This window comes from Aeromonas sp. 11P (assembly GCF_051920165.1).
Lineage (GTDB): Bacteria > Pseudomonadota > Gammaproteobacteria > Enterobacterales > Aeromonadaceae > Aeromonas > Aeromonas veronii.
In genome coordinates, this window is the sequence record NZ_JBQBDJ010000004.1 from 4058450 (window position 1) to 4519822 (window position 461373).

At 58.3% G+C, this 461373-nt stretch carries 393 protein-coding genes, 16 tRNA genes, 1 other RNA gene, 13 pseudogenes, 2 CRISPR repeat arrays and 2 riboswitches (2 of these 427 only partly in view); of the genes and pseudogenes, 215 read left to right on the forward strand and 208 right to left on the reverse strand.

What is annotated here, in order from left to right; all coding sequences use genetic code 11:
- The 3 genes from ACTG1P_RS18835 to pnuC form a co-directional block, all read right to left on the reverse strand.
- A protein-coding gene (locus tag ACTG1P_RS18835; RefSeq protein WP_440001932.1) for a Crp/Fnr family transcriptional regulator crosses the window boundary here: on the reverse strand, window positions 1-398 show its 5' portion. It extends 274 nt beyond the left edge of the window; only the first 398 of its 672 coding nucleotides appear in the window; the start codon lies at window positions 396-398; the stop codon falls past the left edge of the window.
- Between the two features lie 104 nt (window positions 399-502).
- Window positions 503-1228: a nucleoside phosphorylase gene (locus ACTG1P_RS18840; protein ID WP_408842306.1), complete on the reverse strand. Its 726-nt coding sequence runs from the start codon at window positions 1226-1228 to the stop codon at window positions 503-505.
- A 3-nt stretch (window positions 1229-1231) separates the two neighbouring features.
- Window positions 1232-1948 (reverse strand): nicotinamide riboside transporter PnuC, encoded by a 717-nt coding sequence (gene pnuC / locus ACTG1P_RS18845; RefSeq protein ID WP_440001933.1) that lies wholly within the window; start codon window positions 1946-1948, stop codon window positions 1232-1234.
- Window positions 1949-2210: 262 nt separating this feature from the next.
- Between pnuC and ACTG1P_RS18850 the strand changes: the two genes are divergently transcribed.
- Window positions 2211-4043: an SLC13 family permease gene (locus ACTG1P_RS18850; protein ID WP_440001934.1), complete on the forward strand. Its 1833-nt coding sequence runs from the start codon at window positions 2211-2213 to the stop codon at window positions 4041-4043.
- A gap of 218 nt (window positions 4044-4261) precedes the next feature.
- On the opposite strand, the gene ACTG1P_RS18855 is transcribed toward ACTG1P_RS18850, so the two are convergent.
- The 15 genes and pseudogenes from ACTG1P_RS18855 to lolB form a co-directional block, all read right to left on the reverse strand.
- Window positions 4262-4345: transfer RNA gene (locus ACTG1P_RS18855), tRNA-Leu, on the reverse strand.
- 8 nt (window positions 4346-4353) lie between these two features.
- Window positions 4354-4430, reverse strand: a tRNA-Met gene (locus tag ACTG1P_RS18860).
- Between the two features lie 39 nt (window positions 4431-4469).
- Window positions 4470-4544 (reverse strand) — tRNA-Gln (locus ACTG1P_RS18865).
- A 10-nt stretch (window positions 4545-4554) separates the two neighbouring features.
- A tRNA-Met gene (locus ACTG1P_RS18870) sits at window positions 4555-4631 on the reverse strand.
- A gap of 39 nt (window positions 4632-4670) precedes the next feature.
- Window positions 4671-4745 (reverse strand) — tRNA-Gln (locus ACTG1P_RS18875).
- A 41-nt stretch (window positions 4746-4786) separates the two neighbouring features.
- Window positions 4787-4861 (reverse strand) — tRNA-Gln (locus ACTG1P_RS18880).
- A 45-nt stretch (window positions 4862-4906) separates the two neighbouring features.
- A tRNA-Gln gene (locus tag ACTG1P_RS18885) sits at window positions 4907-4981 on the reverse strand.
- A gap of 8 nt (window positions 4982-4989) precedes the next feature.
- Window positions 4990-5066: transfer RNA gene (locus ACTG1P_RS18890), tRNA-Met, on the reverse strand.
- A 234-nt stretch (window positions 5067-5300) separates the two neighbouring features.
- Window positions 5301-6392 (reverse strand): redox-regulated ATPase YchF, encoded by a 1092-nt coding sequence (gene ychF / locus ACTG1P_RS18895; protein WP_005353921.1) that lies wholly within the window; start codon window positions 6390-6392, stop codon window positions 5301-5303.
- Between the two features lie 116 nt (window positions 6393-6508).
- Complete coding sequence (gene pth, locus ACTG1P_RS18900) at window positions 6509-7105, reverse strand: aminoacyl-tRNA hydrolase (protein ID WP_139433558.1); 597 nt, start codon at window positions 7103-7105, stop codon at window positions 6509-6511.
- A 218-nt stretch (window positions 7106-7323) separates the two neighbouring features.
- A complete protein-coding gene (locus ACTG1P_RS18905; protein ID WP_440001935.1) occupies window positions 7324-9312 on the reverse strand; it encodes a bifunctional metallophosphatase/5'-nucleotidase in 1989 nt (662 codons plus the stop codon).
- A 116-nt stretch (window positions 9313-9428) separates the two neighbouring features.
- Complete coding sequence (locus ACTG1P_RS18910; RefSeq protein WP_440001936.1) at window positions 9429-10376, reverse strand: ribose-phosphate pyrophosphokinase; 948 nt, start codon at window positions 10374-10376, stop codon at window positions 9429-9431.
- A gap of 195 nt (window positions 10377-10571) precedes the next feature.
- Window positions 10572-10646: transfer RNA gene (locus ACTG1P_RS18915), tRNA-Gln, on the reverse strand.
- A pseudogene (gene ispE / locus ACTG1P_RS18920) lies at window positions 10626-11496 on the reverse strand (4-(cytidine 5'-diphospho)-2-C-methyl-D-erythritol kinase). The gene ACTG1P_RS18915 and the pseudogene ispE overlap by 21 nt, the downstream one beginning before the upstream one ends.
- On the reverse strand, window positions 11496-12074 hold the full coding sequence (gene lolB / locus ACTG1P_RS18925) for a lipoprotein insertase outer membrane protein LolB (protein ID WP_005334955.1): 579 nt from the start codon (window positions 12072-12074) through the stop codon (window positions 11496-11498). Before lolB ends, ispE begins: the two are co-directional and overlap by 1 nt.
- A gap of 126 nt (window positions 12075-12200) precedes the next feature.
- Between lolB and hemA the strand changes: the two genes are divergently transcribed.
- From hemA to kdsA, 6 genes are all read left to right on the forward strand, one after another.
- Window positions 12201-13460, forward strand: coding sequence for a glutamyl-tRNA reductase (gene hemA, locus ACTG1P_RS18930; RefSeq protein ID WP_005362209.1), 1260 nt, complete (start codon window positions 12201-12203; stop codon window positions 13458-13460).
- Window positions 13461-13511: 51 nt separating this feature from the next.
- Window positions 13512-14600 (forward strand): peptide chain release factor 1, encoded by a 1089-nt coding sequence (gene prfA / locus ACTG1P_RS18935; RefSeq protein WP_005353897.1) that lies wholly within the window; start codon window positions 13512-13514, stop codon window positions 14598-14600.
- A gap of 61 nt (window positions 14601-14661) precedes the next feature.
- Window positions 14662-15513 carry a peptide chain release factor N(5)-glutamine methyltransferase gene (prmC, locus tag ACTG1P_RS18940; RefSeq protein ID WP_440001937.1) on the forward strand — a complete coding sequence of 284 codons (852 nt, stop codon included), beginning with the start codon at window positions 14662-14664 and terminating at the stop codon, window positions 15511-15513.
- Between the two features lie 56 nt (window positions 15514-15569).
- Complete coding sequence (locus ACTG1P_RS18945; RefSeq protein ID WP_005334939.1) at window positions 15570-15953, forward strand: SirB2 family protein; 384 nt, start codon at window positions 15570-15572, stop codon at window positions 15951-15953.
- Window positions 15954-15965: 12 nt separating this feature from the next.
- Complete coding sequence (locus ACTG1P_RS18950) at window positions 15966-16766, forward strand: SirB1 family protein (protein WP_005362204.1); 801 nt, start codon at window positions 15966-15968, stop codon at window positions 16764-16766.
- A gap of 183 nt (window positions 16767-16949) precedes the next feature.
- Complete coding sequence (gene kdsA, locus ACTG1P_RS18955; RefSeq protein ID WP_005334937.1) at window positions 16950-17804, forward strand: 3-deoxy-8-phosphooctulonate synthase; 855 nt, start codon at window positions 16950-16952, stop codon at window positions 17802-17804.
- A 143-nt stretch (window positions 17805-17947) separates the two neighbouring features.
- Here kdsA and grcA read toward each other — a convergent pair whose 3' ends face one another.
- Window positions 17948-18328: an autonomous glycyl radical cofactor GrcA gene (gene grcA, locus ACTG1P_RS18960; protein ID WP_005334936.1), complete on the reverse strand. Its 381-nt coding sequence runs from the start codon at window positions 18326-18328 to the stop codon at window positions 17948-17950.
- Between the two features lie 367 nt (window positions 18329-18695).
- Here grcA and ACTG1P_RS18965 point away from each other — a divergent pair, with 367 nt between their 5' ends.
- The 3 genes from ACTG1P_RS18965 to ACTG1P_RS18975 all read left to right on the forward strand — a co-directional run bounded on the left by ACTG1P_RS18965 (window position 18696) and on the right by ACTG1P_RS18975 (window position 20805).
- Entirely contained in the window at window positions 18696-19436 is a 741-nt protein-coding gene (locus ACTG1P_RS18965) for a substrate-binding periplasmic protein (RefSeq protein ID WP_440001938.1), read from the forward strand.
- Between the two features lie 69 nt (window positions 19437-19505).
- Window positions 19506-20183 (forward strand): uracil-DNA glycosylase, encoded by a 678-nt coding sequence (gene ung, locus ACTG1P_RS18970; RefSeq protein WP_005353881.1) that lies wholly within the window; start codon window positions 19506-19508, stop codon window positions 20181-20183.
- 70 nt (window positions 20184-20253) lie between these two features.
- The gene (locus ACTG1P_RS18975; RefSeq protein ID WP_005362195.1) at window positions 20254-20805 is read left to right on the forward strand and encodes a hemerythrin domain-containing protein; all 552 of its coding nucleotides are present in this window, start codon (window positions 20254-20256) and stop codon (window positions 20803-20805) included.
- A gap of 100 nt (window positions 20806-20905) precedes the next feature.
- Here ACTG1P_RS18975 and ygjK read toward each other — a convergent pair whose 3' ends face one another.
- From ygjK to ACTG1P_RS18995, 4 genes are all read right to left on the reverse strand, one after another.
- Complete coding sequence (gene ygjK / locus ACTG1P_RS18980) at window positions 20906-23386, reverse strand: alpha-glucosidase (protein WP_440001939.1); 2481 nt, start codon at window positions 23384-23386, stop codon at window positions 20906-20908.
- A gap of 195 nt (window positions 23387-23581) precedes the next feature.
- Window positions 23582-24382, reverse strand: coding sequence for a helix-turn-helix transcriptional regulator (locus ACTG1P_RS18985; protein WP_440001940.1), 801 nt, complete (start codon window positions 24380-24382; stop codon window positions 23582-23584).
- Window positions 24383-24393: 11 nt separating this feature from the next.
- Entirely contained in the window at window positions 24394-24930 is a 537-nt protein-coding gene (locus tag ACTG1P_RS18990) for a YbhB/YbcL family Raf kinase inhibitor-like protein (RefSeq protein ID WP_440001941.1), read from the reverse strand.
- A 197-nt stretch (window positions 24931-25127) separates the two neighbouring features.
- On the reverse strand, window positions 25128-26384 hold the full coding sequence (locus ACTG1P_RS18995) for an adenylosuccinate synthetase (protein ID WP_005362191.1): 1257 nt from the start codon (window positions 26382-26384) through the stop codon (window positions 25128-25130).
- Window positions 26385-26554: 170 nt separating this feature from the next.
- Between ACTG1P_RS18995 and ACTG1P_RS19000 the strand changes: the two genes are divergently transcribed.
- Window positions 26555-27469, forward strand: coding sequence for a LysR family transcriptional regulator (locus ACTG1P_RS19000; protein WP_021229823.1), 915 nt, complete (start codon window positions 26555-26557; stop codon window positions 27467-27469).
- 124 nt (window positions 27470-27593) lie between these two features.
- On the opposite strand, the gene ACTG1P_RS19005 is transcribed toward ACTG1P_RS19000, so the two are convergent.
- Together ACTG1P_RS19005 and ACTG1P_RS19010 are read right to left on the reverse strand one after the other, a co-directional pair.
- Window positions 27594-29018: a TAXI family TRAP transporter solute-binding subunit gene (locus tag ACTG1P_RS19005; protein ID WP_440001943.1), complete on the reverse strand. Its 1425-nt coding sequence runs from the start codon at window positions 29016-29018 to the stop codon at window positions 27594-27596.
- 81 nt (window positions 29019-29099) lie between these two features.
- A pseudogene (locus ACTG1P_RS19010) lies at window positions 29100-30244 on the reverse strand (MalY/PatB family protein).
- A gap of 182 nt (window positions 30245-30426) precedes the next feature.
- Here ACTG1P_RS19010 and ACTG1P_RS19015 point away from each other — a divergent pair.
- Window positions 30427-31599: an MFS transporter gene (locus tag ACTG1P_RS19015; RefSeq protein WP_440001944.1), complete on the forward strand. Its 1173-nt coding sequence runs from the start codon at window positions 30427-30429 to the stop codon at window positions 31597-31599.
- 14 nt (window positions 31600-31613) lie between these two features.
- Here the strand turns inward: ACTG1P_RS19015 and ACTG1P_RS19020 are convergent, their stop codons facing one another.
- The 3 genes from ACTG1P_RS19020 to ACTG1P_RS19030 all read right to left on the reverse strand — a co-directional run bounded on the left by ACTG1P_RS19020 (window position 31614) and on the right by ACTG1P_RS19030 (window position 33625).
- The gene (locus tag ACTG1P_RS19020; protein ID WP_440001945.1) at window positions 31614-32528 is read right to left on the reverse strand and encodes a LysR family transcriptional regulator; all 915 of its coding nucleotides are present in this window, start codon (window positions 32526-32528) and stop codon (window positions 31614-31616) included.
- A 132-nt stretch (window positions 32529-32660) separates the two neighbouring features.
- On the reverse strand, window positions 32661-33416 hold the full coding sequence (locus ACTG1P_RS19025; RefSeq protein WP_440001947.1) for a YciK family oxidoreductase: 756 nt from the start codon (window positions 33414-33416) through the stop codon (window positions 32661-32663).
- A gap of 11 nt (window positions 33417-33427) precedes the next feature.
- Entirely contained in the window at window positions 33428-33625 is a 198-nt protein-coding gene (locus ACTG1P_RS19030) for a hypothetical protein (protein WP_440001949.1), read from the reverse strand.
- 13 nt (window positions 33626-33638) lie between these two features.
- On the opposite strand from ACTG1P_RS19030, the gene sohB reads away from it, so the two are divergent.
- A complete protein-coding gene (sohB, locus tag ACTG1P_RS19035; RefSeq protein ID WP_440001950.1) occupies window positions 33639-34646 on the forward strand; it encodes a protease SohB in 1008 nt (335 codons plus the stop codon).
- Window positions 34647-34826: 180 nt separating this feature from the next.
- Complete coding sequence (locus ACTG1P_RS19040) at window positions 34827-36050, forward strand: MFS transporter (RefSeq protein ID WP_440001952.1); 1224 nt, start codon at window positions 34827-34829, stop codon at window positions 36048-36050.
- A 34-nt stretch (window positions 36051-36084) separates the two neighbouring features.
- Here ACTG1P_RS19040 and ACTG1P_RS19045 read toward each other — a convergent pair whose 3' ends face one another.
- Both ACTG1P_RS19045 and ACTG1P_RS19050 read right to left on the reverse strand, forming a co-directional pair.
- Window positions 36085-37167: a protoglobin domain-containing protein gene (locus ACTG1P_RS19045; protein WP_184232959.1), complete on the reverse strand. Its 1083-nt coding sequence runs from the start codon at window positions 37165-37167 to the stop codon at window positions 36085-36087.
- A gap of 174 nt (window positions 37168-37341) precedes the next feature.
- On the reverse strand, window positions 37342-37695 hold the full coding sequence (locus ACTG1P_RS19050) for a DsrE/DsrF/TusD sulfur relay family protein (protein WP_005334901.1): 354 nt from the start codon (window positions 37693-37695) through the stop codon (window positions 37342-37344).
- A 158-nt stretch (window positions 37696-37853) separates the two neighbouring features.
- Here ACTG1P_RS19050 and ACTG1P_RS19055 point away from each other — a divergent pair, with 158 nt between their 5' ends.
- The gene (locus tag ACTG1P_RS19055; protein WP_108612099.1) at window positions 37854-38246 is read left to right on the forward strand and encodes a DUF1090 domain-containing protein; all 393 of its coding nucleotides are present in this window, start codon (window positions 37854-37856) and stop codon (window positions 38244-38246) included.
- Window positions 38247-38414: 168 nt separating this feature from the next.
- Here the strand turns inward: ACTG1P_RS19055 and ACTG1P_RS19060 are convergent, their stop codons facing one another.
- From ACTG1P_RS19060 to ACTG1P_RS19070, 3 genes are all read right to left on the reverse strand, one after another.
- A complete protein-coding gene (locus tag ACTG1P_RS19060) occupies window positions 38415-38663 on the reverse strand; it encodes a YfhL family 4Fe-4S dicluster ferredoxin (RefSeq protein WP_005334896.1) in 249 nt (82 codons plus the stop codon).
- 1 nt (window position 38664) lies between these two features.
- Window positions 38665-40026 carry a prephenate-dependent tRNA uridine(34) hydroxylase TrhP gene (gene trhP / locus ACTG1P_RS19065; RefSeq protein WP_005353849.1) on the reverse strand — a complete coding sequence of 454 codons (1362 nt, stop codon included), beginning with the start codon at window positions 40024-40026 and terminating at the stop codon, window positions 38665-38667.
- 257 nt (window positions 40027-40283) lie between these two features.
- Window positions 40284-41021 carry an EAL domain-containing protein gene (locus ACTG1P_RS19070; RefSeq protein WP_440001953.1) on the reverse strand — a complete coding sequence of 246 codons (738 nt, stop codon included), beginning with the start codon at window positions 41019-41021 and terminating at the stop codon, window positions 40284-40286.
- Window positions 41022-41305: 284 nt separating this feature from the next.
- Here ACTG1P_RS19070 and ACTG1P_RS19075 point away from each other — a divergent pair, with 284 nt between their 5' ends.
- The 4 genes from ACTG1P_RS19075 (at window position 41306) to ACTG1P_RS19090 (ending at window position 46221) form a co-directional block, all read left to right on the forward strand.
- Window positions 41306-42010: a hypothetical protein gene (locus tag ACTG1P_RS19075; RefSeq protein ID WP_440001954.1), complete on the forward strand. Its 705-nt coding sequence runs from the start codon at window positions 41306-41308 to the stop codon at window positions 42008-42010.
- Between the two features lie 46 nt (window positions 42011-42056).
- Window positions 42057-42554: a CS1 type fimbrial major subunit gene (locus ACTG1P_RS19080; RefSeq protein WP_184232967.1), complete on the forward strand. Its 498-nt coding sequence runs from the start codon at window positions 42057-42059 to the stop codon at window positions 42552-42554.
- A 64-nt stretch (window positions 42555-42618) separates the two neighbouring features.
- Window positions 42619-45027, forward strand: a complete 2409-nt coding sequence (locus ACTG1P_RS19085; RefSeq protein WP_440001955.1) for a CS1-pili formation C-terminal domain-containing protein — start codon at window positions 42619-42621, stop codon at window positions 45025-45027.
- Window positions 45028-45048: 21 nt separating this feature from the next.
- Window positions 45049-46221 carry a hypothetical protein gene (locus ACTG1P_RS19090; RefSeq protein WP_440001956.1) on the forward strand — a complete coding sequence of 391 codons (1173 nt, stop codon included), beginning with the start codon at window positions 45049-45051 and terminating at the stop codon, window positions 46219-46221.
- On the opposite strand, the gene ACTG1P_RS19095 is transcribed toward ACTG1P_RS19090, so the two are convergent.
- Entirely contained in the window at window positions 46218-46856 is a 639-nt protein-coding gene (locus ACTG1P_RS19095) for a response regulator (protein WP_440001957.1), read from the reverse strand. The two genes, ACTG1P_RS19090 and ACTG1P_RS19095, sit on opposite strands and share 4 nt — an antisense overlap.
- A 123-nt stretch (window positions 46857-46979) precedes the next feature.
- On the opposite strand from ACTG1P_RS19095, the gene ACTG1P_RS19100 reads away from it, so the two are divergent.
- Window positions 46980-50420: an ATP-binding protein gene (locus ACTG1P_RS19100; RefSeq protein ID WP_440001958.1), complete on the forward strand. Its 3441-nt coding sequence runs from the start codon at window positions 46980-46982 to the stop codon at window positions 50418-50420.
- Here ACTG1P_RS19100 and ACTG1P_RS19105 read toward each other — a convergent pair.
- The 5 genes from ACTG1P_RS19105 to astB all read right to left on the reverse strand — a co-directional run bounded on the left by ACTG1P_RS19105 (window position 50394) and on the right by astB (window position 52743).
- Window positions 50394-50684: a hypothetical protein gene (locus ACTG1P_RS19105; protein WP_005353834.1), complete on the reverse strand. Its 291-nt coding sequence runs from the start codon at window positions 50682-50684 to the stop codon at window positions 50394-50396. The two genes, ACTG1P_RS19100 and ACTG1P_RS19105, sit on opposite strands and share 27 nt — an antisense overlap.
- Before the next feature lie 142 nt (window positions 50685-50826).
- Window positions 50827-50911, reverse strand: a tRNA-Tyr gene (locus tag ACTG1P_RS19110).
- A 44-nt stretch (window positions 50912-50955) separates the two neighbouring features.
- A tRNA-Tyr gene (locus ACTG1P_RS19115) sits at window positions 50956-51040 on the reverse strand.
- A gap of 39 nt (window positions 51041-51079) precedes the next feature.
- Window positions 51080-51164, reverse strand: a tRNA-Tyr gene (locus tag ACTG1P_RS19120).
- A 241-nt stretch (window positions 51165-51405) separates the two neighbouring features.
- Window positions 51406-52743, reverse strand: a complete 1338-nt coding sequence (astB, locus tag ACTG1P_RS19125; RefSeq protein ID WP_440001959.1) for an N-succinylarginine dihydrolase — start codon at window positions 52741-52743, stop codon at window positions 51406-51408.
- 355 nt (window positions 52744-53098) lie between these two features.
- On the opposite strand from astB, the gene topA reads away from it, so the two are divergent.
- Window positions 53099-55720, forward strand: a complete 2622-nt coding sequence (gene topA / locus ACTG1P_RS19130; protein WP_139398746.1) for a type I DNA topoisomerase — start codon at window positions 53099-53101, stop codon at window positions 55718-55720.
- Between the two features lie 108 nt (window positions 55721-55828).
- The gene (locus tag ACTG1P_RS19135) at window positions 55829-55993 is read left to right on the forward strand and encodes a hypothetical protein (protein ID WP_005334891.1); all 165 of its coding nucleotides are present in this window, start codon (window positions 55829-55831) and stop codon (window positions 55991-55993) included.
- 16 nt (window positions 55994-56009) lie between these two features.
- Here ACTG1P_RS19135 and ACTG1P_RS19140 read toward each other — a convergent pair whose 3' ends face one another.
- The 11 genes and pseudogenes from ACTG1P_RS19140 to ACTG1P_RS19190 all read right to left on the reverse strand — a co-directional run bounded on the left by ACTG1P_RS19140 (window position 56010) and on the right by ACTG1P_RS19190 (window position 72331).
- Window positions 56010-56366: an MGMT family protein gene (locus ACTG1P_RS19140; protein ID WP_440001961.1), complete on the reverse strand. Its 357-nt coding sequence runs from the start codon at window positions 56364-56366 to the stop codon at window positions 56010-56012.
- A 66-nt stretch (window positions 56367-56432) separates the two neighbouring features.
- Window positions 56433-57986: a methyl-accepting chemotaxis protein gene (locus ACTG1P_RS19145; protein ID WP_440001962.1), complete on the reverse strand. Its 1554-nt coding sequence runs from the start codon at window positions 57984-57986 to the stop codon at window positions 56433-56435.
- 212 nt (window positions 57987-58198) lie between these two features.
- The gene (locus ACTG1P_RS19150; protein ID WP_440001963.1) at window positions 58199-60064 is read right to left on the reverse strand and encodes a beta-N-acetylhexosaminidase; all 1866 of its coding nucleotides are present in this window, start codon (window positions 60062-60064) and stop codon (window positions 58199-58201) included.
- The gene (locus ACTG1P_RS19155) at window positions 60049-60921 is read right to left on the reverse strand and encodes a BadF/BadG/BcrA/BcrD ATPase family protein (protein WP_440001965.1); all 873 of its coding nucleotides are present in this window, start codon (window positions 60919-60921) and stop codon (window positions 60049-60051) included. The genes ACTG1P_RS19150 and ACTG1P_RS19155 overlap by 16 nt, the downstream gene beginning before the upstream one ends.
- The gene (locus ACTG1P_RS19160; RefSeq protein WP_440001967.1) at window positions 60914-62635 is read right to left on the reverse strand and encodes a glycoside hydrolase family 9 protein; all 1722 of its coding nucleotides are present in this window, start codon (window positions 62633-62635) and stop codon (window positions 60914-60916) included. The genes ACTG1P_RS19155 and ACTG1P_RS19160 overlap by 8 nt, the downstream gene beginning before the upstream one ends.
- 114 nt (window positions 62636-62749) lie before the next feature.
- A complete protein-coding gene (locus ACTG1P_RS19165) occupies window positions 62750-63742 on the reverse strand; it encodes an ABC transporter ATP-binding protein (protein ID WP_042061369.1) in 993 nt (330 codons plus the stop codon).
- A gap of 11 nt (window positions 63743-63753) precedes the next feature.
- Window positions 63754-64773 (reverse strand): ABC transporter ATP-binding protein, encoded by a 1020-nt coding sequence (locus ACTG1P_RS19170; RefSeq protein ID WP_005353822.1) that lies wholly within the window; start codon window positions 64771-64773, stop codon window positions 63754-63756.
- Window positions 64770-65690, reverse strand: coding sequence for an ABC transporter permease (locus ACTG1P_RS19175; protein ID WP_440001968.1), 921 nt, complete (start codon window positions 65688-65690; stop codon window positions 64770-64772). The genes ACTG1P_RS19170 and ACTG1P_RS19175 overlap by 4 nt, the downstream gene beginning before the upstream one ends.
- Before the next feature lies 1 nt (window position 65691).
- Window positions 65692-66675, reverse strand: a complete 984-nt coding sequence (locus ACTG1P_RS19180; protein WP_005353818.1) for an ABC transporter permease — start codon at window positions 66673-66675, stop codon at window positions 65692-65694.
- 118 nt (window positions 66676-66793) lie between these two features.
- The gene (locus tag ACTG1P_RS19185; protein WP_440001969.1) at window positions 66794-68479 is read right to left on the reverse strand and encodes an ABC transporter substrate-binding protein; all 1686 of its coding nucleotides are present in this window, start codon (window positions 68477-68479) and stop codon (window positions 66794-66796) included.
- A 415-nt stretch (window positions 68480-68894) separates the two neighbouring features.
- Window positions 68895-72331 (reverse strand): annotated as a pseudogene (locus tag ACTG1P_RS19190) (ATP-binding protein).
- Window positions 72332-72580: 249 nt separating this feature from the next.
- Here ACTG1P_RS19190 and ACTG1P_RS19195 point away from each other — a divergent pair.
- Window positions 72581-72656, forward strand: a tRNA-Gly gene (locus ACTG1P_RS19195).
- Between the two features lie 57 nt (window positions 72657-72713).
- Window positions 72714-72787: transfer RNA gene (locus ACTG1P_RS19200), tRNA-Cys, on the forward strand.
- Window positions 72788-72835: 48 nt separating this feature from the next.
- Here ACTG1P_RS19200 and ACTG1P_RS19205 read toward each other — a convergent pair.
- Window positions 72836-73129: a hypothetical protein gene (locus ACTG1P_RS19205; protein ID WP_005347702.1), complete on the reverse strand. Its 294-nt coding sequence runs from the start codon at window positions 73127-73129 to the stop codon at window positions 72836-72838.
- Window positions 73130-73341: 212 nt separating this feature from the next.
- Here ACTG1P_RS19205 and ACTG1P_RS19210 point away from each other — a divergent pair, with 212 nt between their 5' ends.
- The 9 genes from ACTG1P_RS19210 (at window position 73342) to ACTG1P_RS19250 (ending at window position 80580) form a co-directional block, all read left to right on the forward strand.
- Entirely contained in the window at window positions 73342-73542 is a 201-nt protein-coding gene (locus ACTG1P_RS19210; protein ID WP_005334863.1) for a YbfA family protein, read from the forward strand.
- Between the two features lie 437 nt (window positions 73543-73979).
- The gene (locus ACTG1P_RS19215) at window positions 73980-74243 is read left to right on the forward strand and encodes a BufA1 family periplasmic bufferin-type metallophore (RefSeq protein WP_005334862.1); all 264 of its coding nucleotides are present in this window, start codon (window positions 73980-73982) and stop codon (window positions 74241-74243) included.
- Window positions 74244-74315: 72 nt separating this feature from the next.
- Entirely contained in the window at window positions 74316-75164 is an 849-nt protein-coding gene (bufB, locus tag ACTG1P_RS19220) for an MNIO family bufferin maturase (protein WP_368192667.1), read from the forward strand.
- Window positions 75157-75909: an HvfC/BufC family peptide modification chaperone gene (locus ACTG1P_RS19225; protein ID WP_440001970.1), complete on the forward strand. Its 753-nt coding sequence runs from the start codon at window positions 75157-75159 to the stop codon at window positions 75907-75909. The genes bufB and ACTG1P_RS19225 overlap by 8 nt, the downstream gene beginning before the upstream one ends.
- Entirely contained in the window at window positions 75906-76349 is a 444-nt protein-coding gene (locus ACTG1P_RS19230) for a DoxX family protein (protein WP_440001972.1), read from the forward strand. Before ACTG1P_RS19225 ends, ACTG1P_RS19230 begins: the two co-directional genes overlap by 4 nt.
- 97 nt (window positions 76350-76446) lie before the next feature.
- Window positions 76447-76929, forward strand: a complete 483-nt coding sequence (locus ACTG1P_RS19235; RefSeq protein WP_440001974.1) for a GNAT family N-acetyltransferase — start codon at window positions 76447-76449, stop codon at window positions 76927-76929.
- Between the two features lie 179 nt (window positions 76930-77108).
- Window positions 77109-78404 (forward strand): methyl-accepting chemotaxis protein, encoded by a 1296-nt coding sequence (locus ACTG1P_RS19240; protein WP_440001975.1) that lies wholly within the window; start codon window positions 77109-77111, stop codon window positions 78402-78404.
- Window positions 78405-78564: 160 nt separating this feature from the next.
- Entirely contained in the window at window positions 78565-79119 is a 555-nt protein-coding gene (locus ACTG1P_RS19245) for a DUF3332 domain-containing protein (protein ID WP_440001976.1), read from the forward strand.
- A gap of 87 nt (window positions 79120-79206) precedes the next feature.
- A complete protein-coding gene (locus tag ACTG1P_RS19250; protein ID WP_440001977.1) occupies window positions 79207-80580 on the forward strand; it encodes an HD-GYP domain-containing protein in 1374 nt (457 codons plus the stop codon).
- Between the two features lie 76 nt (window positions 80581-80656).
- On the opposite strand, the gene ACTG1P_RS19255 is transcribed toward ACTG1P_RS19250, so the two are convergent.
- From ACTG1P_RS19255 to ACTG1P_RS19280, 6 genes are all read right to left on the reverse strand, one after another.
- Window positions 80657-81715: an FUSC family protein gene (locus ACTG1P_RS19255; RefSeq protein ID WP_440001979.1), complete on the reverse strand. Its 1059-nt coding sequence runs from the start codon at window positions 81713-81715 to the stop codon at window positions 80657-80659.
- Window positions 81716-81777: 62 nt separating this feature from the next.
- Window positions 81778-83541, reverse strand: a complete 1764-nt coding sequence (locus tag ACTG1P_RS19260; protein ID WP_440001980.1) for a bifunctional molybdopterin-guanine dinucleotide biosynthesis adaptor protein MobB/molybdopterin molybdotransferase MoeA — start codon at window positions 83539-83541, stop codon at window positions 81778-81780.
- On the reverse strand, window positions 83538-84182 hold the full coding sequence (gene mobA, locus ACTG1P_RS19265; protein WP_440001981.1) for a molybdenum cofactor guanylyltransferase MobA: 645 nt from the start codon (window positions 84180-84182) through the stop codon (window positions 83538-83540). Before mobA ends, ACTG1P_RS19260 begins: the two co-directional genes overlap by 4 nt.
- Complete coding sequence (locus ACTG1P_RS19270) at window positions 84154-84849, reverse strand: energy-coupling factor ABC transporter ATP-binding protein (RefSeq protein ID WP_429187836.1); 696 nt, start codon at window positions 84847-84849, stop codon at window positions 84154-84156. The genes mobA and ACTG1P_RS19270 overlap by 29 nt, the downstream gene beginning before the upstream one ends.
- Before the next feature lie 34 nt (window positions 84850-84883).
- On the reverse strand, window positions 84884-85585 hold the full coding sequence (locus ACTG1P_RS19275; RefSeq protein WP_019446238.1) for an ABC transporter permease: 702 nt from the start codon (window positions 85583-85585) through the stop codon (window positions 84884-84886).
- 129 nt (window positions 85586-85714) lie between these two features.
- Window positions 85715-86557 carry a substrate-binding domain-containing protein gene (locus ACTG1P_RS19280; protein WP_440001982.1) on the reverse strand — a complete coding sequence of 281 codons (843 nt, stop codon included), beginning with the start codon at window positions 86555-86557 and terminating at the stop codon, window positions 85715-85717.
- Window positions 86558-86812: 255 nt separating this feature from the next.
- Between ACTG1P_RS19280 and ACTG1P_RS19285 the strand changes: the two genes are divergently transcribed.
- Window positions 86813-88168 carry a sigma-54-dependent transcriptional regulator gene (locus ACTG1P_RS19285; RefSeq protein WP_058055711.1) on the forward strand — a complete coding sequence of 452 codons (1356 nt, stop codon included), beginning with the start codon at window positions 86813-86815 and terminating at the stop codon, window positions 88166-88168.
- A 25-nt stretch (window positions 88169-88193) separates the two neighbouring features.
- Window positions 88194-90296 (forward strand): sensor histidine kinase, encoded by a 2103-nt coding sequence (locus ACTG1P_RS19290; RefSeq protein ID WP_440001983.1) that lies wholly within the window; start codon window positions 88194-88196, stop codon window positions 90294-90296.
- A gap of 80 nt (window positions 90297-90376) precedes the next feature.
- Here ACTG1P_RS19290 and ACTG1P_RS19295 read toward each other — a convergent pair whose 3' ends face one another.
- Both ACTG1P_RS19295 and ACTG1P_RS19300 read right to left on the reverse strand, forming a co-directional pair.
- Window positions 90377-91243, reverse strand: coding sequence for a substrate-binding domain-containing protein (locus ACTG1P_RS19295; protein WP_440002322.1), 867 nt, complete (start codon window positions 91241-91243; stop codon window positions 90377-90379).
- A gap of 15 nt (window positions 91244-91258) precedes the next feature.
- Entirely contained in the window at window positions 91259-92116 is an 858-nt protein-coding gene (locus tag ACTG1P_RS19300; RefSeq protein ID WP_440001984.1) for a formate dehydrogenase accessory sulfurtransferase FdhD, read from the reverse strand.
- 233 nt (window positions 92117-92349) lie between these two features.
- Here ACTG1P_RS19300 and ACTG1P_RS19305 point away from each other — a divergent pair, with 233 nt between their 5' ends.
- From ACTG1P_RS19305 to ACTG1P_RS19350, 10 genes are all read left to right on the forward strand, one after another.
- Complete coding sequence (locus ACTG1P_RS19305; RefSeq protein ID WP_440001986.1) at window positions 92350-93258, forward strand: hypothetical protein; 909 nt, start codon at window positions 92350-92352, stop codon at window positions 93256-93258.
- 390 nt (window positions 93259-93648) lie between these two features.
- Complete coding sequence (locus ACTG1P_RS19310) at window positions 93649-94203, forward strand: DUF3305 domain-containing protein (protein WP_440001987.1); 555 nt, start codon at window positions 93649-93651, stop codon at window positions 94201-94203.
- Window positions 94196-94795, forward strand: a complete 600-nt coding sequence (locus ACTG1P_RS19315) for a DUF3306 domain-containing protein (RefSeq protein WP_440001988.1) — start codon at window positions 94196-94198, stop codon at window positions 94793-94795. Before ACTG1P_RS19310 ends, ACTG1P_RS19315 begins: the two co-directional genes overlap by 8 nt.
- A 103-nt stretch (window positions 94796-94898) precedes the next feature.
- A complete protein-coding gene (locus ACTG1P_RS19320) occupies window positions 94899-96632 on the forward strand; it encodes a 4Fe-4S binding protein (protein ID WP_440001989.1) in 1734 nt (577 codons plus the stop codon).
- Between the two features lie 10 nt (window positions 96633-96642).
- The gene (locus ACTG1P_RS19325) at window positions 96643-97260 is read left to right on the forward strand and encodes a TorD/DmsD family molecular chaperone (RefSeq protein ID WP_440001990.1); all 618 of its coding nucleotides are present in this window, start codon (window positions 96643-96645) and stop codon (window positions 97258-97260) included.
- A gap of 101 nt (window positions 97261-97361) precedes the next feature.
- Window positions 97362-97565, forward strand: a complete 204-nt coding sequence (locus ACTG1P_RS19330; RefSeq protein ID WP_005347650.1) for a transcriptional initiation protein Tat — start codon at window positions 97362-97364, stop codon at window positions 97563-97565.
- 23 nt (window positions 97566-97588) lie between these two features.
- Window positions 97589-100465 carry a formate dehydrogenase subunit alpha gene (locus ACTG1P_RS19335; RefSeq protein WP_440001992.1) on the forward strand — a complete coding sequence of 959 codons (2877 nt, stop codon included), beginning with the start codon at window positions 97589-97591 and terminating at the stop codon, window positions 100463-100465.
- 4 nt (window positions 100466-100469) lie between these two features.
- The gene (gene fdh3B, locus ACTG1P_RS19340) at window positions 100470-101096 is read left to right on the forward strand and encodes a formate dehydrogenase FDH3 subunit beta (protein ID WP_005334799.1); all 627 of its coding nucleotides are present in this window, start codon (window positions 100470-100472) and stop codon (window positions 101094-101096) included.
- Window positions 101093-102064, forward strand: coding sequence for a formate dehydrogenase subunit gamma (locus ACTG1P_RS19345; protein WP_440001993.1), 972 nt, complete (start codon window positions 101093-101095; stop codon window positions 102062-102064). The genes fdh3B and ACTG1P_RS19345 overlap by 4 nt, the downstream gene beginning before the upstream one ends.
- 159 nt (window positions 102065-102223) lie before the next feature.
- On the forward strand, window positions 102224-102634 hold the full coding sequence (locus tag ACTG1P_RS19350) for a DNA breaking-rejoining protein (RefSeq protein WP_440001994.1): 411 nt from the start codon (window positions 102224-102226) through the stop codon (window positions 102632-102634).
- Between the two features lie 87 nt (window positions 102635-102721).
- Here the strand turns inward: ACTG1P_RS19350 and ACTG1P_RS19355 are convergent, their stop codons facing one another.
- Window positions 102722-103486, reverse strand: coding sequence for a substrate-binding periplasmic protein (locus ACTG1P_RS19355; RefSeq protein ID WP_440001995.1), 765 nt, complete (start codon window positions 103484-103486; stop codon window positions 102722-102724).
- A gap of 272 nt (window positions 103487-103758) precedes the next feature.
- Between ACTG1P_RS19355 and ACTG1P_RS19360 the strand changes: the two genes are divergently transcribed.
- The 7 genes and pseudogenes from ACTG1P_RS19360 (at window position 103759) to ACTG1P_RS19390 (ending at window position 111707) form a co-directional block, all read left to right on the forward strand.
- Window positions 103759-105474, forward strand: a complete 1716-nt coding sequence (locus ACTG1P_RS19360) for an NAD-dependent malic enzyme (RefSeq protein WP_440001997.1) — start codon at window positions 103759-103761, stop codon at window positions 105472-105474.
- 418 nt (window positions 105475-105892) lie between these two features.
- Window positions 105893-107131, forward strand: coding sequence for a uracil-xanthine permease family protein (locus ACTG1P_RS19365; protein ID WP_440001998.1), 1239 nt, complete (start codon window positions 105893-105895; stop codon window positions 107129-107131).
- A 551-nt stretch (window positions 107132-107682) separates the two neighbouring features.
- Window positions 107683-108413, forward strand: a pseudogene (locus ACTG1P_RS19370) (substrate-binding periplasmic protein).
- Between the two features lie 64 nt (window positions 108414-108477).
- Window positions 108478-110004, forward strand: coding sequence for a methyl-accepting chemotaxis protein (locus ACTG1P_RS19375; protein ID WP_440001999.1), 1527 nt, complete (start codon window positions 108478-108480; stop codon window positions 110002-110004).
- A 377-nt stretch (window positions 110005-110381) separates the two neighbouring features.
- Window positions 110382-111179, forward strand: coding sequence for a winged helix-turn-helix domain-containing protein (locus ACTG1P_RS19380; protein WP_440002000.1), 798 nt, complete (start codon window positions 110382-110384; stop codon window positions 111177-111179).
- A 10-nt stretch (window positions 111180-111189) separates the two neighbouring features.
- On the forward strand, window positions 111190-111501 hold the full coding sequence (locus ACTG1P_RS19385; RefSeq protein ID WP_440002001.1) for a hypothetical protein: 312 nt from the start codon (window positions 111190-111192) through the stop codon (window positions 111499-111501).
- Window positions 111502-111536: 35 nt separating this feature from the next.
- On the forward strand, window positions 111537-111707 hold the full coding sequence (locus ACTG1P_RS19390) for a hypothetical protein (protein ID WP_440002002.1): 171 nt from the start codon (window positions 111537-111539) through the stop codon (window positions 111705-111707).
- Here ACTG1P_RS19390 and ACTG1P_RS19395 read toward each other — a convergent pair.
- Window positions 111697-112116 (reverse strand): GNAT family N-acetyltransferase, encoded by a 420-nt coding sequence (locus tag ACTG1P_RS19395; RefSeq protein WP_139444500.1) that lies wholly within the window; start codon window positions 112114-112116, stop codon window positions 111697-111699. The two genes, ACTG1P_RS19390 and ACTG1P_RS19395, sit on opposite strands and share 11 nt — an antisense overlap.
- A 160-nt stretch (window positions 112117-112276) precedes the next feature.
- Here ACTG1P_RS19395 and ACTG1P_RS19400 point away from each other — a divergent pair, with 160 nt between their 5' ends.
- Complete coding sequence (locus ACTG1P_RS19400; protein WP_005334766.1) at window positions 112277-112777, forward strand: SRPBCC family protein; 501 nt, start codon at window positions 112277-112279, stop codon at window positions 112775-112777.
- 214 nt (window positions 112778-112991) lie between these two features.
- Here the strand turns inward: ACTG1P_RS19400 and ACTG1P_RS19405 are convergent, their stop codons facing one another.
- The 15 genes from ACTG1P_RS19405 to umuD (ACTG1P_RS19475) all read right to left on the reverse strand — a co-directional run bounded on the left by ACTG1P_RS19405 (window position 112992) and on the right by umuD (ACTG1P_RS19475) (window position 124803).
- A complete protein-coding gene (locus ACTG1P_RS19405; protein WP_069554016.1) occupies window positions 112992-113831 on the reverse strand; it encodes a tyrosine-type recombinase/integrase in 840 nt (279 codons plus the stop codon).
- Entirely contained in the window at window positions 113812-114369 is a 558-nt protein-coding gene (locus ACTG1P_RS19410; protein WP_069554015.1) for a helix-turn-helix transcriptional regulator, read from the reverse strand. Before ACTG1P_RS19410 ends, ACTG1P_RS19405 begins: the two co-directional genes overlap by 20 nt.
- A gap of 553 nt (window positions 114370-114922) precedes the next feature.
- Window positions 114923-115930, reverse strand: coding sequence for a cobaltochelatase CobT-related protein (locus ACTG1P_RS19415; RefSeq protein WP_440002004.1), 1008 nt, complete (start codon window positions 115928-115930; stop codon window positions 114923-114925).
- Entirely contained in the window at window positions 115908-116531 is a 624-nt protein-coding gene (locus tag ACTG1P_RS19420) for a hypothetical protein (RefSeq protein ID WP_440002005.1), read from the reverse strand. Before ACTG1P_RS19420 ends, ACTG1P_RS19415 begins: the two co-directional genes overlap by 23 nt.
- Before the next feature lie 172 nt (window positions 116532-116703).
- Window positions 116704-117951, reverse strand: coding sequence for an AAA family ATPase (locus ACTG1P_RS19425; RefSeq protein ID WP_440002006.1), 1248 nt, complete (start codon window positions 117949-117951; stop codon window positions 116704-116706).
- 88 nt (window positions 117952-118039) lie between these two features.
- Window positions 118040-119494, reverse strand: a complete 1455-nt coding sequence (locus tag ACTG1P_RS19430; RefSeq protein ID WP_440002007.1) for a DNA sulfur modification protein DndB — start codon at window positions 119492-119494, stop codon at window positions 118040-118042.
- 173 nt (window positions 119495-119667) lie between these two features.
- Window positions 119668-120594: a DNA cytosine methyltransferase gene (locus ACTG1P_RS19435; RefSeq protein ID WP_440002008.1), complete on the reverse strand. Its 927-nt coding sequence runs from the start codon at window positions 120592-120594 to the stop codon at window positions 119668-119670.
- A gap of 59 nt (window positions 120595-120653) precedes the next feature.
- The gene (locus ACTG1P_RS19440; protein WP_069554010.1) at window positions 120654-120917 is read right to left on the reverse strand and encodes a hypothetical protein; all 264 of its coding nucleotides are present in this window, start codon (window positions 120915-120917) and stop codon (window positions 120654-120656) included.
- A gap of 28 nt (window positions 120918-120945) precedes the next feature.
- Entirely contained in the window at window positions 120946-121272 is a 327-nt protein-coding gene (locus ACTG1P_RS19445) for a type IV toxin-antitoxin system YeeU family antitoxin (RefSeq protein ID WP_069554009.1), read from the reverse strand.
- A complete protein-coding gene (locus ACTG1P_RS19450; RefSeq protein WP_069554008.1) occupies window positions 121272-121487 on the reverse strand; it encodes a hypothetical protein in 216 nt (71 codons plus the stop codon). Before ACTG1P_RS19450 ends, ACTG1P_RS19445 begins: the two co-directional genes overlap by 1 nt.
- Window positions 121484-121846 (reverse strand): hypothetical protein, encoded by a 363-nt coding sequence (locus ACTG1P_RS19455; RefSeq protein ID WP_069554007.1) that lies wholly within the window; start codon window positions 121844-121846, stop codon window positions 121484-121486. Before ACTG1P_RS19455 ends, ACTG1P_RS19450 begins: the two co-directional genes overlap by 4 nt.
- Window positions 121847-121924: 78 nt before the next feature.
- Complete coding sequence (locus ACTG1P_RS19460) at window positions 121925-122176, reverse strand: hypothetical protein (protein WP_069554006.1); 252 nt, start codon at window positions 122174-122176, stop codon at window positions 121925-121927.
- Window positions 122177-122252: 76 nt separating this feature from the next.
- On the reverse strand, window positions 122253-122672 hold the full coding sequence (locus ACTG1P_RS19465) for a hypothetical protein (RefSeq protein WP_440002009.1): 420 nt from the start codon (window positions 122670-122672) through the stop codon (window positions 122253-122255).
- Between the two features lie 447 nt (window positions 122673-123119).
- On the reverse strand, window positions 123120-124379 hold the full coding sequence (umuC, locus tag ACTG1P_RS19470) for a translesion error-prone DNA polymerase V subunit UmuC (protein ID WP_440002010.1): 1260 nt from the start codon (window positions 124377-124379) through the stop codon (window positions 123120-123122).
- A complete protein-coding gene (gene umuD, locus ACTG1P_RS19475) occupies window positions 124360-124803 on the reverse strand; it encodes a translesion error-prone DNA polymerase V autoproteolytic subunit (RefSeq protein ID WP_025327594.1) in 444 nt (147 codons plus the stop codon). The genes umuC (ACTG1P_RS19470) and umuD (ACTG1P_RS19475) overlap by 20 nt, the downstream gene beginning before the upstream one ends.
- Window positions 124804-124918: 115 nt before the next feature.
- Between umuD (ACTG1P_RS19475) and ACTG1P_RS19480 the strand changes: the two genes are divergently transcribed.
- The 14 genes from ACTG1P_RS19480 to ACTG1P_RS19545 all read left to right on the forward strand — a co-directional run bounded on the left by ACTG1P_RS19480 (window position 124919) and on the right by ACTG1P_RS19545 (window position 142331).
- Entirely contained in the window at window positions 124919-125110 is a 192-nt protein-coding gene (locus ACTG1P_RS19480) for a DUF3283 family protein (protein WP_421297171.1), read from the forward strand.
- 226 nt (window positions 125111-125336) lie between these two features.
- Entirely contained in the window at window positions 125337-126197 is an 861-nt protein-coding gene (locus tag ACTG1P_RS19485; protein WP_274161132.1) for a helix-turn-helix transcriptional regulator, read from the forward strand.
- Between the two features lie 54 nt (window positions 126198-126251).
- Window positions 126252-128954, forward strand: a complete 2703-nt coding sequence (gene cas3, locus ACTG1P_RS19490) for a CRISPR-associated helicase Cas3' (RefSeq protein ID WP_440002011.1) — start codon at window positions 126252-126254, stop codon at window positions 128952-128954.
- Window positions 128955-128968: 14 nt separating this feature from the next.
- Complete coding sequence (casA, locus tag ACTG1P_RS19495; RefSeq protein ID WP_236303067.1) at window positions 128969-130492, forward strand: type I-E CRISPR-associated protein Cse1/CasA; 1524 nt, start codon at window positions 128969-128971, stop codon at window positions 130490-130492.
- Window positions 130489-131004 carry a type I-E CRISPR-associated protein Cse2/CasB gene (gene casB / locus ACTG1P_RS19500; protein ID WP_064341172.1) on the forward strand — a complete coding sequence of 172 codons (516 nt, stop codon included), beginning with the start codon at window positions 130489-130491 and terminating at the stop codon, window positions 131002-131004. The genes casA and casB overlap by 4 nt, the downstream gene beginning before the upstream one ends.
- 19 nt (window positions 131005-131023) lie before the next feature.
- Window positions 131024-132160 (forward strand): type I-E CRISPR-associated protein Cas7/Cse4/CasC, encoded by a 1137-nt coding sequence (gene cas7e / locus ACTG1P_RS19505; protein ID WP_064341171.1) that lies wholly within the window; start codon window positions 131024-131026, stop codon window positions 132158-132160.
- Window position 132161: 1 nt separating this feature from the next.
- Window positions 132162-132809 carry a type I-E CRISPR-associated protein Cas5/CasD gene (cas5e, locus tag ACTG1P_RS19510; protein ID WP_136501391.1) on the forward strand — a complete coding sequence of 216 codons (648 nt, stop codon included), beginning with the start codon at window positions 132162-132164 and terminating at the stop codon, window positions 132807-132809.
- Entirely contained in the window at window positions 132800-133426 is a 627-nt protein-coding gene (cas6e, locus tag ACTG1P_RS19515) for a type I-E CRISPR-associated protein Cas6/Cse3/CasE (protein ID WP_439831689.1), read from the forward strand. The genes cas5e and cas6e overlap by 10 nt, the downstream gene beginning before the upstream one ends.
- A complete protein-coding gene (gene cas1e, locus ACTG1P_RS19520) occupies window positions 133426-134340 on the forward strand; it encodes a type I-E CRISPR-associated endonuclease Cas1e (RefSeq protein ID WP_272905518.1) in 915 nt (304 codons plus the stop codon). Before cas6e ends, cas1e begins: the two co-directional genes overlap by 1 nt.
- Window positions 134340-134633 (forward strand): type I-E CRISPR-associated endoribonuclease Cas2e, encoded by a 294-nt coding sequence (gene cas2e, locus ACTG1P_RS19525; protein WP_236767366.1) that lies wholly within the window; start codon window positions 134340-134342, stop codon window positions 134631-134633. Before cas1e ends, cas2e begins: the two co-directional genes overlap by 1 nt.
- Before the next feature lie 84 nt (window positions 134634-134717).
- Window positions 134718-139448: a CRISPR direct-repeat array (repeat unit 29 nt; unit sequence CTGCTCCCCGCGCACGCGGGGATGAACCG).
- A 1032-nt stretch (window positions 139449-140480) separates the two neighbouring features.
- The gene (locus ACTG1P_RS19530) at window positions 140481-140807 is read left to right on the forward strand and encodes a hypothetical protein (RefSeq protein ID WP_069555612.1); all 327 of its coding nucleotides are present in this window, start codon (window positions 140481-140483) and stop codon (window positions 140805-140807) included.
- Window positions 140804-141031, forward strand: coding sequence for a hypothetical protein (locus ACTG1P_RS19535; protein WP_421208546.1), 228 nt, complete (start codon window positions 140804-140806; stop codon window positions 141029-141031). Before ACTG1P_RS19530 ends, ACTG1P_RS19535 begins: the two co-directional genes overlap by 4 nt.
- Window positions 141032-141261: 230 nt before the next feature.
- On the forward strand, window positions 141262-141807 hold the full coding sequence (locus tag ACTG1P_RS19540) for a Rha family transcriptional regulator (RefSeq protein WP_440002012.1): 546 nt from the start codon (window positions 141262-141264) through the stop codon (window positions 141805-141807).
- Window positions 141804-142331: a phage N-6-adenine-methyltransferase gene (locus tag ACTG1P_RS19545; RefSeq protein WP_236767362.1), complete on the forward strand. Its 528-nt coding sequence runs from the start codon at window positions 141804-141806 to the stop codon at window positions 142329-142331. The genes ACTG1P_RS19540 and ACTG1P_RS19545 overlap by 4 nt, the downstream gene beginning before the upstream one ends.
- 39 nt (window positions 142332-142370) lie before the next feature.
- On the opposite strand, the gene ACTG1P_RS19550 is transcribed toward ACTG1P_RS19545, so the two are convergent.
- Window positions 142371-143387 carry a tyrosine-type recombinase/integrase gene (locus ACTG1P_RS19550; protein WP_069555616.1) on the reverse strand — a complete coding sequence of 339 codons (1017 nt, stop codon included), beginning with the start codon at window positions 143385-143387 and terminating at the stop codon, window positions 142371-142373.
- A gap of 362 nt (window positions 143388-143749) precedes the next feature.
- Window positions 143750-144721 (reverse strand): annotated as a pseudogene (gene glk / locus ACTG1P_RS19555) (glucokinase); the annotation flags it as partial.
- A 347-nt stretch (window positions 144722-145068) separates the two neighbouring features.
- On the opposite strand from glk, the gene ACTG1P_RS19560 reads away from it, so the two are divergent.
- The 43 genes from ACTG1P_RS19560 to ACTG1P_RS19770 all read left to right on the forward strand — a co-directional run bounded on the left by ACTG1P_RS19560 (window position 145069) and on the right by ACTG1P_RS19770 (window position 184973).
- Window positions 145069-145923, forward strand: coding sequence for a MurR/RpiR family transcriptional regulator (locus ACTG1P_RS19560; RefSeq protein ID WP_005334759.1), 855 nt, complete (start codon window positions 145069-145071; stop codon window positions 145921-145923).
- Window positions 145924-146086: 163 nt separating this feature from the next.
- The gene (pyk, locus tag ACTG1P_RS19565) at window positions 146087-147526 is read left to right on the forward strand and encodes a pyruvate kinase (RefSeq protein WP_005362071.1); all 1440 of its coding nucleotides are present in this window, start codon (window positions 146087-146089) and stop codon (window positions 147524-147526) included.
- Window positions 147527-147739: 213 nt separating this feature from the next.
- Window positions 147740-148516 carry a beta cell expansion factor BefA gene (befA, locus tag ACTG1P_RS19570; protein WP_440002013.1) on the forward strand — a complete coding sequence of 259 codons (777 nt, stop codon included), beginning with the start codon at window positions 147740-147742 and terminating at the stop codon, window positions 148514-148516.
- A 149-nt stretch (window positions 148517-148665) separates the two neighbouring features.
- Window positions 148666-149055, forward strand: coding sequence for a hypothetical protein (locus ACTG1P_RS19575; RefSeq protein WP_278167509.1), 390 nt, complete (start codon window positions 148666-148668; stop codon window positions 149053-149055).
- Between the two features lie 114 nt (window positions 149056-149169).
- Complete coding sequence (gene fliE / locus ACTG1P_RS19580) at window positions 149170-149487, forward strand: flagellar hook-basal body complex protein FliE (protein WP_005362062.1); 318 nt, start codon at window positions 149170-149172, stop codon at window positions 149485-149487.
- A 46-nt stretch (window positions 149488-149533) separates the two neighbouring features.
- Window positions 149534-151243 carry a flagellar basal-body MS-ring/collar protein FliF gene (gene fliF, locus ACTG1P_RS19585; RefSeq protein ID WP_440002014.1) on the forward strand — a complete coding sequence of 570 codons (1710 nt, stop codon included), beginning with the start codon at window positions 149534-149536 and terminating at the stop codon, window positions 151241-151243.
- Window positions 151236-152297, forward strand: coding sequence for a flagellar motor switch protein FliG (gene fliG, locus ACTG1P_RS19590; RefSeq protein ID WP_005334749.1), 1062 nt, complete (start codon window positions 151236-151238; stop codon window positions 152295-152297). The genes fliF and fliG overlap by 8 nt, the downstream gene beginning before the upstream one ends.
- Before the next feature lie 68 nt (window positions 152298-152365).
- On the forward strand, window positions 152366-153190 hold the full coding sequence (gene fliH / locus ACTG1P_RS19595) for a flagellar assembly protein FliH (RefSeq protein WP_440002015.1): 825 nt from the start codon (window positions 152366-152368) through the stop codon (window positions 153188-153190).
- A 52-nt stretch (window positions 153191-153242) separates the two neighbouring features.
- A complete protein-coding gene (gene fliI / locus ACTG1P_RS19600) occupies window positions 153243-154574 on the forward strand; it encodes a flagellar protein export ATPase FliI (protein ID WP_005334747.1) in 1332 nt (443 codons plus the stop codon).
- 27 nt (window positions 154575-154601) lie between these two features.
- On the forward strand, window positions 154602-155042 hold the full coding sequence (gene fliJ / locus ACTG1P_RS19605) for a flagellar export protein FliJ (protein ID WP_005334746.1): 441 nt from the start codon (window positions 154602-154604) through the stop codon (window positions 155040-155042).
- A gap of 67 nt (window positions 155043-155109) precedes the next feature.
- Window positions 155110-157035 carry a flagellar hook-length control protein FliK gene (locus ACTG1P_RS19610; protein WP_440002016.1) on the forward strand — a complete coding sequence of 642 codons (1926 nt, stop codon included), beginning with the start codon at window positions 155110-155112 and terminating at the stop codon, window positions 157033-157035.
- Between the two features lie 57 nt (window positions 157036-157092).
- Entirely contained in the window at window positions 157093-157608 is a 516-nt protein-coding gene (fliL, locus tag ACTG1P_RS19615) for a flagellar basal body-associated protein FliL (RefSeq protein ID WP_043822474.1), read from the forward strand.
- A gap of 7 nt (window positions 157609-157615) precedes the next feature.
- A complete protein-coding gene (fliM, locus tag ACTG1P_RS19620) occupies window positions 157616-158686 on the forward strand; it encodes a flagellar motor switch protein FliM (RefSeq protein WP_005334736.1) in 1071 nt (356 codons plus the stop codon).
- Window positions 158687-158735: 49 nt separating this feature from the next.
- Window positions 158736-159128 carry a flagellar motor switch protein FliN gene (gene fliN / locus ACTG1P_RS19625; protein WP_005298791.1) on the forward strand — a complete coding sequence of 131 codons (393 nt, stop codon included), beginning with the start codon at window positions 158736-158738 and terminating at the stop codon, window positions 159126-159128.
- Complete coding sequence (gene fliO, locus ACTG1P_RS19630) at window positions 159125-159505, forward strand: flagellar biosynthetic protein FliO (protein WP_425855051.1); 381 nt, start codon at window positions 159125-159127, stop codon at window positions 159503-159505. Before fliN ends, fliO begins: the two co-directional genes overlap by 4 nt.
- Window positions 159492-160265, forward strand: coding sequence for a flagellar type III secretion system pore protein FliP (gene fliP / locus ACTG1P_RS19635; protein WP_129503541.1), 774 nt, complete (start codon window positions 159492-159494; stop codon window positions 160263-160265). The genes fliO and fliP overlap by 14 nt, the downstream gene beginning before the upstream one ends.
- Window positions 160266-160290: 25 nt before the next feature.
- On the forward strand, window positions 160291-160560 hold the full coding sequence (fliQ, locus tag ACTG1P_RS19640; RefSeq protein ID WP_040065332.1) for a flagellar biosynthesis protein FliQ: 270 nt from the start codon (window positions 160291-160293) through the stop codon (window positions 160558-160560).
- Window positions 160557-161354: a flagellar biosynthetic protein FliR gene (gene fliR, locus ACTG1P_RS19645; protein ID WP_019444720.1), complete on the forward strand. Its 798-nt coding sequence runs from the start codon at window positions 160557-160559 to the stop codon at window positions 161352-161354. The genes fliQ and fliR overlap by 4 nt, the downstream gene beginning before the upstream one ends.
- The gene (gene flhB / locus ACTG1P_RS19650; RefSeq protein WP_019444721.1) at window positions 161347-162477 is read left to right on the forward strand and encodes a flagellar biosynthesis protein FlhB; all 1131 of its coding nucleotides are present in this window, start codon (window positions 161347-161349) and stop codon (window positions 162475-162477) included. Before fliR ends, flhB begins: the two co-directional genes overlap by 8 nt.
- 107 nt (window positions 162478-162584) lie before the next feature.
- On the forward strand, window positions 162585-164687 hold the full coding sequence (gene flhA, locus ACTG1P_RS19655; protein WP_005353675.1) for a flagellar biosynthesis protein FlhA: 2103 nt from the start codon (window positions 162585-162587) through the stop codon (window positions 164685-164687).
- 16 nt (window positions 164688-164703) lie between these two features.
- On the forward strand, window positions 164704-166128 hold the full coding sequence (gene flhF, locus ACTG1P_RS19660) for a flagellar biosynthesis protein FlhF (protein WP_019444722.1): 1425 nt from the start codon (window positions 164704-164706) through the stop codon (window positions 166126-166128).
- A 1-nt stretch (window position 166129) separates the two neighbouring features.
- Window positions 166130-167005, forward strand: coding sequence for a MinD/ParA family protein (locus tag ACTG1P_RS19665; protein ID WP_013723550.1), 876 nt, complete (start codon window positions 166130-166132; stop codon window positions 167003-167005).
- Window positions 166998-167717, forward strand: a complete 720-nt coding sequence (locus ACTG1P_RS19670) for an RNA polymerase sigma factor FliA (RefSeq protein ID WP_019444723.1) — start codon at window positions 166998-167000, stop codon at window positions 167715-167717. Before ACTG1P_RS19665 ends, ACTG1P_RS19670 begins: the two co-directional genes overlap by 8 nt.
- A gap of 123 nt (window positions 167718-167840) precedes the next feature.
- Window positions 167841-168212, forward strand: coding sequence for a chemotaxis response regulator CheY (cheY, locus tag ACTG1P_RS19675; RefSeq protein WP_005334709.1), 372 nt, complete (start codon window positions 167841-167843; stop codon window positions 168210-168212).
- Window positions 168213-168224: 12 nt separating this feature from the next.
- Window positions 168225-168965 carry a protein phosphatase CheZ gene (locus ACTG1P_RS19680; protein WP_005353668.1) on the forward strand — a complete coding sequence of 247 codons (741 nt, stop codon included), beginning with the start codon at window positions 168225-168227 and terminating at the stop codon, window positions 168963-168965.
- Window positions 168966-168976: 11 nt separating this feature from the next.
- Entirely contained in the window at window positions 168977-171187 is a 2211-nt protein-coding gene (locus ACTG1P_RS19685) for a chemotaxis protein CheA (protein WP_440002017.1), read from the forward strand.
- A gap of 32 nt (window positions 171188-171219) precedes the next feature.
- Window positions 171220-172335: a protein-glutamate methylesterase/protein-glutamine glutaminase gene (locus ACTG1P_RS19690; protein WP_120415655.1), complete on the forward strand. Its 1116-nt coding sequence runs from the start codon at window positions 171220-171222 to the stop codon at window positions 172333-172335.
- A 2-nt stretch (window positions 172336-172337) separates the two neighbouring features.
- On the forward strand, window positions 172338-173075 hold the full coding sequence (locus ACTG1P_RS19695; protein ID WP_047434323.1) for a flagellar motor protein: 738 nt from the start codon (window positions 172338-172340) through the stop codon (window positions 173073-173075).
- A 2-nt stretch (window positions 173076-173077) separates the two neighbouring features.
- The gene (locus ACTG1P_RS19700) at window positions 173078-173998 is read left to right on the forward strand and encodes a flagellar motor protein MotB (protein WP_440002018.1); all 921 of its coding nucleotides are present in this window, start codon (window positions 173078-173080) and stop codon (window positions 173996-173998) included.
- A 4-nt stretch (window positions 173999-174002) separates the two neighbouring features.
- Window positions 174003-174797 carry a ParA family protein gene (locus ACTG1P_RS19705; protein ID WP_005353663.1) on the forward strand — a complete coding sequence of 265 codons (795 nt, stop codon included), beginning with the start codon at window positions 174003-174005 and terminating at the stop codon, window positions 174795-174797.
- The gene (locus ACTG1P_RS19710) at window positions 174794-175666 is read left to right on the forward strand and encodes a chemotaxis protein CheW (RefSeq protein WP_181221494.1); all 873 of its coding nucleotides are present in this window, start codon (window positions 174794-174796) and stop codon (window positions 175664-175666) included. The genes ACTG1P_RS19705 and ACTG1P_RS19710 overlap by 4 nt, the downstream gene beginning before the upstream one ends.
- A gap of 69 nt (window positions 175667-175735) precedes the next feature.
- On the forward strand, window positions 175736-176224 hold the full coding sequence (locus tag ACTG1P_RS19715; protein WP_005298836.1) for a chemotaxis protein CheW: 489 nt from the start codon (window positions 175736-175738) through the stop codon (window positions 176222-176224).
- 28 nt (window positions 176225-176252) lie between these two features.
- Window positions 176253-176630 (forward strand): DUF2802 domain-containing protein, encoded by a 378-nt coding sequence (locus ACTG1P_RS19720; RefSeq protein ID WP_440002323.1) that lies wholly within the window; start codon window positions 176253-176255, stop codon window positions 176628-176630.
- 198 nt (window positions 176631-176828) lie between these two features.
- On the forward strand, window positions 176829-177473 hold the full coding sequence (gene ccmA / locus ACTG1P_RS19725; protein WP_440002019.1) for a cytochrome c biogenesis heme-transporting ATPase CcmA: 645 nt from the start codon (window positions 176829-176831) through the stop codon (window positions 177471-177473).
- A gap of 4 nt (window positions 177474-177477) precedes the next feature.
- Window positions 177478-178146, forward strand: a complete 669-nt coding sequence (gene ccmB / locus ACTG1P_RS19730; protein ID WP_005353658.1) for a heme exporter protein CcmB — start codon at window positions 177478-177480, stop codon at window positions 178144-178146.
- A gap of 170 nt (window positions 178147-178316) precedes the next feature.
- Complete coding sequence (locus ACTG1P_RS19735) at window positions 178317-179057, forward strand: heme ABC transporter permease (protein ID WP_005334687.1); 741 nt, start codon at window positions 178317-178319, stop codon at window positions 179055-179057.
- 2 nt (window positions 179058-179059) lie between these two features.
- Complete coding sequence (gene ccmD / locus ACTG1P_RS19740) at window positions 179060-179266, forward strand: heme exporter protein CcmD (protein WP_019444732.1); 207 nt, start codon at window positions 179060-179062, stop codon at window positions 179264-179266.
- Window positions 179263-179754 carry a cytochrome c maturation protein CcmE gene (gene ccmE, locus ACTG1P_RS19745; RefSeq protein WP_108541341.1) on the forward strand — a complete coding sequence of 164 codons (492 nt, stop codon included), beginning with the start codon at window positions 179263-179265 and terminating at the stop codon, window positions 179752-179754. The genes ccmD and ccmE overlap by 4 nt, the downstream gene beginning before the upstream one ends.
- Before the next feature lie 82 nt (window positions 179755-179836).
- Window positions 179837-181792 (forward strand): heme lyase CcmF/NrfE family subunit, encoded by a 1956-nt coding sequence (locus ACTG1P_RS19750; protein ID WP_440002020.1) that lies wholly within the window; start codon window positions 179837-179839, stop codon window positions 181790-181792.
- Window positions 181789-182319, forward strand: a complete 531-nt coding sequence (locus tag ACTG1P_RS19755; RefSeq protein WP_108541339.1) for a DsbE family thiol:disulfide interchange protein — start codon at window positions 181789-181791, stop codon at window positions 182317-182319. The genes ACTG1P_RS19750 and ACTG1P_RS19755 overlap by 4 nt, the downstream gene beginning before the upstream one ends.
- 11 nt (window positions 182320-182330) lie before the next feature.
- Window positions 182331-182810, forward strand: coding sequence for a cytochrome c-type biogenesis protein (locus ACTG1P_RS19760; RefSeq protein ID WP_017788562.1), 480 nt, complete (start codon window positions 182331-182333; stop codon window positions 182808-182810).
- A complete protein-coding gene (gene ccmI / locus ACTG1P_RS19765) occupies window positions 182807-184075 on the forward strand; it encodes a c-type cytochrome biogenesis protein CcmI (RefSeq protein WP_440002021.1) in 1269 nt (422 codons plus the stop codon). Before ACTG1P_RS19760 ends, ccmI begins: the two co-directional genes overlap by 4 nt.
- Window positions 184076-184160: 85 nt before the next feature.
- A complete protein-coding gene (locus ACTG1P_RS19770; RefSeq protein WP_005334673.1) occupies window positions 184161-184973 on the forward strand; it encodes an MlaA family lipoprotein in 813 nt (270 codons plus the stop codon).
- 112 nt (window positions 184974-185085) lie between these two features.
- Here ACTG1P_RS19770 and sodB read toward each other — a convergent pair whose 3' ends face one another.
- A complete protein-coding gene (sodB, locus tag ACTG1P_RS19775) occupies window positions 185086-185670 on the reverse strand; it encodes a superoxide dismutase [Fe] (protein ID WP_374836562.1) in 585 nt (194 codons plus the stop codon).
- A gap of 288 nt (window positions 185671-185958) precedes the next feature.
- Between sodB and ACTG1P_RS19780 the strand changes: the two genes are divergently transcribed.
- Window positions 185959-186303, forward strand: coding sequence for a Grx4 family monothiol glutaredoxin (locus tag ACTG1P_RS19780; RefSeq protein ID WP_069555635.1), 345 nt, complete (start codon window positions 185959-185961; stop codon window positions 186301-186303).
- A gap of 162 nt (window positions 186304-186465) precedes the next feature.
- Here the strand turns inward: ACTG1P_RS19780 and ACTG1P_RS19785 are convergent, their stop codons facing one another.
- Complete coding sequence (locus tag ACTG1P_RS19785) at window positions 186466-187677, reverse strand: RsmB/NOP family class I SAM-dependent RNA methyltransferase (protein ID WP_440002022.1); 1212 nt, start codon at window positions 187675-187677, stop codon at window positions 186466-186468.
- Window positions 187678-187892: 215 nt separating this feature from the next.
- Between ACTG1P_RS19785 and ACTG1P_RS19790 the strand changes: the two genes are divergently transcribed.
- The 9 genes and pseudogenes from ACTG1P_RS19790 to ACTG1P_RS19830 all read left to right on the forward strand — a co-directional run bounded on the left by ACTG1P_RS19790 (window position 187893) and on the right by ACTG1P_RS19830 (window position 198884).
- Window positions 187893-189869 (forward strand): reprolysin-like metallopeptidase, encoded by a 1977-nt coding sequence (locus ACTG1P_RS19790; protein WP_440002023.1) that lies wholly within the window; start codon window positions 187893-187895, stop codon window positions 189867-189869.
- The gene (locus ACTG1P_RS19795; RefSeq protein ID WP_440002024.1) at window positions 189866-190195 is read left to right on the forward strand and encodes a hypothetical protein; all 330 of its coding nucleotides are present in this window, start codon (window positions 189866-189868) and stop codon (window positions 190193-190195) included. The genes ACTG1P_RS19790 and ACTG1P_RS19795 overlap by 4 nt, the downstream gene beginning before the upstream one ends.
- Window positions 190196-190447: 252 nt before the next feature.
- Window positions 190448-192417, forward strand: a pseudogene (locus ACTG1P_RS19800) (reprolysin-like metallopeptidase).
- Entirely contained in the window at window positions 192396-192734 is a 339-nt protein-coding gene (locus ACTG1P_RS19805) for a hypothetical protein (RefSeq protein WP_440002025.1), read from the forward strand. The pseudogene ACTG1P_RS19800 and the gene ACTG1P_RS19805 overlap by 22 nt, the downstream one beginning before the upstream one ends.
- A gap of 304 nt (window positions 192735-193038) precedes the next feature.
- Window positions 193039-195231, forward strand: a complete 2193-nt coding sequence (locus ACTG1P_RS19810; RefSeq protein ID WP_440002026.1) for a reprolysin-like metallopeptidase — start codon at window positions 193039-193041, stop codon at window positions 195229-195231.
- A gap of 177 nt (window positions 195232-195408) precedes the next feature.
- Complete coding sequence (gene pdxH / locus ACTG1P_RS19815) at window positions 195409-196047, forward strand: pyridoxamine 5'-phosphate oxidase (protein ID WP_440002027.1); 639 nt, start codon at window positions 195409-195411, stop codon at window positions 196045-196047.
- A gap of 36 nt (window positions 196048-196083) precedes the next feature.
- Window positions 196084-196698: a glutathione S-transferase family protein gene (locus ACTG1P_RS19820; RefSeq protein ID WP_440002028.1), complete on the forward strand. Its 615-nt coding sequence runs from the start codon at window positions 196084-196086 to the stop codon at window positions 196696-196698.
- A complete protein-coding gene (locus ACTG1P_RS19825) occupies window positions 196698-198338 on the forward strand; it encodes a GNAT family N-acetyltransferase (protein WP_440002029.1) in 1641 nt (546 codons plus the stop codon). The genes ACTG1P_RS19820 and ACTG1P_RS19825 overlap by 1 nt, the downstream gene beginning before the upstream one ends.
- Before the next feature lie 6 nt (window positions 198339-198344).
- Window positions 198345-198884 carry a GNAT family N-acetyltransferase gene (locus ACTG1P_RS19830; RefSeq protein ID WP_440002030.1) on the forward strand — a complete coding sequence of 180 codons (540 nt, stop codon included), beginning with the start codon at window positions 198345-198347 and terminating at the stop codon, window positions 198882-198884.
- Window positions 198885-198980: 96 nt separating this feature from the next.
- Here the strand turns inward: ACTG1P_RS19830 and ACTG1P_RS19835 are convergent, their stop codons facing one another.
- From ACTG1P_RS19835 to ACTG1P_RS19925, 19 genes are all read right to left on the reverse strand, one after another.
- Window positions 198981-199394 carry a hypothetical protein gene (locus ACTG1P_RS19835; protein WP_440002031.1) on the reverse strand — a complete coding sequence of 138 codons (414 nt, stop codon included), beginning with the start codon at window positions 199392-199394 and terminating at the stop codon, window positions 198981-198983.
- Between the two features lie 183 nt (window positions 199395-199577).
- Window positions 199578-200708 carry a ribosomal protein uL16 3-hydroxylase gene (locus ACTG1P_RS19840; protein WP_219270960.1) on the reverse strand — a complete coding sequence of 377 codons (1131 nt, stop codon included), beginning with the start codon at window positions 200706-200708 and terminating at the stop codon, window positions 199578-199580.
- Between the two features lie 2 nt (window positions 200709-200710).
- Window positions 200711-201490 (reverse strand): DUF2971 domain-containing protein, encoded by a 780-nt coding sequence (locus tag ACTG1P_RS19845; protein ID WP_440002032.1) that lies wholly within the window; start codon window positions 201488-201490, stop codon window positions 200711-200713.
- A 56-nt stretch (window positions 201491-201546) separates the two neighbouring features.
- A complete protein-coding gene (purB, locus tag ACTG1P_RS19850; protein ID WP_041208877.1) occupies window positions 201547-202917 on the reverse strand; it encodes an adenylosuccinate lyase in 1371 nt (456 codons plus the stop codon).
- Between the two features lie 121 nt (window positions 202918-203038).
- Complete coding sequence (gene hflD / locus ACTG1P_RS19855; protein ID WP_041208876.1) at window positions 203039-203653, reverse strand: high frequency lysogenization protein HflD; 615 nt, start codon at window positions 203651-203653, stop codon at window positions 203039-203041.
- 23 nt (window positions 203654-203676) lie between these two features.
- The gene (mnmA, locus tag ACTG1P_RS19860) at window positions 203677-204783 is read right to left on the reverse strand and encodes a tRNA 2-thiouridine(34) synthase MnmA (protein WP_005353619.1); all 1107 of its coding nucleotides are present in this window, start codon (window positions 204781-204783) and stop codon (window positions 203677-203679) included.
- A gap of 157 nt (window positions 204784-204940) precedes the next feature.
- Window positions 204941-205432, reverse strand: a complete 492-nt coding sequence (locus ACTG1P_RS19865; protein WP_021229916.1) for an NUDIX hydrolase — start codon at window positions 205430-205432, stop codon at window positions 204941-204943.
- Window positions 205432-206355 carry a 23S rRNA pseudouridine(2457) synthase RluE gene (gene rluE / locus ACTG1P_RS19870; RefSeq protein WP_440002033.1) on the reverse strand — a complete coding sequence of 308 codons (924 nt, stop codon included), beginning with the start codon at window positions 206353-206355 and terminating at the stop codon, window positions 205432-205434. The genes ACTG1P_RS19865 and rluE overlap by 1 nt, the downstream gene beginning before the upstream one ends.
- Before the next feature lie 106 nt (window positions 206356-206461).
- Window positions 206462-207229 carry a PTS sugar transporter subunit IIA gene (locus ACTG1P_RS19875; protein WP_440002034.1) on the reverse strand — a complete coding sequence of 256 codons (768 nt, stop codon included), beginning with the start codon at window positions 207227-207229 and terminating at the stop codon, window positions 206462-206464.
- A complete protein-coding gene (locus ACTG1P_RS19880; protein WP_005334611.1) occupies window positions 207229-207534 on the reverse strand; it encodes a PTS fructose transporter subunit IIB in 306 nt (101 codons plus the stop codon). The genes ACTG1P_RS19875 and ACTG1P_RS19880 overlap by 1 nt, the downstream gene beginning before the upstream one ends.
- A gap of 219 nt (window positions 207535-207753) precedes the next feature.
- Entirely contained in the window at window positions 207754-209160 is a 1407-nt protein-coding gene (gene uhpT, locus ACTG1P_RS19885; RefSeq protein ID WP_139463802.1) for a hexose-6-phosphate:phosphate antiporter, read from the reverse strand.
- A 563-nt stretch (window positions 209161-209723) separates the two neighbouring features.
- A complete protein-coding gene (locus ACTG1P_RS19890; protein ID WP_440002035.1) occupies window positions 209724-211631 on the reverse strand; it encodes a PTS fructose transporter subunit IIABC in 1908 nt (635 codons plus the stop codon).
- Between the two features lie 535 nt (window positions 211632-212166).
- Window positions 212167-212943 carry a phosphotransferase family protein gene (locus ACTG1P_RS19895; protein ID WP_440002036.1) on the reverse strand — a complete coding sequence of 259 codons (777 nt, stop codon included), beginning with the start codon at window positions 212941-212943 and terminating at the stop codon, window positions 212167-212169.
- 11 nt (window positions 212944-212954) lie between these two features.
- Window positions 212955-213470: an AAA family ATPase gene (locus ACTG1P_RS19900; protein ID WP_440002037.1), complete on the reverse strand. Its 516-nt coding sequence runs from the start codon at window positions 213468-213470 to the stop codon at window positions 212955-212957.
- A gap of 157 nt (window positions 213471-213627) precedes the next feature.
- Window positions 213628-214260 carry a hypothetical protein gene (locus tag ACTG1P_RS19905; RefSeq protein ID WP_440002038.1) on the reverse strand — a complete coding sequence of 211 codons (633 nt, stop codon included), beginning with the start codon at window positions 214258-214260 and terminating at the stop codon, window positions 213628-213630.
- A gap of 119 nt (window positions 214261-214379) precedes the next feature.
- A complete protein-coding gene (locus ACTG1P_RS19910; protein ID WP_265775461.1) occupies window positions 214380-215096 on the reverse strand; it encodes an SIS domain-containing protein in 717 nt (238 codons plus the stop codon).
- A gap of 57 nt (window positions 215097-215153) precedes the next feature.
- Complete coding sequence (locus ACTG1P_RS19915; protein ID WP_440002039.1) at window positions 215154-215612, reverse strand: DUF6998 domain-containing protein; 459 nt, start codon at window positions 215610-215612, stop codon at window positions 215154-215156.
- A 357-nt stretch (window positions 215613-215969) separates the two neighbouring features.
- Window positions 215970-216233: a hypothetical protein gene (locus ACTG1P_RS19920; RefSeq protein WP_440002040.1), complete on the reverse strand. Its 264-nt coding sequence runs from the start codon at window positions 216231-216233 to the stop codon at window positions 215970-215972.
- Window positions 216234-216329: 96 nt separating this feature from the next.
- Window positions 216330-216794, reverse strand: coding sequence for a MerR family transcriptional regulator (locus tag ACTG1P_RS19925; RefSeq protein ID WP_440002041.1), 465 nt, complete (start codon window positions 216792-216794; stop codon window positions 216330-216332).
- 221 nt (window positions 216795-217015) lie between these two features.
- Here ACTG1P_RS19925 and ACTG1P_RS19930 point away from each other — a divergent pair, with 221 nt between their 5' ends.
- Window positions 217016-218260, forward strand: coding sequence for an NADH:flavin oxidoreductase/NADH oxidase family protein (locus tag ACTG1P_RS19930; protein WP_440002042.1), 1245 nt, complete (start codon window positions 217016-217018; stop codon window positions 218258-218260).
- 127 nt (window positions 218261-218387) lie between these two features.
- Here ACTG1P_RS19930 and ACTG1P_RS19935 read toward each other — a convergent pair whose 3' ends face one another.
- On the reverse strand, window positions 218388-219425 hold the full coding sequence (locus tag ACTG1P_RS19935) for a Mal regulon transcriptional regulator MalI (protein WP_103252222.1): 1038 nt from the start codon (window positions 219423-219425) through the stop codon (window positions 218388-218390).
- 280 nt (window positions 219426-219705) lie between these two features.
- On the opposite strand from ACTG1P_RS19935, the gene malX reads away from it, so the two are divergent.
- Window positions 219706-221277: a maltose/glucose-specific PTS transporter subunit IIBC gene (gene malX, locus ACTG1P_RS19940; RefSeq protein WP_005353570.1), complete on the forward strand. Its 1572-nt coding sequence runs from the start codon at window positions 219706-219708 to the stop codon at window positions 221275-221277.
- An 87-nt stretch (window positions 221278-221364) separates the two neighbouring features.
- Window positions 221365-222554, forward strand: a pseudogene (locus ACTG1P_RS19945) (MalY/PatB family protein).
- A 143-nt stretch (window positions 222555-222697) separates the two neighbouring features.
- On the opposite strand, the gene ruvC reads toward ACTG1P_RS19945, so the two are convergent.
- The 5 genes from ruvC to ACTG1P_RS19970 form a co-directional block, all read right to left on the reverse strand.
- Window positions 222698-223219 (reverse strand): crossover junction endodeoxyribonuclease RuvC, encoded by a 522-nt coding sequence (ruvC, locus tag ACTG1P_RS19950; RefSeq protein WP_005334512.1) that lies wholly within the window; start codon window positions 223217-223219, stop codon window positions 222698-222700.
- A 115-nt stretch (window positions 223220-223334) separates the two neighbouring features.
- Window positions 223335-224384 carry an efflux RND transporter periplasmic adaptor subunit gene (locus ACTG1P_RS19955; protein WP_440002043.1) on the reverse strand — a complete coding sequence of 350 codons (1050 nt, stop codon included), beginning with the start codon at window positions 224382-224384 and terminating at the stop codon, window positions 223335-223337.
- Between the two features lie 15 nt (window positions 224385-224399).
- Window positions 224400-227462, reverse strand: coding sequence for an efflux RND transporter permease subunit (locus tag ACTG1P_RS19960; RefSeq protein ID WP_440002044.1), 3063 nt, complete (start codon window positions 227460-227462; stop codon window positions 224400-224402).
- Between the two features lie 167 nt (window positions 227463-227629).
- Window positions 227630-229969 carry an acyl-CoA dehydrogenase gene (locus tag ACTG1P_RS19965; RefSeq protein ID WP_440002045.1) on the reverse strand — a complete coding sequence of 780 codons (2340 nt, stop codon included), beginning with the start codon at window positions 229967-229969 and terminating at the stop codon, window positions 227630-227632.
- Window positions 229970-230017: 48 nt separating this feature from the next.
- Window positions 230018-230671, reverse strand: a complete 654-nt coding sequence (locus ACTG1P_RS19970) for a TetR/AcrR family transcriptional regulator (protein WP_058055798.1) — start codon at window positions 230669-230671, stop codon at window positions 230018-230020.
- 461 nt (window positions 230672-231132) lie between these two features.
- On the opposite strand from ACTG1P_RS19970, the gene ACTG1P_RS19975 reads away from it, so the two are divergent.
- Together ACTG1P_RS19975 and ACTG1P_RS19980 are read left to right on the forward strand one after the other, a co-directional pair.
- Complete coding sequence (locus ACTG1P_RS19975) at window positions 231133-231873, forward strand: phosphatase (RefSeq protein ID WP_440002046.1); 741 nt, start codon at window positions 231133-231135, stop codon at window positions 231871-231873.
- An 89-nt stretch (window positions 231874-231962) separates the two neighbouring features.
- A tRNA-Thr gene (locus ACTG1P_RS19980) sits at window positions 231963-232038 on the forward strand.
- A gap of 327 nt (window positions 232039-232365) precedes the next feature.
- On the opposite strand, the pseudogene ACTG1P_RS19985 reads toward ACTG1P_RS19980, so the two are convergent.
- Window positions 232366-232674, reverse strand: a pseudogene (locus ACTG1P_RS19985) (hypothetical protein); the annotation flags it as partial.
- Window positions 232675-233046: 372 nt separating this feature from the next.
- Here ACTG1P_RS19985 and ACTG1P_RS19990 point away from each other — a divergent pair.
- From ACTG1P_RS19990 to ACTG1P_RS20010, 5 genes and pseudogenes are all read left to right on the forward strand, one after another.
- Window positions 233047-233346 (forward strand): hypothetical protein, encoded by a 300-nt coding sequence (locus ACTG1P_RS19990; RefSeq protein WP_440002047.1) that lies wholly within the window; start codon window positions 233047-233049, stop codon window positions 233344-233346.
- Window positions 233347-233351: 5 nt separating this feature from the next.
- A complete protein-coding gene (locus tag ACTG1P_RS19995) occupies window positions 233352-234113 on the forward strand; it encodes a hypothetical protein (protein ID WP_440002048.1) in 762 nt (253 codons plus the stop codon).
- Between the two features lie 110 nt (window positions 234114-234223).
- A complete protein-coding gene (locus tag ACTG1P_RS20000; RefSeq protein WP_440002049.1) occupies window positions 234224-235315 on the forward strand; it encodes a tetratricopeptide repeat protein in 1092 nt (363 codons plus the stop codon).
- A complete protein-coding gene (locus tag ACTG1P_RS20005; RefSeq protein WP_440002050.1) occupies window positions 235249-236172 on the forward strand; it encodes a tetratricopeptide repeat protein in 924 nt (307 codons plus the stop codon). The genes ACTG1P_RS20000 and ACTG1P_RS20005 overlap by 67 nt, the downstream gene beginning before the upstream one ends.
- Before the next feature lie 319 nt (window positions 236173-236491).
- A pseudogene (locus ACTG1P_RS20010) lies at window positions 236492-236635 on the forward strand (IS481 family transposase); the annotation flags it as partial.
- Window positions 236636-236864: 229 nt separating this feature from the next.
- Here the strand turns inward: ACTG1P_RS20010 and ACTG1P_RS20015 are convergent.
- The 7 genes and pseudogenes from ACTG1P_RS20015 to ACTG1P_RS20045 form a co-directional block, all read right to left on the reverse strand.
- Window positions 236865-237803 (reverse strand): hypothetical protein, encoded by a 939-nt coding sequence (locus tag ACTG1P_RS20015; protein WP_440002051.1) that lies wholly within the window; start codon window positions 237801-237803, stop codon window positions 236865-236867.
- 608 nt (window positions 237804-238411) lie between these two features.
- Window positions 238412-239143, reverse strand: coding sequence for a hypothetical protein (locus ACTG1P_RS20020; RefSeq protein ID WP_440002052.1), 732 nt, complete (start codon window positions 239141-239143; stop codon window positions 238412-238414).
- A 386-nt stretch (window positions 239144-239529) separates the two neighbouring features.
- Window positions 239530-239901 (reverse strand): hypothetical protein, encoded by a 372-nt coding sequence (locus ACTG1P_RS20025; protein ID WP_440002053.1) that lies wholly within the window; start codon window positions 239899-239901, stop codon window positions 239530-239532.
- Window positions 239902-241288: 1387 nt separating this feature from the next.
- Window positions 241289-241564, reverse strand: coding sequence for a hypothetical protein (locus tag ACTG1P_RS20030; RefSeq protein ID WP_440002054.1), 276 nt, complete (start codon window positions 241562-241564; stop codon window positions 241289-241291).
- An 808-nt stretch (window positions 241565-242372) separates the two neighbouring features.
- Window positions 242373-242777 carry a type I restriction endonuclease subunit R, EcoR124 family gene (locus ACTG1P_RS20035; RefSeq protein ID WP_440002055.1) on the reverse strand — a complete coding sequence of 135 codons (405 nt, stop codon included), beginning with the start codon at window positions 242775-242777 and terminating at the stop codon, window positions 242373-242375.
- The gene (locus ACTG1P_RS20040) at window positions 242726-243304 is read right to left on the reverse strand and encodes a type I restriction endonuclease subunit R, EcoR124 family (protein ID WP_440002056.1); all 579 of its coding nucleotides are present in this window, start codon (window positions 243302-243304) and stop codon (window positions 242726-242728) included. The genes ACTG1P_RS20035 and ACTG1P_RS20040 overlap by 52 nt, the downstream gene beginning before the upstream one ends.
- Window positions 243301-244200: pseudogene (locus ACTG1P_RS20045) on the reverse strand (IS3 family transposase); the annotation flags it as partial. The gene ACTG1P_RS20040 and the pseudogene ACTG1P_RS20045, both read right to left, overlap by 4 nt.
- A 118-nt stretch (window positions 244201-244318) precedes the next feature.
- Here ACTG1P_RS20045 and ACTG1P_RS20050 point away from each other — a divergent pair.
- Complete coding sequence (locus tag ACTG1P_RS20050) at window positions 244319-245305, forward strand: IS110 family transposase (RefSeq protein WP_440002324.1); 987 nt, start codon at window positions 244319-244321, stop codon at window positions 245303-245305.
- A gap of 240 nt (window positions 245306-245545) precedes the next feature.
- On the opposite strand, the pseudogene ACTG1P_RS20055 reads toward ACTG1P_RS20050, so the two are convergent.
- From ACTG1P_RS20055 to umuD (ACTG1P_RS20080), 6 genes and pseudogenes are all read right to left on the reverse strand, one after another.
- Window positions 245546-245806 (reverse strand): annotated as a pseudogene (locus ACTG1P_RS20055) (transposase); the annotation flags it as partial.
- A 93-nt stretch (window positions 245807-245899) separates the two neighbouring features.
- Window positions 245900-250066, reverse strand: a complete 4167-nt coding sequence (gene fdhF / locus ACTG1P_RS20060; RefSeq protein WP_440002057.1) for a formate dehydrogenase subunit alpha — start codon at window positions 250064-250066, stop codon at window positions 245900-245902.
- A 527-nt stretch (window positions 250067-250593) separates the two neighbouring features.
- A complete protein-coding gene (locus ACTG1P_RS20065) occupies window positions 250594-251805 on the reverse strand; it encodes an EAL domain-containing response regulator (protein ID WP_005353540.1) in 1212 nt (403 codons plus the stop codon).
- Window positions 251798-256042 carry an ATP-binding protein gene (locus tag ACTG1P_RS20070; RefSeq protein ID WP_440002058.1) on the reverse strand — a complete coding sequence of 1415 codons (4245 nt, stop codon included), beginning with the start codon at window positions 256040-256042 and terminating at the stop codon, window positions 251798-251800. The genes ACTG1P_RS20065 and ACTG1P_RS20070 overlap by 8 nt, the downstream gene beginning before the upstream one ends.
- A gap of 615 nt (window positions 256043-256657) precedes the next feature.
- Window positions 256658-257917, reverse strand: coding sequence for a translesion error-prone DNA polymerase V subunit UmuC (gene umuC, locus ACTG1P_RS20075; protein WP_440002059.1), 1260 nt, complete (start codon window positions 257915-257917; stop codon window positions 256658-256660).
- Window positions 257898-258341 carry a translesion error-prone DNA polymerase V autoproteolytic subunit gene (gene umuD / locus ACTG1P_RS20080; protein WP_368172800.1) on the reverse strand — a complete coding sequence of 148 codons (444 nt, stop codon included), beginning with the start codon at window positions 258339-258341 and terminating at the stop codon, window positions 257898-257900. The genes umuC (ACTG1P_RS20075) and umuD (ACTG1P_RS20080) overlap by 20 nt, the downstream gene beginning before the upstream one ends.
- A gap of 116 nt (window positions 258342-258457) precedes the next feature.
- Here umuD (ACTG1P_RS20080) and ACTG1P_RS20085 point away from each other — a divergent pair, with 116 nt between their 5' ends.
- The 9 genes from ACTG1P_RS20085 (at window position 258458) to cas6f (ending at window position 268213) form a co-directional block, all read left to right on the forward strand.
- Window positions 258458-258649, forward strand: a complete 192-nt coding sequence (locus tag ACTG1P_RS20085) for a DUF3283 family protein (protein WP_440002060.1) — start codon at window positions 258458-258460, stop codon at window positions 258647-258649.
- A 100-nt stretch (window positions 258650-258749) separates the two neighbouring features.
- On the forward strand, window positions 258750-259736 hold the full coding sequence (locus ACTG1P_RS20090) for a helix-turn-helix transcriptional regulator (RefSeq protein ID WP_267512027.1): 987 nt from the start codon (window positions 258750-258752) through the stop codon (window positions 259734-259736).
- A 44-nt stretch (window positions 259737-259780) separates the two neighbouring features.
- The gene (gene cas1f / locus ACTG1P_RS20095; RefSeq protein ID WP_267512028.1) at window positions 259781-260758 is read left to right on the forward strand and encodes a type I-F CRISPR-associated endonuclease Cas1f; all 978 of its coding nucleotides are present in this window, start codon (window positions 259781-259783) and stop codon (window positions 260756-260758) included.
- Window positions 260755-264060 (forward strand): type I-F CRISPR-associated helicase Cas3f, encoded by a 3306-nt coding sequence (gene cas3f, locus ACTG1P_RS20100; RefSeq protein ID WP_440002061.1) that lies wholly within the window; start codon window positions 260755-260757, stop codon window positions 264058-264060. The genes cas1f and cas3f overlap by 4 nt, the downstream gene beginning before the upstream one ends.
- A gap of 233 nt (window positions 264061-264293) precedes the next feature.
- Window positions 264294-264428 (forward strand): hypothetical protein, encoded by a 135-nt coding sequence (locus ACTG1P_RS20105; RefSeq protein ID WP_265324542.1) that lies wholly within the window; start codon window positions 264294-264296, stop codon window positions 264426-264428.
- A 17-nt stretch (window positions 264429-264445) separates the two neighbouring features.
- Entirely contained in the window at window positions 264446-265639 is a 1194-nt protein-coding gene (gene csy1, locus ACTG1P_RS20110; RefSeq protein ID WP_440002062.1) for a type I-F CRISPR-associated protein Csy1, read from the forward strand.
- Window positions 265636-266595: a type I-F CRISPR-associated protein Csy2 gene (csy2, locus tag ACTG1P_RS20115; protein WP_421305662.1), complete on the forward strand. Its 960-nt coding sequence runs from the start codon at window positions 265636-265638 to the stop codon at window positions 266593-266595. The genes csy1 and csy2 overlap by 4 nt, the downstream gene beginning before the upstream one ends.
- Before the next feature lie 25 nt (window positions 266596-266620).
- The gene (gene csy3, locus ACTG1P_RS20120) at window positions 266621-267652 is read left to right on the forward strand and encodes a type I-F CRISPR-associated protein Csy3 (RefSeq protein WP_440002063.1); all 1032 of its coding nucleotides are present in this window, start codon (window positions 266621-266623) and stop codon (window positions 267650-267652) included.
- A gap of 9 nt (window positions 267653-267661) precedes the next feature.
- Window positions 267662-268213, forward strand: coding sequence for a type I-F CRISPR-associated endoribonuclease Cas6/Csy4 (cas6f, locus tag ACTG1P_RS20125; RefSeq protein ID WP_440002064.1), 552 nt, complete (start codon window positions 267662-267664; stop codon window positions 268211-268213).
- 128 nt (window positions 268214-268341) lie between these two features.
- Window positions 268342-275030: a CRISPR direct-repeat array (repeat unit 28 nt; unit sequence CCTCGCAGCCGCACAGGCTGCTTAGAAA).
- Window positions 275031-275158: 128 nt separating this feature from the next.
- Here the strand turns inward: cas6f and radC are convergent.
- From radC to ACTG1P_RS20185, 12 genes are all read right to left on the reverse strand, one after another.
- Complete coding sequence (gene radC, locus ACTG1P_RS20130; RefSeq protein WP_440002065.1) at window positions 275159-275662, reverse strand: RadC family protein; 504 nt, start codon at window positions 275660-275662, stop codon at window positions 275159-275161.
- 108 nt (window positions 275663-275770) lie between these two features.
- On the reverse strand, window positions 275771-276028 hold the full coding sequence (locus ACTG1P_RS20135) for a hypothetical protein (RefSeq protein ID WP_024946326.1): 258 nt from the start codon (window positions 276026-276028) through the stop codon (window positions 275771-275773).
- Entirely contained in the window at window positions 276021-276431 is a 411-nt protein-coding gene (locus tag ACTG1P_RS20140; protein WP_440002066.1) for a hypothetical protein, read from the reverse strand. The genes ACTG1P_RS20135 and ACTG1P_RS20140 overlap by 8 nt, the downstream gene beginning before the upstream one ends.
- 9 nt (window positions 276432-276440) lie before the next feature.
- Complete coding sequence (locus ACTG1P_RS20145; RefSeq protein ID WP_201997225.1) at window positions 276441-276866, reverse strand: DUF2787 domain-containing protein; 426 nt, start codon at window positions 276864-276866, stop codon at window positions 276441-276443.
- A gap of 19 nt (window positions 276867-276885) precedes the next feature.
- Complete coding sequence (locus ACTG1P_RS20150; protein ID WP_201997226.1) at window positions 276886-277233, reverse strand: YkvA family protein; 348 nt, start codon at window positions 277231-277233, stop codon at window positions 276886-276888.
- A 184-nt stretch (window positions 277234-277417) separates the two neighbouring features.
- A complete protein-coding gene (locus ACTG1P_RS20155) occupies window positions 277418-277768 on the reverse strand; it encodes a hypothetical protein (protein WP_440002067.1) in 351 nt (116 codons plus the stop codon).
- Window positions 277769-277809: 41 nt separating this feature from the next.
- Window positions 277810-278973 carry a hypothetical protein gene (locus ACTG1P_RS20160; protein WP_421335622.1) on the reverse strand — a complete coding sequence of 388 codons (1164 nt, stop codon included), beginning with the start codon at window positions 278971-278973 and terminating at the stop codon, window positions 277810-277812.
- Between the two features lie 52 nt (window positions 278974-279025).
- Entirely contained in the window at window positions 279026-279361 is a 336-nt protein-coding gene (locus tag ACTG1P_RS20165) for a hypothetical protein (protein ID WP_101531667.1), read from the reverse strand.
- Window positions 279362-279429: 68 nt separating this feature from the next.
- Complete coding sequence (locus tag ACTG1P_RS20170; protein WP_047435435.1) at window positions 279430-279981, reverse strand: recombinase family protein; 552 nt, start codon at window positions 279979-279981, stop codon at window positions 279430-279432.
- Window positions 279982-280270: 289 nt separating this feature from the next.
- On the reverse strand, window positions 280271-281254 hold the full coding sequence (locus ACTG1P_RS20175) for a recombination directionality factor (protein WP_440002068.1): 984 nt from the start codon (window positions 281252-281254) through the stop codon (window positions 280271-280273).
- Complete coding sequence (locus tag ACTG1P_RS20180) at window positions 281251-282240, reverse strand: YqaJ viral recombinase family protein (protein WP_440002069.1); 990 nt, start codon at window positions 282238-282240, stop codon at window positions 281251-281253. Before ACTG1P_RS20180 ends, ACTG1P_RS20175 begins: the two co-directional genes overlap by 4 nt.
- Window positions 282241-282334: 94 nt before the next feature.
- A complete protein-coding gene (locus tag ACTG1P_RS20185) occupies window positions 282335-283288 on the reverse strand; it encodes a DUF932 domain-containing protein (protein WP_440002070.1) in 954 nt (317 codons plus the stop codon).
- A 558-nt stretch (window positions 283289-283846) separates the two neighbouring features.
- Between ACTG1P_RS20185 and ACTG1P_RS20190 the strand changes: the two genes are divergently transcribed.
- The 3 genes from ACTG1P_RS20190 to ACTG1P_RS20200 all read left to right on the forward strand — a co-directional run bounded on the left by ACTG1P_RS20190 (window position 283847) and on the right by ACTG1P_RS20200 (window position 287423).
- Window positions 283847-284044, forward strand: coding sequence for a helix-turn-helix transcriptional regulator (locus ACTG1P_RS20190; protein ID WP_215805205.1), 198 nt, complete (start codon window positions 283847-283849; stop codon window positions 284042-284044).
- A gap of 423 nt (window positions 284045-284467) precedes the next feature.
- Complete coding sequence (locus ACTG1P_RS20195; protein WP_440002071.1) at window positions 284468-285577, forward strand: hypothetical protein; 1110 nt, start codon at window positions 284468-284470, stop codon at window positions 285575-285577.
- Between the two features lie 82 nt (window positions 285578-285659).
- The gene (locus tag ACTG1P_RS20200) at window positions 285660-287423 is read left to right on the forward strand and encodes a hypothetical protein (protein ID WP_440002072.1); all 1764 of its coding nucleotides are present in this window, start codon (window positions 285660-285662) and stop codon (window positions 287421-287423) included.
- Between the two features lie 149 nt (window positions 287424-287572).
- On the opposite strand, the gene ACTG1P_RS20205 is transcribed toward ACTG1P_RS20200, so the two are convergent.
- The 3 genes from ACTG1P_RS20205 to smpB form a co-directional block, all read right to left on the reverse strand.
- The gene (locus ACTG1P_RS20205; protein ID WP_111901416.1) at window positions 287573-288811 is read right to left on the reverse strand and encodes an integrase domain-containing protein; all 1239 of its coding nucleotides are present in this window, start codon (window positions 288809-288811) and stop codon (window positions 287573-287575) included.
- Window positions 288812-288975: 164 nt separating this feature from the next.
- Window positions 288976-289335: a transfer-messenger RNA gene (ssrA, locus tag ACTG1P_RS20210) on the reverse strand.
- A 166-nt stretch (window positions 289336-289501) separates the two neighbouring features.
- Entirely contained in the window at window positions 289502-289990 is a 489-nt protein-coding gene (smpB, locus tag ACTG1P_RS20215; protein WP_005334498.1) for an SsrA-binding protein SmpB, read from the reverse strand.
- Between the two features lie 169 nt (window positions 289991-290159).
- Between smpB and ACTG1P_RS20220 the strand changes: the two genes are divergently transcribed.
- Window positions 290160-290594 (forward strand): SRPBCC family protein, encoded by a 435-nt coding sequence (locus tag ACTG1P_RS20220; protein WP_005334496.1) that lies wholly within the window; start codon window positions 290160-290162, stop codon window positions 290592-290594.
- Entirely contained in the window at window positions 290587-290934 is a 348-nt protein-coding gene (locus tag ACTG1P_RS20225; RefSeq protein ID WP_058059898.1) for an RnfH family protein, read from the forward strand. The genes ACTG1P_RS20220 and ACTG1P_RS20225 overlap by 8 nt, the downstream gene beginning before the upstream one ends.
- An 81-nt stretch (window positions 290935-291015) precedes the next feature.
- On the opposite strand, the gene ACTG1P_RS20230 is transcribed toward ACTG1P_RS20225, so the two are convergent.
- The gene (locus tag ACTG1P_RS20230; protein WP_440002073.1) at window positions 291016-292290 is read right to left on the reverse strand and encodes an amidohydrolase; all 1275 of its coding nucleotides are present in this window, start codon (window positions 292288-292290) and stop codon (window positions 291016-291018) included.
- 179 nt (window positions 292291-292469) lie between these two features.
- Window positions 292470-294926 carry an acyl-CoA dehydrogenase FadE gene (fadE, locus tag ACTG1P_RS20235; protein ID WP_440002074.1) on the reverse strand — a complete coding sequence of 819 codons (2457 nt, stop codon included), beginning with the start codon at window positions 294924-294926 and terminating at the stop codon, window positions 292470-292472.
- A gap of 256 nt (window positions 294927-295182) precedes the next feature.
- Here fadE and lpcA point away from each other — a divergent pair, with 256 nt between their 5' ends.
- The 3 genes from lpcA (at window position 295183) to ACTG1P_RS20250 (ending at window position 297362) form a co-directional block, all read left to right on the forward strand.
- Window positions 295183-295761, forward strand: a complete 579-nt coding sequence (gene lpcA, locus ACTG1P_RS20240; protein ID WP_069555409.1) for a D-sedoheptulose 7-phosphate isomerase — start codon at window positions 295183-295185, stop codon at window positions 295759-295761.
- Between the two features lie 164 nt (window positions 295762-295925).
- Window positions 295926-296735 carry a class II glutamine amidotransferase gene (locus ACTG1P_RS20245; RefSeq protein ID WP_019446544.1) on the forward strand — a complete coding sequence of 270 codons (810 nt, stop codon included), beginning with the start codon at window positions 295926-295928 and terminating at the stop codon, window positions 296733-296735.
- Between the two features lie 291 nt (window positions 296736-297026).
- Entirely contained in the window at window positions 297027-297362 is a 336-nt protein-coding gene (locus ACTG1P_RS20250; protein WP_201991894.1) for an Hpt domain-containing protein, read from the forward strand.
- Window positions 297363-297401: 39 nt separating this feature from the next.
- Here the strand turns inward: ACTG1P_RS20250 and ACTG1P_RS20255 are convergent, their stop codons facing one another.
- Window positions 297402-298316: a gluconeogenesis factor YvcK family protein gene (locus tag ACTG1P_RS20255; protein WP_005334480.1), complete on the reverse strand. Its 915-nt coding sequence runs from the start codon at window positions 298314-298316 to the stop codon at window positions 297402-297404.
- A 113-nt stretch (window positions 298317-298429) separates the two neighbouring features.
- On the opposite strand from ACTG1P_RS20255, the gene ACTG1P_RS20260 reads away from it, so the two are divergent.
- Together ACTG1P_RS20260 and ACTG1P_RS20265 are read left to right on the forward strand one after the other, a co-directional pair.
- Window positions 298430-299614, forward strand: a complete 1185-nt coding sequence (locus ACTG1P_RS20260) for an FIST signal transduction protein (RefSeq protein ID WP_440002075.1) — start codon at window positions 298430-298432, stop codon at window positions 299612-299614.
- A gap of 31 nt (window positions 299615-299645) precedes the next feature.
- Window positions 299646-301741, forward strand: a pseudogene (locus tag ACTG1P_RS20265) (ATP-binding protein).
- Between the two features lie 249 nt (window positions 301742-301990).
- Here the strand turns inward: ACTG1P_RS20265 and ACTG1P_RS20270 are convergent.
- The 3 genes and pseudogenes from ACTG1P_RS20270 to narQ form a co-directional block, all read right to left on the reverse strand.
- Window positions 301991-302566 (reverse strand): LON peptidase substrate-binding domain-containing protein, encoded by a 576-nt coding sequence (locus ACTG1P_RS20270; protein ID WP_005334473.1) that lies wholly within the window; start codon window positions 302564-302566, stop codon window positions 301991-301993.
- A gap of 103 nt (window positions 302567-302669) precedes the next feature.
- Entirely contained in the window at window positions 302670-303308 is a 639-nt protein-coding gene (gene narL, locus ACTG1P_RS20275; RefSeq protein ID WP_005334471.1) for a two-component system response regulator NarL, read from the reverse strand.
- Window positions 303308-305021 (reverse strand): annotated as a pseudogene (narQ, locus tag ACTG1P_RS20280) (nitrate/nitrite two-component system sensor histidine kinase NarQ). Before narQ ends, narL begins: the two are co-directional and overlap by 1 nt.
- A 78-nt stretch (window positions 305022-305099) precedes the next feature.
- Window positions 305100-305240: riboswitch (molybdenum cofactor riboswitch) on the forward strand.
- On the opposite strand from narQ, the gene moaA reads away from it, so the two are divergent.
- The 16 genes from moaA (at window position 305228) to ACTG1P_RS20360 (ending at window position 318132) form a co-directional block, all read left to right on the forward strand.
- Window positions 305228-306223 (forward strand): GTP 3',8-cyclase MoaA, encoded by a 996-nt coding sequence (gene moaA / locus ACTG1P_RS20285; protein ID WP_440002076.1) that lies wholly within the window; start codon window positions 305228-305230, stop codon window positions 306221-306223. Its footprint overlaps the riboswitch before it by 13 nt.
- Window positions 306224-306462: 239 nt before the next feature.
- Window positions 306463-307005, forward strand: coding sequence for a ferredoxin-type protein NapF (gene napF, locus ACTG1P_RS20290; protein ID WP_434471669.1), 543 nt, complete (start codon window positions 306463-306465; stop codon window positions 307003-307005).
- Window positions 307006-307034: 29 nt separating this feature from the next.
- Window positions 307035-307289 carry a chaperone NapD gene (locus ACTG1P_RS20295; protein ID WP_031227438.1) on the forward strand — a complete coding sequence of 85 codons (255 nt, stop codon included), beginning with the start codon at window positions 307035-307037 and terminating at the stop codon, window positions 307287-307289.
- Between the two features lie 101 nt (window positions 307290-307390).
- Window positions 307391-309880, forward strand: a complete 2490-nt coding sequence (napA, locus tag ACTG1P_RS20300) for a nitrate reductase catalytic subunit NapA (protein ID WP_440002077.1) — start codon at window positions 307391-307393, stop codon at window positions 309878-309880.
- Between the two features lie 14 nt (window positions 309881-309894).
- On the forward strand, window positions 309895-310629 hold the full coding sequence (gene napG / locus ACTG1P_RS20305; RefSeq protein ID WP_440002078.1) for a ferredoxin-type protein NapG: 735 nt from the start codon (window positions 309895-309897) through the stop codon (window positions 310627-310629).
- Window positions 310626-311501 (forward strand): quinol dehydrogenase ferredoxin subunit NapH, encoded by an 876-nt coding sequence (napH, locus tag ACTG1P_RS20310; protein WP_440002079.1) that lies wholly within the window; start codon window positions 310626-310628, stop codon window positions 311499-311501. Before napG ends, napH begins: the two co-directional genes overlap by 4 nt.
- Window positions 311501-311956: a nitrate reductase cytochrome c-type subunit gene (locus ACTG1P_RS20315; RefSeq protein ID WP_005334452.1), complete on the forward strand. Its 456-nt coding sequence runs from the start codon at window positions 311501-311503 to the stop codon at window positions 311954-311956. The genes napH and ACTG1P_RS20315 overlap by 1 nt, the downstream gene beginning before the upstream one ends.
- Window positions 311957-311967: 11 nt before the next feature.
- Window positions 311968-312558: a cytochrome c3 family protein gene (locus tag ACTG1P_RS20320; protein WP_088869497.1), complete on the forward strand. Its 591-nt coding sequence runs from the start codon at window positions 311968-311970 to the stop codon at window positions 312556-312558.
- A 242-nt stretch (window positions 312559-312800) separates the two neighbouring features.
- Window positions 312801-313307 carry a molybdenum cofactor biosynthesis protein B gene (moaB, locus tag ACTG1P_RS20325; RefSeq protein WP_440002080.1) on the forward strand — a complete coding sequence of 169 codons (507 nt, stop codon included), beginning with the start codon at window positions 312801-312803 and terminating at the stop codon, window positions 313305-313307.
- Between the two features lie 9 nt (window positions 313308-313316).
- Complete coding sequence (moaC, locus tag ACTG1P_RS20330; RefSeq protein ID WP_440002081.1) at window positions 313317-313841, forward strand: cyclic pyranopterin monophosphate synthase MoaC; 525 nt, start codon at window positions 313317-313319, stop codon at window positions 313839-313841.
- Window positions 313838-314083, forward strand: a complete 246-nt coding sequence (moaD, locus tag ACTG1P_RS20335) for a molybdopterin synthase sulfur carrier subunit (RefSeq protein WP_440002082.1) — start codon at window positions 313838-313840, stop codon at window positions 314081-314083. The genes moaC and moaD overlap by 4 nt, the downstream gene beginning before the upstream one ends.
- Window positions 314084-314085: 2 nt before the next feature.
- A complete protein-coding gene (gene moaE / locus ACTG1P_RS20340) occupies window positions 314086-314559 on the forward strand; it encodes a molybdopterin synthase catalytic subunit MoaE (RefSeq protein WP_440002083.1) in 474 nt (157 codons plus the stop codon).
- Window positions 314560-314646: 87 nt separating this feature from the next.
- Window positions 314647-315375, forward strand: coding sequence for a molybdate ABC transporter substrate-binding protein (gene modA / locus ACTG1P_RS20345; protein WP_043821148.1), 729 nt, complete (start codon window positions 314647-314649; stop codon window positions 315373-315375).
- Between the two features lie 111 nt (window positions 315376-315486).
- Window positions 315487-316167 (forward strand): molybdate ABC transporter permease subunit, encoded by a 681-nt coding sequence (modB, locus tag ACTG1P_RS20350; RefSeq protein ID WP_005361814.1) that lies wholly within the window; start codon window positions 315487-315489, stop codon window positions 316165-316167.
- A complete protein-coding gene (modC, locus tag ACTG1P_RS20355; RefSeq protein WP_440002084.1) occupies window positions 316164-317264 on the forward strand; it encodes a molybdenum ABC transporter ATP-binding protein in 1101 nt (366 codons plus the stop codon). The genes modB and modC overlap by 4 nt, the downstream gene beginning before the upstream one ends.
- 91 nt (window positions 317265-317355) lie before the next feature.
- A complete protein-coding gene (locus ACTG1P_RS20360) occupies window positions 317356-318132 on the forward strand; it encodes an alpha/beta fold hydrolase (protein ID WP_440002085.1) in 777 nt (258 codons plus the stop codon).
- 70 nt (window positions 318133-318202) lie between these two features.
- Here ACTG1P_RS20360 and moeB read toward each other — a convergent pair whose 3' ends face one another.
- Window positions 318203-318958, reverse strand: a complete 756-nt coding sequence (gene moeB, locus ACTG1P_RS20365; RefSeq protein WP_440002086.1) for a molybdopterin-synthase adenylyltransferase MoeB — start codon at window positions 318956-318958, stop codon at window positions 318203-318205.
- Window positions 318955-320181 carry a molybdopterin molybdotransferase MoeA gene (gene moeA, locus ACTG1P_RS20370; RefSeq protein ID WP_440002087.1) on the reverse strand — a complete coding sequence of 409 codons (1227 nt, stop codon included), beginning with the start codon at window positions 320179-320181 and terminating at the stop codon, window positions 318955-318957. The genes moeB and moeA overlap by 4 nt, the downstream gene beginning before the upstream one ends.
- A 308-nt stretch (window positions 320182-320489) precedes the next feature.
- Between moeA and folE the strand changes: the two genes are divergently transcribed.
- Window positions 320490-321146 (forward strand): GTP cyclohydrolase I FolE, encoded by a 657-nt coding sequence (gene folE, locus ACTG1P_RS20375; RefSeq protein WP_440002088.1) that lies wholly within the window; start codon window positions 320490-320492, stop codon window positions 321144-321146.
- A 411-nt stretch (window positions 321147-321557) separates the two neighbouring features.
- A complete protein-coding gene (locus tag ACTG1P_RS20380) occupies window positions 321558-323213 on the forward strand; it encodes a methyl-accepting chemotaxis protein (protein WP_440002089.1) in 1656 nt (551 codons plus the stop codon).
- Window positions 323214-323284: 71 nt separating this feature from the next.
- On the opposite strand, the gene ACTG1P_RS20385 is transcribed toward ACTG1P_RS20380, so the two are convergent.
- Window positions 323285-325015, reverse strand: coding sequence for a formate--tetrahydrofolate ligase (locus tag ACTG1P_RS20385; RefSeq protein WP_440002090.1), 1731 nt, complete (start codon window positions 325013-325015; stop codon window positions 323285-323287).
- A 67-nt stretch (window positions 325016-325082) separates the two neighbouring features.
- Between ACTG1P_RS20385 and ACTG1P_RS20390 the strand changes: the two genes are divergently transcribed.
- On the forward strand, window positions 325083-325511 hold the full coding sequence (locus tag ACTG1P_RS20390; protein ID WP_440002091.1) for a hypothetical protein: 429 nt from the start codon (window positions 325083-325085) through the stop codon (window positions 325509-325511).
- Window positions 325512-325566: 55 nt separating this feature from the next.
- Here the strand turns inward: ACTG1P_RS20390 and ACTG1P_RS20395 are convergent, their stop codons facing one another.
- Window positions 325567-326469 (reverse strand): LysR family transcriptional regulator, encoded by a 903-nt coding sequence (locus ACTG1P_RS20395; RefSeq protein WP_005334412.1) that lies wholly within the window; start codon window positions 326467-326469, stop codon window positions 325567-325569.
- Window positions 326470-326578: 109 nt separating this feature from the next.
- Between ACTG1P_RS20395 and ACTG1P_RS20400 the strand changes: the two genes are divergently transcribed.
- The 4 genes from ACTG1P_RS20400 to ACTG1P_RS20415 all read left to right on the forward strand — a co-directional run bounded on the left by ACTG1P_RS20400 (window position 326579) and on the right by ACTG1P_RS20415 (window position 329587).
- On the forward strand, window positions 326579-327139 hold the full coding sequence (locus ACTG1P_RS20400; RefSeq protein WP_005334411.1) for a YceI family protein: 561 nt from the start codon (window positions 326579-326581) through the stop codon (window positions 327137-327139).
- Complete coding sequence (locus ACTG1P_RS20405; RefSeq protein ID WP_440002092.1) at window positions 327139-327876, forward strand: hypothetical protein; 738 nt, start codon at window positions 327139-327141, stop codon at window positions 327874-327876. The genes ACTG1P_RS20400 and ACTG1P_RS20405 overlap by 1 nt, the downstream gene beginning before the upstream one ends.
- A 199-nt stretch (window positions 327877-328075) precedes the next feature.
- The gene (locus tag ACTG1P_RS20410; RefSeq protein WP_005361782.1) at window positions 328076-329200 is read left to right on the forward strand and encodes an adenosylhomocysteinase; all 1125 of its coding nucleotides are present in this window, start codon (window positions 328076-328078) and stop codon (window positions 329198-329200) included.
- A gap of 78 nt (window positions 329201-329278) precedes the next feature.
- Window positions 329279-329587 carry a SelT/SelW/SelH family protein gene (locus ACTG1P_RS20415; RefSeq protein WP_184233252.1) on the forward strand — a complete coding sequence of 103 codons (309 nt, stop codon included), beginning with the start codon at window positions 329279-329281 and terminating at the stop codon, window positions 329585-329587.
- A gap of 114 nt (window positions 329588-329701) precedes the next feature.
- Here ACTG1P_RS20415 and ACTG1P_RS20420 read toward each other — a convergent pair whose 3' ends face one another.
- Together ACTG1P_RS20420 and pepT are read right to left on the reverse strand one after the other, a co-directional pair.
- Complete coding sequence (locus ACTG1P_RS20420) at window positions 329702-331411, reverse strand: lysophospholipid acyltransferase family protein (protein WP_440002093.1); 1710 nt, start codon at window positions 331409-331411, stop codon at window positions 329702-329704.
- A 212-nt stretch (window positions 331412-331623) separates the two neighbouring features.
- A complete protein-coding gene (gene pepT / locus ACTG1P_RS20425) occupies window positions 331624-332847 on the reverse strand; it encodes a peptidase T (protein WP_440002094.1) in 1224 nt (407 codons plus the stop codon).
- Window positions 332848-333861: 1014 nt separating this feature from the next.
- On the opposite strand from pepT, the gene speA reads away from it, so the two are divergent.
- The gene (gene speA / locus ACTG1P_RS20430) at window positions 333862-335763 is read left to right on the forward strand and encodes a biosynthetic arginine decarboxylase (protein ID WP_005344160.1); all 1902 of its coding nucleotides are present in this window, start codon (window positions 333862-333864) and stop codon (window positions 335761-335763) included.
- Between the two features lie 84 nt (window positions 335764-335847).
- Here the strand turns inward: speA and ACTG1P_RS20435 are convergent, their stop codons facing one another.
- The 4 genes from ACTG1P_RS20435 to ACTG1P_RS20450 all read right to left on the reverse strand — a co-directional run bounded on the left by ACTG1P_RS20435 (window position 335848) and on the right by ACTG1P_RS20450 (window position 340397).
- The gene (locus tag ACTG1P_RS20435) at window positions 335848-336372 is read right to left on the reverse strand and encodes a hypothetical protein (protein ID WP_069555381.1); all 525 of its coding nucleotides are present in this window, start codon (window positions 336370-336372) and stop codon (window positions 335848-335850) included.
- Window positions 336369-338351: an alkyl/aryl-sulfatase gene (locus ACTG1P_RS20440; RefSeq protein ID WP_440002095.1), complete on the reverse strand. Its 1983-nt coding sequence runs from the start codon at window positions 338349-338351 to the stop codon at window positions 336369-336371. The genes ACTG1P_RS20435 and ACTG1P_RS20440 overlap by 4 nt, the downstream gene beginning before the upstream one ends.
- A gap of 104 nt (window positions 338352-338455) precedes the next feature.
- Window positions 338456-339217, reverse strand: coding sequence for a hypothetical protein (locus tag ACTG1P_RS20445; RefSeq protein WP_440002096.1), 762 nt, complete (start codon window positions 339215-339217; stop codon window positions 338456-338458).
- Window positions 339218-339458: 241 nt separating this feature from the next.
- The gene (locus ACTG1P_RS20450) at window positions 339459-340397 is read right to left on the reverse strand and encodes a LysR substrate-binding domain-containing protein (RefSeq protein WP_069555379.1); all 939 of its coding nucleotides are present in this window, start codon (window positions 340395-340397) and stop codon (window positions 339459-339461) included.
- Between the two features lie 259 nt (window positions 340398-340656).
- Here ACTG1P_RS20450 and ACTG1P_RS20455 point away from each other — a divergent pair, with 259 nt between their 5' ends.
- Complete coding sequence (locus ACTG1P_RS20455) at window positions 340657-340845, forward strand: hypothetical protein (RefSeq protein WP_005334402.1); 189 nt, start codon at window positions 340657-340659, stop codon at window positions 340843-340845.
- Window positions 340846-340925: 80 nt separating this feature from the next.
- Here ACTG1P_RS20455 and ACTG1P_RS20460 read toward each other — a convergent pair whose 3' ends face one another.
- The 3 genes from ACTG1P_RS20460 to ACTG1P_RS20470 form a co-directional block, all read right to left on the reverse strand.
- Window positions 340926-341213: a hypothetical protein gene (locus ACTG1P_RS20460; protein ID WP_021229329.1), complete on the reverse strand. Its 288-nt coding sequence runs from the start codon at window positions 341211-341213 to the stop codon at window positions 340926-340928.
- 267 nt (window positions 341214-341480) lie between these two features.
- Window positions 341481-343487 carry a methyl-accepting chemotaxis protein gene (locus ACTG1P_RS20465; RefSeq protein WP_440002097.1) on the reverse strand — a complete coding sequence of 669 codons (2007 nt, stop codon included), beginning with the start codon at window positions 343485-343487 and terminating at the stop codon, window positions 341481-341483.
- 193 nt (window positions 343488-343680) lie between these two features.
- Window positions 343681-344976 (reverse strand): hypothetical protein, encoded by a 1296-nt coding sequence (locus ACTG1P_RS20470; RefSeq protein WP_440002098.1) that lies wholly within the window; start codon window positions 344974-344976, stop codon window positions 343681-343683.
- 251 nt (window positions 344977-345227) lie between these two features.
- Between ACTG1P_RS20470 and ACTG1P_RS20475 the strand changes: the two genes are divergently transcribed.
- The 8 genes from ACTG1P_RS20475 (at window position 345228) to ACTG1P_RS20510 (ending at window position 355517) form a co-directional block, all read left to right on the forward strand.
- The gene (locus tag ACTG1P_RS20475; protein ID WP_005344164.1) at window positions 345228-345611 is read left to right on the forward strand and encodes a Rid family detoxifying hydrolase; all 384 of its coding nucleotides are present in this window, start codon (window positions 345228-345230) and stop codon (window positions 345609-345611) included.
- 22 nt (window positions 345612-345633) lie between these two features.
- On the forward strand, window positions 345634-346923 hold the full coding sequence (locus ACTG1P_RS20480; RefSeq protein ID WP_440002099.1) for an L-cysteine desulfidase family protein: 1290 nt from the start codon (window positions 345634-345636) through the stop codon (window positions 346921-346923).
- Between the two features lie 64 nt (window positions 346924-346987).
- Window positions 346988-347641, forward strand: a complete 654-nt coding sequence (locus tag ACTG1P_RS20485) for a helix-turn-helix transcriptional regulator (RefSeq protein WP_005334376.1) — start codon at window positions 346988-346990, stop codon at window positions 347639-347641.
- 154 nt (window positions 347642-347795) lie between these two features.
- The gene (locus ACTG1P_RS20490; RefSeq protein ID WP_440002100.1) at window positions 347796-348383 is read left to right on the forward strand and encodes a histidine phosphatase family protein; all 588 of its coding nucleotides are present in this window, start codon (window positions 347796-347798) and stop codon (window positions 348381-348383) included.
- Window positions 348384-348706: 323 nt separating this feature from the next.
- Window positions 348707-350332 (forward strand): methyl-accepting chemotaxis protein, encoded by a 1626-nt coding sequence (locus tag ACTG1P_RS20495; protein WP_440002101.1) that lies wholly within the window; start codon window positions 348707-348709, stop codon window positions 350330-350332.
- Between the two features lie 287 nt (window positions 350333-350619).
- A complete protein-coding gene (fabV, locus tag ACTG1P_RS20500) occupies window positions 350620-351813 on the forward strand; it encodes an enoyl-ACP reductase FabV (RefSeq protein WP_440002102.1) in 1194 nt (397 codons plus the stop codon).
- Between the two features lie 162 nt (window positions 351814-351975).
- Window positions 351976-353451 (forward strand): YfcC family protein, encoded by a 1476-nt coding sequence (locus tag ACTG1P_RS20505; RefSeq protein WP_440002103.1) that lies wholly within the window; start codon window positions 351976-351978, stop codon window positions 353449-353451.
- A 425-nt stretch (window positions 353452-353876) separates the two neighbouring features.
- Complete coding sequence (locus ACTG1P_RS20510; RefSeq protein ID WP_440002325.1) at window positions 353877-355517, forward strand: mechanosensitive ion channel family protein; 1641 nt, start codon at window positions 353877-353879, stop codon at window positions 355515-355517.
- 133 nt (window positions 355518-355650) lie between these two features.
- On the opposite strand, the gene ACTG1P_RS20515 is transcribed toward ACTG1P_RS20510, so the two are convergent.
- Entirely contained in the window at window positions 355651-356865 is a 1215-nt protein-coding gene (locus tag ACTG1P_RS20515; protein ID WP_440002104.1) for a pyridoxal phosphate-dependent aminotransferase, read from the reverse strand.
- 380 nt (window positions 356866-357245) lie between these two features.
- On the opposite strand from ACTG1P_RS20515, the gene ACTG1P_RS20520 reads away from it, so the two are divergent.
- On the forward strand, window positions 357246-357458 hold the full coding sequence (locus ACTG1P_RS20520) for a DUF1653 domain-containing protein (protein ID WP_005334366.1): 213 nt from the start codon (window positions 357246-357248) through the stop codon (window positions 357456-357458).
- Window positions 357459-357728: 270 nt separating this feature from the next.
- Window positions 357729-358418, forward strand: coding sequence for an aquaporin Z (gene aqpZ, locus ACTG1P_RS20525; RefSeq protein WP_005361747.1), 690 nt, complete (start codon window positions 357729-357731; stop codon window positions 358416-358418).
- Between the two features lie 92 nt (window positions 358419-358510).
- On the opposite strand, the gene ACTG1P_RS20530 is transcribed toward aqpZ, so the two are convergent.
- Window positions 358511-359260: a lytic transglycosylase domain-containing protein gene (locus ACTG1P_RS20530; protein ID WP_374956620.1), complete on the reverse strand. Its 750-nt coding sequence runs from the start codon at window positions 359258-359260 to the stop codon at window positions 358511-358513.
- A 328-nt stretch (window positions 359261-359588) separates the two neighbouring features.
- Here ACTG1P_RS20530 and ACTG1P_RS20535 point away from each other — a divergent pair, with 328 nt between their 5' ends.
- A complete protein-coding gene (locus tag ACTG1P_RS20535; protein WP_139463827.1) occupies window positions 359589-360029 on the forward strand; it encodes a GNAT family N-acetyltransferase in 441 nt (146 codons plus the stop codon).
- A 5-nt stretch (window positions 360030-360034) separates the two neighbouring features.
- On the opposite strand, the gene ACTG1P_RS20540 is transcribed toward ACTG1P_RS20535, so the two are convergent.
- Window positions 360035-360577, reverse strand: coding sequence for a DUF1439 domain-containing protein (locus ACTG1P_RS20540; protein WP_162517691.1), 543 nt, complete (start codon window positions 360575-360577; stop codon window positions 360035-360037).
- Between the two features lie 97 nt (window positions 360578-360674).
- On the opposite strand from ACTG1P_RS20540, the gene cls reads away from it, so the two are divergent.
- Entirely contained in the window at window positions 360675-362156 is a 1482-nt protein-coding gene (cls, locus tag ACTG1P_RS20545) for a cardiolipin synthase (protein ID WP_111805741.1), read from the forward strand.
- Between the two features lie 107 nt (window positions 362157-362263).
- Window positions 362264-363526, forward strand: a complete 1263-nt coding sequence (locus ACTG1P_RS20550; protein WP_440002105.1) for a DUF945 family protein — start codon at window positions 362264-362266, stop codon at window positions 363524-363526.
- Between the two features lie 79 nt (window positions 363527-363605).
- Here ACTG1P_RS20550 and purU read toward each other — a convergent pair whose 3' ends face one another.
- Complete coding sequence (gene purU, locus ACTG1P_RS20555) at window positions 363606-364442, reverse strand: formyltetrahydrofolate deformylase (protein WP_440002106.1); 837 nt, start codon at window positions 364440-364442, stop codon at window positions 363606-363608.
- Window positions 364443-364701: 259 nt separating this feature from the next.
- A riboswitch (FMN riboswitch) is annotated at window positions 364702-364858 on the forward strand.
- A gap of 104 nt (window positions 364859-364962) precedes the next feature.
- Between purU and ribB the strand changes: the two genes are divergently transcribed.
- Window positions 364963-365616, forward strand: coding sequence for a 3,4-dihydroxy-2-butanone-4-phosphate synthase (gene ribB, locus ACTG1P_RS20560; protein ID WP_440002107.1), 654 nt, complete (start codon window positions 364963-364965; stop codon window positions 365614-365616).
- 225 nt (window positions 365617-365841) lie between these two features.
- Window positions 365842-366084, forward strand: a complete 243-nt coding sequence (locus tag ACTG1P_RS20565) for an Lpp/OprI family alanine-zipper lipoprotein (RefSeq protein ID WP_005334342.1) — start codon at window positions 365842-365844, stop codon at window positions 366082-366084.
- Window positions 366085-366240: 156 nt separating this feature from the next.
- On the opposite strand, the gene ACTG1P_RS20570 is transcribed toward ACTG1P_RS20565, so the two are convergent.
- Together ACTG1P_RS20570 and ACTG1P_RS20575 are read right to left on the reverse strand one after the other, a co-directional pair.
- A complete protein-coding gene (locus tag ACTG1P_RS20570; protein WP_440002108.1) occupies window positions 366241-367089 on the reverse strand; it encodes a tetratricopeptide repeat protein in 849 nt (282 codons plus the stop codon).
- On the reverse strand, window positions 367086-367808 hold the full coding sequence (locus tag ACTG1P_RS20575; RefSeq protein ID WP_440002109.1) for a 4'-phosphopantetheinyl transferase family protein: 723 nt from the start codon (window positions 367806-367808) through the stop codon (window positions 367086-367088). Before ACTG1P_RS20575 ends, ACTG1P_RS20570 begins: the two co-directional genes overlap by 4 nt.
- Before the next feature lie 275 nt (window positions 367809-368083).
- Here ACTG1P_RS20575 and ACTG1P_RS20580 point away from each other — a divergent pair, with 275 nt between their 5' ends.
- The 4 genes from ACTG1P_RS20580 to ACTG1P_RS20595 all read left to right on the forward strand — a co-directional run bounded on the left by ACTG1P_RS20580 (window position 368084) and on the right by ACTG1P_RS20595 (window position 372322).
- Window positions 368084-368572, forward strand: a complete 489-nt coding sequence (locus ACTG1P_RS20580) for a C40 family peptidase (protein WP_005334331.1) — start codon at window positions 368084-368086, stop codon at window positions 368570-368572.
- A gap of 148 nt (window positions 368573-368720) precedes the next feature.
- Window positions 368721-369692, forward strand: a complete 972-nt coding sequence (gene rlmF / locus ACTG1P_RS20585) for a 23S rRNA (adenine(1618)-N(6))-methyltransferase RlmF (RefSeq protein WP_440002110.1) — start codon at window positions 368721-368723, stop codon at window positions 369690-369692.
- 243 nt (window positions 369693-369935) lie between these two features.
- A complete protein-coding gene (locus ACTG1P_RS20590; RefSeq protein ID WP_203117558.1) occupies window positions 369936-370661 on the forward strand; it encodes a MaoC family dehydratase in 726 nt (241 codons plus the stop codon).
- Window positions 370662-370906: 245 nt separating this feature from the next.
- A complete protein-coding gene (locus ACTG1P_RS20595; RefSeq protein ID WP_440002111.1) occupies window positions 370907-372322 on the forward strand; it encodes an SLC13 family permease in 1416 nt (471 codons plus the stop codon).
- A 116-nt stretch (window positions 372323-372438) separates the two neighbouring features.
- On the opposite strand, the gene ACTG1P_RS20600 is transcribed toward ACTG1P_RS20595, so the two are convergent.
- On the reverse strand, window positions 372439-373425 hold the full coding sequence (locus ACTG1P_RS20600; protein ID WP_440002112.1) for a DUF481 domain-containing protein: 987 nt from the start codon (window positions 373423-373425) through the stop codon (window positions 372439-372441).
- A 39-nt stretch (window positions 373426-373464) separates the two neighbouring features.
- Window positions 373465-374358 (reverse strand): L,D-transpeptidase family protein, encoded by an 894-nt coding sequence (locus ACTG1P_RS20605; RefSeq protein WP_440002326.1) that lies wholly within the window; start codon window positions 374356-374358, stop codon window positions 373465-373467.
- 439 nt (window positions 374359-374797) lie between these two features.
- On the opposite strand from ACTG1P_RS20605, the gene ACTG1P_RS20610 reads away from it, so the two are divergent.
- Window positions 374798-374887: transfer RNA gene (locus tag ACTG1P_RS20610), tRNA-Ser, on the forward strand.
- A gap of 86 nt (window positions 374888-374973) precedes the next feature.
- Here ACTG1P_RS20610 and ACTG1P_RS20615 read toward each other — a convergent pair.
- Entirely contained in the window at window positions 374974-378108 is a 3135-nt protein-coding gene (locus ACTG1P_RS20615) for a multidrug efflux RND transporter permease subunit (RefSeq protein ID WP_440002113.1), read from the reverse strand.
- A gap of 15 nt (window positions 378109-378123) precedes the next feature.
- Window positions 378124-379281: an efflux RND transporter periplasmic adaptor subunit gene (locus ACTG1P_RS20620; protein WP_440002114.1), complete on the reverse strand. Its 1158-nt coding sequence runs from the start codon at window positions 379279-379281 to the stop codon at window positions 378124-378126.
- A 157-nt stretch (window positions 379282-379438) separates the two neighbouring features.
- Here ACTG1P_RS20620 and ACTG1P_RS20625 point away from each other — a divergent pair, with 157 nt between their 5' ends.
- From ACTG1P_RS20625 to ACTG1P_RS20635, 3 genes are all read left to right on the forward strand, one after another.
- Window positions 379439-380167 carry a response regulator gene (locus ACTG1P_RS20625; protein WP_040065122.1) on the forward strand — a complete coding sequence of 243 codons (729 nt, stop codon included), beginning with the start codon at window positions 379439-379441 and terminating at the stop codon, window positions 380165-380167.
- Complete coding sequence (locus ACTG1P_RS20630; protein ID WP_440002115.1) at window positions 380164-381249, forward strand: ATP-binding protein; 1086 nt, start codon at window positions 380164-380166, stop codon at window positions 381247-381249. Before ACTG1P_RS20625 ends, ACTG1P_RS20630 begins: the two co-directional genes overlap by 4 nt.
- A 433-nt stretch (window positions 381250-381682) precedes the next feature.
- Window positions 381683-385558 (forward strand): SNF2-related protein, encoded by a 3876-nt coding sequence (locus ACTG1P_RS20635; RefSeq protein WP_440002116.1) that lies wholly within the window; start codon window positions 381683-381685, stop codon window positions 385556-385558.
- 155 nt (window positions 385559-385713) lie between these two features.
- On the opposite strand, the gene ACTG1P_RS20640 is transcribed toward ACTG1P_RS20635, so the two are convergent.
- Window positions 385714-386607, reverse strand: a complete 894-nt coding sequence (locus ACTG1P_RS20640; protein ID WP_440002117.1) for a DNA replication terminus site-binding protein — start codon at window positions 386605-386607, stop codon at window positions 385714-385716.
- A gap of 512 nt (window positions 386608-387119) precedes the next feature.
- On the opposite strand from ACTG1P_RS20640, the gene ACTG1P_RS20645 reads away from it, so the two are divergent.
- Window positions 387120-387329, forward strand: coding sequence for a DUF1127 domain-containing protein (locus ACTG1P_RS20645; protein WP_139731847.1), 210 nt, complete (start codon window positions 387120-387122; stop codon window positions 387327-387329).
- A gap of 294 nt (window positions 387330-387623) precedes the next feature.
- Entirely contained in the window at window positions 387624-388649 is a 1026-nt protein-coding gene (gene astE, locus ACTG1P_RS20650; RefSeq protein WP_440002118.1) for a succinylglutamate desuccinylase, read from the forward strand.
- Window positions 388650-388809: 160 nt separating this feature from the next.
- Here the strand turns inward: astE and ACTG1P_RS20655 are convergent, their stop codons facing one another.
- Together ACTG1P_RS20655 and gloB are read right to left on the reverse strand one after the other, a co-directional pair.
- Window positions 388810-390363 carry a LysM peptidoglycan-binding domain-containing protein gene (locus ACTG1P_RS20655; RefSeq protein WP_042055492.1) on the reverse strand — a complete coding sequence of 518 codons (1554 nt, stop codon included), beginning with the start codon at window positions 390361-390363 and terminating at the stop codon, window positions 388810-388812.
- A gap of 70 nt (window positions 390364-390433) precedes the next feature.
- Window positions 390434-391198, reverse strand: a complete 765-nt coding sequence (gloB, locus tag ACTG1P_RS20660) for a hydroxyacylglutathione hydrolase (RefSeq protein ID WP_440002119.1) — start codon at window positions 391196-391198, stop codon at window positions 390434-390436.
- Window positions 391199-391270: 72 nt separating this feature from the next.
- On the opposite strand from gloB, the gene ACTG1P_RS20665 reads away from it, so the two are divergent.
- Window positions 391271-391993, forward strand: a complete 723-nt coding sequence (locus tag ACTG1P_RS20665; RefSeq protein ID WP_005361718.1) for a methyltransferase domain-containing protein — start codon at window positions 391271-391273, stop codon at window positions 391991-391993.
- On the opposite strand, the gene rnhA is transcribed toward ACTG1P_RS20665, so the two are convergent.
- Window positions 391981-392445 (reverse strand): ribonuclease HI, encoded by a 465-nt coding sequence (gene rnhA / locus ACTG1P_RS20670; protein WP_440002120.1) that lies wholly within the window; start codon window positions 392443-392445, stop codon window positions 391981-391983. The genes ACTG1P_RS20665 and rnhA overlap by 13 nt on opposite strands.
- A 79-nt stretch (window positions 392446-392524) precedes the next feature.
- Between rnhA and dnaQ the strand changes: the two genes are divergently transcribed.
- Together dnaQ and ACTG1P_RS20680 are read left to right on the forward strand one after the other, a co-directional pair.
- A complete protein-coding gene (gene dnaQ / locus ACTG1P_RS20675) occupies window positions 392525-393259 on the forward strand; it encodes a DNA polymerase III subunit epsilon (protein ID WP_005337813.1) in 735 nt (244 codons plus the stop codon).
- Window positions 393256-394521, forward strand: coding sequence for a TIGR03503 family protein (locus ACTG1P_RS20680; RefSeq protein WP_440002327.1), 1266 nt, complete (start codon window positions 393256-393258; stop codon window positions 394519-394521). The genes dnaQ and ACTG1P_RS20680 overlap by 4 nt, the downstream gene beginning before the upstream one ends.
- A 100-nt stretch (window positions 394522-394621) precedes the next feature.
- Here the strand turns inward: ACTG1P_RS20680 and ACTG1P_RS20685 are convergent, their stop codons facing one another.
- Window positions 394622-396139 carry an HD domain-containing phosphohydrolase gene (locus ACTG1P_RS20685; RefSeq protein ID WP_167566457.1) on the reverse strand — a complete coding sequence of 506 codons (1518 nt, stop codon included), beginning with the start codon at window positions 396137-396139 and terminating at the stop codon, window positions 394622-394624.
- A gap of 324 nt (window positions 396140-396463) precedes the next feature.
- Between ACTG1P_RS20685 and ACTG1P_RS20690 the strand changes: the two genes are divergently transcribed.
- The 6 genes from ACTG1P_RS20690 to ACTG1P_RS20715 all read left to right on the forward strand — a co-directional run bounded on the left by ACTG1P_RS20690 (window position 396464) and on the right by ACTG1P_RS20715 (window position 403505).
- Window positions 396464-397267: a siderophore-interacting protein gene (locus tag ACTG1P_RS20690; RefSeq protein WP_440002121.1), complete on the forward strand. Its 804-nt coding sequence runs from the start codon at window positions 396464-396466 to the stop codon at window positions 397265-397267.
- A gap of 278 nt (window positions 397268-397545) precedes the next feature.
- Entirely contained in the window at window positions 397546-399513 is a 1968-nt protein-coding gene (locus ACTG1P_RS20695) for a TonB-dependent receptor domain-containing protein (protein ID WP_440002328.1), read from the forward strand.
- Window positions 399514-399639: 126 nt separating this feature from the next.
- Window positions 399640-400656 carry a FecCD family ABC transporter permease gene (locus ACTG1P_RS20700; protein ID WP_201978911.1) on the forward strand — a complete coding sequence of 339 codons (1017 nt, stop codon included), beginning with the start codon at window positions 399640-399642 and terminating at the stop codon, window positions 400654-400656.
- A 7-nt stretch (window positions 400657-400663) separates the two neighbouring features.
- Entirely contained in the window at window positions 400664-401701 is a 1038-nt protein-coding gene (locus ACTG1P_RS20705) for a FecCD family ABC transporter permease (protein WP_440002122.1), read from the forward strand.
- On the forward strand, window positions 401701-402504 hold the full coding sequence (locus ACTG1P_RS20710; RefSeq protein ID WP_440002123.1) for an ABC transporter ATP-binding protein: 804 nt from the start codon (window positions 401701-401703) through the stop codon (window positions 402502-402504). Before ACTG1P_RS20705 ends, ACTG1P_RS20710 begins: the two co-directional genes overlap by 1 nt.
- Before the next feature lie 83 nt (window positions 402505-402587).
- Window positions 402588-403505 carry an ABC transporter substrate-binding protein gene (locus tag ACTG1P_RS20715; protein WP_440002329.1) on the forward strand — a complete coding sequence of 306 codons (918 nt, stop codon included), beginning with the start codon at window positions 402588-402590 and terminating at the stop codon, window positions 403503-403505.
- Window positions 403506-403624: 119 nt separating this feature from the next.
- Here ACTG1P_RS20715 and ACTG1P_RS20720 read toward each other — a convergent pair whose 3' ends face one another.
- The 11 genes from ACTG1P_RS20720 to ACTG1P_RS20770 all read right to left on the reverse strand — a co-directional run bounded on the left by ACTG1P_RS20720 (window position 403625) and on the right by ACTG1P_RS20770 (window position 419967).
- Complete coding sequence (locus ACTG1P_RS20720) at window positions 403625-403978, reverse strand: copper-binding protein (RefSeq protein WP_440002124.1); 354 nt, start codon at window positions 403976-403978, stop codon at window positions 403625-403627.
- Window positions 403979-404022: 44 nt separating this feature from the next.
- The gene (locus ACTG1P_RS20725) at window positions 404023-407151 is read right to left on the reverse strand and encodes an efflux RND transporter permease subunit (protein WP_440002125.1); all 3129 of its coding nucleotides are present in this window, start codon (window positions 407149-407151) and stop codon (window positions 404023-404025) included.
- A gap of 73 nt (window positions 407152-407224) precedes the next feature.
- On the reverse strand, window positions 407225-408757 hold the full coding sequence (locus tag ACTG1P_RS20730) for an efflux RND transporter periplasmic adaptor subunit (RefSeq protein WP_440002126.1): 1533 nt from the start codon (window positions 408755-408757) through the stop codon (window positions 407225-407227).
- Between the two features lie 272 nt (window positions 408758-409029).
- Window positions 409030-409530: a hypothetical protein gene (locus ACTG1P_RS20735; RefSeq protein WP_440002127.1), complete on the reverse strand. Its 501-nt coding sequence runs from the start codon at window positions 409528-409530 to the stop codon at window positions 409030-409032.
- A 57-nt stretch (window positions 409531-409587) separates the two neighbouring features.
- Window positions 409588-410340 (reverse strand): substrate-binding periplasmic protein, encoded by a 753-nt coding sequence (locus ACTG1P_RS20740; RefSeq protein WP_440002128.1) that lies wholly within the window; start codon window positions 410338-410340, stop codon window positions 409588-409590.
- Between the two features lie 116 nt (window positions 410341-410456).
- Complete coding sequence (locus tag ACTG1P_RS20745) at window positions 410457-413567, reverse strand: efflux RND transporter permease subunit (protein WP_440002129.1); 3111 nt, start codon at window positions 413565-413567, stop codon at window positions 410457-410459.
- Between the two features lie 9 nt (window positions 413568-413576).
- On the reverse strand, window positions 413577-414776 hold the full coding sequence (locus ACTG1P_RS20750; RefSeq protein ID WP_440002130.1) for an efflux RND transporter periplasmic adaptor subunit: 1200 nt from the start codon (window positions 414774-414776) through the stop codon (window positions 413577-413579).
- A gap of 266 nt (window positions 414777-415042) precedes the next feature.
- The gene (gene xthA / locus ACTG1P_RS20755) at window positions 415043-415849 is read right to left on the reverse strand and encodes an exodeoxyribonuclease III (RefSeq protein ID WP_429084523.1); all 807 of its coding nucleotides are present in this window, start codon (window positions 415847-415849) and stop codon (window positions 415043-415045) included.
- 236 nt (window positions 415850-416085) lie between these two features.
- Window positions 416086-417048, reverse strand: coding sequence for an ion channel (locus ACTG1P_RS20760; RefSeq protein ID WP_005353221.1), 963 nt, complete (start codon window positions 417046-417048; stop codon window positions 416086-416088).
- A 66-nt stretch (window positions 417049-417114) separates the two neighbouring features.
- Window positions 417115-418761 (reverse strand): tetratricopeptide repeat protein, encoded by a 1647-nt coding sequence (locus tag ACTG1P_RS20765; RefSeq protein WP_440002131.1) that lies wholly within the window; start codon window positions 418759-418761, stop codon window positions 417115-417117.
- 159 nt (window positions 418762-418920) lie between these two features.
- Entirely contained in the window at window positions 418921-419967 is a 1047-nt protein-coding gene (locus ACTG1P_RS20770) for an FAD:protein FMN transferase (protein WP_440002132.1), read from the reverse strand.
- 335 nt (window positions 419968-420302) lie between these two features.
- Here ACTG1P_RS20770 and azu point away from each other — a divergent pair, with 335 nt between their 5' ends.
- Window positions 420303-420743, forward strand: coding sequence for an azurin (gene azu / locus ACTG1P_RS20775; RefSeq protein ID WP_440002133.1), 441 nt, complete (start codon window positions 420303-420305; stop codon window positions 420741-420743).
- A gap of 114 nt (window positions 420744-420857) precedes the next feature.
- On the opposite strand, the gene ACTG1P_RS20780 is transcribed toward azu, so the two are convergent.
- The 11 genes from ACTG1P_RS20780 to ACTG1P_RS20830 all read right to left on the reverse strand — a co-directional run bounded on the left by ACTG1P_RS20780 (window position 420858) and on the right by ACTG1P_RS20830 (window position 431077).
- Window positions 420858-421415 (reverse strand): HutD family protein, encoded by a 558-nt coding sequence (locus ACTG1P_RS20780; protein ID WP_440002134.1) that lies wholly within the window; start codon window positions 421413-421415, stop codon window positions 420858-420860.
- Between the two features lie 85 nt (window positions 421416-421500).
- A complete protein-coding gene (locus tag ACTG1P_RS20785; protein ID WP_440002135.1) occupies window positions 421501-422160 on the reverse strand; it encodes a YceH family protein in 660 nt (219 codons plus the stop codon).
- A gap of 139 nt (window positions 422161-422299) precedes the next feature.
- On the reverse strand, window positions 422300-422908 hold the full coding sequence (locus ACTG1P_RS20790; protein ID WP_440002136.1) for a GGDEF domain-containing protein: 609 nt from the start codon (window positions 422906-422908) through the stop codon (window positions 422300-422302).
- On the reverse strand, window positions 422890-424431 hold the full coding sequence (locus tag ACTG1P_RS20795) for a sensor domain-containing diguanylate cyclase (RefSeq protein WP_440002137.1): 1542 nt from the start codon (window positions 424429-424431) through the stop codon (window positions 422890-422892). Before ACTG1P_RS20795 ends, ACTG1P_RS20790 begins: the two co-directional genes overlap by 19 nt.
- Window positions 424428-425621, reverse strand: coding sequence for a sugar ABC transporter substrate-binding protein (locus ACTG1P_RS20800; RefSeq protein WP_440002138.1), 1194 nt, complete (start codon window positions 425619-425621; stop codon window positions 424428-424430). Before ACTG1P_RS20800 ends, ACTG1P_RS20795 begins: the two co-directional genes overlap by 4 nt.
- 162 nt (window positions 425622-425783) lie before the next feature.
- Window positions 425784-425999 carry a YdcH family protein gene (locus tag ACTG1P_RS20805; RefSeq protein WP_005337763.1) on the reverse strand — a complete coding sequence of 72 codons (216 nt, stop codon included), beginning with the start codon at window positions 425997-425999 and terminating at the stop codon, window positions 425784-425786.
- A 277-nt stretch (window positions 426000-426276) separates the two neighbouring features.
- Window positions 426277-426888, reverse strand: a complete 612-nt coding sequence (locus tag ACTG1P_RS20810) for a hypothetical protein (protein WP_005337761.1) — start codon at window positions 426886-426888, stop codon at window positions 426277-426279.
- A complete protein-coding gene (locus ACTG1P_RS20815) occupies window positions 426885-428246 on the reverse strand; it encodes an MATE family efflux transporter (protein ID WP_005361670.1) in 1362 nt (453 codons plus the stop codon). Before ACTG1P_RS20815 ends, ACTG1P_RS20810 begins: the two co-directional genes overlap by 4 nt.
- A gap of 98 nt (window positions 428247-428344) precedes the next feature.
- On the reverse strand, window positions 428345-430168 hold the full coding sequence (locus ACTG1P_RS20820) for a SulP family inorganic anion transporter (RefSeq protein WP_440002139.1): 1824 nt from the start codon (window positions 430166-430168) through the stop codon (window positions 428345-428347).
- Window positions 430169-430239: 71 nt separating this feature from the next.
- The gene (locus ACTG1P_RS20825) at window positions 430240-430830 is read right to left on the reverse strand and encodes a nucleotidyltransferase family protein (protein WP_440002140.1); all 591 of its coding nucleotides are present in this window, start codon (window positions 430828-430830) and stop codon (window positions 430240-430242) included.
- Window positions 430817-431077, reverse strand: a complete 261-nt coding sequence (locus tag ACTG1P_RS20830; RefSeq protein ID WP_005337747.1) for a GNAT family N-acetyltransferase — start codon at window positions 431075-431077, stop codon at window positions 430817-430819. Before ACTG1P_RS20830 ends, ACTG1P_RS20825 begins: the two co-directional genes overlap by 14 nt.
- 194 nt (window positions 431078-431271) lie before the next feature.
- On the opposite strand from ACTG1P_RS20830, the gene ACTG1P_RS20835 reads away from it, so the two are divergent.
- The gene (locus ACTG1P_RS20835; protein WP_139493967.1) at window positions 431272-431577 is read left to right on the forward strand and encodes a hypothetical protein; all 306 of its coding nucleotides are present in this window, start codon (window positions 431272-431274) and stop codon (window positions 431575-431577) included.
- A gap of 3 nt (window positions 431578-431580) precedes the next feature.
- Here ACTG1P_RS20835 and ACTG1P_RS20840 read toward each other — a convergent pair whose 3' ends face one another.
- From ACTG1P_RS20840 to ACTG1P_RS20855, 4 genes are read right to left on the reverse strand one after another with little or no spacing between them, the layout of a single operon-like run.
- On the reverse strand, window positions 431581-432765 hold the full coding sequence (locus tag ACTG1P_RS20840) for an iron-containing alcohol dehydrogenase (RefSeq protein ID WP_440002141.1): 1185 nt from the start codon (window positions 432763-432765) through the stop codon (window positions 431581-431583).
- Window positions 432766-432783: 18 nt separating this feature from the next.
- Complete coding sequence (locus tag ACTG1P_RS20845) at window positions 432784-433302, reverse strand: hypothetical protein (protein WP_440002142.1); 519 nt, start codon at window positions 433300-433302, stop codon at window positions 432784-432786.
- A complete protein-coding gene (locus ACTG1P_RS20850) occupies window positions 433283-433903 on the reverse strand; it encodes a TetR/AcrR family transcriptional regulator (protein ID WP_128815951.1) in 621 nt (206 codons plus the stop codon). The genes ACTG1P_RS20845 and ACTG1P_RS20850 overlap by 20 nt, the downstream gene beginning before the upstream one ends.
- A gap of 11 nt (window positions 433904-433914) precedes the next feature.
- Entirely contained in the window at window positions 433915-435360 is a 1446-nt protein-coding gene (locus tag ACTG1P_RS20855; protein ID WP_440002143.1) for a coniferyl aldehyde dehydrogenase, read from the reverse strand.
- A gap of 212 nt (window positions 435361-435572) precedes the next feature.
- Between ACTG1P_RS20855 and ACTG1P_RS20860 the strand changes: the two genes are divergently transcribed.
- The 3 genes from ACTG1P_RS20860 (at window position 435573) to ACTG1P_RS20870 (ending at window position 437498) form a co-directional block, all read left to right on the forward strand.
- Window positions 435573-435866 (forward strand): hypothetical protein, encoded by a 294-nt coding sequence (locus ACTG1P_RS20860; RefSeq protein WP_005337735.1) that lies wholly within the window; start codon window positions 435573-435575, stop codon window positions 435864-435866.
- Window positions 435867-436087: 221 nt separating this feature from the next.
- Complete coding sequence (locus ACTG1P_RS20865; RefSeq protein WP_150996563.1) at window positions 436088-437056, forward strand: nucleoside hydrolase; 969 nt, start codon at window positions 436088-436090, stop codon at window positions 437054-437056.
- Between the two features lie 106 nt (window positions 437057-437162).
- Window positions 437163-437498, forward strand: a complete 336-nt coding sequence (locus ACTG1P_RS20870) for a DUF3634 family protein (protein WP_005353195.1) — start codon at window positions 437163-437165, stop codon at window positions 437496-437498.
- Window positions 437499-437586: 88 nt separating this feature from the next.
- Here ACTG1P_RS20870 and ACTG1P_RS20875 read toward each other — a convergent pair whose 3' ends face one another.
- Together ACTG1P_RS20875 and ACTG1P_RS20880 are read right to left on the reverse strand one after the other, a co-directional pair.
- Window positions 437587-438792: a c-type cytochrome gene (locus ACTG1P_RS20875; protein WP_440002144.1), complete on the reverse strand. Its 1206-nt coding sequence runs from the start codon at window positions 438790-438792 to the stop codon at window positions 437587-437589.
- Window positions 438789-440714 carry an NAD(P)-binding protein gene (locus ACTG1P_RS20880; protein WP_236350230.1) on the reverse strand — a complete coding sequence of 642 codons (1926 nt, stop codon included), beginning with the start codon at window positions 440712-440714 and terminating at the stop codon, window positions 438789-438791. Before ACTG1P_RS20880 ends, ACTG1P_RS20875 begins: the two co-directional genes overlap by 4 nt.
- A 366-nt stretch (window positions 440715-441080) precedes the next feature.
- Between ACTG1P_RS20880 and ACTG1P_RS20885 the strand changes: the two genes are divergently transcribed.
- On the forward strand, window positions 441081-441455 hold the full coding sequence (locus ACTG1P_RS20885) for a DUF805 domain-containing protein (protein WP_019446635.1): 375 nt from the start codon (window positions 441081-441083) through the stop codon (window positions 441453-441455).
- Between the two features lie 65 nt (window positions 441456-441520).
- Here ACTG1P_RS20885 and tauD read toward each other — a convergent pair whose 3' ends face one another.
- The 12 genes from tauD to manA form a co-directional block, all read right to left on the reverse strand.
- Window positions 441521-442372 (reverse strand): taurine dioxygenase, encoded by an 852-nt coding sequence (tauD, locus tag ACTG1P_RS20890; RefSeq protein ID WP_440002145.1) that lies wholly within the window; start codon window positions 442370-442372, stop codon window positions 441521-441523.
- The gene (gene tauC, locus ACTG1P_RS20895; protein ID WP_440002146.1) at window positions 442369-443196 is read right to left on the reverse strand and encodes a taurine ABC transporter permease TauC; all 828 of its coding nucleotides are present in this window, start codon (window positions 443194-443196) and stop codon (window positions 442369-442371) included. The genes tauD and tauC overlap by 4 nt, the downstream gene beginning before the upstream one ends.
- The gene (gene tauB / locus ACTG1P_RS20900) at window positions 443193-443987 is read right to left on the reverse strand and encodes a taurine ABC transporter ATP-binding subunit (protein WP_440002147.1); all 795 of its coding nucleotides are present in this window, start codon (window positions 443985-443987) and stop codon (window positions 443193-443195) included. Before tauB ends, tauC begins: the two co-directional genes overlap by 4 nt.
- Entirely contained in the window at window positions 443988-444962 is a 975-nt protein-coding gene (gene tauA / locus ACTG1P_RS20905) for a taurine ABC transporter substrate-binding protein (protein WP_182937784.1), read from the reverse strand. It lies immediately after the preceding gene.
- 392 nt (window positions 444963-445354) lie between these two features.
- Window positions 445355-446458, reverse strand: coding sequence for an ElyC/SanA/YdcF family protein (locus ACTG1P_RS20910; RefSeq protein WP_252655559.1), 1104 nt, complete (start codon window positions 446456-446458; stop codon window positions 445355-445357).
- A 299-nt stretch (window positions 446459-446757) separates the two neighbouring features.
- Window positions 446758-447510 carry a DNA/RNA non-specific endonuclease gene (locus tag ACTG1P_RS20915; protein WP_440002148.1) on the reverse strand — a complete coding sequence of 251 codons (753 nt, stop codon included), beginning with the start codon at window positions 447508-447510 and terminating at the stop codon, window positions 446758-446760.
- 233 nt (window positions 447511-447743) lie between these two features.
- A complete protein-coding gene (locus ACTG1P_RS20920; RefSeq protein WP_440002149.1) occupies window positions 447744-449636 on the reverse strand; it encodes a PTS fructose transporter subunit EIIC in 1893 nt (630 codons plus the stop codon).
- A 442-nt stretch (window positions 449637-450078) separates the two neighbouring features.
- Entirely contained in the window at window positions 450079-452517 is a 2439-nt protein-coding gene (locus ACTG1P_RS20925) for a GH92 family glycosyl hydrolase (RefSeq protein WP_440002150.1), read from the reverse strand.
- A 303-nt stretch (window positions 452518-452820) separates the two neighbouring features.
- Window positions 452821-455343: a GH92 family glycosyl hydrolase gene (locus ACTG1P_RS20930; RefSeq protein ID WP_440002151.1), complete on the reverse strand. Its 2523-nt coding sequence runs from the start codon at window positions 455341-455343 to the stop codon at window positions 452821-452823.
- A gap of 62 nt (window positions 455344-455405) precedes the next feature.
- The gene (locus tag ACTG1P_RS20935; RefSeq protein ID WP_440002152.1) at window positions 455406-457808 is read right to left on the reverse strand and encodes a GH92 family glycosyl hydrolase; all 2403 of its coding nucleotides are present in this window, start codon (window positions 457806-457808) and stop codon (window positions 455406-455408) included.
- A gap of 55 nt (window positions 457809-457863) precedes the next feature.
- Window positions 457864-460560 carry a GH92 family glycosyl hydrolase gene (locus ACTG1P_RS20940; protein ID WP_440002153.1) on the reverse strand — a complete coding sequence of 899 codons (2697 nt, stop codon included), beginning with the start codon at window positions 460558-460560 and terminating at the stop codon, window positions 457864-457866.
- 640 nt (window positions 460561-461200) lie between these two features.
- Window positions 461201-461373, reverse strand: partial view of a mannose-6-phosphate isomerase, class I gene (manA, locus tag ACTG1P_RS20945; protein ID WP_440002154.1) — the final stretch only. Its footprint extends 1018 nt past the window's final position; 173 of the gene's 1191 nt are visible here — the last part of the coding sequence; its start codon lies off the right edge, out of view; it ends in the stop codon at window positions 461201-461203.

Genomic DNA, 461373 nt, shown 5'->3' on the forward strand with positions numbered 1-461373 from the left:
AGCGCCGCGGCGAAGAAGAGGATCAGCTCGGGCTCGGCCAGCAGGCGCTGGGCCAGCTTGTCGGCACAGATGACCCGTGCGTCCAGCTCGGTCCCGGCCACCACGTTCCACTGCACCGGAGTGGCGCTGAAGAACTCCATTTCTCCAAAGATCTGGCTGTGACACTCAATCTCACCGAGCTGGAAGATGCGGCCCGAGTGGACGGCGCTATTGAGGGAGACCCGCCCTGCGCCCACCAGATAGAGCTGCTCGCTCAGCTCCCCCTGCCGCATGATGGATTCGCCCGGCAGGTAGCGACGCAGAAACAGGGTGCACGCTTCCAGCGCCGCGGCAAAGCGGGGTTCCAGTTTGGCGAGTTCGGCGTGAAAACGACCGAGGGGATAGGGCTGTTGCTGCATGACGTACCTGTCGCACCGATGACGAGGGCCATGAGGCTAACAAGAGCGCGGGCCGGATACCAGCCCGCCTCCTGTCGAATGTGCCGTGATTAACGGTTTGCGGGTTATTGCACCAGGGCGTGGAGGGCGGCGGCGATGGCGTTTCGCTCGCCGTTCATCATGGCCAGCTCGGCGTTGGCGTACTCATTGACCCCATCCTGCACATCTTGCTCGAACAGCACCACGTTGCAGAGCACGGCGGCAACCCGCACCTTGCGCAGGCGCCCCACGGTCAGCAGGGAGGCGGTCTCCATGTCTGCCCCGAGCACGCCACGGGCATGCCAGTAGCGGCATACCTCCTGCTCATCATCCCGATAGAAGCTGTCGTGGGAGCGCACCAGCCCGTGCCAATGAGGCTGGCCGCTGGCAGCAACCTGATTGAGCAGGGCGGCCTGCAGCCAGATGTCTGCGCAGGCGGGGTACTCGGCGGGCAGATAGGCCTGCGAGGCTCCCTCATTGCGTACCGCTCCTTCCACCACGATAAGGTCGCCCAGCCCGATATCGTGCTGCAGGGCGCCGGCAGAGCCGACCCGAATAAGCGATCGGGCACCGGCTTGCACCAGCTCCTCCAGCGCTATGATGGCCGAGGCGCCGCCGATGCCGGTGCTGCAAACCGTGATCGGCACTCCCTGATAACGGCCGTTGATGAGACGAAACTCCCGGTGCTGGCCCAGTACTTCACACTGTTCGAGCTGGCTGGCGATGCGATCAACCCGGGCCGGGTCGCCGCACAGCACCACCCGCTCGGCAATCTGGTCGGGGCGGCACTGGAGATGGGGTAGCAGCGTCATGGCTTATACCCCTTGTGGCTGGCGCTTGGCGGCAATCACCCAGAGGCGGGTGCCGTTGGCTGCGATAAAGAGCAGGATCAGGTATTCGAGCGACATGGCGTAGACACCCTGCGCCGCATAGATACCGATGCTGATGATGTTGATGACCACCCAGAGGATCCAGTTCTCCACGTATTTGCGGGTCATCAGGATCTGGGCGACCACCGAGAGCACCGTCATGGTGGCATCCCAGAACGGGAAGGCATCGGGGGAGGGCTCGGGGGTAGCAAGGTTGGCACCAAACAGGTTGAGCAGGGAGACCGAGGTGCGCGCCAGGGTGGCGAAGACCGGGTCGATATAGCGGGTCAGCAGGGCGATGGCCAGCACGCTCACGGCGGCGGTCACCATCAGTTTGGATTTGCTGAGCCAGCGGATCTGCAGGGTATCCCCCTGATCGTTGGCCGGGCGGGTCCAGGCGTACCAGCCGTAGACGTTGGCGCAGAAGAAGAACAGCTGCAGCATCAACAGTCCGTAGAGCTGGATCTGGAAGAAGATGATGGCAAACAGGCTGACGTTGATCAGGCCAAACAGGTAGTTGATGGTTTTCTCCTGACTGGCGAACCAGATACAGGCCAGACCAAACAGGGTGCCGATGGCTTCAATCCATGACATGGCATAGCCGCCACCCAGCGGTATGGTCACTAGCGTGTTATTGATGCTGAACAGCTCGAATATGCTCATTTTCTGATCCTTGGGCATGAGGGTTAGTATGCGAGGGCGCCATTCTAAGGGGTGAGGGGGAGGAGGGGCAGGACTTTTGTCCGCCCCGTACTTGGCCCATATCAAAGAAATCGCCGCTGCTGCCCGGTTATTCCAGCAGTGATGGGTTATGGGGCCCGGCGGGCCGGACTTTATTGATATGTAGCAAGATGATGGCGCCGTGGCTGTGGTCTGATAGAGTCCACTCTCCGGGAGGAGAATCACGTGATAAAAGGAGGTTGTATTGAATTCCGAGCTTGTCTGGGTGCTCTGTCTGCTGGCAGGCGCCATCTATCTCTTTATGACCAACAAGGTGCGCATGGACGTGGTCGCCCTGTTGATCATTATCCTCTTTGTGCTGAGCGGCACCCTCACCCTGCCGGAGGCGCTGGCGGGCTTTAGCGATCCCAACGTTATTCTGATAGCCGCCCTGTTTGTAGTCGGGGAGGGGTTGGCGCGCACCGGCATCGCCTATCAGGTGGGGGATGCGCTGGTGAAGGTGGCGGGCAGCAGCGAGACCAAGCTGCTGGTGTTGCTGATGGTAGCGGTGGCGAGTCTGGGGGCGGTGATGAGCAGCACCGGAGTGGTGGCCATCTTTATCCCGGTGGTGCTGAGCGTGGCGAATCGAATGGGGATCCCGGCCGGTCGCCTGATGATGCCCCTCGGCTTTGCCGGGCTGATCAGCGGCATGATGACGCTGGTGGCTACGCCCCCCAATATGGTGGTCAACAGCGAGTTGATGCGCCATGGCATTCACGGCTTCGGCTTCTTCGATTTCACCCCCATGGGCGGACTGATCCTGGGGCTGGGCATCCTCTACATGCTGCTGGTGCGTGGCTCCCTGGTGGGCGAGGGGGAAGAGGGCAAAGGCAAACAGAGCGGACGCCGCACTTTTCGCGACCTTATCCGCGACTATCGCCTTACCGGCCGGGCCCGCCGCCTGGCGCTGCGGCCGGACTCCCCGCTGATTGGTCACACCCTGGACGAGCTGCAACTGCGCGCCCGTTATGGTGCCCACATTATCGGGGTTGAGCGCTGGCGCAAGTTCCGCCGGGTGATGGTGCCGGTGTCGGGGATCAGTGAATTTCAGGCCAAGGATGTACTGCTGATCGACATGTCAGACCCCGAGGTGGATGTGCGGGAGTTTTGCAGCGAGGCGAGGCTCGAACCCATGATCCTGCGTGGGGAGTATTTCTCCGATCAGGCGCGGGAGGTGGGGATGGCCGAGGTGTCGCTGATCCCTGAGTCCAAGCTGCTGGGTAAAAGCGTGCGTGAGGTGACCTTCCGCTCCAGCTATGGCCTGAGCGTGGTGGGACTGCGCCGCGACGGCGAGGCACTGGCAGGCAAGCTGGTGGACGAGCCGTTGCAGATGGGCGACACCCTGCTGGTGGTAGGGAACTGGAGCCACATCAGACAGTTGCAGACCCATAGCCGCGACTTTCTGCTGATGGGGCTACCGGCAGAAGTGGATGAGATGGCACCAGCCCGCAGCCAGGCCATTCACGCGCTCATCTGTCTCGGGGTGATGATCCTGCTGATGGTGACCGACCCGGTGCCCAACGTCATTGCCGCGCTGATCGCCTGTCTGCTGATGGGCAAGTTTCGCTGCATCGATATGGAGAGTGCCTACAAGTCGATCCACTGGCCGACCCTGATCCTCATCGTCGGCATGCTCCCCTTCGCGCTGGCATTGCAAAAAACCGGCGGGGTGGATCTGATCGTCGGTGGTCTGATCAATGCGGTAGGGGAGATGGGGCCGCGGGTCATGCTGGCCAGCCTGTTTGCCCTCTGCGCGGTGATTGGGCTCTTTATCTCCAATACCGCCACCGCAGTGCTGATGGCGCCCATTGCGCTGGGCACTGCGCAGCAGATGGGGGTATCGCCCTACCCGTTTGCCATGACCATCGCCATTGCCGCCTCAGCCGCTTTTATGACGCCGGTTTCGTCACCGGTGAATACCCTGGTGCTGGGGCCAGGTAACTACAAGTTTGCCGACTTTATCCGCATCGGAGTGCCATTCACCCTGCTGGTGATGGCGGTGAGCGTGGTGGCGATCCCCTGGTTCTTCCCGTTCTGATAACCGGGATGATGAATGTGTGCACCAGCGGCCTGCGGGCCGCTTTTTTATGGCCGGGAGACAAGAGTGGCAAGGCGTGCTCGGAATAAGCGAAGAGTGACGTGAACGGAAATTAACGTGGAGCTGGGTTAATAGGGGAGCGAGAGAAAAACTGGGGAGAGGCAAATTTCAGATACAAAAAAACCAGCGTGAGCTGGTCTGTTTGGTACTGCTATTAATGGTGCGGAAGGAGAGACTCGAACTCTCACGCCTAGGGCGCCAGAACCTAAATCTGGTGCGTCTACCAATTTCGCCACTTCCGCAATATTAATGGTGGCTATGACGGGATTCGAACCTGTGACCCCCGCATTATGAGTGCGATGCTCTAACCAACTGAGCTACATAGCCGTTTGTTATCGACCACAGATGTGGAAGAGAACATAAAAATGGCTGGGGTACTAGGATTCGAACCTAGGGATGGCGAGATCAAAACCCGCTGCCTTACCGCTTGGCGATACCCCAACAGAAATAATGGTGGCTATGACGGGATTCGAACCTGTGACCCCCGCATTATGAGTGCGATGCTCTAACCAACTGAGCTACATAGCCGTTTGTTATCAACCACTGATGTGGAAGAGAACAGAAAAATGGCTGGGGTACTAGGATTCGAACCTAGGGATGGCGAGATCAAAACCCGCTGCCTTACCGCTTGGCGATACCCCAACAGTGATGCCTGACAGAAACTATCAAACACCTTTCAAAAATGGCTGGGGTACTAGGATTCGAACCTAGGGATGGCGAGATCAAAACCCGCTGCCTTACCGCTTGGCGATACCCCAACAGCGTTCCTCAACAGTCGCAGACTGGCAAAGAACTTTTAAAAATGGCTGGGGTACTAGGATTCGAACCTAGGGATGGCGAGATCAAAACCCGCTGCCTTACCGCTTGGCGATACCCCAACTAGAGATGGTGGCTATGACGGGATTCGAACCTGTGACCCCCGCATTATGAGTGCGATGCTCTAACCAACTGAGCTACATAGCCAACCTTGCTTCCGGTGAGTCGTTACCTCGTCACCGTGCGGGCCGAATTATGCGTATCTGGCTCTGGGGCGTCAACCCTTTTTTTGCCAGAAAAACGCAATTTGAGTGCGTTTGACCAGTTATTGGTCTCTGTTGCGCAAAAGCCCAACAATCTGCTTTTTTTTAAGACATTGCCATTATTGCCCGGGCAATGGCAGATAAAAAACAGGCCAGCAAATGCTGGCCTGTCATGGGATTAGACGTTGAACAGGAAGTTCATGATATCGCCATCTTTGACGATGTAATCTTTCCCTTCAGCGCGCATCTTGCCCGCTTCCTTGGCGCCTTGCTCACCCTTGTAGTTGATAAAGTCTTCAAAGGCGATGGTTTGGGCGCGAATAAAGCCTTTTTCAAAGTCAGTGTGGATCTTGCCAGCCGCTTGCGGGGCGGTGGCACCGACCGGAATAGTCCAGGCGCGTACCTCTTTCACACCGGCGGTGAAGTAGGTCTGCAGGTTGAGCAGCTGGTAACCGGAGCGGATAACGCGGTTCAGGCCCGGCTCTTCGATGCCAAGGTCAGCCATGAACTCGGCGCGATCTTCATCGTCCAGTTCGGCGATGTCCGCTTCGATGGCGCAGCAGACCACGACTACGACCGCGTTCTCGGCGGCAGCGATTTCACGCACCTTGTCCAGATAGGGGTTGTTCTCGAAGCCATCTTCCGCCACGTTGGCGATATACATGGTGGGTTTCAGGGTCAGGAAGTTGAGGTGGCTCACGGCGGCCAGCTCTTCTTTATCCAGCTTCATGCCACGGATCATCTGACCGTTTTCCAGCGCGACCTTGATCTTCTCAAGCACTTCCACTTCCAGCTTGGCATCCTTGTCGCCGCCTTTGGCACGCTTGGACTGACGGTGAATGGCGCGCTCACAGGCGTCCAGGTCCGACAGGGCCAGCTCGGTGTTGATCACTTCGATATCGTCAGCGGGAGAGACCTTGCCGGCAACGTGAATGATGTTTTCGTCGTCGAAGCAGCGCACTACGTGGCCGATCGCTTCGGTTTCACGGATGTTGGCCAGGAACTGGTTACCCAGACCTTCACCCTTGGAGGCACCGGCAACCAGACCGGCGATGTCGACGAATTCCATGGTGGTCGGCACAACGCGCTGCGGATTGATGATGGCAGCCAGCTGATCGAGGCGGGGATCCGGCATCGGCACCACACCTGTGTTCGGCTCGATGGTGCAGAACGGGAAGTTGGCGGCTTCGATACCGGCCTTGGTCAGCGCGTTGAACAGGGTGGATTTGCCTACATTGGGCAGGCCCACGATACCGCATTTAAAACCCATGGATTGTTACCTTACTTGATGGATGCTGTTGGGGGTCGCCCGCAGGCGGCCCATGTCATGCTTGTTCTGGTCGTTGCTCATGTACCGGCACAATGCCCGTACAGGGTCAAACCGACCTAACCCTTTTCCGCCTTGAAGCTGTGCAAGCGATTCATGGCCTTGGTCATATCTTGTTTGAACAGGATGTCGGTGGCGCGCAGAGACTCGTCCAGCGCGGCGTCGATCAGGTTCTGTTCACTGCTGGGGGCCTTGGTCAGGACGAAGCCAGCCACCTGCTCTTTGCTGCCGGGATGGCCGATCCCGAGACGCAGCCGGAAGAAGTTATTGTTGTTGCCCATCTTGGCGATGATGTCCTTGAGGCCGTTATGGCCACCGTGACCACCACCCTGCTTGAACTTGGCAATGCCTGGTGGCAGATCCAGTTCGTCATGGGCCACCAGAATCGCTTCCGGCTCAATCTGATAAAAACGCGCCAGTGCGGCCACCGCCTTGCCAGAGAGGTTCATATAGGTGTTCGGGATGAGCAGCCGCACATCCTGCCCCTCGACCAGGATGCGGGCAGTATGGCCGAAGAACTTGGGTTCTTCACGCAGGCTGACATTGTGCCAGCGAGCCAGTTGCTCCACATACCAGGCGCCCGCGTTGTGGCGGGTCTTGGCATATTCCGGGCCGGGGTTGCCCAGTCCGACGATCAGTTTGATTTGGCTTGTCACGCTTGATGTCTTCACTCGCAGCTGCCATGGGCACACTACCCAGGGCAATAGGACGCAATATTCTAGCCGCCGAGTGGCGATCACTCAACCAATGCGCATGTTATGGCGGGATTTGCAGCATTATTGCGGCCAATGGGTGGCTAACGGTGGGCAAACGGGCCTCTTGCAAGAGGCCCGTTTCAGTTTACCGATGGATTGTGCCCGGTTGACTACCGTAGTTATTTGGTACGCAGCAGGGTGACGGTCTCTTCATCCAGTGCTGTCAGGGTGGGACGGGCATCGCGCACATACTCTACGAAAGATGCTGCATCGGTGCCGCAATCCACGCCGCTGGCCTTGCAATCGAGGGGCTGGCCCGGGGCATAGACGGCGCTCAGCAGCTCGCCGTTTTGTGCCACCTTCAGCACCGGGAAGGCGGTCAGCTTGCCGTTGACGCTGGCGATGTCGACCCGCTCGCTCTTCTGACGCTGGGCATTGGCCAGTGCCTGCCAGCCGTCATTGCCGTTGGCGCTGTAGGCGTTCATCACCACCCGATAGCTCTGGCTATCCACCAGACCCTGCCACTCGCCGCTTGCGGTCTTGCGCTGCAATTGGGTCAGGGTGCCCGCTTTGCCTGCGCTGGTCTCCTGGAAGGTGTAGCGCAGGTGGCCACCATAGGGGAACTTGCCGGCATGGGCGCTGGCGGGCAGGGTGGCGGTGATGGTCTCGGTCAGCAGGGCACGCACCTCGGCGCCGGTCAGGGTCAGCACCGCGAGCTGATTTTTGAATGGCAGCAGGGTGAGGGAGCTGTCCCCCTCGCGCCACTCGCCGGCCGGCAGCTCGGCGCGCACGCCACCCACCGCTACCAGTGCGAAGTCGACCGGACCACCGGTCAGGGCCTGAACAGCCGGGGTATTGGCCCAGTAGAACTCCCCTTCGGCAACCAGCGGTGCCACGTCGGAGCCATGGCTGTCGCTGCCGTTGTCGCCGGGGCGACGGGCATTTTGCAACTGCTCGGGAATGGTGCCGATCACCGGGCCATAGGCCTTCTCCAGCGCCGGTTTGTAGTGGCTGTCGATGATGCCGCGCAGGCGCGGATCTTCATCCACGGTGACCAGATTGGGCTGGTTGTCGACGAACTGGCTCGCCTCCTTGCTGCGGGCATCGTCGAGCGCCTGCTTGCGCGCCGCATCGGCGAAGAAATCGCGGCTGGCCAGCAGGCTGTTGTGGCCCTGGCAGTCGGTCACCTGACCCTGGCTGTCAAAGGTCACCTGTGCCAGACCGATGGCCTGGGCGTAGGAGCCCGCCTGCACCACGCAGGTCTTGCCGATGCCATCCGGATTGGTCACCAGCTTGGCGTAATCGCCGGTCTTGCCCCAGCCGATATTGCGAAAATCGCCGAGCAGGCTGTGGGAGTGGCCGCCGACGATGGCATCGAGACCGTTTACCTTGGCGGCCAGCGCCAGATCCCGCTCGTTGCCGATGTGGGTGAGCGCCACGATCTGGTGGATCCCCTTGGCTTGCAGCATGTCGACCGTGGCCTGAGCCGAGGCGACCTCCTTGCCAAAGCGCAGCTTGCCGACGTTGGGGGCGATATTGCCCATGTCTTCCAGCACCAGACCGATGACAGCGACCAGCTGTTTGCCTTGCGGCAGGTTGTCGAGATCGGTGACCGGACTCTTCTGGTTGCCGTCAAAGGCATAGACCACGAAGGGCTTGAGGTTGTCAGCCTTGCTGAGGGCCGGATCGGCCTTGGTGTCGAGGTTGGCGGCCAGCACCGGGAAGTTGACCCCCTCGATGAAGCGGGCCAGCTTCTGATTATCCAGATCGAACTCGTGGTTGCCCAGCGCCATGGCATCGAGGCCGAACTGGCTCAGCAACTCGGCGTTGGCCATCCCCTCGTTGAGTTTGAAGTAGCCACTGCCCTGCCAGGCATCGCCACCGTGCAGCAGCAGCAAGGGCTGGTTCTTGGCTAGCGCATCGGCCTGATAGGCTTTCGCCATGGTCAGCAGGCGCGGGTAACCGCCAAAGCGGGTATAGAGTGTGTCCGTCTCCCCCTGCTGGGCAAAGATCTGCCCCTTGATCTCGGCATTGACCGGATCAAACTGGGAGTGGGTGTCGTTCATGTGAGCCAGAGTCAGCACGAAGGGCGGGTTCTCTTTGACGGGCTGACAGGCGAACAGGGCGGAGGTGAGGGTCGCGAGCAGGAGGGGACGCAAGCAATTCATGGGTAAATCCTTAAGCCTGCCGGGGGCAGGGTCGTACCAGATAGCAGAAAGTTGGAAAGAGAAGGTCCAGAAAGACGAAAACCGCCTGATGGCGGTTTTCGTTATTGCTGAATCTATCAATGCTCAAACATGGCAGAGATGGACTCTTCGTTGCTGATGCGACGAATGGCTTCGGCCAGTACAGTTGACAGCGTCAGCTGCTTGACCTTGCCGACTGCTTTCATCTCCGCAGTGAGCGGGATGGAGTCGGTGATGATCAGTTCATCGATCACGGAGTTCTTGATGTTATCGACGGCAGAACCGGAGAAGACCGGGTGGGTGGCGTAAGCGAATACACGCTTGGCACCGCGCTCTTTCAGGGCCTCTGCGGCTTTGCACAGGGTGCCGCCGGTGTCGATCATGTCATCAACGATGATGCAGTCGCGGCCGGCAACGTCACCGATCAGGTGCATGACCTGGGAGACGTTCGGGCGGGGACGGCGCTTGTCGATGATGGCGATGTCGGTGTCATCCAGCAGCTTGGCGATGGCGCGGGCACGCACGACGCCACCGATGTCCGGGGAGACAACGACAGGAGACTCGAGGTTCTTGGACTTCATGTCTTCCAGCAGCACCGGGCTACCGAACACGTTGTCTACCGGAACGTCGAAGAAACCTTGAATTTGTTCGGCATGCAGGTCAACGGTCAGCACGCGATCCACACCAACGCTGGAGAGGAAGTCAGCGACAACCTTGGCGGTGATGGGTACACGGGCAGAGCGGACGCGGCGGTCCTGACGGGCATAACCAAAGTAGGGAATAACGGCAGTGATACGGCCAGCTGAAGCACGACGCAGAGCATCCACCATGACGATCAATTCCATCAAATTGTCGTTGGTCGGGGCACAGGTGGATTGAATGATGAAGATATCGCCACCACGTACATTCTCATTGATCTGTACGCTGATCTCGCCGTCGCTAAAGCGACCTACGGCAGCATTGCCGAGTTTGATAAACAGGCGATCTGCGATCTTCTGGGCTAGTTCCGGCGTTGCGTTACCAGCAAACAGCTTCATGTCAGGCACGGTTTGAAACCTCGGGGTTGCATCCAGTATGTGGGGGAGTCTGAAATCAGACCCTATCGTTTTGGGGCAAACGATTTATCAAGATAACGTACAAGGTGTCTGCTGCCCAATGATTGTGATGATACCGGTAACCCGAATCCGTGGCCGAGTGCAAAACCGGCCACGTTAATCATCATCAATACCGTTCGGTAAAATTGGCTGGGGTACTAGGATTCGAACCTAGGAATGGCGAGATCAAAACCCGCTGCCTTACCGCTTGGCGATACCCCAATCATTTGAACTGTTGCAATGTGGAGAAGAGAGGTGATATGTTCTCGCCCTTGGCGACAAACCCATCAAGTCCCTTCGGCACGCAGGCCAACACTTCCCGAGCAGTCACTTCGTCTTCAAATTGAGCAAAGACGCAGGCTCCTGTGCCCGTCATTCTTGACGGCGCGTATTCTAGCAACCAGCCGAGCGCATTGGCAACCTCGGGGTGGCGCTTTTTCACCAGTGATTCGCAATCGTTTTTCCACTCGCCTTCCAGCAGGTTGTCCAGCGCCATTTTCGGCGTGGCTCTCGGCAGGTCCGGATCCTGGAATACGGCCGCGGTCGCCACATGGCAATCGGGCTTGAGTACCAGATACCAGGCATCGGGCAGTTCGACCGGTTGCAGCCGCTCGCCTACTCCTTCGGCAAAGGCCGCCTTGCCACGGACGAACACCGGCACATCGGCCCCCAGCTGGACGCCGAGCGCTGCCAGTTCATCTTCACTCAAGCCCGCCTGCCAGAGGTGGTTAAGCGCTACCAGCGTGGTCGCTGCATCGGACGAACCGCCGCCAATGCCGCCGCCCATGGGTAGCACCTTCTCCAGCCGGATATGGGCACCTTGCGGGCTCGGCAGGGTTGCCTGCAGCAGGCGCGCCGCCCGAATAATCAGATTCTGCTCATCCGGCACCCCGGGAATGGCCGGACTCAGGTTGAGTGTGTCGCTATTCGGTATCACCTCGAACTCGAGCCAGTCGCTGTGGTTGAGGAAGATAAACAGGGTCTGCAGCTCGTGATAGCCATCGGGACGACGGCCATTGACGTGTAAAAACAGGTTGAGTTTGGCCGGTGCCGGCCAGCGTGTGGAAGCCATTAACGTGCAAGAGTCCATTGGTTGATCTGAAGCTTGAGGCGGCTGTTCTGGCCGGTCATGGTCAGCTGGTGCGGCAGGCGGTAGCCATCCTGATCCCGATAATCGCCATAGACGATCTGCCACTGGCCGTCGCGCACGCTGGCCAGACTGCTGTCGGGGTTGAGTTCAAACTCCGCCTGACCCGGCAGCCCCTTGATCCACTCCGGTAATCCCGCAACCGGAATATTCCAGCCGGTCAGTTGATAGATGAGCGCTTCGGCATCCTGGCTCTGGTGGCGATTGCCGTCGCTGTCGAGCAGGGTGATCTCTCCCTTGCTGCGGGAGAGCTCCAGAATGCTGGTGCCAATCAGGCTGGTGAGGTTAAGGCGATAATCCTCCCCATCCTGCTGCCAGTTGAGACGGGCGCTGCCCTTTTGCTGTGGCGTGATGATGGCCATCTTGCCGGATAGCTGCCAGTGGGTCAGTTGCTCGAGACGGGCCCGCTCCTGGTTCCAGTTCACCTGGTCACGCTGGGGCTGGGTGGTGGCACAACCGGCCAGCAACAGCAGGCAGGTGAGGGTAAAAATACGTAGCAGCAAGAGACGGCTCCAGAGAGAGGAATTTGCCACAGTATACGGGGCGGCCGTATTGCTTTTAAAGACTTACCCTTTCTCGTACAATTGGCAGCCTTTGCACCCAGCGTATGAAATGATCGTCGCCCACTCATGAGTTTGCTTGCCCTCGGAATCAACCACAACACCGCCAGTGTCGCCTTGCGGGAACGGGTCGCCTTTGGCCCGGACTGCATCGATCGCGCCTTGCGTGAGCTGGTGAGCCAACCCGGTGTCAGCGAGGCGGTGATCGTCTCCACCTGCAACCGGACCGAACTCTATTGCAATCTGGAGGAGGAGCGGCAGGAGCAAGTGCTGCGCTGGCTGCAGCAGTTCCACGGGCTGGACGCTGCCGAACTGGTCACTGCCATTTATCAGCATCACGATGAAGAGGCGGTGCGCCACCTGATGCGGGTGGCGTGCGGGCTCGACTCGCTGGTGCTGGGGGAGCCGCAGATCCTGGGGCAGATCAAGCAATCCTACGCTCACGCCCAGCAGGCGGAGTCGGTGAAGGGGGCGCTGGAGCGGCTGTTCCAGAAATCCTTCTCGGTGGCGAAAAGAGTGCGTACCGATACCGAGATTGGCGCCAGTGCCGTGTCGGTGGCCTTTGCCGCCGTCAGTCTGGGTCGGCGGATCTTCTCCGATCTCTCCCAGACCAAGGTGCTGCTGGTCGGGGCGGGGGAGACCATCGAACTGGTGGCCCGTCATCTGCGCGAGCAGAACGTCACCAAGATGATGGTGGCGAACCGCACCCTGCAGCGCGCCCAGACTCTGGCGGCCGAATTCGGCGCCCAGGTTATGACGCTCGAAGAGATCCCCGACTATCTGCACGAGGCGGATATTGTCATCAGCTCGACCGCCAGCCCACTGCCCATCATCGGCAAGGGGATGGTGGAGCGCGCGCTGAAGGCCCGCCGCTTCAAGCCCATGTTTCTGGTGGATATTGCCGTGCCGCGCGACATCGAAGCCGAAGTCGATGAGCTCTCCGATGCCTATCTCTACACGGTGGATGATTTGCAGGGGATCATCGAGCAGAACCTCGAAACCCGTAAACGAGCTGCCGCACAGGCGGAAGTGATCGTGCAGGAAGAGCGCGACGAGTTTATGGGCTGGTATCGCGGCCAGAGCTCGGTCGACCTCATTCGCGATTACCGCCATCAGTCCCAGCAGGTGGCTGATGAAGAGTTGCAACGGGCCCTGCTGGCATTGGCGCAGGGCGAGAGTGCCGAACAGGCGCTCAAGGCGATGGCCCATCGCCTCACCAACAAATTGATCCACGCGCCGACCCAGGCGTTGCGCCAGGCTGCCTCCCAGGGGGATCAGAGCGAGCTCTCCCGCTTGCGGCAGGCGCTGGGGTTGTCACAAGAGCCATAATTTTCGGGCAACCTGCCGGTTGTCCCGTCCTCCATTGAGAATGCAAGAGTTATGAATCCGTCACTGATCAGAAAGCTGGAAGGCCTCATCGAGCGCCACGAAGAAGTACAGGCCATGCTCGGCGAGCCGGATGTGGTCTCGGATCAGGATCGCTACCGCGCCCTGACCCGCGAATATGCCCAGCTGGAAGATATCGTTCACGCCTTCCAGCGTTATCGTCAGGCGCAGGATGATCTGGAGACCACCCAGATGATGCTGGAGGAGGATGATGCCGACCTGCGCGAGATGGCGCAGGAGGAGCTGCCGCTCGCCAAGGCCAATCTGGAGGCGCTGGAGCAGGAGCTGCAACTGATGTTGCTGCCCAAGGATCCCAAGGATGACAACAACTGCTATCTGGAGATCCGCGCCGGTGCCGGTGGCGACGAAGCGGCCATCTTTGCTGGTGACCTGTTCCGCATGTATTCACGGTTTGCCGAGCGTCAGGGCTGGCGCGTCTCCATTGTCAGCTGCAACGATGGTGAATACGGTGGCTACAAGGAGGTGATCGCCAAGATCGACGGCGAGCGCGTCTATGGCCGTCTCAAGTTTGAATCCGGTGGTCACCGGGTACAGCGGGTGCCGGAGACCGAGTCTCAAGGCCGGGTGCACACCTCCGCCTGTACCGTCGCTGTGCTGCCGGAAGTCCCGGAAGCCGAGCAGATCGAGATCAATCCTTCCGACTTGAAGATCGACACCTTCCGCGCCTCCGGTGCCGGTGGTCAGCACGTCAACAAGACCGACTCGGCCATTCGTATCACCCACCTGCCGACCGGTCTGGTGGTGGAGTGTCAGGACGAGCGCTCCCAGCACAAGAACCGCGCCAAGGCGATGTCGGTGCTCTCAGCCCGACTGCAAGCGGCCGAGGATGAGCGCCACCGCGCCGCCGAGCAGAGCACCCGCCGCAATCTGGTGGGCTCCGGCGATCGCTCCGAGCGCATCCGTACCTACAACTATCCGCAGGGCCGTCTCTCCGAGCACCGCATCAACCTGACCCTCTATCGCCTCTCCGAAATTTTGGAAGGGGATCTGGACTGCGTTATCACCCCGCTGGTGCAGGAGTATCAGGCTGATCAGCTCGCCTCGCTGGCCGAGAACAACTAATGCAAATGGTGATCCGGCAAGCTCGCATTAAGTGTTCTGCCCATAAGGTGGAGTGGCACTGATGCAGATCCAGCAGGCCCGCGCCCATATCATGACTGTGTTGGCTGAGGGGGAGTCCCCCCGCGCCGATGCCGATGTACTGCTCTGTCATCTGCTCGGGTGTCGTCGCAGCTATCTGATGACCTGGCCCGAGCGTGAGCTGGATGCCGCCCAGCAGGCCACCCTGCAGGGGTGGCTGGCTCGTCGTCTCAACGGCGAACCCATCGCCCATCTGGTGGGCGAGCGGGAGTTCTGGTCGCTGCCCCTCAAGGTAAGCCCGGCGACCCTGATCCCGCGCCCCGATACCGAGGTGCTGGTCGAGCAGGCGCTGACCAGAATCCCGCAGGGGCCCTGCGCCGTGCTGGATCTGGGCACCGGCACCGGCGCCATCGCGCTGGCGCTCAAGTCCGAGCGGCCCGAGCTCGATGTGTGGGCGGTGGATCGGATGGCGGACGCCGCAGCGCTGGCCCGCGAGAACAGCGCCGCGCTGGGATTGCCCATCGAGGTGCGCGACGGTAGCTGGTTCGAGCCCCTTGGCGAGCCGGATCGCGACAAGACGCCACGTTTTGCGGTGATTGTCTCCAATCCCCCTTATATTGATGGCGCCGATCCCCATCTCGAGCAGGGTGACGTGCGCTTTGAACCCCGCTCGGCGCTGGTTGCCGATGACGCCGGGCTGGCCGATATCCGCCACATCGTGGCCCATGCTCCCGCTTATCTGCTGACCGATGGCTGGTTGCTGCTGGAGCATGGCTGGGATCAGGGGGAGGCGGTGCGTCAGTTGCTGCGTGATGGCGGCTACCGTGAGGTAGCCACGGTGCGCGATTACGGGGATAACGACAGGGTGACGCTGGGCCTCTGCCCGCTGCGCTGACGGTTCCTCACTGTTACACGGCGGGTTGCCTGTGCGCCCCCATGCAAGGATTGAATATGGTTTTTGTGCTCAAACACCTGCACCTCACCCTGATTGCCGGGGCCGTGCTGATGTTTATGCTCCGCTTCTACTGGGTACAGACCGCCACTGGCCGTGCCTACAGCGCGCCGGTGATGAAGGTCAGCGGCTGGCTCAACGGTCTGGTGGTGCTCTCCGGCGTATTGCTCTGCATGGTGCTGGATCTCAACCCGCTCAATAACGGAACGCCCTGGCTCAGCGAGAAGCTGATGGCCATTCTGGTGCTGGTATTTCTGGCGGCGATGGCGCTGCGGCTGGCCAAAAGCAATCTGGTACGCTGGTGCTCCTTTCTGGGGGCGCTCGGCTGGATCTACTTTATTGCCAAGTTGGCAGTGCTCAAACAGACGAGTGTGTTCGGCTAAGGCATGAAGAGAATGTTACACATAGACGAATGGACCGATTTCGAAGCCCACGACATCACCGAGCTGGCGTTGTCAGTCAGCGATGAGATTTATGGCTCGGTCGAGGAGGGGATCCGCGAGTTGAACCTGCTGGACGAGTGGCTGGACGAGCAGATCGAAGAGGGCACCTGCGATGAGGTGCGCCAGCAGTTGCTGCAGGGCTTCTACCACAGCCTCGGTTTTCATGGCGACTGGCAGGATTATTTCTCTGCCAACAACTGCGATCTCAATCAGGTGCTGGTTCAGCGCAAGGGGATCCCGGTCAGCCTCGGTATTCTCATCATCCAGCTGGGACGCAAGCTTGGGCTCGATGTGGAGGGGATCTGCTTCCCCGGCCACTTCCTAGTGAGCTTTGCCGGTGGCGAGGGGGAGGTCTATGTCGATCCCTTTACCGGCGATGAGCTGAGCCTGGCCCGCATCGAGCTGCTGCTGCGCGGCGCGTTGGGGGACTTGGCGACCCTGACCCCCGACTACCTGCAACCCTCCGGCCAGTGGGAGATCATCGAACGGCTGCTCAACGTCAGCAAGGGTGCCCTGCTGCGGGAAGACCGCATGCCCGAGGCGCTGCGTTGCAGCGAGCTGTTGCTGCGGATGAAGCCCGGCGATCCCCTGGAGACGCGGGATCGCGGCTTTATCTACGAGCAGCTCGATTGCCCGCGCCAGGCCGCCGACGATTTTGAATATTTTATTGAACAATGCCCGGACGATCCGGTGGCTGATGTGCTGAAAGTACAGCTGGCCGCGCTGGATCTGAGCCCCAAGCCCCTCCATTAAGGGCGGCTTGAAACTGAAACAGAAGAATATCAAGGCCGCTGCGTCCGGTCGCAACGGATTAACTAGGCTTCAGGCCCTTTTATTAAGGATGTCTTGGAGTTGAAACAGAAGAATATCAAGGCCGCAGCGCTCGGCTGCAACGGAGTAACTTGGCTTCAGGCCCCTTCATTAAGGAAGTCTTAGATGGAACAGAAGAATATCAAGATCAACCAGATCGACGTTGCCAATGACAAACCGTTCGTGCTGTTTGGTGGCATGAACGTGCTGGAATCCCGCGACATGGCGATGGCAGTGTGCGAGAAGTACGTGGAAGTGACCAGCAAGCTGGGCATCCCGTTTGTCTTCAAGGCGAGCTGGGACAAGGCCAATCGCTCCTCCATCCACTCCTACCGCGGTCCGGGTCTGGAAGAGGGGATGAAGATTTTCCAGGAGCTGAAAGCGACCTTCGGCATGCCGGTCATCTCCGATCTGCATGAACCCCATCAGGCCAAGCCGGTCGCCGAGGTGGTTGACGTTATCCAGCTGCCCGCTTTCCTGGCACGCCAGACCGATCTGGTGGAAGCCATGGCCCGCACCGGCAACGTTATCAACATCAAGAAGCCACAGTTCCTCAGCCCAAGTCAGATGAAGAACATCACCGACAAGTTCGAGGAGTGCGGCAACGACCAGCTGATCCTCTGCGAGCGCGGTGCCAATTTCGGCTACGACAACCTGGTGGTGGACATGCTGGGTCTGGGCGTGATGAAGAAGAGCACCGGTGGCTATCCGGTGATCTTTGACGTGACCCACTCCCTGCAGTGCCGTGATCCGCTGGGTGCCGCCTCCGGTGGTCGTCGCGAACAGGTGACCGAGCTGGCACGTGCCGGCATGGCGGTCGGTCTGGCCGGTCTCTTTATCGAATCCCACCCGGATCCGAAAATTGCCCGCTGCGATGGCCCGAGCGCTCTGCCGCTGGAGAAGCTGGAAGGCTTCCTCAAACAGATGAAGGCCATCGATGACCTGATCAAGGGTTTTGAGCCCCTCGATACCTCTGCTTGATGGGACAAGCACTTATCACAAGGCCTCGCAATGCGAGGCCTTGTTTTTTGCGCTTGCCCAGTGAAAGCACGTATAAAAAAACGGCCGATTGGCCGTTTTTTTACTGATACCGCGAGTATCAGCTCTTCACTGTAGGGCGCTGATTACAGGCTCTGAGTGAAAGTACGGGTAACCACGTCACGCTGCTGTTCCGGGGTCAGGGCGTTGAAACGCACTGCGTAGCCAGATACACGGATGGTCAGCTGCGGGTACTTCTCCGGGTTTTCGATAGCATCTTCCAGAGTTTCGCGACGCAGCACGTTGACGTTCAGGTGCTGGCCACCTTCAACAGCAGGCTCAGCCTGAACCGGCAGTTCGCGGTATTCGAACTGACCCAGGTCAGCCAGTTGCACTTCTTGATCAGCAGCGAAAGCATCGCCTTTGACGCAGATGCAGCGAGCTTGTTGCTTCTCTTCGTCCAGCAGCCAGAAAGAGTTCAGCAGAGCGGTGTTGGCGGCCTGGGTGATTTGAATGCCTTTGATCATGGTATGACTCCTCAATGGGAACGCGAATCCAACTGTAAGGAAATTACCCTGATGTATTTAAGCTACCGTCGATGGCGATGACTTAAAGGGCCCTTGCCTTACACCTTTTCTTTGATGGGGTCATATATACCACGGTGGTAATATTACCAAAATTGATCTAGATCAAGAAAATCCGACAAAGCGCCATTTCAATGGGATTAAATTCTTGAGTTGAATCAAAAATAGGTCATTTTTCTGATTTTGTAAGATATCCAAATTATGCATCTTTTATCTCGTTAATCTAGTAATTTAACTACATCTTTTCGGCTTTTTCTGAGGTTAATTGAGGGGTTGGCTACACTCAGCAAAAAAGCGAGGAGAGTGCCGGGTGAATAATGGGTGGCGAAAGTGGGCATGGCTGGCCCTGTTTTGTTGCTGGGCAAGCAGTGTTGCGGTGCGGGCCGAGACGGTGCGTATTGCTGTGGGCGAATGGCCGCCCTATATCAGTGAGTCGTTGCCCAATCAGGGCTTTCTCTGTGAGGTGGTGCGCCAGGCCTTTGCCGAAGAGGGGCTCGATGTCAGCTTTCACTTCTATACCTGGACCGAGGCTTACCGACTGACTCTGGAGGGGCGCTATGTGGTCACCATGCCCTGGTTTCGCTCCCGCGAGCGGGAGCAGCTTTTCTATCTCTCCGCCTCGCTCGGCCATTTCACCACTCGCCTGATGACGCTGACCGGTACGCCCGCGGTCAATCTGGGTGAGCTGAAACACCAGCCGGTCGGGGTGACCCGTGGCTATTTCTATGGCGATGGTTTTGCCGCTCGCCAAGCCGGGCTCACCCTCGAGTGGTCAGATTCCGATGAGGAGAGCATGGGCAAGCTGCTCGACGGGCGGATCCACTATCTGGTGATGGATGAGCAGGTGGCACAGACTCTGTTCCAGCAGGCGCTCGTTCGTCATCCCCAATCGCTGTCACTGACCGGTGCCGCCGACCCCATCTGGTCGCAACCGGGATACCTGCTGATGCGCAAGGCCGATCCCGAGGCGCGCCGTCTGATGCTGCTGTTCAATACCGGCCTGCGCAAGCTGGAGCGCTCGGGGCGTCTCGCCAGGCTCTGGAAAGCGTGAGCCACAGTTGCGTCTTGCGGGCTGGCCCCCTATCCTGAGCCCTTCGCCGTATCAAGTGAGGAGGCCGGGGTGCTGACCTGGAGTGATGTGATTGGCTCTGAGAAAGAGCAGGACTATTTCAAGAGTACGCTGGCAACCGTCAGAGCCGAGCGAGAAGCGGGTAAGGTGATCTACCCGCCAGCCACCGATGTGTTCAATGCCTTCAAGCTGACCGAGCTGGATCAGGTCAAGGTGGTGATCCTGGGCCAGGATCCCTACCACGGTCCCAATCAGGCGCACGGTCTCTGTTTCTCCGTGCTGCCCGGCGTGCGTACGCCCCCCTCACTGGTCAACATCTATAAAGAGATGCAGCGTGACCTGCCAGGTTTCGTCACACCCAATCATGGCTTTCTCGAATCCTGGGCCAAACAGGGGGTCCTGCTGCTCAACACTGTGCTGACGGTGCAGGCCGGTCAGGCTCACTCTCACGCCCATCTGGGATGGGAGACCTTTACCGATCGAGTCATCGAGCAGATCAATGCCAGCTGTCAGGGCGTAGTATTCCTGCTTTGGGGCGCCCACGCCCAGAAGAAGGGACGTTTCATCGACCGCCAGCGCCACTATGTGCTGACCGCGCCGCACCCGAGCCCACTCTCTGCCCACCGCGGTTTCATCGGTTGCGGTCACTTTAGCGAGACCAATCGCTTGCTGGAACAACAGGGCAAGAGTCCGATAGAGTGGAAATCTGTCTGCATCCCACTTGATTGAGTGCAAAGTTCGGGCGACAAATGACCGTATACTCAGGGACATAAGATTAATTCAGAGCCAAGGAGTGCCCATGTTATCCAGTCTGCACAAGGATCATCTCAACATCGCCCGACTTTTGGAGCTGCTCAAGCACAAGCTGGCAGCCATTCGCGCCGAAGAGCCCATCAGCTATTTTCTGGTGCGCGATGTCATCGACTACCTGCGGGAGGTCTCTGACAAGTACCACCATCCCAAGGAAGACCTCATCTATGACTACTACCTGAAATATCGGGTGGTGGAAGGAGAGGTCGCCAACCGCCTGCAGGAGGAGCACGTCAAGTTGCTGGAGGCCGGAGCCGATCTCAAGGAGATGGTGGAGATGATCCTGATGGATGCGGTGATCCCCCTCGATCAGTTCACCACCAAGCTGGAGCGCTTCGTGGAACTGCAAGAGGCGCACATGAACTACGAAGAGGGGGTGATCTTCCCCCATCTGCGTGACTCCCTGACCGAGGATGACTGGCGTCATCTGGAGCAAAACTGGCAGAACCGCGCTATTGGCGATCCCCTGTTCGGCGCCGAGGTGAGCCAGCACTTTCAGGCGCTGGCCAAACGCCTCTCTTTGCCGCTCACGAACGGCTAAGACGAACCCGTACCCGCAGCGCGGCGTGTAACGCGTGAGTGCAACTTGAATGAAAACAGAAAGGCCTCCATCCGGAGGCCTTTTGCATAATGGAGCAAGCTTACGCCTGTGGTTTCAGGAAGTTGCGATAGAGCATATAGAGGTGGGCCGAGCTCCAGCTGAAGTTGCTGGCCCCCTGCATGGCGCCGGTCTCCGGATTGTAGTTTTCGCGGATGGGGCCGCTGCCCGCCAGTCCTTCGGCATTGTTGAACAGCTTGTTGACCAGTGCCTCGGCATCGCTGCGGTAGCCGTAGTTCTCCAGCCCCTTCACCCCGAAGTAGAACTGATCGAGCCATACCCGGCCGCGCCAGTAGATATTGGGGTCGTAGGCCGGATTGGTCAGCGCGGCTGTGCCCAGCGGAATCTTTGTGTTGAACTCCTGGGCGTTGAGCATCACCTCGCGCACTCGCGCCGCTTTCTCCTTGTCGGCAACCTCTGCCCAGAGCGGGCTCCACCCTTCCGGGCCACGGCCGCGGGCGGTCAGCAATTTGCCGACGCAACCGTTGCCGTCAGCGACATCCCCCTGTCCAATCTGGCGATCGTAATAGAAGCCTGATGCCTCATCGAACATGCAGCTGTTGATGTAACCAGCCAGCTGGGTCGCGCCATCGCGGTAGCGGCTCGCGTCGTCCGGCTTGCCAAGCAGGTCGGCCATGTCGGCCAGAATGCGCTTCTCTTTGGCGAGGAAGGCGTTGAGCTCCACCGACTCCTGATCGATGGAGAAACCGATCAAATCGCCGTTGTCCTGATGGTTTTCAAAGAAGGCGACGTTCCAGTCCTGACGCGCCTTGGCCAAATCTCCGCCATAGGTCTTGTCGGCATAGCGTTGCAGCTGGCTCGGTTCGATAAAGCCGAAGCGGGCGGCGTTGTCCATGCCTGACTCCCAACCGGCGCCGTGCTGAGCACCGATATCCATGTCGCTGTAACCGCCCACGTTCAACACCTGTTGATAGAGCGGCATTCCGGCGCAGGCATACCAGCCATCCCCCTCACTGGTACAGCTGGAGAGATCCAGCCCGGCGGGAATACCGTTGAAGTACTGCACCTTGAAGGTGATATTGCCGTACTCGTCATTGTGCTCCACATGCTTGGTGGCGCCATATTCGATGATGCCGTTGCGGTTATTGTCCCGCGCGCGGTACCACCAGTCGTGGTAGGCCTGCAGCTTGGGATACATCTCGGCGATAAAGACCTTGTCCTTGGTAGCGCTGTAGATTTCCCAGATGGCCCAGGCGGAAAGGGGCGGCTTGGTGTCGCGCTCGTTCCAGTTGCCGCCATCGCCACCGCGATCCGCCAGCTTGTTGTAGAAGACGGCATCGATCACCATGCCCGCATCCTGCGGTCGCACCGGATCATCCGGCTGTACCTGATAGTCATACATGGCGCGCACGTTGTTCTTGGCCACCTCAGGGTTGAAGTGTGCCATGGCATAGGCGTGCTTCCAGCTGTCCCAGGCCCAGACGCCGTCGAACCAGCGGGCGGTATTGGAGGGGGTCACTCCATCGTGGAGGATGGCGCCAGCCGGGGAGCGCCAGTTGCCGTTGAGGGTCTCCATTGCCTTGACGGCGATACGACGCTCCGACTCGGGGATACCCTGATTGGAGAGACCGTTGGCAAGGTAGCCCTCCCAGCGGCGGATGGAGTCGGCAAAATAGCTGGCCGGGTTGGCCAGCAGGGCTTGACGGCTCTGCTGATGGCGGCTGGCGTCATCTGCGGAGTGGAGATAGCTCTGCAGGGTGTAGATATCCTCGCTCCCCTTGGCAGCCAGGGTAATGCTGGCGTCGCTTTGGTAGCCCAGTGTCTTCTCGTCGAGGGTGGTGCGACTTGGCAGGGTACGGTCGATGCGATAGCGGGCGCTGCCGCTCTGCATGATGTTCCAGGTGCTGCGCAGTTTGCCGAACTGGAATTCGATTCCTTTGTCGCTCTCGCTGATGGTGCGAGTCCAGCCTGGATATTTGCTGGCAATCGTATCCTTGGCATCCCATTGATTGAGCAACTCGCCCTGCCAGTTGAGGTTGAGGGTGAGCGGTGCATCGGTCTGGTTGATGAGTCGGGTGCGGATAAGGGCGGTGCGGGCATCGCCATAACGCAGCTCCAGCTCCAGCGTAAAGGGCTCGAACTCGAAGCGTTGCACCAGCGCACCGGGAATGGCGTACACCTCCTGCTTGCGGGCGCTGGTGAGCGGGAACGGGCGGCCGTTCGCATCGCTGAGGGTAAGCTTGTCCAGCTCGCTGGCAAAGAAGAGGCTGTACTCCTCGGAGATGACCATGGGGCCGGTAAAGCCCCCCCACTCCTTGTCGCTGGCAGGCAGCAGGAAACCGTGCCAGGCCCCCAGATCGAGCAGCGGGTTGTATTTGAGGTTGGAGTAGCTGTCAAAGTCGCGGAATTGGGTCGGTGTTCCCCGACGGTCGATCACGTCCTTGTACTGGATGGCCTGCTCCGGTTTGGCGACTGTGCTGCTCTCTGTCTGGTTATCGTTGCAGGCAGTCAGTCCGAACAGGGCGGTGCCGAGGGCTACCGAGAGTAAAGTTTTACGAAACATTGCTCGCTCCAATTCCGTTTATGTAGATTAAAAGGAAGATTTTTTACGCTTATTTTTAGTGAAAAGGTGTTCGGTAGCCATTGTATGGCAAGGGAAAAGGGAGCGCTGGCGCGAGATCACACTCTGAAGAGGTGGCAATGTGAGCGGGATCACCGGGTTACATCAGGTTACACAGAATTGGTTTTAAGTAATATTTTACTGGTCATTGCTCGCCAATCTGGCAGGGCAGGTGTGCAGGTATTGGTGGGGCGTCAGGCCGAACTCCTGTTTGAAGCGAGCGGCAAAGCGGCTGGGGGAGTCATAACCGCAGGCAAGGGCGACCTCCAGCGGGGTCAGGCCCTGTTGCAACAGGTTGAGCGCGTGACTCATGCGCACCTGAGCCAGCAACTGGCGAAAGCTGCGACCTTCGGCGGCCAGCTTGCGCACCATGGAGGCGCGGCTCATGGAGAAGTGGGGGGCCACCGTCTCCAGGGTGTGGTCGATGCCGGGTTCCACCGCCAGGTAGCGGGCCAGCCGCTCTGCGAGGGTCATAGTGCTGGCGGGAAAGAGCAACCCGAGGGTGTTGGCTGCCCGCAGCTCGGCATAGAAGCCGCGCAGCAGTTCGGCCTGGGTTGCTTCGCTCAGTCCCCGCTCGGCCATGGTGCTGATGAGCTCAAAGCAGAAGGCGAGCCCGGGGGTGACCTTGACGGCGGGTTCCTCCAGGTCGGCGTGGGAAGAGGCTGACTCGGCCAGCCATTCTGGTGGCGGCGGAGTGAGCAGCGTGATGGCGTGGGAGCGAAACTTGCCCTGCTCCGGCTGATTGACGAAGGTGAGCTGGTGGCCTGCCGGGATCAGCAGCCACCGCTCCCTGTCAAACGACAGACGTCGCTCGCGCCACCACAGTTGCTTGCTCCCCTGGGTGACCCAGATGAGGGTCGGGGCGTAGATGAGCACCCGATGCAGGGGCTGCTGGCGGATCCCGAGATAGTGGCTCTGTTGCAGCAGGGGAGTGCTCATCCGGTTGGCTCCTAGGGAGTGACGAAGGTGGCGGTCAGGGTGGCCTTGCCGAGCGCCATGCTATTGAGCATGTAGCCTACCATAGCGGGCGGGGTATCAGCCTTTACCTCGAGATCATGGGGCAGGGCCCAGGCGGTGAACTGATAGCGGTGCATGCCGTGACCAGCGGGCGGGCAGGGGCCGCCGTAACCCTGGCTGCCAAAGTCGGTGCGGATCTCCAACCCCTGCTTGAGCTTGCCGGAGGTATTGCTGGCCAGTTCGCTCCGGGTGGCAGGCAGGTTCACCACCAGCCAGTGCCACCAACCGCTGCCGGTGGGGGCATCGGGGTCATAGGCGGTGATGGCAACACTCTTGGTGCCTGCCGGCAGATCTTGCCAACTCAGCTGGGGCGAGTGGTTGTCGCCGCTGCAGCCAAAGCCGTTGAAGCTGAACTGTTTGTCCATCAACTGGCCTTCGTGAATGTCCGTGCTCTTCAGGGTCATGGCAAAGGCTGGCATGGCCGTCAGGCAGAGCAGTGGCAACAGGGCACTCTGTTTGAGCAATTTCATCGGGTGACTCCTCGTGTGGTAACGGGTTCACTTTAGCGAGGGTGGGACAGGATTTTGTTGCAGAACGACTCAAGGTGAGGTCGATTGGTGAGTTAATTGAGCCTTTGGGTGGTTTTTATGGCGATAAGGTAAATAGCAGCCATAAAAAAACCGGCATCAGGGATGCCGGTTTTTTGTTTGACGATAAGAGGTGCGGCTTAGCGCAGGATCATCTCGTCACGGCCCGGGCCGACGGAAACCATCGGAACCGGTACGCCGAGCAGCTCTTCGATACGCAGCACGTACTGCTGGGCCGCTTTGGGCAGCTCTTCGAAAGTGCGGCAGCCGGTGATGTCTTCGCTCCAGCTTTCCATCTGCTCGTAAACCGGCTTCAGGGCAGCGGTTTGCGGCCAAATCGGGTTCTCGGTGTGGGCACCTTCGTAAGCCACGCAGATCTTCAGATCCGGCAGACCGGTCAGGCAGTCCAGCTTGGTCAGTGCCACTTCGGTGGCGGCTTGCAACTCGACACCGTTCTTGGTGGCGACCGCGTCGAAGTAGCCGACATCACGGGGACGGCCGGTGGTGGCACCGAACTCGTTGGTGATCTTGCGGAACTCGTCCTGGTTCTCCATGGCGGTCAGCAGAGTGCCGGTACCGACAGAGGAGCTGAATGCCTTGGCCACAGCGATGACGCGCTCCGGGCGCAGACCCGGCAGACCGCCACCGATACCGGCGTAGGCGCCAGATACGTGGGAGGAGGTCACCCAGGGGTATTCGCCGTAGATCAGGTCACGGCCAGCGCCCAACTGCGCTTCGAACAGCAGGGTCTTGCCTTCTGCCTGCAGCGCTTTGAGCGGCATGCTGACGTTGCAGACGGCGTCGATCCAGGGTGCAGAGACTTCCAGCAGCCAGTCAGCCATCTCCTGGGCAGTCTGGGTGAATTCGAAGGAGGGGTAGATAGCCTTCATCTGCGGCAGTTTCCAGTCCAGCATGAACTGGATGCGCTCGACCAGTACGTCCGGCTGTTTCAGCCAGCCGACCAGGATCGCTTTCTTCATCACGCGATCGCCGTAGGCAGGAGCGATGCCCTGACGGGTGGAGCCATAGGCGCCGTCACCCAGACGTTGCTCTTCCAGGGTATCTTCCAGTGCGTGCAGCGGCAGGCAGAGGGTTGCGCGGTCAGAGATGGCCAGCTTCGGAGTCACGCCGGAGGCTTTGACTTCCTCGAGCTCGACGGTCAGTTTCTCGGGGCTGATCACCATGCCCGGGCCGAGGACAACCAGGCAATCCGGGTTGAATACGCCACTCGGAACCTGGTGCAGCTTGAAGGTGCCAAGGTCGTTGACCACGGTGTGGCCAGCGTTGTTGCCGCCCTGGAAGCGAATGCTGGCGCCAGCTTGGCCTGCCAGATAATCCACGATGCGGCCTTTGCCTTCATCACCCCAGTTAGCACCTACGACTACGATAGACGACATGACTCTTTCTCCTAAGACGTTAGGCGTCCATCCTAGGAGCCTGATGCGGATTAGAAAAATTAATTATCTTTATAATTCCGATAAGAGAACCATATAATTATGGCCAATTAAGCGGCAAACTGCTCGATTTTGCCTGGCAAGCCCCGCACATCGCGGGTTGAGGGACTCTTATGCTGGATATTCACTGGCTGCAAACCTTTGTCACTCTGGCCCGATTGCAACATTTTGGTCAGACCGCCACCGAACTGCACATGACTCAGCCCAATGTCAGCCTGCATATCAAACGGCTGGAGCAGGCGACCCGGGTGCGGCTGATCGAGCGCAGTCCGTTTCGCCTGACGCAGGCGGGGGAGCGGCTGCTGCAAAGCGCCGAGCGCACCATCGCCGAGTTGCAGCTCTGCCAGTCCGATCTCAATGCCCTCAACCAGCTGAGTCAGGGGACGCTGGCTATCGCCGCCAGCGACATCATCTCCCGCCTGCTGCTGATCCAGCCGTTCCAGCGCTTCAAGCGGGAGTTCCCCGGCATCGACCTCACTCTGTTCAACACCACTTCGGATCAGGCGGCCGAGCTGGTCAAGGCGGGCAAGGCGGATCTGGGTTTTGTCATGGCGCAAAAGCGCAGCGAGCCGCTCTTCTATACCGAGCTGCAACAGGTGACCTGGTGCGCGCTGGGCCACGGCCTTGCCCGCTGGCAGGCGCGGGCGGTGGCGGGAGAGAGCGATCCCCTCGACGAGCCGACCCTGATCCTGCTCGGTCACGACACCCGCACCCGGGCGCTGATCGACCCGTCCCTGCCGCTGCTGGCCTTGCCCCCTTGCCGCATCATGGAGGTGGGCAGCGTCGATGCCCAGCTCGATTGGGCCGAGGCGGGCTTTGGTGTCGCCATCGTGCCGGACTTCTCCCTGCATCCGCGCCTCAACCTCACCGCGCCGGTCACCAGCCTCGGCGATTTTCCCGGTACCAGTCTGGGCTACGTGGTGCGCCAGAATCAGGTGTTGTCGCGGGCTATCAAGCAGTTGCTGCACTGGGTGGAGGAGGAGATCCAGAAGCCCAACCCCTATCTGACCCAGGTGATGGAGCCATAGCGGTACGGCAAGGTGAGCAGGCCTATCGGGGTGACTGTGCCGCCATCAATTGCGTCACTATCGAACGCGCGTAAACAATCAGGGCCGCCGAGGCTGCCCTGATGCATTTGTGGGTGCTGACCATTCAGGGTTGCAGCTGTGTGGCTGCGCTGGCGGCAGGGGAGGGCAGTGTATCGGTTTTATCCTGCTGCGAGGTTTCGCCAGTCACCGCGCTGCTGGCAGGCGGGGTTTCCTGTTCTTGTAGCGAAGTGGCCGCAGAGGCGCTCTGTGGCAACTGAGTCGACACGGCAGCCGGTGGTGATGGAACCGTTGACGCTGCGGCAGAGGGAGCCACTCTTTCCCCCTCGGTGGTCGGCGTAGCAGTGAGCTCGGGGGTGACCTCAAGTGCCTCTTCGGGCAAGGGATTAACCTCTGTGGCTTCTGTTGCCACTGCGGCACTGCTGGTGGCGGTCGCGTCGGAGGGCGCCTCAATGGGCGCAGTCGTCCCGTTGGCGGCGCTCACCTGCTCTGTCGTGGGCGCCGCCTCCGAGGCCGATGGCGCTGGTGTGAACGGCTCCGGCGTCAGCTGTTCCGCGGTTAACTGCTCGGGGGTCAGTGACAAGGGGGCTGGCGGTTGATCCGACATCCCCGCATGGAGGGGCAGCTCGGTTTGCGCCTGCAACTGCTCGGGGGTCACCTTGCTCAGGGCGGGATGCAACCGGCTGAACTGTTTGACCCGGGCCAGCAGGGTATCGCGCACGGTACGGACGATGGGGTCCGGCAGACTGGCCAGCGCCACCAGTTCGGCACTCATCCCGATATTGTTGATGGCGGTGGTTTGTCCCGGATAGAGGTTGGCGGCGATGCGGCTGCGCTGGTAGTAGGGGTGTTGCTTGAGCAGCGTGTCGATCTGCTCCCCTTCGATTGGGATGAGGCGCACCTTGCAGCGGCTGATCAGGTCGCCGACCGCCAGACTGGGGTGACCGGCTACCACAAACGCGGCATCCAGCGAGCCATCGCACAGCCCTTCCAGCGGCTCGCTGTCCGACTTGAGCTGATAGGCAGCAAACTGCCCGGGTTGCCATCCCATAGCCGCCATCAGGGCCTGGCTGGTGATCTGCTCACCGGCGCCCTTGTTGCCCGGATAGACCCGCTTCCCTTCGATATCTGCCAGGGTTGTGATACCGCTATTGGGAGCGGCCAGCAGGGTCAACGACTCCTGATAGAGGCGAAACAGGCTGCGCAGCTCATTGTTGGCACCCTGCCCGCTGAAGGGGCCGGTGCCGTGCAGGGCGTGATGCAACACATCGGATTGCACCAGCGCCAGCTGTACTTCCCCCTTGCCGAGCGCCTTGAGGTTGGCCATCGAGCCACGGGTGCTCTGCACGGTGCAGCTGTCCCCATGCAGGGCATGGCCAGCATTGAGCACCCGGCAGATGGCGCCACCGGTCGGGTAGTAGACTCCGTTGAGTGGGCCCGTGCCGATAGTCAGCGCCTGGCTGCCAAAAGGGAGCAGCGCAGAGAGTGCACAGAGGGGGAGCAGAAGGTGATGCAAAATCCGTAGAGACATAATTGACCGTTGACTGAGTTGACCGCTGGCTGATGACACAGGGTAAAAGGGATGGGGCTTGCCCATCCCGTTGCTGGCTGATCAGGGCTTGCTGTGGTTGAGGATTGCCCGCTCCATCCGCGCCAGCGCGTCGGTCAGCCGTGCCCTGGTGCAGCCGAAGTTGAGCCGCACGAACTGACCGTCGCCAAACTGGGCGCCGGGGGAGAGACCAACGCCGGCCTGCTCGAAGAAGGCGATGGGATCGGCAAGGCCAAGGGTACTCACATCGATCCAGGCCAGATACGTCGCCTGATGACTGGCCAGCTTGACGCCGGGCCAGCGGGCAACCGCCTGCTGGATCAGGGCCAGATTGGCCGCCAGATAGTCGAGCTGCTCGGTCAGCCACTGTTCGCCACCCTCATAGGCCGCTTCGGCGGCGACAAAGCCCAGCAAATTGACATCGGCGCTGATGCCGCGCATCGCCTGCTGTAGCCGGAAGCGCAGACGGGCGTTGGGGATGATGGCGAAGGAGCAGCAGAGACCGGCGATATTGAAGGTCTTGCTCGGGGCCATCATCACCGCGCAGCGCTCGGCCGCCTCCGGACTGAGGGCGCCGTAGGGGATGTGGCGGGCATTCTTATCCAGCAGCAGATCGCAGTGGATTTCATCGGAGCAGATCACCAGATTGTGGCGCGCGGCGATGGCATCGATGGCCAGCAGTTCGTCACGGGTGAAGATGGTGCCGCCCGGGTTATGGGGGTTGCAGAGCAGCAGCAGATCTGCGGCGGGGGCCTGACGCTCCAGCTCTGCCAGATCCAGCACCCAACGACCCGCTTCCTCAATCATCGGCACGGTGAGCAGGTGACGATCATTGAAGCCCGGCGCCTGCAGGAAGGGGTAATAGACCGGCTTGGGGGTGATGATGCCGCGGCCATGCTGGCTCCACGCTTTGCAGGCGAGGTTGAGCCCCGGCACCACGCCGGGCAGGAATACCAGCCATTCGGGCTCGATAGTCCAGCCATAGCGGGTCGCCATCCGTTCGATAATGAGTTCGATCAGGCGCGGCGAGGGGCGTGAATAGCCGAAAATGCCGTGGGCGACCCGTTTGGTCAACGCCTCGATCACGGACGGGGGGAGACAAAGTCGGTATCGGCAACCCACATGGGCAGCACATCCTGACCCTTGTACTTGTCCCATTTCAGGCTCATGGTGCCACTGCGGTCTACTTCCTGATCAAAATCAAACATGCGAACTCCTTGTGCTGGCAGGATGGGCTTTCACTCTACGGGGTCGCGGCTTCCCTCGCAAGGCGCACACCCGCTTATGCCATCCTTGAGCCTGCTCTTGATAATGACATAAGATAAGCGCCGATTTTTCATACGGCTGCCGAGCGTTAGCCCGTATCGTCCTTCCAATCAGTGGTAACCCTATGAGCTTGTCGATAGCGGCGGTCAAACGCCCGGACCCCGTCTCTCTTTCGTTTCTTGCCGTGACCTTTATGACCGGCGTCGCGGTGGCATTGCAGGTGCCAACCTTAAGTCTGTTTCTGGCCGAAGAGGTGCAGGTGCGCCCCTTTCTGGTCGGGCTCTTCTATACCATCAATGCGGTGGTGGGCATTCTGGTCAGCCAGTGGCTGGGCCATCGCTCCGACAACAAGGGGGATCGCAAGCGACTGATCCTGCGCTGCTGTTTTTCCGGGGTGGCGCTTTCCTTGCTGTTTGCCTGGAACCGCAACTACTGGCTGCTGGCGAGCCTGGGGGTGATGCTGGCGGCGCTGGCGGCCACGGCCAGTCCCCAGCTGTTTGCGCTGGCGCGGGAGTATTCTGACAGCCGCAACCGGCGGGCGGACATGTTCAGTTCGGTGATGCGGGCCCAATTTTCGCTGGCCTGGGTCATAGGCCCGCCTATCGCCTTCGCGCTGGCCATCGGCTACGGTTTTGAGCTGATGTACCTGGCCTCGGCACTGGCTTACCTGCTCTGTGCCCTGGTGGTGTGGCGCTGGCTGCCCTCGCTGCCACTACCCAAGCTGGCTGAAGAGAGCGAGCGGGTCAGCAGCTGGCGGGATCCGGCGGTGCGGGCACTCTTTATCGCCTCCACCCTGATGTGGACCTGCAACAGCATGTACCTCATCAATATGCCGCTCTACATCACCCGGGAGCTCGGGATGGATGAGAAGCTTGCCGGTATCCTGATGGGCACGGCGGCGGCGCTGGAGATCCCCTTCATGCTGCTGGCGGGTTATTACACAGCGCGCTTTGGCAAGCGCCCCATGATGTTGCTGGCGGTGCTGGCTGGCGCGGCCTTTTACACAGGTCTGGTGACCCTCACCGACCAATACGCGCTGATCGCCTTGCAGCTGTTCAACGCCATCTTCATCGGTATCGTGGCGGGGATCGGCATGTCTTACTTTCAGGATCTGATGCCGGGGAGAGCCGGGGTGGCGACTACCCTGTTTGCCAACAGCATCCGCACCGGCTCCATCATGGCGGGGGCCATCGCCGGTGTGGTGGCGGAGGTGTGGAGTTTCCACGGGGTCTTTATGGTGGCGCTGGGATTGGCGCTGGTGGCACTGGCCGCCAGTTGGCGGGTGCCCAACGTCTGACGGGGGGCTGGCTGTTATTTGTCGTGCCGGGGCTGGGCGTGCGGGAGCGTCGCTGATTCGCCCTGATACTCGTTGCGCAGGCAGCGCAGCAGCAGCTCGGTCGCGGGGCCGAGAGATTCGGGGGAGAGGGTCAGCAGATAGGTGTAGAGGTGGCGCTCGTTGCCGCTTTCCAGATCCAGCTGTATGAGTGAACCTTCCGCCAGCTCCCGCTCCACCAGATGGCGCGGCAGCCAGGCATAGCCGAGGCCGAGGCGCAGCATGGCGAGCACTTCGTGGTAGTGGGTTGCCTTCCAGCCGGTGTCATCCGCATCGTTCCAGTCCACCGAGCGGTGAATGGGGGGATGAAGGCTGATCTGGTTGTGGCTGGTCAGCACGTCGCTGCGGATGGGCCCCTCCTCTTGCGCCAGCGGATGGTTGGCGGCGCAGAGGGGCAGCAGGCACACCTCGTCCAGCAGCAGGCCGGTGCGATCGCCGGGCAGGTGCTCGGAGAGCATCAGATCCCCCTGTTGCAGGGCGTTGAAGTGGCAGTGAATGCGTTCGTGCAGGTTGACCCGGCAACCCCGGCTGCGGGGATAGAAGCTGGCCAGCGCCCGATAGAGGCGATCCCTCGGCTGCAGCGCCGAGACATAGAGGTTGATCTGCGGCTCCCACTGTCGCTCCAGATTGTTGGCAAGATTCTCCAGCTCCTCCACCTGCTGGCTCAACTGACGGGCCCGCTTGAGGAAGATCTCGCCCGCCGGGGTCAGCACCGCCTTGCGGCCGCGCACCTCCAGCAATGGCACCCCCAGACTCTGCTGCAACTTCGCAACCGCATGATTGAGGGAGGACTGGCTCTTGTTCAGCGCCTCGGCCGCCTGGGCGTAGCCGCCGCAGTCGACCACCGCCTGAAAGATCCGCCATTGCTCAAACGTGCTCTTGGGACGAAACATAGTTCAACCTGATTGGAGATAGGATGGTCAGTGGTTCGAACAGGGAGCCTGTGCCCCCTATTCAATTTAACCCCTGCCGCACAACACTCTGGGTATTTTATTGATTTATTTGGGCTGGGCCACGCAACTTGTTTATTTTGGCTGAGCCACAAAGGTCTGGCCGGTTTTACCGCGGCTGTCCGACCCCATCAGGTAGAGGTAGAGCGGCATCAGATCGGCCGGAGTCTTGAGGTTCATGGGATCTTCCGCCGGGAAGGCGCTGGCGCGCATCTTGGTGCGGGTTCCGCCCGGGTTTAGGGTATTGACCCGCACACCGGTGTTCTCAAGCTCGTCGGCCAGCACTTCCATCATCCCCTCGATGGCAAATTTGGAGATGGCATAGGTGCCCCAGTAGGCGCGCCCCTTGCGTCCCACGCTGGAGGAGGTGTAGACGATGGAGGCATCGCCCTGCGCTTTGGCGGTCTGGCGCAGCAGCGGCAGTAGCGCCTGGGTCAGCAGGAATTCCGATTTGACGTTGACCTGCATCACCTCGTCCCACTCCTGCTCCTGAATGTGTTCAAACGGAGAGAGGGTGCCGAGCAGACCGGCATTGAACAGCACGCCATCGAGGCGGCCAAACTGCTGGGCGAAGGTTTCGGCCATGCCGCGGTAGTGGGCGGCGGTGGCCCCTTTCAGATCCACCGGCACGATGGCGGGCAGCGGAGAACCGGCCGCTTCAATCTGGTCATACACGGCTTCGAGTTTGGCGCTGGTGCGGCCGAGCAGGATCACGGTGGCTCCATGGGCGGCGTAGGTGAGGGCGGCTTCGTGGCCGATCCCGTCGCCGGCACCTGTGACCAGAATGACTTTATCCTTGAGCAGATCGCGGGGTGCCTGATAATCGAGCATGACAACTCCTGTTAACAAATTCCGGCCATAAGTGCATGGCAATCGGCGCCAAGTGTACTGATCCGCGCGCCTGTTTGACCAGCCAGCGGCAAGAAAAATGTGAAGAAAATAGAGAGGTTGTGATGCTCGGGTTGGTTTTTCCGGGCACTGGCTGCGATTTTTTGCGCGCCTTCGCCAAACTCCCTAGAATGTGACGAAAACCGATCCATTGTGGAGTCCATCGTGACATTTCTGACCGAATATGGCCTGTTTTTGGCCAAGACAGTGACCTTCCTGCTGGCCATCGTCGCCATCATCCTGATGAGCGTCAGCACTCGCCAGCCGAAAGCGCGCAAGGGTGAGCTGGTGGTGACCGATCTCTCGAGCGAGCTGGAGCAGGGGCAGTTTGCGCTCAAGAGCGCGCTCGTAAGCAAGGCCGAGCGCAAGGTGCTGGAAAAGCAGCAAAAAGAGGAGCAGAAAAAGCGCGCCAAGGCGGGGGATGAGCGCAGCCGCCTGTTCGTGCTCGATTTCAACGGCAGCATGGATGCCAAAGAGGTGGCCTCCCTGCGCGAGGAGGTGAGCGCGGTGATTGGTGTCGCCCAGCCCGGCGACGAGGTGCTGCTGCGGCTTGAATCCGGTGGCGGCGTAGTGCATGGCTACGGCTTGGCCGCTTCTCAGCTGCAGCGGCTGCGCGATCGTGACATCAAGCTCACCGTGGCTATCGATAAGGTGGCGGCGAGCGGCGGCTACATGATGGCCTGCGTGGCGGACAAGATCCTTGCTGCCCCCTTTGCCATCGTCGGCTCCATCGGGGTGATCGCCCAGATGCCGAACTTCAACAAGTTGTTGAAAAAGCATGACATCGAATTCGAGATGCACACAGCCGGTCAATACAAGCGCACCATCACCATGTTCGGCGAGAACGACGATCTGGGGCGCGAGAAGTTTCGCGAGGAGCTGGCGGCGATCCACGAGCGCTTCAAGGCCTTTGTGGCCGAACACCGCCCGCAACTCGATATCGTTCAGGTCACAACCGGTGAGCACTGGCTGGCGAGTCAGGCCAAAGGGCTGGGGCTGGTGGATACCCTCTGCACCAGCGATGACTACCTGCTGGCGCAGGCCAGCCACCACAAGGTGATCGGCATCAGCTATCGCAAGCCAAAAAGCCTGACCCAAAAGCTGGGGCAGCAGGGCGCGCAGGCGCTGGAAGCCGGACTGGGGCGTCTGTGGCAGCAGAGCCCCTGGCGCTAGCCCGAGGGAAATCCCGTGATAAAAAGGCCAGCCGATGCCCACCGGCTGGCCTTTTTGCATCCGGTTGCACCTTGCTGGTGAGCGAGGGTTGTTTCTATTGAGGCCCTCTGTTACAACTGAATGCTTTCCCCGTTTATGACAGGATCTTGTGGTAAGAGCTGCGGGGCATGGAGCATAGCAATGTCATGGAGCACCTTCAGGCAATTTACCCCGCTGGTCTGGATCGTCATTCTGGGCACCTTCATGGTGCGCACCAGCTACTACATGGTGTGGCCCTTTCTCTCCATCCTGCTCTATCGGGAGTATGACCTCTCGGCCACCTTTATCGGCCTGTTGCTGGGGGGCTCGATGGCCCTCTCCACCCTGGTGAGTTTCTACGGTGGCTGGCTCTCTGATCGCTTCGGGCGGCGCAGCATACTGCTGGCCGGTTGTCTGGTGGCTATGCTCTGTTTCGGTCTGCTCGGTTTTTCGCACGAGGTGTTCTGGCTCGGGATCGGGGTGATGGGCAGCGGCCTCTCGTCGGGGCTCATCGATGCTCCCGGCAAGGCGCTGATGGCTGACAGTCTGGCCTCGGCCAAGGCGCGGGAGTTGGCACTGCACCTGCGCTATTTTCTGCTTAATCTGGGGGCCGCGCTGGGGCCGCTGCTCGGGGTGACCCTCGGGATCAACGCCCAGCAGGAGACCTTCCTGTTTCTGGTGGTGAGCTATCTGTTGTTGGCGCTGGCCTTTGGCTGGGGATTTCGCCGGGCTGGCAGCACAGGCAAGCCGGGGACTGCCGGGCCCGGCTTACGGGATGCAATCAAGGTGTTGCTGGCGGATCGCGCCTTCCTGCTGCTGGTGATGGCCAATCTCCTGATGGTGCTGGTCTACTCCCAGTTTCACTCGCCGCTGGTTCAATACCTGACCCGGGCCGGTATGCCGCAGGTGGCCGAGCTGGTTGCCCTGCTGGTGGCGACCAATGCCCTGACCGTGGTGCTGCTGCAGTTTCCGCTGCTGCGCTTGTTGTCACGCTGGCCGGTGCGGGTACGGCTTCATATCGGCATGGCGCTCTTTCTGGCGGCCCAGCTGCTCTTCGCGCTGGGGGACCCGATGGTGCGCAGCCACTGGTTTGGCGCCGTGCTGCTGCTCAGCATCGGCGAGACCATCCTCTTCCCCCTGCTTAACGTGCTGATCGACCAGATGGCCCCCGCTCACCTCAAGGGGAGTTACTTTGGTGCCAGCGCACTGGCCGGGTTGGGAGGGGCTGCTGGCGCCCTGCTGGGAGGCTGGATCCTCGAGCAGTGGAGTGGTCAGTTGCTCTATGTGCTGATGGCGCTGCTTTGTGTGGCGATTTTTGCGCTCTATGAGTGGGGGGCCAGAGTACAGCGTCCCGCTGTGGCCACGTCTGTGGTTGAGCGGAGCTGACCCGGTTAATGCGGGGATCTTTGATGCTGAATGTTCAGTGCGTGCTACCCGGCGTCTTCTCTTTAAGCGCCTTCTTGGCTGCGTACATCCTCTCGTCGGCGAGCCGGATCAGGTTTAGCCCATCGTCGTAGTGCTCCGGCCCGGTCTGCACTATGCCGATGCTGAGGGTAAGATCGCCCAGCTGCTCTTTGACGGTGTTGACCAATCGTTTGAGATAGATATCCCGCGCCTGACTCTCGTTGCAGTTGGGCAGGATCAGGCAGAACTCATCTCCGCCATAACGAAAGCAGCTGTCTTCGGCGCGAAAGACCTGACGGATGCAGTGGCCGACGATGCGCAGGATCTCGTCTCCGCGCTGGTGACCTTCGGTATCGTTGATTTGCTTGAAGTTGTCGATATCGAGATAGGCGATGGCCATGGGTTCGGCACGGCGCTGACAGGTGCGCAGGCTCAGCAGCAACAGCTCGTTGAGGTGACGAACGTTGAGCAATCCGGTCAGGGCATCGGTGCGGTTCAGCTCCTCCAGCTGCCTGGTCCGCTCGCGCACTTTCTGCTCCAGACTCTTGGCATAGTTCTCCGACTTCTCTCTGGAGGACTCTATTTCCGACACCAGACTGCGAATATAGGTTTCGAAGACTAGAGTGATGTCGAACAGAAAGAGTTTGTCCAGTGCCGCCAGCATGGCGAGGCGCTCCGGTTCATCGTGGAGTTGCTCGAACATATCCTCGATAAGCAGAGCTTTGAGGGTGTTGATGGCGGCCAGATAGAGCTTCGGCTCGACCCCGATCCGCTTGTGAACCAGCCCGATCCGCAGCCGGTTGTTGACGTACTCCAGATCGTAATGGCCGCTGAAGAGATCGAGCACATAACGCCGTTGCGCGGTGCGCAGCCGGATGAGGGTGTCGGCATCGCCGATCAGCAGGGCGATTTCGGTGATGGCTGTCTGCTGCTGGTAGAAGCGATCCACCAGGGCATCGATCCGTGGCTCTATCTTGCTGCAGTAACTTGCCAGCCGCGCCACATCCTGTTCATTGAGCAGCAATAACTCCTTGCGATGAGCAATCTCGAATTCGGTGATCCTCATCTGCTCAAGCAGAGTCTGTTCGGTCGGATTCATCGTCGTCCTCGCTCTATGGCTGGGCGTTGTGCTGTCCGTGAGGTGGGACAAGCAAGAAAGAGTCTCAATTGATAGTGTAGTCAGTTGGGCGGGTGCGCACGAAATGCCCCCGCGTGGCGGGGGCCATGGAGGGTCATGTGAAGGCTAAAGGGGCAAGAGATCCGGAGGGGGAGATTAGAAGGTCAGCACCTTGTCGGCAGCCAGGGTCCACTGGGCCAGCATCGGCAGGGTGCCGACCTCAATCCCCTCGATCAGTGGCAGGGCGGTGATGCCACGAGCATCGGTGCAGGTCTTGCACAGGCGAATGGTGACGCCCTGAGCCAGCAGGATCTCCAGCATCTGGCGCAGGTTGTACCCCTCGGCCGGTGCCTGACCGGCCAGCGCCGCACTCACCGCATCGGACATCAGGAACAGCTTCAGGCTGGCACCACCCTGTTCGTTGAGGGCGATAGCGAGGCGCAGTGCATTGAACAGGGATTCGCTGCCATAGGGTGCGCCGTTGGCAATCACCACAATTTGTTGATTCATAACAGACTCCTAATCCTAAAAGGCGTCATTGTAGAACCAACAGGGTGCCAATTGCGTGATGTCGCACAACTTCTGTCGCACCATTTTCCTGCTTGCTTGACCCTGCTGCCGATCGAGGTTTTTATGGTCAGCTCGCAAACAAGACCGGGTGAATCGAGATGTGGAAAGTATTGGGAGCCGGCTTGCTGTTGTTGGCGGGTCAGGCCTTTGGCAGTGAAGCTGTCGGTTGCAAGGCCCGTCTGCAGGCCGTCAATGACCAGCTGGTGTTTGCCAAAGCACACAACAATGCCGGGCAGATTGCCGGGCTCGAACAGGCAGCGCGCAACATCAAGGCCAACTGTACCGATGAAGGTCTGCTCAAGGAGCAGAAAGAGCGGGTTAATAAACTGCGTGGCGAGGTGGATGAGCGCCTGCTCGAGCTGCAGGAGGCGAGAGTCAGTGGTAAACCGGAGAAGATTGCCAAGCGGCAGGCCAAGCTGGAGGAGTCCCAGACCAGGATGCTGGAGGCCCAGCGCGAGCTGGATAAATTGATCCGGTTGGTCGGAAAGTGATGGCCAGCCGCTGAATGCAGGATCAAAAAAGGCCGATTGCTCGGCCTTTTTTTCGTTTTACTGCCTGTGCATCCGCACAAACTTCTCCATCAGCTGCTCTTCGGTTTCCACCATATGGAAGGGATCCCGGAGGATGCAGTCCATGTAGAGTAGACGCTGATGCCGGTATTACTGCCTGTGCATCCGCACAAACTTTTCCATCAGCTGATCTTCGGTCTCCACATGGGCGGGATCCCAGATGATGCAGTCGATGGGGCAGACACTGATGCAGGTCGGCTTCTCATAGTGACCGACGCACTCGGTGCAGCGACTGGGGTCGATCTCGTAGATCTCCTCACCCAGGCTGATAGCCTGGTTGGGGCACTCGGGATCGCACATGTCACAGTTGATGCACTTGTCGGTGATGAGCAGCGCCATCTCAGGCCGCCGTGTGCGGGTTGCGGGTATCCTGGCTGTCGCCCAGATTGCGCAGCAAAATGCCGTAGTTCACATCCAGATCTTTCGGGACTGGCACATAGACCACGTGACCGTTGCCCGGTGCGGTATCGATAAGCTCCCCTTTGCGGTTCTCCATCTGCTCCAGATTGAAACGGACGTTGCCCTGCGGGGTCATCAGCTCCAGGTTGTTGCCCACCAGGAACTTGTTCTTCACCTCGACCTCGACCATGTCACCTTTGCGACCGGTGATCTCGCCGACAAACTGCTGGGTATCGGAGACGGAGTAGCCGTAGTCGTAGTTCTGGTATTCGCTGTGGTTGTGACGGCGCAGGAAGCCCTCGGTGTAGCCGCGGTGGGCCAGATTTTCGAGGGTGCCCATCAGGCTGCGGTCAAACGGACGACCCGCCACTGCATCGTCGATGGCCTTGCGATAGACCTGAGCGGTACGGGCGCAGTAGTAGAAGGACTTGGTGCGGCCTTCGATTTTCAGGGAGTGAACGCCCATCTTGGTCAGTCGCTCGACGTGCTCGACGGCGCGCAAGTCCTTGGAGTTCATGATGTAGGTGCCGTGCTCGTCTTCAAACGCGCTCATGTACTCGCCCGGGCGGTTGGACTCTTCCAGCAGCACCAGCGCATCGGTCGGTTTGCCAAGGCCTAGCGTGTTGTCCGGACGCACCTTGATCGGCTCCTGACGGTGGACGATCTGGCCCACGTCATCTTCTTTACCTTCGTGCACCTTGTACTCCCAGCGGCAGGAGTTGGTGCAGGTGCCCTGGTTGGGGTCACGCTTGTTGATATAGCCGGAGAGCAGGCAGCGGCCGGAGTAGGCCATGCACAGCGCGCCGTGAACGAACACTTCCAGCTCCATCTCCGGCACCTGCATGCGGATCTCCTCGATCTCGTCCAGCGACAGCTCGCGGGAGAGAATGGCGCGGGTCAGGCCCATTTGATGCCAGAACTTCACCGTGGCCCAGTTGACCGCGTTGGCCTGGACCGAGAGGTGAATGGGCATATCCGGGAAGGCTTCGCGCATCATCATGATAAGGCCGGGGTCGGACATGATCAGCGCATCCGGCTTCATCTCCACCACAGGGCGCATGTCGCGGATAAAGGTCTTGAGCTTGGAGTTGTGGGGCTGGATGTTGGCCACCACATAGAACTGCTTGCCCAGCGCATGGGCTTCGTTAATGCCCAGCTGCAGGTTCTCGTGATCGAATTCGTTGTTGCGTACCCGCAGGCTGTAGCGGGGCTGACCGGCATAGACGGCATCGGCGCCATAGGCGTAGGCGTAACGCATGTTCTTGAGGGAACCTGCGGGGGAGAGCAATTCTGGTTTAAACATGGCGGACTCTTTATATCTGATTGCAAATCAGGACGATGCCACCTGATGGCATCGTAGTGGTTGAGTTGCGGTGCAAGATGCCCCTCCGAGAGGGGGCTCCATGCAGCGCGACCCGATGACGGCATATCCGGGGTTATCTAAAGAAGATGCGCCGGATATTCGGGGTGCGAGATTGTACTCGCCCCCACGTCATCATGCAATTTGGCAGGAAATTGTTGGCTGCGCGAACCAATAGGATGCCGATATGAAACAGCCGCTCAGGCCCAACGGGAGAGGGGGGCGGGCATGGCGTAGACGTAACCCTGTTGATAGTCACAGCCGAGCTGGTCGGCAATCTCGATATGGGTCTGGTTTTCCACCCCTTCGCACACCACCTTCATGCCGAGTCGCTGCAGGTATTCCACCAGTCCGGTCAGCATGCGCAAGGCATGGCTACTCTTGGTCGCTTGCAGCAGCAGGGTGCGATCCAGCTTGATGATCTCGTAGGGGAGCGCCATCACTCGCTGGAAGTTGCACTCCTGGGTGCCAAAGTCGTCGCAGGCGATTTGGGCACCGTGGCTGCGCAGTACCTCGATCAGGGCCAACTCCTTGCGCTCTAGCGGGGCGTACTCCACCACCTCGAACCAGATTGCGATATCCAGCTTGCGGGCCTGCATCAGCACCAGCAGCAACAGGTTCTGATAGGTGGCGCTGCTCAGTGTGGGATTGAGGTTGATGGAGAGCATATATGACCTCCCCTTCGCTAGTGCTGGCAGGTCGCGCAGAATGGCTCTGAGCATAACGATATCCACATGCAGGGACTCTTCATCGCTGAGAGAGGGAAAGTCTATTCCCTGATAGCGTTGCTGGCGGGGTTCCCAGCGTCTGGCCAGCGCCTCAAAGCCGATGATCTGGCGATCCCGGTCAACGATTGGCTGATAAAAGGGCACGGCAATATCCGCTGTCGTCAGGGATACCACGTCACTGACCGGAAACTCTTCTTTAAACGCAAACATGGCTCTTCCCTGTTGACGGATATGGCTTCGGATAATAGGGGATAATGTTGAAAGCTGGCTGTAGGAATCATCTGATTGTTTGCGGGAAAAGTATTTTGACAGTATCAGATTATTCCGATTAAGTCCGGAGTGTTGACTGTTTAAACTTGCCTCAATGACGACTCGCTGAGCCAAATATGATCATTGGGCGATAAACGTATATTGACTATATTTACGTCATCTATTTTGCAAAGCCTGCTATGAAGGCGCTGCTCTCAATTGTTTTTATAGTGTGATTACCATTCATGAATAAAATTTTAATTGTATTGCTGCTTATATTCAGCGGCAGTGCCTTGGCAGCGCCGGATATTAGCGTTGGTACCTTATATGACTATATGTCTGCAGAAAAAACGACTCTGCTCAAGCGGGTTAGAAATCTTGGCGATGAGACGGCCTTTGTCAAAATAACGCTGGCCGAAATTTTATATGGTGCCGATGGTATACCCAAGGAGCGGGAATTACCGGAAGAGGGCGTTCGCCAGCTGGTGACCAGTCCGTCACGGCTAATTATTCCAGCTGGTGGTTCACAGGCTACCCGCTTTATCTATATGGGAGAGCGGGAGCATGAGCGTTATTTTCGGGTGCGTTTTGTACCGGTCAAACCACAGGGTGATGAAATAACCGAATTGCCACCACAGCAACAAATTAGCGCCGGGGTCAGCATCATGACCGGTTTTGGCACCATTCTGTTTGTGGCCCCCAAAGAGACCCGTTATGACACCCGGATTGACCGTGAAAACGGTGTTCTCTATGTGGAGAACCGGGGCAATGCCACCGTTATTCTCGATTATCTGGAACTGTGTGACCAACAAGGGAGGTCATGCAGTCAACCGGAGAAGATGCATCTGCTGCCCGGCGTTAAAAAGCGGGTTAGTCAAGAGGCAACCCGGACGGTTCGTTTTGAACTGATCGAAGGGAAAAAATCGGTATTCAGGGAGTTCAAGCTCTGAATCTCGATATATCACAAGAACGACAATCACACCTGAAGGAGTGGCTATGAAGATGTTATCGCTTTTTCCCGCCCTGTTGCTGGCGAGCGGTTCGCTGATGGCGGCCGAGCGAGTAGAGCATACGGTGACGGTAACGGCGCAGATCCCGACCGAAAACTTTTATGTGCAACCCGTGGGTGACTGGATGAGTACCCCACAGAAACTGACCTTCAACCCCTTTAGCCAGAAGCTGGATCCCTTGGCCAAGCAGCTGGAGATGAAGAGCACCATTGGTCCCATCAAGGGTTATCTGGTTTATCCCGCCACCATGGCCAGCGGCAAGGAGAGTATCGGCTTGACGGTCAAGGTGGCAGGCGTTGCGCTGACCACTACATCTGCTGACTTGCTGAATCAGGCAGATGCCAATACTGGCAAACAGGTAGGGCTGGAGATTATTCCGGCCGCGGCACCAACCGGTGGCTACAAGCCCGGCAACTATCAGGGGATTGTCAGCATGATGTTTGAATCGGAGGCACCGCCAGCACCGCCTGCTCAAGGCAGCTGACATGAGTATGTGGGGGTCATCAGGCCCCCTTTAATTGAGATCCCAGGCATTCAGGGTGCATTTCATGGTTCGTTCTCTTCTTCTCTTGCTCGGGTCGTTGCTCTTTGTCTCACTGGCGGCGGCAGACCCGGCACTGTTGCTGCAACAGGCGCGGCAGTTGCCAGAGGGGTTTGAAGAGCACTTTTTTGGCGTTCCTCTGATGGTGCGGGTGACCGTGGACGATCGCCTGCTGGGTGATGGGGAAGTGCTGCTCGGGCGGGATAACTCGGTACAGCTGCTTTCACTGGTGGATGTGCAGGAGAGCGAGTTTGATGAGGGGGCGCGTGAACGCTGGTTGAGCAAACTGGGAACCGAGCTGCCGCTCGGCGAGTGCAGCCGTGCCTGTCCCGAAGACATTGTGGGATTGCAATACAGCCTGGAGGAGTCCCAGCTCTCGGTGCTGACCGGTGAGGTAGAACAAGAGGCGCGGGATCAGCGTTTTATGGCGTTGCCTCAAGAGAGCAAGGGGTTGCTGGTCCAGAACCAGCTGAACCTGGTGCAGGGCTCCCAGCGCAATGGACACTACAACCTGCAGCTGGAGGGCAGCTGGGGACAGTGGAGCCCTTTTATGGAGGGGGATGCCACCTGGCAAGAGGGTGGGCCAACTGATCTGGGGATGGCTCAGATCTATGGAGAGCGGCTCCATGAGGCCAATTTTTATCGTCTCGGCTTCTTCTTTCCCTCGGCGCAGGGGTTGGTGCGTCAACCGAACTACTACAGTGGTGCGACCCCCACCGTGCTCGGGGTGATGTGGGGTAGCTCGGATCTGCTGCGCCGGGAGCGCGGGGTACCCAGTCTGGCGCCGATCCAGGTGGCACCGGCACGACCGGGCATGGTGGAGATCTATCGGGATGGCAACTTGATCCAGTCCCAGCCGGTCGTATCCGGTCTGCAGGCGCTTGATACCCGCTCGCTGCCCGGTGGTATCTACGAGGTGGAGCTGCGGCTGCTGGAGGATGGCCAGGAGACCCGTCGTTGGCGCGAGATGATCTACAAACCCTCCAACTGGCAGACGCCGGAGGAGCCGTGGCGCTTCAACCTCTTTGCCGGGCGTCAGACCCGCTGGCTGGTGCGCCAAGGCGACAGCGAGCTGGAAGGTGCCAGTGGTGGCGCTGCGGTGAACCACCTGTTGCTTCCTTCGCTGGTAGTGGGGGCGGGTAGCCAGTATGTGGACAGACGGGCCCAGCACTCCCTCTCGCTCGACTGGGAGGCGACCAGTCAGCTCCACGGCTTTGCTTCCCTTAACCAGAGTGTCGGCATGGGGTGGGGTTACGATCTGCAGGGGATCTATTGGCATGGCAACAGCAGTCTGGTGGCCAGTCATTCGCGCAATCTGCGCAAGCAAGGGGAGGCGAGTTCAGTGTCCAGCCTGTCACTGCAGCAGTCGCTGGAAAAGTGGGGATCCTTAGGTGTCTATCTCTCTCACCAGTCTGGTCGTGGCAACGGTGCCGATGTGGGGTGGCACTACAGTGACCGGCTCTGGGGGCGTTGGGTGACCTGGGGTGTGACCCTGTTTGATCGCCCCGGCAGCGAGAGCACGGCGCAGCAGCGGGATCGCGGTAGCACCCTCAGTCTGACCGTCAACTTGGGCGGACAGGAGCGCCAGTTGTCGTTGGGGCTGGGCAGCAATACTTCCCGCTCGGGCGGTGCCCAGCGCAGTGCCTATCTCAACTACCAGCAGGAGGTAGACTGGGGGCCGCTGCGTCAGGTCAGCGTCGGCAGCACCCACGACAGCTATGGTACCGGTCTATCCGGTTATGGCCGCTTCGCCGCGCCCTGGTTGGGTGGCGACCTGTTTGCCCAGCACTCCTCCTATAACGAACAGGTGACCGGCGGCATCAATCTGGAGAGCGTAGTGGCACTGGGGCAGGAAGGGGAGCTGGCGCTCGGTTCCCGCGATATGGGTGGCATGAGCAATGAAGCGGCGATGATCCTCGATATCGACGCCGATGACGAGGCGGTGCGGATCCGGGTCAGCGACGATCTGGGTAGCGTACAGACCCTTGGGCCCGGTCGCCATCTGGTCTCTGTGCCCGCCTTGCAAAGTGGCACCTTGCAACTGGAGATGGCCGACCACGAGGGCGCGCCGCTCACCATCAAGCCCACCGTGCTCCCCTACCACCTTAACCGCGGCGGAGTGGGTTATGGCCAGGTGAATGCCGTGAGCACTGTCACTGTAATTGGCCGCCTGCTGGATGGGCAGGGCATCCCACTCAAGGGAGCCATGGTTGCCAATCACGCTGGGCGTACAGTCAGCGAGGCCGATGGCTTCTTTGTACTGGAGATGAGTGAACGTAATCCCAGTTTGCGGGTGGAGTATCAGGGGGCGCAGCAGTGTGATCTGGCGCTGGATATGGTACGAGCAGAGCGTCAGCAGGCTGTGTTGTTATTGGGGCCGCTGGTTTGCAGGCCTCAGACTTGGGTCAGCAAATAAGATTTTAAGCAGGAAGAAATAATGAGGGTTAGTGTAAGACTTGGTTATTGGTTGCTGAACGCTTTGTTAAGTGGGGGGCCTGTATATGCGGCAACTCTTGATATTACCGCCGAATACAATCCAGCAACCTACGAAGTGGGTGGGGCAAAATTTATCAATACTACCCCCTGTACTCAATTTCCCACAGCTGCGGGTTTTTGGTGCAGTACCACGGCAACAATAGATACGCCACAAGCGGTACGGTTTGGAATCAACGTTAGTCGAACAGTTAACATAAATGGAAATAATAGAGAAGGAGTGCATTATATCGGTTTTCCTAGCGCTCGCGATGTGACTTTGGTAAAAGCGGAAGGTGGTACATCGTATAACATGAAGTTTATAATTACAGCGGTTGGTTCTCAGTTAAATTTGTCACATCCAATTAGCGATAGTATACCAGATAAAGGTGATTGCTCTAATAGTGCAATTTGGAGCAATAATGTGGCCATTTTCTTATTTCGTGATGTAAAGCTTAATAAGCAATTGATTGGTGGATCATGTTATGGAGGTAATAGTGTATATGCTGGGGCTAAAATAACAGTTAGCTCCGCATATCTTGGTTATAGACTTGAGGCACCAAATCCTCTCAAGATGGAGAATGGGATTTATAATGGAAAATTGACATTTTCAATCGGAAATGGAAAAGATTTTGACTTTGGCAATGGTACATATACTGACTCGCAATTGACAGTCTCTTTTAAAGTAACGGTCCGTCATCAAATAAAGGTTGAGTTCCCAGCAGGTGGTAATAAAGTTGTGTTACATCCTCCAGGAGGATGGATTAATTGGACTTATGATAGGAAAAGGGGGCCAAGCGTATTACAGCAGGAATTGCCTTTCCGGATTTGGTTTAGCGCCCCTTTTACCGTAGCACTGCGTTGCCAACACCAATGGAGTACCGAGTGTGCATTAAAAGATGATAAGGGGCGAACGGTGCCTTTAAAAACGTACTATGTTAACAGCTCAAATGAAATGACTCTATTGACTACAAACAAACACAGTTTTGTACTTCCTGTACAAGGAAAACCGGTTATCAACGCAGCCAGAGCGATTCGATTTCAGGTTGTTGGTGGGACGGTTTCCGAGATGATGAAATATCCTGGCTCCTCCTTTAAGGGCGATGTCACTCTGATATTTGATGCGGCTATTGATTAACAGAGCCCGCTACTTTTGGCATAGTCAAAGAGGGCGCTATCGCTGCTAATACCGAGTCGCTGCATGGCACTCTTTTTCTGGGTGCTGATGGTTTTAACGCTGCGATGAAGATAGTCGGCAACCTGAGTGACTGACATGCCGCTCGCCAGCAGGCGCACAACTTCGCTCTCCTTTGGTGTAAGCGGGTGGGTGTCGCCTTGAGCAGAGATTCCGGCATTGGCCAGCAGTATTTTTACCGTAGGACCAATATAGCGATGACCGAGCAATATCTGGCGAATGGCATCAGCCAGTTCATTGATAACCGATTTTTTCAGTATCAGACCGTTTACCCCAAACTGAATAAGGGATTGCAAGATTGCGCTGTTCTGGATTTGGGTCAGCACAATAATGGACAGGTTTGGATAATCCCTACGCAACTGCTGGATCATCACCAGACCATCGCAGCGGATATCACCCGGCATGCTGAAATCAGTGATCAGCAGATCACAATGATGCTGTTGCAATAATTTCAGCAAGTCAGATACCTGATATGCCTCGGCGATCACTTCACAATGGGGTGTTATCTGGTCAATCAGGCTGCGGATCCCGGTCAGAATCAAGGGATGGTCATCGGCAAGAATAATCTTGAAGGACATGGATGAGCCTCTTATAAAACGGTGAATAATATTCAGGCTATCAAAAGTAACATTTCTATACTACCGTGCGCACCCCATTTTTTTCAGGTGCTTATATCTTTTGATAAATATATTTGAATCGTTATGCTTATATATTATTCGCTTATGTCATTAATCAAACGATTCATAATTTTTGTCTCTGTTTTTTTCTTGACGCCTGCCGTATTGGCGGAATCTGGTTCCTCTGTCCCAACGATTGAAGTGGGCATATTGGCCGGAGGGTGGGGCCCTTTTCAGCAGTGGGATGGCAAGGTCGCCGCCGGCTTTAGTGTTGAATTGATGGAACACTTGGCCAAAAAGCTGGACTACCGGATTGCCTGGCAGGTCTACCCTGACTGGGAAGCCATGTATGCCGATGCCTGCAGTGGCAAGCTGGATATCCTGCTCGACGCGTTTAACTCTGAGGTGCGCCAGTGTGTCACCTATAGCTTGCCTTACTACACCTCGCCAACCGTGGTGGTGGTGCGCCAGGACAGTGCCCTGTTTCGGGATGTGAGCCGGTTGCACTCCGCCAGCATTGCCATCGAAAAAGGTTTTCTGACCGAGAAGCTGGTGAAGCTGCATTATCCCAATGTCACGCCGCGGCTCTTTGTCGATACACGCCGTGCATTGCAGGCGGTTGAACAAGGGCGAGCTGATGCCTATATCGGCAACCTCCATGTGGCCAACCTGTTTATCGAGCGTCACCCGGCGTTGGCGGTGGTCGCCCAGTCTCCCTTGTTGATGGAAACCCTTCACCTTGGTATTGCCAGCCAGAAGCACACTCTTGCCATCCGGCTTGATACGGCGATTCAGGCGCTGACAGTCGAGGCGCGCAGTGCACTGGAGAAACGCTGGCTGGGGGAGAGTCTGGAGCCCAATTTTATGGGGCACAGTAATTTCTTGCTGCGTCCTGATGAGCGTGGTTGGCTCTCGACACTGCCACCGCTAAAGCTGGGGTTACTCCCCGGCTGGGTACCCTTCTCTTACCGTGATGAGGATGGAAATACGGTTGGTTTGATGGCAGACCACCTGGCGTTGCTGCAAGAGAAGTTGGGCCTGGCATACCACAGTGTGCCGGTGTCGAGCTGGCCCGATCTGCAGCAGTTGCTGCTGCATCACGAGATAGACTTGGCGGTATTACCCACCCGCATTATCGAGCGGTTGGTGGGCTGGCATGCCAGCGAGTCCTTTGCATCATTCCCGTTGGTACTGGTGACAGCTCGAGGCAGCCTGCCTATCGGGGATCTCTCCGATCTGGCCGGTAAAGAGCTGTTGCTGACCGACAGCATGCTGATCCCCGAACTCAGGGCAATGGTGCCCGACCTGAAACTGACCACGACCCATGATGCCAGCGAGGGGCTCGCCCGTGTTGCCGCTGGAGAAGGAGATGCCTATATCGGCAATCTGGTGGTGGTCTCCCGTCTTATCACCGAGCAGTTTGATGAACTACTCCATATTGCCGCCCCAACCCCTTTCAAGGATGAGCTAGCCGTAGCGGTACGTGAGCCTTATGTCCCCTTGCTGCCTTTGGTCAACCGGGTGTTTGCCAGCATGAGCGACAAGGAGAAGCGCCAGATCCGCAACAGCTGGCTGGCGCTCAATTACAGCGAAGGTATCCCCAGAGCGAAACTGGTGCGCACCCTGCTGCCCGCCGGGGTGGCGATCACGCTTTTTATTCTCGTGCTGTCGGTGGCTTACTGGCGGCTGCGTCAGGAGATAGTCCGGCGTCATCAGGTTGAGGCAGCACTCGCCAGAGCCAAGGCCAAGGCGGAGTCTGCCGCCACCCAGAAAGGGGAGTTTCTGGCCACCATGAGCCACGAAATTCGCACGCCTATGAATGGTATCGTCGGCATGGCGGAGCAGCTCACCTTTACCGAGCTGACCCAGGATCAGCGTCAGATGGTTGAGGTCATCAACCGCGGTGCTCAGGGGCTGCATGCGCTGATCGACAACGTGCTCGACTTCGCCAAGCTGGAAGCGGGCAAGATGCAGCTCGAAGAGGCCCCTTTTCTCATCCGTGAATTGATCGACAGCGTGCTGACCATGACGGTGAGCGAGGTGCATCGCAAGGGGTTGCGTGTCTACCTCTGGGCGGATGCCGGTGTGGCGGTCCGGGTAAGCGGTGATGCGCTGCGTCTGCGCCAGATCCTCTTCAACTTTGTCAGCAATGCCATCAAGTTCACCGAGCGGGGCTTTATCGAGATCTCGGTGCAACTGCTGGTACAGGAGGAGGGGCAACAGCAATTGCGCTTCGGCGTGTGCGACAGCGGTATCGGTATGAGCCCAGAGGCGCTTGGCCGGATCTTCAATGCCTTTGAACAGGCAGAGAGCTCCACCACCCGCAGTTATGGTGGTACTGGCTTGGGGCTAAGTATCTGCCAGACCCTGGCCACCTTGATGGGGGGCGAGATCCGGCTGGAGAGTGCCTCTGGACTAGGCACTTTCATCAGCCTGACGGTTACGTTGCCAGTGCTTGCACAGCGAGAGCCGGATCTTCGTCTCAATGGCGTGCAAGCCCATATCGATCTCCATGACGAGAAGCTGTGCCATACCCTGCTGTTGCATCTTGATGCCTTGGGGGTAACACGAACGTCGGAGTCTGGTGATGCTCGGTTGCGTTTCACAGACCATGAGTTGGTGGGCAACGGGGTCATCCGGGTGCTGCCGCTGGCAACCCCCCTCGGCTATCGCTGTGATGAGAGGGGCGACATCCTCAACAGCAATCCCATGAGCTGGCATGCGGTGCGGGAAGTCTGCTATCGCCAGCTTGGCTTGAGCGATGGGACGGCAACGCAAGCGATCCGAAAGAGCGCACCTATGCAGCCCTGTCGGGTATTGCTGGTGGAGGACAATCCCCTCAACCAGTCGCTGGTAATACGTCAGCTCAGACAACTTGGGATGAACTGCGATGTGGCAGAGCATGGCCAGCAAGCCCTCGAGATGGTCTCGTTGCATCCCTATGATCTGGTGCTCTGTGACTGTCAGATGCCGGTGATGGATGGTTATGAGTTCACCCGCAGGATACGGGTTGCAGAGAAAGGTGAGCGGCAGCTGATCATCGCCATGACGGCCAATGTGTTGCCGGAGCAGGCTGAACGCTGTTCTGCCGCGGGCATGGACGATCTGTTGGGCAAACCGATACTGCTGGATACTCTGCGCCAGATGTTGCAGAAGTGGCAAATCTTACCCGCGCCAACCTTGATTGATATTGCAGCTATGGAGGCGTTTTTTGGTCATGGTGACAAGTTGCAGCAGATGTTTCCGCTTTTTCGCCAGGAGCTTGAACAGTCGATGGTGCAGGAGCCACTTGATGACAATGCATTGGCCAATTGGGTGCATCGTCAGGCGGGGACCATCAGCATGATGATGGCGCCGGAATTGGCGGAACAGGCATGGCGATTGGAAGAAAAAATCCGTCAGTTTGGAGCGCCAGCTTGTACAGATGAGCTGACACGCTTTCGTGCCCAATTACAGCAAATCATCGATGAATTGACGTTATTGAGCGAGAAAGGGCACTCAGTTATCGAGGGAGAGCTGGAGTAAGGGGAACTGTTCACTCATAAAATTGCGGGGGCTGTGACCGTTGCCTGCGCTGGCCAGCCATTCCCAATCCAGTTTTGGCGAGCCCGCTTTGAAGCGTTGATAGGCAACGCCCTGATGAATGGTCAGAAAGAGGGTCGTGGGGAGTCCCAGCTTGTTGCTGTAGCGCACCATCAGATCACCCTGATAGTCGTTGCTGATTCTGACTTTGAGCGCCTGCAGTGTCAGACCGGTGGCGTGACCATGCTCGTCCCAGACTTCAAACATGATGTGAACACTCTGATGTCGATGATGCCACGATGAGCAAGATGGGATGCAATTGCAACTGTCAGATCTGACAATGCCGAAAAAGTGTGAGGGGGATAGCAGAAAGCGAAAACCCGGCGCGAGGCCGGGTTTTCTTGAATGATGGTGGAGGGAGAAGGATTCGAACCTTCGAAGGCAGAGCCGTCAGATTTACAGTCTGATCCCTTTGGCCGCTCGGGAACCCCTCCACAGGGGTAAAGCAAATTGTATTCAGCCATTGCAATCAGGGAAATGGTGGAGGGAGAAGGATTCGAACCTTCGAAGGCAGAGCCGTCAGATTTACAGTCTGATCCCTTTGGCCGCTCGGGAACCCCTCCACGGGGTATTTCCTGATTGTCACTACTTTTGCACTTGAATGGTGGAGGGAGAAGGATTCGAACCTTCGAAGGCAGAGCCGTCAGATTTACAGTCTGATCCCTTTGGCCGCTCGGGAACCCCTCCCCAAGTGCGAGGCGCATACTATCAGATCCAGAGGCTTTGTGAACCCCTTCATTAGACATCTGGCAGTAAAAAATGACTGTTCGTCGATTTTTTGATACATCCAGCTCAAAATTCAAGCTTATCAGCAAGTTGTGCGCTGCTTTTCTGCACAAAACAGCATCCGTGCAAGCTGGCGATCGCGCTGAAGAGAAGGCAAATAGCAGAAGACCGCCAGTGTCGGCGGTCTTCCCGGGCATCACATCTAGCGCTGGAACGGGTAGACCGAACCCAGTTTCAGGATCTGGGTCAGCTCGTCCAGTGCGCGGCGGGACTCCTGCACCAGTGCTGGATCCCGCAGATCGTCGAGGGTCAGCCGGTCGCGATAGTGGCGATCGACCCAGCCATCGAGGCGTACAAACTGGCTGTCGTTGATGAGGCAGGCCGGATTGACCGCTGCGAGTTCCTGATCGTTCATGGCAACCCGCAGTCGCAGGCAGGCCGGGCCGCCTCCATTGCGCATGCTCTGTTTCACATCCATGTAGTGGACCGCCTTGATCGGGGTCTCCTGCGTCAGCAGCTTGCCGAGATAGGCCGACACCGCCGGATTGTCGCGGCACTCGGTGGGGGCGATGATGGCCATCTCGCCGCTCGGCAGGGTGAGGATCTGGGTGTTGAACAGGTAGGATTTCACCGCATCCAGCACGGATACCTCGGCAGTCGGCACTTCGATAAAGTGCAAATCTCTCTCGCCAAACTTGCCGCTGATCTCGGCCAGCACCGCTTCGGTGTTGAGGAACGCTTGCTGGTGGAAGAAGAGCACGTTCTGGTTGCCCACCGCGATCACGTCGTTATGGAATACCCCCTGATCGATCACCTCCGGGTTTTGCTGAATAAAAACCACGCTCTCCTCGCTAAGGCCATGCAGGCGGGCGATGGCCTGGCTTGCCTCCAGGGTCTGGCGGGCCGGGTAGCGCTTCGGCGCCGGGCGGGAGTAGTCAAAGGCACTGCGGCCATAGACGAACAGCTCGACCCCCGCCTCGCCATAGGCGCGGCAGAGGCGGGTGTGGTTGGCTGCCCCCTCGTCGCCGAAGTGGTCATTCTCCGGCAGATGGAGGTGGTGGCTGAAGTGGCGATCATTGTTGAACACGGCGCGCAGGATGCGGCCCGTGACGTCGGGCTCCAGAGAGCGGTGAAACTTGTTGGTCAGGTTGGCGGGGGTGAAGTGAATGCGGCCATCCTGGGTATCGGCACTGGGAGAAACGGTGGCGGCATTGGCTGTCCACATGCTGGAGGCCGAATAGCAGGCAGCCAGTACGGCGGGAGCCTGTTTGGCTGCCTGCTCCAGCACCCGGGCATCGTTGCCGGTGAAGCCGAGGCGGCGCAGGGTGGCGAGATCGGGGCGTTCTTGTGGCGCCAGTACCCCCTGGGTCATGCCAAGCTCGGTCAGCGCCTTCATCTTGCGCAGCCCCTGTTTGGCGGCCTCTTTCGGATTGGAAGCCTCCTGGGCATTGCTCTGGGAGGCGACATTGCCGTAGGAGAGGCCAGCATAGTTATGAGTCGGGCCGACCAGACCGTCGAAATTGACCTCGAAGTGCTTCATTGAGTACATCCTTTCGATTTTTATGATGGGTAGCGGTTCCTTCCGCGCGCAATGCGTCGGGGTTGGGCCATTATAAAGAGATTTTATGTTTTTGTAACAAGCCGGTAACCAGCAGACGTTTTTATGTCGTTTCAGATATAAAAAGAGGGGCGGTATGGCAGAAAATTGAAAAAGCGGTTGCGTCCGGCCTGTTGCCTTCGCATTAATAAATAAAGAAGCAATAAAAGAAGCCGTGTGGTTCGGGCTGGTCAGGCAAATTTGCTCACAAGATTGCTTTTTCGCGCCAAATCTCTTATACAGCCCCACAAAACCGCACACCAACCCCGTCGGGTGCAATGAGGATAATAGTTACAGCATGGGCAAATCACTGGTCATAGTGGAGTCTCCGGCCAAGGCCAAGACGATCAACAAATATCTGGGCAAGGACTACGTGGTGAAATCCAGCGTTGGTCATGTTCGCGATCTGCCCACCAGCGGCAGCGCCAGCACCGAGCCCAAGAAACCTGTCATTCGCGGCATCAAGTTGAGCGAATCCGAGAAGGCTGCCAAGGATCGCAAGGCCCTGTTTGCCCGGATGGGTATCAATCCGACCGCTGGCTGGCAGGCTAACTACCAGATTTTGCCCGGCAAGGAGAAGGTGGTCAGCGAGTTGCAAAGTCTGGCCGAGAAGGCAGACACCATCTATCTCGCAACCGACTTGGATAGAGAAGGAGAGGCGATCGCCTGGCACCTGCGCGAGATCATCGGTGGCGACGACAGCCGCTACAAGCGCGTGGTGTTCAACGAGATCACCAAGAGCGCCATCAAGGAGGCGTTTGCCCAGCCGTCCGAACTCAATATTGACCGCGTCAATGCCCAGCAGGCCCGTCGTTTCCTCGACCGCGTGGTGGGTTACATGGTTTCCCCGCTGCTGTGGAAAAAGCTGGCCCGTGGTCTCTCCGCCGGTCGAGTGCAGTCCGTTGCGGTGCGTCTCATCGTCGATAAAGAGCGCGAAATCAAGGCGTTCGTTCCGGTCGAGTTCTGGGATCTCAATGCCGACCTGCTGACCGCCGACAAGAGCGACCTGCGGATGGAAGTGGTCAGCCGCAACGGGGCCGACTTCAAGCCGGTGACCCAGGCCGAGACCTTCGCTGCTGTCGCAGCCCTGGAAGGGGTCGACTACAAGGTCGTTAACCGGGAAGACAAGCCGACCGGCTCCAAACCGTCCGCGCCGTTTATCACCTCCACCCTGCAGCAGGCGGCCTCTACCCGTCTGAGCTTCGGGGTCAAGAAGACCATGATGATGGCCCAGCGTCTCTATGAAGCGGGTTACATCACCTATATGCGTACCGACTCCACCAACCTCAGCAAAGAGGCGGTTGAGGCGGTGCGTGAATATATCGGCGAGCAGTATGGCGCGGCCTATCTGCCAGCCGAGCCGAATCTGTATGGTGCCAAGGCCAATGCCCAGGAAGCGCACGAGGCGATCCGTCCCTCCAACGTACAGGTGACTGCCGAGATGCTGGAAGGGATGGAGCCGGATGCCATGCGTCTGTACGATCTCATCTGGCGTCAGTTCGTTGCTTGCCAGATGACCCCGGCTCAATACGACTCCTCCACCCTGACCGTCAAGGCGGGTGAGTTCGAGCTCAAGGCCCGTGGCCGTACCCTGCGCTTCGCCGGTTGGACCAAGGCCCTGCCGCCGATGGGTCGCAAGGGCGAAGATAGCCAGCTGCCGGCGGTGACCGTTGGCGAGGTGCTGAAACTGGTCAAGCTGGATCCGCGCCAGCACTTCACCAAGCCGCCTGCCCGTTTCACCGAAGCGGCGCTGGTGCGCGAGCTGGAAAAACGCGGCATCGGCCGTCCGTCAACCTACGCCTCCATCATCTCCACCATCGTCGATCGAGGGTATGTGCGGGTCGACAGTCGCCGTTTCTTCGCCGAGAAGATGGGCGAGATCGTCACCGACCGTCTGGTGGAGAACTTCGTCGAGCTGATGAACTACGAGTTCACCGCCAAGATGGAAGACAAGCTCGATGGCATCGCCGAAGGAAGCCTTGAGTGGAAGAAGGTGCTGGACGCCTTCTACGCCGAGTTTACCCAAGAGCTGGAGAAGGCTGACAAGGCGCCCGAAGAGGGCGGCATGCGTGCCAACCAGATGGTGATGACCGACATCGACTGCCCGGATTGCGGCCGCAAGATGGGCATTCGTACCGCCACCACCGGCGTGTTCCTCGGCTGCTCCGGCTATGCCCTGCCGCCGAAAGAGCGCTGCAAGAAGACCATCAACTTGGTCTCTGCCGACGAGTTTGTCTCCGCCACTGACGGCGAAGAGGCGGAAACCGAAGCGCTGCGCGCCAAGCACCGCTGCGGTGTCTGTGGCACCGCGATGGATGCCTACATCATCGATGACAGCCGCAAGCTGCACGTCTGTGGTCGCAACCCGGATTGCGATGGCTATGAAATCGAGAAGGGCCAGTTCAAGCTCAAGGGCTACGAAGGGCCGAGCATCGAGTGCGACCGTTGCGGCAGTGAGATGCAGCTCAAGAACGGTCGTTTCGGCAAGTACATGGGCTGTACCAACGAGACCTGCAAGAACACCCGCAAGATCCTGAAAAACGGCGACATCGCGCCGCCGAAGGAGGATCCGGTGCCGCTGCCGGAGCTCAAGTGCACCCAGTCCGATGCCCACTTCGTGCTGCGTGACGGGGCTGCCGGTCTGTTCCTGGCGGCCAGCAACTTCCCCAAATCCCGCGAAACCCGCGCGCCGCTGGTGGAGGAGCTCAAGCGCTTCAAGGATCGCATCTCCGCCAAGCACAAGTATCTGGCCGGTGCCCCGCTCACCGATCCGGACGGCAACCCCGCCATCGTGCGCTTCAGTCGCAAGACCAAGGAGCAGTACGTGATGAGCGAGGTCAACGGCAAGGCGACCGGTTGGACCGCTCATTACGACAACGGTACCTGGCAAGAGAGTTTGCCAAAGGCTAAAAAAGCCTGATGAAAAGAGGCCCCGACAAGGGGCCTCTTTGCTTATGGGTAGCGGTATACTGAGACAGCTGCAAGGAGTGCAGCTGTCGTCAATCGCGAAGTAGACAAGGAGGTTGAGATGGAGATTAACGAGATCCGGCCGGGCATGAGCTGCATGACCCGTGAAGGGGCGGCCTATGTGCTGGAAGTGGACCGGCAGAGCTTGCTGGTGCTGCTACAGCGCGCGGATGAGACCATACCGGTGCAGGTGCGCAGCGACGAGATCCTGGCGCCGCTGGAGTGAGCCGGCTGTGATTCCCTCAAAACGGCAGTAGAAAAAGCAGCTCGGCCAGATCGGGCTGCCATTGCCATTCCTTCATTCTGACCCGTCCACCAATTACGGGCACGCCATCTTCCTGCAGCAATCCCACCTGTCTGTCGAAGCCAGCCGACCCTTTCGGTAACGAGATGGTGCCCGCTGCGCCCAGTACCCGATGCCACGGCAGTACCTTGTCGGTTTCCCGCAGAACCTTACCCACCAGTCTTGCCCGTCCGGGCAGCCCGGCCAGATCGGCCACCTGACCGTAACTGACCACCCGGCCTGCCGGGATCAGGGCGATGATCGCTTCGATACGGGCAGTTTTGTTCAATGAGGATGGACTTGGTTGAATGCTCATAGACCCGATTCGTCAAAAACAACAGAAGCGCCATTGTGGCGCTTCTGTCATGGGGCTGGCAATGATTCAGCCGAAGGTCTGGCTAAGCCCCTTCAGTTGCTTGGCCCGTTCCAGCAGAGCCTGACTGGAGTGATCGACATCCAGCATCTTCTGACTGTTGGCGTGGGAGTACTCGGAGATCTGGTGGATGCTGCGGCTGATCTCCTCCACGACCGCTTGTTGCTGCTCTGCAGCGGTGGCGATCTGGGTGGAGTGTTCGGTGACCAGCTCTATCTCTGTCAGCACGGTATGGAGGCTGCTGGCACCCTGGCGGGTCATCTCGGCACATGCGCGGGTCTGCTGCAGGTTCTCCTGCATCATCCCCTTCCAGCGTCCCAGCGTGTGCTGGATCTGCTTGATGCTGCCCTGGATCTGCTCGGTCGCCTTGTGGGTGCGGGTCGATAGAGTACGCACCTCGTCTGCAACCACCGCAAAACCACGGCCCTGCTCCCCGGCGCGAGCCGCTTCGATGGCGGCGTTGAGGGCCAGCAGGTTAGTCTGCTCGGCGATGCCCTGGATCTCGCCCATGACACTGCCAATCCGTTCGGATTCGCTGGCGAGCTCCACTGCCGAGTTGAACGCCAGCTCAGCCTGTTTGGCGAGCTGTTCGATCTGTTGCTCGGTCTGGTTCAACTGCTGGTTGGTTTGTTCACAACGATTGCGAGCTTCGTTGACCTGACCGTTGGAGTCTTGAATGTTGCGGGCGATCTCGTGAGCTGTATTGGCCATTTGAGTCATAGCCGTAGCCATCTGCTGGGTCTGGGCATCTTGCTCGTTGATATCGAGACAGGCCTGATGAGAGGCCTGCTTCAAATTGATGGCCAGGGTTTGCAGAGGTGTCGTGGCATCGTTGATCCGCCCCAACACGGTTCGGATGCGGGCCTGCAGCATCTTGATATGAAAATCGACAATGGCGCCGGGGTTGTCACCGGAGTAGATCAGCCGGGTCAGACTGTCATATTCACGGCCCAGTTGCTGCAGATAGTGGGGCAGGGCAAAGAGCTCGCGCCAGTAGGCTCCGCCAAGAAGCAACAGGGGCAGCAGCATCAGCAGGACGGTCATGGCCCCTTGGCTGGCGAAGGTCCAGCCCATCATGCCGAGCAGCAGCAGGGTAATGGCCGGGGTGCGCACTCTGGCAAGAGAGGGAAGGTTGCTGCTGTTGCCGCGCTCGGCCTTGAGCAGGGCTTGGTAGGTCTGAGCGGCGATGCGCTTGAATTGGGGCTCGGGCTTGCAGCGTACCGACTGGTAGCCGCTGATCCTGTTGCTTTCATAGATGGGGGTCACATAGGCATCTACCCAGTAGTAACGACCATCCTTGCAGCGATTCTTGACGATGCCGCGCCAGGGTTTGCCCTCCTTGAGGCGGGCCCAGAGATCGGCGAAGGCGGCCTTGGGCATGTCGGGGTGGCGTACCAGATTGTGGTTGTGTCCCACCAGTTCATCGACCGGGTAACCTGCGATTTCGCAGAAGGCCGGGTTGGCGTAGGTGATCACCCCGCGCAGGTCAGTGGTGGAGACCAGTTGTACGTCGGCAGGAAACTCCACTTCGCTATCCAGGGTATGGACATCTCTGCGGGCCATAGGAATACGCTCCGATGTTCTTGTTGATAATGTTGTCGTTGTTATTGTGGCAGATTTTGAGGTGGCCGCAGGCTCGCGCCAGCAGGAGGCAGACCAGCTTCATTGGGGGCTGGATTTTGCCAATAATGGCGGATGAATGGTAGGGGGAAGTTGATGTTTTGTTGGCTAATCGTAAAAAAGGCGGCCGATTGGCCGCCAAAGTAGAGACAACATTACCTCTGTGGCATCCGGTAGCGCACCTGCAACTGATCGAGGATCTGCAGCTGACCCGGCAGGCGGGCGGCGAAGAGCTCCCAGCCCTTGTGGGCGGGTTCGCTCCAGGCAACCTCGGCCGTGGCCAGCATACGCGGGAACAACATGTAGTCGAGACGATCACGGCTGGTGATCAATTCTGACCACAAGGGGCTCAGCACCCCGAGGATGTTATCGTTGGCATGGAAATCGGCTGGGGCAGGGTCACACGAGTAGACCTGCTCCAGATTGAGGGTCCCCGCCCAGTAGAGGCCGGGTTCATGAATATCGGCGCTCCAGGCGAGATCGAGATAGAGGAACTGGGCGGGCGCCATCACCACCGGATAACCGGCCGCGGCAGCGTCCAGCCCCGCCTGAAAGCTTGTCCAGGCACAGATGGCCGCTTTGCGGCTCACCTTGTCGCCATGCAGGATCTCCTCCCAGCCGATCATCTGTTTGCCTCTGGCGGCCAGATAGCGCTGGCAGTGGCGCAGCAGATGGCCCTGCAGCTCGCGGCAGTCGGCGTAGCCCTGTTCGACCATCAGCTGCTGGCAGGCGGGGCTGTCGGTCCAGACCCCGGTCGGCACCTCGTCACCTCCCATGTGGATCTGCGGGCCGGGGAAGAGTTCGCACACCTCGTCCAGCACCGCCTCCAGGAAGCGGTAGGTGCCGGGCAGGGCAGGATTGAGCACGTTGTCATCGAAATGCTGCACCGAGCGGTAGCGGGAGTGATCCGCCGTTTCTATCAGCAACTCGGGCAGCGCCTTGATGGCGGCGTGACAGTGGCCCGGAATGTCGATCTCGGGAATGACGGTGATGCCGAGCTCACCGGCATAGCTCACCAGCTCCTTCACCTCGCTCTGGGTGTAGTAGCCGCCATAGGGTTCGGCGCCGCCGCTGAGCTGGGGGCCGATCGCCAGATCGTGGCCTCGCCAGGCACCCACGTCGGTCAGCTCCGGGAAGGTCTTTATCTCGAGTCGCCACCCCTCGTCATCGGTCAGATGCCAGTGGAAGCGATTGAACTTGTAGAGGCTCATCAGTTTGAGCAGGCGCTTGATGGTGGCCGGAGTGTGGAAGTGACGGGCGCAGTCGAGAAAAATGCCGCGAAAGCCAAAGCGCGGGGCATCCTCCAGCGTGACGCAGGGCAGGCTCTCCCCATGTTGCAGATACCACTGGGCTAGCGTGACCAGCCCATGACGCCAGCCCGCTTCGTCGGCGGCGGCAATCACCACCTCCTGCGGCGTGATGGTGAGTTGGTAGGCTTCGGGGGCCAGTTTGGCCTCGGTCAGCCGGATTTCAGCGTCGTGATCCTGCTCCAGCGCCAGCGATGTCAGCTCGTTGAAGTGGGCCAGCAGCTTCGGCACATCGTGAGGGGCGCTGACATGTGCCCGCTCGGCCAGCCGGAAGTTCCCCTCCAGTTGCACCAGATGGGCCGGTTGCGGCACGATTCCGGGTAGGGGCTCGACATCCGGCAAGTCGGGGCGGGTTACCGGCGGGTTCTCCAGTCCGAGATCCTGAGCGGCCAGCGTCACCGGCAGCAGCTGGGCACCTGTGGTCGCCTCCGGCAAGCTAAGGAAGAAGCCCTGCGGCATGTCGGAGAGCTTCTTGATGGGGGTCTGGCGGCAGCAAAAGCGCAGCTCGCAGCTGTCCGCTTTCGGGACAATCACCTTGTAGCTGCCGCTCTGGCGCTCCAGCTCGCCCCCTTGCAAGGAGTCGGGGTCGATATGGCGAGCCAGACAGAAGTGCAGCTTCCACTTGGTATCCGGCACGCAGGAGAGGGTGAAGGTGAACCAGACATCCTCGCCGTCACGTCGGGCGACCTGGGTGTGGATCAGGGGTGTAGACATGGAAAATCCTCTGATTGGGCAAACAGGATGGCGCCATCGAGCGCATCTGCCTGGGGGGGGATCAGGTTGAGCTGGTCGAGACGGGGGGCGAGGCGGGTGCCAATTCCCCCCAGCAGGGCGATCTGTCTGGCACCCAGCTGGGTCATTCCCTCCAGCAGGATCCGCAGCTGTTCGCAGGTTTCGTCCAGCAGCTGATTGGCGAGCTCGTCGCCATCGCTGGCGGCATCGAATACCCAGGGGGCAAAGTGGCCATAGTCCGCCGGAATGGCGCGGGCGGCCCAGCGTACCACCTCGGCCTGATCCCGCCTGAAGCGATCCATCAAGCGGATGGCGAGGGTGCTGGGGGGCAGAATGCCGTCGTGGCAGAGCAGGGATTGCTGGATGGCGCGCAGCCCCAGCCAGGCACCGCTGCCTATATCTGAAATGGGGAAGCCGCGGCCGGAGCAGGTGCGGATCTGCCCCTCCTGATAGACCAGCCCCACCGAGCCGGTACCGGCGATCAGAATGGCCCCCTCACGGCCGCCAAAGGCGCCGAGGCAGGCACCGAAGGCATCGGAGGTGAGCCTGACGCTGGCAAAGGGGAAGGGCATCTCGAGCAGGGCGTGATAGCAGTCGGCCAGCTCGGCGGAGGCGAGCGCCAGCCCGACCCCCATCTGCTGTTCACTCTCGATAGCGATCCCGGCGGCAAGGCGGGCGCTGGCGATGGCGGCCAGCACATTGGCGTGGGCATGGGGGATGCCCAGCTCCAGATTGGAGCCGGCCGCGCGCCCCTCTCCGAGCAGTTTGCCCGCCCGATCCCGAATGCGGGCGCGGGTGTGGGTGCCCCCGCCATCGACGCCGACCCAGAACTCAATCATGGCGACCTCCATTTCCCTGCGCATTCTGCCAGCTGATAGCCAGGGCAAACCAGGCTGCGTGGGGAATCCACTGCTCGCCCCAGCGCCAGTTCTGATCCAGCCGATCCTTGTACTCCTCCGGGATAAAGGCCACATCGTTCTCGTCATCGAAGCCAGCGGTGATGCCGTTGCAGATGCCCCCCTGCGCATTGGGATAACCGGCGGTATAGGCGGGGTTGTTGATGCCGTGGCCCGCCAGCATGCAGGCGTTGAACGGGTTTTGCCCGAGGATCCAGTCGAGTTGGCGCTGGCCATAAGTGAGCAGCGGCTGGCTCTGGCGGGGGAAGTGGCGGGCGCCAGCAAAGGCCATGGCCGCCAGCGAGGCGAGGCGGGCGTTCTCCCCCTGCCACCAGTAACCGGATTCGTTGTTGTGGGGCATAAAGAAGCTGACGCGCGGCGCTTCATCCACCCCTTTCACATATTGGCGGGCGAGGGAGAAGGGGTTGCCCGCGCGGGCACAGAGCGCCAGCTCGGCGGCCAGCGCCTGCTCCACCACGGTTTGTGCTTGGGCCTTGTGCTCCTTATCCGGCTCTACCCCCAGATATTCCAGCAGCGCCAGCACCGGCAGACCAGCTTCTGCTGCGTGGTAGTAGGGGCGCGAGCCATCCTCGTTGGCCGACCAGTAGTGACCAAGCTCCGGATGAATGCGCTGGCGGGCACAGAGCTTGCTGGCACGGGCTCTCGCCTCATTCAGCCACTCGTTGCCGAAGGTGCGGGTCAGCTCCACCGCCGCCAGCAGGGCGCAGTAATCGTCGATGATGTTCTCGGCCCCATCGTCGAGATAGGCAAGGTTGTGCTCGCACAGATGCAGGTAGCCGCGTTTGGCTGCCTCGGCGTAGCGGCTGGCATCGAAGTCGCCACTGACGCTCTCGCGGGCGGCGCGGGCCAGCGCGGCGATGGCCATGCCGCCCCCTTGGCGGAACCCCGCCTGCCAGTTGGCAGACTTGAGCCCCTGCTGGGTGGCATAGGCGCACAGCTCGCGCTGGGCGGGATCCTTGCTCCACTTGTCGAACAGGGTCATGAAGAAGAAGCCCGACTCATCCTGCATCCGGCAGAGGAAATCGGCTCCGTGCAGCGCCTCGTCATTGAGCCGCTTGCAGAGGTTCACTCCGTCGATATCGCGGCGTGGGGCCAGCAGTTCCCGGCACTTGAGCAGGGCCCAAACCACCATGGGGGTCTGCTGGGGGTTGAGGTAGTTGGCGTAGGAGAGGTGGCTCAGGTACTTGCTCATGTCGCCGCTGGCATCGAACCAACCGCCGTGCACATCTTTGTGCTGGTCGGTGCCAAAAAGGCGGGCGTTGCGGTCGGCCCGATCGAAGGTGCCGCTGGCGCGCTGCCCCTTGAAGTAGTGGATAACGTCCGAGAGGCAGCGGCTGGCCAGCAGATCCTGGCCGATGGCAAAGCGGGTCGAGCGGACTATGCCTTGGGCAGTGATCGCCTCCAGCCGATAGTGGCCGGGCTCTTTGAAGGCGGAGAAGTCGGCGCGCCAGTAAGCGCGGCCCTGCCAGCCTGGGACGCTGCCAGCCGGTTGCAGCGGAGTTTCAAACAGGATCTGGCCATCATCAAGGCGTTGCAGCCTGACATAGCCGCCGAGATCAGGAGCGGGGGAGGTTTGCAACAAGGCGACCTTGTGGCCGTCGCACTCGTAGCCCACCTGATTGATCAAGAGTTCCATCAAGGTATTACTCCTGTGGTTCACCGCCGGGCGGTGAGGCACATCACGGGGCTGTGGCCGCCCCGTATCGAGGCATGGCCGAACAGGGCTGTCCGGCCGGTCTAAGGTGCACCATCACTCGTAGAGGTAGCAGCGCACGAAGTGGTTGTCGGCAAGCTTGGTGATGGCAGGCAGTGCTTCCTTGCAGCGGGGCATCGCCTGATTGCAGCGCCCGGCAAACGGGCAACCGCAGGACTCCGGCGTCCAGAGCGGGATCTCCCCCTTGCGGCCCCCCTCCAGCTCGGCGTGGATGCTCTTCTCGGGATCGGGCACCGCCGAGATGAGCAGCTGGGTGTAGGGGTGCTGCGGGTGGTGCAGGATCTCGTCCACCTCGCCCCACTCCACCATGTGGCCCACATACATCACCGCCAGATCTTCCGCCACATAGCGGGCGGTGGCGATGTCGTGGGTGATGTAGAGCATGGAGACGCCAAGCTCATTCTTCATCTGCTCCATCAGGTTGAGGATGCCGATGCGAATGGAGACGTCGAGCATGGAGGTCGGCTCGTCCGCCAGCACCACTTCCGCCTCCACCGCCAGGTTGCGGGCAATGTTGACCCGCTGGCGCTGGCCGCCGGAGAGCTGGTGCGGATATTTGGCCGCAGTCGCCTTGGCCGGGGTCAGACCGACCTTCTCCAGCAGGGCGTGGACCATGTCGGGCAGATCTTTCTTGTCGATCACCTTGCTGTGCAGCAGCAGGGGGCGGGCGATGTGGTGATAGATAGTGTGGGTCGGGTTCAATGAACCGAACGGGTCTTGCCACACCATCTGCACGCTCTGGCGATAGTCCAGCAGGGCGGTGCCCTTGTTGAACTCCTCCAGATCGTGGCCGCGATAGAGAATGCGCCCGGCACTGAGCTTGTACATCTTGGCGATGATCTTGGCGATGGTGCTCTTGCCGGAGCCCGACTCACCGACTACCGCCAGGGCGCGGCCCCGGTGCAGGTTGAAGGTGATGTCGGAGAGGGCCCGCATCTTGCCACTCTTGATGGCATTGGAGTTGATGGGGAAGTCCTTGTAGAGATGCTGGACTTCGATGATGGGTGCATCGGTTTTGGCGATTTGCATGACAGACATCCTTAACAGCCAGCGGCCTTGTCCAGATAGATCACGGAATCTTGTTGCAGCCCCTGCTCTTCATAGAGGTGGCAGGCGGTCTGTTGCCCGGGGCGGATCTCGGCCAATTTGGTGTACTCCTGACGGCAGCGATCGTGCACCTTGCCGCAGCGGGCCTGAAAGCGGCAGCCGACCGGCACCTCCAGCAGGTTGAGCGGGGTGCCCGGGATCCCCTCCAGCACCTTCTTCGGCCCGTGCAGGGGCGGGAAGGAGTTGCCCAGCCCTCTGGTATAGGGGTGCAGCGGCGCGGTCAGGATCGCCTTGGAGGGGGCGACTTCTACCAGCTCACCGGCATACATGATGCCGATGCGATCGCAGAACTCCACCATCAGGGAGAGGTCGTGGGTGATGAACAGAATGGAGAAGTTGAACTTCTCTTTCAGGGCATAGACCTTCTGCAGGATCTCCCGCTGTACCACCACATCGAGCGCCGTGGTTGGCTCATCCATGATCAGTAGCTCGGGGTTGAGCGCCATGGCGATGGCGATCACCAGCCGCTGGCGCATGCCGCCGGAGAACTGGTGCGGGTAGTCCTTGAGCCGGCTCGGGTGGATATCGACAATGGTGAGCAGCTCCTGGGCGCGCTTGATCGCCTCGTAACGGGTCATGCCGGGGTTGTGGGCCAGCAGCACGTCGCAGAACTGCTCCTCCATCCGCAACACAGGGTTCAGGGCGTTCATGGCGGACTGGAACACTACCGACACCTGTTGCCAGCGGTAGGAGCGCAGCCGCTCGTCACCGTAGTGGAGGATGTTCTCCCCTTTGAACAGGATCTCGCCACCGCTGATGTAGGCGGGTGGCTTGTGCAGCCGGGCTACCGAGAAGGCGACGGTGGATTTGCCGCAGCCCGACTCACCGGCGAGACCGAAGATCTCGCCCTGTCTGATATCGAAGCTCACCGAGTTGACGGCGCGCACGTCGCCATTTTCGGTGATGTAGTCAACGCAAAGATTGCGTACTGACAGCAGGGGATGCTTGTTCATGCTGTCTTCTCCTGTACTGTGGCAATCGGAGTGGTGACCGGCGCCGCGAGTTTCTTCCAGCGGCTCAACCCTTTGTGGGAGCGCAGCTGCGGGTTGGCAATCTCGTCGATGGCGAAGTTGAGCAGAGCCAGACCGGCACCCAGGGTGGCGATGGCAAAGCAGGGGGCCAGGATCTCCCACCAGGCGCCGACCAGAATGGCGCTGGAGGTCTGGGCGTTGTAGAGCATGATGCCCCAGCTCACCACGGTCGGGTCGCCGAGGCCGAGGAACTCCAGGGTCGCTTCGGTGACGATGGCGTAGATGATGGAGCCGATGAAGCTCACCCCGATGATGGAGATGAGGTTGGGCAGGATCTCCACCAGAATGATGCGCCAGGCTGGCTCGCCCAGCACTTCGGCGGCGATGACGAACTCCTTCTCGCGCAGCGCCAGGGTCTGGGCACGGATGACCCGCGCGCCATAGGCCCAGGAGGTCAACCCTATTATCACGGCAATCACCGCCGGTGACGCCTCCCCGATAAAGCTCGCCAGTACCAGTAGCAAGGGGAGGTTGGGGATCACCAGCACCACGTTCATCAGGAAGGTGAGGCACTCATCCACCAGGCCCCCGAAGTAACCGGCGGTGATGCCGATGGCGACGGCCAGGGTGCAGACCAGCAGGCCTGCGCTGAAGCCCACCAGCAGCGAGATACGGGCTCCGTTGGTGAACTGGGCCCAGATATCGTGGCCCATGCGGGTGGACCCCATCACGAACTCGGCACTGGGCGGCTGGTGCGGGCGAGCCACCCGCTTGGTCGGCTCGTTGCTGGCCAGAATGGGGGCAAAGAGGGCCATCAGTACGAAGGCAACCACGATGGCGAGGCCACAGGCAGCCTTCTTGTTGCCCAGCAGGATTTTGAGAATGGTCGGCATACGCATCTTATTTGCCTCCTGTACGCAGACGGGGATCCAGGAAGACGTAGAGCACGTCGGCCAGGAAATTGAAGCTGAGCATGGTGATGGTCATGATGAGCAGCTGCCCCTGAATGAGCGGGTAGTCGCGGGCCAGAATGCCCTGATAGAGGGTCAGGCCCAGACCGGGATAGTTGAAGATCACTTCGGTGATGAGAGAGCCACCGATGACGAAACCGAGCGCCATGGAGAGGGCGGTGACGCTGGGCAGAATGGCGTTGCGGGCGCCGTAGTTGAAGATCACCCGGTTGCTGGAGAGCCCCTTGGCCTTGGCCATGGTGATGTAATCCTCACCCAGCAGGTTGATCATGTTGTTGCGCATGGTGATGAGAAAGCCCCCCACCTGCACCACGGCCAGGGTCAGCACCGGCATGATGGCGTGAGTCATGATGCTCTTGATGTGCTCCCAGCCCCAGTCAGCCTTGATCTCCGGGCTGTAGGCGTAGCCGATGGGCAGCCACTCGAGGCTGACCCCGAACAGGAACAGGGCGAGCAGAGAGACCACCACCGGCGGAATGGCCTGCATCACCAGGGTGAGCGGGGAGAGAATGCTGTCCATCCGGCCGCCGCGATACCAGGCGGCGAAGATGCCGACGATGGAACCGATGGAGAAGCTCAGGATGGTGGAGGTGCCGACCAGAAACAGGGTCCAGCCGATGGCACGACCCAGCACGTCAGAGACCTGCTGTGGGTAGAAGCGCACCGAGGTGCCGAGATCCCAGGTGAAGACACTCTTCACATAGGTGAGAAACTGGGTGCCGATGGGGCCGTCGACAAAGCCGAAGGTGGCTTTGAGGGCTTCCAGGGCGGCGGGTTCCATCATGGCGCCAGCGCGGGCAAACATCACGGAGACAGGATCCCCTGGCATGGCACGGGGTAACAGGAAGTTGATGGTGGCGGCTACCAGAAAGGCAACCAGGTAGAAGGAAAAGCGTCTCAGTATGAATCCCATGATGGTACCTTTTACTGCAAGTCTGCCCCGCGTCGGGTATAGCTACCCCAACCCCGGAAAAACCGGGCAAGAAGGGGATTAACGGGGAAGATGGCCCCCCGCAGGGGGCCGGGATTGTTTAGCTGTTTGGCTTGAGGGACAACACGTGCAGCAGACGCTCAGGGGTGTCCGGGTGGAGCTGAGGTTTGGCTACCGGGTTATCAGCACTGAACCAGCCGTTGAAGCGCTTGGTGCTGTACTCATACCAGGTCGGGTTGTTGAAGACCGGAATGATGGTCTGGTTGGCACCAACACGATCCTGGATGGCGAACATGATCTCCTTCTGCTTAGCCGCATCGGCGGTCTGGGTGAAGTCATCGATCAGCTTGTCGAGCTCGGGATCCTTGTAACGGGGCGCGGCGAAGCGGTTGCCACGCTCACCCATGTTGCGGGAGTGGAAGGCGGTCTCGAAGTACTTGTGCGGGTTTGCACCGGCAAAGTAACCCTGCAGGGCGACGTCGAAGTCACCGGTGATCAGGTTCTCGGTCCAGACGGTCGCTTCCGGGGTGGCGGTCTTGGCGTTCAGGCCCAGCGCCTGCAGCCCTTCTACACCAATCTGAACTGTGTTGACCCAGTCGGTCCAGCCGTTCGGTACCAGTACCTTGAACTCGATCTTTTTGCAGCTCGGGGTGTCGAGGAACTTGTCGCCGTCACAATCCTTGTAGCCTGCCTCTTTCAGCAGGGCCTTGGCCCCTTCCAGATCGAACTTGTTGTACTTGCCGTACTTCTTGTCCACTTCCGGGTTGTTCCAGGAGTCAAAGGCTTTGCCCAGACCTGACGGGTATTCGTTGACGGTGGGGTAGCCGTAGCCCGCGATATCCACCATGGACTGGCGGTCCATCGCCATGGAGAAGGCGCGGCGGAAGTTGATGTCGTTGAAGGCTTCGTTATTGCCCGGGTTCTTGGTCTGGAAGTTGACGTTGAATGCCACGGTACCGGAGGCCGGGAACCAGTATTTGTTGTTCTTCGGATCGTTGCCGACGTAGAGGCGCTCGATATCCGGTACGAAGGAGCCGAACCAGTCGATGTCACCCTTCATGACAGCAGCCAGCACCTGGTCGTTGGTGGCCATCTGCGGCATACGGATACAGTCGATGGCGAGGTTGGCGTTATCCCAGTAGTGCGGGTTGCGGCACTGGGTATAGAGCTGGGCGGAGAAGTTGTCCACTTCGGTGAAGGGGCCAGTACCAACCGGCTTGTCGTTGGTGAAGGCAACCGGATCTTTCACCGATTTCCACTGATGCTCCGGCACGATAGGTACCAGCACCAGATCGTTCACCACGTTGGTGTTGACCTCGGTCAGGTCGAATTTGACCTTGTTCGGGGCCAGCTTCTCGACGCTCTTGATCTGGGACCAGATTGAGCGCTCATCCAGCGCCTTGTTGGCCTTGACCAGATTGAAGGAGAAGATGATGTCATCGGCATCAAAGGCTTCGCCGTCAGACCACTTCACGCCGTCACGCAGATCGAAGGTGACGGATTTCAGGTCATCGCTGAACGCATAGTTGGTGGCCAGACGATAGACGGGTTTGCCCCCTTGCATATCGTTGAAGATCACCAGTGGTTCATAGATGAAGTGACGGGTGGTGTGCAGCAAGCCCGCTTGCAGGAAGGGGTTGAAGTTCTTGACCCAGGCGGTTTCCTGCTGTGCGACCATGGTCAGCACGGTTTTGTTTTCTGCGGCCATGGCGTTACCGGCGGCACCGGCAAGCATCATGGTTCCCAGCATTACAGCGGTAGAGATTTTGGATACTTTGGCAAGCATATGTTTTCCTTTCTTATTTTTTGGCATTCCCGAGGGTTCGCCTTGTTTTGTGTGAGCACCGGTTTCGCATGCTGATGAAATCGGCCCTCTGTGTTGGTCAGGTGTCTAACCTTTGTCGTTCTGTTTTCCAACGCCCTAAGCAAACCAGAATTAACAGGAAAACAACAACTATTGATTTCGTTGTTTTCGTAAAAATTGACGGTGTTACGTCAATCTCGTCAAAATGCTTTTTTATATTTTTAGAATCATTGGTTTGCGTTATTTGCTCTCGCGTAGAAAGTGGCTGTGAAAATGGCGTATATGACAAATTTGTGAATTGGATCTGCTCTCGGTTTCGGGGTTGTGCGGGGCTTTGTTTTGCATAAAAAGAAATCAGATTGCCAATTGTGATCCGGCGCCCGTTTAGGGCGCCGTGTCACGGCTTGCGGTTGGCGAGTTGACGCAGGGTCTGGGCGCTGTGCTGCAACTGCTGGCGCTGGTGGTCATTGAGCGGGCAGTGGCCCAGCACATACTCGGTGGTGGCCACGACCGTCTTCCAGCGTGGCGACTTGGGCAGGGTGTCCAGACTCAGGTATTTGTCGAGGGTGCGGGTCTGCGGGCTGGATCTGTCCATATAGACCCGCCACAGCTTGCTCTTCTCTGCCAGCACGATTTTGCCCTTGCCGGTCCCCTGCTGCCAGGCATCCAGGGTGAGCTGCATGGTCTCTACCAGCGCCCGGCGCAGCGGCTCGTCATCCTGCTGGCGAATGAGGTCGTCGGCCAGCGAACGGAACTCGCCACCCAGGCGGCTCAGCTCGCCCAGCAGCTGTTCATCTTCGATGATGGCTTGCCGCGAGAGGTTCTTGAGGGCGTTCTCCAGCGCCATTACCCTGTTCTCATCCTGACGAAGCTCGGTACTCAGAGTGAGGGCGAAAGCGGCCTGTCCTCCGAGCGCGATGGGCAGGGCACGGGCGTTGAGCACGTCCTTCTGCCCGGCCACCAGAAACTCCAGATTGTGTTCCCGCTCGCTGGCAAGGTCGGGCCACTGCTGCTGCAGCGGGGTGGCGAGCCACTCATTGAGGGGCTGCCCCTCCATGGCTTCCGGCTCCTGTCCCAGCAGGCGCGCCAGCACACGGGAGGCAAACAGCACTGTGCCCTGCTCGTCGATAAAGATCATGGGGTCGGCCCCTTCACCGAGCAGGGCCAGCAGCCGCTGCTGATCCTGATGCAGCCGATCCTGCAGGGTGAGGCGATGTTCGATCTCCTGCTTCAAAAGCCGGTTCTCTACCAGCGAGGCGCGTCCGGCCTTGGCTTCCAGCAGTGCCTTGACCCGGGCAAACAGCTCCTCCTTGCAGAAGGGTTTGACCAGATAGTCGTTGGCACCGGCTCCAAAGCCCTCCTCGATATCCTTGGGTTGGTTGAGGGCGGTAAGCAGCAACACCGGCAGCATATCTTTCGGGTGTTGTTGGCGCAGGCGACGGCAGACGTCAAAACCGGAGAGGGTCGGCATCATCACGTCGAGCAGGATGAGGTCCACCGGCTCCTCGGCCAGCTTGGCCAGCGCATCGTGGCCGTCACTGCTGGGCAGGATGCGGTAGCCGCAGGGCTGCAGCAGATGGCGCAGGATGTGCAGGTTGATAGGCTCGTCATCCACCACCAGAATGAGCGGCGCATCCTCGGGGGAGGGGGCAGATCGTCGCTCTCCCAGTCCGGCAGGATTAGCGGTTGCTGGCGCACCAGCTGATGCTCGATCTGGCGGCTGCCCTGAGTCAGATTGACCGCTTTACCGGTGGCAAGGGGCAGGGTAAAGGCGAAGGTAGAACCAACGCTCGGCTCGCTCTCGACAAACAGCTCGCCCCCCATCAGGTGCACCAGCTGGCGGGTGATGGAGAGGCCAAGGCCCGCCCCCTGCTTGCTCACCTCCGGGCTCATCTGTACTAGCGGCTCGAAGATATGTTCCAGATGGTCGGGGGCGATGCCGATGCCGGTGTCGGTGACCTTGATGCGCAGGAAGTTGTTCTCGACGATGGCACTGAGCACCACCTTGCCCTGCGGCGTGTACTTGATGGCGTTGCCCACCAGGTTATAGAGCACCTGTTCGAGCCGTTGCTCGTCGGCCAGCACCGGCGGCAGTTCGGCCGGGCTGATATCCACCAGAGTGAGGGGTTTGGCCTGCACCAGATGCTGGCAGAGGTCCAGCACCAGCCGGATAACCCCTTTTGATGAGACGGGCTGGGAGTGGATTTCCAGCTGGCCGTAGCGCATCTGATGGTAGTCCAGCAGATCGTCCACCAGACGGGCCAGACCGTCTGCGCTCTTGATGATGAGGCCGAGCTGTTTTTGCTGCCCTTCGGTCAAATCCTGCTGGCTGGCGAGCATCGACTCGGCCATCCCCTTGATACCGTGAATGGGGGTGCGCAGCTCGTGGGAGGTGTTGGCCAGCAGTTCATCCTTGAGCTTGTCCGCCTGCTGCAGGCTAAGGTTCTGCTTGTGGGTCAGCTTGACCTGCTGTTGCAGCTCCTGGGTCTGCTGTTCGATCAGTTCGATCTTGTCCTTCACCGAGCGCTGCATATGGCGAAACGCCTCGGCCAGCCGGTCGATATCATCACCGGTGCGCTCGATGGCGATGGGGTGATCCAGCGCGCCGTCGGCCACCTGCTCGGCTGCTTCGGTCAGGGATCGCAGCGGCGCCGTGATGGAGTGGGAGAGCCAGCGGGAGAAGAGGATCAGCAGCAGTACCGAACCCGCGCCCAGCACAATTACCAGAGTTTCCAGCTGGCGGATCGGGGCATAGGCTTCCCAGGTGGAGATCTCGGCGATAAAGGCCCACTCGGTATCGAACACCTTCACCTGGGTGTAGGCGGCCAGCACCTCGTCATCCTGATAGGAGTGGAACAGCCCGACCCCCTGCTCGCCGGAGAGCGTCTTGGTGATGAGGGGTGTTTGCAGCGGCCGGAAATTGGTGCTGAAGCTGTTCTCGACGCTGAACTCCGGTGCCAGCCAGGCATCGGCGCGCATCCGCTTGTCAGGGCCGATCAGGATGGTCTCGCCGGTCTCGCCCAGCCCCTCCCGCTCCGCCATGATCTGGTTGAGCTTGTCCGGCAGCAGCTCGAAAATCACCACACCGCGCACATAGTCGTACTGCATCACGGGGGCTGCCATGTAGGCGACCACCTGCCCGGTCAGCTCGTTGCGGCCAAAATCGGTGAACTCGAAGATCTGCTGCGGTTTTTGGCCGCCATCAAGGCGGCGTTTGATCTTGGCGAAGGTCTGGCCCAAGCCACTGCCCTGATAGGGGCCGGAGAGCAGATTGGTGGCAAAGTTAGGGTGCTTGGTGACCGAATAGACCACATCACCGTTAAGGTCCACCAGAAAGATGTCGCTGTAGTTGGACTTGCGCACCATGTCGGCATAGCCGCGATGAAAACGCTGGTGTACCCGGCCATACATCTCGTCGGCGAGGATAAGCGCCGTGATGGAGGGTTCGATCTCCACCTGACTGTCCGGTTTGCGCAGTTGATCCCAGGAGCCGGGCAGATAGCGGGCCTGAGCACGGCTGCGGGCCTCCTGCGGTGTGGTGCCCAACTTCTCGAAGGCGCCGGTAAAGCCATAGAAACGGCCGATACTGTTGCCGGCAAAATCCTGCTGGGAGAAGTTGATGATCTGCTCTTTGAGGTTGTTGAAGTAATCCTCGAGCTGACTCTTCTTGATATTACGAACGGAGACCAGATGGTTGGAGGTCTGGGTGGTGAGATCCTTGCCGTGGCTGTATAGGAAGAAGAGGGTGATGACCAAAAAGGGCACCATGCCCAACATGAAAAAAGCCAGCATTAACTGCGGCCTGAGCCCACGAAGCGTGAAGATCCATTTCATCTTGTGATTTTCAATTGAGAATCCGGTTATTAAGCCGCTCAAGTCTCGAACGAAAGCGTAATCATTTCAACGACTTTATCCCAAATTCGCTTGGTGGGTCACAGCTGGCTGGAGAAAAATGCAGCAAGGCGTTTAAACCCTGAGCAAACAGTCTGCATCAGGGCTTAAATTGCGAAAAAGGGGTTGTGCTGGCGCTCGTGGTACGTATAATGCGCCTCGTTGTCAGGCAACTGGCACGAAAGCAGTAACGCGGGAATAGCTCAGTTGGTAGAGCACGACCTTGCCAAGGTCGGGGTCGCGAGTTCGAGTCTCGTTTCCCGCTCCAATTTCCCATCGCACCAACGATGGAACTCACTTTCAAGACAATCAGTCTTGTCAGCATGGCGCGTTAGCAAAGCGGTTATGCAGCGGATTGCAAATCCGTTTAGTCCGGTTCGACTCCGGAACGTGCCTCCATCTTCTCTCTGTTCATCTCAATCATCACTCTTCGAGTCTGAGCCTTGGTCAGTATCCTTGCTGTACCAGTAACTGTTCGCAGCCAGCCTGTTTCCACTCGCGCTCGAGATAGTGGCTCACATCCGCCATGTTTTGCCCCCGATATTGAAACTGCACCTCGGCACTGTGCTGGTTGAGATCCGCAATCCGTTGCTTAAGTGTGCCGCATTGCCACAGGCTGACGGTGGGCACGCCCCGTTCGGCCAGCACGATGGCATCTTCCCGATTCAGTTGCCACTCCTCCAGTTGTGCCCGTGTCAGGGCAACCATCAGCACCAACAGTGCCACTTCCGGCAGTTTCATGCGTGTCTCCCTACTGCATGTTTTTCCCCTGATAACTGTGGCAAAGCGCACGATTTTCGCAAGTTTGTTAACTGTTGGTTAATGACGTAACCCGTTTTCAGTATTTCCCGTTTTTCACCATTTTTTTATAAAAAAATGCGTTGGTGATGTAGTAATCCTACATGGAGTGGGGTAATCTTTGCTCAGTGGTCTTACCAGTAAGGAGTTACATCATGTTTCATCCCTTTTCCCTGACTCAGATTATTCTTCGTCGCATTTATGTATTGCTGGTGGGTATTCTGGCTTTCCCCGTGATGCTGTTTCGCAGCGATCGTGCCCGCTTCTACAGCTATCTGCACCGGATCTGGAATAAAACCAGCACCAAACCGGTTTGGCTCAAAATGAGCGAGCGTGGCGAGCGGATCTTCTACTAAACCCCATTCGCACCATGTGCAAAAAAAGAGACAGCCAAAGCTGTCTCTTTTTTTATCTGCTTGCCGCAACTCCTGGCTCCCACCCCCCCCTCCCGCTTGTTGATTTCTTGTTTCTTGCAAGTTGCATCCAGCCCTGCCTGTTGGCGGGGATTTTTTATGTCTGACATATCTCTTTTGATGGAAGCAGTGAAGAAGATTAACGGGATGAAAGCACCATATGGCACTTTCCTCGTTCATTAACGGGTGGTCGTCGAGAAATTTTCAATGATGAAATAGCTGTTTAAAATCAATTAATTGAGTGTCTGTCTTTGGGTTTTTTAACTCTTTTTGTGTTTTTTTGAAAGGGAATATCCCGTTTGCCGGTTCTATTGCAGGTACCCGGTTGCGACAAATCGGGGATATCAGCAACATCCAACGACATCAAAAGGAACATGAACATGAATGTTAAAAAAAGCACTGCTATCGCCTCCGCCATGACCGGTCTGCTGGCGCTGGGCGCCCAATTTATCGCGGCGCCAGCCATGGCTGCCGATGAAAAGGAGAAGTGCTACGGCGTGGTCAAGGCCAGCAAAAATGACTGTGCGACCAAGAGCAGCTCCTGCGCCGGTACAGCCAAGGAAGATGCTCAGGGTGATGCCTTTGTGGTGATGCCCAAAGGGCTGTGCGAGAAGCTGGTCGGCGGTTCGCTGCAACCCAAGTAAGAGACATCGGGCAGGGGATGGCCAATGGGTCGCCCCCTGCATCTTCTCTGATTGGCGAAAGCGAGTCTTGCGATGAACCCTTTGATTGGTATCGGATTACGCACTCCCCATTACGATGAGATCCGGCAAACCCTGCCGGCAGTCGGTTGGCTGGAGGTGCACAGTGAAAATTACTTCGAACGGCACAGCCAGGGTTTTCAGGTGCTCGCCGAACTGGCGCAACACTACCCCGTCAGTCTTCACGGCGTTGGCATGTCCCTCGGTTCTGCCGACCCGCTCGATCCGCACCATCTGCAGCAGTTGTCGACACTGGCTGCGGCGATCAAACCGGTACGGATCTCCGAACATCTCAGCTGGGGCAGCATTGGCGGGCGTTACTTCAACGATCTGCTGCCGGTGCCCTATACCCGAGCCTCCCTGCGCAACATGAGCGACAAGATCCAGCAGGTACAACAGACCCTGGGTTGCCGCATGTTGATTGAAAATCCCTCCTCCTATCTGCAACTGCCCGGGGAGATGAGCGAGTGGGAATTTCTGGCCGAGCTGCAGCAGCGCAGCGAGTGCGGCATCCTGCTCGATCTCAACAATCTCTATGTCAGTGCCTTCAATCACGGTTTCTCTTGCGATGAGTATCTGGCGGCTATCGATCTCGCCACCGTCGGGGAGATCCATCTGGCCGGTTATACCGAGAAACAGCTGCCGGAAGGCTCCCTCTATATCGATACCCACAGCGCCCCTGTGGTGGAGCCGGTCTGGGAACTCTATCGCCAGATCTGCCGCAAGCAGGCCATTCCCACCCTGATTGAGTGGGACCTCGAGATCCCGCCGCTGCCAGTCTTGCTGGCAGAGGCGGCGCAGGCCAGTGCCATTCTGGATGAGGCGCGTGCCATGAGTGCGCCACGGGAGGTAGCCCATGGCTGAGCTGGCAAAGCTGCAACAGCACTTTGCCGAGGGTCTGCTGGGGGCGCCTGACGCTATTGCCCCTCACATCAGCTCCCGGCTCTTTCCTGCCGAATCGGTGCTGCAGGTCTATCGCAACCACTTCATCCTGAGCCTTGGCGAGGTGCTGGCGAGCACTTATCCCGCCGTCAAGGCTATGGTCGGGGATGACTTTTTTGCAGCGGCGACCCGTGGCTTCGTATTGGCCGAGCCGCTCAGGGAAGGGAGTGTCATGCACTATGGCGCCGGGTTTGGCCAATGGCTGGCCCGCTTGCCGACCACTACCGGACTGCCCTGGCTGGAGGCGCTGGCGCAGTTCGAATGGCAGCTTGAGCGTGCCAGTCTGCTGCCGCTCGACTCCCGCAGCTGGCCAGCCGAGCGTCTGGCCGCATTATCGCCGCAACAATGGGAGCGGCTGCGGCTCTTGCCAGCCACGGATCTGCTGCTGGTTGCCAGCGATTATCCGGTGCTGGCTCTGTGGCAGATGGCGCTGCACTGTGGTGAAGCGGTGGAGGTGCTTGATGCCCCCGTCTGGCTGGCATTGAAGAAACAGCCGGATTGCCGGGTTGCCCCCTTGCCCCTGACGGTGGGTGAGTGGGCGCTGCTGCAGGGTTGTCTCGCTGGTACGGCGCTGGTCGATCTGCTTGCGACCGACCCTGCGGCCAGTGAACATCTCACTCGCCTGATAACCCTTGGTCTGCTGGTGGATATGGAGGTAATGCCATGATGGCAAACAAATGGCTGGCGCTGGCCAGCTCGAGTGGTGATTTGCCGCGCTGGAGCCGCGCTTGTGTGCTGTTGCTGGCGCGGCTGTGGGTCGCGTCAGTTTTTATCACTTCAGGCTGGCTCAAGCTGACTGCGTGGGATTCCACCCTCTATCTGTTTGAATCCGAGTATCAGGTGCCCCTGCTGCCCTGGTTGTGGGCTGCTTATCTGGGTACGGCGACCGAGCTGCTGTTGCCGCTCTTCCTGCTGGCGGGGCTTTTTACTCGCCCGGCCGCCTTGCTGCTGTTTGGTTTCAATATCATGGCGGTGATCTCCTATCCGACCCTCTGGGCGGGCGGCTTTTACGATCACCAGCTGTGGGGCTGGATGCTGCTGACCCTGACCATCTGGGGCGGCGGTGTGCTGAGCCTGGATCACTGGCTGACACGTCGCAGCCATTGATTTATCAATGATTTCCCCAATGACAAAGAGCGCCACAAGGCGCTCTTTGTCATAATGACGGCCGGCGAAATTTCCCATGAGAGAAAAGGAGCAGCCAATGATTATTCGTCAGGCAAGGGCCGCAGATATACCCGCACTGGTGGCGCTGCGCATGCAGCTGTTCTGCGAGGTCGGTGAGCTGGAGACGCCGCAGGAAGACCCGGCCTTGTGGCAGGCCACCTTTGACTACTTTACCCGGGCGATGAGTGAAGAGAGTGCTTTATCCTGGCTGGCTGAGGCCGATACGCAGGAGGGCGGCAAACAGATCGTGGCGGCCGGGACGCTGGCATTGTTTGAACGGCCACCTTATCCCGGCAATCTGGCGGGGGTGGAGGGGTATCTGCTCAACATGTATACGCGGCCACAATGGCGCCAGCAGGGGATCGCCACGGCGCTGCTCGATGCCATAACGGCCTTCGCCAGCGCGCGTCAGCTGGGCAAGGTGTGGCTCCATGCCAGCGAGCAGGGGCGTCCTCTTTATGAGCGGATCGGCTTTGTCGCCAATCCGGCCTATCTGGAGTGGCAACCGGCGGTGGAATAAGGGTTGCAGCTCTGCATGAGGGGCGCTTGGTTGGTGAATTTGATTTACAGCAATAAATATGGCGTCAGATGGGATCGCGGCAACGCCGCCAACTATGCTGATGGAGCACGCCACCATTATCTTATTGATCCACTGCGTGGTTTGGCCATGGTGGGTGCCAGTCTGGAGGATAAGTTTCGATGTTCAATAGCAAACTGAAAGCCGAGTTGCAGCAGTGCCAGGATCAACTTCTGGAACAGCAGGGTTTTTTTGACGCAGTGCACGGCAGCGTGGCGACCATCACCTTTACGCCGGATGGCACTGTGCTGGCCGCCAATGATCTCTTTCTCAACGTGGTGGGCTTCAGTGCGCCCGAAGTTATCGGCCAGCATCACCGTATCTTCTGCGACAAGCTCTATGCCCAGAGCAGCGACTATCAGCAGTTTTGGGCGGATCTGAAGCAGGGGCGTTCCCGTACTGGGGTATTCCAGCGCTTCAACAAACGGGGCGAGGCGATCTGGCTGGAGGCGACCTATTTTCCGGTCAAGTTGCGGGGCGTGGTGACCAAGGTGATCAAGATCGCGGCCGATATTACCGAGCACCACCTGCAACTGCTCAGCCAGCAGGCGGTGGTGACGGCGCTGGATCGGTCGCTGGCGGTCATCGAGTTCACCCCCGGCGGGGAGGTGATTGCTGCCAACGGCAATTTCCTCCATACCATGGGCTATACCCTGGCGCAGGTGCAGGGCAAGCATCACCGTATCTTCTGCGACGATCAGTTCTATCGAGACCAGCCCCACTTCTGGGATGAGCTGGGCCGTGGTCAGTTCAAGTCCGGTCTCTTCTGTCGTCAGAACAGTCACGGTAGCAAGGTGTGGCTGGAGGCGACCTACAACCCGATCCTCGATGAGTATCGCAAGGTGGTGAAGGTAATCAAGTTCGCAAGCGATATTACCGAGCGGATCAACAAGAGCGATGCGGTGCGGGAAGCGGCCATGCTGGCCCACGATGCGGCCCGGGAGACCCTGAACTGCGCCGAGCGCGGCGCGGGTCTGCTCTCCTCGGTGGTCGATACCTCCAGCCTGATTGCCAGCCAGTTGACTCACAGCATCGGCCTTATCAACCAGCTGAACGAGCAGTCGCGCAGCATCGAGGCGATCGTCTCCACCATCAGCAGCATCGCCGACCAGACCAATCTGCTGGCCCTTAACGCGGCCATTGAGGCGGCGCGGGCGGGGGATCAGGGTCGTGGGTTTGCGGTGGTGGCCGACGAGGTTCGCCAGCTGGCGGCCCGCACGTCTCTCTCTACCGACGAGATTGCCAAGGTGGTACAGAACAACCGGGAGCTGACCGCCAAGGTCACCTCCGAGATGTCTGACGTCGCCAGCAGCGCCGAGCTGGGTAAACAGCAGGTGGGCGAGGTGAACGAGGTGATGAGCGACATCCGCCGGGAGGCGAACAACGTCTCCAGCACCGTTTCTGATCTGGCCATCTGACCCCCTGACTTCCTGTCATACCGGGGCATTGACTCATATTTGAGCAGTCAGTGCCCCAATCTGAACCCCTCCTGTATCGTCCCGCCATTGTGAATTGTTCTGGTTTGACCTCTTGATTAGGCTTGCCGCCTCATTCATTTCAGAGCAGGAACAGAACACGATGGCATTACAACAGAAGGGGCGGGCCATGGCCCTGCTGGTTATGGTCGCGAGCATGGGGCTGGGTGGCTGTATGGGGCAGATGGGGCTTTCCGGCATGGTCACCAAGGGCAACCTGAGCGTGGTGGATAACCGCTACGGTCGTGCCGGGGTCTTTATGCTGCTCTCCCCTGTCTACGGTCTGGCCGCGACCGCTGACCTGTTTGTGTTCAATACCATCGAGTTCTGGTCTGGCAAGAACCCCATCACCGGCAAATCTCCGGCTGTGGTGGACATGAAAGCCAATCCGGTGATCAAGGTGAACCAGCATCTGGATCCGGCCCTCAAGAAGGTGCCGCTGGCCATGCTGCCACAAGGGGTACGCGAGGTGGAGATCAGCTACCCGGACGAGCGTACCGCCCAGATGGAGGTGCACTATATGGATGGTCGCCGCAGCATGATGCGTGGCGAGAAGCGCGGCGAGCTGATGGATATCTACTTCGATGGCCGCTTTGTCTCTACTCTGAGCCGTGCGGAGCTTGAAGAGCGGGCTAATCAGGGCAAGGCTGCTGCCTAAATTCAACTGAATCCAGATCGATCCAGCTTCAGATGGGGTATACCTAATCTGCTGGCAAAATCGCCATGATGTCTAAGGGAGTAGACTATGACGGTGAATGGATTGCGATTGGCGGAGTTGATTGGTTCCCTCAGTCATGCGCTCGATATGACCGAGGGGCAACCAAGAGGACACTGCATTCGCTGCTGCTGGATAGGTTCCCGTCTGGGGGAGCGGCTGGGACTGGATGCCCGGCTGCGCCATGATCTCTACTACACGCTCCTGCTTAAGGATCTTGGGTGCAGCAGCAATGCTGCCCGCATCTGCGAGCTCTATCTCACCGACGATCTTCACTTCAAACGCGATTTCAAGCTGGTGGATGGCTCCCTCTCCGAGGTAGTCAACTTCGTGCTGGGCCACACCGGCTTGCAGGCGGATCTGCTGGGACGTTTTCGCAGCCTGTTTCATATCTTTCGCAACGGCGACCAGATTGCCAACGAACTGATCCAGACCCGCTGTCATCGGGGGGCGGATATTGCTCGCCAGCTCCGTTTCAGTGACGAGGTAGCCGATGGCATCCTCTCCCTTGATGAACACTGGAATGGCAAAGGTCGGCCCCTGCAACTGGCAGGCGAGGCGATCCCGCTCTTCTCCCGTATTGCCCTGCTCTGTCAGGTGGTGGATGTGTTTCACGCGGCCGCAGGTCCGGATGCGGCGCTCAAGGAGCTGCGCGAGCGCAGCGGCAGCTGGTTTGATCCGGCGCTGGTTCGCGAATTTGAAGCGCTGGCCGACGAGGCGTTCTGGCAAGGGCTGGCCGATCCCCGACTGACCGAGTGGGTGCTGGTCCACCCGGCCGGGCAAGGGGAGGTGGCGCTGGATGAGGATTATCTGGACGAAATCGCGGCGGCCTTCGGGCAGGTAGTTGACTCCAAAAGTCCCTACACCGCGGGTCACAGCGGCAGGGTTGCGCTCTATACCGACATTCTTGCCACCCAGATGGGGTTGTCCGAACCGCGTCGACGCTGGCTCAAGCGGGGCGCCCTGCTCCATGACGTGGGCAAGCTCGGGGTGAGCAACGCCATTCTCGACAAGCCGGGCAAACTCGATGCGCAGGAGTGGGCTGCGGTGCAAATGCATGCCGCCTATACCGAGGAGATCCTGAGCCGTATCGGCGCCTTCGAGGAGCTGGCACAAGTGGCGGGCGCCCACCATGAGCGGCTCGATGGCAAGGGCTACCCCAAGGGGCTGAAGGGGAACGAGATTACCCTTGAGACGCGCATCATCACCACAGCCGACATCTTCGATGCCATCACCGCCAAGCGCCCCTATCGCGGCGCCATCCCTGTGCCGCAGGCGCTGGAGATGATGGCGGAGAATCTGGGCACCGCAATAGACCCCGACTGTTTTGCCGCCCTGCAGGCGGGTATTCAGGATTTCTCCCTCTACCTCACCACCGAGCAGCCGCTGGCCAATGCCAGTTAAGAGTTGCTGATCAACGGCCCAAGTGGCCAGTCAGACAGCAAAACGCCCCGCAACTGCGGGGCGTTTTGCATTGGGTCTAGTCCGGCTGCTTGCGATGGGGCGGGGTGAGGATCAGCCCCAGCAGGCGGCGCAGGTGGGTGAGCTGCTCGGTCAGTTGCACGTTGAGCCAGAGATAGCCATTGATGGCCGCCTCGGTATTGGGGGGGAGCGATACCTGGGTCGCCACCTCGTGCAGGCGAGCGATGGCGGCATCCGCGCCACGCCCGTCACCGGTTTGCATCATCAGGGCAAGCTGGTTGATCGCCTCCTCGGTGGCCAGATGGCAGGCTTGCAGCGCAGCCGTGCTCTGCATCAGGAAGTGGCTCTCCCGATCGTTCCAGTAGGTGTTGGCCAGCATCTCCAGAGTGCAGAGGGTGTTGCGCATGGTGACCTGCACCGCATCAAACAGCGAGATACTGTGGCGCGTCTCCTTGGCCGCAGGGGCCAGCAGGGCCCGCAGTTTGCCGGTTTGGGCCAACAGCTGGGAGAGATTGTGCTTGAGGCGCGGGCGCTCCAGCACATTGGGGGAGAGGTGAGTGTGATAGAGCCGCCCCGACTGTTGCAGGATCTGGTGCAGTTGCAGCCGCCAGTGGCTGTAGGCGCGCTGGGGGTAGATGCTGCAAAAGAGCAGCGCCAGCAGGGAGCCCAGGATCACGTCGGCACTGCGCCACAGCGCCGTCTCTATATCCCCCGGCATGGCCCCCATGGTGACCCCCAGGGTGATGCCGATCAGCAGCCCCACATAAGGGCGCTTGCCGAGGGCCAGATAGCCGCAGAGGAACATGATGCACCCGCACCAGATCAGGGTAAGCGGTAGCGAGTAGATCTCGAGATAGAGCGCCACTATCCCGCAACTGGCGCCGAAGATGGTACCCACCACCCGCTGCAGGGCGCGGGAGAGCACATTGCCCCAAAACGAGATGGGGCCCATCACCACCACCAAGGTTATCAGCGGCCAGGTGCTCTCCGGCAGTTTCAGCTCGCGGGTCAGCAGAAAGGTGAGCATAAAGGCGAGCGCAATGCGCAGGCCATGGACGATCCGGTAGCGGCCATAGACCAGCAGATCGAGTCGGGAGAGGGGGGCATCAAGACGCACGGTCTGCCTCCTGTCAGGTGGGTGACGGGGCGCCTTGCATCCAGCCGACGCCCCGTCGGGATTTAGGCCAGTCGTCCCTGCAGGGGGTGGATCCAGACCCGCTCGCCAACGGCGATCCCGGGTTGGTCCGGTACGATTTCAATCAGGCAGTTGGCATCGGCCATGGAGCTGAGAATGCCCGAGCCCTGTGGCCCGGTGGTGCGCACCCGCAGCTGGCCGTTACGGTCCTGATGAAAGATGCCGCGCAGAAACTCGGTGCGCCCCGGGCGGCTCTTCATCTTCTCGTCTGCCAGTGCCGAGAGGCGCAGCGGCTGCCACCGCTTGCCTTGCAAGCGGGCGATGGCAGGCTCGACAAACTGCAGCACGCAGATCATCGCCGCCACCGGATTGCCCGGCAGGCCGAAGAAGGGGGTCTGCCCCAGCTTGCCAAAGGCGAGCGGGCGGCCCGGGCGCATCTGGATGCGCCAGAAATCGATCTGGCCGAGCTCCGCCAGCACCAGCTTGATAAAGTCGGCGTTGCCCACCGAGACCCCACCCGAGCTCAACACCAGATCGGCGCTGGCGGCGGCCTGCTCCAGCTGCTGGCGCAGAATGGTCTTGTCATCAGGAATGATGCCAAGGTCCATCACCTCGCAACCGGCGGCGCGGATAAGGGCCATCAGGGTGAAGCGGTTGCTGTCGAAGATATGGCCGGGGGCGAGCTGCTCGCCCGGGGCCTGCACCTCGTCACCGGTACTGAACAGCGCCACTTTCAGCGGGGTGCGCACAGTGAGACTGGCTTGACCGAGTGATGCCGCCAGCCCCAGCTGGGGGGCGCCAAGCCAGGTACCGGCCGGGATGGCGACCGCACCTTTGGCGAGATCTTCCCCGGCGAGGCGCACATTCTGCCCTGCCCGGATTGGGGCGGTGACCGTGACCCACTCACCTTCAATCAGCGTCTCTTCCCGCATCACCACGGTATCCACCCCGGGGGGGAGCGGGGCGCCGGTCATGATCTGCACCGCCTGACCGGCCAGCACAGGCTCGTGGCGCTGCTGGCCCGCCAGCACTTCCCCCACCAGTTGCCAACGCCCGGCGGCGAGATCGTCGCTGCGAAGGCCAATGCCATCCATCGCCGAGTTGGCGTGGGGCGGCACATTGATGGGGCTTATCAGATCGGCGGCCAGCACGGCGCCGTGGCACTGGGCCAGCGGCTTGTCGCAGCAGGCGTTGCTCGGGGTGAGGGCCGCCAGAATGGCGTTGCGGGCTGCCTCTACCGAGAGAAAGCCCTTGCCCGCCTCCGGCTCCTTGTTCTGACAGCCGTCAAGCCAGCGGCAGACGAAGTCGGCAATGGCCGCCAGATCGTTGATATCTAGGCGGGGCAGGCTTGTCTGCTGTTGTTCGCCACTCTGTTGGGGCTGATCGCTGGCCAGCGCAATGATGTCGCCGTCTTCGGGGAAGAGCAGCGGCTTGCCAATTTCGGCGCGGTGCAGCTCGATTTTCGGGAAGTGTTCGTGCTTGAACCCCTCGACCAAGAGCAAGTCGAGCTCTGTCTGATCGAAGCTTGCCAGCAGCTGGCGAAAGTCGGCTTCGGCCAGTTCCGTTTCAATGATACGGGCATGACGACGGCGGGAGGCCACCATCATCTGCTGGGCACCCGCCTTGCGCAGGCGATAGCTGTCTTTGCCCGGCTGGTCGATATCAAAGTCGTGGTGGGCGTGCTTGAGCACCCCGATGCGCAGGCCGCGATCCACCAGCAGGGGGATCAACTGCTCCAGCAAGGTGGTCTTGCCGGTGCCGCTCCAGGCGGCGAAGCCGAGCAGGGGAAGAGTGGGGGCCGGGGTCATGAGGTGACTCCTTGTTGGGGGTCGATAGCCGGGGCAAGCAGACGGGCCTCGTAGGCGGCCAGCTCGTCCGGGCTATTGAGATTGATAAAGGCATCCGGCTGATCGGCAAAGCTCACCACCGCCATATTGTGGCGGGCAAACCAGATATCGATTTTGCGCTCTCCCTCTGCCAGCGCAGCGGTGAGGGAGGGGAGCAGGGATTTGTGCAGCAGGGCGACCACGGGTTGCAGCCAGTCGCCGTCGTGGGCTACCACCAGCTCGGTATCCGGGGTCAGGGCGGCGCGAAAGCGGCTCATCAGATCCAGCGGCAGGGCGGGGCCATCGCAGGGAACGAACAGCACCCAGTCGTGACGGGCGGCAGCAAGACCTGCCTGCATGCCCGCCAGCGGGCCGAGATAGTCGTTGTTGTCATCGCTGATGACCGGGGCCAGCGCCTGATAGCGGGTCTGACTGCGGTTGGCGTTGATCAGCACCTCATCCACCTGGGGGCGCAGGCGCGCCAAAACATGGTCGATAAGAGGGCGTCCCGCCAGTGCTACCCATCCCTTGTCTTCGCCTCCCATCCGGGTGGCGCGGCCTCCTGCCAGGATCACTGCTGATACGGCAACGGGATCAGAGTGGCTGTCGCTTTTTGAAGTCATGTCGCTCGATGATTTTTAAAGGGGTCGTCTCTTGCAGCTGGCCACGGGCGAGGGTCCATTGCCGCTCGCACAGGTCGGTCAGGGCGTTGCTCTGGTGGCTGATGACGACCAGGCCGCTGCCATGTTCCCGCAGATCTTGCGCCAATGCGGCCATCAGGGCAACCGAATGTGTGTCCAGATTGGCGGTGGGCTCATCCATCAGCAGAAAGGCAGGTTGCAGTGCCCAGGCACGGGCCATCGCCAGCCGTTGCCGTTCGCCACCCGAGAGAATGCTGATGTGCTCCCGCGCCAGCCCCTCCAGCTCGACCCGGCGCAGCGCCTCGAACACCCGGATCTCGCTGCCGAGCTGCTTGTCCAGCGCCCAGGCGACATTGTCGTGCACCGTGCGATCGAACAGATAGGGGGTCTGGTGCAGATAGGTGACCCGGCCCGGCCCCAGCTCCCGCTTGAGCAGCCGGTTGAGCCGCTGTTGCCAGCGCCCCGGCAGATTGGTGTGGCCGCGGGTGGGGGTCAGCAGCCCCGCCAGGATCTTGAGCAAGGTGGTCTTGCCCACCCCGTTGGCCCCATGCAGCCAGATGGCATCTCCCGGTGCGATGGCGAGCCGGTCAATCTCGAACAGCTGGCGCTCGCCAAAGCGCATCGTTAGCTGGTGGGCGGTCAGGGCCATGGGGTACTCCTGTTGATACACAGTGGGGGCATGGTCAGTTCTTCAGATAGCTGTGGCCGCGACACGCCGTCAGCAGCAGGTTGAGCAAGAGGGCGAGGGTGAGCAGCACTATGCCGAGGGCCACCCCCTGGGTGAAGGCCCCTTTCTGGGTCTCCAGCGCGATGGCGGTGGGGATATTGCGGGTAAAGTGCAGGATATTGCCCCCCACCATCATGGAGCAGCCCACCTCGGTGACGATGCGGCTGAAGGCGCCGATGATGGCGGCCAGCAGGCCAAAGCGGCACTCGTGCATCAGGCCGATCAACGCCTTGGGCCAGGAGACCCCCAGGGTCAGGGCAGTCTCCCAGGCGCGCCGATCGCTCTGGACAAACGCCGCGTGAGCCATGGTGGCGATCACCGGAAAGGCGATCAGCATCTGCCCCACCACCATCGCCTGCTGGGTAAAGAGCAGCTTCCAGTCGCCAAAGGGGCCGGCCCGCGACAGCAGCATGTAGAGCAAGAGGCCAATCACCACGGTCGGCACCGATTGCAGGGTATTGATGCAGGAGAGCCAGAGCCAGCGGCCGGGCAGCGGCAGATAGGCCAGGGCAAAGCCCAGCAGCAAGGCGGGCAGCAGCACCAGCAGCAGGGCGATGCAGGAGACGGAGAAGGAAACCCCCACCACCTGCCACAGTTCGGTGTCACCACTGAACAGCAGGGCGAGGGCCGCCAACGTGGTATCGATCAAGGTCGGCATGACGCCTCTCTCTCATAGTGCAGGGCGAGGGCCGTCAATACGGTAGTGTCGATCAATGTCGGCATCAGGCGCCTCCCTCAGCGAACCGGGGGAGGGCCATCAAGGTCATCGCAGGAGTCAGCGTTGCCATTATTTCCCGTTGGCATCCGCCACAAACAGCGCCTGACCGGCCACCTTGAAGTCGCCGATCAGCTTCTGGCCATGCTCGGAGACCAGCCAGTTCTTCAGGGTGCGCGCCCCTTCACTGTTGAGGTCCGGGTAGCGCTTGGGGTTGACCAGGATCACCTGATAGGGGTTGAACAGGCGCTTGTCACCCTCCAGCAGCACGGCGAGATCCAGCTTGCTCTGGTAGGCGAGCCAGGTGCCGCGGTCGGTCAGGGTGTAGGCTCCGAGCTCCGAGGCCATGGTCAGGGTCGGGCCCATCCCCTGGCCGATGGATTTGTAACCGGCAAACTCGGGTTTGACGTCTGCGGCTTGCCACAGGGTCTTCTCCTTGATGTGGGTACCGGACTCGTCACCGCGGGAGATAAAGGTCTGGCCCTGCTCCTTGATGGCCTGCAGCCCCTTGGCCGCGTCGTGCAGCTTGGCCAGACCCGCCGGATCTTTGGCCGGGCCGACGATGACGAAGTCGTTGTACATCAGGTGTACCGGCTCGATGCCAAAGCCTGCGTCGACAAACTTCTTCTCGGCAGAGGGGGCGTGGGTCATCACCAGATCCGCGTCGCCGTTCTCGCCCATCTTCAGGCTCTGGCCGGTACCGGCCGCCATCACCTGCACCGGATAACCGGTCTCCTTGGTGAACTGGGGCAGCAACCAGCCCAGCAGACCGGACTGCTCGGTGCTGGTGGTGGTGGCGAGGCGGATCGGCGCTTTTGTGGCATTAGTATCCGCTTCGGCGTGGGCTGCACCGGCGATCAGCAGGCTGGCGGCGAGGGAGAGGGCAAAACGTTTGAGGTTGGTTTTTATCGTCATCGTGATGCAACTTTTTTCAGGGTGGATGAGGAGAGGGCAAGAGTAAGCAAGCAGGGTGCCAAACTGTTCCTTTGCCGCTGCATTCACGGTTTGCCGTTTAAAAACAGAAGCTTATTCAAATCAATTAGGTGAGCTTGTTATCGCTTTTAATAATTGGTGTTGGTGCTTTTGATACGGTAAGGACAAAATGTCCCACTAAGGTTCCGGTTATCGGGACATTCACCGACCGTACGTGCATCCGAGGTACTTTTTTCTATGACACTCCCTCCCAGCCGCTGGTCTGCCCTCTCCCTGCTTATCGTTGACGATGAGCCCGGCATGCGCAGCTTTCTGGCCAAGGCGCTGGCCAAGCGTTTTGCCCAGATTGAGACTGCCGCCAGCGTGGAGGAGGCGGAAGCCCTGCGCTGCCGCCTTCACTTTGACCTTATCATCGCCGACATCCGGCTGCCGGGGCGCTCCGGCATCGAGTGGCACGAGGCCATAGACCCGGCCACCCGCCGCAGCGACATCATCTTCATGACCGGTTTTGGCGATATGGAGACCGCCCTCAAGGCGCTGCGCCTCGGCGCCAGCGACTTTATCCTCAAGCCCTTCAACCTCGATCAGATGGTGCAGGCGGTGGACAGAGTCATCGAGCGCCGCCAGATGGAGCGGGAGAATCTGCTGCTGCGCCGGGAGGTGAGCAAGCTGTTCCCGCCCACCCTGATTGGCGACAGTGCCAAGACCCGCGAGCTCAAGACGCTCATCGCCAGAGTGGCCCCCTCCAACGCCGCCGTGCTGGTGGAGGGGGAGTCCGGCACCGGCAAGGAGCTGGTGGCCCGCGCCCTGCATCAACTCTCCGGCCGGATGGGGGCCTTTGTGCCCCTCAACTGCGCCTCCATCGCGCCGGAGCTTTTGGAAAGCGAGCTGTTCGGCCATGTGCAGGGGGCCTTTACCGGCGCCCGCAAGGGGCGCGACGGCCTGTTCCGGGTCGCCCATCAGGGCACCCTGTTTCTCGACGAGATCGGCGAGATGCCCCTTGCCATGCAGGCCTCCCTGCTGCGGGCGCTGGAGCAGAAGGCCATCCGTCCGGTGGGGGCCGAGCGCGAATTGGCGGTGGATGTGCGCATCGTCGCCGCCACCAACCGCAACCTCAAGGCCGAGGTGGAGGCGGGCCGCTTTCGCGAAGATCTCTTCTATCGCCTTAACGTGGTGGCGCTGCCGGTCGCCCCGCTGCGGGAGCGGATCGACGATATCCCCGCGCTGGTACACCACTTCACCCGCCAGCTCACCGCCGAGATGGGGATGGGCTCCTTGAGCTGGACCCACGAGGATGTGGTGGCGATGCAGGCCTACCCCTGGCCCGGCAACGTGCGGGAGCTGCGCAACCTCATCGAGCGCTGCCTGCTGCTGGGCAAGCCTCCGGCGGATTACTGGCAGAGCAGCAAGCCCGCCGAGCAGGGGGCGAGCGAGGAGGGTTATCCGCTGGCGTGGCCGCTGGCGGAGGTGGAAAAAGCCCACATCCTGCAAGTGGTGGCGAGCCATGATGGCAACAAGTCGGCCGCCTCCCGGGTGCTCGGGGTGGCGCGCAAGACGCTGGATCGCAAATTCAAGGAGTGGGCCATCGAATGAGGAAGGCTGACCGGATGGGGTGGCGATGAAACTGACCCTGCTCTCCCGCTGCATGCGCGCCCTGTTGCCCCGTTGCGTGCGCACCAAAGTGCGCTGGCGCCTGCTGCTGCTCACCTCGGTACCCATCATGCTCACTCTGGTGGGCATGATAGCGCTCACCCTCTACTGGACCCTCACCTACAGCTGGCAGAACCTGCTCACCACGGTACGCAGCGATCTCGGGGTGGCCCACCACGCCATCACGGTGCAGCAGCAGCGCCAGACCGAGCATCTCGAGCATCTGCGCGATGCCTGGGCCTTTCAGCTGCGGCTGCGGGAATCGCCGGATCAGCTGCATGACTGGGTGATGCCGCTGGCGGCCAACTATGGTCTCGATTTTCTGCGCTTGCGCCGTGGCCCCGAGCTGGATCAGCTGACGGCGCAGGAGCGGGCCGCCCTCACGGCCGGGCGCAGCGTTAGCCACTTCGTGGTCTGGTCGCAGCAGGAGATGCTCGCTCTCTCCCCGCAGTTGGCCAAGCGGGCCGTGCTGTGGCAGCGGGATGGCACCAGGGTGGTGGAGGACAGGGGGCTGATCAGCCTGTCACTGACGCCGGTGATGGGCCGCGACGGCTCCCTTTGGGCCGTGCTGGAGGGGGGCGAGCTTGTCAACGGCAGCACCCGGCTGGTGGATGAGCTCAAGGGGCAGGTGTTTGCCAAAAACACCCTGCCGGATGGCAGTGTTGGCACCGTCACCCTGTTTCTCGACGATCTGCGGGTGAGCACCAACGTGCCGGTCAGCAGTAGCCGTCAGGTGGGCCGGGCGGTGGGCACCCGGGTCTCGCCGCCAGTGCGCGAACAGGTACTGGGGCGAGGGGAGATGTGGGTTGACCGCGCCTTCGTCCACGACGCCTGGTATGTCTCTGGCTACGAGCCGCTGCTGGGAGCCAGGGGCGAGCGGCTCGGCATGCTCTATGTGGGCTTTCTCGAGTGGCCCATCATCCGCACCTACCTCACCAATCTGGTGGAGCTGGGATCCGGCGTGGTGGCGCTGTTGCTGCTCTCCGGCCTGCTGGTCTATCGCGGCGCGCGGGATCTCTTCTCCCCTATCGAGCGGATGCACAAGGTGGTGCGGCAGGTGCAGGCCGGTGAGTCGGCCCGTATCGGCCCGCTGGCCCTCGACCCCGACCACGAGCTGGCCCAGCTCGGTCGCCAGTTCGACGCCATGTTGGACAGGCAGGAGGCGCATCAGCAGCAGATGGCTCGCAGCGCCGACGAGCTGGAGCAGAAGGTGGCCGAGCGTACCCAAAGCCTCGAGCTCAAGACTGCCGAGCTGGAAGATCATATTCATATGCTGACCGAGGCGCGCCAGCAACTGCTCATCAGCGAGAAGCTGGCAGCCCTTGGCGAACTTTCGGCCGGTGTGGCCCACGAGATCAACAACCCCCTGGCGGTGATCCTCGGCAATGTGGAGTTGATGAAGCTGGAGCTGGGGGAGGCGGCCGAGCCGGTCAGCGAGGAGCTGGCGCTGGTGCTGGCCCAGATAGAGCGCATTCGTGCCATCACCCGCAGCCTGCTGCAATACTCTCGCCCCGGCGATTACGAGACGGCGCCGGTGTGGCAGCACCTTAATCCCATCATCGAGGAGAGCCTGACCCTGGTGCGCTCCGCCCTGCGCCAACAGCAGGTGGAGCTGGTGGCCGATCTCAAGGCGCAGCAGCCCATCGAGGCGGACCGCCAGCAGCTGTTGCAGGTGCTGATAAACCTCTTGGTCAACGCCAGCCACGCGCTGGGGGAGCAGGGGGAGATCCGGGTCGAGAGTCGCGACTGGGTCGATGAACTGGGTCAGTTGCGCGGGGCCGAGGTGCGGGTGATCGACAACGGCAGCGGCATCGAGGCGGCTATTATCGACAAGATCTTCGACCCCTTCTTCACCACCCGCGCCACCGGCACCGGGCTGGGGCTGGCCCTGAGCCACCGCATCATCAGCCGCTGGGGCGGGGAGCTCTTGGTGGACTCCACCCCGGGGCAGGGGAGCTGCTTTACCGTGCGGCTGCGCAGCCACGCCCTGCTGCCCAGAGGCAGCGAGCCCGCGAAACTGGAAGGGTGGCGCATTGCCCTCAATGCCGAAGGGCGTGAGACAAGCGATTGAGGCTGTTATAAAAAAGCCCGTGATAAAAACAGCCCGTCAACATGGTTGGCGGGCTGTTTTGTCGGTGGGTGAGTGGTTATTTACTGCGGGCTCCACACCAGCTTGCCGCTCTGGGTCAGGTCATAGCCGCCGAGGCGGGCCGCCAGCTCGCGCCCCTCGGGGGATTGCAGCCAGCCGATCAGCTGTTGCAGCAGGGTGCGAAAGAAGACCCCCTGCGGCATCACCAGATCGAAACATTCCTGCGACAAGGGCATAAAGCCGAGGCCAAACTCGGTGGCGGTGCTCTGGGCGCCGGGCCCGACATCCGCATCGCCACGGCTGATGGCGGCGGCCAGCTCCCGCTCGCTGTTGACCTCAATGGTGCGCTCCAGCCGGGTCAGCGACTCCCCTTGGGTTTGCAGCCACTCCTGCAGGGCGCGCTGGCTGCCAGCCCCCTCCTGACGCATGGCCCACCGCCAGTCGAGCGCCTCTTTGGCCTCCTTGGGTTGCAGCCCTTGCCGCAGCACCAGCCCCTGCACCCGGCGAAATCCATGAACGATCACCCATTGCCGGTGGCCCTGATACTGCTGCACCAGCGCCGGGTGGCGCAGGTGCGCCTCCTCGGCCTGCCCCCAGTGGATGGCGCAGAGATCCACATGGCCGCGCGCCAGCATCGCCAGCCCCTGACGGGTGCCGCACGGGGTGTAGCCCACCAGTGCCTGGGTGCCGAGCTGCCGTGCCAGATGGCTGCTGGCGTAGTGCAGCAGCACATCGTCCGAGCCTGCCAGCAGCAGGCGGTCGTTCATCACCCCCTCGTGGCAACTGCCGAGCAGCCAGCGGTCGAGCAGGGAGCGGGGAAACAGCCACTTGCCGGTCGCCTTGGTGGCGGGGATGCGCGCCTCGTTGGCGAGCTGGTAGACCTTCTTCTCGTTGAGATCGAGGTATTCCGCTACCTGCTTTACGTTCATAAACTCGTTCATGGCTTAGTCCCGCATCCCGCGACCGGCTGAACCGGGCGCCAGCACCGGCGGCTTCTCGTCCAGCACGAGATGGTCGTGGCCGCTAAAGACCTCGAAATGGCGCCCCTTGGCGCGGGCAATCATGGTGATGCCGAGCTGGCGCGCCAGATCCAGCCCCATCTGGGTGACGCCGGAGCGCGACAGCAGCACCGGAATGCCCATCTGCGCCACCTTGATCACCATCTCCGAGGTGAGCCGCCCGGTGGTGTAGAAGATCTTGTCGTGGCCAGCCTCGCCACGCATCCAGAGCTCGCCCGCCAGAGTATCCACCGCATTGTGGCGCCCCACGTCCTCGACAAAGGAGAGGATTTCGCTGCCGCGACAGATGGCACAGCCATGGACGGCGCCCGCCATCTTGTAGGTTTCGTTATGGGCCGACAACGCCTTGAGCAGGGCATAGAGGGTGCTCTGTTTAAGCTCGGGTGCTGCCAAGACCACCCCTTCGAGCTTCTTCATCACGCTGCCATACATGGTGCCCTGACCGCAGCCGGAGGTGACCGTCTTCTTCTCCAAGGATTTGTCGAGATCGGCGGCCTGCTGGCTGCTTACCACGGCGGCGGCCTCGCTCTCCCAGTCGACAATCACCGACTCTATGGCTGCAATATCCTCGATAAAGCCCTGATTTTTCAGATAACCAAGCACCAGCGCCTCGGGGCGGGCCCCCAGCGTCATCAGGGTGACGATCTCCTTCCAGTTGAGGTAGACCGTCAGTGGCCTTTCACAGGCGATTTGGCGGGTGTTCATTGTGCCCTGTTCATCCATCACCTCGACGGCCATGGTGAGCTGGGCGGCTGCATTGCTTTTGATAAAGGTCGGTGTCATGGGCCCCTCGCGACCGGTTGCCGGGATCTAAGGGGAGGGATACAGCAAGTTTTGTTCCATATTCATGTAGATATGCGTATAGAAAATGCCAGTGCCAAACAGTATTGATACAGGGAACGAACGTTGGGCATCATTTTAAATGTCATTAGTTTATTTGTTTGTTAGCATGATGGGCATGTCATATTAATGATGCACTTTTAAAAGATACCGTGGTTTTATTTAAGGGGGGTAGATTGATAACATTCATTTTTGGTGCCGGTGCAAGTTATGGTTCTGGTAGAACTATTCCATATAATCCTCCATTAGGAAATTCTCTTTTTGAGAATCTTGTTTCTTTAAATGGAGAGTTTTCCTCATTACCACAAGACATAAAAGATGTTTTTATTGAACGTGGCTTTGAAGAAGGTATGGCATACATAGCCAATGACAGCAGAAAAATAAATCCACTACAAAAAGAAATTGCATGTTATTTATCTAAATTTAAAATAACACCAGAGAATGCATACACGAGACTTTTCAATAAGCTTCGTAGATATATGAGTGAGCTTAATATTGTTACATTAAATTATGATACATTAATTGAGCAGGCTTTGGGGTTGACTGGTTACCCATCGGATTATAATTGTGCAGGCCAAGGGGTTAACGTATTAAAGCCTCATGGTTCATCAAACTTTTTACCCAGAATGCCAAACGGTTGTAGTTTTAGCGGCATTACCATGATTGATTGTGGAACTTTCTTTGATGGTTTGCAGACCGATGCTGTATCTACACATGAGGAAGTTGTTAGCTGGTGTGGTGATCCTAGAAATAGTGATCTGAGCCCCGTACTCTCTTTATACGAAAAAGGGAAAAGAGTAGTAATTAACTCGGCATTAATTAATAAAGTTAAAGAAGATTATAAGGGTGTTATCTCGGCATCAAATCTAATAGTTTTAGTCGGTATAAAATATATCGAACATGATTCTCATATTTGGCTGCCATTAGAGGAGTCACATGCTGATTTATTAGTTGTAGATCCTTACCCTCAAGACACAAATGAATGGTTAAAAAGAACAAAGAAAGACAGTGCAGAGGTCATCTGTAATGGTTTTGAGGATTCAGTGTTGACTATTGCGAGAACAGTGAAAAGATATGTGATTTAATAAGAGATCTTGAATGTTGGGTTGAATCGTAGGTTGGTGCTGAATGAAGTGAAGCCCAACGTTTACCGCGAACAGCCTTATCAAGGCAATAATCGGATAATTCAGAGTTATTCGATTATTGCCATTCCCTCGATCAGATACACAGGCTGATTGGTTTTACGCCGCATGTTGGGCTTCGCTGCGCTCTGCACCAACCTACGCCCGCGCCAACCCATATCCCACACAACGCCTAACCCCGTATCAAAGCTCCCATCGGCAACCAAGCCGGCCTTGGCCCCACTCTTGCTAAGTCTTATCCCATTGATGGCCGTGGCCGCCCTGAATCTCCTGCTCTGAACCGCCCCGAACGGGGTGGTTAAAGGGGGAGGGCGGCCCGGCAGAGACCTTCTGATGGGAGCCGTGACAGTGCAAGACACCACCAATACCTTGCCCCCGCAGCGCTGGCTGCAACTGGAGTTAAAGGCCATCGACAGCCAGGTTGGCCGCTGGCAGAGCCGCCGTTTCGAGATTGCGGCGCTCCATCCAGCCGAGCCCAAGGCTGCCGGTGCCTTGCCCCTTACCCTGTTTCGCGATGAGCGGGGGGATTATCGCTTCAATTTGAGCTCCGGCTCGCCTCGCCTGTTTGTCACCGGAAGCCGCGTGGACAATGGCTTTGTGGCCGATGGCCTGACCCTGAGCCAGACCGTGGCCGCCGCCTATATGGATGGCGAGCGGCAGGTGCTCTCCTACCCGCTGCCCGAGGCGCTGCAAGCCTGGGTGGAGGCCTTTATCGGTCGTCACGGCGAGCTGCTGGAGGCCCGTCGCAAGGGCAAGAAGGGCAAGGGACGGGCGCAGGATCAACTCGGTGTCGATACGGTAGATCAAGCCAGCTGTGGCGCCGTCAAAGCCACCGGCCCAGATGGCAGCGAGCGTGGTAGCCACAGCGGAAACAGCGCCCATGAGTGAGTTCCTCAAACGCTGGTCGTCTCGCAAGAGTGAGGCGCGCAAGCATCAGGCATTGCAGCCACGGGAAGAGGCCATTTCCGAGGCGGTTGCCGCCCCCATCGAAGGCAGTGGCGAAGCTGAAACTCCAGATACTGCGCTGGATAGTCCCGTAGTCAGCACTGACAAGGGGAGCTGTGAACCTCTTGCCGTTGAGGGGGCTGGGAATGGCGAACCGCCGCTAACAACAGCCCAGCCGGGCAAGGCCAAACTCCCCGACAAGGAGGCGCTGCGGGCCATGTTTCGCAGCCATAAGCCGGATGGGCTCGACGACTACACCCAGGATTTCAGCCAGCCCGAATTGCTGCCCGCGGCCCTGACCGCCGGGCTGCGCAACTGGCTGGTGGATCAGGTGATCGCCCCTGAGAGCGAATCGGCCAACCCGGCCAGCGGATCCGCTGAACCGGTTGCGCTTGTCAGCGAACCTGCCGCAGAGCCGCACGAGCTGGCTGATAACCATTCTCAAAACCACACCGATGATCGGGACATTTTGGTTTCCTCTGGTGGACAAAATGTCCCAGTCAAAGATGGGGGAATGGAACCCTCAGGATCCTGACTCCCTGTCAGTCACTTTTTTTCCGGGGGAGTTGGCTCGCCTCTTGCTCTCTCGGCTTACCAACAAGCGCCCATCCCATGAGGTGGCGCGCGCAGGAGTGTATGTGAGCACTGAACAAACATTGCCAAATCTGAGCCCAAATCTGGCCCACGGGGCGGGGGCGGCCGAGCATAACGCGCGCGCGCGCGCCTATGCCCTGCAGCATACGGTCAAGACCGACAACCTGATCCCGGCCACTGTCTCTTACCAGAGTCAGGGGCGCCTGCTGCTGGTCGGCCCGGAAGATCGTATTCGCCACGCCGCCAGCCTGCTGCCCGCCGGGGTGAAGCCCACCCTGCTGGTGAGCGAAGCGGTCCACGATGCCGAGGCGGCGGATCTCGAAGCCATTTTCGATGCCACCGCATCCCTCGCGGCCCTGACCCTGCGCGAGCCGAGCCTGACAGGGTATCTGGGGCAGTTCCAGCTTACCGGCCTCAACGGGCAGGGGGATCGGGTTAATCTGGCAGCGCTCTGTTTTCCACAACAAGCGACGGTGGGGAACGAACCGCACTTTGATCTGGTGGCTGATCTGGGCCGCGCCCCGCTCTTTGCGCTGGAGCGTCCGCCGGTCGGTTATCTGCATCTGGCTGATGACAATGACTTGGCTGAACGGCTCGCCGAGCTCTGTGCGCTGACCGGCATCTTTGACAAGCCGCGCTATTTTCGCCTCGACCCCGAGGCCTGCGCCTTTACCGCCCGCGGCGTGCCCGGTTGCAGCCGCTGTCTCGATGTCTGCCCGACCGATGCCCTCAAGCCCATCAATGGTCGCATCCAGATCGATCCCCATCTCTGTCAGGGCTTCGGCAGCTGTGCCTCTGCCTGTCCGACCGGGGCGATTGCCTATCACCAGCCCGATGCCAATACCAGCGGCGACTACCTGTTCCGATTGCTCAAGCACTACCGGGAGGCGGGCGGCGACGCGCCGCAGCTGCTGATCGCCGGTGAAAACGAGCGCGAATGGGTGGAAGCCGAACTTACCCGCTTGCCTGCCAACTGGCTGCCAGTCTGGGTGGAGGAGAGCGCGAGTTTAGGCATCGAGAGCTGGTTCGCCGCCCTCGCCTATGGCGCCAGCGCGGTGCGCATGGCGCTGGGTGACGATGCTCCCGCCAGTGTGCGGGCATTGGTTGAGCGGGAGCTGGCGAGTGCCGCCGTGCTCTTGGCGGGCGCAGGTCTTGCTACCGATCGCATCGCCCTGTTTAACGTTGATGCCGAGCAATATAAGCCGATCTCCTGTGAACCAGCCCTTGCCCTGCTGGAGAAGCCGCTGAAAGGAGACAAACGGGAGAACCTGTTTGCCGCCTTCGATGCCCTCTGGCAGGCCAACGAAGGGAGCCGTGAGCCGCTGGCAGTGCCCCACGGCGCCCCTTACGGCAGCGTGGAGCTGAAAGAAGCTGACTGCACCCTCTGCATGGGCTGCGTGGCGGTCTGTCCGAGCCGCGCCCTGCATGCGGTGGGTCATGCGCCCGGCCTCAACTTTATCGAGCAGGATTGTATCCAGTGCGGCATGTGCGAAAAGGCCTGCCCCGAGCAGGCCATCGTACTGATTCCCCGTCTGCAACCCGTGCCCGAGGCGCGCCGTGCCGTGCAGAGCCTGAAAGCTGAAGAGGCTGCCTGCTGCATTCGCTGCTCCAAGCCGTTCGCGCCCGCCTCGATGATCCGCCGCATCCAGCAAAAACTGGCCGGTCACTCCCACTTCCAGAACGAGGCCGCCCAGCGGCTGCTGATGTGTGAGGAGTGCCGGGTCAAGGATGTGTTTGCAGCGCTGGCGGCGGATCCCGTCTCCCAGCTCAAGGTGTGAGGGGCCAGTGATGAGTGAACAACATAACGAAAAGGCTGGCGAACTGACCATGACCGAACTGGAACAGAGCAGCGCCGATCTCTACGCCCTGCTGGCAAGCCTCTGGCGCGCTGCCCCTCAAGGCGAACAGCTCGCCTGGCTGCAAGGGTTGCAGCCGATGCCGGGCCCCTTTGCCAGAGGGCTGGGGCTGGTGCAGCTGGCGGCCAGCAGCCACCACGAAAACGAGCTTGCCGAGGAGTATCAGGATCTCTTTATCGGGCTGGGGCGCGGGGAGATCGTGCCGTTTGCCTCCTGGTATCTCACCGGCTCTTTGATGGAGCTGCCGCTGGCGGTGCTGCGCGCTGACCTGCAGTCGCTCGGCTTCGAGCGCCAGAGCGGAGTGTGCGAGCCGGAAGATCATCTCGCCGCCCTCTGCGAGGTGATGGCGGTACTGATTGGTGAGCAACACCCGGATCGCAACCGATTCTATGAGCGCCACCTTGCCCCCTGGGTACTCGCCTGCTGCCGCGATCAGCAACAGGCGAAAGGGGGCTGCTTCTACCGGGCGGTCGGGGCCCTTGCCGAAGATTTCTTCAAGCTGGAAAACGAATTGCGCCTGCCGTTTGGCGCCTGCGTGGTGACGGGCTGAATGCCTCTATCCACTCACAACAAAACGAACAGACGAGATATCCCATTGGACGCGAAGCTGGCGCGCAGGCGCCGGACATTACAAAAACAGAGGTCACAAGAATGAGCGATGAACAGCTGAAAGACCCGTCCCGCCGCAATCTGATCAAGGGAGTTGGCGTGGTCGCCACCATAGGCGTACTGGCCGGTGCTGCCGGTCGGGTGGTGAGCAAAGAGGCGCTGACCCACGATACCAAGCCTGATCAGGGCTATCGGGAGACCCCCCATGTTCACGACTTTTATCGCACCCTGCGCGGCACCGACTGAGCCGGATCAGTGAAGGAGAACTCATGAAACTGACAAAACGTGCCGAGCAGCCCCAGGCGGGCGAGCAGGGCAATGAGGCCATTCGCGGTCAGGGGCTGACCCGTCGCGCCTTTATGGTCAATTCCGGTCTGGTGGCCGGTGGCGCAGTGGCCGCCGGTTGGCTGGCGCCAGCCATGATGCAGCGGGCCGAGGCCAAAACCGTGGCGGCCGAGGTGCCGGTCGAGGTGAAGCGCACCATCTGCTCCCACTGCTCGGTGGGCTGCGGCGTCTATGCCGAGGTGCAGAACGGCGTCTGGACCGGTCAGGAGCCGGCCTTTGATCACCCCTTCAACCTTGGCGGTCACTGCGCCAAGGGGGCGGCCCTGCGCGAGCACGGCCACGGTGAGCGTCGCCTCAAGTACCCGATGAAGCTGGTGGGCGGCAAGTGGCAGCGCATCAGCTGGGATCAGGCCATCGAAGAGGTGGGCAACGAAGTGCTGCGTCTGCGCAAGGAGTCCGGCCCCGACAGCGTCTACTGGCTCGGCTCTGCCAAGCACTCCAACGAGCAGGCCTACCTGTTTCGCAAGATGGCGTCCCTGTGGGGCACCAACAACGTGGATCATCAGGCGCGGATCTGCCACTCCACCACGGTCGCTGGCGTCGCCAACACCTGGGGCTACGGCGCCATGACCAACAGCCTGAACGACATGCACAACAGCAAGTCGATCATGTTTATCGGCTCCAACCCGGCAGAGGCCCACCCGGTCGCCATGCAGCACATCCTGCTGGCGAAAGAGCGCAACGGCTGCAAGATCCTGGTGGTCGACCCGCGCCGCACCCGCACTGCCGCCAAGGCGGACATGTACCTCTCCCTGCGTCCGGGCACCGACGTCGCTTTTATCTGGGGCATGCTCTGGCACATCTTCAAGAACGGCTGGGAAGACAAAGAGTTCATCCGCACCCGCGTCTACGGCATGGACGAGGTGCAAAAAGAGGTGGCGCGCTGGACTCCGGCCGAAGTGGAGCGGGTGACCGGTCTTAACGAACAGCAGGTCTATGGCGCAGCCAAGTTGCTGGCCGACAACCGCCCCGGCTGCGTGGTCTGGTGCATGGGCGGCACCCAGCACACCACCGGCAACAACAACACCCGCGCCTACTGCATCCTCGAACTGGCCCTCGGCAACGTGGGCAAGAGCGGGGCGGGCACCAACATCTTCCGTGGCCACGACAACGTGCAGGGTGCCACCGACTTTGGCGTCACCTCCGACTCCCTGCCCGGTTACTACGGGCTGGAAGAGGGCTCCTGGAAGCACTGGGCCCGGGTGTGGGATGTCGATTACGAGTGGATCAAGGCGCGCTTTGACAACAAGGCCTACAACGGCAAGCTGCCGATGAACAACAATGGCATTCCGGTCTCCCGCTGGGTGGACGGGGTGCTGGAGAACGCCGATCTCATCGAGCAGGGCTCCAATATCCGCGCCATGTTCTACTGGGGCCATGCGGTCAATTCCCAGACCCGCGGCCCGGAAATGAAGAAGGCGATGCAAAAGCTCGACATGATGGTGATTGTCGACCCTTACCCCACCGTCGCCTCGGTGATGAACGACCGCACCGACGGCGTCTACCTGCTGCCGGCCACCACCCAGTTCGAGACCTATGGTTCCGTCACTGCCACCAACCGCTCCATGCAGTGGCGCGACAAGGTGATAGAACCCCTGTTCGAATCCAAGGTCGACCACGAGATCATGTATCTGCTGAGCAAGAAGCTCGGTTTTGCCGAGCAGCTGTTCAAGCACATCAAGGTGGAGAACAACCAGCCGCTCTTGGAAGACATCACCCGCGAATATAACCGCGGCATGTGGAGCGTGGGCTACACCGGTCAGAGCCCGGAGCGGCTCAAGGCGCACCAGCAGAACTGGCACACCTTCCACAAGACCAACCTCAAGGCCGAGGGCGGCCCGGTCAGTGGCGAAGTGTACGGTCTGCCCTGGCCCTGCTGGGGCACCCCTGAGATGAAACACCCCGGCAGCCACATCCTCTACGACACCAGTATTCCGGTCTCGGAAGGGGGCGGCGGTTTCCGCGCCCGTTTCGGCATCGAGTATCAGGGCGTCTCGCTGCTCGCCGAAGACTCCTGGCCGAAGGGAAGTGAAGTGGAAGACGGCTATCCAGAGATCACTGCCGATCTGATGAAGCAGCTCGGCTGGTGGGATGAGCTGACCGAAGCCGAGAAGAAAGAGGCCGAGGGCAAGAACTGGAAGACCGACCTCTCCGGCGGTATCCAGCGGGTCGCCATCAAGCACGGCTTTGTGCCGTATGGCAACGCCAAGGCGCGCTGCGTGGTGTGGACCTTCCCGGATCAGGTGCCCAAGCACCGCGAGCCGCTCTACACCCCGCGCCGGGATCTGCTGGCCGACTACGCCACCTGGCCCGATGCCAAGAGCCTGTGGCGCCTGCCGACCCAGTACGCCTCGGTGCAAGAGAAAGATGTCAGCAAGGAGTTCCCCATCATCCTCACCTCCGGCCGTCTGGTGGAGTACGAGGGGGGCGGCGACGAGACCCGCTCCAACCCCTGGCTGGCCGAACTGCAGCAGGAGATGTTCGTCGAGATGAACCCGGCGGATGCCAACGATGTCGGCGTGCGTGACGGTCAGGATGTTTGGGTCGAGGGGCCGGAAGGGGGCAGGGTCAAGGTGAAGGCGCTGGTGACCCCGCGGGTCAAACCGGGGCTTGCCTTTATGCCGTTCCACTTCGGTGGCCACTTCGAGGGCAAGGATCTGCGATCCAAATATCCGGAAGGGTCAGACCCTTATGTGCTGGGGGAGTCGGTCAACATAGTCACCACCTATGGCTATGACCCGGTCACCCAGATGCAGGAGACCAAGGTCACCCTGTGCCGTTTTCGCAAAGTAGGAGCCTGATCCCATGGCCAGAATGAAATTCATGTGTGACACCAAGCGTTGCATCGAGTGCAACGGCTGTGTGACGGCGTGCAAGAACGAGAACGACGATGCCCTCGAGTGGGGCATCCAGCGCCGCCGGGTGGTGACCCTCAACGACGGCCTGCCGGGAGAGACCTCCATCTCGGTCGCCTGCATGCACTGCACCGACGCCCCCTGCATGGCGGTCTGCCCGGCCGACTGCTTCTATCACACCGACGACGGCATCGTGCTGCACAACAAGGATCTCTGCATCGGTTGCGGCTACTGCCTGTTTGCCTGCCCGTTCGGGGCCCCCCAGTTCCCGAAGACCGCCGCCTTTGGCGATCGGGGCAAGATGGACAAGTGCACATTCTGCGCCGGTGGCCCGGAAGAGGATCACAGCGAGGCGGAGCGCCAGAAGTACGGTGCCAACCGCATCGCCGAGGGCAAGCTGCCGATGTGTGCCGAGCTCTGCTCCACCAAGGCGCTGCTGGCGGGGGATGCTCAGGTGATCTCCGATATCTTCCGCGAGCGGGTTGCCTATCGTGGTGCCAAGGATGCGGCCTGGGGTAATGGCGATGAGCTGTTCCACGACGCCAGCAAGCTGAACAAGCAGGGAGGGGCGGCATGAAAACCTGGCTAATGGCCCTGTTTGCTGCCCTGCTGCTGGTGAGTACCGCAAGTTTCGCTGACGCCGAGAAAGAGGCGGTCGGCTTTGCCGGCGCCGATTACTGGCGGGTGGTGAAGGATGGGCAGGAGGGGGTGACCACCTCCCGCTCGCCGGAGCACGGAGTGCTTATCTCGGTGCCGGGCCAGCTCTGGTTCGAGGTGAAGACCAAGTGGGTGTCGCCGCTCGGCGCCATCGCCATCTTCGGCTCCTTGGCCATGTGCGGCCTGATGTACCTGGTGGTGGGGCAGACCAAGCTCTCCAAACCGCGCACCGGGCGCAAGCTCAAGCGCTGGAGCAGGCTGGATCGGGCGCTGCACTGGACCACTGCGGCCATGTTCCTGACCCTGTCCGGGTCGGGGCTGGCCATCATCTACGGCAAGTACTTCATCAAGCCGGTGGTGAGCCTCGGGGTGTGGGAGAACTGGATCTGGTTTGCCAAGGTGTTCCACAACTACGTGGGGCCGCTCTTCTTCCTCTGCCTGATGGGGGTGCTCATCAAGTGGTTCCGCCACAACATCGTCAACATGGTGGATGTGCAGTGGTTCATGAAGTTTGGTGGCATGCTCGGCAAGCACAAGGGAAGTCACCCCTCGGCTGGCTTCTCCAACGGTGGCGAGAAGGCGATCTTCTGGCTGCTGATCTGGTTTGGCGGCATAGTCGTGGCGACCGGGCTGTTCCTTGATTTCCCCATCTTCGGCCAGCTGCGCCGCCAGATGGAGTGGGCCAGCTTTATCCATATCGTAGGCGCCTTGATCCTTATCTGCGGTTTTATCTTCCATATCTACATGGGCCTGTTCCAGCTGGAAGGGGCGCTGGAGGGGATGGTGACCGGCGAGGTGGACGAGACCTGGGCCAAGGAGCACCACGACCTCTGGTATGAAGAGGTGAAGCACACTCTCGATGAGCCCAAGGCGGGCAAATCAAGCTGATGGTCGACAAAGAGTAAAGAGAAGGGGCGCTACGGCGCCCCTTTTGATGGCGGGTCTATCGTGATGGCAAATTGATTGAGCGATGCCGCGAACGGCGATGGTTTTTTGGGCCACCTTGAGCAACAGTAACAGGGGTTCCATTCACACAAGGGATGACAAATGATGAGAAAAGCATGGCTGGCAGCGGTATGCGCATCTGCGCTCTTCGGTGGTATTGCGGGCGTGGCGCAGGCGGCTGACGGGATCAAGACCCAGCAGGTGCAGTTCAAGAAGGGGGAGTCAGGGGCAACCATCAACGGCACCATTCAAGGTAGCCAGACCCTCGACTACAAGCTGACGGCCAACAAGGGCCAGAGCATGGTGGTGATCCTGACCGGCAAGCCCTACTTCAATATTCTGCCGCCGGGCAGCAAGGGGGAGGCGATCTTTATCGGCGCCACCGAAGGGAACAACTTTGAGGCGACCCTGCCTGCCAAGGGCACTTATACCATTCGGGTCTACCAGATGGGGGCTGCAGAGAGCAGCAAGGCCAAGACGCCGTTCAAGCTGGAGGTGGGCATCAGCGGCTAATGCCAGCCGCTGACAAGCATCACAGAGGTGGCGGCCACAAAGGGCCGCCACCGTTGTTTTATCCCCTCTGTTTTTGCCTCGCCAAGGTTAATAGCCCCCCCGGGCCAGTCGCTCGAAGTAGCGCTGATAACGTCCGCTGGCGATGGTCTGCTGCAACTGCTGATTGAACTGATCTCGCAGTTTGGCTGAATCCGGCATCTTGCGCGGGAACATCACGAAGCTGTCGTTGCGCAGAAAAGGGGTCTGACTGTGGGTGAAGAGTGCCGCGCTGGCGGGGTCGAACTGGCTCTGCAACTCGGCCAAACCGACTCGCAGCTCTTGCGGATAGAGGTCGATGCGCCCGCGCAGCAGCTTGCCGAAATTCTGCTTCACGTCGGTAACCCGCTGCTGGCTCACCTTGCCATCGGTCACCATCTTGTCCAGCTCGGGCCCGTAGCTGTAGGCGATATCGCCCCCCAACCGCATGCCGATGATCTGCTCAAGGCGCTCGGCCCGCAGCTGCCGTGATTTGAGGGAGAAGAAGACAAACTGCTCCTGCAGCACCGCTTCGCTGAACAGAAAATCCTGCTCCCGCTCCGTTTTGTGCATCCAGACGGCGGTGGCATCGTAGAGCTGGCTGTTGGCCGCCAGCGAATAGACCCGACCCCAGGGGGCGAAGTGGAACTTCACCTCATAGCCCGCTTCCTTGAACAGATCGCTGATGAGGTGGGCCACGGGACCGTGCTGTTTTGACTGCTCGGAGACGAAAGGGGGCCATTCACCCACGATGATGTTGAGCACCCGGCCCGGTGCGGCGAGAGCCGACTGGCAGGCCAGAAACAACCACAGAGCAAGCAGCGGGATCAGGCGCATGGCAGAAAGAAGGGGGCGCAGGCTGGCAGAGGCGAGGGCATCAGGTCACTCCCGGCTGTGATGCTGTAAGGGGCTGGGTTGCCCACAATGCTAACATGAGTCTCATTCCTTGCCGTGGATATTTGTCTCGCCGGGGCCGCCGGGCGCCTATTTTGGCCGCAGGGTATGCCCAAGCTCACAAAACCGATCGAATAAACGTCATATGATTGATTTCATTATGAGTCTTGCTCTCCTGCCGAACGGCAATTTCACGTAAATCAAAGAGAATGACTATGGCTACCGGACAATATCTGCTGTGGAAAGATGCACAGGGACAGGATTTTCGCCCCGTTGCACTGACCGGCACTGATCTGCTTAACAATCGATACCTCAACAAGGGCACGGCCTTCACCGAACAGGAGCGGGCCGATTTTGATCTCGATGGTTTGCTGCCGCCTCAGGTGCAAACTTTTGAAGCCCAGCTCGAGCGAGTGTATGAGGGATTCAAGAGCGCTTGCAGCGATATCGAGAAGTACCAGAACCTGCGTGCCCTGCAGGATCGCAACGAAACCCTGTTTTATGCCCTGTTGTCACGCCATGTGGAGGAGATGACTCCCTACATCTATACCCCGACTGTGGGCAAGGCGTGCCAGGAGTTCAGCCACCGCTTCCAGAAGCCGCGCGGCCTCTACATCACCCCGGACAACGTGGATGACATGGGCAGTCAGGCCCGCCACTTCGATGCCAAATCGATCCGCATCATAGTTGTCACCGACAGCCAGGGCATTCTGGGGATCGGCGATCAGGGCGTTGGCGGCATGGGGATCCCCATCGGCAAGCTGGCGCTCTATACCCTGGGTGCCGGTATTCACCCCGCCTGCTGTATGCCCATCGCGCTGGATGTGGGCACCGATAACCAGAAACTGCTCGATGACCCCATGTATCTGGGCCGTCCCCACAAGCGTATTCGCGGCAAGGAGTACGAAGAGTTCATCGACAAATTCGTGCAAGGGGTCAAACGCCACTTCCCCAATGCCGTGCTGCAGTGGGAAGACTTCAGCAAATCCAATGCCTTCAATAATCTGGCCCGCTATCAGCAGTCACTGCCGTCATTCAACGATGATATTCAAGGCACGGGGGCCGTGGTGCTGGCCGGTATCATCGGCGCGGTCAAGGTCAAGGGGGAGACCCTGGGTCAGCAGAACTATCTGGTCTACGGCGCTGGCGCCGGTGGGGTTGGCGTCGCGGATCAGATCTGCGCGGGGATGATCCGTGAGGGGATGGATCCTCAGGCGGCCCGCGATCGCATCTACATTCTGGATACCCAGGGGCTGGTGTGCGACAACCGGGACGGGCTCGACGAGTACAAGCGTCGCTATGCCAAGCCGGGTCTGCTGCTGGCGGGCTGGGATACCGAGGTGCCCGGCAAGGCCAATCTGGCCGATGTGCTGCGTCATGTGCCCATTACTGTGTTGCTGGGTACCAGTGGCTCGGGCGGGGCCTTCCAGGAAGAGCACATCCAGCTGATGCTGCAGCATTGCGAGCGCCCCATGGTGTTCCCGCTCTCCAACCCCACCGCCAACTGTGAAGCGCTGCCGGAAGATATCTACCACTGGAGCAAGGGCAAAGCCATCGTTGCAACCGGCAGTCCGTTCAAGGATGTGAGCTACGAGGGGCAGGAGTTCCGGGTCGGGCAGGGCAATAACGTCTTTATCTTCCCCGGTGTAGGTCTGGCGGCCATCGTCAGCCAGATACGCGAGATCACACCCGATGTCTTCACCACTGCCGCCTTTGCGCTGGCTGAGTGCGTGAGTGAGGTGGACCTGGCGAAAGGGGCCGTCTATCCCCGCATTCGCGAGCTGCGCAGCATCTCGGTGCATGTGGCGACTGCTGTGCTCAAAGATATCGTGCGCCGGGATCCTTCCCACCCGCTGATCGGTCAGGATCTGCAGCAGCATATCCTCAACCACATGTGGGAGCCGGTTTACCTGCCTTATCGCCGGGTATAGGTTACGCACGGGTTTAACTAACATATTGATCGCAGAGGGGGATGGCATGGCCATCCCCCTTTTTTACTGCAGTGTTACGGTTTTGGTAGCCAGAGCGGGTAGCCAGATAGTGAGCGTGTCAGCATCGGGTTCAAGTCCCCGCCGTTTTCTTCATTTAGCGTACAAAACATCACCTTGTTAAATGGGGTTTCAATAAACCGGTCAGAAAAACGATTGGCGTTCGTCACAATAATGCGTAAAATCGCATACTCGATGCTTGTAGCAACGAATCCCGCCTAAAAAGCCAGTTTCATGCCCTTCCCAAGCAGTAAAAGGTAACGAGTGACGCATTTGCGTTCATTTTGTGCCTTGAAAAAGTCTTGTGATAACTGAAAAGTGATAAATATCCCCATCAGTTATCAAAAAATTAAGGACATCCATGTTTTCCTTAGTCAAGCAAAGTGTCGCCGGGCTGCAAATCTTGTTTGTCGCCTTCGGTGCCATGGTTCTGGTGCCCCTGCTCACCGGACTGAACCCCTCCATGGCCCTGCTTGGCGCCGGTGTGGGCACCCTGTTGTTCCAGCTCTGCACCCGCCGCCAGGTCCCGATTTTCCTCGGTTCCAGCTTTGCCTTCATCGCTCCCATCATCTACGCCACCCAGACCTGGGGATTGCCATCCACCATGTTTGGCCTGTTTGCCGCCGGTTTCATGTATTTCATTCTGGCTGCGCTGATCCGGGCAAAAGGGATGGGTTTTGTGCACAAATTGCTGCCCCCGGTGGTGATTGGCCCGGTGATCATGGTGATCGGTCTTTCTGTGGCACAGGTTGCCTGCAACATGGCGATGGGTCGTGCTGGCAGTGAGCAGGTAGTACCTGCGGGGACTGCGCTGACGCTGGCCGGTATCTCGCTGGCAGTCACCCTGATTGCAGCTGTGTTCTGCAAGGGGTGGATCAAGCTGATCCCCATCCTGTGCGGCGTGATTGCCGGTTATGTCTCGGCGGTGTTCATGGGCCAGGTGAGTTTCGATGGCATGGTGAACGCCCCCTGGCTGGCGCTGCCCCACTTCGAAACCCCGGAGATCAACTGGGCTGCTGCGTTATTCATGTTGCCGGTCGCCATCGCCCCCTGTATCGAGCATATCGGTGGCGTGTTGGCGATTGGTGGCGTGACTGGCAAGGATTACACCAAGGATCCGGGTTTGCACCGTACGCTGGCCGGTGACGGTATCGGCGTCTGCTTCGCCGGTTTCATCGGTGGCCCTCCCGTGACCACCTACGCCGAAGTGACCGGTGCCGTGATGATCACCCGCAACTTCAATCCGGTCACCATGACCTGGGCTGCGGTGTTTGCCATCATTCTGGCCTTCTTCGGCAAGTTCAATGCGTTGCTCACCTCCATCCCGATGCCGGTGATGGGCGGTATCATGCTGCTGCTGTTCGGATCCATCGCTGCCATCGGTCTCAAGACGCTGGTGGAATCCAAGGTGGATCTGGGGCTGTCACGCAATATCGCCATCGTCGCTGTGACTCTGACCGTCGGTGTCGGTGCGCTGGAGATGAAGATTGGCGACTTCGCGCTGGCTGGCGTTGGCCTGGCCTCTGTTGCCGCCATCCTGCTCAACCTGATCCTGCCTGCGTACTCCGAAGAGGGTGTGATGGACGCGGCCAAGGACTGAGTTCCACCAGGCGTTCTTCGTTGATTTGGAGAAGGCCACCTCGCGGTGGCCTTCTGTTTTTCGGGTATCTCGCGCCACTTTTCGGCTCGGCGGAGCTCATCTGGAATCTAATTTGGAAGCAGATGAGGGGGTTAGCATTCTCATTTGACGTATCTCTTTTCGTGACCTTAGCTAAAGGACAGGTTTGGCTCTGAGGTCTCCTCGAGCAGTATGGGAAAATGGATGTTGGCGTTTTCTATCATTTCTCTCCCAGACCCCTGTCATAAAACGATGCGCTTTTTCTTTGCCACGGCGCTGTTGTATGGCAGAGGCTTATCCGCCCCACTCCGCACTCCCCTCATGCTGCCCTGGCATGTTTCCTCCTCGATTTGTTGTGAGCCTCCCTCGCTGGTTGCGTTTCGTTGCGCACAGGCAAAATCCGGATCTGTTTGCTGCTGCACATGGGTGGGCGGCGAGCCGTGAAAGCCGGCATGACCCCAGTGGGTCAGACGTGCACCGCCATCGGTAACGGCGGATGTTCAGGGATGAATGGCAAGCAAAGCGAGGTTGCAATGAACTATCAACTGCTGTGGAAAAGTGCAATTTTTTCAGTTTCTTCCATGATGGCTATAAGCGCTGTTCAGGCTGCGCCACTGAATGTGATGACCGAGGATTACCCGCCATTCAACATGCAGGGAGAGGGGGGCAAGATTGTCGGGCTGTCGACTGAGGTGGTCGAAGAGCTGTTCAAGCGTGCTGGAGTCGAATACAAGCTGACCCTGATGCCCTGGAAACGGGCGTACGAAGATACCCTAGGCACCCCCAATACCGCCCTCTACTCCACGACCCGCACTCCGGAGCGGGAAGCACTGTTCAAGTGGGTAGGGCCGCTGGTCAATAACAACTGGGTATTTTTCTCCAGTTCGACCGCCAATATCACGGTCAAGTCGCTGGAAGATGCCAAGCAGTATTCGGTGGGTGGCATAACGGTGATGCGGCCGCCGAATATCTCAAGGCCCAGGGATTTGCCAAGTTGCAGCTGGCGGCCAACGATACCGCCAACGTGAAAAAACTGGAGGCAGGTCGCATCGATCTCTGGGCTACCGGCCAGTATCTGGCCCCCTATCTGGCCAGCAAGGAGAAGGTGGCCTCACCCAAGCCGGTCTTCGTGTTCAAGGAAACCCAGATGAGCTTGGCGTTTAACAAGGACACGCCCGATGAACTCATCACCAAGCTTAACGAGATACTCGCTGCCATGAAGGCGGATGGCACCATCGACAAGATCAATGCCAAGTACCAGTAACAGTACCAATAGCAAGTGCCGCTCAATGGCACTGCGCCGGCTGCCGTAAAACCGGGAGGAAACCATGGATTGGAAAAGTCTGACGTTCAGGATTGCCGTGTTGACCTCCCTGTCGGTGAGTCTGCTACTGGTGTTGTTTGGCGCTTACAACTACAACGCGGTCAGAGCGGAGAGCTACAGCAAACAGAGTGCGCTGGTCGAGCAGGCCATCGGCCGGCTGCAGCTCTCCCTGCCCGGCCCGCTGTGGAATTATGAATCGGCCTTCATCGAGGCATCGCTCAAGTCCGAGCTGGCGGCCGATATACTCAGTGCGTTGCTGGTGGTCAACAAGGACAAGCTGGTAGCCGGGTTTGCCCGTGACTCGGCGGGGGACATTGCCCCCGTGACAGCCATGCCTGCCGATACCGCTGCCTATGGGGGATATGATCTGGTCTATGACGACAGTGGCCAGAAAAACACTGTGGCCCGATTGCTGGTGCAAACCAGTGATGCCGCCATTCAGGCCCAACTGCGCCAGCAGTTGATCACCACCGTCTGGCAGATCCTGGTGCTCGATATCTGCATCATCGCCCTGTTGATGGTGCTGATTCATCGCAATGTGCTCAGGCCGCTTCACCAGATGAATCAGGCGGTGTTCGATCTGGCCAAAGGAGAGGGGGATCTGACCCGGCGTCTGAAGATCAGCCGTCAGGATGAGATGGGCGCGCTGGCCACCAACATCAACCACTTTATTGCCAAGTTGCAGGAGATGGTGGCGGAGATCAACGAGCTCTCTGCCGGTGTGTTGCAAACCGCTGAACTCTGTGATTCCCTCTCGGCAGATACCAGGGTAGGCAGTGACGCCCAGCAATCCGAGCTGGATCAAGTCGCCACCGCCATTACCGAAATGAGTCAGGCTGTGCAGGAAGTGGCTGGCAATGCGGTGAAAACCTCTGGCGCTACCGATGAGGCCAACCTCTATGTGGAGCAGGGTTACAATCTGGCGGGCCATGCCAATGAGGCCATCCATCAACTGGTGGGGGAGGTGGAGCGGGTCGCCACCCTGATGCGCACCCTTTCGACCGAAAGCAGCAGCATTGGCACCATCATCGAAGTGATCAACGGCATTGCCGAGCAGACCAATTTGCTTGCCCTCAACGCGGCTATCGAGGCGGCGCGGGCGGGTGATCAGGGGCGCGGTTTTGCGGTGGTAGCGGATGAGGTGCGCACCTTGTCGGGCCGTACTCGCCAGTCAACGGAGGAGATCAGTGCCAGTATCAAGCGGTTGCAGCAAGCGACCCAGAATGTTGGTGCCGGCATGCAACAGAGTCAGGAGAAGGCATCCCGCGCCGGCATCGAGGCGGCAGATGTGCAGATATCGGTGGAGAAGATTAAAAATCAGGTCAGCCTGATCCGCGAGATGAACATGTATATCGCCCAGGCATCGGAAGAACAACACTCGGTGGCGGAGGAGGTCAGCCACAGTGTCAACCGGATTGCGACACTCAACAGCGAAAGTGCAGCCAGAGTGGCACAGGTTGCCGAGGCCAGCAGTGATCTGCGGCAGTTGTCGGCCCAGCTCGACACCCTGCTCAAGCAGTTTCGGGTCTAGTCAGTTCATTTCGCCCCGTTGGAGCATCCTGCGGGGCAGGTAAGGTTCCCTTTATTGTGAGGCGCTGCGAGATGTCGTGAGGGGCAAGGGGCCTTGTCCAGCAGCGTTTTTCGTCATGCCCATGTCACTGTTCAGCTGAGATTGGCGTGATCGCGATACGCGAAACTTGCAGCATCATGATCTGCTCGATACGCAGTCCGACAGCGCTGGACGCATATTTTCATTTTCCTCGCTCATGCCTACCTGCATCTATTGTGCCGCTGATCTCGACCCTTTAGAATTTCGTTTAATTACAGCGAGTCCTGAGCCGCCATCTGGCTTTATCAGGTGTGGAATCCCATCTTCTTCATGATGAATGCAAATAACAGGTGGTTGGTATGACGGGGGTTGCGCCAGGCAATAACATATCAGCCTATCACTTCGGTGATTATGTCTTTGATGTCAAAAGGCGGGAGCTGATCTTCTGTGCCGACAAGGACAACTTGCAAAGCGCCCGGGTGGTGCGTTTGTCATCGGCAGAGAGCCTCATTTTCAGCTATCTGCTCGATCACCATGACGAGGTGTGCGACAAGGATCTGTTGCTCGATATCGGCTGGTTGGGTCGCCCCATCAGCCCCAACTCCCTGAACGTTGCCATCGCCAATATTCGTCGCCACTTCACCTCATCCCCCCAGACGCTGGATATCAGAAGTACCCCGAAAAAAGGGTACTCCCTGCATCTGAACTGTAAGATGAAGAGCTATTACGGCAAGGCACTGCCAACAGAGAGTGAGCCCTTGCCCGAGCCGATGAGCGAGCCTACGCCTGCAGTGGCTGCGCAGTCACCGTCGACACCACCAAGTTCTGACCACGAGGTCATCAAAGAGCCTGCTGCCGCCGCTCCCCGTTCTTTTGGTGAGCGTGCCAAACTTGCCTTTCTCAGCGGTATCGGGCGGCCAATGTTGGTTAGGAGCCTGATGTACGTCAATCTGCTACTGGTTGTGCTGATGGCGTTTGTCGCCTGCTATCTCCATTTCGAGTGGCTCCATGTGCACTGCACCGATTCGCCGACCGGCGTTGTTTGCCAGATGGAGGCACGGAGCGACGTGCCAGCAGTCAAGCCGGCATCGCTGGTGCTGGTCTCCGGCCACCAGGTTCGCGTGCTCTCCTATAAAGAGCTCGAAAAAACGCTGTAAGGGATCTCTGATGAAACGAACGCTGAAAAATACCTTGCTGCTGTTGCCACTGCTTGTCGTGCTGCTGTTTGTGGTCGGGATGTTTATCAACAGTCTGGGCTGTCATTACGACCTGAAAATGTCAGCCAATGGAGTCAACTATCACGGGGTGTGCCGCTGGGGCAAAATCACCGTGATCGAAGAGGAAGAGGCGACCAGGGAGAAGTGGCGGGTGACCGGTTTTCAACTGACCTTCTTCAACCAGCTTGTTACCTCATCGACAGTCGTACCCAACTGCACGAATCGGGTAACGATGACTCCTATCTCAATGAGTACAACCTGATCCAGTCGCAATATGCGCTGGTCAACTATGCCTGGGTGCCGCTGACTGAAAACAAGGTGGCGATCTTCCAGCGCGATCCGGTGCATGAGGTTGTGATTGCCCAGCGAGATGGCTGGTTCGATCTCTACCGCTGGTTCTTCCCCCCGGCACCGCTGGTGCCTGTTCAGCCGCAAAGCGCAGGTGCAGGGCGTCCCGCTAGTTTCTAAATAACTTACACCAGGGGCCGGTGACCTCGCAGTGGCCTGTCTCATCACTGTTTTGCCAGCCCAGCCGATGGTAGAAGGCTACCGCCGCCGTGTTGCGGGTCGCAACCTTGAGCGAGCCGTGCGGCGAATCAGCGAGGCCCCGCTCCAGCAGGGCGCGCCCGATCCCCTGACCGTGCCAGTCGCTTGACACATAGAGGTGATGGACGAAGTGATCAGGCTGCCAGATGGCGATAAAGCCGCAGATATTGCCCCCCTGTTCGGCTACCCACACCTGTTCACCTTTGGTCTGTTCCTCGAAATCCTCGAGTTGGAAACGGGCGGGATCGACCCAGTGAAAGGTGTGGCGGCGGCTCTTTAAAAACAGCCGGGCCAGTTGGGGAATGTCGTGTTCTTCCATGAGCCGGATCATGATGCCCTCCCGGATCAAGCCAATGTTCATTGAGGCAACCGCGTGGCGGCAGGTTAATCGATGCAAATGACAAGGGTGTGATTAAGCACTGTCCATTGTATTTGCCATGGGGCTATACTGCCGGAGTCCCTTGTATGGATGGCTTGAGGATCGCTGATTTATGGACAATAAACTGATTGAAGGCAACATTTTTGTTCCGGCGCACATAGACGATGTCTGGCATGCCTGGACTACCGAAAGCGGTCTGCGCAGTTTTCTGGCTCCCGAATGTTTGATGGTGGCCGAACCGAATGGTCCTTTCGAGATCTACTTCAGGCCTGATGCCCCGCTGGGTGAACGTGGCAGCGAAGGGTGCCGGGTCATGGCCGTCATGCCCTATGACTTGCTCAGTTTCAGCTGGAATTTCCCACCCAGCCTGCCCCATATCCGCCAGCAAAAGACCCAGGTTTGCCTGCGCTTTGTGCCGGAAGGGCAGGGCACTCGCCTCTACTTCCTGCAGAGCGGTTGGGCCAATGATCCGGATTGGGATCAGGGTTATGCCTATTTTCGGGAAGAGTGGCTGGAGACCAGCCTGCCACGGTTGCAGTACCGTTTTACCCATGGCCCCATCGACTGGAACAATCCTCCCGACAAGGCGCAGCTGAAGGCGCTGGCCCAGTAATCCCGGATATCAGACATAAAAAAAACCGGCCAAAAGGCCGGTTGAAACAGTTCAGGCTTCGCAATGTCCCCCTCACCTAACTGCTTGTATCGGCTTAATAAACTGTAGTAGACATGACCAGATTTGACCACTGCGCTATTTAACTAGCTCGTGGTCACGTATGGTCATGCATGGTCACAACAATGGTCACAGCCATGACCAGAAATGTGACCCATCACAATTTCCCGACCAGCGCGGCGGCCTCCTGATTACCTGCATTGATATAGGTTCGGGTCTGCTCCAAGCTGGCATGGCCCATCAGTTCCGCCAGTATCCGCAGGTCTCCCCCCTCCTTGGCCAGCAGCGTCCCGAAGGTATGCCGCAGCACATGGGGCCGAGCCTCGAACCCGAGCTTGGCCGATACCCGCTTCATCTGGTTGCGCAGGGCTCCCGCATCTTGGTGCCACTGTTCGCCCAGACTATTGCGCCAGAGCGCACCAGAGACGCTACCGTGCTGCCGGATAACTTCTTGCACCTGTGGATGCACCGGCACCCAGCGTTCGCGCCAAAGCGTCTCACGGCCCTTCCTGTGGCGTAGTCGGCACATCAATGCCGTGCCCATCTGCTTGAGGTCATCCACCTCTACCAGTCGGGCCTCGCAATACCGTGCGCCGGTATAGACCATGAAGGTCGCAATGGCCCTGGCTTCATCCGTCAGCCCCTCCAACAGCTTGGCCAGTTCATCCTTGGTCAGAAATTCGGCGCGGTGTTTGCCTTCGGTTGGCACCTTGATCCCCTTGGGCGCGAGGTCAAACTCACGGCACCCGTACAGGTAGACCGTGCGGGCCTGCCTGCACATCCGCGCCTTGGTTGCTTGGGCCATGCCCTCCAGTCCCTTGGCATAGTCGTCCATCGTCCGCTGGGTCACATCGACCAAACGAAACTGGCCCCAGAAAGGGGCCAGCTTCGAGACGATATGAGTGGTCGATCTTGACCGTTCCCTATCGGATAGGTAGCAAAGGGCGGCGTCCTTCATGGTCGCCAACTCTTTGCCATCAATCTTCTTCGTCTTCATGTCCAGCACCTCTTCCCTTGCTTGGCCGGTACAACACGTTATGTGGGTCTGCATCCTTGGCTAGGTGAGCGAACTCTTCACCCCAGTTCTTCGGCAACCCACCACTGATCTCGACATACACATTGTCGGCCACACTACTAATGGCACGGCGGGCCTTGAATATCAGGTCGGATCGGTTGTCCACGCCCCACTTGGTACGGATGGCCTTGGCTTGAGTCTTGATTGTATTAATCGAGACCCCAATTCGGTGAGCCATCTGGTCGTAGTTAAATCCTTCAATAAACAATTGAAGGATAACGTGTTGGCGTGGAGTCAGGTCGCTGAGTTCTCGTAGCGATTCATTGTCGTGCGATGGTGCAATACCAAATGATGCAAGTTGCAGTTGTAATTCAGCGAGGTTCGATTTAAGCGATTCGATTACATCAAGTGTCTTCTGATGTTCGTTTTGTAAGTTATTAAACTTCTTTTCCAAAATGCGGTTCTGTAGCTCCAGGCCTTGAAACTGATGCAAGATCCGCTCAATCTCTAAACTATCCATATTAATCTCCATTTGCCTTGCGAGCCGCGAGTCTAGCCTCGCACTCACTCTCCACTTGGCTAATAGCATCCCCGATCTTCACGCCTGACTTCACCCGCTGGGCGACAAGCACCCACCAGTTTGGGTTCTTAACGAGACTTCGTCTGTGTGCAGGAGCCATCCTAATCCAGTTCAACCTAATCCTATATGCCGGTCTAGCTTTCATATGGTTGTCTCCACTGCACCAGTTCTGCTCGGGGAATGGCGAGGGTATGATGTTTTTAGCAATTCATTGACAACAAAAAGGACTGTTTTTTCTATCTGCCCGATTGAGCCTGATGTTACATCATAATGGGTACATCCTTTAACACTTGTTGAACCAAAGCCGAAAGTGATCACCTTGATACCAAGGGTGGACACAGTAGCTAGGGTATTATGGGTACTGGAATTCAATAAGTTAGAAAGTGCCCCACGCGCATATGGAATGCCATCACATAACATTAAAAGTATCTTGCGCTTCTGCTTACACTTCCCAATCTGATTGATAGCAAACTCAATAGCGCGGTTGTCGATATTATTGGCCGTACACACCCACTAAATAGGGCAACCTTTCGATCACATCACGGGCGGTTCTGATCCTCACCCCGAACCCTAACAGATTGAACATCACCAACGGGTCGGATGAGATATACCCTGGGGCACTCGTCAACGCGCAGCCGAGAGCGTACACCTCGTCCGCATTGAGTGAGTGGCCCAGCCGATACCGCTCATACGCCTTGATGGCCAGCCTCTCAACCACCTTGCCCGAGCGCCCGCCCTTCAACTTCCGTCCGGTCTGGTCGGCGTTCTGGAACTTGAAGCAAGCAAGCTGGGGATGGCGTTTGTCGTTGGCAAATGCGAACACCTGATCTACATCCGCCTTGGGGTAGATGGCGTAGTTGTGCAGGGCCATGGTGGTGTGACCCAGGATCGACAGTGGCACACCCAGCGAGTCGAGGGCATCGCCCAACATCAACGCCGTCTTGGTGGCCCACTCAATCCGTTCGCCCCTCATGCTGGAACTCATGTCAATCAGCAGGGTGACGGCGGTATCAAGCTCGGGGTCTTTGGTGCGCTGCCGGTAAACGTCATCCTCGCCTTGGTAGGCCCGCACCAAGTCGTTGGCATCGAGCAGGCCATGGACACGGCCACCCAGCCAGCGACTGTCATCAACGCCTATCAGCGCACGTTTGAGGATGCTCTTGGCATGGGAACCCATCGGGCTGATGGCGACCTTCTCCTTGGCCGAGAAGGCTACGCCACACACATGGGCGTCATCGTGCTTGTACTCGAACAGCTGGAGGTTGAACTTGGGCAAGCTCGCCTCACGGCTGGCCATGCCGCTCAGGATGGCCGCCTCGTCAATGAGCGGCGCTTGCTTCTCTCCTTGGCCACCTAACTCCCCGCCATCCTCTTGGCCCTCGTCACCTTCTCCGTCCTCACCAACGCCCTTGGGCTGCCCGTCCTGCCCATCCTCGCCCTCGTCCTTGTCATCCCCCTCGCTTGGCTCCTGCTCGGGCTCAGGCGCTTTCTGTGGCTCCAAAATTGAGCCGCTCAAGCAGCTCGTCAACGAGCGCCGCTATCTCTTGGGTACTCTTGGCCGCCATCGAGCGGGTCGCAAACTCGCTGGCCAGTGGCCGGTACTGCTCCGGTATCATGGCAACCAGCGCCCGCTGTACGTCACCACCGTGGCCCATCATCTGGGAGGCAGTCCACTTGACCGCCCCGAAGATCAGCCGTCCCCAGTCGAGCAGATGCGGCGGCACCTTGGCCAGTGCATCAAGCTGGAGTTGCGCCGACACATGACGCATGGCGTTCAAGCTACTCCACGCCCCAGGGTACTGCTGCTGGTAGGCCGCCTCGATCCGTGGGTCTTCCAGATAGTTGATCTGGTCGGCCTTGGTCTTGTCGTGTTGCCGGAAAAACTCAAAGTCAGTAAACAGCGAGTGCGCAGTCTCATGGTCGGTATAGCCACGCATCATCGCTATCTTGTCGTCACTTAGCTCGCCCGCAGCTATCTCGGGCAGACGGATCAGAGAGCCGTCATTCCACGCCTCACTCCCTGCAAACTCTACGCGCACCTGCGACCTGCCCAACACGCGGGCTATCGCATTGCACTCAATTACCAGATCGGTCGAGTTCATTTTCATATCTCCATGACATAAAAAAGGGGGCCGCCTTGGCCCCCGTTGCTACCGCTCGGTTACATTCGTTTCGCTTTACCAATGGAACGGGTGTAGTACCCGTCCCCCCAGTCGAAGGATGACCGGCCACACGGGCAGGTTAGAAATGTCGCTTTAACCCATCACATCCTCCTTAGATGCTTAACCGTTGTGCGATGCCCGTCATCTTGACGCGCTCATGGGCAGGCATGGCATTGAAGACCACCAACTCCATGGCCTCCCATACTCCGTCCTGCGGCAAGACGCCTGCATGTCGGGACATGAACATCATCCGGTTGGCCATCGTGACCAACTGGCGGTACGAGATCGGAGTGAGCACCTCACGCCTGCCGAACGCTTCCCGATGCTCCTTGGCATACAGGCACAGCTTCTCGCAGATGTGGCTAGGCAAGCTGGTCTCGCGCTCCAGCAATGCCGCCTCCTTGGCCCACTCCATGTAGTCGAAGTCGATGAAGGTCTGGAACCGGTTGAGGAATGCGGCTGACTGCTCACGCGCCCCTCGGTACAGGCCGACATCATCACCTTGGCCACAGGTATTCGCTGCGGCCACTATCCAGCACTGCGGATGCACCGGTACACGGCGACCGTTATCACCGGTCAGCACCAGTTCATCCCCCTCCAGCACCGCCTGCATGACGTAGGCGAGGTCGGGTCGGATGAAGTCCAGTTCATCGAGCAGCACTACCCCAACGTGCGGGAGAGCACGGGGCAGCACACCCTCAATGAACCGGCTCACGGTCGTGCCGCCATCGTTGAGCAACTCGGTCTTGCCAACGAGGTCAGCACGGGTCATTTCCGAATCGAAGTTGATCCGCACCAGCGGCAAGCTGCACCGTGCGCAGATCTCCCTGATAGCCGCCGTCTTTCCGGTGCCGGTATGACCGAACAGCCATGAGCGAAAGCCGATAGCCATGGCGGTCAAGACATCGTGAAAGGTCGGGGTTACTTCGTAGAAGGGATTGATCTGGGGGACGGAGTGCGGGGCTTGGTCAGCCCATTCGATGGTGGGTATCGGGACACGCAGCGTGGTATCGAACATGTCCTTGGCCAGACGATAACGCAGCATACCCTTGCACCCGTCTATCTCCACCGCCACCCCAGCGCCCAAATCCTCCTTGGGCTTCTGCTTCACACCGATAAACTCGAAGAACGAGTCACGGTCGCCAGCGTCAGGGGCTTTGGGCTTGCCGGTGAACATCATGCAAGCTGCCAGCGAGGCGAGATCCTGCTGGCTTATCGGGGTCTCCAACCCTTGGGCAACCATCCAGTTGGACGCCAAGTGGGCCAGCTCCTGCCACGATTTGTTGACGTGCTTGCTGGCTTCAATGATTAACGAGGCGACTGCGGCTGGTTCTTTTTTTGATTCATTTGAGGTTGTCATGCGGCTTTCCTCACATCCGTAAATGATCCGACCAATGTTGAAAACTCTTTGACCCTTTGAAAGGCAACAAAAATGACTTGGGGTATCGTCAATTACCGGACACGCCCGTAACAGGCATATCAAGCAGGCTTAACACGGCGCGGGCACCATCCTTGATACTGCCGCCGTTCTTAATCATCTTGGCCCCCAACATCACGTTGCCCTGCCAACCGAACCAACCCTTGTCCCAGTCGGCTTTACGCAGGTGAACGAGCCCGTTCAATCCCTCCTGTTCAATCAGCACCTTGGCTACCCAGACCAGCACCATCAGGCCCACGGCAGTGCCGAGCACCGAGCCTTCACGCAGCTTGGCCACGTTCTCCCCTGAACCGGCTGCGGTTGTGACCGGCACCCGCTTCATGATCAACGCCCAGATCTTGAGGGCATCAACCTTCTCTACCTCCTGCCACGCCTCACCATCACGCTTGTTCATCAGCACATTGTTGGCATCAATGAGCGTCTTGAACGGGTACAGGAACTCACTGCGGCCACCACAGGTGGTGCGCTCGAAGTCGATAAGCCCAGGGAACACGGCGTTGGCCACGGCCCGAGCCACTTGGCTGCCATCCTTGCGGTGGTTGTAGAGGTTGTTGATCGAGGCGTTCGGCTTGACCGCCTTGCTGTTGAGGTCAGAGAACAGCTGCTGCCGTTCGTCCAAGGTGAGGCCGGTATACAACTGGATGATTACCGACTCACCCGCAAGTGCGGCATCAGCCTCCACCTTGTTGACAATGGCACTCGCCCGATGTTGGCCATCAGCCAGCAAGATCTTGGCTCCCATGTCGATGGCGAGTGTGCCCATGTGGTCGCCGGTAAACTCAGCCTTACCCTCGACACACCCAGTCAGGGCTGGCAGGGCGTATCCTGCTTGGCCCATGTAGTCCACAAGGTCAGTCACCCGAGACTTGTTTACTTCACGTTGGGCTCGCTCGATAGCGGCAAAGCCGGTCTGGATCTGCAACAGTCGGGCGAATACCCGATAGGGCATGGTCACGGCGTAGTAAGCACGGCCCCCCTGCAACCCACGCAAGGCGGGCACGTTGAATACCCACTCGTCCCCCTTGGCCTCCGCCTCCTTCGGGGCGTTCGCTTCGCTCACACCCTCAGTCGGCTGCGGAAGTGCGCCCACTGCCTCCATAAAGCTCTTGGATTGCAGCTCGTCCAACTGACCCAGGGCGGTGTGCTTGGCTTGCCCCTTGAACACCAAGAGGTTCGCCTTGACGGTGGACAGCACGGCGTCATAGCCCTTGTGCGCCACTTCCTGCTTGAGGTGGTCGATGTCCTCGTTCAGCAGGTTCGACAGGTGCATACGCAAGCTCTGCTCGGTGGTGCGCCCTGTCACCGAGCCAAAGCAGACGTGCTCACTCGCCGTGCGGCTCCAGCCCATGACATCCTTGGTGGCACCCCGACCGGTCAGTCTGACCTTGGCCTTGTTGAAGTCCTTGAGGATCTCGAACAGGTCGGTGATGTTGGCGTACAGGGTGGTTTCTACTTTTGCGTTCATGGCATTTCTCCAGATGTGAAAAGGGCCAGTCCCCAAAGGAACCGGCCCCATTAAGAGAGCCGACCGGATTGGTCAGCCCAAGATTTAAGAGACCCTTTAGGGTCTCTTTTTTTGCGCAAATGAAGCGTGAGAAAGTTAATGAGAAGGTGTCAGAGAAAACCAAGGGGTATCTTTCAGACGTTCTGATGTGAAGCAGCTCTTGTGAGTGGTCTTGATTGTCGATGGGAGTGAGAAAAATACCTCACGATCTCATTCGCTACCCACACGCCCTTGTGGAACACAACGCCGTTGCCAATCATGCGATAAGCATCGCTATCGGGCGCGTCAAAGGTGAAGAAATCAGGCAACCCCATCAACCTTGCGTACTCACGAACCGTGTAAGGACGCGGCTTGCGGGTCACTGGGTCTATCACCAGCCGTGTGCCCTTGTCCTTGGCATAGTGGGCTAGACAGGTGGGTGCGATGTCACCCTTAAAGGGGTCGCTGATGATGGGCTTGTCACGGTACTGCCCGTTGAGGCGGGCATAGACCGAGGGCGGGATGACTATCTCGGGGTCACGTTCTAACAGCGACATCAGGCTTGGCACCTTGCCCTTGTCGGGGGCATTCCATGTGAACGGGCGGCGACTGCCCATGATGATCAGCCGGTCACGGCGTTGGGGAACCATGTGCTCGGCCCGCACTGGGTTGAACGTGGTCACGTAGTAGTCCGGCAACTGGGTCATGGCCTCCATCACCACCGGAAACTTGGTCATCCCAGGTACGTTCTCGACCACGTACACCTCGGGCCGCATCAACGCAATGTGGCGGAAGAAGTGGAGGAACAAGTCGTCACCCGTGCGGGTGCCCTTGATGTCGGCAATGTTGCTGTACCTGGTGCATGGGTAGGTGCCGATGATCACATCCGCCTCACCTTGGCCAGTCACACACAGCTGGGTCACGTCCACGTTCTCAACGTGGTCGCCAAGGTTGGCAGCCTGCACCTTGCAGGCCAGCGGATCTAACTCGAACGAGCGGGCAATGGGCAGGCCACCGAAGATAAGGCCGGTGTCCATCAGGCCAGCGCCTGAGAAGTAGCTGTGAACAGTTGGTTTGAACATGATGTTTCTCCGTGAAACAAAAAGCCCCTCATGTGAGGGGCGTTGGGGTTTGGTGAGGTTCACACCTCGATGGTTACGGTGGCGAGGAACTTGGATGTGTCCACTTCCACGTTGGCGGGCAGCTTGGCTACGTTAAGGTGGCCGGTGCCCTTGGTCAGGTCGCTGGCAATGCGGGCCAGCATCTGCGGGAACAGCGTTGAGTTGCTGTATGCCCCGTAACGTGGGTGGAAGTGGAACGCATTCATGTCGCAGTGCTGACGGCCCAGCTTGGGGATCTTCACGTACCCGTCATTCACCTTGGCGCGAAAGGTTATCTTGGCCATGTTGTCTCTCCTTGAAACAGAAACCCCGCTAAGTAGCGGGGCGGTAGATGTCGATGTAGAGGTAGCCATAACTACGCCTTGGGCTGGCCTCACACACCCAGCCCTTGTGTTCGAGGCGGAATACCTCGTCCATGTCGGTGCATATCTGGTATGCCTTGGCCATGGCGGTCAGCTCCTTGATGAAGTGCGGCAACACCTTGTCGCACTCGGCCCGCCACGCCTCGTCTGGCTCGCCGTAGACACCGGCACGGTCGCCCAGGAAGTCCACGTAACCACGTTGCAGGATGGCCCGAGCCCCCAGCTTGGGCAGGTTCGGGGTGCCCAGACCCCATGTGTATCCCTCGAAGATCCCCATCACTCTTTCCTCGCTGTCATGGTGTAGCGCCTGCCCCTTACGCACTGGGTAAAGCGCACCACGCTTGTCTTGTTGTAGTCGGCCAGTTGCTCACGGATACCCATGCACTTGGCCACCTCGTTGGCATCAATAAGGCGCTCTATCAGCGCCTCGATTGACATCACTGCGGTCTCGACAACCTTGCCCTTGAAGCGGGCGGTGACTCTGACTTTCATGTGTGGCTCCCCCAGTTCGGTTGCTCATTGGTGCCGTGGTTGAAGTAGGCACCGATAATGGTGCGTTTCCATTCACCCACGGGGTAGCCATGCTCGTTGCACTGGCGCTCCCACCACGCAAAGCCAATCTCTCGGGGCAGGTTGTCCCTCATGTCGCTCGGGTTCACGTACAGCGTGGTCTTGTGCATCGTTGGCACGGGCTTGATGTGCGGTGGACTGGTGCGCTTGCCGGTCTCGTCATAGTCGTACTCCCAACCACGCACCATCAGGTTGCGGTTGACGATCTCTTGCAGGCTTTCGTGTGCTCGCAGGGCTTCGGCTACTGCGGCTTGGCTGAATGAATCGTTGAACTCGATCATGTTGTTTCTCCTTGAAACGAAAAAAGGCAGCCACATTAGGGCTGCCTCACGGGGGATGTGTGAGCGTTATCTCTCGCGTTATTGCTTGGCATCCTTGATGGTTGCCAGTGCCTCACTCACGATGGATTCATTGAGCGCAACCATATCGAGGACGATCTCGGGTTGGTCTGGACGCTCAACGAGTGTCGGTTGCACTGGTTCAAGATGGCCAATCATGGATGCAGCCGTGGGCTGCGGTGGCAGCTCGGCAGCATCTGCGTTGAACGGGGCAACGATGCAGGTCAGGGCGATCATGGACAGTGCGATCATGTTGAGTGCGAAGAGGCTCATGGTGCGTACCTTTTGGTTTGGGCATAAAAAAAGCCCCCACGCTGTCGCGTGAGGGCCGGTGTATTGCGGGTGTGGATTACTTGGCTTGGGTGAGTTCGACGAACAGCATCCCAACGCTGGACAGGAAGGACTTGTCTGACGCTGCGCGTTCGCGGAGCAGGTCGAGCAGTTGTTCGTTGCTCAACGCATCCGCGTTGGCGTCAGCGGCCTTGGCCGGTGCCTGCTTCGCAGGTTGCGGCTGCTTCGCAGGCTTGGCTGCCTTGAGGGCGTCCACGGGATTGGGCAGCGTAGCTGCCGTTGGCTTGGCGCGTGGCTTGAGGTCTTCCAACTCCTTCAGGAGTTGGACACTCGGAGCGCGTGGCTTGCGGCCTTCGGCCTCGGCCTTGGCGATACGGGCACGAAGTACGGCCTTGGCCTCGGTGACGGAGACCTTGCCATCTACGATGGCAGCGTGGAGTTCTTGGGCAGTCATAGCGGTAGTAGCGACGGTGTTCATAGCGACCTCCGTGGTCGAAGTAAATCCGGTCGGACTATCCGAGCCGGTCGCCCCAAGATTTAATACCCCCTTTAGGGGGTAGTCAGGCAGTTCGCCAAGTTATCGAGATCTGTATGAGGCTATTTGTGGGGTGGGGTAATATCGAAAATTGCGTTGAATCTCTTGATTTCAATAGATAAAAGCCATCATTGAGAGAGGGTGTGTTTCCTATGATAGGAAACGTATTGGTCTTTATAATCAATTGGTTAACGATGGGTTTGGCCCGATAAAAGAAAAAAGAAGCCCGCGAACACAAAAAAAGGGGGGGGGAGAGGGTCGGAAAAAAGGAGGGGGGGAGGACGACCCCGCCGCCGCGCAGTTAGAAGTCGTCACCGGGCCCCGCTTACATTCGCAGCACTTTTCCAAAACGTCCTATTGCGGCCAAGTAGCGGCCTCATTGTGCCTTGGTTACCTCGCCACCGGCAGGTCCTCCCAGCGGGTGGTGTAGCAGGGGCTCAGGTGCTCTTGTCGCATCATCCACTCAGGCGACCCCGTGCCTTGGCTGGCAAAGCCTACGCGCCCCAATCCCTTGGCTTTGATCTGGTCCATCACTGCCATCAGCGCATCTGATTGAGCGGAGGACGGGGCAAACAGATCTGCCTGTTGCTGCCCCTTGGGGGTGAACTCACTCAGCATGACGCCCCCCTTCTGATAGCGGTAACCGTCGCGCCAAATCAGCGCTAGCAGCACGTTCACTTGCTGCAGCAGCAACCGGGTGTCATCGCTAGGGCAGACCAGCCGGACGCCAGCCTGCTCACTGTAGTAAGGCGCTCGTTCGTCAAAGGGGCTGGTTCGCACGAACAGGTGCACCCGCTGGCAACACATCCCCTCGGCCCGCAGCTTCTCGGCTGCGCGAGCCATAAAGCCTGACAACGCTTGAGCCATTTCTCCACGGTCAGTCACGCGCTCACCAAAGGAACGGCTCGAGAGGATCTGCAGCTTTGCCGCCGGTTCAACGGTCAGCTCTGCGCAAGGCAGGCCACGCAGCTCCTGTACGATCCGCTCGACCACCACGCCGTATTGGGCGCGTAACCCTTTGGCGTCGCTAGCCACCAGGTCAGCAACGGTATTGATGCCTTGTGCCACCAACTTGGCCCCCAAGCGCCGTCCTATGCCCCACACCTCGTCCACCGGGGTGATAGCCATCAGCCGGGCACGGCGCAGCTCGTCACGCAAGTCCACGACGCCGCCCGTAGCAGGCCACTTCTTGGCTGCATAGTTGGCCAGCTTGGCGAGGGTCTTGGTGGGGCCGATCCCGACCCCTACCGTGAGGCCGGTCCACTGCCAAACTCGCTGCCGGATCTGTTGCCCATAGGCTGTCAGGTCCCCGGCAAACGACTCCGACAGTGACAGGAATGCTTCATCGATGGAGTAGACCTCCAGCTCGGGGGCCATGGTCTCCAACGTGCTCATCACCCTGCCAGACATATCGCCGTAGAGCGCGTAGTTGGAGCTGAATGCCACACCGCCATGCGCCTCGAACTGCTCGCGGATCTTGAAGTAGGGCCCGGCCATCTTGATACCCATCGCCTTGGCTTCGGGGCTGCGCGACACCACGCATCCATCGTTGTTGGAGAGCACCACGATCGGGCGGCCACGCAGCTCAGGGCGAAACAGCCGCTCACAGCTGGCGTAGAAGTTGTTTACGTCAACGAGCGCTATAGCCATCACGCTGCCTCAGATTGCCAATCACATGGGTGACCACTCCGAACAACTCCAGGGAGAGGCTCATACAAGGGTCGATAGGCGCGAACGCCGGATTGGCTGGCAACAGCCGCAACCTCGGCTTGAGCTGCAAGGTCTTTACCGTGAAGCCGCCATCGAGTAGTGCAATCACCACATCACCATGGCGCGGGGTGAGGCTCTTATCGACCACCAGCAAGTCACCGGGAAAGATGCCGACCCCGGTCATGCTCTCCCCCTCGGCACGCAGATAGAAGGTTGCTGCAGGGTGCGCCACGCAGTGGGTGTTGAGGTCCAACTTCCCTTCCAGATAGTCGCTGGCTGGGCTGGGAAAGCCGCAAGAGGCGCGGTGCAAGAACAGCGGGATGGTCACCTCGGCGGGTGATGGGTCTGGGGTTAACAGCTTCATGGCAAAACACCTGTATTTATATACAGGCATTATAGCGCATCACCTTTGAACCAGCGCAAGTCCCGCATGCCAGTGATGGCGTACCATGGCGCCAACAAATAACAAAGAGGTCAGTATGAGTCACAATCTGTGTGCCCTACCGAAAGAGCAGCAAGAGCAGGCCGAGGTCGAGAAGGCTGCCGCATATGCGGTATGGAAGGAGCGCAACGGCCACTTGGCTAGCGCAGAAAGCGAAGCGAACCAACATCAAGGTGAACTGGGTCGCTACTTCCTCGAACAAGTAGCGAAATACAAGAAACTAAGATAACGCTCGGTCTTTAAAGGTCGCGTATATGTGAGACTCGATAGGGTTTTTCCATTCCTTAAGTGGTAGCCTAGTCGTTATTAACCAATAACTTAACAGAAGAATGGAACAACTTAACCGAGCCCTTGCCTTACACCAGTTACTATTGGACTTCCGTTACCCTGTTCCACGCTCCGTCATACTCGAACGACTTGCGTGCTCAGCTAGCACTTTCAAACGGCTGCTGGAATTGCTGCGAGACCGTTATCAGGCGCCAATAATCTGGGACCCGACCGCTCGTGGTTATCGTTACGATACCGATGATGGTCGGTTTACCTTGCCGGGCGTCTGGCTTACCGAATCGGAAGCCTTTGCGCTCTTGATGGCCAATCGCCTGCTGCAGGATGTGCAACCGGGTCTGCAGCAGCAGGGGGTGGCTCAGTTGCAGGCACGTATCGGAGATTTGCTGGGTCCCCAGTGGCAGAATGAAGCTGATCGCCTGCGTGTGGAAAGCATCGGGCGCCAATACGTGCCCCCAGAGCTATTCCTACCTCTGGTACAAGCGCTGTTTTCCAGGCGTCAACTCCACTTTCTCTATCATCCCACACAACATCAGTCCGAAGAGCGTCAAGTATCGCCACAGCGTCTCTGCTGGTATCGGGACAACTGGTATCTGCTTGCCTGGTGCCATGGACGAGAGGCCTTGCGCCTCTTTGCCTTGAGTCGAATAGTCGAACCCAAAGCGCTGGATGAAGCCGCCTGCGAATGTGGGACACCAGAGCTGGATGCACTCTTTGCAAATGGCTATGGCATCTTCGCCGGAGCTGATTTGCAACAGGCCGAACTGCGCTTTGACCCATCTGCTACCCCTTGGGTCAGAGATGTGCAGTGGCACCGGGAGCAGCTCCAGACCATAGAGCCAAGCGGTCATATTCGTCTCACTTTCCCCTATGCCGATCAACGCGAACTGGTACGCGACCTGATGCGCTTTAGTGGCGAGGTTGAGGTGCTTGCGCCACTTGAACTACGTCAGAGTGTGATAGCGGCCATGGAAGCCGGATTAAAAAAACACGAGGCAGTGGCACCACTGGCTCAGCCGGTGAGCCAGTGAGAGGGGAATAATGACAGTCGAGAGTCACACTTGAGTGCCGGAGGCGACCCCGCAATGGATGGAGTAAATGAGCCTGTTCTGTTTTCAAACCTAGACCCACAGGCTGCGGTTCTCTGGGCCAAGAGTGGCGAGGATCAAGGCCACCCTTTGCTGGCTCACATGCTAGATGTCGCGGCGGTAGCAGAAGCTATCCTCGAGCTTGAACCCGCCACTACCCATCAACACCTGGCCAGTCAATTTGGTATGTCGGTTGAGGGGGCTCCCCGTTGGCTGGCGACGCTTGTTGGTTTGCATGATGTGGGCAAGGCCATCCCGGGATTCCAAGCCAAATGGGAGCAAGGGCAGGCACTTGCCAAGGCTCAAGGACTGACCTTTGCCAGTACATCGCTGCGCAGTAATCGCCATGACTGTGCCTCGACCGCCATTTTGAAAAAATGGCTACCGGTACACACAGGTGCCGAGACCCCTTGGTGCCTGAATGTGGCTGAGGCGGTTGGAGCTCATCACGGTTACCCGTTGACCACAAAGGAGGTTGGGGATGGCTTGCCGCTGCGTGAAGATAAGGCATGGCAGCAAGCCCGGCAGGCATTGCTCGATACCTACTGGAAGGTGCTGACCCCATCAGGAGTGATTACCGCTGACGAACTGGCGCTACCTGCCATCAATTGGCTGGCAGGGCTGACTTCTATTTCCGACTGGATCGGCTCTAACCCCGAGTGGTTTCCCCTCGGTATTCGTCACGACGATCTCAGGCAACACTACCTCCATGCCAAAAGACTGGCTCATGAGGCGCTGACGGCGATCGGCTGGCGTTCCTTTTCACCTTTGCTCGCAGAACCCGTCCCACTTGATAGGCAACTTGGCCAAATGTTGGCTGCCGATAAGCCTGTCATACCACGAGCCCTGCAGAGCCAGGGTATAGAGTTGTTACAAGCGAGCCAAGGGCCCGCTTTGCTGCTGGTGGAGGCCCCCATGGGGGAGGGCAAGACAGAGCTCGCCTTTATGGCGCATCTGCACTTGCAGCGTACGAATGGCCATCGCGGCTTCTATCTGGCCTTGCCAACCCAGGCCACCGGCAATGCACTGTTTGCCCGTGCTCGCCAGTTTATGGATGCTTTTGCACACGGTTCGGCGCCCGACCTGCAACTGATCCACGGTGGCGCTGCTCGTCACGAGATGATGGCAGCGCTCAAGGACGTGTGGGGTGACGATGGCAAGCAGAGTGAGGGAGTAGAAGCCGCCCGCTGGTTCTCCCGCCGCAAGCGACCGCTGATCGCTCCCTATGGAGTGGGCACCATCGATCAGGCGCTCTTCTCTGTGCTGAATGTCAAACATCACTTCGTACGGCTCTGGGGGCTGGCCAATCGAGTGGTGGTGCTCGATGAAGTTCATGCCTACGACACCTATACCGAAGGGCTGATTGAAGCGCTGCTGCGCTGGCTAAAAGGCCTGGGCTGCTCAGTTATCCTGATGAGTGCCACCCTGCCAACCAAGCGTCGTGATGGTTTGCTCAAGGCATGGCGGGTTGACCCTGCCGTGCTGCCAGAGCTTGCCTATCCGCGGTTGGTGCTTGCCGATGACAGGGGCCTCGACTGGGATGACCAGATAGAAAGCCGAATGATGGAGCCCGTCCGGTTGGCCGGATGCGGTACTACACCCGAGGAGTTGCTCTGCGTAGCACTTGAGGCCCTGACCCACGGCGGTTGCGGCGCCATCATCGTCAATACGGTCGAGCGGGCGCAGCAGCTCTATAGCCTGCTCAAGGCCAAGGCGCCGGAAGATCTCACCCTGCAGATTTTTCATGCCCGTTTCCCGTCCGATGAACGGGCACAGCGAGAAGCTGCCGTGCTCTCCACCTTTGGTAAAGAGGGGAAACGCCCGGCCCGGGCCCTGTTGGTGGCAACCCAAGTTGTCGAGCAATCTTTGGACATTGATTTTGACTTTTTAATCAGCGATCTCGCCCCGGTCGATCTGCTCTTGCAGCGGGTGGGGCGCTTGCATCGCCATCAGCGCCCCCATCGCCCCGAGCCCCATCGTCAGCCGATGTTGACGGTAGCCGGACTCTTACCCGGTGAATTACCCGATTTGGCGACCACCCGTTGGCGCTTTGTCTACGATCCCTACCTGCTCGCCATGACCTGGGTGCGGCTCCTTGGCGAAACCAGCTTGCAACTGCCCCAGGATATCGATCGGCTGGTTCAGGCCGTCTATGGCGATGGGGAGTTGCCCGATTCGGTGAGTGAGGCGCTACGCCAATATATCGAGGAATACAGCTACGCCACTTATCTGGCTGCAGAGCAACTCCAGCGGCAGCTGGCCCGCAATATTGTTATCAGGGCCGATGCAGACCCGGGTACTGCCTATTCGAACAAGCCCAGAGGTTACGAAGAGGGGGAGGGCGAGGACAAAGGCTTAATTAACTGCACCCGGCTGGGCAAACCCAGCGTCACCGTGATCCCGCTCTTTGGCTCTGACAAGGGGGTGGCCTTGACGCCTGATGCTGAGCCCTTCGCGCTCGATGCACCGCTTTCAACTGAACTGGCCTGCCAACTCTGCGCCCGCCAGCTCAACCTCTCCAATCAAGCCCTGGTTAAGGCCATCAAGCAGCAACCCGACGTGCAAGCCTTTGCTCAGAGCCCGCTGCTTCGCTACAGCTACCCGCTGTTGCTCGATAGCGACGGCAGGGCGCAACTGGATGGCAGGTTAGTGGTTTGGCTCGATGGGGAGTTGGGGCTTATCTACCGGAACAGGGAATAACCAAAGGAGTGACAATGACAATGCGTTTTAATCTGCTCGACGAGCCTTGGCTGCCGGTCAGGATGCTAAGCGGCGAGGTCAGGGAGCTGGGCCTGCTAGCCCTCTTTGAGCAGGCGCCGCAGATAGTGGCCCTGGCAGAGACGGCGCCACCCTCCTTAATGGCCCAATATCGCCTGCTGCTTGCCATTACCCACAGAGCCCTGAACGCACAGACGCCTAACTGGGGTCAACGGGACCTGCGCCACTGGTTTAGCCATGGGCTGCCCACCGAGACCATCACCGCCTACTTGGAAAAGTGGCGCGATCGTTTCTGGCTGTTTCACCCCGTGCATCCCTTTATGCAGGTGGCGGCGCTGGCCACGGCGGGCGAGACCTGCGAGAAGTTCAAACCCTGGGCACAGATTGATCTGGCCTGCGTCAGCGGCAATGCGCCTGTGGTGTTTAACCACTCGGTGGACACCGCGCCTGACGCCATCTCACCGGCTCACGCCATTCGAACCCTGCTCGGTTTTTTACAGTGCACACCGGGTGGTCTGGTCAAGGTGTTTCGTGATGCCGACAAGGCTGGCCCGCTGGCTAATACGGCGGCCGCCTTGCCACTGGGTGAGTCCCTAACGCAGACCCTTATCCTGAGCCTGCATCCCGCCTCGCCTGACCATGAAGACTTGCCGAGCTGGGAGCGACCCGCGCTCACTGTTACCAATCTGAAATCGCCTCCTCTACTTGCCACTGGCCCCAACGATCGCTTCACCCGCCAGACCCGCGCCGTGCTGTTTCAACGAGAGGAGGATGGTGCTATCCGCTGGTTACGCTTTGCCGCCGGGCAGGGATTGGACGAAGATCCTCACGCTCCTGATCCCATGGCTAACTTTCGGGAGGGCAGCAATGGGCTCGTGCGCCTCACCTTTAGTGAAGGGCGAGCACTCTGGCGTGATCTGCCTGCCCTGCTGCCCGATGGGGGCTCGCGCCCGGCAGCCATCATTGAAAATGCCACCCGCTTAAACGAATCGCTGGGTAAAGTGCATCTTCGTCTGTTGGTAGCAGGTCTTGCCAGCGATCAGGCCAAGTTGCTGCGTTGGCGAGTCGAGCAACTAGAGTTGCCGCAGGCTCTGCTGGATCAACCCGAGGTGACCCGCGCGGCCCGCCTGATGTTGGAGATGGCCGAGACTCTGTTTGCGTCGTTTAAAGGAGCCGCAGTGCAGCTGATTGCGGATACCCTGCCAGACAGTCAGCAGAAAGATACCCGCAGCCGGGCTCGCACCCTGTTTGATGCTGGCCCCGCTACACCGCTCTTCTTTGCCCGCGCCGAGCGCGCCCTGATGGCAACCCTAGCTCTTATCGAACAAGACCCCGATGCCGCGGAGAGGCAATGGCAGCAAGTGCTGAAAGAGGCCGCTATTGCTGCTTGGGAAGCACAACTGACCTGCTTGGGAGGAGGAGCCAGCGTATGGCGTGCCAATGCCAAGGTTCAGTCTCGCTTGTGGTTTGCCATTCGGGAGCAACTGACAGCCCTTAACGAAACAGGAGAAGTTCAATGAGTGATCAGCCCTTTGTTGATTATCTGCAGCGACTCGCACAGAGCAACCGTGGGGCGTTGGCCGAACTGCGCCGCAGTCTCACCTTTGCCCCTGGCACGGCGCCGCGCGTCTTTCCCTACGTTGAGCCCTTTATCGCAGCAGACGAGCATCCTGATTCTGCCCGTCGTCAGTCGCACTACCTGGTGGCGGGGCTGTTTGCACTTCATCCAGAGCATTGCGAGGCGACCTTGGCCAAGGCGATGGGGGCTCTCTATCGCAAGCAAGAACAAAGCCCATCCATAGAGGGGCGTTTTATCGCGCTGCTTGAGTGTGATGGCGAGACCTTGGCCGAGCCGTTACGCCACTGTGTCACCTTGTTGAGATCCCATGGTATGGCCATTGATTATCAGCGGCTGCTTTGGGATCTCACCGACTGGCTTAACCCGGCCTACCCCGATCGACTCGATCAATTGCGTCGCCGGTGGGCCACTGATTTCTACCGTGTAGCTGCCCACATCGCTTCAAACGACTAAATCTTCAAGGAGAGAAACTATGACCCTGTTTGTTGAACTGCATCTGATCCAGAACTTCGCCCCTTCCAATTTGAACCGTGATGATACCGGAGCACCCAAGGATGCAATCTTTGGTGGCCAACGCCGTGCCCGGGTCAGTAGTCAGTGTTTCAAGCGCGCCATTCGTCTTTATAGCCGTGACCAGCAGCTTATCCCTACCGAGTATCGTGCTCTTCGCACCAAGAAACTGCAGGCGTTGTTGCTGGAAAGACTGGCTGATCGAGATCAGGAGGAAGCGAGCGGTAAGATTGAGGCCGCCTTGGCGGCTGCAGGGCTCAAGCTCAAGGATGATGGCAAGACCGAGTATCTGCTGTTTTTGGGCGAACGCGAGATTGCCGGTTTTGCCGCTCTGATAGAAGAACACTGGGATGCACTTATCATTCCGGCGGCGGGTGAGAAAAAGGGGAAAAAAGAGAGCAAGGCAGCCATTCCAGCTGAGTTGGCCAAGCAGGCCAAGGCGCTACTCGATGGGGGCAAGGCTGTGGATGTTGCCCTCTTTGGCCGAATGCTGGCCGACTTGCCTCAGGTGAATCAGGATGCTGCCTGTCAGGTAGCCCATGCCATAAGCACTCACAGGGTCGAGCGCGACTTTGACTACTTTACTGCTGTCGATGACGTGGGTGGCCCTGACGAAACCGGTGCAGGCATGATTGGCCAGGTCGAGTTCAACTCCGCTACCTTCTACCGCTATGCCGCGCTTGATGTGAGCAAGTTGTTGCAGAACCTGCAAGATGACAAGGAGCTGACAGCATCGGCCATTGAGTCTTTGATCCAGTCGATGGTCCGAGCCATACCGACTGGCAAACAAAACAGCTTCGCTGCCCACAACCTGCCTGAGTTTATCGGGGTTAGCCTGCGTAAAAGCCCTCTCAATCTGGCCAATGCCTTCGAGCGTCCGATCCAGCCGCGCCACGACAAGAGCCTCACCGAACAGTCTGTGGCGGCGCTTGGTGAGTACGAGAGCAAGCTGGCCCCCGTCTACGGAGATGCAACCGATCGCTGGGCCCATATCGATCTCACTGGCAAGTGGCAACTCGAGAACAGTCAGGCCCGCAGCTCGGTAAGCGACTTGGCTGCTTGGGTACGCGATGTCGTCGAGACCCAGTGGGGAGAGTAACATGCCGACACTGCTACTGCGGCTGCAAGGGCCTATGCAATCCTGGGGGACTACTAGCCGCTTTGATGAACGCGACACCCAGCTGGAGCCTTCCAAATCGGGAGTGCTCGGGCTAATCTGCGCCGCCCTGGGGCGGGATCGAAGCGAGTCTGTCGATGATCTTGCGGCCCTTCAGATGGGGGTGAGGGTGGATAGGGAAGGGGTTGTGTTGCGTGATTATCAGACGGCCACCGGTATCGTTAACGCGGCTGGCAAGGTCGATATGAAGCGCACCGTGGTCAGCCCACGCTACTACTTGAGCGATGCCGCTTTTCTGGTTGGTTTTGAGGGGGAACAATCTCTGCTCGATCAAATCCATCAGGCACTGAAAACGCCCCATTGGCCTCTTAGCTTGGGCCGCAAGGGGTGTTTGCCGTCACCGCCAGTGTATCTGCCTGATGGTGTGCGAGATAGCGCTTTGCTGGAAGCTCTGCGCGACTATCCCGAGTTGATCAAGGGGGCTGGTCTGCAAGTGCGTCGCTTGTTGTTGGAGGCGACAGAAGGGACGGTTCGCCTCGATCAACCGATAGCCCCTTTTGCAGATCGCCGCTTTGGCCCCCGTTTTGTGCTCACTGAGCAACTGGAGCCTGAGGAGGTGTCATGTCCCTGAATCAATTGCATCTGAGTCGATTGATCTTGAACCCAAGAAGCAAGGAGGCACGTCGTGACCTGGCCAATCCCTACGAGCTTCATCGTACCTTGGCCAGGGCTTTTGCTCCCGACGAAGAGACCGCGCCTGTACGCTTCTTGTGGCGTCTCGAGGCAACAGCCAATTGGCAACAGCCTCAACTGCTGGTGCAATCTCAAACCGAAGGGAACTGGGGGCCGTTACGCGATCTGCCTTACTACCTGCAAGGGGAAGTTCAAGAGAAGCGCTTTGCACCCGAGCAATGGCTTGAACAAGGTCGTTCCTATCGCTTTCGCCTGCAGGCTAATCCGACGGTAACCCGTGATGGCAAACGCAGGGGGCTGTGTAGCGAGGAAGAGCAGTTGGCTTGGCTTGCTCGGCAAGGAGAGCGTCACGGTTTTAGTCTTGTCCATGCACTGGTCAGTAGCTCTGTGATGCAGCATGGGCGGAAGGGAACAAGCCGTCTTAGTGTCTTGACTGCGACCTTCGAGGGTTACTTGCAGGTTGTCGAGCCTGATGTCTTGCGAGCCGCCCTGTGTGCCGGTATCGGCCCAGCCAAGTCGCTGGGTTGCGGCTTGCTTTCTTTGGGAAAAGCCTGATGCTCCCCCCTCTAAAGCCACTCCCAATCAAGGATCGCCGGGCCATGCTGTTTCTTAAATATGGCCAGCTCGATGTGATCGACGGCGCCTTTGTGCTGGTGGACAAAGAGGGGGTACGTACTCACATACCCATTGGTACTGTCGCCTGTCTGATGCTAGAGCCCGGCACTCGGGTCTCTCACGCAGCCGTCAAGCTGGCAGCAATGGCTGGTACTCTGCTGGTTTGGGTAGGGGAGGCCGGGGTGAGGCTCTATGCTGCAGGTCAACCGGGAGGTGCCCGATCCGACCGGCTACTCTTTCAGGCCAAACTTGCACTGGATGAAGAGCTGCGTCTCAAAGTAGTACGCAAGATGTTTGAGCTGCGCTTTGGCGAGCCACCTCCCAGCCGTCGTTCAGTAGACCAGTTGCGTGGGATCGAAGGGGCCAGGGTGCGTGAGACCTACAAACTGTTGGCTGCTCGATATGGGGTTAAGTGGCAGGGGAGACGCTATGATCCCAAGGATTGGGAGAAGGGCGACCTGCCCAATCAATGTATTAGCGCCGCCACATCCTGCCTCTATGGCATCACCGAGGCGGCCATACTGGCTGCCGGGTATGCCCCCGCCATCGGCTTTATCCATAGTGGCAAGCCGCTCTCGTTTGTCTACGACATAGCCGACATCATCAAATTTGAAACCGTGGTGCCCCAGGCGTTTGAGATCGCAGCTAAGGGCGATGCCAACCCTGATCGCGCAGTACGCTTGGCTTGTCGCGACAGTTTTAACAAACTGCGCACCTTGGAAAAGCTGATCCCGCTAATTGAAGAGGTGCTTGCTGCAGGGGGGATCACCCCGCCTGAGCCTCCCAAGGATGCTCAGCCGCCCGCCATTCCCGAACCGATCGGCATGGGGGACGCCGGTCACAGGAGTCAGTGATGAGCATGTTGGTCGTCGTGACCGAAGATGTGCCCCCACGTTTGCGTGGTCGGCTGGCTATCTGGTTGCTGGAGGTCCGTGCAGGTGTGTATGTGGGAGATGTCTCGCGCCGTGCACGAGAGATGATCTGGCAACAGTGTGAGGCATTGGTTGAACAGGGCAATATCGTGATGGCATGGCCTGCTAACAACGACTCAGGGTTTGACTTTCAAACCTTGGGAGCAAATAGAAGGATGCCGGTGGACTTGGATGGCTGCCGGTTAGTCTCATTTCTACCCTCTGAAAATCAATAGGTTATCGTTCATTAACAATCTGGATTAGTTGGTGGCTTTTTTATGGTTTGAAAAAGCCATTTAAATCAATAATATCCATTAAGTCTGCTCCCCGCGCACGCGGGGATGAACCGGTGTTCAGCTCTGGGTCTTCCAGCTTCTGGATCTGCTCCCCGCGCACGCGGGGATGAACCGCTATTTCAGGGACCGGCTGGATGCCTACCACACTGCTCCCCGCGCACGCGGGGATGAACCGCGGCCTTTTTTTATGCCCGGAGGGTGCCATGACTGCTCCCCGCGCACGCGGGGATGAACCGGCGCAGCTGATCCAGGAGAGCCAGCTAAACCCCTGCTCCCCGCGCACGCGGGGATGAACCGGCATAACAGGCAATCAGCAAAGACGGAAAGGCCTGCTCCCCGCGCACGCGGGGATGAACCGTTCTCGCCAAGGTGCGGGTTCTGGTCAGCTAGCTGCTCCCCGCGCACGCGGGGATGAACCGTTGCTGCCCTGGCCAACCGCTGCCGATGTGATCTGCTCCCCGCGCACGCGGGGATGAACCGCCGCCGAACATGTCGAGGCGGTAGAGCAGGGGCTGCTCCCCGCGCACGCGGGGATGAACCGAGATCTGGCCAAGCCGTTACCCGAATCTGAAACTGCTCCCCGCGCACGCGGGGATGAACCGCGCCAGCGTTGCTCCAGCAGAAAACCCGTTTTCTGCTCCCCGCGCACGCGGGGATGAACCGGATTATCTGATGACATTCGGTCGAATTGCAGACTGCTCCCCGCGCACGCGGGGATGAACCGCTGGTCGCATCACCGCCGAAGAAGTGACGCTCCTGCTCCCCGCGCACGCGGGGATGAACCGCACCAAGGCCCCGTATCACAATAGGTTAGTGGCTGCTCCCCGCGCACGCGGGGATGAACCGGCTGGGCTCAGGAGCCCTGTGCCGCTCTGTACCTGCTCCCCGCGCACGCGGGGATGAACCGACAGCCGCATGGGATGTCGCAGATACGACTAACTGCTCCCCGCGCACGCGGGGATGAACCGCCAGTGAAGGGTGATAACTGCATTCTTCTGGTCTGCTCCCCGCGCACGCGGGGATGAACCGGGAGTCAATTCGCCGGAGCTATGCTGATGCAGCTGCTCCCCGCGCACGCGGGGATGAACCGGTCAAGGAGGCTGACACCGCTGGCGATATCAACTGCTCCCCGCGCACGCGGGGATGAACCGTTCGTCATCGACGCCGCGCCAGCCACAGGTAACTGCTCCCCGCGCACGCGGGGATGAACCGTACGCACACATTCCAAGATAGCATTTAGTCACTGCTCCCCGCGCACGCGGGGATGAACCGGTCGCTGTATCCGAAGTATTTGTACTTCAGCTCTGCTCCCCGCGCACGCGGGGATGAACCGCACCTGAGCGCCCAGCAGGATACCTTGACGATCTGCTCCCCGCGCACGCGGGGATGAACCGTTAGAATCTGCCGCCAGGGCTTGGCAGCTGGCCTGCTCCCCGCGCACGCGGGGATGAACCGCCTCTTGCGCATCAGATGACGGAGATACGATACTGCTCCCCGCGCACGCGGGGATGAACCGCGAACTGGCCCGGGCGCTGGGCCATATCTATGCTGCTCCCCGCGCACGCGGGGATGAACCGCGGCATAATTACTCAACACTTACAAACTGTGGCTGCTCCCCGCGCACGCGGGGATGAACCGAGAAAACTGGCGGCCGGTGAGCGAGTCGGCGACTGCTCCCCGCGCACGCGGGGATGAACCGCTCTTCAGTGAACCACGGGTTATCCACGTAGTCTGCTCCCCGCGCACGCGGGGATGAACCGCGCTCTTTCACCAGCTCAATGAGATCCAGCCCCTGCTCCCCGCGCACGCGGGGATGAACCGCTCATTCTCCGCCTGTTCAAATGGGCCCTCTACTGCTCCCCGCGCACGCGGGGATGAACCGTGATTCAAGAGGTCGGCAAGGATATCCAGAAACTGCTCCCCGCGCACGCGGGGATGAACCGCCGAAGCGCCAATACAATAAGCGCCAAGAGGCCTGCTCCCCGCGCACGCGGGGATGAACCGCCCGGGCGGTTGGCGGTCGCTCTCGGCACGAACTGCTCCCCGCGCACGCGGGGATGAACCGTGCGCACCGTCAAAGTGATCGAGAAAGAGGTGCTGCTCCCCGCGCACGCGGGGATGAACCGTGGTAGTCGCCAGCCTCCGAGCTGATGCTGGTCTGCTCCCCGCGCACGCGGGGATGAACCGAGATGATCGCGAATGCTCTCGCGGCTCAAGAGCTGCTCCCCGCGCACGCGGGGATGAACCGATGGCATCGAGCAGCAATAAGAAAAGCCCCGTCTGCTCCCCGCGCACGCGGGGATGAACCGCATTACACCGGCGTTGTCGGTGCTGAGCTGACCTGTGCTCCCCGCGCACGCGGGGATGAACCGGCGCTCGACGCGGTATCATCCACTGATATCGGCTGCTCCCCGCGCACGCGGGGATGAACCGGACGGTAACGCCCAGCTCGGCACCAAGTTGGACTGCTCCCCGCGCACGCGGGGATGAACCGGATAGCTATGAGCAGAAACAAACTGGCTGGATCTGCTCCCCGCGCACGCGGGGATGAACCGCGAACAACAATCTTGGTATCAAGGCCGCCTTGCTGCTCCCCGCGCACGCGGGGATGAACCGCGGCCAGCTTATCCCGGTCTTCTTCTGACGGGCTGCTCCCCGCGCACGCGGGGATGAACCGTCAACTACAGTCTCATCAGATTGGTATCATGCGCTGCTCCCCGCGCACGCGGGGATGAACCGCGTCGACGGCATGGCGGCCCTGCCGGTGGCCAACTGCTCCCCGCGCACGCGGGGATGAACCGCTGCGAACGGGTTCCCCCCTCCCTGTTTCTTGCTGCTCCCCGCGCACGCGGGGATGAACCGCACTGTCGGCCGCAGCAACCAGCTCTGCAGAACTGCTCCCCGCGCACGCGGGGATGAACCGGTGTACGGGGTTGATCAGCGCTATGTGCTGGCCTGCTCCCCGCGCACGCGGGGATGAACCGCCACCACATGGTCTTGAACAGCAGCTCCTGAGCTGCTCCCCGCGCACGCGGGGATGAACCGCAACAGCTTGTCTGACTCTTCAGAATAAAAATCTGCTCCCCGCGCACGCGGGGATGAACCGCTGATCCGCTTCTCCCCGTTCGAGGAATAGGTCTGCTCCCCGCGCACGCGGGGATGAACCGTGGACGAGGGTGGATGGAGTCGCAAGCCCTGACCTGCTCCCCGCGCACGCGGGGATGAACCGCGGAGTTTCGGAGCGCTGGGATGGCTGGGCTGCTGCTCCCCGCGCACGCGGGGATGAACCGGCAAGCGGCGCAACGTGATCCCGGCTGTGATCCTGCTCCCCGCGCACGCGGGGATGAACCGACCAACGCGGCCCTGCAGGAGACCAGCAAGGCCTGCTCCCCGCGCACGCGGGGATGAACCGGAGCGGGTCAAGGCAGTGCAGGCAGTACATGCCTGCTCCCCGCGTACGTGGGGATGAACCGGATGTGTACGACGGTGATCGCCTTGTTATCCGCTGCTCCCCGCGTACGTGGGGATGAACCGAGTCGAGATGAAGCGATAGAGTGGCTGGATAGCTGCTCCCCGCGTACGTGGGGATGAACCGCACAAGGTGTCTGCCGCCTCCTCTCTGTATTACTGCTCCCCGCGTACGTGGGGATGAACCGGTGGGGGCGCCAGCAAAAGACACCGATGGCCACTGCTCCCCGCGTACGTGGGGATGAACCGGCTGGCGGCAATGTCTATTGCGATGCGTCAAACTGCTCCCCGCGTACGTGGGGATGAACCGGCCACCTCACAGCAGGCCCGAACGGCCCGAGGCTGCTCCCCGCGTACGTGGGGATGAACCGATGCTAGAAGGCAACAGCGCTCATACCCGCGCCTGCTCCCCGCGCACGCGGGGATGAACCGGATAACGACCAAGGTCGCGAGTTCCTGACTGACTGCTCCCCGCGCACGCGGGGATGAACCGCGCATGGGGGCCGCCTTCAAGGCTTTGGCAGACTGCTCCCCGCGCACGCGGGGATGAACCGCGTGTGCTGTGCGTCGCACCATCACGGGAACTCTGCTCCCCGCGCACGCGGGGATGAACCGCGACCGGCATCAGTGCAAAAGACTGGTGTGACCGGCTCCCCGCGCACGCGGGGATGAACCGCTTGAAGGGAGAGACTCCCAGGGATGGTACAGCTGCTCCCCGCGCACGCGGGGATGAACCGCCGGAGCGCCCCCTGAGCCGGACGGTTGGTGGCTGCTCCCCGCGCACGTGGGGATGAACCGTGGAAGGGCCTGACCGGCAACGATATCGACCTCTGCTCCCCGTGCACGCGGGGATGAACCGGGGCGAGCCTTCGAGTTGGCCCGCAAGGTTCGCTGCTCCCCGCGCACGCGGGGATGAACCGCGCAAAATAGTAGCCCGTACATCAGTTCGCTGCTGCTCCCCGCGCACGCGGGGATGAACCGGTGATGCGCTCTGCCGGGTACGTTGGTGTGAAACTGCTCCCCGCGCACGCGGGGATGAACCGTAGAATCAGCGGCATAGGTATAAACCATTTGCCTGCTCCCCGCGCACGTGGGGATGAACCGTGACAGTCGCGGATGACACGATCCGGTGTTGACTGCTCCCCGCGCACGTGGGGATGAACCGCGCAGTTGGCCTTGCATTGCTATCAAAGCATCCAGCTCCCCGCGTACGTGGGGATGAACCGGCCCCTTGTTCAATTCTGGTCAGTGGTTCACGCTGCTCCCCGCGCATGTTGGGATGAACCGTATGTAGATGTAGAGCTTTATCCCGCGCGGCGCCCTTCCCCACGTTCGTTGGGATGGAGACCAGCTACAGTCACAACTCTAAGTACTCAAATGTCTAGCCGCTAATCAACGATGGCCACAGCGCGGAGGACGCATCCCGAATGCTTGGCCTGCCGCTGCGAACGGTGAATCACATCCTGGGGATCGAGGAATAAACAAAGGGGCTCACGGCCCCTTTGTTATTGGTTCATCCAGTGTAACCACTATCTCGACAGACTCACCGAAGTGAAGGCGGGCGAGTCTGATTAGTTCTGCCACATCTGGGTACTTGTCACGGACGTACTGACGCCGTTCTTCCAGTGACATTTCAGCGGACACGCGGCCCCCCTTTTGTCCAATTCACTTCGCCTTGGGCCTCTGTATCTCTTGAGGATTTTAGGTCTCTCAAAATCAAGAGGAAGCCAAGACTCCTTAGAACGCCTGCCTGACTTAGTGAAGTTTAGTCACGACCTTACGGAACCGCGCCAGCGGTGAAGTAAGGGAGTCGGAGGTTTTCAGGAGATCCAAGAAGTGAATTGAGGGTAGCATTTTTTTGACCAAAAGACAAGGATGGTTGTTTGTTTTGTTGTCTCGATCACACCCGTTAGACATTTGTCTATGCTGCATAAAAATACACTAGCCCATTTTTGTTCTTTCAGATTGCAACTGGGTGGGTGTGTGGTATGTTTTTTATGCCTTGGTGTGAGAGGGAACTATGCCGAAGAAAACCAAACTGACGACTGAGCAACTTGAGTGGCTCCGTTCGTTACCGCCAGAGAGCTTACCAGTACAGGCCGAGCGAGTAGGTGTGTGTGTTGACACCCTCAAAAGGATCTTGGTGCGCGAAGGCATCAGAGAGTTTGACGGCGCGAAGTTTGTCGCTCCTCTCAAGGTCAACTATTGGACTCGTCCATGCCTGTTCTGCAAGAAGTGCGTGAAGCGCCCGAAGTGGCAATTCATCTGCGACAGGTGTGCGAGGTCAATGAAGCAACGGGATAACTAACAAGGATCGTTATGTTGAAACAGCAGGCCCGCAGTGCCCTTGAAGGGTACTTCGATGTCACGCTCACCCAGTTGGCCGAGCGGCATCCATTCACCTACGCGGGCGTCAACGAAGAGGTCATTCACCTCGACTTGGCTATCTTGAGCCACGCGCATGGTCTCAGTGGTGTGACCCTCAAGCATTGCATTCTCGTCTCCAATCAAGGCCCGAGTTTGCGTTATGAGTTCTTCACCAACTTGGCCCAAGCAAGACTCCCCATCCTGCCACATCACCCGCTTGGGATGATGATGCCGGTCGTGTCCGTGCCGGTGGCCTCATTGCAGGAGATCCCAGCATGAGCACCACCCTTGAGCACTGGAAGCGCCTTGTCACCCAGAAGCACCTGTTCTACCGCCCGTCCTTCACCTTCCAGTGGACGGATGAACTGGACGCCCGCTTGCGGGAGTGCATCGAGGAAGGTCTGTCGTATGGCAGCATCAACATTCTCTTGGGCCTGTCACCTGATGACGCCGTTATCGGGCGGCGGCGGTGGTGTGAACGAGCGAATGACCGGAGGGGCTGACCTAGTGGGGACGCCCCTTCTTCATATCGAGGCCAAGCGCGTGGAGCGCCTCAACTTCTTGGAGGCGATGGCGCAAGCAGAGCGCAGCTTGGCCAGAAGCAGAGGGCCGGAGGTGCCGGTGGTCATCAACCGGCGCAACCGCATGACAACAGACGACAGCCTAGTCGTGATGCGCCTCAAGCATTGGCGCATTCTCTACTTGGCTCTCTTACATCTTGAAGGGATTCACCATGTTTGAAGTCACAGCGAATACCATGGAAGACCAACTGGACGAGGGCGTGTTCCGCGCATTGGTTTCGGTCAAAGGCGATCAGGTCGTGACCAACTCTCGCATCATTGCGGAGGCTTTTGGGAGAAGCCACAAGAACGTACTCAGGGCCATCCGGCAACTTAGTTGTAGTGATGAGTTTAGGTCGCTCAACTTTGAGCCGCTTGATTACATTGATAAAAATGGCGATATACAACCTCAGTACCTGATTACTCGCAACGGCTGCATGTTCCTTATCATGGGCTTTACAGGAGTCAAAGCAGGCGCATTCAAGGAGGCGTTCATCAACGCCTTCGACTGGATGGAAACCATGATCCGCAAGCGTGACGAGTTGAATCGGCGCATCAACGATCACACTCTCCGCGCAATGGACTCGGCAAACGAGGGGAGTTTCCACGGGCGCGGGTTGGCAAAGCGCAGGATTGATAAGCGCACCTTGGCTCTCGAAGAGTTCCAACTCCGAGGGGAGGTGCAACAGAGCCTCTCGTTAACATTGGGGGCGCAATGAACCGCGACCACTACCGCACACCGAGACCGGTGTTCCAGTACATGGCGGCCCGCTATCCGTTGGTTGTGGACGTTGCGGCCAGTGTCATCAACACCCAGTTGCCCATCTTCATAGACGAGCGCCACAACGCCTTGGCTACACCGTGGACGTGGTTCGCTATGCCTGGGGAGTATGCGTGGTGCAACCCGCCGTACAGCAACATTGGCCCTTGGGTGGACGCAGCGAACGAGGCCAGAGCGGAAGGCATCGGGACGGTCATGCTGGTCATGCTCGACCAATCAACCGGCTGGTTCAAGAAAGCGAAGGCGACTTGTCAGGAGGTGGTGGTTGTAACAGGCGGGCGCTTGTCCTTCCTGCACCCCGAGACCGGCGAACCGGCGCGAGGCAACAACAAGGGCAGCATGTTCTTGGTGTGGCACCCCTTCGGTCGGGGCGCTATGCAGACGAGCTATGTGGAGCGGGACGCCCTCATGGCTTGCAATGACGATCCATTGCTACCGGTGAAGGCCGTCTCTTCGTTCTAATAGAAAGCCCCTCAATCGAGGGGCTTTTTGTTGGAATGGTCAATCCCAATTTTCTTCTTTCACTTGGCCAACCTCGGTTCGCCGGACTCCCTTCATCTTGGCTCTCGCTACCTCCACCATCGGTTGTGTGTAGCGCATGACGGTCTTTTTATCTCGGTGGCCCGTGAACATCATTACATCCGAGACGGTTAGGCCGAAAAAGTTCTGAGCCCTGGTGATAAAGCCGTGCCGGAAGTTGTGAGGGTGGACATGATCTCCAAGTCCTGCCTTCTCGCGGGATCTAATGAACATGACACTGATGCCATTAGGGCGACTAAATCGGCAGAGTCGCTCGGTATCCTTACGACCACTCTCCAAATGCTCTTTGATGACTTGCTCCAGCAAGAGTCGGCAATCATCGGTAAAGGTTCTCATTCGTTCGTCATGTGTTTTCGCATCGGGGAAGTCTGCAACGTTATCCTCCAGCCGCACATCGCAGGGACGCAAACTCCAGATCTCTGCTCGCCGCCAGCCGCTCTCCATCAAGAGCCGAATTATCCAGCGGTTCTTTTCCCTTGTGGCTTCTAGTAGCGCCTTGTAATCCGAGGCGGTAATAGGGCGCTTCACCGAAGTGATTTCGCCCTTTACCTTGAGGTTGGCAAGCGGGTTAGACTCCACTCGTTTGAGCAACGACTTGAGGTAGATTACCTCACGGCGGATCGTATTCCAGTGTCGTGTCTTCAATGCCTTCTCTATGTATTTATCCACATCGCTTTGGGTCAGTCGCTCTGGGATGCTCTTACCGAATGTTGGCTTGAGGTGCTTGTAGTGACCCTCTTCGCGCTCGATAGTCGATGGCCCAACAGCTCTTAGTAGGTGTGCTTTGTGCAGGTCATCAACAGTCACTGACTCTGGCACGTTACAAACAACTGCGTTCCTTGACTCAACCTTATCGGCCCACGCTCTTGCTTCCTCCATGGAAGGGAATGTCTTCTGTAATCTCTCTGATTTTGAACCGTTTTTCACCAAAATACGAACTCTGATCGTTCCACTTTTCAGTGTGTCGAAACTTGCCATGATGTCTCTCCTTGTTCATCAGCAACCCGAAAAGTAAATCTAATTATTCGGGTGACTGTTTTAATGTATATAAAGGGTGACACCGAGACAACATTTAGGTTGCAGTGACCATGATATTGGTCACATGTGGTCATGAGGGTGGGTTAGCGAAGTTACAAGTGACTGCTTTTGAAGCAAAAAAAACCGGCCAAAAGGCCGGTTGAAACAGTTCAGGCTTGTCAGGTGACAAACGTATCCAGCGGATGAGAGTCGCTTTCCACTCCTTGTGAAGCACAACCCTCTTGGTTACGTGCGGCTACTTTATGCCATTCACACTGAATCGAGGCTGAACCATGGATGATCCTGCCTCGTCCCCTCTTCAATCAGATTGTGATCCCCATCGACTGGCGCAAGTAAGCGCCCGCACCGAGCAGCCCCGGCCCTTCATGGGTGATCAGAAACACCGGGATCTCCTTGAGGTAGGATTTGAAGCGCCCCTTGTCTTCAAAGGCGACCCGGAAACCGGAACCGGTAAAGAACTCCTGGAAGCGCGGCACTATGCCACCTGCGATATAGACGCCGCCAAAGGTGCCCATATTGAGGGCCAGATTGCCGGCAAAGCGGCCCATCAGCACGCAAAACAGGCTCAGGGTGCGACGGCAATCGAGGCACTCCCCGGCCAGTGCGCGCTCGGTAATGTCTTTGGGGGCGAACGGCTCGGGCTCACGGCCATCGGATTTCACCAGCCCGCGATAGAGATTGACCAAGCCCGGGCCAGATAAGAAACGCTCTGCCGAGACATGGCCCAATTCGCCTCGCATTACTTGCAGCACCGCATCTTCCTCTTCGGTGTTGGCAGCAAAATCCACATGACCACCTTCACCCGGCAGGCTCAGCCATTGCTCACCCGCCTTGACCAGATGGGCGACCCCAAGGCCAGTGCCCGCACCATAGATGGCGATGGGCTTGCCCGCTACCGGCGCGGCGCCGCCCAGCTGGATGCGATCCGATTCAGCCAGTGCCGGCACCGCCATCGAGACGGCGGTGAAGTCGTTGATCACCTGCAGGCGAGCCAGCCCGAGATTGCTCTGCATCTCGCTGATGGAGAACTCCCAGCTGTGGTTGGTCATGGCGACCCAATCACCGTTGATGGGGCAGGCGATGGCGATGCAGGCTTCACCTACCGCGACCTTGTGTTCGTCCAGATAGAGGCGTACCACGGCTTCAAGGCTGGGATGGGCCAGACCTGAGTAGGTCTTTGCCTGGGAGATAGTACCGGTGGCCAGCTCACACAGGGCCAGACGCGCATTGGTGCCGCCGACATCGCCGACCAGCGCATGGGTATGCTGCATAACAACTCCTTCGTTACAGGATGGGGACGACTCTGGTGTCCCGAGATTATTGTTGGATTATGACGGCCCATTCTATCCGAGCTCAGGCTTGCTCACCCGCCGGATCGATACAAACGTGCGCCTGCTCACAGTGTTGTTGCTTTGCAACATTTGTAAGCGCTTTCATGGCAAGGTGACGTTTTGTAACGAAAAGTACGAAATAATTAGAGATGAGTCATACTTTGTATGGCAGGCGTTAGTTGCGATAACCGCTTGTCTTGTATAGTCCTTAGCTTGAATGGAAACTTGCTTAGCCGTAGATTGAGTGCAAAGACACTGAAGCTAAATTACAAAAACGCCTGGTGGTGATGATGAATACCCTTGATAAAATTACGAACAACTTGGAAAGTTTCAGTAAATCAGAACGCAAGGTTGCCGAGGTGATCCTGGCGTCTCCCCAGACCGCCATCCACTCCAGCATCGCCGCTCTGGCCAAGATGGCCGATGTCAGTGAACCGACCGTCAACCGCTTTTGCCGCCGTCTCGATACCAAGGGCTTTCCTGATTTCAAACTCCATCTGGCCCAGAGCTTGGCCAATGGCACCCCTTACGTAAATCGTCATGTGGAAGCGGAAGATGGGCCGGATACCTACACCGCCAAGATCTTCGAATCCACCATGGCTTGTCTGGATGCCGCCAAAAACAGCCTGGATATCTCTGCCATCAACCGCTGTGTTGATATCCTGACCCAGTCCAAAAAGATCAGCTTCTTCGGCCTTGGCGCCTCCTCTGCCGTTGCCCGCGATGCCCAGAACAAATTCTTTCGCTTCAACATTCCGGTAGTGAGCTTTGACGATATCGTCATGATGCGCATGAGCTGCATCAACAGCAGCGAAGGAGATGTGGTGGTGCTGATCTCCCACACCGGTCGCACCAAGGCGCTGGTCGAAATCGCCGCGCTGGCTCGCGAGAACGACGCTACCGTGATCGGCATGACCGCCAAGGACTCCCCGCTGGCCCGCGAGTGCAACCTGGTGCTCTCCATGGATGTGCCGGAAGATACCGATGTCTATATGCCGATGGCATCCCGCATCGCCCAGCTGGCGCTGGTGGATGTGCTGGCGACCGGTTTTACCCTGCGCCGGGGGATGAAATTTCGCGAAAATCTGAAGAAAGTAAAAGAGGGATTGCGCGAATCCCGCTTCGAAACCCCGCACTCTTCCTGAACCGTCGGGGGCTCCGGCCCCCGACTGTCTATGCCACCCGCCTTGGTGTAGTATTGTAATTTAATAACAAAAACCACCCAGATGGTTTGTAAACGGGTGCATCGAGCCATGGGCTTGATGGGGCAGAATCTCAAGTCATATCAACTTCATATTGGAGTCTTTCATGCCTAGACGTACAAAGATTGTAACCACACTCGGTCCGGCTACCGACCGCGAAGGGATCCTCGAAGGGATCATCCGCGCCGGGGCCGACATGGTGCGGATGAACTTCTCTCACGGCACTGCTGAAGACCATATCCTGCGCGCCAATCAGGTGCGTGACATTGCTGCCAAGCTCGGTCGTCACGTCGCCATCATGGGTGATCTGCAAGGCCCGAAAATCCGTGTTTCCACTTTCAAGGATGGCAAAATCTATCTGGCCATCGGTGACAAGTTCATTCTCGACGCGGCCCTCGGCAAGGGTGAAGGTTGTCAGGAGCAGGTCGGCATCGATTACAAGAGCCTGCCAGACGATGTGGTACAGGGCGACATCCTGCTGCTGGACGATGGCCGTGTGCAATTGAAGGTCGAGCAGGTTGAAGGCACCCGCATTCACACCACGGTGACCGTGGCCGGGCCGCTCTCCAACAACAAGGGCATCAACAAGAAAGGGGGCGGTCTCTCCGCTCCGGCCCTGACCGAGAAAGACAAGGAAGACATCAAGACCGCTGCCCGCATGAATGTGGACTATCTGGCTGTCTCCTTCCCGCGCTGTGGCGATGATCTGCGCTACGCCCGCGAGCTGGCCCGCGAAGCCGGTTCCAATGCCAAGATCGTGGCCAAGGTTGAGCGCGCCGAAACTGTCGCCACCGATGAGGCGATGGAAGACATCATCCTCGGTTCCGATGCTGTGATGGTCGCCCGTGGCGATCTGGGTGTCGAGATCGGTGACCCCGAGCTGGTTGGCGTACAGAAGAAGCTGATCCGCCACTCCCGTCGTCTGAACCGCGTCGTGATCACCGCTACCCAGATGATGGAATCGATGATCAATGCGCCGCTGCCGACTCGTGCAGAAGTTATGGACGTGGCCAACGCCGTGCTGGATGGTACCGATGCGGTGATGCTCTCAGCCGAGACTGCCGCCGGTCAGTTCCCCATCGAGACAGTGACCTCCATGGCGAGCGTCTGTGTCGGTGCCGAGAAGCACCCGAGCCTGAACGTCTCCAACCACCGCATGAGCTACACCTTCACTTCCGTTGAAGAAGCTGTAGCCATGTCCACCATGTATGCGGCAAACCACCTGGAAGGGGTCAAGGCGATCGTGGCGCTGACTGAATCGGGTACCACTCCGCTGCTGATGTCCCGTATCAGCTCCGGTCTGCCGATCTTCGCCATGTCCCCCCACAACAAGACCCTGGCCTGGACCAATCTCTACCGTGGCGTCACTCCGGTGATGTTTGACGGTGACGAGACCAAACCGGTCTACGAAGTGTGCCGCGACGCGCTGGCCGTGCTCAAGGAGAAGGGGCTGCTGCAGAGCGGCGATATGGTGCTGCTGACTCACGGTGACAAGATGGAAACCGTGGGCAGTACCAACACCTGCAAGGTGATGATGGTCGAATAAGCCCGTCCGGTTTTACTGTGCTTAACAAGGCTGCTCCTCTTTGATGAGCAGCCTTTTTGTTAACTGCTGTCGGGCTGTGGCGGTATAAACAGGACTCAATGATTGCTTAACCGGATTCCCCTTCCGATAATGCGGGAGTGATTTTCAGCGGGTTGCCTGTTGTAGGTGATCGCACCAGGTAACCCAGACACTCGACAATACGGGAGTGAAAAAATGAACAAGCGTAACTGGTTGCTGGCCCTGTCACTGAGTCTGGCCTTCTCACCCTGTTATGCCGACTGGGCCAAGCTCAAGGCCGCAGCGTCGGATCTGGGGGCGGCAGTGAGCGAGACCAGCAAGGAGGTGTGGCAGGACGTCAGCGACTTCTCCAAGAAGAGCTGGGCCTCCATCTCTGCATGGGGTGAAGAGGCGTTCAATACCGCCGGGGTCTGGACCGACAAGAGCATCGCCACTGGCAAGGAGTGGCTGAAGGCGGCCGATAAGGAGCTCAACGAGATGCTCAACCCCAAGACGGCGAAAGAGGCGAGGATCGCGCTCAACACCATGGCCGACACGGCACTGGTGCGGCTGTTCAATGAACAACCTTCAGCCAAGTTGCTGTTTGACAAGGCGTATGGCTACGCAGTATTCGATTCGCGCAAGTTCTCCCTGATGCTGCATACCAATCAGGGGGCCGGGGTGGCGGTCAATCGCAAAACCGGCAAGCACACCTATATGAAGATGTTTGGGGCAGGTCTGGCGGCCGGGATTGGCGGCAAGTTCTATCAGCAGGTGATCCTGTTTGAAGACAAGGCCAGATTCGATGCCTTCGTAACCCAGGGGTGGGAAGCTACCTCCGAAGTGGGCGTGGTGGCCGGCAAGGAGAGCGCCGAGCTGACCGCCAAATACAATGGCGGCATGGCTATCTACCAGATTGGCGAGAAGGGCCTGCTGCTCGATGCCAATATCTCCGGCTCCAAATACTGGATTGACAAGGATCTGACCCAGTAATTGATCATGCTTTGAGCGATCGTCAGTTTTTCTTTATTCACAGTGAGTTGTTGTCTGTTTAAACGCCGCAACTTGCAGTAAAAAGAGGGCCCATAGCCCTCTTTTTCGTGGGCGCAAACAAGCTTTAGCAACAGGACAAGGAGAGTGGCATGGTACAAGCAACAGAACCGGGTGGGATGGAGATGAGCCCTGGTCGAGAGTGGGACAAACAGAGTATCTATCTGCGTCAGCAGGATGGCATTCCCATGGTCTTTTGGGTCAAGGGGGAGCAGGTCTTTCCCCTCGACCCCAGCCCGGCAGGGGCTGAATACCAGGGGCATTTTGGCTGGGGGCAGGCCGATGAGGCGACGATGGCTCTGGCGGAGGCCATCATCGCCAAGCTGGTTGCAGAGGGATTGATCTCACCCGATCTGGCTGCGAGCCGAGCGGGTTACCTTTACAACGAAGTGTTGGTCAAATTACCCGCCGGAGAACATTACGATCTGCATCTTAGCTATCTGAGGTTGTTATTTGGTGAGGGTAGCGTACCGCGGCCTTGAGTGATGCAAGCTCCTCATCCATCCCCCCGGCCCTTGGCTTGAAAGAATTTTACCTGATTGGCACTTTTATTGCTTTAAGCCAATCAGCGTCAATGATTTGTCTGGGGATGGAAAATGGAAATTAGTGCAAGCAGCCTGATGCAAGAGATGCAGGCGCTCAAGATCGAAGCAGGCGCAACGCCGCTGGCACAACCCGGTCGTCAGGTAACCTCCGACTTTGGTCAGCTGTTGCAACAGGCGCTTGGCAATGTCAACGAGTTGCAAGGCGCCGCCAATGATCTGCGCACCCGTTTCGATATGGGCGACAAGTCGGTGGATCTGGCCGAGGTGATGATCGCGGGCCAAAAATCGTCCATCGCTTTTGAAGCCACGGTACAGGTGCGTAACAAGATGGTCGATGCCTACAAGACCATCATGAACATGCCGGTATAAGTGATTACTGAACATCATGAACATGTCAGCAATAAGGACATAAATCGTGGCTACTGACCAAAACGGCGATCTGCTGATAAACGATGAGGGCACCGCCGCCCTCGATGAAAATGAGCAGAAGAGTTCGGCGCTGGGATTCCTGTCCAATACCGATGTACTGCGGCAAATCACCCTGATCCTGGGGCTTGCCATCTGTCTGGCCATTGCGGTGTTTATCCTGCTGTGGGGCAAGGAGCCGGACATGCGTCCCCTCGGCACCTACACCACCCAGGAGCTGGTGAAGACCCTCGACTTCCTCGATCAGCAGAAAATTCCCTATGAAGTGGATGGTAAGAGCGTGCTGGTCAACGCTGAAAGCTACCCCACTATCCAGCTGGCCCTGACCCGTGCCGGTCTCGCCAATGCTACCGATAGCAGCATCGGTGGTGAAGATATCCTGCTGAAAGATTCCAGTTTCGGCGTCAGCCAGCGGATGGAGAGCGAGCGTCTGAAGCTGAGCCGCGAGCGCCAGCTGGCGAGCGCCATCGAGCAGTTCCAGAATGTGGCCAAGGCCCAGGTGCTGCTGGCTATCCCGAAAGATAACGTGTTTGCCCGCAACGAACGCAAACCCAGTGCCACCGTGGTGCTCAACCTGAAGGGGGCAGCGCTGGGGCAGGGGGAGGTGGACTCCATCGTCGATATGGTCGCTTCCGCCGTGCATGGCCTTGAGCCGACCCGCGTCACCGTCACCGACCAGAATGGCCGTCTGCTCAACTCCGGCTCGCAAGACCCGATCTCGGCCCAGACTCGCAAAGAGTTTGCCATGCAGCAGAAGCAGGAGCTGGAGTACAAACAAAAAATTGACGCCATTTTGATCCCGGTGCTGGGGGCTGACAACTATACGGCGGAAGTGGATCTCTCCCTCGACTTCTCCCAGCAGGAGCAGACCCGCAAGACTTACAACCCGGACCTGCCTGCAGTGCGCTCCGAAATGACCATGGAAGAGAACAGCGCCAGTGGTAGCAATGGTGGTGTGCCCGGCGCGCTCTCCAACCAGCCCCCTGCCGCCTCCAATATTCCCGAGCAGGCGACCGGTGGTGATGGTGCCAGCGCTGCCGCTTCTGGCCGTTCCCGCAAAGAGGCAACCCGCAACTTCGAACTGGATACCACCGTCAGTCATACCCGTCGCCAGATGGGTGGCATTCGCCGCATGACCGTCTCGGTTGCCGTGGATTACAAAGTGGTGCCCGGTGCCGACGGGGCCGTGACCCGTGAGGCGCGCACCCAGGCAGAACTCGATACATTGCGTCGTTTGCTGAGTGGTGGCCTTGGCTTTGATGTGACCCGTGGTGATACCCTTGAGGTGGTCGCGATTCCGTTCAATCGCCCAGAGCTGGATACCGTGGCTGAAGTGCCGCTCTACGATCAGCCCTGGTTCTGGCGTGCGGTGCGGATTGCCGCCTCGGTACTGGTGATCATCGTCTTGATCGTCACCGTGGTTCGCCCCATGCTCAAGCGACTGCTCTACCCGGATGCCAAACCGGAAGGGGAAGTGGATTTCGACAACCACACCGTACTGGGTGGCGACGACGAGTTGAGCCTGCTGTCAGCACAAGTCGAGAACGATCAGGTATTTGGTGTCCGCGATGGCCAGCTGAAACTGCCGGATCTGCACCGTGACGAAGACTTGCTCAAGGCGGTGCGTGCGCTGGTAGCGAACGAGCCGGATCTGGCCGCTCAGGTCATTAAAGAATGGGTAACGAACAAAGATGCCTGAAGAAAAGAAGAGTCAAGTCACCGGCAATGACATCACTGACAGTCAGCGCCAGATCCTCGACCAGATGTCGGGGATGGAGATGGCTGCGGTGCTGATGCTGAGCCTCAATGAAGAGGATGCCGCCCAGATCTTCCGTCATCTCGAGCCCAAGCAGGTGCAGCGGCTCGGTATGTCGATGGCCTCCATGTCTGACTTCAGTCACGATCGGGTGGCGGCGGTGCACCGTCAATTCATCGACGATATCCAGAAGTACACCAACATCGGTATCGGCAGCGAAGACTTCGTGCGCAAGGCGTTGGTGGCGGCCCTTGGCGAGGACAAGGCGAGCAACCTGGTGGACCAGATCATTCTCGGTTCCGGCGCCCGTGGTCTCGATTCGCTCAAGTGGATGGATGCCCGTCAGGTGGCCAGCATCATCCAGAACGAACACCCGCAGATCCAGACTATCGTGCTCTCCTATCTGGAGCCGGAGCAGTCCGCCGAGATCCTGAGCCAGTTCCCGGAGCAGGTGCGCCTCGATCTGGTGATGCGTATCGCCAACCTCGAAGAGGTACAACCGGCGGCACTGCAAGAGTTGAACGACATCATGGAGAAACAGTTCGCCGGTGCGGCCGGTGCTCAGGCAGCCAAGATGGGCGGCCTGAAGGCTGCCGCCAACATCATGAACTATCTGGATACCAATATCGAAGGCCAGTTGATGGACTCCATCCGCGAGTCGGACGAAGAGATGAGCCAGCAGATCCAGGATTTGATGTTCGTGTTCGAAAACCTCATCGATGTGGACGATCGCGGCATCCAGACCATGCTGCGGGAAGTGCCGGGGGATCTGCTGCAACGCGCCCTCAAGGGCTCCGACGATCAGATGCGCGAGAAGATCTTCAAGAACATGTCCAAACGAGCGGCCGAAATGCTGGCGGACGATCTGGAGGCCATGGGGCCGATCCGGGTCTCCGAAGTGGAAGCGGCCCAGAAAGAGATCCTCTCCATCGCCCGTCGTCTGGCGGATGCTGGCGAAATCATGCTGGGTGCCGGTGGCGGCGAGGAGTTCCTCTAAGCCATGGCCCATAAACAGAACCGCGATGCCAAGCCCGCATCAGGCAGTGGTGAGGAGCCGTGCAAAGCATGAACAACAAACTGCGTGGTTATGTGCGCCCCGAGGGCGATGATGCCCGGGTTGAGACCTGGGGCTGGCCCGAGATGGAGGTCGAGGTAGAGGCGGGGGCCCCCACCAATGCCCTCGGCCTGGCCCCTGACTGGTATCAGCAGGAAGAGGAGGTGGTGGAGCCGGAGCCCGAACAGGAGCCGACCCCCAGCATCACCGCCGAAGAGCTTGAAGCGATTCGTCAGGCCGCCTGGGAAGAGGGAATGGCCGAGGGGCGCGAGTCCGGTTATGCCAAGGGGATGGAAGAGGGCAAGCTGGAAGGATTGCAACAGGGCCACTCTGCCGGTCTCGAACAGGGGCGCGAGGAGGGGCTGGCCATGGGCCGCGAGCTGGTGGAGCAGGAGATCGCCCACTGGCAGGGGCTCGCCGCGCGCCTTGCCAATCCGCTTAACGAGCTGGATCAGGCGGTGGAGCAGCAGTTGGTCTCGCTGGTGATGCAACTGGCCCGCGCGCTCATCCGTCACGAAGCGGAGACCTCCCCCCGCATTCTGCTGGAGGCGCTTAAAGAGGGGCTGGCCTTGCTGCCTGCCGCCGAACAGGGGGTGACCCTGATGCTGCATCCCGACGATATCGCGCGAATCGAGCAGGCATTTGGCGCCGAAGAGTGCGCCAAGCGCCAGTGGCGATTGCAGAGCGATCCCACCCTTTCCCCCGGCGATCTGCAACTGGCCACCGAGCTCTCCAGCATCGATCTGACCCTCTCCAGTCGCATCGATCAGTTGCTGCGCAACTTCTTGCGGGACAATGCGTCGCAGAAACCGGCTTCGCAGGACTCACGCCCATAACCGATGCCGGACGTTGCCGTCCGGCTGCACTTTTTAGCTCTCAGGAGGCCAGATGAGCGGCTCGCTACTGAACCGGTTGCAAGGGTACAAGGTACGCGACAGCGCCCCCAAACCGCCGGTTGCCGGTAAATTGACCCGGGTGGTGGGGCTGACCCTCGAAGCCATCGGCTGCCGTGCCGCTATCGGTGCCCTCTGCCGCATCGATACCCTTGATGGCACACTGGAGGCTGAAGTGGTCGGTTTTTCTGGCGATCGCCTCTATCTGATGCCGAGCGAGCAGCTCAAGGGGGTGATCCCCGGTGCCCGGGTGGTGCCCATCACCGAAGAGCACGGCATTCCGGTTGGCATGAACCTGCTTGGTCGGGTCATCGACGGCATTGGTCAGCCACTCGATGGCCTAGGCCCTATTCTCTCCTCCCAGACCGTGCAGTTTGCCCAGCACCGCATCAACCCGCTTTCTCGCCGCCCGATCCATCAGCCGATGGACGTGGGGGTACGCGCCATCAACGCAGTGCTGACGGTGGGACAGGGCCAGCGGATGGGGCTGTTTGCCGGTTCCGGTGTCGGTAAATCGGTGCTGCTGGGCATGATGACCCGCGGCTCGGTGGCGGATGTGGTAGTGGTCGGCCTCATCGGTGAACGGGGCCGGGAGGTGAAAGAGTTTATCGAGGACATTCTGGGGGAGGAGGGGCGAGCCCGCTCCGTGGTGGTAGCGGCTCCCGCCGATGCCTCGCCGCTGATGCGGCTAAAGGGGTGTGAAACGGCGCTGGCCATTGCCGAGTATTTTCGCGATCAGGGGCTCAACGTGTTGCTCTTGATGGACTCTCTTACCCGTTATGCCCAGGCCCAGCGTGAGATCGCGCTGGCGGTGGGCGAGCCGCCAGCGACCAAGGGCTATCCACCGTCGGTATTTGCCAAATTACCGGCGCTGGTGGAGCGGGCGGGTAACGGCAGTGACGGCCAGGGCTCCATCACTGCCTTCTTCACCGTCCTGACCGAGGGGGATGACCTGCAAGATCCCATTGCCGATGCAGCGCGGGCGATTCTCGATGGCCATATCGTGCTGTCGCGTGAGCTGGCCGATGCGGGCCACTATCCGGCCATCGACATCGAGAAGTCCATCAGCCGGGTTATGCCCATGGTCACCTCGCCGGAACATATGGATCTGGCGCGCACCCTCAAGCAGTTCTACTCCCTCTATCAGCAGAACCGGGATCTCATCACCATCGGCGCCTACAGTCAGGGTTCCGATCCGCGCATTGACCGCGCCATCATTCAAAAACCCTATCTGGATCAGTTCTTGCAGCAGGGGATGCGCGAGGTCATTCACTACGATGATGGCCTGCAAGCCTTGCAGATGGTGGCGATGCCATTGATGCGCTGATGATGGTCGGTAACAGAGAGGTCGACGATGAGTAAAGGGTTGGTATTGTTGGCCGATCGGCTGGTGGAGGCGGAGCAGCAGTGTGCGCTGGCACTGGTGAAGGCGCAGCAGGATCTCAAGCTGTTCATGGATCAGCAAAATGCTCTCAACCAGTACCGCCAGATCTATCACCAGCAGTGGACCGATCGCGGCCTGCAGGGTATTTCGCCCCAGCAAAATACCCAGTATCACGCCTTTATCAACAAGCTCGAACAGGCAGCGACCCAGCAGTACGAAGGGGTGTTGCAGGTGCGTCAGGCGCTGGAACAGCGCCGTGAAGAGTGGCTGGCGGCCCAGCAGCGGCGCAAGGCGGTGGAGCTGTTGCTGGAGAAGCAAGCGAGCCGCGAGCAGCAGAAAGCCCAGCGTCAGGAGCAGAAGATGCTGGATGAGTACGCCATGTTGCGACGCTTTCATCAATCTGGCCTGTAACTTGCTTTGATATGGACACTGTCGGCGGCCATCTCTTTGGGGGCCACCAGAATTCAGGGATCCCATCATGATGCAGACACTGTTGACACAAACGCCTTCGGCTCCGGCCAACGGGTTGGACAAAGCGCCTCTGAGCGGTTCCGTCGAGAGCAAAAGTATCGATGGGGGAACCGGCAGCGACAGCAAGGGGGATTTCGCCACCCTGATTGCCAAGGCCCAGAACAGCGAGCAGGGCACCCCTGAAGCCACTCAGGGCGGTAACCATGTCCGATCAGCCAAATCTTTGGCGACCGAGAGCGCCTCTCCCAAAGAGGAGATCGGCAAGGAGCAGGATCCTGACGCCGACAACAAGGTGGAGGAGGTCCCTGCCACCGACTTTCTGCTGCGCCTGCAAGACTCCCTCAAGCTCGATACCTCGCTAGTGACACCCCAGCTGGCGGTGGCAGCCCAACAGAGCGCGACTGTGGTAGACGGCAATCCGTTGCCGCAAGAGGGTGAGCTGGAGGGGATTGCGCTTGATGAAAGCGAGCAGACCCCAGCCGCAGCCAGGATTGCCCAACAGCTTGCAGGTCAGACCGGGGCGCAGTCGCCGCTGGCGACGACCGCCCAATCGGCTCTTGACACAAAGGTATCGTCCTCCGAGGCGCGAGTGGTGGCGCAGGGCGATGCCTCTGCTGCCGTTCTCTCCTCTGAAGGTGAAGATGCCGCCACTACTGCGGATGGGCAGGCCGGGGAGAAAGCCTCTGCCAAGGGCGAAACCCTCGGGGCAGATGGCAAGCACACCAAGCCCCTCACAGGGGCCGAGCGAATGGCCCTGCTGGCCAAGGTGCTGCCGGTCGATGAGTCGGCAAGCACCGCCAAATCCGCTGGGTCAGTCGCGGCAAAAGAGGCTGGCGACAGCAAATCCGATCTCGCCGCCAGCAATGCCGTGGCTAACAAGGGGCAGGCGACGCAAGCCGCGCAGGGGGCCGCCCTCAAGGCCTTCAGCGAGGGGCTCAAGCAGTCTGAGGCGGGCGCTGCAACCACTTCAGCAGCTGCGGATGGAAGTGGGGTAGCTGGCAAGGGGGCAGAAAAGGGGGCCGCCGAGGGTAGCCAGCAGCCAGCCACCGCCGCTAATCAAGGTTCGGCGCCCGTGACGACGGCGCAAAGTGCCGCAGAAAGTGCCGCCGCCCAGAGCAGCGTAACGACAAATGCGACGACTCCAACCGATAGTGCTGCCGACCCCGTGATGGTGGCGCCGCAGCAGGTGTTGGCACAGGCCGAATCTCAGGGGCAGCAAGCGCCGCTGTCGACTATTTCAGCTGGCATCAAACAGATGGAAGTGACGGGCACCGACGAGGTGCGAAAAGCGGTTTCGCTTGAGGTAAAACCGAAGGCCGGTGAGGCGGAGAAGAGCCTGGTTGCGACGACATCTAGCGGTGAGAGCAGCCCGAGCCAGACCGTTCAGCATGGCCAGAACAGCCAGACTCAGCTACAGGTGACTGATAGCCGGGCACCTGCCGCTGAGACTACGTTGCGCCGTGAGTCGCAGAATTTACCCCATTTGAAACTGGCCAGTCAGGAAGCACCTGCCGAATTGCACCAGAAGGTCAATGTGATGCTGGCCGAAAAACTGCAACAGGCCGAAATTCAGCTCGACCCACTCGGCCTTGGCAAGATGAAGATCCAGATCCAGATGGGAGCTGACAGCCAGGCCAACGTCCATTTTGTGGTACAACATGGACAGACCCGCGAGATGCTGGAGCAGGCGATGCCCCGGCTGCGTGACATGCTGGCAGGGCAGGGGATCCAGCTTGGCCAGACGCAGGTGCAGCAGCAGTCGCAACAACAGCAGCAACAGGGCCAGCCCACCTTTAACGGGCAGGGGCAGCAGGGGCAGAGTAGTGGTCAGCAGCGGTCCGGTAACGGGCTGGTTGAAGGGGAACTCACCACTTCCACCCCCAGTTTGCTGGTGGAATCGACAAACGGTTCCGGAATTGATTTCTATGCTTGATGCAATCCCGAGTAAGTTTATGATATCGAACAAGTTTGAGACTAGGGTGGACAAGGGATGGCTGACGATAACGAGTTGACGCTAAAAGACCCGGCTGCGGGCAAGAAAAAGAAGCTGATCATTATCATTGCCCTGGCGGTAATTTTGCTGGGCGGTGGTGGTGCTGGCGCCTTCCTGATGCTCTCCGGCTCCGATAAACCGCCCGCTGAAGCGGCGGAAGGTGCCGAGGCCACCCCCAAGGAGGAAGCACCTAAACCTTCCCTCTATGTCGGTATGCCGCGCCCCTTTGTCTTCAACGTTGCAGGTGCCCAGAGAGATCGACTGGTGCAGATCAAGATCCAGCTGATGGTGCGCGGTACCGCCGACGAGACGCTGGCCAAACAGAATATCCCCCTGATTGAAGGCACCTTGCTGCGGGTATTCAGCGCAGCCAGTGCCGAACAGCTGATGACCTTTGAAGGCAAGGAGAAGCTGCGCAAGGATTCACTGGAAGAGTGCCGTCGGGTGCTCAAGGACCTGGTCTCTTCCCCCGTTATCGAACAAGTGCTGTTTACCGGCTTTGTAATGCAGTAGGTGAAGCGTGAGCGATCTGTTAAGTCAGGACGAAATTGATGCCCTCTTGCACGGTGTCGATGATGTCGAAGAGGAAGAGATAGGCGGCGCTGGAGACCCCGGCGTAGCCCAGTTTGACTTCTCCTCCCAGGACCGCATCGTCCGTGGTCGCATGCCGACGCTGGAGCTGGTGAATGAACGTTTCGCCCGCCATATGCGGATCAGTCTGTTCAACATGATGCGTCGTACCGCTGAGGTCTCCATCAACGGCGTGCAGATGCTCAAGTTTGGCGAGTATGTTCATACCCTGTTTGTGCCGACCAGTCTCAACATGGTGCGGTTCCGCCCGCTCAAGGGGACGGCGCTCATCACCATGGAGGCCCGACTGGTCTTCATTCTTGTGGAGAACTTCTTCGGTGGCGATGGCCGTTATCACGCCAAGATTGAAGGGCGCGAGTTCACGCCGACCGAACGGCGCATTATCCAGATGCTGCTCAAACTGGTGTTTGAGGATTACAAGGATGCCTGGGCGCCGGTGATGGATGTGGGGTTCGAGTATCTCGACTCCGAAGTGAACCCGGCGATGGCCAACATCGTCAGCCCGACCGAGGTGATCGTGGTCAGCTCGTTCCACATCGAGCTCGATGGTGGCGGCGGCGACTTCCACGTGGCGATGCCCTACTCCATGCTGGAGCCGATCCGCGAGCTGCTGGATGCCGGTGTGCAGAGTGACAAGGGGGATACCGACGTACGCTGGAGCAAGGCGCTGCGTGACGAGATCATGGACGTCAAGGTGGAGCTGCGGGCCAAGCTGCTGGAGACCGAACTCACCCTGCGTGAACTGATGGAGCTGCGACCCGGCGATATCATTCCGGTCGATATGCCGGAAAATCTGCTGGTTTTTGTCGAGGACTTGCCCACCTTCCACGCCAAGATGGGCCGCACCAAGGATAATGTGGCGCTCAAGATCACCGACAAGCTTAAACGTCCGGAAGGGGTCAAGACGGAGATGCATCTGGTGACCCGGGGCGGGGTACGAATTGATGGCGAGGCCGAGCTGGAAGAGCTCGAGCGCAGTATCGAAGATCAACAGCGATAATTGACGGTTTATTACGGTAAACGGTCACGAAGTAGCATAAGGAAACAAGATGAGCGGAACTGAGGAAGAGGATCTGATGGCTGATGCCTGGGCTGCGGCTCTGGAGGAGCAGGTGACGGCGGAAGCCAAGCCAGCTCCGTTGGAAGAGTTGAAAGATGATGCCCCCATCAGTGCCGAGGAGCGTCGCAAGCTCGACACCATTCTCGATATTCCGGTCACTATCGCCATGGAGGTGGGCCGCAGCCAGATCAGCATCCGCAACCTGTTGCAGCTGAACCAGGGCTCGGTGGTGGAGCTGGATCGGGTTGCAGGCGAGCCGCTGGACGTATTGGTCAACGGTACCCTGATCGCTCACGGCGAGGTGGTGGTGGTGAACGACAAGTTCGGTATCCGCCTGACTGACGTCATCAGCCAGATTGAACGGATCAAGAAGCTCAAATGATGCGCCTCCTGTTGTTATGGCTGCCCGTTCCGGCCTTTGCCGAGACAGGGGCATCAGCCAACGTGCCTAGTCTGAGCTCCTGGTTGCTCTCCAGTCTTATGGTGATTGGTCTCATTCTGGTGCTGGGCTTTCTGCTCAAGAAGAGCAAGTTGGCAACCGCCATGGGGGGCGGCCAGATGCGGGTCATCGCCTCGTTGCCGGTGGGTTACAAAGAGAAGCTGCTGGTGGTCAAGGTGGGCGAACAGCAACTGCTGGTCGGCGTAACACCGCAGCAGGTCAACTTTCTCTACCGGCTGAAGGAGCCGCTGGACGAAAACCAGCCGCAGGCGTTTTCCCAGCAGCTTGGCAAATTGATGGGCAAGCATGAAAAAAGCTAACGGCTTATGGCTGAAAACGGGGCTGCTGGTCAGCCTGCTGATACCACTGTTTTGCTCTTGGCCTGCGTTGGCACAGGACGCCATGTCGGCGGTGACCGTCAAGACCATGGGGGATGGCTCTCAGGAGTACAGCCTGACCCTGCAAGTGCTGGCGCTGATGACCGCGCTCTCCTTCTTGCCGGCCATGGTGATCATGATGACCTCGTTTACCCGCATCATTGTAGTGTTGGGTATCTTGCGCCAGGCGATCGGTCTGCAACAGAGTCCCTCTAACCAGGTGTTGATTGGCATCGCCCTGTTCATGTCGTTCTTCATCATGTCGCCGGTGCTGGATCGCATCAATGATGAGGCGTTGCAGCCCTATCTGGCCGAGACCATTCAGGCAAAGGAGGCGCTGGAGCGGGCCGAGTTGCCCATCCACCAGTTCATGCTGGCCCAGACCCGGATCAAGGATCTAAACACCTTTATGGAGATCGCCAACGTGCAGGTGGAGAAACCTGCCGATGTGCCGCTACGGGTGCTGATCCCGGCGTTTGTCACCAGCGAGCTGAAAACCGCCTTCCAGATTGGTTTTATGCTGTTCTTGCCATTTCTGGTCATCGATCTGGTGGTCGCCAGTATTCTGATGGCGATGGGGATGATGATGCTCTCGCCGATGATTGTCTCGCTGCCCTTCAAGCTGATGCTGTTCGTGATGGTGGATGGCTGGAACCTCATTCTGGGGTCGTTGGCCAACAGCTTCGGACTGGGTGCCAGTTAGCCGGTCGAGCGCAAGGAGCCCGAACATGAGTCCTGAAACCTTTGTCGACGTCTTTCGCGAGGCGCTCTGGCTGGTCAATATCATGGTCAGCGCAGTGATCCTGCCAAGCCTCGCTATCGGGCTGGTGGTGGCCATTTTTCAGGCGGCCACCTCCATCAACGAACAGACCTTGAGCTTTCTGCCTCGTCTCATCGTGACACTGTTTGCGCTGGGCGCGGGCGCTCACTGGGGTCTGCAGAGTCTGATGGACTTCTTCGTACTGATGGTGAACCAAATCCCCGAGGTGGTGGGATGACCTACACAACCGCTCTGATCATGGAGTGGTTGTCTTCCATCCTCTGGCCGCTGGCGCGGGTGAGCAGTCTGCTGATGGTGATGGCGGTGTTTGGCAGCCGCCTTGCTCCTGCGCGGGTACGGATGGGGCTGGCTTTGGCCATCACCTTTCTGATAGCCCCGTTGCTTCCGAAAATGCCCCCTATCGAGCTCTTCTCTGCTGGCAGTTTTCTGGTATTGGGCCAGCAGTTGCTGATCGGTATTGCCCTTGGTCTGATGACCCAGTTTCTGATGGAGAGCTTCGTGATGGCCGGTCAGGTCATCGCCATGCAAACCAGCCTCGGCTTTGCCACCCTGGTGGATCCGATGAATGGCCAGTCGGCCCCCGTGGTGGGTCAATTCTATCTGATGCTGGCGACCCTGGTGTTTCTGGCGCTGGATGGCCATCTGGTGATGCTGCGGCTGGTGATCCTCAGCTTTGAAACCTTGCCGGTGTCGGACGCTGGACTCACTTTACCGGCCATCCGTACCCTGATCGGTTTTCTCGGAGTGATGTATCAGGCCTCACTGGTGATGGCCCTTTCTGCCATCGTCGCCCTGCTGCTGATCAACTTCGCTTTTGGCGTCATGACCCGGGCGGCGCCGCAGCTCAACATTTTCAGTATCGGTTTTGCGGTCAGTATGATGTCGGGTCTGCTGATCCTCTGGCTCACTATCGGCGGGTTCCTCGGTCACTTTGACATCATGTGGGAGCGGGTGCAGGAGGTTAGCTGCGAGCTGATCAACACCCAGTGCTTCGGGGGCGCTCATGGCTGATACCGACCAGGAACGTACCGAACAACCCACGGGCAAACGACTGCAACAGGCCCGTGAAAAAGGGCAGATTGCACGTTCAAAAGAGCTGGGGACCGCCAGCGTTCTGCTCTCGGCGGTCTTTGGCCTGTTGATGCTCAAGGGCTCGCTGGCGACCGCCATGGTCAAGGTTGTCACCATGGGCTTTACCCTGGACCGGGAGCAGGCGTTCGATCCCAATGCCATGATCGCTATGGTGCCGGCGCTGCTGGGGGAACTGGTGCTTCCGCTGGGGCTGTTGTTCGCGCTGGTGGCGATTGCCGCTTTTATCGGCAACACCCTGATGGGGGGGATGAACTTCTCCACCGAAGCCATGATGCCCAAGATGAGCAAGCTGAGTCCACTCAGCGGCCTCAAGCGCATGTTCGGGGTGCAGTCGCTGATCGAGCTGGTCAAATCCATCGCCAAGGTGGTGTTCATCACCCTGTTTGCCTGGTGGATGTTATCCAGCCAGTTCAATCACCTGCTCAACCTCTCAATGGAGGGTTTCCCCGGCGGAATTATCGATGCGCTGGAGTTGTTTCTCTGGATGTTGATCATCCTCTGCTGCGCCCTGCTTCCCATCGTTGCCATCGACGTGCCGTTCCAGCAGTGGAACCACATGCGTCAGCTCAAGATGACCAAGCAGGAGGTCAAGGACGAGTTCAAGGACAGCGAAGGCAAGCCCGAGGTAAAGGGCAAGATCCGTCAGTTGCAGATGCAGATGGCGATGCGCCGGATGATGGGGGATGTACCCAAGGCCGATGTGGTGATCACCAACCCGACCCACTACTCGGTAGCGCTCAAGTATGATGCGGGCAAACCCGGTGCCGCGCCCAAGGTCGTGGCCAAGGGCACAGATGAAATTGCAATGAAGATCAGGGAGATCGCCAGAGAGTACGAGATCCCCATCATGCCGTCACCAGCCTTGACCCGGGCTATTTACCACTCAACCGAGCTGGGCCACGAGATCCCGGAAGGGCTGTTTGCGGCGGTTGCCCAGGTGCTCGCCTATGTCTTCCAGCTCAAGAAATTCCGCCGTGGTCAGGGGCGCCGTCCCCAGCCGCTGGCTAAAGATCTGCCTATTCCGACCGAATATCGAAAATGACAAAGTTCTGACGTAGTCAAAATAAATCCATTGCATTTCAATGTCTTGCATTGTTGGCTTGATGTTTGCTTTAATCTGGCACCAGCAGGTTGAAATTGAGAAGCGCGATGGAATTCAAGGCAGTATTGGGCCAGTTCAAAGAGTACCGGGGAGTATTGGGCAAAGGCCTTGGTACCCCTCTGCTGGTATTGGCCGCGCTCGGCATGGTGGTGTTACCCATCCCGCCGCTGATGCTGGACGTGCTCTTCTCCTTCAACATTGCCCTCTCCATCGTGGTGCTGCTGGTATCCGTCTATACCCGCCGCCCCCTCGAATTTGCTGCCTTCCCGACCGTACTGCTGCTCGCTACCTTGCTGCGGTTGGCGTTGAACGTTGCCTCGACCCGGGTGGTGTTACTGGAAGGTCATAATGGCAGTGCGGCGGCCGGCCATGTGATCGAGGCGTTCGGTAACGTGGTGATCGGCGGCAACTATGCGGTCGGCATCATCGTTTTTACCATCCTGATGATCATCAACTTTGTGGTGATCACCAAGGGTGCCGGGCGGATCGCGGAAGTGAGTGCCCGTTTTACCCTTGATGCGATGCCGGGCAAACAGATGGCCATCGATGCCGATTTGAACGCCGGCCTCATCAATCAGGAAGAGGCGAAGAAGCGTCGTCAGGATGTAACCCAGGAAGCTGACTTCTACGGCTCCATGGATGGTGCCTCCAAGTTCGTCAAAGGGGATGCCATTGCGGGCATCATGATCCTCTTTATCAACATCATCGGCGGCTTCATCATCGGGATGATGCAGCACCAGCTGACCTTCAGCGAATCTGCCGAGATCTATACCCTGTTGGCCATCGGTGACGGTCTGGTGGCGCAGATCCCCTCCCTGCTGCTCTCCATCGCTGCCGCCATCATAGTGACCCGTCAGAATACCGATCAGGACATGGGTACCGCAGTACTAGGCCAGCTGTTTGACAATCCCAAGGCGCTGATCATCTCGGCCGGGATTCTGCTGATGATGGGGCTGGTGCCGGGGATGCCGCATTTCGCCTTCCTGAGTCTGGGGGCTCTCGCCGCCGCCGGCGCCTGGTGGTTGCTGCGCCGCGAGAAACTGGCGGCCGCCAAAGCAGCCAAGGGCGAGCTGCTGCCTGCTACAGCTGAGCAGCCTCATGAGCAGAAAGAGCTGAGCTGGGACGATGTGATGCCGGTGGACATCATCGGGCTGGAAGTGGGTTATCAGCTGATCCCGCTGGTAGATCGCAATCAGGGTGGCGAACTGCTCAACCGGATCAAAGGGGTGCGCAAGAAACTCTCGCAAGAGCTGGGCTTTCTGGTCCCTGCCGTCCACATTCGCGACAACCTGGATCTGGCGCCAAATCAATACCGCATCACCTTGATGGGGGTCAGTACCGGCGAGGCCAATGTCTACCATGATAAGGAGATGGCCATCAATCCGGGGCAGGTGTTCGGCCAGATCCAGGGGATAGCGACCCGGGATCCCGCCTTCGGACTGGAAGCGGTCTGGGTTGCCAAGGAGATGGTCTCTCAGGCACAGACGCTGGGGTATACGGTGGTGGATACCGCGACCGTGGTGGCTACCCATCTGAGCCAGATCCTGACCAACCATGCGGCTCTGCTGCTGGGCCATGACGAGGTACAACAACTGCTCGACATGATTGGCAAACATCAGAGCAAGCTGGTCGAAGGGCTGGTGCCGGAAGTGATCAGCATGGGTAACCTTGTGAAGGTATTGCAGAATTTGCTCAATGAAGGCGTGCCAATCCGCGATATGCGCACTATCCTGCAGACCCTGGTTGAATACGCGCCGCGCAGTCCGGATCCTGAAGTGCTCACGGCCGCTTGCCGGATTGCCCTGCGTCGCCTGATTGTGCAAGAGATTGCAGGCCCGGATCCCGAGTTGCCGGTGATTACCTTGGCGCCGGAATTGGAACGTATATTGCATCAATCCTTGCAGGCAGGTGGCGGTGATGGTGCCGGTATTGAACCGGGTCTGGCAGAGCGGATGCAGCGTTCGCTGGTGGAAGCCACTCAACGACAAGAATTGGAAGGCCAACCGGCCGTGCTTCTGACATCGGGGATCTTGCGCAATACCCTGGCGAAATTTGTCAAGAATGCCATTCCTGGATTGCGCGTTCTGTCTTATCAGGAAGTGCCCGACGACAAGCAGATCCGCATCGTCAGTGCGGTAGGGCAGAACTAGTTAGCGGAGACGACGGGTGAAGATTAAGCGGTTTTTTGCCAAGGACATGCGAACGGCTCTGGCCGAGGTCAAGGAGACTCTCGGGCCGGACGCCGTCATCATGTCCAACAAGAAGGTCACCGGAGGGGTAGAGATAGTCGCCGCAGTCGATTATCAATCCCAGGTCCCGGGGCCCAAAGATGCGCCGGTTCGCCGTCAGCTGAACGATGAGAGCGTCAATATTTCGTCTGCTGCACGGCAGATGATCCGCCCCGAGCCGTCGCCGGCGAAGGAGCAGAACGAACATTATGCCGATACCCTGGCCGCCTTGCTGGCGCGCCAGCAGAAGCTCAAGCCGGGCAATGGGGCGCCAATGGGCAATACCCAATCGGCCGGTCTGGCCGCTGCCAATGCAGCGCCCAGAACATTGGCCGAGCAGGGACAGTGGGGCGCAGCCCCCGAACCTGCCAAACCCAAGGCCCGGGTTGCGTCCGGCCAGCGTGCTCCTCAACCTGCCCAGCGGGATCAGGAGATGGAGGGGATGCGCAAGGAGATGGCCAGCATCCGCAAATTGCTGGAACACCAGATCTCCGGGCTGATGTGGCAAGAGGTGGAGCGCCGCGAACCGATGCGGGCCCTGCTGATCAAGGAGCTCAAGAAACTGGGCTTTGATGATGCGTTTGCCGATCAACTGGCGGGACTGATCCCCGAAGATATGTCCATTCATCAGGCGATGGCCCAGTTGGCCGAAGTGCTGACGGCCCAGCTCAAGATCAGTGAGGACGAGATCATGCGTCAGGGCGGCGCGGTGGCGCTGCTTGGTCCGACCGGGGTAGGCAAAACCACTACCATCGCCAAGCTGGCTGCCCGTTTCGCCATGAAGTATGGCGCCGAGCAGGTGGCGCTGATCACCACCGACAACTACCGGATTGGTGCCCATGAACAGCTGCAGACCTATGGCCGCATCATGGGGTGCCCGGTACGGCAGGTGCGTGATGCCGAAGAGCTGGCCAATGCCCTTTATCAGTTCCGCCATCGTCGGCTGGTACTTATCGATACGGCCGGGGTTGGCCAGCGGGATATCCGGCTGACCGAGCAGCTCGATACCCTGGTCAAGAATGCCAAGGTGCGGATCCGCAGTTATCTGGTGATGTCGGCAACTTCCCAGCGTCGGGTGATGCAGGAGGCGGTGGACCATTTCCGGCGTATTCCATTAAGCGGCTGCATACTTACCAAATTGGATGAAAGTCTGAATCTGGGCGAAGTGATTAACGTGTGTATCCAGAATTCATTGCCCATCAGCTATATCACTGACGGACAAAGGGTTCCGGAAGATATTCAGGTTGCCAATGCGGCGCAGCTCGTCGGGGCTGCCATGGGCTCGCTGGAGCGAGAAACAGAAGAGCCCTATTTCTGGGGCGCAGGCTTTGGCGAGGCCGAAGATTCGGAGTTTTATGAGTAACATGTATATGGATCAGGCGAGTGGTCTGCGCAAAATGCGTCAAAACAATCGAGTAAAAGTAATCGCCGTTTCCGGTGGTAAAGGTGGCGTGGGCAAGACCAACGTGACCCTGAACGTGGCCGGAGCCATGGCCGCCCAAGGCAAGCGGGTGATGGTGCTGGATGCCGACCTGGGTCTGGCCAACGTCGACGTCATGCTTGGGCTGCGTGTTCATCGCAACCTCTCTCACGTGCTGGCGGGTGAGTGCACCATCGACGATATCATCGTCGAAGGCCCCTACGGCATGATGATCGTGCCTGCGACCTCGGGCACCCAGTCCATGGTCGAGCTTTCTCCGGTGCAGCATGCCGAGCTTATCCGTGCCTTCAGCGAAATGAAGACCCAGGTCGATATCCTGCTGGTGGATACGGCTGCGGGGATCTCGGACATGGTGCTGAGCTTCACCCGCGCAGCACAAGACATCATGGTGGTGGTCTGCGATGAGCCGACCTCCATCACCGATGCCTATGCGCTTATCAAGATCCTCTCCAAGGATCACGGTGTGTTCCGCTTCAAGGTAGTGGCCAATATGGTGCGCAGTCTGCGCGAAGGGCAGGAGCTCTTTGCCAAACTGACCCGGGTCACGGATCGTTTCCTCGACACCTCGCTGGAACTGGTCGCTTGTGTACCCTATGACACCAATCTGCGTGCCGCCGTGCGCAAGCAGAAGCTGATTGTCGAGGCGTTTCCCAAGTCGCCGGCCGCACTGGCGTTCCGGGCCCTTGCCAACAAGGCGGCGAGCTGGCCGGTGCCCAACCAGCCAGGCGGCCATCTGGAGTTTTTCCTGGAAAATTTGTTGCAGAAACCGGCCACAACACAGGAAGGTTCCCGTGAATAAAGCCCAAGCGTACTTGCGTCATCAGGATTCCTACGTGCTGGTGGAGCGTCATGCTCCCCTGGTCAAGCGAATTGCCCAGCATTTGTTGGCTCGCCTGCCCAGCAGTGTCTTGCTGGATGACCTGATCCAGGCAGGTATGATTGGGCTGCTTGAAGCCTCCCGTAACTTTGACGGTAGCAAGGGAGCAAGCTTCGAGACATATGCCGGGATCCGCATCCGAGGCGCCATGCTGGATGAGATCCGGCGTGGTGACTGGGTACCCCGCTCTGTGCATCGCAATAGTCGCGCTATTGCAGAAGCGATCGAGAATGTCGAGCAGACTCACGGGCGTGACGCGCGAGATACCGAGGTTGCTGCCGAGATGGGGGTCTCCATCGCTGATTACCATGCGATGCTGCAAGACGTCTCCTGCGGCAAAATCATCGGCATCGAAGATTTGGGGGTCAGCGAGGATGTGATCGGTAACCCCGATGATGCTCCTTCAGGCTCGGGATTCGATGAATTGGCTGCCGAGCGATTTCAGATTCAATTATCCGAGCAAATTGGTCGTCTACCAGAGAGAGAAGCTTTGGTTCTCTCTCTTTACTACGATGAAGAGCTGAATTTGCGTGAAATTGGCGAGGTTTTGAATGTCAGCGAGTCGCGTGTGAGCCAGATCCACAGTCAGGCAATGCACAGATTGCGTGCTCGTTTGAGAGATTGGCATCTATAAGTGTTTGTACTGGCTACACTGAGATGAAACTCTAAGGCATAATCCGCACGACACAACCCGTTTTTAGCATCATGTAAGTGAGCCACTCTGGTGGCTATTTAGGAGGGAATTTTGGACAAGAACATGAAAATCCTCATTGTTGACGATTTTTCAACGATGCGCCGGATTATCAAGAACTTGCTGCGCGACTTGGGATTCAACAATACCCATGAGGCGGATGACGGCAATACAGCGCTGCCGATGCTGAAAAATGGTGATTTTCAGTTTGTAGTTACCGACTGGAACATGCCTGGCATGCAAGGTATTGACCTGCTTAAAGCCATCCGTGTCGATGAGAAGCTCAAGCATCTGCCGGTACTGATGGTAACCGCTGAAGCCAAACGTGAGCAGATCATTGAAGCCGCCCAAGCTGGCGTCAACGGTTACATCGTCAAGCCCTTTACCGCAGCAACGCTCAAAGAAAAACTCGACAAAATTTTCGAACGAATTGGCTAAGGAGCTGCAGGGATGATGGCCAAAACGAGAGCAATGATTTCGCTCGACCAGGCAAGGATGCTTGTTGCTCATCTGGAGCAAGGCGAATTTGAGCTGGCCGATGAACTGCTTGCCGAAGTATGTGCCCCCAACGCAGCCGATCTGTTTGAAAAAGTAGGTCAGCTGACCCGACAACTGCATGATTCACTTCAAGAATTTCGCCTCGATCCCCGTATTCCCGATTTGGCTACCCATGACATTCCCGATGCTCGGGAACGCTTGAGCTACGTTATCGATATGACCGACAAAGCGGCCAATCGCACAATGGATGCGGTGGAAGCCAGTTTGCCGATAGCGGATCGCCTGAATGACAATATCCAGCTGGTGATGCCGAACTGGAATGCCCTGATGTCTCGTGACATGAGCGTGGGGCAGTTCAAATCCTTATGTCACCAACTTGATGATTTTATTAAGGCTTCAGAGTCTGATGCCGATAAATTACGGCAACTGCTGACAGAAATCCTGATGGCACAAGATTTTCAGGATTTGACAGGTCAGATGATCCGCAAGGTCATCAAGCTTGTTCAGGAAGTTGAAACAAAATTAATAGAAATGCTGACCATGTTTGGTGAGGCTTCTGCTGAGCATTCAACTCGTAGTATTCCTGTCAACGGGATTGAAGCAGAGGGCCCTATCATGAACCCCGAGGCTCGTGCCGATGTGGTCAATGGTCAGGATGATGTGGACGATCTGCTGTCTAGCTTGGGATTCTAATGGAGTGACGCATGGCCTTCGAAGTTGATGAAGACATACTGCAAGACTTTCTGGTCGAAGCATCCGAAATATTGGAACAGTTGTCTGAACAACTGGTCGACTTGGAAAAGCGGCCCGATGACAAGAACCTGTTGAATGCCATCTTTCGCGGTTTCCATACCGTGAAAGGGGGGGCAGGTTTTCTGTCGCTCGGTGAACTTGTTGATGTATGCCACGGTGCGGAAAACGTGTTCGATATCTTGCGTAATGGCAAGCGAACCGTTACTGCGGAGCTGATGGATGTGATCCTGCAAGCGCTGGATGCCATCAATGTCATGTTCGCCCAGGTTCAAAATCGCGAAGCACCCAGCCCTGCGTCAGATGATTTGCTTCATGACCTCCATGAGTTGTGCAAGCCGGAAGGGGAAGAGCAACTGCGCACGGCTACCAGTGCGGCAGCGGCTGTAGAATCTGAACCTGCAGCACCGGTAGTTGTTGAAGAAGTTGCTCCAGAAGTTGTTGAACCCGCAGCCATCAGCAGCGAGCCTGCTCCTGTCAATGGCGGCGGCTCGATCGATGAAATTTCTGCAGACGAATTTGAACGTCTGCTGGACGAACTCCACGGTGTGGGTGGGGCTCCGACCAAGACGGCTGCAGCAGCCCCGATAGCGGGTGGCTCTGGCGATATCACCGATGATGAGTTTGAGGCTTTGCTGGACCAGCTCCATGGCCAGGGACAGCACATGGGGGCGCCAGAGGTGAATCCTCTGAAATCGGTGCAAAAAGAGGTGGACGAGCTTATCGATGATGATGAGTTTGAACGCCTGCTTGATGAATTGCATGGTCGTGGTCAAGGGCCTCAGAGTACTATGGCACCTGCCGCACCTGCCGCACCTGCCGCACCTGCCGCACCTGCCGCACCTGCCACACCTGCCGCGGCGACTCCGCCTAAACCGGCCAATCCTGTAGCCAAATCTGCACCTGCTGCCACCGCAAAACCCGCTGAAGCCGCCAAGGCGCCAGCGCCTGCCGCCAAGGCGGCGCCTGCGCCAGTAGAAAATAGTGCCGTGCAAAGCGATACGACAGTGCGGGTGGATACCAAGACTCTCGATGTCATCATGAACATGGTAGGTGAGTTGGTATTGGTTCGTAACCGGCTGGTGAGCCTGGGTATTGCCAGCAATGATGAAGAGATGTCAAAGGCGGTTGCCAATCTGGATGTGGTAACGGCTGACCTGCAAGGGGCGGTGATGAAAACCCGCATGCAGCCAATCAAGAAGGTATTTGGTCGTTTCCCGCGCGTGGTACGTGATCTGGCCAGAACCCTTAAGAAAGAGATTGAGCTGGTGATGGTGGGCGAAGAGACAGATCTGGATAAAAACCTGGTAGAGGCGCTCGCCGATCCTCTGGTTCACCTCGTTCGCAACTCCTGCGATCACGGAGTCGAAATGCCGGATGTGCGGGAGAAAGCGGGCAAACCGCGGCAAGGGACGATCACCCTTAGCGCCTCCCAGCAAGGCGATCATATCCTGCTTTGCATCGAGGATGATGGGGCTGGGATGGATCCGGAGAAACTCAAGTCCATCGCAATCAGTCGCGGTGTTCTGGATGCAGATACTGCCGCTCGCATGAGCGACAACGATGCCTATAACCTGATCTTTGCCCCGGGTTTTTCAACCAAGGCCGAGATCTCCGATATATCTGGCCGTGGTGTCGGAATGGACGTGGTTAAAACCAGCATTGTCAGCCTCAATGGGTCAGTGCACATAGATTCCACTTGGGGGAAAGGTACCCGTCTCGAAATCAAGGTTCCGTTGACGCTAGCCATTCTGCCGACGCTGATGGTTGAAGTGGGTGAGCAAACCTTCGCACTTCCCCTTGGTTGTGTGAACGAGATTTTCCATTTGGATCTGAAAAAGGCCAACATGGTTGATGGCCAGCTCACCATCATTGTACGCGAGAAGGCGATACCGCTCTTCTATCTGCATAAATGGTTGATTCGTGGCGCCAACAAGCGTTCACGTCAGGATACCGGACATGTGGTGATCGTGCAGATTGGCACTCAGCAAATCGGGTTTGTGGTAGACAGTCTGATTGGTCAGGAAGAGGTGGTGATCAAGCCACTTGATAACCTGCTGCAAGGCACCCCTGGCATGGCCGGGGCGACGATTACCAGTGATGGCGGAATTGCCCTTATTTTGGATGTGCCGAGTCTGCTCAAAGCATATGCGCGTAGACATTAATAGCTCAGGCCCAAGGAGTTAGAAAAACAACAATGGCAGTCAAGGTATTAGTTGTCGACGATTCGAGCTTCTTTCGCCGTCGGGTGAGCGAGATCATCAATCAGGATCCCATGCTGACGGTGATTGATACGGCCCAGAATGGACGTGAGGCGGTGGACAAGGCGATGTCGCTACGCCCTGATGTGATCACCATGGACATCGAGATGCCCGTGATGGATGGCATAAGTGCGGTGCGGGAGATCATGGCCAAGTGCCCAACCCCCATTCTGATGTTCTCCTCCCTGACCCATGAAGGGGCCAAGGCTACGCTGGATGCGCTGGACGCCGGTGCTCTCGACTTTTTGCCCAAGAAGTTTGAGGACATTGCCAGAGACAAAGATGAAGCGGTCAGACTGTTGCAACAGCGGGTGAAGGAGATATCCCGCAAGCGCTTCCTGATGACATCCGCTGCTCGTCCCAAAGCACCTGAACCGGTTGCTCGTGTTCCTCTGGGCAGCACAGCGCCCAGAACTCCTGATCGTCAGCCTGACCTGCAACGCACTGTGCCAAGTGCTTCATTCAAGCGCAGTGGCAAGAGTTATCAGTTGGTGGCGATCGGGACTTCTACCGGCGGACCGGTTGCTTTGCAAAATGTGCTGACCAAGTTGCCGGGAGATTTTCCCCATCCCATCCTGCTTATCCAGCATATGCCAGCCACTTTTACCGCCGCGTTTGCTGCCCGTCTCAACGGGTTATGCCAGATTGGCGTCAAGGAAGCGGAAGATGGCGATGTGCTTAAACCCGGGCATGCCTACCTTGCTCCCGGTGGCAAACAGATGCTGCTGGAAGGTCGTGGTGCAGGGGCTCGCATTCGCATCGTGGATGGCAACGACAAGGTAAATTACAAGCCTTGTGTGGACATCACCTTTGCCTCTGCGGCCAAGACCTATGCCGACAAGGTATTGGCGATTGTGCTGACTGGTATGGGCGCAGATGGCCGTGATGGCGCTAGACTGCTGAAAGAGCAGGGATCAACCATCTGGGCGCAGGATGAGGCCTCCTGCGTGGTATATGGTATGCCCCAAGCAGTAGCCAAAGCGGGGATTGCCAGCGAATCACTCCCTCTGGACAAGGTGGCCCAGCGTATTCTGGTTGAGTTGGGGCGCTAATCATGGGCTTGCTCGGTTTGCTCCTGGCATTGGGGGCTATTGCCATTGCCCAACTGTGGCATGGCGGTTCCCTGTTGACGCTGGTGGACGGCCCTGCTTTTTTGATCGTGCTGGGTGGTACCGTCGGTGCCGTCACGTTGCAGACCCCAGCCAAGTACATCTTGCTGGCGTTGCGCCAGCTGTTATGGATTTTTACCCCTCCCCGCCAAGATCTCGCGGTACAGGCCGAACGGTTGCAGTCATGGGCCGTCTTTGCGCGCCAGCAAGGGCTGCTGGCCCTTGAAAATCAGGCCGAGCAGGAGGAAGACAACTTTACTCGCCAAGGGCTTGGCATGATTGTCGATGGGGTCTCCACTGAGGATATTCGCATGTTGCTCGAAGCCGATATCGATATCGAGCAGGAGCGCAATGAACATGCCGCCAGAGTATTTGAAGCCATGGGGGGGTACAGTCCGACCATCGGGATCATCGGTGCCGTGCTGGGCCTGATCCAGGCCATGTTTCATCTCGAAGACCCGTCAGCACTGGGGGCGGGTATCGCAGTGGCATTTGTGGCAACCATCTATGGAGTGGGGTTTGCCAACCTCATCTACCTGCCTATCGCCAATCGGTTACGCGCATTTCACTATCACTATGCACTCTTTCAGGAGATGACCCTGGAAGGGCTGCTGGCTATCGCCCATGGTGAAAACGGCTTGCAGGTTGAACGCAGGCTCAGGGCCTATTTGAAAGGAGAGTAGCCATGCGCAAGCGCTATCGGTTGCACTTGCAGGGTCGCGAGCATCTTGACCGCTGGCTGGTCTCCTATGCCGATTATATGACGCTGATCTTTGCCTTGTTCGTGGTGCTCTACTCTGTTGCGCTGGTGAACAAAGACAAGTATCGCGCGGTGATTGATGGCATGAGCCAGGCGTTCAGTGTCATGCAGTCTGGCGGCAATGGCTTGCTTGAAGGGCAGGGTAATTCCCTGCTGGATAATGCGGTATCTGCCTCTCCATCGTTGCTGGAAAGCCCAGCATCCCCCTCTCCTTCACTTGCTCCTATTTCTAGTGTGCCAGTGCTGCAAGATGGCGCGACACTTGCAAAACTCGATATGCAGTTGCAACAGAGCATGGGCTCGCTGGTGGATGCCGGTATCGTCAAACTGACGCAAGATGAGAACTGGCTGACGGTTGAACTCAGTTCCGGCTTGTTGTTTGGCAGCGGCAGTGCCTTTTTGGGACCAAACGCTGCACCGGTCATTAATACTCTTTCAAGTATTCTCAAACCGGTCGATAACTATGTAAGGGTTCGGGGTTATACCGATAACCAACAGATAAATAATGAAATTTATCGTTCTAACTGGGCGCTTTCTGCATCTCGGGCCGAAGCGGTACTCAATGGTTTGATTGCAGATGGGATCGCCCCCCAGCGTCTGGCGTTCGAGGCATATGGCGAGTTTTCCCCCTTTGCTGACAACGGCAGCGAGCAGGGCAGACTGCAGAATCGCAAGGTTGTGGTCGCTATCTCCAAATTTGCCTGGGTGCCGCCAGCACCTGTGGTTGCAACACCGACGGTAGTTGCTGAACCGGTTCCTGCTGTACAGCAGGCGGTGGATGCAGGAGAGATAAAGGTGATCACCTTGCCCGGTGGTGGCATACGCATAACAACAAGGCAGGATTGATACAGTGATTGTTTGGACGGTTGCCAACCAGAAAGGTGGTGTGGGTAAAACCACCACAGTGGTCTCGCTTGCGGGGATCCTGGCCCAGCGTGGCCAGCGGGTGCTGTTGATTGATACTGACCCCCATGCTTCGCTGACTGCATATCTTGATTTTGATTCAGATCGCCTGGATGGAACCCTCTATGAATTGTTTCAAGCTGTCAAACCGACAGCCGAGCTTGTCAATAAACTGACGCTCAAGACCAAGTTCGAAAATATCAACTTACTGCCAGCATCTATTACCTTGGCGACCCTTGATCGGGTGATGGGCAATCGTGAGGGGATGGGACTGGTACTGAAGCGGGCACTGCTGCGCATTCAGGAGCAATATGATTACGTGCTGATCGATTGCCCGCCAGTATTGGGGGTGATGATGGTCAACGCGCTGGCTGCCTGCGATCGCATTCTGGTGCCTGTCCAGACAGAATTTCTGGCCCTCAAGGGGTTGGAGCGGATGATGAAAACATTCGAGATCATGCAGCGTTCCAAGCGTGACAAGTTCCGTTATACCGTGATCCCGACCATGTTCGACAAGCGCACCCGTGCCTCTCTGATGACCTTGAAGTCGATCAAGGATCAATATGGGGATTCAGTGTGGAATGCTGTGATCCCTATTGATACCAAGTTTCGGGATGCCAGCTTGCTGCATATCCCCCCGTCTATCTATTCTCCCGGGAGTCGTGGAACCTATGCATACGAAACGCTGCTCAACCATCTTGATGCCCTTGAGCGGCAACGGGTTCATGAGGTGACGGCATGAGAGATACCATTCAAGTTCGGGCGATGGATGACTATTTCCACTCCCTGCTGCTCGATGAGCCACTGGTGCTGGATGAGGTGGAAGAGGTTCAATCTGCCCCTGTTTTACAGTTGCAACGTCAGCCCCAAAGCGTCCCCGAGGTAGTCGCCGCACCTTACCTTGAAAGCGATCCACGGCTTGCACAACTCGGTGAGCTATTGGCTCAGGTGGGACAAGTCCAGTTTGAGAATGACGCCTTCACCCAGGAAGCGACTCTCACCGCACCGCTGGAGATTGTGGCGGAGGAGTCACTGTTGCCAGTGGAGCCTGAATGGCCTGCGGAGGTGCTGCTCCCCGAAGTTGCGGAGCCCCACACCACCATCTTGACTGAAACTGCGCTGGAGGTTGCTCCGGTAGAGGCCATTGAACCTGTTGCCTGGGAAAATATCGATACCGGCAAAGAGTTTCAGGCCCTTTTCTTTGAAGTCGCGGGTGTGACGTTTGCGGTGCCGTTGACCGAGCTGGGTGGTATTCATCAGCTGGGCGAGATCACCTCCCTGTTTGGCCAACCGGGTTGGTACAAGGGGATCATGACCTCCCGCGAGCAGAAGATGAATGTGGTCGATACTGCCCAGTGGGTCATGCCGGGTCAGCATCTCGAGATGGATGATTACAAGTATCTGATTATGCTTGGTGAATCGCCGTGGGGATTAGCCTGCCATCATCTCAAAGGGACTGAATTGTTACACCGTGACCAGGTGAAATGGCGCCATCAGGAGGGCAAGCGCCCCTGGTTGGCGGGCATGGTCAAAGAAAAAATGTGTGCCCTGTTACACGTCCGAGAACTGCTCCTGTTGTTGGAGCGTGGGGTTAACATAGAAGGTCGCTGATAACTTCTGCAATCGAGCTGTTTTATTGCTAGTTTTAGCAGTAGACGTTTTCATAAAAGGAATAAAAACATGACAGAAAAGCGCAATATTGCACAGAATCTGGCCGAAGATGAAGTGCTGCAATGGGTAACCTTCCAACTGGAAAACGAAACCTACGGCATCAATGTGATGCAGGTTCAGGAGGTGTTGCGCTACACCGAAATTGCACCGGTGCCGGGTGCGCCTGAGTACGTACTGGGGATCATCAACCTGCGTGGCAATGTGGTGACTGTCATCGATACCCGTTCCCGTTTCGGTCTGCCTTCCGGTGATGTGAGTGAAAACTCCCGGATTGTGATCATCGAGGCAGAGAAGCAGGTGATCGGCATCATGGTCGACAGCGTGGCAGAAGTGGTTTATCTGCGCTCTTCCGAAATCGATGCGGCACCTGCGGTCGGTACTGAAGAGAGCGCCAAGTTTATTCAGGGGGTGAGCAACCGCGATGGGCAACTGCTGATCCTGGTTGACTTGAACAAGCTGCTCTCCGATGAAGAGTGGGAAGATATCGGTTCCCTCTGATAAGTAAGGTGATGTTTTGATAATCGAGATGGTTGCCTTGGGGATGTCCCTGATTGCCTTGGCGTTTGCCTCTTATATCTGGTTCAAGAGCAAGCGCAGCAAGCAGGAGTCCGAGGCCAGTGTGGCAACCCTGCAAGGTCAGTTGGAAAGCTTGCGCAAGCAGATGATGGAACTCCATACCGGCGCTATTGGCATGGGGCAGCGTCTGCAGTCGGTGGAAGGGGCGATTCAGCAGGTCAATGAGCGCCAGCAAGAGCTGACCATGCAGGATCCCGAGCGCAGGCTCTACAGCCGAGCGGCAAAGATGGTCGAACTGGGCGCCGATCTTGATGAAGTCATGAGTGAGTGCGAGTTGCCAAAGGCAGAGGCTGAGCTCTTGATATCGTTGCGAAAAGGTCGCTCTTGATGATTCAGGAAGGCAATTGCCTTCCTGAATTTTATGGCGTGCAGCCGCTTTTCCCCCAGCAGCGTTGAGCTAGTAGTTTCTACCGTATTTTCTTTGTGATCCCGGTCGCCAGTCAGTTCAATTGTTGCATCTTTGAAAAGACGTATTCCAATACTGTGTTAAGATGCAGACCGCTTCATTTTCTCTGAAAAAATCCCCATGCTGCTTCAAGTTAACAATCTGAGCTGCGTGCGCGAAGATCGCACTCTGTTTGAACACCTCACTTTCTCTGTTGCGCCCGGCGATCTGGTGCAAATTGAAGGGCCCAACGGGGTCGGCAAGACCAGCCTGTTGCGATTGTTGACCGGGCTGTCGCAGCCGTTTGCCGGTGAGGTGTGCTGGAATGAGGAGAATATTCGTCACTGTCGCGATGAGTATCATGCCAATCTGCTCTATCTCGGCCATCAGCCCGGTGTCAAAGCGGCGCTGACCCCTTTTGAAAACCTGAAGTTCTACCAGCAGTTACATCACCCGCAGCAGACAGAGACTGATTTGTGGCAGATATTGGCCCGGGTAGGGCTGGCCGGATTTGAAGAGAACCCGACCGGGCAACTCTCTGCTGGCCAGCAACGCCGGGTGGCTCTGGCCAGACTCTGGCTGTCACAGAAACCGGCACTCTGGATCCTCGATGAACCCTTTACCGCCATCGACAAGCAAGGGGTCAAGGTGCTCGAACAGCTCTTTCTGGCCCACGCCGAGCGGGGCGGCATGGTGATCCTCACCACCCATCAGGATCTGACCCTGATGCAGGGACAGCTGAAGACTATCTCGTTGACCCCCTTCGCCTCGACATTGCAGGAGTAACGCCATGTTGCGCGCTGTTATGCACCTTATTCACCGTGAACTGCTGATGGCCCTGCGCCAGCGTTCCGATATTCTCAATCCGCTCTGGTTTTTCCTCATCGTCATCACCCTGTTTCCGTTAGGCATTGGCCCGGAGCCCAAACTGCTGGCCCGTATTGCCCCGGGGATTATCTGGGTGGCGGCGCTATTGGCGGCCATGCTGTCGCTGGAGCGACTGTTTCGCGACGACTTTGCCGATGGCGCGCTGGAGCAGATGATGCTGATGCCGCACCCGCTGGGCTTGCTGGCGCTGGCGAAAGTGGTCGCTCACTGGCTGCTGACCGGATTGCCGCTGCTGCTGATCTCTCCCTTGCTGGCGATTTTGCTGTCGCTGGATATGAACACTTATCTGGCCGTCGTCGCGACGCTGGCACTTGGCACTCCGGTATTGAGTTTGCTCGGCGCGGTCGGGGTCGCGTTGACGGTGGGACTGCGCAAAGGCGGGGTGCTGCTTAGTCTGCTGATCCTGCCGCTCTATATTCCGGTACTGATTTTTGCCACCTCAGCCATCGATGCCGCGGGGATGAGCTTGCCCTATGGCGGGCAGCTTGCCATTCTGGCAGCCATGCTGGTGGGGGCTTTGACACTGACGCCGCTGGCTGTGTCGGCGGCGTTGCGGGTCAGCCTCAACTGATGGCCGTGAGCTGAACCGAATTTGGCTCCGAATGGGGTCTTTTTGCAAAAAATAATGTTGCGATGGATCAAGGAGAGTGCCGCTTATTGCTTTCGGGGTATTTGATGCTGCCCCGTGGTCGGTATGGTAGGCCTCGCCAAACGATTAATAACAAAAAGGTTTTGTGAGCTATGTGGAAATGGTTGCACCCTTATGCCAAACCGGAGCGTGCCTATCAGCTGGCAGGCACGCTGTTGCCCTGGTTTGCGGTGATTAGTCTGCTCTCGTTTGTGATCGGTACTGTCTGGGGCCTCGCGTTTGCGCCAGCGGATTACCAGCAGGGAGATTCGTTCCGGATCATCTATATCCACGTGCCTTCCGCCATTCTCTCCATGGGGGCCTACTCCACCATGGCGGTGGCCGCCTTTATCGGCCTGGTGTGGCAACTGCGGATGGCGGACATGACGGTTGCAGCCATTGCGCCGGTCGGCGCCGTATTTACCTTTATTGCCCTCTTTACCGGTGCCGCCTGGGGCAAGCCGATGTGGGGAACCTGGTGGGTGTGGGATGCACGGCTCACCTCTGAACTGATCCTGCTGTTTCTCTACCTCGGCGTGATTGCCCTCTACAACGCCTTCAGTGACAAGGTGGTCGCTGGCCGTGCCGCCGGCATTCTGGCACTGGTGGGGGTGATCAACCTGCCGATCATCCACTACTCGGTGGAGTGGTGGAACACCCTGCATCAGGGGGCCACCATCACCAAATTTGACAAACCCTCCATTTCACCCGAGATGCTCTGGCCGCTGCTGATCATGATCTTGGCGTTTGCCGCATTTCTCGGGGCCCTGACCCTGATGCGTTTTCGCAATGAACTCCTGATGCGGGAGTGGCATCGTCCCTGGGTCAAAGAGATTGCAGAGCAGGAGAAGTAAGCATGCACTTTGCCTCTTTCAGTGATTTTATGGCGATGGGCGGTTACGCCTTCTATGTCTGGCTCTCTTTTGGCCTGACGCTGGTGTGTCTGGTCGGCATCATCATTTCTACCCGCATGAAAACCCGCAGCCTGCTCGGTGAGTTACGCAGCAAACAGGCGCGTGAGGCCCGTCGCAAGGCGGCCCAGCAGATGGAGAACACCCTATGAACCCGAGACGTAAAAAACGCCTCACCATCATTCTGGCCATTACCCTGGGTCTGGCTACCGTCAGCGGGCTGGTGCTCTACGCACTCAGTCAGAATATCGACCTCTTCTATACCCCGAGCGAGCTGGTGGAGGGGAAGGGGCCGGACAAGGTCAAGCCGGAAGAGGGGCAGCGCCTGCGCATCGGTGGATTGGTCGTGCCGGGGTCGGTACAACGGGATCCCCAGAGCCTCAAGGTTGCCTTCAAGCTGGTGGATAACGGCGGTCATCTGGTGAAGGTCGAGTTTGACGGCATCCTGCCGGATCTGTTCCGTGAAGGGCAGGGGATTGTTGCCCAGGGCACCCTCAAGGATGCCACGACCGTAGAGGCGTTCGAGGTGCTGGCCAAGCACGATGAGAACTACATGCCGCCGGAAGTGGCCGATGCCACCAACGGCATGCACTTCAAGCCGGAGTATACCGAGGCGCAGTTGAAGGGAGCCAAGCAGTGATCCCTGTGGTGGTTGCCTTTTTCGCTTTGCCTGCCGTGCGTGATGCGGCTGTTGTCACCGTTCAATTGAAAGGAATGCCTTCATGATCCCGGAATTAGGTCAGTTTGCGCTGATCCTGGCCTTTGCCACTGCCCTGCTGCTGGGTAGCTACCCACTGCTGGGCGCCAGTTGGGGGCGTCTTGGCATGATGTCGGCGGCCCGTCCGCTCGCCTATGCCCAGTTCTTGCTGCTGTTGCTGTCGTTTCTCTGCCTGACCTGGGCCTTTATCGACAACGACTTCACCGTGCAGTATGTGGCCACTAACTCCAACAGCCTGCTGCCGCTCGCCTATCGTATCTCGGCGGTATGGGGCGCCCACGAAGGCTCCCTGCTGCTGTGGGTTCTGACCCTGGGTGGCTGGACTGCGGCGGTGGCCATGTTCAGCCGCCGTCTGCCGCTCGATGCTGTCGCACGGGTACTCGGCGTGCTGGGGCTGATCTCGGTCGGCTTCACCGCATTCGTGCTGTTCACCTCCGATCCCTTCACCCGCACCTTGCCCTATTTCCCGGTAGATGGTCGTGACCTCAATCCGCTACTGCAGGATCCTGGTCTTATCTTCCATCCGCCGATGCTCTACATGGGCTATGTGGGCTTCTCGGTTGCCTTTGCCTTTGCCATTGCCTCGCTGATGACCGGCCGCCTCGATGCGACCTGGGCGCGCTGGTCGCGCCCCTGGACCATGGCGGCCTGGGTATTCCTGACCCTCGGCATCGTGCTCGGCTCCTGGTGGGCCTATTACGAGCTCGGCTGGGGCGGCTGGTGGTTCTGGGATCCGGTAGAAAATGCCTCCTTCATGCCCTGGCTCGCGGGTACCGCTCTGCTGCACTCGCTGGCGGTGAGCGAAAAGCGCGCCACCTTCAAGGCGTGGACCGTGCTGCTGGCCCTCTCAGCCTTCTCGCTGAGCCTGCTGGGTACCTTCTTGGTACGCTCCGGCGTGCTGGTGTCGGTCCATGCGTTTGCCTCCGACCCGACCCGCGGTCTGTTTATTCTCGGCTTCCTGCTGGCAGTGATCGGTTCATCCTTGCTGCTGTTTGCCTTTAAAGGCTCGCAGGTGAAGAGCCACGGCAAACACGAGCTGTGGAGCCGCGAGACCCTGCTGCTTTGCAACAACATCATGCTGGTGGCGGGTCTGCTGACCGTTCTGCTCGGTACCTTGCTGCCGCTGGTGCACAAGGAGCTGGGGCTGGGGAGCATCTCTATCGGCACCCCCTTCTTTAACCACATCTACAGCTGGCTGATCATCCCGTTTGCCCTGCTGCTGGGGATTGGCCCGCTGTTTCGCTGGCGTCGTCAGGAGCTGGGGGAACTCAAAAGCAAGGTGCTCGTGGCACTGGTGCTGAGTCTGGCCGCAGCCTTGCTGTTGCCGCTGCTCTTTGCCGAAACCTTCAAGCCGTGGGCGGCGGTAGGGATTGGTCTGGGTGCCTGGATCATCGTCACCAGCGTGCAAGAGACCTGGGCGCGAGCGACCCACAAGCACAGCTTTGCAGTCGGTGTGCGCAAGCTTGGCAACAGCCACTGGGCCATGATTCTTGGCCATGTGGGGCTGGCAGTCAGCATCATTGGTATCGCCTGCACCCAGAATTACAGCATCGAGAAGGATCTGCGGATGCAGGCGGGTGATCGGGTGCACTTTGCCGATTACGAGTTCGTCTTTGCCGGGATCAAGGAGAAGAACGGCCCCAACTATGATGGCTTCAAGGGCGTGCTGGAAGTGCACAAGAATGGCAAGCAGGTCGCCCTGCTCAAGCCCGAGAAGCGGATGTACAAGGTGACCCGGATGCCGATGACCGAAGCAGCCATCGATGCCGGTATCACCCGTGATCTCTATGCGGCGCTGGGGGAACAGCTCGACAACGGGGCCTGGGCAGTGCGGATCTACTACAAGCCGTTTGTGCGCTGGATCTGGTTCGGCGGCGTCTTTATGGCCATCGGTGGCGTGCTGGCGATGCTCGACAAGCGTTACCGTTTCGGCCGTCGTGAGGAGGAGGCCAAGGCATGAACAAAAAGACCTGGTTGTTTTTAATCCCCTTTATCGTCTTTTTGCTGGGGGCGGTGTTCCTGTTCAAAGGGCTCTACTCCGATCCTACCAAGCTTGAGTCCGTGATGGTGGGCAAAGAGGTGCCGGTGTTCACCCTGCAGGACATTTACGATCTGGGCAAACAGCATGACCGCACCATCCTGACCGGTCGCCCCATGCTGCTCAACGTCTGGGCCACCTGGTGCCCGACTTGCTATGGCGAGCACACCTACCTCAAACAGCTGGCAGGGCAGGGTATTCCCATCATCGGCATGAACTACAAGGATGAGCGCGACAAGGCGATCAAATGGCTGGCGGAGCTGGGCAACCCCTATCAGGTCAACCTCTATGATCCGGACGGCATGCTGGGGTTGGATCTCGGGGTATACGGCGCGCCGGAGACCTTCTTTATCGACAGCAAGGGGATCATCCGTTATCGCCACGTGGGGGATATCAACCCCGAGAACTGGGCGTCGACCCTCAAACCCATCTTTGATGCCATGAAGTGAGGGGAGTCCTGATGAGAGTATTTATTGCTTCCCTGCTGCTGTTGCTGGGATGGGTGGTGCAAGCGCCGGCCATGGCCGCTATCGATGTCTACACCTTCGACAACGACAATCAGGAGCAGGTCTTTCGTGAACTGACCAAGGAGCTGCGCTGCCCCAAGTGTCAGAACCAGGATATCGCCGACTCCAATGCGGGGCTGGCCAAGGACTTGCGCGACAAGACCTACCAGATGGTGCGCGAGGGCAAGGATAAAGAGGAGATCGTGGATTACATGGTGGCCCGCTACGGCAACTTTATCCTCTATAACCCGCCCCTGATGGCCTCCACCCTGATCCTCTGGCTCGGCCCGCTGCTGGTGATCCTGATCGGTGGCGCCGTGGTCGTGATGCGCAGCCGCCGGCCCCCTGCGGTGAAAAAACAACTGGATAACGCCTTGAGCGAGGAGGAGCAGCGCCGACTGGCCGAGCTGCTCAAAGAGGAAGAGAAACAATGACCGCTTTTTGGATAGTGATTGCGGGCTTGCTGGTGCTGGTGAGTCTGGCGCTCGTCGTGCCGCTGTGGCGTGGAGAAGGCAAACAGAGCATCAGTCGCTCGGCGCTCAACAAACAGCTCTATCGCCAGCGGCTGCTGGAGATTGGCGAAGAGCGCGAGCAGGGTGTCCTGGCTGAGGAGTCCGACTCGCTGGTCGAGCTGCAACGAAGCCTCTTGGATGATATCCCTGATGTGGAGCAGACTGCCCGCAGTGGCAAGAGTCTGATCTGGATCCCGGGTGTGCTGGTGCTGTTGGTGGTGAGTCTGGGGCTCTACTACAAGTTGGGCTCCTGGCTGGAGGTGAGCCGTTGGCAAGATGCCAGCAGCCGTCTTGGCGAGCTGAGCAACCGCATTTTGGTGGAACGCGATGCCCAGGTGACCGAGCAGGATCTGCTGGATTTCACGCTGGCACTGCGTACCCGCCTCAAGGATGAACCGAACGACTACCGCGGTTGGCTGCTGCTGGGACGTTTGGCGCTGGATGGTAATGATCCCGAGATGGCCAGTGAGGCGCTGGAGCGGGCCTACACGCTGGCTCCCCAGAAGTCGCTGGTGGCGGTGCCCTATGCGCAGGCGCTAATGATGACGGGGGATGAGGCGCAAGCGGATGCCCTGTTGCAAGTGGCTATCGCGCAGGATCCGGACAATATCGAGGCGCGCTCTGTCTATGCCTTTATGGCGCTGCAAAAAGAGGACTTTCAGACCGCGCTGTCTCGCTGGCAGGCGATGTTGCCACTGATGGAGAAAGGCACTCCCCGTTATGTGATGGTCGAGCGCTCCATGGAGTATGCCCGCGCGCAGCTCAAGCAGCGCGGCATCGAGGTGACGAATTCAGGCGCAGCCAAAGCGGGCGCAGTTGAGGGACAACCGCTCGCGGTGAAAGAGGGGGAATTCCCCATCCACGTCACGTTGGCGGCGGGCATTCAGATGCCGGAAGATGCCCATCTCTTCGTCTTTGCCGTGGTGCCCAACGGGCCGCCTATGCCCATCGCCGTGAAGCGTATCGCAGGGCCAACCCTGCCTGTTACCCTGTCACTCGGGGATGGCGATGCCATGATGGAAGGCAGCAAACTGGCGGCCTATCCGGAGCTGCAGTTCAAGGCGCGTCTCTCGCGCGGTGGCAATGTGATGAACAAGGAAGGAGCCTTCGAAGGGGTATCCGTGCCTGTTAAGACGACCGAGATCCCTGCTGCTCCGATTGACATCCGCATCGATCACGCCCTCTAATATGCCTTTGGATAACCTGGCTCCTGGATAGGAGCCGGGTTATCTATACTTCTGATAAATCAAAATAAAACGTCAGGACAATCATATGTATCTTCGTTCAGGGGCCATACTGGCAGCCCTCTTGCTGGCTGGCTGTGCCGGTGGCCCACCCAAGCCTGGCCCAGAGAGTCTGGATCTCAATCCCGGCATGAATAATCCGGGTGCCACCAGTACGGCGGCCGATCCGCGCGATCCCTTCCAGGGGGCCAACCGGGCCATGTGGGCGGTCAACTATGATGTGCTGGAGCCCTATGTGGCACGTCCTGTGGTACATGCCTATGCCCGCTACATTCCGGTAGGGGTGAAGGATGGCATTGCCAACTTTGTTGCCAACTTTGATGAGCCAAGCAGCATGGTGAACCATCTGATCACCGGTGATTTGAAGGGGGCGGGCACCAACCTGGGGCGCTTTACCCTCAACACCACGGTCGGTCTGCTGGGTATCTTCGATGTGGCCAAACATGCAGGCCTCGAGCGTAACAAGCTGGAGATGGACACAGTGCTGGGCAGGGCCGATATCGGTAATGGTGCCTACATCATGGTGCCTGTCTACGGCCCGACCACCACCCGGGAGCTGGTTGGCGATGCGATTGACAGCTTCTACTTCCCCTATGCCCTGTTAACCTTCCCGATGAAGGTTGCACACTGGGCACTGGATGGCTTGGGCACACGTGCCAAGCTGATCGATCAGGAGCGGATCATCGACAACTCACTCGACCCCTATGCACTAACTAAGGACTTCTACCTGCAATATAACCAGGGCAAGGTGACGGGCAAGCAGACCGAGCTGAAAGCGTCTCAGCAAGAGCAGGCCGACGATGCCAATCTGGATGAATATATGGACGAGTTGGACCAGTAAACTGGCTATCTCGATATGTAAAAGGCGCCTGCGGGCGCCTTATTCATTTCCGCAGCCATCTAGATATAAAAAAACGCCCCGCAGTGCGGGGCGTTTTGGCAAGCGAGGCTGATTAGGCAGCCAGATTCTTGGCCACGAATTCCCAGTTAACCAGAGCCCAGAAGGTTTCCATGTACTTCGGACGCAGGTTGCGGAAGTCGATGTAGTAGGCGTGCTCCCACAGGTCAACAGTCAGCAGCGGGGTGGTACCGGCTTCAGTCAGCGGGCAGCCAGCGTTGGAGGTGTTGACGATGGCCAGAGAGCCGTCAGCTTTCTTCACCAGCCAAGTCCAGCTGGAACCGAAGTTGCCGATGGCAGATTTGGTGAAGGCATCTTTGAACTCGGCGAAGGAGCCGAATGCCTTGTTGATGGCCTCAGCCAGGGCGCCAGTCGGCTCGCCACCACCATTCGGGGAGAGGCAGTGCCAGTAGAAAGTGTGGTTCCAGATCTGGGCGGCGTTGTTGAAGATGCCGCCGCTGGAGGTCTTGATGATCTCTTCCAGAGACTTGCCTTCAAACTCGGTACCCGGCACCAGATTGTTCAGGTTGACCACGTAGGTGTTGTGGTGCTTGCCGTGGTGATATTCCAGAGTTTCCTGGGAGATGTGCGGTTCCAGAGCGTTGATTGCATAGGGCAGAGCGGGAAGTTCGAATGCCATTTTCTACTCTCCATTGGCTGGACCGTGCGAAGGCGACGGTTGCAAGACATTGCGTACTCTTTTCTATATGTGAAAAGAGTTGTTTTTAAAATGATGGGGCAGGGTAGCCCAAAGCCAAGGGATTGTAGCAGTATCAAAGATGGCCTAACAACTCTTGATTGGCGCCATGATCGCGATCAAGCCTGAGTGGGTTCTTTGCGCAATTCTAACCGGGTCACCCCTTTGTCAGTTTGTGCTCGGGCAAGATTGCAGTAGAATGGCCGCCGAAATCGCTCTAGTGAGGCACCTATGGAAACTATTGAAAAGATTAAGCAGCAGCTGGCTGATAACCCCATCATCATCTACATGAAGGGCTCCCCCAAGCTACCCAGCTGTGGCTTCTCTGCCCAGGCCTCCCAGGCTCTGATGTCCTGCGGCGAGCCGTTTGCCTACGTTGATATCCTGCAAAATCCGGATATCCGCGCCGAATTGCCAAAATTCGCCAACTGGCCGACCTTCCCCCAACTGTGGGTTGAAGGTGAGCTGATCGGTGGCTGTGACATCATGATCGAGATGTTCCAGGCCGGCGAGTTGCAGGCTCTGATCAAAGAGACTGCTGCCAAGTACAAGCAGGATGACGCTGCTGCTGAATAAGCGGGTGTTCACATCGCTAAAAAGGGAGCCATCATGGCTCCCTTTTTTATTTGCTGGCGATGCAAGCAGCACACACTGTAACCCCCATCGGGAGTGGGTCTGCAAGCCAAAACAGAGCGGCTGCCAATGGCAGCCGCTTTTTCTATCTGGTCATCGGGCAGATCAGGCGATCCGTTCGATACGCGCCATGTAGAAACCGTCGAAGCCGGTCTCGGACGGGCTCACGGTGTGATCGTCACGCAGACGGAAGTTCTCGTTGGCCGCGAGGAACTTGTCCACCTGCTGGCGGTTCTCCTGAGGCAGGATGGAGCAGGTTGCATAGACCAGCAGACCACCGACCTTCACCATCTGGCTGTAACGCTGCAGGATCTCTTCTTGCAGTGCGACCAGCACCGGCAGACGCTCGGCGGTATCGCGCCACTTGGCATCCGGATTGCGCTTGAGTACGCCCAGACCGGAGCAGGGCACGTCCAGCAGTACGCGGTCGGCGCTCTCTTTGAGGCGCTTGACGGTCTTGCTGCTGGTGATGACCCGGGTTTCCACGTTGTGGGCACCGGCACGACGGGCGCGCTGCTTGAGGTTCTCCAGCTTCCACTCTTCCACATCCATCGCCAGCAGACGGCCTTTGCCTTGCATCATGGCGGCGATGTGCAGGGTCTTGCCACCGGCACCGGCGCAGGCGTCGATAACGCGCATGCCCGGGGTCACTTCCAGCGCAGCAGCAACCAGCTGGGAGCCTGCGTCCTGCTGTTCGAAGCAACCATCGGCAAAGGCCTTGGTGCGGAACAGGGCGGCATCGGAGGTGACCTGCAGGGCCGTCTCCACACCTTCAACCTGAATGGTGGTGACCTGCTCTTTGGCCAGAATGGCTTGCAGCTCATCACGGGTGCACTTGAGGGTGTTGACCCGCAGGTAACGCTTGGGCATCCAGGCCAGGGCAGCACGCTCGGCAGGCCAGGCTTCACCCAGCTGCTCGCTGCCCAGTTTCTCCAGCCAGCTCGGGCAACCATCCATCAATACCGGGTTCTTCTTCGCCTCGGTCAGACGGCGGCGGAATGCTTCTTCATTGAAGCGATCCAGGGTCGGGTGGTTGGGCTGGGCAATTTTGTGGAAGGCATGCCAGCTGTGCAGCAGCGGCCAGACATTCTTTTCGGCCTGACGCACCTGAATGCCGGTGAGAAAGCAATAGAGGCTGAGACGGCGCAGCAGGTCGCCGGTGACCAGGGCAATCCTTGCCTGTTCTTGCGGTTTTAGTTCGATGCCGGAGAAGTGACGGGCATAGGCGCGGTCGAGGGTAAGACCCTGACCGAGCACATCGTCAACAATGGCAACGACCAGATCCCCGAAACGGGGCAACAGTGGGGATTTGAGCATGAGATTAACCTTGGCCAGATAAAGATGAACCGCACCTTTGTGAAGAGGGGCAGTTCTAAAATTGACAAATCCGCGCAATGATAGGGGTTAGACGGGGTTGGCGCAACACTCCCCATGGGTGAGTGGCTGAAACAGTGGCGCCGGGCTTCTTGATTCGGCGGGATAATGATGCCGGTTTTGGTTCAAAAAAGTGCATGACTACAAGGATGACAAAGATGCATGTGACCAGTAAGTGTTCGTTGGCCCTTTTGGTGGCCAGTTTGTTGGGGTCAACCAGCCTGATGGCCAGCGAGTGGAGTACGGTAGCCGCCAGAGCGACTGCGGAGCAAGGTTATGAGGTGCGGGCCAATCAGTTTCGGGTGGCCAAGGTGCCGCTCGACTATTTTGCCGGGCTGCAAGCCGGGGCGAGTGAGCTGACCCTGCCGCTGCCCGATGGGGGGGAGGTCACCTTTGCTCTGGAAGCCTACGACTTGCTGCCTGCAGATCTCGCCGCCAAGTATCCGCAGATCCGCACCTTCAAGGGTCACAACCCGGCACATCCGATAGAGACAGGGCGCTTCGATCTGGGGCCGCAAGGTTTCCACGCCATGTTCAGCCATCAGGGCAAGATGGTGTTTGTTGATCCGCTCAGCAATGCCGAAGGCTACGCCGTCTATTACCAGCAGGATGCCCATAGTCGATTGGAAGAGGCGGCAGATGAGGTGATAGGGCCCAAGCTCAGCAAACTGGTGCGCAAGGTGCAAGTGGATGGCAATGTTCGCAAGCGCTACGTCATTGCCATTTCGGCGACAGGAGAATTTACCCAATACCACGGTGGCTCCAAAGCGCTTACCATGGCGGCGATTACGACCTTGCTCAACCGTGTCAATCAGGTCTATCAACGGGATGTGGGCGCCGAATTCGTGCTGGCCAGTGGCAATGACAACCTGATCTTTACCGATCCGGCCAGCGACTTGTTTGCCAATGATAATTCGGATGCGCAGACCAATATCGGGGTACAGGCTTATTACTTTACCAATATGCAGCTCGGTAATTTTGATATCGGCCATGTCCTGAATACCAATGGCGGCGGTCTGGCCGGTTTGGCAGTGCTCTGCACCAATCAGAAGTCTGGCGGGATGTCGGGTTCACCCACACCGGTGGGAGATGCCTTCTTCGTTGACTATGTGGCTCATGAAATTGGCCACCAGTTTGGTGCCGATCATACTTTCAACGGCACTACCGGGAGTTGCGGTGCAGGTACCCGGGTTGCGAATCAAGCCTATGAGCCAGGTAGTGGCAGCTCCATCATGGCCTATGCCGGTATTTGTGGTGATGAGAATATCCAGACTCACAGCGACCCCTATTTTCATAGCAAGTCCATCGAGCAGATGCGTGCGCACATGGCGACCGTATCGACTTGCGGAACCACACTCTCGTTGAGCAATAATGCCCCGCAGGCAGCAGCAGGGGGGGACTATGTGATCCCTGCCAATACGGCCTTTATGTTAAAAGGGGCTGGTGGAGATCTGGATAATGATTCTCTGCTCTACAACTGGGAGCAGATCGATCTGGGTACTGAATCGAGCAGTGCCGCCACCATGGTTGACGATGGCTCCCGGCCGCTGTTTCGTTTTGTATCTCCCACCAGCTCTGCCGAGCGGATTTTGCCAAGCTTGCCATCGTTGCTCTCCGGTACTCTCGCCAAAGGGGATGCTTGGCCGACGACCAACCGGGATCTCAATTTCAGACTGACGGTGCGTGATGGTCAGGGTGGCGTAGCCAGTGATGACATGAAAGTGCAAGTGATCAATACCGGTGCGGCATTTCGCATCACCAACCCGTTTTACGGGGTGACTCTCACTCCGGGGGCCAGTCAGGCAGTGGCATGGGATGTGGCGGGCACCACGGTGGCGCCGATCAGTTGCAGCAAGGTGGACATCTCGGTGACCCAGGATGAGGGCGTAAGCTGGACAATGCTCGCCGCCGGACAACCCAATAACGGCGCAGCAACGGTAACGTTGCCTGCCGATCTCACCAGCAGCGTCAGGCTGAAAGTGGCATGCAGCGACAATATCTTCTTTGCCATCAGTCCCCTCAAATTGCCTCTGGTGCAAGGTGGCTCGACTTCAGGTGGCGGCGGTGGTGGCGGGGCGATCGGATTGTGGACGTTGGCTCTGGCGCTGCTCGGCTGGCAACGGAGGCGCAAATGAAGGGAGTCCCTCTGTTGCTGCTTGCCGTGCTCGGCGGCTGTCAGGCCGATGCCAGCACGCTGGAACAGGAGCTGAGTGCAAGCCTCGCCAGGCAGGATTACCGCCTGATAGTGATAGCCGGGCGGGGAGAGTTCGCCCCCGGTATTGCAGCCGAGCATCAGGCAGAGGCCAAGGCGCGCTGTGGCAAGCGTTATCTGGATGGATTGGGCGATGTGATAAGACCCGAGCAGAAAGAGGCACATGCCAGGTTGAGCGCTTATGCCAGCGAGTATAACCAGCGTATGGTGATTCATTGCCCAATAGCATCGGGCGCTGACAAGCAGTAATACACCAACGAACCAATCCAAATGGAGGGGATATTCTGCCCCTATCTATCCGTGAAGGCGCCAATGGCGCCTTCACTTTTTTCCGTTGTTGAATGGGGTCAGTCTGTATCGCCTGAGATGGGGAGCGCGGGTGTAGCACGATTTCTCAGCGTGACAGAAGTTTTGTGCGAATTTTCTTTTCTGTCTATCACGCAGATCGTCAATTGACGCTGCACCATACTTGTTGTCACCAAGGTAGGGCAAGGAGGCTCTATGAAGCATGGCATTGCGGTGATTATCACCAGTTTGTCTGTTCAGGTTGCAGCAGAACCACAGTGGACCTTCATGGATGAAAACTTGGAAAGGGGAGGGATCTATGATGTGCGAGCTGAAAAGGTCAGAGTGGTGGTTCCTGACAAGCCTTTTGAACCCGGGCATCTTGCCAGTGTATTGACCTTGCCATTGCCGGATGGCACTACGGTGCAGTTTGATGTTCATTCCAATGCCTTGCTCCCGGAGCCTTTGGCCCAGCGCTACCCTTCTATCAATACTTACAGTGGGAAGGCTATCGATCGGGCGGCGGATACAGGCCGATTTGATGTCACCATACATGGTTTTCACGGTATGTTTACCCATCAGGGGCGTACCTTTTATGTCGATCCGCTTCAGGACGGCTTCTCTTATGCCGTTTATGAACAGCAAGATGCCTGGCGGCGACAGGATGTGGATCAGGTGATTGATCCTCATGGTATCGAGCGTGAGCGAGCTGTGCTAGTCGATGGCAATTTGCGCAAGCGCTACACCATCGCCATCTCGGCAACCGGGGAATATACCCAGTATCACGGTGGTACCAAGGTTGCAGCACTCTCGGCCATTGCAACACTGCTTAATCGGGTCAATGAAGTCTATCGCCGTGATGTGGGGGCCGAGTTTCAGCTTGCAGCCGATACAGACAAGGTGATTTTCACTGATCCTGCGACGGATCCTTTCACCAACTCGACCCAGGATATCGCCATCAACCAGACCCAGCAGGGGCTACTGTTAAATCCAACCTTTGATTTGGGCCATCTGCTGGCGACATCAGGCGGCGGGGTGGCGACCCTGAGATCTCTGTGCAACCCTTTCAGCCGTTCACGGGGCATGACCGGAGGCTCACAGCCTATCGGCGATGCATTCTTTATTGATTATGTGGCTCACGAATTGGGGCACCAGTTGGGGGCCGAGCACTCTTTCAATGGCATGGCCGACAGTTGTGCCACGGGTCGCAAGGCTAGCTCAGCCTGGGAACCGGGCAGTGGTTCGACCATCATGGCCTATGCCGGGATCTGTGGTGAGGAGAATCTGCAGGTTAACAGCACACCTTTCTTCCACAGCAAGTCGATCGAGCAGATGCGGGCCCTGATGGCCTCTCTGCCCTCCTGCGGCACCGACCTGGCGCTTGCCAATAACGCGCCGGTTGTGGATGCGGGGGGGACAGGGTGATCCCCGCCAATACGCCTTTCACTCTTGTCGGTAGTGCGCTGGATCTGGATGGTCATCCCCTGAGTTACACCTGGGAGCAGGTTGATCTTGGCAATGCATCTTACAGCGTGGCAACCATGGTGGATGATGGAACCCGCCCGCTGTTTCGCTTTGTGTCTCCTACATCGGATCCTCGCAGAACCTTGCCCGCCATGAGCTCTCTGATATCGGGTGTCTTGGCCAAAGGAGAGGCGTGGCCTGCGACCAATCGCAATCTCCAGTTTCGCCTTACCGTACGTGATGGTCAGGGGGCGGTGAGCAGTGATGAAATGGTGGTTCAGGTGATCAATACTGGCGCGGCATTTGCCATCACAGCTCCGCAGATCGGCACCATGGTGGCGGGTAGCACTCAGCTAGTGACCTGGAATGTAGCAGGGACCGATCAGCCTCCTATCAATTGTCCCAGCGTGGATTTAGCCCTGACACAGAATGGCGGTTCTAGCTGGACTACGCTGGCAAGCGGGCTTGCCAATAACGGGTCGGCCAGTGTGGTGTTGCCTGCACCGTTGACCAGCACGGCCAGGCTGAAGCTGGCATGCAGCAATAATATTTTTTTCTCTATCAATGGGATAAGAGGTAATGCGTCTGCCACTACGGCCACAACAGAAAGTGCAACCGTCATTACTGGTAACAGTGCGGGCGGCGGTGGTGGTGGCGCTGTGAGTCTTATCGTGATCCTCCTGATGGGAGGGGCAGCCGGATGGCGCAGGTATTACGGTTAGTTGTCAGTTTGCTGTGTCTGCATATCTGCGCAGCGCCTGTTGTGGCCGCATCGCTGACAGAGGCAATAGATGAGAGTCTTGCTGCCCAGGATTATCGGCTCATCGTGCGTGGCGGGCGCGGCGGTATAGCTCCGGGGGTTGAGGAGTCATTGCAAGCAGAAGCGAGAACCCGGTGCGGAGTCCGTTATCTGAAAGGGTTCGGTGATGTAATTGAGATGGGCAAGGAGTCGGAGTTTGAGCAGCGGATTGACTATGCCACCCGATATAACCGACAGATGCTGGAAAAGTGCATGCCGGAGGCAATTTCAAGGCCATAGTGGCTGTTCAATAACGGCATGTAAACCGACATGATTGGAGTTATAACTCTAATATTCCAAACATACTGATAGCCTCATGGGAATGATCCGATGACTCACATATGAGCCCCCATATACTTTTTTGGAGTTTTAACTCTATTAAAAAGAACTGCTGAAAATGCTAACAAAATGAGCTGTTTATAAACTTTAACTCACTAACCTTATGATTTTAAATGAAATAAAATCCATTTAATTTTTATTGAAAAAGTTGAGTTGTGACTTGTGTCACGTTATTCTCGCCGGCTGTTCAGTCAGGTGATTAATAATGATGAAGTTCACAATAAATGCAATCTCAGTTGTCATCGCAATGTCAGCCAATATTGCGCTGGCATCCCCATGGCATATGGTCGAAGCAAACAATAGGCAGGCGGCTGATACCGTCACAACTAGTGCCTATACCAGATTTAAGGTCGATGAAGAGTTTATTCAAAACCTGCGTGCTGGCGATACGCTGATTACCTTGCCATTACCAAATGGTGGAATGGTGCAATTTGAAGTGCAGCCATCATCGGTGCTACCACCCGCATTGGCCGCCAAGTATCCGGATATCATGACCTTTAAAGGCCATGAAGTGGGTAATGAAAATAATACCGGCAGTTTTGATATTTCCCCCCGTGGTTTTAATGGCATGTTTATGCACCAAGGGGAGCAGGTATTTATTGATGTTCAACGTAGTGGTCTTTATTCTGTTTATTACAAGAAAAATGTAAAACCGCGAAAAAATGGGAATCATGAAGAGCTGATGCAGAATAATACAAGTGAGCATGAAAATGAAAAAAAGCGCTCCTTGTTAGATAGTGCAACTAAGCAAGCTGAACAAAACTATAACTTTCCTGGAGTAAAAATATATCGGATTGCGATATCTACTACTGGAGAGTACACCACCTCATTTCATGGTAAAGTTGGTGCTTTGTCATCTATCGTAACATTGCTGGCTCGTGTCAATGAGATATATGAGCGTGATCTTGGCATAAAATTTATATTGGCAGATGGCAATGATAATATCATTTTTGAGGATCCAGATACAGACCTGTTTTTTAACGGGTATAATAAAGACCGCACATCGGCCACGCCAAACATAGATCGTGATGATGCCCATCGAAATGAGCTTGTTCAACAGCTGGCTCAAAGAGAAGTCGATCCTGATAAAAAATTAGGTGAGTTTGATATTGGTCACGTGCTGATGACGACCAATTATTCTGGCTTGGCATGGGGGACGCTGTGCGCAGCTCCAAATCTGGATTATTTCGGGAATAAGTCCCTTGGTCGAAATCTTCGTTCCAATGCCATGAGTGGTGCCGGTAATGGTAGCTCGGGCGCTGGAATTGCAGAGATCGATGCGATGTTTGTCGATACTTTTGCGCATGAAGTGGGCCATCAACTCGGTGCAGAGCATATTTTTAATGTCAATACTGGTGGACGTGTAGCTAATTCCGCTTGGGAGGTTGGTAGTGGCACAACTATCATGGGTTACCCAGGCAGAGCAGGCATGGGATCACAAAATCTGCAATCTAAAACGACAGGTTGTTTTCATAGCAAGTCCATTGATCAGATGCGTGCTGTGCTAGCCAACCGTCCAGATAATTGTGGCGCTGTTGAGCCTATGATCAAGCAAGATATTGATGTGAATATCTCGCCAGCATCGCAATCAAAAGTTATTCCTGTTCGAACTGCATTTTCACTCACAGGGATTGGTGTCGGTGAAGATGGAATGACCTTTACCTGGGAACAGGTTGATATTGGTCGGGCGACTGAGAGTGCATCTGATATATACTATGGGAAATTGAGCGATGGACCCTTATATCGTTTTGTGGCGCCTGCAAAGTCTCCTGAACGTCACTTTCCTTCTTTGGCTACTCAGCTAAGGGGATATGAACGATTTATGTTGCAACAGCCTGAGCTAATAAAAGATGAAGAGAAGGGCGATCCATGGGTCAATGTACCGCGCACCCTTAACTTCCGTCTGGTCGCCCGTGATGGCAAAGGCGGTGGTGCCTATGATGAGACCTCGGTCGAAGTGGTCGATACAGGTTCACAAACCTTCAAGATATTGCCAGCCCCTGACCAGCGTATTCTGGTTGGCAGCCCGACCACAGTGAACTGGCAAGTAGCTGGAACCGACGGTGGCCGCATCAACTGTCAGCGGGTCGATATCAGTTATAGCAACAACGATGAAGGCAAGAGTTGGCAGCCGCTGGTCAATGGCGTGAACAACAATGGCGCCCATGAGGTGACCATTCCGGCTAATGCTGGCAGCGCTGTTCGCCTCAAGCTGGCCTGTAGCGACAATATCTTCTATGCCATTACGCCAAAACTGGCGACCAAGAGCAGTGATACACCGGCTACCCAGCCTGAAAGCAATGGCGGCGGTGGTGGCGGCGGTTCGACCGGTCTGTTCGCGCTGTTGGGCCTTGGTATCGCTGCGCTGCTGCGTCGTCGTGAGATCATGAGCTACTAAACCAGATAACCCAAGGGTGAGATTACCCATCTTTGGTAAATTGATAAAAAAAAGCGAAGAGGCGTTAGCCTCTTCGCTTTTTTTGTATGGTTTACAAGGTCGCTTTATCGAGCGCACAATGCCTGCGTCACTCTCTTGATGGTCGTGGAACCATTATTTATTTGAAGGAAAATCAAGATGATGGATGTTGCTGATCTGCGCCGTGAGTATACCCGTGGCGGGCTGCACCGGGCTGATCTGCCGGCCGAGCCGCTGGCGCTGTTCGAGAAGTGGTTGGCGCAGGCTTGTGAGGCCAAACTGACCGATCCCACTGCCATGGTGGTGGCGACCGTGGATGCCGAGGGGCAGCCCTGGCAGCGTACCGTGTTGCTCAAGCACTACGACGCCCAGGGGATGGTCTTTTACACCAACATGGGCAGCCGCAAGGCGCAGCAGCTGGAAGGCAATCCCTGTATCAGCCTGCTCTTCCCCTGGCACACGCTGGACAGGCAGGTTCATGTGACCGGTCGGGTGGAGAAGATGAGCACCTTCGAGGTGATGAAGTATTTCCACAGCCGCCCCAAGGACAGCCAGATCGCCGCCTGGGTTTCCAAGCAGTCGACCCGCATCTCGGCCCGCGGCGTGCTGGAGGCCAAGTTCCTCGAGCTCAAGCAGAAGTTTGCCAATGGCGAAGTGCCGCTGCCGAGCTTCTGGGGCGGCTTCCGGGTGGTGATCGAGACGGTGGAGTTCTGGCAGGGGGGCGAGCACCGGCTGCACGACCGTTTCTACTACACCCGCGAAGGGGATGGCTGGCATATCGAGCGTCTGGCCCCCTGATCGCGCTGTTCAAATCCGTTTTCACAAGGAGTGTGTATGCGTCTGTATGGTGATCTGCGTTCCGGCAACTGCTACAAGGTGTGGCTGCTGGCCCGTTGGCTGGGTCTGCCCCTTGAGTGGATAGAGGTGGATATTCAGGCGGGGGATACCCGTACCCCCGCGTTTTTGGCCATGAACCCCAACGGCAAGATCCCGGTGCTGGAGATTGGCCAAGACGATGCGCTGGCGGAATCCAACGCCATCCTCTTCTATCTGGGGCAAGGCAGTGCCTTGTGGCCAACCGATCCGCGCCAGCAGGCCGAGGTGCTCAAATGGATGTTCTTTGAGCAGTACAGCCATGAGCCCTACATCGCTGTGGCCCGCTTTATCGTTCACTATCTCGGCCGACCCGAGTCGCAGGAGGCGCGGCTCGACGGGCTGAAAGCCGGTGGCGAGAAGGCGCTGGCGGTAATGGAGCAGCAGCTGAAACAGAGCCCCTACCTGTGCGGTGATGCGCCGACCATCGCCGATATCGCCCTTTATGCCTACACCCACGTGGCAGAGGAGGGGATCTTCTCCCTGCAGGGGGGGTCCGCTATCCGTAGCTGGATCGCCCGTATCGAAGCCCATCCCCGCCATCTGACGCTGCCAGCGGCCTGTCAGGCCAGCTGATGGAACTGCTGATCGAGGCCAGTCTGTGGCAACCGCAGTGGACTGCGCTGTTGCAGGTCTGGCAGCTGCAGGGTCATCGCTGGCAGCTGCTACTGGGCAAAGAGGCGGCCGCCGCCCTCGATCAAACCGATGCACCCTGGGCGAGCAGCCCTCCAGACGGGGTGCTCTGCCCGGGAGCCCTGCTGGCTGCCTGGCTCGATGGGGATCTGCTGGCGGATTTTCATGTTGATCCCAGCCGCCAGGTCCTGATTAGTGCCTCCACCTCGCTGCTGGCCCTCGCCAGGGAACAGGGGCTGCTCACCCTGGGTCCGGTGGGGGCCGATCTGCCGCTTACCCCCGAGGCCGATTTGGGCGCAGTGCTCAATCGCCTGCTGGCGCGCCGCGTGACGGTGCCGACACTGGCTGAGGGGCATTCGCTATCAGGTGTCGTATTGCGACCACTGCAGGCCGACGATGAGTGCGAGATAGTGCGCTACTGCAGCGACGAGGCGCTGGCCCGCTACACCCTCAATATTCCTCACCCCTATCCACCGGAGGGGGCCCGCGACTGGCTGGCCCTTTGCTGGCGCAGAGCGGCGCTTGGCCTTGGTTGGAGCTGGGCCATCACCTTGCCAGAGGAGCAAGGTGTGGCGTTGCTTGGGGTGATCTCCCTGCACTGGAATGGCGAACTGGCCTGGTGGGTTGGCGTGCCCTGGCAGAATCGCGGTCTGGCGACCCGGGCAGCCAGCTTGGTCAAGGGGTTCGCCTTTGACCAACTGCAACTGCCTGCGCTGACGGCTCGCCATATGCCAGACAATTTAGCCTCCGGCCGGGTGATGGCAAAAGTGGGCATGCACTATCGCGGGCGACGCCATATCAGCGGTCGCCAGCCGTGTGAGGTGAGCTACTGGCGGCTGGATCGCGCTCCCTCCTTACCCAATCCCTTGCCCGAGGAAATTTCCCGCTGGCTGGCAGATGAGCGGATTGCCGTGGTGATCCTGTGGGATCCCGCAACGACTAATCGGCAGAGTACCAACGGCAAGCTGGCCATCTCGCTCTTTGTGGATGAGAGGGACGCGGGGGAGGAGCCCTGTTTTGTGCGCTGCCCGCCGTATCTTGAGAGGTTGCTGGCGCTGCACTGTTACCCCGTCGAACTGCTGGAGCAGGCCGAACCGGAGCAGTTGTCCAGTCTTGGCGGCGTCTTGCTGAAAGACAGGGATGAACAGGGGCTGGCGTGGTTGCTGCAACTGGCCGCGTTGCAGCGTCAGGGGCCTGAGTTGCTCAGCCGGGAGGAGCGCGCATCACGGATCCACTGGTTCAACCAATTGATGGTGCAGGCGCAGGGCGATCAGGGTGACTCGTCGCAGATACGCTATCAGCAGTTACGGCTGCTGGTGGAGCTGCCGGAGCTGGTCGACGAGCTGGATGGCTGTTGGCATCAAACGCCCGAACTGACCTTTGAGCGGTTGGCGCGGGAGGCTCCCGCCCTCTGGCTGGCCTACCGCGAGGCGATGAACAGGGTCACCCCGGCTACGCTAACCGCCTTGCAGCAGCAGTTTGCCGCTCGTTTTCCTGAGTGCACCCTCCCATTTTTGGACAAAGGTACTCAGAATGACCAGCCGTTGTGTGGAATAATGCCCGCTCTGCTGTACGAGGAGTAATACCTGATGTTGAGAACCGAGCGCCCCGGTGACATGCTGCCGGTTTATGAGCTGCTGAGTGCTGCCTTCGGTCGTGCCGATGAGGCCGAACTGGTCAACCGCCTGCGCGAATGTGGTGCTGCCGTAGTGACCATGGTCGAAGAGGAAGAGTACGAGTTCATGGGGCACCTGATGCTAAGCCCGATCACCATTAACGACATGGAAGGTCCCTGGCTTGGTCTGGCGCCGGTCGCGGTTCATCCCGACTGGCAAGGTCAGGGGATTGGTTCTGATCTCATCCGTGAAGGGCTTGATACGGCGCTTGAGATGGACTGGAAAGGGGTGGTAGTACTCGGGGATCCGGCCTATTACAGCCGTTTCGGTTTCCGCCCGGCCAGCGAGTTTGGCCTGCACTGCATCTATGAGGTGCCTGCCGACTGCTTTATGGCGATGGAGCTACAGGAGCGCGGTTTTGCGGGTGTGCAGGGTGAGGTGCTCTATCACCCCCTGTTTGATGAACTCCCCGACGAGCTGCCGGACGCGCAGGCAGAAGTGTCCCATTTATAGCGAGACGTCGCAGCGACAAGCCATAGCGAAAAAGCCCTCATTGAGGGCTTTTTCATCTTGTATTGATCCCTGCCGGGCTTATTCGAGCAAATTGGCTCAGGCAATGATGTCGAGCTGGGTGCCCTTGCGATTATCTTTGCCCACCATGTCACCCATCTGCTGGGCGAGCGGGCTCTGCTGGAATTGCATGTAGTCGCTGAGATTCTGCTGGCGCTGGTAGCGAGTCGCAGCCTGATACATATCAGCCGTGCTCGGGCCCGACTTGCTGTCGCTCTCCTGACCGCTGGCCTCCAGGTAGCGCTCCACCACGGCTTTATCTTGCTGGTTAGCTGTATAAGAGACCGCCATGGCTCTGCGAGCCGTTGCTTTCTCTTCGCTCTGTGCCTGCAATTCATCCTTCTTGGTCAGTGCTTCGTTACGGGCCTGATTGACCTGCTCGGGTGTGACAGCCGGAGAGGAGGGATATTTGCCGTAATCAGGCAGCGGCATGGGCCGTGAGGTGATTTGCATGGTGGTGCTTCTCTTGTGAACAGGGATGGACGCATGATACCCATCCATTTTAGTTCAATAAATCACCACCTGTCGGTTCATCAAGAGTGGGTTCAGCTTCGCGCATCGATTGTTAATTGAACCGCCTCTGAGTGACAAAAAAGGCGCCATAAGGCGCCTTTTCATCCTTCGGTTACTGCCAGATCAGTTAAAGAACCAGTACCCGCGGTTGACCAGTCGGGTCAGCAGTTGAAGGAAACCGGCCTGATCGGCCAGCTCCACCATGTCGGCCTGAGTGATGATGTCCTTGTCGCACAGGAGCGAAATGGCTGCCGCATCTTCGCTCTGCAGGGTCCAGGCTTCACCATCGATATAGCACTGTTGGCACTCGCCGCTGAACCAGACGCTGCGCAGGCCCGGTACCTTGATGGCGGGCTCGCCCTGGGTCAGCAGGTCGGCTACCTCCTCGGCGCTGTAGTCCGGTTCCACCGGATTGACGTCCAGATCGTGCTTGGCTTCGGAGATCATGGTGCCGAACCACTCCTTGAACAGGGTCTCGTCATCGAGCGCCTGTTGCATCAGCTCGCGCAGACGGTGCAGCTCGTGGGGCTGGATCTCGCCGTGACGGGCACGGGGCTTGAGATCGGCATCGCCGTAACGCTCGGTACGCACCTCGTTGTCGATCAGGTGATCGGCAAAGGAGGAGATAAGCGCCTTGGCATCCGGCGCGCGGAAGCCCACCGAGAAGTTCATGGAGGGCTCGATGGCGTAGCCTTCGTGGGGGAATCCGGGCGGAATGTAGAGGATGTCGCCCGGCTCCATGATGACGTCGATGATCGCCTCGAACGGCTCGCAGTGCAGCAGGGCGGCATGGGCGGCAAACTCGTTGAGCGGCTTGGCATCGCCAACCCGCCAGTGACGCTTGCCGATACCCTGGGTGATGAACACGTCGTAGTTGTCGATGTGGGGGCCGACACCCGCGTGAGGGGTGGAGAAGCTCACCATCACATCGTCAAAGCGCCAGCCCGGAATGAACTGGAACGGCACCGCCAGCTCGTTCACCTCGGGGGCCCAGTGGTTGCATGCCTGTACCAGAATGGTCCAGTTCTCTTCGCCCAGATGGTCATAGGATTCGAAGGGACCGTGGGCCGCATCCCACTTGCCGTCGAAACGGGTGACCAGACGGGACTCTACCACCTCTTCCATGGCCAGACCCGCCAGCTCGTCCGGGCTGATGGGGTCCTGAAAGTCTTTGAAGCCACCCTTGATAAGGAGCGGGCGCTTCTGCCAGTAGTGCTCAAGGAAGTGAGCGATATCCAGATTTAATTCGTACATGTTCACCAGTCTCGATATGGTATTTGAGTATGTATAATGCCGTTTACAATATTTAACTTATTAAATAAGGTTGGTAACGCTCTAAATGCTAGGTCTATATTAGGTGTTGGACCTATACAAATGTTCCAAATTAGTTCGTTTTTTTCATTAAGCTTTAAGTCCAAGGGGACGTAAGGTATGAGAGTTGATTTTCCTGGTCGAAGGTTAATCCTAATGTCATCAAGGTTAATAAATGAGATTAAACGCCACTCACTCTCTTCTATGAAAGACTCATGTTTAAAAAATGGAGCTATCAAAAACAATTGCTTTATTAGCTCATCAATATTATCGATATTTTCTTTTATTGAGGATGCAACACGCTCCCCCCAATTCTGTATAGTCTTTTTCTTTTCCTGTGGATTGTAAATGCATTTTTTCAAATAAAACCCCTGCAGTGATGCAGATTCACATAGAAGGCTTTTATTAAAACCAATGTTATATCCAAAACCACTGGGGCAATATCCACGCCATTGACTTAAAGAGTCCCCTTTTTCTGAAAAACAAGCAACATAAACTGATAGCTGAGAGGCGTTGTCAATCGTACTGATTATATTGTCATATGTGCTAATTTCTCTGAGGCTAGTAGATGATTGACGCAGAGAAATAATTTCCGACCTTGCCATATCAAGACCATGTATAAATTCTTGACTGTCATTCATAAAGTGAATGTTGGTAGACCATATGGAAGAAGAATTAATAATTCCAAGTAAACCAATACCGCTAGTATAGTGGTGAAGAATCATAATACTTTCTCATAAAATAAAAGAAGAAAGGCTTTTAGCCTTTCTTCTTTTGATATTTACTTCAGCAGATCAACCAGACGCTGGGCGTCACCGATGTAGTTGGCCGGGGTCAGCTTCTTCAGCTCAACCTTGACCGCTTCCGGCAACTCCAGGGTGTCGATAAAGGTGCGCATCCCTTCGGCATCGACACGGCGGCCACGGGTCAGCTCCTTGAGCTTCTCGTAGGGCTTCTCGATACCGTAGCGGCGCATCACGGTCTGGATCGGCTCGGCCAGCACCTCCCAGTTGGCATCCAGATCGGCGGCCATAGCGGCGTCGTTGGCTTCCAGCTTGGAGATACCCTTGAGGGTGGACTGGTAGGCGATAAGGGAATAGCCGATGGCAACACCCAGATTGCGCAGCACGGTCGAGTCGGTGAGATCTCGCTGCCAGCGGGAGATGGGCAGCTTGCTCGCCAGATGCTGGAATACGGCGTTGGCCAGACCCAGATTGCCTTCGGAGTTCTCGAAGTCGATAGGGTTGACCTTGTGCGGCATGGTGGAGGAGCCGATTTCGCCAGCGATGGTGCGCTGCTTGAAGTGACCCAGGGAGATGTAACCCCACACATCGCGGTCGAAGTCGATCAGGATGGTGTTGAAGCGGGCCATGGCGTCGAACAGCTCGGCGATATAGTCATGCGGCTCGATCTGGGTGGTGTAGGGGTTCCAGGTCAGACCCAGGGAGGTCACGAACTCCTCGGAGAACTGGTGCCAGTCCACTTCCGGATAGGCGCTGATGTGGGCGTTGTAGTTGCCGACCGCACCGTTGATCTTGCCGAGGATCTCCACCGCCATGATCTGCTTGTACTGGCGCTCCAGACGGTAGGCGACGTTGGCCATCTCCTTGCCCATAGTGCTCGGGGTCGCCGGCTGGCCGTGGGTGCGGGAGAGCAGCGGCATGTCACGGTACTCATGTGCCAGACGCTTGATCTCGCCGATCAGCTTCTCGCAATAAGGCTTGATGACCTCTTCGCGGGCGGTTTTCAGCATCAGACCGTGGGAGTTGTTGTTGATGTCTTCCGAGGTGCAGGCGAAGTGGATGAACTCGCTGACAGCCGCCAGCTCCGGGTTCACTTCGACTTTCTCTTTGAGGAAGTACTCCACCGCTTTCACATCATGGTTGGTGGTGCGCTCGATCTGTTTGATGCGGGCGGCGTCGCTCTCGTTGAAGTTGCTGACGATGCCGTCGAGCAGGGCGTTGGCGGCCGCGCTCAGGGCAGGGACTTCCGGGATCCCGGCGTGGCTGGCCAGTTTCTGCAACCAGCGAACCTCGACTTCAACGCGAAAACGCAGCAGGCCGAATTCGGAGAAGATAGGGCGCAGGGCATCGGCCTTGTCGCCATAACGACCGTCAATCGGGGAAACAGCAGTCAGCGCGGACAGCTCCATGGGGTGAACTCCTGATGATTGGTGTGGGGGATCCGTATTCACTTGCGCGCCGGTCGGGGTGTATCAAGGCTGATGTGCGGCTGTTCACCTTGCCTCCCTCTCCCTGCGCGCAAGCCAATGATTAGTAACGCTTGGCCAGTTCCACCATCTTCTTGCGAGCGAAGATGATCTGGGTGCGGCTGCCACCGAGCTGGCGCCACAGCACCACGGCGCGGATGCCTGCCAGCAGCAGGGCGCGCACCTTGTGCTGCACCAGCGGCTGCTGCAGGAACAGCGGGGTGCCTGCCACCTGAATGCGCGGCCCGATGGGGCTGATAAGATCGCTGTAGATGCTCGCCATGTTGGCCAGGATCTGCTCGTCGAGCAGATCGAAATGCTGTTGCTGGCGACCGATCTGGCTGATCCGCTCACCCAGCATGTTGAGAATGTCCTTGCGCTTGGCCAGCTTGCGCTCCAGCGCAATCAGGCTCACCACGTAGCGGGTCAGCTCGGCATTCTTCTGGCTGCCGTCGGCACCCAGCTGCTCGACCAGCGCGCGGTAACCGTCGCGAATGGCCAGATGGGTGTTGTTGAACACCTCGAGCGGGTGGCTCGGGTTGGTCACCAGAATGCTGGAGAGGCTCTCGCGCAGGGCGGCCTCGTCACAGCTGCCGTCGCGGGCCACCTTCTGGACCAGCGCGGCCGCCTGGCAGATGCCGGCAAAGGCCATGGTTCTGTCTTGGAATTTATCGCTCACGTATGCTGCCTTCTGCTATTGGCTCAAACCGGATGGCTGAAACGCTGTTCGATGATGCCGCCGCCCAGACACACTTCCCCGTCGTAGAAGACGGCGGACTGGCCCGGGGTCACCGCAGCCTGTTTCTCGTCGAAGATGACCCGGATGGTCTCGTCGTCGATGGGCTGGATCAGGCAGGGGATATCCTGCTGACGGTAGCGGGTCTTGACGGTGCAGCGACGCGGCTCGCGGATCGGAGTGCGATCCACCCAGTGCAGCTGGCTGGCAATCAAACCATCAGAGTAGAGGCGGGGATGTTCGCCCTGCGCCACGACCAGCACGTTGCGCTCGACCTCTTTGTCAACCACATACCAGGCTTCTTCGGTGGCATCTTTGCGACCACCTATACCGAGCCCCTTGCGCTGGCCCAGGGTGTGATACATCAGACCCTGATGCTCGCCGATCACCTTGCCATCCACGGTCTCGATTTTGCCGGGCTGGGCGGGCAGGAACTTGGCCAGGAAGTCCTTGAACTTGCGCTCGCCGATAAAGCAGATGCCGGTGGAGTCTTTCTTCTTGGCGGTGATGAGATCCAGCTGTTCGGCGATGCGGCGCACCTCCGGCTTCTCCAGATCGCCAACCGGGAACAGGCTCTGACCCACTTGCTTCTCGCTCAGGGTGTAGAGGAAGTAGCTCTGATCCTTGTTGGTATCGAGACCGCGCAGCAGGCGCGGGCGGCCGGTGCTGTCGTCACGGCGCACATAGTGGCCGGTGGCGATGTAGGTGGCACCCAGCTCTTCGGCGGCAAATTCGAGGAACGCCTTGAATTTGATCTCCTTGTTGCAAAGGATATCCGGGTTCGGCGTGCGGCCAGCCTTGTACTCTTCGAGGAAGTGCTCGAACACGTTGTCCCAGTACTCGGCCGCGAAGTTGATGGTGTGGAGTTTCATCCCCAGCTTGTCGCAGACGGCCTTGGCATCAGCCAAATCCTGGGCGGCAGAGCAGTACTCGTCCGTGTCGTCTTCTTCCCAGTTCTTCATGAACAAGCCTTCGACCTGATAGCCCTGCTGCTGGAGCAGGTAGGCCGAGACGGAAGAATCCACGCCGCCGGACATGCCGACGATCACCTTGATTTGGCTGTTGTCTGTCATTAGTCGAAGTTACCAGTTCGTTTAAACGGGGCGTATTCTACCAGAGTTTTGCGCCCCCGGTCACATATCCATGCCGCAGGTCCCATCAGGAGCCTGACAGCAGGAAATCGTTTTTCTGTTGTTGGCCTTTGTCGCCGAAAAAGAGTGTCAAATGGCCTCAGATAAAGGCCTTGAGGGCCGACAGCGGCAGCCGTGTCCCCGCCAGATAATCCTGAATGCACTGCCACACCAGGGGGCTGCGTAGGGCCGGTTTGCATTCCGCAATTTCTTCCAGAGTGAGCCAGTGGCACGCGAGCACATCGCCGTCAGGATCCTCTGGATGGTGCTGACCGGGCGCTTTTTCAAGGTCGAAGATGATGGCGGTGCGCACATAGGTGGCCTCGCTGTCGGCCGGTTTGAACAGATAGGTACCAAGCCAGGCGGTCGGCGTGGCGGTCAGCCCCGTCTCCTCTTTGAGCTCGCGGCAAGCCGCTTCAAGCAGGTTTTCCCCCGGCTCCACATGGCCGGCGGGCTGGTTGAAACGGCGCTGGCCTTTTATCTCCTCTTCCACCACCAGAAAGCGCCCCTGCCACTGCACCAGGGCGGCGACCGTCAGGCGCGCCTCCATGCGGGCGTGGCTGGTGGCCGATTGCTCTGCCTGATTGCTCATCATGACTCCTTGTCGCTGCTATTGGGATTGCCCGCACGGGCGGGTCTGCGTGCCGTTCCTCGCCCGCTGCTGCGGGGTTTGCCGCCGGTCGGGCTTGAGGTTGAACGCTCAGCTGAATGAGTGCTGCGGGGGCGCTCGTCACGTCCCGGCTGGCTGGCCCGCTGTGGCGCATCCCCTGCCGGTTTGGCCGGTTTGGCGGTATGAGCGCCTGAACGGGATGAGGAGGGACGCGGGCGGCTGCTGGAGCTCGGCACCAGCTCGGGGGCGGGCAGGCTGCGGCTTTCGCCGGGGGCCAGACCATCCAGGGTCCAGTCGCCGATGGCGTAGCGAATAAGGCGCAGGGTGGGGTGGCCGATATGGGCGGTCATCCGCCGCACCTGTCGGTTGCGCCCCTCGATGATGGTGATCTCCAGCCAGCTGGTGGGGATCTCCTTGCGCATCCGAATGGGCGGATTGCGCGGCCACACCGCAGGTTCATCCATGATGCGCGCCCCGGCGGGCAGGGTCATGCCGTCATTGAGCTCCACACCGGCGCGCAGGGCGGCCAGTTTCTCCTCGCTCGGGATCCCTTCCACCTGCACCCAATAGGTCTTGGGGGTCTTTTCCCCCGGCTGGGTGAGGCGCGCCTGCAGCTTGCCATCGTTGGTGAGCAGTAGCAGCCCCTCGCTGTCGCGGTCAAGCCGCCCTGCGGCGTAGATGCCGGGCTCTTTGATGTAATCCTTGAGGGTCTCCCGGCCCGCCTCGTCGGTGAACTGGCAGAGCACCATGTAGGGCTTGTTCAGCAGGATCAATTTGCGATCCGCTGGGGCCAGCTCCGGTTTGCGGGGGGATGCATGGCGGGGTGCGGCTGGTTTGGTAGTCGTGCGCGGGGCGTTATCGCGCGGCGAACGGCTGACAGAGAGACGGGAGCGGGGAGATTTCATCGGATACACACTTCAGACAGACGATGGCTGCGAGTGTACCACAGGGTGCTGAGGGCTGGATGAATGGCGGTGGCGTCACAACAAGCAGTGCCCAGAACTAATTCGCCTAGCTCAGCAGGCTTTCGATGACGATAGCCTGACGGGCGGGGGCCGAGCCCGCCAGCAGCAGGGCGTGGCTGACCACATCGTCGATCATCGCCTGCGCCAGTCGGGTGAGGGGGCGCAGGGTCTCCCGTCCGCTACCAACCGGCACCGCCAGCAGAATAATGGTCTGCACCGGCCCGATTTGAGAACCCCACTCGATGGGCTCCTTGCAATTGAGCAGGGTCAGCGCTGGCTGGCTGATCCCTTCGCTCAATACATGAGGCATGGCAAGGCCGGGGCGGATGATGGTGGCCGAGACCTGCTCGCGCCGCTCTACCGCAGCGGTCAGTGTGGCGCGGTCGGTGATCAGCTCGGTGGGCAGCAGATCGATCAGATGCTCGAGCGCTTCGGCTTTGGTCAGCGGTTCGGGGCTGTAAGCCAGCTGGCGCAGGGCAAAATGGTAGTCGGGCAGAGCGTTGGCCAGTCGCAACTCCGCCAGCGCGGCGGTGCGCGGGCGCACCAGCGGTTGACCCAGCTCCCCGCACCAGCAGGTGAAGGCCATGTGGGCCAGTTCGGCATCGCACCCTTCGATCTGCAGCTGGCAGAGATCGCCGGGCTGGGTGGCGAGGGTCAACAGGGAGAGCTGGTTGCTGGCGGCAACTGTCTGGCGCCGGGTGAGGTTGGCGCAGCGGATGGTGGATTTGAACATCCCCGCCAGCCGGTTCAACTGCTTGGCCTGGGTGATGCTCAACCCCTGCTGGCAGTAGAAGGTGATTTCGCGGGTCAGCATCAGGCCGGGATCGGCAGGGCCTTGAGTACGGCGTTGGCATCCAGCAGCACGGTTTCCAGTCTCACCTGATGGATGGTGCAGCCGAGGAAGCGCTCTTTCTGCTCAATCTCGATATCGGAGGCAATCAGCACCAGGTCGGCGCTGGCAATATCGCGGGCGGTCAGCATGTTCTCCATGCCCATGGCGCCCTGAGTCTCGACCTTGATCTTGAGTCCCAGCCCTGTGGCGGCTTTTTGCAGGGCATCGGCAGCCATATAGGTATGGGCAATACCGGTCGGGCAAGCGGTGACGGCGACGATCTTCATCTGCTCTCTGTGATGCTGACAAGGGGGAGCTACAAGATAGCGCCAGCGGGGGGCTTTTACCAAAAGTCCATATGAAAAGTGGGATCTTGATGGGGATATGCCCGTCCCTTGAACGGCAGTGCAAGCTCATGCCGGGCCAGTCGGGTGTCTGGTTGCTCCAAACAACAAGGGCCACCCCTGTGGGTGGCCCTGAACAATCTGCGTCTGTTGTTATGGCTATCAAGCGGTCTGGGCGGCCAGTTCGGCGGCTTTCAGTTCGCGCTTGATGCGGCGGATCTTGCGCTCCTCGGCGACCGCGACACAACCCATCAGTACCAGACAGGCGGCGGCTGCGATGTCCAGCGCCGCGAAGGTGCCGGTCCAGCCGGTCAGACCGAAGATGGGGGTGCCATCGGCGATCATGCCCAGACCCAGTTTGGCGAAGCTGTCACCAATCAGGTAAGCGAAGGTGCCCTTGACGCCATCGGCTACGCTGATGCCCTGCTTGGGGACGAAGCCCACGGCGGCGACGCCGATCAGCAACTGCGGACCAAACACCAGGAAGCCCAGGGTGAACAGGGAGCCCAGGAACATAAACTGGGTAGTTGCATGCTGGTAGAGACCCAGGGTGGCGATGATCAGCGCCAGCGCCACGCAAGCCACCAGACCACGACGGCCATTGGCCAGATCGGAGAGGTAACCCCACATCAGGGTGCCGACCAGAGCGCCCACCTCAAAGAAGGTAAAGCCCTGAATGGCAACGTCTTTGGAGAAGCCCAGCTCCTGGTGGGCATAGACGGTAGACCACTGGTCGATACCGATACGCACCACGTAGAGGAAGATGTTGGCAAAGCAGAGCAGCCAGATCACCTTGTTGAGCAGCACGTACTTCACGAAGATCTGCCACTTGGTCAGCTGCTGCTCTTCGGTGGCGATATCCTCTTCGCTCGCCACTTCGTCAAACAGCTCTTCCACCTTGCCAAGACCATAGGCTTCCGGTGAATCGCTACCAAAGCGCAGGCCGATAAAGCCGACGATCAGCGCGATGATGGAGGGGAAGATAAACATGCCGAGCACGTTGCCATCGAACAGGTAGTTGGCACCGAACAGCGCCACACCGGCCGCACCGGCACCGCCCACGTTGTGGGAGAGGTTCCACATCCCCAGATAGGTGCCGCGCTTGTTGCGAGGAGTCCACTTGGTGATGGTGGAGTAGCTGCACGAACCACCACAGCTCTGGAAGAAACCGCTGGCCGCGTAGAAGAAGATCATGAAGTAGAGGCTGAAACCTGTGCCGCCCATGCTGGCACTGAAGCCCAGCATGCAGAGCGCGGAGAGGATCAGCATCAGCGGCAGGAACTGCTTGGTGTTCTTGCCATCGGCGTAGTAGGAGACGATGGTCTTGCCCACCCCGTAGGTGATGGAGAAGCCAAGGCCGATCATGCCAAGCTCGGTCATGGAGAGACCGTACTCCTGGATCATGTCATTTTGCGCAATGTTGAAGTTCTTGCGGATCAGATACATGGTCAAATAGCCAATAAATACAACCAGATAAGATTGCATAAACGGCTTGAACCAGAGCTTGCGCCGGGCTTCGACCGGCAGGTCGAGGGTGGGGACCCGGACCTGTTGGAGCAATTTCAACATCTTCGTTCATCCTCTGCGAGATAGACGGTATTTCCGCCGCGCCCCTCATTTGTAGATAGGTTGTTCGAGGTCACGCCACGGAAGGGGGAACGGAACGTCGGGGCTGTCAGCCGTTGCTGCGCTCGACGCTCCATCCATATAAACCCGGGCCCGGCACGGGATGACGGGGCGCATTGCCCGTCGCGGTGCGGGTCACTACATCAGGTGAGGTGACTCTAATAAGAGGGGCAAAAAATGGCTTGAGAGCCATCCCTAGTGGGGATAAGAAATTTTCCTAGTTTTTGCGCTTTCGCGGACAAAGCGTGAGAAACATCACACCGCTGACGCCAGATTGCTGCCATTTCAGCCAGTTTGGCGCTCTGTGTGAGTGCTGGGCTGAGGAGGGGAGAGGCCAGAAGGGAGCCAGGGAAAGGAAAGGGGAGAGATGAGGAAGAGTGCTTATCGACCACTATTTCTCGGGGGGCGATTTTGGGAAATACGGCTCGCCAGCCATCCCAAAAACAAGAGGCCACCCCGTGGGGTGGCCTCTTTTATGGTCTAGGAGCCTCGATGGCGAGAGGGACTCAGGCCGCCTTGGCCAGGGTTACCCCGTCACTCTTTTTGACCCGCAGTTTTTTCAGGGCAACCGCCACCACTCCGGTGACGATGGCACCGCAGGTCATGCAGAGCAGGGCCAGCAGCGGCTTGTTGACCGCACCCAGCAGGGCCACGATGGGGCCACCGTGGGCAACGCTGTTGGTGATGCCAAACAGGAAGGCCATCACAGCTGCGGTCATGCTGCCCAGAATGTTGGCCGGGATAACGGCCAGCGGATCACGGGCGGCAAACGGAATCGCCCCTTCGGAGATCCCCACCAGACCCATGGCGCCGGCGGCTTTGCCCGCTTCGATTTCAGACTCGTCAAAGATGCCGAGCTTGCGACCGAGCACGGTCGCCAGCGACATGCCAAGGGGCGCAGCCGGGATGGCGCAGGCCATGGCACCCATGAACTGGGTCTGACCGGATGCGATCATGCCGACCGAGAACAGGAACGCCACCTTGTTGACCGGGCCACCCATATCAAAGCCGGCCATACCACCGAGCACGATACCCAACAGCACCAGACTGCCACCGCTCATGGAGAGCAGCATGGCGTTGAGGCCGGTCATCATGTCGGCAATCGGGGCGCCGATGATGAAGATGAAGACCGCAGCGATAAACAGGGAACCGACGATGGGGGCGATCAGGATCGGCACCAGCGGTTGCACCATCTTGTGGTACTGACGGGTCGCAATCCAGCGCACCAGATAGCCGACCAACAGGCCCGCGATGATGGCACCGATAAAGCCGGTACCGGCGTCAGCGCCGTAGAAGCTGCCGTTGTTGGCGATCCAGCCGCCGATAAAGCCCGGTGCCAGCGCCGGACGATCGCCGATGGCGTAGGCGATATAGCCCGCGAGAATGGGGATCATCAGGGTGAAGGCGGCCACGCCCACGTTAAGGATCTGGTTCCACATGCTCCCTTCCGGGATCTGCATGCCGCTCGGGGTCGGGTTGCCGCCGATGGCCAGTGCCAGCGCAATCAACAGACCGCCGGTCACCACGAACGGGATCATGTGAGAGACGCCGTTCATCAGGTAGCGATAGAGATCGGAACTGCCGCCCGCGCTCTTCTCCTCACCTTTTTTATCTTCTTTGCCAGCCACGTAGGCCGGGGCTTTCAGAGCCTGCTCGATCAGACCCTTGCCATCCTTGATGGGGGCCTTGACGCCGGTCTTGATGAGCGGCTTGCCAGCGAAGCGGGCCATGTCCACCTGCTTGTCACAAGCCACAACGATGGCGGTGGCGCGGGCGATCTCGTCCGCAGTCGGGCTGTTCTTGACGCCGATGGAGCCGTTGGTCTCCACCTTCACTTCATAACCCAGCTCCTTGGCGGCGCGCTCCAGCGACTCGGCCGCCAGATAGGTGTGGGCGATACCGGCCGGGCAGCCGGTGACACCGATGATAAAGCCTTTGCTGGTGGTCGGGGCCGCGCTCTGCTCCTCTTTCTTGGCCAGCAGCAGCGCCAGCGCATCGGCCGGAGTTTTCGCCGCCAGTAGCTTGGCGATAAAGCCCTCTTCGATCAGCTTGCCGGAGAGCTCGGCCAGCACCTCGATATGGTGGTTGGCGCCGCCATCGGGGGAGGCGATCATGAAGAAAATATGGGACGGCTTGCCATCTTCTGCGCCGTACTCGATGCCGTTGCGGCTGATGCCGATGGCGACCGCCGGGTTGCATACCGCCGCACTCTTGGCGTGGGGCAGGGCGACGCCCTCCTCAAAGCCGGTGTTGCCCAGCTCTTCGCGGGCCCACAGATCCTTGATAAAGGCCTGCTCGTCGCTGACCTTGCCTTGCGATGCCAGCAGGCGGGCCATCTCGGTGAAGACCTCCTCCTTACGCGTCGCTTTCAAATCGAGATTGATCAGATGTTCATTGATCAAGGTGGTGATCATGGCGCTCTCCCCGCTTCCGGTGACGGAAGCTATGCGTGAGTACGTATCGACGTACTGGATAAAAATGACCTGGTCATTATCGCGGCTCACTCGTCCCCTCCCTATCGGACAAATGTGCTAATCACTGGATTTTTGTGCGCAGTAAAACGCGATGTGATGAAGATCCCGTTTTCAGGCAGGACTCGCCATTTTCAGCCGTTCATCCATTTTTTCTTTAAAAACAGATAAATGAATTGATGTCAGGCTCGCCGTCAGGTTTGTAATGCGCCATATCAATAAATTAATCATCAGCTAGGTCTGGATTTATATGTGGTTAAACGGCGCCATCAGATGTGACTCTTCTCACAAAAAGTCGCTGTTTCGCCGGGCGGATTAGGATTTTTATGCGCCTGATGGCGGAGGCCAATCGCATTGGCTGGGCGAGCGCAGAGGGGTGTTGTTTGGGAAGAAAGTGTGGTGGCAAGAGAGGGATGGCTGAAAAGAGATAGGTGATAACGCGAACGTCCGAATACGCTGTGCTATTCGAACCTACGGATTACACCATATGCGCCACCGACTCCAGCCAGTGGGGAACTTGTTGCCGATACCACTCCAGATATTGCTGTGCCTGCGGCTTCTCCCTTCTGGTCAGCTGATTGGTGACTTCAATAATCAGCCAGCACTTGGCCATGACGAGATGGCGCAGCAACCGGTCGCCAGAGAGCAGCGAACTGTGGCGCAGATAGCGTTCAATGATGGTTTCATACTCAGCCTGCGACCCCATCCGCGGCACCAGCGGGGCCAGATCGATGGCCGGGCTGCCATAACCAAATCGCTCCCAGTCAAACAACACCAGCTCACCATTGTCACGGGTGCCCCAGTTGCCCTCATTGCTATCTCCCGAAATCAGGCATGACTCCTCGAATAGTTCGTGACCAACTTGCTGGATATGGCGGATCTTCTCGTTTACCGCTTCCGGCAGGCAGAGTACAGAGAGCGCCTCGTCGGTGTCGGCGAGCGACCAGCCGTGATTTTTCACCGCAAAGTCGGGCTGATAGTTGGCGTTATGCAGGCAGGCCAGCTGAGCAAAGGTCTGTTCGTTGCGGTGCAGCTGCGTGAGCGTGACCGGATGAGGGATCTGTTCAAGGAACAGGGTCTCCCCTTCGACCTTGAGCAGGGCAGGAGTGTTGAGCCCGCTCAAATGCAGTGCGGCGCGTTGGTAGAAATGGCGCTCGACAGGCGATGCGCCGCTTTTTCTGATACAGGGTTTGCCATCCAGCAGCTGGATATTGACCGAAGCGCCCCCCATTTTCGCCAACTCCTCTTGCGTCATCCTCTACCCCGTTAGCTATGAGTGGTCAGTTGAGTGAGATAGCTATTTACCGCTTCACGAGTCGTGAAATGGTGCTTGTTGTTTGGGAATCGATCAAACAGCTCGCGATGGAAGTGGCGGGAGTTTTTGCCGGCTCGCTGCCCATATTCCGATGCCCACACCAGCAGTTGTTGAAAGTTCTTTTCCGCTGCCACTGCATCCCCTTGCCTGGCACTTTGTGAACCGCGTGATAGCAGTGAATCACGGCATACCGACCAGTCGAGATCCAGAAAAAGCAGGGTATCGGCGGCATCAAGCAGTTGCTCGGCCAGGGCACCAAATACCCCTTCGACCACCCATGATGGCGCTTGAGCAAGTGTTTGAATGGCATGGTCAATCTCATGCTGGGGCCGTTTTTGGTTAAACCCGCCCGGCTGCCAGACAATGGTGTCCAGATTGACCTCGCGGATAGTTAACCCCTTAGCCAATCGAGCCGCCAACCAGCTTTTGCCCGATCCCGAGTTGCCAATAATCAGAATTCGTTTCATCTATGAGCACTCTTTTCTGGAACAGATATCTGGAGGCTGGAAAGTAGAGGTGATGACGCGAATGTCCGAATACGCTTCGCTATTCGAACCTACGGGCGATCAGAATTTATGGTCAAATTAGGTATCATCGCACATCTGCGTTATAGATAATTTTATTTTACTCATCAGACATTAGATGGATTTCTATTTCGCTGATTAGATTTGATTTTTTGCGTCTGTACTCGTCGATAGCATAAAATTTATTTTCTTTATCTTTGGGTGGTACAGGTGTTTCTGGTAGCCCCTTAACCAAAGCAATGCATTCTTTTGCGACTAAATCCTTATCAGCTAAATCACAGATATTATCCATTAACTTTAATATTTCATTTTGTGCATCGTCAATTTTATCTACAATATCAGTGGCGAGCATAGCTCCTTTTGCTCCACGTTTAATGTTATCCAATTTATTAAAAACTTTATGAATGGAGCCAATGATTCCAGTTCTAGCCTCCACTCTGATTACATCATGATGTTTTGCCTTAGTTTGATATAAAGATTCCGATATGATGGCATCCGATAGCCATTTTGCATCAGAGTACAGAAGTTGAAGGCCCTCTCTGAAGTCTTTATAAGAACTAATACCTTGAAGTAGAAGCATTAGTGTGCCAATTACAGTTACACGAGCTTTTATTGAACCATCTTCAAACTCAACATTGATCTCAAGACCTTCAGATAAAAAGAACTCCGTACGAGTCAAGGAAAACATTCTTAAATTTTCCTTAAATGACTCTAACTGTTCATCGGTTTCCATTCCTCTCGGCTCAACATGAATATAAGCCTGACTAAGGATGTTCTTGTTTATATAATCTGCCACTATGTGATCTCAATTTTTGTTGATGGTTTAATTTCAAAAAATCTATATATAGATTTTTACATCGACTTCAATCGCCCTTGGAAATGGCGGTAAACATCATCGTTATTAAAGCCATCCACATTCTGGCTGGAGAAAATAAGCGGGGTGACGCCTTGTGCCAGCGCCAGTTTCTGCGCTTCGACTACCAGCGTATTGATCAGCACCATGCCGGAGATGGAGGAGAAGGCGCCAGTGACCCGATCATTGACTTCGCACAGGCCATCGCCCGGCGGCACGCAGTTGTCCAGTACCAGATCGGCCAGCTCCATCAGTTTCTGGCCTGAAGGGTGACGACTCGGATTTTGTGCCGATTGCGCCACCGAGGTAATAGCGATCACCTTGTGGCCGCGTGCTTTGGCAAGCTGGGCCCACTCGATGGGCAGGGCGTTGCGACCCGAATTGGAGATGACCACCATCAGATCTCCCGGCGCAATCGGCTGCTCCTCCCACAGGATGGCGGCAAGCCCCGGCAGTTTCTCCAGCGCCGAGCTGCGCAGGGCACCATCGGCGGTGGTGACGGTGGAGTCGAGCACGGCGTTGATGTTGCCAAGGCCACCGGCACGGATAAACCCCTCCAGTCCGACCATATGAGAGTGCCCGGTGCCCAACATATGGATCATCTTGTTGTGGACGATAGCCTCGCTAAACCAGTGGGCCGCCTGCCGGATCCCGGCTTCGTTCTGACTGACCATGGTAGCAATGCGCGCTTGCAGTTTTTCGACGTACTCAAACATAACGGCGGGGATCCTTTTCTGTTGCCGGAGAGGGGCACCTCATCCTGTGAACGGGTTCTATTGGGTGACTCTTAAGATCCGCTGAGATTTATCAACCTGCTTGTTTAATTCTTTGAGCTTGTTAAGAGAAATTTGGTATTGACCATTTGAGGGCAAGGGTTTCCCGTCAAACTGCTGCCATACCAAGTCTCCCGGGCCATTAAAAATCTCTTCGAATGTGCCGTTGGGAAGAATTTTGATGGCGATGGTGTGTTCTGGCTGGCTGCGGAAGGCGACTGATTTTGCCTGCGTGGCTTTGATTTCAACTTGCAGCCCGGATGGAGATAAAGCGTCATATCCCTTGTTTGATGCATTCATCAATTCTAACCCGTAAGCATCTGCAACCAGACATTCGCCAATACTGCCGACCATATGGCCATCGGGCGTAAAGTGTCGCCCCGGAAACATTTTTTCAAGCTCCTCTACCGTCGAGTAGAGCTGTTGTACCAATCTCTGGAATCGCTTGTGATCGATCATGTTTTTTACCGCTTTGATTGTTCAGTTTTGTCGGTCGGATTGTCGAAACGTAATTGGACGGTCACGAGGAGATTATCGCTATATCCCATTTCTTGCTGGCACGCTACCGCCCCTGGACGACAGCCTCCACTCTGCTGCTGTTAACCGGTGATGTGGCGGGAGGTGATGGTGCTATGGTGGCCAGAGCGATCTTGGCAACGTCCCTCCCAACCCCGGTTGCCAAGTGAGCCATGGTAATCAAGGTGGGGGCAATGCAAAACCGGCAGCAGGTAAAAACCTGCCGAGGATCAACAAACTACTTGCTTGATGACGGGAGTTTATTCGGTTGGTTGTGTGATGGATGACAGACTGGAGCCATCAATACTCCAGAAACTTCTCCCCGCAGCGTTCGCAAATAAGATGTTTTACATGGGTGGTCTGGTAGGCCAGTGTTTCACCAAACGCCCAGTTGGTGATGCTGCTGGAAGTAAAGGCTTGCCAGAAGGCTTTGCGCGGATCCTTGGGCATGATGTCTTGGCTGTGATCGCGGGCGACCAGCACCACGATATGGCGGGTACGCTCGCCGCATTTGTCACAGCGGTGGATTTCAGTCGACGGATTCTGGTCGTGCGGGTGGCTCATAAATGGGCTCGTGAAGAGAGGGAGGCACCCATCATATACCTCTCCACTTGGCTCTCAATCTCTCTGATCGAGGGCGTGTGCCGGTTGTGAACAGGATCACCTTTTGTGGCGTGACACAGACTTGGCCTTGGTGGCAGCCTTTGCGATGTGCTTGTGAGAGGGTATGCCCATGCTGGCCAATACCCGGGCTGCATTCTCTTCACAGGGCATCTTGTCGGGTTTGGACTCCACCAGCCGGATCAGGGTCTGCAACTGCTGCTTGTTTTGGGCAAGCCTGGCCTCCAGCGCCTCTATGTCGTTCACCTTGGCCTTGAGTGCCGCCAGCAGCGGGGCGTGTTGCCAGGTGCTGATATCCGCCGGTACCAGCTGCTTGATCTCGTCGAGAGAGAAGCCTGCTTGTTGTGCCTGGCTGATGATGGTCAGCAACGGCACTGTCTCGGGCGGGTAGTCGCGATAGCCGTTGGCCCCCCGTTGCACCTTGTTGAGCAGGCCCCTGGCTTCGTAAAAGCGGATAGCCGAGGCCGCCATGCCGGTCTGTCTGGCCAGTTCACCGATCTTCATCTTGCCTCCTGGGCTGCGGGTTGATGGTCCCCTGACGTTAAGGCTGAGGGGCGGGTGCCGGGAGATTCTAGGGTTAAAGCCCGCTTGAATGTCAACGGCCCTGAGCAAGCAAGGGGTGGGTGGATAGCCTTTTCTTGGTCGTAGCGGCATCTCGACAAAGGGCTTGACCTTCAAGTCAGCTTCAAACTTATGGTGGGGCCCTCACTACCGAGGAGATCGCCATGAACCCATTTACTCCCCTGACCCTGCCAAATGGCAGCCAGCTTATAAACCGCCTCGCCAAGGCCGCAATGGAAGAGAACATGGCTGACCGTGATCATGCCCCCTCCGAGGCGCTGATCCGCCTCTATCGTACCTGGGCTGAGGGTGGCGCAGGCCTTATCATCACTGGCAATGTGATGGTGGATGGGCACGCCATGACGGGAGCGGGGGGCGTGGTGCTCGACACCCCGGCGCTATCCCCACAGCTGGCCGGGCGTTTCAGGGCCTGGGCCGAAGCGGCCAAAAGCGGGGGCGCCCAGATCTGGATGCAGATCAACCACCCCGGTCGCCAGATGCCGGCGGCGCTGGGGCAACCTACCCTGGCACCTTCCGCCGTGCCCATGGCGCTCGGCAGTTTCTCCAAACAGTTCTCTCCGCCCAGGGCCATGAGCGAAGCCGATATTGCCGAGGTGAAAGCACGCTTTATCAATACGGCGCTGTTGGCACAGCGTCTCGGCTTTGACGGAGTGCAGCTCCACGCTGCGCACGGTTATCTGCTAAGCCAGTTCCTCTCACCGCTCACCAACCAGCGCAGTGATCGTTGGGGCGGCAGCCTTGAGAATCGTGCCCGCTTGCTGCTGGAGATAGTGCAGGGGATCCGTGAGCAGGTGGGGGAGCGCTTCTCACTGTCGGTCAAACTCAACTCCGCCGACTTTCAGCGTGGCGGCTTCAGTACCGAAGATGCCAGAGCTGTGGTCGACATGCTCAACCCGCTCGGGGTGGATCTGGTGGAGCTCTCCGGTGGCAGTTACGAGGCGCCCGCCATGCACGGTCAGGCCCGCGATGGCCGCACTCTGGCGCGGGAAGCCTATTTTCTGACGTTTGCCGAAGAGATAGTGAGTGCCGCTCATATGCCCGTGATGGTGACCGGGGGGATCCGCCGTTATCCGGTGGTGGAACAAGTGCTCGGCAGCGGAGTGGCGGTCGTTGGCATGGCCACCGCGCTTGCCATCGCCCCGGATCTGCCTGCCAGATGGCGCCGTGAGCAGGCGGCAATCGCCGAACTCAGACCCATCCCCTGGCGCAACAAGGTGCTGGCTTCGGTAGGTTATATGGCGATGGTGAAATACCAGCTGCGGCGGCTGGGCCGAGGTCAGCCGAGCCACCCCAAGGTTGCACCATCACTGGCGCTGGCTTGCCAGCAGTGGCAAACCCTGCTTGGCAACGCCCGTTATCGGCGCTGGATCAAGGCGCAGGAAAAGTGAAGAAATGGCGGTTCGCAGGCGGGCGAGCTCGGGCTGCCCAGCCTGCTTAGGCCGATGCCCGCTTTTGCGGTTTGTTGGTGAGCGGTGATGATATGGCGGGTGGGGCGAGCTCGGGCGCCTAGCCAGTTCAGGCTGATTCTCGCTTCTGTAGATTGGGGGTGATGATATGCCGGTTGGGGGCGAGCTCGGGTTGCTGCATCCGTGTCAGCAGTCGTTTTGCCGCCTGACGGCCGATTTCGCGGGCCGGTGAGCTGACGAAGGTGAGGGCGGGGGAGGTGAGTTCTGCCTCCGCCACATCGTCAAAACCGAGCAGGGCCACCTGCTGGCCGATGTAGTTGTCCTTGCCCACGGTGCGGCCGCTCGCCTCGACGCCATAGATGGCGCCGAGGGCCACCTCGGGGTAGTGGCAGAGCACGGCGGTCACCTTGGGGTGCTGGTGCAGCAGCTGGGCGATGGTGTCGGCGGCGCTGCGCTGGGTGCGTTCGCACTCCAGTACCCACTCCGGTTTGAAGGGGAGGCCATATTGCAGCAGGCTGGCGCAGTAGCCGCCGATCCGCTCGGCACGGGTGAGGGAGTCGGCCCGCCCGCCGACGTAGGCGATATGGCGGTGGCCCTGCTCGATAAGGTAAGTGGTGGCCTGCTTGGCGGCGTGGGTGTTGTCGGGGCCGATAAAGTCCACGTCATCGCGATAGTAGGAGCGGGCGGCGCACACCACCGGCAGTTCGGAGTCGAGCAGGGTCTCCAGGGTCTTGGCCGCCGCGCCTCGCACCGGATTGAAAATGATGCCCGCCACCCCCTGCCGTGACAGGGAGTGGATGCTCTGCTGCAGCCGCTCCGGGCTGTGGCCGCACTGGGTCAGAAACAGCAGGTAGCCCTGCTGCTCCAGCACCTCGCTCACCCCGGCGGTCACCTCGGTATAGAAGGGGTCGGTGATGTCGCGCAGGATCAGCCCCACCAGATTGGACTGCTGGCTGCGCAGGTTGGCGGCGGCGCTGTTGGGCACGTAGTCGAGCTCTTTTATCGCCTGCTGCACCCGCTCGGCGGTGGCTGGGGAGATGCGCCCCTTGCCGTTGAGCACCATGGAGACGGTGGTGACCGACACTCCCGCCCGCTGGGCGACGTCGGTGATCTTGGTGGCTTTGGCAGAGAGGGATTTGGGCGACATAGGGCGAACGGACGACGGACAGTTGAGAGCGAGGCCCCAGCATACCTGCTCATATGCCCAAGTGAAACGTTACATCACCATCTGGCCGATCTGGCTCACAAATTTGGATCCTCCCGCCAGCCTGCCCCCTTATTCTGTGATCTTGTCGGCACTTGTAAATTGATAAAACGTTTTATCATCCAGCAAAACCTGAGGCTGACCCACGCCTTTTGCTTCGAGATTGCCTCGAGCGGGGGAGGGCAGCCGCAGACATTGCTGTCTATTCACAAGGAGCCGTTTCATGGCCAAGCCTCAAGCCAAATCCACCATCTGGGAGTTCCTGCAGAGCCTCGGCAAGACCTTTATGTTGCCGGTTGCCCTGCTGGCCTTCTCGGGCATTTTGCTCGGTGTCGGCAGCTCGCTCACCAGCGATGCGGTCAAGCAGAGCATGCCCTTTCTCGACAATACCGTGCTGCAACTGCTGTTCCTCTGGATGACCAAGGTGGGGCTGGTGGCCTTTATCTACCTGCCGGTGATGTTTGCGGTGGCCATTCCGCTCGGGTTGGCGCGAGAAGAGAAGGGGGTCGCAGCCTTTGCCGGTTTCGTCGGCTATGCGGCGCTCAACCTCTCCATCAACTTCTACCTGACCGTGGCCAACGTCATCGGTGACGCAGCGGCGGAGAAGGCCTACGGGGTGAAATCGATCCTCGGTATCAGCTCCATCGACACCGGGATTCTGGGGGCAATCATCGTCGGGGTGATCGTCGCGAAGCTCCACGCCCGTTTCTACACCTACAAGATGCCCGATGCGCTCGCCTTCTTCGGCGGTGCCCGCTTCGTGCCCATCATCACCGCGCTGGTGCTGGGTGTGGTCGGTCTGGTCGTGCCGTTCGTCTGGCCCTGGTTTGCTGCCGGCATCAACGGCATCGGGGCGCTCATCTCCCACGCCGGTCCCTTCGGCCCCTTCCTGTTCGGTACCGGTGAACGTCTACTGCTGCCACTCGGCCTGCACCACATTCTGGTGGCGCTGATCCGCTTTACCGAAGCGGGCGGTACCCAGCTGGTATGCGGTCACGAGGTGAGCGGCGCCCTCAATATCTTCTACGCCGAGCTCTCTTGCGCCGACACTTCCGGCTTCTCGGTCTCTGCCACCTCCTTCCTCTCTCAGGGCAAGATGCCTGCCTTCCTCGGCGGCCTGCCGGGCGCGGCGCTCGCCATGTATCACTGCGCCCGCCCGGAAAATCGCGGCAAGATCAAGGCGCTGCTGGTTTCCGGCGTAGTGGCCTGCGTCATCGGCGGTATCACAGAGCCGCTGGAGTTCCTGTTCCTGTTTGTGGCACCGGTGCTCTACGTCATTCACGCCATCCTGACCGGTCTGGGCTTTATGACCATGGGGCTGCTCGGCGTCACCATCGGCAACACCGACGGCAACCTCATCGATTTTCTGGTGTTCGGCGTGCTGCAAGGTACCGCCACCAAGTGGTATCTGGTGCCGGTCGCGGCCGCCATCTGGTTTGCCATCTACTACAGCGTGTTCCGCTTCGCCATCGTGCGCTTTAACCTGAAAACCCCGGGCCGCGAGATTGAAACCAGCGAGACTGCCCAGCCCGCAGGCAAGAAGGCCGGCAACAGCGGTTACAACGGTGAAATCATCCTTAACGCCCTGGGCGGCGCCGATAACATCCTCGCGCTCGATAACTGCATCACCCGCCTGCGGATGTCGGTGCAGGACATGAGCCGGGTCGATGACAAGGTATTGAAGGCAAACGGCGCCATCGGGGTGATCAAGCTTGACGAGCATAACCTGCAGGTGGTGATTGGGCCCCAGGTCCATCTGGTGAAAAACCAGCTGCAGAGCCTGATGGGGGCCTGAACCGGCCAATAAAATCCGAACGGGGGGCGCAAGCCCCCCTTGTTTGCCTCTCCCAATATGTCTCCTGTTTATGGAGGGAGAAACTTCATGCACGATATTTATGACTTCGACCATGTGGTCGACCGCCACGGCACCTACTGCACCCAGTGGACTATGTAGCCGACCGTTTTGGCCATGCCGACCTGCTCCCTTTTACCATCTCCGACATGGATTTCGAGACCGCCCCCTGCATTCGCCAGACCTTGGCAACTCGCCTGGAGCACGGGGTATTTGGCTACAGCCGCTGGAATCACGACGACTTCAAGGGGGCGGTGAGCAACTGGTTTGCCCACCGCTACGGGGCGAGCCTCGACCCCGAGACGCTGGTTTACGGCCCCTCGGTCATTTATGTGATTGCCCAGCTGGTGAGCCTCTGGTCGGCGTCGGGGGAGGGGGTGCTGGTGCATACCCCTGCCTACGACGCCTTCGGCAATATGCTGACCGCCAACGACAGGGTGCTGCTGCCTTGTCCGCTCAAAAAAGCAGAGGGGAGCTACCAGATCGACTGGGCCTGCTTCGAGCAGCAAGCCGCTCGTCCCGATTGCCGGATTTTGCTGCTCTGCAGCCCCCACAACCCCACCGGCCGGGTCTGGACGCGGGATGAGCTCGGCCGGATGGCCGCCATCTGCCAGCGCCACGGGGTCAAGGTCATCTCGGACGACATCCATATGGATGTGAGCTTTGCCCGCTACCTGCCGTGGAGCGAGGTGGCACCGGACGATCACTGGGCGCTGGTGAGCTCGGGCTCCAAATCCTTCAATATTCCCGCCCTTGGCGGCGCCTACGCCTTTATCGCCAACGCAGCGGCGCGGGCCGCCTATCTGCAGCGGCTCAAGGCGGCACATGGTCTCTCATCGCCGCCCATTCTCGGAGTGCTGGCCCATATCAGCGCTTATCGGGACGGCGCTGGCTGGCTCGATGCCCTTAAAAACTATCTGCACGGCAACCTCGCCCAGGTGGCGGCGCGGCTCAACGCCGCCTTCCCCGCCATCGACTATCGGGTGCCCGAAGGGACCTATCTCGCCTGGATTGATCTGCGCGGCCTTGGCATCGACACCCCCGAACGGATGGATGCGCTGCAAACCTTGCTGGTGGAGAAATACCGGGTCGCCATCATGCGCGGCGACACCTACGGCCCGGAAGGCACAGGCTATATCCGCCTCAACGTCGGCTGCCCGCGCGCGAAGGTTGACCAAGGGCTCGACGCTCTGATCGGTGCACTGGGGGAGCTGGTGTAAGGCAAATCCATTCAACGTGAAAAACATAACGGGGCCATCAGTGATGGCCCCGTTATGTGGGGAAATATAAAAAACCGTCCCGACTAGCCGGGGCGGTTTTTTTATTTAGCGATACCGGGATGAGCCGTGGGGGATACAAGGGCTCAGCGATAGCGGCCACGTACCGAGCTGCTGGCGCGGCCTGCCATCTTGATCAGGCTCTGGCGGGTGTGCAGGTGGCACAGTGCCACGCCGAGGGCATCTGCCGCATCGGCCTGAGGGGTGGCGGAGAGTTTGAGCAGGTGGGTCACCATATGCTGCACCTGCTCCTTGGCGGCGCCGCCGGTGCCCACCACCGCCTGCTTGATCTGGGTGGCTGAGTATTCGCTCACCGGCAGATAGGCGTTGACTGCGGCGACGATGGCGCTGCCCCGTGCCTGCCCCAGCTTCAGGGCCGAGTCGGCATTGCGGGCCATAAAGACCCGTTCGATGGCAAATTCGGTGGGTTTGAACTGGGTGATGATCTCGCACACCCCGTCATAGACCTGCTTGAGGCGCTCCGGCAGTTCGCCGCAATCGGTGCGGATGCAGCCAGAGCCCAAGTATTCGGCCTTGCCGCCCACGACCCGGATAACCCCGTATCCGGTGATCCGCGAACCCGGATCGATGCCCAAAATAATGCTCATGGGTGTTGATTGCTCTAAACGCGAGTGATGGCCGCCAAGATAGCAAACTGTGGCCCGTTTGGCTGTATGTCCCGGGCCAAGCGGGCAAAGATTGGCCAGCCCGCGTCGGGCGTGGTTAGCCCTTGAACAGCGCTATGGTGTCGCCATCCTGCAGGCTGCCCGCGCCACGCACCACCACCCGATCCCCCTGCTTGAGGGCGCCGCTCACCGCCACCTGCTGGCTGTCGCCAAACAGCACGGTGACCGGCACCCGATTTACCTTGAGCGCCTTACCGCTTTGCGCCACCTGATAGACCACGCTGCCATCGGTGCCGAGCACCAGGGCGTCCCGGGGCAGCAGCATGCTCTGTTGCTCCCCCAGTGGCAGGGCAACCCGTACCGGCGAGCCGATGATGAAGGTGCCCGCTTCCGGTTTGAGGCGCAGCTCGATCAGCCGTGATTTGGGATCGGCGCTGGCGGCCCGCTGGTAGTAGATGCCGTGACCGCTCAGCTGCTCCCCCTCCACCCGAAGCCGGGTTTGCGGCGCCAGCTGTTGGGCCCAGAGGATGGGGGCCTGCAGGCGGATATCCGGCTGATCCGGGTTGACCAGCTCCAGCGCCTGCTCGCCCGCGTCCACATGCTCGCCGGGCTGGATGAAGTGGTTGTTCACCACCCCGTCGAATGGGGCATAGATGTGGCTGCGGCGCAGCTGTTCCTCAATCTGGTTCACCTGTATGGCGGCCAGTCGCTCGGCCAGCGCGGCCTGCTCCACATCGTAACTGGCCTTGTCGTACTGGCTTTGGGAGGCGCTCTTTTGCTGGTGCAGCCGGGTGATCCGCTGGGATTCGGCGCGAGCGAAGCGCAGGTTGCTCTGCCATTTCGCCTGCTCGGCGCGAGCCTGCTCCAGCGAGAGGCGCAGTGCTGCGCTGTCGAGGCGCAGCAGCTCGTCCCCTTTTTTGACCCTGCTGCCAAATTCGGCGATCCACTCCACCCGGCCGCTCACTTCGGCGCTGAGCGCCGCTTGCTGGCGACTCGCCACCGTGCCGCTGACCCAGATATTGGCGGCCGCATCCCCTTGGGTCACATCCGCCAGGGTCACCATCTTGCCCTGATCGGCCAATACCGGTAGCGCACTGCCTGCAATCAGCACAGCGCCAGCCAACATTCGGGTAATCATATGTGTCATCAATGAGCTCCTTGCTCAGGCCCGCTGGCGCAGGGGTTGTGGGATCGCCACCTGCTCCCCGAGACGCAGGAAGGCAGGCAACAGGATCAGGGTAAACAGGGTGCTGCAGCTCATGCCGCCGACAATGACGGTGGCGAGCCCGCGGTAAATTTCGCTCCCCTCGCTCGGGCTCAGCATCAGCGGCAGCATGCCGAAGATGCTGGTGAGGCTGGTCATGGCGATGGGGCGCATCCGGCTTTGCAGGGCATCGGCCACCGCCAGCTGACGGCTCATGCCGTCCCGCTCGGCGGTGCGGGTCTGATGCACCAGCAGGATGGCGTTGTTGACCACCAGTCCCAGCAGGATGACAAAGCCGATGATAGTGAGCAGATCCATCGGCAGCGGCACCAGCAGCCCGCTCAGTTGCAGCGTCAGCACGCCGCCAACCGAGGCAAGGGGCAGGGTGAGCAGCACCAGCAGGGCATCCTTGATGGAGGCAAACACTCCCCACAGCAGCACCAGCAGGATCACCACGGCGAACAGGAAGATGGTCCCCAGATTGTCGAGCGCCTGTTGCAGGCTGTCGGCGTTGCCGGCAATGCGTAGCTCGCCACCAGCGGGCAGCAGGGGGCGGATGGCGGCAAAACTGCGGTTTTTCAGGGTGTCGAGCACCTGCTCCATGGTCATGCCTGCCGGGGGCGCTATCTGCAGGCTGATGCTGCGCCGCCCATCGGCCCGGAAGATGCTGGCCGGGCCCATGTCATGCTCCACCCGCAGCAGCTCGCCAAGGGGAACGATGCGCCCGGAGGGGGTGGCCAGCGGCACTGCCTTCAGTTCGTCCGGATTGGCGGAGCTCTGCCCCATCAGCATGATGTCGAGCCGATCCTCGCCGTCGAAATACTCGCCCACTCGCAAGCCGTCGCCAAAGGTCTGGATGATGGTGGGCAAGGGCGTGCGATCCCAGCCCACTTCGGCGAGACGCCGATCTTGCGGTACCAGTTTGAGCTCGGGGGCGGTGAAGTCGAGACTCGGTTCGGGCCGGATCTGTGCTCCCGGCAGGTCCTTGCTGAGGATCCCCATGCTGGCTCGGGCCGCCTGATAGAGCTCGGGCAGGTTGCCTCCCTGCAGCAGCAGGGAGACGCCGTTCTCGCTGTCAAAGCCGCCAAACAGCGAACCCTGACCACCGAACACCCGGGTGTCGGGAATGCCTACCAGCAGCTGTTTCATCAACAGGCTCTCCAGCTCCTTGATGCGGGTCTCGTCCTTGGGGCGCACGCCAATCTGGGCGCCCCCCGGGTAGCGCAAGATGTAGTAGTTCTTGAGAGCAGGCTCTTTCTCCCCCTTCATGTAGGGGGCGAGGCGGGCGATCAGGGTATCGATCACCTCTTCGCGCTGGGCCTTGAGGTTGACCCCGGGGGTGAAGTTCATCCAGACATCCACCGCGTCCCGTTTCACGTCTGGCAGATAGTCCATCTTCGGCAGCAGCGCCCAGGTGGCCAGGGCCGGCAGACTCATCATCAGGGTGATGACCGTCCAGCGCTGGCGTGAGGTCGAGGTCCAGCGGATCACATGACGAGTTGTGCGCTGCCACAGCGACTCATAGGGATCGGTCAGCGTTTCACGCCCCATCCAGCGCGCCGCCACAGCGGGCAGCACGATGACGGCGACCAGCATGGAGACCGTCACGGCACAGGCGATGGTCAGCGCCAGATCGGCAAACAGCTGACCCTCCACATCGTTGAGTAGCAGCACCGGCAGGAAAATGGCGACCGTGGTGAGGGTGGAGGCGACCAGCGCCGTCCACACCTGACGTGTGCCTTCGAGCGCCGCCTCCGCCTTGTTCAAATCCCCCCGCTCGTGGCGCCGGTAGATACTCTCCAGCACCACGATGGCGGCGTCGAGCACCATGCCGACGGCAAAGGCGATGCCCGCCAGCGAGATGATGTTGAGGGTGCGATCCATCACCTTGAGCAGGCAGAAGGTGAGCATGATGCTGATGGGGATGGCGAGGGCAATCATCAGGGTCGCCTTGAGCTGGCGCAGGAAGAGCCAGAGGATGGCGCAGGAGAGCAGCACCCCGAGCCCCAGGTTGGCGGTGACCATGCTGACGGCGCGATTGATGTAGAGGGAGGCATCGAATGACTGCTCCATGTGCAGCCCGACCGGCTCCAGCACCTCGCGGTTGAGCTCGTTCACTCGGGCCTTGATCGCCTCAAGGGAGGCCAGGGCATTGGCGCCGCTCTCCTTGAAGATCTGGGCGGCGATGGCGGTATTGCCGTTCTGGATCCGCAGCACCGGATTCTCTTCCCTAGCAACCCTTACTTCTGCTACATCCCGCAGATAGATGGGCAGGCCATCGCGCCAGTCCACCACCTTGTCCCCCTGCGTCTCGACATCGTAGCGACCGGCGAAGCGCAGCTTGTACTCCCAGCGACCGATGTCGAGGGTACCGGCCGACACGTCCCAGCCGGTGGTGGCCCGGCTGGCCAGCACCGGGATCTCCACCCCCAGCTCGGCGGCGCGATAGGGGTCGAAGCGGATCTGGATTTGGCGCTCGTTGATCCCCTCGACTGCGACCGTCGAGACCCCTTCGATGCGTTCCAGCTCGGGTTTGACCCTCGCCTCGATCAACGCCTGATGATCATCGATCACCCCTTTGGCGCCGGGCAGCTGCTGGATGAAGAAGAAGGTAAGGGTATCGTTGCTGCTGTAGTTGTTGACGTAGGGGCCGCCGATCTTGTCCGGCAATCCCGAGACCCGGTTCAGCCGCGAGATCACATCGAGCTGGGCCCGTTGCATGTCGGTGCCGAGGGCAAACTCCATGTCGATTTCGGTAAAGCCGGGATAACTCTCGCTGGTGAGGCTCTTGAGCCCCTGAATCCCCTGCATCTCCTGCTCGATGGGGTCGGTGATCTCCGACTCCATCTCTTGGGGCGAGGCTGAACGCCAGCTCACCGAGATGTTGAGGTGTGGACGGTCGATGTCGGGGAACAGCTGGATCGGCAGTCCCCGGATGCTGAGCAGGCCCAGCAGGAAAATCAGCACGATCGAGACCGCCACCCAGATGGGGCGTTCGATCGCCGTTTTGGCGAGGTTCATTCACTCTTCCTGAGTTGTTGTTATCGGCCATTCCGCTGGCCTTGCTTCCAAAGCCCCTGCAACAGGGACTCAAGCATTTAACTGGAATTCTCCCGGCTTGTAAATGCATGGTTAACAAACAAAAAAACCGGCCACTAGGGCCGGTTTGGTACAGGTTTGCCAGGGGATCAGGCTGCGTGCTCGACCTTGTTTGGCTGCTTGTTTGGTTGCTGGGAGAAGCCTTCCAGCTCGCCCGGGGCGAAGTTGTCTACCTGAATGGCTTCATAGCGCAGGGCATCGGCGGCCAGCAGTTTGTCCGCTTCGTCCTTGCTCAGCACCGATTTGGCCAAAGCGGCTTCCACCAGTTCCGGCAGCGCCAGTTTGCGGGGCAGCTTGCCCTCTTTCTGGGCCTGCACCAGTTTCTTCTCGTAGGGCTGCACGGCGACCATGGCCTGGAAGGCGCGCTCCATCAGACCGACCGGATCCGCCTCGTCTTTGCCGACATAGCAGAGAGCGGTCAGACGGTCGCGGAACTCGCCCGGCTTCATCATGGCCAGACAGATGGCGTGGCAACGATCGTCGGCCGGCATTTTGTAACCGACGCCGAACGGGAACACCACGCGCTTGAGTACGGCACCCACCACCTTGTTCGGGAAGTTCTGGAAGAAGCCCTCGAACGCCTTGCCAATCAGGTAGAGGTTGCGCTCCACCGCGTACTGCACGAACGGCAGATCGGAGACCATGCGGCCCTGATCCTCGTAATGCTTGAGGGTGGCGGAGGCCAGGTAGAGATGGCTCAGCACGTCACCCAGACGGGCGGAGATCATCTCCTTGCGCTTGAGATCGCCACCCAGCATCAGCATGGAGACATCGGCGCACAGGGCCAGCCCTTTACTCATGCGAGACAGCTGCTTGTAGTAGCGAGCGGTTTCGCCAGCTACCGGTGCGCTGTTGAACTGACCCAGAGTCAACCCCTGGAACAGGGAACCGAAGAAGTTGCCGGCGCCAAAGGCGATGTGCTTCATCAGCAGGGTGTCAAACTTCTCGAGACCGCGCTCCACGTCGGTGTCAGCCGCTGCTTCCAGCTCGGCAAAGACGTACGGGTGGCAGCGGGTGGCTCCTTGCCCGAAGATCATCAGGTTGCGGGTCAGGATGTTGGCCCCTTCCACCGTGATGGCGACCGGAATACCCATGTAGGCGTAGCCGGTATAGTTTTTCGGGCCCAGCTGGATGGCGCGGCCGGCGTGGATGTCCATGGAGTCATCCATGATCTGGCGCGCCATTTCGGTCATGTGGTACTTGGAGATGGCGGTGACGATGGCCGGTGCCTGACCCAAGTCTAGGGAACCTGCGGTCATGCGACGGGCCCCTTCCAGCTGATAGGTGAGGCCGCCGATGCGGGCCAGCGCCTCTTGCACACCTTCAAACTTGCCGATGGACATGCCGAACTGCTTGCGCACATAGGAGTAGGCGCCCACGGTGCGGCTCGCCATGTGACCACAGGCGGTGCCCAGGGCAGGCAGCGAGATGCCGCGACCGGCGGAGAGGCATTCGACCAGCATGCGCCAGCCGCGACCGGCGTAATCCGGGCCGCCGATGATCCAGTCGAGCGGAATGAACACATCCTTGCCGAAGGTCGGGCCGTTCAGGAACGCCAGACCCATGGGGTAGTGGCGATCGCCGACGCGCACACCCGGGTGGCTGGTGGGGATGAGCGCGCAGGTGATGCCGAGCTCTTCCTTGTCACCCAGCAGTTTTTCCGGGTCATACAGCTTGAACGCCAGCCCCAGCACGGTGGCGCGCGGCGCCAGAGTGATGTAGCGCTTGTTCCAGTTGAGGCGAATACCCAGCACCTCTTCACCCTTGTGCATCCCCTTGCAGACGATCCCCTTGTCAGGAATGGCACCTGCATCGGAGCCCGCTTCCGGCCCGGTCAGGGCGAAGCAGGGCACCTCTTTGCCATTGGCCAGCCCCGGCAGCCAGAAATCTTTCTGGGCCTGGGTGCCGTAGTGCATCAGCAGCTCGCCCGGGCCGAGGGAGTTCGGCACCATGACGGTGACCGCCACGCTCAAGCTCTTGGTGGCGATGCGGGTGACGATGGTGGAGTTGGCAATCGCCGAGAACTCGCGGCCGCCATAGGATTTCGGGATGATCAGGGAGAAGAAGCCTTCCTTCTTCAGATAGTCCCACACCGGTTCCGGCAGGTCTTTGGTTTCGTTGACAATCTTGAAGTCATCGACCATGGCGAGCAGGGTTTCGACCTGATTGTCGATAAAGGCCTGCTCCTCTGCGGTCAGCTCGGCCTTGCCGTAGCCGTGCAGTTTTTTCCAGTCGGGGTTGCCGCGAAACAACTCGCCATCCCACCAGACGGAGCCGGCTTCCATGGCCTCCCGCTCGGTAGCTGACAAGGGCGGCAATATTTTTTTGAAGATGCCGAACACCGGACGGGTTACCACCTTTTTACGGATGGAGGGTACGCCGAGCACAACGGCTATCGCCAGCACCAGCAGGACAAGCAATGTGATCATACCGAAGTTCCTTCTATTTCACTGTTTCCGTTGATTTATTGTTGGTTGCTACACGGCCAGGGAGAGCCTGGTCGACTCCACGGGCGCCCCGACTCCGGACGCCAGATAAGGAATAACGTTGCGCACCAGCCCTTCCACATCGAGCTGCTGGCCAAAGTCGGCCAGGGCGATGTCGCGCAGCGCATCGGCAGAGGCCATGGTGAATACGACGGTGCCCAGGGTGAAGTGCAGGCGCCAGAAGAGATCTGCCGGCGACAGGGCCGGATTGGCCTTGGAGATGGCCTGGGTGATCCGCTGCAAAATGGGGCCGTAGTGGGCGGTGATAAAGCGGCGCAGGTGGCCCTGGCTGTCGATATAGCCGCGTCCCAGCAACTGCATGAAGATGGCTGGGCCGTTGGCCCGCACCGCCGAGAGCTTCATCAGCGGCTCGACAAAACTTTCAAACAGTTGCAGCAGGGTCAGCTGATCCTGCTCCATCAGTACCCGCAGGCGGGTATCCAGATCGGGCATGAACAGGCTCAGATAGCGGTCGAGCACCGCCTGGATCAGCTCCTTCTTGGAGCCGAAGTGATAATTCACCGACGCCAGATTGACGTCGGCCTCACTGGTGATCAGACGCAAAGAGGTATCGGCGAATCCCCGCTCGGCAAACAGCACTTCAGCGGCGTCGAGAATACGGTTTTTGGTATCGATTTTACTCACTGGACACCTCACTTAAACGAATGTTTAAAAAGTACGTTTCATAACGTGAAGTGTCAAGAGAATGTGAATGAGTGTTAGCGGAATGTTTTTCGATGAAAAAAGCAAAGTGGGCGGAACTTAGTCAAAAAGCAGGACTCTATATCTGTGCCACTGCAATTAAACATTAAGTCTCGCCCAACCTGCACCATGCTAGTTGGGCCTTTTTTTGTGCGTCTGTTACCGGTTTGCAGGCAAAAAAAACCGCCGCAGGGCGCGACGGTGGGGAAAGTGAGTTCGCGTCATCCTGACGGCAAACTGTCGATGCGAGTTCAGGCATGTATCGACGGGGGCAGTATGCCAGCCAGAGCCCCTCAGACTATGTCAGCTTCGCGGTATTTTGTGACAAAGTGTGGCAAGTGCCAGCGTGGCCCAAGCTGCCGCTCTTTGCTATGCTGCCCTTTAAAAATATGAGGGGAGAGAAGATGAAGTACCCGGTCGATACCCACACTCACACCATTGCCAGCACCCATGCCTACAGCACCATCCACGACTATCTGCCGATAGCCAAGGCCAAGGGGATCAAGCTGTTTGCCACCACGGATCACGGGCCCGAGATGGCCGATGCCCCTCATGTCTGGCATTTTGCCAACTTGCCGATATTGCCAAGAGTGGTGGATGGGGTAGGGATCCTGCGGGGTATCGAGGCCAACATCAAAAACCTCGACGGGGAGATCGATTTTCCCGAGCGCTATGAGTCGCGCCTCGACATGATCATGGCGGGTTTTCATGAGCAGGTATTCCCTCCCTGCGATCAGGCTACCCACACCCAGGCGATGATCAACGCCATCAAGAGCGGCCGGGTCGATATGATCAGCCACCCGGGCAACCCTTCATTTCCCATCGACATTCAGGCTGTGGTCAAGGCGGCTGCGGACTATCGGGTGGCGCTGGAGATCAACAACTCCTCCTTCATTCACTCGCGCCCGGGTAGTGAAGGCAACTGCCGCGCCATCGTTGAAGCAGCGCGAGATCTGGGAGCCTATCTCACTTTCGGCTCCGATTCCCATGTCGCTTTCAGCCTCGGCGATTTTGATCACTGCCACCGTCTGGTGACCGAAGCGGGCTTCCCGCAAGAGCGGATCCTGGTACGCTCCCCCCGCGCCCTGCTCGATTTCCTCGAGAGTCGCGGTCGCGCCCATATCCCGGAGTTTACCGATCTGTAAATCGGGCTATAACACCATGAGCCAACTCATAAAATCGAGCTGGCTCAATTGACTTGCCGGTCATTTTTAATGAATGTGGATAGCTACAAGCCGGTATAGCTCAGTTGGTAGAGCAGCGCATTCGTAATGCGAAGGTCAGGAGTTCGATTCCCCTTATCGGCACCATATAAAACAAAGAGTTAGGTTTTTTTTCGTGAACGATTTTAGTGTGAGTTTATCGTTGGCGTACTTGTTGTGGAGAGTATAGAATGGGTCGTTTCTTACTCTTGTCATACGCGCCTTACGCGCCTTATGTGTAAGGTCACCCATCTGTTCTCCCAATTTTAATACATCAACCCGGTTACTTTCTGGGTAGATGCTGGAGCCGTGAATAGTTAGTTGCACCATTTAGTGTTGCTGGCTTCATGGTCATAGCAACGATGATGGCTCGCTACCACCCATCAATAGTGGTATTTGCTGATTGATACAGTTGCTCAGGGAGGGGCAGAACAATCAGAAAACGCAGATTTTCCTTCCCCAAGTAGCTGTTACACTTTGGTTTGTGACCGGTAAGCCAAGACTATTCAGTTTGTTTATAGCGCCCACATACATCGTCATGTCCTCTACCTGAGCGTTGTATGTCGCAGATTGATTTTGCCCGTCATCAACTGCTTGAACCGATACATCGCCGTCTCTACCAGCGAGCGTCGCAGTGGGTTGAGCTTCGGCATCATGGACATTTTCCAATAACACTTCCATCGCCACGATATCGTGAGTGGCCGGGTCTACTGCCAGATGCAACTTGCACCGCACTCGTCGCCTAACAGGTAACGATGTGGCTACATCATTCTCGTATAGCGAGGATTGTCCATAGATCTTTCGGCGCTGGCTCTCCCAGGTAGACAGGATAGCTCGATAGCAATTTTCAATGTTGCACCACTGGCGTGGTGCATCTGATCCAGTTATCTATCTGGCCAAGTATTCCACCGGGAGCTTGTCAAATGGGGTATTCCACTTGCTGCAATCCACGGACTACCTGGCACATGTCGAGCACTATCATGGCTGTGCGCACCTGCATAGGAACAACCTCAACACTGGCTGACGAAAACTGTACTAGCATCATTCGTTTCCATTTCATAAGGTCGTATAGCAGTACCTCCACAACAAAGACCTATCTGTATCATGGAAGTAACAATGGAAATAATTTCACTGCATTCGTTAATTCAGAGAACTATGTGTATGTTGGGGTTCTCATTGGAAAGTATGGCTGATCGGGTATCAGCACTAATCTGGCTTGGTGATAATATAGGTGCACAATGGCCATATTATATTGATGACTCAACAATAGGGTTTAACGATTGGAAATTCATACGCGATGCTGACTCAGGAGAAATCGTATTTAGTAATATGCAAGTCCCTGCTATTAGTAAACATGAGTTGGTTGAGGTCTATCAGGATGATTTTTCTGCAAACAATAATACAACTATGGAATAGTTGATATGAATGTATACCTAAAAATTGATTCATTAAAAATGGAACCACTAACAGATGAAGAGCGGATAGGGGCAGCTCGAGATCCATTGACTACGCCTGAGCAGTTAAAAAAGCTATCCATGGACGATGATTCATGTGTTCGTTATTATGTCGCTGGAAATCCTGCAACTCCTATTGAAGCAATTACTCGACTAGCTCACGATGATGACGAGGATGTGAGTGAATTAGCTATCAGCAGTGCTGTCATTCAACCTAGCACTCTCAGCGAATTATCGAATCATACTAATGTTGTACAGAGAGCTGCCGTAGCTAGAAATCCGTTAACCCCCACAATAGTGCTCATTTCATTATCCACAGATGCGGATAGACATGTCCGTGCAAATGTGGCTTGTAATCCCACAACCCCCTTATCCGTATTAAACGTGTTATCTCTGGATGAAGCAGAAGATGTCCGTGTCGGTATTGCTGGTAACCCGGAGGTTTCTCAAGCGTTATTGATACAATTGCTTGAGCGGGCAAACCGCGATGATATAAGGGTTTTGGCTGCGGCGGCTGCTAATCGTGCATTGCCATCCTGGATGTTGATTCAATTTGTTTCTGATGACAGTCCTTTAATCCGTATGTCAGCGGCAAGTAATCCGCTACTAAAACCGGAACAGATGAACAAGTTACTTTTTGATAGTGATGAGTATGTGCGCAAGGCTTTGATGCGAAACCCCGCCTTGCCAGGTTCATTGAGCATGTGTTGCGTGGATGATCAGCTATAAAGCTAGGATAAATGTTACAGAGCTCATACTTATGCTGAAATGTAATTAAACAAGATTCTGAAGATGATAGATTGAGATTAAGTTGACTAAATGGATACGTGGAGGTTGTCATGACATATGGGGAATACACTGGCGATAATGCTGCACATGATATGATAGAAAAAGAAAAGTTCATGAAGCAGAAATATCAAGAGGCAGTTTCTTACGAATTTGGGATCGGCGTAAATGCTGACTTTCTAAAAGCGATTGAGATATATGAGATTGCGGCGTTGCGTGGCCACCCTCAATCAAATTTAAAACTTGGCATGTGCTTTTTTCATGGGCATGGTGTAACTCAAAATATTAATAAAGCAATTAAGTATTTTTGGAAAGCTGGGAATAGTGGGTGTGTCCTGTCCTACTTTACACTAGGATGGATTTATGACGAAGGGGTTTTAATACCTAAGGATGACGATAAAGCAGAATATTGTTATACAAAATCAGCTGAAAATGGAAATGGCAACGCACAGTATAACTTATCTCAACTGTGTTTGAAGATAAGTGAAAAAACGGCCAAGAAAAGCTATGAAAAAAAATCAATAGAATGGCTTGAGTTGGCAGTGAAAAATGGCCATCCACTTGCCCAATTGAAAATGGGTATTCATTTGGTCAATAGAAATGAAGGGCCAGAAATTGATGTGTATGCAAATAGGTTATTTACACTGTCGGCCGAACAGGGAAATATTGATGCGTTATATCAATTAGGATTAATGCATCTAAAAAGCTACAAAAAATATAAGATAGAGCGTGATCTCAATATGGCATTTGAGTTTTTAAATAAAGCAAAAGATGCCGGGCATATTCAGGCGCAAGTGAAAATTGGAGACATGTGCTACTGTTGGCTGGGAGACAACCTTGATAATACTCTGTTTGAGAACATTAAGATTGGAGGACGTGAATATGAAATAGGGCCAGATTGGGGGCATTATCTCGAAGCAGCAAAAAAAGGCAGTATGGAAGCTAAATATAAGGCCAGCATCATACTGTTAAATGAAGATGCGAGCTGTAGCGATGGATTAGAGATGCTAGCATCTGCTGCATATGGAAACTATCCTGCCGCGAAATATTTACTGTCTGTGAAAGGGATTTGTGATCTTTGGCCAATGACCATGAAGATTTTGAATTGTATAAAGATAGATTTTTCAATGATATTGAAGATATAAGAAGCCAGCTTGATTATGTGTCTAAACATGGAATAAAAAATGCCAATCTGCAATTGGCAAAATTGTATTGGAGTTGCTACCGGGCTGGTAAACTAGACGTTGAGCTTTGTGAGATATCTAGCCTGCTGTATTATTTGGTTAGCGACTATCATTTATTGAAGTACACAGAAGTTCCTTATTGCACTTATTTAGATGACATATCTTTAGATGAGCTTATTTCGCTTGCTAAATCAGGTGATAGCAAGGCTCAATTTGTACTAGGAACTCGCTATGCACAAGGGAGCATAGTTTCTCAGGATCTTGAAAAAGCTGAATTTTGGTATAACCAATGTATTGGTTCTGGAGACCCAGAAATCCTATGTCGTCTAGCATATATCTATCACATTGGTGATGGAGTAAATGCAGACATAAATAAATGCATGGAAATTATGAACTCCTATAGAAATAGTTACTTATCAAGTTCTTATGATGATGATATAAGTTATCGTCGAGGTTGTATCGCGTTACATAATGATAAGGACCGGGATAATGCAATTAAGTTTTTTGAATTAGCCTCTCACAATAGCCATTTACATTTGGGGGCTGCATTTAAACTTGCAAAAATATATTTGAAAGATGACGGTAAGTATGAAGATGGGATTCATATGTTAATCTCCATTATAGGAAGAGGAGTAAGCGATCCTGGTGAGTGTAGTTTGCTAGCTCTTATTAATGAATACTCTGAAAATGCAAGAAGTGGTATTCGTGAAGATATCAATAAAAATATTATAGCTCCCATCTTGGATGATGTGCTATGTTTGCCTACTATATTCAAGAATGAAGTTAGTGAGGCCATTCGTAAACATGTATATTGCTAATTAAACTCTTGCTATATGATATAGTATCATACTAAAGGGGCGTTATTACTTAACGCCCATCTTTAATTCATGATATGCTCATATATTTAATATAAAGTGATGCCAACCGTCTATATATAATGCAGGGTTAGGGGGTATTTTTGAGCGACATAGGGTGTGTAAGTGGTGGAATGGCCAATAAATTGTCATCTCATTTTTACGGCTTTGTCCATGTATGGAGATGGTATTCACCTGACAGTTGCCCACAAAAGGGAGTGGTCATACGGCTTCAAACCGGATAACAAAACGGTACCCCTACCGTGTTATCTGGAGTCACCATATGACCACCATCGAGAAAGTAGCACGTCATAAACTCAGCCTGTTAGAGCTCACCAAAGAGCTCAATAACGTCAGCAAAGCCAGCAAGTGCCTCAGCTATAGCCGCCAACAGTTCTACGAAATCAGCTGCAATCATCAGACCTACGCAACCAATTGTTAGCTAGATTGGGTACTTGGTTGCACGATTAGTCCCTCCCAGGCGAGCTCATTGGAGGATGTGCTGGAGCGGGCTAGTAATCAGGTAGGGTGATAGATGCAGCATGGTGAAAGGGTCTGAAATTGATACCAAAGGAAGGGCGCACGAAAGTAGCATAAACAAGACACCGGTTTGAGGCCGGTGTCAGGTGATAACTAGATCTGTACAAAAAAAATTGTTAACCGTTTTGTAACGACAATTTCAACTTTACTGTAGAAGTAAGCAAATTACAGTGCATTTTCATCCACTCGATAAGTTCATTTTTAGTCAAACAAACGATATTTTCTATACTTCCACCTTGATAAGAATCTGGATGTGTTGAGAATAAAAAAACCTTGTTGTTTTCACGCAGATACTCTTCATAATTAGCAGGGTTAAGCGTAGATGGCCACCTCCCCGACTTCACTTGAACTAAGCCTGTTTCTCCATCACTATTTGTCATGGAAAATTCGAAGTGAGGTTTTGAGCGAAAGCAAGTAGATTTTATCAAAATCCAACCTTCCGTCTGAAGTTTTGAGGCAACAATGTCCTCGACATCATCAGGAGATAGCAATCCAAACAATGAATCTTGATCTATTGTATCCAAAACACTACGAATTACCGCTATATCAATGCTTGGAAGGCGAGATAAGTCATTACATAGATGAGTTAATAGATATCGATTAAGTCTTACCTCCGCTTCGGATAGGTTAATTCTTTGAACCATTCTCCGAGCTATAGTTCCCCTTTGTACTGATCCACAAACTAAATCATCAGGGACCTCGATCCATTTTGCCTCGATAGCGTGACCTAGATCGTAATGATAAAAATCCTCACATATTTCCCTTGCAATGTATTTTTTATCTCCGGCAATGCAAAGATAGTAGTGACCGTTTCTTTGCATCCAAAGGTGATCTCCAGGTTTAATTTCATCAAACATTATTTGAATTGGTCTAGGGATATCCGTGATATTCCACGTATCTTTAATTAACAGTTGTGCTTCATCTAAGTTCTTAGGCTGCTCATTTTCGTAACCATGAGACCATCCTATTCCGACCATGCCAAGCTCTTTGCACTTAATAAAAGGATCATACCCTTCATCGCTTTCAGGTTTGATGCTGAACTTCCACGTCTGCATTAGGCCTCCTTTTGCAGATAAATCTGTCAACAAATCCATATTTCAATATACTGCTAAGCACAAAAACGTAGCGATAGAGTCGTTTAGCTCACCCAAGAGTGTTGTAACTAAGTTTCATAGAGACTTAAGCGTCAGATGAATCATATCAAACACCTATCTTAGGTAGAAGTTTTGAACTTTAATTAAGGTGGTTATGAGTACAGGTCAGCTCGACGTCTAGGATGGGGAGTAATTCGGAGAGAAGCGATTATCCCATCTGCTGTGCCAGTCGGCAGGTCATCGATTTGAAACTGTGAGCGACCAAAAGATTACGCATGTGAGTCAACTATGAGTCCTTAGTACGCAAGGAAATACGCGCCTCTGCGGGGCATCCTACGTGTTTTGATGCATGGGGAAGCAAAGGATGTGATTCCCGGTCGGGATTGACTCGCGCCATCCTTGGCGCTCACCGAGCGCGCTGCCCGCATGGAGACGTGATTAGATCACAGACGGTCGGCCTGTTCGAATTTCCTTAACAAAGTGCGATCCCGCCCTGTTTATGGCCGGTGCCTGATGACAAAATTAGCTTCACATGATTATTAACTCGTTGCAATAAACTAAAAAATAAATTACGAATTTTCCCAAAATCTGTTTTGAAGGGAGGGGATTTCAATTTGAAGATCATCCTTAAAAATAAACATCTCCTCACCATTATCATCAAAATCTATTTGACTTCCATATGAACGCAGCCACAGCTTTCTATTATCAGCTGATAGTACATAGCCCATCTTTCTCTCATTACCCCTTAATCGATCCGGATACGCCCATCCTTTCCGTTCAAGCTTAGTAATGGTTACAATTATATGCGCCAATAGGGGTTGCTCTGGTGATACATACTCATGAAACCACGGCCAGAAATCTTTGTCACCATCCGATGCACGCCACCCCTTAATTTCATTCACAGTATCTAAATCTGCATATGGATGAGAATGAAATGTGCCAACCAGTTCTATATTAGGCCAGTATTTCGTAAAAAACTCCTTTTTTGCTATTATCGAATTAAGGTCTGGCCGTACCCAGTCTTGATGCCTCAATGCAGACGTTTCAACAGTAGCCATTGTAGATACAATTCGAGCGGGATTTTCACCCTTCTGAGGAATTGAATATCCCCACAAAAGGCCAAATGTTTCAAGATTGATAGCCCCCTTTCCTTTTAGGTGAGCTCTATGCTCAAACTCATAAGCCTCAATTGCAGTAGTGAAAAGCTGAGGTACAACATGGTCTTCAACAACAATATATTTCATATTTATATCCTGCAAGGCATTCCCAATATCTTTTACATACCAAAATTTACGCGACATTAGTATCATTAATTTAGGATTATTAATGTTAACAAGATCACGATTCCAGTCTAGTTGATATGAATTACATTTAGTTGGCAACTAGACTGGATCCGCGTCAAAAACACCGACTTAAGACCGGTGTTTTGATAGTAACAGCAATATACATAGCATTCTAGTTTAGTAACGGCTCAAAATTTTAGCAACCCACTCTCTAATATTATTTGACAGACGCGCTGTTTTAACAGTTCGTTTTGAACGCCCCGCCCCTGCTCCATCACGATAGTAATTTTTTCCTGACTCATATACGTTTCATAACCAAAATTATTATTAAGGAATGACTCTAAAAACTTAATTGGAATTTTTCTGTTAGATGGGATTATAAAATAGTCCTTATTAAAGAATTTTTATACTGCAATGAGTTCATGACCAAACTCAAATTTTCCATTCTCAATCCAAGCTAGGAATTTACCAGCTTCATCACTACTGTAGCAATAATTGTCACTGAGTTTTAACTCATTGGCTAGCGATCTTATCATTGCAAATGTTATGGATTTATAATAGTCAGCCCCCTTATATACTGGAATGTTATTCGTAATTATTCTGCGAGTATTTCCTCTATCGTCAAATTTTATCAACTCCTCACTTAATTTTTCACCGTAAAAATGCTCAATATCAAAAGCCTCACCAGCATAAAATTCACTTCTGTTTAATAACCCGTTAACTCGCCACTCCTCTGTTTTCAACACAGCTAACTTAAGAATTTTTTTATCCTTCATCGACTTCTAAGGTGAAAGATAGCTAATTTTATAACCTTGTTGTTCAAACATCGTTAGTAGGGTGAAATTATAATCCAAACACAATTTATGCTGAATAAACAATCGGTTAGTCATATGAATTAATGTGGGGTTTTGGCAATACTCATGCAAACTTTCAATAGAGTAATCACACCCCAACGCTGACATCGCCAGCTCTGTAATGATATGATCGCTATTTTTATATACTCGATTTTTGCCACCAAGAAGCGCTAAAAATACATTATTATAATTCCTCGCTCGGTGGACAAACTGCCTAATATCATTAGGCTGAACGAGCCCATTTTAAATAATTGTAGTAAATGTTAGGTCCTTATCTGTGAAACTAAATCCATTTTTCACAACCGGTGTAAAAATTGATATCTGTTTACTGCTAACACTTTTATTTATAGCGCCATTAGGGAATTTACGAGCAGTGTCATCATCGATTAATATTTTATCTGGTGTATTTATTGCATTTACCAACACGTTAACATTTGATTTTTTTGCATTGTGTACCTCGTCGCTAAATACAATACATTTTTTGTCACTTGATGCATGCTCATTGATCTTGTTTATAATATCTGATTTAGTAGTTAAATATATTTCTGGTATCACTTTAGGTTTGGATGACCTATATACGAACACTTTCTTATTACTGAACTCAGCCAAACCAACCAAAAAAACCAAATGAGTCTTAACTTAAAAACGCATCGGCAATAACAACCGTGCTGGCATCAGTAATAATTCTTTTGAAATTATCCATCCTTTCAATGTATTCATCAACTGATGACTCTCATGCCCAATTATGAGTGCATTAAATTATAAACACCCTCAAATTCATCTATAATTAAAGCTTGGCACTTATCCCGTACATGCATATATTTTTTATTATATAAAATGCTCAGAGCAACACCATAGACACCGGTTTCATTTTTGGTGATATCTGTATGATAGTGTCGTTCATCCTGATCAGGATACAGTGAATTCGTGAACGCTCGAGATGGATTTAAAAAATAGGATGCATACCATTATTCCCAGCCTCGTCGAATGTGGGTATTAGGCAATTAGTTGTTTTACCCGTACCTGGTGGGGTAACAACTATGTGAATCCCAGGGGAACGATCTAGACACAATCTTTCGTGACAAAGATCGATATTAGTTTCAGTAATATTATCATTCTTAGTATAGAAATTGTGCGCCAAAGATACCGCGCTCTTTTTAGCAAACAAGTGTTTATTTATAGCCTCGGCGATTCGAGTATGGAATCGATTACTAGTTTGAGACCAAACATAATCAATTAGAGACGTCTGAGACATTATTTCTGGACAAAAATGATGAGAGTTTACCGCCACAAAATCAATTGCTTCTTGCTACTCCAACTCAGTTTTAGCATACCCGAGCAGCAGCAACCCTAGATTGACCTTGTTCGAACAAGCCTTAAGCTCATGCTCATCCAGCACGACTGTGATCTTATAATAGAATGCAATTTTCACCGCATGAAAAATTGAATCCTTATCAATTATAATTTTAATTGAATTCCTAGGCTCACCATCGCCAATAATTTCTACGATTTTATCCCTCAGCGCGTTAGATTCATCAATCCCAAATTTCAAATGGCAGTTATCGCCACAACTCAACACAAACATATTCACCTAATTTAGTTATTTATAATAATATGGTGGCGTTTTTCAACGATACACTTTTATTACAGTCATTAAATATTTAAATACTTCTCCAGCATTCATACCCAAAATTTGGCGTAGGCATTCTCCTTAGCGGCTTTTAATCTCTAGGAAGAAATTATAAATATAAATTATGTGTCTACATACACTCACTGGTATGTACGAAAAGAACGATATGCATTATTCCAATGCGTTTGCAATAGGGCAAACAATAAATGTCTTGACTTTTCTCTCAAATTATTAGTTAAACATTATAATTGAGCCCTAAAATGGCAAAGCTATCTATAAACTCTAATAATTTTGAGGGGGTAAGAGCGCTATCTCAACAGCCAATGTGATACAAAACCAGTTGGCCACTACACTGCGATGTAGTATGAGGAGCTAGTGACAGAGGCGACTTCTGAGGTGGTTTATTGTAACCGGTGTGGATGCAGCCCACGTGATTTGTGGTGTATGTAACTACAAATGCTAATGATCAATTCACTACTGAAATTAATGAAAAACCCTGTCCTTTTTTTATTTTCCTCGCTCCGCGAGCACCAGACCCATTTTTCGACTTGCAACCCTACGAAACACTTCATTTAAGGCCAACTATCGAAGCTGCAAGCATAGCCTTAATGAATAAGGCTAACTCTGAGCTATTAAACAGGCTAATGCCATTAAGACATCAGCCTGTTGTTTAGGAGTAACGACTATCGTTACAGATCGCCACCCACGCCCTTGTACTTCTCTACAAAGGCTGCGATCTTCTGGAAAACGCTCTGTTTTTTGGTCAGATATTGCGGTTTAGCGGGCTCATCTTGGGCAACAGTGAATTGAGCTCGGTGCCGTTTTCGCTGGCGAATTCGCGCTTGAGCGAATTACTGATATACTGCTTTGCCGCTTCCACATTCAGATTTTCAGAGCTGATCAGCTCATCTGCTTCTCGCCGTTGCTCAGCCTGAGCAAACGCGTAGAGCGCTTCGATGACGCTGGCGGCATCACCTATCTGGTCCAAGTCGGTTTGATTGATAAAATCGACCAGCAGGCTTTCCTTGGCTCGATTGCCAAGGCTTGCACGGATCAGTTGGCGCACTTCATCTACTAGCGCAGCTTTGCTTCTGGTTTTCTTGTTGTGTTCATAAATCAGTTCAAGTATGTAATCGAGGTTGATCTCCTGGGATTTGAGCAGATCCACCTCAAAGACGATGTCATCCCAATCGATGGTAGATTTGTCTTTTTCCTCTGCTGATTTTGCCGACGCTGCCAATCTCGGATGTCATTGTAAGTAGAATGGTAGTCTTGGATTGTGCGTTCGGCAGGCAGGCGAATGCTGTGCAACTCGGCCAGCTTTGCATCATCCAGATAGTGTTCGGCTTTAAATGCTTCGACCGCTTCAGGATCGCTCATATCTACGCTTTGCAGGGCCTTCAGGCTGGCAAACTCGTCATAGTTTTGTAGCAAGTTCTCTACGCGTAGATACTCGCCAAAGAGTTTCGCGAACGCTTTCTTGTCGGCCTCTTTCTCAATGGCCGCAGGATCAGGAAAGCACTGCTCCAGCTCGCTCACCACATCCATAAAGCCGCGCCGTGCTTGACCGGTTACGAGGTCGGTAAAGCCTTCCATGTACTCCTTGTAGCTCTTTTCCAGCACCACGTTCTTGGTGTTCTTGTCACCGAACAGGGTGATAGCGTCGATGGTCGCCTGCTCTAGTGTAGTGGTCAACTAAATCCGGACACTTGGTTAGGCCGTTCTTCGGCTTTTGCTGGCGGTATCCCGTCATTGTGGTGATGTGGACGCCGCCAGTTGTAGTAATCCATCAGGTAATAACTGATATCCCGCTTTGCCTCCCGTATGCTCATGTATCCCGTTGCAGGGAGCCACTCTGACTTCAGGCTTCTGAACAACAGCTCCATCGGGGCGTTATCCCAGCAGTTGCCACGCCGACTCATGCTCTGGGTCATGCGATAGCGCCACAGTCGTTGCCGAAATGCCCTACTGCCATATTGGCTGCCCTGGTCGGAGTAAAACAGCACGCCGGACGGGCAACCCCGCTGCTGATAGGCCATCTCCAGTGCTTTGATTGCCAATTCTGCATCAGGTTTATCAGACATCGCCCATCCCACGACCCGCCGGGTGTGCAGGTCAAGAACCGCTGCCAGGTAATGCCAGCGACCACCTGCCCAGACGTAGGTGATATCGCCACACCACACCTGATTGGGTTGCTGGACATCAAATTCGCGGGCCAGCAGATTGGGAATGTCCGGTCGTTCAGACTGTGCCACCTTATAGCGGTGTGCGCCCGGCTGTTTGGATGCCAGCCCGGCTTCCTTCATCAGGTTACGTACTTTGAATCGGCCAATCGGATACCCCAACTCTCTCATCATCGACATCAAGGCGCGGCTGCCCGCTGAGTTCCGGCTTTCTTTGAACAAACGGCGCAACTCACAGCGCTGTTGCATACGCTCACAGTTAATCGTCCGCCTGCGAGCCAGATAGTCTTAAAAACAGGATGTTGGAACATCGAAAGCGCAGCAGACCAGAGTAATGGGGGCTTGCTCCCTTAATCGGTCTATCTGCGCATACGTGTGAACTCGTCCGCCATCAAGAGAGCAGTAGCCTAATGGGATGGTCTGCTCCATCCACCCCGCTATGCTGGAGCCAGCATCAAGGAGGCTCATCATGACTCAAGCGCAGATTTACATTTACGGGATCGATTTAGGCAAAAACTAGTTTCACCTGGTGGCGATGGATCGCATGGGGCATGTATTGACCAAGCAAAAGCTCACTCGTTCACAACTGAAACAGTTCATCAGTACGACTCCACCCTGTCGGGTTGCCTTCGAGGCATGTCCTGGTTCGCAATACTGGGGACGCCTGTTCCAACAGGCGGGGTTCGAGCCCAAGATTATTCCCGCTCAATTTGTTAAGCCCTACCTCAAATCGAACAAGAATGACTTCAACGATGCCACCGCCATTGCCGAGGCTGGTAGCAGAGGCACTATGCGCTGTGTCCCGTTGAAATCTCATGAACAATTGGCATTGCAGGCGACTCATCGCGTCCGTCAGCGTTTCATCGTCGAACGTACCGCCACTGTCAATCAGATGCGAGCGTTTCTGCTGGAATATGGGCTCACCATGCCAGTCGGCAGAAAAATCTTCGAGCGCTCTCTGCCGACGATCCTTGAAGATGCTGAGAATGGCTTGCCTGACTTTATCCGCGCCCTGGTATTGCGTCTGAGAGAACGGTGGCAACAGCTGGATATTCAGATTGATGAGATGAGCCTCATGCTCGGACAAGCCTCGAGCACATCGAGTGTGTGCCAAAAAATCAGTACCGTCCCCGGCATTGGACCAATTGTCTCAACCGCGTTGATTGCCGCAATTGGCAATGGCTCACAATTCAAGAAAGCCCGCGACCTGTCAGCCTGGTTGGGGCTGGTCCCCAGGCAATATTCAACGGGTGGCAAATCTTCGCTCGGCGGGATCAGTAAGCGTGGCAATAGCTATTTAAGGCAAATGGTTATTCAGGGCGCCAAAGCGCTGAAAATTCACATGAAGCGTGACAAATCATCGTTAGGCGAATGGGTCGCGAGGCTAGAGGTCGGCCATCACCACCATGTGGTCCTTATCGCCTTGGCCAATAAGATAATGCGAATTTGCTGGAAAGTGCTGACATCCGGCAGGGATTACCAACCGTATCCCAACACAAGTTCAGCCGTTTAACTGATAGAACTCATACTCGGTTTTGCGAGCCAAAAACAGATGACAGAAGCGTTTACCCCACGACGTTGCAGCCTGGCTATAAAAGCAGTCTCTCATGACTGGTAGTTTTATTAGGACGACGACGTGCGGATCCCATCAAGGCTAGAGCCGGAAAACGGCTCACAGACAGGCCGGATACATTGACGCAAACGACTTCTGGAAATCAGTTCACGCTTGCAGATAAGGAGCAGACCATACATTTTTTAGAATGTCTTTTTCACGTTCGAGTCGGTTGATACGGGCTTCCAGCTCCTGGATTTTCTGCTGTTCCGGTGTCAGTTCTTTGCTGATTGGGGTTGTGCCGCAGCGTTCGGATTGGAGCTGCTGAACCCAGCGACGAAGCACGGTTTCACCGACATCCAGTGAACGGCTGGCTTCAGGGACAGAATATCCCTGGTCGAGCACCAGGGATGCGGCTTCTAGTTTGAATTCGGCAGTAAATGAGCGACGTAATCTTGTCATTGAACACCTCAGGTCATAGTGGCGACTGTACCACCTAAAATGGTGTCCGAGATGATTAGACCACTACAATCCTGCATGTTACCTGATCTCCGGTCAGGCTATCTCCATCTCTGGTTGTTGTGTCGAGGTGTGTTGGCTGGTCAGCTTTTCGATGCGCACCGCTGCCACCTTGAACTCGGGGATCTTGGCGTGGGGGTCGGTGGCATTGATGGTGAGCCGGTTGGCCGGTGCTTCGGCAAAGTGGAACGGAATAAAGACCACGCCCGGTTGCATCCGCTTGGTGACGAAGGCGGGCAGTTCGATATGGCCACGGCGGCTGGTGACTTTCACCCGCTCGCTGTTGCTGATGCCCATCCGCTCGGCGTCCACCACGCTCATCATCACCCGTGGCCCGGCCAGCTTGTCGAGCCCCTTGGTCTTGCGGGTCATGGTGCCGGTGTGGAACTGCTCCAGCAGGCGGCCGGTAGTGAGCACGATGGGATAGGTCTCGTCGGGCAGTTCGGCGGCATAGCGGAACGGGGTGGCGACCATCTCCCCCTTGCCACGGGTGAACTGCTTGCCGTGGAGCAGGCGAGTGCCTTCGGGCGCCGCGTCGTTGCAGGGCCACTGTAGCCCTTGTGCTCCCACCTTGTCCCACTGGATGCCGGCGTATTGCGGGGTAACCTGGCAGATCTCGGCGGTGATCTCCTGCGGGTGTTGATAGCGCCAGTCGCCGCCCATGGCGTTGGCGATCTGCTGGATGATCCACCAATCCTCCCGCGCTTCACCCGGCGCCTTGAGGGCGGGGGAGATGCGCTGCACCCGCCGCTCGGTGTTGGTGAAGTGGCCGCTCTTCTCGGCAAAGGAGCAGGAGGGGAGCACCACATCGGCGAGCTGGGCGGTTTCGGAGAGGAAGATATCCTGCACCACCAGAAACTCCAGCTGCTTGAGCCCCTCGATGACGTGATGCTGGTCCGGATCGCTCAGCACCGGGTTTTCCCCCATCACGTAGAGCCCCTTGATGCTGCCCGCGCAGGCGGCATCTATGGTCTCGGTAAGGGTAAGGCCGGGCGTGCGCGGCAAGTCAGGCTGCTGCCAGGCAGTGGCGAAGCGGGCATGTACCTCTGGGTCGGCCACCTTCTGATAGCCGGGCAGGCAGTTGGGCAGCGCCCCCATGTCACAGGCACCCTGCACGTTGGATTGGCCCCGCAGCGGGTTGATGCCGCCCCCTTCGATGCCGATGTTGCCGCACAGCAGTTGCAGGTTGGCGATGGCCCGCACGTTGTCGTGGCCGGTAGTGTGCTGGGTGATCCCCATGGAGTAGTAGATGGCGGTGCGTTCGGCGGTGCCGATGAGGCGGGCGAGCTCGATCACCTGCTCGGCCGGTACGCCGGTGACAAGGGCTACCTTGTCCGGCGCATAGGCGGGGGAGAGCACCTCTGCTTGCAGCGCTTCGAACCCTTCCACCCGCTCGGCGATATAGGCCTTGTCGTGCCAGTCGTTCTGGATGATCTGCTGCATCAGGCCGTTGAGCAGCATCACGTCGGTGCCGGGGCGGTGGGCCAGATAGAGGCTGGCATGGTCGGCCATCTCGATCCGCTTCGGATCGGCCACTACCAGCCGTGCCTTGCCCGTGGTGACTGCCCGCTTGATATGGGAGCCGATGATGGGGTGGGCCGCCGAGGTGTCGGAGCCGATGATAAAGATGAGATCCGAGTGGTCGATGCTCGGGATGTCGTTGGTCATGGCGCCGCTGCCGAGCGACGCCTCCAGCCCGGTGACGGTGGAGGCGTGGCAGAGCCGCGCGCAGTGATCCACGTTGTTGGTGCCCAGCTCCCGGCGCATGAACTTCTGGAACAGGTAGTTCTCTTCGTTGGTGGTTTTGGCCGACGAGAAACCTGCCAGCGCATCGCTGCCATAACGTTGGCGCAGGGCGGTGAAGCGCTCGGCCACCAGCGCAATGGCCTCCTGCCAGCTGGCGGGCACCAGCTCGCCATCCTTGCGGACAAGCGGGGTGGTGAGGCGCTCCTCGCTCTGGATAAAGTCAAAGCCGAAGCGTCCCTTGACGCAGAGCAGCCCCTGATTGACCGGTGAGTTGCGGTTCCCCTCCACATAGCGGATGCGGTTATGCGCCTCATCGACGTAGAGGGTGACACCGCAGCCGACCCCGCAGTAGGTACAGATGGTATTGACCGGCGTGAGCAGTTCTGTGCGCCCCTGCGACTTGTCGCGGGCATCCACCAGGGCTCCGGTAGGGCAGACCTGTACACAGGCGCCGCACTGCACGCAATGGGAGTCACCCATTGCCAGCCCGCTGTCGAACTGCGGGCGGTTCGAGAGGGTGCCATCGCTGTTCTTGGCAAAGCACAGCACACCCTGCACCGCCTGTTCGCCACAGGTCTGCACGCACTGGCCGCAGCCAATGCAGCGGTTGGCATCGAACACGATAAATTCGCTGCTGTTATCCACTGCAAACTTCTGGCATTGACTGGTATCGAGAGCGCTCTGCTCGACCTTGTATTGGGTGGCATAGTCGCGCAGCGCGCAATCGGTGTTGGCCTGACAGCCGCACTCGAGGCAGCGGCTGGCTTCGCTGCGGGCATCGACATCACTCAGACCTCGCTCCACCTCGGCAAAGCTTCCCTCCCGTTCGTCATCCGCCAGATGAGGCATGATGGTGCGGGCGACTCTTTTCAGGTGGGCAAACTGGGCGGGATCGACCTGCTTGAGTGTGGGAGCCTTGCAGGCGTTGAAAGGACGAACCGTATCGATCATGTCACCGTGGAGGAACTGAACGATGGCCAGCGCCGCCTTGCGGCCATCGGCAACCGCTTCGATGGCGGTGGCGGGCCCGCGGCGCAGATCGCCGATGGCGAACAGGTTGCCGTGGCCGCTGTGCATGGTGTCGGGGTGGGATTCCAGCGTCTGCCAGCGGGTGAAGGGGAGGGTGAGGGGCTCCCCCTCCATAAAGCTCAGATCCGGCTGCTGCGACACCGCCGCAATCACGGTATCAAACTCTTCAATGAGGTACTCGCCGGTGGGCTCCGGGCGGCGGCGACCGGAGGCATCCGGCTCGCCGAGGGCCATCTTCTCGAGGCGCACCTGACAGACGCGACCAGCCTCATCGGCCAGATTCTCTACAGGATTGGTGAGCATCAAAAAGCGCACCCCTTCGTGCTCCGCCTCGTCGATTTCGTACGCTTCGGCGGGCATCTCGGCGCGTGTGCGGCGATAGATAAGGGTGGTTTCAGCCCCCAGCCTGACCGCCGTGCGGGCGCAGTCGATGGCGGTATTACCACCCCCGATCACCGCAACCCTATTGCCGGTGGTGAGCCGCTTGGCTAGCATCCGATCCTTGAGGTAATCGACCCCGAGATAACAACCGGCCAGGGTGCTGCCCGGGTAATCCATCGGCACCGCCTTGGAAGCGCCAACCGCCAGACAGACCGCATCATAGTCGCGGTACAGCGCCGAGAGGGTGATCTGGTGGCCCAGTCGCTGCCTGGTGTGGATCCGCATGCCACTCTGGCACATCAATGCAATCTCCTGATCGAGAATCGCCTTGGGCAGCCGGTATTCGGGGATGCCGTAGCGCAGCCAGCCACCCGCTTCGGGCATCGCCTCGAACAGATCGACCTCGAACCCCTCGTAACCCAGATAGTAACCGCAGGTGAGGCCGCCCGGGCCGCTGCCGATAATGGCCACCCGCTTGCCCTTGGCGGGCTTCTTTGCCGGTTGATAGGGGGCAATCTCGGCCAGATCGAGATCGGCGGCGTGACGCTTGAGCTGACGAATGGCCAGCGGTTCATCTACCAAGGCGCGGCGGCACTGTGCCTCACAAAAGGCGGGGCAGACCCGGCCGATGGAGAGGGGCATCGGCAGGGTCTGCTTGATGACGGCCATGGCCGCTTCGTGATCCCCCATGGCGATGTGATGCAGATAGGATTGAATGTCCACCCCGGCCGGACAGGCGCGCTGGCAGGGGGCTTCGCAATCGGCGTAGTGATCTGCGAGGATGCGGCCGAGCGCCTGCTGGCGGTGGGCGCGCAGGGCATCGCTTTGGCTGGTGATCACCATCCCTGCCTCGGGGCGCGTCTCGCAGGCGCGCCGGATGCCGAGACCGGCAATCTCGACCACGCAGAGATTGCAGGGTGTCTTGGGGCCGCTGGTGTTGTCACCGCACAGGGAGGGGATATCAGTCTGGTGCTGTTTGGCTATCTGGAGCAGGGTTCTGGTCGTGTCAACCGTCAACTGAGCCCCATCGAGGGTGATGGTGATCATGGCGTCATAAACTCGCTTTCAAGGCGCAGAAAATGCTGCATCTGGCGGAGCCAGCAGGGGAAGCGACAGGGAGGCCGCTTGCTATACGCTCACCATAACAAAGATTATTTACAACTTTATTTGATTTTAGACAGCTTATTGTTCAAAAGGGAAAACGATTTCAGGTTGTCTTGTCTACCTCATCGGCACGGCGCATCGTTGAGAACTATTTCTCTTAAAGCAGAAGATTCATTGTCTTATTGTCAGTTTATGCGTCTGGTAGAAGAGAGGCTGCTCTCGCTCGCGATAGGCGTTATCCGCCAGTAGCACCATTTGTGATGCAACTTATTTTGCATAAATGGTGACTCAAGGCATGCGGCGAATGCAGAGCAAAGGGGGGGGCACTCGGTTGGATAAAAGGTTGGTGGATAGGGGGCGGGCATGCGTGAGTGGCGAGTCCTAGATAAAGAAAATGGCCACCTTTTCCAAGGCGGCCATTCACGTTGCCGGTCGGCGCGCTGTTGGCCCGAAGGGTTGGTCGCAGGAGATCAGCCGGATATCAGGGTCGGCAGTCGGGCTTGCCAGATCTGGTGCCAGTGCTGCAGTTCGCTGCGCGGCATCGGGCGGGCGGTGAAGAAGCCCTGACAGATATCGCACCCCAGCTTGGCCAGCAGTTGCCAGGTCTGCACATCTTCCACCCCTTCGGCGACTGATTTCAGCCCCAGCTTGCGGGCCAGCTCGATGCTCGACTCGATGATGGCCAGACGGGAGGGGTCGGCATAGCAGCGATCGACAAAAGATCGATCAAGTTTGAGCTCGGTAAAAGGCAGCAGCGCCAGCTGCTGCATCGAGGAGTAGCCGGTACCGAAGTCATCGATGGAGAGGCCAAAGCCGTGCATCCGCAGCCGGGTCAGCACCTCCAGCGCCTTGCCGATATCCTCGACAAACGAGCTTTCGGTCACCTCCAGGGTGATCAGCTCGGGGTTGACGCCCCAACGCTGGCACTGGTTGATCAGGAAGTGGCAGAGATCTCCCTCAATCAGCGAGGTGGTTGAGAGATTCATCGACAGATTGAGGGAGAGACCGGTCTGGCCCCACAGATGGCAATCCTGCAGCGACTTGTTGATGATGACATCGGTCAGCTGGTCGATAAGGCCGTTGTTTTCCGCCAGCGGGATAAACATGCCGGGGGAGATCAGCCCGTATTCCGGATGCTGCCAGCGGGCCAGCGCCTCCATCCCCACCCACTGGCCGGACGCAAAGCCGACCTTGGGTTGATACCAGGGCAGCAACTGATCGTTGTCGAGGGCGCGTTTGAGCTCGTCCACCGAGAGGACGAGGCCATCGTCCTTGCCCGAGGGGGCCGACTTGGGTGCCCAGGAGTCGATCAACTGGCGCAGCCGCTGCGGGCTGGAGGGTTTCTCGATGCGACCCAGCACATGGAGACCATAGGCCGCGCTCATCCGCAGCACGGCCTCCACCACGTCATCTTCCAGCGCGCTGGAGAGGATGATGCCGCCCCGAAAGCCACCCAGCGAGAGGCGGCGCAGCAGCGCCATGCCATCCATGCCGGGCATCCGCAGATCGCAGAACAGGATGTCGACAGTGTGGCTCTGGCACAGCGCCAGGGCTTCGATGCCGTCTGCGGCCTCCAGTAGTTGCTGATAACCGAGCGCCCGGATCTGGTGCATCAGGGTCTTGCGTTGAAACCCGTGATCTTCGACCACCATGATGACCAACTCGTCTGCCGTTCTACTCATCGAGCCACAATCCCATTTCACGTTCAATATTGTTCATCTGTTCTTCCACTCTCTGTGTCAGCAGCGCGAGCTCGCTCAACTGTTTGAGGCGGGCCGCCGATTCCAGTTGCGCCGCCTGCTCGGCCAGGGAGAGCTCCCCGACCATTCTGGCTGCCCCTTTGATGCGGTGGGCGATCTCCACCAGCTCCTGGCTATCATCGGAGGAGAGTGCGCTCATCATAGCGTGGCAATCTTTCCGGTTGGAGGCCAGATACTCCCTTGCCATGCTTTTGGCAATCTCTTCATCGCCAAACAGATCTTGCCAGCGACCGAGCATGTCGAGATTGATGGCCTGTCGTGCGGGCACTCTCTCTGTGATCGTAGTCGCGGGCAACCACCGCAGTAGCATCTGGCGCAGTGACTCCAGCGAATAGGGTTTGCACAGCATGCCGTTCATGCCGGCTGCCGTCATATTGGCTGCCGCCTCCTCCGAGGTATCGGCGGTGACGCCGATGATGGGGGCTTGCTCCCCCTGTTCCCGCAGGCGGCGGGTCAGGGTGTAGCCATCCATGTGCGGCATGTGGCAGTCGGTGATCAGCAGGGCGAAATCCCGGGTTTGCCAAGCGCGCAACGCCTTCTCGCCATCTTCCACTACCTCGCACTCCACTCCCAGAATTGCCAGTTGACGGGTCAGCAGGGCACGATTGACCAGATGATCATCGGCGACCAGCACCCGCCCGCTCAGTTTTTCGATGCTGGCGGCATGGGGGGCCACGGCTCGCCCGGTGATCAGCTCTCTGCAGCTTTCGAGCAACAGATCCGGATAGAGAGGGGATTGGCCGAGGCGCCACCAGTTCTCCGAGCCCATGCGTCCCCGCAACGCTTCGCGGGGGGAGAGGATGACCCCCTTGAGAGTGCCGGACTGCAGCAAGGTGTGCCAATCGCTCCCCATGCTGGACTCCAGAGCGGCCTCTTCCGCCAACAGCAGGCCGTCGAGATCGGCGGTGAGCTGGTGGATGTCGAGGGGGCTCAACCGGGCGCCGAGCCGCACCATGGTGGCCTGCAAGGTGGCATCGCTACCCAGCCACCACCATTCGCTGCCCGCCAGTGCGGGTGGTTCCCACAGGCCATTGAGCAGCGGGATGCTGAAGCGGAAACAGGCCCCTTCACCGAGCTGGCTCTTGACCGTCAGGGTACCGCCCATCTTCTTCACCAGCTGATCACAGATGGCCAGGCCCAGACCGGTGCCACCAAAGCGGCGATTGATATCGGATTCCACCTGCTCGAACGGGGTAAAGAGCAGCGCTTGCTTCTCTTCGGCGATGCCGATGCCGGTATCCTTCACCGCGATAACCAGCTGCTGGTCGTGACAGCTGACCTGGATCGAAATGGCGCCCTGCTCGGTGAACTTCACCGCATTGTTGAGCAGATTGGAGACCACCTGGCCCACTCTGACCGGATCGATATCGGCCAGGTCGGGGAGTTGATCCTCCCACTGGAGCGTGACCTTCAGCCCCTTGTTGTAGGCCAGTGCGGCATGGCCGCGGATCACATCGCACACCACAGGTTGCAGACGGCAGGATTGGCGATTGAGGTGCAGCTGACCCGCCTCGATTTTGGAAAAGTCGAGGATATCGTTGACCAGATAGAGCAGGTGGTTGGCCGAGCTCTCCACATTGCGCAGCAGATAGCGCTGGTCATCATTGAGCTCGCTCATGCGCAGCAGCTCCAGCATGCCGTGCATGCCCGAGATGGGGGTTCTCAGCTCATGACTCATGGTGGCCAAAAAGCGGCTGCGCGCCTGCATCGCCAGTTCGGCCGCGGCGCGCGCCTCGCGCAGCTCATGCTCCTGTTGCTTGATGGCGGTGATGTCCTGCACCACGCCGTTGAGCAGGCGATCATTGCCCTGTTGCGTCACAAAGTTGCCGCGGATCTGGATATAGCGCGCCCCCTGAGCAGAGGGCACCAGCACCTCCATATCGAGCGGCTCAAGGGTTTGCGCGTGTTTGGCCACCTCATCGACAAAGGCTGCCAGTGCCTCGTCGTTCAAGCCGAAGATCACGCCGCCAGACTCGGCTGCCATCAACTCTTGGTGGGTCATCCCGAGAATGTCGCTGGCTCCTTGGGACAGATAGAGGAATTTCCCCTTGCCAGCTCCTTGCCAGAGATATTGATAGACCAGACCCGGCATGCTGTCGGTGATATCCCGCAGTCTGCCCTCTACTTCACGCACCTTGTTTTCGGCGGCCTTGAGGGCACTGACATCTGTCAATACCGTCAACACCCCCTGAATCGTGCCGTCTGCTGCACGGTAGGGCAGTTTGATGTAGACCACATGAAGGGGCACATCCCCCTCGCGCTGGGTATAACCGGACCCTTCGAAGATCTCGCCGGTTTCCCAGACTGCACGCTCCTCGCGCAGCATCTGTTGCCGCTCGTCCCCGGTCATATAACCCCAGCCATCGCCGTCTGATCCGTCACCGATAAACAGCTCGCGGTATGCCCGGTTGCAGAGGGTCAGGTGATGCTCGCGATCCCGCAACGCCACCATGTTGGGCAGGGAGTCGAGCAGGGTCTGGACGAACGCCAGCTGCTCATTGAGCGTCTTCTCGGCCCGCTGACGCTGCACGATCTCCCGTTTCAGAGTGCGGTTCCACGCCCAGAACAGGGTAAACAACAGGGTTGCGGCCGCGCCGCCCATCACGAACCAGAGCAGCACGGTTTCGACATTGATCCCGGTCTGCACACTCATGGAGAGCCAGCGTCTCTCCACTTTATTGAGCTCCTCCGGCGGTATTGAATAGAGCACCTTGGTGAGGATCTGCTGCAGCATGGGATCTTTGCGTGCCGCCATGGCGACCGGCAGGCGCAGGTCTTTGCCGGCATAGACCACCTGATAGCGTTCACTCACCCGCTTGTTCATGGAGGGCATGGTCAACATCACGTAGTCCGCATCGCCCGTGTCCAGTAGCTCCAGCAAGCGGTTGTCATTGTTGACCTCTACCGGATGAGCACCAATGCTGGTTAACAGCTCTTTATCCACCGAGCCATGCACCGTGCCGACCCGCTTCCCTCGCAGCAGAGAGATGTCCGTGATATCGGCACTACGCTTGGGACCAATGACGACCCGATCGACAAACAGATAGCCGGGGGTGAACAGTGCAAATTGGCCGCGATCGTGGTTGGGGGAGATGGCTGGAATAAAATCGATCTGCCGCAGCTTCAGCAGGTTCTGGGTTTCTCCCCAGCTATTGGTGCGAACCAGAGAGAACTTCAGCCCGGAGACTTGCTGCATCAGCGCCATCAGGTCCGCCACAAAACCGACCAGCCTGCCCCGATAATTGAACTCGCTCATCGATGTCCAGTCCGGGGAGACGCCGTAAGTGAGCACCGGATGTTGGTTGAGCCACTCCTGCTCCTCAGGGGTAAACTGGATGGATTTGCTCTCTCCCGTGGTGACGTGCGGGCTCGTTACGGAAACCTTAAACAGATGACGGCGATCTTCAATCGGGATCTCGTTGAATGCCTTGCTCACCAGGCTGACCAGTGCCGGGTCGCTCTGGTTCATATTGATGGAGAGGGCCGTGCCGCTCACCCATTCCGGGGTCACGATGGTGAAACCGGTTTTGGGATGCTGCTCTTTCACCATCATCAGTGATGGCATATCGGCTAGATAGGCGTCAGCCAGACGCTGCTTGAGCATAAAGGCGGCTTCGCTGCGGCTCTCCGCCTCGGTCACGCGGGGCAATCCCATTCTTTTCAATTCACTGCACGCATTGACCCCAGAGACACAGACCCAGCGCAAATCATGGGCATCCTGTCGTGACAGCTCCGTTTTGCCATTGTTGAGCAGCACACCACGCGGTATGGAGAGCAAAAATGGGAGGGAGACGATATGGGATCGCCACTGCTCGCCCGGCTGGTAGTTGACCAGTATGTCCACTTCGCCGTGGTCAAGTCCGGTCAGTGCATCCGTGTTGGAGGGGTAGACCTTGTAGCGCAGGGTCAAACCGAGTTTTCTGGCAATCTGCTGCGCAATGTCGGGGACTGGGCCGGTAAAGCGTTGATCTGCATCTTTATAGCTGTATGGAGGGTCACCCATCATCGGCATGCCGATGATAAGCTCCCGGTGTGATGACAGCCAGGCGCGCTCAGACAGATCGAACCCATCCTCATTCAGACTGGTATGGGCTTGCGCCGCCATGCCCCAGAGCAGTAGCAGGAGAAACAGGAATAGACGATCACATTGGCGGAGCATCAGAAGGAATCCAACAAAAGTGGGCACGTATTGTAAGTGCATTAAAATGCAGCGGCCAACTTCAATTTACTCAATATTGTGCCACGACATGCCACTGTGCGGCTGTGAGTCCGGCTAGTACCGGGATGGCAACCTGATGATAAAACCTGCGCGGTGATGCGCCTGAATTTTTGCCAAAGGCCAGTTCAAGGGGGATATTGGAAAAAATCCAACCAGTTTGACATCGGTAAACAAGATGGACATGGACAAATAAAAAAGGGCCACCTCTTGCGAGATGGCCCTTTCCAAACGTTTGGTGGGCTGGGGGAGATTGAACTGGATATTTAATTTATTGATTTAAAATAAAAAACGCCAATTCAGAAAATTTCAATATGCCTAACCGTATGCCTAACATCAGAACTTCTGCAGTAACATAGTGTTATCTGGGTTGGCATGGCCATATGTGGTTAATTGGCCGTGGAGGAAATGTTAACTCTCACCTTCCTCAAAAGGTAACTGACTCTTGCGAAAGTTGGCGCTCTCTGTTGTATCAGTTCCTCGTTTGGAAAAAAATTCCCCGTCCAAAATTTACCTGTCCAGCGAGCTTTGAATAGACTGTTCAACCTTCTGTGGCTTTTACCTCGCCACCGGCAGGTCCTCCCAGCGGGTGGTGTAACAGGGGCTTAAGTGCTCTTGTCGCATCATCCACTCAGGCGACCCCGTACCTTGGCTGGCAAAGCCTACGCGCCCCAATCCCTTGGCTTTGATCTGGTCCATCACAGCCATCAGCGCGTCCGATTGAGCGGAGGACGGGGCAAACAGATCTGCCTGTTGCTGCCCCTTGGGGGTGAACTCACTCAGCATGACGCCCCCCTTCTGATAGCGGTAACCGTCGCGCCAAATCAGCGCTAGCAGCACGTTCACTTGCTGCAGCAGCAACCGGGTGTCATCGCTAGGGCAGACCAGCCGGACGCCAGCCTGCTCACTGTAGTAAGGCGCTCGTTCGTCAAAGGGGCTGGTTCGCACGAACAGGTGCACCCGCTGGCAACACATCCCCTCGGCCCGCAGTTTCTCGGCTGCGCGAGCCATAAAGCCTGACAACGCTTGGGCCATTTCTCCACGGTCTGTCACGCGCTCCCCAAAGGAACGGCTTGAGAGGATCTGCTGCTTCGCCACCGGTTCAACGGTCAGCTCTGCGCAAGGCAAGCCACGCAGCTCCTGTACGATCCGCTCGACCACCACGCCGTATTGGGCGCGTAACCCTTTGGCATCACTGGCCACCAGGTCAGCCACGGTGTTGATGCCTTGAGCCACCAACTTGGCCCCCAAGCGCCGCCCTATGCCCCACACCTCATCCACTGGGGTGATAGCCATCAGCCGGGCGCGGCGCAGCTCGTCACGCAAGTCCACGACGCCGCCAGTGGCAGGCCACTTCTTGGCTGCATAGTTGGCCAGCTTGGCGAGGGTCTTGGTGGGGCCGATCCCAACCCCTACCGTTAGGCCGGTCCACTGCCACACTCGTTGCCGGATCTGTTGTCCATAGGCTGTCAGGTCCCCGGCAAACGACTCCGACAGTGACAGGAATGCTTCATCGATGGAGTAGACCTCCAGCTCGGGGGCCATGGTCTCCAACGTGCACATCACCCTGCCAGACATATCGCCATAGAGTGCGTAGTTGGAGCTGAATGCCACACCGCCATGCGCCTCGAACTGCTCGCGGATCTTGAAGTAGGGCCCGGCCATCTTGATGCCCATCGCCTTGGCTTCGGGGCTGCGCGACACCACGCATCCATCGTTGTTGGAGAGCACCACGATCGGGCGGCCACGCAGCTCAGGGCGAAACAGCCGCTCACAGCTGGCGTAGAAGTTGTTTACATCAACGAGCGCTATAGCCATCACGCTGCCTCAGATTGCCAATCACATGGGTGACCACTCCGAACAACTCCAGGGAGAGGCTCATACAAGGGTCGATAGGCGCGAACGCCGGATTGGCTGGCAACAGCCGCAACCTCGGCTTGAGCTGCAAGGTCTTTACCGTGAAGCCACCATCGAGTAGTGCAATCACCACATCACCATGGCGCGGGGTGAGGCTCTTATCGACCACCAGCAAGTCACCGGGAAAGATGCCGACCCCGGTCATGCTATCCCCCTCGGCACGCAGATAGAAGGTTGCTGCAGGGTGCGGCACGCAGTGGGTGTTGAGGTCCAACTTCCCTTCCAGATAGTCGCTGGCTGGGCTGGGAAAGCCGCAAGAGGCGCGGTGCAAGAACAGCGGGATGGTCACCTCGGCGGGTGATGGGTCTGGGGTTAACAGCTTCATGGTAACAATGCCTGTATTTATATACAGGCATTATAGCGCGCCACCTTTGAACCAGCGCAAGTCCCGCATGCCAGTGATGGCGTACCATGGCGCCGACAAATAACAAAGAGGTCAGTATGAGTCACAATCTGTGTGCCCTACCGAAAGAGCAGAAAGAACGGGTCGAGGTTGAGAAGGCCGCCGCATATGCGGTATGGAAGGAGCGCAACGGTTACTTGGCCAGCGCAGAAAGCGAAGCGAACCAACATCAAGGTGAACTGGGCCGCTACTTCCTCGAACAAGTGGCGAAATACAAGAAACTAAGATAACGCACGGTCTCTAAAGGTCGCGTATATGTGAGACTCGATAGGGTTTTTCCATTCCTTAAGTGGTAGCCTAGTCGTTATTAACCAATAACTTAACAGAAGAATGGAACAACTTAACCGAGCCCTTGCCTTACACCAGTTACTCTTGGACTTTCGTTACCCTGTTCCACGCGCCGTCATACTCGAGCGACTTGCGTGCTCAGCCAGCACTTTCAAACGGCTGCTGGAATTGCTGCGAGACCGTTATCAGGCGCCAATAATCTGGGACCCGATCGCTCGTGGTTATCGCTACGATACCGATGATGGCCGATTTACCTTGCCGGGTGTTTGGCTTACCGAATCGGAAGCCTTTGCGCTCTTGATGGCCAATCGCCTGCTGCAAGATGTGCAACCGGGTCTGCAGCAGCAGGGGGTGGCTCAGTTGCAGGCACGTATCGGAGATTTGCTGGGTCCCCAGTGGCAGAATGAAGCTGACCGCCTGCGTGTGGAAAGCATCGGGCGCCAATACGTGCCCCCAGAGCTATTCCTACCTCTGGTACAAACGCTGTTTTCCAGGCGTCAACTCCACTTTCTCTATCATCCCACACAACATCAGTCCGAAAAGCGTCAAGTATCGCCACAACGTCTCTGCTGGTATCGGGACAACTGGTATCTGCTTGCCTGGTGTCATGGACGAGAAGCCTTGCGCCTCTTTGCCTTGAGTCGAATAGTCGAACCCAAAGCGCTGGATGAAGCCGCCTGCGAATGTGGGACACCTGAGCTGGATGCGCTCTTTGCAAATGGCTATGGCATCTTCGCTGGAGCTGATTTGCAACAGGCCGAGCTGCGCTTTGACCCATCTGCTACCCCTTGGGTTAGAGATGTGCAGTGGCACCGGGAGCAGCTCCAGACCATAGAGCCAAGCGGCCATATTCGTCTCACTTTCCCCTATGCCGATCAACGCGAACTGGTACGCGACCTGATGCGCTTTAGTGGCGAGGTTGAGGTGCTTGCACCACTTGAACTGCGTCAGAGTGTGATAGCGGCCATGGAGGCCGGATTAAAAAAACATGAGGCAGTGGCACCACTGGCTCAGCCGGTGAGCCAGTGAGCGATTAAGAATAGCCAGAGCTTATCAAGAGGAAGCTTTCGGATATGGCAGAGCTACACCCATCTGATCTGAAGACCATTTTGCATTCCAAACGGGCCAACCTTTACTACTTGGAGTATTGCCGGGTCTTGGTCAATGGTGGTCGTGTTGAGTATGTGACCGATGAAGGAAAAGAGTCACTCTATTGGAATATTCCGATTGCCAATACTACCTGCATCCTGCTGGGAACAGGCACATCTATTACTCAGGCTGCCATGCGGGAACTGGCGAAGGCGGGTGTCTTGGTTGGTTTTTGTGGCGGTGGTGGCACACCTCTTTTTGCTGCCAATGAAGTTGAGGTGAGCGTGAGTTGGCTCACCTCCCAGAGCGAGTACAGGCCAACCGAATATCTGCAGCAGTGGGTTAGCTTCTGGTTTTGTGATGATGCAAGGCTAAAAGCGGCCATCGCCTTTCAAAAAGTGCGTATCGCCCAGATTCGCAATGTATGGGTGGGGGCGGCCATGAAACGTGAGCGGGCATTCGCGCTCGATGAGGCCGCTCTCGACAGTGCCTTGTTACGTTTCGAGGCCCAGCTTGCTCACTGTCAGAGTACTACCGATGTGCTGGCACAAGAGGCCAGCTTGACCAAGATGCTCTACAAGTTGGCGGGCAATGCTGTGTGTTATGGCGAGTTTACCCGTGCCAAGCATGGCAGTGGCATCGACATGGCCAACCGTTTTCTCGATCACGGTAACTATCTCGCCTATGGCCTTGCCGCAACCGCTTGTTGGGTTATCGGCCTGCCCCATGGTCTCTCTGTACTTCATGGTAAAACCCGTCGCGGTGGGTTGGTGTTTGATGTGGCTGATCTGATCAAGGATGCGCTCATCTTGCCCCAGGCTTTTATCGCTGCCATGGCCGGGGAAGAAGAGCAAGAATTTCGCCAGCGGATCATCGGCCGCTTTAATCAGCACGGTGCATTGGATCTGATGATTGAGACCTTGCAGTCGGTAGCCGCCGACCTAAGTGAGGTGGGGCGATGAATGTGCTGTTGGTCTCCCAGTGCAGTAAACGAGCCTTGGATGAAACAAGGCGCATTCTGGATCAGTTTGCCGAACGTAAAGGTGAGAGAACCTGGGCGACGACGATCACCCAAAATGGCCTCGATACTTTACGCAAACTGCTACGTAAAACGGCCCGTCGTAACACCGCCGTATCCTGTCACTGGCTCAAAAGCTCGGGGCCCGAGCTTTGCTGGATTGTTGGCAATGTCCGCCGCTTCAATGAGCAGGGTTCGGTACCGACCAACAGTACCGGGCGCAATATCCTGCGCAGCCAGGATGAGAATCTCTGGCACTCTGGTGAAGCCATGGCGTTGTTGGCGGCGATCGCTGGCCTTTTTCACGATCTGGGCAAAGCCAACCGGCTCTTTCAGGACAAGCTCACGGGCAAGCGCCGTGAGCTGAGCGAGCCACTTCGCCATGAGTGGGTCTCGCTGCGCATCTTTGAAGCTTTCGTCGATGGTCGGGGCGACCTGCAGTGGCTAACAGCGCTCTCTAACGTGAACCCAAATGATGAAAAGGAGGCATTGGCAGGTCTTGGTAAGCTGACCGAGAGCAAGGCACATCCAACCAGAGTAAACCCGTTCGAAGCCTTACCGCCGATCGCTCGCATCATCGGCTGGCTTATCGTCTCGCACCATCGTTTGCCGCAGTTTGACGCCAAACATGAGCAAGCCGTCGGCACGCCTCCTCTGGAACGGTTAACGGTAGATTCAGGGCGCTTTGATGCCAGCTGGAACTCCCCCCAATGCCGCGATCCTGAATGGGGTAAGGATGCATGGCAACGTGTTTGGGTCTTCCCTCACGGTACTCCTCTCGCCAGTCAAACCTGGTGCAGCAAAGCCAACAGTCTGGCGCAGCGAGCGCTACAGTGTCATTCACTCTGGCAAGACCGGGATTGGCTATCCGATCGTTTCACTGCTCATTTGGCTCGTTTGTGCCTGATGTTGGCAGACCATGCCTACTCCTCAGGTGATGTAACCGAGAAGTGGCAAGACAGGGATTATCGGGCCTATGCCAATACCGATCGCGTCACGGGCAGGCTCAAACAGTCGCTTGATGAGCACAATATCGGCGTGGGCCATAACGCTTATCTGCTCGCCAAGAGTCTGCCTAAACTGCGGCCTTATCTACCCGCAATCACTCGTCACAAAGGCTTTAAACAGCGCAGCCAACAGAGTGCATTTCGCTGGCAGGACAAGGCATTTGATTTGGCCAGAATGTTGGTTCACCGCTCCCGGCAGCAGGGGTTCTTTGGGGTCAATATGGCTTCAACCGGCTGCGGAAAAACTTTTGCCAATGCCCGCATCATGTACGGGCTGGCCGATGAAAAGCTAGGCTGCCGCTTTAGCGTCGCATTGGGCCTTCGCACCCTGACGTTGCAAACCGGCGATGCCTTGAGAGCTAGGTTATCACTCGATTCTGATGATCTGGCCGTGCTGATAGGTTCTACGGCAGTGCAGCAGCTCCATGAGCTTCGAACCCGAAAGGCACTTTCCGAGCCTAAGAGTGGCTCTGAATCGGCAGAGTCGCTGCTTGATACCAATATGCATGTGCGTTACGACGGAGCCCTCGATGACGGCCCACTACGTCGCTGGCTCAAACAATCTCCTGCCTTGCATCAATTGGTCAGCGCCCCTGTACTGGTGAGCACCATCGATCACCTGATCCTGGCGACCGAAGGAACTCGTGGCGGCAAGCAGATTGCCCCCATGCTGCGTCTGCTCACCTCGGATCTGGTGCTTGATGAACCCGATGACTTCGGGCTGTCCGATCTGCCTGCCCTCTGTCGTCTGGTCAATTGGGCGGGGATGCTGGGTAGTCGGGTGCTGCTCTCATCGGCTACCTTGCAGCCCGCCTTGTTGAATGCCTTATTTGCTGCCTATCAGGCGGGGAGAGCCCATTACCACAAAGCCTGTGGCCAGCCAGGGCTCATGCCCCCTATCTGCTGTGCCTGGTTCGATGAATTCGGGGTCGCCCAGCAGGATCTGGCTGAACAGAGTGCTTTCAAGGTTAATCACCAAGAGTTTGTGGCCGCTCGACTGACCAAGCTGGCCGAGCAATCCGCCCTGCGCCGGGGAGCAATATGGTCTGTGAGTGCAAGTGGAAAAAGTAGCGATGAGGTGGTGCAAGCCATGGCGAGCGCGGTTCGTGAGGGTATGCTCCTGCTACACAGTGAGCATCATGAGCGCCACGTCTCAGGCAAGTGTTGTTCGGTTGGCCTGGTACGTATGGCCAATATCAATCCGCTGGTCGCCATCGCCCAGCAGGTGCTGGCCCAAGCCCCCCCACCCGATACACGCATCCACTTTTGTATCTATCACAGCCACCATCCGCTGTTGGTCCGATCCCATATGGAAGAACACCTTGATGCCCTGCTGACCCGCCACGATAGCGACGCATTTTGGCTGCGCCCAGAGGTGCAGCATGCACTGGCGCAACCCGAGACACACCACCTGTTTATCGTCTTTGCCTCGCCGGTCGCCGAAGTGGGGCGGGATCACGACTATGACTGGGCCATCGCCGAGCCGAGCTCAATGCGATCTCTTATCCAGTTGGCCGGTCGCATTCAGCGTCACCGCAAGAGGGGGCCAGGTGCTCCAAACCTCTTGATCCTCAATCGCAATGTCAAGGCGTTGCGAGGGGTGACCCCGGCCTATTGTCAGCCGGGGTTTGAGTCGAGCCAATTCCAACTCAATGACTCGGATATGAACGCAAGCTTGCCATTGAGTTGTTACGAGTGGATCTCTGCGGCACCAGCCATCCAGATGCCACCGGGCATCAGTCTGAGTGGCCGTTACAATCGGCTCGATGCGTTGGAGCACGCTCATCTCCACGTCCGGCTGTTTGGCTACAGCAAGGGAGGCAAGCGGTTGGATACGCCGCCGGCTCAGCAGTGGTGGCAATACCAATACCATGTTGATTGGGCTGGCGAGATGCAGCGGCAAACTCGCTTTCGGGAGTCGCGCCCCGACGAAGGCTTTGTACTCTATCAGGGTGATGAGGATGAGCCCCTGCGTTTTCACCGGCTCGAAGAGCGTGGTGAGCCTGAGCTGGTGGAGGCTAGCTGTTTCGAGCGCCAGACCTTTACGCCCGCCGAACGGGTCGCCCCCTGGTTGAATAACGAGCCAGAGCCTCTGTTGGCCGCCCTGAGGGAGCAGTTGGAGTGGGATGCCGCCAGGCTATCGCACACCTTTACCGAGATCCGTCTGCCACTAAACGAGCAGAGTGCCAAGCCTTGGCGATATGACCCGCAATTCGGTGTGTATAAGGCGCTCAATTGAGCGCCTTATACAGGACTCTACCTGTTCGGTAGCTAGGGTGAGAAGAAAAGCACACGTGCATTTTTCTGAGCTGTCTGTTCGACAGATTAAGGATTATAGCGAGTATCAAAACAAGCAGATACAGCTGATAGGAAAGTTTTACAAAAAGAACACGAGCATTGGCTGTTGATTTTCCGGCAAGCCAAGTTCACCATAGCTCCATAGGGATCGGTATGGATCTTTGTGGGGGCGTAATGAAACAAGTACAACGTCTTGTACTGGCTGGGCTGTTTTGTATCGGCTCAGGTATCGCAAGCAACTTGCATCTGAACATTGATGTGGTGTTTTTCGTTCCGGTCGGTCAGGTGGATCTTGTCAAACATCTTTAGGTACTAGGGAGGAAGCAATGGGGGTGGAACAGTTGTCATCAGTCATCGATGACTATATCTCGGCAAGGCAGGAGGCCAAACCAGAAAAATGGTCCTCCAAGGGGGAGTGGCTCGACGATGCTGCCAAACGGGCCAAGCAGATAACATTGGTTACCCATGCCCCCAAGTTTACCCATGGGGATGCGCGGGGGATTGGAGCTAGAGTCGAAGGGATGACGGGGGAAGAGTATCTCTCTACTGCCAGTCTGACTGCGCCGGTTATCGATGTGATCGGCAATGCGGCAGCCCTCGATGTGGCCAATCTGTTGCTGCTCGAAGCGGACGGCAAACGGCTGGTGGATCTGATTCAGGATGGCGATTCCTCTGCCCTTGCAACCTTCAGCAACAATAAGACACAGCTGGAATCATGGTGTGATGGACTCTCTCAGGCCTTGGCAGGTGGTGCTGTGACTACTCACCCCCTGGCCAAGCAGATCTATTTTCCCGTGGATGGGGGATACCACCTGCTGAGCCCCCTCTTTGCCAGCTCGCTGTGTCATGCCTTGTATCAACGCATCGATCAGTCTCGCTTCGGGGATGAGGCGAAGGCTGCGCGAGATGCTTGCCGTAAAAAAGAGTTTTCCGAATTGACCGTCGTGGACTTTCCCCATCTGGCGGAGCAGCACTTTGGCGGCACCAAACCCCAAAATGTCTCTCTTCTTAACAGTAAACGCTACGGCCGCGCCTATCTGTTGAGCAGCCAACCACCTGCGTGGCAAGACCGGCTTACGGCGCCCGAGAGCCACGAGCATTTCTGGATACGCTACGAGTATCGGGTTGCGGCCACTCTCGGTGAGCTGAGCCGTTTTCTCAAGTCGGTGGTGCTGGTTGATAACAACGCCGCCATCAAACAGCGCCGAGCTGTGCTGGTGGATGACTTGATGGGGGCGCTACTCCACTACGGCGCCGAGCTGCGTACCTTGCCTGCGGGCTGGAGCCGGGCGATGACTGAGCCGATGAGCGAGGCGTTTTGCCGCTGGCTCGATCCCATCGACGAGCAGACACTCTCCGATAAAGAGGCCAATCAGATAGCTCTGGAATTTGGTCGCCGACTCAATCGGCGGCTGCAAAGGCGGTTGGCCCATATCGGGGATGCTGAGCTGCATGTCTGGCGTCGTCAGTTGGCGAGTCAACTGCGTTTGTTGCAACAGGATCTGGAGGAATGGGCATGAAATCGACCCTGCTGCTTCGTCACCTCAAGGTAGAAAATGCCAATGCTATCAGCGGGCTGACCTATGGCTTTCCGGCCATCAGCCATTTTCTGGGTTTCACTCACGCCCTGTCACGCCGCCTTGAGCAGAACTATGGCCTCACCCTAGGGGGCTGCGCAGTCATCGCTCATCACACCGTGTTACAGAGTCAGTCGCTTGGCAACCGCCGTGAGCAGGTCTTTGCTCTGACGCGCAACCCTTTGACCAAAGAGGGGAAGACGGCTCCCTTTAATGAAGAGGGGCGTGTGCACCTCGACATCAGCCTGTTGATTGAGTGTGATTTTGACGCCGACCAGCTACCTAAAACGGGAGCGCTGGATCAACGAGTCCGAGAGCTTCAAGCTTGGTTTGAACGCACCGTGCCGACCCTGCGCTTGGCCGGGGGAACTATCACCAGCCTTGAGCTGGTGCAGTGGCGCGAGCGCTATGAGGAGCGCGAGCTACGCCGCTTGTGTATGGGCTTGCTACCGGGCTTTGCCCTGGTCTGCCGTCATGACCTGTTAACTCTTCACCATCAACAGCGGTCCAGCACCGAGACTGGCGTTGAGGTGCTCGACAGCCTGCTCGATTTTGTCACCCTGCGCTATCAGGCGCAGCAAGATGAAGCCGGTGTGGTGAGCTGGCCGCAACTGGCCAAACCGGCGTCCGGTTATCTGGTACCACTGGCCGTGGGTTACCAAGGTATCTCCTCCCTCCATGAACCGGGTTCTGTTCTCAGTAGCCGCGATCAGGAGACCCCTTTTCGGTTTGTTGAGTCTATCTACACCTTGGGTCAGTGGGTCAGCCCACACCGGATTCAGAGTCTTGATGCCCTGTTATGGCGCTATCGCCATCAGGAACCCTATTACCTCTGTGAAAACCACTACATCGCGCCTTCTCTGAGTATTGAAGAAGACGATGAAGAATTTATCAGCTAATCACCGGAAGATAAGGAATCACATCATGGCAAAAGCAACAATCAAAACCGCCTCCGTTCTGGCCTTCGAGCGCAAGCTCGCTAACTCCGATGCCCGACTTTTCGCCGGTAATTGGCAAGAGCGGGATAACCCTGCTGCCTGGCTTCCGGTATCACTGCAAGAAAAAGCCGTGCGTGGCACCATCTCCAATCGCTTGAAGAAAGCTACTGCCGAAGACTCGGCCAAGCTCGATAACGAGATCCAGAAACCTAATCTGCAGCGGGTCGATGTGGCGACGCTGCCCTTCGATGCCGATACCCTGCGGGTTAGTTTTACCCTGCGCGTGCTGGGCAACCTGGCCCAGCCTTCTGCCTGCAACGATCAGGCTTATCAGTCGGTATTGGTAGAGAAGATCGATGGCTATGTACGTGAACACCAGTTCCATGAGCTGGCGGCCCGTTATGCCGAGAACTTGGCTAATGGCCGCTTCCTGTGGCGCAACCGGGTTGGGGCTGAAGCCGTGGAGGTACGCATCAGCCAGCTTGAGCAAGGCTCGGCTAAGCAGAGCTGGGTCTTTGATGCCCTGAACTTCAACTTGCGTACCTTTACCAAGCCAGAAGGTGCGCTGGCTGAACTGGCTGAAGTAATCCGACAAGGGCTGCTTGGCAACGACTTCGCGCTGTTAAGTGTCGAGACATTTGTTCGTATCGGGGCCGGTCAGGAAGTGTTCCCTTCTCAGGAATTGGTGCTCGACCAGAGTGGTGGCAAAGAGGGGAAAAAGAGCAAGTACCTCTACCAGGTGGATGGTATTGCCGCGATGCACTCCCAGAAAATTGGCAACGCCCTACGCACCATCGACACCTGGTACCCAGGTTCAGAGGAACTGGGACCGATCGCAGTAGAGCCGTATGGTTCGGTTACCAGCCGTGGCACGGCCTATCGCCAACCCAAAGAGAAGCTCGACTTTTATAACCAGCTCGATGGCTGGATGCTGAAAGACAATGTTCCATCAGTGGAACAACAGCACTATGTGATTGCGACCCTGATACGCGGCGGCGTCTTCGGTGAGGCAGACTAAGGAGCTCCTATGGATCACTACCTTGATATTCGTGTCCTGCCCGACCCCGAATTTGGCCAGGTGGAGTTGCTTAATGCCCTCTATGCCAAACTGCATCGGGTGCTCCCCTCCCTGACCAAGGGTAGGGTAGGGGTCAGCTTCCCCGGCTATAAACGCACGCTAGGAGAATGTCTGCGCTTGCACGGCTCCTTGGCCGACTTGCTTAACCTCACTGAGGTGAACTGGTTGCAAGGGATGCGTGATTATATCCATATCGGTGAGCTTGCCACGGTGCCGGAAGGAGCCTGTTTTAGGGTTGTAAGAAGGGTTAATGCCAAGAGTGCCCGTAACAAGCGTCGTCGTTCTGTGGCAAAGGGTTGGTTGACCGAAGAGGAGGCGCTGATACGCATCCCTGATACTCAACAGAAAGTAATGACACTTCCTTATGCCGAGATGCACAGTCTTTCTACTGGTAGCAGGATGCGGCTCTATATCGAGCACGGCCCCTTGCTTGATATGCCGGTGGTTGGTGAATTTAACGCATATGGATTAAGTGCCACGGTTACCATTCCCTGGTTCTGACCCTATTTTCAAGGGTGTAGCTAACACATTGATTCTAGATGTGTTCTACGCCCTTGCTCGAATAGGGCTTTGTGTATAAAGCTAACCGAGTTCTTTAACAATCAATCAGATAGCACTAACGTGCAACACCTCGCAGCCGCACAGGCTGCTTAGAAAATCATCCAGTCATCAAGCGGGTAATGGATCTCCCTCGCAGCCGCACAGGCTGCTTAGAAACTGGGCAATCTGGTCCGGTGTGTTCAGGTCAGCCTCGCAGCCGCACAGGCTGCTTAGAAAATAAGCGCTTGATAGATAGCACTGACGTAGCGCCTCGCAGCCGCACAGGCTGCTTAGAAAAGCATCACAGCCACAGGGCGGATATGTCCGCCCCTCGCAGCCGCACAGGCTGCTTAGAAATGCGGGTCCAGCTCTGATGTTTCAGCAAACGACCTCGCAGCCGCACAGGCTGCTTAGAAACCGATAGACGTGCCATCTTTCCCCCCATCACACCTCGCAGCCGCACAGGCTGCTTAGAAAGGCGACCAGCTTGAGATCGGCACTTGCAGACCCCTCGCAGCCGCACAGGCTGCTTAGAAAGACCACGGCGGCGAGACCTGTCAGGACTTCGGCCTCGCAGCCGCACAGGCTGCTTAGAAAGCATGGGCGGCTGAGTGGAAGCTCGCCACAACCCTCGCAGCCGCACAGGCTGCTTAGAAAATCGCGAGCGCCACCACGATTAGACATAGTGACCTCGCAGCCGCACAGGCTGCTTAGAAAACACACGGAGCTCGTGGTCACAAATGGCGAGCCCTCGCAGCCGCACAGGCTGCTTAGAAAAATTGGGGTTCTTCGTTGGTTAAACTTGATGACCTCGCAGCCGCACAGGCTGCTTAGAAAACAAACACGGTGATAGCTGCATATGATGCGCACCTCGCAGCCGCACAGGCTGCTTAGAAAATATGCAGGGAGACAGCGCGGGATGTGTGAGCCCTCGCAGCCGCACAGGCTGCTTAGAAATCGCGTGGCTTCGCCACATCGCGGTACGGGTCCCTCGCAGCCGCACAGGCTGCTTAGAAAGAGCTGAGCCAGCCATGCTGCACTGCGCCATCCCTCGCAGCCGCACAGGCTGCTTAGAAAGAAATCAAGCGCTTTGACGATGAAGGCGAACGCCTCGCAGCCGCACAGGCTGCTTAGAAATCTGGTTGTTGCCAGGGCTGGGCCAGCATGTGCCTCGCAGCCGCACAGGCTGCTTAGAAAGCCTCGCGGATAGTCTGTCGCTTGGCCTCATCCCTCGCAGCCGCACAGGCTGCTTAGAAAAGTGTACTCAAGCGGTGAGTTTGCCACCGGCCCCTCGCAGCCGCACAGGCTGCTTAGAAATCGCTGCTGATGCTCCTTAACTCCATATCTCACCTCGCAGCCGCACAGGCTGCTTAGAAAATCGGCCGATTCCGATCTAACAATCAATTTTTCCTCGCAGCCGCACAGGCTGCTTAGAAATTGTGGCTGGTCATGGCGGCCTGCTCCACCCTCCTCGCAGCCGCACAGGCTGCTTAGAAAGATCAGGCGAGAGGCATAGCCGGTGTAGTTGGCCTCGCAGCCGCACAGGCTGCTTAGAAAAACCAGAACGACAAAGGGCCAGCCGCCGAGGCCCTCGCAGCCGCACAGGCTGCTTAGAAAAGCGCAACCTGCTGGAGATGCGCCGCTTCTCACCTCGCAGCCGCACAGGCTGCTTAGAAATGATGGATAAGGGGTTCCGAGCCGTGGATAACCCTCGCAGCCGCACAGGCTGCTTAGAAAAGCAACAAAGAGATCAAGGCGACATCCGAGCACCTCGCAGCCGCACAGGCTGCTTAGAAAGGAGTGAATGCGGCTGATGCCGCTCACCAAATCCTCGCAGCCGCACAGGCTGCTTAGAAAATGTTGGCCAGCTCAACGTGGTAGTTGGCCTTCCTCGCAGCCGCACAGGCTGCTTAGAAAGAGAATGGCCAAGTCTGCCAGCGAAAACCCCTCCTCGCAGCCGCACAGGCTGCTTAGAAAGTCGGGCCAACGCTCACCGAGAATGGCCAAGTCCTCGCAGCCGCACAGGCTGCTTAGAAACTAAAGGGTGGCCTTTCTAACAAGTTCCCGATCCTCGCAGCCGCACAGGCTGCTTAGAAATACGCCGTCTCTGTCTTCTCGGCAGCGCTGCTCCTCGCAGCCGCACAGGCTGCTTAGAAATTGAGGTGGTGGTGTTCGGTTTGCCTGATGGCCCTCGCAGCCGCACAGGCTGCTTAGAAATTTCCGCCAAAAGAGGCGCTCGACTGGTTCAACCTCGCAGCCGCACAGGCTGCTTAGAAATGAAAGGGTTCGGCAACCTGGCGATCACCGTGCCTCGCAGCCGCACAGGCTGCTTAGAAAAAGCACAATGATGTTAAGGCGAAACACTCGGACCTCGCAGCCGCACAGGCTGCTTAGAAAGTGCAGGCGCGGGTCACGGTATGCGTCGCCAACCTCGCAGCCGCACAGGCTGCTTAGAAAATGAAAAAGCCGAGCCTCGGCGACTACCGCAGCCTCGCAGCCGCACAGGCTGCTTAGAAAGGAACCGCTGACGCTGATGTGCTGGATAATCGCCTCGCAGCCGCACAGGCTGCTTAGAAACAGTGTCTCAGCTTGCTGACCATTCCTACCACCCTCGCAGCCGCACAGGCTGCTTAGAAACTCTAGGCCCATCCAGACACCCAGCTTAGCCCCCTCGCAGCCGCACAGGCTGCTTAGAAAGGAGAGAAGTTCAGGCGGGCTTTGGTGGACGCCCTCGCAGCCGCACAGGCTGCTTAGAAAGGCATCGGGATTCGTGTTTGTGAGCCGGTTCCCCTCGCAGCCGCACAGGCTGCTTAGAAAACGATTGGCCGCCTTCCACGCTGCCCCTTGCTCCTCGCAGCCGCACAGGCTGCTTAGAAAACTACGTTCATTCGCCCGTACCAGGGGCTCACCCTCGCAGCCGCACAGGCTGCTTAGAAAGGTTGGCGGCTCCGTTAACGTTGGCAGTAACCCCTCGCAGCCGCACAGGCTGCTTAGAAAAAGGAGCACGCCGGGATCTACGCCTGGGAAGACCTCGCAGCCGCACAGGCTGCTTAGAAATCGTTCAGGAAGCTTTCGACAATGCCCTCGTCCCTCGCAGCCGCACAGGCTGCTTAGAAAGTGAGAGTTACCGGAACCCCGCTTGTGTGTTGCCTCGCAGCCGCACAGGCTGCTTAGAAACGGCAGCCGCCCCAGCGCTCCCCGTTTCCGTATCCTCGCAGCCGCACAGGCTGCTTAGAAAAATGGCATTTATGATGCGTTCGTGCAGGCGAACCTCGCAGCCGCACAGGCTGCTTAGAAACCCAAGGGCTCAATGCTCCTCATCTTCGCCCCACCTCGCAGCCGCACAGGCTGCTTAGAAACATCAGGCATACCACAAGGGCGACCGCTTCTTCCTCGCAGCCGCACAGGCTGCTTAGAAAAAAGGCAGATTTGGAGGCCTCCAGACGGGCCACCTCGCAGCCGCACAGGCTGCTTAGAAACCGGATCAGGGCTTGGCCTGCTTGGCCGATTCCCTCGCAGCCGCACAGGCTGCTTAGAAATGCTCGGAAGACCCCCTGTTCCAGTTCGAGAACCTCGCAGCCGCACAGGCTGCTTAGAAACGTGGTGGGGCGTCCGCACAGTGCAGGTTGGTCCTCGCAGCCGCACAGGCTGCTTAGAAATTGCTGGTGAGCGTCAGAGTGCGGCGGGCAACCCTCGCAGCCGCACAGGCTGCTTAGAAAGGTGGCTGCTGTCAACTTCGTGATCTCTGCGCCCTCGCAGCCGCACAGGCTGCTTAGAAAAGCATCCCGGCCTTCATTCTGAGCAGCTCTTTCCTCGCAGCCGCACAGGCTGCTTAGAAATGTTCAAAGGTCGCACCTGCACAGGTCGAGAACCTCGCAGCCGCACAGGCTGCTTAGAAAAAGCCGATTGGCCGTGCCGAGACCGTGACAACCCTCGCAGCCGCACAGGCTGCTTAGAAAAGGATTGGCTTGCAGCTTGTCCAGTTCATCCTCCTCGCAGCCGCACAGGCTGCTTAGAAAGATTCAACGCCGGTTCAACAGCCAGACGTTGCCCTCGCAGCCGCACAGGCTGCTTAGAAAAGTGGTCAAGGTGGCCGTAATCAACGGTGGTCCCTCGCAGCCGCACAGGCTGCTTAGAAAAGATGCAGAGTTGGCGGTCGCAAGAGTGCTGACCTCGCAGCCGCACAGGCTGCTTAGAAATTTGCCGACCTGCTGCGCTGGCATGGTGATCGCCTCGCAGCCGCACAGGCTGCTTAGAAATCTTCCAGCCAGCAGCCAAACATCAGGCTGGCCCTCGCAGCCGCACAGGCTGCTAAGAAACGAGTGATAATCGGGCCAGCAATAGACATTAACTTCGCAGCCGCACAGGCTGCTAAGAAAAGCAGAAAGCCCGCGCATCCCTGATTTTACAGCTTCGCAGCCGCACAGGCTGCTAAGAAAAGCACCTGGCACCCCAGTAATGAGCGTAATCACTTCGCAGCCGCACAGGCTGCTAAGAAAATCACGGCCAGCGTCGGCCTTGGCGGCTTCGGCTTCGCAGCCGCACAGGCTGCTAAGAAAGCTGGCAAGTGGGCCTTCCGCAAAGTCATGGCCTTCGCAGCCGCACAGGCTGCTAAGAAATATCAGCCCTGCGCTATGGGCCTGTCGCCTCTCTTCGCAGCCGCACAGGCTGCTAAGAAAACGCTGATTTAATCCGTGAGCAGGTCGCTGACCTTCGCAGCCGCACAGGCTGCTAAGAAAACGATACCGCAAGAGACGAGGCGCTCGGATATCTTCGCAGCCGCACAGGCTGCTAAGAAACTGATTTACATGGCAAAGCAGCAGCCCAAAGACTTCGCAGCCGCACAGGCTGCTAAGAAATTCGCCCGCATAGGAGTTGTCCACGTATTCGACTTCGCAGCCGCACAGGCTGCTAAGAAAAAGCCATCTGGCTGCTGATGAACGACGGCGACCTTCGCAGCCGCGCAGGCTGCTAAGAAAGCGCACCTTGATCAGGTACTCCGGCGCATCCCCTTCGCAGCCGCACAGGCTGCTAAGAAAAAGGAGCAGGCCGACAAGGCCGAGCGCGAGAACTTCGCAGCCGCACAGGCCGCTAAGAAAACCGGCCGACTCAACGACAACAAGATGGCCGTCTTCGCAGCCGCACAGGCTGCTAAGAAATTGGCGGCCATTGCTGATGAACTCAACGATGGCTTCGCAGCCGCACAGGCTGCTAAGAAAGGCAGGGTGTCGAGCCCCGGCGCGCCGATGATCTTCGCAGCCGCACAGGCTGCTAAGAAAAGCACCGGCAGTGTCCCCCTCGGACATCGAGCCTTCGCAGCCGCACAGGCTGCTAAGAAATATCCGGACGGTACACCTGTTGCTCAGGTGGCCTTCGCAGCCGCACAGGCTGCTAAGAAAAGTGGCCCAGCTCCAACCGCCGACATTGTTGGCTTCGCAGCCGGACAGGCTGCTAAGAAAATAACACCATGGTTGATGGCGCCCCACGCCACCTTCGCAGCCGCACAGGCTGCTAAGAAAACACGCGCCTATAGCCTTCGGCTGGCGCTCTACTTCGCAGCCGCACAGGCTGCTAAGAAAATATGCGCCATACATTTGCTTGCTGGATGCTGCTTCGCAGCCGCACAGGCTGCTAAGAAAAATGCCAAGGCGCTTACTTGGTCGAGCAACAACTCGCAGCCGCACAGGCTGCTAAGAAAATTGACGTTCGCCTGATACCAGGCACCACAACCTTCGCAGCCGCACAGGCTGCTAAGAAACATGATGGGGCGTCCGGTTCACCTGAACAACCCTTCGCAGCCGCACAGGCTGCTAAGAAATGGCGAGGGCGCTTGGTCTTCATCGGTTCTGGCTTCGCAGCCGCACAGGCTACTAAGAAATGTCAATTGATAGATATGACAGGGTTATTATTCTTCGCAGCCGCACAGGCTGCTAAGAAATCTGTCACAGAAACAAAACAAAGATTTGCCGTCTTCGCAGCCGGACAGGCTGCTAAGAAACAGTACGCCGGAGACCTGCGCGGTTACCTCAACTTCGCAGCCGCACAGGCTGCTTAGAAACAGCGCTCGAAGGCGTGGCGGGTGACGTACAGCCTCGCAGCCGCACAGGCTGCTTAGAAATGCAGTTGCTCGACCGTTCCCCCGGGCCAGCACTTCGCAGCCGGACAGGCTGCTAAGAAAGTCATTGATGGTCGGCTCCATGCTGTCACCTTCTTCGCAGCCGGACAGGCTGCTAAGAAAAAGTCATCGGAGTTAAATGCGAGTTCGTCCTTCTTCGCAGCCGGACAGGCTGCTAAGAAATGCCCCCGGGCCGCCAACTGCAGGCGCTGCCGCTTCGCAGCCGGACAGGCTGCTAAGAAAGGATCGATGGCCACCGGCTGCGCCGGCGACCACTTCGCAGCCGGACAGGCCGCTAAGAAAAAGCTGGCCGAGGCATACGACTACTTTGCCAACTTCGCAGCCGCACAGGCTGCTAAGAAATCAAGGGGGTTGCGGTATGTCAAGCCATAACCCTTCGCAGCCGCACAGGCTGCTAAGAAAATTGAGCGATAGCACCTCGTCCAGCAGAGGGGCTTCGCAGCCGCACAGGCTGCTAAGAAAAGGTACCACCACCGCACTTTTACCCCTGGGTCCTTCGCAGCCGCACAGGCTGCTAAGAAATGCTTGCGCTGCCCTGGTACATAGAGCTCACCCTTCGCAGCCGGACAGGCTGCTAAGAAATGCGGCTGTTGATGCTGGCGGGGGAGATCCTCCTTCGCAGCCGGACAGGCTGCCTAGAAAGTTACACGCCATGGTGACTGGTGAATTACGGTTGCTCTCTGTAGCCCAAGAAGGTAAAGAAAAAACGGCCACACAGGCCGTCCGAAACTTGGCCGTTGCCTCGGCCGCTATCAATAACCAATTCTGTTTCAAGAGTTCATGTAGCCTCGTTGTTTGAGTGATACAACGCCATTACTAGCAACCACCAAATGATCTAGGGTTCGGATATCAACCAGAGACAAAGCACTCTGCAGTCGCTGGGTTATTTCTATGTCTGCTCGGCTGGGTTCAGGGTGACCTGACGGGTGGTTATGCACCAGCATCAGAGCTGCAGCATTGAGCGCCAACGCACGTTTAACAACTTCCCGTGGGTAGACGAAGGCACTGCTGAGCGTGCCGCGAAATAGCTCCTCATATGCCAGGATCCGATGCTGGTTGTCCAAGAACAGTATGGCAAATACTTCATGCTCTCTGCTCTGCAACAGGGTTTGTAGTGCCTGCTGAGCCAAGTGTTTGTCGGTAATAGCTTCTCCTTTGGCCAGTTTCTGACGGGCAATCTGGTTGGCGATAGTCAACAGGTCCTCTTCGTTAATCAGCTCAGTGACGAGGTAGGTGCCGGGGATCTCCCCAGCGATCAATTTGTGATGCAACATGATGTACTCCATACGCCATCGCCCCACCGCGTGGGATGCGGCAGGGTCGGCGAGGTGTTTGGTTAATAGGTTGGTAAATGTGGTGGTTGCAGGATTGGCTGGTGGTGTTCAGGCCGCAAGGGTGTGAGTGGTGTAGTCGTGCAACGGGACGTCGTAACTGGTCGCAAGCAGGGTGCCTAGCTGGGTTAGCCAGCGGTGATCCGGGTGGTCGCACAGCCATTGAGCCAGTGCTTTGCCCTGTTCGTTTTCATAGCGCAGGTAGAGGGCATAACCGTCCACTGGCTGGCCTTGGTCATGCACCACTTCAATCTGACCATCGCGCTCAAGATAAGTCTCCAGTTCGATGGCGATCACGGCGTTAATCATCTTCGCTCTCCATGTCGGCGATGGGGTCACTCTCCACGGCATAGCCGCGATGGATGCAGATGCGCTGCAGGTCAGCCAGGAAGCTTGCAAGCACGCGAGGCTGATCGGTGAGTGAGACGGGCCCTGCTTGGCAACGCCAGAAACAGCTGTGTTTAGGGTCGATACAGATCTCATCTTTCGGCTGACTCATAGTGCGCCCGTCATCGGCATTGGTGATGGAGAGCAGTTGCCACTGCACACCAGACCAGCGGACCTGCAGAGTGACTGTGCGGATGTGTGGACTATCCGGTGTCAGGTGCAGCAACCAGCGCTGACTACTGCGGGTAGGGGTTATCTTGGCGTTGACGGCAACTTGTCCCAACCATTGACGTGAGTAGTGGGAGAGCGCTAATTCTTGGCTCATCGTGTCCTCCTAATCTCCTGCGACCGTGACGCTGAAACACTCCAACCGGCAGTAGGCAATGAAGTTGCTCTGCCAGATATCGAACAGCTCCCGCGCTTCTGCCAGCCGCAGTGGTCCCCAGCCCAACATGGTGTGTTCCCCATCGAGGAAGTTGAAATCGAGCTCCTTGCTGAGCTCGGCATCCGAGCCCAGCCCCTGATAACTGAAATCGGTGACGTAATCGAACAGCCAGCCATCGAGCCCACGGATCAGGCGGATCTCGACTGGGTGCACGCCGCCTTGCTCGGCACTGTAGCCGGGGTTACGAAAGTTGAAAGTCAGTTGGGTTAAGCGCTCAAGATTGAGCTCGGTTTTAGCGACTTCTTGGTCGAGCAGAACCAGCAATGCTTGTGCAACGGGCAGGGCAAAGCCGTCCCGGAAAAAGGGAATGGTCATGGTGTACTCCTTGTGGGGGTTAATCTTGGCCGAACAGCTCGCGCATTTTTCTGGCCACTCGGGCACGGATCTGTTCATCAATAAAGGCGGCAATGCTGGCGAGAGCTGCACTCAGTACCGCGATGTCATCGGCGAGTCCCATCGGCAACACATCCGGGATCGCATCAATGGGCGATATAAAGTAGGCCAGCGCACTGTAGATCAGCAGCTTGGCCCAAAGTGGCAGGTCACCCTTCTGGCTGGTGTAGTAGAGCAACAGGCAGGTCTCGATAAAGGGCCGACCGGCACGTTTGGCAAAGGCCCAGAGTTTGTGCCAAAAACCTGGGTGATCGAACGGCTCGCATTCAGGGGGAATGCAGGGGGGCATAGTGTGTCTCCTTCAAGAGTGGGTGAATGGTAGAAATAAAAAGAGGAGGCAAATGCCTCCTCTTGGATGGGAATGGGTGTGACCTATTGGTCCCACATCAAGCAGTCAAACTCGGGTGTGTTGGTGGCTGGCAGAACTGATGCCACCTCTTGGGTCGGCAGTGCGAGCTGCTTGCCATCAGCCGTCAAAATGCGCGGATCGACTTTGCCTTACGTAGCTTGCCCCACATGTCGAAGAAATTGTTCTCACCGACACGGGACTCGGTCTCATAGGGCGCATCGTATTGGTTGCCATCGACGATGATGGAGAAAGCCTGCCCAGCATAAGAGCCGAACTCCTTGCCCTGCACGGTGGCCGTCATGCTGACCTTGCGGGTGTCACTACAGGCGATATAGAGATGGTTCTGCTCGTTGACCACCGCCGTGTATTCGCTGGTGCCCTGACCCCAGCCACTGCTCCAGCGTCCGGCCTCGCCATAGGCAAAGGCTACGCTGGATGAAATAAGCAAACCAGGCAATACAATTAACCATTTCATATTCCAAGCCTCACTCATTTTTGTTAAACACAACGTACATATTAATTTTGTGGTTGGAACTGGTATTCCACATCACCATTGGTAGTTGATAAATTCAATTCTAACACGTTGCAGTCATAGCCCGTGTAAAGCATGAGTTCCTTACCAAAAGCTAACGTTAGAGGTAATGGGGAAATTGACTTTACTTGACACTGGCCTCTGTTAACGACAGCTTTCGTTATCTTCACCCGGTCGCTGTGAGAAACAACAGTTATTACTTTTGATGGCAACCCCTTGTTGGGGATAATTGGCCGCACATTGACCGAAAATGTGGAGGCTGTTGTCGGCCCCTGCTGGGCTAACAGTGCATCATTCTTTTTATGTGAGATGGTATCAGCCGTGAGGCAGGTAAAATCTGAAGATGTTCTGTCAGGTAGTGCGGAAGCGCCACCCTGTGGGGTCAGCACGTAGGTAATATTGTCTGGTTGAGAGATGAGATAAAGGGTTTTATTTTCACGCAAGCCATCCCAAAATTTATCAAGGTACGTCTTGTTGTTGGTTATTACGCTTGCAGGTTCAGCCTTGCCTCCGACACTGACGTAAAACGAATCCTTTTCAACGTCATACTTGTCACCATCCAGGATTGCTCGCATGGTCATTTTATTGGTGTTGTCACAAGAGAAGTACAACGCATGCTTATCGTCAGCGACAACCGAGTAGCGATGTTCATTACCCACTTTGGTATGTGTAACTTGGGCGGGCGCCTGATAGTCTTTCTTTTTTATCCCTTCCGTCAAGCAGATAAATTCACTGCTGTCACGTGCTGGCAATACTTGACTGGCATTTGCTGTTGGCAATTCGGGGCCACGTTGGTCCAACATAATGGAATGCCCGGATCTTATTTCATCCCATAACTTAAAGAAATTCGATATGCTGCTATCTCCATTTATCACGTAAGGTGTGAAGTAATACGATTCGCTGGTTTTTATATCAAAGGTTCTATCGTATACATCAGTGCCAACTTGGACACCTTCAATCGTGGCATACATAGCGATATCTTTACCATTTTTATCGCAAGAGATGATGAGCTTATTCTGGTCATCAATCACAGCGGCATACTCCATGCCATCCTGTGTTTTTCTACTCGACCATTGGCCTGCCTCACCATAGGCCAACGCGTTGCTACACAGCAATGCGGTGACTGACGAAATTAAAAGTTTATTCATTTTTATTACTCCCCAACGTTCTTCATCTTAAAAAGAACGGTCTGAATGATGGTTATTTTTTGTAACGCACGCTGATGGAACCATCCACGACATGTTTCACTATTTCATAGTCAGGGTTATACGTAGCCAGGTTATGCGCTGCGATACCAAGGGTTGCGAACATACCTGCAACCCCGGTTGCGCCACCTAAAAATGTTGCTCCTGCTGCGGCAATACGCCCTTGGGTGTATACCCTGCATTTCAATCCGGCTGATTCTATCGTTGTCTCAAGAATTCGAACGGTACTGCCCATATTTCCGGAGACACCCACAATCTCAAAGGTGCTTCGGGTATTAATAAGGGCTGCTATTTTCTCGGTACGAAAATCATCATATTGCAGTATTTCCATCGAAGGTCATTGCTCCTTGGTGAGTGATAGAGCCCCCAGCTCAAATACTGCGGCTGGGGGCTTGTGCTTTAACTCGTCGCGGCGGTTTTGAGAATGCGTTGCACACTGGAGAGGCTGATCCCCGTTTGTCTTGCTATCTCTGTTTTGGCAAGTCCCCGGTCGGCAAGAGCCAGCACTTCTTCTCCTCTTGCCATCGCGGTAGGTTTGCGGCCTTTGTACACGCCACGTTGTTTGGCCAACTCAATGCCCTCCGCCTGCCGCTCCAGCATCAGCTCCCGCTCGAAGGTGGCGATAGCACCAATCATGGTGAGCATCAGCTTACCGGTAGGGGTCGAGGTATTGATCCCCAGATTCAAAATCCTCAGTGCTACCTGCTTGCTTTGCAGGTATTCCGAGATCTCCAACAGGTGACGGGTGTTGCGGGCCAAGCGATCCAGCTTGGTGACCAACACCACATCCCCCTCACGCACAAAGTTGAGTAACTGAGCCAATTGGGGGCGGTCGTCCCTTGCCCCACTGACTTTCTCCTGAAAAATCGTGCTGCACTCAGCCAGTGCCTGAAGCTGGGTGTCCAGGCTCTGCCCGACGGTACTCACGCGTGCATAACCCACCAGTGCCATGGTCTCCTCCTGGTCAATAGGGCAGGGTACAATGACGGCACAAGTCAAAAGCCTGAAACCAACCCTATTGACTTGAAAACAGTGCCTTTTTAGTGCGTATTCGTGCATGTCACTAGGGCCTGAGCTATTGACCCAGCGCCAGCAGTTGGATCCAGTAATGAGACGTTCTGTGATTGCCGTGGATATCGATTTGCGAATGCAATCGGACTGGAAGTCGTGAAATGGGCCCTATAGGGAGGGCCTCACGGTTCAGTAAAACCGCTTGCCCATTCCCGAAGGCCATCAGCAGTTAACCGGGGGAAGGGAATGGGCTCCCTTTCCCCAATTTGTTGGTGAGTGGACTCCTTCTTGGTTGTGGCCTCTGTGGCGTTCTGGTTGCTTGGCTCTGTGGTGCGGCATGCGAGGTTGTCGCTTCCACACCAGCGTTATCATTCGCCGTCTCGTCGCTGTTGGCTTCGGGATAGAACTCCTCCAACAGCATCGGCACCTCTTCATCGATATCTTCAAACTGGCCGTTACGCAGCAATTCACGCGCGACCTGCTCCATCTGGTCGATGGCGAGACCCGCCTCCTGGTCACGCAGTGCCGCCTCTTGTGCTTGCCTGACTGCCTCGGTCAGGTTGGTTTCCTCCCGCAAGGTTAAATCCACGTAGTAGACCGGTGTGCGGTAGGACTGGGTAGTGCTCTTGGCCCGCAACCGTAGGGTGAGCGGCAGATAGCGGGTATGGCCCCCGCTCAAAGCCTCCAGGTACTTCAGCCGAGCAGCCAGAGTGCGCACCGAGTTGTAGCCGGTGGTGCGGAAGATAAAGCTACCCAACTCATCCCCTTGCCCCTCCACAAACAGGTTCAGTCGTCCGTACAGCTTGCAACCCTGTTGGCCTGCAAAGGCGCAGCGCTCAGGTCCAGGGCAGCTGACCTCCTCTATGCCTTGTGCCCCCACACGTCTTGCCACCTCCCCATTCCCGACACAGAGCGGTCTGCCGGTTTGCCGGTCAAACGCGCTGTATTCCGCCCGTAGATTCAAGTCGCTATCGTTGAACAGCACCCGCACCGGAATGGCGCGGATCTTGGTTTGTTCCTGCCCTTGGCCACTCTTTTGCGATGAGTAGTGTTGATGCAGGGGATGGAGTAACCATCCCCCTTTTTGTTGTACCTGGGTGGTGAGGGTGAAGCTGTCGTCCTTCTCCGGTACCCATTTATCCTGTTTTTGCACCAGCTTGCCGATGCAGATCCGCCCGATCACGGGCGGGGTGATCGCCAGTCCTTTGATCATGGAGTTTGCCTCAAGGGTTGAATGGTGAAACGGCGCACGCCGGGCACCGGTTTGACGTAACGGGTGAGCAGGTCGGGATGATCCTGACCGAGCTTATCCAGATCCGGCGCCAGCCGGTCTTTGCTGCGCTTCCAAGTGATCTTGCCATCGGCAAACAGCCCGGCTGTCGCTTCACCCAAGGTCGCTTGCAGCCGCTGTTTGAGTTGTGACTCTTGTTGCTCGACAGCTTCCTTTTGCTGACGCAAGCGCAGTAGCTCCCCAAACAGCTGGTTGAAATCGGGAGAATCGGAGAGATCCAGCGTCTGACCATCATCGCGGGGAAAGAGCCAACTCAGGGCGTTGGCGGCATCGCTGGAGCCGTCAGGATCGGGCTGCTGATCTTGTTGCACCATCTGCCAGAACTGCGCCTCCCGCTCGGTGAGATCTTGGATCTTCTCCTCATCACGTTCGATGCGGTAAATCCGAAAATCCTGGCCGCCGATGAGCACTGCCACCTCAGCCCAGGCATGGCCGGTAACAGCCAGCTGATGCAGTACCTGACACTGGTAAGCCACCGGCACGCCTTCCTCCCACTGGGGAGCGCTGTGATAGCTGGCAGTTTTGATCTCCAGAATGCCAGGCCCATCGGGATGGCCGACTACCTCCCGATCGAGGTTGGCGAGCATGAAGGGTTGCTCGGGGTGTTGCAGCACAGCATTGACCCGTCGCACACGAAAGCCGGTGCGTTTGGCATAGACCTGCGCTAACACAGGCTCCAGCTCAATGCCCCACAGCACGGCTTCCTTGTGGGAGATATCCTCCGGCTCCTTGCGACCGGTCTTCTCCAGCCAGAGGCTGAGCGGGCATTTGTAGGGGGAGAGCCCCACTGCGACGGCGGCATCGGAGGAACCAATGCCGAGTTTACGGACAGCGAGCCACTGCTCGCGGGTTAACTGGGTAGTAGAGGCTAGCCGCAGGGCTTGGCCATATTTGGCTTTTGCTTTCATGACTATTCCTTGTTGACGGCATAAATGGCTACGCCCGGATTGGCTTGCGCCAGTCCGGGTGAGGTCGTTATGCGGTTTGAATGGGGAAGCGTAATTACTGCAGCAGAGTGAGTGCCTGATTCAAGGCTTGAGATTTGAGTTGGGAGCCCTGACCAAACCAGGCGGAGTCGAGTCGGTGATCCTGGCTGCGGGCACGGCGGTGGTGATCCACGTATTCAGTGACCGCATTGACCAGCCCCCAGGCTGTATTGCGGGAGCTGGCAAGCTTTGAGCCCATACCTGCGCCCATATACAGCTCGTGCAGTTTTTGGGCGGGACGGCTGAGAATAATATTCTCATCATCGCCAGCCGGATCATTGAGTAGTTCACCGAAGAAACTAAGGGCTTCCACGGGTGATACCGGGCGATTGCTCAACGATGTCATCTCTTGTTGGAAACGATCCCAATTTGCCATACCAAGGCCCAATGCCTCTTTGACGGCAGTTGCATTAAATTGAGTTGAGTGGGGAACCTTGATCGCACCATTATTATCCCGTAATGCTATTTGCAAGGTGTTATTACAGACAACTCGTAACGAGGTAAATTGTGCTGTGGTACACAACGTACCATCACAACTGGTGGCGAGCAGCAGATATGATTTTACCCTGTCGCCACCTTTCAGTTTCATATCTTGACCAGTTTTAGCCAGCGCCCATAATTTACGGCCGCCCTTGAGCGAGCCCGCTGTTTCCAACTCAAAGCCGCCCACCTCTACCAGATCTTGATAAAAATGCAGCACCTCGTGAGGCTGAACCACGTTATATCGGCGAGAAACGACGGATAGAGGCTCCAGGTTATCAGAGCGGTACAAAACTTTGCTGTCTGAATAAGGGCGAATATGAAGTGCATCTGAGGCGACGTTAAACATCACGTCGCTCTGCTCGATGGTCCAATCCATCCCGGCTGCCTTCAGCCAGATATCGAGAGATTGTTGCGGTGGCAAGACATTGCCGAGGCCATGCCAAGGGGTTTGGCCAGTGTAGGCCATGGTGTCGATCAGGTGAGCCATATCTCCTCCAGGAATTGTGAAATGCAGACATCTGCCTGCTAACTCATGGGGGTGATGTAGGTTTGAAATTTTCTGGAAATGGCTCGTATCCCCGATGCACTCAGCTATGGCTGGCATGTAAATTTGGACAGGATGGACAGACATGTGAGACGACCTGGATCTGGTCACATTAAGCCGCATCACCAAGTTAAATTCTTATCGACGTCTCCCCGCTCGGCTCACATTTCTCTCCTTGGGTTGAGAGAACTGGATCTTCCACCCCCCCCTCCGTGCTGTTGATGATGCAACCTACTGTTTAGTATGGAAATTAAACTAACATTCCAAATTCTTAAACTAACTTTTTGCTAGGTATGGCCATGGAGGCTGCATTTGGCAGCACGGGGAGCGGGACAACATTCGCAGGAAGTTCCTGCTGTCGGAAGTCTACCCAAGGCTGATGTTGAGATGGAGCAGGGGTTGGATAAATAGAACCAATACGGCAGGAAATGGCGTCGTTTCAGGAAGGTATTTTGGAGAAAATGTAGTTGTTGAACAGGGAATTTTGAAGGAGGTAAATCGATGGTAATGAAGGTACTACGTAACAACGATGTGATCCAGACGCTAGGGATCAGCAAGTCGAAATTTTTCGACATGTTGAACCCGAAGTCCCCGCGTTTCGATGCGACGTTCCCTAAGCGGATCCGCATCGGGGCCAACTCGGTTGGGTTCCTGGAACACGAGATTATGGAGTGGCTGAAATCACGCCAAGAGGTGTGATCAGACCCTCTTGCTGAGGCAGCATGGGGCACAACAGAGTGCTCCATGAGCCGTAAGATAGACGTCTTAGCAAGGTGGATTACGTGTTAGAGAAGAAGGAGAAAAATAGACACTAACTATACAAAAACCAGCCACATTCACGGTGTCGGTATTCTCGGGAAAATAAGAGCGAGATGAATTTATTTCCCCTGATAACACCTTAAACTACTGAGGTGTGAATATTGGTTTTTATTGTTATTAGTATTCCCTATAACTAATACAAAGACCCTCCAACTAATCATGAAAAGAAACTGTAACCCATTCATGATGAAACAGAATACAGGCGTAATCAACAAGATGAAGCCTGTAACCAGGAATAAGAATAGGACATGACCACATGTCCTTACTCACGACTAATACCAAGAATTAAATTAAGGGGTAAGTATGTCTAAGTATGGTCGTGGTTGTATCGACATTGATGCAATCAAAATACTTCAAGAGTCTAATCTTGAAGTCGGCACTGACACCGACGGGAGTCCCAGTGTTGGCTTGTTCCAGATACACAACGAGGTCGGTTATTATCGTGAATTGTTGAGTTACACTGCCAAACTTGAGCAAATGAACTACCCGCCCATCATCTTTGATGTGGTCATAAAAAATGGTTTCCCCTGTGCTCTGACCAAGGAGGGGAAAAAATTCACGACCATCGTCAATAATGCCACGTTGGTCTTTAAGCATCAGGAATATTATCGCCTGCACCCTAAACTAGCATGCTTGTGTAATTTTATCGTGAAGCATGGGCTGCACGAAATGCTTGAGCTTGGTCTTATTAGTTGTGAAGTAAGAACCATGCTTACTGAAAAGCTCAAGGTATTACTGGATGAGTTGAAATCATCCGAGCTGATGCACCAAGTATATACCTTCATGAAAGGTGCACGCAAAAACACCGTATCATTACAGCACTATGTTAACGGCTTATTTCAACGTTACTCCCGGTTGTTGGTATTGCGTGTAGACTTGTCCTACAAGCGTGAATACCGGGATTCACTTTCGCTTGATGAAATAATCAAGCACAAGGATGCGTTGCTTAAAAATCGCCGCAAAGGGGCATTGGCTGCCAACTGGGTAGGCTATGCTTGTCGCTTGGAGTTTGCTCCGGAAACCGGATACCATTTCCATTTAGTTGTTTTTTTGAATGGCGCAAATTTCCGGAGTGATGTGTGTCATGCGGGGTTCATAATCGAAGAGTGGAAGTATATTACTGGCGGGCGTGGCCGGGGCTTTAACTGCAATATGAAGGCTAAGGCTAACGAATACCGATTTTGTGGGATTGGCGTCGTCAATCATCACGACAAGGAGAAACGGCAGTATTTGCACAAGGCGCTTGCCTATCTGACCAAGTCAGACCGTGTAGCCAAGCTGAAGCTCGATGGACGTCGTACCTTCTTCAAAGGAACGTTACCCAAAAAAGTTACGGCCAGAGGCAGACCGCGTACCAAGACCCTCAGGCAATCACTGCAGCCATTCAGGCAACCGCGCTTGGTCGGTGTTTGACTCGGGCTGGCTATCTTGTCAGACTCTTATGAGGGGCCTTGGGGCCCTTTTCATTGAGCATTGATAAGCATAGGAGGTTGGGGTGGCGGCATCAGAGGGAGATTGGTTGCGATTGAAGTTGTTGGAGCTCGCACGCCAAGTTTCATTTGATGTAGCGATATCGTTTGATGAGCTCCTCCCACTTCAAATGGCTTGTGAAAATAGCGAAAAGGCGTGGCGATTGCGTCATGGTTATGGCGATGAGCATCACCGGAATTTGTACTATGCCTTGGCGTTGATTGAGAAGTTAAAGGAACTGCTTGGCTGCACTCCTGAGGATGAGTGGCAGATATTTGAACTGGTGAGTATTGATAAGTCTATCGAGGGATTTCACTCACGAGCGGCGTTTCAAACGATCAGTATTTTGCCACTAACGAAGATAGGTTTATGTTTTTTAACCATATTCTATCTCCTTAATATCACACATCGGCATTTTCGGCATTACACATTACATCCCTATGCCAATTACTTCTCAACCCAAGAGTGTATCGACATCATCAGCTGCTATTATGAGTACCTGGTTTTTGACGATGATATCACTGCGTCTATACGTATGGATACTGATATTTCGGAGCAACTTCTCATTGGCATTGTTGAGCAGGCAACGAACATTGCAAATAAAATCAACGAAAGAGCCAGAGTCTTGCTTAAGGACCTACTCAGAAAGGACTTGAATGTAAAGGTCAGTAATTTTGAAAAAAATGCAGCTAAACATATTGCCGGTTTTTGGGACTTTTTAGAGAATGTAATTTGTGACGAGCAGAATTTAAAAGTAGTGATTAAAGCTAGGTTTGAGTTTGAACGTTACAGCGGTAATAAAAAAGATCATAATGGTATTCAAGCACATGCAGACCGTTTCAGTAGGGCGATAACTGACTTTAATACAGACCTGAGAAAAACTACAGCATTAAAAGGCTTTGTCAATATGGTGAGCTCGATTCATGCACCCGAGACGATGCCATGGTATCAAGAGACGTTTATCACATTGTGTTTCCCTAAAGATGCGTATCCCTTCGATTATCATAAGGAGTCATTCAGCCTGCTTTGTAAGTATGATAAGAGAATATCAAAAAGCATTCGTTTATTTACAAATAATCCACGTAGCAAAAAGTACTCTGAATTAGCTAAAAAACTTAATATTGACACCCAACAGGGTAGTAATTTGGTCGATTTTATTGAAATCTTAAAATCTCAAAAGAAAGATGACAAACACCCCATGACTACTGTAAGCATTGTCGATGATTTACATCAAAAGATGGCAATGTTCGATAGCTTCATTTTTTTGAAAGAGGCACAGGCCCGTTGGCATAAGTGTGCAAAAAAATATTGTAGTGATGACGTTTCTGCGACGCAGTCGGGAGGCTATGCAATGACACTTTTTTCAGCTCTTCTTATCGAGAATAAAACTATTATTCCTCTAATAGCGCCCCCGGACATACTAATTAAACAATCAGGCTCATTGGATGCAATTGCGTATACTGACAGGAAACTTCTGATGATGATAAAAAACACTCTTCAGATGTTGCCCTTACCTAAATTAGAAACGATGCCTGATGGCCTACAAAGAGAGATGGCCGTAGGTATTCCTAGTAATAGTCATCTGCTGCTTGATATTATCAAAAGCAGCATGGCGAAGCTGTTTTTTATGAAACTAACCTTGAAAGGGTTGAACTGCACTCTTAATGAGGTTCGCGATACGTCTAGCCATTCTGTAAATAAAAAACGTCTAATGCCAAAGGGAAAGAGCCACTCATCATCTCGCACAAAATTAAAAAAAATCATAATGCGATACTCAATGTGGAATTAACCTGATGGAGTTAATTCCAAGCCCGATAGCCATTACCCACGGCTCAATTCACTGGCGGGTCCATCAGATGCTCTCAGACGGTTATACAGGATCAGCGAGGTTGCAGGTAGTGTCGCGATTTGGACAACTAGGCCTTATATAGATAATAATTATCCTGCTTTTGTGGATGGCAACCACGTCAGCGCCGAGCCGATTTTGGATGCTGTATCAATATGTTCTGACCACCAGACCATCATTTCTCGGCGACGTTCCAGATAATCCGTGCGGTTATAAGCGCTACGCACTTCGTCTTTGTCAGAGTGCGCCAAGGCGGATTCGATAACGTCTCGATCAAATCCTCTCTCGTTAAGGGTCGTGCTGCCCAAAGCTCGCAGGCCGTGAGCAACCAAGGTCCCTTCATACCCCATCCGTTTCAAAGCTGCATTGGCGGTTTGTTCGTTAGTGTGTGTCTTGGGATTTCGGATCCCAGGGAAGATAAATTCACGATGGCCGCTGATGGGTCGCATTAGGTCCAGGTAGGCAAGTGTCTGTGGCGTCAAGGGCACGTCATGACCTCTGCGCTTCTTCATTCTCTCTGGTGGGATCCGCCAGAGTTTCTTTTCCATATCGATCTCTGCCCACCGGGCTCCTGCAGCCTCGCTGGGGCGAGCTAAGGTATGCAGGCTCCATTCGATAAGGCAGCGGGTCTGCAAATTGATGCTGGCCTTCGATAGCCTGTTCATCAGTTCCGGCAGTTGGTTGGGGTTAATACTGGGCATGTGCTGTTTGGCTGGACGCTGAAACACCTTGCTGATCCCAGAGCAAGGGTTGGCATCGATCAGACCAGAGTTGACGGCAAAGGTCATGATCTCGTTCACCCGTTGTGTGAGACGACGCACTGTTTCGAGTTTTCCTGCAGCTGCGATGGGCTCGATGATCTTGATGGCCCTCTGAGCCTTGATCTCCATAACAGGCACAGTGCCAATCTCGGGGAACAGATACATTTCGAGCGAGCGCCAAAGATCTTCGGCATAGGCCGGGGTGACGGAGGGGCGCTTGACATCAAACCAGCGCTTGGCAACGGCTTCAAATGTGTGCTCACTCTGAGATAACGCGGCGGATGTCTGCTCATCTCGATGGTGTTGGGGATCGATGTTTTGTTGCAGCAACGTTTTGGCTTCTGAACGTTTCTCTCGCGCGTCAGCCAACGACATCTCCGGCCAGGAGCCAAAGCTGATCATGTTTCTCTGTTTAGTAAGGGGGCGGTAGTAACGCAGGCGCCACAACTTTGAGCCATTGGGTTTGATGACGAGCTCTAGACCAGCCCCGTCGCAGAGTGTGTATTCCTTCTCTTTGGGCTTGGCTGCTTTGATCTCGGTTGGGGACAAGGGGCGGGTGATACGAGGCATAGGCATACGCTCCGGAAGGCATACAAAACGATATGCCTAACGATATGCCTAAAAGGGCTGGATGGCAACGCATCCCATTGGACAGCATAAGACAACAAAAAACCCGCAAAGCCTTACGCCATGCGGGTTTCTTGGACTTCGTTGGTCACTGTTGGACCGGTATTTGGTGGAGCTGGGGGGATTTGAACCCCCGTCCAAAATTACTACATCCTTGGCACTACATGCTTAGTCACTCTTTACATTCGCCAACCCGCTGCGGAGAGACACGCCACGAATTGACTAGCTCGATTGGTTTTAATGCTTCCGCCCCGAGCAGGACTTCCACACGATCCTGTGAAGGATGACCTTCCGATTCCCTAGGACACAGGCAAGCTAGGGTAGAAGGGCTCTATGCAGGTTATTAAGCTGCTAGTGCGTAGTTTTCGTCGTTTGCGACTATTTTTTTGCGGTTTATTAACGAGGCCTACCGCACCTCGGCATGCACCTTGGGTTTCGTGAATCTTGTCGAATCCAGAATCAGCCCCAAGTTGTTAATTGCGATTGTACGCAAAAATGCTGTCATAGCAAGGCGTTGATACCCATTCCCTCTGGCAGCCAGTCTGTTTGCCGATTTATTGTACGCAGCTGAGCCTGAAGAGCCAGCTGCGCCGGGGAAAGGTGAACCGGCGTCCTGATCCTGTCAGTCGCAGGTTAGCCGCGATGCTTGTTCTTCATGATTCGAGCTTTTTCCCGATCCCACTCGCGGGCCTTGGTATCTTCGCGCTTGTCGTGCTCTTTCTTGCCCTTCACCAGGCCGATCTCGACTTTGACCCAGCACTGTTTCCAGTAGAGGGCGAGGGGAACTATGGTGTAGCCCTGACGGGCAATCAGGCTTTCGAGCTTGTCGAGTTCACGACGGCTCAGCAGCAGTTTGCGGGTGCGGGTCGGGTCACATACCACATGGCTGGAGGCCGCTTGCAGTGGCAGGAAGCTGGAGCCGAACAGATAGGCCTCGCCATCGCGGAAGATGACATAGGCTTCGCTGATGTTGGCCTTGCCCGCCCGCAGGGATTTGACTTCCCACCCTTGCAGGGACAGACCCGCTTCGATCTTCTCTTCGATGAAGTATTCGTGGCGCGCGGTTCTGTTGAGTGCAATGGTGCTGGACCCGGCTTTGTTTTTACTGTTTTTTTTGCTCATGACGGGCGATTTCCGGCAATGACTAGGAGGCTCGTATTATACGTAGGCAGGGGCGGCTGTAAAACGCGCAGCAGGTCAAGTGGTGGCTTTCTGAGCGGTTTGGCTGAGGTTTTACCTCCACAACCCCAAACATGGTGATAAAATCGCGCCGATTGGATGAGGAAAAGCCATGCCCCGAATTACGCGCAGTGCCCTGGTGATGTTCAGTGCAGAACAGATGTTCAAGTTGGTTAACGATGTGGATGCCTATCCGCAGTTTTTGCCCGGCTGTGTCGGCAGCCGTGTCCACGAGGCTGGCGATGACTACATGATGGCGTCGGTCGATGTGGCCAAGGCGGGGATTGCCAAGACCTTTACTACCCGCAATCAGCTGGATGTGAACCGCCAGATCAGGATGGAGCTGGTGGATGGCCCGTTCCGCAAGCTGGCGGGCTGGTGGACCTTTACCCCGCTCGATGTGGATGCCTGCAAGGTGGAGTTTGATCTCGATTTCGAGTTCACCTCCAAGCTTATCGAGGTGGCCTTTGGTCAGGTATTCCGCGATCTGGTGAGCTCCATGGTCTCCGCCTTCTCCAACCGGGCGAAGGAGGTCTACGGTGTCTGACCAGCTCAACATCGAGGTTGTCTATGCCTTGCCGCAGCAGCAGACGGTGATTGCCCTGAGGGTGGCGCCCGAGACTTGCGTGCTGGCGGCCATCGAGCAGTCCGGCATCGTGCAAAAGCACCCCGAGATTGACTTGTCGGTCAACAAGTTCGGCATCTACAGCCGCCCGGTGAAAGGGAGCGAGCCGCTGCACGACGGCGATCGTATCGAGATCTACCGTCCACTCATCGCCGATCCCCGCGAGATGCGCAAAAAGCGGGCCGAGAAGGCCAAAGAGGAGGGGAGAGCCGATAGCGTGACCGGTGGCCGCCCCGATGTACATCGCAAGCTCCGCGAGTAGTGCTCAGGTTTTTCTTGCAGAAAAAAGGCGCCGAGGCGCCTTTTTTTGATCCCGTTAGCCGGTGAGCTGGCCAAGGGAATATCAAGAGAGGGCTGCTTCTGTCACGCCCAGCCGGGCGCGTGCCCAGGCGGCCAGCAGCTCGACGCCGCTTTGCATCACCCGCTCGTCGAAATCGAAGGCGTTGTGGTGGTGCGGCGCCGCCAGATCGGCGCCAAGGATCAGGTAAGCCGCCTCGCCCCCCTGTTTTTGCACCCGCTCCATCAGAAAACCGGCATCTTCGCTGGCGCCAAAGCGGCGGGTCTGAATGGTGGCGAGCCCCTGCTTGCGGGCCAGCGCCGCCAGCTCGGCCTGCAGCGCCGGGCTGTTGTCGAGGGCAATGGCCTCACCCTGTTTGATGATGCGGTAGGTGACGCCGTGGGCAAGGGCCGTGCCTTCGACGATGCGTTGCACCTGGCTGAACATGTAGTCGTTGAGGGCGCTATCGGCGCCGCGGGTTTCACCGCGCAGCTCGGCATGGTCGGGGATGACATTGCGCCCGCTGCCGGCGTGGAGCTGGCCGACGTTGATGCGGGTCATGCCGTCGCGGTGGCGGGGAATGCCGAGCATGGCGGTGGTGGCCATGCAGGCGGCGGCCAGCGCATTGCTGCCAGCGTTGGGTTCGAGCCCGGCGTGGGCGGCGGTGCCCATGAAGTGGACGTCGAACTTGGTGGAGCAGAGAAACTCGGTGGGATTGATCACCAGCTCGCCGCTGCCGGCGTGAATGCCGATATGGAGCGAGAGCAGGGCATCCACGTCATCGAGTGCCCCGCCTGCGGCCAGCGCCTTGCCACCGCGGCACCCCTCTTCAGCGGGTTGGAAGAAGAGCTTGATGCGCCCGCCCAGCTCCTCTTTCATCGCCATCAGGCGGCTGGCCAGCCCCAGACCTATGGCGGTATGGCCATCGTGGGCGCAGGCGTGCATCCACCCCTTGTTGTGGGAGGCAAAGCCCTCCTGCTGCGGAAGGTGCTGCTCGGCGTCGGACTCTTCTACCTCCACCGCGTCGATGTCGAAGCGAAAGGCCAGGGTCGGCCCGGGGCGGCCGGTATCCAGCTCTCCCATCAGCCCGGTCACGTCGCCAATGCGCTCCAGCCAGTCGGGATGGGCACCCTGACGGCGGGCGCGGGCTTTCTCGGCGGCCACATCGACATCGCGCCCCATCATCAGATTGCTGGCCAGCAGCTTGTCGCCAAGCACGATGCGATAACCGAGCTCGCTCAGGTGGTGGGCAATCAGGCTGGTGGTGCGAAACTCTTTCCATGCGGCTTCTGGCAGGCGATGCAGGTCGCGGCGCCACAGGATCAGCTGCTCAAGGGTCATCCAGGTTTCCTTGGTAATTCGATTTGTCGGCTATTGTGCCTTTTTTCCCGGCTGACCACACGGGGCCAGCAGCTGGTCGGGGGAGCTGTGCGTGCGAGTGATCTCTGTGAGGGCCGTGAATAGTGGTGAGCGCCCATAAAAAACGCCTCCACAAGGGAGGCGTTGTCGATAGCTGGTTATCAGGCCGCGTGATGGTAAGCGGATGCTTCAAACAGCTTCTTGTTGGCCACCAGATCGATGGGGTCAAAATCATCGACGTTGATGGTGCGCAGGCGACTTACTTCGGCGCGGCGCAGCAGTTCCGCTTCGTTCTGGGTCAGTACACCAGCGGCCAGGCCCATGTCGGCCACCTTGTCCAGCGCCATGAAGGGACGCTTGATGCCATCGCTCTTGCAGACTTTCTCGAACAGCGGCTCGGCGGCCAGCACGTCATCGAGCGCCTGTTCCAGCAGACCGAAGGGGTTACCCTCTTCGCGGGTCAGATACTGCCCCTTGGCCAGGCGACTGCGAGTTTCGCTCGGGGTTTGCAGCAGACGGGCAACCTGTTGATCCAGCTTGTCGCACGGACGGTTCAGGTCACGACCCAGCGGCAGCACCACGGCGCGCAGGGCAAGCCCAATCCAGCGGTTCGGGAAGTTGCGCAGCAGCTCGTCGATCGCCTCTTGTGCCTTGAACATGGCATCTTGCAGTGCCCAGTGCAGCAGCGGCAGGTCGGCCTGCTGGCGTCCCTCATCCTGATAGCGCTTGAGGGCGCTGGAGGCGAGATAGAGCTGGCTCAATACATCGCCAAGACGAGCGGAGACCCGCTCCTTGCGTTTGAGCTCGCCACCCAGAGTACCCATCGCCATATCTGACAGGAACGCCAGGTTGGCCGAGAGGCGGGAGAGCTGCTGGTAGTAGCCCTTGGTCTGATCCTTGTAAGGGGCCGCGGCAAAGCGTGCGCCGGTGATACCGAGCCAGAAGCTGCGCACCAGGTTGCTGATGGCAAAGCCGACGTGGCTGAATACCGCCTTGTCGAAATCTTTCAGCGCCTGCTCTTTATCCGGGTGGCTGGCGGCCAGCATCTCCGGCAGTACATACGGGTGGCAGCGGATAGCGCCCTGACCATAGATGATCATGCTGCGGGTCAGGATGTTGGCCCCTTCTACCGTAACGGCGATGGGCGCACCCTGATAGCCACGGGCCAGATAGTTGTTGGGGCCCATGCAGATGGCTTTACCGCCGTGGATGTCCATGGCATCGATGATGCACTTCTGGGCACGGTCCGTGAGGTGGTATTTGACGATGGCGGAGATGACCGAGGGTTTTTCGCCAAGGTCGATACCGGTCACGGTCAGGTTGGCTGCGGCGCCCATGATGTAGGCGTTGCCGCCGATGCGGGCCAGCGGCTCTTCAATCCCTTCCATCTTGCCGATGGGCAGCTTGAACTGGCGACGGATGCGGCTGTAGGCGCCGCTCGCCAGGGCCAGCATCTTGACGCCGCCAGTGCTGTTGGAGGGCAAGGTGATGCCGCGACCGACTGACAGACACTCGACCAGCATGCGCCAGCCCTGACCGGCCATGGCCGGGCCGCCGATGATGAAATCGAGCGGGACGAATACATCCTTACCCTGGGTCGGGCCGTTCTGGAACGGCACGTTGAGCGGGAAGTGGCGACGGCCAATGCCGACACCCTTGATGTGAGTCGGGATCAGCGCACAGGTGATGCCGAGCTCTTCCTCTTCACCCAGCAGGTGTTCCGGATCACGCAGTTTGAAGGCCAGACCCAGCACGGTAGCAATAGGGGCGAGCGTGATGTAGCGCTTGTTCCAGGTGAGGCGCATACCGAGCACCTCTTTCCCTTCCCACTCGCCTTTGCAGACGATGCCAAAATCGGGGATGGAACCGGCGTCCGAACCTGCCTCCGGACTGGTCAGGGCGAAGCAGGGGATCTCTTTACCTACCGCCAGACGGGGCAGGTAGTAATCTTTCTGCTCGTCAGTGCCATAGTGCTGCAGCAGTTCGCCCGGGCCCAGCGAGTTGGGCACGCCGACGGTGGAGGCGAGCACGGCGCTGGCACCGCACAGTTTTTGCAGGACGCAGGACTGGGCGTAGGCCGAGAACTCCAGACCGCCATATTTCTTCTTGATGATCATGGCGAAGAACTTGTTGTCCTTCAGGTATTGCCACACCTCGGGGGAGAGATCCGCGCGCTCGTGGGTCACTTCCCAGTCGCTCACCATGCGGCACACTTCCTCGACCGGACCATCCATAAAGGCCTGCTCTTCGGCAGAGAGGGTGCTGACCGGGATGGCGTGCAGCTTTTTCCAGTCCGGGTTGCCCGCGAACAGATCGGCTTCCCACCAGGTGGTGCCCGCTTCAATCGCCTCTTTCTCGGTGCGGGACATCTCCGGCATGATCGATTTGTAGATCTTGAACAGCGGCTTGGTTATTTGATTGCGGCGAAATTCCACCAGATTGAGCGGGATGGCGATCACCGCGAACAGCGCCCATACCAGCAAGGGCACATGACCATAGATGGCGCCAAGCACCAGGGCGGCGCCGGTGACCAGGGTGGAGATGAACAGGGATGCCCGGCGATAGGCCAGGGCTCCGATAACCAGGATCACCCCGAGCAGAGTGAGGGTCGTCGTCATTGCTTGCTCCTTGCGTGTATAAATGTGCCAACGTGGTGTAACTGATCCAGAGGTCTGACCTGTTGGATATGGCCCCTGTTGTAATTCATACGCACAAAGTTATCAAGCTGTTTACATCTTCATTACCTTCTCTCTGTGATCCCCATAACGCTCAAGTGCCGCCAGCGCTGTGGCTCGCAGGGGGGCGACTGTACGATTCGCTTGTGCGAGAATAGCCGCGATCTACACGCACACTAAAAACAGTGGAAGAGACATCATGTACCAAGAATTGATCCGCAATGAACTGACCGAAGCTGCCAGCGTGCTGCAGGCCTTCCTGGCTGATGAGCAGAACCTGAAAAACATCGAAGCGGCCGCCAAACTGCTGGCCGGCTCTTTCAAAGAAGAGGGCAAGGTGCTCTCTTGTGGCAACGGTGGTTCGCACTGTGACGCCATGCACTTTGCCGAAGAGCTGACCGGTCGCTATCGCGAGAACCGCCCGGGTTACGCCGGTATCGCCATCTCCGATCCGAGCCACCTCTCCTGCGTCTCCAACGACTTTGGCTATGACTATGTCTTCTCCCGCTATGTGGAAGCGGTTGGCCGTCGTGGCGACGTGCTGCTTGGCATCTCCACCAGCGGCAACTCTGGCAATATCTTGAAAGCCATCGAGGCAGCCCGCGCCAAAGGGATGAAAGTGATCGCCCTGACCGGCAAGGATGGCGGCAAGATGGCGGGTCTGGCGGATGTCGAGATCCGGGTTCCGCACTTTGGCTATGCCGACCGTATTCAGGAAGTGCACATCAAGGTAATCCACATCCTGATCCAGCTGGTCGAAAAAGAGATGGCCAAGTAATCAGGCCATCGTCACCAGACAAGGGCAACACCGGTAACATGGTTCGCCATCGGCCGGTTGTTGCCAGTCACAGGGGAAGGGATTGCGCCTTCCCCTGCTGTCTGTCGAACCAGCGTGCTGGTCGAACATGACACAAGCCAAATCATGAAAGGAGTCTGCCGGATATGTGCGAACTGCTCGGCATGAGTGCCAATGTGCCGACCGATATCTGCTTCAGCTTTACCGGGTTGATGCTGCGCGGCGGCAAGACCGGGCCCCACAAGGATGGCTGGGGGATCACCTTCTACGAGGGGAAGGGCTTTCGCACCTTCAAGGATCCCGAGCCCAGCGCCCAATCTCCCATCGCCAGACTGGTACAGGCGCTGCCCATCAAGAGCTGCGCTGTGGTCAGCCACATTCGGCAGGCTAACCGTGGCTGCGTGTCACTGGAAAATACCCACCCCTTTACCCGTGAGCTGTGGGGCCGTTACTGGACCTTCGCCCACAACGGTCAGCTGACCGGCTACAAGAAGCTGCCAACCGGCCGCCACCGGCCGGTGGGGGATACCGACAGCGAGCACGCCTTCTGCTGGCTGCTCGATCGGCTGGAGCAAAAATATCCCAAGCGTCCGGCCAACTTTCCCGCCATGTTTCGCTATCTCGCTACCCTGTGTGACGAGCTCAGAGCGTTCGGGGTGTTCAACATGCTGCTCTCGGACGGGGAGTATGTGATGAGCTACTGCAGCAACAACCTGCACTGGCTGACCCGCTGTGCGCCCTTTGGCGAGGCGAGCCTGCTGGATGAGGAGGTGGTGATCGACTTTCAAAGCGAGACTACCCCCAACGATGTGGTGACCCTGATCACCACCCGTCCGCTGACCGGCAATGAGAACTGGGTCAAAATGGCACCCGGCGAATTCAATCTGTTTCGCATGGGGGAGCGGGTGGCGACCAATCAGGTCGCGCTTGAGCAAGATAAAAAAATACCAGGGTAGATACCTACCCTGGTTCTTCGCAGCAGCCATAAAAGGCAAAAGGGATGAGAGGTGTTGCTGAGCATCATCACTCTGACGGCATTGAGTGTTGATCAATTGTTAATTTGTGGCAATCAAGTTGTTGTCTTGACGGGCGTTTCAGCATCGCTATTTCGATACTGATCACATTTTTTGCCACTTTATTCCCTGAGCCATCCAATCGGGTGCTTCATCACAGCCTGGTCGTGAGCCACGACATCGAAAACTATCTATAGTATGGTCTGTTTGAATACCGTTCTGGAGGAGCCTCGCATGGAGTGGGTGGATCGCAAGGTGTTGCAGCAGCTGGCAGAGGATATCGGTCCGGATATGCTGCCCGTGGTCATCGCAGTCTTTATTGAAGAGGTGGGCGAGCAGCTGGGTCAGCTCAGGCCCCTCTATGAGCAGGGGGAGTGGGAGGCGCTGGCTCGGGTGGCGCACAGCATGAAATCATCCTGTGGCAGCTACGGCGCCATGCCGAGTTATCAGCAGGTGATGGCGCTGGAGATGGCCAGCAAGCAGGCCGATGTGGCAGAGGCAGAGCGCCAGTTGCAACTGCTGGAGGCCTCCTTGCCTCAGGTACTCGCGTTTCTTGCCGATTATCAGTAACGGCGCCATGCAGGGGTGCCGGGGCGCCGTGACCGTAGCCTAACGCTGGTTGAGCAGTTGCTGGATGATCCGGTCCAGCGCCAGTTTCAGCTTCAACCGATCGTGCCGATGGGGCAGCTCAAGCTCGCCCAGCTCGGCTTCGATCACTCGCCCTTGCCAGTCCCCCGCATCACCCGCGCCCTGTGGGGCCAGGATGGCATCCAGCCGACCCTGACCGACCCGGGACTCCAGCCAGCGACACTGACTCATCAGATCCAGCTGACTGGCAGGGCCGTTTTCCGCCACCAGATTGCAGACGAAAACCAGCATGGCGCTGCTCTCGTTGATGGCCTGGGCGATCTCGGCCAGCAGCAGTGGCGGCATGATGGAGGTGAGAAAACTGCCCGGCCCCAGAATGATCATGTCCGCCTGCTGCAGTGCCAGCACCGCTTCGCGGGTCGCTTGCACCTCCGGCATCAGGCCGAGAGAGAGGGGCGGTGTTGCCAGTTGATCGATGGATACCTCTCCCAGGATCTGGGTGCCACACTCCATATGGGCGCAGAGATCGGTGGGAAATTCAGACATGGGTAGCAATTGTGACTCGATTTTGAGCATGTCACTGATCAGCTTGATAGCATCAAGAGGACGGACACAGAGATTATCGAGCGCCAGCAGCATCAGGTTGCCAAGGTTGTGACCCGCCAGCTCGCCTTTGCCGGCAAAGCGGTATTCGAACAACAGGCTGCCTATGCTGGGATCGGTCACCAGCTGGTTCAGGCAGTTGCGCAGATCGCCCCAGGCGATGCACTCCTGGCTCTTGCGCAGGCGCCCGGTCGAGCCACCATCATCTGTGGTGGTGACGATGCCGGTGAGCCGTTGACCGAGAAACGAGAGGGACGAAAGCACTCGCCCCATGCCGTGGCCACCACCGATGGCAACGACCCGATCGAAGTCATTGATGTTTTTTTGCCACATATGGGCGTCCTGTCATTGGTCTCAGTTGACCGCTATGTTAGCAAGTGAAGCGAGATAATTGTTTGATAAAGGTATGATTTTTGCTTGAGGCTGCCATTCGATAAAACAAGGAGATGGTGTTGAAATTTCTGACCGTTCACTCCCTCGCCCAGAATTCATCGCTGGCGGCCCAAGATATCTGCGCGCAGCTGCGCCACCATGCCGATCAGGCCCCCTCCCTGCTGTTACTCTATTTTACCCAAGCCCATGAGGGGGCGATACTGCGCGACGCGCTCAAACGCCAGTTCCCGACGACCCGTCTGTTGGGTTGCAGCTCTTGCGGTGGCGTCATGACCGAGATGGGACACCACGCCCGAGACGGATATGGGCTGGCGGTTGCTGCCCTGTACGACGAGAAAGGAGCATTCGGGGTGGCCGGAGCCAGCGGTGACGGGGTGGATGTGCGACAGTTGCTGCGCCGAGCCATGAGCGACTGTGGTCGGCCAGGTGAGCTGCCCCAGCTGATCCTGTTTCACGCCAGTCCTGGCAAGGAGGAGGGGCTGCTGGCCGGTATCGAGGCCGAACTTGGTACCTCGGTGCCGGTGGTCGGTGGATCCGCGGCTGATAGCAGTGTCAGCGGTGACTGGCAGCTCTGCTGGGATGAGGCGGTGGCTCACGATGGCATCGGTCTGGCGGTGCTCTATCCCGATTGCCAGCTCGCTTTTCAGTTTCACTCCGGTTATGTGCCTGCCGAATTCAGCGGCGAGATCACCGCCTGCAACGGGCGGGAGGTACTCACCATCGATCACCAGCCTGCCGCCGAGGTCTATGCCCGCTGGTGCGGGCGCGAGCAGCCCTGGCCGGTGGGGGCGATTTTGCGGGAGACCACGCTCACCCCGTTGGCTCGTCAGGTGGGAGCGCTGGATGGCATTCCTTACTACAAACTCTCCCATCCTGAAGCTGTGACCGAACAGGGCGGGCTGCGGCTCTTTACCGATGTGGTGCAAGGGGAGCGTCTGCTGTTGATGTACAGCAGTCAGGAAGGGTTGTTGCAGCGCAGCCTCAATGCCATGCGCGTCGAGCCAGGGTATGGGGTCGATGTGGAATTGCAGCCTATCGGCGCGCTCATAATCTTTTGTGCTGGTTGCCGTTTGGCGCTAGGTGATATGTTGTGCCAATTTGTCGAGCAGAGCCAGGCTCGCCTCGGCAAGATCCCCTTTATCACCCCCTTTACCTTCGGCGAGCAGGGGCGGCTGCCCAATGGCGAGCTGGCCCACGGCAACCTGATGGTATCGAGCGTGATTTTCCTGACCCGTTGAGTCGGCAGAACATAACAGAGCAGGCAACAAGATGATTGGCAACAGTGAACTGGAAGCCCTCGGCGACAAATTGCAGACCACGCTGGTCGATCTTATGCGTTGCCGCGAGCGCGAGGCCAAGTATCGTCACGAGTCCCAGACTCTGCTGGGGGGGGTTGCCACCCTCGCCGATGCCAAGACGCTGGAGCAGGTGCTTGAGAGCCTTATCCAGGTGCTCAAACCCTTTATCGGCTTTGAGCACGCTGATGTGGTGGCCTGGGAAGGAGAGCAGGGGAGTACCCACCTCAGTACCGAGACGATGCTCGCTGCCCGCAGCTGGCGCATGACCCCGGCATTTGCCCGCGCCATCTCGGGTGAAACTCTGGTGATTTACGATCCCGCCCAGCTGCCTGAGCTGGCGCCGCTGGCGAGCGAGCCGGGCTGGGCCAGCGTGATGCTGACCGGGCTGCAGGCCCCCGGCTTTACCGCCACCCTCATCTGCCGCCACGCTCGGGCGGGCACCTTCGATCTCACCAGCAAGGCCGCCATGGAGCGTTGCCGTCCGCTCATCGCCCAGGCGCTGGTCAACATCACCTATCGGGCCCGCTTGCAGGAACAGGTCGCGGTAAAAACCGAGGCGCTGCAGGCCAGCGAACGTCGTTTTCGCAGCTTCGCCGCCATGGCTTCAGACTGGTTCTGGGAGACAGATGCCGAGCATCGCCTTAGTTACGCCTCAGAGCCGGGTTATCTGGATGAGATGACCCCGCAGGCGACCCGGCCGACCCTCTATGACTACGTCTGCAACAAGCAGAGCTGCGATGCCCAGAAATACCTGCAGCTTTTGGAGCTGCGCCAGCCGGTGCGAGGGGTGCGGATGCAGGTTGCGCTGCAACACGGCCCCTGCTGGATGGAGGTGAGCGCCGAGCCCTGCTTTGACCATGATGGCCAGTTTATCGGTTATCGTGGCACTGCCCGGGATATCAGCAACCAGATCCGCCGGGAAGAGGAGCTGGCGCGGGCACGGGATGAGGCTGAAGCGGCCAACCGTGCCAAGTCCCAGTTTCTGGCCATGATGACCCACGAGATCCGTTCGCCCATGAATGCGGTGTTGGGGATGCTCGATCTGGTGCAGCATGCCGAGCTGGCGCCGGAGCAACAGAGCCTGCTGCGCCATGCCACCCACTCGGCCAGATTGCTGCAAACCATCATCGACGACGTGCTCGATTTTTCGAAAATCGAGTCGCAAACCCTGGTGTTTCACTGCGAGACCCTGCAACCCGTCCAGCTTTGCCAATCCCTGGTCGAACCGCTGCAAACCCGTGCCGCCGCCAAGGGGATTGCGCTGGTTTATCGGGTCGATGAGTCGGTACCCCGGGAGTTGCAGGGGGATCCGATGCGTTTGTCACAGGTGATGGGCAATCTGCTGGACAACGCCCTCAAATTTACCGAGCAGGGGCAGGTGACACTGCACCTGGGTTGGCAGGATGAGAAGCTGCTGATCTCGGTCTCCGACACTGGGATCGGGATCGCTGATGCGGATCAGGCGCTGCTGTTTGAACCCTTCTCCCAGGTCGACAACTCGGCCACCCGGCGTTTTTCCGGTACCGGCCTCGGTCTTGCCATCAGCAAGCGTCTGGTGACGCTTATGGGGGAGAGATCCACCTGAAGAGCGAGCCTGGCAAGGGAAGCTGTTTCTGGTTCGAGCTGCCCGGTATGGCGCTGCCTTGTCATAGCCAGCCGCAGCGGGAGGAGGGGGCTTCGGCACTGCTGCCACTGGATGTGCTGGTGGTGGAGGACAGCCCGGTGAACCAGTTGGTGGTGTCGCTGATGCTGCAAAAACTGGTGGGCAAGGTACGGCTGGCAGCCAATGGTCTGGAGGCGCTGGCGCAGGTGGATGAGCAGCTCCCGGATCTGATCCTGATGGATATGCGGATGCCCCTGATGGACGGGCTGGAAGCGACCCGACGCTTGCGTGAGTTGGGATGTACTATGCCTATCGTCGCCCTGACGGCCAATGCGATGGCGGAGGACAAGGCGTGCTGTCTGGCGCAGGGGATGGATGACTTTCTCGCCAAGCCTATCACCTTGTCACGGCTGAGAGAGTGTTTGCAGCGTCACTTTGGTCAGCGGTTGCCGACGCGCGGATAAAAAAAATGGTCAACTTTGTGGGTTGACCAGTTCTTCAGCAAATACTGAAGAGAGCACGGGATAAATCGGGTTGTATCAATCTATATGAAAAATCTGTGCCAACTTTTTTGGGACTCTTTTGTGTTCAATTTTGGCCGTTTAGCGCAGCGGCTCTCTCTTGTTATGGCGTTTTGCGTTCCTACTTAGTCGCAAAATGCGAATTTCACATTTTCATTGTTGGAATAATTGCATTTTGCAACGCTGTTTTTGTCATTGTGAAATCAGGCGATGCAGGAATTTACGGGCTGCTTCGCTGTTTTGTTTGGCAATCAGCATCTGCTTTTCATAAATCGGCATCGGCAATATCTCGAGCCAGCGTTGGCAGAGCCAGGCGGCATCTTCAAAGCGCTTGTCCGGATAGAGCTCATCAAGCTCCGGATACTGCTCGAACACTTCCCGCAGGCGATTGACCAGCAGCTTGTCGTTGAAATCGGAGTGGGTGCTCGGCCAGTTGGGCAGCATCTCCACCTTGGCCCGGCGCAGGCCCATCTCGTCTGTTTCCATCTCGTGGATGCAGAAGCGCTCCAGTCCCAGCACCGTCACACCCAGCAGGCCATCATTGAGGGTGTAGAAGTCGGTCACCTTGACCCGGGTGCCCACCGGCAGAATGCGGCCGGATTGTCCCGAGGTGGTCGACTCTTCCATCACGATGCCAAAGCCCTGATCGTTGATGAATGACTCCTTGAGCATCTGCAGGTGGCGTGGCTCGAACAGACGCAGAGGAAGCTTGCCGCCCGGCAGTATGTGGGAAGGCAAGGGGAACAGTGCCAAAGGTTGTAGTTTCATGTTCCATCCTCCATTGAGTAGTTGCTGAATATGACAATGCAGCGACTGTGCCAGAGAATGAAAAAAGCCACCGGAGGGTGGCTTTTCGGGCGGTTGAGGGCGCTTAGTTGCGCTGCTCCAGATACATGACAGCCGCTTCCACGCGGCTTTGCGCCTCGAGTTTCTTCAGCAGGCTCTTCACGTGAACCTTGACCGTTCCCTCGGAGATATGGAGTACCGAGGCGACCTGTTTGTTGGAGAGGCCTTTTGCAATTTCGCGCAGGATTTGCATTTCGCGACGCGTTAAGCTTTCCAGCTTCTGCTGCAGGTGATCCAGCTCGTAGATGTTTTCGAGATAGGGGCGCAGCGGTTCGCTCAGGATCTGCTTGCCGGTCATCACGTCGGCCAGTTGGGCCAGCAGCAGATCAGGCTCGGTATCCTTGAGCAGGTAGCCGTCGGCACCCGCCTTGAGCAAAGCCACCACATCCTGACGGGCATCGGAGACGGTGAGGATCACCACCCGGGAGGTGATCTCTTCGGCCCGCAGCGCCTTGAGGGTATCGAGGCCGGAGAGCCCCTTCATGTTGAGGTCGAGCAGGATCAGGTCCGGCTCGGACTCTTTGGCCAGCGCCACGGCATCTGTGCCGTTGGAGGCTTCACCGGTCACCTCCATGTTCTCTTCCAGAGCCAGCAACTGCACAATCCCTTTGCGCATGAGGGGATGGTCATCTACGACCAGAACTGTGTATTTCATCTCGTCCATCAGGCGTCTCTCGCTAGACTGGTGGGAAAGGTCAGATGCACGCAGGTGCCTTGTGGTTGCTGCTCGTTGATGGTCAGCAGACCGTGCAGTTTGCTGGCGCGCTCGTTCATGATGCTCAACCCGTAATGGTTGATCGCCGAGCTGGCGAGTCCGATCCCGACACCGTCATCTGAAATCTGAACCTCAATGTTACCACTGGCGAGGGTCTCACAGCTAACATCAATCACTTGCGCGTTGGCATGTTTGATGGCATTGAGCACTGCCTCACGGATCAGCTGCAAAATGTGGATATGCTGGCCCGCCTCCAGGTCGTTGTCGGCCAGCCCGTAATGGAACCGGATTTCGGCCTGGGTCTGAGGCTGCAGTTGATCAAGCATCACCCGGATCGCTTCCCCCAGATTGGCATCGCCAATGGTGAGACGGAAGGTACCGAGCAGTTCGCGCAACTGGGTATAGGCATTGCTAAGCCCCTCGTCGATCTGCTGCATCGCCTCCTGCGCCTTGTCATGTTGCCCCTTGGCGTAAGAGCGCTTGAGCAGGGTGGACTGGATCTTGAGATAGGAGAGGGCCTGCGCCAGCGAGTCGTGCAGCTCCCGGGCGATCACCGCCCGCTCCTCCATCAACAGCAGTCGCTGCTGTTGCAGCAGGGTCTGGTCTTTGTGCAGCACCTGAGCCAGCAGCATGGTGAAGTTCTTGATCAACCGCTCATCGATGGGGTGTTGGCTGATGATGTCGAGGCGGCCGAACTCCTGCTCATCCATCTGCAGATAAAAGCTGGCGACCGCATCGAGATCGCCGGGCCAGCCGGTGCGCCCCGAGATGTAGACCGGCATGGCGTTGTGCTCGAAGCGGGTCAGCCGGATGTGGTCGATATGCTGGTGGGCGGCAGCACGGTCCAGCAGTTTGATGAGGGTGCGGGTGCTGAGCGGGGCGGCGTGCAGCTTCTGGGCGGTCGAGTAGAGAAACGAGAGGGTGTCGTTGGCCTGTTGCAGCTTGGCGGTTTTCTCTTCCACCTTGTTTTCCAGCTCCCGATAGAGCTTGCCCAGCTCGTCGGCCATGGTGACGAAGGCGCGCGAGAGCTCCCCCAGCTCATTTTCGCCGTGGGCGGGCAGCTTTAAGATCGAAATCCTGCCGCTGGATCTGGCGGGCACAGTAGACCAGCTGGTTGAGGGGGGCGACCACCTGCTGGCGGGTGAAGCGCACAGTGAACCAGGCGATGGTGATGATGGCCAGCAGGCCGAGCCCCTCCGCAAGCGCCAGCATCCTCACCTTGAATTCCACGTGGTACTGCATCTGATTGACGAAATTGTCGATGGCCGCCACAAACTGCTCGGTGTTATCGGTGTACCGTCTGGGGGTACGATCCTCGATGTGCTGGCGCATCACCTGCCACTGGCCGAGCACCTCGCCATAGGTGCGACGCAGGGAGGCAGGAGTGATCCAGCGCTGGGTCTCCTGCAGCTCTTCGGCGTGCAGGGTCTCTTCAAACTGGGAGAGGCGCCCCAGCACGCTGTCGCCCCGCTCGATTTCGTAGGCCATCCGGTAGGCTTGCATCCGCAGCGAACCGGAGAGGTTGATCGCCTTGGCATCGGGTACCGAGTAGAAAAGGGTGACCATGGCGACCAGCGCGATCAGGCTGGCCATGAAGAGGATCAATACCATGGCGCGGCCAATGGCACTGCTGACCGAATGGACCCTGAACCGTTTTCCCATACTGATGCGCACCTCTGAATAGTGATAAGGACCCCGCAAGATGCGTGGGAGTGTACTCCAACTTGTGTTAGCATCGAAAAACTAGATGAACTCCGAGCGGTTTTGCCTAAGTCCTAGCGATAGGGGGAAACCAGCCGTCAGCCGACGTTCGAGCTGTAAGGGTCAGGAAAGAAATGCCCTGGCCTCCCGTATTTGGAAAGGTGTTTATGTTGCCACTTGAAGATGGTTTTTCCCGTCGTTTTTACTATTTGCGTCTGTCAGTGACCGATGTGTGCAATTTCCGTTGCACCTATTGCTTGCCTGACGGCTATCGCCCCCCGGAAGGTCACAAAGCGGGGCGTCAACCCTTTCTCTCGATTGACGAGATCCGCCGCGTGGTCAGCGGTTTTGCCGCCATGGGCACCCGCAAGGTGCGCATCACGGGGGGCGAGCCCTCCCTGCGCCGCGATTTCACCGAGATCATCAAGGTGATTGCCACCACACCGGGCATCGAGAAGGTCGCCATGACCACCAACGGCTATCGCCTAAAGGAGCGGGCTCAGGAGTGGTTTGATGCCGGACTCAACGCGCTGAATGTCAGTGTCGACAGTCTCGACCCGCGCCAGTTTCACCAGATCACCGGTGAGAACAAGCTGGCCGAGGTGATGGAGGGGATCGAAGCAGCACTGGCCGCCGGTTTCAAATCGGTGAAGATCAATGCTGTGCTGCTCAAGGGGCTCAACGACTACCAGCTTGATGCCTTTCTGGGCTGGATCAGACACAAGCCCATCGAGCTGCGCTTTATCGAGCTGATGCAGACCGGCGAGATGGATACCCTGTTTCGTGACCACCATGTCAGCGGCGAACAGATCAAACAGCGCTTGCTGGAGAGCGGCTGGGTGCAGCAGTTGCGGGGCACGGATGACGGTCCGGCGCAGGTCTTTATGCACCCCGATTCGCAAGGTGGGGTGGGGCTCATCATGCCCTACAGCAAGGATTTCTGTGCCGGTTGCAACCGGCTGCGGGTCTCCTCGCTGGGGAAGCTGCATCTGTGCCTGTTTGGCGACAACGGCATCGACTTGCGGGATCTGCTCGGCGCAGATGCACAATCCGATGAGCTGCAACAGCGCATTCGCGCGGCACTGGCGGGCAAGAGTGCCACCCATCGTCTCCATGAGGGCAATGCAGGCATCACCCCTCATCTCGCCTCGATCGGTGGATAGCCGCAAAAAATCGCCAACGATTAAATAGCAATCCTCACATGGAGGTATTTTAACCGATACCTCCATTTTTATTGCGCTGCAAGGCTTTGATCTGGCGCAAGAATCCCCCCTGTTTATCTCCCTGGTGGTATATCCCTTACCTTGTCAGGGCCGCAATATACACCCACTCTTATAATTGGTATCAAGAATGCCAATCATGGACTCGGACTGTCCCCTTTTTCACCAGAACAGGAGTCAACATGCCGGATGAGATTGATCTTGCCCGCCGCGGCCTGTTCCGGGGGCGGCTGAGAACCGCCGAACCGCCGGTGCAGTTGCCCTGGTCAGTCAACTGGTCGGCATTTGTCGCCGACTGCACCCGCTGCGGGGACTGTCTTGCCGCCTGTCCGGAGCAGGTCCTGGTGAATGGCGAGGGCGGTTTTCCGGTGGTCGATTTCCAGCGTGGCGAATGCACCTTCTGCACCGAGTGCGTCACTGTCTGCAAGGCGCCTGTGTTTCGCCCGACCAGCGAGTCCCCCTGGCACTATAAGGCCCATATCGAAGCCAACTGTCTGGCCAATGGTCAGGTGTTCTGCCAGCGCTGTCAGGACAGCTGTGAGCCCAATGCCATTCGTTTTATTCCGGTGCTGGGGCGTGTGCCCACCCCAACGGTCGAGCCGGATCGCTGTAATGGCTGCGGCGCCTGTGTGCAGGATTGTCCAGTTGGCAGCATCAAGGTCGACGGGCGAGCCGCCCCATCCGGTGGTGCGAGCCAGCCCACCCTCAAGCAGGAGTCAGAATGAGTCAGAAGCCGTGTGACACAGAAACCACAATGGATCAGGAGTTCCATGTATCGAGTCTGGTGGTGCTGACCCAGCCCCCTTTGCGCCATCAGCTCGCCGAGCAGATTGGCGCCCTTGAAGGGGCCGAGATCCACGCCGTCAGTGACGAGGGCAAGCTGGTCGTGACCCTGGAAGGTCCGAGCCAGCGGCCGATCATGGCGGCCATTGATGCAATACAGGCGATGCCGGGCGTGCTCTCTGCCGCCCTGATTTACCACCAGTTCGATGAACTGGGCGGTCACTGAAAAGAGTGATGGGATGCCTGGCGTGCCCTCTGCCGCTGATGGTTGGCTCCCGTTCGACAGATTCGACAACTATTACGCGATAAGCAATGTGAGGATATGCCATGAAGCTGAGTCGACGCGACTTTATGAAGGCCAACGCGGTGGCAGCTGCCGCTGCCGTGGCCGGTGTCAGTGCCCCCACGCTGGCAGCCAATCTCATCACCAGTACCGACAAGACTACCATCCATTGGGATAAGGCTCCCTGCCGCTTCTGCGGTACCGGCTGCTCCGTGCTGGTGGGCTCTCAGGATGGTCGGGTCGTGGCGACTCAGGGTGATCCCGATGCACCGGTCAACCGTGGCCTCAACTGCATCAAGGGCTACTTCCTCTCCAAGATCATGTACGGCCAGGATCGCCTGACCCAGCCGATGCTGCGGATGAAGAACGGCCAGTTCGACAAGGATGGTGACTTTGCCCCCATCAGCTGGGATCAGGCGTTCGACATCATGGCCGAGAAGTTCAAGGCGACCCTGAAAGAGAATGGGCCGACTGCCGTCGGCATGTTCGGCTCCGGCCAGTGGACCGTCTGGGAAGGCTACGCTGCCGCCAAGCTGATGAAGGCCGGTTTCCGCTCCAACAACATTGACCCCAATGCCCGTCACTGCATGGCCTCTGCGGTCGTCGGCTTCATGCGTACCTTCGGCATGGACGAACCGATGGGCTGCTACGACGATATCGAGCAGGCCGATGCGTTCGTGCTGTGGGGCTCCAACATGGCCGAGATGCACCCCATCCTCTGGTCGCGGATGTCCGATCGCCGTCTCTCCAACCCGGATGTGCAGGTGCACGTGCTCTCGACCTTCGAGCACCGCAGCTTCGAGCTGGCGGACAACGGCATGGTGTTCACCCCGCAGACCGATCTGGCGATCCTCAACTATGTCGCCAACTACATCATCCAGAACGACAAGGTGAACTGGGACTTCGTCAACAAGCACACCGTGTTCAAGAAGGGGGTCACCGACATCGGTTACGGCCTACGCCCGACCGATCCGCTGCAGCAGAAAGCGAAGAACCCGGACAGCGGCGATGCCACTCCGATGACCTTCGAGGAGTTTGCCAAGTTCGTGGCGGATTACGATGTGGAGTCGGTCTCCAAGCTCTCCGGCGTCTCCAAAGAGAAGCTGGAAAAGCTGGCCAAGCTCTATGCCGACCCGAGCAAGAAGGTGGTCTCCTACTGGACCATGGGTTTCAACCAGCATACCCGTGGCGTCTGGGCCAACAACCTCTGCTACAACATCCACCTGCTGACCGGCAAGATCTCCGAGCCGGGTAATGGTCCTTTCTCACTGACCGGCCAGCCCTCTGCCTGTGGCACCGCGCGTGAAGTGGGTACCTTTGCCCACCGTCTGCCTGCCGACATGGTGGTAACCGAGCCCAAGCACCGCGCCATTGCCGAGAAGATCTGGAAACTGCCGGAGGGGACCATTCCCGACAAGGTGGGTTTCCACGCCGTGCTGCAAGACCGCATGCTCAAGGACGGCAAGCTCAACGCCTACTGGGTGATGTGTAACAACAACATGCAGGCCGGTCCCAACATGAATACCGATCGCCTGCCGGGCTATCGCGATCCGCGCAACTTCATCGTGGTCTCCGATCCGTACCCGACCGTCACTGCCCAGGCCGCTGACCTGATCCTGCCCACCGCCATGTGGGTGGAGAAAGAGGGGGCCTACGGCAACGCCGAGCGCCGTACCCAGTTCTGGCACCAGCAGGTGAAAGCGCCGGAAGGGGCCAAGTCCGACCTGTGGCAGCTGATGGAGTTCTCCAAGCGCTTCAAGGTCGAGGAAGTGTGGCCAGCTGAGCTGATTGCCAAGATGCCGGAAGTGAAGGGCAAAACCCTGTTCGACGTGCTCTATGCCAACGGTCAGGTCAACCAGTTCCCGAAAGAGCAGAGCAAAGGGCTGCTGAACGACGAAGCCGAGCACTTCGGCTTCTACGTCCAGAAGGGTCTGTTTGAGGAGTACGCCACCTTTGGTCGTGGCCATGGCCACGATCTGGCGCCGTTCGATCAGTACCACGAAGCGCGCGGTTTGCGTTGGCCTGTGGTAGATGGCAAAGAGACCCTGTGGCGCTACCGCGAAGGGTTCGACCCTTACGTGAAAGCGGGCGAGGGGGTGCGTTTTTATGGCAAGCCCGATGGCAAGGCGGTCATCTTCGCCCTGCCGTTCGAGCCCGCAGCCGAGTCGCCGGATAAAGAGTACGATCTGTGGCTCTCCACCGGCCGCGTGCTGGAGCACTGGCACACCGGCACCATGACCCGTCGGGTGCCCGAGCTCTATCGCGCCTTCCCGGATGCGGTGCTCTTCATGCACCCGGACGATGCCAAGGCTCGCGGCGTGCGTCGTGGTGAAGAGGTGATCGTCTCCTCCCGCCGTGGCGAGGTGAAGACCCGTGTCGAGACCCGTGGTCGCAACCGTCCGCCGAAAGGACTGGTCTTCATGCCCTTCTTCGATGCGAGCCAGCTGGTCAACAAGCTGACCCTGGACGCCACCGATCCGCTCTCGAAAGAGACGGATTACAAGAAGTGCGCCGTCAAGGTGATGAAGGCCTGAGGCGGGGAGTCGAGATGAGTCGTAGTCGTCGCCAGTTTCTGGCCGACATGGCCAAAGGGGCTTGCGGTGTGAGCCTGCTTGGCGTGGGGCTCGGCGGCATGGCCCGCCAGCAGGTGTATGCAGTGCCGGCTCAGGCGCTGCGTCCCCCTGCCGCCCTCGACGAAGCTGAATTCCTCGGCGCCTGCGTGCGCTGCGGACTCTGCGTCGAGGCGTGCCCCTACGACACGCTCAAGTTGGCCCGGCTGTTTGAGCCGGTGACCACGGGGACTCCCTACTTCAGGGCTCGCGCCGTCCCGTGCGAGATGTGTGATGACATCCCTTGCGTGGTGGCCTGTCCGAGCGGGGCGCTGGATCAGCAGATGACCGATATCGATCAGGCGCGGATGGGGGTGGCAGTACTCATCGATCACGAGACCTGCCTCAACTATCTGGGTTTGCGTTGCGATGTCTGTTATCGGGTCTGCCCGTTGATCGACAAGGCGATCACCCTGGATCTGCAGCACAACCAGCGTACCGGCAAGCACGCCATGTTCCTGCCCACGGTGCACAGCGATATCTGCACCGGCTGTGGCAAGTGCGAGCATGCCTGCGTGCTGGAGGAGGCCGCCATCAAGGTGCTACCTCGCCAGCTCGCCAAGGGGGAGCTGGGTCATCACTACCGGCTTGGTTGGGAAGAGAAGGCGAAGGCGGGCAAGTCGCTCATTGGCGACAGGCTCACTCTGCCGACCCGTAAACCGGAGGGGCTATGAGTCGTTATCCGGGGGAAGAGGCGCGCATCAAGCTGGGATGGTGGCGTTCTCACCGTTTCCTGCTGCTGCGCAGGCTCAGCCAGTTCGGTGTGCTCGCATTGTTCCTGCTGGGGCCGCTGGCGGGTGTCTGGATCCTCAAGGGCAACCTCTCCAGCTCGCTGTTGCTGGAGACGGTGCCGCTAACCGATCCGCTGACCCTGCTGCAATCGGTGGCCGCAGGCCATTGGCCCATCTCCACCCTCTGGTTGGGGGCAGCCATCGTGCTGGTCGGTTACTGGCTGGTCGGGGGGCGGGTGTTCTGCTCCTGGGTCTGTCCGGTCAACCTCATCACGGATGCCGCAGCCTGGCTCCGGGGGCGACTTGGCCTCAAGGGCAATGGCCAGTTCAGCCGTGCGACCCGCTACTGGCTGCTGGCCATGGTGCTGGTGGTGCCAGCGGTGGTCGGGGTGATGGCGTGGGAGCTGGTCAATCCGGTGTCACTCGCCATGCGCGGCTTGCTGTTTGGCATGGGAGCGGGCTGGGCCCTGCTTGCAGCGCTGTTCCTGTTCGATCTCTTCGTGGTTGAGCGGGGCTGGTGCGGTCATCTCTGTCCGGTGGGGGCCTTCTATGCCCTGGTCAACCGGGTCGGATTTATCAAGATTTCTGCCAAGGGGCGCGAGCGGTGCAACAACTGCATGGATTGTTATGCGGTCTGCCCGGAGCGTCCCATCCTGCGCGGGCCTGTTCATGGTGCCAAGCGCGGTCACGGGCCCTTGATTGCGGCTCAGGAGTGTACCAACTGTGGCCGCTGCATCGATGTCTGCGCGGAACAAGTTTTTGAAATCACTGTAGGTTTTGCCGTCAAGGCAGAAAAAACGTCGGAGAACAAATAATGAAAAAGCTGATTGGAGCAATGCTGGCCTGCCTGATGGCGGGATCCTTGATGGCAGCGGCCCCCGAGATCACCAACAGTACCGGTGGCCTCAAGTCCGAGCGTGGCGCCACCGATCTGGTGACCGATGCCACCGCCGCGCCCCTGAAAAACTTCCGCAAGGATGGCGCGCCCTACGATCGCCAGTACATGCATCAGCCGCCGCTGATCCCCCACGATATTCGCAACTATGAGGTGGATACCAAGGTCAACAAGTGCCTGGCTTGCCACAGCTTCAAGAATGCTAGTGCCATGAAGGCTCCCAAGATCAGTCCGACTCACTTCGAGACCCGCGACGGCCTGACCCTGGGTGAAGTGTCGCCGCGTCGCTACTTCTGCCTGCAGTGCCATGTGCCACAAGCGGATGCCAAGCCGCTGGTGGAAAATACCTTTAAACCGGTTGAAGCGCTGAACTGAGGAATCCATAGATGAAATTACCCGGCTTTATCCAGCGTCTGTGGACCACCTTCAAGTCACCGTCGAAGGCTGCTCTCTGGGTCATCTTGCTGATGGGCTTCTTCGGTGGCGTGATTTTCTGGGGTGGCTTCAACACCGCCATGGAAGCATCCAACACCGAGGCCTTCTGCACCAGCTGTCACGAGATGAAGGACAACGTGTTCGAGGAGTACCGCGACACCATCCACTACGCCAACCGCTCCGGCGTGCGGGCCAGCTGCCCGGATTGTCACGTACCCCATGAGTGGACCTACAAGATCATCCGCAAAGTGCAGGCTTCCAAGGAGCTGTGGGGCATGATCACCGGCAAGGTGGATACCCGCGAGAAGTTCGAGGCACACCGGCGCGAGATGGCGGAGCGGGAGTGGCAACGGATGAAAGAGACCGATTCGCGCGAGTGCCGCAACTGCCACAACTTCGAGTATATGGACTTCTCCCTGCAGGGGCAGCGTGCCGCCAAGATGCACTCTACCAATCTGGCCAGTGGTGAAAGTACCTGCATCGACTGTCACAAGGGGATTGCTCACCAGCTGCCCGACATGACCGGGGTGAAAGGGTTCTGATCCTGCGACGACAGGCCGGGTTTGCCCGGCCTGCGTTTTGTTCATATATGGGACAAGCATCAGAGTTGTGTGTCTTTTAAATCCCATATCTCGTGAAACCTTTGATAGAATCAGCCCGCCGTCACACGCTTGAGCAAGTTGGTCACCCCTGTCTGCGTCAGTTTTTGCGCCCTGACAGCTGGCCTCTCATACTCCTTCTCTTCCTGCCTCGTTGACGGCCCATAGCCACAAGGAGCTGCCCGATGGGACAGAAACACAACGCATTTATTCCCCTCAAGATCGCCGTGCTGACGGTCTCCGACAGCCGCACCGTCGCCGATGACAGCTCGGGCGACTATCTGGTATCGGCCCTTACCGACGCGGGCCATCAGCTGGCCGATCGGGCACTCTGCCCGGACAACCTGTTTCGCATCCGCGCGCGGGTGAGCGAGTGGATCGCCGATGAGGGGGTGCAGGTGGTACTGATTAACGGCGGTACCGGCTTCAATGAACAGAACCGGGTACCGGAAGCGGTCGGTGTGCTGTTCGAACGCACCGTACAGGGTTTTGGCGAGATGTTCCGTCAGCTCTCTTTTGCCGAGATTAAAGGCTCCGCCATGCAGAGCCGTGCACTGGCGGGACTCGCCAATCGCACCCTGATCTGCTGCCTGCCGGGCTCCACCGGCGCCTGTCGGCTGGGTTGGGAGCAACTGATCCGCGATCAACTCGATGCCCGCACCAAGCCGTGCAACTTTGTCTCCCACCTCTGAGAGCAAACGATGAACCAGACCGATCCCAAGCAGACCCAGCCCAATCTGACGCATCTGAACCAGAGCGGCGAAGCCCATATGGTGGATGTGACCGACAAGCAGGTGACCGAGCGCGAAGCCCGCGCCGAGGCGTTTGTTGCCATGGCCCCCGAGACGCTGGCGCTGATCCTGAGCGGCCAGCACCACAAGGGGGACGTGTTCGCCACCGCCCGCATCGCCGGCATCATGGCCGCCAAGAAGACCGCCGATCTTATCCCCCTCTGCCATCCGCTGGCCTTGACCAAAGTCGAGGTGGAGATAGTGCCGCTGGCCGAGCGGAATCGGGTGCATATCCGCACCCTCTGCAAGCTCTCCGGCAAGACCGGGGTAGAGATGGAGGCGCTGACGGCGGCATCGGTGGCGGCGCTGACCATCTACGACATGTGCAAGGCGGTGCAAAAGGACATGGTGATCGAACAGGTGCGGCTGGTAGAGAAGAAGGGCGGCAAGTCCGGCCATTTTCAGCTGGGGTCAAATAGCGGGGAGCAAGCATGATCAAGGTACTGTTTTTTGCGCAAGTAAGAGAGCTGGTGGCCTGCGATGAGCTGAGCCTGCCGTGCGACTACGCCACTGCCGAACAACTGCGTGCGGCGCTCAGTGAGCGCGGCGACAAGTGGGCGCTGGCGCTGGAAGCTGGCAAGCTGCTGGTGGCGGTCAACCAGACCCTAGCGCCCCTCGATACCCCCATCAACGATGGCGATGAGGTGGCCTTCTTCCCGCCGGTGACCGGAGGTTAAGGATGAGCGAGGCAACCATCACAGATCGCATTCTGGTGCAGCGGGCCGATTTCTCGCTGGCGGACGAATATGCCCGCCTTGCCACCCGGCAGGACACCGGCGCCGTGGTCAGCTTTGTCGGCAAGGTGCGCGATTTCAATCAAGGGGAGCACGTCAAGGGGCTGGCCCTCGAGCACTACCCCGGCATGACCGAGAAGGCGCTGGCCGCCATCGTGCAGGAGGCGCGCGAGCGCTGGCCACTGCAGGAGTGCACCCTTATTCACCGCATCGGCGAGCTGTGGCTTGGCGATCAGATCGTGCTGGTGGCGGTGAGCAGTGCCCACCGCGACGCCGCCTTTGACGCCTGTCACTTCATCATGGATTTCTTGAAAACCCGGGCGCCGTTCTGGAAAAAAGAGCTGACCGCCGAGGGTGTGCAACGCTGGGTCGAGGCCAAAGAGAGCGACAACGCTGCCGCCGCCCGCTGGCAAGCCTGACCTGTTCATCATGAGGGGCGCAGGTTCAACGGGAACCACGGCCCCGCCAAGGGGCGCGGATGTGCGGGCCCCATCAGGAGAAAGGGAATGAAACCGCTGTTATCTGTTGTCATCGCAGGCGTCTGCGCCGCCACCTTGCATACCGGGGCCGTGCAGGCCGATGAAGTGAAAGTGGCCGTGGCGGCCAACTTCAAGGGCACCATAGAGCGTATCGGCAAGGAGTTCACCGCCAAGACCGGCCACACCCTGGCCATCTCGTCTGCCGCCACCGGGGTGCTCTACACCCAGATCAGTCACGGCGCACCGTTCGATCTCTTCCTCTCCGCCGATGCGGCGACCCCCGAGAAGCTGGAAAAAGAGGGCAAGGGGAGCGATCGCTTCACCTACGCCATCGGCCAGCTGGGGCTGTGGAAGAAGGGGGGGCCGGCCCCTGACGAGGCGACCCTGCGTAGCTGGAAAGGCAACCTTGCCATCGCCAATGCCCGCACTGCTCCCTATGGTGCTGCCGCCATGGCGACCCTCACCCATCTCAAGATCGATCCCAAGCAGTATCGGCTGTTGACCGGCGCCAACATCGGCCAGACCTGGCAATTTGTCGACACCGGCAATGCCGAGCTGGGCTTTGTCGCCTGGGCCAATCTGGTTGAGGCGGGCAAGACTGGCGAAGCCTGGGCGGTGCCTGCGAGCTTCTATCCTCCCATCGAGCAGCAGGGGCTGGTATTGAAGAAAGGCGCCGCGGTCGAGGCGCTGGTCGCCTGGCTCAAGGGGCCGGGTCAGGCGCAGATCAAGGCAGCGGGTTATGCGTTGCCCCAATAAGGGGATGGGCCTGATGCGATACCCTGAGTGGTCGGCCTTCGGGTCGGCCACTCTTTGCAATAAGGATGGATACCATGCCGTTGGGAGCATTTATCAACCGGGAGGTCGGCAATGAGTGAAGGGGATCTGCTGGCGGTCTGGCTCACCCTGAAGCTTGCGGCCTGCACCACAGCGATTTTGCTGTTGCTGGCACCGCCGCTGGCCTGGTGGCTGTCGCGCAGTCAGAACCGGCTGCGGCCGCTGGTGGAGGCGCTGGTGGCACTGCCGTTGGTGCTGCCTCCCACGGTACTGGGTTTTTATCTGCTGCTCGCCTTCTCCCCCGAATATGGTTTCGGCGCCTGGTGGCGCGACACCTTTGGGGCCCCGCTCGCCTTCAGTTTTCTCGGCCTGCTGTTTGCCTCCATCCTCTATTCGCTGCCGTTCGTGGTGCAGCCGCTCACCTCCGCCTTCGTCAACATGGGCAACAAGGAGCTGGAAGCTGCCGCTACCCTGGGGCTTGGCCCGCTGGAGCGCTTCTTCCACATCATTTTGCCGATGACCCTGCCCAGCTTTGTGATGGCGGCGGCGCTGGGCTTTGCCCACACCCTGGGGGAGTTTGGCGTGGTGCTGATGATTGGCGGCAATATACCCGGCGAGACCCAAGTGCTTTCGATAGCCCTGTTTGATCATGTGGAGGCGATGGATTACCAGAACGCCCATATTCTGGCGGGCGGCTTGATGGCCTTCTCGCTGGTGATGCTGGTGCTGGTCTACGGGGTGCTGCAGCGCCGACAGCGGAGAGTGTTTGGATGAATCAGCCAGCCACTATGCCGCCTGTGAACGTGCCGCACCGCCATGCCCTGAACCTAAATTCCCGGCGCGAGTTTGGCCCTTTTACCCTCGACTGCGCACTGACCCTCGAACTGGGGGGGATCCTCGGCCTGTTTGGCCCCTCCGGCTGCGGCAAGAGCACACTGCTACGTATCATCGCCGGGCTCGATCGCCAAAGCGGGGATCGCATGTTGTGGCGCGGGCGGGAGTGCGCTCAACTGCTGCCCGAAGCGCGCCGGATCGGACTGGTGTTTCAGGACTCGCGCCTCTTCCCTCATCTGACGGTGCTCGGCAATCTGCAACTGGCGGCCCGCAAGGGGCGAGGGTGCTGGCAGCCCGAAGCGCTGGCGGCGCGACTCGGTTTTGCCGATCTGCTGGATCAGCCTGCCCATGCCCTCTCTGGCGGTCAACGCCAGCGGGTAGCGCTGGGGCGGGCGCTGCTGGCCGAGCCTGATCTGCTGCTGCTCGATGAGCCTTTTTCTGCGCTCGATCGGCGCAGCCGCATCCATCAGGCCCATGTGCTCAAGGGCTTGCAGCAGGAGAGCGGCATCCCGATGATCTTCGTCAGCCACGCCATGGAGGAGGTGAGCCTGCTCTGCGATCAGCTGGTGCTGCTGGAAGGTGGCAGGGTGGAGGCGCAAGGTCGGCCGAGCGAGATTTTCGCCCGCACCGATCTCTCGCTCGCCAGCCGTGACGATGCCGGGGTGATGCTGGATGCGACCTTGGCCCATTACGATGACGATGAACAGATGGCGACCCTGCAACTCGGCGAGCAGCGACTGCGGGTCACCATGACCCATGTGCCGGACGAGAGCGGCCCCTTGCAGATCAAGGTGGCGGGGCGGGATGTGGTGATCGCCACCGCTCCCATCGAGCACTCCAGTCTCTCCAACTGTCTCGTCACCCGTCTGCTGGCGGTGCGCGAGGTGCGCCCCGGCCAGACCCTGTTGCAGTTGGCGCTGGGTGAGCAGATACTGCTGGCCCGGATCACCAGTCGCTCCGCCAGGCGCCTGGCGCTGGCGCCGGAGCAGCAGATCTACGCTTATATCAAGGCGGTGAGTCTGGTCAGCGAAGGCTGATTGGGCGCCGTGCTGATAACGTGGCAGGATGGCCACGGGCCACATAACAACAAGAGATGGTTCAGGTGATGAGTCGAGAGGCAATACACTGATGCGCCGCAATCAGGTGATGAAATTCAACGGTCTTGCCCTGCGCAGCGCGGGGGAGGGCCCCTTGCTGTTGCTGCTGCACGGGCTGGGCTCCTCCAGCCTCGACTGGCAGGCGCAGATCGAACGGTTTTCCGAACAGTACCGGGTGGTGGCGCTGGACTTGCGCGGCCATGGCCAGAGCATGCAGGAGGGGCCGTTCGATGTGGCGACCCTGGCGGCCGACGTGGTGAGCTGGCTCGACGAGCAGCCGGAGCCCGCCTGGGTGGTGGGATTGTCGTTGGGGGCCATGGTGGCGCTGGAGCTGGCGCTGCAACTACCTCACAAGGTGCAGGGGCTGGTGCTGGTCAACGGTTTTAGCGAGTTTCTGCTGGAGAGCCCCAAAGAGCAGGAGCGTTATGCCCAGCGCCTCAAGTGGCTGCGCTGGTTTGGCATGCGCCCGCTCGCCTGGTGGCTTGGACGCGAGCTCTTCCCGGGCCCGGATCTCGCCCAGGTGCGCCACACCTTCCGGCTGCGTTTCGTGCGCAATAAAAAGAAAACCTACAAGGCGTTGCTGGAGGCGCTCCCCGGCTGGTCGGTACGCGCCCGGCTCGGCTCAATCTGGCAGCCGGTGGCCATCATCTCCACCAGTCACGACTACCTGCCGCTCGCCAAACGGGTGGAGCAGTTTGCCGCCTTGCCCAACGCCACCATCCACACTCCCAACGGCCACCACGCCTGGCCCGCTGAAGACCCCTCGGGCTTTAACCACCTGTTGCAACGGATCCTCACGACCCATTGAGGAAGGAGTTGTTAGGCACAGATATCAAAAAGCCGAACCACAGGGTTCGGCTTTTTTGATCCTGTTTGCGTCAAGGATGGGAGCAGACCGGGCAGTCGGGGCGCTTGGGCAGCTTCATCTCGCGGAAAGTGCCGCTCAGGCCGTCGATCATCAGCAGGCGGCCGCTGTAGTTCTTACCCATGCCGGCCAGCAGCTTGATGGCTTCGAGTGCTTGCAGGCTGCCCACCAGACCCACCACGGGGGCGAGTACCCCCGCTTCGACGCAGGTGAGGGCCTGCTCGCCAAACAGGGTGCTGAGGCAGGCGTAGCAGGGCTCATCTTCCTGCCAGATGAAGCTGCACAGCTGACCCTCCAGCCGGATGGCGGCGCCACTGATCAAGGGCACTTTGTGCTGACGTGCTTTTTGATTCAGCAGGTTGCGAATGGCCAGGTTGTCGGTGCAATCCAATACCAGCTGGTGTTGGGGCAACAGGGTATCGAGCAGCGCCTCGTCGGCCACGGCAGCATGGGTCTCGACGTTGAGCCAGGGATTGAGGGCACGCAGCGACTGGGCGGCAGAGTCTACTTTGTAGTGACCGATGCGCTCATCGTTGTGCAGCACCTGACGCTGCAGGTTGGAGAGCTCCACCTTGTCGAAATCGACCAAGGTGAGTTGGCCAACCCCGGCCACCGCCAGATACTGGCTGGCGGTGCAGCCAAGGCCACCGGCGCCGATCACCAGCACCCTGGCCTGCTTGAGCGCCTCCTGTCCCTCGAAGTCGAAGGATTTGAGGATGATCTGGCGGTTGTAGCGCAGCAGTTCGGCGTCGCTAAGGATCTCGCTCACAGCAGCAATCCCCCGAATGGCTCCACGGTTACCGTCTCGCCTGCGGCAACGCGGCCCCGTTCCCGTTCAAGAACGATGTAGCAGTTGGCTCGCGACAGGGAGCTGAACACGGCAGAGTCCTGCGAGCCGGTGCTGCGCACCTTGAGGCCGTTCGGTCCCTGACTCAGAATGCCGCGCTGGAAGTCGAGTCGGCCCGGGCTCTTCTTGAGCGGCTCGGTGGTGACGGCCTGCAACTGAAGTGGGCGTTCGAAGCGTTGGCCCGCCAGCTTGGCCAGCGCCGGTTGCACCAGCTGATCGAAGGTGACCATGGCGGAGACGGGGTTGCCCGGCAGGCCGAAGAACCAGGCGTGGGGCAGGCGGCCAAAGGCAAACGGCTTGCCCGGCTTGATGGCGAGCTTCCAGAAGCCAATCTCGCCGAGCTCGTCCAGCAGTTGTTTGGTGAAGTCCGCTTCTCCTACCGAAACGCCGCCGGTGGTGATCAGCACGTCGGCCTCTTCATCGGCACGGATAAAGGCGGCGCGTAGCTGGGCGGGGTCGTCGGGGATAATGCCAAGGTCGAGGCAGTCGCAGCCCAGCCGCGCCAGCATGGCCCGCACGCCGTAGCGGTTGGAGTCATAGATATCGCCGTGAGCAAGCGGGGTGCCGACCGGTTTGAGCTCGTCACCGGTGCTGAAGATGGCCACTTTCAGTGGGCGGCGCACCGCGACAGTGGCCACGCCGAGGGATGCCAGCAGCGGCATCTCTCTTGGGGTGAGGCGAGTACCGGCGGGCAGCACGCAGGCGCCCTTGCCGATATCGCTGCCGGCGCGGCGGATATTCTGGCCCGGTTCGGGTTGTGCCAGAAAAGTGATCCGATCGCCGTCGGCCTGCGTTTCTTCCTGCATCACCACCGCATCTGTGCCTGGGGGGACCGGAGCACCGGTCATGATCCGCACGCAGTGGCCAGCGGGCCATTCGCCCTGATAGGGCTGACCGGCAAAGGCTTTGCCCGCCATGATGAGCGGGATGCCAGCAGCGAGATCGGCCAACCGCACGGCGTAACCGTCCATGGCGGAGTTGTCGAAGGGGGGCACGGCGAGGGGAGAGGCGATGTCGCTGGCAAGAACCCGGCCAAGGGCCTCTGGCAGGGGCAGTTGCTCGCTGTCGCAGCAGCAGGCGAGTTGTTCCAGCATCCCTTGCAGGGCATCGCTTAAGGGGAGTAGTCCGCTGGTATCAAATCCCATCGTCATGACCTCTTTCTATGATTGAAGGCGGGATTATCACAAAATTCCCCGGGTATGGGCAGGTTATCTCAAGGATTCTCGGGGTAATCGGCGCTAAAACGGGGGGAGATGGCCATAAAGTATGAGGTGACGCACAAGTTGACTTGAATCTTGGCGGCAATGGCCGTTTACTATGCCGCCATAACAGATGGTCGTCACATCCCGTGTGGCGACCATGACAGCAATACCGTCGGCCCTGTACGCCGCAATAACATAAGGGGTTGCTCCTTTAGCAGCCCTCACAGTCCCTGAGCGTGGGAGAGAAGATAATGACAACCTTAAGTCCGGAAGCCTTGCAGGTCAGGGCTGCCCTCGAAGCCCAGGGACTGGAAACCCCCCTGGTCGGCAACGAGCTGAACAGCCAGCAGAAGCGGGAGAAGATCGAAGGCCATATGCGCTCCATCATGGAGACGCTGGGGCTGGATCTGGCCGATGACAGTCTGGCCGAGACGCCGCACCGTATCGCCAAGATGTACGTCAACGAGGTCTTCTCCGGCCTCGATTACTCCACCTTCCCCAAGGTGACGGTGATCGAGAACAAGATGCAGGTGGACGAGATGATCATGGTGCGGGACATCAGCCTCACCAGCACCTGCGAACACCACTTCGTCACCATCGACGGCATGGCCCATGTGGCCTATATCCCTCGGGGCAAGGTGATTGGCCTGTCGAAGATCAACCGCATCGTGCAGTTCTTCGCCCGTCGTCCCCAGGTGCAGGAGCGGCTGACTCAGCAGATCCTGCTGGCGCTGCAGACCCTGCTCGGCACCAAGGATGTGGCCATCAGCATCAAGGCGACCCACTACTGCGTCAAGGCGCGCGGAGTGATGGACTCCACCTCCTATACCACCACCACCTCCCTCGGCGGGGTGTTCAAGACCCAGCCCGATACCCGGGCCGAATTTCTCGGTGGCCTGCGCGGATAAGATGGCGGTTGTTTTGTAACCGCCATGCTGAATAAACGAGACGCCAGCAGCCATTGCTGGCGTTTTTCATTGGTCCCGGATGAGAGTGGCGGACTGCAACGGCTTGGCCCGCGCGGCTTGCCCTATGCAAACGTTATGCATTTTTCCGATTTATTCATCTGAGCGGTATATTTAATCGAGCACGATAAATCCCTCGTTTTCACCTTACAAAAAGTAACCGGATAGACTCTTTCCGAACCGTCACAATCCGGTTACTCTAGCGCCCCCTCACGGCTCTCGCTGCCGCTCATGGAATTCAGAGATATTCATCAAGGTTGGATGGTGCGCCACTGAACAGGTGGCCAGATAGTTCATGCCAGGAGGGCGTGAACCGGACGAGTGCTACGAATTTAACGACCACCAGGATACGCCATGAATACCAGTTCCATGACCATAGGCAAAAAACTCACTGCCGGCTTTGCCGTGCTCGGTTTGATGGTCGCCTTTATCGGCGGCTTCTCGTTGCTGGAGTTCAGCAATATGAACCGGGCGGCTATCGGTTTTACCGACAGCATCCTGCCCGCAGTCAACCGCACCAATGACATCGGTGACAGCATCAGTGAGCTGCGTCGTTATGAGCTGGCTCTGTTCCTGGTGGCCTCTGATCCCCAGAAGCGTGCCGAGTATCGCACCACTGCCGCCCAACTGGTGGAACGCCTCAAACAGCAGGTGATTGACCACGACAAAACCATCTGGGCGCAGGACGTGGAAGAGCGTCGCACCTTCGATATGGTCAAGACCGACTGGGCAAGCTACCTGGCCCTGCACGAGCAAGTGAAGCAATTGCAGGATAGCGGCCTGATGAGCGAGGCCCAGACCGTATTCATGGCTCAGGGGATCCCCCTCTACAACAACCTGCACAAGTCGGTGGCGGAGTTGATCCGCATCAACCATGGCTATGCGACCGAGTCGCGCAAGGTCGTGGTTGCCTCCTATGACTCCGCCAAGTTGAGCGTCACCATCGCGCTGGTGATCGGTCTGATCCTTGTGGTGGTGCTCTCCGTGGTACTGACCCGCCAGATCCGCGATCCGCTGATCATGCTGGCTCGTCAGGCCCAACGCATTGCCAATGGCGATCTGGGTCAGGGCGAACTGCAGCAGTGGATCCGCGACAGCCGCTTCAACCGCGACGAACTGGGCCAGCTGGGTTCCGCCATCAACCGGATGCAGGGCTCCCTCTCCGATCTGGTGAGCGAGATCGCCGGTTCCGTGAGCCAGCTCAGCAGCGCGGTGGAGGAGGTGAGCGCCATCTCCAGCCAGTCTGCCAGCGGCATGGCCATCCAGCAGAACGAAGTCTCCCAGGTGGCGACCGCCATGAACGAGATGCAATCCACCGTTAACGAAGTGGCCCGCAACACCACGGATGCCATGAGCGCCGCCAAGGATGCCTCCCGCACCTCCGCCGCCGGCAGCGAAGTGGTACGCAGCTCGATTACCAGCATCGAAGAGGTGTCGGTCAAGATTGAACAGGCGGGCACAGTGGTGCAGCAGCTGGAGGCCGACAGCGCCAACATCAGCGTGGTGCTGGATGTGATCCGCGATATCGCCGGTCAGACCAACCTGCTGGCCCTTAACGCCGCCATCGAAGCGGCCCGTGCCGGTGAGCAGGGCCGTGGTTTTGCGGTCGTCGCCGATGAAGTTCGCTCCTTGGCCCAGCGTACCCAGGACTCCACCGCCGAGATCAGCAAGATGATCGAGCTGTTGCAGAGCCGCGCCGCCGAGGCGGGCAACGCCATGCAGCTGAGTCGTCACCAGATGCAGGAGAGTGTCGGTCTGGCACGGGATGCCGGTACCAGTATCGAGACCATCAACGGTGCCGTGGTGCGCATCACCGACATGAACACCCTGATCGCCACCGCCACCGAAGAGCAGAACGCGGTGACCGAAGAGCTCAACCGCAGCATCGTCAACATTCACAATGCCGCTGACGAGAATGCCCAGGGCGCTCATCAGATCGCCCAGGCTTGTGTCGAGCTGAGCAAGCTGGCCAACACCCTGCACCATATGACCCAGCGCTTCACCCTCTAAGGGTTGATGCATGGATAACAAAAGGTCCCGCAATTGGCGGGGCCTTGTTGTTTCTGGCGTTGTGGAAGGGCTCAGCTCAGGCCGACTATCTCGCCGTTCTCATCGATATCGATATGGCGATAGGCAGGCAAACTGCCCAGCCCCGGCATGGTCATGATGGGGCCCGCCAGCGCATAGACGAAGCCGGCACCGGCGCAGAGTTTCACCTCGTCGATGGGCACCTCGAAATCGGTCGGTACCCCCTTGAGGGCGGGGTCATGGCTGATGGAGAGCGGCGTCTTGGCCACGCAGATGGGCAAGTGATCCCACCCTTCGGCGGAGAGCTGTGCCAGCTGCTGGCGCGCTCTGTCGGAAAGCTGCACCCCGCGACCGCCGTAGCCGCACTCCACCAAGGTCGCCAGTTTGGCGTCGAGGCTCATCTCATCGGAGTAGAGCAGTTTCACCTTGCCGGGTTGCTCGCAGGCGGCGACCACGGCGCGGGCCAGCTCGCTGGCACCGGCACCACCCTGGGTGAAGGCGTTGGAGATGGCCGCGCCACAGGCACCGGCTTGCTGCGCTTCATGGGCCAGCAGCGCCAGTTCGGCCTCGCTGTCGGTGGGGAAGCGGTTGATGGCGACCACCACCGGCACCCCGTAGCGGTGGGCGTTCCGGATATGCCAGGCGAGGTTGGCGCAGCCCTGCTTGAGGGTCGGCAGATCTTCCCCTTGCAGGCTGGCTGGCAGCGGCTGGCCCGGGCGGATATCCAGCAGACCGCTGTTGGCCTTGAGGCCGCGCACCGTGGCCACCAGCACCACGCAGGCGGGGGTAATACCGGATTGGTGGCTCTTGATGTTGAAGAACTTCTCCAGCCCCATGTCGGAGCCAAAACCCGCCTCGGTCACCACATAGTCGGTCAGACCAAGGGCGATGCGATCGGCGATCACCGAGGAGTTGCCGTGGGCAATATTGGCAAAGGGGCCGGCGTGCACCAGCACCGGCGTCTGCTCGGTGGTCTGCATCAGGGTTGGCTGTAGCGCGTCTTTCAGCAGCACCGTCATGGCGCCTGCTACTTCCAACTGTTCGGCGGTAATGGGCTTGCCGTGAATATCGCGTGCCAGTTGGATGCGGCCGATGCGCTGGCGCAGGTCTTTCAGATCGCTCGCCAGCGCCAGAATGGCCATCAGCTCGGAGGCGGCGGTGATGACGAAGCGATCGCTGCGCTCCACACCATCGGCAGCGCCCCCCTGTCCAATCGTGAGGTGGCGCAGTGCGCGGTCATTCATGTCGAGGGTGCGCGGCCAGAGGATGTTATCGGCATCGATATCGAGCCGCGGGAGGCCGGTTTTGGCGGTGAACTCGGCACCCAGTTTCTGTTCGTGGAACAGGCGGGCATCGAGGGCTGCCGCCGCCAGATTGTGGGCCGCCGTCAGGGCGTGAAAATCGCCGGTAAGGTGGAGGTTCATCTCCTCCATCGGCACCACCTGGGCGTGGCCGCCACCAGCAGCCCCCCCCTTGACCCCGAATACCGGCCCGAGGCTCGGTTGGCGGATGGTGGCGATGCTGGGCTGGCCGATATGGTTGAGCCCCATGGAGAGGCCAAGGGTGGTCACCGTTTTCCCTTCACCGAGCGGGGTAGGGGTGATGGCGCTCACTAGTACCAGCTTGCCGCACTGTGTGGGCTGAGACGTGAGCAGGTCGAGGCTGAGTTTGCCTTTGTAGTGGCCATGAGGGCTGAGCAGGTGCTGGGGGATGGCGAGGCGTTCGGCCAGCGCGTGGATTGGGAGACGGGGGGACTGGCGGGAGATCTCGATATCGCTTAGCATCAGCACCTCGTTGGCATATCGGGGTAAAATATGCGGCGCAGTCTAGTGGAATATAACGGGTAATCCAATGACGAAAACGATTTTATTTGGTGAGGGTGAGGTTCGTCAGAATCCTGTTCTGCTGGATCTCAACGCACTCTATCATCCCCCCAAGCAGCCGATGACGGCGCTGGGGATTGTCAGTGCGCTGGTGCCGCTGTTTGGTTTCGGTTGGCAGGCGATGACCCAGGACCCCGAAACCCAGCTGCGCCACGAGATCCGCAAACGGGTCAACAAGCACAAGACCGACGAGGCAAACCTCATTTTAATCCTGCAGCTGGCCGCCATGTTTGACTGCCCCGAGCTGGAGGTGGCGCTCCCCTATGCCCTCAGTGAGCCGCAGTTGTCGGTTGTCCGCACTCGGCTGCCACGCTGGCAGTTAAGCCTCGAGCAGGAGCGTCTGCTAGCCAAGCTCACCCTTGTTGCCGCATCCACCACCGCACCCGACCAGCGTTAGGTTTCAATCCGGGCCTGCAGGCCTGACATTCAGGCCGGACAGTCTGCTCTGGCAATCAGGTCGGCGCATCCCACTGTTGCGGGGCGAGATAGCGCTCCTGCACGAACTCGATAAAGCAGCGCACCTTGGCTGAGACGAAGCGGCGGTGCGGATAGACCGCATAAAGTCCCACATCTCCCTTGTCCCACTCTGGCAGCAGGCTGACCAGCTGCCCTGACCGCAGGGCCTCCCCCACGATAAAGGTGGGCTGTAATATGATGCCCTGATCATCACAAGCGGCGCGGGTCAGCGCCACCCCGTTGTTAGCCCGCAGCGGCCCCTGTGGCCGGATGCTCTGCTGCTCGCTTCCCCGTTTGAAGTGCCACTCCGGCTGGGTCAGGGTGTAGATCAGACAGTCGTGCTGCTTGAGATCCTCAGGCTTTTCCGGTCTGCCCTTGCGTGCCAGATAGGCGGGGCTGGCGCAAAGCTCGACCCGAATGGTGGCAAGCTGGCGCGCCACCAGCGAGGAGTCGCTGAGGTGGCCGATCCGCAGAGCCAGATCGAACCCCTCTTCCACTAGCGCTACCCGCCGGTCGCTGTACTCGATATCGAGCTTGAGATCGGGAAAGCGCTGGCGAAACAACGGCAGGGCGGGGGAGAGGTGCAGATAGCCAAAATCCATCGGCACCGAGAGCTTGAGGGTGCCGTTCGGCTGCTGGTTGTGGTGGGTCAGCTGGCTGTGAGTCTCTTCCAGCTCAGCCAGCAGGGCGAGGGAGCGCTGATAGTAGAACTGCCCCGCTTCGGTGGGATTGACCTGACGGGTGGTGCGCGACAGCAGCCGGGTGGCGAGGGACTCCTCCAGCTGCTGCATCAGTTTGGAGGCCATGGCGACCGAAATGCCGAGCTGGTTGGCGGCCTTGGTAAAGCTCTGGCACTCCACCACCTTGATAAAGGTACGCATGGCGGCGATCTGGTCCATTTTCCATCCTCAGTAAATAATGAATTTAATAAATCACTGATTATTCATCTTCAGAACGAGGTTAGCATTTTAACCACTGATGTGAACCCCAAGATGAAGGAACGAACGGATGAAAATGACCAAGGCTCTGCTGGCCTCCTGCCTGTTTATGGCTACCCCTCTGATGGCGGCGGATTATGATGTGGATGCGGCGCACACCACAGTGCAGTTCAAGGTGGGTCACTTGGGCTTCTCCGAGCTGGTGGGTCGCTTCAACACCTTCAGCGGCACCTTCAGCATGGATGACGCCAACCCGGCGGCCGCCAAGGCAAGCTTTGAAGTGGATGCCGCCAGCGTCGATTCTAACCACGAAGCCCGCGACAAACACCTGCGCAGTCCTGACTTCCTCGACGTGAAGCAGTATCCCAAGATGACCTTCGTCAGCTCCGCTTACGAGGGCACCAAGGATAAAGGCGTGCTGAAAGGAACCCTGACCCTGCACGGCGTCTCCAAGGAAGTGGCCTTCGATCTGGTCAAAATTGGCGAAGGCAAGGATCCCTGGGGCGGCTACCGCAGTGGCTTCAACGCGTCCACCACCATCAAGCGCAGTGACTTTGGCGTGAGCTACATGCTGCCCGGCATTCCGGACGAGATGAACATCAACCTGTTTGTCGAAGGCGTGCGCAAGTAATGGGCGCGGAACTTCTGCTGCAAACCCTGGCGGCTCCTCTGGGAGCCGCTTTGCTATCGTGGCGCTGGCCGCGACTGGGTTATCTGTGGGGCGCGCTGGCGCTCTGGTTGGTGGGATCCTTGCTTGGCGGCCTCTATGGCATCCCGGCCAAGGCGTGGCAGTGGCTGCCACTGACCCTGCTGGTGCCCGCCATTGCGGTTCAGGTGAACGACCTGCGCGGCTCGCTGCTGCTTTTTGCCGTGTTCAGTGCGCTGGTGTGGTGGCAGGGATTGGCCTCGGTACTGGTGAGCGAACCCGGGATCTGGCTGGCGCTACTACCCGCTATCCTCTGGTTTGGCTGGAGCGCCTTGCGCTGTGACAGCCGCGAGGGGCTCGGGTTTGCTCTCGGTTTTATCTGGCTGGCGCTGGTGATCGGCATCGATGGCAGCCTGCTGATTGCCCAGCTGGCCGGTGCGCTGGCCGCTTTCGCCGGTTTTCGCGCCCTGCTCGCCACCTTTGTTGGTATCAAGGTGGCACCCGCCGGTCTGGCGCTGGCCCTCGCTTTTGTCCAGATGCTCGCCTGGCAATATGTGGAGGTGCCGCTGGTGGTGTTGCTGCCGGTCTGGTTGCTGCCGCTGCTGGAGTGGTTTTTGCGTGACAAACCGTGGCCAGTGCGTTGGGGCGCACAGATCCTGTTCGCCGCGGCGGGAGCTGGGCTTAGCCTATGGTGGGTGTGGCCTGCTGCTTCTTTGTACTGATTTTTGCATAAAAAACAGGCTATTACAGTGATTTTTGCATACTCGCTCATACTCTTGGCAGATAATCATTGAGCCCCCTATGTGTTTCAGATAAAAAGGCTTTTCATTTTATTTTTGACACAAACAGAACCCGGCTGCGCCGGGTTCTGTTTGCCTGCTTTGCGGCACACTCTCTCGGGGCAAATTAAGGAGGCCACAGTTGCGCAGTCAAGGATCTGAGCATCTGTTTTTTCGCCATTTCACCGGACAGGGACGCATCGATGGCCTCTGCATTCTGCTGGTCACTCACCTGCTTCCCGATCGCCCCCGTTTTATCGACGCTCTAGGTCAGATTGGGCGGATAGGCGCGATTTTGCCCAAACCGAAATCGGTACACGGCCCGACCCTGGAGTGGGTATCCCAACACTATCCGGTGCTGCCCCTCAACCGGCGCTGGACCAATGAACCAGACAGCATCATCCAGCAGATTGCGCCGCTGGTGGCCCCCCACGAGCGGTTGCTGATCCTCGATATTGGCGGTTACTTTGCCAAAACCCAGGTGATCTTGAGTGAATACTTCGGCCCCCGTTTCCTCGGGGTGGTGGAGATGACCGAGAACGGCCACCAGCGCTATGAGCAGGAGGTGCTGGCGACCCCGGTGGTGTCGGTGGCTCGCAGCCCCCTCAAGCAGGCCGAGGATATCCAGATTGGTTTGAGCGTGGTCTACTCCGCGGAGTCGCTGGCGCGCAACCTCAACCGTACCTTCAACGTCTGCGAAGCCGTGCTGTTTGGCTATGGCAAGGTGGGGCGCAGCATCGCCCGCGACCTGCGCTGTCGCAACCTCCATCTCGGGCTGGTGGAGACCGATGTGCTGCGACAGGTCGAAGCGCTCTCTCACGGTTTTCGCTTGATCACCAAGGCTGAAGCCTTGAGCCGCGCCGAGCTGGTGATCTGCTCTACCGGCAACGGCTCGCTGGACCTGGCGGATCTGCAGGCGCTGCGCCCCGGCACCATGGTGGCCTCGGTCACCTCGGCTGACGACGAGTTCGCCTTCTCGCTGGCCCAGTTGCCGTGGCCGAGCGAAGAGGTGTGCCCCCATGTGCTGGCCCTCAACCGGCCGGATGGCACCCAGATCTACCTGCTCAACCGGGGCGAGGCGGTCAACTTCGTTCATGGCGCCGTGATTGGCGAATATGTCTATCTGGTGCTGGCGGAGATCATGGAAGGGATCCGGATGCTGGCGGCAGGCCCTCTTGCACCCGGCCTGTTCGAGCTGCCAGAATCGGCGATGCGTACCATTGCCCGCCATTGGCTGGCCGATTTTCATGGGGTTGATCAGCACTGATTTGACCAAACCGGGGTCGGCCATGGGGTGGCGGTACGCTACTTCCCGCCATTGGCCGCTTTTTTTATGGAGTCACTCATGACCGAGTCTGGAACCCTGATCAGCAAACCCCGCATCGAAATCCGCTACTGCACCCTCTGTCGCTGGATGCTGCGCGCCGCCTGGCTGGCGCAGGAGTTGCTCTCCACCTTCGACAGCGATCTGGGAGAGGTGGCGCTGGTGCCAGCCAGCAAGGGGGAGTTCCGCATTCTGGTGAACGGGGTGCAGGTGTGGGATCGGGTGGTCGATGACGGCTTCCCCGAGGCCAAGGAGATCAAGCAGCGGGTGCGCGATGTCATCGCCCCTGAGCGGGATCTCGGCCACTCGGATCGCAAGGCGGCCGAGTAACGCCAGATGGGCCGAGCGCCTCGAAAAGGTGCTGAGCATGAGAGCGAAAGGAGAGGGAGGCCATGGCCTCTCTCTCCTTTTTTGCCTTTGGCTGTTTGCCTGGCGCCTGCAGGGCTATGAGCGCGGCTCGGCCAGATGGCTGCCGATATAGCGGGCCCGCTTGTGGGACTTGATGCGGCTCACATCGACCCACACCAGCCCGTCGATGCAGTGGTTGAAGTCGGGGTCGATGCCAAAGTCCATGAACTGGACGCCGCCCGGCTCGCACAGCTCGGAGTACTGCTTGTAGAGGGTAGGGATGGCGCAGCCCAGATTGTCGAGACGGGCCTTGAGTGCTTTGAGATCGGCGCCGTAATCCACCCCCTCGAACAGAGGTTGCGTCTTGGGGTAGGGACGGCGGGAGGGGGCCAGCGCCAGCTCGGGGGCAAAGTGCTGGCGGTAGAAGCTCACCAGCAGATCCTTGGCCGCCGGCGGCAGGCTGCCGGAGAGCGACACCGGGCCAAACAGGTAGCGGTAGCGGGGATAGCGGGCCAGATAGGCACCGATGCCGAACCAGAGATAATCGAGCCCCCGCTTGCCCCAGTAGGCGGGCTGGATAAAGCTGCGGCCAAGCTCGATGGCCTGCTCCAGCCGGGGCAGCAACTTATCCTCGAAGCCGAACAGGGTGTGGCTGTAGAGGCCATCCTTCCCCTTGCTGGCCAGCAGCTCCGCCACCGGGGCGAACCGGTAGGCGCCGATGATGTCGAGCCGGGCCGGATCCCAGAGGATCAGGTGGTGATAGTCGTTGTCAAAACCATCGAGATCCCGCCGCTTGCCAGACCCTTCCCCCACCGCGCGAAAGGCGATCTCCCGCAGCCGCCCCAGCTCGCGCAGGATCACCGAGTGGCTCAGTTCGTGGCGGCGGTAGAGGTAGATCCCCTGACCATCCGGGGTGGTGCCGAGCTGCTCGCAGCTTTCGATGGCCTGTTTGAGTTGGCGGCGATCCTCCGGCAGGGCGATGGGGGCCTCGGTCTGCAGGCGCCCCGCCTTGCCACGGCCAATCCGGTAGAGGTGGTTGCGCACCAGCCGCGCCGCCGTCTTGGCGGGCAGCTCCTGAAAACTGCCGAGCGGAATGCGCGCTCCTATGGTCACCGGCAGGGTCTGCCCCTGCTGGCGAAACAGCTGGCGCACCAGCAATAGGGCGGAGGCGGGCTTGTTGAGCCAGGAGGCGAGATAGAACCAGAGGCTGTTGCGCCCTCCCAGATGGATGGGCACCAGCGGGGTGCGGGTGCGCTGGGCCAGCTTGATAAAGCCTGCCTGCCAGGGGCCATCTTTCACCCCCTTGAGGCCAAGCCGGGATACTTCGCCTGCGGGGAAGATCACCAGTGCCCCTTCATGGGCTAGGTGTTCGTTCATGGCGAGGATGGCCTGTCGATCGGTCTTGCCCTCCATATTGTCCACCGGCAATAGCAAAGGGCGCAGCGGCGCGAGCTGGGCCAGCACCTGGTTGGCGACGATCTTCACATCGGGACGAATGCGGCCGAGCAGTTGCAGCAGCGCCAGTCCATCCAGCGAGCCGATGGGATGGTTGGCAACAAGAATGACCCGGCCGCTGGCGGGAATATGCTCCAGTTGTGCCTCGCTGACCCGATAGTCGAAATCGAGCTGGGTCAGCGCCTGCTCGACAAAGTCGAGGCCGCGCAGGTGCGGGTAGCGGGCGGCAAAGTCGGCAAAGGCATGTTCGTTGAGCAGCCAGCCCAGTAGCCGCTTGAACAGCGGGGTAAGCAGGGGGTAGCCAAGCAGGCGGGGGAAGTGCTGAGTCAGCAGGGTATCGATAGTGAACATCTGGAGGGCTCCGGCGATCCGTTGCTCCCAGCATGATGTGACACTGTTCCCGCGACGTGTCAGCGGGATGACAGTTTGATGGCAGCGGCAGCCAATTGCTTCTGAGCGACTCTCCCCGGTTTCCCTTTCCTGATGGGTGATGGCCAGATAGCAAGGGAGGAACTGGTAAACCGGCTCCCCCCTTGGTGGTTGTGGTAAGGATAGCTACCCGATTAACCGCGCCAGGCGGCGGTGAGGCGCACCAGCTCCACTAGGGTGGCGACCGATTTTTCCATGGATTGCAGCGGGATGAACTCGTGCTTGCCGTGGAAGTTGTGGCCACCGGTGAAGAGGTTGGGGCAAGGCAGACCCATAAAGGAGAGGCGGGCGCCATCGGTGCCGCCGCGAATGGGCTTGATCTTCGGCACCACGTCGGCGGCCTCCATGGCGGCCTTGGCCAGCTCGACGATATGCATGTGCGGCTCGATTTGGCTGCGCATGTTGCGATAGCTGTCGGTCAGGGTCAGCTCGATGCGGGCCTTGGGATGCTCGGCCTGCAGGGCGGCGACCCGGCTCTGCATCTCGGCCTTGCGCGCGGCGAAGTGCTCGTCATCGAAGTCACGGATGATGTAGTGCAGGGTGCTCTCCTCCACTGTGCCGCTCATCTGGGCCAGATGGAAGAAGCCCTCATACCCTTCGGTACACTCCGGGGTCTGCTCGGCAGGCATGGCGGCGTGAAAGCGGGCAGCCAGGGTCTGGCTGTTGATCATGCTCCCCTTGGCGGTGCCGGGGTGGACGTTATTGCCGATAAAACGCACCGTGGCGCTGGCGGCGTTGAAATTTTCATACTCCAGCTCGCCCAGTTCGCCGCCATCCACTGTATAGGCCCACTTGGCCGGGAATCTCTCCAGTGGGAACAGGTTGGCACCGCGGCCAATCTCTTCATCCGGGGTGAAGCCGACCCAGATATCGCCGCGCGGGATCTCGGGATGGGCCTGCAGGTGGTCGATGGTGGTGAGGATCTCGGCGATACCCGCCTTGTCGTCGGCGCCAAGCAGGGTAGTGCCATCGGTGGTGATGAGATCCTGACCCAGATAGTTTTTCAGGAAGCGGTAGTCACGGATGGCGAGCACCTCGTCACCCTTGCCAAGGCAGATGTCGCCGCCCTGATAGTTTTCGATGATTTGCGGTACTACGTGCTCCGCCTCGTAGTCGGCGGTGTCCATGTGGGCAATCAGGCCGATGGCGGGGGCGTCCGGCTGGTTGCCTGGCAGGCAGCCGGTGAGGTAGCCGTGCTCATCCAGAGTGACCCGGGTTAGCCCCAACGCCTTCATCTCTTCTTGCAGGGCACGGGCAAAGATCAGCTGGCCTTCGCTGCTGGGGCAGGCTGGATTGGTCTCATCGGAGCGGGTATGAAAAGTTACGTAACGCAGAAAACGCTCAAGCAGGGTATCCATTAGTCAGCCTCTAACCGATTGTGAGCGGTCATTGTGGCCAATCCGTGCGGGGCACTCATTGCGTCAGCGCAGGTTTTTCCCATTTTTTGACGCAAGGGAAGAGCGGCGAATGTGCGGCGCGCGGGGCAACGTCCGGGAGGGAGAACGCATAAATGTGGCATTTATTACGATATTTAGGCGCTGGCGGTGGCGACCAAATTTCCCTCAGCCACCGCACAGTAAGGCGTCAGCCCAACCATGGCGTTTTCGCACACTTTTCAAGTGGGAATCGGGCTGTCGCATAACCTGCGCCATCCCAGAGCCTGCCTGCCCGCCAGCAAGATTTGATCGACTTATTAAAAGGGGATTTTGAACACTATTTTTTATTGTCACTGCCTGCGGTAAGTGTGTACACTCCGCGCCGATCCAAGGGCAACCCTGAAGCAGGCAGAGCCGCCAGAAACCCGACCGATCATACGCCTATAGGGCGAGGCACGCAGAAACGACAGACACTGCTGGGGAATGGTTTCTTTAATACCGGTTAGGCTCCGGTATCAGGGAGAACAACAGACTCTCATCCTTCATTTGACCGAGTGGGCCACCGGCTCATCATCTTCCCTTGTCATGGGCGGTCACTGACGGTGAGGTGGGCTGTGGTTGTTGTCGTCTATCAACACGCATGCGTGCTGGCGCCTTCGCTTCTCTTCCTTGGAACCCTCTCCTTCTGTCGGGATCGCTGCCGAATGATGAACTGACGGCGTGGCTGATGTCGTCTGTCATCAAAGTACCGCGGCGCTACGGCATAGTGGCACCGCATACCGTTGAGCTTGATGTAAAGCCACCAGCCCCACATCAAGACTCGTTACTTCCCCAAGATCCACCAGGCAGCCTCTGGCTTGCCGCGATGTGCAAAGGATTGGTTTGGGTGGCTGCGTCTCGTGATGGCAGCGCTCGCCGTACTCTGCACTAGATGGTCTGGATGTGATTGAGGGTAACGAAGGCGACTTTGGGTCGCTCATTTGCGAGGCATAGCCCATGACTAACTGGTCCAGCAAGGACTCCTTGAAGGTCTACAACGTTCCCTACTGGGGTGCGGGTTTTTTCAATATCAATGACGCCGGTCATGTGACCGTCGCCCCCGACAAATCACGCCCTGACGCGCATATTGTGCTCTCTGACGCCATCGAACAGTTGCGTCAGTCCGGGCTGACCACCCCCGTGTTGCTGCGCTTCCCCGACATTCTCAAGAGTCGGGTCGATGCGCTGTTCAACGCCTTCGGTCAGGCCATCGAGAAGTCAGGCTATGAAGGGGACTACCTCTGCGTTTATCCGATCAAGGTAAACCAGCAGCGTCGTGTCATCGAGACCATCAGCCAGTCCTACAGCGACAAGCCCCGGCTTGGCCTGGAAGCTGGTTCCAAACCGGAACTGCTGGCCGTGCTGTCCCATCACCATGAGCAAGGCTCGGTGATCGTCTGCAACGGTTACAAAGACCGCGAATATATCCGCCACGCTCTGCTGGGCAACCTGATGGGCCACAAGGTCTACATCGTGGTGGAGAAGCCCTCCGAGCTGGAAATGGTGCTGGACGAGTCAGCTCGTCTCAACATCAAGCCCAACATCGGGGTGCGTGCCAAGCTCGCTTCCACCGGCTCCGGCATGTGGGAATCGAGCGGCGGATCCATGTCCAAATTTGGTCTCTCCGCCTCCCAGATCCTGGCGCTGATCGAGCGTCTGCGTGGGCTGGGCAAGCTGGATTGCCTGCAATTGCTGCACTTCCATCTGGGCTCCCAGATCGCCAATATCCGCGACATTCAGGGCGGCATCCGCGAGTGCGGCCGTTTCTACGCTGAACTGCGTCGCCTCGGTGCCAACATCGAAGTCGTGGACGTCGGTGGCGGCCTGGGTGTGGACTACGAGGGAACCCGTTCCCAGAGCCACTGCTCCGCCAACTACAGCCTCTCCGAGTACGCCAACAACGTGGTATGGGGCATCGGCGATGTCTGCCGCGAGTTCGATCTGCCGCACCCGACCATCATCAGCGAGTCTGGCCGTGCCCTGACCGCCCACCACGCCGTGCTGGTCACCAATATCATTGGTGCCGAAGGGGTGGAGATGAACGACATCAGCGCGCCGGACGAAGATGCACCGACCATTCTGCAGAACATGTGGAAAGGCTGGCTGGATCTGCGCAGCGAAGATCCCTCCCTGCTGGAGATCTTCCATGACTCGGTGGCAGATCTGGGTGACGTGAATACCCAGTACACCATGGGCCTCTTGAACCTTGAACAGCGTGCCTGGGCCGAGATGCTGCACCAGAACACCTGTCTGGCACTCAAAGAGATGCTCAATCCGGTCAACCGCAACCACCGTGCGCTGGCTGACGAGCTGAGTGAAAAGCTGGCGGACAAGTGCTTTGCCAACTTCTCCCTGTTCCAGTCCCTGCCGGATGCCTGGGGTATCGGTCAGGTATTCCCGGTGATGCCGCTGGCGGGTCTCGATCGTCCGCTTAGCCGTCGCGGCATCCTGATGGATATCACCTGTGACTCCGACGGTCAGGTCGAACACTACGTCGACGGTCTGGGGGTCGAGAGCACCCTGCCGATGCCGGTTTATGGCGAGAACGAAGAGTGCCATGTCGGCTTCTTCCTGGTCGGCGCCTATCAGGAGATCCTCGGCGATCTGCACAACCTGTTCGGTGACACCCACTGCGCGGAAGTGTGGCTGGACGAAGAGGGCAAGATGGACATTCGCAACGTGGTGCGCGGCGACACCGTCGACCAGCTGCTGCGTTACGTCAACATCGATCCGTCCGTGATCCGCGAAAACTACCAGCGGATCGCCGCTCACCCGGCGCTGGACGATGCCACTCGCAAAGCCCTGCTCGACGAGCTGGAGCTGGGCCTGCAAGGCTACGCCTATCTGGAAGACGAATAAGCGCCCGCGCTTGACGTTCGCCGTGAAGGCATAGAAAAGGGAGGCATTTGCCTCCCTTTGTTCTATCTGTTCTTCCTGTGGCGGTCAGGTCTGCGAGCTCAGAGCCTTGTGCAGATCTCGCTGCAACTGCTGGTTGTCGTCTCTTTGCAGCTCCACAATACCCAATTGCAGTCCCTGCTCGATGGTAAGCGACCCATTCAACATGGCGTTGATGGCGGCTTCACTCAGCAGCATCACCCGGTCTTTTGGGTTTGGGCCGCTGGTGTGCAGCTGGAGCAGTAGGGACTCCTTGCCTCGTACTCTGGACCAGAGTCCTGAGTCGATAAGCAGGATGGAGATCCCGCCGCCTACCCCTGCCTGCTGGAGTCGACTTTTGAGAGTTTGGAGCCACGCCTGGCTGCGTGAGAAGCCGGCTTCGCCTGTCAGGGCTGCCAAGGGGGGCAACTGCTCACGGCTCACCGCAGTCGCCGTGGCCATGGCAATATTGACTGTGCCGGGCCAGCTCTGTTCGAACGGATTGGGATAAAGGGCATCATAACCACAGCTCTGCCCCATCCCGGGGATGAGGCAGAGCAGGACCATGCATGCGCGCAAGGAGCGTTGCATCATGGCGTCACTATGTTGAACCAGAAGTTGAACTTGTCGAGCAGCGTGACGAAGTCACTGAACTTCTGCTGATCACCCTCGATCTTGATCTCGCCGCTGGCGATCTTCTGCTCCATGGTGCCCTGACCGAGCTGGATATCATCCAGCGTCTTCTTGCTCAGGGTAATGGTCACATCAGGCTTGGCTGCATAGCGGGTGGTGTGGTTCAGCACCGCGTTCTCCAGACTCAGGGTATGTTTCTCCCCGATGTCGGTGAACGCCATGTTGATGACCATCTTCTTGCCCGCCGCTTTCTCGGGATTAATGCGCACCGAGAGATAGTCAAACAGCATGCTGGGACTCATGGCCCGGATGGTATCCGGCGAGGCGGTGACTGTTCCGCCAACGTTAGGAACGCCATTGCGCAGCTCATAGGCGCCTTGCAGATAGACGGAGCGCCACGGGCCGGATTCAGCCTGATAGCCCAGCTGCTCCAGTGCATCTGCCAGCAGCAGCTTGCCCTCTGTGTTGTTCGGGTTGGCAAACACCAGATGCTTGAGCACTTCTGCTACCCAGCGATATTCCCCCTTGTCGAACGAGGCCTTGGCTTTTTTCAGTACCTCCTGCTCGCCCCCCATGAACTCGATATATTTGGGACCGACCATTTCCGGTGGCAGGTTGTCGAGATCGGAGGGGTTGCCGGAGTACCAGCCCATATAGCGCTGATAGACGGCACGGCTGTTGTGGCGCAGGGTGCCGTAGTAACCGCGGTTCGGCCAGAAGTTGTTGAGCTCGGGGGGGAGGGTGATCTGCTCGGAGATCTCCTCGCCGGTATAGCCCATGTTCATCAGGCGCACCGACTGGTCATGGATGTATTTGTAGAGGTCACGCTGCTTTTTGAAGTAGTCAACGATGTTGGCATTGCCCCAGCGTGGCCAGTGGTGGCTCTGGAACTTGACCTCGGCCTGATCACCCCAGGTTTCGATGGTCTCGTTGAGAAAGCTCGACCATTTCAGTGCATCGCGCACTTGGGCACCGCGCAGGGTGAGGATGTTGTGCATGGTGTTGGTGGTGTTTTCGGCCATCCACAATGCTTTGCTGTCCGGGAACCAGGTGTTCATCTCGGCCGGAGCTTCGGTGCCCGGGGTCATCTGGAAGACCATCTTGACGCCATCGACCGTCAGCGTCTCACCGGTTTTGGTGATAAAGCGGGTCGGCAGCAGCAGCGAGGGCACGCCGGCGGAGACGGTCTGCCCCAGACCGCCGTTCACGCTGCCCTGGGCATTGCGCGGCAGCAGGGCGCCATACATGTAGACGGCGCGGCGGGCCATGGCATTGCCGGCGATGACGTTCTCCGACACCGCGTGTTCGGTAAATCCTTCCGGGGCGATGATCTCGACGCCGTTCTTTTTCACCTCGTCCAGCGAATTGAACAGGCCAGCGGCACCGCCGTAGTGATCTACGTGGGAGTGGCTGTAGACCACCGCGGTGACCGGGCGCTCCCCTTGAGTCTTGTTGATGAAGGCCAGCGCCGCCTTGGCGGTTTGCGGGGAGATCAGCGGATCGAACACCACCCATCCCTTGTTGCCTTCGATAAAGGTGATGTTGGAGAGATCAAAGCCGCGAATTTGGTAAATCTTGTCGGTGACCTTGAACAAGCCGTACTGCATGTTGAGCTGGGCGTTGCGCCACAGGCTGGGGTTGACGGTGTCAGGGGATGCCTTGTCGAGCCCGATGTAGGTCTTGTACTGCTCCAGATCCCACACCACGTTGCCCTTGTCATCCTTGATGGTCAGGGTCTCCGGTTTGGCGATAAAGCCACGCTTGGCATCCTCGAAATCCTGCTTGTCATTGAAGGGCAGGTTGGTGAGCACCTGCTGGTTTGCCTTGATGGTAAATTCGCTAGCCGGTTTGGGATTGATGACTGCCCAGGCGGGTTGCAGAAGCAGGGTGCCGGACAGCAATAAAGTGACGACCGTGGGTGCTGAAAACCTTGGTTTCATCAGAGTTACTCCAGAGGTAGTGGTGTTGGGCGGCAGGGCTAAGTGTAGTCAGGAGATTGCAGCCTGCCGTATTTGAAATTGCCAGGCATAATTGGCAAGGTGTGTCAGAACTGGTAGTTGAACTCCAGTCGATAGGTGGCCTCCTCAATTCCGGAAATATTGTTCCAGTTGATGAAAGTTCTGAAGTTAAGTCGCCCTGAATATTGATAGGAGAGTGCGAGTTCGTGATACAGTGCGGCACTTTCGCCATCACCAAAGGCGTTTTCTTTATAAAACTCTGAGCCTGAAAGGGTACTGGCAAACATAGGGTTGTAATTCAACCACCACTTTTCATTAAGAGTCAGTTTGCTATACATGCCGACGAGATAAAAAGTGCCAGGAATGGTATAACCGGCATCGATCTGTTTACGATTGCTATCAATATATTGATTCATTGATATATTGGCACCAATTCCAGCCAGAGGATATAGCTGAAGCGGGCCCCAGGCAGGCAGTGATTTAATCAGGCTATAGGAGACTGAGGCGTTCTGCTCGGCCAGATAACTTTCATCAAAGTTGTAGATGATATCCAGTTGGGTGCCGAGGCCACTCTCGGTGTTGATGGTGAAATTGCGCAGCCGCAGGCTGTCGAGGGAATTGTCACGATTTTGATGATCAGACCAGCCCAGGCCTTCACCCATGACTCCTTTTGCCTCGATGATATTCATAGCCCGTTTGTTTTGGCTACCGCTGTCATATTGGTTTCCGAATTTCAGATTGAGACCATCGTCGCTAATGCCGCTTCCCCATTGGCTATATACCGCAAGTGGGTCAGACATATCCTGTAATGATGCCGAATTGTCTGGTGATTTGGCGATGGCAGGCATAGCTATCCCTATACATAGGGGCAGGAGTATTTTTTTCATCATGTTGTGGTGTTTTTATTTTGGTTGGTGAATGAGTGTCATCAGAAATGTGATTAATCGATGACGTTGATACGACATCAATTAATAGTGTGGCATCTGACAATCATCTTTATATAAGAAAGAGAGGATGCATCACTTTTTACACGCAGTTAGCGTAACGTGTTCGGCATCCCCGATCATTGCAGTTCGCAATAATCAATCGTTAAGCAGGCGTTAAACCATAGCGATTGGGTTCAGCTGTGGTGAGAAGTTGTAACTGTTGAATAAGCCAGCTGAGTGCGGGGTCTCGTTTTGCACTCTGATGCCAGTTGATGTAGACGGGGCAGGGGGCTGAGTCCCAGGGGAGAGGAAAGTCCTTGAGGGCAAGTGGCTGGCGCATCATGGCCAGATGCCATTGGCTGGTGACACAGAGCCAGTCGGTCTGACTGACCAGAGAGAGCGCTGTCAGCAACGCGTTGCTTTCATAGGCGATTTTGCGTGGTGACAAGTTCTTGCTGGTCAGGCTGCGGATCACCCAGTCATCTTTGCGTCTTACGTCCCATACCACGTGTTCTTCAGCAAAGAAGGTTTCGAAATCGAGCTGATGTTCAATGCGGGGATGGGCTGCACGGCACACCACTCTGAGCTCCAGATTCAGCAGTGGCTGATTCAAAAAGCCGCTCTCTTCCAATGCTGTGCTGGCCAGTATCAGGTCGATATTGTGCTGGCGAAGGGCTTGCTGGCGAAGGTGCTCCTCATAGAGCCCGGGGACTGATTCGACGCGGCAGTGAGGTGCTGTTGCGGCGAGATGGGCAAGGAGTCTGGGTAGCAGGAGCAGATCCAGATCCGGATGGCTGGCGATGCGAAAGACGCGCTGACTGGTGCCGGGATCAAACTCCTGATTGAGTTGCAGGGAGCGCTCCATGGTATTGAGGGCTGTGCGGATCTCCCTGTGCAGGGCGAGGGCCCGGCTGGTTGGAGTGATCCCGCGCCCTTCCCGTAGAAATAGTGGCTCGCCAATCTGGTCGCTAAGGCGGCGAATGGCCTGGCTTATCGCCGCAGGGGTCATATCCAGGCTGCTGGCTGCTGTTGATACCCCTTTTTCGGTCATGACGCGATCGAAGATCCGAAAAAGGTTGAGGTCTATGTGTGGACTCGCCATCAAGTCATCCTGTTTTTATTCCGTTTACCCGGTATGTTGGTAAAACAGCCGATATCTTCCATTGTTGCTGTCATGACTGACGGGAAGCTTAACAGCTCTAAAACAGCGTCATTACTTATCATGATTCAAGCTGTTGCGAGCATCCTTTCAGTTTCTTGATAGACGTCGTTACACATCTTGATTTGTATCAAGATACTCGGCCGTCGGTTGTCTTACGGTCAGGAGTGATGTTGATGGGATGTAACAAAAGGATGTGTATATGGAACTGAAAAGGGACCCGAGATGCTATACCGACGTCTGTATCGACGGTAAGTGGTATCACTACGACCACTGCAGCACCAACGTCTACATGCTGATGGGGGGCGCTGCGCCGAGCCTTCAGCTGGCCTATGAGCCGAGCAGCGAAGAGGAGCTGATCGAGATGCTCCAGCAGCTGGGGCGCTTCTGACTTACCGAATTGATGTCTTGCCATATGGCCATCGGGCACGTTGCCACGATGGCCACCACTCTTCATCGCTGCACCTAATCTCAGCGGGTTTTATTGCCCAATAACCCCTTGCCAATCTCCAGCATGGCGACGGCCGCGGCGTAGCTGCTATCGGACTTGCCTATCTCGTCCGCTACATAAAGAAAATTGGACTGGTACTTCTCGACAGCCTCTCGCGGACTGGTTGCGTCAATAAAGTCTTCCTCCACCTCGAATCCTTGGGTCAGCAGTGCCGCCTTTTCACTCAGAAAAGTCGGAGATGCCATGTCGATAAAGGTGTATTGCTGCCGATTGGACGCCGGAATGGTAAAAAACTGGTATCTGGCCATGGGTAAATCCTCGCTTGAAGCGGGTGATAGATGACGTGACGCTGGTTTTAATCTGTGGCTCGCAGGCGGCTTGCTTGCCTCGACGTCGTAGACAGTGCGTGTCGGGAATGCCGCGTTTTGTTTTCGTTCGAGACTACTTTGTTGGCGTTTGCCCGGCAAGTGGGCCGCAGAGATTTTCTGGATGATCCGTGCAACTGAGATGTTGTGGGGAGATGCGAGACCGGGATAATGCCGGGCTCACGTTGAGCCCGGCTTGTCAGCGCTCTGCTACAGCACGAAGCTCTGTACCATGGCGCGCAGTTGTTCGGTGAGCTGGTGGATCTGGCGGGCGGCATCGCGGGCGGCGTTGGCCACTTGCAGTGCCTCGTCGCTGCCATCGGAGATACGCACCACGTTGCGTTCGATCTCGTTGACCACGGCGCCCTGCTGCTCGATGGCGCTGGCGATGATGGCGTTGGTATCGACCATTCGGTCCACCTTCTCGGTGATGGCGCCGAAAGCCTGTTTTGCCTCCTGCGCCAACCCGACCCCCTCCTGCGCTTCATGGCTGGCCGCCGACATGGCGGTGACCGAGGCGCGGGCGCCGGATTGCAGCTGTTCAATCATCTGCTGGATCTCGACGGTAGCCCCCTGGGTGCGGTTGGCAAGAGACCGCACCTCGTCGGCCACCACCGCAAAGCCGCGACCCTGCTCACCGGCCCGGGCCGCTTCGATCGCGGCGTTGAGGGCCAGCAGGTTGGTCTGTTCGGCGATGCCGCGGATCACGCTGATGACGCCGCCAATCTGGCTGCACTGCTGCTCCAGCTGACCTATGGTGTCGGCGGTACGCAGCACCTCGCGGTTGATATGGTCGATGGCCTTGATGGTGCGCTCCACCACATCCTCGCCCTGACCGACTACATTCTGCGCCTCCTGCGTCATGCGGGCGGCTTGCAGGGCATTGCCCGCCATGTCCTGTGAGGTGGCGGCCAGCTCCTTGATGGCGGTGGCGACCTGATGGGTCTCCCCTTGCTGATCGGCAATCACCTCCTGCGAGCGGCAGGTGCGCGCTTCGATCTCGGTGGCGCTCTCCACCACGGTGACGCCATTTTCTCGCACTCGCAGCATCAGGGTGCGCAGGGTCTCCAGCGTCACGTTGTAATCCCGGCTGATGGCGGCCAGTTCGTCCTGACCGACGATCTCGATATGCTGGCTAAGATCCTGGGCGTTGACCCGGGCGGCAATATCACGCACCCGCCCCACGGTGTCGCGCAGGGAGAGATAGGCGCCGATCATCAGGTAGAGGTAGAGCAGCAAGCTGACGGTCAGCGGCGCGGTGACCCACCAGAAGTGGCGCTGGTTGGCGGCCAGCCGCTGATGCAGGTCGGCCTCCAGCCGCTGGCGTACCTGGCCTGCCAGCGCGGTGATAGCCTCGTCCATCTTATCCCCCAGTGCCTGCACCTCCTTGGTGGAGAGTTGCACCAGCTGATCCTTCATCATCTTGTTTTCCATGGTCTCGACCCCCTGACGCACCAGTTGCATCAGGGCATCGGTCTGCTGACCCAGCTCGGTGCGGTAGGCCGGTTCGATCTGGTAGAGCAGGGTCAGATCGGCCTCCAGCTCCTGCAGGGTGGCGCTGATAAGGTCAAGACGAAAACGCAGGCCGCTGTAGCCCTCGGCCTGAAACAGGCCGAAATCGGCGATGGTGGCGGCGCGATCCCGCACCTGAGCCAGCAGATCACGCAGCTGCGGCAACCGTTCGCTGGCGAGGATCACCATGTAGTAGGTGCCGAGCGCCGGATCCTGGATCAGGCTGCTACTGGCGGTAATGTGCTTGTAGAGGTGGCGCACCTCGGTCAGCAGCTTGTCGTGGCGCAGGTTGCTCTGCTCCACTTCCAGCTTGCCCGCTTCACTCTGCAGGGCGGCCCAGCCCTGCTGGATCACCTCAAAGGAGGGATTGTTCTGGCGGGTGTCGGCAAAGGCTTGCAGGCTCAGATCAACTGTTTGTGCAGCTGCCTTGACCTGATCATCACCGACCGGATCCACCTCATGGGCGTGACGGGTTACCAGATTGCGATGGGTGAGCAGGGCCTGCTCGATAGCAGGCACGGGGGTGAGATTGACCACTCCCGCCAGCTCGCGGTTGGCCTGGACGTTGTCATCCTGCAGCCGCCCCAGCAGATTGGTCATGCTGTAGGCCAGTGGCAGCAACATCAGGCAGGACCAGAGCAGGAATTTGTATTTGAAGGAGAGCTGATTGCCCAGCCGGATGGCGGGGTTGAAAATCCATTTCATGTTAAGCCTCGATACCTGAGTGCGGGCGTGATTCGTGTTGCCTGAATAGTACTCCGAGCGGCCTCCCTTGGGTGATGGCCGGTTGCAAGTTGTGATCCCCTTGGCTTTTTACTTCCGGGCGGGGGCGCCGTCAGCCGCACCAATAGAAAACGGGCCACCCGAAGGTGACCCGCGGTCGATAAGGGGACACCGATCAGTTGAACGCCAGGAAGGGCGAGACGCAGAGCAGCAGGCCGGTGACGATGATGATGTAGAGGGAGGTGCCCTTGTACTTGTGCAGCGCCGGTACCTGATAGACCAGATAGGCAGGGATGAGACAGCCCACCATGCCGAAGATGGGGCTGCAGATGGAGGTGAAGCTCAGTACCGGTGCGTTGAGCACGATAGCCCCCCAGGAGAGCATGACGGTAAACACCATGATGCCCTTACCCACCAATCCTTTGTTGATGCGGTTTTCCGGCATGACGCGGCGCAGCAGGTTCATCGCCAGACCCTGACAGGCTTCACGAAAGCCCAGATAGACGCCGAAGTAGGCGGTCATCACCGCAAAGATGTTGAGGGTGAGGCTCAGGAGCTTGAGGGTCTGGCCGGGCATCCCTTGGGCCACCATGGCCAGCGCAGAGATGTTCTCTTCGGAGGCTTTGACCGCCTGCTCGTGACCCATGGCCAGGGTGAAGGAGACCGCGTAGAAGAACACCACCACGAACAGGATGCCGAAGGCGATATTCATGGCGCGCATCGCCTTGAAGCGAGCCACTTCCAGCGACTTTTCCCGCGAGCGGTAGGAGATCACCATGGGGCTCAGGCTCTGGATAAAGAGGATGGAGGTGAGGGTAAAGGGGAGCATGATGATGGCATCCTTCATCCAGTCTCCGGCGGCGGGCATGGCGGTGATGTTGGCCGCATCCCACTTGTCCACCATCATCAGGCCGAGCACGGCCACCACGCTGATCTTGGTCAGCACCATAAAGGTGGAGATCTTGAACAGCAGGTTTTCGCCGCGCGAGGCCAGTGCCACCAGACCGCAGATCAGCACCAGACCGTAGAGCGGGTTTTCGGAGAGCAGGCCGTCGGTGACGCCGAAGCTCTGCAGGAAGGAGGCGCTGTCATTGGTGATGGCGGTGGAGTAGACGAAGACCCAGATCACCAGCATCACGAAGTAGAGCGCGCCGAGCAGCACACCCCAGTTCTTGCCGAGGTAGCCGGTGATGACGCTGGGGTAATCCTTGCACTCCGGCGAGGTGGCCAGGGTGTTGATAAAGAGGCGCTGGAACATGTACATGGCGGGGTAGCCGATCACTGCCGAGAGCAGAAAGACCCACAAGCCCATCAGACCCACCTGTACCGGCAGGAAGACGATCCCCGCGCCGATGGCCATGCCGATGCTCATGATGATCCAGCCCCAGTCGGTGCTGTCGAAGCGAACCGCTTCTTTCCATTCCAGCGTGCCCATCGCGGGGCTGGCGAGTGTAGTGCTATGCGCGTCCATTAAAACCTTCTTTTTTGTAGGGATGTGGGAAAGCGGCGCAAATATAGTTGAATGAAACTGTCATAAACAATGCCCATAAGAGTACTTTTGTTCAAATCAGGATGGTGATCACGGTTTATATTGAGGCCGAAAGGTGCCTTTAAACGCCATTTTTGTATCTTTTTGTTGAATGGATAAAATAAAAAGCAAATAATGTTGAACGGAATGAGATTCATGATTGCAAAAAAAATTGCACAAACAGGAGTGGCTATATGAAACGCATCATCACGGCAGCAGCGGCACCTGACGCTATCGGTCCCTACAGCCACGGCACTGCCTATGGCGACCTTATCTTTACCTCCGGTCAGTTGCCGGTCTGCAAGCAGCAGGGTGGTGTGGTGGAAGGGGGGATTGCCGCCCAGACCCGCCAGTCACTGGAAAACCTGAAATCCGTGCTGGAAGCCGCGGGCGGCTCGCTGGATACCGTGCTCAAAACCACCTGCTACCTCGCCGAGATCAGCGATTTTGCCGCGTTCAACGAGGTCTATAAAGCCTATTTCCAGAAAGATTGTCCGGCGCGCAGCTGCTTCGCAGTGAAGGATCTGCCGATGGGTGTCAAGGTTGAAGTGGAAGCGATCGCCCATATCGCTCGTTAATGCTGATAAAAAGGTTCAAGTGATGAAACAAGCGTGGCAGCAGTATCTGCAGATTATTCAACAGGTTGTCAAACCAGCGCTGGGTTGTACCGAGCCAATCGCCGCTGCCTATGCCGCGGCTGTCGCCACCCGGCAACTGGGCTGTGAGCCCGGTCGCCTCGAGGTTGCGGTGTCGGACAATCTCTATAAAAACTCGATGGGTGTTTATGTGCCGGGCACCGGCAAGATCGGTCTGGCCATTGCGGCCGCGGCCGGTGCCATCGGCGGCAACGCCGATGCCGGGCTGGAGGTGCTGGCCGCGATCCAGCCAGCACAGGTGGATCGTGCCCAGCAGATGATCGATGCCGGCAAGGTGCAGGTGAGCCGCACCGCCGCCCCCGAGTTTATCTTCTGCCGCGTGACCGTTTATGGCACTGATGACAAGGGTGAAGAGCACAGTGCCGAAGTGACCCTCTGCGGCGGCCATACCCGCATCGTCGAGCAGCGCCGCGATGGCGAGGTGACCTTCACCGCCGATCAGAGCCAGGGTGGTGCCACCGGTTCCATCTGCGATGGCGTCGATATCAGCATCGCCGCCATCTACGAGTTCGCCACCCGGGTGGAGTTCGAGCAGATCAGGTTCATCCTCAAAGCCTCCGAGCTTAACGGCAAGCTCTCCGCCGAGGGGATGAACAACCCCTATGGCCTGGAGATTGGCCGCACCATGCAGCAGAACATCAATGCCGGTCTTATCGGCGAGGATGTGATGAACCGCATCGTGATGATGACGGCGGCTGCCTCCGATGCCCGCATGGGGGGCGCGACCCTGCCAGCCATGAGCAACTTCGGCAGTGGCAACCAGGGCATTGCCGCCACCATTCCGGTGATGGTGATTGCCGAGCGTTTTGCGGCCAGCGAAGAGCAGCTGGCTCGAGCCCTCATCATGAGCCATCTGGGCGCCATCTATATCAAGTCCCACTATCCGCCGCTGTCGGCCTTCTGTGGCAATACCGTGACCAGCGCGGCTGCCTCCATGGCCATGGTCTATCTGGCGGGCGGCAGCTTCGAGCAATCCTGCTTCGCCATCCAGAACGTGCTGAGCGACAGTGCCGGTATGGTATGTGACGGGGCGAAAGCCTCCTGCGCCATGAAGGTGAGTACCTCCTCCGGCGCGGCGGTGCGCGGCTTCCTGATGGCCCTCAACAGTCACTCGGTGTCGGGGCAGGGGATCGTCGCCGGTGACGTGGATCAGACCATCCGCAACGTCGGCCAGATGGTGAAGGAGGGCATGTCTGCCACAGACAGCACCATTATTGATATCATGTCCGCCTGATGTCCCTGTCGGTTGCTGCCCGGCGCCCATTGTCCGGCAGCAACCCTTGCAAGAAGGTCCCATTGTGAAGCTGCAAGAGTTGAGTCCGAGCGATTTTGAGATCCTCAAGTCGATGGAGAACATTGTGGACGGCATCGCCGCCATGTATGGCCAGCACACCGAAGTGCTGCTCCACAGTCTGGATGCGCGCAATCCCTCGATCGTCAAGATTGCCAACGGCCATATCACCGGCCGCAGTGTCGGCGCCCCCATCACCAACCTGGCGATGATGAAGCTCAAGAGCGGGCAGGATATCTCCAGCCCCTACATGACCAAGTGTGCCACCGGCAAGACGCTGCGCTCCATCACGACCGTGATCCGCAACGGGGAGCACAGGGCCATCGGTTTGCTCTGCATCAACAGCGACATGGATGCTCCGCTGCAATCCGTGCTGCGCACCATGATGCCGGAGTGCATGCATCCCCACGAGAGCCATGCCACCCCGGAGGTGTTCGCCCGCAACATCGACGAAGCGCTCAACAGCACCATCGATACCGTCAGTGCCGAGGTGCGCGGCAACGAGGCGGTGCCCCCGTCCCAGAAGACACGGGTCATCGTCAACCAGCTGCACGACATGGGGATCTTCGAGTTAAAAGACAGTGCCCAGATCGCCGCGCGCCAGCTCGGGATCTCGGTCCACTCCATCTACCGCTATCTGCGGGAGATCAAGAAGGGCTGAGCCGGTCTAATCTGGCCAAATTAGCAGCAAACGGGTCAGCCTTGACCCGTTTTTTACGCCCGTTTTAGCCTCTCTGTTTGGGCCGTCCTTCGGGCTCATCTGCTATCATATTCCCCCTTCATTTTTCTATCTCTCTGAACGTGCTGGAGAAATCATGTCTCGACTCATCTATCTGCTGCGCCACGGCCAGACCCGCTTCAATGCCGAGCAGCGTCTGCAGGGGCGTTGCAACTCCGATCTGACCGACAAGGGCGAGGCGCAAGCCATCGCCATGGGGCGGCGCCTTGCCGCCGAACTGGCGGATCCCGCTCGCTGGACCGTCTATGCCAGCCCGCTCGGGCGTGCCCGTCAGACTGCGCTGCTGGTGTGCGAGCAGCTTGGGCTGACGGCAGATCGCATCGTCTGGGACGATCGGTTGATGGAGCTGGGGATGGGGGAGTGGGAGAGCTGCCAGATCCCGGCGCTGCGGCTCGCTCATCCCGAGCTCGATACCGGCAAGGGGGACTGGTATCTGCAGGCCCCGGGAGCGGAGAGCTTCGAGAGCATTCAGCGCCGGGCACACCAGTGGTTGCAGGATCCTGCCATCGCCGAGCGGGCCATCGTCATCTCCCACGGCCTGCTTGGTGCCATGTTGCGTGGCGTCTATGCCGATCTCGACTATGAGGTGACCTGGTCACAGGAGTTGCCGCAAGATGCCTTCTATAAGCTGCAGGATGGCCACATCACTCGCATTGCTTGCTAGTTTCGTGGACGTTGCCGCCATCAGTTCATGGACGATGCTGGCTGCAACACGCTACGGATTTTGCTTTGCGAAGATTAGACATCAACGAAATGATGAATAGACTCAAAAAGCGCATTATCAATAAGGGCATTAGCCCTTCTCCTGCAGTGATGTGTTTAAGGTCTGGTTTTGCGAACAGGTTGCAACTTGCATTGCACTATGGTGCACAGACCGCGCTTTTTAATGAGGTAAGCGGGTGATTGTATTGAAATGAGTGGTCGCGTGATGCTTGGTGTATCAATTGCATATTAAACGACCAGTGGCCTGAGTATGAGGACGACACCATGAAAGGGATCTCGGTTCGTAGCAAATTATTGATGCTGGTTGTGGTACCGCTGCTTTGTATGATGTTGCTGTGCACTCTCTCCCTTTGGGGGATGCGCCTGATGAATCAGGCTGCCTATAAGGTGAATGAAGAGGAGGTGCAGCAGTTATCCGAACTGAAGCTGATTTCAGACTTGTATGCGGTCAGTGTCGTTGATGCGCTCAATAAAGCGCATGTTGGATTAATCACCCGTGAAGAGGCAAAACGTTCCGTTACTGAAGCGCAGTTAAAAGCAGCAACGGAATGGAAGCGTTACATGGCCCAGAAGATGTCTGCGGAAGAACGGGCGATAGCGGAGTCTGCCCAGGTATTGATGAACAAAGCCGACATTACACTGGATGGTATTAAGAGTGATCTTTCATTAAAAGCTCCTCTTGATAAGGCAATTCATCAGTTATACAGCACGGTTGATCCTTTTAATGAGGAGCTGGGCAAGCTGGTTGAACTCCAGCTGAGATTTGCAGATGAGCATGTTGGTACCCTGGAAAGTCTGGCCGTTGATTTTTCATTTGCCTTCCTCTCCATCACCGGGATTGCCCTGTTCGCTTTATCCGTGCTGGGGATCTGGATTTTTCGCGGGATCAGTCAACCGCTCACCGCTTTGCGTAGAGCACTTTACAAATTGCAGCATGAGCAGGATTTGACCGTCACCGTCCCCGTCATTCGGGAAGATGAATTGGGGCAAGTCGCACGGGCGCTGAATGATATGGTTAGCCATTTCCGCAGATTGATTGGCGAGATGGATGACGTGGCCGAACAGTTATCGACAGGCGCCGATGCACTGAACGAGCTGGGGCTAACCAGTGCAGAGCAAATGGCCCAGCAGCGCCTGGAGACAGATCAGAGCGCTGCGGCGATGAATGAGATGAGCGCAACGGTTAACGAAATCGCCCAGAATACAAATAGTGCTGCAATTGCCGCCCGTCAGGCTGAAAACAAGGCAGAAGAGGGGCAAGCGGTTGTCAAGGAGACCATTGGGAATATGGCTCTGCTCTCTGGTCAATTGCAAAATACATCCACTGTGCTGCAAAACCTGGCTATCGAAAGCAATAACATTACCCAGGTGATGGGGGTTATTCGCTCGATTGCCGAACAAACCAATTTACTGGCACTGAATGCGGCAATTGAAGCCGCCAGAGCTGGTGAGCAGGGGCGTGGCTTCGCGGTGGTGGCGGATGAAGTCCGTGTACTTGCTCAGCGCACCCAAAACTCTACCGGAGAAATCCAGAACACCGTCAATCGCCTGCAACAGAATGCAACTATGGCTGTTGATAGTATGAATATCGGATTATCTGAAGTGGAGAAGACGAATACCCTGATGTTGACCTGTGGCGTCTCTTTGGAAGAAATTGTGAGTGCGGTGGATGATCTGAATAATCTCAATGTGCAGGTCGCCGCTGCAGCTGAAGAGCAAAGCAAAGTGACCGAAGAGATGACGCGCAGCATGGTCAATATTGCCGATATCGCAGTACATACCTCGGACTCGGCAGCCCATGTATCGGCCAAGTGTCAGCGTCTTGATGAGATGGCCAAGTCAATGAGAATACAGATTAATCATTTTAAATGGCGCTCACATGCCGCTTGATATAGGTCGATGACATTGCCCCCAGGCCCCGAGAGTTCGGGGCCTTTTTGTATCATGTTGGTCGTACTGCACCTGCGTTGAAACATGTCATCGGTTTCCATAGATATGGGGAGATTAATTAGCGGACTGATGAAGTGACGCTTTCCGAAAAATTGTGCATTTTTGACGGCTGCCGTCACCCTGAATGGCCATTTTTGCCGCAGTTCAACACATCAGAGCACCTTATCGCGGCAAGATGAGGTATCTTATGCCCCGATTTCATCCATTAAACGGATCCGAGACCCCATATGATCATCAAACCCAAGGTTCGCGGCTTTATCTGCACCACCACTCATCCGGTAGGTTGTGAAGCCAATGTTCGTCGCCAGATCGCTTATACCAAGGCCAAGGGCACCATCGAGAATGGTCCCAAGAAGGTGCTGGTGATCGGCGCTTCCACCGGTTATGGCCTGGCCTCCCGGATTGCGGCTGCCTTCGGTAGCGGCGCCGCCACCCTCGGCGTCTTCTTTGAAAAAGCGGGCACCGAGTCCAAGACCGGTACCGCTGGCTGGTACAACTCTGCCGCCTTCGACAAGGCAGCCAAAGAGGCGGGCCTCTACGCCAAGAGCGTCAACGGCGATGCCTTCTCCAACGAGTGCCGCGCCAAGGTGATCGAGCTGATCAAGCAGGATCTGGGTCAGATTGATCTGGTTGTCTACTCCCTGGCCTCTCCGGTGCGCAAGCTGCCGGAAACCGGCGAAGTGGTGCGCTCTGCCCTCAAACCGATCGGTGAGGTCTACACCACCACCGCCATCGATACCAACAAGGATCAGATCATCACCGCTACCGTCGAGCCGGCGAACGAGGAAGAGATCCAGAACACCATCACAGTGATGGGCGGTCAGGATTGGGAGCTGTGGATGGCAGCCCTGCGTGATGCAGGCGTGCTGGCTGACGGTGCCAAGTCCGTGGCCTACTCCTACATCGGTACCGATCTGACCTGGCCAATCTACTGGCATGGCACTCTGGGTCGCGCCAAGGAAGATCTGGACCGCGCCGCTGCCGCCATCCGTGGCGATCTGGCAGCCAAGGGCGGCACCGCTCACGTGGCCGTGCTCAAATCCGTGGTGACTCAGGCTTCTTCCGCCATTCCGGTGATGCCGCTCTATATCTCCATGGCTTTCAAGATCATGAAGGAGAAGGGCATTCACGAGGGCTGTATGGAGCAGGTGGATCGCATGATGCGCACCCGTCTCTACGCGTCCGACATGGCGCTGGACGATCAGGCCCGCATCCGCATGGATGACTGGGAACTGCGCGAAGACGTGCAGCAGACCTGCCGCGACCTGTGGCCTTCCATCACCAGCGAGAACCTCTCCGAACTGACTGACTACACCGGTTACAAGCAGGAGTTCCTGCGCCTGTTCGGTTTCGGTCTGGATGAGGTCGATTACGATGCGGATGTGAATCCGGACGTGAAATTCGACGTGGTCGAACTCTGAGTCTGACTCAAGTGAAGATGGGGCCCTCCGGGGCCCTGTTTTTTTGGCAAAAATCCCGCTAATTTGCGGAATTTTATTATCAGCGATCACCTTTTTCCCATATCAAACCCGCTAGTCTTGCGCTGATCGGATCACAGACGGCATTGCCGAGGAACGGAAGCTATGACCACTCCAAACGAGGCGCCCAAGAAGCGCCAACTCCCCACTGTCTATACCCTGCTTTTTATCATCATCGCCCTGATGGCTGCCCTCACCTGGGTGCTGCCAGCGGGCAAATACAACTATGTCACCGCCAAGACCCAGCAGCCGGTGGCGGCAGCGGCCGTGGCTGATTACAGCGGCGACGAGCGGCTGTTGCCGGTGCCCGGCAGCTACACCGAGCTACCCGCCCACCCGCAAGGGGTGTTCGAAGTGCTCAAGGCCCCCATTCAGGGCTTTCACAAGGCGGCCGACGTAGCGCTGTTCGTGCTCATCATCGGCGGTTTTCTCGCGGTGACCATGCAGAGCGGGGCGCTTGATGCCGGGGTGGGGGCCATTGTTCGCGGCTTTGCCGGGCGTGAGCGGCTGCTAATTCCTGTGTTGATCGCCCTGTTTGCCCTCGGCGGCTCCACCTTCGGCATGGCGGAGGAGACGGTAGCTTTCTGGGCGCTGATCGTGCCGGTGATGATGGCTGCGGGCTTCGATCGCATGGTGGCGGCGGGGATCATCCTGCTCGGCTCCGGGGTCGGGGTGCTCGCCTCTACCGTCAACCCGTTTGCCACCGGTATTGCCTCCGGTTTTGCCGGCATTCCCATCGGTGAGGGGATTGGCCTTAGGGTCATCCAGTGGCTGCTGCTGGTGATCTTCGCCTCCTGGTTCGTGATGCGCTACGCCAAGCAGGTGCAGCAGGACAAGTCCCGCTCCGTGCTGGCCGATATCGTCTATGACGACGAGTTCTCCCAGATGAAGAGCGGCAACCTCGCCTTCACCGGCAAACAGAAGCTCACCATGCTGGTCTTCTTCGGCACCTTCCTGCTGATGATCTATGCGGTGGTGCCCTGGTCGGACTTGGGGATCGATGTGCTGCCCACCTTTGGCTGGTGGTTTGACGAGCTCTCGACCCTGTTCTTCAGTGCCTCCATCCTGATTGCGCTGATCAACCGGATGCCGGAGTCCAACTACGTTGCGACCTTCCTGAGCGGCGCTCGGGATCTTATCGGGGTGGCGCTGGTGGTAGCGGTGGCGCGCGGCATCTATGTGGTGATGGAGCAGGGCGTCATCATCGACACCATCTTGCACTGGGCCGAAGGGCTGGTGAGCGGGCTGTCGTCGTCGGTCTTCATCCTGATGGCCTATCTGGTGCACATCATCCTGAGCTTCTTCATTCCCTCCACCTCGGGGCTGGCGACCGTCTCCATGCCGCTGATGGGGCCGCTGGCGGACTTTTCCGGCATCTCCCGGGATCTGGTGATCACCGCCTATCAGTCCGCCTCCGGCTGGATCAACCTGTTTGCCCCCACAGCCGCCCATCTGGTGGCGGGTTTGGCGCTCGCCAAGATCCCCTACGATCGCTTTGTGCGCTGGGTGCTGCCCTTCATCATCGGGGTGGCCCTCATCACCATGGCGGTGCTGGTGGCCGGTGCCCTGCTGCACGGCTGATAATCCGCTCGCCAGCTCGGCGAAACAGAGCCGCCCAGTCAGGGGGCGGCTGTTTGTTATTCATGTTGCATAGGGGGGGGTGAGAGGCAAGCGTGGGCTCACTACCTTGATGTGTGTTGTCCCGGAGGAGGATGCCATGGCATCCATTTTTATGAACACCTCTGGAAGCATATCAATTTGAGTCCTGATTGAGGCGTGAAAAAGCGACGTGAGCGTTGTGGCAGAATGCAATATCGCCTCTTCCACTGCCGCTACCTCGATGCTATTACTGCTGGTGATCTTTGTTATTACTAGACTTTTTGCAATCGAGGGCGATGAGCCCTATGTGTCATGGATGACGCCTGGAGAGAGATAGGGGCCGTTGATCCCGTCCAAAATCAGATGTGGTCATCATGACAAAACCTGACGGTTATGAGGTAGAGGTTATGGGGCACAGAGGGATCATCAGGCTGGCAGGGATGCTGCTGTTTCTGCTTATGGTCAATAGCGGGTGGGCGGCAGAGCCGAGATTGGAGCCGACCGAGCAGGAGCGGGCCCAGACACTGATCCTGTTTCATGAGCCAATCGTGATGTTGCAGGCCAAATTTGGTCGCCTGGACGGCGCTACCAGGGTGCGGATTGTCCAGGAACGGGTCAAACAGTTGCAACCCGAGGATTTGACCCATCCGGTGACCGTTGTCAGCTCGACCCGACTCGGCCAGGAGGCCAGGGAGTTCAGAATCCATGACAAGCACTTGCTGGTGCTGCTGGAAAAGGATCTTGAATGGCTCGATGAGCTGACTCTGGATCAAGCCGCCGAACGGGTACGAATAAGGCTGGAAAATGTGCGGACCAAGGTACTTGAGCTGCACTCCGATGCCTATCTGATCAAGGCCACGGGCAAGACGGTGCTGGTGACCCTGATTTTTCTGGTGGTGGTGCAGCTACTGCGACGGGGCCACCTGCGTGCGCGTCGCTGGTTTGCCAGCAACCTGCTGCAACAAAAGGGGTTGATCCCCCATCAGTGGCGCCAGGTGTTGGGTGATCTGGAAATCCGTGTCATCGGTGTTCTCACCTTATTGGTGATCCTGTTGCTCACCTATGGTTGGCTCACCTACGTGCTGGGGCTTTTTCCTCATACCCGGGTCTGGAGCGAACAGCTGGGTTCCTCCTTGCTGGGGCTGTGCAGCGATATCCTGAGCGGGATCATCACCGCCATGCCAGGGCTTGCGACCGTGCTGGTCATATTCGTGCTGACCAAGTTATTCATTCGCATGCTGGCTGTCATTTTCGAGCGCATCGAACGCGGCCAGTTCCGGATACAGGGGTTGCACTCCGAGACGATAGGGGCAACCCGCCGTCTGCTCTCTGTGGTGATCTGGCTCTTTGCCCTGACGGTTGCCTACCCCTATCTGCCAGGGGCGGATTCAGATGCCTTCAAGGGAGTGAGCGTCTTCTTCGGTCTGATGGTGACCCTGGGATCGGCCGGTATCATGAACCATGCCATGAGCGGCCTGGTGTTGATCTATTCACGGGCTTTGCGGCCGGGAGATCTGGTGCAAATAGGGGAGGTGGAGGGAGTGGTCAGCGAGCTGAGTGCCCTCTCGACCAAGCTGGTGACCCGCCATGATCACGAGGTAACCCTGCCCAACGCCGTGGTGGTTGGGGGCAAGGTGACCAACCTGAGCCGGCTGGCAAACGACAAGGGGATTTCCCTGCTCACCAAGGTCACCATCGGCTATGACACCCCCTGGCGTCAGGTGCACGCCATGCTGGAGCTGGCGGCCAGGCGTTGCCAGTTGGTCAACCAGGAGCAGGCGCCTCTGGTGCGCCAGCTCAGTCTGCAGGACTGGTATGTGGAATACGAACTGCAGGTGCGGATGAAAGAGAGGGGGCTGCCCGGCCCGGTCAGAACCGAACTGCATGGTCACATTCAGGATGTGTTCAACGAGTTCGGGGTGCAGATCATGTCTCCCAATTTCATCGCCCAGCCAGAACAAGCTGTGCTGGTGCCCCGGGAGAATTGGTATCAGGCCCCCGCCGTGCCGCCTGCAGAGGTGGCCACTGGGGAAAAAGGGAAGACATAACTCACAACGTGGGCGTCGCAGTGTGAGTCTCCCGCCATAAAAAAATCCGAAGCGGTGCGGATCGCTTCGGATTTTTTATCTTTGCTCTGCGACCGTGGAGAGGAGGCAGATCAAGGCTCAAGTCGCGTCGCGGCTACTGCTTGTAGCTCTTGAGGAAGCGGGCGAGGCGGCCGATGGCATCCTCCAGTTCCTCTTCGCGGGGCAGGAACACCAGCCGGAAATGATCCGGTGCCGGCCAGTTAAAGCCTGTGCCCTGTACCAGCAGCAACTTCTCTTGCTGCAGCAGGTCGAACACCATCTTCTGATCGTCACGTATGTCATACACCTTGGGGTCAAGGCGCGGGAACATGTAGAGCGCCCCCTTGGGTTTGACGCAGGAGACCCCGGGGATCTCGTTCAAAAGCTCCCACGCCTTGTCCCGCTGCTTGCGCAGGCGGCCGCCCGGCAGGATCAGCTCGTTGATGCTCTGGTAGCCGCCAAGCGCAGTCTGGATGGCGTGCTGCATCGGCACGTTGGCGCACAGTCGCATGGAGGCCAGCATCTCCAGCCCTTCAATGTAGCCGCGGGCACGGCCCTTGGGACCGGTGATGACCATCCAGCCCTGACGGAAGCCGCAGGCACGGTAGGCCTTGGAGAGGCCGTTGAAGGTCACCACCATCACATCGTCACACAGGGTGCAGACGCTGGTGTGGGAGATATCGTCGTAGAGGATCTTGTCGTAGATCTCGTCGGAGAAAATGATGAGGTTGTGCTGGCGGGCGATCTCGATCACCTCCAGCAGGAACTCGCTGCCGTAGACTGCACCGGTCGGATTGTTGGGGTTGATCAGCACCAGGCCGCGGGTGCGCGGGGTAATGCGGGCGCGGATATCGTCGAGATCCGGGTACCAGTCAGCCCCTTCGTCGCAGCGATAGTGCACCGCATGGCCACCGGAAAGAGTGACGGCGGCGGTCCAGAGCGGGTAGTCGGGGGAGGGCACCAGCATCTCGTCGCCATTGTTGAGCAGCGCCTGCATCGCCATCACGATCAGCTCGCTGGCGCCATTGCCAATGTAGATGTCGTCGATATCGACCTTGCGCATCCCTTTTTGCTGGTAGTACTGCATCACCGCTTTACGGGCAGAGAAGAGCCCCTTGGAGTCGCAGTAGCCCTGGCTCAGCGGCATGTTGAGGATCACATCCTTGATGATCTCTTCCGGCGCATCAAAGCCGAACGGGGCCGGGTTGCCGATGTTGAGCTTGAGAATGCGGTGGCCTTCGTCTTCGAGACGGCGAGCCTCTTTATGCACCGGGCCGCGGATGTCATAGCAGACATCGTCGAGCTTGTGCGACTTGTCGATTGTGAACATGGTGACAGTGATTCCTTCCCCACAGGGACGCGTTGGCGAAAAAGGCGATTTTTAGTATCAAATTTCTTTTCCCCTATTCTTCACAGAATTGAATGCTAGAACAATCCTCTTTTTAGAAGAATTCCCTGATTTTTAGCCCTAAAACAGGGTTGCTAGAACGTTAAATTCAGCACGATCTTTGGTACTAACCAAGGTTAACTAGTGAAACATGGGGAACGAATTAACAAAGCTGCCTGACTGTGTTGCAATATCCGGATCCTGTGGCACGATTGGCTTGTGTAAAAAATCGTCTTCGTCCCCCTTTTCGATGAGTTGAATGGCACCCATGGTGTCATCTTTATGTGGTTCGCTCATCGGTATTACTTCTGCGAGGTTTCCCCATGCAAGCACCCGTTCCAGGCCGCTATCGCCACTTCAAGGGGGGTTACTATCAAGTGCTTGCCCTGGCTTTGCATACCGAAACCCAGGAGCAGCTGGTAATTTATCAATCCGAGCAGGATGGTCAGGTCTATGCCCGTCCCGTCGCCATGTTTATGGAGTGGATTGAGCATCAGGGACAGGTTGTCAGCCGTTTTGCCCCTGCAGGAGACTGACCACGCCTCCGTTTTTATCGCTCAAGGGATGAGCAACCGAGTTAAACGGTGTCACAAGTTGTCGCATGACGCCCTTGGGTATGAGATGTGCAGCCGGCTGTCTTAATGATAAATCTCTTATCTAATCAACTAATTGTGATGAATGTCACATTCTGTGAACTCTGTCTGCCGGGTTCGCAATCTGGACTCACACTCCCATAATGCTGCGCTTGTTCAAGCATGGGCCCTTCTCGGGTCTTGTTCGGTGTTATCTCAAATGGGAGAAATAATGTGAAACCTGTTGCTGCTGAGTTTATGGGCACTTTCTGGCTGGTATTGGGCGGGTGCGGCAGTGCCGTGCTGGCTGCGGCCTTCCCTCACGTCGGGATTGGTCTGCTGGGGGTCTCGCTGGCTTTCGGTCTGACCGTGCTGACCATGGCGTTTGCCATCGGCCATATATCCGGTTGCCACCTCAATCCGGCCGTGACCGTCGGTCTGTGGGCGGGTGGTCGTTTTCCGGCATCCGGTGTACTGCCTTATATCGTGGCGCAAGTGTTGGGTGGCATTGCCGCCGCTGCCGTGCTTTACGTGATTGCCAGCGGTCAGGCCGGGTTTGATCTCTCTGCCGGTTTTGCTTCCAACGGCTACGGTGAGCACTCTCCGGGTGGTTATAGCCTGACTGCCGCACTGGTGTGTGAAGTGGTGATGACCGGTTTCTTCCTGTTCGTCATCATGGGTGCCACTGATAGCCGTGCGCCTGCCGGTTTCGCGCCGATCGCCATTGGTCTGTGCCTGACCCTGATCCACCTCGTCAGCATTCCGGTGACCAATACCTCGGTCAACCCGGCCCGCAGTACCGGTGTTGCGCTGTTTGTCGGTGACTGGGCTATCAGCCAGCTGTGGCTGTTCTGGGTTGCCCCGATTGTCGGTGCCATTCTGGGTGCGCTGGCTTATCGCCTGGTGGCGACTGAGCAGAAATAATCATTTGCGAAACAAAGTGTGGTATCGACACGCCTGCGGGCGTGTTTTTTGTTTCTGGAGGGACAAGAAAAGAGCATTAACTGAGGCTAATCTCAGAGCCCTTTGGCCTGCAGCATCTCTTTGTAGCGCAGGTGGAGGAGCTGAACGCGCTCCACATAGGCGCGGGTTTCCGCATAGGGCGGGATACCTCCATGTTTTTGTACGGCGCCCGCGCCGGCGTTGTAGGCAGCGGTCGCCAGCGCCACGTTGCCATCATACTGCTTGAGCAGTCCCGCCAGGTATTTCACCCCGCCGAAAATATTCTGCTCCGCCAGCAAGGCATTGCCGACCCCCAGCTCCCGTGCCGTGGCGGGCATCAGCTGGGTCAGCCCCATTGCCCCCTTGCGAGAGACTGCCAGTGGATTGAAAGCAGATTCCGCATGGATCAGCGCCCGGATCAGCGCCGGTTCAACCTGATAGGTTTTGGCGGCTGCCTTGATGGTGCTGGCATAGTCATAGAGAAACAGCCCTGTGGTCTGCCAGTTAACATTGGATTTGGGATCGCAGGCGAAGCAGTCGTTGAACAGCAGCAGCTCGTAATGGCCCTGTTCGGGCGCCATGTCGGAGTAGCGTACCACCCCGTTTTGTTGCACCGATTTATAGACCTGGATCTGCTTTTTGCCGTTGGTGGCGACTGCCGTCGTTTGAGCTGTGTCGGGTTGTGGGGCGGGAGTGGCATCTTTGACCGGACGCAAGGGGGAGGGAGCTGCGGTCAGGAAGATCACCTCCGCGGGAGGGGGAGTCTGGCTCCATCCGCTCAGGGGGATCAACAACATATGGCCTGCCAGCATCCATGCTTTCAACCCTAATACTCCTTCTTGTGATGACCATGTTGAGTAAAGCATCATGACGAGGGCAGAACAAGCGGCCAACAGGGGGCAAATGATCCGATTCGGTGACCGGGATCAAAGTATCCGCCGCAATAAAGGATTGTCATCATAAAGCACGGTTTTGGCCGTCAGGCGGTGGGTCATGGCCTCTTCCACCGGGGAAGCAAGCTGCCCACGACGTCCGCTTTTTTGTTGACGAAAGGCATGCTATCGTGCTGGCGTCATTTGGTCGGATTAGCGCACCGTATCTGGCACTAATAACTGATTATCAAAGGATTTGTCTGTGACAAGCAAGCTGGCGATGGAACTCACTTTCGAAGAGTACTGCGACGCCGACCTCTCCCTTATCAGGGATTATTACGAGACGACGTTTTCCCACTATGTGCCGGACCTGGCCGAGCGGATCTTTGTCGTGCGTGATGCTCACTGGCTGGTGGGGGCGGTACGGTTGCGGGACGAGGAGGAGTTTTACCATCTGTGCGGCTTTCGCCTGTTGCCCCACTACCAGTCGCTGGGATTGGGATCTCGGCTGCTGCAGCACGCCTGTCACGGTCTGTTGGACAAACCGGTAGTCTGCCAGGCGCTGCCCTTCGAGAAGCCCTTCTATCTCAAGGCCGGGTTTGCCGATATGCCCCTCAATCAATTGAGCGGGTCGCTCTTCTCCCTCTACGAGCGGCAGCAGCAGCAGGGTTATCAGGTGGAGCTGCTGGTACGGGATACCACCCAGCTCCTCCTGAATTGAGCGGTTTAGCGGGGTTTGGTCAGCAGGTGGATCTTGCCCGGTGACAGCTCCAGCCCCAGCAGATTCTCCTTCAGCCACGCCTGATCCGGATCCTTGTCATTGAGTTTGTAGACCGGTTTGGTCTCGAGCCGCTTCTCCATGCTCTGCAGCAACATGTTGAGCATCAGCCCGAACTTTCTCTCGGCCGCCTCCGGCTCCAACTTGTACTCCACCAGCTTCATGTTATCGAGAAACAAGGCGCTCTGGCTCTTGTCATAGCGGGGTCTCGCCTCATAGGTCATCTGCAGGCGGGCGTCATATTCGGTATTGTCTGGCAGGGCGATTTTGAGCTTGCCCTTGCCATAGACCCGGGCGGTATCGGGACGCTGGCGACCGATCTGGACATCGCTCTGCTCCAACTGCACATGGGCCTTGATGATGCCCGGCAGCTCCAGCTGTTTGTCGACTTGCACCTGAGATTGCAGGTACTGGTTTATCTGTTGCTCATTGATGTCATATGAGCCTTGGCCTAGCATGGCCAAGCTGAGCAGCATAGATTGCAGAATCATGCGTGCGACCTGATAGAATGGATTTGCCCTACAGCATACCATTCCGGCCGGTTGGGGTCTGCCCACCGCGCTGTTTGTCGATTAGAAGGAGTCCCCGTTGTTTAACGGTCTGGAACACGATCTTCAACTGCTGTTTTCCCGTTTTCTGGGTTGGCTGCTACTGCTTTTTCATACAGTGATTGTCACCGGTGTGTCGTTTCGGGTGGTGATGAAACGCCGTCCCATCGGGGTGTCGTTGGCTTGGCTGGCGCTGATCTATGCCATTCCGTTTGCCGGGGTGGGCTTCTATGTGCTGTTTGGTGAAATAAAGCTGGGGCGTCGCCGCGCCGAGCGCGCCCAGGCCATGTATCGCCCTTATGCCATCTGGATCCGCCAACTGGCCCGTCTGTTCCCGCAGCACTGCTGCGAAGTGGGCGCCAAGGCACAGCCGCTGCACGATCTGATCCAGGGACGGCTCGCCATGCCGATGCTCTCTGGCAACCGCATGACCTTGCTCAACAAGCCGGACTGGATCTTGCGCGAGATTGCCCAGGATATCCGCCGCTCGACCCTCTCCTGTTATCTGGAGTTCTACATCTGGCATCCGGGTGGCGATGCCGACGAGGTGTGCGAGGCGCTGATTGAAGTGGCGCAACGCGGCGTAGATTGTCGCTTGTTGCTTGATTCGGTCGGCAGCAAGCAGTTCTTCCGCTCCCCCTGGCCCAAAAAGCTGCGCAAGGCGGGGGTCAAGCTGGTAGAGGTGCTGCCGGTTGGCGCGTGGCGCATTCTGTTCCAGCGTCAGGATCTGCGGATGCACCGCAAGCTGGTGGTGATCGATGACAGGGTCGGCTACACCGGCTCCATGAACATGGTGGATCCTCGCTTCTTCAAACAGGATGCCGGGGTTGGCCAGTGGGTCGACATCATGATCCGGGTGCAGGGGCCCATGGTGCCGCTCATGTGGTCGATCTTCGTCAGGGACTGGGAGATGGAGACCGGTGAGCGGTTGCTTGACAGCCTGCAGCACGAGCCGGAAGTCTGGCCTCAGACCAACTTCCGTGCACAGCTTATTCCGTCCGGCCCCTTCGTCGGTGGTGACTGCATCCAGCAGAGCTTGCTGCTGGCCATCTATCAGGCCCGCAGCCATCTGGTGTTGACCACACCTTACTTTGTGCCCGACGATCCGCTGGCGGCCGCGCTCAGTTCGGCGGCGGCGCGCGGGGTGCAGGTACAGCTGGTGTTGCCAGCACGCAACGACTCCATCATGGCCAATTACGCCTGCAACGCTTTTATGGAGGAGCTGCTGGCGGCCGGGGTAGAGATCTACCGCTACGATGCCGGTCTGCTCCATACCAAGAGCGTGTTGGTGGATGATGATTTCGCTCTGGTGGGGACGGTTAATCTCGACCGGCGCAGCCTCTGGCTCAACTTCGAGGTGACCCTGCTGGTGGATAACCCCTCATTCGTGGCCCAGATGAATCGGCTGGTACAGGGCTATATGGCGGAAGCCACCCCGATGACCCTGGCCCAATGGCAGGCCCGCCCCTGGTACAAGAAGGCGATGGAGAACATCTTCTATCTCTTCAGCCCTTTGCTGTGAGGCGATGGCGAGCCGCAAGAAAGTGGACTCGCCATCTGATTGGACTTGCCTAGCCCCGAGTCCGCCCCGTAGAGTGCAGTGACAACTCCCTGGAGACACATGGATATATGAAAAAGATAGTGGCCCTCGCCGTGGGTGCGGCACTGGTAGGTGGTGGTCTGGCTGCGTGCTGGTACACGGGCAACAGCTTCGACAACATCATGGCGGAGCAGATCGCCAAGGTAGAGCAAGAGACTGGCATCGACATGCAGTGGCAGCCGGTCAGCAGCAACCTCTTCACCCGTGACGGGGTCCTGAAGGTCGTGGTGACGCCGGAGGAGCTGGCTGCCATCGACAGCGAACTGGAGGGCAGTCAGCCCATCGAGCTGCAACTGGTGGTCAAGAGCCAGATCCTGCCGCTCTACATCAAGAGCCACCTCCTGCTCGATACCCATAATGGCACTCTGGCGCCGGTTTTCACCGCACTGGGCATGGAGCAATGGGAACTCGGTCTGGAGTCGGTCACCAGTCTCTGGACCCAGGGTAACAGCAGCCGTTTCTGGGCCAATGAATTCAAGATCAAACAGGGGCTGGACGAGTTCAGCTTCCTGCCTCTGAGCGGCGAGTTCCACGGCAATCTGGAGGGGAATGGTCACCTCACCATGACCTGGCAGGGGATGACGGTCCATGAAGAGCAGAGCAAGATGGACTTGGTGCTGGCCGATCTGAAAGGGAGTGCCGACATTGCCGAGATCAGCGGTGTGCTCCTCTCGCCCCAGAGCGAGATGACCCTCTCGGCCCTCACGGTGCAACTGCCTGACAGCGTCAAGGTCGCCCTGCAGGGGATGACCACCGAGACCCAGCTCACTGGCGACAACGCTCAGACCCTCTCCAGCAGCTATCAAATGAAGATTGCCAAGCTGGATCTGGAGAACGAGACCGACACCCTGGCGGTCACCGACAGCAAGCTGGCGCTCAACCTCAATGGTCTGGATCTGGAAGGGTATCAGGGGTTGCAGGCCGCCGGTGGCAAGGGGGTTGAAGATGCCGCCATCCAGCAGGCGCTGGACAAGATGCTCAAACGTGGCGCGACCCTGGAGCTGGCCGATCTCAGTGCCAAGCTCAACGGTGAGGCGGTGACCATGAAGGGGGATGTAAAGCTGGCCTCCACCTCGCTGGAGCAGCTGTTCAACAGCGAAGCGGGGATGCAGGCCCTCAGCGGCGTGCTGCATGCCAACCTCAGCGACAAGCTGGGCAAGGCGGTGCCGCAACTGGCCCCCATGCTCGATCAGCTGACCCTGATGGGTTATCTCAAGGCCGACAAGCAAGCGCTGACTTCCGAGCTGAAGCTGGAGAAGGGCGCCGTGACGGTGAACGATTTGCCGCTATGACACTCGGCGCAGAAACAACAACGGCTCCCGCGGGAGCCGTTGTTGTTTCTGGCGTTTACATTCGGGCCGCGTGGGCGGATTACTTGAAGACCACCGTCTTGTTGCCGTAGACGAACACCCGTTCGTTCAGCACCAGCTCCAGCGCGCGGCTCAGCACCGATTTTTCGACATCCCGGCCCGCTTTGGCCATGTCGTCCGCACTGAAGGCGTGACCGATGTGGATCACGTCCTGTTCGACGATGGGGCCCTCATCCAGATCGTCGGTCACGAAGTGGGCGGTAGCACCGATCAGCTTGACCCCGCGATCGAACGCCTGCCGGTAGGGGCGGGCACCGATGAAGGCGGGCAGGAAGGAGTGGTGGATGTTGAGGATCTTGCGCGGATAGGCCTCGACGAAGCTCGGGGTCAGCACCCGCATGTACTTGGCCAGGATCACATAGTCAGGCTCATAGCTGTCGATGATGGCACGTACCTGCTCTTCATGCTCGGTCCGGCTCAGCTCGTCGTGGCTGACGGTGTGGAACGGAATATTGAACTTGCTGGTGAGCTCGGCCAGGGTGTCGTAGTTGCCGATCACCGCGACGATATCCATATCCAGCGCGCCCGCGTAGTTCTTCATCAGAATATCGCCGAGGCAGTGGGTCTCCTTGGTCACCAGAATGACGATACGCTTCTTGCCCGCCTTGACCAGACGGCGTTGGGCACCGGTGGGCAGGGCATCATCCAGATCCGCCAGCAGGGTCTCGTCGTTGAAGCGCCCCTCCAGCTCGGTACGCATAAAGAAGCGGCCATTCTCGTGATCCACAAACTCATCGTTCTTGATGATGTTGAGCTGGTGCTTATAGCAGATGTTGGTGATCTTGGCGATGAGCCCTTTGGCATCCGCGCAATCCGTGAGCAGTATTTTCTTTTCCATCTCTGTCATTTTCCGTTTGTGGTGTTGGCGCTGCTGTCTGCGCCGGCAGCGTTGTTCAGGCTCTCTTTTCGGGCCCTGTTTTTTGGTTTCGGGAACTATGCCATAAACCGATCCGCGCCATAAAGAAATTCGCCAGTCATTGCCTTTCGCGTTGGCGAGCGGGCCGCAGAGCGGGATCCCGGGCGCAATGTTGAAACGCTTTTCAGCCAGCGGGGGATTTTGGCTGGTATCTGCAACCGTTTTTATTTAGGCTGTCTGCGCTTATTCTCAGGGCGGGGTGCAATTCCCCACCGGCGGTATCCCGATTGACTCGGGGAGCCCGCGAGCGCCCGACCCGGCTGATTGCCGGGCCGGGGTCAGCAGATCCGGTGAGATGCCGGAGCCGACGGTCATAGTCCGGATGAAAGAGGATAAGACAGACCTTGCCGCGTTGGCCCTTGTGGGCTGGCCGCTGCATGCCCGTCTCTGTCTGCCTTTCCATGCCCTGATTCTGGTCCTTGTCTTGTTTAGGAGTTTTACCATGAATCAGTCTCTACTCAGTGAATTCGGTGATCCCATTGCCCGTGTCGAAACAGCCCTGTCTGCCTTGCGTGCCGGAGGCGGCGTGCTGGTGGCCGACGATGAAGATCGGGAGAACGAGGGCGACCTCATTTTCGCCGCCGAATCCATGACCAATGAACAGATGGCGCTGATGATCCGCGAGTGCTCCGGCATCGTCTGCCTCTGCCTGCCCGACGAGCGGGTTCGCCAGCTCGAACTGCCGATGATGGTGGAGGCCAACTCCAGCCACTACCAGACCGCCTTTACCGTGACCATCGAAGCGGCGCAGGGGGTCACGACCGGTGTCTCGGCGGCTGATCGCATCACCACTATCCGTGCAGCCATCGCAGACGGCGCCAAACCGGGTGATCTGCACCGCCCGGGTCATGTTTTCCCGTTGCGTGCGCGAACCGGTGGGGTGCTTACCCGCCGCGGTCATACCGAAGCGACGGTCGATCTGATGCAGCTGGCTGGCCTCAAACCGTTTGGTGTGTTGTGTGAATTGACCAAGGAAGATGGCTCGATGGCGCGTTTGCCAGATCTGGTTGCGTTTGGTCGCAAGCACCAGATGCCGGTGCTGACCATCGAGGATCTGGTGCAATATCGTCAATTGTTGTCAGAACGTACAGCCTGAGCCTCATACGAAATTGTAATAAGGCAAAAATTTGGTTAACCTTTGTCCGTGCCCCCACCACACGGCACTCATTTTTTAGACGAATCTGGACAAAAACTGTTCATTCAAAAAAAAATGAGGGTTTTAATGCATTTATCTGTGGTGGGGACTATGCAAAGTAGGATTTTTTTGTGCCATAATCACGCCGCTTGCTAAACGTCTGGCGAGTTCAAGGGAGCTTTAAAAATGAAAAAATTGTTGTTGGTAGGTGTTGTTGGTCTGTCCGCTCTGCTGGGCGGTTGTGCAAACACCAGCGAACTGGAAACTTCCGTTCAGAATCTGTCTAACAAAGTTGACCAACTGGCTCAAGATGTTAGCGCAGTTCGTGCTGATCAGTCCAAAATCGCTGCTGATGTTGCCGAAGCCAAGCAAGAAGCTATGCGTGCTAACCAGCGCATCGACAACATGGCTACTTCCTACAAGAAGTAATCCATGCGAAAAAAATGGCGCAGTTTTGCGCCATTTTTTTTTGCCTGAAATTCACCGTATCTCCACTATTCCCACAGCACCATCTTCGTACTTGACCCATGAGGTCATGCCGGTCTCCCGGCACTCCCCCATCATTAGCAGCCAGTTCGATTCCGATCAGTAGAGCAGACTATAGAGTTTGCGACGGTAGCTCTGTGCCGCCGGTGTGCTGCCCATGGTCGCCAGAATATCGAGATAGGTTTTTCTGGCATCGCCGAATGCCAAATCCCGCTTGAGGATCTCCAGCAGCAGTCCCAACGCCTCTTCCTGACGACCAGCCTGGTTGTATTGCACCGCCAGCTCCTGAGTCAGGGCAAAATCATCAGGCTGTTCTGCATGGCGGGCTTCCAGCGCGCGCAGCTCCGGGCTGTCTGCCGCTTGCAGGGCCAGTGCCAGCCGTGAGCTCAGGGTATGGAAGTGACTATCCTGCGCCACCATCGGGATGGTGCCGAGGCGCTCCTGCGCTTCCTCCAGCAGGTTGAGGTCGAGCGCAGCCTGAATGAGCCACAGGCTGATGTCGTGACGTTCAGGAGCCAGCTGGTGTGCCTTGGTCAGATGGGCATAGGCGATGCTGGGCTGCTCGTCAGCCAGTGCCTGTTGCCCCTTGGCCAGCAACTCTTCCTCTTCTTTGGGGGCGAAGGCGGCGAAATACTGGCGCAGGGTGGCTTCATCCTGCGGCCCTTCGATGATCCCCTGTTCGTCAGGGCGACCCTGATGGAACAGCACCAATGCGGGCAGGGCGCGCAGGCCGAGCTGACTGGCCAGCGGCTGCAACTGGGGATCGTTCATATCCACCTTGGCCAGGGTGACCTGCTCATTGGCGGGCCCAACCAGTGATTCGATCAGCGGTGTCATCCCCTGGCACTCCGGCATCTGCGGAGCATGGAAATAGATGACGACCGGCTTCTTCATGGACGCATCGATAAGTTCAGCGTGAAAATTCTGGGGAGTAATGTCGACGATCATGAGTTGGACTCTTCAGAAAGGGTGTTGAGTAACATGGGGTTAAGCGAGTGGCAATTCAAGCGCTCATCCAGCCGGTAAAAGGTCACAGGGGCTGCCGTCGCCGCGAGACTGAGCCAGCCGCTGGCAAAGGACCAATCTTGTACCTGATAAGGGGTGTCATCGAGCAGGTTGTCGAGTCGCCATCCTTCCTCCGGGAGAAACCGCACCTTCTCCAGCCCCGCAGCTATACCGCCACCATGAGCTTTCAGTACCGCCTCCTTGCGTGACCAGAGCCGGTAGAAGGCGCTCTCCTGCTCTTGAGCAGGTTGTGCGCAGAGCCACTCATATTCACTCTGTGCATAAAACCGGCGGGCCAGGGGGAGGGGATGATGCCGACGTTTGCCCAGTTCGATATCCACCCCAAGCGGCCCATGCGGGCAGAGCGCCAACACCAGCCAGCTGCCACTGTGGCTCAGATTGAACTGCCAAGCATCATCATGCAGTCGGGGCTTGCCGTGGGGGCCGTTGCAAAATTGCAGACTGGCGACAGGTTGTTGCAGCCGCTCGGCCAATAGCTGGCGCAGCAGGGCGCGGCTCACCAGATATTCCTGACGCCGTTCAGGATGGGTCATGGCTTGCCAGATATGCAGCTCATCGGTTGACAGCCATTCAGGCAATTGAGTAAGCAGTTCCTGGCATACCTTGGCCGGTTTTAACAAAAAAAGATCGATTTCGATCATGATTTTTCACTTTAAAAAGATGCTGAAGCAGGGATAAAAGCCAGTTATCTATGAGGCCCAAGGCTCTTTTTGCGATTGTATATTGTTTGGGCATGATCACATTAATTATGAAAAATCGTGCATTTCCTTGCAAAAATGTGAGCTTGATAGGGATTTTCACTTGCCTCGATAGAATTCTTGGATATAGTCGGGTGCTGTTGCCTTATAAATTGCCCTTTGGGGCCGTATTTTAACAAGATTTACTATTTAGCGGGGATAAAGGATTGCGCCACCTGATGCTACTGCTGGTCGCGCTCGGAATGGTGGGTTGTGCCTCGGCACCCCAACCCGAGGTCGCGAGCAAGATCGAAGTTTCCATGGTTGAACCTGTCATCGAACCGGAAGCTTCCCAGACACCCGATGTGAATGAAATCCTGACTGTATACAAAGAGTGGCGTGGTGTTCCGTACCGGATGGGGGGCAGTAGCCAGCGCGGTATCGACTGTTCCGCCTTTGCCCGTGAAGTGTTCCGCAATGCCGTCGGCATCGAATTACCCCGTGATACCCGCTCTCAAGTCCATGAAGGGACGCGTGTTTCCAAGCAGGATCTGGTCGAGGGTGATCTGGTCTTCTTCAAAATCAATCGTCGTCTCAACCACGTTGGCATCTATGTCGGCAATGGCGAATTCATCCATGCCTCGACTCGAGCCGGTGTGACCCGCTCCAAGCTGGACAGCCAATACTGGCGCAACAAGTTCTGGCAAGCTCGCCGGATCGATATCTGAGTCAGGCTGGACAAACGGCTCGCAGTACGGACTGTTTTTCCAACCTCACTTGAACCGGGCTCGATAGCCCGGTTTTTTATTGCCGTCGTTTAGACTTTCCCGAGTCAAATCACTATAGTGTGGGCCCGTTTTCTTCGGCAGGCTCAGCATGAAACCCCGCATCCCATCAGCCGGTGGCCCCAAGTCGGGCGACCGTAAATCCGGACTTCACTACCGTAATCGCCATCTGGCGGGTTACGACTTTGAGGCGCTCTGCCTGCGAACTCCCGAATTGGCCGCTCATGTCTTTATCAATGACTACGGCACCCGCACCATCGATTTTGCCGATCCCGATGCAGTGAAGACCCTCAATCGCGCCCTGCTGGCCCATCACTACGGGATTGCCCACTGGGACTTGCCTGCCGGTTACCTCTGCCCGCCTATCCCGGGACGGGTGGACTACCTGCACTGGGCGGCCGACCTGCTGGCCGAGAGCGCAGGCCTCGTCCCTACCGGCAAGGGGGTGAGGGTGCTGGATGTCGGGGTGGGGGCAAACTGCATCTATCCGCTGCTGGGGGCCCGCGAATATGGCTGGCGTTTTGTGGGATCGGATATCGATCCGGTCTCGGTCAAGGCGGCCACCCTGCTGGCCAAGAGCAACGGGCTCGGCAATCAGATTGAGTGTCGCCTGCAGGGTAACCCCAACCATGTGTTTCGCGGCATCATAGGGCCAAAGGAGCGCTTTGCCCTGACGCTGTGCAATCCGCCGTTCCATGCGTCGCTGGAGGAGGCGAGCAAGGGGACGGAGCGCAAGCTGCGCAATCTGGGCAAGGAGGTGACAGGCGCCCCTGTGCTCAACTTCGGCGGCCAGAAGGCTGAGCTATGGTGCGAAGGGGGCGAGGCGGCGTTTCTGGCTAACATGATTGCCCAGAGCAAGGAGTTTGCCACTCAGTGCCTCTGGTTCAGCTCGCTGGTGTCGAAAAAAGAGAACCTGCCGGGGGCGAAAAAGGCGTTGAGCCGGGTGGGGGCGCGTCAGGTACGGGTGATCGACATGGCACAGGGCAACAAGGTGAGCCGGATCCTCGCCTGGTCCTTTCTGGATGAAGAGGGATTACGTAGCGGCTGGTCGAGCGCGCGCTGACCCCCACCACAAGGCCCGATAAGGGCCTTTTTCATAATGAGCCCCGCGAATTTCACCTGCTGGCGGTATCTCTGGTAATCGTTTTCCTCATTGGCAGATCGTGCTGGTTTACATGGTGTAAGTAGTTACTTCCGCCTTGGTACAGGTGTACGCCGAGATTTTTTTGCACTCACAGCTGAAACTTTAATAAAATAGGACTGGTTAGACCTCTTTACAGGCATTGAATCAAATAGGGATCGGTAGATGAAAGTTGTCGATTTTCTGAAGCGCAAGCGCGAAATTCTGGCGCAGCACCCCTTTGAGCTCAAGGATTGGCTCTCTCCGGCGATCCGCGACTACTGGCGTGAGTTTCAGCAAAAGGCACATCTTCACCCTTTGCTGGGGCGTGTGCTGGACTTGCAAGCCGAGTCCCAGAGCGAGCAGCAACAGGATGCAGCAACCGTGGCACAAGTAGCCAACGGTCAGCATGCCGTGGCTCAGGAACCCGCTGTGGAGCTGGGGGCCGAGGCGGCCGAGCTTTATGCTGCCCTGCAGGCCCGCATCGGTGAAGAGACCCACGTCGGTGAGTGGCTGCACGTCAGCCAGCAGATGATCGATCAGTTTGCTGCCGTGACCGGGGATCACCAGTGGATCCACACCGATCCGGAGCGCGCGGCCGCCGAGTCGCCCTTCAAGACCACCATCGCTCACGGCTTCCTGACCCTGGCGCTGCTGCCGCAGTTGACCGGCTCGGTCGATGAGGCCACCCCCGAGTTCCCGACCGCCCGCATGGTGGTGAACTTCGGGCTGGATCAGGTGCGTTTCCCGTACCCCATCAAGGTGGACAGCAACATCCGCGCCCGCACCAAGCTGGCCCGGGTCACCCCCATCAAGGGCGGGCTGGAGTTGCTCAAAGAGATCAAGGTGGAGATCGAAGGGATCCGTCGCCCGGGTTGCGTCATCGAGTCGGTGACCCGCATCTACTTCTGAGCCCCCTCATCGGCATGAATGGTGAAACGGGCCCGCTGTCGTGTGCAACGAACAGCGGGCCCGTTTTTTTGCCTGTTTGTTGCAAGGGTTGAGGCGTCAGCCATAGCGCGCTGACCCCAGCTTGATATGACTCACAAAACGGTGCGCCGTGCAGTTAGCCAGCTCTCATTTTGGCGAGTTGGCCGCGTGAGGCGATAGCATGTTATGCCACTATTGGCTTCTTACTCCCGATCCTGGAGACAATAGTGCCCATCAATCACAAGATTATTCTGCCACTGCTGCTTAGCCTCGCCATCCTGCTGATCCCGACCCACTGGATCCCGCTGGAGGGGATTACCGTCATCGAGCAGCGGGTCGTGGCCATTTTCGTGCTGGCCGCCCTCTGCTGGATCCTGGAGCCCATCCCCATCTTCGCCACCTCGGTGCTGATCATCGTGCTGGAGCTGCTGCTGCTCTCCGACAAGGGGCTCTGGTTCATGACCGCCGACAAGGCAGAGCCAGGCTTTGGTGAGTTGCTCAAGTCCACCGAGGTGATGGCGACCTTTGCCTCGCCGGTTATCATGCTGTTTCTCGGTGGTTTTTTCCTCGCCATTGCGGCGACCAAGTACCATCTGGACGTCAATCTGGCGCGGGTGTTGCTGCGCCCGTTCGGTCAGGATCCCCGGATCGTCATGCTGGGGCTGATGCTGATCACCGCCACCTTCTCCATGTTCATGAGCAATACCGCCACCACTGCCATGATGCTGGCCATCCTCACTCCGGTGCTGGCGGCGTTTCCCGACAAGGATCCGGCCAAAATCGGCTTTGTGCTGGCCATTCCGCTGGCGGCCAACCTCGGGGGGATCGGCACTCCCATCGGCACTCCGCCCAACGCGGTGGCCCTCAAATACCTGACCGGCGAGCATGCCATCTCGTTCGGTCAGTGGATGGGATTTGCGGTGCCCTTTGTGGTGTTGCTGTTGCTGCTCGGCTGGTTTCTGCTGGGACGCTTCTTCCCGAGCACTCTCAAGCGGATGGATCTCAAAATTGAGGGGCACTTTATGCAGACCCCCCGCGCCTGGGTGGTCTACCTCACCTTTATCACCACCATAGTGCTCTGGCTACTGGGGGATCTGCACGGTATGAGCTCCTACGTGGTCGCCATGATCCCGGTGGCGGTGTTCCTGACCACCGGCATCATCACCAAGGACGATCTGCACAAGATCTCCCTCGACGTGCTCTGGCTGGTCTCGGGTGGTATCGCGCTGGGGTTGGCGCTGGAGGACTCCGGGTTGGCCGAGCGGCTTATCACCCATATTCCATTCCACGAATACTCCACGCTGGCGGTGCTGATCGGCGCCTGTTTGCTGGCGGTAGTGATGGCCAACTTTATGTCCAACACCGCGACCGCTAACCTGCTGCTGCCACTGGTAGCGGCGCTGGCAGTCAGCATGCCGGAGCTGGCCGAGTGGGGCGGCAGTCACACCCTGATCCTGGCGGTCACCATTTCGGTTTCGCTCGGGATGTCGCTGCCCATCAGTACCCCCCCCAATGCGTTGGCCCACGCCACCGGTCTGGTGGAGAGCCACCAGATGGTGCGCATCGGCGTCATCATGGGGTTGGTGGGTACCCTGTTGGCGATGGTATGGATCTACCAGATTGCCGCTTGGGGACTGATCTGAGCGTACGGTCGGTTTCTCATCTGTTGCCTGCCCCATCATCGGAGAAGGGCCATGGCAGGTGATGACCAAAACAGAAAGAGGAGCCAACTTGGCTCCTCTTTCTGTTTGCAGTTGACTCAGAAACTGGCGCCCAGATTGAGCAAATGCCTGAATTCGGTCTCTTTGTACTTTTGCTCGAGACCGACGAAATGCACTTCGCCATCTTCCCACTCCATTTCGCTCGACCAGGAGAGGCGCAGGTGGTCGTTGAAGTAGTAGCGCAGGCCCACGCTGCCGGTCACATCTCGATTCAGCGTGATATAGGGGGAAGGTTGATCCAGATAGAGCAGATAGCGCCCCTGACTGAACAGCTCCAGTTTTTCCCGCCATATCGGGATGGGTTGGCGATAATCCCAGTTCATGCTGGCAAAGGGATAGTCGATGATCCGGTTACCTTTGAAGAGCAACCCAATCCCGCTCTCTTCCCTGAAGTAGGCCTTACGCAGACCCCCTTGCGCCACGAACTCCAGCCGACGGCGCTTCTCGTTCCAGAAGCGGTAACCGGGCCCGGTACCGTAGTCGAGGCTGAGGTAGTTGCTCTCCAGCATGTCATATTCGGCATTGAGCGAGCTGCGCACAAACCACTGCTGATCGAAAAAGTAGTCAATGGTCGGGTTCAGCTTGTAGTCGTGGTTATCGGTGACGCTGTCAGACGTTTCGTAGGAGTACTCTCCGGAGAAACTGTAGCGCCAGTCCAGATTGGCCAACTCGGTCTTGCCCTTGAAGTTGACGTTGTTGGTGTGTTTGTCCTTGTGTTTGAGCTTGATGTTGAGATCGCCACTACCGGTCCAGAGCCAGGCCTTGCGTTCATCCTGCTCATCCTTGAACAGGGTGAATCCACCTTTGGCGGTCGCCTTGGGTTTATCCTGATGCTCCAGCCGCCAGCGCTTGATGGCATCCCGCTTGACGGTCACAGCGCCGGCATAGGGCAGGGCGATGCGCACCGACTCATCGCCAATCTCTTCGATGGTGCCGGTCAGACGATCGCCATTGTTCATCCAGAGAATGTCTTTTGCCCACAGGGGGTGGCAGACCACCATGAGCATGAGAGGCAGATATTTCATGACGTAAGGCAACTCCGGTATGGTGCAGGTGCTGATGAGTTAACTGCTGATGGGGCGGGGCAGGCCATTTTTGCTCTCCAGCGCCGCCGTCACCTCATCCTGCATCACGTCAGGTGCGCTGATAAAGCTCTCTATGGCCGGAGATAGCACCAGCGGGGCGCCATTTTCAAGCTCCTCTTCGGTGCGGGAGAGCGGGGAGTGCACCTCCAGCCAGCGGCGACCATCCGGCTCGATGGCGACCTTGACCGGTTGATTGATGACCCGTACCGGCGTGCCGATCGGCACAATCTTGAACAGGGCCTCAATATCGTCAGGTCGAAGCCGGATGCAGCCTGCACTTACCCGCAGGCCAACGCCAAAATCCTTGTTGGTGCCGTGGATCAGGTAGTCGCGCTTGCCATAGCCAAGGCGCATGGCGAACTTGCCAAGGGGATTCTCCGGGCCGGGGGGCACCATGGCGGGCAGGGTGATCCCTTTTTGCTCCAGCCAGGATTTGCGCACCATGGGGCCGGGCACCCAGGTCGGGTTGGGATTCTTCTCGATGACAGTGGTGGTCATCTCGGGTGTTTCGCGGCCGATATCACCAATCCCGATGGGCAGCACGATGACCTCGCTCTTCCCTTTGGGGAAGTAGTAGAGACGCAGTTCGGGCAGATTGATGACGATCCCCTCGCGAGGCACATCAGGCAGCAGCATCTGGGTGGGCAGCGTCAAGCGGGTGCCCGGCTTGGGTAAATAGGGGTCTACACCCGGATTTGCCTCAAGCAGTGCCAAAAATCCAATTTGCGTATTTTTGCCAACCAGTTCCAGATGTTCATTCTGCTGGATGATGTAATCCTCCAGCTCACCGATGAGGCGACTCCCGGCTGGTGGCAGCGGGTAGCGTTTGGCCTCTGCCGGCGCCGCGCAGAGCAGGATCGCTGCCAGCAGCATGGAAAGGGCGGGCGTTAAGGGTAGGGGCTTGAGTTTCGGCAATCGCATAAGGAGATCCATCAGTTCAATCGGGGCGGAACATCATCAACACTGCCGCCAGAATGGCGCGATTGTTCCTCAATCAGCCCATGATTACCAGCTTGCTGCACACCCGCAATGATGTGGGGATACATAGGAAACCTGCCAAAATCGGCATCACTCATAAATTTGAGCACTAAGCAGGAAAAAGAGGCGCCTCATGGCAATGGGGAAATATCACGACGTGGATAATGGCCGGGTGTGCGAGCGGGTTAATGTCGGGTGGATGCAGGGTGACCTAGCAACACGAACAGCACGCGCCGCATTGTGAGCCTGCTCCCAGATATCTGATTCAGCCATTTGATATCTAAGAAATTTTTATTGCATCCTCGGCCCAGCTTGGGTAAAATTCTCTCCCCACGGAGAGATGCCGGAGTGGCCGAACGGGATTGACTCGAAATCAATTGTGGCAGCAATGCCACCCAGGGTTCGAATCCCTGTCTCTCCGCCACATACCAAGCCCAACCTGTTTAGCAGGTTGGGCTTTTTCTTTTGGTGATGTGCTGAGGAATTATTCGGCTGCCTGTGTATCTGTGGTCATCGGCCCGGATGAATGCCGTTGGATGTTCGCCGTGCCTGCCAGGAGTGCAGACGCTGCTGCGCCCCGATGATGAAGACAAAAAAGACCGGTACGAAGAAGATGGCCAGCAGGGTACCGCTGATCATGCCGCCAAACACGCCGGTGCCGATGGCGTGCTGGGTCTCCGCGCTGGCGCCACTGGCGAGCATCAAGGGCACTACCCCGAGGGTGAAGGCCAGCGACGTCATCAGAATGGGGCGCAGGCGCAGGCGGGCAGCAGTGACAGCCGCATCAAGCAGTGAGCGCCCTTCGCTGTGCAACTGGCGCGCAAACTCCACGATGAGGATGGCGTTCTTGGCCGACAGACCGATGATGGTGATCATGCCTACTTTAAAGAAGACGTCGTTGGGCATGCCGCGCAGCATCACTGCCGCGACGGCACCGAGCAGGCCCAGCGGCACCACCAGCATCACCGAGAGCGGGATCGACCAGCTTTCGTAGAGTGCCGCCAGCACCAGGAAGACCACCAGCGCGGACAACAGCATCAGCAGGGGGGCCTGCTCGGCCGACTGGCGCTCTTGCAACGACTGTCCCGTCCAGGCCAATGCGAAGCCTGGCGGCAGTTGCGCCACCAGACGCTCCATCTCCGCCATCGCCGCTCCGCTGGAGATGCCGGGCGCTGCCCCCCCGGCAATACGCACGGCAGGGAAGCCATCGAAGCGCATCATCTGTTGCGGCGATTCGCGCCATTCCGGTGTCACCACTTCCCGCAGGGGCACCATGCCGCCGCTGGCATTGCGCACCCGCAGGCCGAGCACGTCATCGAGCTGCATGCGCGCCGACGCGTCGGCCTGCAGAATGACCTGCTGCATGTGCCCACCGTTGGGGAAGTCGTTGACGTAGAGCGACCCCATTGCGGCCGACAGGGTACTGCTGACGCTGGCGAACGAGAGTCCCATGGCTTCGGCCTTCTGTCGGTTGATCTCGAGGTGAATGCTCTCGCCGGGAGGCAGATTGTCGGGATACACATCACTGACTACCTGGCTTTTGGCGGCCAGTTCCAGCAGTTGGGCCTGAGCGGCCAGCAGCGCGGCATCTCCCCGGTTGGCTCTGTCTTGCAGGAACAGGGTGAAGCCGGAGGCGGTGCCCAGCTCGTCGATGGCGGGCGGCAGCAGGCTCATTACCGTGCCTTCAGGAATATTTGCCATAGCCACTTGTGCCAGATCTGCCTCTTCGGCTGCCGTGGCACCATGACGCTGATCCCAATCTTTGAGCATGGTGAAGGCCATGGCGGCATTGGGGCCTGCGCCGGAGAAGCTGAAGCCCTGCACCACTAGATTGGTGTCCAGCGCCTCGCGAGAGGCGACGTGAGCCTCGAAGGCCTTGACCACCTCAAGAGTACGCTCGCTGGTGGCGCCGGTCGGCAGCTGGATGGAGGTCATGAAGTAGCCCTGATCCTCGTCCGGCAGGAAAGAGGAGGGCAGCTGGGCGGCGGCGATGGCTAGCACGGCGCAGAGGGCTGCAAAGGTTGCCATCATCCGTCCGCTGCGCCCGACCAGCCGGGTTACCCGCGCACCGTAGCCTGCCGTGAACCGCTCGAAACCCCGGTTGAAGGCACCGAAGAAGCCGCGCTTCTCATGATGATCCGGACTGACCGGACGCAGCAAGGTGGCGCAGAGCGCGGGCGTCAGGGTCAGGGCTAGGAAGGCCGAAATGAGGATCGACACCGCCATCGACAGGGTGAACTGCTGGTAGATGACCCCCACCGAGCCGCTGCCAAACGCCATGGGGAGAAACACCGCCGTGAGCACCAGGGTGATGCCGATCACCGCTCCGGTGATCTCCTTCATGGCTTGCGACGTCGCCTCCCGGGGCGACAGCCCCCGGGTGGCCATCAGGCGCTCGACGTTCTCCACCACCACGATGGCGTCGTCGACTATGATGCCGATGGCCAGCACCATGCCGAACATGGTGAGGGAGTTGATCGAAAAACCGGCCAGCAGCATCACCGCGAAGGTGCCAAGCAGAGCAATGGGGGCGACGATGCCCGGGATCAGGGTGTAGCGCAGGTTCTGCAGGAAGAGAAACATCACCAGAAACACCAGCACCATGGCTTCCAGCAGGGTGTGGATCACCTTTTCGATGGAGACCTTGACGAAAGGGGCCGAGTCAAAGGGGATCGAATAGGCCATGCCCGCCGGCAGGGTGGGGGCGAGCTGGGCGAGACGGGTGCGCACCGCATCTGCGGTACGCACGGCGTTGGCGCCGGGGGAGAGCTGGATGGCGGCGCTGGTGGCAGCCACGCCGTTCTCCCGGTTGGAAAAGGCGTAGGATTGCGCCCCCAGCTCGACCCGGGCGACATCACCCAGCACAAGCTTGGCGCCATCACCACCGGCTCGCAGCACGATGGCGGCGAATGCCTCGGGGGTCGTCAGCTGCCCTTGAACCGTGAGGGGAACCGTCAGGCGCTGCCCAGGCAGGGCGGGTTCGTCACCGAGGCGCCCCGGGGCAATCTGGATGTTCTGCTGCTCGATGGCCTGTGCCACCTCGCTGATAGTCAGCCCGTAGGCGGCGAGTTTGGCCGGATCTACCCAGATGCGCATGGCCTGCTCGGCGCCGAACAGCTGCACTCGTCCTACCCCGTCGATGCGGCGCAGCTCCTGCACAATATTGCGTGCCATGTAGTCGTTGAGGGCAACTTCATCGAAGCGGCCATCCGGTGAAGTCATGCCGACCATCATCAGAAAGCCGGACGAGGCGGACTCCACCTGCAGGCCGGTTTGCCGCACCGCCTGTGGCAAGCGAGGCTCGACCGCCTTGATGCGGTTTTGCACGTCCATCTGGGCCAGCTCCGGATCGGTGCCCGGCTTGAAGGTGGCGGTGATCTGCGCGCTGCCGGAGGCGTCCACAGAGGACTCGAAGTAGAGCAGGTTCTTCACTCCCGACAGCTCGCGCTCGATAAGGCTCACCACCGCATCGTTCAGGGTCTGCGGCGTGGCGCCCGGATAGGTGGCATAGAGGGTTACCGACACCGGCGCCACCGAGGGATAGCGGGAGATGGGCAGCTTGGGGATGGCGATGATCCCCGCCAGCACGATGAAGAGGGCGATCACCCAGGCAAACACCGGGCGATGAATGAAAAACTGCGGCATGGATAACTCTCCGATTCAGCGAATGCCACCGTCAGCCGGTTGGCTGACGGCGGGTGGTTGCCAGGGGGAGGCAATGACCTGAACCCCCGGGGTCAGACGGTCGATCCCTTCGATCACCACCTGTTGCCCGGCACTGAGCCCGGACGCGATGCGGTACTGGCTATTCACCAGTTCAGCGGTGTTGACCGGAACCAGCTGTGCCTGCCCCTGGCCATCCACCACCCACACGCTGCTCTGACCCGATGTGCGAACTACCGCCTGCTGGGGCATGGTCAGGGCGTTGGCATAGCGGGCACGGGAGATGCGCGCCTGCACATAGAGGCCGGGCAACAGCCGCCTCTCGGGATTGTCCACCAGCACCCGCAACAGCACGTCGCCGGTTCCGGCATCGACCTCGATACCTGAGAAGAGGATGTGCCCCTGCATGCCCAGCGGCCTGCCATTGCTACCGAGGATCTCTACCGCCAGTTCCGGTGCCGTTGAGCCAGCCTGCTGGCGCAGGGATTCCAGCACCGAGGCCGGTTGACGCACATCGACGTAGACCTGATCGAGCTGCTGTATTCGGGCCATGGGTGTGGCATCGGTGGGCGACACCAGGGCCCCTTCACTCACCAGCGCCTGATCGATTCGCCCGGCGATGGGGGCCTCCACGCTGGCAAATTGCAGGTTCAGCTGGTGCCGGGCCAGGGTCGCCCTGGCCTGGGCCACATCGGAGGTCGCCTGATCCCGCTGGGAGACTGCATCGTCATAGGTCTGGCGGCTGATGGCGTCGGTGCGCAGCAGCGGCTTCAGGCGGTCAATCTGGATGCGGGCGCGGGCCAGCACCGCCTCGGCCCGTTGCAATGCGGCGGCGGCGCTGTCGACATCGGCCTTGAAGGGGGCCGAGTTTATCTGGAACAGCACTGTGCCTGCGCTGATCTCGGCGCCCTGCTCGAACAGGCGGCGCTGCACGATACCGCTGATCTGGGCGCGAATGTCGGCGCTGCGCAGTGCCGCCACCCGGGCGGGCAGATCCTCGCTGATGACAAGCTCCCGACCAGTCAATGTCAGCACCGACACTTGAGGAAGGGCGGGTGCCTCCTGCTCTTGCGGCGCGACATCGCAACTCGCCAACCCGAATGCGGCAATGACGGCGAGCAGGGCGCCCGCATACCGCTGTTTGACAAACATCATCCACTCACCTCGTTAAACCGTCTCTCCGGTGTGATGTGACCGAAGAGTGCATCGAGCGGCCATTATGGCGAGGGGCTATTGCGAATGATTCGAAGCTTTGTGGAGAATCCATGGAGGCGATGATAAAGTTCAACGCCACCTTTTTTCGAGTCCGACTATGTCCCATCTCAATGCTTCCGCCAGCCCGGCGGGCCAGTCACTGGTACTGATTGCAGAGGATGAAGCAGAGATCGCCGACATCCTCGCCGCTTACCTGCAACGTCATGGCTTGCGCTCCCTGCACGCCGCCGATGGTCGTGAAGCGCTGGCCATGCATCAGGCATTCAAACCCGATCTCCTGCTGCTGGATGTGCAGATGCCGCAACTGGATGGCTGGCAGGTGCTCAGCGAGATCCGGGCGCGCGGCGATACGCCGGTGATCATGTTGACCGCCCTCGATCAGGATCTCGACAAGCTGATGGGGCTGCGCATGGGGGCGGATGACTATGTGGTCAAACCCTTCAATCCGGCCGAAGTGGTGGCGCGAGTGCAGGCCGTGCTCAGGCGCACCCGAGCCGTAAAGCCTGCCACGGCGAACGTGTTGCGGGTCGGCCAGTTTCAGATCGATCTGGAGAGCCACGAGGCCAGCATTTTCCGCGATGACCAGCAGCAGGTGCTGGAGCTGACCCTGACCGAGTTCAAGTTGCTCGCCTCTTTGATGCGGGCGCCGAAACGGGTGTTCAGTCGCGCCGAACTGCTGACTCACTGCTTGCCGGAGGGGGATACCCAGGAGCGTACGGTGGATAGCCACATCAGCAAGTTGCGCAAGAAGCTGGAGACACACGGCATTCAGGGGGTCCCCGCCAGTGTCTGGGGCGTTGGCTATCGCTTCGGGGGCGATGCATGAAATCGGCGCCCGGCCTTCGCAGGCAGATCATCCGCTCTCTGGGCTTGATGGCGCTCGGCATCATCTCCCTCGCGGTGATCGGCACCTATGTGTTTTATGGCATCGCCGTGGCGTTTGTGCCGGGCAGCATCTCCGAGACCTGGGTGCCCTCCAGAGTCGAGATGTTATGGATCGGCTCCACCATTCTCATTGCATTGGGGATGGCGCTGTACGTGGCGGTTCGCCTCTCTCGCCGCATCCTGACTCCGCTCAACTCGGTGGCAACCAGCCTGCGCGAGGTGGCCGAGGGCAAACTCGATGCCCGTGTGCCGGAGGATGAGCAGGCGATCGGGGAGACGGCGCAACTGGTGCGCGACTTCAACGCCATGGCCGAGCGGCTGCAGAGCATGACCCGCGAGCGGGAGTTCTGGAATGCCGCCATCGCCCACGAATTGCGCACTCCGGTGACCATTTTGCGCGGCCGCTTGCAGGGGCTGGCCGAAGGGGTATTTCCTCCCAGTAGCGAACTCTTCGAGGGGTTGCTGCGTCAGGTGGAGGGGCTCAATCACCTGATCGAGGATTTGCGGGTATTGAGCCTCAACGACAGCGGTCATCTGGAGTTGCAGCGGACCGAGGTCAGGCTGGCCGACGAGCTTGCCGTGGTGCTTGAGGCATTTGCCAGCCCTTTGGCGGCGAGCGGATTTGTGTTGCAGCGGGAGCTGGATAGCGAACTTCATGTTTGCTGCGATCTGTTTCGCATCCGTCAGGCCCTGATGGCGCTGTTGGAAAATGCCCAGAAGCACGCGTTGCCGGGGTTGCTGACCGTGCGGCTGCATCGCTCGGAGAGTGTGTGCGTCCTGAGTGTGGAAGATGAGGGACCTGGCATTAGCGAGGAGGTCGCCGCCTGTATCTTCGATGCGTTTCGTCGTGGAGATCCGTCACGCTCGCGTAAGAGCGGCGGTAGCGGGCTTGGACTCGCCGTGGTCAAGGCGATTGCAGAGGCCCACGGCGGCAGCGCGGTTTGCCAATCTACCGGACGGGGAGGGAGCCGATTCGTGCTCTCCTGGCCCATCTCGGCCATGTCCGGTGGCCCTGAAATCTAGCCTAGGGGTGGCAGGTTCTGATGAAGCTATACAGCTGACAGCTGCCCGCACAGGGGCGTTCGACAAGCGACCGTTATAGGGTTTTCTACCGCTTGTGCCGGGTGAGCAGGAGGGGTTGGGACATGGCTCATTTGGCGTGAAATCATGGTTTTTTGCCGTCAAAAATTGAAACCGTTTTCAGAAATCCTTTTCAACTGTGATCCGCTTCAAAGCTTTTTCGGGCGCCAACCTCTAGCATTGGCTCCACGAATTAGGGGCTAGCGCTCCCGATTTTCCCGCTGTGGGAGGTAACCGGATGATCCGGCTATTTCCTTCGTTACTTTCGACGGTCATCATGGATGGCCGTTTTTTTTTGAGTTATTTCACGGTAAAGGGTCGAGCCGCTGGCGCTTTACCGTTAAAATTCCGCTTTTGCACTTGCCCGTGAGTCTTGATGTCTGCGTCCACCCTCTCTTCGGATAGTTATGCCCTGCTCGCCACCCTGCAATTGCAGCGCGTTGCCAGTACCCGTTTGCTGCAAGAACAACTGGCGATAGGCCATGCCCTGATCGATAAACTGACCCGACTGCAGGATGCGGGGCTGGTCAGATTGCGCGGGGAGCAGCAGTGGAGCCTGACCGCCGAGGGGACGCTGGCGCTGATCCTGGGGGTACGTGCCGGTCTCTGCCCGGCGCCGGACTGGAGCCGGGTGCCCTCATTGACCGGGCAGGATCTTACCCATGCGGTGGTGCGCGAGCTCTGCCGCGGCAAGGCGGGGGAGATCCCCACCTATTTCTCGGCCAGCGATCTGCTCACCCTGCTCGATACCCCGGACGCTCACCAGTTGCTGGCGGGCTCCAGCCCAGCCTGGCAGCAAATGTTGCTGGAGCATTTCTCGCTGCAACTCTTGCTCGATGCCCCCTATGAAGAGCGCTGGCCGCTGGCCAATGCGCTGGTGCGCTGCGCCCCCGAGGTGCAGGCCCGGGCCAAAGCGTTCGAGGCGGAGTGGCGCTGGCTCTGCGGGGATGGCGAGAGCACATCGCCAACCGGCGAGGACAAGGATGCCGCCCCCGGCTGGCCGGCCCTGCAGGCGCTGGCACAGCAGAACCAGAGCGGCCCGCTTGGCGAGCGGCTGCTCACCGCGCTGGGCCAGTGGCAGGGAACCGATGAGGGTGAAGCGGGCCAGTGGCCCCGTTCATTCAGCGCCCTGCTCTGGCTTGGCTGGTTGCAGCAGGCCGATCCCGTCATCGCCAGCGAACAGCGCAAGAAGTGGCAGCGCAGTCTGACCGGCCAGTTCCCCCTGCTTGCCGACCTGCTCAGCCAGTGGGCGGGTGATCGCCACGGTCAGGCGGTCGGCCTGTTCGATACCCTGCAACTGCCGGTGGAGGAGCTCCACTGGGGCTACCTCTGGCTCGATCTCTGCGCGCTGGCCCGTCACGGTGCCCAGAGCCCGCAGGTGGCCATGCTGCACAAGTGGGATCTCACCCATTTGCTCGATGCCGAGCCCCATCATCGCCTGATGGCGTTTTGTCAGGATCTGCTGCGCATCTTGTTGGGCGAGGCGGCCAAAGGGGCGCCCTTATGCCAGCTGCGCGGCAGTGAGGAGAGTGCGCAAGAGGGCAGTGACGAGCAGGATGATGACGGGGACGAGGATAAAACCGCGGCCTCTGCCAGCTGGCTCAACTGGCTGCAGGGGCTGGGACGCTCCAGTGGCGTGCGCAAGCCGCAGGAGCGGTTGGTGTGGCTGCTCCATGCCGAGGGCCCCGAGCTGGAGTGCAAGATCCAGAAACTGAGCACCAAGGGGGAGTGGACCGCCGGTCGCCGGGTCGATCCGGCCCTGCTCTCTACCCAGTATGCCGCCATGCTCGATGAGCACGACTGGGCACTGGTCCGCACCCTGCCACGGGTGATGGGACGACTGCCGCGGGATGTCTGGGCGCCGCTGGCCGATCACCCCCGTTTGTTCAACGCCAAGGGGCAAAAGCTGCAACTGGCCATCAGCGCCCCCCTGCTGCAGGTGGTGGCCACCGAACAGGGGATGAGCGCGCAGCTCTGCCCCGATGCGGCCGCCCGCGGGGCCCATATCATGCCGCTGGCGCAGGATCTGTGGCAGCTGATCCTCACTCCGCAGCCGCTGCTCGACCGCTTGCCAGCGCTCGAATCTATCCCGCTGCTGCCCGCCGAGGGGCTGGCTGAGTTGCAACGCACGCTCGATGCCATTCCCGAGTTGCCTTGGCACAGTCAGGTTGCGGGGCTTAGCGGCAACGCCGAATTGGCTCCCTGGCCGGGCATTCCTTCGGTGCAACTGGATTGGCAGGATGGTCAGCTGTCGGTCAAGCTGGTGACCCGCTTTGAGGGTCTGCCGCCTCAGCCCCTTGGCAAGGGGGAGTCGATCGTACGGCAGGGGATCAAGGCGTACCACTACTGGCAGCGGGATCTCGCGGCCGAGAAGCTGCAGGCCCAGCTACTGCGCAATCAACTCCCCATCGGCCTGCCCGGCAGCGAGTGGCTGCTGCAGGGGGAACAGGCGCTGGCGCTGGTCAATGCCCTGCCCGAGCTGGTGGATGCCGGTGTGGTCATTCACTGGCATCAGGACAGCGCTCGCCTCAAGAGCCTTGATGAAGCGGCTCTGAGCCTGCGCATCGAGCGGCGGCAGGACTGGTTCCAGGTCGAAGGGGCACTGGCCCTCGATGAGCACCAGATCCTCGATCTGCGCCTTATTCTGCGCCAGATGACCCCGGGGCAGCGCACCGTTCAGCTCGACGAGAAGACCAGCCTGATGCTGAGCGACAAGCTGGTGGAGCGGCTCACCATGCTGGGGGCCATGCTCGATGAAGAGCAGCGCATCAACAACAAGCTGGCCTATCCGCTCACTCGTCTGCTCTCGGTCATTACCACCGAAGGGGATGCGGCGTGGCAATCCCTGCAGCAGGAGTGGCAGCAGGAGGTCGATTGCCCGGACGAGCTGCTTACCTCCCTGCGGGACTATCAGAAAGAGGGGGTGCGCTGGATGGCGACCCTTGCCCATCACGGTTTTGGTGCCTGTCTGGCCGATGACATGGGTCTGGGCAAGACACTGCAGGCGCTGATTGTGCTGCGGATGCGCCAGCACCTTGGCCCTGCCCTGGTAGTGGTGCCCAAGTCAGTGGTCACCAACTGGCAGGAGGAGGTGGCCCGTTTCGCCCCCGAACTGGATGTGGTGGTGTTCGAGAACCCGGCCGAGCGGGAGGGGATCATTCGCGAGGCCAAGGCCGGTCAGGTGATCCTCATCAACTACGGCATGCTCGGCAGCCTGGCGGAGGCGCTCAAGTCCCGCCGCTGGTCCAGCATGGTGCTCGATGAGGCGCAGCAGATCAAAAACGCCGGTACCCAGCGCGCCAAGCTGCTGTTCCAGCTCGACGGCGATTTTCGCCTCGCCCTCTCCGGCACCCCCATCGAGAACCATCTGGGCGAGCTGTGGAGCCTCTTCACCTTTATCAACCCGGGGCTGCTCGGCAGCCTTGGCGAGTTCAAGCGTCGCTTTGGCAAGGCGGTCAAGGATCCTCAGCACATGGCGTTGCTGCGGGCGGTGATCAGCCCCTTTATCCTGCGTCGCCTCAAGCAGCAGGTGTTGACCGAGCTGCCGGACAAGACCGAGATCATCCACCACATCAGCCTCTCCCCCGAAGAGCGCCAGCTTTACGAGGCGACCCGGCGGGAAGTGGTGCAGCAGGTGCAAAGCGCCGATGGTCGCGCCCTGATGCATGTGCTGAGTGGCCTGACCCGGCTGCGCCGTCTCTGCTGCTCGCCGGAGCTGGTGATGCCCGAGTGGTCGCAAACCAGCAGCAAGCTGGACGAGGCGATGGCCCTGCTGGAAGAGGCGATAGACGGTGGTCATCGGGTGCTGGTGTTCAGCCAGTTCGTCGATCTGCTGAGCCTGTTGCGTGCCCGCATCGAGCAAAAATCCTGGGATTACTGCTATCTGGATGGGGGCTGCTCTGCCAAGTCCCGTCAGGACTCCATCCTGCGTTTTCGTCATGAGGAGGTGCCGCTGTTCCTCATCAGCCTCAAGGCAGGGGGCACCGGTCTCAACCTCACCCAGGCCGATACCGTGCTGCACCTCGATCCCTGGTGGAACCCGGCGGTGGAAGATCAGGCGAGCGATCGGGCCCACCGGATGGGGCAGACCCAGCCGGTGACCGTGTACCGGCTGGTGTGCGAGCAGACGGTGGAGGAGAAGATTGTCGCCCTGCACGACGAGAAGCGGGCGCTGGCCGATGGGTTGCTGAGCGGCCAGTCCGAGGTGCGCGGGCTGGATGTGGAGAGCCTGCGGGCCCTGCTGATGGGCTGATTGGCGACGCCGCCTTACATACCGTCTATCGATACAGAAAAGGGGAGAACATCCGGAGATGTTCTCCCCTTTCTCGTTTGGGACGCAGATATGGGGTACTCGTTTATGGTGGCAAGGCGGCGCAGTTATCCCTGAACCAGCTATCCCTGATCCAGTCACCCCTGATAGAGATAGAGGTGCAGCCGCTCGATGATGGGCTCACCGCCAATTTTGCGATCCCGCCGCGCCTGCCGGCTCTTGGGGGGATAGTTGCCCAGATGGGTGACTGCAGGCGGGGTATCGGAGCAGAGCAGCAGAGGCAGGCTCGCCTTGATCTGCTGCTTGCGCGGGGTGCGCTCCAGCCAGAGCAGATTGATCATCGGGTGGGTCTTGACCGGGCGGCGGATCCGCAGCTCGGCATCGGCGGGCAGACGGCGAATGTCGTACACCTCCTGATCCACCATCTTGCTCCACTCCTCGTTGTTGGAGAGGGCCGGTATGTAGCGGCGGCTGCGCTCCAGCATCTCAAGCACCTGCTCGCGACTGAGGCGATTGATGGTCTGCTTGTCAGCCCAGGTAAAGCCGAGGGATTGCAGCTCCCCCGCCAACAGGGTCAGTTTGCGGTAGACCTGCAGGGTGATCACCCCGGGCAGGGCGGTATGTACCAGCTCGAACTTCTCGTCCCGTCCCCCCGCCTGCTGCACCAGTGCTTTGAAATCGAGCTTGCGCTGGTTGATTTGGTCGATCAGCGGTTGCAGCAAGGGGGCTGCGGCGGCAGGAAAGCGCAACCAGCCAGGCAGCCGATGAGTCGCCTTGGTGGAGCAGCCGGGACGGGCGCTGTGGTCCCGATAAGCGGCGAGGGTGGCCGCCAGCGCGGCTTCACCGTTGAGATAGCCCACCTCAATTTGTTCGATCGGGTCGTGCTCTTCCCCCTGTGGCACCGGGGGGAGGGGATAGACATGGGCCTCCTGCAGATCGAGTTGGCAAAGCAGATCGGCCAGCTGGTTGAGAGAGGCTTCAATGGCGGCCATCTGTTGACGCAGGGCGGCGGTCGGGGTAAAGGTATCCATCGGTGATCCTGTGGTTTCATCCGCCTCTGACGGCATAAACGATGGCGTCAGGGCAGGGGAATAAACTACTGTATAAATAACCATACCAGTATGCCGGTTGCGCGCCAAGAGGGGCGTTTTCGGGTCTTCATCGAGAGAGGAAAAGTAAGTTTGTTTTATGTTTCATTGTGTTAATTTAAGATCTCAAAGAGATCGCTAAATTAACAATTGAATGTAATGGCGGGGTTGCCACCCATGGCACGTCCATTGGCGAGTGCATAGGCAATGCGGTAAATTGCATATGTAAGGTGGTGCCATGCAGCACAATATGCTGCGGGCCGTTGATGGTCGAATGGTGATTTAATTATTCTTTATAAATCAAAGCATTAAAATTGTATCAGCCAGCCTTTTACTATTAGTTTTCCTAATGTAACGTATCAAAATTCGTCAATTGAGTCGGCCCTGCTCCCTGACTAAGCTCTGCGCATCAAATAAAGCCCAGTGCGTAAACAAATATTCAGAGGAGCCACATCATGGCCAACATGACTTATACCGAAACCGGTTACCAGCATTCCAGCCAATTTAATCTGGTTGCTCGCGTTAAAATGACCGTTCTGACCTGGCTGGAGCGCAGCCGCAGCCGTCGCCAGCTCTCCGAGCTGCCCGAGTACCTGCTTAAAGATATCGGCCTGAACGAAGCTGACCGTTATCAAGAGACCACCAAGCCGTTCTGGCGTGGTTGATCTACCGGGCATGGATGCCTTGTTTTTCTGCTGAGTCGTTTGCTGTTCTGCCCCTGTGGGGACCAGCCGCCAGGTCTGTCATTGTCTGTTTTATCTCCCCCCGTTTTCCCCCTGTTATTTGTTGATCCTTTTTCCTCTCCTCTTTATTCCACATCGCTACTGTCATTGCTGTCATCGTTAGATTGTTATCACACTTGTGTCGTTAATGTTTGAATTTGTTTAAAAAACGATTTTAAGCCGCGATGCCTTGCGTATAATCCGGCCATAGTATTCCAGAGCGAGAGGGTGAGACGGATGATTCCCCAGCACGATTTTTTGGCCTTGACCCGCAGCCATGAGTGGCAGCTTGAGCCCTTTGAATTTGCCCTGCCCGATGGTGCGCGGGTCTGCGTCTGGGATACGGGCGTGCTCTGTCTGGAGCCTGCCAGTGGCGCGGGCGACCAGCCGGGAGGACGCAAGGATATCGTCCTCTCCTGCGGTATTCACGGCAACGAGACAGCCCCCATCGAGATTTGCAACCAGCTGCTGAGCCGTCTGCTTTCAGGCGAGCTGAGTGCCCGTCATCGGGTGCTGTTCCTGTTTGGCAATCCGGCGGCGATGAATCTGGGGCTGCGAGAGGTGGAGGAGAACATGAACCGGCTCTTCTCCGGTGCACACAGCAAGGGAGAGGGGCTCTGCAATCGGGAGCGGATCCGCGCCATGCGCCTCGAGCAGTATGTGAGCCGCTTCTTTGCCGATCCGGCTCGTCCCCGTTACCACTACGATTTGCACACCGCCATTCGCGGTTCGCGCCACGAGAAGTTCGCCGTCTACCCCTTTCCCCACGAGCGGCCCCACTGCCGCGAGCAGGTGCAGTTCCTCGGCGCCTGCGGGGTGCGTACCATACTGCTTTCCGCCAGCCCGACCACGACCTTCAGCTACTACAGCTCCCGCCAGCATGGCGCCCATGCCTTCACGGTGGAGCTGGGCAAGGTACGGCCATTTGGTGAGAACGACATGACCCGCTTTATCGAAACTCGTCAGGCGCTGCAGGAGCTGGTCACTCAGGATGAAGTGGCACTGGAGCCGTGGCGGGCGGATGATTTCACCCTGTTTGCCATCGATCGGGTGATCACCAAAAAATCGGAGCAGTTTCGCTTTCTATTCGCCAGCGATGTGGACAACTTCACCGAATTCCCCCAAGGGTTCGTGTTGGCCGAGGATGGTGAGCTGCGCTACACGGTCGAGAAGCCGCGTGAGGCGGTGGTCTTCCCCAATGCCAACGTGGCGATCGGTCAGCGCACAGTGCTGATGGTGGTGCCGACAAGGCTCTGGGAATAGCGGTGATAGTTTTGCCTGCAGAGCGGTGATGCATCCGCAGGCGGCGCCAAGCCATTGTTTTAGTCGGTGGCTCAGACACAGCAGTGGTTAGGCGCAGTAATAAAAAACGGGGCCAGTCAGATGACTGGCCCCGTTTTTTATCGGGTTCAAGCGGTGAGGCTTAGCTGTTGTTCTTCACAAACAGAGTCAGCTCCTGACCGGGCTTGAGGTAATCCCCTTTATCCAGCTGGTTCCAGCGCATCACATCGTTGATGGCCACCTGGAAGCGAGCCGCGATGGAGGAGATGGAGTCGCCACGGCGAACCTGATACACCATCGATTTGTCGCTCTTCTTCCCTTGCTTGGGATAGACCACCAGCTTCATGCCTGGCTTGAGCGCCGACTTGGCAGTCAGACCATTCCACCTGGCGAGCTCTTCGTGGGAGACGCCGTGTGCCTGGCTGATGCTCCACAGGTTGTCACCCGAGCGCACCTTGTAACTGACTTTGGCCTTCTGGCTGCTGCCACGGCTGGCCAACTGCTGCGGTTTGCTGGCAGAGCTGGCCTTGCTGCTGACCTGACCGTGGGTCGGGATCACCAGTTGCTGACCGCGACGCAGGTTGTTGCTGCGCAGATTGTTGGCCAGCTTCAGCTCGTTCACGCTGACGCCATGATTCTGGGCGATGCGCGACAGGGTATCGCCACTGGTGACCTGATAGGAGCGGGTACGAATACGCTCGCTCTTGGGCAGATCGGCCAGTGCCAGCTCCAGGGTATCGGCATATTCTACCGGTACCAGCAAGCGGTAAGGGCCACGGGGCGACATCACACCACGGCTCAGGGCCGGATTGACCTCCTTGAGCTGTGAGGTGCGCAGACCTGCCAGTTGGGCGGCCACGTTCAGATCGATCTGGCTGCCGGTCTCCACCACTCGCAGCTTCGGCTCGTTGGCGAGTACCGGCAACTGGATATTGTACTTGTCCGCATTGCTGATCATGTCAGCCATGGCGAGGATCTTGGGTACATACATCCGAGTTTCGCGCGGCAGATCGAGCGACCAGTAGTCGGTCGGTTTGCCTGCGCGCTGGTTACGCTGGATGGCGTTGCGCACCCGACCTTCACCGGCATTGTAGGCGGCCAGCGTTTGCAGCCAGTCACCGTCAAAGAAGCGGTTCAGGTACTCCAGATAGTCGAGCGCCGCATTGGTTGAGGCCAGCACATCGCGCCGTCCGTCATACCAGTTGTCGTGGCGCAGACCGAAGTTTCTGCCTGTCGCTGGCACAAACTGCCAGAGTCCGACGGCATTGCTGCGGGATCGGGCATGGGGATCAAACATGCTCTCGATCATCGGGACAGTAATAAGCTCCATTGGCAGCTCACGCCGTTCAATCTCCTCTACCATCAGATAGAGGTAGGGTTCAGCCCGGCTGGCAATGGTCGCCAGATGCTTATCATTGCGCAACAGCCACTCACGTTGCTGGCGGATGCGCGGGTTGTCCGGAGTTTCCAGTTGCATATCATCGCTGATACGCACCCACAGATTGTCCGTCTCTTCCATTTCGTCCAGCTGTTCATCGCCAAACAGGAAATGGGAAGAGTGTTTTTTATGCGCTTTTTTCTTGACCTGGGGGGACTTGATCGGCTCGATTGCCGTTAGCGCCCGGTCATCCTGATGGCTCAGGTTTTGGCAGCCGCTGAGCAACAGCGCTGCCAATAAGGCCGTTCGTACCTTCATCTCGTTCCGGTCATTTTTAGGAAAAACAGCTCGCATCATAAGGGGCAATGGCCCCCTGATCAAGGTTTGTTCAAAAAACGTCCTTCCACTGACGCAGGATGGTGAAGGTATCTACCGGATTTTCCACGCATTTTAGCCCATGCTTTTCAGCAGAAAATTTCACTGAATCCTGTTCACAGCGCAGAAAAATGTTGAAAGTGCGTTCGTCACCCAGCCGGGTTGGCAGGCTTGGCAGCCCTTGTTGTCGCAGTTTGCTGATCAGCCCGATCTGGCGGCGGATCGCCGGGTTGTCCGGCTCGACCGCATAGGCAAAACGCAGGTTGGAGAGGGTGTACTCGTGGGCACAATAAATGAGGGTCTCATCAGGCAGGGCGGCGAGCCGTTGCAGCGAGTGGTACATCTGCTCCGGCGTCCCTTCAAACAGGCGGCCACAACCGGCCGAGAAGAGGGTATCGCCACAAAACAGCATGCCGTTGCCGTGGTAGGCGATGTGGCCGCGAGTGTGCCCGGGCACATGGATCACCTCGAGGGCGAGGCCGTGCCAGTTGATCTGATCGCCATCTTCCAGCCACTGACCGCGGTGATCCGGCATCGGGTCAAGTTTGGGGCCATAGAGCCGGGCGTGGGGGAAGTGGGCAAGCAGGTCGGTGACGCCCCCCACATGGTCGTGATGGTGATGGGTCAGCAGGATGGCATCGAGCACCAGCCCCAATGCCTCGAGCCGCTCCAGCACGGGGGCGGCATCGCCCGGATCGACCACCAGACAGTGATTTTCGTGGCGGATCAACCAGATGTAGTTGTCATTAAAGGCTGGAACTGTGATCACTGGATACATGAGTCTGCTTCTCTTTAGGGAGGGTATCTTATATAACAGGATGGCGTTCGAAACCCCGAGTTGAGCCCTATTATGCAGGTGGCACGTACCGAACAACAAATCGAGATCCCGACCAGCTGGTCTGCATTGCCTATGGGGGACTGGGTGGCGGCCGAGATCCAGGATCGGCTCGACAACTGGTGCCCCAATCTGTTTGGGTATCATCTGCTGAAAATTGGCGCCCTGAGCGCTGAACTCTCCTGCAAACGCTCCTCCATTCGTCACCAGATCGGGGTCGCCCCCGGCGGGCGGCTGCTCGACATGTATGGCGATCCCCTCGATCTGCCGGTGCGGACCGGCAGCGTCGATGCCTGCCTGCTGGCCCACTGCCTCGATTTCTCTGCCGATCCTCATCAGGTGTTGCGCGAAGCCGAAAGGGTGCTGACCGACGATGGCTGGCTGATCATCAGTGGTTATAACCCCATGAGTCTGGTCGGGATCGGTCACTGTGTGCCGTTCTTGCGGCGCAGAATGCCCTGGTCGGCACGGATGTTCACCCCGGGGCGGGTGACGGACTGGTTGCATCTGCTGGGATGCGAGGTGATGTTCGACGAGCGTTTCGGTTACTCGTTTATGGGGAAACAGAGCTGGCACAGTTGGTGGCGGGAGAGTATCGGGCGGGATTATTGCAGGGCGTTTGCATCGGTATACGTGATTGCGGCCCGTAAACGGCGCTTTCCACTGATCCCGGTGCGGCGGCGCTGGCAACTGCCAAAGTCCCTCGCCACACCGGGAATGGCCCGTCAGGGCTGGTAGCCGATATCCTCGGCCAGATCCTTGCCGCAGGCGGCCTCTCTGGCCAGCTCGTCGCACCGTTCGTTCTCCGGGTGGCCGGAGTGACCCTTCACCCAGAGCCACTCAATCTGGTGGCGACCCACTTCCGCATCCAGCTCCTTCCAGAGATCGACGTTTTTGACCGGTTGCCGGTTGGCGGTCATCCACCCTTTCTTCTTCCAGCCGATGATCCACTGGGTGATCCCCTGGCGGACATACTGGCTGTCGGTGGTGAGGCGTACCTTGCACGGTTCGTTGAGGGTGCGCAGCCCCATGATGGCGGCCATCAGCTCCATCCGGTTATTGGTGGTCAACTTGAATCCGGCGGAAATCTCTTTGCGGTGCTTGCCGTAGACCATCACGGCCCCGTAACCACCCGGGCCCGGATTGCCGAGGCAGGAGCCGTCGGTATAGACATCAATCTGTTTTAACATGAGCAATCAATCTGTTTTAACATGAGGCTTGGGGTAAACTAGCGAGTAAGTAAAGCCGAAGTTTGACATAGATTGGATCATGAACACACCCCAACTGAATCGCCAGATCATTCTGGATACTGAAACCACAGGTATGAATACGGCGGGCGGCCCTGTCTATCTGGGGCACCGCATTATCGAAATCGGCTGTGTGGAGGTGATCAACCGCAAGCTGACCGGTAACCACTATCACGTCTATATCAAGCCTGATCGTCTGGTCGACCCGGAAGCGATCCAGGTGCACGGTATTACCGACGAGTTCCTGCGTGACAAACCGTCGTTCAGCCAGATTGCCGATGAATTCCTCGACTTCATCCGCGGCGCCGAACTGATTGCCCACAACGCACCGTTTGACGTGAGCTTCATGGACTACGAGTTCAGCAAGCTCGGACTCAACTTCAAGACGGCGGATATCTGCACCATCACAGATACCCTGGCGATGGCGCGGGATCTATTCCCCGGCAAGCGCAACAACCTGGATGTGCTGTGCGATCGTTACGGTATCGACAACTCCCACCGTACCCTGCACGGGGCTTTGCTCGATGCGGAGATCCTGGCGGACGTCTACCTGCTGATGACCGGCGGCCAGACCAAACTCAATCTGGCCACCGAGAGCAACGAAAACGAAAGCAATCAGGACACCAGCATTCGCCGGTTAGAGAGCAACCGACCCGCCCTCAAGGTGGTGCGTGCCAGCACCGAGGTTCAGGCCCTGCACGAGGCGAGACTGGATCTGGTACAGAAGAAGGGAGGAAGTTGTCTGTGGCGGCAATGAGCAAGTGGTGTGCCGGTCTGCTGTTGTTGCTCTCGCTGGGGGCGACGGCGACCGAGGTATTTGCTCCCTCCGACATCCCGCTGCTGGATAACCGCTTTCGCATCGATTACGGCGTGAAGGAGATCACCTTCATCATCAAGCGCAAGCCGGGCACCCCGTCCGTGATCCTGGTTCGCCCCGATGGCAGCAAGCTTTACGTGGGCAAGGTCAAACCTGCCGATGTGGGTTGGCTGGCGCTGCCAGAGCATGATCTCATTACCCTGCGCAATCCCATGCCGGGCCCCTGGCAGGCGATTGGCGAGGTGGATCCCGACAACCGGGTGCGCATTCTCTCCGATATCCGGCTCGATATCGCCGCCCTGCCGATGCAGCTCTATCAGGGGGAGGTGGTCAAGCTCAAGGCGTGGTTGCTGATCAATGGTCAGCCGCCGAAAGATAAATACTATCTCTCTGACCTTGACATGACCGTCAAGCTGCAATCGTTCAGCGATGCCGATAAGAAAGAGGTCGTGCTGGATCAAGTACTTGGCCACTATCGCGATGATGGCAAGGGGCTCGACGAAGTGCCGGGTGATGGCATCATGACGGCGGAAGTGACGCTGCAAGATATTCCCGGTGGCAAGTACCGCGCCATGTTCAGCACGGGCAATCAGGTGTTTGTCCGTGCCCGTTATCAGGATGTGCTGCTTTACCCCTATCCGTTCAGCTATAACTTGTCGCCGCCTTCGGATGAGCTGGGTGCCAAGCTCTCACTGCTAATCGACCGTGATGAGCTGGATCCCGCCTCTGTGGTGGTCAAGGGGAGTGTGACCAGCAATGTGGGCGGCCTCTACGAGTTCAGCGAGACCGCCAGCGACCCCAAGCTTGATATCGATCTCTCCAACATCAAGGAGGTCGGTCAGCATGAGGTGAAAGCAACCCTCTATGGCACCACTCGCCTCGGCCGTGAGCTGAAAATCGAGTTGCCGGTGAAAACCTTCAATGTATTCCCGCCACCGCCGTCTCCTGTAGAGGTGGTGTCGGCCGCCGCACCGGCCTCCAGTGCCGAGGCGACCCATGAAGCTCCGGCAGAGGAGGAAATGGGCTGGCTGGTCTGGGCATTGGCGGGCGGTGGTGTGCTGCTGGCGGTATTGGGTGGGGTCGGGTTCGTGGTGATACAAAAACGGCGTGCCCTGAAGCGTGCTCTGGCCGCTGCACAGGCCGAGAATCAGCAAGCTGGACAACCTGCTGCCAAGCTGGATCTCAATCTGCCAGAGCAGTAACTCTCGTACTTCTCGCTCTGAAGTGACGTGATGCCAGATATAGAAAACCGCCCTGCTAAGCAGGGCGGTTTTTTAGTTCATAAACAGAACAAGCTGGCTATCAGTGTTCGCCGATATAGACATCCTTGTTCTGCTCGCGGATCTCGAGGAACTTGTCCAGATTGGCCATCATCAGCTCGACCAGCTGGGGGTCGAAATGCTGCCCCTTCTCCTCTTCAATCAGGGCCAGCACCTTGTCCAGCGGCCACGCCTTCTTGTAGCAGCGATCCGAACCCAGGGCATCGAACACGTCAGCCAGCGCCACAATTCGCCCCTCCAGCGGAATATCCGTACCTTTCAGACCGCGGGGATAGCCACTGCCATTCCATTTCTCATGGTGATTGCCAGCGATAGTGGCACCAATCTGAAACAGCGCCAGATCGCTGCCGGAGAGCATATCCTGCCCGAGCTGGGCGTGGGTTTTCATGATCTCCCACTCTTCCGGTGTCAACTTGCCCGGCTTGTGCAAGATGGCATCGGGAATTCCCACCTTGCCAATGTCATGGAGCGGCGAGGCACGTTTCACCAGCTCGCTCTGCTCTTCGCTCATGCCCATCAGGTGGCAGAACTGTTCGGTATAGAGCGCGACCCGCTTGACGTGCAGCCCTGACTCTTTTGAACGGGTTTCGACCAGTTCGCCGATGCGATAGATGATCTCCCGCTGGTTGTCGGCGATCACCTCATTGAGCCGGATATTCTCCAGCGCCACTATGATGTTTTCGGTAAACAGTGTCAGCAGACTGGTATCGATCTGGCTGAGCTGGCGGGTGGTCTCGATGTGGAACAGCAGGTGGTGGCGAGGATTCTGGCAGTAGAGCACCATCTGGGTGGCGTTATAGACATTGCTGCGCTTGCTCATGGCCTGGCGCAGGATCTCCGGCGCTTCTGTGAGGAGCATGGCGGGATGGCCGGGGAGCAGGGGCTCCAATACTTGATCCTTCACCTCATAGGCGTATTGCTTGACGTCGTATATCTGGGTTTCCCCCAGATGGAGCAAGGCGCTGAGCTGCTCCTGGGCGCCTTCGACAAACTGGCGCAAGGCCCGTTTCTCAAAGATCCCCTTGGAGGCTTCGATGACTTTTTCCAGCCCCTGACGGTTACTCTCCAGGGTGCGGATATCCCGATAGGATCGCAGGCTGGCCCGCAACAAGGTGCGCAGCTTCTGGGAGGTGAGCTCGGTTTTATCCTTGTAGTCGTTGATGTCGTAGTTGGTGACCACGTCATCTTCCGGCGCCTGGCCGGGTTGGCCGGTACGCAACACGATGCGTACCATCTTATTTTGCAGATCTTCACGGACGTATTTGACGACATCGAGGCCAGCGTGGTCGACCTCCATCACCACGTCCAGCAGCAACAGAGCAACGTCCGGGGTGGTGGCTAGCAACTCTTTGGCCTGCGCCGCGGAATAGGCATGCAGAAAATCGATGGGGCGATTGTCAAACTCGAATTTGTTCAAGGTGATTTTGGTGATGCGATGCACTTCAGGCTCATCGTCAACAATCATCACCTTCCAGCCCGCTTGCTGTGCGTCGGGGAGGGAGAGATCGTCATCATCAATAATCAGGATCTGGTCATCCATCATACAATCCTGTTTGGCATCCTGTGCTTACATTAACTGCTTCACTAAGGATAGGAAACTTATTGGGAAATAAAATTTGATCTCAAAAAACTATGGTCGAAATAAGCAAATGGAACCCTTTGTGACGGTGGCGTTGTCCGGCTGCTTTCTTCGCCCAATCATGGAGCTAGCGTGCATAAAGCCTATTTCTGGATTGGGGTGTGTACGCCAGTAGTTGGAGATGTTTGAATCCAGCCTGTAGCTATTAGACGAGAAATAATCTTATTTGATAGTAATTCCTATTTGCGTGTAGCATGGGCGACACACTCAACGAGGAGCCCCATCGTGTCCCCATCTCTGCCTCCCAATCGTCCCCGTCTGCTGACTGTCAAAGCCATTACCCAGATCACCCCCCATTTGCGTCGTATCACCTTTGGTGGCAGCGAGTTGGCTGATTATCCCTTTACCTGTGGTGGGGCCCATATCAAGGTGATGCTGGTCCAGCCCCATCAGGTAGAGCCGGTGCTGCCTGCCATGACCCCGAGCGGTCCACGCTGGAGTGACCCGGCTGACAAGCCGGTGATCCGCACCTACACCATCCGCGCGTTTCGCCGTGATGAGCAAGAAATTGATATCGACTTCGTGCTGCACGGTGACGGCGGGCCCGCCAGCGCCTTTGCTACCCATGCCAAGCCGGGAGAGAAGGTGATCCTCTCCGGGCCGGGTGGTCCCAACCCCATGCTGCAACCGGCCGATCACTACTGTCTGGTAGGAGATCTCACCGCCTTGCCCGCCATCATGGCGATGTGTGAGGTGATGCCTGCCGAGGCCAGAGGGGAAATTGCGATTCTGGTGCCGGATCAGGCCGATGCTCAGCCGTTGACGCTGCCGGTCGGGGTGCGCTGTCACTGGTTTGTCGGCGAGCCCGAGTCCAGTGGCCTGCTGGAGCATGTGATTGCTCTGCCGTTGGTGCGCGATGGTGGCTTCTTCTGGCTGGGTGGGGAAGAGGCGCTGGTGCTGCCGCTGCGCCGCCATTTTCGTTCCGTGCTTGAGGTGGATCGCCAGTCGCTCTACGCCGTGCCGTACTGGCGTCGGGGCAAGAGTGAAGAGGCCTATCACCAGACCCGTCACGATGTGATGGATAATTAAGCGGATGCGAAAGAATACCTGATTCACCCTTGCAAATAAAAATGATTTGCATTTAGTATTGCGCCGTCCCGATGTCAGTCGGTACGGCGCTTTTGTTATTGATGGCTGCGAGTGGCATAGCACAACGCAGGGCCTGCCGTGATGCACTGATGTTCGGGGTGATGGGGCATGGACGACTGTTCATGCCAATGAACTCCATCACTTTGCACCGGGTCTGGCGAGGTCAGACAGGGATGTCGGTGGTGTTGGCCTTGGTTGTTTTATGTGGAGTGTTGATGATGCGTACATCATCCCGACGATTTGCAGTGCATCCGCTGGTGTTGTCCCTTTTTGCCCTGCCAGTTCTGGCCCAAGGGACTGCGCCTGTCGCCGCTCATGAAACTATAGTGGTGACGGCGAGTAAAACCCGGCACAGCGAGCTGACCGCCCCGGCCAGCGTCTCTGTGGTGACCCGGGCCGAGCTCGACAAGCTCAATGTCAATGATCTGACCGGCGCCCTGAAACAGTTGCCGGGGGTCAATATCAGCCCTGCGACCAGCTACGGCCGCAGCGAGATCAAGTTGCGTGGTCTGGAGGGAGATTACACCCTGTTGCTGGTCAATGGCCGGCGTATCAGCTCCCGCGATGCTCTTACCTCCGGTTATGGCAATGATTTCGATCTCTCCGCCATCCCGATGGCGGCCATCGAGCGTATCGAAGTGATCCGTGGCCCTATCTCCTCCCTCTACGGTGCCGATGCGCTGGGTGGGGTGGTCAATGTCATCTTGCGCCAACCCGGGGAGAAGACCGAAGCGGCGGCTACCTATATCTTCAGCGACCCCACCGACGGTCACGGCGGGGATATCAACAAGGCGAGTGCCTATGTGGGCGGGGCACTGATCGACAACAAACTGCTGGCCAACCTGGTGGTGGAAGGGAACCACAGGGATGCCTGGCAGAGCGAGCAGAGTATCAACCCCAAGGCCGATGCCATCGAGCAGCGTGAAAAGCTGGGGATCCTCTCCAACGTCAAATGGCTGATCGAAGATCGTCAGGAGCTGGATGTGGGGATGAACTACGCCAAAGACGATCGGGAGGCCCACTGGAACAACTACGGCCAGACGCCGCGCAATATCCAGCAGATGGAGCGACTGGGGCTCAATGCCACCCACATCGGCCGTTGGGATCAGTTCGACAGCCGGGTCGGCTATGCCTTCGAGCAGGTTGACCTGTTTGACGACTCCGAACTGATGACGGCGCTGAGCAAGACCAGCGGCGATGTGAGCCAGACCAACCACACCTTCGATGGCCAGCTGAGCGGCAACTTGGGCAGCCACCTGCTGACCAGCGGTGCCGAGTACCGTATCACTGAACTCAAGCATAACGTCAACCTCAAGGGGGGCGATGTCAGCGTCAACCAGAGCGCGCTCTATCTGCAGGATGAGTTTGGCTTTGGCGATCTGGCGTTGACCCTGAGTGGCCGGGTCGACCACCACGAGACCTATGGCACCGAGTTCAGCCCCCGTGGTTATGCCCTCTACAGCCTGACTGACAACTGGGTGGTCAAGGGCGGCATTGGCAAGGCGTTCAAGGCGCCGACCATTGCCCAGTCCAACCCGGATTATGCGGTAGCCGCCTGTCGCGGTCGCTGCGCCGTGGTGGGCAACCCGGATCTGAAACCGGAAACCGCCGTCAGCTACGAGCTGGGCACCGCCTACGATGGTTCGTTCTGGGGCGCGGGGGTTACCGCCTTCCACAACGATATCAAGGACAAGATCCAGAGCGAGGCATGGACTGCCACCTGGCGTCCTGCGGTGATGACCTATCAGAACGTCAGCAAGGCCCGCATCAAGGGGGTGGAGCTGAGTGGCTGGTTTGATATTACCGATGCCCTGACTCTCTCCAGCAACGTCACCCTGATCGACGGGGAGGACAAGACCAGCGGCAAGGATCTCTATCGGACGCCGGAGCATACCGCCAACGCCAAGCTGGAGTGGCAGGTCATCGAGAGCCTGAGTACCCAGCTCGGCTGGAACTACACCGGCAGCCAGATCCTCCCGGTTCCGCGCATGAGCGGCACCACCTATGAGACCACCGCCGGATTCCACACCCTGGATGTCGGGGCAGTCTGGAACGCCACCCGGGCACTGGATCTGAAGTTCGGACTCAACAACCTGACCAATACCAAGCGTGACTGGGTTGCCACCGAGGCCGATCAGATCCTCGACGGGCGCACTGTCTATGCCGGTGTGGCCTACAAGATGTAGTGGCTGAACGGGAGCCCGTATTGGCGGGCTCCCGTTGTTGTCACGGCATCACCCCGGGGTGACGGCTTTTATTTCAACCACATGTATTTCAACAACATGCGCATTGCCACCATAAGGAGTTAAAGGGTGTTTAGAGACCAGACCTCGCTGTTCTGGCTGGGATTGTTCCTCCTGTTCATACTGCTTTCTCTTTCGCTCGCCACCGGTGCGGGTGTTTATGGTGCCCGCGAGGTACTCGGCTACCTGATGGGGGATGCTCGCTGGGCTGGCGACGAGAAGCTCGCCATGGTGCTCAATACCTTGCGACTGCCGCGCACCCTCTGCGCCATGGTGGTCGGCGCCTCTTTATCTCTGGCGGCCTCCTTGTTGCAGAGCGCGACCCGCAATCCGCTGGCGGAGCCCGGTCTGCTCGGGGTCAACGCCGGGGCCGTCTTTGCGCTGGTGGTGGGGCTCACCTGGTTTGGGGTGGAGTCCGCCTACGGCTATCTGCTCTGGGCTGGGCTCGGCGCGCTGCTCGGCAACGTGATTGTGCTGGGGCTCGGCATGATGATTGGCCGCTCCAACCCCCTCAAGCTGATTCTGGTCGGGGTGGCGCTCTCCGCCACCTTCGGCGGTCTCTCCAGCTTTTTGCTGCTCTCCAACAAGATGGTGCTGGAGCAGTACCGCTTCTGGAACCTCGGCTCCCTGTCGGCGGCCAATCTCGATGCCATCGTCGCCGTGCTGCCCTTCGTGCTGGCGGCGTTTGTCATCACCTTGCTGCTCTGTCGCCAGCTGACCCTTATGCAGATGGGGGACAGTCAGGCCCAGGCGCTGGGGATCCGCCCAAACCGGGTGCGAATTGGCGTGCTGCTGGCCGCCACCCTGTTTACCGCCAGTGCCATCGCCATCGCCGGTCCCATCGGCTTTGTCGGCTTTCTGGCCGCCTACTGTGGCCGATTGGTGGAGCCGGTGAAGCTGTCGGTGCAGGTCTGTTTCTCCGCCCTGTTCGGCATGCTGTTTCTGCTGTTGGCCGACATTCTGGCGCGCTGGCTGATCCAGCCGTTCGAGCTGCCCAACGGGGTCATTCTGGCCCTGATCGGTGCACCTGTGTTGATCGCCATCGTCCACCGCGGGGGCTTTCGTACCCTGCTGACCGTCAAGTGAGGGGCTGATGCGCACACCTACCGATATGCTCTGCCTGCGGGCCGGCAACCGCTCTTTGCTGATCCATCTGCCGAGCTGGCGTTGGCTGGCTCTGCTGGCCATGGCGCTGCTGGCGCTTGCTCTGCTGGCCCTGAGCGTTGGCGGCGGCAAGCTCGGCTTTGCCGGGGTGGTCAACACCCTGCTGGGGGAGGGGACCCGGCTTGAGCAGCTCACCCTGTTCAAGATCCGGCTGCCGCGCATCCTTGGGGTCGTGGTGGCGGGGGCTGCCATGGGGCTCTCCGGCTGTCTGGTACAAACTCTGGTTCGCAACCGGCTGGCCACCCCCGATATGGTGGGGGTCAACAACGGGGCCTCTCTGGCCATCATCATATTTTCCCTCTACCTGACCGTGGGCAGCTGGCCCTGGTGGGCGGCCCCCATCGGTGCCATCTTCGCGGCGCTGGTGCTCTATGCACTCTGCCGAAAACCGGGTGAGCAGGGCTATCTGTTCGTGGTGATAGGCATCGGCCTCTCCGAGCTGTTCGAGGCGCTCGGCCAGTTTGTGATGTCCACCCAGGCCTTATTGCACTTGAGCTCCCTCTATCTGTGGAATATGGGCAGTTTTATCGCCGTGGGTTACAGCACCATCACCCCCATCGCCATCCTGTTGCTGCTGCTCTGCCCCTGGATTGTCTATATCTCCCGCTCGCTGGCGGTGCTGCGCTTTGGCCCCGAGATGGCCAGAGGACTTGGCGTCAACGGCGATCGGGTGCAACTGGGCATTCTGGCGCAGGCTATTCTGGTGGCGGCGCTCGGTACCGCCATCGGCGGCCCCGTGGTCTTTATCGCCATGGCGGCCCCCATTCTTGCCTCCTGGCTGGTGAAAGACCGGGTGGTGCCGCTCTGGCTGGCGGCACTCAGCGGCGCCCTGCTGCTGCTGGCCAGCGACACCTTGGTCCGGGTGCTGGCCAGCCCCCACGAGGTGGCGACCGGCATCATGACCCGCATTCTCGGTGGCCTGTTGCTGCTGTTTCTTCTTGTTAATGATCGCCAGAGGGCTGACTGATGACGCTCACCGTAAATCGCCTCCATTTTGCCTATCAGCAGACCCCCATTTTGCGGGACATCTCTTTCAGCGTGCCGAGGGGCAAGCTGGTGGGGATCGTCGGCCCCAACGGCTGCGGCAAATCGACCCTGCTCAAGCTGTTATCCGGCCAGATGAAAGCCCAACGCGGCGAGATCCTGCTCAAAGGCAAGCCGCTTGCCAGCTACCCCATGAAGGGGCTGGCGCGGGAGCTCGCCTATCTGCCCCAGCGGCCGACCCTGCCTGCCGGCATTCTGGTGGAGCAGCTGGTGCAGTATGGCCGCCACCCTCATCAGGGCTGGTTCAATCAGTGGGGTGAGGAGGATGCCCGCATGGTGCGTATTGCCTGCGAGCGGATGCAGCTTGAAAGCATCTGGCAGCAGAGCGCAGCGTCCCTCTCCGGCGGGCAGGCACAGCGGGCGTGGCTGGCGATGATCCTGGCGCAGGATAGCGACATGGTACTGCTCGACGAGCCCACCAGCGCCCTCGATATCGGTCACCAGACCGAGGTGATGGAGGCAATCCACCGCATCACTGCCGAGGGCAAAACCGTGCTGCTGGTGATCCATGATCTGGCGATGGCGGCCCGCTACTGCGACGAGCTGATCGCCATCGGCGAGGGGACCATTGCCGCCATGGGCCCAGCCCGGGAGGTGGTGACCAAGGATCTAATCGACCAGCTCTACCAGACCAGTGTCGATATTCTGCATGCCCCCGGCGACGGGGCGCCCATTATCGTGCCCCGTCGCCACGAACATGGCCGTTCCCTGCGTTCGGCGAGTTGAGTCATATGGGCCTGCTCTGTGGGCCCGCTGAGTGTATCCTCGCGGCCGATTATCCGGGCCGTGCAACGAGAAGGAGTGAGATGATGAAGCGTTTTGCCGCCCTGGCAGCAGCCATCCTGATGCTGGCCGCGCCGCTGGTTCAGGCACAGGAGATGCGTGAAGTGACCGATGCGTTTGGCCAGCAGGTGCAGGTTCCAGCCCAGCCAAAGCGGGTAGTGGTGCTGAGCGAGCTCGAACTCGACAGCACCCTGACCCTGGGGCTGACCCCCATCGGCGCCGTCAATGGCCGTGGTCAACCTACCTTGCCCCGCTATTTGCTGGACAAGGCGGGCGTTGGCATCCAGGTGATCGGTGATCTCGATAGCCCCAATCTGGAGTCGCTGATTGCGCTGGAGCCTGACCTTATCCTGACCGGCCAGACCCGTCCCGAGCTGCTGACCTTGCTGGGGGAGATCGCGCCGACCGTGGTGACCAGCAAGTGGGGTGAGCCATGGCAGGATAGCTTCCGACGCACCGCTCACACCCTCAACCGCGACCAGCAAGCGGATACTTTCTTGCTGCAGTATGCCGAGCGGTTGACTCAGGCTCGCAGCAAGCTGGCCAAACACCAAGGGGAGAGCATCAGCATAGTGCGCTGGAACCCCAAGGGGCCGAGCTTTATGTATCAGGGCACCTTTGCCAGCAGCGTGGTGGAGTCGATGGGGCTGGTGCGTCCGGACAAACAACAGGGTACTGGCGCGCCCCACTCACCGGCGCTCAGTCTGGAGTCCCTCAATCTGCTGGATGCCGACTGGCTGGTGGTCGGCACTCTGAGTGCCACCGGCGATGCGGTGGATGCCATGCGTCAGGCGGAGCAGACCCCGGCGTTCCAGCAGCTGCCGGTGATCAAGGCCAAGCGCTTTGGCGCCGTGGACGGGTCGCTCTGGACCTCCAGCGGCGGCCCGCAGGCGGCCCTCAAGGTGATCGAGGATGTGGAGCAGTTGCTGTCAACCCGCAGCTGAGTGCCATCGCGTGCCAGAGGTTGACCACATGAACAGGTTGACCAAAAGAAGAGGGAGGCTGATGCCTCCCTCTTGCGTTGTCACTGTCTATCGTGACCTCTTCGGCGAGCCAGAGCCGTTTATTGCGGCTGGATGGCGGTCACTGTGAGCTTGCCGCTCTGGCTTTCGGCATGAAAGTGGATGGCATCCCCGACCTTGAGCCCTTTGAGCTGGGCCGGATCTGCCACTCGAAAGACCATGGTCATGGGGGGCATCTTGAGGTTCTCGATCGCCTCGTGCTTGATGCCGACCTTGCCGCTACCCTCATCGAGGTGGGTAATGACCCCCTTGGTCATCACCATTGCGGCCTGTTCGCTCATCTCACCCATCTGGCTCATATCGTGCCCTTCATGGTGCATCATCTCCTCGGCCTGCAGGCCGGTATGGGTAGCAAGGCCCAGCAGCAGGGTTAGGGTCAGCGTCTTGTAGTTCATGATGGTTTCCTCATCGTTCAGTCAATATGGATCGTGAAATCGGGTTATTCGGATTGCGGGTTCGCACCCTTGCCAAGGCTGCGACTGCGCCACAGGTAGTAGGCCGCGGGCAACACCAAGAGGGTCAGCACCAGCGCACTTACCATGCCGCCAATCATGGGGGCGGCGATGCGCTGCATCACCTCGGAGCCGGTGCCGTGGCTCCACATGATGGGCAAGAGGCCGGCGATAATGGTCACCACCGTCATCATCTTGGGGCGAAGGCGCAGGGCGGCGCCGTGGATCACCGCCCGGTGCAGGCCCGCCTGGTCCGGCTTGCCGCTCGCCACCAGGTCATCCCAGGCGTGGTTGAGGTAGACCAGCATCAAGACGCCGGTCTCCACCGCCACCCCCGCCAGGGCGATAAAGCCCACCCCGACCGCCACCGAGAGGTTGAAGTCGAGCAGCCAGAGGGTCCAGATCCCGCCCACCACCGCCAGCGGCAAGGTGGTGAGAATGAGCAGCACCTCCTGAACGCGGCGAAACGCCAGATAGAGCAGCAGCACGATAATGGCGATGGTGAGCGGCACCACGTAGGCGAGGCGCGCCTTGGCCCGCTCCATGTATTCGAACTGACCGGACCAGGTGAGGGCGTAGCCCGCCGGCAGCACCAGCTGCTTGTCCAACTCGGACTTGGCCTCTGCCACGAAAGAGCCGATGTCGCGGCCACGAATATCGACGTAGACCCAGCCGTTGAGGCGTGCATTCTCGCTGCGCAGCATGGGGGCCTCGTCGCTGATGTAGACCCGGGCAACATCCGCCAGGGCGATGCGTGCCCCGCTCGGCGTGACCACCGGCAGCAGCTCGAGGCTCGCCACCGAATCGCGATAGCTTTGGGGGTAACGCAGGTTGATGGGGTAGCGCTCGCGCCCCTCGATGGTCTGGCCCACCTCCATGCCGCCCACCGCGGTGGCGAGCACCGCCTGCACGTCTGCGATGTTGAGGCCGTAGCGGGCCGCTTTCAGCCGGTCGATATCCACCTTCACGTAGCGGCCACCGGCTACCCGCTCGGCGTAGACCGATGAGGCGCCCTCAACCTTGCCAACGATCTGCTCAAGCTGCTGGCCGAGCTGCTGGATCACCTTGAGATCCGGCCCCGCTATCTTGATGCCGACCGGGGTCTTGATGCCGGTAGCCAGCATGTCGATACGGGTCTTGATGGGGGGGACCCAGGCGTTGGTGAGGCCGGGGAAGCGGATGAGGGAATCCAGCTCTTCTTTGAGCTTCTCCGGGGTCATGCCGGGGCGCCACTGGTCGCGGGGCTTGAGCTGGATGCTGGTCTCCATCATCACCAGATCGGCTGGGTCGGTGGCCGATTCGGCGCGCCCCGCCTTGCCGAATACGTTTTGCACCTCGGGCACGGTGCGAATGAGCTTGTCGGTTTGCTGCAAAATCTCCCGCGCCTTGCCCACCGAGATATTGGCTGCGGTGGTGGGCATATACATGATGTCCCCCTCATCGAGCGGCGGAATGAACTCGGAGCCGAGGTACTTGAGCGGCCAGAAGCCCACCACCGTCACCACGGCGGCGATGGCCAGGGTGGTTTTCGGACGGGCCAGCACGGCTTTGAGCAGTGGCACATAGCCCTGGCTTAGCCAGCGGTTCAGCGGGTTGGTCTGCTCCGCCAGCACCTTGCCACGGATGAAGTACCCCATCATTACTGGAACGAGCGTGATGGCTAGCGCGGCAGCGGCGGCCATGGCGTAGGTTTTGGTGAAGGCGAGGGGGTGGAACATCCGCCCCTCCTGCGCCTCCAGCGCAAACACCGGCAAAAAGCTGATGGTGATGATCAGCAGGGAGAAGAAGATGGCGGGTCCCACCTCGATGCTCGCCTCGGTGATGATGCGCCAGCGGTTCTTGTCGGTGAGCGCCTCCCGCTCCATGTGCTTGTGGACGTTCTCGATCATCACGATGGCGCCATCCACCATGGCGCCGATGGCGATGGCGATGCCCCCCAGCGACATGATGTTGGCGTTGATCCCCTGCAGGTGCATCACGATAAAGGCGGTCAAAATCGCAATAGGGAGGGAGATGACCACCACCAGCGACGAGCGCAGGTGGAACAGGAAGGCAAGACAGACCAGCACCACCACCGCGAACTCCTCCACCAGCTTGCCGGAGAGGTTGTCGATGGCGTGCTGGATAAGGTCGGAGCGATCGTAGACGGTGACGACCTCCACCCCCTCCGGCAGGCTGCTTTTCAGCTGGGCGAGCCGCGCCTTGACCCCGTCTATGGTGTGCTGTGCATTCTCGCCATAGCGCATGACGATAATGCCGCCCACCACTTCCCCTTCGCCGTTGAGCTCGGCCAGACCGCGCCGGCTCTGGGGGCCGGTGACTACATCCGCCACGTCACCCAGCAGCAGCGGGGCGCCGCGCACATTGGTACCGAGCGGGATCTGCTTCAGATCCTCGACGCTTTTCAGATAGCCGTTGGAGCGCACCATGTACTCCGCTTCCGCCATCTCGATGACGGAGGCGCCGGTCTCCTGATTGCCCTGCTTGATGGCGGTCTCGATAAGGGAGAGCGGGATGCCGTAGGCGCGCAGCTTGTCCGGATCGACCCGCACCTGATACTGGCGCACCATGCCGCCGACGGTGGCGACCTCGGAGACCCCCTCAACCGTCTGCAACTCGTACTTGAGGAACCAGTTTTGCAGGGAGGTGAGCTGGCTGAGGTCATGCTTGCCGGTTTTGTCTACCAACGCGTACTGATAGACCCAGCCCACCCCGGTGGCATCGGGGCCGAGCTGGGGGCGGGCGGAGGCGGGCAGATTGGGCGCAACCTGGCTCAAATACTCCAGCACCCGAGCGCGGGCCCAGTAAAGATCGGTGCTGTCGTCAAACAGCACATAGACGAAGGAGTCGCCGAAGAAGGAGTAGCCGCGTACCGTGGTCGCCCCCGGCACCGCCAGCATGGCGGTGGTAAGCGGATAGGTGACCTGATCTTCCACCACCTGGGGCGCTTGGCCCGGGTAGGAGGTCTTGATGATCACCTGCACGTCGGAGAGATCCGGCAGGGCATCCACCGGGGTTTGCTTGACCGACCAGAGCCCCCAGGCGGCGAGCATGAGGGTCAACAACAGCACCAGAAAGCGGTTGCCCACCGACCAGCGAATAATCGAGGGGATCATGGTTGAACTCCTTTCTCACCAAGTACAGAGAGCGGAGAGCGGTTGCCTGCTAGGCAGCGAATGATGGCAGGGATCATGACTTCTTCTCCACCTCGGGCATCGTCATCTGATGCTGGCTATGGTCCATGCCTTCCATCTTCTCCATCTCATCCGTTGCAGGCTTGGCGTCGCCGTCAGTAGCGGGCGCCTTCTCCTGATGGATGTTAGTGATGCGGTACTCATCCCCCTCCTGCATCACTTGCAGGTGCAGGGCCTGCCCCTCGACCAGCTTGCTGATGTCGACCCCGTCGGCGACGGTGAACTCCATCTCCATGGCGGGCCACTGCCACTCGGGGATGGGCTGGTGGGAGACCATCAGGGTACGGTTGGCCAGATCGATGCTTTCAACCTCGCCCTGGGTCCACACCTGTGCAGGGCGCACTGCCGTCATACGCTGGAAGTCCGAATCGATGGCCGACTCGGAGTCGAGCAGGAACTGGGCCGAGCTGACTATGCTATCCCCAGCCTCTACCCCTTCCTTGATGGCGACCTTGTCGCCAAACTGGGGGCCCAGGGTGACGGCGACCGACTTGAAGCTGCCATCCCCCAGTGCAAGCACCAGCCGATCCTGACTGCCGGTGCGGATCACCGCTTCGCTCGGTACCACCAGCTGGGGGTCCCCTTGCCCGGTGCGAATGCTCACCTTGGCAAACATATTGGGTTTCAAAAACTCGTCCGGGTTGTCAAAGCGCAGCCGCACCTTGAAGGTACGGGTGGCAGCATCCAGAGTCGGGTAGAGGTAATCCACCTTACCTTGCCAACTGCGGCCGGGGGCATAGTCGAGAGTCATGGTGACCGGATCCCCCACCTTCAGCTGGGCGGCCTGGCGCTCGAACACCTCGGCGCTCACCCACACCTGCTTGAGGGTGCTGATGTTAAAGAGCGCCGCAGCGGGCTCAACATACTGGCCCTCGCGCACCTTGAGCTCGGAGACATAACCGCTGCTGGGGGCGTAAATGCTGATGGTTTCGCGCACCTGACGGCTGCGCTTGAGGGCCGCTATCTGATCCGCCGGCACCTGCAGGGACTTGAGCTTGCCCTCGGCAGCGCGCAGTAGCAGCGGGTTGGCGGTGTTGAGCGCTAGCAGGTATTCGTGCTGGGCGTTGACCAGATCCGGGGCGTATAGCTCGTAAATCAGGCTCCCCTTGCTCACCTGCTGCCCCTCGCTCTTGATGGCGAGGGTGCGGATCCAGCCTGCCATGCGGGCGTTGACCGCCTCCAGTCGGTCTTCGTCATAGCCGACGTAGCCCACCGTCTCGATCAGCTGGTGGATGGGGAGTTTCTCCACCTTGGCAAGTCGCACCCCCAGGTTCTGCTGGATCTCGGGGCTGATGGTGACTGTGCCCGGCGAGCCGTTTTTCTGCTCCTCATAGACGGGGATAAAGTCCATCCCCATGTTGTCTTTGGCAGGGCCGTCGCGCTTGTCGCGCGGATCCATGGGGTTGACCCAGTAGAGCGGCGTCTTCTCCTTGGCCGCGGTGCCAGCGGTGGTCTGTTTGGCGGCCCAGTAGCCGCCACCGGCGCCGAGGGCGAGCAGCAGTGCTGATACCAGCAGTTTCTGACTCATCGCACACCTCCACTCAGTGGCAGGGGGGTAATGTGCTTGGCGCCTATAAGGCCGGTAACAGGGGTAATTGACATGGTATCTCTTCTCTTGTGCAGTCCGCCGGATGGGGGATGGACAAGGCATCACCCAAGGGATTGGCGGCAAACGGGGCGCAGCTGTATCAGTGCGCACGGCTCCCTGCGAGCGGGCCGGTTTGGCCAGGGTGCAGGGTCAGGCAAGGCGGCAGAAAACGGGCAAACCGAGGCTTGCTGCTGCCGCGAGAGAAGCGCTTTCTAGTGGCGCAGCACCGACAGCATCAGATGTCGGCGCGGCCAGGAGGGAGGATGAGTACCGCGCGAGCGCAGGAAGGGATCCCGCAACCAGTTATCAAGCAGTGACGCTGCGACGTTGTTGCCAAGTAGCAAGGGAAAGAGCAGCAGAGCGACCAGTACCCCAAGCAGAGTCATCGCGCCGAAGGAGGGGGCATTGATGCCTGTCTGCATCTGGCACTCATCGCCCATGGCTGACCCCTCGTCTCCCTGATGGCAGGAGAGGGGCATGACATCGCCCAGGTGATCCATAGCAGGCATTGCATGAGAGATCTCGCCATCCGCCATCGCCATGGATGAATCGAACATCACCATCGATTGGGCGCTGCTTGGGGTCGGCTCGGAGGAGAGGGGAGAACCATACCAGCTGATGCAGAGAGTCAGATTGCAGACGAGCAGCAGCGCCAGCAATAGCCGGGCCAGAGCAACAGAGGGCAATCTTGCAGCAAGCTGGGTGAGTGACAATCCGGGCATCCTTACGGGGTAAGTTGCCCAACTCTAAACCTTGCTCGCAGGAGAAGGTCAAGGCTTCTGCTGGCGCTGCTGTTGCAGGTAGAGGTCACTGTATTTTTCCAGCAACTGGTCTATCCATTGACTCATGCTTGGCGCTTGCAACATGGGCTCCAGTTGTTCGAGGGTGTCAAGATGGGGAGATTGCAGTGAAACAGAAATATAGAGCTCACCGCGCTGCAGTGGCCACTGCAGATCAGCCAGCCCGCTGTCCGGGTAATTGTCGCTCAAAAACAGGCGACCGGAAGAGCGGCCATAAGGAACGAAGTCGACCCGGTCACTGGCCAGCAGGCCAAATACCTGCTTGAGGGAGTTAACCCTGTAGATGCGGGTATTCTCTTGCAAAAAATCATCCATTTCGCTGCCAAGGCTGACGCCTATCATCATGGCGCCCCGCAGTCCGGTCAGATCCTCCCGTCGTTGCAGCAAGCGGCTGCCGGGTTGGCGCACGAACACCGCCATGTCATTGATGGCCATGGGTGTTCGGGTAAAGCGGGAGTAGTGCGCTCTCTCTTCGTTGCGCAGCGCACAGATATTGATGTCGACCTCTCCTTTTGCCACTTTCTGCTGACAGCGGGCCCAGGGGCCCACATAGGAGAGATCCACATTCAAACCCAACCGTTGATAGAGGGTACTGACGACTTCGGCACAAACGCCGATGATCTTGCCATCGCTCAGCCAGTTCCAGGGGGGATAATCGTGATGACCACAGGCGGAGAGGGTTGTGGTCGTCAAGGTCGTCGCGAGCCAGAGCTGAGCCAGCATATCCGGATCCTGTGAAAAAAGTCTCGATGTGTGTCATGGAAGCACACCGCAGACGAAAAAATACCCCCGCACGGGCGGGGGTAGTTTGTTATCGGTGGAACGCTTCGGGGAGAGCGTTACTGCCTGGCGCGCTTTTCTGACCCTCTCATGATGAGTCGGAAGAAAAGCGGGATAAAGAAGATGGCGATAAAGGTGGCCGCCAGCATGCCGCCGATGACCGGCCAGCCGAGGGCGTGACGGCTTGCCGCACCGGCCCCGCTGGAGGTGACCAACGGCACACAGCCGAGGATAAAGGCGAGCGAGGTCATCACGATGGGACGGAAACGCAGGCGTGCCGCCTCCAGTGCCGACTCGATGAGGCTCATCCCCTCTTCGTGCTTCATCACCGCGAACTCCACGATCAGGATGGCGTTCTTGGCCGCCAGCCCGACGAGCGTCACCAGCCCGATCTGGAAGTAGACGTTGTTGGTCAGCCCCACCAGCCAGGTGGCGAGCAGGGCACCGAACAGGGCGAACGGTACGGCGGTGATCACCGCAAACGGCAGGCTCCAGCGTTCATACTGGGCGGCCAGAATGAGGAAGATCATCACGATACCGAAACCAAAGGCCATGCCAGCGCTGCCTGCGGCCGCTTTCTCCTGATAGGCGGAGCCGGTCCACTCCAGCTTGGCGTCGTTGCCCAGAGCTTCATTAGCAACCTCTTCCAGCGCGTCGATGGCCTGACCCGAGCTGTAGCCTGGGGCGGGCTGGGCCATGATCTTGGCGGCCTGGAAGATGTTGAAGCGTTCGACCAGTTCGGGGCCGGTGGCATCACGCACCGTCACCAGACTGCTGAGCGGGATCATCTCTCCCTTGTCGGAGCGGACGTAGACGTTGCGGATGTCGCTCTTCTTGGCGCGATAGTCTGCCTCGGACTGCAACTGCACCCGGTAGGTACGGCCGAACTGGTTGAAGTCGTTGACATAGACCTGGCCGAAGGTGGCCTGCATGGTGTCGAACACCGCGTTGATGGGCAGTCCCAGCGCCTTGGCCTTTTCGCGATCAAGGTCCAGATAGACCTGCGGCACGTTGGCGCGGTAGGTGCTGGTGACGCTGGCAAACTCCGGGCGCGCCTTGGCCGCTTCGAGGAAGCGCTGCACTTCGCCGGAGAAGGCCTGGGCGTTGCCGGTGCCACGGTTTTGCAGATAGGCCTCAAGGCCACCTGTGGTGGACATCCCCTGAATGGGGGGCGGGTTGAAGGAGGCGACAAAGCCATCCGCCAGCCCCATCAGGCTCAAGCCCTGGAAGGTCTTGGCCAGCGAGAAGGAGTCCTGCCCGGCCCCATGACGCTCGCTCCAGTCCTTCAGGGTAATGAAGGTCATGCCACTGTTGCTGATGATGGCATTGGAGAGAATGTCAAAGCCCGAGAAGGTGATCACATCCTTCACATGGGGGTTGGCCATGGCGATCTTGTCGAACTGATCCGCCACCGCCTGGGTCCGGCTCATCGCGGCGGCATCCGGCAGCATGACGGCGGAGATGAGGTAGCCCTGATCTTCGTTCGGTACCAGTTCGCCCGGTACTTTCAGGAAGAGGCCGTAGATGGAGAGGATCAGCACGGCGATGATGGCAAAGGCGACTCCCACCCGACGGTTCAGGAAGGCCACACCCCGTACATAGCCGCGGGTCAGCTGATCAAATTTTTCGTTGAACCAGACGAAGAAGCGGGCCGGTTTGTGGTGTCCCTCTTTGAGCAACACGGCACAGAGGGCCGGGGAGAGAGTCAGTGCCACCAGACCGGAGATGGCGACCGAGACCGCGACCGTGATGGCGAACTGTTTGTACATCACCCCCGTCATGCCGCCCATAAAGGCGACCGGCAGGAACACGGCGCAGAGCACCAGCACGATGGCGACTACTGGACCGGAGACCTCCTGCATGGCGAGGATGGCAGCCTCTTTGGGCGAGCACTTCTTCTCGCTCATGATCCGCTCGACGTTCTCGAGCACTACGATGGCGTCATCCACCACGATACCGATGGCAAGCACCATGCCGAACAAAGTCAGCAAGTTGATGGAGAAACCGAGCACCAGCATGCCGGCGAAGGTCCCGATCAGCGATACCGGCACCGCGATACAAGGGATCAGGGTGGCGCGGAAGTTTTGCAGAAACAGGTAGACCACCACGAACACCAGTACGATTGCCTCGAACAGGGTATGTACCACCTCTTCGATGGAGATCTTCACGAACTCGGTGGTGTCGTAAGGGATCTGGTACTCGATATCCTGCGGGAAGCGCTCCTTGAGTTGCTCCATGGTGGCGTGCACCGCATCGGCAACCGCTACAGCGTTGGCGCCCGGTTGCAGATAGGTGGCGATACCGATGGCCGGTTTGCCGTTGGCGCGGGCGACCAGATCATAATCCTTGCCCCCCAGCTCGACCCGGGCGACATCGCGGACCCGGATCTTGGAACCATCGGGCATGGAGCGGACGATGATGTTCTGGAACTCCTTCACATCCTCAAGGCGTCCCTTGGTCTGCACCGTGTAGGTGAAGTCGATGGGGGCCGTAGTGGGCTGGGCACCGATCTTGCCTGCCGCGAACTGGGTGTTCTGCTCGCGAATGGCGCCGATCACGTCGCTCGGGGTGAGCTCGAGCTGGGCCAGTCGATCCGGCCGCAGCCAGATGCGCATGGCGTAGTCGGTACCGCCAAACAAGGTGGTATCACCGATGCCGGGAATCCGCTTGAGCTCGTCGATGATGTTGAGCAGGGCGTAGTTCGACAGATAGGTGGTATCAAACGAGCCGTTCGGTGACTGGAGGGTGACAACCTGCAGGATGGAGGTCGATTTCTTCTTGACCGTCACCCCCTGCTTTTTCACCTCTTCCGGCAGCTGGGCCATGGCGGCCGAGACCCGGTTGTTGACGTTGATGGTGGCCTGATCCGGATCGGTGCCGATCTCGAAGTAGACGTTGAGGTTCATCTGGCCGTTGGAGGCCGACCCCGACTGCATGTAGATCATCCGCTCGACGCCGTTGATCTGCTGCTCCAGCGGCGCTGCTACGGTCTGGGAGATCACCTCCGGTGTTGCGCCCGGATAAAACGCCGTGACCGAGACCACCGGCGGGGTGATCTGGGGATATTGCTCGATGGGGAGTGCCCGCATCGCCGCCAACCCGCCCAGCACGATAATGATCGAAATCACGCTGGCGAAGATGGGGCGTTCAATGAAGAACTTGGAAAACATACGGGCTCCTTACTTGGCCGCAGACTGACTGACCACCTTGCCGGTGATCGCCTGCATCTCGTCGGCAGAGACAGGCTTCACCACGGCGCCGGGGCGAGCCTTCATCAAGCCTTCGACGATATAGCGCTCACCAGCCTGCAGGCCGCTTTCGATCAGCACGCCGGAGTCGACTGCAGCGCCCAAGGTCACCGGACGGGGCACCACCTTGTTGTCGGCATCGACTACCATCACCATGCGGTCAGCCTGGGACTGGACGATGGCGCGCGGCGGCACCACGATGGCGTTTTTGCGGGTGCCCAGATCGATGGTCATGCGGACAAACTGGCCCGGCAGCAGTACGCCGTCCTTGTTGTCGAAGATGGCGCGGGCACGGATGGTACCGGTCTGGGGATCGACCCGGTTGTCGGAGAAGTTGAGCTTGCCCGCTTCAGGGTAGACAGAACCATCGGCCAGACGAATATGGGTACGCCAGGTGGTGGCATCCTTAGCCTCAATCACCCCTTTCTTTACCGAGTTTTCGAAGTTGAGGCGATCCTGCTCCGAGTAGGAGAAGTTGACGTAGAGCGGATCAAACTGGGTGATGGTAGTGAGCAGGCCGTTGTCGCCGCTGGTGGAGATAAGGCTCCCCTCGGACTGGGAGCTCTTGCTCGCCATGCCGTTGATGGGGGCGGTCACCTGGGTGTAGCTGAGGTTGAGCTCCGCCTCTTTCACCTTGGCCTGAGCGGCCTGATGGCTGGCGATGGCCGCTTCGTAGTTGGCGATGGTGTCGTCATAGTCCTTGCGACTCACTACCTGACGCTTGAAGAGGGGAATGATGCGATCCCGATCGGCACGGGCCTTGTTGAGACGGGCCTGCTCCTGGGCCAGGGTACCCTTGGCCTGTTCCAGCGCGACCTTGTAGGGCTCCGGGTCAATCAAGAACAGCTGCTGGCCGGCAGTGACCGGCTGGCCTTCCACATAGGTGCGCTTGAGCAGGATGCCACTGACCCGTGAACGTACCTCGATCTCGCGGAACCCTGCGGTCTCTCCCACCATCTCGGTGGTGAGCGGCACATCGATCAGGGCCGCCTCGTTGACCACCACGGGCACCTCCGACATGGTTTGTGCCGTCTGGTTCGTTTCCCCGCCACAGCCGACCAGTGTGCTGGCCAGCGTCAGAGCGAGCATCCCCTGTCTGAATAATCCTGCGCTGGTGTTTGGCTTCATCATCATTTCACTCCTGTTGGCCAGACTGTGGTCATCATGAACACCTATGTTCCTGGCTGACGTGATTAACTTCATGATTACAAATTAACTCATTGGATTATTGAAGTTTTTCAATCATAGATTATGAACATTGAACCCAAGCTGCTCAACCGCAAAGTTGTCCATGTTTTCTATAACAGTGGCGTGCTGTCGCTGCTGACGGTGGAAATAACCAAGGTTCAGGGGATGGGGTTGATGGGCGGGCGAGGGGAGACCCAGCCCGCACTCAATCAGGCGAAGCAGGCCCAGATGGGGGCGTGGTCGGAGGGTTTCTCGATGCCGCGCAGCTCGTAGTCGATACCGGTCTCGGTCACTGTGTCCTTGAGGGCATCGGAGGCCATGATGAGGTCGATGCGCAGGCCGCGGTTCTCGTCAAAGCCCTTGGAGCGGTAGTCAAACCAGGAGAAACGCTCGCACTCGGTGGGGTTGGCGGCGCGGAAGGTGTCGGTGAGGCCAAACCCTTTCAGTCGCTCCATCCATTCGCGCTCGATGGGCAGGAAGGAGCACTTGCCATCCCGCAGCCAGCGCTTGCGGTTAGCTTCGCCGATGCCGATGTCGAGATCGGTGGGGGAGATATTCATATCCCCGATCAGCACCAGCTGGTCGTCCGGGGTGTGGTTGGTCTCGAGGTAGTGCTGCAGATCCTCGTAGAACTTCTGCTTGGCCGGGAACTTGGTCTCGTGATCCTGGCTTTCACCCTGCGGGAAGTAGCCGTTCATCACCTTGATGAGAGAGCCGTCTTCGCGCTCGAAGGTGGCCATGATCATCCGGCGCTGGGCCTCTTCATCGTCGGTGGGGAAGCCTTTCTCCACCTTGACCGGCTTCTGCTTGCTCATGATGGCGACCCCGTAGTGGGCCTTCTGGCCGTGGAACTCTACGTGATAACCCATGGCCTCCACATCGGCCAGCGGGAAGGCTTCATCGTGCACCTTGATCTCCTGCAGGCCGATCACATCGGGCTGGTGCTTGTCGATGATGGCTTGCAGTTGGTGCAAACGGGCGCGCAGGCCGTTGATATTGAAAGAGATGATCTTCATGTCCGGGATGCTCATGTCATTTTTATAAGTGGCTATTGGACTAGGAATCGGCGGTGGATGCAAGTTCGGGGGCTGTGACTGGTGCAACTGCTTGGTAACCTGTTCACGATCCGTCGCGAGAGGCTGTCAGCAAGGTGAAGCGCAGCGCAGGAACCGGATTGTATATGTATACATGAGGATTCCGAGCAGCACATGAGCCTTGATCACAGCCTCGCAGTAGGATCGTGGACAGGTTTTCAGCGGGTCATCTTTTTGACGAATACCACCACAAACAGCGCCAGCGTGAAGCTGCCGGTAAAGGCTTCAAAGGCGGCGAAGATCCTGGAGAGGCCGACCGGAGTGAAGTCGCCGTACCCCAATGTGGTGAAGGTGACCACGCTGTAGTAGAGGCATTCGAGCAGGAAGATGGCATTTTGCTCGAGCGGGGCACCGGGTTGGTAGATGAGGTGTTCGCCCTGAAAATGCAGTCCGCAGAAGAAGTAAAAAATGCTGCAGATAAAGATGAGCAGCAACGAGAAGAGCACCACCCGCATCGGGGCCTCGCCATAGCCGCAGAAGAGATCGACCACCCAGGAGGTAAAACGCTGGGTCGACCAGAACGGCAGTTGCAGGCGGCGCATGGTGAGCTCCTGCTGGATATAGTTGCCGGACATGGTGAAGATCCCCTGTGCCTCGGAGGCTTTGCGCAGATCCCGGTAGGTCTCTTCTGCCTCCTTGAACCAGATGCGCGCCTGTTTGGGATCCCGTTCGCGGCGCCCCTTGCGATCCTGCATCACCCGTTTGCCGGTCTGCATGTTGTCGAGCCGGGTGTTGTGCCAGCGGATGCCGAGCAGGTTGACGTCATCGAGGGTGGCGCACTGGAGGTTGGCATCACTCAGATCGGCCTTCATCAGGCTGCCGCCCTTCATGCGCAGGCCGTAGAGGTGACCACCGCGCAGGTTGGCGCGATAGAGGTTGCACTGCTCCAGCAAAAATCCCTGATCGGACTCCTTGTTGACCAGATTGAGGCCCGCCAGATTGGCCCGTGACAGCTGCAGGCCGTGGCAGAGTCCGCCAGCGCGAACGTACTGTTCAAGCGCCTCGGCGGTGTGGGCTTCCTGATGGGTATGGTGGGGATCATGCCAGTGGCAGAGATCGTGCTCGCCAGCCTCTTCACTGCAGTGGCGGCCATCGGCCACCAGATAACGACACATCGCCATCTTCGTTTCCCTCGCATTGCCGAACTGGTTTCAGCATAGGCGGGGAAAAGGGTGCGCGGCGGCGTCTTAGCTGAACTGGTTGAACTCCTGACGCAGCTTGCGAAAACGCTCCTGCTGGGCCGGGTTGAGGGGGATACCGTCGAGCACGTCCAGAGTGTCTTTGCACTCGGCACCAAATTCCGGACTCTTGCGGTTTTTCTGCATCAGTTGCAGCAGCACCTGGATCTTGTTGAGAGCCGCACCGGTATTGGCGGGGGCGCGGCGCAGGGCCTCGCGAAAATGACCGAGGGCCTGCTCCAGCTCGCCGCTCTGATAGGCCTTGATCCCCAGATCGTTGAGCTGCTGGTAGCGCTGACGCCGCTCCAGCACCGTCTTGTCATCGCGGGTTGCCTGAATGCAGGTGGTGAGCAGCCGATCTTCGTCCTCCGCCAGCAGCCCTTGCAGGCTTTCGGCATATTCAAACTCGCCGAGCTGATAGAGGGCGAGGATGGTCTCACCAAGCAGGGCGGGGGGCATGGTGGCCGGTTCATCGAGCCAGTTCTGATTGGCGCGATAGAGCATCTTCTTGCCCTTGAGCAGCTCCCCCAGCGCAATCTGCACCCGGGCCTGACAGATCTGCTCGAACACCGGGTAGTTGAACTCCGACATCATCAGCGAATCACGGATGCGCGACAGGGCAGAATTGACCTGCTTTTGCAGGTTGGCGATGTGGTAGCTGTCGTTGCTGTTGAGGGCGTAGAGGGTCAGGGTCTGGATATAGGCCCCCAGATAATGGGGCGTGCGGTGAATGGAGTTGCGGGACAGGTCGATCAGCGACAGCAACACATCCTTGGCCTGGGCATAGTCGTGGCGCAGCAGGCACACCTCCGCCAGTCGTCGGGAGAGTTGCACCGACTGGGGGGAGATGTCCACCGCCCGCCTGAGCTCTTGCTGCGCCTGCTCGTCATTGCCGAGGGCGAGTTGGGATTCTGCCAGCCAGAGGTGAGCCTCCACCATCAGCGGGGTATTTTTGAGGGTCGCCTGCAGATGGCTGACCGCCTCTTCGTGGAGCCCCAGGGTGTTGCACGCCTTGCCCAGCGTCAGGCGGGCCCAGCTGTTCTCCTGCCCGGCCAGCAGCTGGCGCATCAGGGCGCGCGCCTCCTGCGCCTGACCCAGCTTGAGGTGGGTATCGGCCTGAAGGCAGCGGCAGTAGTTGGCAAAACGGGGCACCGCATCGGCCCGCTCGGCGCAGGCGGTAATGAGGGCTGCCAGATTGTCATCGGCCAGAGCGGTAAAGACGCTGGCCAGGGCGTTGCGCCGGGCGAGGGCACGCTTCAAGCGAAACGAGAACTGCTCCTGAGAGAAGGGCTTCATCAGGTATTCGTCGGGCTCGGCTTCCAGCGCGCTCAGTACCATGGCGCGGGAGCTGTCGCCACTCACCATGATCACCACGCTCTGGGGCGGGATCAGATCTTTGTCGCGCAGGCTCTCGAGCAGCTGGCGACCATTCTCGCCAACCCCGAGATCGTAATCGATGAGATAGATGTCAAAACTGCCCTTCTGGCAGCGGCGCCGCGCATCCTCGGCGGTATTGGAGTAGGTGATGTTGCTGATACCCAGATTGAGCAGCATCGCCTTCATCATCACCTGAAACGAGCGCTGCTCATTGACCATCAGAATGCGTTGTGGCTTGGCTGGGCTCTTTTTTTCTGGCTCTTGTTCAGGTGTCTGCATCTGTCTGGGTCGAGGCGCTGCGGGCTGATGAGGGAAAGTGTGCCACCAAAGCGCCCGAAGAGGCAATTGGCCAAGTTGTCGATTGCGAACCATCTCCGTTTGTCCGCCTTTTGCCCGCGATGAGTGAAAGAATAAGGCCCTGTTGCCAGGGCCTTGAACTCAATGTTTTTTCTCTGCCAGATAGGGAGCAAATTGCGGCGTGTACTCAGCCTTGAACCCCTGTTCGGTCTTGATGATGAGATAGACCGCCAGCTGGTGCTGCTTGGCAAATGCCATACCCGCTTCAGGCCCCATCACCATCAGCGCGGTATCGAGGGCATCGGCCTCCAGTGCGGTCGGTGTGATGACGCTGGCGGAGACCAGCTTGTGTGTGACCGGCTGGCCGGTGGCGGGGTCGATGATATGGGAGTAACGCTGGCCATCCAGCTCGTAGTAGTTGCGATAGCTGCCCGCGGTGCTGAGCGCCATGCCGTTGGGGATGACGATATCGGAGAAGGCACCCGGCTGATCGGAGGGTTCGACGATGGCCACTTTCCATGGCGAGCCCTTGCTGTTGTTGCCCTTGCTGCGCACCGCACCGGCCACTTCGATCAGGTAGTTGTGTACCCCCTTGCCTTCGAGCAGGGCGGCAATCTCGTCAGAGGCGGCCCCCTCGCCGAGAGTGGAGAGGTCGAGATAGAGATCCGGGATCGTTTTTTCGAGAAGGAAGTGATCCCCCTGCGGGGTCAGGGTCAGCTTGTCGATCCCCACCTTGTGGCGGGCGGCGGCAATGGCCGCCTCATCGGGCCGCTTGACCGGCCGTTTGTCCGGGCCAAAGCCCCACAGATTGACCAGAGGCCCCACGGTCACATCCAGCTTGCCGTTGGTCAGCTTACCGGCATCCATCCCCTGCTGGACTATGATGGCCATGGCGGGCGGGATGGCAAACGGGGTGTTGGCGGGCCCTTGATTGAAACGTGAGATGAGCGAGCCCGGAGCGTAGGTGGAGATCTCCTTGTTCATCCGGGCCAGCAGGCTCTCTACGTCGCTTTTGAGGGCGGGCTCCCCACCGGGGTAGCTATCGCTCAGGGTCACCACATAGTAGGTGCCCATGGTCTTGCCCTGAATACGGGTCTGGGCAGGCGGGGTGGGCTGGCAGCCGGCCAGCGCCAGCAGCAGGGTCAGCAGCAGGCCGCGCAGGGCCGCCACGGGGGTTATCGCAATCATCCGGCGCTCTCATCTGGAGAAGGTTCATATCGGGGCGCTAGCTTAGCCAAGGGGCGCCCGCCGGGCGAGCCCTGATAGGGCCAATAGGAGGGAAAAGGGCAGAAAAAATTAAACGGTTTTGAACTTGTGGCTGGAGCGGGTCGTATCGTCCATCCGTGAGGGAGAGAGTGGCGAGTAGAGCACCGTCTGGTGACTTGGCCCGCAGCTTTGGCCAAAAGCCATAGCCGATTGAAGACAATTGAGTAAAATGAAGGTCGATTTAGACGGCATTTTTGCGAAGCGTTCACCGCATCCGCCAAGTCGTTGCCATCCATTGCCAATCAAAGGAGAAGATGATGAAAAAGGCGATTACCCTGCTGTTTCTGAGTACCCTGGCTGCCCCCGTGCTGGCGGATGAGTGTACACTGGTCATCGAAGGCAATGATGCCATGCAGTACAACCTCAAAGAGATGAGCGTGCCGGCCACCTGCAAGGAGGTGACGGTCACCCTGAACCACACCGGCAAGCTGCCTGTGACCGCCATGGGTCACAACTGGGTGCTGGCCAGCACCGCCGACTATCAGACCGTGGCGACTGCCGGGATGAGCGCCGGGGCCGAGAACGGCTATCTGCCCAAGGATGATCCCCGTGTGCTGGCTCACACCAAGCTGATCGGCGGCGGCGAGAGCAGCAGCGTCACTTTCAAGACCGACGGTCTGGCGGGCAAGGATCTCACATTCTTCTGCTCCTTCCCCGGCCACTTCGCCATGATGAAGGGCTCCTTCAAGGTCAACTAAGGTGCTGACCGGCACGAGCCGGTTGCCTCAATAGCAAAAGCCGGGATTTCCCGGCTTTTTCATCTCTGCTGTTTGTGTGTGGCGTGGCATGACTGCACACCGCCGACTTTTGCGCTATTTGGCCTGCAGGGTAAAGAAGGCGATGGCGGTCTTCTTCTGGCATTCGAAGTGAATGCTCTCTTCCCCGGTCACCACCAGCGTCTCGTTGATAGCCACCTCTTTGCCCTGCACGGCCAGCTGGCCACTCAGCAGGTGACAGAGGTAGGTCTTCTCTGGCTCGAGGGTAAGGGTCAGCGGGAAGGGGAGGTTCAGTATCCGCACGTTGGCGCTGATGCGATCCGGATGGTAGATAAGCCCCAGATCGGTCACCTCGTTTTTCAGCAACTCGCAGTGGGTCTCCTCATCGCCGCTAAAGTGCGCCGCCTCGAAGGTGGCGTAGGGGTGGCCGTTGAGCACAAATCCTGCCCCGCTAACCGGCAGCAAAATGCGCTGATAGCCGGGAAAGGGGGAGAAGGGACCCGCGCTCTTGATGGGGGCCGAGCTCAGTCGATAGTCAAAGTCGAGTTTGGCAAGGCTGCTCCCCTTGGGGGAGATGAGGATCTGGCTGGTGGTGCCCTGCTGGTTTTTCCAGGGCATCTTCTGGTGGTCAGACTCTTTAATCAGGGTGATCACGGGCACTTCCTCACGATAAAAAAACGCAGGGAGCCGGGGACACCAGCCCCGGCTCCCTGATAGAGAGTTGCGATGGTAAAGGCGATCAGCCCTGACCATCCAGTGCGGCCAGTCGTGCTTCCATGGCGGCGAGACGGCTCTTGAGCTCGTTCACCTCCTGCTCCAGCTCGCTCACACGGTCGGCGGCAGGGGAGGCATAGGCCGTGGCGGGGGCGGCATCCATCATCGCCTGAATATCCACTTCGCCGCTGAACAGGTGGGCGTAGCGGGATTCGCGCTTGCCCGGCTCGCGCGGCAGCTTGACCACGTAGGGGCCACGCTCGATGAGCTGGGTCAGCACCGCATCCACCTCGGTGACATCATCGAAGCTGCAGAGTCGGTTGGTGCGCGAGCGCAGCTCTCCCGGGGTTTGCGGGCCGCGCAGCAGCAGTTCGCAGACGATGCCGAGCTCCTGGGCGCTGAATTTCAGCTCGCCAAATTCGGTGTTGCAGAATCTGTGCTGATAGCGGGGCACCCGGGCGTTGAAGCCTGCAGTGTTGACCACCAGCCGCTTGCGGATCAGCTCGTCCACCACGGCGCGGATATCGAGCTCGGAGAGATCCAGCACCGGCTCGCGGTTGCTCTTCTGGTTGCAGGCGTTGACCAGTGCATTAAGGGAGAGGGGATATTGATCCGGGGTGCAGATCTCTTTTTCAATCAGACAGCCGATGACGCGGGCTTCCAGCGGGCCAAGTACTAACTCCATTTCCTACTCCCTTCCAAATCGAGACATCAAGAGCCCCTATCTTAGTCATGGTCCGCGCCGCGTCTAGCGTTGCGCACCATTTTTGCGAGCTGATCAGGGCGTTGGCGAAAGGCTCGCCAACGCCAGAGACCTCCGCTTTTTATCGCTGCCCCTGATAGAAGCGCGCCTTATTGGCATACATGGCATCGTCAGCCATCCGGCTCAGCTCCGCCAGCGGAGTCTGGTCGCTGCTGCTCCAGCCGATGGCAAAACGCAGCGGGAAGCTGTGCTCCCCATGTTGCACGATGGCGTGCTGCTGGCTTGCCTCAAGTCTACCTGCCAGCAGCTGGCTGGCGAGGTGATCCGCCTCCGCCAGCAGCACGAACTCGTCGCCGCCGATGCGGAAAATCTTCTCATCCTGACGGCAGAGGGTGCGCAGCTGGCGAGCCATCTGGATCAGCAGGGCGTCGCCGGCCTCGTGCCCATACTGGTCGTTGGTACGCTTGAGGCCGTTGAGATCGAGCATGAAGAGGGCGAGGTGACGCTCGGGATGGCGTGCCAGCACCGCCTGATAGTGATGGAAGGCCTCTTCGAACGCCTGCCGGTTGGGCAGCCCGGTGAGGTTGTCGGTGCGGGCGACCCGCGCCAGCTCGTCGGTGAAGAGGCGCCCCTCGATGCCCACCGCCAACTGCTTGGCAAACAGCCGCAAGATGGCCCTGTCTTCGGACTCCAGCCCTTCTGCGCTCACCATCAGATAACCAAACAGCACGCCACTTTGGCTACCGGGCAGAGTATGATCTTCCAGAGTGCGTTATCCCACTGGCATTCGGAGTGTTTGACCTCCTCATCCATCAGTTGAGCCAGTTTCTCCTGCAGGGCATCCCGCAAGGGGGCATCGACCCCCTGGGTCAGGGAGTAGTGGGGCTGCCCGTCTCGGCGGATCACCAGTCCCCAGCGGTGGCCGGGATAGAGCTGCGAGAGCTGCAGCAGGGCGGAGCTGGCCAGCTCGGCAATATCGATATCCAGCTGCTGGTGCAGACCGAACTGCAACCAGGATTGCAGGATATGGCGGCTGCGCTCCTCCCGGCTCAGGGCCGAGCGCAGGGCGGTCGTTTGCGAGGCGACCTCTTGCTCCAGTTCGTCGTTGAAGCCGAGCAGCCGCTGGTTGAAGGCCTCTTTCTCGCTATTGGCCTGCTGCAGCTGTTCATTCTGCTGATAGAGCGCCCGCACCTGATCCGAGATAGTGCTGGCCATTTCCTGTAGCAGCTGGCGCACCTCGTCGTACTCCACAAAGCGCAGCGGCGCCTGCCGTTGATGGTAGTTGCCCTTGCCATAGCTGCGCACCAGCGCGGCCAGCGAGCGCAGCGGTCGGGTGAGCCAGCGGGTGAGCCAGACGCAGCCGATGGCCACCAGCAACAACATGACGGCGATGCTGACGGTCAGCAACTGTTGGGATTTGTTGAGCTCGCTGACCCTGTCATTGCTGTAGCTGTAGAGGGTGATGGTAGGGGTGATCTCCTGCTCCAGCTGGGGCCAGCCAATGGCCAGGGGCTGCGCCAACTTGCTTGGCTCCCTGTCATCCATGGCGTTCTGGTGAGCCCCTTCGTAGAGACGGTTCTCGCCCTGGGAGATCACCAGATATTCGCTCCCCTTGAGATAGGGCTCCAGCAACTGGGCCATCTGCCGCCAGGGGAGAATGGCCATCACGAAGCCGGAAGGGGTCTGCATCACCCCTGCGCGCTGGTGGTTGCGATAGATGGGGGCCACCAGCGCCAGCCCGCCGCTGCGGTTTTGCTCCATGTCGTCGACCAGCACGGGATCATCGACGGGAAGCAGCAGATGCTTGCCCTGCTTTGCCTCGCGGGTCTTGCCCCAGGCCATCAGCTGCGGCATCAGGTTGCTCGACTCGAGGTGGGAGGCCTGGCCATTGATGTACTCCACCACCAACCCCTTGTCATCGATAAGGTAGGCCGATGTGAGCAGGCTGTTGGATTTGATAAAGGTGGCCAGCGCCAGCCGGGCATGGCTGGAGAAGAGAAAGTTGTCTAGGGCCTGATGGAGTACCCGATCCTGGCTAAGTTGATTGATCTGGGTGCCGATCAGCTCGCTGCGAAAGCGGGCCTCGCGGGTCATGCTGGTGAGGGCACGCTCCAGCTGTGACTGCTCGCTCTGGGCGATGATCTGGTGCTGGCGGATCAGCAGTACCGTGCTAGCCAGCAGAGCCGGCAGCAGGGCGACGGTGAACAGGATGATGATGAGGGTCGGGCCGAGCCGAAAGGTGCGATGTTTCATGGTGCTTTGACCTGCCGGTACTGCTGATCGGCCAGCTGCTGCATATAGCGGGCGGTGTCGGCGGCACTGATCCCCTCTTTAAAGCGCTCGAACCCTTTCTCCATCGCTTGCCAGGCGATGGACATGGCGCTGTCGGAGGGCATGGGGGTACTGAGGGTGAACTGCTCCAGCAGCACTTTTTCCTGAGGCGTGGGACGGCGGCTGATGGCGCTAAAAGCCTGCTGATTGACCGGCAGCAGCGCCCCTTGATGATAGATGAGCTGCTGAATATCCTGACGCTGGATAAAGGCCATCAGCGCCTTGATGACGGGCTGGCGATCCTCATCGTCCATCGCCAAGCGGGAGGCACCCATCACGTAGGCACCGCTCATGGAGTGCATGGGATGGCTTTGCCAGCGGGGCAGCAGGGCAACGCCCAGCTTATCCCCCATGTTCTTCACCAGATCATTGAAGGCCCAGTCCCCATTGATGAGGTAGGCGCTCTTGCCCTCATTGAAGCGGGCGAGGGCGGTGTCATAGTCGCACTCGGGATCGATCCACTGCTCGCTGGCGACGGTGCGGTAGGCTTCCAGCGCCTGCACCATGGCCGGGGTGTCGAGGGTGATACGCCCTTCGGTCACCGGCGAGCCGCCAAAGGTGTGTAAAAAGGCGGCGAAGTAGTACATGTCGTGATAGGGCCAGCTGACGGGGTAGACCCCCTTGGCCCTGAGGGCTGGGGTGATAGCAGTCAGTTGCTGCCATTGGGTCACCGGAGTCGAGACCAGCGCCTTGTTGTAAAACAGCATCAGGTGGTTGCCCTGCATCATGGGCATGCCCCAGCGTTGCCTATCCAGGGTGACATAACGCAAGGCGCTGGCCATCAGCGCGGGGGAAAACCACTCGGCCGGGAGCGGGGCGAGGGTCATCTGGCGATAGAGGCCGATAAAATCGGAGGGGATCAGCATCAGATCGGGCAGTCCCTTGGCCTGAGCTGCCAGCAGGAGATCCGCCTTGATCTTGCCCGGCTCAATCTGGGTGACCCGCACTCTGTGGTTCCCCTCCTGATTGAAGCGGGCGATCACGTCGTCGATCACGTAACCGGCTTGCTGGGAGTGCCACAGCTCCAGTTCAGGCTCCTGAGCCTGCAGGGGGTGGCTCAATGCGAACAGGCAAAGCAGCAAGAGATGATAAAAAGATCGTTTTCTGCTCATGTTATCATCACCGTTATTCCCTGAATTCCAAGGGAAAAATGTAACAAACTACCGGCAAGATCGGTAGGCTCGGGTGTCAACTAATTGACTGAAACAACAAAAAGCCCGGCGCGTGGGCCGGGCTGGGGGATAAATTGCTTATCCGCATATTCTTCGAGGCATCTATTGTGGATGTTGTTTGAGGATGTCGTATATCTCCTCTTTCAGTTTGAGTTTCTGTTTTTTCAGATCTCTCACCTCGGCGCTATAGTCGCTGGCGTGATGCTTTTCCAACTTTCTAATCTCCGCATCCAGGTCGTTGTGCAAGTCAAACTTCTTCTGGAAATGGACATCACTGCTCTTCAGTTTCGAGATAAGTTCTCTGTACTCTGGGAACATGTAATGGAGCCTCCTTGGTTTCGTTTGATTGTGCCTGTAAGACCAAAGCTACCCCTTAGTGCTGGGGATAAATGTGATCCTGATCGGATTTGGGGGCAATGATTTGGAGTATTCGGCGGGATATTTATAACTTGTTGAATCAAAACAAGATAAGTGATTTATCAATCTGAATGGTGAGCACAAACTGTGCGACAAGTCACAACAGGGGCAGTGTTGACGTGAGGGGGCAGGATCAAAAAAGGGGCCGAGTGGCCCCTTTTTATGGATGCAGGCGACGTTACTCTTTCTCTTCGTCCGCCTGCTCTTTTTTCTTTTTCTTCTCGGGCAGCGGCTTGCCATCGCGGTGGATCACCTTGCCCGCTTCAAAGCCAATCTGGGCCGCCAGCTCCTCCAGATCCGCCGACTTGGCCTGATCCCCGATGGCGTATCGATAGTTGGCGATGGAGAGTTTGTCAGCCACCGGCGTGCCCGGGACGATGGGCTCACGCCAGCCCTGACCGATGTGGGCCACCAGGGTGCCGTTCATCAACAGCTCGCCGACGATCTCCTGGGTCGGATTGCCCTTGCCGTAGGTGAGACCCTGCGGGTGCTTCTTGCCGACCAGCGGCTCGTTGCTGGCGGGGATCAGCTTGGTGCGGATCAGCCACTTGGGCTTTTTGGTGTTGCCCACCGCCTTGCCGGTCTGGTACTCGTTGATCTTGATGGTCTTGATCATCTGGGCCATGAAGTCCTTGGTCAGCGCCTTCTGGGCGTCGCTGGTTTCATCGATGGCGATGGGGGCCACATACCAGGTCTGGGTGGCTTGAGCCTTGGGAGCGGCAGGGGCAGTTTGCGCCATTGCCAAGGGGCTGAGCAGGATGGCAGCCAGCAAGAGTCCTATCTTCTTCATTGTGATTCCGCTTTTGTTTCAACAAGAATTTTGTTTTGCCAGCGACGACTGCGCCAGCGCCAGAACATGGCCAGACCGCGCACCCACTCGTCGCAGGCCAGCGCCAGCCAGATACCGACCAGTCCATAACCCTGCATGATACCGAGGAAATAGGAGAGTGGCACGGCAATTCCCCACATGGAGAGCAACGCCATGTAGAGGGGGAAACGGGCATCCCCGGTGGCCCGCAGGGCGTTGATCACCACCAGATTGAAGGTACGACCGGGCTCGAGGATAAGGCTGATAAGAAACAGTTGCGCCACCTGGGTGATGATGTCGGCATCATCGGTAAAGAGGCTGATGATGGTACGGCCATTGAGGGCCGCCGCCACGGCGATGACGCAGGTGACCGCCAGCCCCAGCTTGAGGCTCTTGAGCAGCTGTTGATAGGCGCGATCGAACTGCCTGGCTCCCGCCAGATGGCCGATGATGATCTCGTTGCCAAGGCCGATGGAGAGGCCAAACAGCAGGATAAACAGGCAGATCTGGAAGAAGTAGGACTGGGTTGCCAGCGCCTTGTCACCCAGCAGGCCGACAAAGGCGGTCACCACCATAAACTGCAGCATCCAGGAGAGGTTCTCCCCCGCAGCCGGCAGGCCGATATGGAGCACCTTGCCCAGCATCTCCCGACTGGGGTGGACGATATCGCGCACCACCAGCCGAATGCCGGTTTTGCGGGCCACCAGCCACACCAGCAGCACCACACCCACCAGTCGGCCAGCGACCGTGCTGATGGCAACGCCTGCGACCCCCAGCTGGGGCAGGCCAAACCAGCCGTAGAGCAACAGCAGGTTGCCGACGAAGGTGATGAGGTTGACGATCAGGGTTACATACATCGCCTGACGGGTATGGCCGTGGGCGCGCAGGGTCGCCGCCAGACAGAGCGCCGCCGCTTCCGGCAGCAGGCAGAGACCGATGATCTGCAGGTAGAGGGTGCCATCGCTCATCAGGTTGGCGGGCAGGTTCATCAGCGCCAGCATGGTGCTGGCCCCCGCCATCACGCCGATGGCGGCCACCAGCCCGATCAGCAGGTTGAAGCCGATGGCGGTGTGGATCACCACCCGGCTCTTCTCCCGATCGCCCGCGCCCAGATACTGGGTGATCACCACGCTGGTACCGATGCTGACGAAGCTGAACAAGGTGATGGCGAGATCGAACACCTGATTGCCGACCGCCAGCGCGGCCACTCCCTGATAGGAGACGTGACCCACCATGAAGGTGTTGAGGGCGCCAGTCAGAAAATGCAGGGCGAGATCGATAAAGAGCGGCCAGGTCAGCGCAAAGAGCGTGCCCGGGCCTGCGTGGGATTGAGATTGCATGGCATGTCCAACAGCTGGGAGGGCACGGGGGAGTGCCCTCTGGGGGCGCATTTAACACCAAGGCCAAGGCCGGTGCAATCCTTGTGCAGGCCAGGGGATCAGGCAGGCGTGGCGCCCGCCTCCTGTTCGCTTGGCAGGGTGAGGCGCGCCGAGTCGGGCAGGGCATCATCCTGCGGCCAGTGGGAGCGGATGGCATCGGTCGTGCTCTCCACCACCTCGTCATCCCTGAACACCGGCTCGCGGTAGCAGCGGGTCATGCGCAGCGCCTGATACATATCCGGGCAGAGGATGATCCCCTCATCGCCCACCCGCACGCCCGCCTGTTTGAGCCAGTGGGTCATCTGGCCGTGGCGACCCGCCATCACCATATGGATGCCGCGCCGTTTCAGATCCTTGTGCAGTTCCCCCACCATGCTCATCACGCTGATGTCCTGATGGGTGAAGCAGGCGACCGCATCGATCACCAGACACTTGGGGGCTCGGGGATCCTGCACCAGCAGGGCCAGCACCCGCCGCTTGAAATAGGGGGCGTTGAAGTAGGTGAGCGGCGAGTTGAAGCGATAGACCAGAATGCCCGGGATCGCCTTGGCCTGTTCGTTGTCTCCCAGGGTGCGTACTACCCCCTCGTCATCCATGCCGAGCAGCTGATCGGTGGGGCGCATCACATTGCGCAGGAACTGGAACAGCCCCAGCAGCACGGCGAGGGTGATCCCCGGGATCACCCCCATGGTGAGCACGCTGATAAAGGTGACCAGCGCCAGCCAGAAGGCGGAACGATCGGAGTTGCGCAGCGCCCAGAGACCACGAAAATCGGTGAGCGACAGGGAGGCCATCACCAGCACCACCCCGAGGGCGGCAGTGGGAATGTATTTGAGCGGCGCCGTCAGATAGAAGGTGATGAGGGCGATCACTGCCGCGGCGATGATGGAGACCAGCTGGCTCTTGCCGCCGTTGGCGTCGTTGACCGCGGTGCGTGAATCTGCCCCGCTGATGGCAAAGCCTTGCGAGACCGCGGAGGCGAGGTTCGCCATGCCAAGGGCTCGAAACTCCTTGTCCGCGTCGATTTCGTAACCGTTTTTGGCGGCAAAGCTGCGGGCGGTCAGCATCATGGAGACGAAGCTCACCATGGCGAGGTTAAGGGCCGGCAGCACCAGCTCCCGCATCAGGCCGGGAGGAAATTCCGGCATCTGGAACGCGGGCAGGCCGGAACCCACCGCCCCCAGGGTGGCGATATCAAACTGGCCCAAATTGAAGCCCCACACCAGCGCAGCGGTCACCACCATGGCCACCATGGAGGAGGGCCATGCCGGTTTGTAGCGTTTGGCCAGCAGCAGGGTAAGCAGGGCCACCAGACTCATGGCGAGGGTCGGCAGATGGGTCTGGGTGATATAGGTGGCTCCGCTGGCGATCCGCTCGATGAGGTAACGTTCGCTAAAGGTGAAGCCGAAGATCTTGGAGAGCTGGCCCACCATGATGGTGATGGCCACCCCGTTGAGCAGCCCCATCAGGATCGGGCGGGAGAGGAAGTCCGCCAGTACTCCCAGCTTGAAGCGGCTGGCAATCAGGCACCAGAAGCCGGTCATGGCGGTCATGGTCATCACCAGTTGCCAGTGACGGGTCGGGTCACCGGCGGCCAGCGGCGTCACCACGGCGGCAATGACCGCGCAGGTGGCGGCATCGGGGCCGACAATCAGCTGGCGGGAGGTGCCAAACAGGGCGTAGACCAGCATGGGCAGGATGCAGGAGTAGAGGCCGACGATGGCGCCCACCCCGGCGAGTTCGGCATAAGCGATGGCGACGGGCAGCGCCACGGCCGCCACCGAGAGTCCGGCGCGAAGGTCTGGCATCAACCAGGCGCGCTGGTATTGCAGCAGGGCGGCGAGGCCCGGTAGCCAGCGTTCGAGAGAGAAGAAGTCGCGCATTATTTAACCCATAGAGTTACAACCAGCTTTTCCCCTAGTGTGCCCAAGGTTATCGAAACATTGCAATCAGGTTATGGCCAGTTTACCTGAAGGTCAGGCCAGATAATCTGCCAGCGTTTCTCCTTGATGCGCTGGGTGAAGATCTGTTTGTCCTGGCGACATCTGGGGTTGGCACTCACTTGCAGCGACCAGTTGATGGCAAAGCCATAGGGGGCGAGCCACTCGAACTCGCCATCTTGGGTGAGGCGCACGCCGATACAGGTGGGCACCTCGACCCAGTGACTGAGCGCCTCAAGGCTGTTGGCAAACGGCGTTACCAGCTGACGAGTGTGCATGCGGGCCTGATTGCGCACTTCCCACTGCTGGCCGGGCAGCCGTTTAGCCAGCCAGGCTTCATGCGCCGCCTCGGCCAGCCCTTGCGGATCGCTGCTATCGAGATAGATAAGGTCGATGTCGTTGAGCGGGGTGGGCTCCGCCTTGTGGTGAAGATGATCCCAGATGAGGTTGCGGATAAAACCGGCCCCCAGCGCCCAGTCGGGCAGATTGAGCTCGGCGGCTGCCTGCAGGCAGGCCATCCGCTGCGGATCGGCCCGCAGCAGGGCTTCTGTTTTGGCTTGGAATTGCTGTTCGAGGGCGGAGTTCAGAGGTTCAGTTGTTGGCATTGCGGCGTAACCAGACATCAATGTAGCGGCAGCTCGGCACTATAGTGAGCCCCTCCGCCTGAGTCCAGTTGAAGAAGGCACGCGCCAGCTGATCGGCAATCCCCTGCACCCGCAGCTCGGGGGGCACGAAGGTGCTGTAGGCGTCGATGGTCTTGGCATCGAGCCGCCGGTAGCGCAGTCTCGACTCTTTCCCCTCCACCATACAGATGAACTGCTGCTGGTTGGCCTGATGGATGATGTCGCTCATGGTGGGCACCTCTGGCATAAAGTTGGGTCTCTCGGCACAACATAACTGTTAGCCAAGGTATAGAACAGATAGTGGATGATGTATCGATTGTTATCAGGATTATTGAGCCAGCTCTTGCTCTCTGACTTTTATCTTGGCACGAATCGATGTGGCGATAATCAGCAAGTTCGGAAGAGGTAAAAATGGACACGGTAATGTTGAAAGTTACCCGGAAGGTGTTGGCTCAAAGTCAGAACAGCCCGGATCAGCGGCAGATTGCGATTTCCGATGCATCATGCCCTGAACTCAAGGCTCAGTTTGAAACAGCAGGTAAAAATAGAAAAATTCGGCTGTTGTTGGCCAAGAGAATCTCAATGTGGATGGGGGATACGGGGGCTATTTGGTATAGCCACAACCGAGCGAGCAAAAAGAACCAAGATGATTTTGATCAACTCTTTTCATTGTTGGCGCACCATCCTGATGCGCCATTCCAGTTTATTTGTGAGGTTGTAGCCGATTAGCCACTAGGCCCAGGCTCGCTCCAGCAGGGTGAGTAACTGCTCACGGTCGGCGTCCTTGCGATTGAACAGCATGGCACCGTCGTTGACCGCCAGATCGCGGATCTCGGTCAGTAGCGAGCGATCGCTTACCCCCGCCTCGCTCATGGTGCGCGGCAGCTTGACCGCTTGCCACAAGGTGTCGCGCAGGGTGCGAATGGCTGTGATGGTCGCCTCCGCCCGCTGATGGGCCGGGGTGGCAGCAAAGCGCTCTGCCCCCACCAGCGGCAACAGCAGCCGGGCCAACTCGCTATCCACCTCGGGGCGGTTGTAGTCGAGCACGGTCGGCAAAAAGAGGTTCATGCACAGCCCGTGGGGCAGATGGCAGCGGGCTCCCAGACTGTGGCCGAGGGCGTGCACCAGCCCCACCATGGAGTTGGAAAAAGCCATGCCAGCCAGCGTGGAGCCTTCCGCCAGTTGCAGCCGCAGTTGCTTGTTTTGCGGGTCGTGGATGATTTGCGGCAGGGCGCTGGCGATCTTCTCCACCGCCATCAGGGCCAGTGCATCGCTCACCGGGTTCTTGGCGGTACCGATAAAAGCCTCGATGGCGTGGGTCATGGCATCCATGGCGGTGGCGGCGGTGATATTGAGGGGCAGCCCCTGGGTCAGGCGCGGGTCGAGCACCGCCAGCTGGGGCAGCAGGAAGGGGGAGGTGAAGGGCACCTTGCGCCCGCTCGCCTCATCCTTGATCACTGCAACCAATGTCACTTCTGATCCTGTGCCCGCCGTGGTGGGCACCACCGCCAGCGGCTTGAGAGGACGGGTCAGGCAACCGGCGCCCGAGTAGTCGAGCAGATGATCCCCCCCCATGGAGGTGAGAATGTTGACCGCCTTGGCGGTGTCGATGACCGAGCCGCCCCCCAGCGCCACCAGACTGTCGCAGTCGAGCTCGCGATAGCGTTTGGCGATCCGCTCCACCACGGCGGTGGAAGAGTCGGCCGGGATCTCGTCCCAGATGGCGGCGACCGGCAGCTCTCCTTCGGCCAGCACATTGGCCAGCAGGGTGGCAAGGCCGGTGGCATTTACCCCCTTGTCGGTCAGCAGCAGCGGGCGATGGGCCCCGAGGCTGGTCAGCTCGCTGGCCAGCTGCTCCAGCGCCTGTTCACCGGCCAGCAGTTTGACCGGGCAGAAGAAATCGTAATAGCGGCTCATTTCAAGGCTCCTTGCGCGTTAGCCGGTCACCAGACCCAGATAGATGTTACAGGCACGGCCAAGTTTGTTGGTCGGGGCGGGATAGTGGCGCAGCAGAGGCCGCGCGATAAAAGCGGGCAGGATCAGGGACTGCAACTGCTCAAGCCCCCGCACCAGATGCATGGCAACGGTCAGATCCCCCTCCACCAGCAGCCGGTTTTCGCCAAATGCCTGATTGACCCCGAGCCGAAAGCTCAGGGCGCGAAAGGCGATATTGGGGTGCTTGAAGCGCACCCGCAGCGGATGGATGGTGGCATGGGGTGCCGCCGGCGCGCCGGGATACCAGCGCCCCCCCTGCTTGTGCATGTTCATGGCGTAGCCGATGCCGCCCACTTCGAGTCGGATTGCCAACCCGTCCGGCAACGGCGCCAATTCGCGGCGTACCGCCTCATCGGTGCGGGCGGCGCGACAGAGGGTGCGACCCACCACCCAGAGCAGAGTGGTGATCCAGAGGCGGCGACCAAGGGCGGCCAGAGATTCAACGATCGGAGTTGTCATAGGGGTTGGCTCCTGAGATGGCTGACCAGAAGAGGGCAAACGCACTGGCTTGCCAGTAGTCGTCCTGTCCCAGCTCCGGTTGATCGACAAACAGTGATGCGCAGGCGAGGAACTGCCCCTGACACACCTCCAGCAACAGTGGCGCGGGGGCCTGCATCAGCTCGCCGCTGGCCTGCCCCTTTGCCAGCAGGGCAGGCAGAAAGCGCAGGGCATCGTTCAGGATCTGGCTGCGGGCCGGTCTGGCCAGCAGCGGAGAGTGAAAGAAACCCAGCACAAATTTGAGCTCATTGGGGTTAGCCTGCATCCACTCCATCGCCAGCTGCCAGTAGTGGCGGGTCTGGTCGTAAAGCGGCAGGGTGGGATCTGCTTCATGGATGGCGCTCCCCATCCGGGTCTTTACATCCTGATAGAGGGCGAGGATCAGCGCCTCCTTGCTCGGAAAGTGGTGGAACAGAGTGCCGTTGGCCACCCCGGCCGCCTTGGCGATACGAGCGGTGGCGGCCCCCTGCAGGCCATCTTCGGCGCAGAGGGCGAGGGCGGCATCCAGGATCTGGCGGCGCTTGTCGGTCATGTTTTGTGGCTGCGGGATAGCCTGGTTCATGGTCATCTCCATCAGCGCAGGAAGAAGGCCATCATCAGCTTCTGGATCCAGCTGTGGTAGGGGGGATGGATCAGGGAGCCGGTGGTGAACTTGCCGCGGGTCAGCACGGTTTTCGCCTTGGAGAAGGTAAGAAACCCCTCGTGGCCGTGGTAGTGGCCCATACCGGAGGCGCCGATGCCGCCAAACGGCACATCGTCGGCCGCCACCTGAAACAGGCTCTCGTTGATCGCCATGCCGCCGGAGTGGGTCTCCCGAGTCACCCGCGCCTGCAGCTCGGGATCGAAGCTCATCAGATAGAGGGCCAGCGGGCGGGGCCGCTCGGCCACATAGGCGAGCGCCTCCTCCAGGGTGTCGTAGGGAATGAGCGGCAGCAGCGGGCCAAAGATCTCCTGCTGCATCACCTGACACTGACCCGGCACCCCGGTCAGCAGGTGGGGCACCAGCAGGCGACGCTGGTCATCGCGGGCCGGGCTGCCACAGGGGTGGAGCTGGGCACCCGCCTGCTCGGCTTCATCGAGCCAGCTGACGAGACGTTGATACTGGCGGTCGTTGATGATGGCGCCGTAGTCGGCGCTATTGAGCCCCTGCGGGTAGAGCTTGCTGAAGTGGCGGCGATAGGCGGCGATAAAGTTATCCACCTCGCTACGGGGCAGCAGCACATAGTCGGGGGCGACGCAGATCTGCCCGGCGTTGAGGCTCTTGCCGAAGATCATCCGCTCGACCGCGGTGGCGACCGGCATGTCGGGGGCGATGAGACAGGGGCTCTTGCCACCCAGCTCAAGGGTGAGGGGGGTGAGCTGGGGCGCGGCGGCGGCCATCACCAGCTTGCCCACCATGGTGGAGCCGGTAAAGAGCAGGTGATCGAACGGCAGTGAGCTGAACGCCGCCGCCATCTGGGCATCTCCCTCGATGATGGCGATCTCGTTTTCGTCAAACACGCTGGTGAGCATGGTGCGCAGCACGGCGTTGGTATGAGGGGTGAACTCGGAGAGTTTCAGCATCGCCCGGTTGCCCGCCGCGATGGCGGTGATGAGGGGGCCGAGGCTCAGCATCACCGGAAAGTTCCACGGCACGATAATGCCGACAACCCCGAGCGGCTGGAAGTGCACCTCTACTTTGGCGGGGGCCAGCAGCAGGCCGGTGTGACGGCGGTGGGGCTGCATCCAACGCTTGAGCCGCTTCTGGGTGTAGTTGATCTGCATGATGCAGGGCAGCACATCGGCGATCAGGCTGTCGTAGTGGCTGCGCTGGCCATAATCTGCTGCCAGCGCCTTGCACAGCTGCCCTTTGTGGGCGAGCAGCGCCTGCTTGAGTTTGGTCAGCTGCGCCCGGCGCTCGGTCAGGGTAGGCATGGGGTGAGCTTGACTCGCCCGCTTGAGCCGTGCCAGCTGATCCGGCAGGGACAATTTGATGGCGAGGATATCCTCAGGAGTGTGTTGAAGCTGCGCCGCACCCATGTTGTTCTCCGTATGAAAAATGACCGACTGATTAGTCGGTCTAAATCTAGCCGTTTGTTACCGGAATGTAAAGCTGGCAAGCTGTCTGCCGTTCACCATGAGCCGGACGCAAGAGAGAACTGTGTGTCTCCCCACACTTTTGTGGTTTGCTCGTTGGTGGCTTATCTAATAAGGGGTAGTTTTTGGCTATTAACCTACACGGAGAGAGCACTATGACCAGGGAACTGAACAGCTTGTTGGCCCGGCTTGAAGATGTGGTTGAGCGGATGCCGGATTGCTTCAACACCTACGAATTCGCCCAGAAGCTGGCACTGCAATATCAGCCGGAATTCTTTGCCGCGGGCCACTCTCTGGCCGAGCACGAGGGCAAGGTACTGCGGGTGCTGCACCAGAAGATCGCCGAGGCGCTGGCAGGCAGTGAGATGGTGATTGAAGGGGCGCTGCTCCCCTGTGTGACCCCTTGGGGAGAGAAATCCACCTCACCGCGCTGGCATCGCAAGCACTGAGGGGCGTAGTCAGGCAGATCGGTGCCAGACAGCAGATAACGAACAACGATAAAGAGCGCGGCGCTGGCAACTGGGCCGCGTTTTTTTATGCTAATTGTCGCCAGCAGCGCCCCCGCTGCCGGGAGCAAAGGCCCGCTCTGTGATCCCATGCCGGGATATGGGGGCGTCAGCCGGGTAGACTCTCCCTTTTGTCGCAGGGTTTGTCACCGTAGGAATTTCTCATGACCCATAAAATCATTCTGGATACCGATCCGGGTATCGACGATGCCATGGCCATCCTGTTTGCCGAGGCTCATCCCGCCATCGAGCTGCTCGCCATCACCACTGTTTTTGGTAACGCCACTATCGACAATGGCACCCGCAACGCCCTCTGGCTCAAGCAGAAGTACGGCATGAAGGCGGATGTAGCCAAAGGCGCTGCAGCCCCGCTGCTGCGCGAGCCGGTCGGCCCCACCACCATAGTCCACGGCCCGAGCGGCTTTGGCGACATGGAGGCGGGGGAGGTGACTATCGCTCCGGATCCTCGCCCCGCTTGGCAATATATTGTCGAGGCGGTGAAAGCCGCGCCGGGGGAGATCACCCTCGTCACTATCGGCCCGCTCACCAATCTGGCGCTGGCGCTACAACAGGCGCCCGAGATTGTCTCGCTGGTGAAACAGGTGGTAGTAATGGGCGGAGCCTTTGGCGTCAACGGCCATCGCGGCAACGTCACCCCCTATGCCGAGGCCAATATTCACGATGATCCCGATGCCGCCGACCGGGTCTTTACCGCCGACTGGCCTGTGGTGATCATCGGGCTGGATGTGACCCAACAGAGCTTCTTCAGCAGCGTCTATCTGGATGAGCTCAGGGACAAGGCGGGGGAGCCGGGCCGCTTCCTGTGGGATGTCAGCCGCTTCTACCTGCGCTTCTACTCCGAGAAGCTGGGGCTCTCCGGTTGTCATGTCCACGACCCGTCCGCCATCGCCTATGTGATTGATCCGACCCTCTTTACCCTGCGGGAAGGACCGGTGCGGGTTATCACCAGCGGCCCGGCCATCGGCCACACCCTGCAAAAGTTTGATGGCAAGCGCCACTCCCACGATGACTGGGCAGCCTATCGTCCGCAGCAGGTCGGGGTGGCGGTGCGCGATGAAGCCTTGCTGGCGCTCTATCGCGAGACGTTGGTGGGCTGGGGCAAGGATTGCTGAGCAAAGGGGCGCTATTGCGCTGACGCGGGGGCTGTGATCGGCGCCAAACAATCGGAACGCATGGCCGCTTATACTGCCTGATATCAAGAGCTTGGGAGGGATGAAGATGGCTTGGATTTCCTTGATAGTGGCGATTGCGCTGATCTGGTGGTTGATGAAGCTGGGGCGTGGCGCCCTGTTCGAGATCCGTCTTGCCCCCGGCAAGGTAGTGGTCAAGCAGGGCAAGGTGTCACCCGCCTTTATTGAGCATGCCAAGCAGATCCTGCGCCACGACACGGTGCGCGGTCGCATTGTGGGGCAGCGCGATGGCGATGGCGTGAAGCTGATCTTCTCCCGATCCATCCCCGAGCCGGTGGCCCAGCGGTTTCGCAATATCTTCCCCTATGGCGATTACCGCCAGCCAACGGCGCCACTGCCGGGGCCAAAATCCCGCAAGGGATAAGCACCGGAATCTGGTTCATCAATAGCAAACGGGCCTCCAGTGGAGGCCCGTTTTTTATGGCACTTGGCCAAGAGAGAACTGACAGCCCTTACTCCTTGCCGTGCAGCTCGCGCTGGGCCTTGACCGCCGCCGCCTTGACGGCAGTGCCTTCATTGCCCCAGGAGGCGCGCAGGGTGTTGACCAGCTCGGCGAGCCGCTCATCATCCATGGTCCAGCCATAGCCCGGCATGTGGTAACCCAGATGGCCGTGGGTGACCGGGGTTTCGGCGCCGTGCAGCAGCACGTTGATCAGGCTCGACGGATCGCTCGCCAGCACGGTGCGGTTGTTGACCAGCGAGGGGATGACGTTGTCATTGCCCTGGCCGTTGACCCCGTGACAGGTGGAGCAATACATAGCGTAGTCCGCCTTGCCGCTGGCACTGGCATAGGCACGGGCCCCTTTCTCCGCGACCGGATCATCTTTCAGATCGGTCAGATAGGTGGCGATGCTGGCCAGATCGGCGTCGCTGAAATACTGGCTGCTGTGAGTGATCACTTCCCCCATGGGGCCCGCGACCGCTTCATGCTGGCTGCGGCCGGTTTTCAGCAGATCGATCAGCGCCTGCTTGCTGTAACGGCTGCCGCGAATATCGGGGGCATACCAGCCATCCAGCGCCGCACCGCTCAGGTAGACAGGGTCCGCCTCGGTCAGCGCTTTCTCCTGCATGCCAAGCCCGCGCGGAGTGTGGCAGCTGCCGCAGTGACCGGCACCCTGCACCAGATAGGCGCCACGGTTCCACTCTTCGCTTTTGCCCGCCACCGGGGTGAAGCGGCTGTCATCGTGGTAGACCCAGTTCCAGCCCATCAGCGGCCAGCGCATGTTGAGCGGCCAGGGGATGTCGCTCTCCTTGTTGGCGATGGCCAGCGGTTGCACCTCCTTCATCAGGTAGTGATAGAGATCTTCGAGATCTTTATCGCTCATCTTGGCGTAGGCGGTGTAGGGCATGGCCGGATAGAGGCGATGCCCGTCGCGGGCCACCCCTTCGCGCATCACCTTGATGAACTCCGGCAGGCTGTAGTTGCCGATACCGTGGGTCTTGTCGGGGGTGATGTTGGTGGCAAATACGGTGCCGATGGGGGTCGGGAACCCTTTGCCGCCCGCGAGCGGCTGGCTGGTTTCGCTGGTGTGACAGGCGGCGCAATCGCCCAGCTTGGCCACGTATTCCCCCGCAGACATGGCGGGGGCTGCGTTGGCGGCAAGGGCGGGCAGGGCCAGCAGCAAGGCGCTGGCGGTCAGTGACAGGGCGCGGCTCATTGGGCACCTCCCTTGCTCATGGCAACCAGCTCGTTGACGGCGCGCCACGCTTCGTCGATGGCGGCGTGGGCGTAGGGGCTCCAGCCTGCATCCGAGTTGGCGATGGTGATGTTGCCGATCGGCTGGCGACCCAGTTCAATCCATTTTTCGCACTGCGCTTCGTCATCAAACAGGGTGTTGGTGACATAGGAGTAACCGTGAGACCAGCGGTTGACCGTGATGGCGAGGATGTCCTGCTCATGGTTGAAACCGGCGCTGCCGAGCATCCCTTGCAGCTGTTCGCGGATCATCTGTTCATGCTGCTCGAACGGCATGCCGAGGATCATGGCGCGCCCCTTGCGGGACTGTTCGCGTGCCGAGAGGCCGCTGCCCGGCAGGGTCGGCACATAGACCATGTGCAGGCACATCGGCTGATCCGGGCTCTTGGGATGCTCGTAGCCACCCATGCTGACCGGATAGTCGAGCTTGACCCGGCTGTAGGGGGCTGCCGGGGAGTAGACCTCGTGTACCCCCAGCTTGACGAAAGCTTGCCAGTTCTTGATCACCACCTTGGTGTAGACCAGCGGCGCCTTGGCGTTCTGGCGCAGCGCCTCCTTCTGGGGCTCCGGCATCTCGGGCACCATGTAGGGGATCATCATGTTGTAGCCCGCCATGATCGACTGCTTGGCCCGCACCCGGTGCAGTTTCCCCTCCTTGATGTAGGTGACATCCACCACCAGCTTGCCATCGGCGAGGCGCACGTTTTTGGCCTGCAACGCCGTGCTGCCAAGGCGCAGTTGCACCTTGTGCTCCGGCAGGTCGAGCTTGCTGTAGTCAAACTTGGCCAGCACCACATCCTGCATGGTGTGACCCGGCGCCACCTGCGGAATGAGCTTGCGCACCATCAGGCGGGTGAGACCGGCGTTGCCATCGGGGAAGTGGAAGATGTAGGGGTCGTCCAGTTCCGCCTGCTCCTCGGCATCCAGCGGCGTCAGATTGAGGCCGTCGAAGCCCGGCAAGGCACAGAGGCGCGCATCGGCGCAGGCGGTGGCGTCGATGCCGACCGCCTGGAAGTCGTTGGTGCGCTGCTGGAAGTAAGTGATCGCCCGTTCGCTCAGGCCCACTTTATCGCGCAGGAAGGTGGTGTAGCTGTTGCGGGTTACCCACTCATCCTGCTGCTCGCGGGTCATGCCGCTCAGGTAGTCGATCTTCGATTCGTGCAGGGCCAACAGGGCAGCCTTGTCGGCATCATCGAGGGGGAAGTCACCGATAAACTCCGCCAGCGGCCGGCCGTTCAGGCGATCGCGGGGGATGTCATCCGCTACGTTGTGGCCCGGATCCCCGTTCACTATCTTGTTGACGCCAAAGTGCTTCTCGTCGAAATAGACGCCGCGGCTCAGCCCCAGATCCGGATAGAAGGTCTGCTGGAAACCGGCGGCCAGCTCGTCGATGTTGACCTCCAGCGCCTTGAGCAGACCGAGCGCCACCGGGCTGTAGACCGAACGCGGTGATTGCAGGGACTCACTGCCGCCGTAACCCAGACGCAGGCCATCGGGGGTGGTGAACTCGTTGCGCTTGGCGTGGCCGCCGAAGTCATCGTGGTTGTCGAGCAGCAGGATCTTCTTATCCGCGCCAAGCAGTTGCTGATAGAAGCAGGCGGCGGCCAGCCCGCTGATCCCGGCGCCGACGATCACCAGATCGTACTCCCCCTCAAGGGGAATATTGGCAAAGTCATACTGCTTGCCGTCACGGGCGATGCTGTGGGCCGGTTCGAAAGAGCCCGGGTGGTTGCCGCGCAAGCCGGTGAGGGCGGGCGGGTAGGCCAGGGTTTTATCCGCCAGCGTGCTGCCGCCTTCGGCAGCCTTGAGCAGATTGATGGGGGCGACGCCTGCCGCAATGGTGATGGCAACGCCGTTGAGAAAATCTCTGCGTGTAATACTCATGGCTATCCCTGTGTTAGGAGAAGTAATGAATAAGTGGATTCATTATGGGAGGGAGACACAGATCCTGTTCAGGATTGGGCGCCGAATCTACCGCTATCCTCACGCTGAGTCCATACGATTGCTAATGGATTATTAAGCACCATTTTCCTGCTTGTGACGAGAGTGATGCGCTGATGGGGGGGATTTTCCCTGTTGCAGGGCAAATTATCTTCCGGCTCAGTCGGTCAATGATTGCCGCAGCTGATTAGTTTGGGAGGCGTTCGGGCATCATTGTCGACTAGGGGGGATGATCGCGCTAAGCTCTTAACTACTTGTTTTATCGACTCTCTTTTTATTCATAGGCATAAAGGCCACTCAGGAGGCGCAATGAACTGGTATATCTCGGTCCTCAAGCAATATGCGGTATTCAGCGGGCGGGCCCGTCGCACCGAATACTGGATGTTCGTGCTGTGCAACGTCATCGTCATGTTGCTGCTCGGCATGGTGGACAAGCTGATCGGCGGCGACAAGGAGCTGATCAGCTCCATCTATTCGCTGGCGGTGCTGCTGCCATCGCTGGCGGTGGCGGCCCGTCGTCTGCACGATACCGACCGCAGCGCTTGGTGGCTGCTGCTCGGACTTATCCCCATTATCGGCACCCTGGTGCTTATCTACTTTATGGTTTGCAACGGCCAGCAGGGGCCGAACCGCTTCGGTGACGATCCCAAAGCGGCCCCCTCACAGGGCTTTATCGTCAGCTGACAGGTGCGGCGAAACGTACAAACAGAAGAGGGAGGCAAGATGCCTCCCTCTTTCGTTGTTGGGCGTCAAGAGGCGCGCCAGAACGGTTTGTCGCCGAGCACAGTTGCCCGGTGCATGATGCGCCGGGCTGGCAGATAGTCGGCGTTGGCATAGTGCTGGGTGACCCGATTGTCCCAGATGGCGATGTCGTTTTCTTGCCAGCGCCAGCGTACCTGATACTCGGGCTTGCTGACATGCTTGAACAGGAAGGCGAGCAACGCCTCGCTCTCTTGCCTTGGCAAGTCGGGCAGGCGGGTGGTGAAGCCTTCGTTGACAAACAGGGCTTGACGGCCACTGAGGGGATGGGTGCGGATCACCGGGTGGCGCAAGGGGGGATGGCGGGATACTGCTTCTTGCCAGCGTCCGTACTCCTCCGGGCTACTGGTGTGGCGATGGGCCGGGAACGACTTGCTGAAATCGTGTTCGGCCTCCAGTCCCGCCAGCAGTTGTTGCAGCCTTGGGGAGAGCCCCTCGAAGGCGGCGATGCCGCTGGCCCACAGGGTGTCTCCGCCGACCGGCGGCAACTGCTTGGCAGCCAGAATGGCCAGCGCCGGGGGCGTCTCGATAAAGGTCACATCGGTATGCCAGTTGTCGTTGTCCGGTGGATTCCCGTTGTGGGTGTCGAGCACGATGATCTCTTTGGCCTCGGGCGCATGGGGATAGATGGGGTGGATGTGCAGATCGCCGAAGCGGTTGGCCAGCGCCCGCTGAGCCAGAGGGGTGATGGGCTGGTCCCGAAAGAACAGTACCTGATGGCTCAACAGGGCCTGATGGATCTGCCCAAAGTGGCTATCGCTCAAAGGTTCAGCCAGTTGAATGCCGCTGATCTCGGCACCGATGTGGGGGCCGAGGGGGGTGATACGCAGGGTATTGCTCATAGTCCTTCTCCATGCCACGGCGTCAGGCGACGCTGCAGCGCACGTAAACCAAGTTCCAGAATGAAGGCGATCAGGGCGATCACCAGAATGCCCGCCAGCACCACGTCGGTAGCGAGAAACTCGCCGGCGGATTGCACCATAAAGCCCACGCCACGGGTGGCGGCGATGAGCTCGGCCGCCACCAGGGTGGACCAGCCGACCCCGAGCCCGATGCGCAGCCCGGTCAAGATTTCCGGCAGGGCGCCGGGCAGGATGACGTACAACAACACCTGCCAGCGGGTGGCGCCCAGTGCCTGGGCGGCCCGCAGTCGCACCTGCTGGGCGCTCTGCACTCCCGTCAGGGTTGCCATGGCCACCGGCGCGAAGATGGCGAGATAGATGAGCAGCACCTTGGATGTCTCACCTATGCCAAACCAGATCACCATGAGTGGCAGGTAGGCGAGCGGGGGGACCGGTCGGTAGAGCTCGATCAGCGGATCCAGCATGCCGCGCACCGTGGGGCTCAGCCCCATGGCAATCCCCACCGTTACCCCGAACAGGGCCGCAGCTATCAGGGCGATCAGGATGCGCTGCAAGCTGGCCGCGAGATGCTGCCACAGGGTGGCATCCATGAATCCCTGCGGCCCGGCAATGGTGATGAACTGGTGCAGTACCTGCTCGGGGGGCGGCAAAAATAGAGGGCTTATCCAGCCAAGGTGCGCCACCAGCCACCAGATAGCCAGCAGGGTGGTCAGGCTAAGCAGGCTCACGCCAAGCCGACGTGACAGAGGCCAGCGCAGGTGCACAGTGGCAGGGACTGCCGAGGATGAGAGGGCGGCTGTCATGCAAACTCCTCCCGTTCGGCGAAGACCCGGCCGAGTACATATTCACGCTGCTCGATGAAGGCGGGATCCGACTTGATGCTGCGGCACGACTCTCCGGCGGCGAAGCGGCGGCCAAAATCCAGGGTCAGCCGCTCGGTGATCCGGCCCGGGGCAGGAGAGAGCAGCACCAGCTCGGTCGCCATGAATACTGCCTCCTCGATATCGTGGGTGATGAGCAGCACCTGACGGCGCTGCTCGTGCCACAGGCGCAGCAGCAGGGTCTGCATCTGCTCGCGGGTAAAGGCGTCGAGGGCGCCGAAGGGCTCGTCGAGCAACAGCAGTTGCGGCTGGGTGGCCAGCGCCCGGGCGATGCCGACCCGCTGACGCTGACCGCCGGAGAGCTGCCAGATGGGTTTGGCATGAGCCTCTTCCAGCCCCACCTTGCGCAACATGGCCAGGGCTCTCGCTTCGCGCTCCGGGCGGGGCAGACCGGCCAGCTGTAGCCCGAAAGCCACGTTGTCCAGCACGTTGCGCCAGGGCAGTAGTCCCTCGTTCTGGAACACCACCCCCCGCTCGGCACCGGGGCCGGTCACCGGTTTGCCTTGCAGGCTGATCTCGCCCTGATGGTGGGTGAGAAAGCCTGCGATAAGGTTGAGCAGAGTGGTTTTGCCGCAGCCGGAGGGGCCGAGTACCACCATCAGCTCCCCCGCTTCCAGCGTGAGGTTGATGTTGTCGAGCACCCGTTTGCCGTCGTAGTCGGCACAAAGGTGGGTGAGTTGCAGCATGGCAGCCTCCGGGTTACTTTGGGTCATTCAGCGGGCCTGGGCCTTGACGAAACGGTCGGTGACGTACTGGCTGTAATCGCTGCCGGCGCTCTGTACCTTGCCTTGCTCCTTGAGGAAGCGGGCAGTGTCCACTATGGTCCGGTTCACCAGCGCGGCGAGCTCGTCGCTCTGCTGCCGGGCAGTCAGGTAGGTGTTGCCTTTGACCAGCCCGGGTACCTCTGCGGCTGGTACGCCGCTCAGTGTTGCCAGTTTGGCGAGGTTGTCCGGCTGTGCCAGCCAGCCAGCCGGGTTGTCCAGATAGCCGCGCTGGGCCGCCAGGGTGCTGTTGACGAAGGCTTGCACCACCTCGGGGTGAGCCTTGGCAAACTCCTTGCGAACCACCCACACATCGAGCGTGGGTGCGCCCCATTCACCCACCTGGGCCGAGTCGGTCAGCACCTTGCCCTCCTTGGCCAGTTCATTGAGAGCCGGAGCCCAGACGTAGGCGCCATCTATGTCACCCCGTTGCCAGGCCGCGATGATGGCGGGTGGCTGCAGATTGACTATCTGCAGGCTGGCCGGATCCACGCCCCAGTGTCTGAGGGCGGCCAGCAGGCTGTAGTGGGTAGTGGAGGTAAAAGGCACGGCGATGCGTTTGCCGGCCAGTGCCTTGGGGGAGGCGAGCTCAGGCTTGACGACCAGCGCTTCCGAATTGCCGAGTTTGGAGGCGAGCAGGAACACCTCGATCGGTACCTGCTGGCTGGCGGCCACCGCCAGCGGGCTGGAGCCGATGTTGCCGATCTGCACATCGCCGGAAGCGAGCGCCCGCACCACGCTGGCACCACTGTCAAACTTGAGCCACTTCACCTTGGCGCCACTGTCGCGGGCAAAGGTGTTGTCGGCTTGGGCCACCTTGGCTGGCTCGGCCGAGGTCTGGTAAGCCACGGTCACGTCGACGGCGTGGGCCTGCAGGCTGAGAAGGGCGAGGGCTGTCAGCCAGAGAGAATATCCTTTTCCTATCATGATGCTATTCCGTTATCCGGGGGGGGGAATAGCCGTTTTCCCATTTATTGGCCTGACAATGAAATAACGAAAATATTGTTGTGGCGAGCAATTGTTCTTAGAAAAAGAGCGGTAAATCAATGCGTTTATTTATATATCCCAATCATCGCAGTCGATATTTGTCAGGCGATAAACGTCATCTGAATCTGAATATGTTACTCGTCATGAGATTGCCCACCCGATACATAGGGGGATGACCGCTTTGTCTTGTCAGACAAAAGACGGGGCGAGTGATAGCGATACGGAACGATGAGCGATGGCGGCAAAACGAAAGCCGTTGGGGCAATGCTAAAACCCGCCGGGGTGGCGGGCTTTATGGTTTATCACGGATGGTTCAGCGTGAACCCGGCTGATCAACGTTCAATCAGCGGGGCGGAGCGGTAACTCCACATACCGTAGGTGCGCAGGGCGTCGCGGTAGATGCCGAGCAGCTCGCTCTCGCTCGGGGTGGCCAGCTCCTCGAGGGGCTTGTCAGGGTAGCTGACGCTCGCCACCTTGATGTTGGCCGGGCCAATCTGGTCGCAGGCGATTTCCAGCACCGTCTGACCGCGGCGCACATGGCTGGCTGAGCTCACCAGCACCGCATAGTCAATCTGGTGGCGGGCGAGGGCATAGGCGCTGTAGAGGGCGTTATCCACCGTGCTGGTGGCGTAGTTCTCTTCAATCAGGCGGCTGCGGTCGATGCCGTGGTTGGCCAGCCAGTCGGCCATCAGCTTGCCCTCGGTCTGGCGGTTCTGGGGCACGCCGCCGGTCAGGATGATCAGCGCTTCCGGGTCGGCTTTGGCCAGCTCAAGGGTGGTTTGCAGCCGGCCCAGCAGGATCTTGTCCATGCTGCCGTCGGGATTGAGGGCGTAGCCCAGGGTGACGATGGCGCGCTTGCCCTCCTGGGTGGCCTTGACCTGATCCCCGGTCAGTTCGGTCTGCAGCGGGGCGGCGGTGATCCGCTGTACCCGGGCGATGATCTCCTCCAGATCGGCAGCCCGGCCACTGTTGCGATCCGCCACTTTCGCCAGATAGCTGCGGGAGGCCTCCTTGTTACCCTTCACCAGCTGCCAGATGGCGAGATAGCTGTTGATGTCGAGATCATCTGGGGCGACGGCCTGCGCTTGCTCCAGCAAGGTGATGGCGCGGCTCAGGTTGCCGTTGTAGATCTGGGCGTTGGCTGCCGAGATGAGCAGGTCGGTGCGGTAGGGTTCCAGCTGGTAGGCGGCCAGCAGCCGCTCGGTCACCAGCTCCATATTGCTCGGCATCTTGGCGGTAAAACCGGCGTGGGAGATCTTGGCTGGCGACTTGTAGATCTGCAGCGCTTCGCCGAGCAGCATGTCCACCGCCTGGCGCTTGCTGACCAGGGTATTGAGGTCATGCTCCATCTGCATCGAGCTCTCGGCCGCTTGCAGAGTGAGGGGCGAGAGCGCCAGCAGGCCGCCGAGGGTGAGGGCAAGAAGGGTCTGTTTCATCAAAAGGTCCTCTGTCGGGCTGAATCGCGCCGTGGCGCAGTGGTTTGCGGGCCGATGGGATAAGGCAAATGTGCGTCAATTCAGTCTGTTAGTGCCAAAGAGAGGCAATATACCAGTTAACGGCGTGGCAAACTGTGAGTCGGGGCGGGTCGTCGGGCGATGCCACACCTGTGGCCGCAAAAATGGCCGCAACGGGTCAGCAGCCATCTGAAAAGGGCAGGGGGAGCGTGACTCCCCCTGTCCCTGTTGCGATGCAAGACTGATGGCGTCTCAAGCTATCTGCGGATGAGTTGTTCGAGTCAGTTCCACATCGGGGAGATGCGGGCTTCCAGCGTCTCTTGCTGCTCTTCGGGCATATCGCTGAAGAAGTTGAGCTGGGTCTGCTCCTCCACCTCGCGTACCGAGACCCGGTAGTCGGCGATCTGGCTGATGGGCACCTCTTCCTGCGGCATGATAAAGGCGATGGCCTGCAGTTTGGCTGGGTCCATCACGATCTTGTAGTAGGCGCTCGGGATCGCCACGCCCTGACCGATGGACTCCTCAGAGCCGGTAAAGATGGGGCCGGTGATCACCTGAACATCCTTGCGGGAGACCGCCCACTTGTTCACCTTGTCCTCCAGCACGCGCCACGCCTTCTGGTTGAGCACCCCGATCTGCGGCGTCATGTTGCTCAGCAGGAAGCTCTCTTTCATGGTGTTCTTGTTCGATTTCATGTCCCCCGCCGGGGCCTGATGGCCACGATCGTAGCCCGAGCCCTTGTAGTCGGAGAGGGTAGCGCGGTAGGCGACAGGGATCTCCCTGTCCTCGGCGAAGGCATCCTTGCGGGGCACTGTGCCCTGTGCGCTCTGGGCGGTCATCCGGTAGGAGACCCAGTCCGCCACCTTATAGTCGTAGTTGTAGCCGATGGCATACCCTTCACGGCAGAGCTTCTGATCCGATTCGGAGGGCAGACCAAAGCGTACGTGGTCGCCACACGCCCAGTGAGCCGCCAGCAAGGGGGTGGCAGTGAGGGTGAGGGTAACAGCCAGAACCAATTTATTGATTTTTATCATTTTTGTGATGCTCCAGTTTAGTAGGCGGAGCCATTTGACATGAGATCTGACCAGCGCTTCAATTGCTGTTTTTTTACACGTCACCGTTCTGTGACGGCTCGCCAAGATCCGTGATGTGACTGGTTAATATGTTTTAAATCAGTGGCTTGGTCGGTGGGATGATGTGCGGTTGCTCGGTCGGCAACGAAAAGGGGCCCGTAATGGGCCCCTTGTGCTGGTTGGTCTGACTGCTATCAGGCGGCGTTTGCCTTGTTGCCCAGCGTGCGGGCCAGCAGTGCTTCCGGATTGTGGATCGCCTCCTTGGTCTTCACGTCGATGACCTCGATATTGGTGAAGCGCTCGCGGTTCTTGATCGCCACATCGTGGGCGAAGATGACGCAGCGGGCGTTGGCGACATCCTTGGCGGTGATGCGGTTGATGATGCCGTTGGCGCCCTGGGTCTCGACCTTGATCTTGATCCCCTGCTTGGCGGCGGCCTTCTGCAGGCTCTTGGCGGCGAGGAAGGTGTGGGCAACGCCAGACGGGCAGGCAGTGATGGCCAGTACGTCCGCTTCTCCTTCCGCTTCAATGACTTCGAAGCTGGTTTGGGTGGCGGTCACGTCATCTTCTTCGCTCACCGGCTTCTTCAGCAGGTTGACGATGATGGCGGTGGTCAGGGCGCCGAGGATGGTGCCGAGAATGTAACCCATCTTGCCTTCCACCACCGGCAGGACAATCCAGCCACCCCAGGGGGCGTGGTTGATACTGTGCATCATGAAGCCGGTGATGTTGCCGACGATGCCGCCTGCGACGATGGCCGGGATAACACGCATGGGGTCAGCAGCGGCGAACGGGATAGCACCTTCACTGATACCGATCATGCCCATGATAGCGGCCGCTTTACCGGATTCACGCTCTTCTTTCTTGTAACGCTTCGGAGACATGAAGGTCGCCAGCGCCATACCGAGCGGCGGCACACAGATGGCGATACCGACGCCGCCCATCAGCCAGGGCTGGGTGTTGACCTGAGTCTGGGCAAACAGGGTTGCAACCTTGTTGACCGGGCCGCCCATATCGAAGGCAGTCATACCACCCAGAATGGCACCCAGCATCACTTTACCTGAGCCCGCCATGCTGGAGAGCCAGTGGTTCATCCCTTCCATCATGGCGGCGATCGGGGCACCGATCCCCCACATCACGATGCCACACACCAGGAAGGTACCGATCAGCGGATAGATGAAGATGGAACCGAGCGAGGTCATGGAGTCAGGCAGCTTGATCCGTTTGAGCTGATTGACCACGAAACCTGCGATAAAGCCCACCAGAATGGCACCGAGGAAACCGGTTTGATAGTGCTGTACGGCAATCCAGGAGCCGATCATGCCCGGGGCCAGGCCCGGTTTGTCAGCCAGCGAGTAGGCGATGTAGCCACCCAGTACGGCAGTAAACAGAGTCAGACCGGCGATACCCATGGTGGCCATGTCTTTGAGGAAGCCCGCTTCCGGCACTGCGCCCTTGCCGCTCATCATCACTGACAGGGAGAGCAGCACACCGCCTGCCACGATGAAGGGGATCATGTGGGAAGTACCAAACAGCAGGTGCTGCTTCATGGTATTGAGGCGATCCTTGAAGGTGCGATCGGTGGGCTCAGCCGGTGCAGTGGCTGCCGGTTTGGCGGCTGGCGCCGGTTTTTCCATTTTCGGACCTTGCTTGAGCAGGGTCAGTGCTTGCTCGACAGTGGTGGCCGCTTTCATCTGCTCGATAAAGCCCGGCTCCAGCAGACGGGTAGAGAGCTCCGCCAGCACTTCGATATGGTGATTGGCGCCGCCATCCGGGGAGGCGATCATGAAGATCAGCTGGGTCGGTTTGCCATCTTCGGCGCCGTACTCGATACCCTGACGGCTGACACCGATGGCAATGGCCGGGCGGCTGACCGCCTTGCTCTTGGCGTGGGGCAGGGCGACACCCTGCTCGAAGCCGGTGCAGTCCAACTGCTCGCGGGCCCAGACATCTTTGACGAATTGCTGTTGATCAGACACGGCGCCATCGCTCGCCAGCATCTGTGCCATCTCGTCGAACAGGGCCTCCTTGCTGGTGGCTTTCAACTCCAGGCAGATGAGTCTGCCGTTGGTCATGGTGGGTAACATCTCACTCTCCTTCCCTGTAAGGGCTAAGTCATGCGTTGCGAATTGGGCTCATTATTGCCCTCAAGGGTAGGGTTGGACAGGCGATGAATGTAGCAATAACTGGATTTTTGTTGCATGCTTTTGCTGGTGTGATCCAGCTCGCAAAGTGTTGTTTTTTAACTCAATAGTTGTTTTTGTTTAATTAATGGCAGGATGTGACAGCGGTCAAGGTATGACAGAAAAACCCTTGTAATGGGATTTACAGCCATTTTTTGCGGTTTATTGCCCGATTTAAGGCAGATTTGAGAAAAACGGGTTAATGGCTGAACCAGGGCTTCCCACTGGAAAATAAAATGGCCCAGCGCTGATTGGATTTTATCAATCCATCTGGCGTGGGCCGTCGGGTATCACAAAGTGACATTCGCGGGTTGCGTGCTGAATGTCACTTCAATGCTATGGCTCGTTACTTTTGTGGCGGGGTATCGCTCATCACAAAGTGGAGGTTGCCACCGGGTACAAACTCTTTGTGCTCGAAGAAGAGACCATCCTTGAGCGGTTTGCCATTGATGGTGACCGACTGGACATAGCGGTTCTTGGCGCTGTTGTTATCGGCGATGATGGTGAAGGTTCCCCCCTTGACCGGGATGGTCGCTTTGGCAAACAGCGGGCGGCCGATGGTGTAGATGGGATCCGCCGCATTCACCTGATAGAAGCCAAGTGCTGACATCACATACCAGGCAGACATGGAGCCAACATCCTCGTTGCCTATGATGCCGGCCGGGGTGTTCGAGTACATGGTGTCGAGGATGTAGTCGACCGTCTCCTGAGTTTTCCAGGGCTCCGATGTCCAGTTGTAGAGGTAGGGGATATGGTGGGAGGGTTCATTGCCGAAGGCCACCTGACCCATCATTCCGGTCATGTCAGCGGTCTCCGACCCCTGACTCTCGGCGGTAAAGGTGGCGTCCAGATTCTGCTTGAATGCCTCTTCTCCGCCCATCGCGGCTTTCAGCCCCTTGATGTCATGGGGCACAAACCAGGTCCACTGCCAGGCGTTGCCCTCGGTATAGTTGCCGGTCTCATGCTCGGTGCCATAGGGATCAAACGGCGTCATGAAGGAGCCATCGATCATCACCGGACGCATGAAACCGGTCACCCCGTACTGGGCGTATTCGGCCGCATTGTGATCGAAGTAGCGCTGGTAGCCGTTCGAGCGGGCCAGATAGCGCGCCTCTGCGGCCTTGTTGCCGGCCGCCTTGGCGATCCGGGCGATGGCCCAGTCATAGAAGGCGTTTTCCAGACCGTAAGAGACTGACTCGAGGGTGTAGTCAGCGAAGACGGGCTGACCGTCGATCCGCTGCACTGCCGGGGCGAAGCCGTTCTTCTCGATGTAATCGATGTGGTTGGTCAGGGTCTTGTCCAGCACCGCCTTGTCCCACTCGGTCGCCAGCATGGGGTAGTTGGTATAGGTGGAGGAGTCGATGGCGGCCGTGAGCGCCAGATTTTTCTCCTGCGCGGTGAAGGCATCGGGGTATTTGGTGATGGCGTCGGCAATCACCACTACTGCCGGATAGCCCACCATGGTGCCTGTCTCATCCCCCAGATGCTCCCACTTGGGCAGCAGGCCGCTCTCCAGATACTTCTGGAGCAGGTTCTTGGCATATTGCACGGCGCGGGTGGGTTCGGTGATGGTTTTGAGCGGGTGCAGCGCGCGCTGGGTGTCCCACAGGGAGTAGACCGAGAAGTTGGGCTGCTCTTCGCTCGCCTGACCATAGTAAATCGAGTAGCTGCCTTCCCCCTTGGCCTGCGCTCCTTTGCCCATGCCGCGGTAGTTGCCATCCACATCCTGATGGACGATGGGGGCGATCTTGGTGTGGTAGAGGGCGGTGTAGAAGATCTCGTGTTGCTCCTTGCTGCCCCCCTCGATGGTGAAATTGAGGGCGTTGGCCCACTTCTCGCGGGCGTTGGCGCGGGCCTCGTCAAACGAAACATCCCCTTCGGCCTGGTAGTTGTTCCGTGCGCCGGTGGCATCCACCGCCGAGAGGGCGACTTTGGCATTCAGTTGGGCGGAACCGCCTTCTTCAAATTCGACGTAGGCGGTGACATCCGCTTTGGATTTGGCCTTGTGCTCGGCGCTCAAGCCCTCAACCGGCACACCACCAGCGAGGATGTAGACCCCTTTGATCTTCTTGTCGAAGGTCGCATGGAAGAAGATCTTCTGGTTTTTCGCCCAGCCGGAGAAGTGGGTGGCATCCCGCTCGCCGGTGATGGTGTAGCCATCTTCGCTGATGGTGAGTTTGTTGCGCAGCGAACTCGATCCCCAGTCGCTGTTGAGGATCGAGTTCAAATCGATCTTCAGTCGTTGTGGTTGGCCCTGCGGATAGGTGTAGCGGTGAAAGCCAACCCGCTCGGAGGCGGTCAGTTCAGCCTTGATGCCATTTTCGGCGATGCGGACCGCATAGTAGCCAGGCTCCGCCTGCTCGGATTTTTTGTCCATTTTGACCGAGATGGCCTTGCGGTAATCATTGTTCGGCTCGATGTATTTGGCCTTATCTTCGGTAAAGGGCAGGAACAGAATATCCCCGAGCCCCCCCATGCCGGTGCCGGAGAGATGGGTGTGGGAAAAACCGAACAGAGTGTCTTTGTCGAAATGATAGCCGGAGGAGGAGTGCCACCCTATCAGTTCGGTATCCGGCGAGAGTTGCACCATGCCTTCCGGTACCACGGGGCCGGGAAAAGTGTGACCGTTAAAGCCAGTGCCAACAAATGGATTCACGTATTGCAACACATTGGTTGGCGTTGGCTTTTGATCGTCGTTATCGGTGCTGCTGTTATCTGAATCGCAGCCGGATAACATGGCCAGGGTGCTGGTCAGGGTAATGGCCAGAATATTTTTCTTGAACATATAGAACGGCTCCATCGGGTAGGGGGTGAGCAGTCAGAATTTATTTTTTGATGCCGGAGTGGTGCCTGCGCAATATCAAGGTGCAGCGCTGTCAATCCGGCGAGCGCTATTATTCCCATGGCTCCTGTTTCATCGACAGAGTAAAAAAGTGTCATTCACTAGACTTTTGTGACAAGGCTGTCTGTTTGTGATCCGCGTATCATGTGATGCAGCACGTCATATTTTTTGAGTGTTCTTGTGAATCGACCAAAAAAGACCCAAAGGAAGCTTTGGGCCTGAACATATATTGGCAATCAATGATGGTTATTTATTATCTGAGCGGGTCGGTTTTTGCGCCGTCATGATAAATTTCAACTCACCACCTGCCCGAATATCGCTGTGGTTGAATGTCAGGTTTTCCCCCAACGGTTTGCCATTGATGGTGACCGATTCCACATAGATATTTTGGGGGCCATTGTTTTCGGCGCTCACGGTGAATTTCCCGCCATCAATATCCATCGTCACCTTGTCAAACAGTGGTCGACCTATGGTGTAGACCGGGACTCCCGGCGTGACCTGATAGAAGCCAAGCGCACTCATGATGTACCAGGCGGACATTTGCCCCACGTCCTCATTGCCAATCAGCCCGGTGGTGGTCGGGTGGAAGAAGCTGCGTACCGCCTGATCCACATACTCCTGGGTTTTCCACGGCTCCTTGGTCCAGTTATAGAGATAGGGAACATGGTGATCCGGTTCGTTCCCCATCACGAACTGCCCGATATAGCCGGTCATATCCCCTTGCGAGGTATCGGCGTTGGAGTTGGCGGTGAAGAGGGCATCCAGATTCTTCCTGAATTTCTCCTCGCCACCCATTACCTCTTTGAGCCCCTCGATATCGTGGGGAACAAACCAGCTCCACTGCCAGGTGTTGCCTTCGGTAAAGTCCTGTCCCCGGTGCTCGGCACGATAGGGCCAGAAGGTGTCATAACGGCTGCTGTCGTTGATGTCGCAACCTGGTGGGGGCGTGACCGGGTTGCCGTTTTTATCGATAGCGCAGGAGGGGTAGTTGTTGACCCAGCTGCCATCGTAATTTTTGGGGCGCATAAAGCCGGTCGAACCATATTTGCCATATTCCGTTGGGTTGTAGTCAAAATAGGCGCGCCAGGTGGTGGCCCGGGTCAGATAGCGGTTCTCGGCAGACTTGTCGCCCGCCAGGCGGGCCAGTTGGGCGATACACCAGTCGTAGTAGGCATTCTCGACACCGTACGAGACGGACTCGTTGACCAGTTCATCGTACTTGTCCTGGGCCATGCCGCCCTCTTCCGGCTTGAGTTTGACGTTGGCGGGGACATAGCCGTGCTGCTCGGCATACTGGCCGTGACGGGTCATTACGGTGAAGCGCTTGTCGCCGTTCCAGGGATCCTGATAGGGCACCCAGCTTTTGGTCAGCGCGAGGTCAAAGTTGGCGGAGACATTGGCCGCCTGCAGCGCCAGCTTTATCTCTTCCTGTGTGAATGCATCCGGATATTTGACGATGACATCGGCGATGATGGAGACCGCCGGGTAGCCGACCATCTCGCCGGTATAGTCGGAGTGCAGCTCCCACTTCGGCATGATGCCGCCGGTTTTATATTTGTTGAGCAGATCGTGCACATAGTCGATGGATCGCTCTTTTTCGATGATGGTCTTCAATGGGTGGGCGGCGCGGAAGGTGTCCCACATGGAGTAGACCGAATAGTTGGTAAAGCCCGGCTTGGCCTCATGCACCTTGCCATCCATTCCGCGATATTGACCATCCACATCCTGATAGACGAAGGGGGCGATGTAGGTGCGATAGAGCGAGGTATAAAACATCGTCTTGTCGGCATCGCTGCCACCCTCCAGGGTGAACTTATTGAGCACTTTCGCCCATGCCTGTTTGCTCTCCTGCACCACCTGATCGAAGCGGTAGCCATGTTCATCGGCGCGAAGGTTGGCCATGGCCCCCTCAATGCCGGTGCCCGAGATGGCCATCCTCATGGTGATGGGCTGTTCCCCTTTGGCAAAGTTGAGTTGGGTCACCACATCCCGTACCCGGGGTCTGGTTTCGCCATACCCGATGTAATCGGCCAACCCCACCTCGGTGTCGTTGCTCAATTTGCCATCGACATAGAGGATCTGATCCACAAACGGCTCGGAAAACTCGGCGTAGAAAAAGACCGTCTGCCACTGCCCCCACTCGTTGCTGGTTCTGGCTCCGGCAATGGCGTTGTCGCTCACCCGCTTGAAGTAAATATTGCGGGAGTGGTTGCCATACTGCTCCAGCAGCTCGTGCTGCAGATCGAGCTGGACTTTGCGATCTTCACCCGCCGGATAGCTGTAACGGTGGAAGGCGACCCGCTGGGTGGCGGTGAGTTCGGCCTTGATGCCGGTCTCTACCAGATCCGCTTTGTAATAGCCAACCTCCGACAGCTCGCTGGTCTTGTTGATGGTGACCGGGTCGGTATTGCTGCCGGTGAAGGGCAAGAAGGCGAAGTCATTGAGATCCCCCTTGCCTGCCCCCGAGATATGGGTGCTGCTGAAGCCGGAAAGCTTGGCCAGATGGTGGTGATAGTCGGAAGGGGACCCCTTACCATTCCAGTTGGCCGGATTCCAGTTGTCCGGGCCCGGCTGGATCATCCCTTCCGGCATGACAGGGGCCGGATTGACATTGCCCAGTCCATCGGTGCCGATCAGCGGATCGACATATTGCAGCACCTGCAGGGCATTGTCGGGGCGGCTATTGTCAGTAGTTTCATCGTTTGTGTTGCAGCCATAGAGGCCAAGCAGGGCTGTCACCATGATGGCCAGCTTGTGGGGTTTGAACATTGTTGTTCCTCAAATTCCGGAGATGAAAAAGCGGCAAGCCGGGTGGCTTGCCGCTTGTAGAGTTACTGGGTCGGTTGCTGGTTGGTCATCACAAAACGCAGCTCACCACCGGGACGGATCTCGCTGTGGGCGAAGGTGTTGTACTGGTTGAGTGGCTTGCCATTGATGGTGACTTCTTTGACATAGAGGTTGTCCGGGCTGTTGTTCTGCGCTACCACGTTGAACTGACCGTCGGGCAGGTTGATGGTGACCTTGTCGAAGATGGGACGACCGATGGTGTAGGTCGGGTCGCCCGGGGAGATTTGATAAAAGCCCATGGCGCTCATGATGTACCAGGCAGACATCTGGCCGACGTCTTCATTGCCGATCAGGCCATCCGGGCTGTTTTTGTAGAACTCCTTGTAGACCCGGTCGAGGTACTCCTGCGCTTTCCAGGGCTGGGCGGTGCGGTTGTAGAGATAGATGACGTGGTGGGAGGGCTCGTTACCGTGGATGTACTGCCCGATATAACCCGTCATGTCCTGATGTGCCTCGCCCCCGTTGGGGTCGGCGTTGAACAGGTTGTCGAGCTTGTCGTTCAGCCCCTGCTGGCCGCCCATGATCTCGGTCAGCTTGTCGAGATCCTGCATGAAGGACCACTGCCACTGCCAGGCGTTGCCCTCGGTGTAGTAGAAGGCATCCGACTTGTAGGGATCGAAATCGGCCGCCGCGTATTTCAGGGCGCACGGGTCGCCATTTTTCAGCTCGGTCGGCACGAAGAAGCCCTTGCCATCGGCATTGCCAGCCTGGGGATCCCAATGCTTGAGCGAGTTGTAGGAGCGCGCCTTGAACTCCTGATAGGTGGTCATATCACCCGCGGCTTTCGCCATCTCGGCGATGGTCCAGTCGTAGAAAGAGAACTCCAGCGAGTAGGAGACCGAGTTCCAGTTGGGATAACGGACGCACTGCTCTTTCTCGTGATAGCTGAGCTGACCGGCCATCAGCGAGCTCAGGATGTCGTCATGGATCTGCGGGTAATCGGCAGGCCGGTAGTGGGCCGATTTGACCGAGGCTTCCAGTGCCTCTTGCGCATCGATCAGCCCCTTGGTCACCGCATCGGCAAGGATGGCCGCCGAGGGGTAGCCAATCATGGTGCCGGTTTCCGAGCCGTGGCCTTCCCACTTGGGCAGCAGGCCGAACTCCACGTTGGATTTGCGGATCAAATCCTTGGCGTAGAGAGTCGCCTGCGGCGGGTCCATGATGGTCCACATGGGGTGAACGGCGCGGAAGGTATCCCAGGTCGAGTAGATGGAGTAGTTGGGAGTATCACCCGGTTTCAGGGTGCGCAGGGTGCCCTGCATATCAAGATACTTGCCATCCACATCGTAGAGCTCGATGGGGGCAATCATCATGTGGTAGAGGGCGGTGTAGAAATTGGTCTTCTCGGTCTGAGTGCCTCCCTCCGCGCGGATCTTGGTCAGTTTGTCAGCCCAGGCATATTCGGCCTCGGCTTTCACTTTGGCAAAATCAAAGGTGGGGGCTTCCGCCTCCAGATTCTTCTGTGCTCCTTGCCAGCTCACCGCCGAGATGCCGACCCGGATCTCGAGCGGTTGGTCACCCTGACCAAAATTGAGGTAGGCGGTCAGGTCATCCCCTTGATAGACGCTGTTGGGGCGCATCTCCCGGGTCGGCATCTTGTCCTGCTCGCCCAGCATGGCCTTGGCCACGGGCTGGTTGAATTTGGCGTAGAAGAAGATGTTCTGGCCCTGATGGTTCTGGCCCTGGAACCAGCCCGTCGAGGTTTTGCGGCCACGCAGGGTGTACTCATCCACCACTTCGATTTTGTTTTTCAGCGACTGGCCGTTGTTGTTGAGCAGGGTGTGGCCCAGATCGAATTTCACATTGCGATCGGCCCCCTTGGCAAAGGTGTACTTGTGCAAACCGACCCGTTTGGTGGTGGTTAGCTCAACCTCAATCTCCCCCTTGTTCAGTCTGGTTTGGTAATAACCGGCGCTGGCGTGCTCATTGGTTTTGTCAAAGGCGTTTATTTGGGCGTCGGCCATCTCGGCGTAGGGCAGTACCAGAATATCGCCCAGATCGGTGGCGCCGGTGCCGGAGAGATGGGTATGGGAGAAGCCGTAGAGCGGAACATCGGTCGCGACAATCTCGCCCGTGAGGTAATTGGAAGAGTCCCAGTAGCCGGAGGCGGAGTGCCAGGGGTTGAGCCCGCTCTCATGATCGGTGTTGGAGCCCATAAAGGTATCCGGCGAGAGCTGCACCATGCCAGCAGGGCGGGTAGCACCGGGGAAGGTGTGGCCGGATGCGGCGGTGCCTATCATGGGGTCAACGTATTTCAGTACCGACAGATCGACAACCGGAGTTACCGGTTTTTCGATAGCGGTAGACTCGCTCTCACTGTTGCAACCGGCGATGCCACCGGTCAGCGCGGCAATCACCGCAAGAGAAAGAAGATTGCTCTTGAACATGGTCATTCCATTTTTGAGTGGTGATGGGGGAGGAAGTCCTCCCCCGAACAGGTGATTAACGGGAACCGGCAGGCAGGTCGCCTTCGTGCAGGAAGGTGCCGATACCTTGCGCGGGCGGCAGATCTTCCGGCTGGCTGCCCCAATTCTGGTTGGGGCTATCGCCCATCACGAATTCAAGCTTGCCGCCACTGAGGATTTCCTCATGGGTGAGGTAGCTGCGATTGAATTCGCTGCCATTGAGGCGAGCAGACAGGATGTAGATGTTGTCGCGGCTGACATTCTGGGCCGTGACGGTGAACTGCTTGCCCGCTCCCACATCGAGCGAGGCGGTTTCGAACATGGGGGTGCCAATCTCGTAGATGCCGGAGGAGGCATTGACCGGGAAGAAGCCCAGCGCCCGGAACACGAACCAGGCAGAGAGAGTGCCAAAGTCATCGTTGCCACAGATGCCGTCAGGGGTGTTCTTGTAGCAGACGTTGGTGGCTGCCACGATGGCTGCCTGTCCCTTCCAGGGCTGTCCTACGTAGTTGTAGAGGTAGGGCACATGGATATCGGGCTCGTTGCCCTGCACATGCTGTCCCACGTTGCCGGTGTTGAATACCGGGAACTGGTTGTCGCCAGCGTTGCGATCCGGATAGGTGCTCCAATACTCGTCCAGCCGTTTGGCAAACAGTTCGCCCCGTTTGGCCTGAGGATTCTGGGTCTGGTCGAACCGGGTCATCAGATCGACCAGGCCATGGATGTCATGTTGAACGCTGAAGGCGTATTGCCAGCCGTTGGACTCGGCGAATGACCAGTTGAACATGTCGGGGCGCCAATCCTTGCCCACGGCCCGGCCTGTTTTCGGGTCTACCCAACCGGCATCAATGAAGTTGCCAGCGTAGTCGCGGGCCTTGAACCACCCCTTGTACTGCTTGCCGCCAAAGTCAAACTGCGCCTGCCAGTTCTTGGATCGATCGGCAAACTCCTGATAGCGGGGGTCACTTTCGCCAAATACAGTCTTGATCGATTGGGCGATCGCCCAGTCATTCATGGAGTACTCCAGTGAGTAGGAGGAGGTCCAGGCATCCTTGAAGGGAGAGTGTGATTCCCAGTCATTGGTCGGCGGCGTGTCGTGCAACTGGGCAGGCACATAGCCCTGCTGCTCGTACTCCTTGATCCAGGCAACTCCCTGGCTGGTGGCTGCGCGGGCGTCGGTGATCATGGCGGTCACCAGTCGCTCCTTGATCTCCTGACGTTCCGCATCGCTGAAGCCCAGCGCGATCATCCGTCTGTCCAGCGAGCCTTTGGAGAGCACGTCGTGGATCACCGGGGTGGAGTGCATCCCCATCATCATGCCGGTCTCGTTACCCTTGAAGGTCCACTCCGGCAATCTGCCCTTGCGCAGGTTGCCTTGATCGTCCATCCACTCCTCCTCGGCGTAGGAGAGCATGGAGAGCACCACATCGGCGAGGCGATCCGGCTCCAGCAGTGACGAGAGGGGTTGTACTGCGCGGTAGGTGTCCCACAGGGAGAAGGTGTCGTAACGGGTAAAGTCCGCTTTGCCATCCCGGTTGGCATCGGCGGTGCGAACCGACTCCTTGAGGGTATCGATCTGCTCGCCCCACGGTGTGTTGCCATCCGGATAGGCGTTGCGCCCCTGATGCACCTGACGGTAACGCCCGTCCAGATCAGAGTGAATGGTCTGGCCAAGATAGGTGTGGTAGAGCGCGGTATAGAAGGTCTGTTTGTACTCCTCATCCCCACTGACCCGGATCTTGCCCAGCTCCTTTTCCCATTTTTGGGTCGCAGCCTGACGGACATCGTCAAACGACATATTGGCCACTTCGGTCATGTTGAGTGAGGCGCCAGCGTTGCCATCCCGGCCGATCTCGACGTTGGAGAGGGCTACCTTGGCCTCGACGGCCAGGCCCTTATCTGCGGTATCAAATTCCACATAGGCGCGAGCGTACTGATATTTTCCTCGGGTCTCGTTGCCGATCTCGGTGGTGCCTTCCGGCAGGTCCAGATAGCGGTTTTGGTCTTTGTCAAAGTAGGCGAAGCGGATATTTTTGATGGGCTGGTCGAACTCCATCACGAAGAACTCTTTCTGGCTGGGGGCCCAGCCGTCAGAGAAGCGATGGCCCTCGATCCGGTTGTGGGTTTTGTCCCATTTCAGATAGGAGTCGGAGGTGTAGTCCCAGTTGACCTTGAAGCCGAGGTTGACCACGATTTCCGATTTTTTATCTTGCGGGAAGGTGTAGCGATGAACCCCCACCCGATCCGAGGCAGTCAGCTCGGCTTTGATCCCGTAATCCTTCAGATTGACCTTGTAGTAGCCCGCCGTTGCCTCTTCATCCTTGTGGCTGTAACGGGAGGCCTCCAGATTCAGGGAGGCCGACCCCTCGTTCAGCATGAAATTGGAGCGGGAGTTGATCGGCATCACCAGAATATCGTTGAGATCTCCGGCTCCGGCCCCCGAGAGGTGGGTGTGAGAAAATCCGGCGAGGCGATTGTCATGGTAGTAATAGCCTGAGATATATTCCCAGCCGTTGGCACCGTTGTTGGGCGACAGCTGTACCATGCCATGCGGGGTCGTTGCGCCGGGATAGGTGTTACCCAGATTTCCTGTGCCAATAAACGGATTGACGTAACGGGAGACGCTGGTCTCTTTATTGTTATCGACCGCGGTATCCGAGTCATTTTGACAGCCGGATATACCAACCAGGCCAGCCAGTACGGCACACGCAAGTAAGGAACGTTTCAGTTTCATATTTGTCGCCACAGGTTAATGAAAGTAGGGTATCGAACGTATAAAAACAGATAATGCAGAACGCTGGGCCAGCCAATGAATATCTGCCGGATGAGAGGGCTATCTGCATGTATTATCCCGGCTGCCACTGGATAGTCAGAGTGACAGGGGAAAATATCAGCCAGATAAAATGGATAGTGAAAACGATCTGGCCATACAGGCGGAAAAATAAAAACGCAGGGAAATAACAGGCATCCATAGCCTGATTTAAAAAATCGCCCCTTACATTGATGAAGTAAGTGGCTGAGCTGTGTTACATCTGGAATATATAAATGCTCTTAAATATTTTTCCTGCTGCCTGTAAATTAACGATTTCTATTATTTCCGTGATTAATATCCGGGGACAGAGGAAAAAAATGGCATTAACTGGATTTTTATGACGTGTGGGGAAGGGTGTGAGCTGGCTCGCATAACCGCAGGGTGGCGTGACCATGGAGGCTAAATGATATTAATCATTATAAGTCAACGTGTTATTCTTCGGCATTGGGTTAAATGACCGATTTTGTGAGCCGTACCCGCCCCCACGTGGTCAGATGAGCTGGAAAAAAGGGCCCTGAAGGGCCCTTTGAACAGACGGTAGTGAGCCGATGGCTCAGCAGGATCAGCGGTTGCTGGCGCGGGCAAAACGCCCTTCAGCCGTCACGCGATAATTGCCGGTGCTGGCGGGCACAAAAGCAGATTGCCCGATGGCCAGTGTCAGACGCTCGCCATCCTGGCCAATGAGTGTGATGGGCCCATCGATGGCGAACAGGATCTCGGCATTGCCGGTGGTGA

Coding starts and splice junctions, on each gene's coding strand:
- ACTG1P_RS20465 (WP_440002097.1), bottom strand. CDS start 343,487: ATGAAATGGATTTTCAACCCCGCCATCCGGCTGGGCAATCAGCTCTCC.
- fliP (WP_129503541.1), top strand. CDS start 159,492: ATGAAAAAAGCTAACGGCTTATGGCTGAAAACGGGGCTGCTGGTCAGC.
- ACTG1P_RS20415 (WP_184233252.1), top strand. CDS start 329,279: ATGACCGAGTCTGGAACCCTGATCAGCAAACCCCGCATCGAAATCCGC.
- ACTG1P_RS19310 (WP_440001987.1), top strand. CDS start 93,649: ATGGGAGCCGTGACAGTGCAAGACACCACCAATACCTTGCCCCCGCAG.
- ACTG1P_RS20085 (WP_440002060.1), top strand. CDS start 258,458: ATGAGTCACAATCTGTGTGCCCTACCGAAAGAGCAGAAAGAACGGGTC.
- ACTG1P_RS19975 (WP_440002046.1), top strand. CDS start 231,133: ATGAAGTACCCGGTCGATACCCACACTCACACCATTGCCAGCACCCAT.
- ACTG1P_RS20935 (WP_440002152.1), bottom strand. CDS start 457,808: ATGTTCAAGAGCAATCTTCTTTCTCTTGCGGTGATTGCCGCGCTGACC.
- ACTG1P_RS19545 (WP_236767362.1), top strand. CDS start 141,804: ATGAACCGCGACCACTACCGCACACCGAGACCGGTGTTCCAGTACATG.
- ACTG1P_RS19155 (WP_440001965.1), bottom strand. CDS start 60,921: ATGATTGAGTTCTGGGTCGGCGTCGATGGCGGGGGCACCCACACCCGC.
- ACTG1P_RS19300 (WP_440001984.1), bottom strand. CDS start 92,116: ATGACACCGACCTTTATCAAAAGCAATGCAGCCGCCCAGCTCACCATG.
- ACTG1P_RS20685 (WP_167566457.1), bottom strand. CDS start 396,139: ATGGATGACCAGATCCTGATTATTGATGATGACGATCTCTCCCTCCCC.
- purU (WP_440002106.1), bottom strand. CDS start 364,442: ATGGAAAAGAAAATACTGCTCACGGATTGCGCGGATGCCAAAGGGCTC.
- fliH (WP_440002015.1), top strand. CDS start 152,366: ATGAACAACAAACTGCGTGGTTATGTGCGCCCCGAGGGCGATGATGCC.
- ACTG1P_RS20455 (WP_005334402.1), top strand. CDS start 340,657: ATGGAACTGAAAAGGGACCCGAGATGCTATACCGACGTCTGTATCGAC.
- ACTG1P_RS20600 (WP_440002112.1), bottom strand. CDS start 373,425: ATGAAATATCTGCCTCTCATGCTCATGGTGGTCTGCCACCCCCTGTGG.
- ACTG1P_RS18995 (WP_005362191.1), bottom strand. CDS start 26,384: ATGTCGTCTATCGTAGTCGTAGGTGCTAACTGGGGTGATGAAGGCAAA.
- ACTG1P_RS19395 (WP_139444500.1), bottom strand. CDS start 112,116: ATGATCCGGCTCATGGAAGAACACGACATTCCCCAACTGGCCCGGCTG.
- hemA (WP_005362209.1), top strand. CDS start 12,201: ATGAGTTTGCTTGCCCTCGGAATCAACCACAACACCGCCAGTGTCGCC.
- ACTG1P_RS19355 (WP_440001995.1), bottom strand. CDS start 103,486: ATGCGCCTGATCCCGCTGCTTGCTCTGTGGTTGTTTCTGGCCTGCCAG.
- ACTG1P_RS19290 (WP_440001983.1), top strand. CDS start 88,194: ATGAAACTGACCCTGCTCTCCCGCTGCATGCGCGCCCTGTTGCCCCGT.
- astE (WP_440002118.1), top strand. CDS start 387,624: ATGATTCCCCAGCACGATTTTTTGGCCTTGACCCGCAGCCATGAGTGG.
- ACTG1P_RS20230 (WP_440002073.1), bottom strand. CDS start 292,290: ATGACCCTTGAGCAGCTGATCCTGTGGCGCCGCGACCTGCATCGCCTG.
- ACTG1P_RS19025 (WP_440001947.1), bottom strand. CDS start 33,416: ATGCTCGATTATCAGGCACCCCGCGATCTGCTCAAGGATAAAGTCATT.
- ACTG1P_RS20745 (WP_440002129.1), bottom strand. CDS start 413,567: ATGTTTTCCAAGTTCTTCATTGAACGCCCCATCTTCGCCAGCGTGATT.
- ygjK (WP_440001939.1), bottom strand. CDS start 23,386: ATGTTTCGTAAAACTTTACTCTCGGTAGCCCTCGGCACCGCCCTGTTC.
- ACTG1P_RS20250 (WP_201991894.1), top strand. CDS start 297,027: ATGGAGTGGGTGGATCGCAAGGTGTTGCAGCAGCTGGCAGAGGATATC.
- grcA (WP_005334936.1), bottom strand. CDS start 18,328: ATGATCAAAGGCATTCAAATCACCCAGGCCGCCAACACCGCTCTGCTG.
- purB (WP_041208877.1), bottom strand. CDS start 202,917: ATGGAGCTGTCCGCGCTGACTGCTGTTTCCCCGATTGACGGTCGTTAT.
- ACTG1P_RS20770 (WP_440002132.1), bottom strand. CDS start 419,967: ATGATTGCGATAACCCCCGTGGCGGCCCTGCGCGGCCTGCTGCTGACC.
- ACTG1P_RS19380 (WP_440002000.1), top strand. CDS start 110,382: ATGACGGGGGTTGCGCCAGGCAATAACATATCAGCCTATCACTTCGGT.
- topA (WP_139398746.1), top strand. CDS start 53,099: ATGGGCAAATCACTGGTCATAGTGGAGTCTCCGGCCAAGGCCAAGACG.
- ACTG1P_RS20565 (WP_005334342.1), top strand. CDS start 365,842: ATGAAAAAATTGTTGTTGGTAGGTGTTGTTGGTCTGTCCGCTCTGCTG.
- fliI (WP_005334747.1), top strand. CDS start 153,243: ATGAGCGGCTCGCTACTGAACCGGTTGCAAGGGTACAAGGTACGCGAC.
- ACTG1P_RS20245 (WP_019446544.1), top strand. CDS start 295,926: ATGTGCGAACTGCTCGGCATGAGTGCCAATGTGCCGACCGATATCTGC.
- ACTG1P_RS20195 (WP_440002071.1), top strand. CDS start 284,468: ATGTCTAAGTATGGTCGTGGTTGTATCGACATTGATGCAATCAAAATA.
- fliG (WP_005334749.1), top strand. CDS start 151,236: ATGCCTGAAGAAAAGAAGAGTCAAGTCACCGGCAATGACATCACTGAC.
- ACTG1P_RS19000 (WP_021229823.1), top strand. CDS start 26,555: ATGCTGGATATTCACTGGCTGCAAACCTTTGTCACTCTGGCCCGATTG.
- ACTG1P_RS20270 (WP_005334473.1), bottom strand. CDS start 302,566: ATGAAACTACAACCTTTGGCACTGTTCCCCTTGCCTTCCCACATACTG.
- ACTG1P_RS20385 (WP_440002090.1), bottom strand. CDS start 325,015: ATGCTAAGCGATATCGAGATCTCCCGCCAGTCCCCCCGTCTCCCAATC.
- ACTG1P_RS20765 (WP_440002131.1), bottom strand. CDS start 418,761: ATGCAGACACCTGAACAAGAGCCAGAAAAAAAGAGCCCAGCCAAGCCA.
- ACTG1P_RS19830 (WP_440002030.1), top strand. CDS start 198,345: ATGTTGAGAACCGAGCGCCCCGGTGACATGCTGCCGGTTTATGAGCTG.
- xthA (WP_429084523.1), bottom strand. CDS start 415,849: ATGAAGATCATCTCTTTCAATATCAACGGCCTGCGCGCCCGTTTGCAC.
- ACTG1P_RS19360 (WP_440001997.1), top strand. CDS start 103,759: ATGGCTACCGGACAATATCTGCTGTGGAAAGATGCACAGGGACAGGAT.
- ccmI (WP_440002021.1), top strand. CDS start 182,807: ATGACCGCTTTTTGGATAGTGATTGCGGGCTTGCTGGTGCTGGTGAGT.
- ACTG1P_RS18990 (WP_440001941.1), bottom strand. CDS start 24,930: ATGAAATTGCTCAAACAGAGTGCCCTGTTGCCACTGCTCTGCCTGACG.
- gloB (WP_440002119.1), bottom strand. CDS start 391,198: ATGTATCCAGTGATCACAGTTCCAGCCTTTAATGACAACTACATCTGG.
- cheY (WP_005334709.1), top strand. CDS start 167,841: ATGAAAATCCTCATTGTTGACGATTTTTCAACGATGCGCCGGATTATC.
- ACTG1P_RS19890 (WP_440002035.1), bottom strand. CDS start 211,631: ATGATCACCACCTTGATCAATGAACATCTGATCAATCTCGATTTGAAA.
- ACTG1P_RS19845 (WP_440002032.1), bottom strand. CDS start 201,490: ATGATTCTTCACCACTATACTAGCGGTATTGGTTTACTTGGAATTATT.
- ACTG1P_RS19955 (WP_440002043.1), bottom strand. CDS start 224,384: ATGACACATATGATTACCCGAATGTTGGCTGGCGCTGTGCTGATTGCA.
- ACTG1P_RS20400 (WP_005334411.1), top strand. CDS start 326,579: ATGAAAATGACCAAGGCTCTGCTGGCCTCCTGCCTGTTTATGGCTACC.
- ACTG1P_RS20710 (WP_440002123.1), top strand. CDS start 401,701: ATGACGCTCACCGTAAATCGCCTCCATTTTGCCTATCAGCAGACCCCC.
- cas7e (WP_064341171.1), top strand. CDS start 131,024: ATGACCCTGTTTGTTGAACTGCATCTGATCCAGAACTTCGCCCCTTCC.
- napA (WP_440002077.1), top strand. CDS start 307,391: ATGAAGCTGAGTCGACGCGACTTTATGAAGGCCAACGCGGTGGCAGCT.
- fdh3B (WP_005334799.1), top strand. CDS start 100,470: ATGGCCAGAATGAAATTCATGTGTGACACCAAGCGTTGCATCGAGTGC.
- rluE (WP_440002033.1), bottom strand. CDS start 206,355: ATGAAATCTCCCCGCTCCCGTCTCTCTGTCAGCCGTTCGCCGCGCGAT.
- ACTG1P_RS20725 (WP_440002125.1), bottom strand. CDS start 407,151: ATGATCCCCTCGATTATTCGCTGGTCGGTGGGCAACCGCTTTCTGGTG.
- ACTG1P_RS20820 (WP_440002139.1), bottom strand. CDS start 430,168: ATGCGCGACTTCTTCTCTCTCGAACGCTGGCTACCGGGCCTCGCCGCC.
- ACTG1P_RS19965 (WP_440002045.1), bottom strand. CDS start 229,969: ATGATCACATTGCTTGTCCTGCTGGTGCTGGCGATAGCCGTTGTGCTC.
- uhpT (WP_139463802.1), bottom strand. CDS start 209,160: ATGTTGAAATTGCTCCAACAGGTCCGGGTCCCCACCCTCGACCTGCCG.
- malX (WP_005353570.1), top strand. CDS start 219,706: ATGGCCAAGCCTCAAGCCAAATCCACCATCTGGGAGTTCCTGCAGAGC.
- ACTG1P_RS20070 (WP_440002058.1), bottom strand. CDS start 256,042: ATGCTCCGCCAATGTGATCGTCTATTCCTGTTTCTCCTGCTACTGCTC.
- ACTG1P_RS19095 (WP_440001957.1), bottom strand. CDS start 46,856: ATGTCCTTCAAGATTATTCTTGCCGATGACCATCCCTTGATTCTGACC.
- ACTG1P_RS19805 (WP_440002025.1), top strand. CDS start 192,396: ATGGCGCAGGTATTACGGTTAGTTGTCAGTTTGCTGTGTCTGCATATC.
- fliN (WP_005298791.1), top strand. CDS start 158,736: ATGAGCGGAACTGAGGAAGAGGATCTGATGGCTGATGCCTGGGCTGCG.
- ACTG1P_RS20165 (WP_101531667.1), bottom strand. CDS start 279,361: ATGGAAATACTGCAATATGATGATTTTCGTACCGAGAAAATAGCAGCC.
- ACTG1P_RS19165 (WP_042061369.1), bottom strand. CDS start 63,742: ATGCAAATCGCCAAAACCGATGCACCCATCATCGAAGTCCAGCATCTC.
- ACTG1P_RS19015 (WP_440001944.1), top strand. CDS start 30,427: ATGAGCTTGTCGATAGCGGCGGTCAAACGCCCGGACCCCGTCTCTCTT.
- ACTG1P_RS19135 (WP_005334891.1), top strand. CDS start 55,829: ATGGAGATTAACGAGATCCGGCCGGGCATGAGCTGCATGACCCGTGAA.
- ACTG1P_RS19080 (WP_184232967.1), top strand. CDS start 42,057: ATGAAGATGTTATCGCTTTTTCCCGCCCTGTTGCTGGCGAGCGGTTCG.
- ACTG1P_RS19040 (WP_440001952.1), top strand. CDS start 34,827: ATGTCATGGAGCACCTTCAGGCAATTTACCCCGCTGGTCTGGATCGTC.
- ACTG1P_RS19250 (WP_440001977.1), top strand. CDS start 79,207: ATGACGGTGAATGGATTGCGATTGGCGGAGTTGATTGGTTCCCTCAGT.
- ACTG1P_RS20220 (WP_005334496.1), top strand. CDS start 290,160: ATGCCCCGAATTACGCGCAGTGCCCTGGTGATGTTCAGTGCAGAACAG.
- ACTG1P_RS20150 (WP_201997226.1), bottom strand. CDS start 277,233: ATGCCCCCCTGCATTCCCCCTGAATGCGAGCCGTTCGATCACCCAGGT.
- ACTG1P_RS20825 (WP_440002140.1), bottom strand. CDS start 430,830: ATGCCAACAACTGAACCTCTGAACTCCGCCCTCGAACAGCAATTCCAA.
- ACTG1P_RS20260 (WP_440002075.1), top strand. CDS start 298,430: ATGGTGTTGAAATTTCTGACCGTTCACTCCCTCGCCCAGAATTCATCG.
- ACTG1P_RS20575 (WP_440002109.1), bottom strand. CDS start 367,808: ATGATCGAAATCGATCTTTTTTTGTTAAAACCGGCCAAGGTATGCCAG.
- ACTG1P_RS19840 (WP_219270960.1), bottom strand. CDS start 200,708: ATGTACGAATTAAATCTGGATATCGCTCACTTCCTTGAGCACTACTGG.
- ACTG1P_RS19075 (WP_440001954.1), top strand. CDS start 41,306: ATGAATAAAATTTTAATTGTATTGCTGCTTATATTCAGCGGCAGTGCC.
- ACTG1P_RS19365 (WP_440001998.1), top strand. CDS start 105,893: ATGTTTTCCTTAGTCAAGCAAAGTGTCGCCGGGCTGCAAATCTTGTTT.
- ACTG1P_RS19685 (WP_440002017.1), top strand. CDS start 168,977: ATGGCCTTCGAAGTTGATGAAGACATACTGCAAGACTTTCTGGTCGAA.
- ACTG1P_RS19535 (WP_421208546.1), top strand. CDS start 140,804: ATGAGCACCACCCTTGAGCACTGGAAGCGCCTTGTCACCCAGAAGCAC.
- ACTG1P_RS20460 (WP_021229329.1), bottom strand. CDS start 341,213: ATGGCCAGATACCAGTTTTTTACCATTCCGGCGTCCAATCGGCAGCAA.
- ribB (WP_440002107.1), top strand. CDS start 364,963: ATGAATCAGTCTCTACTCAGTGAATTCGGTGATCCCATTGCCCGTGTC.
- trhP (WP_005353849.1), bottom strand. CDS start 40,026: ATGTTTAAACCAGAATTGCTCTCCCCCGCAGGTTCCCTCAAGAACATG.
- ACTG1P_RS20655 (WP_042055492.1), bottom strand. CDS start 390,363: ATGAAGGTACGAACGGCCTTATTGGCAGCGCTGTTGCTCAGCGGCTGC.
- ACTG1P_RS20435 (WP_069555381.1), bottom strand. CDS start 336,372: ATGATGCAACGCTCCTTGCGCGCATGCATGGTCCTGCTCTGCCTCATC.
- ACTG1P_RS19820 (WP_440002028.1), top strand. CDS start 196,084: ATGCGTCTGTATGGTGATCTGCGTTCCGGCAACTGCTACAAGGTGTGG.
- napG (WP_440002078.1), top strand. CDS start 309,895: ATGAGTCGTAGTCGTCGCCAGTTTCTGGCCGACATGGCCAAAGGGGCT.
- ACTG1P_RS20180 (WP_440002069.1), bottom strand. CDS start 282,240: ATGAAAGCAAAAGCCAAATATGGCCAAGCCCTGCGGCTAGCCTCTACT.
- ACTG1P_RS19315 (WP_440001988.1), top strand. CDS start 94,196: ATGAGTGAGTTCCTCAAACGCTGGTCGTCTCGCAAGAGTGAGGCGCGC.
- kdsA (WP_005334937.1), top strand. CDS start 16,950: ATGGAACAGAAGAATATCAAGATCAACCAGATCGACGTTGCCAATGAC.
- ACTG1P_RS19185 (WP_440001969.1), bottom strand. CDS start 68,479: ATGCTTGCCAAAGTATCCAAAATCTCTACCGCTGTAATGCTGGGAACC.
- ACTG1P_RS19530 (WP_069555612.1), top strand. CDS start 140,481: ATGTTGAAACAGCAGGCCCGCAGTGCCCTTGAAGGGTACTTCGATGTC.
- smpB (WP_005334498.1), bottom strand. CDS start 289,990: ATGAGCAAAAAAAACAGTAAAAACAAAGCCGGGTCCAGCACCATTGCA.
- ACTG1P_RS19335 (WP_440001992.1), top strand. CDS start 97,589: ATGAAACTGACAAAACGTGCCGAGCAGCCCCAGGCGGGCGAGCAGGGC.
- ACTG1P_RS20665 (WP_005361718.1), top strand. CDS start 391,271: ATGCAGGTGGCACGTACCGAACAACAAATCGAGATCCCGACCAGCTGG.
- ACTG1P_RS20635 (WP_440002116.1), top strand. CDS start 381,683: ATGTCTGCGTCCACCCTCTCTTCGGATAGTTATGCCCTGCTCGCCACC.
- ACTG1P_RS19100 (WP_440001958.1), top strand. CDS start 46,980: ATGCTTATATATTATTCGCTTATGTCATTAATCAAACGATTCATAATT.
- ACTG1P_RS20475 (WP_005344164.1), top strand. CDS start 345,228: ATGAAACGCATCATCACGGCAGCAGCGGCACCTGACGCTATCGGTCCC.
- ACTG1P_RS20510 (WP_440002325.1), top strand. CDS start 353,877: ATGGGGCACAGAGGGATCATCAGGCTGGCAGGGATGCTGCTGTTTCTG.
- ACTG1P_RS19175 (WP_440001968.1), bottom strand. CDS start 65,690: ATGCGTATGCCGACCATTCTCAAAATCCTGCTGGGCAACAAGAAGGCT.
- ACTG1P_RS19460 (WP_069554006.1), bottom strand. CDS start 122,176: ATGAGCCTCTTCGCACTCAACATGATCGCACTGTCCATGATCGCCCTG.
- ACTG1P_RS19275 (WP_019446238.1), bottom strand. CDS start 85,585: ATGCCGACCTTGATCGATACCACGTTGGCGGCCCTCGCCCTGCTGTTC.
- ACTG1P_RS19270 (WP_429187836.1), bottom strand. CDS start 84,849: ATGGCCCTGACCGCCCACCAGCTAACGATGCGCTTTGGCGAGCGCCAG.
- ACTG1P_RS20490 (WP_440002100.1), top strand. CDS start 347,796: ATGTCTCGACTCATCTATCTGCTGCGCCACGGCCAGACCCGCTTCAAT.
- ACTG1P_RS19325 (WP_440001990.1), top strand. CDS start 96,643: ATGAGTGAACAACATAACGAAAAGGCTGGCGAACTGACCATGACCGAA.
- ACTG1P_RS19560 (WP_005334759.1), top strand. CDS start 145,069: ATGAATACCCTTGATAAAATTACGAACAACTTGGAAAGTTTCAGTAAA.
- umuD (WP_368172800.1), bottom strand. CDS start 258,341: ATGAAGCTGTTAACCCCAGACCCATCACCCGCCGAGGTGACCATCCCG.
- cas3 (WP_440002011.1), top strand. CDS start 126,252: ATGGATGGAGTAAATGAGCCTGTTCTGTTTTCAAACCTAGACCCACAG.
- ACTG1P_RS19875 (WP_440002034.1), bottom strand. CDS start 207,229: ATGCTGACCCGCGAAATCACCTTCTACTGCCAGCAGGGGTTGAGCATC.
- ccmA (WP_440002019.1), top strand. CDS start 176,829: ATGCTGCTTCAAGTTAACAATCTGAGCTGCGTGCGCGAAGATCGCACT.
- umuC (WP_440002010.1), bottom strand. CDS start 124,379: ATGGCTATAGCGCTCGTTGACGTAAACAACTTCTACGCCAGCTGTGAG.
- prmC (WP_440001937.1), top strand. CDS start 14,662: ATGCAGATCCAGCAGGCCCGCGCCCATATCATGACTGTGTTGGCTGAG.
- ACTG1P_RS20605 (WP_440002326.1), bottom strand. CDS start 374,358: ATGCTGCTGGCAGCGATCCTGCTCTGCGCGGCGCCGGCAGAGGCCAAA.
- ACTG1P_RS20885 (WP_019446635.1), top strand. CDS start 441,081: ATGAACTGGTATATCTCGGTCCTCAAGCAATATGCGGTATTCAGCGGG.
- ACTG1P_RS20835 (WP_139493967.1), top strand. CDS start 431,272: ATGTTGAAAGTTACCCGGAAGGTGTTGGCTCAAAGTCAGAACAGCCCG.
- ACTG1P_RS20515 (WP_440002104.1), bottom strand. CDS start 356,865: ATGTTCACAATCGACAAGTCGCACAAGCTCGACGATGTCTGCTATGAC.
- modA (WP_043821148.1), top strand. CDS start 314,647: ATGAAACCGCTGTTATCTGTTGTCATCGCAGGCGTCTGCGCCGCCACC.
- ACTG1P_RS20295 (WP_031227438.1), top strand. CDS start 307,035: ATGGATCAGGAGTTCCATGTATCGAGTCTGGTGGTGCTGACCCAGCCC.
- ACTG1P_RS19755 (WP_108541339.1), top strand. CDS start 181,789: ATGAACAAAAAGACCTGGTTGTTTTTAATCCCCTTTATCGTCTTTTTG.
- ACTG1P_RS20540 (WP_162517691.1), bottom strand. CDS start 360,577: ATGATTCTGCAATCTATGCTGCTCAGCTTGGCCATGCTAGGCCAAGGC.
- ACTG1P_RS20830 (WP_005337747.1), bottom strand. CDS start 431,077: ATGAGCGACATCATCCATCAGGCCAACCAGCAGCAGTTCATCTGTATG.
- ACTG1P_RS19990 (WP_440002047.1), top strand. CDS start 233,047: ATGGAAATAATTTCACTGCATTCGTTAATTCAGAGAACTATGTGTATG.
- ACTG1P_RS20810 (WP_005337761.1), bottom strand. CDS start 426,888: ATGAAGAAGATAGGACTCTTGCTGGCTGCCATCCTGCTCAGCCCCTTG.
- ACTG1P_RS19575 (WP_278167509.1), top strand. CDS start 148,666: ATGGTACAAGCAACAGAACCGGGTGGGATGGAGATGAGCCCTGGTCGA.
- radC (WP_440002065.1), bottom strand. CDS start 275,662: ATGTTGCATCACAAATTGATCGCTGGGGAGATCCCCGGCACCTACCTC.
- ACTG1P_RS19780 (WP_069555635.1), top strand. CDS start 185,959: ATGGAAACTATTGAAAAGATTAAGCAGCAGCTGGCTGATAACCCCATC.
- befA (WP_440002013.1), top strand. CDS start 147,740: ATGAACAAGCGTAACTGGTTGCTGGCCCTGTCACTGAGTCTGGCCTTC.
- ACTG1P_RS19825 (WP_440002029.1), top strand. CDS start 196,698: ATGGAACTGCTGATCGAGGCCAGTCTGTGGCAACCGCAGTGGACTGCG.
- fliQ (WP_040065332.1), top strand. CDS start 160,291: ATGAGTCCTGAAACCTTTGTCGACGTCTTTCGCGAGGCGCTCTGGCTG.
- fliJ (WP_005334746.1), top strand. CDS start 154,602: ATGAGTAAAGGGTTGGTATTGTTGGCCGATCGGCTGGTGGAGGCGGAG.
- ACTG1P_RS20470 (WP_440002098.1), bottom strand. CDS start 344,976: ATGGACGCGCATAGCACTACACTCGCCAGCCCCGCGATGGGCACGCTG.
- ACTG1P_RS19750 (WP_440002020.1), top strand. CDS start 179,837: ATGATCCCGGAATTAGGTCAGTTTGCGCTGATCCTGGCCTTTGCCACT.
- ACTG1P_RS19480 (WP_421297171.1), top strand. CDS start 124,919: ATGAGTCACAATCTGTGTGCCCTACCGAAAGAGCAGCAAGAGCAGGCC.
- lpcA (WP_069555409.1), top strand. CDS start 295,183: ATGTACCAAGAATTGATCCGCAATGAACTGACCGAAGCTGCCAGCGTG.
- ACTG1P_RS19225 (WP_440001970.1), top strand. CDS start 75,157: ATGGCTGAGCTGGCAAAGCTGCAACAGCACTTTGCCGAGGGTCTGCTG.
- ACTG1P_RS20715 (WP_440002329.1), top strand. CDS start 402,588: ATGAAGCGTTTTGCCGCCCTGGCAGCAGCCATCCTGATGCTGGCCGCG.
- ACTG1P_RS20390 (WP_440002091.1), top strand. CDS start 325,083: ATGACGAAAACGATTTTATTTGGTGAGGGTGAGGTTCGTCAGAATCCT.
- fliR (WP_019444720.1), top strand. CDS start 160,557: ATGACCTACACAACCGCTCTGATCATGGAGTGGTTGTCTTCCATCCTC.
- ACTG1P_RS20580 (WP_005334331.1), top strand. CDS start 368,084: ATGCTACTGCTGGTCGCGCTCGGAATGGTGGGTTGTGCCTCGGCACCC.
- flhB (WP_019444721.1), top strand. CDS start 161,347: ATGGCTGATACCGACCAGGAACGTACCGAACAACCCACGGGCAAACGA.
- ACTG1P_RS19235 (WP_440001974.1), top strand. CDS start 76,447: ATGATTATTCGTCAGGCAAGGGCCGCAGATATACCCGCACTGGTGGCG.
- ACTG1P_RS20590 (WP_203117558.1), top strand. CDS start 369,936: ATGAAAGTTGTCGATTTTCTGAAGCGCAAGCGCGAAATTCTGGCGCAG.
- ACTG1P_RS19410 (WP_069554015.1), bottom strand. CDS start 114,369: ATGGATAGTTTAGAGATTGAGCGGATCTTGCATCAGTTTCAAGGCCTG.
- ACTG1P_RS19905 (WP_440002038.1), bottom strand. CDS start 214,260: ATGGAAACCGATGAACAGTTAGAGTCATTTAAGGAAAATTTAAGAATG.
- ACTG1P_RS19835 (WP_440002031.1), bottom strand. CDS start 199,394: ATGCAAATCACCTCACGGCCCATGCCGCTGCCTGATTACGGCAAATAT.
- ychF (WP_005353921.1), bottom strand. CDS start 6,392: ATGGGTTTTAAATGCGGTATCGTGGGCCTGCCCAATGTAGGCAAATCC.
- rnhA (WP_440002120.1), bottom strand. CDS start 392,445: ATGTTAAAACAGATTGATGTCTATACCGACGGCTCCTGCCTCGGCAAT.
- ACTG1P_RS19440 (WP_069554010.1), bottom strand. CDS start 120,917: ATGGCCAAGATAACCTTTCGCGCCAAGGTGAATGACGGGTACGTGAAG.
- fdhF (WP_440002057.1), bottom strand. CDS start 250,066: ATGATCACCATCACCCTCGATGGGGCTCAGTTGACGGTTGACACGACC.
- ACTG1P_RS20740 (WP_440002128.1), bottom strand. CDS start 410,340: ATGCTGGCTCAGCTCTGGCTCGCGACGACCTTGACGACCACAACCCTC.
- ACTG1P_RS19055 (WP_108612099.1), top strand. CDS start 37,854: ATGTGGAAAGTATTGGGAGCCGGCTTGCTGTTGTTGGCGGGTCAGGCC.
- ACTG1P_RS20000 (WP_440002049.1), top strand. CDS start 234,224: ATGACATATGGGGAATACACTGGCGATAATGCTGCACATGATATGATA.
- ACTG1P_RS19150 (WP_440001963.1), bottom strand. CDS start 60,064: ATGTCTACACCCCTGATCCACACCCAGGTCGCCCGACGTGACGGCGAG.
- ACTG1P_RS20420 (WP_440002093.1), bottom strand. CDS start 331,411: ATGTTCACTATCGATACCCTGCTGACTCAGCACTTCCCCCGCCTGCTT.
- ccmD (WP_019444732.1), top strand. CDS start 179,060: ATGCACTTTGCCTCTTTCAGTGATTTTATGGCGATGGGCGGTTACGCC.
- ACTG1P_RS19690 (WP_120415655.1), top strand. CDS start 171,220: ATGGCAGTCAAGGTATTAGTTGTCGACGATTCGAGCTTCTTTCGCCGT.
- ACTG1P_RS20640 (WP_440002117.1), bottom strand. CDS start 386,607: ATGGATACCTTTACCCCGACCGCCGCCCTGCGTCAACAGATGGCCGCC.
- ACTG1P_RS20615 (WP_440002113.1), bottom strand. CDS start 378,108: ATGCCGCAGTTTTTCATTCATCGCCCGGTGTTTGCCTGGGTGATCGCC.
- ACTG1P_RS19895 (WP_440002036.1), bottom strand. CDS start 212,943: ATGACGCAAGAGGAGTTGGCGAAAATGGGGGGCGCTTCGGTCAATATC.
- ACTG1P_RS20845 (WP_440002142.1), bottom strand. CDS start 433,302: ATGACAACTCCGATCGTTGAATCTCTGGCCGCCCTTGGTCGCCGCCTC.
- ACTG1P_RS19865 (WP_021229916.1), bottom strand. CDS start 205,432: ATGAGCAATCAGGCAGAGCAATCGGCCACCAGCCACGCCCGCATGGAG.
- pyk (WP_005362071.1), top strand. CDS start 146,087: ATGCCTAGACGTACAAAGATTGTAACCACACTCGGTCCGGCTACCGAC.
- ACTG1P_RS20865 (WP_150996563.1), top strand. CDS start 436,088: ATGACCCATAAAATCATTCTGGATACCGATCCGGGTATCGACGATGCC.
- ACTG1P_RS19105 (WP_005353834.1), bottom strand. CDS start 50,684: ATGTTTGAAGTCTGGGACGAGCATGGTCACGCCACCGGTCTGACACTG.
- ACTG1P_RS19715 (WP_005298836.1), top strand. CDS start 175,736: ATGACAGAAAAGCGCAATATTGCACAGAATCTGGCCGAAGATGAAGTG.
- ACTG1P_RS19935 (WP_103252222.1), bottom strand. CDS start 219,425: ATGTCGCCCAAATCCCTCTCTGCCAAAGCCACCAAGATCACCGACGTC.
- ACTG1P_RS20175 (WP_440002068.1), bottom strand. CDS start 281,254: ATGATCAAAGGACTGGCGATCACCCCGCCCGTGATCGGGCGGATCTGC.
- moaA (WP_440002076.1), top strand. CDS start 305,228: ATGTTGCCACTTGAAGATGGTTTTTCCCGTCGTTTTTACTATTTGCGT.
- fliL (WP_043822474.1), top strand. CDS start 157,093: ATGGCTGACGATAACGAGTTGACGCTAAAAGACCCGGCTGCGGGCAAG.
- ACTG1P_RS20090 (WP_267512027.1), top strand. CDS start 258,750: ATGGAACAACTTAACCGAGCCCTTGCCTTACACCAGTTACTCTTGGAC.
- folE (WP_440002088.1), top strand. CDS start 320,490: ATGACAACCTTAAGTCCGGAAGCCTTGCAGGTCAGGGCTGCCCTCGAA.
- ACTG1P_RS20695 (WP_440002328.1), top strand. CDS start 397,546: ATGCGTACATCATCCCGACGATTTGCAGTGCATCCGCTGGTGTTGTCC.
- ACTG1P_RS19790 (WP_440002023.1), top strand. CDS start 187,893: ATGCATGTGACCAGTAAGTGTTCGTTGGCCCTTTTGGTGGCCAGTTTG.
- ACTG1P_RS20550 (WP_440002105.1), top strand. CDS start 362,264: ATGAAAAAGATAGTGGCCCTCGCCGTGGGTGCGGCACTGGTAGGTGGT.
- tauC (WP_440002146.1), bottom strand. CDS start 443,196: ATGACAGCCGCCCTCTCATCCTCGGCAGTCCCTGCCACTGTGCACCTG.
- ACTG1P_RS20140 (WP_440002066.1), bottom strand. CDS start 276,431: ATGAGCCAAGAATTAGCGCTCTCCCACTACTCACGTCAATGGTTGGGA.
- ACTG1P_RS20870 (WP_005353195.1), top strand. CDS start 437,163: ATGGCTTGGATTTCCTTGATAGTGGCGATTGCGCTGATCTGGTGGTTG.
- pnuC (WP_440001933.1), bottom strand. CDS start 1,948: ATGAGCATATTCGAGCTGTTCAGCATCAATAACACGCTAGTGACCATA.
- ACTG1P_RS20015 (WP_440002051.1), bottom strand. CDS start 237,803: ATGCAGACGTGGAAGTTCAGCATCAAACCTGAAAGCGATGAAGGGTAT.
- moaC (WP_440002081.1), top strand. CDS start 313,317: ATGAACCAGACCGATCCCAAGCAGACCCAGCCCAATCTGACGCATCTG.
- ACTG1P_RS19420 (WP_440002005.1), bottom strand. CDS start 116,531: ATGAACTCGACCGATCTGGTAATTGAGTGCAATGCGATAGCCCGCGTG.
- ACTG1P_RS19005 (WP_440001943.1), bottom strand. CDS start 29,018: ATGTCTCTACGGATTTTGCATCACCTTCTGCTCCCCCTCTGTGCACTC.
- casA (WP_236303067.1), top strand. CDS start 128,969: ATGACAATGCGTTTTAATCTGCTCGACGAGCCTTGGCTGCCGGTCAGG.
- ACTG1P_RS20940 (WP_440002153.1), bottom strand. CDS start 460,560: ATGAAACTGAAACGTTCCTTACTTGCGTGTGCCGTACTGGCTGGCCTG.
- ACTG1P_RS19995 (WP_440002048.1), top strand. CDS start 233,352: ATGAATGTATACCTAAAAATTGATTCATTAAAAATGGAACCACTAACA.
- ACTG1P_RS19785 (WP_440002022.1), bottom strand. CDS start 187,677: ATGCTCAAATCCCCACTGTTGCCCCGTTTCGGGGATCTGGTCGTTGCC.
- ACTG1P_RS19260 (WP_440001980.1), bottom strand. CDS start 83,541: ATGACCCCGGCCCCCACTCTTCCCCTGCTCGGCTTCGCCGCCTGGAGC.
- ACTG1P_RS20915 (WP_440002148.1), bottom strand. CDS start 447,510: ATGATAAAAATCAATAAATTGGTTCTGGCTGTTACCCTCACCCTCACT.
- ACTG1P_RS19910 (WP_265775461.1), bottom strand. CDS start 215,096: ATGTTTGAGTACGTCGAAAAACTGCAAGCGCGCATTGCTACCATGGTC.
- ACTG1P_RS20320 (WP_088869497.1), top strand. CDS start 311,968: ATGAAATTACCCGGCTTTATCCAGCGTCTGTGGACCACCTTCAAGTCA.
- ACTG1P_RS19610 (WP_440002016.1), top strand. CDS start 155,110: ATGATGCAGACACTGTTGACACAAACGCCTTCGGCTCCGGCCAACGGG.
- ACTG1P_RS20480 (WP_440002099.1), top strand. CDS start 345,634: ATGAAACAAGCGTGGCAGCAGTATCTGCAGATTATTCAACAGGTTGTC.
- ACTG1P_RS20860 (WP_005337735.1), top strand. CDS start 435,573: ATGACCAGGGAACTGAACAGCTTGTTGGCCCGGCTTGAAGATGTGGTT.
- moaB (WP_440002080.1), top strand. CDS start 312,801: ATGGGACAGAAACACAACGCATTTATTCCCCTCAAGATCGCCGTGCTG.
- moaE (WP_440002083.1), top strand. CDS start 314,086: ATGAGCGAGGCAACCATCACAGATCGCATTCTGGTGCAGCGGGCCGAT.
- prfA (WP_005353897.1), top strand. CDS start 13,512: ATGAATCCGTCACTGATCAGAAAGCTGGAAGGCCTCATCGAGCGCCAC.
- rlmF (WP_440002110.1), top strand. CDS start 368,721: ATGAAACCCCGCATCCCATCAGCCGGTGGCCCCAAGTCGGGCGACCGT.
- cas5e (WP_136501391.1), top strand. CDS start 132,162: ATGCCGACACTGCTACTGCGGCTGCAAGGGCCTATGCAATCCTGGGGG.
- ACTG1P_RS19930 (WP_440002042.1), top strand. CDS start 217,016: ATGAACCCATTTACTCCCCTGACCCTGCCAAATGGCAGCCAGCTTATA.
- ACTG1P_RS19760 (WP_017788562.1), top strand. CDS start 182,331: ATGAGAGTATTTATTGCTTCCCTGCTGCTGTTGCTGGGATGGGTGGTG.
- ACTG1P_RS20160 (WP_421335622.1), bottom strand. CDS start 278,973: ATGAATAAACTTTTAATTTCGTCAGTCACCGCATTGCTGTGTAGCAAC.
- csy3 (WP_440002063.1), top strand. CDS start 266,621: ATGGCAAAAGCAACAATCAAAACCGCCTCCGTTCTGGCCTTCGAGCGC.
- modB (WP_005361814.1), top strand. CDS start 315,487: ATGAGTGAAGGGGATCTGCTGGCGGTCTGGCTCACCCTGAAGCTTGCG.
- ACTG1P_RS19680 (WP_005353668.1), top strand. CDS start 168,225: ATGATGGCCAAAACGAGAGCAATGATTTCGCTCGACCAGGCAAGGATG.
- ACTG1P_RS20445 (WP_440002096.1), bottom strand. CDS start 339,217: ATGCCTGCCATCGCCAAATCACCAGACAATTCGGCATCATTACAGGAT.
- umuD (WP_025327594.1), bottom strand. CDS start 124,803: ATGAAGCTGTTAACCCCAGACCCATCACCCGCCGAGGTGACCATCCCG.
- ACTG1P_RS19465 (WP_440002009.1), bottom strand. CDS start 122,672: ATGAACACCGTCGCTACTACCGCTATGACTGCCCAAGAACTCCACGCT.
- ACTG1P_RS19770 (WP_005334673.1), top strand. CDS start 184,161: ATGTATCTTCGTTCAGGGGCCATACTGGCAGCCCTCTTGCTGGCTGGC.
- ACTG1P_RS19280 (WP_440001982.1), bottom strand. CDS start 86,557: ATGACGATAAAAACCAACCTCAAACGTTTTGCCCTCTCCCTCGCCGCC.
- ACTG1P_RS20440 (WP_440002095.1), bottom strand. CDS start 338,351: ATGAAACCAAGGTTTTCAGCACCCACGGTCGTCACTTTATTGCTGTCC.
- ACTG1P_RS19285 (WP_058055711.1), top strand. CDS start 86,813: ATGACACTCCCTCCCAGCCGCTGGTCTGCCCTCTCCCTGCTTATCGTT.
- ACTG1P_RS19920 (WP_440002040.1), bottom strand. CDS start 216,233: ATGAGCCACCCGCACGACCAGAATCCGTCGACTGAAATCCACCGCTGT.
- ACTG1P_RS19060 (WP_005334896.1), bottom strand. CDS start 38,663: ATGGCGCTGCTCATCACCGACAAGTGCATCAACTGTGACATGTGCGAT.
- ACTG1P_RS19700 (WP_440002018.1), top strand. CDS start 173,078: ATGCGCAAGCGCTATCGGTTGCACTTGCAGGGTCGCGAGCATCTTGAC.
- ACTG1P_RS19085 (WP_440001955.1), top strand. CDS start 42,619: ATGGTTCGTTCTCTTCTTCTCTTGCTCGGGTCGTTGCTCTTTGTCTCA.
- tauD (WP_440002145.1), bottom strand. CDS start 442,372: ATGAGCAATACCCTGCGTATCACCCCCCTCGGCCCCCACATCGGTGCC.
- ACTG1P_RS20380 (WP_440002089.1), top strand. CDS start 321,558: ATGAATACCAGTTCCATGACCATAGGCAAAAAACTCACTGCCGGCTTT.
- mobA (WP_440001981.1), bottom strand. CDS start 84,182: ATGACTTCAAAAAGCGACAGCCACTCTGATCCCGTTGCCGTATCAGCA.
- ACTG1P_RS20875 (WP_440002144.1), bottom strand. CDS start 438,792: ATGAGCCGCGCCCTGTCACTGACCGCCAGCGCCTTGCTGCTGGCCCTG.
- ACTG1P_RS19795 (WP_440002024.1), top strand. CDS start 189,866: ATGAAGGGAGTCCCTCTGTTGCTGCTTGCCGTGCTCGGCGGCTGTCAG.
- ACTG1P_RS19400 (WP_005334766.1), top strand. CDS start 112,277: ATGGACAATAAACTGATTGAAGGCAACATTTTTGTTCCGGCGCACATA.
- fadE (WP_440002074.1), bottom strand. CDS start 294,926: ATGACGACGACCCTCACTCTGCTCGGGGTGATCCTGGTTATCGGAGCC.
- ACTG1P_RS20505 (WP_440002103.1), top strand. CDS start 351,976: ATGACCACTCCAAACGAGGCGCCCAAGAAGCGCCAACTCCCCACTGTC.
- ACTG1P_RS19695 (WP_047434323.1), top strand. CDS start 172,338: ATGGGCTTGCTCGGTTTGCTCCTGGCATTGGGGGCTATTGCCATTGCC.
- fabV (WP_440002102.1), top strand. CDS start 350,620: ATGATCATCAAACCCAAGGTTCGCGGCTTTATCTGCACCACCACTCAT.
- umuC (WP_440002059.1), bottom strand. CDS start 257,917: ATGGCTATAGCGCTCGTTGATGTAAACAACTTCTACGCCAGCTGTGAG.
- ACTG1P_RS20315 (WP_005334452.1), top strand. CDS start 311,501: ATGAAAAAGCTGATTGGAGCAATGCTGGCCTGCCTGATGGCGGGATCC.
- ACTG1P_RS20750 (WP_440002130.1), bottom strand. CDS start 414,776: ATGATGAAGCCAAACACCAGCGCAGGATTATTCAGACAGGGGATGCTC.
- ACTG1P_RS18945 (WP_005334939.1), top strand. CDS start 15,570: ATGGTTTTTGTGCTCAAACACCTGCACCTCACCCTGATTGCCGGGGCC.
- ACTG1P_RS20760 (WP_005353221.1), bottom strand. CDS start 417,048: ATGGCGATGTGTCGTTATCTGGTGGCCGATGGCCGCCACTGCAGTGAA.
- ACTG1P_RS20805 (WP_005337763.1), bottom strand. CDS start 425,999: ATGTTCCCAGAGTACAGAGAACTTATCTCGAAACTGAAGAGCAGTGAT.
- ACTG1P_RS19215 (WP_005334862.1), top strand. CDS start 73,980: ATGAATGTTAAAAAAAGCACTGCTATCGCCTCCGCCATGACCGGTCTG.
- ACTG1P_RS19210 (WP_005334863.1), top strand. CDS start 73,342: ATGTTTCATCCCTTTTCCCTGACTCAGATTATTCTTCGTCGCATTTAT.
- ACTG1P_RS19880 (WP_005334611.1), bottom strand. CDS start 207,534: ATGAAGATCGTCGCCGTCACCGCTTGCCCGACCGGTATTGCCCATACC.
- tauA (WP_182937784.1), bottom strand. CDS start 444,962: ATGATAGGAAAAGGATATTCTCTCTGGCTGACAGCCCTCGCCCTTCTC.
- ACTG1P_RS19045 (WP_184232959.1), bottom strand. CDS start 37,167: ATGAATCCGACCGAACAGACTCTGCTTGAGCAGATGAGGATCACCGAA.
- ACTG1P_RS20030 (WP_440002054.1), bottom strand. CDS start 241,564: ATGTTTGTGTTGAGTTGTGGCGATAACTGCCATTTGAAATTTGGGATT.
- ACTG1P_RS19430 (WP_440002007.1), bottom strand. CDS start 119,494: ATGAACGCAAAAGTAGAAACCACCCTGTACGCCAACATCACCGACCTG.
- ACTG1P_RS19145 (WP_440001962.1), bottom strand. CDS start 57,986: ATGGCCCGCAGAGATGTCCATACCCTGGATAGCGAAGTGGAGTTTCCT.
- ACTG1P_RS19445 (WP_069554009.1), bottom strand. CDS start 121,272: ATGGGGATCTTCGAGGGATACACATGGGGTCTGGGCACCCCGAACCTG.
- ACTG1P_RS19245 (WP_440001976.1), top strand. CDS start 78,565: ATGGCATTACAACAGAAGGGGCGGGCCATGGCCCTGCTGGTTATGGTC.
- ACTG1P_RS19240 (WP_440001975.1), top strand. CDS start 77,109: ATGTTCAATAGCAAACTGAAAGCCGAGTTGCAGCAGTGCCAGGATCAA.
- ACTG1P_RS19540 (WP_440002012.1), top strand. CDS start 141,262: ATGTTTGAAGTCACAGCGAATACCATGGAAGACCAACTGGACGAGGGC.
- ACTG1P_RS20205 (WP_111901416.1), bottom strand. CDS start 288,811: ATGCCTCGTATCACCCGCCCCTTGTCCCCAACCGAGATCAAAGCAGCC.
- ACTG1P_RS20190 (WP_215805205.1), top strand. CDS start 283,847: ATGGTAATGAAGGTACTACGTAACAACGATGTGATCCAGACGCTAGGG.
- ACTG1P_RS19050 (WP_005334901.1), bottom strand. CDS start 37,695: ATGAATCAACAAATTGTGGTGATTGCCAACGGCGCACCCTATGGCAGC.
- ACTG1P_RS19720 (WP_440002323.1), top strand. CDS start 176,253: ATGGTTGCCTTGGGGATGTCCCTGATTGCCTTGGCGTTTGCCTCTTAT.
- ACTG1P_RS19170 (WP_005353822.1), bottom strand. CDS start 64,773: ATGAACAAGCATCCCCTGCTGTCAGTACGCAATCTTTGCGTTGACTAC.
- ACTG1P_RS19030 (WP_440001949.1), bottom strand. CDS start 33,625: ATGGATCGGTTTTCGTCACATTCTAGGGAGTTTGGCGAAGGCGCGCAA.
- modC (WP_440002084.1), top strand. CDS start 316,164: ATGAATCAGCCAGCCACTATGCCGCCTGTGAACGTGCCGCACCGCCAT.
- casB (WP_064341172.1), top strand. CDS start 130,489: ATGAGTGATCAGCCCTTTGTTGATTATCTGCAGCGACTCGCACAGAGC.
- ACTG1P_RS19550 (WP_069555616.1), bottom strand. CDS start 143,387: ATGGCAAGTTTCGACACACTGAAAAGTGGAACGATCAGAGTTCGTATT.
- cas6f (WP_440002064.1), top strand. CDS start 267,662: ATGGATCACTACCTTGATATTCGTGTCCTGCCCGACCCCGAATTTGGC.
- moaD (WP_440002082.1), top strand. CDS start 313,838: ATGATCAAGGTACTGTTTTTTGCGCAAGTAAGAGAGCTGGTGGCCTGC.
- ACTG1P_RS20625 (WP_040065122.1), top strand. CDS start 379,439: ATGTCCCATCTCAATGCTTCCGCCAGCCCGGCGGGCCAGTCACTGGTA.
- ACTG1P_RS20570 (WP_440002108.1), bottom strand. CDS start 367,089: ATGATCGTCGACATTACTCCCCAGAATTTTCACGCTGAACTTATCGAT.
- ruvC (WP_005334512.1), bottom strand. CDS start 223,219: ATGAGCATTATTTTGGGCATCGATCCGGGTTCGCGGATCACCGGATAC.
- ACTG1P_RS20020 (WP_440002052.1), bottom strand. CDS start 239,143: ATGTCGCGTAAATTTTGGTATGTAAAAGATATTGGGAATGCCTTGCAG.
- ACTG1P_RS20850 (WP_128815951.1), bottom strand. CDS start 433,903: ATGAACCAGGCTATCCCGCAGCCACAAAACATGACCGACAAGCGCCGC.
- ACTG1P_RS19710 (WP_181221494.1), top strand. CDS start 174,794: ATGAGAGATACCATTCAAGTTCGGGCGATGGATGACTATTTCCACTCC.
- bufB (WP_368192667.1), top strand. CDS start 74,316: ATGAACCCTTTGATTGGTATCGGATTACGCACTCCCCATTACGATGAG.
- cas2e (WP_236767366.1), top strand. CDS start 134,340: ATGAGCATGTTGGTCGTCGTGACCGAAGATGTGCCCCCACGTTTGCGT.
- dnaQ (WP_005337813.1), top strand. CDS start 392,525: ATGAACACACCCCAACTGAATCGCCAGATCATTCTGGATACTGAAACC.
- ACTG1P_RS19375 (WP_440001999.1), top strand. CDS start 108,478: ATGGATTGGAAAAGTCTGACGTTCAGGATTGCCGTGTTGACCTCCCTG.
- ACTG1P_RS20630 (WP_440002115.1), top strand. CDS start 380,164: ATGAAATCGGCGCCCGGCCTTCGCAGGCAGATCATCCGCTCTCTGGGC.
- ACTG1P_RS20930 (WP_440002151.1), bottom strand. CDS start 455,343: ATGTTCAAACCCCACAAGCTGGCCATCATGGTGACAGCCCTGCTTGGC.
- ACTG1P_RS19735 (WP_005334687.1), top strand. CDS start 178,317: ATGTGGAAATGGTTGCACCCTTATGCCAAACCGGAGCGTGCCTATCAG.
- ACTG1P_RS19425 (WP_440002006.1), bottom strand. CDS start 117,951: ATGACAACCTCAAATGAATCAAAAAAAGAACCAGCCGCAGTCGCCTCG.
- cas1e (WP_272905518.1), top strand. CDS start 133,426: ATGCTCCCCCCTCTAAAGCCACTCCCAATCAAGGATCGCCGGGCCATG.
- pepT (WP_440002094.1), bottom strand. CDS start 332,847: ATGGATACCCTGCTTGAGCGTTTTCTGCGTTACGTAACTTTTCATACC.
- cas1f (WP_267512028.1), top strand. CDS start 259,781: ATGGCAGAGCTACACCCATCTGATCTGAAGACCATTTTGCATTCCAAA.
- ACTG1P_RS20855 (WP_440002143.1), bottom strand. CDS start 435,360: ATGGGTGCGGCGCAGCTTCAACACACTCCTGAGGATATCCTCGCCATC.
- ACTG1P_RS19090 (WP_440001956.1), top strand. CDS start 45,049: ATGAGGGTTAGTGTAAGACTTGGTTATTGGTTGCTGAACGCTTTGTTA.
- sodB (WP_374836562.1), bottom strand. CDS start 185,670: ATGGCATTCGAACTTCCCGCTCTGCCCTATGCAATCAACGCTCTGGAA.
- ACTG1P_RS20405 (WP_440002092.1), top strand. CDS start 327,139: ATGGGCGCGGAACTTCTGCTGCAAACCCTGGCGGCTCCTCTGGGAGCC.
- ACTG1P_RS19020 (WP_440001945.1), bottom strand. CDS start 32,528: ATGTTTCGTCCCAAGAGCACGTTTGAGCAATGGCGGATCTTTCAGGCG.
- ACTG1P_RS20495 (WP_440002101.1), top strand. CDS start 348,707: ATGAAAGGGATCTCGGTTCGTAGCAAATTATTGATGCTGGTTGTGGTA.
- ACTG1P_RS20170 (WP_047435435.1), bottom strand. CDS start 279,981: ATGGCACTGGTGGGTTATGCACGCGTGAGTACCGTCGGGCAGAGCCTG.
- ACTG1P_RS20395 (WP_005334412.1), bottom strand. CDS start 326,469: ATGGACCAGATCGCCGCCATGCGTACCTTTATCAAGGTGGTGGAGTGC.
- csy1 (WP_440002062.1), top strand. CDS start 264,446: ATGGGGGTGGAACAGTTGTCATCAGTCATCGATGACTATATCTCGGCA.
- ACTG1P_RS20450 (WP_069555379.1), bottom strand. CDS start 340,397: ATGGCGAGTCCACACATAGACCTCAACCTTTTTCGGATCTTCGATCGC.
- ccmE (WP_108541341.1), top strand. CDS start 179,263: ATGAACCCGAGACGTAAAAAACGCCTCACCATCATTCTGGCCATTACC.
- ACTG1P_RS19350 (WP_440001994.1), top strand. CDS start 102,224: ATGATGAGAAAAGCATGGCTGGCAGCGGTATGCGCATCTGCGCTCTTC.
- ACTG1P_RS20815 (WP_005361670.1), bottom strand. CDS start 428,246: ATGCAATCTCAATCCCACGCAGGCCCGGGCACGCTCTTTGCGCTGACC.
- ACTG1P_RS19915 (WP_440002039.1), bottom strand. CDS start 215,612: ATGATCGATCACAAGCGATTCCAGAGATTGGTACAACAGCTCTACTCG.
- ACTG1P_RS20720 (WP_440002124.1), bottom strand. CDS start 403,978: ATGAACTACAAGACGCTGACCCTAACCCTGCTGCTGGGCCTTGCTACC.
- ACTG1P_RS19925 (WP_440002041.1), bottom strand. CDS start 216,794: ATGAAGATCGGTGAACTGGCCAGACAGACCGGCATGGCGGCCTCGGCT.
- astB (WP_440001959.1), bottom strand. CDS start 52,743: ATGAAGCACTTCGAGGTCAATTTCGACGGTCTGGTCGGCCCGACTCAT.
- ACTG1P_RS20645 (WP_139731847.1), top strand. CDS start 387,120: ATGGCCAACATGACTTATACCGAAACCGGTTACCAGCATTCCAGCCAA.
- ACTG1P_RS19960 (WP_440002044.1), bottom strand. CDS start 227,462: ATGAACCTCGCCAAAACGGCGATCGAACGCCCCATCTGGGTGGCGGTC.
- cas6e (WP_439831689.1), top strand. CDS start 132,800: ATGTCCCTGAATCAATTGCATCTGAGTCGATTGATCTTGAACCCAAGA.
- ACTG1P_RS19295 (WP_440002322.1), bottom strand. CDS start 91,243: ATGAACGTAAAGCAGGTAGCGGAATACCTCGATCTCAACGAGAAGAAG.
- ACTG1P_RS20925 (WP_440002150.1), bottom strand. CDS start 452,517: ATGTTCAAGAAAAATATTCTGGCCATTACCCTGACCAGCACCCTGGCC.
- ACTG1P_RS19385 (WP_440002001.1), top strand. CDS start 111,190: ATGAAACGAACGCTGAAAAATACCTTGCTGCTGTTGCCACTGCTTGTC.
- cas3f (WP_440002061.1), top strand. CDS start 260,755: ATGAATGTGCTGTTGGTCTCCCAGTGCAGTAAACGAGCCTTGGATGAA.
- ACTG1P_RS20025 (WP_440002053.1), bottom strand. CDS start 239,901: ATGAAGGATAAAAAAATTCTTAAGTTAGCTGTGTTGAAAACAGAGGAG.
- ACTG1P_RS19810 (WP_440002026.1), top strand. CDS start 193,039: ATGATGAAGTTCACAATAAATGCAATCTCAGTTGTCATCGCAATGTCA.
- ACTG1P_RS19160 (WP_440001967.1), bottom strand. CDS start 62,635: ATGGAACTCTTGATCAATCAGGTGGGCTACGAGTGCGACGGCCACAAG.
- ACTG1P_RS19345 (WP_440001993.1), top strand. CDS start 101,093: ATGAAAACCTGGCTAATGGCCCTGTTTGCTGCCCTGCTGCTGGTGAGT.
- ACTG1P_RS20730 (WP_440002126.1), bottom strand. CDS start 408,757: ATGAGTCAGAAACTGCTGGTATCAGCACTGCTGCTCGCCCTCGGCGCC.
- csy2 (WP_421305662.1), top strand. CDS start 265,636: ATGAAATCGACCCTGCTGCTTCGTCACCTCAAGGTAGAAAATGCCAAT.
- ACTG1P_RS20910 (WP_252655559.1), bottom strand. CDS start 446,458: ATGAAACAGACCCTTCTTGCCCTCACCCTCGGCGGCCTGCTGGCGCTC.
- ACTG1P_RS19330 (WP_005347650.1), top strand. CDS start 97,362: ATGAGCGATGAACAGCTGAAAGACCCGTCCCGCCGCAATCTGATCAAG.
- ACTG1P_RS20680 (WP_440002327.1), top strand. CDS start 393,256: ATGAGCAAGTGGTGTGCCGGTCTGCTGTTGTTGCTCTCGCTGGGGGCG.
- ACTG1P_RS20920 (WP_440002149.1), bottom strand. CDS start 449,636: ATGTTACCCACCATGACCAACGGCAGACTCATCTGCCTGGAGTTGAAA.
- ACTG1P_RS19665 (WP_013723550.1), top strand. CDS start 166,130: ATGTATATGGATCAGGCGAGTGGTCTGCGCAAAATGCGTCAAAACAAT.
- ACTG1P_RS18905 (WP_440001935.1), bottom strand. CDS start 9,312: ATGAATTGCTTGCGTCCCCTCCTGCTCGCGACCCTCACCTCCGCCCTG.
- ACTG1P_RS20065 (WP_005353540.1), bottom strand. CDS start 251,805: ATGAGTAGAACGGCAGACGAGTTGGTCATCATGGTGGTCGAAGATCAC.
- ACTG1P_RS20840 (WP_440002141.1), bottom strand. CDS start 432,765: ATGAGCCGCTATTACGATTTCTTCTGCCCGGTCAAACTGCTGGCCGGT.
- speA (WP_005344160.1), top strand. CDS start 333,862: ATGACTAACTGGTCCAGCAAGGACTCCTTGAAGGTCTACAACGTTCCC.
- flhA (WP_005353675.1), top strand. CDS start 162,585: ATGGAATTCAAGGCAGTATTGGGCCAGTTCAAAGAGTACCGGGGAGTA.
- ACTG1P_RS18975 (WP_005362195.1), top strand. CDS start 20,254: ATGTTATCCAGTCTGCACAAGGATCATCTCAACATCGCCCGACTTTTG.
- napH (WP_440002079.1), top strand. CDS start 310,626: ATGAGTCGTTATCCGGGGGAAGAGGCGCGCATCAAGCTGGGATGGTGG.
- ACTG1P_RS20185 (WP_440002070.1), bottom strand. CDS start 283,288: ATGGCTCACCTGATCGACACCATGGCCTACACTGGCCAAACCCCTTGG.
- ACTG1P_RS19070 (WP_440001953.1), bottom strand. CDS start 41,021: ATGTTTGCGTTTAAAGAAGAGTTTCCGGTCAGTGACGTGGTATCCCTG.
- fliE (WP_005362062.1), top strand. CDS start 149,170: ATGGAAATTAGTGCAAGCAGCCTGATGCAAGAGATGCAGGCGCTCAAG.
- ACTG1P_RS18840 (WP_408842306.1), bottom strand. CDS start 1,228: ATGACGCTGCTACCCCATCTCCAGTGCCGCCCCGACCAGATTGCCGAG.
- ACTG1P_RS20785 (WP_440002135.1), bottom strand. CDS start 422,160: ATGGAGTTAGTACTTGGCCCGCTGGAAGCCCGCGTCATCGGCTGTCTG.
- ACTG1P_RS20880 (WP_236350230.1), bottom strand. CDS start 440,714: ATGAGTATTACACGCAGAGATTTTCTCAACGGCGTTGCCATCACCATT.
- ACTG1P_RS20255 (WP_005334480.1), bottom strand. CDS start 298,316: ATGTGGCAAAAAAACATCAATGACTTCGATCGGGTCGTTGCCATCGGT.
- ACTG1P_RS20360 (WP_440002085.1), top strand. CDS start 317,356: ATGCGCCGCAATCAGGTGATGAAATTCAACGGTCTTGCCCTGCGCAGC.
- ACTG1P_RS20535 (WP_139463827.1), top strand. CDS start 359,589: ATGGAACTCACTTTCGAAGAGTACTGCGACGCCGACCTCTCCCTTATC.
- mnmA (WP_005353619.1), bottom strand. CDS start 204,783: ATGACAGACAACAGCCAAATCAAGGTGATCGTCGGCATGTCCGGCGGC.
- tauB (WP_440002147.1), bottom strand. CDS start 443,987: ATGACCCAAAGTAACCCGGAGGCTGCCATGCTGCAACTCACCCACCTT.
- ACTG1P_RS20520 (WP_005334366.1), top strand. CDS start 357,246: ATGCAAGCACCCGTTCCAGGCCGCTATCGCCACTTCAAGGGGGGTTAC.
- napF (WP_434471669.1), top strand. CDS start 306,463: ATGCCGGATGAGATTGATCTTGCCCGCCGCGGCCTGTTCCGGGGGCGG.
- ACTG1P_RS19455 (WP_069554007.1), bottom strand. CDS start 121,846: ATGATCGAGTTCAACGATTCATTCAGCCAAGCCGCAGTAGCCGAAGCC.
- ACTG1P_RS18985 (WP_440001940.1), bottom strand. CDS start 24,382: ATGAGCACTCCCCTGCTGCAACAGAGCCACTATCTCGGGATCCGCCAG.
- narL (WP_005334471.1), bottom strand. CDS start 303,308: ATGGACGAGATGAAATACACAGTTCTGGTCGTAGATGACCATCCCCTC.
- ACTG1P_RS20795 (WP_440002137.1), bottom strand. CDS start 424,431: ATGAAACATCGCACCTTTCGGCTCGGCCCGACCCTCATCATCATCCTG.
- azu (WP_440002133.1), top strand. CDS start 420,303: ATGAAAAAGGCGATTACCCTGCTGTTTCTGAGTACCCTGGCTGCCCCC.
- ACTG1P_RS20620 (WP_440002114.1), bottom strand. CDS start 379,281: ATGATGTTTGTCAAACAGCGGTATGCGGGCGCCCTGCTCGCCGTCATT.
- ACTG1P_RS19435 (WP_440002008.1), bottom strand. CDS start 120,594: ATGTTCAAACCAACTGTTCACAGCTACTTCTCAGGCGCTGGCCTGATG.
- ACTG1P_RS19450 (WP_069554008.1), bottom strand. CDS start 121,487: ATGAAAGTCAGAGTCACCGCCCGCTTCAAGGGCAAGGTTGTCGAGACC.
- ACTG1P_RS20145 (WP_201997225.1), bottom strand. CDS start 276,866: ATGACCATTCCCTTTTTCCGGGACGGCTTTGCCCTGCCCGTTGCACAA.
- ACTG1P_RS18950 (WP_005362204.1), top strand. CDS start 15,966: ATGTTACACATAGACGAATGGACCGATTTCGAAGCCCACGACATCACC.
- moeA (WP_440002087.1), bottom strand. CDS start 320,181: ATGGGATTTGATACCAGCGGACTACTCCCCTTAAGCGATGCCCTGCAA.
- ACTG1P_RS20705 (WP_440002122.1), top strand. CDS start 400,664: ATGCGCACACCTACCGATATGCTCTGCCTGCGGGCCGGCAACCGCTCT.
- ACTG1P_RS19140 (WP_440001961.1), bottom strand. CDS start 56,366: ATGAGCATTCAACCAAGTCCATCCTCATTGAACAAAACTGCCCGTATC.
- ACTG1P_RS20155 (WP_440002067.1), bottom strand. CDS start 277,768: ATGAAATGGTTAATTGTATTGCCTGGTTTGCTTATTTCATCCAGCGTA.
- ACTG1P_RS20105 (WP_265324542.1), top strand. CDS start 264,294: ATGAAACAAGTACAACGTCTTGTACTGGCTGGGCTGTTTTGTATCGGC.
- ACTG1P_RS19900 (WP_440002037.1), bottom strand. CDS start 213,470: ATGAAACGAATTCTGATTATTGGCAACTCGGGATCGGGCAAAAGCTGG.
- ACTG1P_RS19405 (WP_069554016.1), bottom strand. CDS start 113,831: ATGAAGACGAAGAAGATTGATGGCAAAGAGTTGGCGACCATGAAGGAC.
- fliO (WP_425855051.1), top strand. CDS start 159,125: ATGATGCGCCTCCTGTTGTTATGGCTGCCCGTTCCGGCCTTTGCCGAG.
- ACTG1P_RS20800 (WP_440002138.1), bottom strand. CDS start 425,621: ATGAGCAGAAAACGATCTTTTTATCATCTCTTGCTGCTTTGCCTGTTC.
- ACTG1P_RS19205 (WP_005347702.1), bottom strand. CDS start 73,129: ATGAAACTGCCGGAAGTGGCACTGTTGGTGCTGATGGTTGCCCTGACA.
- ACTG1P_RS20135 (WP_024946326.1), bottom strand. CDS start 276,028: ATGATTAACGCCGTGATCGCCATCGAACTGGAGACTTATCTTGAGCGC.
- ACTG1P_RS19180 (WP_005353818.1), bottom strand. CDS start 66,675: ATGGGATTCATACTGAGACGCTTTTCCTTCTACCTGGTTGCCTTTCTG.
- ACTG1P_RS19230 (WP_440001972.1), top strand. CDS start 75,906: ATGATGGCAAACAAATGGCTGGCGCTGGCCAGCTCGAGTGGTGATTTG.
- ccmB (WP_005353658.1), top strand. CDS start 177,478: ATGTTGCGCGCTGTTATGCACCTTATTCACCGTGAACTGCTGATGGCC.
- pdxH (WP_440002027.1), top strand. CDS start 195,409: ATGATGGATGTTGCTGATCTGCGCCGTGAGTATACCCGTGGCGGGCTG.